Here is a 461,373-nt window from a genome sequence, read left to right as displayed (position 1 = left end):
AATATTGATGATGTAAAACTGAAAAAATTAATTGATAAAAATAGTAGAAAAATCAATTCAAGCAACAGTCGGGATGAAAAGAAACTGAAGGAAGAGCAGAAACTTATACAATATTTGGCAAGGCAAGGTTTTTCTCTTGATAAAATCTTTAAAAAATTAAAAGAGCACAAGGAAAATTACTAATAAGCAGTAAGGGAGGAAAAGAACATGAGAACAATATTTTACCATCTTGTATTAGTCGGAACTTTTATTTATGGAAGTTTTGTTCATATATGGTATTTAATATTCAACAAAGGCGAAAAAAGATATAGATACGTGTGCAAAGTAGCCAAAAACTGGGGTAAAAATCTAATCTGGGGAGCTGGAAGCAAAGTAAATGTTATTTACAAAAATGGCAGTGAGGAAGAAATAAAAAGAATACGAGACACAAACGAAGCAGTTATATTAATTTCAAATCATCAAAGTAATGTTGATATTCCAGTATTGCTTGGATATTTACCACTTGACTTTTCATTTATAGCAAAGAAGGAAATGAAAAAATGGCCTGCAATCGGACGTTGGATGCGTTCCTTTGATTGTATATTTTTAGATAGAAAAAATGCACGGCAAGGAATGAAGGATATGAAAGATGCTATAAGTAAAATAAAAAAAGGGCATTCTTATGTGATTTTTCCTGAAGGAAGCAGAAGCGAAGATGGTACAATAGGTGAGTTTAAAAAAGGAAGTTTCAAACTTGCAACAGATACAAATGCCAGAATTTTGCCAATTACAATTGTTGGAACTTATGAAGTGCAAAGTCGTAAAAGTTTAAAGGTAACGTCAAACAAGGATATAAAAATTATTGTTGATAAGCCAGTAGACTTGAAAACTATGTCAAGAGAAGAAAAAAAAGAAGTTCACAACATTGTAAATAAAATTATAAAAGATAACTATGAAGAATATAAATTGTAAGCAGGGGATAATTTAATACTCCCCTGTTTATTGTGATTTATTTTTATAAAAAAGCACAGGATTAAATAATTAGGAATAAATTTAGGAGAAGTTATTTTATACAAAAAGGAAAGTGATGAGATGAAAGTATTATTAGCAACGAAAAACAAAGGGAAAATAAAAGACTTTGAAAAATTGACTGAGGGAATGGATTTGGAAGTTGTAACAATTTTAGATGGATTAGAGATTCCTGATGTTGTGGAGGATGGAGAAACTTTTGAGGAAAACTCTCAGAAAAAAGCAAAGGAAATTGCAGAATATACTAATATTATAACAGTTTCTGATGATTCAGGACTTTGTGTAGATGCTTTGGATGGAGCACCGGGAGTTTATTCGGCGAGATTTGGGGGAGAAAATGCGACTGACAGCGAAAAGAACCAAAAAATGCTGGAACTTCTGAAGGATGTGAAGAAAGAAAATAGAAAAGCACATTTTGTATCTGTTGTAAGTATTGCCTTTCCAAATGGGGAAATTCATTCATTCCGTGGAGAAATAGAAGGAGAGATTTTGTTTGAAGCAAGAGGTAACAATGGATTTGGTTACAATCCAATTTTTTATTCGTATGAACTAGGAAAATCATTTGGAGAAGCAGATGACGAAGAAAGAAAAAGTGTGAGCCATCGGGCAAGAGCATTTAGAAAGCTTATTGCATCAGGACTTCTGGAAGAAAAGTAAATATTAATTGTTTTTCAGACTAAAAAATAGATTTAGGTAAATTATAAATTTTGATTTCAGTTTTTAGTATTGTTTGTTAAATAAAAAAAAGGCTGGAAGGGAGCTGTTTATTATGGAAATTACTAATGAAAAAATTGAACTTAATGGATTAATTCATAAGGGAGTGGATAAAATTCTGATATTAATGGCGATATTGTCTATTGTTTATGGAATAGCATTTACTTTGCTGGAAAAAATTTCGGTTGCAAGGACAATTTCAGCTTTTTTGCCAGTTGCTGCCATTGTTGTCTGGATTTTATTTATTTTTTTGAGAATTGACAAGTTAAAAGTTGAAAATGGGGTGGTTTCATTAAATGGAAAAAAATTGGATAGTAAAAATACGACAGGATACATGGATAAATATGTGGGAACACCAAGAATACATTTGACAGTGAATGAAGAAAAAATATTATTTGAACCATATGTAAACCGTTACAGCAGAAGCGACACTTCTAATAAAATCACAGCAATCGGATTTTTCCTAAAAGAAAAAGGAATACCCGAAATACAGTATCAAAAAATTTATCGTAAAATCCTGCTTTTGAGATTAGTTATCCTTTTAGGAATAATGGCTCCATTAATAATAACAGTTTAGGAATTTGTTAAGGAGAGAAAAAATAAAAAATGTTAGTAAATTTGGAAATAAATAGGGAAAATCTAAAAAGGAACTTGGAAAAAATACGCTCTATAAATAAAAATATCATTTGTGTAATTAAAGACAATGCCTATGGGCTGGAAATTGAAAATATTTTTCCGATATTGCTAGAAAATAACTGTAATTACTTTGCGGTGGCATATATTGAGGAAGCGATAAAAATTCTTGAAATTCTAAAAAAATTTGAAAAAGAAAAAAAAATAAACTTTTTGAAAAATAAAAGAATAAAGATAATGGTTCTTAATTACATTGAGCCTAAAAATTTGAAATATGTGATAGAAAATAATGTTGAACTTACAATTTTTAATTTTTCACAATTATCTGATTACTTAAAAATTTTGGATAAATTTTTCAAAAATACAGTTTTGAAAATACATATAAAAGTAAACAGTGGAATGAACAGGCTTGGATTTAATGAAAATGAGATTTTGGAATTAATTGAAAAAATAAAAAAATATAAAATAAATTCTAAAAATAACAAACTGGAAATAATCTCTATTTTTTCTCATATTTCAGATGCGGAAAATCAAATTGAAACTGAAAAGCAAGTTGAAAAATATGAAAATATTTTAAAGATATTTGACAAAAATAATGTAAAATACCAGTACAAACATTTGCAGGCAAGTCCGTTGCTTTTTAAATACGGAGAAAAATACAATTATGATTTCGCACGTATTGGAATGGCACTTTATGGAATGGAGCCTTTATCTTATGATGTGGGATTATTAGACGTTATAACAGTAAAGTCGCAAATTATAAACATAAGAAATGTGAAAAAAAACGATAAAATTTCCTATGGAAGTAAAGGCATTGTAAACAGAGACTCTAAAATAGGCATTGTATCAATAGGCTATGCACACGGATTTCAAAAGCAAATTGAAAATTCAGAAGGAGCATATGTTTTAATAAATGGTAAAAAGGCAAAAATTGTTGGAGAAATTTGTATGGATATGATTTTTATTGATTTAACGGACATAGAAAATGTAGAAGTAAATGATGAAGTTGTAATTATTGGGAGTCAGAAAAATGTTGAAAATGGAATTACTGAAAAAATAACATTGAGGCAAGTGGCAAAGTGGGCTGGGACTATACAGGACGATGTGCTGACTAAGTTTTCGGGAATAAAAAAACAGTAAATTGATTTTATTTAAATCTTTTTACTGTTTTTTAGTTTTTGAATTTTTAAAAATTATAGGCTCTAAAAAGATATGAAAAAAAATAACTATCACAACAATAAATATCAAAGGGTTTATTTTATAAGCATGATAAAAATTGCCCTTTATCAATTGTATAAATGCTGTTGTTAAGCCTTCACTCCAATAATGGATATGTAATGGTTTTAAAACAAATCCAAATGGTGACGGTATTTTAAAATAATATCTTATAGAAATTATAAATACAAGTGATATGTACAAAATAAGATTGTTTTTATGATAATTAAATAATAAGTTAAAGTATTTTTTCATATTGATTTCCAATTGTATTAAATTAGTTTATTATGTAAATATTTTAAATCTTAAAAAATTTACATGTTAAATTAACCGATAGGTAAAGAGTCAAAAACTAATTTGTAGTTAAATTCTCTAGTTCTATTCATAACTAAAAACCAGTCAACGATAGTCCAAATACCACATCCACCAGCAGTTAATAATTTTATTATACCTAATCCAATTTCTTTTAGAAGAAATCTATCAATACCCCAAGAACCAAGAAAAAGTGATAAAAGTAGCATTATCATAGGATCTTTTAATTGAATTCCTTGAATTGCGTTGAACTGATTTTGTGAAAGTTTAGATAATCTTGCTTTAAGTTCATTTATTGAATCTTCTGGAAAAAATTTAGCATTCGCCATAATGTATTGTTGTACAAAATCAGGGTTAATTCTATCTGATTGCGGATTAGTAATATCATTCATAACAAATTCCTCCTTTAATAAATTATGCATTAATTATATAATATAATTTTAGTGAATGCAATAAAAATTTTAATTTTAGAGAAGTAAAGGAATTATACAAACGAATTTAAAAAGCAAATTGGAAATGAAATTACTATTGAGGCAATTAGCGAAGTGGGCGGGGACAATGCAGGATGATGTGCTGACTAAGTTTTCGGGAATAAAAAACAATAGATTAATTTATAGCTTTTTACTATTTTATCGCATTTTATAATATATTTCTTTTTAAATAGTGAAAGTCAAAACAAAAAAAGTTATGAAACTAAAGTTGTTTTTTACAAGATTATTAAATAATTATATTTCTATTTTTCAAATGGTAAGTGGTCTACTATAATAAAACTATAAATGAAGTTAATGAAAAATTGCAATTTTAATAAAAATAAGATATAATTAATAAAATAATCTAAAAAATGGAGGCTGTTTTTATGGTAATAGCGATTGTAGAAAATAATGGTTTGAGAAAAGAAGTAAAATTAGGATTCTCATGGACGACATTTTTTTTTGGATGGTTTGTGCCTTTATTTAGAGGTGATAAGGAGGAGGCGATTATGTTTTTGATAACTGGATTTTTAGCCGGAATTATCGGTAGTTTTACTTTTGGACTTGCAATAATCGGATACCGTGTTTTTATTGCATTAAAATATAATCGAATGTATGCAAAAACTCTAATTGAAAAAGGATGGGAACCAGCAAGCGAAAATGATAAACAGCTATTGATTTCAAATGGTGTAATTATGACTAGCAGCAACGAATAATATTATTACAAAGAATAAAAATATGACTCAAGAAATTGTATTAACTTATAATTACTTGAGTTTTTTATTTATTATAAAGTTAATGAAATTAGCAAAATAATATCAAAAGTTAGTGATAATTTAGCTGGTTGTTTAATATTATAAGTATAAATATTAAAAAAATTAGATATATTCGTAAATTCTTTAACTAGAACATTGAAAAAAGATGTAAAAAATTGTAAAATAAATTATAAGTAAAAAAATATAAAGAAAGTAGGGAAAGTAAATGGATTTAAACAAATATGAAACGCTTAAAGAGAGATTTTTGAAATATGTTAAAATTGAGACTAGGTCCGATGAGAAAAATGAGAGCATCCCATCCACACCAACACAGATTGAGTTTGCCAAAATGCTTGTAAAAGAGTTGGAAGAAATAGGAATGGAAGATGTATATGTGAATGAAAATTGCTTTGTTAATGCAACTTTGAAAAGTAATGTTGATAAAGATGTGAAAACTATTGGATTTATTGCACATATGGATACTGCTGATTTTAATGCAGTTAATGTAAATCCACAGATTGTGGAAAACTATGATGGGAAAGATATTGTTTTGAATAGGGAGCAAAATATTGTACTTTCTGTGGACGAATTTCCTAATTTAAAGGATTATGTTGGGAAAACTGTAATTACTACTGATGGAACAACACTTCTGGGAGCTGATGATAAGGCTGGAGTTGTGGAAATTATTGAGGCTATGAAATATCTGATTAACCATCCAGAAATCAAACACGGAACAGTAAAAATAGCGTTTGGGCCTGATGAGGAAATTGGGCGTGGAGCAGATAACTTTAATGTGGATGAATTTGGAGCGGATTTTGCTTATACAATAGATGGTGGACCAGTGGGAGAACTTGAATACGAAAGTTTTAATGCAGCTGGAGCTGTATTTAAAATAAAAGGTAAAAGCGTTCATCCAGGAACAGCCAAAGGAAAAATGATAAATGCAAGTTTAATAGCAGGAGAAATTATAAATAGTTTCCCAGCAGATGAAGTGCCTGAAAAGACAGAAGGATATGAAGGATTTTATTTTCTTGAAAAAATCCGTGCAAATTGTGAAGACGCTGAATTATCATATATTTTAAGGGATCACGACAGACAGAAGTTTGAAGAAAAAAAGAAATTTGCTGAAAATGTTGCAAAAAAAATTAATGAAAAATACAAAAAAGAATTAGCAACAGTTGAAATAAAGGATCAATATTACAACATGGGCGAAATCATAAAGAATCACATGGAAATCGTAGAAATAGCAAAAAAAGCAATGGAAAACCTTGAAATAAAACCAATAATCAAGCCAATCCGTGGAGGAACAGACGGCTCAAAAATCTCATTCATGGGACTTCCTACGCCAAATATTTTCGCAGGTGGGGAAAATTTTCATGGGAAATACGAATTTGTAGCACTTGAGAGTATGATTCTAGCAACTGATGTAATTGTGGAGATTGTAAGATTGAACGCTGAAGGAGAGTAAAAAAATGCGAAAGGCGGCATTAAAAACTTATCTGTATGAAATAATTTTTATATTAGTTTATAAATTAAGCATGGATATATTTTTGAGAGTGTCTTATTTTGTATATTTTTTATTATGGATATTGTCAGTAATAATAATGATATATTTATTTCCGTATTTAATACTACTTTTGATAGGAAATCATTATTTATTTGTTAAATTAGATCCTAAAAAATATATTTTAATAGTAGAAAAAATGTACAAAATTTTTAAAATTAATATTATGAAAGATTTTAACAGAATTAATTTATCAGTTTGTTATTGGCTGCTAAACGAGAAAGAAAAAGCGTTAAAGTATTTAAATAAAATAAAAATAATTAGATTAACGTTGCCAATAATAAAGTTCAATTTAGCTAAAACATATGAAGAAATTGGAAATTTTGAAAAAGCAAAAGAGTTATATAAAGAAGTGGCTGAAAAAGGGAATAAACTTTATATGGGTAAAATTGCACAGGAGAAAATTTTGGAACTAAGTTAATAGAAGGAGTGATTGAGAATGAAAAAAATTTTATTGGTGAGTTTTATTTTATGTAACATCTATGGATTTTCCGCAAAAGTGAGCGTTCAGAGGAGTAGCACTTTAAAAAGTGAAAATAAAGATGGCAAAAACATTGGTGAAATGACTATAAAAGATACGATCAAGGAAATTAGTGAAAATGATAGAAAAAGATTTGAAGAGATAGATTTGGAAAAAAAAGAGAAAAAAGAGGTTATAGATTTAACTATGAAGGAATTGACTGAGCTCGGAATCAATAAAAAATCTATTGAAACAACATTTAAGGCAATCGAAGAAGAAAGTGATTATGACAAAAGAAAGAAACTATTTTTGCAGGCGATAGAAGAAGACAAAAAGAATTATTTGCCATATTATTATTTAGCGCAAGAGGCGGATAATATAAAAGTTGCGATGGAATATTATAAGGATGCGATTAAGGCAAATCCTAAAAATCCGATGGCTTATACTAATCTTGTAGCAAAATATGGACAGGCAGGGATGGAAAAGGAGCAAGTGGAGCTTGCTAAGAAAATGATAACATTGTTTCCAGAGTTTCCAGAAGGATATTATTCGATAGCTGCAATAGATTTTCAAAATGAAAATTATTCAAATTCAATAAAATATGCAAAATTGGCGATAGATAAATATGATAAAATGAAGAAACTGGATTATTCTTATGTTACAGAATCAGCAAAATACAGATATAAGGCGGATGCTCAGTATCTTGTATTTTTAAATTATATTCAAATGAAAAAGTATGATGAAGCATTTGAATATTCTAAAGAAGCATACATTTTTATGGCTCAACATGATAATGATTTGAGATTTCAAATTTACAGTATGCTTGCTGATTTTACAGAAGAGATAAAAAATAAGAATAAGGAAAAATATAAGGAATATATTTCAAAATTAAATGCACTAAGATTGGCAGAAGAGCTTGTGAAGGCAAATAATAAAATAAAAAGTGGAAAAGCAGGCGATAAAACTATAAAATTTAGCCCTTTAAAAGCAGATTAAATTTAAAAATGAAACATATAAAATAAAAATATAACAAGGAAGGATGTTGATTGAAATGTTTGATTTGGCTGGAGAAGTTGCTCTTGTCACGGGCGGAGCAAAAGGTATAGGAAAAGGTATTGCAAAAGCATTGAAACAAGCTAGAGCAAAAATCATTATAGGAGATATCGATAAAGAAAAAGGTAAGGAAACAGCAAGTGAACTGGATGACGAATTTTATTATCTTGATGTTACAGATAAAGAACAAGTTCAGTATGTTGTCCAAAGCATTTACGAAAAATATGGCAAATTAAGCATCCTATGTTCAAATGCGGGAATTTTTCCACAAGTAAGCATTGAAAATATGACAGAAAAAGATTGGGATAAAGTTCAAGATATAAATGTAAAGGGAACTTTTTTTGTAGCACAAGCAGTACTAAAATATATGAAAAAACAAAGCTATGGGCGAGTAATACTGACTTCTTCGATTACAGGGCCTATTACAGGATTTTATGGATGGGCACATTATGGTGCTAGTAAAGCCGCACAGTTGGGATTTATGCGAAGTGCAGCATTGGAGTATGCAAAATATGGAATTACAGTTAATGCTATTCAGCCAGGAAATATATTAACAGATGGATTGATAGAGGCTGGAGAGGAATATATGAAAAAAATGAAGGATATAATACCAGTATATACTTTGGGAAAACCTGAAGATATTGGATACACAGCAGTTTTCTTGGCCAGTCGAGAAGCTGGTTTTATTACAGGTCAAACAATAATTGTAGATGGTGGGCAGGTATTACCAGAAACTCCCAATATGTAGGAAATAAAAGATTACATTATGATTAAACTTAGTTTAAGTTTGGAAAAATTGTAAAAAAATCTTTTAAAAAAAGTATTGAAATTATATCTTGTTTTGTGATAAAATGATATAATTTAAAATAAGGCAAGAAAAGTAATACAGAAGAGTCTAGTTTCATAAAATTTTCTCTTGATTTACTAAATTTGCAAATTTGGAAATTAAAAATAAAACGAGGAGGATATTTAAAATGAGTCAAAAAGATAAAATTGTAATTTCTGAAGGATTAACTTTTGATGATGTGTTATTAATCCCACAAGCATCAAGTGTAGTACCACATGAAGTCTCTTTAAAAACTAATTTAACTAAAAAATTGGTGTTAAATATTCCAATATTAAGTGCAGCAATGGATACTGTTACAGAATCAAAACTTGCAATTGCACTTGCAAGAGAAGGTGGAATAGGCTTCATTCATAAAAATATGACGATTGAAAGACAGGCTGAAGAAGTGTCGAAGGTAAAAAGATATGAAAGCGGTATGATTACAAATCCAATTACATTGAAGGAAGATGCTATTTTAAAAGATGCAAATGACTTGATGAAAAATTATAAAGTTTCGGGACTTCCTGTAGTTGATAATGACGGTAATTTAAAAGGAATTATTACCAACCGTGACTTGAAATATAGAGAAGATTTATCATTAAAAGTTGTAGATATTATGACTAAAGATAACTTGGTAACTGCACCTGTTGGGACGACTCTTGAAGGTGCTAAATCAATTCTTTTAGAAAATAGAATTGAAAAATTGCCAATCGTTGAAGGTACAAAATTAAAAGGATTAATTACAATTAAAGATATTGACAATGTTATAAATTATCCTAATGCGGCAAAAGATGAGCAAGGTAGACTTAGAGTTGGGGCAGGAGTTGGAGTTGGAACTGATACAGTGAGAAGAGTTGCAGCTTTAGTAGAAGCTGGGGTTGATATTATTGCTGTTGATTCAGCACATGGACATTCAATAGGAGTTATTAACAAAATAAAAGAAATTAGAGCGGCTTTTCCTGATTTAGACATTATCGGAGGAAATATTGTAACTCCAGAAGCAGCGCTTGATTTGATAGAAGCAGGAATAAATGCAGTGAAAGTAGGAGTTGGACCAGGGTCAATCTGTACAACTAGAGTTGTGTCAGGAGTTGGAGTTCCACAAATTTCGGCTGTAATGAATATTGCGGAAGTTTGTAAAGACAAAGGAATCGGACTTATTGCCGATGGTGGAATAAAATTATCTGGAGATGTTGTAAAAGCCATTGCGGCTGGAGCAGACTGTGTTATGCTTGGAGGAATGCTTGCGGGAACTGATGAAGCGCCAGGAGAAGAAATTTTATATAATGGAAGAAAATTTAAGACTTATGCAGGGATGGGTTCACTTGCGGCTATGAAGAGAGGAAGCAGCGACAGATATTTTCAGCTTGAAGCGGCAACAGAAAAATTAGTTCCAGAAGGAATCGAATCAATGGTTCCTTATAAAGGTGCATTAAAAGATACAGTTTATCAAATTTGCGGTGGACTTCGTTCTGGAATGGGATACTGCGGAACAGCTACAATTGAAGATTTAAAAGAAAATGGAAAATTTGTAAAAATAACAGGAGCAGGATTGAAGGAAAGTCACCCACATGATGTTATAATTACGAAGGAAGCACCTAATTATAATAATTCAAATAATTAAAATTAAAGGAATTTGTGAAAGGATGAGAATGAATAAATTAAAAAAAATAGCACTTTTATCAGTATTGGTGTTTGGAATAAGTGTTTTGTCTTATTCCTATGAAGATTACTATCAAAAAATTTATACAGTGAAAATTTCTAAAAATGATTTGTTTAAAATCGTAAATGCAACTAAAAATCAGCAAAAAAAATTGTCAAAAATATTTGATGAATATCAAAAAAAGGCTGAGAGAGTAGAAAAGGATTTAGTCCAGTTTGATGGGAAAAAAGCTAAAATTGGTAAAATAGAAGAAGACAGATACAGAGCAATTGCAAGAGTTTTGTCAAATGAACAGCTGGAAGCTTATAATTCTTATATAAATTCCCAAAAGAGCTTGTTTAACGAAAAAAATGATAAAGTAAAAAACTTTATTGACAGTATGGATTTGTCAAATGAGCAAAAAGTACGTATTTTGAAATATGAGCGGGATTTTAAACGAGAAGTCGGTAAATTAAAGGATCAAAGATTGACAGAAGAGAATTTTATTGAAAAATATCAAGAATTAAAGCAGGAAAGAAATGAAAAAATGCGTACAGTTTTGTTAGATGATCAGGTAAAATTGATAGAAAATTTTTAAAGTATTGACAAAAGTTATAAAAAAATGTTAAAATACAACGATTAATCACACTTTGTATTGTTTAGAGATAGGGTGTTGCAATTTTATAATTTATTTTTGAAAAATTTTTTGTTTAAAAAAATAGAATAAAATAAAACATGAAAATTACAATCTGTCTTTTAAAGAAAAGTGGGAGAAAAACCAAAAAAAAATTAGGAGGAAAAACGTAATGGCAGTAATTACAATGAAACAATTATTAGAAGTAGGAGCACATTTTGGACATCAAGCAAAAAGATGGAATCCTAAAATGAAACCTTATATCTTTACAGAAAGAAATGGAATCCACATTTTGGATTTACACCAAACTTTAGGAGCAACTGAAGCAGCTTACGAATTTGTAAGACAAATTTCTGAAGAAGGTGGAAAAGTATTATTCGTAGGAACTAAAAAACAAGCTCAAGAAGCTATTAAAGAAGAAGCAGAAAGAGCTGGAGGATTCTATGTAAACCACAGATGGTTAGGTGGACTTTTAACTAATTTAGACACAATAAAAACAAGAGTAAAAAGATTAAAAGAACTTGAAGAAATGGATGCTGACGGAACTTTAGATGAAGCATACACTAAAAAAGAAGCAGGATTATTAAGAAAAGAAATGGCAAAACTTTCTAAAAATATTGGTGGAATTAAAGAAATGAACACTTTACCAGCTGCATTGTTTGTAGTTGACATCAAAAAAGAATTCTTAGCATTAGAAGAAGCTAAAAAATTAGGAATTCCTGTAATCGCATTAATCGATACAAACGTAGATCCTGATTTAGTAACTTACAAAATCCCAGCAAATGATGATGCTATAAGATCAGTAAAATTATTTGCACAAGTTATTGCAAATGCTGCAATTGAAGGAAACGGTGGAATCGAAAATGTTGTTGAAGGAGCAGAAGTAGAAGTTCCTGCAAACGAAGAAATCGCTGAAGAAGTTGTTGAAGAAACTACAGAAGCGTAATTTAAAAATATAATCCAAAAATTGAATAAAAATAACAGGGGAATAAAGCCATTCCCCTATTCTCATAAAAATAGCAATTAAAAAATAAAAAGAACAACCTCATATTTCTATTGGTCAAGAAATAAAAAGGAAAGGATGAGAAATCATGAAAAAAGTTTTAATGGGATTATTTTTAATAGCAAGTTTAAGTATTTTGGGTATAAATAAAGGAAAATCTCCAATGGAGCATGATATAAATTATGTATGGTATCATTATGAATTGGATTCTAAGTATGAAAACCTATTTTCAAAACAAAAAAAGGAATTTAAGGATAAGTGGGACATTTACCAAGATAAGAATGATCATAAAAATTTTATTGTGCTACTAAAAAAATATATTGAGAAATATCCAAACGATGCTTATGCCTATGAAGCTCTAGGTACAATGTATATGGCAACGAATAATTTTAAGGAAGCAGAAAAAAATTATTTAAAAGCTATGGAGCTGGGAGATAATGATACAGCGAAATTTTCTTTAGTTGTTCTGTATAGCAAGAAAGAGTTAAATAATGATAAAGAAAAATCAAAACTTGCTGAGAAATATTATGAAGAACTAAAAAAAGAAGGATTCAAATCATATGACAGCCTTGAAATTCTTAGAGCTTCTAAAACTGGGGCATTACTAGGAAGTGCTAAGGCGATATTTGGATTAGCGGCTTATTATGATAATTATGAAAACTATAAAATATCAGAAAAATATGCTACAAAATTTTTGGAATTTGATAAGGAAAATTTAGATAATTTAACGTTTTTAAGCAACGCATACATTGCTCAAAAAAAATATGCTGAATCAGAAAAACTATTTTTACCACTCGCTCAAAAAGGAATGATGCAGGCACAATATCTTTTAGCACTTGGATATTATCACGCTGGAAATCTTAAGGAATCAGAAAAATGGGCTAAAAAGACGCTGGAAAAACCTGAAAGAAAACAGTCAGATGATATTGAAGCAGCGAAAGAATTGCTGAATCGAATAAATTCAAAATTAAAAGAATTAAATAAAAAATAAAGGGAATGGTGAAAATTATGAAAAAAGTTTTAATTGGATTGTTTTTGGTAGCAAGTTTAGGTGTTTTAGGTGCAAAAAATCAAACTCTAGATACAGCAAATGATGTAAAAAAAGGAAAATATTTTTTAGATCATGAGATAACTTATGTAGAAGCTCATTATGAAATAGATCCTAAATATGAAAATATATACTCAAAAGAAAAGAAAGAGTTTAAAGATAAGTCGATAGCTTATGTGAATAAAAAAGACTATAAAAGTTTAGCCGAACTATTCAAAAAATATATTGAAAAATATCCAGATGATGCTTTTGGTTACGAAACTTTAGGTACAACATACATGGCAATAGATAATTTTAAGGAATCAGAAAAATATTATTTAAAGGCTATAGAGCTTGGTGATACTGATACTGGTAAATATTCATTGGCTCTTTTGTATATTGACGAAGATTTAAATAAAGACAAGCAAAAAATTGAACTTGGTAAAAAATACATCGAGGAATTAGAAAATGAAGGATTTAAATCTCATTATAGCCTTAAGGATCTTAGGAATACTAAAAATACTGCATTAATAGGAAATGCTTATGCAACATTAAGATTAGCGGCTTTTTATAGTAATTATGGAAATCATAAGATGGCAGAAAAATACGCAACTGAGTTTTTAGAATTTGATAAGGAAGATGTCCAAAACTTGAACATATTGAGTGAAGCATATATTGCTCAGAAAAAATATTCAGAATCAGAAAAATTCTTTTTACCACTTGCTCAAAAAGGAAATTCACAAGCACAATACCTTTTAGCACTTGGGTATTATTATGCTGAAAATCTTAGAGAAGCGGAAAGCTGGGCTAAAAAGGCGTTGGTGCAAGCTGAAAAAAGAAAACATTCAGATAATACTAGAGCAGTAAAAGAATTATTGAGTTTTATAAATTCAAAGTCAAAAATGCAAAATAAAAAGTAGGTGGAAATTATGAAAAAAGTTTTAATTGGATTGTTTTTGGTAGCAAGTTTAAGTGTTTTAGGTGCGAAAAATACAAAAAAAGCAGCAAGTACCCAAAATTATACTAAAAATGTAAATAATCAATATTCTGTAGTAGATGGAAACCTTATGAATATGTATTCAAAAGAAAAAAATGAATTTAAGAATAAATATATTGCTTTAACTGAAAAGAGAGATAAGAAAAATTTAATTGCATTATTAAAAGAATATGTTAAAAAATATCCAAATGATGCTTACGCTTATGAAGAGATAGGAACTGATTATGCTATATTAGGTAATCAAAAAGAGGCAGAGAATTATTATTTAAAAGCAATTGAGTTAGGAGATAATGACACAGGAGCTTACTCACTGGTTTTATTATACAGTGATGAAGATTCTCTAAAATTATTAAATTTAACTGCTAAAGAGAAAAAAGAAAAAATGAACATAGCAGATAAATATGAAAAGCAACTATCAGATGCTGGTTTTACACATGACAAACTTAAACAACTTAGAGAACACAAACAAATGGCATTAATTGGTAATGCATACTCAATATACCGATTAGCACTCCATTATTATGGTACTAAAAATTATAAGATGGCAGAAAAATATGCGAAGGACTTTTTAGAATTTGATAACGAAAATCCAGAAATTTTAAATATGCTAAAAAATGTTTCAAAATAATTTTTGTGAATAATAAGTTAATCGTTAAGCAAAATAAGAGATAAAGGGAATGATGAAAACTATGAAAAAATTTTTAGTTGGACTATTTTTAGTAGCAAGTTTAAGTGTTCTAGGTGCAAATGTAAATATCGAACGTAAATTAAGCACTGATAGGGAAGATAAGTTTTTAATGCTGGATGAAGTTAGTTATGTACCACATTATGAAAAATTTATGAATACTTATGCAAAAGAAAAAGATGATTTTAGAAAAAATTTCCGAGCTATGCAGGAAAAAAATGATAATAAAGGTTTAATTGCTCTAATGAAAAAATACATTGAAAAATATCCAGATGATGCTTATGCATACGAAGTTATGGGATCATTATATGTTTCAGAGAATAATACAAAGGAAGCTGATAAATATTTTTCAAAAGCTATTGAATTAGGTGATGATGATACTGGTAAATATTCTTTTGTTCTTTTATATGCAAATGAAAAAAAGGGAGCCAAAAGGAAACAGGCTGATAAATATTTTGAAGAATTATCACAAGGAAGTTATTCAGAAAGAGGGCTTAGGGAACTTAGAATAAGTAAAACCGAAGCATTGACTGGTAATGCTTATGCGATATTAAGATTAGCAGCTTTTTATTATGATTCTGGACATCCTAGACAAGCTGAAAAATATGCAAAAGAGTTTTTAGAATTTGATAAAGAAGATTACTTTATTATAGAAATGCTGTCTGGAACATATTTTGAACAAAAAAAATATGCGGAAGCAGAGAAATTTCTTTTACCACTTGCGAAAAAAGGGAATACACAAGCACAATGGTTTTTAGCAATGGTATATTTTGAAACTAAGAAGTTTAAAGAAGCAGAAAGCTGGGCAAAAAAGGCATTAGATGGAGCTAAAAAAGAAGGTTCTTTTAGTAAACATATAGAACAATTATTAATGATGTTAGATGGAGAATTAAATAAATAAAAAATTAAAAATATAGGAGGAAATAAAGTGGCAATTACAACAGCACTTATTAAAGAATTAAGAGAAAGAACAGGAGCAGGAATGCTTGACTGTAAAAAAGCTTTACAAGAAAATGACGGAGATATTGAAAAAGCAATTGACTGGTTAAGAGAAAAAGGGATTGCTAAGGCAGCTAAAAAATCTGGAAGAGTTGCAGCGGAAGGATTGGTATTTGCAGCGATTTCTGAAGATAGAAAAAAAGGTGCTATCTTGGAATTCAACTCTGAAACTGACTTCGTTGCTAAAAACGATGAATTCAAATCTTTTGGAGAAAAATTGGTAGCATTGACTTTAAGCCATGATTTAACAAGCGAAGACGAATTAAAAGCATTTGAACTTGAAGGAAAAACTGTTGAAACTCATTTGACAGAATTAATCGCTAAAATTGGTGAAAATATGAATATTAGAAGATTAAAAGTTGTTTCAACTGACGGATTCATCGAAACTTATATTCACTTAGGTGGAAAAATCGGTGTATTATTAAATGTTAATGGAGAAGCTACTTCTGAAAACATTGAAAAAGCAAAAGGTGTTGCAATGCATATCGCAGCAATGGATCCAAAATATTTGGATAAATCACAAGTTACAGCTGATGATTTGGAAAGAGAGAAAGAAATCGCAAGACATCAATTGGAATCAGAAGGAAAACCAGCTAATATTATTGAAAAAATATTAGAAGGAAAAATGAGAAAATTCTACGAAGAAAACTGTTTAGTGCAACAAAAATATGTTAGAGATGACAGCGTTACTATCGAACAATTTATTGCCCCAAGTACAATAAATTCATTTGACAGATTTAAAGTTGGAGAAGGAATCGAAAGAGAAGAAGTAGATTTTGCTGCTGAAGTAGCTGCACAAATTTCTGGAAATTAGTTTTACTATAAGGGGAATGAATCCCCTTATTTTTTCGCAAATTTTTAAATAATTGTTTTAGACAAAGCATATTTATTTAATTTATAAAATTTATGGAGGTTCCTATAATGCTTAAATATAAAAGAATATTATTAAAACTAAGTGGAGAAGCACTTGCAGGGAATAAGGAATTTGGTTTTTCAAATGAAGTGCTTGAAAGTTTTGCAAAACAGATAAAGGATGTACATGAAAAAGGTGTACAAATTGCTATTGTTATCGGTGGTGGAAATATTTTCCGTGGAATAAGCGGGATGGAAAAAGGCTTTGACAGAGTGACTGGAGATACGATGGGAATGCTTGCGACAATTATGAATGGACTTGCACTGCAAAATGCAATTGAAAGCATAGGAGTACCAACGAGAGTCATGACAGCACTTCAAATGCCGCAAGTAGCCGAACTTTATATTAGACGTAAAGCAATAAGACATCTGGAAAAAGGAAGAGTTGTTATTTTTGCAGGTGGAACAAGCAATCCTTATTTTACAACAGATTCTTCGGGAGCATTAAGAGCTGTGGAAATCCAGGCAGATGTACTTGCGAAAGGAACAAAAGTTGATGGAATTTATGATAAAGATCCGATGAAATTTGATGACGCTGTAAGATACGAGACAGTAACTTTTGATGAAGCTATTTCAAAAAATCTTGGAGTAATGGATACAGCGGCACTTTCATTATGTAGAGAAAATCATATGCCGATTGTGGTGTTTAACGCTTTGGAAGAAGGAAATATATTAAAAATGGCTCAAGGCGATAATATAGGAACAACTGTAAAAAAATAATTGACAGAAAATATAATTTGATATAAAATATTTTAATAAAAAATAAAAAGGTGGTAAAAATGTTAGAAGCAATTTTAAAAGAAGCTGAAGAAAAAATGCAAAAATCTGTAGAAAATACAAAAACAAAATTTTCTCATGTAAGAGCTGGGCGTGCGAGCGTTTCTATGCTTGATGGAGTAACTGTGGAAGCTTATGGTTCTGCTACCCCACTTAATCAAGTTGGAACAGTTTCAGCTCCAGAAGCTAGATTATTGGTAATTGATCCTTGGGACAAATCATTAATTCCAGCAATTGAAAAAACGATTTTACAGGCAAACTTAGGATTTAATCCGTCAAATGATGGGAAAATCATCAGACTTGTAGTACCAGAACTTACAGAAGACCGTAGAAAAGAATATGTAAAAATGGTAAAAAAAGAAGCTGAAGAAGGAAAAGTAGCAATTAGAAACGTGAGAAAAGAAGTAAACAATAAACTAAGAAAACTTGAAAAAGATAGTGAAATCACAGAAGATGAACTAAAATCAAGCGAAGAAAAAGTACAAAAATCAACTGATAAATTTATCGCACAAGTTGACGATGCTTTGAGTAAAAAAGAAAAAGAATTGCTGACAGTTTAATTTTTAGAAAAAAATTTATAAATGAAATAAAAATAGGGAATTATGTCTAATTTTGTTAGAATTAGAACAGTTCCCTTTTTATATTTTAAATAATACTTGAGATTTATCTTCATTTAGAAATATTATTTCCAAAATAATTTATCAAATAATGTTTTTCGAGGTGGCATTCCTTCCAGTTTAACTCCATTTTTAATCCAGTATGTTTTTTTGGAAATATCATAAAGTGGCTTGTCTGCCAAGCTATCAGAATAAAATTCTGTGATTTCGTACTCAAAATCATTTTGTTTTGCCCATTCGTTCAATTTCTTTACTTTTTCATCGCCTTTATTATTTTCCCCATCAATTTTAGCAATGAAAGTTTCCTTGTTATCGTTTACAAAATTTGTACCAAAGACCTTGTCATAGCCAAGTGACAATAAAAATTTTTCTATTAGAAATAATGGGCTTGCAGAAGAAACGATAACCATTTCGCATTCTTTTTTGTTTTTTTCCAGTTCGCTTTTTATCCACGGATAAATTTTATGTTTTTTTGTTTCCCAAAAATCTGCGACTAATTGTTCAATTTCTTCTCTTGAATGAGTTTCCAAAAATTCAAAATATCTTTCTTTCAAAGTAGTCAAATTTATTATTTTTATTAGATAAAAAAGTAAATCCTTTGAATATTTTATCAAAAATAAAATAGATTTTAGTGGATATTTTTTTAAATAAAATGTGGAAAAGTTAACACCAGTTTCTCCATCGTAGATTGTTTTGTCAAAATCATAAACTATAATTTTTTTTTTCATTAATTAACTCTCTTTCTTTGATTATTTTCGTTTAAAACCAATTTTTGATATACAGTTAAGTTATTAGCAGATTTATTAAAATTTTTGCATGGAAAATTCCAATGTTTTTCCGTACAAAACATATTTTGTATTTTGCAATTCTTTAATATTTTTTGTATTTAAGGCACACATTATCATTTTGCATTCAGTTTTCCAGTTTTCCACAATTTTGATTATGCTTTCAACATCATATTTTACAGCTAATTCTAAAATCGTTCTGGAAAGACCGACAGCCTTTGCTCCTAAAACTAAGCATTTTATTATATCTAGAGGATTTCTTACACCGCCACTTGCGATAATTTCCACTTTGTCAGTATAATCTTTTAAGTTTAAAAGGCAGGAAACCGTAGTTTGTCCCCAGTTATTAAGGTAATCAAGGCTATTTTCACGTCGCATATTTTCAATAAAGGCAAAACTTGTGCCACCCCGTCCGCTTATGTCAAAAGTTTTTATTCCCATCCTAATTCCATGTTTTATAGTATCTTCAGTCATTCCAAAGCCAACTTCTTTTAAAATAATTGGAATTTCTATATTTTGAACAAATTCTTTCAAATTATTTTTCCATTCGTTAAAATTTCGGCTGCCTTCTGGCATAATTAATTCCTGCATCAGATTTACGTGAACTTGTAAAAATAGTGGATTTAGAGCTTTTATAGCAGCAATTCCAGCTGTGTAATTTTTATCAATTCCAATATTTGTAGCAAGCTGTAAATCTGGATTTTCTTTTTTTACAATCTTAAATGAATCATCATCAGAATTTTTTAGAGCGGCACTATACGAGCCTGTTACAAATAACAAATTGCATTCATTCGCAACTTTTGCCAGTTTTTGATTAATTTTTTTTGCATTTTCACTTCCGCCTGTAATTGCGTTAATAAAAAATGGAAATTCAAAATCGTGGCTTGCAAAATGAGTTGATAAATCAATTTCATCCAGATTATATTTTGGAATGGAACTATGAATAAGTTCAACATCGTCAAAGCTGTTATAGTCACTTTCGTGTTCCAATGCATACTTGATATGATCATCTTTTCTATTTTTCATATTTCTCCTATTTTTTATAATTTTTCAACATACAGCAATTCAATCCCAAATTTTTCCCATCTATCAATAATAGTTTTTGTATCATTTTTATTAAAGGAAAGGGCAATTCCGCAATCTCCACCGCCAGCACCGCTACTTTTGGCACAAATATCCAGTTTTTGGGCAGAATTTACTAATTTTAATAATTTTTGGCTATAGATATTTTCATTTAAGTTTTGAAGTAATTTCCCATTTTTATTAATGCATTTTTTTATCATTGGCTTATCTCCATTTTTCATGGCAATCCTCAAATCTTGTACGGTATTTTCTACATTTTTTAAAAAGTTTTCATCAATGGAACTTTTTACGATGTTTATTAAATTACTGGAAATAGCAGGTTCTTTTGTCCAGCCGACTAAAAAATTACAATTTAAATTGTTTTTGTTAAACTGAAGTTCGGAAATTTCGTAATTCCAGTTAGTTTTTAGAACACTTTCCAGAGTTTCGTTTTTCATTAACTCACTAATTTTTTTTCTGTCAAAGGATTTATAAAAAATTAAGTTTCCGTAGGAAATGCAGGCTATATCGCCCATAGATCCGTTATCTCCACGTTTTAGCAGCACATAGGAAGACAGCTTGAAAAGTATTTCCTTTGAAATTTCAAGATTGTAGAGGCTTAAAATGGATTTTATTGTTAAAACAACAACACTTCCGCTTGAGCCAATTCCTAGTTTTATGTCATCTATTTCCATTTTTCCATTAATTTCTAGATTAAAAGGCTTAATTTCCAAATTTTGTAATTTTAAATATTCATTCATAACGGATATTGCTTCACAGATTAGTGAATAATTTTTATCAAAAATTTGTGAAGTTTTTTTATCGAAAGCAGTTTTTTCAAGAGTTATGGCATAATCAAACATATCTGAAAAAATTGTGTATTTATCAGCAAAATTTATTTTTGAAGTCATAAAAATATTTATGTTTTTTATGATTGCACTTTGTCCAGCTGTTAGAATGGAATATTCTCCAGCAATATAAAGTTTTCCACAAGTTTGATTAGTTATTATTTTATTTTTCATTTTAATATTTCTTTCTTTTTTATAATTTTTAATTAACAAATTATACCACAAAAAATGGTTATAGTAAAACAGCTTTATGATGATTTTTTTGATTTTTATCAGTTTGATTCTGGCTTAATTAAAGATATATTTTAATATTATCTGACGAGAAGTCCCTAACTTCTGTAAATGAAAAAAGTTCGCATAATTGACAATACAAATATAATGTGATAACATTAATTAAACAAATTGAAAAAAGGATGTGATTTGAATGAATGAAGTAATAAAACAATTGCAAAATAGACGTTCTGTAAGGGAATTTACAGGGGAAACGATAAAAGAAGAAGATTTAAAGACAATACTTGCGACTGCTCAAAGAGCTGCAAATTCAGTTAATGGACAGCAGACTTCGTTAATTATCATAAAAGATAAGGAAAAATTGGAAAAAATTGCAGAACTTTGCGGAGGACAGAAACATATTACACAGGCTGGTGCTTTTGTATTTGTCTTAGTTGACTTTCATCGTGGAGTTTATGCTGCAAATTCTGTTGGAAAGAGAAATATTGGACCAAAATCTGCGGATGGATTGCTAGTTGGTGCAGTGGACGCTGGAATAATGGTAAATGCATTGCAAACTGCGGCTCATGCACTTGGATACGGGACTACTGTAATTGGGGCAATAAGAAAAGCAACAAAAGAATTTATAAAAATGTTGGAACTTCCAGAATATGTATTTCCAATTGTTGGGACTACTATCGGAGTGCCTGTTGAAAGAAAATTGACAAGAGTAAAACCAAGAGTTCCATTAGATACATTTGTATTTGAAGATACTTATAATGCGAAAAAAGTGGAGGAAGGAGTGGAATTTCACGAAAAAGACACGATAGAATGGCGTGAAGAAAATGGTACACCACAATTACCTTCATACAAGGAAATGATTGCAAGAATTTACGAAAATTTCTATAATACATCAAAACAGGACTTGGAAGATCAGGGATTCAGATTTGCTGATGAACTGGATAAGAAATAATTAATGGAATTTTTTAGAACGGAAATTACTAGATTAAATTATTTTTGAAATTATAAAAAAATAGGGAAAATTCTAAATTTCTTTAATTTTTATGATTTAATATGGCTTAGTTTTAAAAGTAAAGTGGGAAAGAGAAAATATTATGAATTTTTTAGCACATTCGCTGATTTCGTTGGAAATTGATGAAAAGGCAAATAAAAAAACGCTGTATGGAAATTTTACCGGAGATTTTTACAAAGGGTTAGTTGATAAAATAGATCTTTCTGATGAATTGAAAGAAGGAATTGTCTTACATAGGATAATAGACGGCATTTCTGATAGGAATGAGAATTTTCTAAATGAGTTGCTTACAGAAAAATTTGGTATTTTTAAAGGAATTGTGGCAGATATGTTTATTGATCATTTTTTATCCCAAAATTTTAATAGATTATTCAATGAAAATATTAATAATATTGAAAAGAAAATATTGTATAATGTATCTGAAAATCAAAAAGTTTTTCCAAAAAATTTTGTTGGAACTTTCAAATGGATTAACAGTGAGAAAGTAATGTCAAATTACAAAAATATTGATTTTTTGGAGCGTGCATTTTATGGAATTTCTCAAAGAGTTAGAAAAGGAGAGATTTTAAAATTAGCTGTGCAAGAATTAAAAAAAGGCTATAATTCTTTTGAAGAAAGATCAATAAACGAATTTTTTTATGTAAAAGAAGAAAGTATAAAAAAATTTTTTGAAAATAAAGTTTGATTTTAGAGCGTTTTTGCTATAATTTTGATTTTTAAATATAGTTTAATAGAAAGAAATTGGAGGAAGAAGAAAAATGATAAAATTTAAAAAAGTAAGAAAAATGCTAATGGGATTAATGGTTGTGGGACAATTAATAGCTGTACCAGCTGTGGCAAATGCAGCACCATCAAAAGAGTCTGTAGAAGTAAAAAAATATGATTCATTAAAAGCAGCAGCAGAAGACTATGCAAAAGTTTTGCAAGAAATTTCAAATTATGGTTCAAGACAGATGTTAAAATCTATAAACCCTGATGTTGATAAATATGTTGCTAAAAAAAATAATGCGACATTAAAAAAACAATGGGAAGATTCAAATACAATGCTTATTGAGCAGTTTGATGTATCTGTTTACAAAGTGAATGAAAATGGAAATGAAGGTGAAGTTGTATTTTTGATAAAAGGATACGATGAAAATGCTTTAAATAAGTATTTGGGAGATAATGCTAGTAAATATGTAGAAAAAGTTGATAATTCAAAAGATGAAATAGAAGTTAATATTGATAAATATATAAAATTACAGTATGATTATCTAACAAAAACAAAAAAAATTAATTTAGCTACTTCAACAGTTAAATTTAAAAAAGGTAGCGACAATAAATGGCAAGTTGTTAAATAAATAACTGTGTAACAATTAAAAAATAATTTTTGAAACTTATAGAATTTTGATATTTTATAAGTTTTTTTTATATATAGAATTTATTTAAAAATAATTTTGTTAAAATTTGTTTAATTTTTTCATTTTGCTTATTTTTTATTTTTTAATCTTTTTTAAAAAAATAATATTTTATAATTAATATGAAAACACAAAGAAATTAGTATTTAATTAATTTTGCTTTTCAAAATGTGTTTTTTATCAAAAAAACTTGACATATTTTTTTTTATAGGGTATACTAAGATTGTTTCAATAGTCTTTGTAAAATGATACGGATTTAATAATTTTATAAATAAAAAAAAGGAAAATCTTGAGGAATAGTAAGTTTTGTAAAGTTGAGCTATTGTATCCGTTGTGTCAAAAACATTGATTTAATGAACAATTTAATAAAATTAGAAAAAGATTAAAAAAAGAAATATTTTTTTAGAGAGTAAGAAATTTTGTGTTTTTAAAATAGTAAAAAAATTATCGTTTTTTAATTATAACTGTACAAATAAAGAAAAGGAGACAAGTCAACATGATATAAAATAAGTTTTTCTTATGAATATGTATTATGTTGCTTTTGCTGTATAAAATTTTATGAATGATTGTATGTGTTATTAATTAGAAAATAGAAAATTTGATTTTATGAGAAATTTCTTATCCCAAATAGGAAGTAAAAAAGGGCTATAAGCGAATTGAATATTGCTTTTTGGTAATTAATTCGTTAATCTAAAAAATTATTTGAACTTAAAATATTGTATATAAATTAATATGGTAACTAACCATCTTCTTGACAAATTAAAAATTTAGTTTATATCTAGTATTATAAGGATTATAATTTTAAAAATAAAAAAGTAGTTAATTTTTTATTTGTTGAAATCACTATCACTCACTTACCAATTTTAACAAAAAATTAATTATTTCTACAAAAAATCACTTATTAGTGCTCTTAGTAACTTTCACTATATATTGTTTTTATTTATTTTTCTGAATTTATTATAGTTTCAAAATCATGTTTTTAATCTTTTGTTTTTTATTATTGACTATTCTAGTACTTACTTTTTTGGTACAGAATGAAACATTATACTGCTTAATAGTCACTTTTTGACTATTTTCATAATTTTAAGGAGGAAGATATGAGTAATAACTTACGACAGATTGCTAAAGATTTGCGATCATTTGTGAAAAGATGTAAAGATGTACACTATTCTGACAGCCTGTTAATCACTTTCCTTGTTACTGGGCTTCTTACATTTGTGCCTAGAACACTTATTGCCGATGTGGTTACAGAACAACAGGAAGTAACAGCACAAACATACGATGCCATTACTGATCTTAGACAGTCTTTCATACGTGCTAGAAAAGAAAATGAGCAATCTTTAAAAGGTGCCGAAAGAGAACTTGCAATGTTGTTGCAACAAGGAGAACAAGTAATTAAAAGTCCATGGGCATCATTCCAATTTGGTACAGGATATACAAATAACGACTGGGGAACTACTTACAGAGGACGTGGAGGTAAATTCCTAGAATATTACAGAAGAGATAATGATTTGACTAAATATGTATTTGATGCAAATAAACATTTGTACGGGGCTACTAACTTAAATATACCTCGTAACCAAGAGCCAAATTCATTAACTATTAATCCAGCTAATGTACATGAGCCTTATAAACCTTATGTTCCTGAAAGAATGGATAATATTAATATGCCAAATGCGGTAAGTTATAATCCAGTTATTTATACAAGTAACAGTATAAACTTACCAGCTAATTATGTTCAAAATGGAACTACTACAGGATATACTCTAAATCCTGCAAGCCCAGTATTAAATGATAAAGCTTGGGGAAGTGACAGTACTTTTGATAGAGTTTATAGTAGAATGAGAACTTATGATGGATGGAATGGAAGCACAAGAAATGTTTTTCAAAGTACTTACAATACTAATTTAACAGGAACATCAAGTACTAATAAAGGTGTTTTGTATAATGGAAATAGTGCTTCAGGTAGTGAAGTATGGGGACATCATAATAGCTATGCAGGAGGAACTACTTATTATTCGTGGTTACCAGGTGCTAGCTGGACTGCAGGAGTTTATTACTATAACTTAACTGCACCTGCTCCAAATTCTACTAAACCAGGAGGAGGATATACAAACAATACATACTTTACACCAGGAAGCTATTATACTAGTGGGTTTGCAAGTGTTGTTGATGGTAATGGAAGTACTGGATATGATGGTGTTTCTACAGGATTTAGCGTACCATGGACTGCTCAATGGCGAGCAAGAGGAGAAACTAGTGCAACTCTCGCTGATGCTATTATAGATTATTATGTAGAAAATCCAACTGTAAATATAAATGCTAATAATACCAATGCAAATTATTATAAGACAGTATATGATAATGCTCACACAACTGCAACTAATGCTGCAAATGCAGCTCAAGCAGCAGCAATAGCAGCTCATACACCTTTTTCAACTACTGATTGGTGGAATGCTTACCATGCATCTATGCAAGGGACTTTGACAGCTGCTCATTATACTTATACTTCAGGACAGCACTCAGCAGGAACTGATCAAGGAACTTATGTAAGACGTAAAATAAATACTGTAGCAGGAGATTTAGCTACAAATGCATGGACTTGGTACAGTACAGCAACTAGTAATTATAATAGTGGTGGTTACAGTAGTCTCTCAAGACGTGACGTATTATTGCTTACAAATCAAACTATGGATGTAAAATATCTTGACGCACATATCAGTTATAACCAAGGAAATGTAACTGGATTTAATGGTGGAGCATTTGCAAAAGCTTTAGCTGGTGCAAATTTAACTATTGATGATGTTGATGTTTCATTATATAATGGTAATGCAGGTGCTTACGTAATAAATACAGGAACATCTTCAAGTTCTAATATCACTCTTGATTTTCAAGGAACTAGCAATTCAATAGCAAACTTTAATACAACAAATGGAGTTATTGATAATAGAGCTGTAGGAAAGACAGATGGTAATGTTGCATTTAACTTTCAAGAAGGAACAAGTCCTGAAACTGGTGGTGGATTACAAGGAACTACTGAAATAAAAGGGCAATATGATGTAAGATTTAAAGGTAACAATAATGTTGTATATAATATGCTTGCTGCTGCAAATGACTTAAAAATAACTAATAGTGATGCTGGATTTACTGATACTCTTGAAACATGGAATACACAAAATAAAGGACGTATCTTTACATATGGAAATAATAATGTAGTGTATTATGGATATGGTGCAGCTGTAGGAGCCAATTCTAAATTATCTTTACACGATGTACAAATGCAAGGAGATAATTCCATTATGGTTGCGTTAACACCTCTACGTGGAGCTAGTGGAGCCGCTATAGGTACAGGAGGAATTTTTAATGGAAACATTGAATTGCAAGGAGCTTTTGGTGGAGATGGAGGTTCTAATAACCGTGCAATAGCTATTTATGCTGCAAGTTCACAATATAAAGATCTTAATCCTGGAGCTGTAATGGCAGGTAAAGGTTCAGCTACTGGATTAAAAGATGTCATTGTTAATAAATTTAATGTTGGATTTAATAGTGATGTTAGAAATGGTATCTCAATCTATTCTAGAAATGGAACAAGTGTAAAAGTAGGGGAAGATAATACAAATAATATTACTGATGGATTACAAGATTCTAAAAGAACTTTTGCAGATATAAAATTAAGTGGAGTAAGTACAGGTCATGTAATGGGGTATGCAGCTGGAGAATTAAAAGACAATAATAACATGCAAAACTTCCTCGGAAATAGTGTTACAGATAATAGAGCAAGTAAGATTCATTTTGCAAAAGCCGTTGACTTAATGGCTAAAAATGGATTTGCTTTCCTTGCTACAAATGGTGGGGAAATAAAAGCTGAAGGAGATGTAAGAGCTGCAGGATCTCAATCAGTTGTTGCTTATGCTAACGGACGTTCTAATAGTGGTGATTTCGCTTCTAAAGTAACAGTTGAAGGAAAAGTTGTTGCAGCTGACTGGTTAACATTGAATAACAATGCTTATAACGGAATGACTGATACAAACAAAGCACGTACATATGAAAATATTGGTGCTTATGCTGAAAATGGTGGACAAATTGAGATTGCAGGAGCAGCAGCAGCTACGACATTTGAAGAAGCTGGAGCTAATACAAATTCAGATGACTCTTTAATATTCGGTGTTGGAGCTATTGCTAAAAGTAATGGTACAATAAAAATGGAAGATGTAACTATTATTGACAATGAATTTGGTGGATTGTATGCTGAAAATGGTGGAACAATTAAATTTAAAGGTAATATTGTAAACCAAAACAATAATAGTACAACAGGTTCTATTGCTTCTGATACTAAAGCTACGGTTCATACAGCTGGAAAAACTAGAAATGCGAAAAGAATCAGTACAACAAATACTCATACAAATGTTTCGCCATTCTATGTAAAACGTTTTGGAACAAATGATGCTGCGAATATTACATTTACAGGCGATACAGCTCTTGATATGTATGATGGAATATTATTAACTGGAAATATTTATGGAAATATTCGTCAAAATGGAGATTCAACTGCTAGAGAATGGGATTATGCAGCAGATGTTACTCGTCCAGCTGACGTAACTGAAGGTAATATTTGGGATAATGCTAAATATAAAGGTATGAGCAACGTTACAGCTAATATTCTATCAGATAATGTAACTATAGGTGTGATTAATCAAGCTGCTGAAGAATTGGTATGGAATCAAGATAAAGCAGGTGGAAGTGGAGACGGAAAAGCGGCAACAAACTTCTTAGGTGGAATTGGTGCTTATGCTGGTAAAATGAAAATTGAAAATCAGGATAATCATTTAATAGATGTTACTTTAATCAATAATACTATGAAAATTGATGAAGATGTTAATATAGAAGATATTGAAAAAACAAAAGCAACAGGTACCCCAGCTACTGATAAAAATGATACTTTCAATGATCTTAAAATGGAAAGTACTTATTTGACAAATAATGGTAAGACAATTTCAGGAGATGCTAGAGAGAGAGACTTAAAAGATGCAAAAGGAAAAACTAATTATCAAGTTAAAAATGTTGGACTTGCAATGGGGAACTCTTTGGGCAGATGGAATGATGTTAAAAATGCTAATGATACAACATGGAGAAAAACAAGAAAAGGTGAATCAGGATTTACTAACTTAGGAATAGTAAACTTCTGGGGAGGTTCTAAAGATACTACTGTTACATCAGCACCAATTACAGGACTTCTTGTAAACTTTGGAACTGTCATAAATGGTGATGGAACTAAGGTTGCAACTGTAAAAGTAGATCACGGTAATGCTATTGTTGGAACTGACGGAAGTGTTATTAAAAACCTTAAAAATTCTGAAATTATTGTAACAGGTAAATATGAACAACCTGCTCATATTGCAACATTAGGAGATAATGCAAATAGAGCTGCAGAATCTGTTGCTAGTGGTGAAAACTACGGTATTGTTGGTATTTCTGATGGATATGTTGGATATAACTATGCTAATGAAAATAACTTTACTGGTGTTGACAACTCTGTTGCAATTAGACATGAAGATGGAAAAATTTATGTTGCAGGAGAAAAATCAACAGGTATATATGCTGAAAATAGAAATGATGGATTGGCAAGTGGTGTAACAATTGATTATATAAATACTAAAGCAGGAACAACTGGTATTGATGTTTCAAACTCAGATGTAACAGCTCCTGATGCGAGAGGAGTAGGTATCGCATTAGTAAACAGCAATACAAATTATGCTAATGGATCTGCTAATGCTGGAGGAGTAATCAATCTTACAGGTGCAAGTGATGGAGCCTTTGCTGGATGGGGAACAAAAGCAACTAATTTTGCTCCTGGTTCACTTGATATTAACTTAGGTAAAAATGATATTTTCACAGGTAAAAATGGTGTAGGTATTTATGCTGAAAGTGCTGAAATAAACTTACTTTCTGATAAGTTTACAGTAGAAACAGCTGATAATGGAGTAGGATTATGGGCAATGGATGATACTCATGTTGCAACTGGTGCAAATCACTTGAAGACATTCCAATACAATTACAACGGAGCAAGTAATAAAAATGGATTTGCTATGGTATTTGGTGGTAGAAATACACAAGTGACAACTGCTTCAAATGATTTAGATATTAAATTTACTAATAAAGCTGATTCTGCAGGTGTAGACTTGGCATACGAAATAGCTGAATCAAAAGCAGCAACTCCATCAACTACTAGAGGTACACATAAAGGTATCGCTGGTATCTTAGTAAACACTAATGATGCTGGAGACACTGTAACTAACAGAGGTAACATTGAAGAAGATAAATCATCTGTTACTAATGTAAGAGCTTATGGAGCTGTAGTTAATAAAGGTACATTTGTAAACTATGGTAACATTAAACTTAATGATTCATTGAATGAACAAGCTAACAAGATTACTTCTGAAGATATGAAGAAAGCCAATGTTGGTATCTTTGCAAACGCTGCTAATGGTAATGCTGGTGGAACTTATACAACTATTACAAACCACGGAGATATTACAATTGGAGATTCTACAAATGATAAGAATATAGGAAGCTGGGCTATTTATGGATATAACGTAAATACAGGTGCTAAAGCTGATGGAAGTAAATCTCAAATTACAGTTAACAAAAATAACTACGGAATTTACTCAGGAGATGGAAATGTAAATATCCAACAAACTAAGATTTTAGTAGGAAATGACACTGTAATGGGACATGTTCAAACAACATCAGGAGTATCAACTACACCAGGAGCATACCCAATTAATAGACAAACTCAATATGCTAACCCTAATAACTTATTATCAGCATTAGATGTTCCAAGAGAAAGAGATTCAGTAATCGGGGTTTACATTGATAGTAATCAAACTAGAACAAATACTGCAAGAAACATTAATGTAAGTGCTGATATGGATATCGACAGATTCTCATACGGTATTGTAATGGCTGAGAAAAATGGAGGAGCACCAACAAATGTAACAATTGGTACTGCTACAGATCAACCAACAATTAGATTGGCATACTCTACAAATAACAATGCAGGTGGACATGTTAAATCAACAAAACCTACAAACCCTAAAGTTCCAGAAGAAGTTTATGAACAAGGAAATGCTGTATATTACTACTCATTAGATACTGCATCAACAGGAAAATCTTATGCTAACGTAACAATGGATGGAGATTACAATACAGCTTACTATACAAAAGGGGCAATTGATAACTACGGAACAATTGACCTAAGATCTAAATATGATGTTGATAATCAAAATAACGATAGTTTAGGATTCGGAAACGTTGGGGTATTCTCAAGTAACACTGGAGTAGCTTCAACTAACTACGGAACAATTACAACTGGTATGTCAGATACAATCAACATGAGATATTCAGCAGCGATGGCCGCAGGACGTAATGTTTATAAAACTGACGGAACATTTGACAGAACACAAGAAGAAGGATACGTTGTAAATAGAGGAATAATCAATGTTAAGGAAAAAGAAGGTATCGGAATGTTCGCAACTGGTACTGGATCTAAAGCACTTAACTATGGAACAATTAACCTAGAAGGTGAAAGTTCAATCGGTATGTACCTTGACAGAGGAGCAATCGGAGAAAACCACGGAACAATTACTGGTAATGCTCAAAACTTGAAAGGGGTAGTTGCAATCAATGGAGGATACATTAAGAACTATGGAACTATTAATGTAACAGGAACAGGTTCTTATGGAATCGTAACTGATGGTTCAAGATTCCTTGTTGACGCAAACGGAAATCCTACAGAAGTTCTTTCATCAACAGATCCAAGATACTTAACTGCAGCAGCTAAAACTGCAGGACAAACTAACGGAAAAGGTGGAACTGACTTATATGGAGGAACTGAATCTTCAATTGAAGAAGGTACAGCAGGAAATCCTAAGACAACAGGAGTTGGAACAACTATAACTGCTCCAGACATCGTACCGTTAACTAAGATAAGTGTTGATGGTATTGATACTCCAATCTTCAATGTTGAAAGTGATGCTGCAAACCCTGGAGATTTTGCTAAGAATATAACTGTAACAAGTAGTATTCAAACTGGTGGAACAAGAATAATTGATCTTAATACGAAAGATGAATGGGGTAACCCAGCTTGGCCTCACCATAACAGAGAGCAAATGTCAGAAGTTACAAGTATCGGAATGTATGTTGATACATCAGGAGTTAGATATACTAACCCAATCAATGGTATTGAAAACTTACGTAAATTAGGAAAAGTTGACTTGTACTTCGGAACAGAAGCAACACTTTATACAAACTCTAAAGCAATTAGAATTGGAGATAAATATGACGAAAATGGAAATCTTGTTGCTAAGAGTAATATCTTGAAACCATTTAACGATGCGTTGAATAAATTACCAGGTGGAGCAAGAATTAATCCATTATCAGCAAGCTTAACTTGGCAAGTATTAGCAAAAATATCTGATGATAATCAATTATCAGAAGTGTACATGAGTAAAGTACCTTACCACTCATTTGCATTTGATGATGATAAATCACTTATAAACTTTACTAATAACTTGGATAACATTTATGAAATTGCAAGACCAGGAAGCCCTGAAAAAGTTATCTTTAATAAACTTAATACTTTAGGTAATGGAGAAGGACATATCCTAGCTCAAGCATTTGACCAAATGAGAGGACACATTTATGGTGGAGTTCAACAAAGAATTAAAGCAACATCTGATATTCTTGGTGGAGAAATAAATGGACTTAGAGGAGAATCTAATGGTTCTAAAGATTCTAACAAGTTCAAAGCCTTTGGACAAAGAAATGAATTTAAAACTGATACAGCTGGAATGCCTGATTGGTTCAGTAATGCAGGAGGATTTGTTTATGTTCACGAAGATGAAACTGTAAGACTTGGTGAATCTTCTGGATGGTATGCAGGGGTTGTAAACAACTACTTTACATTCAAAGATTTATCTAAATCATACGAAAATCAAGCAATGGCTAAAGTTGGAGCATTCAAACAAATACCACTTGATGAAAATGGAACTCTTAGACTTAACATAGGTGGAGACGGATTCATCGGTAGAAACGATACTAAACGTAGATTCTGGGTAATTGATCAAGAATTTAGAGCAAAAGCTAATTACTATTCTTATGGTGCAGGAGCAAACATTGGACTTGAAAAAGCATTTGTAATAAATGATGGATTTAGCATTGTTCCAAGTGTAGGAATTAAAGCTGAATACGGAAGATTCTCAGGAATCCACGAAGTTGGAGATATGGCATTGAATGTTAAGAGCGATGACTACATTTCAGTAAAACCAAATGTAGGAATTGACTTCAAATACACTCAACCAGTGTTCAAGAATACAAACTTCACAGCTACATTAGGATTTGCTTATGAAAATGAAATTGGAAAAGTAAACAGTGTAGAAAATGAAGCAAGAATTGTAGGAGCATGGACAGACTATTATACAATCAAAGGAGATAAAGAAGACAAGAAAGGAAACTTCAAGTCACATCTAAACTTAGGATTGGATAATGGAAGATTAGGATTCTTAGTAAACACAGGATACGAAACAAAAGGACATAACTTCAAAGCAGGATTAGGATTGAAAGTATTGTACTAATACAGAGTATAAACTTTAGATTTAATAATGTTTGAAGGAAAGGAAATAGCTTAAACTTAGAGAGAGGCTGCCATATAGGTGGCCTTTCTTTTTATTTTAATTTAAGGTAGAAAAATTTTATAAATATTGGTATAATTAAATATAAGATTTAAAATTAAACTATTAAAAACTATATAAATTTATAGTTTAAGTAAAATAATCATAACTTTTGAGTTCAGTTTTAAAGTAATTTTACTATAAATTTAATTTTTAAGTATTTTTTGTAAAAAAGGAGAATTAGTGTGAATAAGAAAAATATTTTGATATTTATATTTTTAATATTGGGAACGATTTCGTGTACGTCACTTTCAGAAGGACTTACAATGAAAAGTGAAGTTTATAATGCAGATAATGTGGATTTTTATTATGATTTGACGTATAAAAAAGATGGGGAAACGCATTATGAAAGGCAGATTTGGGAGCAGGCTTATGATATTTTGGATAAGGCAGAGGATTTTTTTCTAATGGATATTTTTGTATTTAATGATTTTTTAGGAAAAGGTGTTAAGGAAAAGTTGCAGCCTTTGCCGATTGCAGAGGAGTTTGCACAGAAAATACTCGAAAAAAGGGAAAAAAATCCGAATGTGGAAATATACTTGATACTCGATGAAAGTAACACTTTTTATGGGGCATTTGACAACAAAACTCATAAGAAGCTGGAGCGGGCAGGTGTAAAAATTGGATATGTGGATTTGACAAAATTAAGAGATCCAATGCTTGTTTATTCGGCTCCATGGCGTCTTTTTATACAACCTTTTGGAAATCCAAAAAATCGTGGAAAAACTAAAAATCCAATTTACGAAGGGACTGACAAAGTTACAATACGTAGCATTTTACGAGCATTAAATGCTAAAGCTAATCACAGAAAACTGATTATGAATGAAACTACAGCAATGCTGACATCAGCAAATCCACATGCAGAAGGTTCAAAGCACTCAAATGTGGCATTTAAGTTTTCATCGCCAATTATTAAGGAAATTTACGAAGGAGAAAAGCCAGCTGCAAAAATTACTAAAAAAGACGGAAGTTTAAAGCAAAAATTACCAGATAAGGATTTTAGTAAAATTCCATTTTCATCAAATGACAAGCTAAAATTACAATATTTTACGAATGGAGCAACAGCTAAAGATATTTCCCAAGAATTAAAAAATACACAGTTTGGGGAAAAAGTCATTATTGCCCAGTTCTTTCTTGCAGATAGAGGAATAATTAAAGATATAAGGAAAGCTGCACGGCGTGGAGTAAAATTTGAGATAATTTTGAATAATTCAAATGCAGGACTCCCAAACAAAGCTGCTGCTGGAGAACTAATGAAATATGCAAGAAAACATAATTATGACATAAATATCAAGTTTTATAACAAAGGAGAGGAAATGTATCACGTAAAAATGCTTTCTATTTTAAAAAATGATTATCTGATAACTTACGGCGGTTCAACAAACTTTACAAGAAGAAATATGCGTAATTTTAATTTAGAAAATGAACTAAAAATTATGTCAGCTTATGATCAGAAAATTTCTAAAGATATTTTGGATTATTATGACAGATTATGGACAAATAGAGATGGAGAATTTACATTACCTTATGATACAGAAAAAAATGAAAAGTTAATGAATGATTTGTTATTCAGGTTTATGGAAATGAATGGATTTGGGGCTTTTTAAAGATAAATGCAGGATTGCTCATTGCCTTAAATACTTATCTTGCAGTAAAGGTTTGTCCTAATAATTAAAATAATTTATTTGAAAAATTTAAAGAATAAATATATGGATTTTATTAAAAGAAAAAGAGTGATTTTTATGGAAAGTGAAATTAAGACGAACAAGATTAAGATAGAAAAAATAAATGAGAATGATTATAATCGAATTTTTGTAATGTCAGATATTCATGGACAATATGATTTGTTTTTGAAAATGCTGGATAAAATTAAATTAAAAAGAGAAGATTTACTTGTGATTATAGGAGATATTTGTGACAGAGGTAAAAAGTCTTATGAAATTTATATGAAATGTATGAAAATGAGAAAACTTGGGTATAACTTAAAGTTTATTTTGGGAAATCATGAGGATATGCTTCTGGAGGACTTGGAAAATGATTATCCAATTAGATATGAAACAGAATATTCTGTTTTTAGAAATTCTAAATATTTTGAAAATAAGGATATGAAAGATTGGCATGAAGAGAATTTTTTGGAAGAAATAGAATGGCTTGTGAAATGGCTTAAAAACTGCCCTTTGATAATTTCTGGGAATGAAAATATATTTGTACATGCAGGGCTTGATTTGAAGAAGGTTTTGGAAAAGCAAGAAAAGGAAACAGTGCTTTGGACCAGAGAAGAGTTTTGGCTTATGGAAAATGTAGAACTTGAAGAATACAAAGGTAAAAACATATATTTTGGTCATACGCCTAATATAAATGGAAGAATTTCTAAAAAAACTGATAGAATAAAGGGAATAGATTGCGGTGCATTTTTTACGCATTTTTTAGGATGTGTAGAAGTGAAGAGTCAAAAAGAAATTTATGTTTATGAAGATGAATATATTCAGTTTCCAGAAGTTCTGGATAAAGTCTTTAGAGAAATCTGGAATGAGGAAGCAGCAGAGCTTATAGATGCTGAAAAATATAAGATTAAAAGTGGAAAAAGTGGAATCGAAAAAATTAGGATTTTGAAAAAACTAGATAGAGAAGAAAAGAAAGTGTTAAAAAAATTTTTTGAAAAATATAAAAAGATGTTTAGTAAAAATATTTAAAATTAAATTAACAAAAAATAGAGGTAGATATGAAAACAAAATTACTAATATTATTTTTAGTTTTTTCAATTTACTGTTTTTCACAGCAAAAATATAAAAAGATTAATAATTTAAGAAATTATGAAGCAGGAAGTGAAATATATCGGAATAGAATGCGTGAATTAATTCTAGAAATTAAAAAAAATACATCTAGAGATAGATTGCTAATTACTCAAAATGGAAATGAATTGTATTTTTATAACGGTAAATTAAATAAAGATTTTATCAATGTGACAGATGGAACAACACAGGAATCTCTTTATTATGGGGCAGAATTTAAATTGACAAATCCAACGTCAAAAAAACAAAAGGAACAGTTGTTAAATTGGTTAATACCTGTTAGAAAATATGGGAAGCCAGTATTTGTAATAAATTATGGAAGTGGTAAAAAAGTTAGGCAGGATTTGTTAAAAAAGTCTGAAGAAACAAAATTTATAAATGAGTTGTTGCCATCATTTGAGGCAAACATGACGTATGTTCCAGTACAGAGTTTTAATGCAGACAATATAACTTCATTAGCAGATGTCAAAAACTTTCTTGTATTGTTAAATCCTGAGAAATTTAAAAATATAGATGTGTTTTTTGAATATTTAAAAGAAACGGACTATGATTTATTATTAATAGAATTGTCACATAATGGTAAATTTATGACAAAGGATCAAATTTCAGTTTTAAAAAGAAAGAAAAATGGAGCGATACGTAAAGTAATTGCCTATTTCAGTATTGGAGAAGCTGAGAACTATAGAAATTACTGGAAGGAAGAATGGAACAATAAAAATAGGAGACCTATCTGGATAGTAGAAGAAAACCCTTATTGGAAGGGGAATTTCATTGTTAAATATTGGAGTAGCGAATGGAAACAAATAGTTAAGGATTATCAGAAAAAATTGGATGAAATTGGTGTAGACGGTTATTTATTAGATACAGTAGATACCTATTACAACTTTGAAGATAAATCTGAAAAAACTGGAAAACTTATTGATTAGAAAATTTTTTTGGATTGACATTTTTAGAAAATATGATATAATAAATGTGTAAAATTCCCTAAGGGAGACTTTGTATAATATTTAAAAAAATGTGCTACAAATTAGACTGGAAAAATCCAGTCTTTTTTGTTATAATATTTTAGGTGAGTTTTTAGCACAACTCACAAAATATTATATAAAGGAGGTAGTGAGATGGTAGATTTCATTGCAATATTTATTCTTTTTGTAATTATTTATTACATCTTGAATAGATAAGAGCATGAATTTCACCTCTACTCCTCGCCCTTAGGGGAATACTTTAAAATTTAAGGAGGAAATATTAACAATAAATTTGTTAAAACAAAAAATGAACAAAATTAAAAACATTGCAATTATTGCACACGTAGATCACGGAAAAACGACTCTTGTCGATGCTTTATTGAAACAGGCAGGAACATTTGGGGAACATGAAAAAGTAGATGAAAGAATTATGGATAGTAATGATTTGGAGAGAGAAAGAGGGATTACGATTTTTTCTAAAAACGCTTCATTTCATTATGATGGTTATAAGATAAATATTGTGGATACTCCTGGCCATGCGGATTTTGGTGGGGAAGTACAGAGAATATTGAAAATGGTAGATTCTGTTTTACTTCTGGTAGATGCATTTGAAGGTGTTATGCCACAGACTAAATATGTATTGAAACAGGCGTTAGAGCATGGACTTCGTCCAATTGTGGTAGTTAATAAGATTGACAGGCCAAATTCAGATCCTGATGCAGTTGTGGATTCTGTTTTTGACTTATTTGTGGATTTAGGAGCAAATGATATTCAGCTTGATTTTCCAGTAGTTTATGCGTCTGCAAAAAATGGATTTGCTAAATTGGAACTGGAAGATGAAGATAAGGATATGAAACCGCTTTATGATAAAATTATGGAGCATGTGGAAGATCCTGAAGGAGATGTGAATGAGCCGCTTCAAATGCTTGTTACAAATACTGAATATGACGAATATGTAGGAAAATTAGGAACTGGAAGAATCTATAACGGAAAAATTGAAAAAAATCAGGAAATTACATTGATTAAGAGAAATGGTGACTTGGTAAATGGTAAAGTTACTAGAATTTATGGATATGACGGACTTAAAAAAGTTGAAATGGAAGCAGCGTTTGCTGGAGATATTGTAACAATTGCAGGAATTGAACAAATTGATATAGGAGAAACTGTGGCAAGTAAAGAAAATCCTAAGCCATTACCATTAATTGATATTGATGAACCGACACTTGCGATGACCTTTATGGTAAATGATTCGCCATTTGCAGGGCAAGATGGAAAATTTGTAACTTCGAGAAATATTTTGGAAAGATTGCAAAAGGAAGTAAATCATAACGTGAGTATGAGGCTTGAAATGACAGATTCGCCAGATGCATTTATTGTAAAAGGAAGAGGAGAGCTTCAATTATCTATTTTGCTTGAAAATATGAGAAGAGAAGGCTACGAAGTGGCAGTTTCAAAACCTGAAGTTATTTTTAAAGAAGAAAACGGACAAAAACTAGAGCCAATCGAACTTGCAATTATCGATGTTGCCGATGAGTTTGTAGGAGTTGTAATTGAAAAATTAGGACTTAGAAAAGGTGAAATGGTAAACATGAATCAAGGAAGCGACGGATATACAAGACTTGAGTTCAAAGTGCCTTCACGTGGATTAATCGGATTTAGAAATGAATTTTTGACGGAAACAAGAGGAACAGGAATTATAAATCACTCATTCTTTGAATATGGAGCTTTCAAGGGAGAAGTTACAGGACGAAGAAGAGGAGTTTTAATCGCAATGGAGCCTGGAACAAGTCTAGGTTATTCATTAAATAATTTACAGCCACGTGGAATCTTATTTATAGGACCAGGAGTCGAAGTTTACGAAGGAATGATAGTTGGAGAGCATTCAAGAGAAAACGACTTAGTTGTAAATGTATGCAAAGGTAAAAAACTTACAAATATGAGAGCCGCTGGAAGTGATGATGCTGTGAAATTGACACCTCCAAAGGAATTTACGCTGGAACTTGCACTTGAATATATTGAAAATGATGAATTAGTGGAAATTACGCCTAACTCTATCAGACTTAGAAAAAAATATTTGAATGCTAATGATAGAAAGAAATATGAAAACTCTAAAAATTAAATATTAATATAAATTAGTAGCGATGTGATTTTTATGGATAATATAAAACTGCAAGAAAAATTAAAAGCCGAGCTGTCAGATGAAAAAATAAGATTTATTGAAAAATATAGTTTGGAAATAAATTCCAGAAGGCAATGGATAACTAGAAGAAATAATACACCAGAACGCTTATATTTTTCACATAAGTTTATTTCACAAAATAATATTTTAGAAATAGTTTTTAGAAAATATCAGCTTTGTTTTGCAAAATTAAAATATTTTAGAGCAAATATTGAAAAGTATGATTTTTATAAATATATTCCCAAAGAAGGTTTTATAAAGACACAATTGTGGGATGTAGAATTTTTTTATCATAGAAAATCAGAAAAAATAATAGATTTAAGATATTTGCAGCAAATAAGAAAAGTGGAAGATTTTTTGGAACTTATCGAATGGCTTGATAGTTTTGAAAAATAATAAAAATAAAATTATTTAAAACTTTATTTTAAATTATAAAAAAATTGCTATAAAAATAGAATTCAAGTTATCTTTTATATTTGAAATCTTAAATTTTATAGCAACTTTTTTTATTTTTTATAAGAATGTTACATTTGTATACCTAATGTTAGTGCTTTTAGAAGTTTTTCATTTTTTTCAGGGCTTATTTCCCAAGTATTACCTTTTTTTGTATAGATAACATCAAATGTTTCTTCATTGTATTTCAAATTAGGACTATTTAATTTTTGCGAAATAACTTCTGAAAAAATCTTTTTACTTTCTTCTTCTAGTTCTTTTCCAGATTTTCCCATCAACTTATCTAGATTTTGCATAGATTTTTTTTGAATTTCTTCCATTACTCCTGTTAAGGCAGGAGATTTCATTGTAACATTCAAAATAGATTCATTATTATTTGTAGTAACTTTGTTTATTTTATATGTTATTTTTTTGTATCCGTCAGTGAACAACATTAGTGCTTCTGCTGTTTCTTTATCATTTCCTACTAATGATGAAACATTTCCTTTTTGTAAAGAAGCCATTGTATTTTCAAAGTCTTTTTGAGTAGCATGTTTTCCACCACAACTTACAATTGTTAACAAAATTAAGATTAATACTGATAATATTTTTTTCATAAAATCATCTCCTAAAAAATTTATTAATACACCATATCTAATTATATAATACCTTGAAAAATACAAAAAACTTATCATAAATTGTGAAAAAATAAATTTTCATAAAAAGATTTTATTATTTATTTAAAAATAAAATATATACTAATTTTATGTGGTATAATAATAGAAGAATAAAAAATATTAATTAAAACTTTAAATTGTTATTTATTATTAAAATAAAAGGTTTAAAAGAAATGAGCTGATAAAATGAAAATAAAAGAGATTGCCGAATATATGAGAAAAAATATTGAAAAAAGTTGTACTGTTGAAGGCACTGCTAGAGAATTTGGATACAGTAAATTTGAATTTAGTAAAAAATTTAAGAAAAAAACAGGGTTTTCGGCAAGTCATTTTCTTTCATTTTTGAAAATAGAAAAGGCTTTGGAAATAATAATTAACGAAAATGAGAATATCATCACGGCTCAAATAAGAACAGGTTACAATAGTTCAGGCACTTTTTCAAATATTTTTAAAAAATATACGGGAATTTCACCATCAAACTATAAAAAAACTATAAAAAAATTTTATAAAACTATCAAAAATTATATAAATTCAAGTGAAGTGACAGAAATTCCTTACAATAAAGCTTTAAAAATAAATAAAGCTAAAAATTTTTTATATGTAAATTTAATTTATCCAGAAAACTATGAAAGTGAAATTACATTTATAGGACTTTTTAAAAATTGTATTCCTGATGATTTACCTGATTTTGGAAAAGTTTTAATTTCTACTAAAGTAAAAAACAGATGTATTTTTGAAAATATTCCTAACGGTAAATATTGGATTATAGGTTGCTCAATAGAAAAAGGAAGTGCTTTGAAAGACTTTTTTTATCTAAGAAATTCCATACGTGCAAAAGAAAACAAAGCTATTACTTTTCCACTGGATAAAGAATACACATTAAAATTTAGAAAACCAACCTCCTCCGATTTTCCATTCTTAATAAATATTCCAAAACTTGTTAAAGAAGTAATTGAAATTAATACGAATACAACTTCTTCAACATTTTATTCAAAAAAATAAACTGAAGCTACTTAATTTTTGAAGCTTCAGTTTTTTATTTGCTCTAAATTTAGAAATTTATAAATTATTTTTTAGTTTCTACTATTTTAGCTTGTTTTAAAATACTATCTGGTACTTTGATTCCTAATAATTCCATATTTTGTTTATTAATTTCAATTTGCAAGTTTTTAACCGTTTCTATTGGAATTTCATTTGGTTTTTTACCTTTTAGTAAAATTTCAGCTGCGATTTCTCCAGAACGATAACCGATATTGTAGTCAGTAGTTCCTTGTGAAATTAATCCTCCTGCATTTGAGTAAACGTCATTTGTAGCTAGAATTGGAACTTTTGTGTTGTTAAAAACATCAAGTATTGCTGCAAAATATGATGCTACTGTATTGTCTTGAATTGCATAGTAGATATCAATTTCCTTTGAAATAAGGTTTGCTGCTGCAACCATTTCTGTTCCGTTTGTAACAGCTTTTTCAACTACGGTAAATCCATATTGTCCTGCGAGTTTTTTCAAATTATTTACTTCAGAAACTGAGTTTTGTTCAGATGAATTATAAATGATTCCTATTTTTTTAGCTTCTGGTAATAATTCTCTCATTAATTTCAAGTTTTCGTTTATTGGTGCCGCTCCACTTGTTCCTGTAACATTGGGAATTCCTTCAAGTCCTGCACTTTTTGGATCCGTAACTGATGCAAATACCACAGGGGTATTTCCTATAATCTGATTTTTAGCCGCCTGTGCTGTCGGTGTAGTAACCGCAAATACCAAATCTTTCTTATCCGCTGCAAACTGTTTCATAATCAATGTTTGATTACCCATGTCATTATTTGCAATTTTATCATCAAAATCAGCCTTTATTCCAGCTTTTTCCAAAGCATCTTTAAAACCTTGTTTTGCTGCGTTTAATGCTGGATGATCTACAATCTGTGACAATCCAATTTTATAAACCTTTTCACTAACTTGAGCCTCTTTTTTTACGTCTTGAGAATTATTACTTTTTTTATTTCCACAAGACAAAAGCATTCCTCCTAACATACCAAATAACAGTACACCTCTCATAATTTTTTTCATCTGTTTTCCTCCTAAAATAAATAATTTTGAATTTTTATAGTAAAAAGTTTAAAAGTAAATTTCTGTTTTTTCGCTAAAACTTTGAATTTGTTTTTAAATTAAATTTTACTATGTTATTATTTTACCATATTTTTTTTAAATTTCCAGTAATATTTTGAAATAAAATTAAAAAACTAACTTATAGTTACTATAAATCTTATTCTATTAAATTAGTAAAGAAAGTATAAAGTTTCTATTAAAAAAAATGTTTAGTAAAAATATTTATAATTTTACTAAAAAAACTAAAAGATTATATCATAAAACAAATAAAACACTAAGAAAAGTATAGTATAAAAAAGTAAATTTTAAGGTTTAAAGAGAGGGGAAAAATGTCTACAATTAGAGATGTTGCAAAGCATGCAGGAGTTTCTATTGCCACTGTTTCAAGAATTTTAAATAATGACGAATATTTTGGTGTAACAAAGGAAACCAAACAGAAAGTATTAGAAGCAGTTAAGGAGTTAAATTACAAGAAAAAAAATACGAAAAGAAAAAATACACAGTTAAATGTTTCAATAATAAAATCATTTGATGAAAAGATTGAAAGTGAAGATCCGTATTTTGTGTCGTTGAGGCTAGATTTAGAGTATGCATTAAAAAAGAAAGGGATAAAAAGTAAAGTTTTTGAGTTGCAGATGTTTGAAAAAAATGAGGAAATTTTAATGAATTTTATTGTTTGTAGTGCTATTGTTGTCATTGGAGAAATGAAAAGAAACCAGTTGGATTTTTTAAAGTCCTTGAATGATAATATTATTTGCGTGGATGCTTATAATTTTGATAATTCCATTGATTATATAAAATTTGATATGAAACATTCAGTAAAAATTGTAATTGATTATTTGCTGAAATTGGGACATAAAAAAATTGGACTGTTAGTGGGAAAAAATCAGATCGTTAGAAATCTTCTGGATTTTAGAGAGCAATATTTTATTGAAATTATGAAGGAACTTGAACTATATGATGAAAGGTTTGTAAAAGTAGATGAGTTTTCAGCTGAGTCAGGATATGAAATGATGAAGGAAATACTAAAACAGGAAGATAGGCCAACTGCAATATTTTGTGCAAATGATTCGATTGCAATGGGAGCTTATAAAGCAATAAGAGAACATAATTTAAAAATATTTGATGATATTTCAATTATCGGATTTAATGATTTAAAAATTTCTCAATATATGATACCTCCTTTAACAACACTTAGAATAGATACTAAAATTATTGCACAAGAAACAATAAATGTACTTGTAGAACTCTTAGAGCACAATAGAAGTTATAGAAAAAAAGTTTATTTACCTGTAGAATTAATCGAAAGGGAAAGCTGTGGAAGGATTTGATGAGGACAAAAGCGTCCTCATTTTTTAATTAATAAACTAAATCCCCATTTAAATAACGAATTTATTACAAACTTTTCCAACAAAGGATAAGAACCTAGTATTTCAAAATAATTAAAATATAATTTTTTGTTCTAATAAACCGACGGAGCTTTTATTTGTTTAACCACGACTGTTTGACGACTATAAGGAGGAGTTTCGGAGTTGGGCAAATAAAAGTCGTAGTCTAGCCATAGGTATTGCGTAGCAATCTTGCCACAATTTTAATTGTCTGGATAAACTTTTACTGCAAGATAAGGATTTTCGGCAATGAGCAATCCTGCGAAAAAAAAAGAAAAAAACTAATATTAAATAAAATAATCTAATACTAAACCTCATTATAAAATAGAAACTATATTTAAGGACAAAAACTTTTAATTTTTTACTAATATAGTATGTAATTCAAAATTTATTAAATATTCCGTATTTAAACGGGGAATAGTATTAAATAATAATCATATCTTTATATTTTACTCTAAAACTAATATTACTACATTTTAGTTAAAAAAATTATAATAAAAATTAAGAAAAAATTTCTCTGTTTACTAAAAATAATTTTTTAAATAAATATAAAATTAAAACTAAAAAAGTTTGTTTACTAAATAATGCTTATTTTTAGCTGATTTGATGTGTTGTAATTTAAGTGTTTTGGGGGTATAGTTCAATTGTGAGATAAATAATATATTATTTGAAAATTTGTAACTACGTAGTGAAACGCATTAAAAATTGGAGGAAAAATAATGAAAGTTATATTAGGTTCTGATGTGGATGGTAATGAGTTAAAAGATTATATTAAAAATTATTTACTAGAAAATGGATATGATGTAGTTGATAAGTCAGAAAATAAAGATTTTGTTGAAACAACGTATGCTGTTGCTCAAACTGTCTTAGCTGACGATGATAGTTTGGGGATAGTGTTTGATGCGTATGGTGCGGGAAGTTTTATGGTTGCTACTAAAATAAAAGGAATGGTAGCGGCAGAAGTTTCGGATGAACGTTCAGCTTATATGACAAGAGGACATAATAATTCAAGAATAATTACAATAGGCTCAAAAATTGTAGGAACAGAAGTTGCTAAAAATATCGTAAAAGGATTTTTGACTGCTGGATATGATGGTGGAAGACATCAAATCAGAGTGGATATGCTAAATAAGATGTGTTAAATAATGTTTTGTGTTTAATTTTAAGGTTATTTTACTATGAAAAATAAAAATTTTTAAAATTGAAAAAACGATAAAGAAATAAAATAAAGGACGGTAAAAATATGAAAATAGCTATTGGATGTGATCATATTGTAACAGATGTAAAAATTGCAGTATCAGATTTCTTGAAATCAAAAGGTTATGAAGTTTTAGATTTTGGAACATATGATTTTACACGTACTCATTATCCAATTTATGGGAAAAAAGTAGGAGAAGCAGTGGCAAGTGGTGAAGCTGATTTAGGAGTATGTATCTGTGGAACAGGTGTTGGAATTAATAATGCTGTAAATAAAGTGCCGGGAATACGTTCTGCATTAGTAAGAGATATGACAACTGCGATTTATGCAAAAGAATATTTAAATGCAAATGTAATTGGTTTTGGAGGAAAAATAACAGGTGAATTGTTAATGTGTGACATAATAGAAGCATTTATAAAAGCAGAATATAAAAAAACAGAAGAAAGTGAAAAATTAATTGCTAAAATTAAACATATAGAAACTGTAAATCCAAAACAAACTGATAAAGATTTTTTCACAGAATTTTTGGAAAAATGGGACAGAGGAGAATACAAAGATTAAAGGGGCTGGTTAATATGATTTTAACAGTAACAATGAATCCGTCTGTTGATATTTCATATCCTTTGGAAAAATTTAATTTGGATACTGTAAACAGAGTACCAAAAGCAATTAAGACACCAGGAGGAAAAGGACTGAATGTAACGAGGGTGCTAAAACAGCTGGATGATAAAGTTATCGCAACAGGGCTTATAGGCGGAGCTTTAGGAATGGATATTCAGAAAAAATTAACAGAAATGGGAATAGAAAACAAATTTTTTGAAATTTCTGGGGAAACAAGAAATTGTATTGCAATTCTACACGAAGGAAATCAGACGGAAATTTTGGAAAATGGACCTATAATTAGTCAATCTGAAAGTGAAAAATTTTTGGAATATTTTGAAAAATTAGTACAGGAAGTTGGAATTATCTCAATTTCTGGAAGTTTACCTAATGGGTTGGAAGATGATTATTATTCAAAAATGATTCAAATGTGTAATAAATATGAGAAACCAGTTGTTCTTGACTGCTCAGGAAAAGCGTTGCTGGAAGTTTTAAAGCATGAATATAAGCCAAAAGTTATAAAGCCTAATACAGAAGAATTATCGCAGTTGATTGGAAAAGAAGTATCAAAAAACATCGAAGAATTGAAGGAAACTTTGAAAAATGAATTATTTGACGGAATTGAATGGATTATAGTTTCACTCGGAGCAGACGGCGCTTTTGCAAAGCATAACGACAAATTTTATAAAGTTAATATTCCAAAAATAGAAGTTGTAAATCCTGTAGGTTCTGGCGATTCTACTGTAGCAGGAATTACATCGGCAATTTACGAAAATGCAAGTGATGAAAATTTATTGAAGAAGGCTAATACGTTAGGAATGCTAAATGCAATGGAAAAATTGACAGGATTTGTAAATTTGGAAAATTATGAAAAAGTATTTAGCGAAATTGAGATAGTTCAATATTAAACGAAATTTATAAGGAGGAATAAATAATGAAATTAACTGAACAAAAAAGAAAATATTTAGAAAATTTAAGTGATAAAAATGGATTTATATCAGCACTAGCAATTGATCAAAGAGGTGCCTTGAAAAAAATGTTAAATAAACATCAGGAATCTGAAGCAACAGCTGAACAAATAAAGGAGTTTAAAGTATTAGTTTCAAAACATTTAACAAAATATTCTTCTTCAATTTTACTAGATCCTGAATACGGACTGGATGCGGCAAAAGCTAGAGATAAAGATGCTGGATTATTATTAGCTTATGAGAAAACAGGATATGATGCAAATGCAGTTGGAAGATTGCCAGACTGTCTTGTTGAATGGTCAGCTAAAAGGCTAAAAGAAGAAGGGGCAGATGCAGTAAAATTTTTATTGTACTATGATGTAGATGAAAGTGAAGAAATTAATATTCAGAAAAAAGCATATATGGAAAGAGTAGGAGCTGAATGTGTTGCAGAAGACATACCTTTCTTTTTGGAAATTTTAAGTTACGACTGTAAAATTGATGACAACAGCACAGCAGAATATGCAAAAGTAAAACCTAGAAAAGTTATTGAAGCAATGAAAGTATTTTCAGATCCAAGATACAATGTTGACGTTTTAAAAGTAGAAGTTCCTGTAAATATGAAATTTGTAGAAGGGTTTAGTGATGGAGAAACTGTTTATACAAAAGAAGAAGCTGCAAATTATTTCAAACTTCAGGAAGAAGCAACATCATTGCCATATATTTACCTAAGTGCTGGAGTAAGTGCAAAACTTTTTCAGGATACATTAAAATTTGCTCATGATTCAGGTGCTAAATTTAACGGAGTATTGTGTGGAAGAGCGACTTGGGCTAATGGAGTAGAAGTGTTTGCCAAGGAAGGTGAAAAGGCGACTGTGGAATGGTTGAATACAATTGGAAGAAAGAATATTGAAGAACTGAATGAAGTGGTTGAAAAAACAGCAACATCTTGGAAGGAAAAATAGATTAAAAAATAGTAAATTTAAAAAACAAAATCAGGAATTGAAAAAATATAGTTAGAAAAATAAAAATATTATGTAAAAAGGGAGAGAATTATGACTAAAGAAGATGTTACAATGATTGGATTTGAAATAGTAGCTTATGCAGGAGATGCAAGATCTAAATTAATGATTGCATTAAATAAAGCTCAAAATGGAGAGTTTGAGGAAGCAGAAAAGTTAGTAAAAGAAGCTGAGGAATGTCTGGTTGGTGCTCATAATTCACAAACAGATATATTAGCTAAAGAAGCGGCTGGAGAAGATTTAGAAATGAGTTTTATCATGATTCATGGACAGGATCATTTAATGACAACAATATTATTGAAAGAATTAATGAAACATCTAATAGAATTATATAAAAGAGGAGCAAAATAAATGAAAAAACTGATTGAATTTATAGAAAAAGGAAAGCCTTTTTTTGAGAAATTATCTCGGAATATATATTTAAGAGCAATTCGTGATGGTTTTATAGCTGGTATGCCAGTTATACTATTTTCTAGTATTTTTATCTTAATTGCTTATGTACCAAATGCTTTTGGATTTTTTTGGCCAAAAAATATAGAGGCTTTATTAATGAAACCATACAGTTACTCTATGGGAATCTTAGCATTTTTAGTAGCAGGAACAACGGCTAAATCATTAACAGATTCTGTAAATCGTTCTATGCCGGCAACTAATCAAATTAATTATCTTTCTACACTTTTAGCATCAATGGTTGGATTGCTGTTATTAGCGGCAGATCCAATTGAAGGTGGCATTTCAACTGGATTTTTAGGTACAAAAGGACTTTTAACTGCATTTTTAGCAGCATTTATAATTGTAACAATTTATAAATTCTGTGTAAAAAACGAAGTAACTATAAAAATGCCGTCAGAAGTTCCGCCTAATATTTCGCAAGTTTTTAAAGATGTAATACCGTTTACTTTATCAATAGTATTACTTTATGTTATTGAGATTCTTGTACGTCACTTTATCGGAACAGGAGTTGCAGAAGCAGTAGGTAAACTTTTTGGACCGTTATTTTCAGCAGCAGATGGATATGTAGGAATTACTCTTATATTTGGAGCTTATGCTTTCTTCTGGTTTGTCGGAATTCATGGTCCTTCAATTGTAGAGCCAGCTATTGCAGTTGTTACTTATGCTAATATAGATGTAAATTTAAATCTTATGAGAGCAGGACAGCATGCAGATAAAATTTTGACTTCAGGAACACAGATGTTTATAGTTACAATGGGAGGAACTGGAGCTACTTTAATTGTACCATTTATGTTTATGTGGCTATGTAAATCTAAGAGAAATAAGGCTATTGGACGTGCTTCTGCTGTACCTACATTCTTTGGTGTAAATGAGCCAATTCTATTTGGTGCTCCAATTGTATTAAATCCTGTATTCTTTATACCATTTATCCTTGCACCAATAGTGAATGTGTGGATTTTTAAAATATTTATAGATGTGCTTAGAATGAATAGTTTTACTGCTAATCTTCCATGGACAACTCCAGGCCCATTGGGTATAATATTAGGGACAAATCTTCAAATATTATCGTTTATTTTAGCAGCGCTTTTAATCGTTGTAGACTTTATTATCTATTATCCATTTGTAAAAGTATACGATAAGCAGATTCTTGAGGAAGAACGTCTAGGAAAGACAAATGATGAATTAAAAGAAAAAGTTGCTGCAAATTTCAACACTAAAAAAGCAGATAACATTCTTGAAAAAGCCGGTGTTGTTCAAAATAATATAACGAAAGAGACAAATGTACTTGTATTATGTGCCGGTGGAGGAACAAGTGGACTTTTAGCAAATGCTTTAAATAAGGCGGCAAAAGAACATAATGTTCCTGTTAAAGCTGCGGCAGGTGGGTACGGTGCACATCGTGAAATACTTCCTGAATTTGATTTAGTTATTCTTGCACCGCAAGTTGCATCAAATTTTGAAGATATGAAGGCAGAAACTGATAAGTTAGGAATTAAGTTAGCAAAAACCGAAGGGGCTCAATATATTAGTTTGACTCGTGACGGTAAAGGTGCATTAGATTTTGTACAAGCGCAATTTGAAGATTAATTAATACATTTTAATACTAAGAGAGGTTTAATTATGTCAAAAAAATTACCAGAAGATTTTATTTTTGGTGGAGCCACAGCAGCATATCAAGCTGAAGGTGCAACAAAAACAGATGGTAAAGGTCGTGTGGCCTGGGATACTTTTTTGGAAGAAAATTACTGGTATACAGCTGAGCCTGCAAGTGATTTTTACAATCAGTATCCAGTAGATTTGAAACTTTGTGAAGAATTCGGTATAAATGGAATAAGAATTTCAATTGCATGGTCAAGAATTTTTCCTAAAGGTTATGGTGAAGTGAATCACAAAGGAGTGGAATTTTATCATAAATTGTTTGCAGAGTGTAAAAAAAGAAACGTTGAACCATTTGTAACACTTCATCATTTTGATACACCTGAAGTTCTGCACTCCAACGGAGATTTTTTAAATCGTGAAAATATAGAACATTTTGTAGATTATGCTAAATTCTGTTTTGAAGAATTTAATGAAGTAAATTATTGGACAACATTTAATGAAATTGGACCTATTGGAGATGGACAATATTTAGTTGGAAAATTTCCACCGGGAATAAAATATGATTTTGAAAAATTGTTTCAGTCACATCATAATATGGTTTTGGCACATGCAAAAGCAGTAAATTTATTTAAGCAAAACATATATAACGGAGAAATAGGAATGGTTTGTGCATTGCCAACAAAATATCCTTATAATCCAAGTAATCCTAAAGATGTAAAAGCGGCAGAACTAGACGATATCATTCATAATAAATTTATTTTAGATGCAACTTTTAAAGGTGAATATTCAAAAGAAACAATGGAAGGTGTAAATCATATTTTAAAAGTTAATGGCGGAAAATTAGATTTAAGAGAAGAAGATTTTGAAGAATTGAAGGCTGCAAAAGATTTGAACGATTTTTTAGGAATAAATTATTATATGAGCGACTGGATGACTGAATATGATGGCGAAACTGAAATTATTCACAATGGAACTGGGAATAAAGGAAGTTCCAAATATCAGATAAAAGGTGTGGGACAAAGAAAAGCCAATGAAAGTATTCCAAGAACTGACTGGGACTGGATAATTTACCCACAAGGGCTTTATGATCAAATCGCAAGAGTTAAAAGAGATTATCCAAATTACAAAAAAATCTACATTACCGAAAATGGTTTAGGCTATAAAGATGTCTTTGAAGACAATACAGTATATGACGATGCAAGAATAGATTACATAAGACAACATTTGGAAGTAATTTCAGATGCAATAAGGGATGGGGCAAATGTAAAAGGCTACTTCCTCTGGTCACTAATGGATGTTTTCTCATGGTCAAACGGTTATGAAAAACGTTACGGACTATTTTATGTAGATTTTGAAACACAAAAGCGTTATCCAAAGAAAAGTGCCTATTGGTATAAAAAAGTATCAGAAACAAAAGAAGTTTAAAAAATTTATATATTTGAATTTTTTCGTGTGAGAGTGTAAAAGCTCTCACATTTTAATTTATTTTTAGAGTGACAAACCCTGTAAAATTATTATAACAAAAAAATACTTGACAAAAAACGATTACTATTGTAAACTATATAATGTAAAAAGATTACAAACGTAAACATTAAAGGAGGTAAGAATGTGAAAGAAAATTGCAGAATCGATAAAAAACAGCATATAACCGATGCAGAATGGGAAATAATGCGTGTTGTGTGGGCAAATAGCGAAGTTACGAGCAAGTTTGTGGCAGAGGTGCTTTGTGAGAAAATGAACTGGAAACAGGCTACAATAAAGACGCTGTTGAATCGGCTGCTGGAAAAGAATATTTTGAAAAAGAGGGAAATTGGGAACAAGTATATTTATTTGACGGATTTTACAGAAAAAGAAGTTGCTAACAGTTATATATTAGGAACTTTTGATAAAATTTGTAAAACGAAAGTTGGAGAAATGATAGGGAAAGTTATTGAGAACAGTGAACTGAGTTTTGACGACTTGGATTTGATTTTAAAGGCTGTAGAGGAAAGGAGGAAAACGGCTGTGGAAGAAGTTTTGTGTGATTGTGTGGAGGGGCAGTGTAATTGTGAACATAATGGACATAAGCATATTTAAGATATAGTGTACTAAATGAAGGAGGAAAAGAATATGGCTGAAAAAAATTATACAGTAACTGGGATGAGCTGTACAGCTTGTGCTAATGCCGTGGAAAAGGCACTTAATAAAAATAATGATATTAACGCTTCGGTTAATATTGCAACTGAAAAATTGAATATTGAATATGATGAGAAAAAATATAATTTTGATAAAATTAGGAAAATAGTGGAGTCGGCTGGGTATGGACTGGTTGAGGATATGACGGAAGATAAAAAGATGGAGGGGCAGTGTAATTGCGAACATAGCGGACATAAGCATATTTAAGATATAGTGTACTAAATGAAGGAGGAAAAGATTATGGCAGAAAAAAACTATACAGTAACTGGGATGAACTGTGCAGCTTGTGCTAATGCTGTGGAAAAGGCACTTAATAAAAATAATGATATTAACGCTTCGGTTAATATTGCAACTGAAAAATTGAATATTGAATATGATGAGAAGAAGTACGATTTTAATAAAATTAGGGAAATAGTGGAGTCGGCTGGGTATGGACTGGTTGAGGATATGACGGAAGATAAAAAGCTGGAACTTTATCAGGAAAAAATAACAAGTTTGAAAAATCGTTTAATTTTGGCAATTGTGTTTGTTATTCCGCTTTTGTATATTTCGATGGGGCATATGCTTGGGGCAGTACTTCCTGAATTTTTGAATCCTAAGGTACATCCGCTTAATTTTGCGTTGGCACAGTTTGTATTGACTTTGCCTATTATTTATGCTGGGAGAGATTTTTTTTCACATGGATTTAAAAATTTAGTAAGAAAATCTCCAACAATGGATTCATTAATTGCTATTGGGGCAACAGCGGCGGTAATCTATGGAATTTACGCAACTTTTAGAATTATAACTGTAGATCCTGAAGCACATATGGATTTATATTATGAGTCGGCTGGTACAATTATTACGTTAATCTTGTTTGGAAAACTGCTGGAGGCAAAAACAAAAGGTCAAACTTCATCGGCAATAAAAAAACTTATCGGACTTCAGCCTAAAAAGGCTAAAATTATTGAAAATGGAGTGGAAAAGGAAGTTCTGATTGAAAACTTAAAAGTTGGAGATATTGTTATTGTGAAGCCGGGAGAAAAAATTGCGGTGGATGGAAGGATTGTGGAAGGGGCGACTTCGATTGATGAGTCAATGTTGACAGGAGAAAGTTTGCCAGTAAGCAAAAAAGTTGGGGATAAGGTTGTTGGAGGAAGTATAAATAAAAATGGAAGTATCAGATTTGAGGCGACTGAAATTGGTAAAAATACAGTTTTATCACAAATTATAAAACTGGTTGAGGAGGCACAGGGGTCAAAGGCTCCAATTTCTCGAATGGCAGACATTGTGGCGGCATATTTTGTACCGATTGTTATTGGGATTGCGATAATTACAGGGATTGCTTGGTTTCTGAGTGGAAGTGGATTGGTTACTGCATTGTCGTTTTTCATCGCTGTACTTGTAATTGCGTGTCCATGTGCATTGGGACTTGCAACACCTACATCGATAATGGTTGGAACTGGAAAAGGTGCTGAGAACGGTATTCTTATAAAAAGCGGGGAAGCTCTTGAAACAGCACATAAAATTAAAACTGTTGTCTTTGACAAGACTGGTACGATTACGAAAGGAAAGCCTGTACTGACTGATTTGATTGCTTATGGAAATTATGACGAGAATGAATTGTTAAAAATTGCTGCAAGTGTAGAAAATGATTCAGAACATCCATTGGCAGAAGCAATCGTAAATGAAGCAAAAGAGAAAAATATTGAAATTAAACCGTATGAAAAATTTAGGGCAATGCCAGGTTACGGTATTCGTGCAACATTTGAAGGCAAGGAAGTGCAAATTGGAAATAGAAAACTTATGGAAAATCGAAAAATCAATGTGGAAATTTCTCAAAAAGATTATGATATTTTGTCAAATGAAGGAAAAACACCAATGTATATTTCAATTGATAACGAATTGGCGGGACTTGTTGCAGTTGCAGATGTTATCAAGGAAACAAGCAAGGAAGCTATAGAAAAACTGAAAAAAATGGGAATCAAGACAATAATGCTAACTGGCGATAACGAAAAAACTGCAAAATTTATAGCAAAACAAGTAGGAATAGATGATGTAATCTCAGAAGTGCTGCCTTATCAGAAATCTCAGAAAGTAAAGGAACTTCAGGAAAAAGATGAATTTGTTGCAATGGTTGGAGACGGAATTAACGATTCACCAGCACTGGCTCAGGCAAACGTTGGAATTGCGATAGGAAATGGAACAGATGTTGCGATAGAATCAGCTGATATTGTCTTAATTAGAAACGATTTGAGAGATGTTGCGGGTGCAATAGCATTAAGTAAAGCGACAATCACAAATATAAAGGAAAATCTATTTTGGGCATTCTTTTATAACGTACTGGGGATTCCTTTTGCCGCTGGAATATTTTATGCATTTTTCAATGGACCAAAATTGGATCCGATGATAGCGGCTTTTGCAATGTCGTTTAGTTCAGTATCAGTTTTGGGGAATGCTTTGAGATTGAAATTTTTTAAAGTTAAATAGAATTTTGAAAAATAGGTTGAAGTTTACAATATTATAATTTATAAATAGAAAATGACTTAATACCTTTTAATAAATAACAATTTACAAACTTGTAGAAATGATATAAAAAATCCTTATTCTTAGATTGAATAAGGTATTTTTTATTAAAAAACTTAAAAAGTCTATTCTAAGAAATTTATTGACAATAACTGCTTTGTCTGATAAAATTTTATAGGCATAAAGCTCTTTTTTTGATTTACAAAATTTAAATTTTGAATTTATGCTAATTTTCTATTTTATGGAGGTGAATGTTTTGAACGAGGAAGTCCCGAGTAAGAAACTGAAGAATTTACATTTTACAAAAATATGCAATGGATAAGGGGAATATCTTCGTTACTGTTATTCTTCTTATTTTGAAATTGTATGAAATGAAAAAGTATAAAAGGAAGGAGATAACAGTGGAAAACAACACTATTCAAACACTTATAGATGAAAAAAAATATTTTGAAATTAGAAAATATTTGAACGAATTAAATACTGTTGAGGTTTCGGAACTGTTAAATCAGTTTGAATCTTCTGAATTAATAATGATTTTTAGATTACTTTCTAAAAATAGGGCAGCAGATGTATTTTCATATTTAGATACAGAGCATCAGGAAATGATTATTAATACTATGACTGATGTGGAAACTAAAAATATATTTGATGAGCTTTATTTTGATGATATTGTCGATATTATTGAGGAAATGCCATCAAATGTAGTAAAAAAAATTTTGAAAAATACTGATGCAAAAGATAGACATACAATAAATCTTTTGTTAAAATATCCTGACAATTCAGCTGGAAGTATTATGACAACAGAATATATGGATTTAAAAAAGGATATGAAAGTTTCTCAAGCAATTGCCAAAATTAGAGATACTGTGGAAGATATGGAAAATGTCTATACTTGCTATGTAATTAGTGAAGACAGAAAATTAGAAGGAGTAATTTCCTTAAAGGAATTAATTACAAACGAAGATGATACAGTTGTGGGAAATATCATGAATCGCAATTTTGTAAGTGTCCATACAAATGATGACCAGGAAAATGTTGCTGAAATAATTAAAAAATATAATTTGATTGTACTTCCAGTTACAGATATAGAAAATAGACTTCTTGGAATAATTACGATTGACGATATAATGGACGTTGTTGAACAAGAGGCGACAGAAGATTTCCACAAAATGGCGGGAATTTCACCAGTTGAGGAATCATATCTTAAGACAAGTGCTTTTACGATGGCAAGACAGAGAATTAGCTGGCTTATTGTACTTATGATTTCTGCAACTTTTACAGGAAGAATTATAAAAAGTTATGAAGATGTATTGCAGTCAGTAGTTATTCTATCTTCATTTATACCAATGTTAATGGACACAGGAGGAAATGCAGGAGCTCAATCTTCTACAATTGTTATTCGTGCTTTAGCATTAGGTGAAGTAAATCCAAGAGACACTTTTAAAATATTAAAAAAAGAATTTTCTATTTCATTTATTGTGGCAGTAGTTCTAGCGGGAATTAACTATTTACGACTTATAACTTTGACAAAAACGCCTTTAAATGTAGCTTTGACCGTTTCAATTACCCTCATTTTTGTAGTTATGATTTCCAAAATAATAGGTGCATTTTTACCTATTGTTGCAAAAATATTTAAAATGGATCCCGCAATTATGGCAGGGCCTTTAATAACTACAATTTTAGATGCTTTGACTCTTTCTATCTATTTTAAATTTGCAACTATATTTTTGAGTAATATTATAAAGTAAGGAGGGAATAATGAAAGAATTAATTGAAACTCTTTTAAAAGAAAAAAAATATTTTGAAATAAAAAGTGAATTAAACAAATTAAACACAGTAGAAATTTCTGATATATTAAATCAGTTCAAATCTCCTGAACTTGTAATAATGATTTTTAGACTGTTAAAAAAAGATAAAGCAGCAGATGTATTTCCTTATTTGGACTCAGAACATCAGGAAATGATTATTCATACTTCAACAGATATTGAAACCCGTGAAATTTTTGATGAATTATATTTTGACGATATTGTTGACATTATTGAAGAGATGCCATCGAATATTGTAAAAAAAATATTGAAAAACACTGATAAAAAAGATAGACATCTGATAAATCAGCTGTTAAAATATCCTGATAATTCTGCGGGAAGTATTATGACAACAGAATATGTGGATTTACAAAAAAATATGACAGTTTCAGAAGCAATTGAAGAAATTAGAAAAACTGGAAAAGATAAAGAAAATATTTATACATGTTATGTTACTGGAGAAAAAGGAATACTAGAAGGTGTACTTTCTCTCAAGGAATTAATTGCCAAAAAAGATACTATCCAAATTGAAGATATTATGAACAAAAATTTTGTAAGTGTCAATACAAACGATGATCAGGAAATTGTAGCAGATTTATTTAAAAAATATGACTTTATTGTAATGCCAGTTGTGGATCATGAAAATAGGATTTTAGGTATAATTACTATAGATGATGTAATGGATGTTGTAGATCAGGAAGTTACAGAAGATTTTCATAAAATGGCAGGGATTACTTCTCCTACTGACGATTCTTATTTAAAGACAAATATTTTTACAATGGCAAGACAAAGAATAGGGTGGCTCGCTGTACTTATGATTTCTGATACAATTTCTGGAAATATTATTCAAGGTTATGAAAAAGTATTAGCAAAGTCCATAATTTTAACAGCTTTTATTCCAATGTTAATGTCAAGCGGAGGAAATGTTGGTTCTCAATCATCAACAGTTGTAATACGTTCGTTGGCACTTGGAGAAATTTCTCCAAAATCTGCCTTTAAAGTTATAAAAAAGGAATTTTTTATCGGTATAATGGTTTCTATTGTCTTATCAGTCTTAAATTTTATAAGATTGATTACATTGGAAAAAACAGATCCGACAATCGCTCTTATTGTTTCATTAACCCTTGTATTTACAATAATAATTTCAAAACTGGTAGGAGCATTGCTGCCACTTGGAGCTAAAATCGTAAAATCCGATCCAGCCGTTATGGCAACGCCTCTGATAACAACAATTTCAGATGCTGTAACCCTTGTTATTTACTTTACTTTTGCAACAATGCTTTTAAAGAACCTTAAATAATATAAATCTAATGAAATACTGTCTATAAAATTATATAAACATAGTATAATGTAGAAAAAATTGAAGGAGAAATTTATGAAGGCAAAAATTTTAATTTTATTAAGCATGCTTTTATTTGTAGTAAGTTGTGGAACTCATCCTGCTCAAAAGGATTTTGAGGAAAAAATGAAAATAATCCAATCAGGAGATATGTCAAAATTTGGAAAAACAGAAGGAAATGTTAACGTTATTTTAGAAGAATTTGGTAAAATATATGGTAAAGGAATGAAAAAAATAACTTATAAAATAAATAAAGTTCAAGCAAAAGGAAATACTGCAATAATAAATGTTTCTTTAAAAGCCCCTGATTTAACTTCATATGTAGGTGAACTTCAAAATAGACTTTCTGAAAGAATGTCTAAATCAATGCCACAAACTAATGCTGAACTTCAAAAACAAGTTATTCAAATTGGAAAAGAATTTTTTGATGAAAAATTTGACAGTAAAGATTTAAAATATTCAGAAAAAACATTGGATGTAAAATATATAAAAAATGGTAAAGACTGGGTAATTAGTGATGAAAATGAAGAATTTTTCAAAATTATTACTTTTGGATTAAGTAACTAGAATATTATTTTTCTTATAATTACAAATGCTCTAATTTTAATTAATTGGAGTATTTTTTTATGAAAATAAGGATTTTCATTAATCTTCTTTTTTAAATTTTTCAAAAAAAACCACACCTCTTATCTTGTGTTCAAGATTTTAGGTGCAGTTTATTTTCCTATTTTTTAAATTAATATTTTGTAATTAGATATTCAAATGCTCCTAGTGCGGCTTTTGCACCTTCTCCCATTGCGATAATTATTTGTTTTTGTCTGATGCTAGTAACATCTCCTGCTGCGAAGATTCCAGCTACAGAAGTTGAATTATTTTCAGGGTTAATTACAATCTCTCCAATTTTATTTGTTTCAACCAAGTCTTTTACAACTTCGCTTCTTGGTGATAGTCCAATTTCTACAAACATTCCTTCTACATTCAATGTTTTTTCTTCATCAGTTTCTCTGCTTTTATAAACAATGCTCTCCACAAATTCATTTCCATTAACTCTAACTGTTGCAGAATTTAAAATAGTTTTTATATTTGCTTGTTCAGCCAATTTTTCTTGTAAAACTTTATCTGCCTTTAATTCAGGCATAAATTCGATTAATGTAACCGATTTTGCAATTCCAGATAAATCAAGTGCCGCTTCCACACCTGAATTTCCCCCACCAATTACAGCCACATTCAGCCCTTTATAAAAAGGTCCGTCACAAGTTGAGCAGTAATGCACCCCTTTTCCTACATACTCAGCTTCTCCAGGAATATTCAAACTTCTAGGCTTTGCTCCAGTTGCTACAATAACTGTTTTTGTTTTATAAGTTTTTCCATCATCAGTTATTAAAATTTTATCCTTGCCTTCTTCTTTAATCTCTTTTACTAAATGCCCTTCTTTAAATGCAATTTCATGTTCTTTTAAATGTTTTTCCAATGTTTCAGCAAATTTAGCTCCAGTTGTAGAAACAGTTCCAATAATATTCTCAATTTCATTTGTATCAAGAACCTGTCCCCCAATCTTCACTCCAATCATCGCTAAATTAAGTCCTTTTCTAGCTGCATAAATTGCTGCTGAAACAGCCGCAGGCCCAGAACCAATGACAGTTACATCATAAAGTTTATTTTCATCAATTTTTACTAATTTTCCTTCATCTAAAGCACCAAGGTTCAAGCTAAAATCCATTTTCTATACCTCCAAATTTAATTTTTATTTATTTTCTAATACTTTATTTAATTTTGTAATCATTACAATTTATTTTAATATAATTTTCTAAAATTGTCAATATTTAAATTTATAATATTTTGAGAAATAAAAATTAATAACAATAAAAAATGTTAAGTTTATAAATATCTTCTAATAAAAAAAGAATTAGAAATATATTATTTGACGAGATGAATAGGATTTTTTGAACTAAAAATTTAAAACATTAGAAAATTAATTTTTATAAGTAAATTTATGTTGTAAATATGATATAATTGAATTCTATAAAATAAGTTAAGGGGAAATAAATTATGAATATTAGAAAAGCAAAAATGGAAGATTTAGATGAGATAACTGCAATAGAAGCAGAGTGCTTTCCAGCAAGTGAGGCTGCAACTAGGAAATCTTTTGAAGGAAGATTAGCTGTTTATCCTTATTATTTCTGGATTCTTGAAGAAAAAGGGAAAGATGGAAATAAAAAAATTGTGAGTTTTGTGAATGGAATGGTGACAGATAGTCCTAATTTGGAAGATGAAATGTATGAAAATCCTAATTTACATAATGAAAAAGGAAATTGGCAAATGATTTTTGGAGTAAATACGTTACCTGAATATAGAAAAAGAGGGTATGCTGAAAAATTAATCAATGAGCTTATATTTGAGGCAAAAAGCAATTGTAGAAAAGGAATAGTCTTAACTTGTAAGGATAAACTTGTTTCATATTATTCAAAATTTGGGTTTAAAAATGAAGGAGTCTCAGAATCTGCTCACGGTGGAGTTGTCTGGTATGAAATGAGATTGACATTTTAAATTTTTTAAAATGAAACAAATAGGTCTTATACCAAATTCGATTTAAAAAATTGAAATAAAATTCAATAATGATTAATTTGATAACATTTCTAAAAAAATCAAATCTAATTTTTAAGATGGATACTTAATGATTAAATTTAATTAAATGATAATTTAATAGTTAATAGTATAATCTTGTAAAAAATGACTTTAATTTGACAAATTTTTTGATTTTCACTATTTAAATAGGAAATAGTATGAGTAACATATCTGTTAAAATAAAAAATGTAACTAACAATTAAAGTTAATTACATTTTTTTGTTTATTTAGATAAATTTAAATGAATTAATGTTTATGTCCACATCCGCAAGAATGTTTCATATCAATAACCATACGTCCTTGGATTGTTCCTTCTTCCATTTCTTTAAAAATTTCTGGAGCTTCGTCAATATTTCTTGTTTGAACTACTGGTACAACCAATCCTTCTGCTCCAAATTGGAATGCTTCTTTTAAGTCTTCTCTTGTTCCAACAAGCGATCCGATTACTTCGATACCATCTAATACTGTTTTTACGATTGGCAAGTCCATAGTTTCTGATGGAAGTCCAACTGCAACAACTTTACCAGCGGCTCTTACTGAATCAATAGCTTGGTTAAATGCAACTTTTGATACAGCAGTAACTACAGCGATATGAGCTCCAATTCCACTTAACTCTTTAATTTTTGCAACAGGGTCTTCTTTTTTACCATTTATAATATAATCAGCTCCAACTTCTTTAGCAAGTGCTAATTTGTCGTCATTTATATCAACAGCAATTACATGAGTATTAAATACTTTTTTAGCATATTGAACTGCCAAGTTTCCTAATCCTCCTGCACCGTAGATTACTACCCATTGTCCTGGTTGAGGTTTTCCAACTTTTATTGCTTTATAAGTTGTAACTCCTGCGCAAGTAATACTGCTGGCTTGAGCAGGATCTAATCCTTCTGGAACTTTTACTGCATAATCAGCTGTAACGATACATTGCTCAGCCATTCCTCCGTCAGCAGAATATCCTGCATTTATTACATCTCTGCACAATGTTTCTTGTCCATTGATACAGTATTCACATTTTCCACATCCTTCAAAGAACCAAGCAATACTTACTCTATCTCCAGGTTTCAAAGATGTCACACCATCAGCAACTTCTCTTACAATTCCAATTCCTTCATGTCCTAAAACTCTTCCAGGAACTTTTCCAAAATCTCCATGAGCCACATGTAAATCAGTATGGCAAACACCGCAATATTCCACATCAACTAATGCTTCTCCTGTTTTTAGCCCTCTTAATTCTTTTTCTACAACTTCTATTCCAGTTCCTTCTTGATTAACTACTACTGCTTTCATTATACTATTTCCTTTCTGTTTTAAAAATTCATATTAATATATGTGAATATGTTCATATAATAATATATACCTCATAAATTTAAAAAAGTCAAATATTTTTTAATAATTTTTTTATAAATTGAGATATAATTTTATATAACAAAGTTGATTTTCGTTAATTTATAAGGTATACTCATAACGAAAACATTTAAAAATAAAAGTTAAAAGAAAGAATTTTATATTAATTGTTTAGAAAAAATTATTTTTAATTTCAAAATATTAATTTTTTTAAAATTAATCTAAGAAAATATAAAACGAATAATTAACCATGTAGCTATAAGAAAATGATGATTGATGTTTAAAAATAAAAAAGTTTAATAAATTTTATGAAAGGATTTTAAGGATGGAAAGTTTAAAAAATTTAATTAGTTTATTCGATTCAGAAAAGTTTTTTTTTATGACAACTTTTCTTCCAGTTATGTTGTATAAAGATTTTTCCGAAACACAGAGAATCTCAATATTTTATATAATATTTTGGTCTTTTCCTACATATCAAAAATATACGAAAAATGCCCAAAGTATACCTGTTGTATATATTATTATGTTATTTATTATTATAACTTTTCTCTCTTTAGAAATTTTAACATTTGATGTTCCTAAATTATCATTAATTACAAATATTATGTATAAAATAATAGATTATATTTTTATAATGTTTTCTCAGTACGGGGTTATTTATATGATACTTTCTATAGTTATCCTAGAAATCAGAAATGAAGTTACTATGATTTTTTCAATTTTTCTTATTTTGAACGGTTTAATTAAGTTATTTTATGCAAAAGAAATATTAATTAAAATATTTAATCTAATACCCAAAAAAACGAGAGAAATATTTAATTCAATACCTAAAAAATCTATTGTAGCAAATATATTTTGGTATATTATAAAGCTTGTTTGTTCAATGTCAATATACCATAATATAATAATAAATAGAAATATTTTATTTATTTTCAGTATCTCTCTTTTTGTTATCGGAATCTTAAGAATTTCTTGTGAAGACTTTAAAATAAAAACAGTTACAGAACTTTTTAAATATTTTCCACCACCAGTAAAAACTGATGAGAATATATTTCCTTTAAAATGTATATATGATATTAATTTTTTTGAATGGATGGATGATAAATCTGACAAAGAAAAAAATTATGAGTATTATCAGATTCTTTATGAATTTTTAGATAAAAAAAAATCAAAACTTTTTAAATGGTTAAAAATTAATCATATGGAAATGAGTTTAGTTAGATCATTAGGAATATGGTATGGGAGAGAAAATTTAATTAGACTATATTTCTTTTCTGTTATTTATACAGTATTTTATACAAGAAGTTTGAGAAAATTTTTTGAAAAGAGATACGGAGCCTATTATTCGGATAAAGATTATTTTAAAATTTATTTACTAAAAATATGTATGAGACGTTTAACTTTAAATTTTTCTAAAAAAGTAAGATATTCTTCTATTTGCAATTACATGGGAGAAAGGAAAGAAAATTGGTCAAAAGAAAAATTTTTTGTTGGATGTATGGGTCTTGAAAATAATAAAATAGAAAAACATCTCGAAGAAATTGAAGATAAAATACAAAAAAATAATTTTATTGTTGAAATAATTGATGATTTGAACACTCAAAGTGTAAAAAAATACAACATATCTAAAGATAAAGTAAAAGAAGAAATTTTTATTTTTGAGATAATTAATGATACTAAATATAGTGAAATTATAAAACAATACAATTTATCAGAAACTGAAATAGAAAGACAGCTTCGTAAAATTGTTAGCAATGAATAAAATATTACAGAATAAGAAATCAAAACGAAAAAAAATAAACAAATTTATAAGACTCCTTAAAAATACAAAATTTAGGCAGTCTTATTTTTATTTGCTACAAAAAAAGAGAAATAGAAAAATCTATTTCTCTCCTAAAACTTTGTTATTTTTGATTTTAACACTTTTTATAGAATTAAATTTTTTATTGTTTCCTAAGTAGAGCAAAGGCTTTTTATATTGCAGTTCGTAGGATATGGTGCTTATAAGGGTAAGAGCGTATTTATCTGGCTTGGTATCTTTTCCATCTTTTGTTATTAATTTTTTTAAATTAAAATTCCAAAGATAAAGATTTGAATTTTTATATTCTAATTCACTTTCAAATTTGGCTTTTCCAGTAGTCAGTTCAGAAGTAGCTCTGTCTTTAAATTCGTAATCAGCATCAATTATAAGTTTATCATTTTCAAAGTAGACTGTTGGGTTGGAAAGTTTCATATCTCCAAGTGTATACATTGATTTTTCGATTGGAAATTGTGATGTAACAGCAGAAATTATAGTTTCTTTTGGAATTTCTGATTTGTTTTGTGTAAAGATATAGACACTGATGGTAATTATGAAAAGGATAACTCCTAAAATTATAAAATTAATAGATTTTTTCATATTATATTCCTCCAATTTTAAATTATACCCGAAACTATTTAAAACTAAACTATCAAAAATTATAAAACTCAGGGTTTGGGTAAATCATAGCCTTTGAATTCTGTTTTAAAGTAGTTTTATTATAAAATAATATTATCACATGAGGCTTTTAAAGTGCTTAGAATAGGCATTTAAACAATAGATGAAAAAATAAAGCAGTAAAATAATTATTACTAAAATATTTCAAAAATAGTTTATCTAAATGAGAAAATTATGGTATAATTAACAAAGAAAAATATTAAAAAATGAGACAAAATAAAACATGAGGGAGCAAGATGATAATGGAAGAAGAAGGAGAAAAAAAAGAACTTGTTATAATAACAGGAATGAGTGGTGCAGGAAAATCGGAAACAATGAATTTTTTTGAGGACAGGGAATATTTCTGTATTGACAATTTTCCTATAAGTCTGTTTCAGTATCTAAATGAGATATTTTTGAGCAACAAAAAAAGAAATAAAGTTGCGGTTGCGATAGATATAAGAAATCAGGAATTTATAGAGCAGTTTTTAAAACAGCTTGAGATTTTGGATAAAAATGGAATAGACTATGAAATCATATATCTTGACGCAAGAACAAATGTACTTCTTAGCAGGTATGAGCTTTCCAGAAGAAAACACCCTTTAAATTTATACGATACATTGCTTGAAAATATAGAGGCTGAAAGAAAAATAATTAAGGACTTTATGTTAAAGGCAGATTTGGTAATAGACACTACTAAAACGTCTGTAAAGGAACTTCAGAAAATATTGGAAAAAGAATTTGCAGGGAAAAAAGCAAAATTAAGTGTAAATCTAACTTCTTTTGGATTTAAGAATGGAATACCGCTGGATTTACATCTAATGTTTGACTTGAGGTTTTTACCAAATCCCTATTATATTCAAGACTTAAAGCGTAAAACGGGTAATCATAAAGATGTACAGGATTATGTAATGGGACTTCCAGAAAGTCAGGAATTTTATAAAATGCTTCTTGATATGCTTAAATATTTGATACCAAAGTATGAAAAGGACGGAAAATCTCATTTGCGTATAGGAATAGGGTGTTCAGGAGGTCAGCATAGATCTGCAACCTTTGTAAATATGCTATGTAAGGATTTATCTGAGAGTCTAGAATATAAGATAACAAAATTCCATAGGGAAATAGATGATAAAACGGAGGTATAAAAAGACAAAATGGAAGAAGAAATAAAATCACCAATTAAATATAAGGATATTCCCACTCATCCTGGAGTTTATCTGATGAAAAATGAGCGTGGGAAAATTATTTATGTGGGAAAGGCAAAAAATTTACAAAATAGAGTAAAATCTTATTTTATGAATGTAAATTCGCATAATCAGAAGACTCTGGAATTGGTGAAAAATATTAGAGATATTGAGTTTTTTATCTGTAAATCAGAAGTTGAGGCACTTATTCTAGAAAATAATCTTATAAAGAAGAATAAGCCAAAATATAATATTTTATTAAAAGATGAAAAAACTTACCCATATATAAAATTTACAAAAGAAAAATTTCCTAAAGTGGAAATTGTGAGAAGTACGAAAAAATTAAATGAAAATGCAGAATATTTTGGGCCTTATCCGATGGGAATATTTTTTGCGATGAAGTCGCTTATTAAGATATTTCCAGTACGGGACTGCAATCGAAATATGGACAAAATTACAAAACCTTGCTTAAAATATTATATGAAAACTTGTCCTGCTCCCTGTAAATACAAGGATATTGAAGATGAGTACAGCACAAATGTCAAAAATTTCAAGAATTTTTTGAAGGGGCATTCTGACAAAGTTATTGAAATGCTGGAAAGCCGAATGAAAAAGTTTAGTGATGAAATGGAATTTGAGCGTGCGATTACTGAACGTGAAAAACTGGCTGTGATGAAAAAAATGCTGGAAACTCAAATTATTGAATACAGTAAGGAAATTGATGAAGATGTATTTGTATTTGAGGAAAAAAGAGAAAATGTGTTTTTGTGCGTACTGAATATTCGGGAAGGGAAGGTTATTAATAAAAACCATACAATAATTTCGATGGAGAGAAGTCAAGAGGAGAACCTGTTTGAGCGGTTAATTACTTCATATTATGAAAAAAGGAACATTCCAAAGCATATTATTTGTGATGAGCGATTTATGTCAAGCGAACTTTTAATAAAAGAATGGGCAAAAATTGAAAAACATAGGGAAATAAAATTTCATTTTCCAAAAATAAATAGCCGAAGATTGCAGCTTTTAGAAATGGGGTATCTAAACCTGCGTGAGGAAGTGGATAAATATTACAGAAAACGTCGTATGGTTCAGGAAGGATTGCGTAATTTAAAAAAAGAATTGCGATTGAAAAGTTTGCCTTACCGAATTGAATGTTTTGATATTTCAAATATTCAAGGAAAAGATGCGGTTGCGGCTATGACGGTGGCACTTGATGGAGAAACAACGCCAAAGGAATATAGACATTTTAAGATTACCGTAAAAGACACGCCTGATGATTTTTTAATGATGCGGGAAGCATTGACACGAAGGTATTCCAAAATGGAAAATAATCAAATGCCCAATTTGATTCTAATTGATGGTGGAAAAGGGCAGTTAGGAGTGGCTGTAGATGTACTCGAAAAACTTGGGAAAATTGAACATACCGATGTAATTGGGATTGCAAAAAGGGAAGAGGAAATTTTTAAAAGTTATGAAAGTGAGCCATATTTATTTGAAAAAACAGATGAAACATTGAAAATTTTGCAAAGATTGCGGGATGAAGCTCATAGGTTTGGAATTACTCACCATAGAAAATTACGAAGTAAGCGAAATGTAAAAAGTGCATTGGATGATATTACAGGAATTGGACCAAAGCGTAAAAAGGAATTAATAAAAAAATTTGAATTGATAAAAAATATACGAAATGCAACATTGGAGGAACTGATGGAAGTTGTGCCAGAAAATATTGCTATTTCGATAAAAGAAAATTTATAAAAATATTAGGAGGAAAAACTTGAAAAAATTAATAATTTTGATGTTGCTAGGATGCACTATGACGAGTTTTGCTCTTTTTGATAAGATAAAAAAGGAGATAAAATGGAAGGAAGAAGAAAAGCCACGATTTAATCAGGTAAAAGTGATTATTGATGGGGAAGAGAAAATGCGAAAGGTTATACCAGGGCGTTATGAGATAAAATTGTTTGAAATTACTTATCCGACAGATTTATTCGGAAAAAATAGATTTTACAATGAATTTAACACTTTTCTGAAAAATATAAAAAAAGGAAAAAAATATTCATTGCTTTTGGAAAATAGATTTTATCAGGAAATGCAGGATATAAAAATTGACCAGCTTTCAGAAGAAGAAAAAATATTGGAATTGCCTGCATCTTCCTTGGATGAATATTATAGACAGCAGATGGTTGCAATGTCAAGCGATGCTAATTTGACGGAATATATAGGAACAGACCAGGAATATTTAAATAGACAGATTTATGTGCTTTATGAACTTTTAAATAAAACTGATTTTAATCCGAAAAATGTTTATTCAGAGCTGGATAAGGAATTCTTGATTGAAGAGTTGAGAAATAATCGAAAGGAAGTTGTAGAAAATTTTGAAAAATCGAATGTTGAATTTTTTATAAAGGAAACTTATGAAAATTCAGGATTAAATAAATTTAAAGATGATTCAGTTTATAAATTTGATAAGGATATTCTTCTTTCTGATAAACTGGAGGATCAGGCTGTGTTGCCAGAGCTTCAAAGGAATGTTTATCTAACAGGTTTTCCTAATGATATAATTGAAGAACTTGCTAAAAATAAATTAAAATTAAAAAGATCGCCATTGCTACTTGAAAATGACGAATATACAGGGTATACTTATAATGAAAACAATACAGTTGTGTTTATTGGCGGAAAAAATCCTAAGTATTATTACAAGGATTACAAGATAAATGTAGTTAAAAAACCAATAGCAGTACTTGATTTGTTGAAGACAAATTCTAATTATTACGTGTCAGATTTTTTTTAAAATTATATTTTTATAATATAAATAATAAATTTGTTTAATACGAATTTCAAATCATTCATTCGTCTATTTTTTTATCTTTAAATTTTAGATTTTTTTTTATTAACGACAGTTTTTTTATTTTTTGTTTATAGTTTTTAAAAGTTTTTTTGAGTACTTATAATTTTTTAATTAAAATAACATTTGAAATATAAAGAATATAAAAACAAAAGAAACAATGATTGTTTATAAAAATAATTGAAAAATGTAAAGTGTAAAAAAATTTTTTGGATGAATGATTTTTAGGAAAAAAATATTGAAGAAATAAAATCTTAAGAAGTAGGAGGAAAGATGAGCGAATATATTTTGGAAATGAAAAATATACGGAAAGAGTTTTTGGGCGGAAAAATTGTCGCAAATGATGATATTACGCTGAAGGTTAAAAAAGGGGAAATTCATGCGATTGTTGGGGAAAATGGAGCTGGAAAGTCTACACTTATGAAAATTTTGAACGGGCTTTATTCTCCAACTTCTGGTGAAATTTTTTATAAAGGGGAAAAAGTTGATATCGATAGTCCTACAACTGCGGCAAATTTAGGAATTGGAATGGTTTATCAGCATTTTATGCTAGTTGACACATTGACAGTTGCTGAAAATATGGTTTTAGGATTTGAACCTACAAAGGGTGGAGTATTTTTTGACCTTAATACTGCGAGAAAGCAGGTTAGGGAAGTTTCTGAAAAATATGGGCTGAACATTGATCCAGATGCAAAAATATCGGATCTGTCAGTTGGGATTCATCAAAGAATTGAGATTTTAAAAGTATTATTTAAAGGTGCAGAATTACTTGTATTCGATGAGCCAAGTGCGGTACTTACACCACAGGAAGTAAAAGAGCTTTATGAGATTATGAGAAACCTTATAAAAGAAGGAAAAACAATTATCTTTATTTCACATAAATTGCAGGAAGTACTTGATTTATCAGATAATATAACAGTTATTCGACGTGGAAGCGATGTTGGAGGATTGAAAACCGCAGAAGCAACAAAGGAAAAAATCGCAAACCTTATGGTTGGACGTGTGGTATTGTTTGAAGTGAAACGTCCAGATGTAAAACTTGGAAATGTGGTTGTAAAAGTTGATAATCTGACTGTAAAAAGTGGAGGCATTGAAAAAGTTAAAGGTGTTTCATTTGAAATACATGAAGGTGAAGTACTGGGAATTGCTGGAGTAGAAGGAAATGGACAAACTGAACTTATTGAGGCTTTGGCAGGGCTTGTAAAAGTTGATGGTGGAACGTATTATATAAATAATGATGAGCTGGAAAACAAGACACCTAAACTTATCAAAGAAAAAGGACTTTCCCATATACCTGAAAATAGACATAAACGAGCAACTATTGATGATTTTACAATAGAGGAAAATATGGCTTTGGGACTTCAAGATCAGTATTCTAAGGGGCTATTGCTTAATTATAGTGAAATTGAAAGAAAAACTAATGAATATATAGAAAAATATGATATTAGACCTACAGATGGAAAAATCAAGTTTGGTGGATTATCTGGTGGAAATCAGCAGAAAGTTGTTGTAGCAAGAGAGTTAGAACGTGAAAACAAATTTATTATTGCAGCACAGCCTACAAGAGGAGTCGATATTGGAGCAATAGAAATGATTCACAATACAATTTTAAATGAAAAAACTAAGAAAAAAGCAATAATGGTTGTTTCTGCAGAACTGTCGGAAGTAATGGCTTTGAGTGATAGAATCGCAGTAATGTATTCAGGAAAAATTTTAGGAATTTTGGATAGAAAAGATGCAACAACAGAAAAATTAGGAATATTAATGGCAGGAGGGAAAATAGATGATTAAATATAAGATAAAGGATTTTCTACCGTCTATAATTGCAGTATTAATCGCATTAATTATTGGTGGAATAATAATGATGACGAAAGGTGTAAATCCGTTTACAGCCTACATTGATATGATGAGAGCAGCTTTTTATCAGGCTTCTCCAAGATCACCATTCTTTAGTGGACTTGCAAAAACATTATTTATTGCAACGCCATTAATATTTTCAGCACTTGCGACAATGGTAGCCTTTAAAGCGGGATTATTTAATATTGGAATGCAAGGGCAAATGGTTGCTGGGGGACTTGCTGCAACTTTCTGGGGAATTACATTTAAAAATTATGTTTTTGGAAATGTATTTGTTGTAATACTTGTAGCTGTAATCGCAGGATTTTTATGGGCTGGGATAGCTGGACTGTTACGTGCAAAGTTTGGAGTGAATGAAGTAATCAGTACAATTATGTTAAACTATATCATGATCGAAGTGCAAAATTTTCTATTAAACGGAATTTTAAAAGATACAACTACACAAAATACACAATCACCACGTGTTTTTGAAGGAGCCAGATTGCCGTTACTTTTTGCAAAAGTTACAAAACAGAACTTGAATTTTGGTTTTATAATCGCAATTCTTCTGACAATAGGAATATTTTTCTTTTTCAAATATTTCAAAAAAGGATATGAAATAAAAGCAGTTGGACAAAGTGATACAGTTGCTGAAAATGCAGGAATTAATCCAAAATACATTATGTTTTTGGCAATGGGAATCGCTGGAGCGTGTGCTGGACTTGGAGGAGCTGAACGTGTTTTAGGTGGAGCTTCTCAGTACACATATACTGAACTTATAATGGGAGATTATGGATTTACAGGACTTGCAGTAGCACTTCTTGGAAAAAATAACCCATTTGGAATATTAGTTGCGGCAATATTTTATGCGGCACTTGAAGTTGGGGGACAAATGTTGCAGCAAAGACATCAGATTGACAAGGATATTGTATTTATTGTACAAGCGTTAATCATAATTTTTGTAGCATCAGAAAATTTATTTAAATTTATGCTTAATAAAAAGAAAGCGGCATAAATTTAGTTATTAAATAAAAATATTGAGTCAGAAAGGAAAAATAAAATGAATATATTACAACAAATATTTAATTTATTGCAGCAGACAATAATAATAGCACCTCCAATACTTATAACAGCCGTAGGAGCGTGTATTTCTGAAAGAAGTGGAATTGTTAATATTGGACTTGAAGGAATTATGTTAAGTTCAGCATTTGCAACAGCAGTTGCTAATATAACTACAGGGAATCCATATTTAGGAATAATTTTTGGAATAATAGTGGGAATTCTAATTTCGCTAATTCATGCAATAATCAGTATCAACCTTAGAGGAAATCAAATTATAAGTGGAGTTGCAATAAATCTGTTTGCAGCTGCAATAACTTCATATTCAATAAAAACTATCTTTAAAACTGCTGGAAGTACTCCATTAGCAAAATCATTGGCAAATCGTCCATTAATGATAATACTGATTTATGCCGTTGCTATAGCAATGTATTTCTTTTTGTATAAAACTGTTTTAGGTTTGAGAATCCGTTCAGTTGGAGAACATCCATTAGCAGCTGATACAGTTGGAATAAGTGTTTACAAGACAAGATATATCGCTGTACTTATATCAGGTGCATTAGCAGGACTTGGTGGAGCTTACCTTACAGCCGTATTGCTTCCTGCCTTTTCAAATAATATGTCAGCAGGACGTGGATATATCGCCTTGGCAGCAATGATTTTTGGGAAATGGAATCCAATAGGAGCAATTTTGGCAAGTCTATTGTTTGCTTTCGGACAAGCATTTGCAGATGTTTCAAAAACAATCGGACTGCCAATATCTCAACAATTTTTGACAATGATACCATACGTTTTAACTTTATTGGCATTAGTTGGATTTGTAGGAAAATCAAAAGCTCCGAAGGCATCAGGATTGCCGTATGAAAAATAAAATTTGATAACAAAAAAGGAATAAAAATGCTAAAATCTTATCAAGAAATAAATGCAGAAACAATTGACCGATGGGTTGAAGAAGGCTGGGAATGGGGACAGCCAATTAGCCATGAAACTTATTTAAACGCTAAAAATGGTAATTGGGATGTCCTCTTAACACCAGTCAATCCTGTACCTCACGAATGGTTTGGAAACTTAAAAGATAAAAAAATATTAGGACTGGCTTCTGGTGGTGGACAGCAAATGCCTATATTTTTTGCTTTGGGTGCAAACTGCACTATTTTGGATTATTCAGATAAACAGCTGGAAGCTGAAAAAATGGTTGCAGAACGTGAAAAATATGAAATAGAAATTATCAAAGCTGATATGACAAAAAAATTACCATTTGCAGACAATAGTTTTGACATAATTTTTCATCCAGTAAGCAACTCCTATATCGAAAAAGTTGAACCAGTTTTTAAAGAATGTTACCGAATCCTGAAAAAAGGTGGAATTTTATTGTGCGGCTTGGATATTGGAACAAATTATACTGTAGATGAAAAGGAAGAAAAAATCATCAATAGTCTTCCATTCAACCCACTAGTCAATGAAGAGCAAAGAAAACAGCTGGAAGAACAGGACTGTGGAATTCAATTTTCCCACACAATATCAGAACAGATAGGTGGACAATTGAAAGCTGGATTTAGACTAACAGATATTTATGATGATACAAATGGATTTGGAAGGTTGCATGAACTTAATATTGCAAGTTTTGTAGCAACAAGAGCAATAAAAGAATAAAAATGAAAAAGCTGTTTTATAAGTTTTTCAAAAATAACTTACTTATGAAGCAGTCTTTTTTTGTGTGAAAATTTTTATGGACTGGAGTATAAAAAAATGGTAATATTAGATAATGAAGAATATAATAAAGTTTGGGATATATAGTAAAATTGCTTTAAAACTGAACTCAAACTCTAAATTTATACTATTTTAATAGTTTTTTTTAATGGAGTCGAGTCTATTTATATTAAGTTATTTTAACGCAGAGGCATCAGACGCCATGCCTCTGCACTCCCGCTTTACGCAAAACTTTCTTATAAGAAAAAAAGAAAACTCGCTTTTGAATAAAAATTTATTTATTTCAAATAGGCAAATATTATTTAAAAGTTTTTCAAAAGCTCAGACAGTTCTTTTTCTCTTAACGAAATTTTGCTTGATTTTTGTTTTAGTTAAATAATTTTATTGTAGCTAAATGAAAGTTGTCGTGATTTTTTTGGGAATGAAAACGATTGTTTGAGCGAAGTTTTACGTAGCGAGTTTCCTTTTTATTTCAAAAAAATGCTTAGACGAGCCAGGATTGTAAAGGGTATGGCGATTGATCCCCTTTACGTAAAAAAGTAAAAAACATATAAGATATACAAAAATATTGATTTAATATAATTTACTTAAAAAAATTTAAGTGAAAGCATTATTATAAATTTTTAAAAGTAAAACTTGAGTTATTAATTATTTTGAGTAAAAAATAAAAAAAGGATTGGTTTATTGAGGGGAATTTTAGGAGAGAGGAACATCGAAAAGAATGAAAGACAACAAGATAAAAATTATTGGAGCAAGAGAGCATAATTTGAAGAATATTGATATTGAGATTCCTAAGAATGAGCTTGTAGTAATTACAGGTGTTTCGGGGAGTGGGAAGTCTTCGCTTGCGTTTGATACGATATATTCGGAAGGGCAGAGAAGGTATGTGGAGAGTTTGTCTGCTTATGCGAGAATGTTCATTGGGCAAATGCAGAAGCCTGAACTGGATAGTATTGAGGGGCTTTCGCCTGCGATTTCGATTGAGCAGAAAAGTGTTTCTAAGAATCCACGTTCAACTGTTGGGACAACTACGGAAATTTATGATTATATGAGGCTTTTATGGGCACACATTGGAGAGGCGCATTGTCCTATTTGCCATCAGAAAGTGGAAAAACAATCGATTCAGGAAATTGTGGACAATCTTGTGAATGGACGGAATGAAAAGGACAAATTGATAGTGTTATCGCCTGTTGTTATTGATAAAAAGGGAACTCATAAAAATTTGTTCTTGAATTTGCAGAAAAAAGGGTTTCAGAGAGTTCGAGTAAATGGTGATATTCTGGACTTGAATGATACGATTGACTTAGATAAGAATAAAAGACATAATATTGAAGTTGTTGTGGATAGACTTGTTGTAAAAAAAGACGATAAGGAATTTTTGAGCAGAATTACAGAAGCTATCGAAACGGCGAGTGAGCTTTCTAATGGAAAAATTATTGCAAATGTGAATGGGGAAGACAACAAGTATAGTGAAAATCTTTCCTGCCCAAATCATCCTGATGTGATTTTTCCTGATGTTGTGCCAAGACTGTTTTCGTTTAATGCACCTTATGGGGCTTGTGAAGTTTGTAATGGGCTTGGTTCAAGGTTGGAAGTGGATGAGAATAAATTGATTGTAGATGAAAATTTGTCAATTAATGAAGGTGGAATTGTTTTTCCAGGAGCGACTACAAAAAAGGGGTGGAACTGGGATTTATTCACAGCAATGGCAAAAGCACATAAAATCGACTTGGATAAAAAGGTGTCTGAATTGACTCGAAAAGAGAAGGATATAATTTTTTATGGAAGTAATAAGAAGTTTAAGTTTTCTTGGAGCGGGGATAGTTTTAGTTATAATGGAAATAGAGAATTTGAGGGAATTGTGAATGGTATTGAGCGTCGATATAGAGAAACTGCTTCGGAGTCAGCAAAGGAAGAGATGGAAGCCAAATATATGACCGAGAGAACTTGTAAGACTTGTAAGGGAAAAAGACTGAAAAATGTTGTTTTGGCGATAACTGTAAATGATAAGAGTATTATTGACTTGACAGAAGTAAGTGTTGTTGATGCACTGAAATTTTATGAAAATATTACGCTTACTGAAAAGCAGATGCAAATCGCGGCGGAAATATTGAAAGAGATAAAAGAGCGGCTAAAATTTATGATAAATGTGGGACTTGACTATTTGAGCCTTTCCAGAATGACAAAAACTCTATCTGGTGGGGAATCGCAGAGAATAAGACTGGCAACTCAGATTGGAAGCAGGCTTACAGGTGTAATTTATGTGCTGGATGAGCCAAGCATCGGACTTCATCAGAGGGATAATGATAAATTGCTTGCAACTTTGAAGGATTTACGTGACATTGGGAATAGTCTGATTGTGGTTGAGCATGATGAGGATACGATGAGGGAAGCTGATTATCTGATTGATATAGGACCAGGAGCTGGAATTAATGGTGGAAAAGTTGTTGCGGAAGGTACTCCAAAACAGGTTATGAAAAATAAAAAATCATTGACTGCACAATATTTGAATGGGAAAATAAAAATAGAAGTACCTGAAAAAAGAAGAAAAGCCACTAAAGAAATTATTTTGAAAAATGCGAAGGGAAATAATCTGAAAAATGTTACAGTACACATTCCATTGGAAGTATTTACTGTGGTTACAGGAGTTTCTGGAAGTGGAAAATCGACATTGATAAATCAGACACTTTATCCAGAACTTCACAACAGGCTGAATAAAGGAAAATTGTATCCGCTGGAAAATAGTGGGATAGAAGGTCTTGAACATTTGGAGAAAATTATTGATATAAACCAGTCGCCAATTGGAAGAACTCCTCGTTCAAATACTGCAACTTATACGAAAATATTTGATGATATAAGAGATTTATTTGCTCAGACAAATGATGCAAAAGTGAGAGGATACAGCAAGGGGAGATTTTCGTTTAATGTGAAAGGTGGAAGATGTGAAGCCTGTAGCGGTGCTGGAATTAATAAAATTGAAATGAATTTCTTGCCAGATGTTTATGTAGAATGTGAAGTTTGTAAAGGAAAACGTTATAATAGAGAAACGTTGGAAGTACATTACAAAGGGAAAAGTATTTCGGATGTGCTGGATATGACGGTTGAAGAAGCATACGAATTTTTTAAGAATATTCCGACACTTGAGAGAAAATTGCAGACATTAATTGATGTGGGAATGAACTATATCCAACTGGGACAGCCTGCAACAACACTTTCTGGAGGGGAAGCTCAAAGAATAAAACTTGCTACAGAACTTTCCAAAATTTCACGTGGGAAAACAATTTATGTACTGGATGAGCCTACAACTGGACTTCATTTTGAAGATATTAGAAAACTACTGGAAGTACTGAATCGACTTGTAGAAAAAGGGAATACAGTGCTTGTAATAGAACATAATCTTGATGTTATAAAATATGCTGACCATATAATAGATATAGGACCTGAAGGTGGGCATAAAGGAGGACAGATTATTGCACAAGGTACTCCAGAAGAAATAATAAAATCTCGAAAATCACACACAGCAAAATTTTTGAAAAAATATTTGAAATAAAATTTAGATTTAAGGTAAAACTAACTTTAAAAATATGAAATAATAAATAATATTTTGTATTATTAGGGCAAGCAAATACTTGAAAATTATTTTAAAATATACTCAAAACCGTTTAAAATTGAATTGCTAGAAATTATATAAATTTAGGGTTTGAGTAAAATAGTCATAACTTTTGAGTTCTGTTTTAAACTAGTTTTACTATAAGTTCAAGTAAATTGTAACAAAGAAAAGGAGAAAAAGATTGGTTATGAAAAGTAAAAATTCATTTTTAAAAATGGTGTTATTAATGCTGATAATGATGTTTGGAGTAATTTCCTGCGATTTTTTGGCAAATAAAACCATTCGTGTGCCAAAATCGGTAATTGAGTCAAAGGCTAAGGAAAAATTCCCGATTACAAAGAACTTTCTAGTAGGGAAAATTACTGTAAAAAATCCCAAAATTTCATTTAAAGATAACAGAATTTATCTTGTAACGGATTATGATGCCTCATTGCTGGCAGATAGATCAGAAGGAGTTATTGAGTTAAATAGTGAAATTAAGTTTGACGAAAAAACAAACCAGCTCTATTTGGTAGACATGCAAGTAGAAAAAATTTTGGATAAAAATGGAAAAGATGTTGTGACAACACCTGTTGCAAAATCAATGAAAGCCCTAATATCAAATTATTTGGAAACAAATCCAGTTTACAAATATGAGCCAGATGATAAGAAAAAAGTTAAAGTAAAAAATATGTTTATAAAAAATGGGAAATTATTTGTACAAACTTAATGGAGAATTTTAATTTTTACAGTGGAATTTAGGTTTCACTGTTTTTTGTTGAAAAAATTGTATATTTTTAATTTGTCTGATATTATTAAGTAATGAAGATGTTTTTAGGAAGGAAAGTACAGAATTGGAAAAATTATTTGAGAAACTAAAAAAATTGACTACCCCAACTATTTCTGATAGGGGGAAAATGTATTTTGTTAATAAAAAAGCAGAATTGACAACACTTATAAAAACTTCAGATAAAATAACGATAGAATCACGAGTTATGGGAAGTTATGAAAATATTTACTATGTTGATATAACTTATTTTGAAGGTAATGAGAAAAAAGAAGAGAATCTTGTGTATGAATGTGACTGTCTAAATTTTTTGGAAAATAAAAAACCTTGTAAACACATTATAGCTACTGGAATAGCGGCAGACAAAGAAATTGAGGCTGGGAATATTTATTTTAAGAAAAATAGGGAATTTAAAATGGAAGAAGAAGTGCTTGATATTAAGAGAAAAGAAGCAGAAGAAGAAAATGATTTGTTTGAAAACCTTCAAAAAAATTTAGGAATAAAAAAAGCGATTTCTAAAAAAAGTATATATCAAGATATTGAAAAAGAAACAATTAAAAAATTTAAGGAAAGGTTGTTGGAATTAAAAAACAAAATTGAGAACGATGAAATTTCAGATTTGGAAAAAACTGAATACAAATTGGAACTTGAATTAAGTCAGGACACGCCTTCAATGTTTACTTTAAGAGTAAAAGCAGGAGAGAAAAAATTAAGTTACATAAAAGATCTAGAACATTTTGTTCATCAAGTGGCAAGAGGAAAATCTTATGAAATAAGCTCTAAAAATGTTTATAATCCAAATATACATTATTTTAACGAAATAGATAAGAAAATAGTTGAAAATTTGAATAATTATTTTAGTAATAAAGAAAAATTTGGAATGCATTTTAATGGTTATTACGTAAAGTTACAGGGGGAACCCTTAAATCCGATGTTGGGAGAGATGATATTTTCAGCTGTAGAAAATAAAAAAACAATAAAATTTGGAAATAAGACACTTTATGTGACAGGAGAACATGAACCTGTGTTTGCATTTCAGAAAGATAAACGTGGACGAGAAAAGATAATCATAAGGGATTTTTCGGTTTTATCTGCTACGAGTCGTCATTTTAACTTGAATAGCGGGATATCAAATATTATAAAGTTTTATAAAATGAGTGGTATGGAATGGGAAATCATAAATACACTTACAGTAGGTAGTAAAAGTGAAATAGAATTTTTGAATGAAATATCGGGAAAATTAGTTAATGAAATAATAGAAGTTCTTTCAAAATATGAAATTCCAATTGCCAAAGTTACAGAAGAATACGGAAAAGTTAATATTTTTGTGGAAGAAGGAAATAGAAAAAATAAACTTTTGATAATGCTTTCGTGTCTTGAAGAAAGTGTTAAAATAGACGGTAAATATTTTATTCCTCAAAAAAATAAAAAACTTCAAAGAGAGATTTCTGAAGATTTTCAAGAAAATGCCGATGCTCACTTTATAAATATAGAACTACAACCAGAACGTGTGTATAGCAAAAAATTGAGAAAATTTACACACAAACAGCTAAAATCTGATGATATTATGTTAGAAATTGACAGAAACAAATTTTTAAAAATAGCGGATATCATTGACGAAAAATATGCTGAAAATGTAAATATAAATGTAAGTGACAAAGTAAAAAAAATTCGTAGAGTTAGTGTACAAATGAATATAAAATCTGTTGAAAATGAACTTTTTAGTTTAGATTTCAATGTTGAAGGAGTTGATGAAAAAGATGTCGAAACAATTTTAGAGGGAGTAAAGAATGAAGAAAAATTCATTACGCTGTCAAGTGGTGAACTTCTGAAAATAGCTAACAAAAGTAGTGAAGAGATGATTGGAATTGTAGATGCGATTTCAGATTTGAAGATTGGAGAAAATAGAATTTCTAAGATAAAGGTTTTACAGTTGGCACAAGTTTCTAACAGTATTAACGAGGAATTAAATGAAATGGAAGAATTTAAGGAACTTTTCCAAAAAATAAAAAATCGTGAAAATAAGGAACCATCAAATATAAAGGCAAAACTGTTTCCCTATCAAAAAATTGGGTTTAATTGGCTAAAAAATATGTACGATATTGGCTTTGGCGGAATTTTGGCAGATGATATGGGACTTGGTAAAACTTTACAGGCGATTTCGCTTATTTCAGAGATTCAGCTGAGAAATAAAGATTTGTTTGGAATAATTATTGTTCCGACTTCACTTCTGCACAACTGGAAGGAGGAATTTCATAAATTTTCGGATATAAAGCCAATTCTTGTAGAAGGAGCTGCCAGTGTAAGAAAAGAGCTAATTGAAAAAGCTGAAAAAGGAATTTTGATAACAACTTATCAGACTTTTAGAAATGATGTAAAAAATTATAAAAACAAAAAATTTGATGTGGCAATATTGGATGAAGCACAAAATATAAAAAATGTATCTTCACTTGTGAAAAAAGCAACAGATAAGCTAAACAGCTCTGTAAATTTTGCACTTACAGGAACTCCAATTGAAAACAGCATTATGGAACTCTGGTCAATTTTTGACTTTATCTTGCCTGGTTATCTAGACAGCATAACAAAATTTAGAAAAAAATATAAAAATTCATTAAATAATCCAGATTCTAAAAAAATATTTAATTTGAAAAAAATAGTTTCTCCGTTTATTTTACGAAGAACAAAAAAAGAAGTATTAGCAGAACTGCCTGAAAAAGTAGAAAACAATATGATAGTAGAATTAAGCAGTGAACAAAAAAAATTATATATGGCATACGTAAAACAGGCAAAAAAAGAGCTTAGAGAATTTGATAAGGAAGAAAACAATAATTTGAAAGTGTTGTCAATTTTAACAAAATTACGCCAAATCTGTAATTCTCCACAATTGTTCGATGAAAATTATAAAGGTGAAGTTGCTAAAATTGAACTTTTAAAGGAATTAATGCCTGATATTTTGCGAAATAACCACAGAATGCTCATATTTTCACAATTTTTAGGAACGCTGGAAGAAATAAAGATAGAACTAGAAAAAGAAAAAGTTAAATATTTTTTCATAGACGGAAGCGTGAAATCAAAAGAACGTATGGAAATTTCCAAAAAATTCAATTCAGGTGAAGGACAAGTTGTTTTAATTTCGTTAAAGGCTGGAGGAACAGGTTTAAATCTGGTTGGAGCAGATGTCGTAATTCATTATGATCCCTGGTGGAATTTTGCAGTAGAAAATCAGGCAAGCGATAGGGCTCACAGAATCGGACAGAAAAAAAGTGTTCAAGTTATAAAACTGATAACAGAAGGTACAATTGAGGAAAAAATAATAAAACTTCAAGAAAAAAAACGAACCTTGAGTGAAAATATTTTGGAGAAAAACAATAAAAGTGATAATCAGAAATCGAAAGATATTTTTGAGATGAATGAGAGAGAATTGATGGAGCTTTTGAGTCTTGAAAAATAAAATATTGATTTGAAAAAATTTCAAAAACTTTAGATTGCAGTGCTCATGAAAAAAGAAGTTTTATAACATTGACAATATTTAAGAAAAATGATATACTAATTTAGTCATACTAGCCGGGGAGTTAGCGGTGCCCTGTATCTACAACCCGCTTTAGTAGAGGTGATGTCAAATTTAAGGGAAGTTCTAGTATCAACGTCTTATTTCAAAAGTGTTGAGAAAATAGTCCTGTATTGTAGAGAGTTAGCGAAATGTGTCAGGTCGGGAACGAAGCAGCACTAAGTTAGTTTCTCTAGGTTTACAGGGTAGCTGTTTTTGAGCTTTTGGATTAAGAAACGGATGGTAGAATGTTTTCGAGAATTTGATGTATGACTTTTTATTTAATTAATTATAGTGTATTATCTTAAAATTGAAATTCCTTTTTCAAAAATTAAATTTTTTTAGTTTAGTTTCTTTTACTACGAATGGAGGTTTCACGATGAAAGTAGTTGAATGGGATAGAAAGGAGAATATAAGTAAAATTTTAATAGATTTATTGGAGATAGATCCGAAATTTTCTTTTGATAAAGAGAAGGATGATATATTTTTTTTATATAATAATGGAGAGTTGTGTGGATATGTAATTCTTATTTTAAACAATATTGCCCAATTGAAAAAAATATTTATTTTACCAAAATTAAGAAATAATGGATATGGAACATTTTTTTTAAAATATATAATTAATTGGATTACAAATAAAAATTTTGATTCACTAATCATAACTAATCATAAAAAAATGAACAATTTCCTTGAAAAACAGCGATTTATAAAAACAGAGGACGGATATATATTAAATAATCTGACAGAAACTAAAAGACAGAAAAAAAATATGCTATCTATTTCCAAGTTTGCAATTTGTGTAAATATTGTTTTGGCTCTATTAAAAATTATGGCTGGGAAAATTTTTTACAGCATGTCGCTACTTTCTGACGGATTAAATTCACTTTCGGATTTGATTACAAATGTGCTGGTTATCGTGGGGCTAAAGGTTGGAAGTAATCCTGAGGATAAGGAGCATCCGTTTGGGCATGGAAAGATAGAATCGGTTTTTAGTGTGATAATAGGGACGTTTATAATGATAACGGCTTTTGAGCTGATAAAAGATAATTTTTCAAAATTAACTTCTTTTAGTAATGAAAATAATGTGAATATTACACTTATTCCAATAGTTATAACTGTTTTGGCAATATTGATAAAAATTTTTCAATTGACTTTTATGAAGAAAAAGGCAAAGAAATATAATAATGCCTTGATAAATTCGTTACTTGCAGATTACAATACTGATATTGTTATTTCCAGTTCTGTTTTATTTGGGTTGCTTTTATCAAGGATTCATCCTATATTTGATACGATTGTAGGATTTATTGTGTCAATTTATATTATAAAGAGCGGTTATGAACTGATAAAGGAAAATTCGTTAATATTGATGGATTCACAAGATGATGAGCTGATTGAGAAAATACGTTCAGAAATATTACAATTTGAAGAAATTGAAAATGCACACGATTTTCGCATGACTACTTCTGGAAAAGACATTTATATGTTTGTGGATGTACGAATGGATAAAAATAAGACGATTGAAGAAGCACACGATATTACAAATAAAATTTCAAAAAAGATTAAGCATAAATATAAAAATATAAAAAGGCTTTTGATTCATATAGAGCCTGTTTACGAAGATGATTAAATTTTTTGAAATAGAAATTGAATAAGTTACTAATTTATAAAAATATAAAGGAGATATTGTAAAATGATAGAAAAAATAAAACATGAAAAATACAAAATTTTAAAAAGAAATATTATTGGAGATTCTGATTTTACAAAGGAAACAATGTTTATTCTGATTTGTGCAATGATTATAGCGTCAATAGGATTAAATACAAACTCTGTTGCAGTAATTATTGGAGCAATGTTGATTTCGCCACTAATGTCACCAATTCAGTCGCTAGGATTGGGATTATCAAATGGAAATTTAAAAAGAGTTTATGTATCACTTTTTAGATTGGGAATTTTTATATTAATAAGTGTAGTAAGTTCCACTTTTTATTTTTTAGTAAGCCCTATAAATGATGCAACACCACAGATACTAGCAAGAACTTATCCTACTTTATGGGATGTTTTAATCGCAATTTTTGGTGGAGCTGCAGGAGTAATTGGAAAAACTGAAGAAGATGGTGGAAATGTAGTTCCTGGAGTAGCTATTGCAACAGCATTAATGCCTCCTTTGTGTGTAGTAGGATTTGGGATTGCTCATGGGAATCTGAAAATTTTTCTTGGAGCAGGATATTTGTTTATAATAAATGTATTTTTTATAATGATAGCAACATTAGTTGGTTTGATAGTTTATTCTGGAAATATTTTTGAAGCAAGAAATAAAATTTCAATAAAAAAACAAATAATATTTTATATAGTAAGTTTAATCATAATTATTCCAAGTATATATACAGCAACAACTTTAGTTCAAGATACAGCGAGAGAAAATTCATTAAAAAAATTTATTTCAAGGGAATTAAAAACTCATTATGTTTTTGATAATTCTATTAATAAAAAAGATAAAACTGTTACTTTAAAAATTGTAGGAGATGCCTTTAAAAAACAGGATATTGAGAAATTAGAAAAAAAACTGGAAAAATATAAATTGAAAAACTATAAATTAAAAATACAGCAGTTATCCAATGAAAAGTATTTAACAGCACAGGACTTATCAAAATATCTGAACGAAGAAAAAATAAAAGAAAATGCTGAAGATATTACATTACCACTAAAAAATGAAAATCAAACAATTTTGGAGAATGATTTAAAAACTGTTGAAAATATTTTATATAAAAATTTTTCAAATAATATTAGCGAAGTTAAAATTGGAAAATTGATAGATGCAAATAATAATGAGAACTTTGTTGTTTTAGTTGTTGGGAATGAAACAATGACAGATGAAATTTCTGAAAAAATAAAAAATCTTGAATTTAACACTGAAAAAAAATATAATATTTTTGTTCAAAAAGTTCAAAAAAATACTGAAGAATTTGAACAAAATAAAAATTAATTTTTAAAATTAAAAAAATTGAAACAAATATAAATTCAGAAAAAAATAAATAAAAGATAAAAAAATCTTGTGAATAAATGGAAAAAATATATTAAAGCCTTGACAAATGGCTTTATATTTATTATAATAGTTTGTATAAATGTAAAAAAAATTATGATTTTTTATAATTATTTTTACAATATTGAATGAAAAAATTAACGATATAAAAATTAGAAAGGAGTCGATAAATAATGGCAGTACCTAAGAAAAGAACCTCTAAAGCAAAAAGAAATATGAGAAGATCACATGATTCTATCAAAGCTCCAAATATTGTTGTAGAAGCTGATGGTTCAATAAGAAGACCACACAGATTAAACTTGGAAACAGGAGTTTACAGAGGTAGACAAGTGTTAGCAAATGATGAAGCAACTGATGCTGAATAATTTGTTGAAGCAGGATTTATGTCTTGCTTTTTTTTTGGCTTTATTATTTATTAATTTAAATGTTTTTAGTTGTATTTTTAAAAATTTTATGATAGACTTTAGTAGAATGATTTTAAACTGGAATTGGTATAAAATTATAGTAAAAAAACTTTAAAACTGAACTCAAAAGTTATTACTATTTACTCAAATACTGAATTTATATAATTTTTAATAGCTTAATGTTAAGCGAGTTCGAGTATATAAGGAAACTAAGAAATATAATAAAGTAAAAATAAAAAATAAATTTGAGGTGAAATATGAAAGTTGGAATTTTAGGAACAGGATCTTATGTACCTGAAAAGATAATGACAAATGATGATTTGGCAAAAATTGTGGATACAAATGATGAATGGATAACAGTTAGAACTGGTATCAAGGAAAGAAGAATTGTGGATGAAAATGAAGGAACATCCGATTTGGCATTTAGAGCAGCACAAAGAGCAATTGAAGATGCTGGAATAGATAAAAATGAGATTGATTTGGTTATTGTTGCGACTATGACTCCTGATTATGGAACTCCATCGACTGCGGCACTTGTTCAGGATAAATTGGGAATAAATGCAGCGGCATTTGACTTGAGTGCAGCTTGTACTGGGTTTGTTTATGCTTACTCTGCGGGGCATAGCTTTGTTAAGGCTGGACTTTATAAAAAAGTGCTTGTTATCGGGGCAGAAGCAATGTCGAGAGTAGTTGACTGGACTGATAGGGGAACTTGCATTCTATTTGGAGATGGTGCAGGAGCTGTTGTACTTGGAGAAGTAGAAACTGGAGGATACTTAGCAAGCCATCTTGTAGCTGACGGTTCTGGGGCATGTGAATTATTAGTACCTGCAGGAGGTACAAAAGAGCCTGTATCTAAAGAAAAAATTGATAATAAGGATATTTATCTAAAAATGAATGGAAGAGAAATCTTTAAATTTGCAGTAAGAGTTTTCCCAGAAACTGTGGAAGATGTATTAGGACAGGCTGGAATAACTGCTGATGATGTTGATTTATTTATTCCGCATCAAGCAAATATTAGAATTATTGAGTCAATTGCAAAAAGATTTAAGCAACCGCTTGATAAATTTTTTGTAAATTTGAGTAAATATGGAAATACTTCGGCGGGATCAATTCCGATAGCACTTGATGAGGCGATAAAGGAAGGGAAACTTAAAAAAGGAGATAAGTTTGTTGCTACTGGATTTGGTGGAGGACTGACTTATGGTTCGATTTTGGTCGAAATTTCAAAATAGTTGGAAAATAATTGTTAATAAAAATTAAATAATTTATAAAGATAAAATTTGTAAAATATAAAATTACAGGAGGAGAATTATGAATTCAAAAATATTTTGGGGATTGGTAATAGTTGTTTTAAGTTTGCTTAAATTTATACCTGAAGATATTATGAAATATATCGTTAATTATCAGGTTGTAATGATTCTTGTAGGAGGTTATTTTCTTATTAAGAAGAAAAAACATGGATGGATTTTCTTGATTGTAGGAATATATTTGTATATTACTCAATATATATGGGAAAACTTACCATTATTTATAGTTCCATTAATTTTAGGGTTAGGAATTATTGGACTGGGTGTAAAGGAAATAGTTGATAAAAAGAAATTAACTAAATTTAGCAGTAAAGATATTAAAGAATCAAAAGATGAAGAAATAGTGGATGCTGAAGAAATAAAAAAATAATTATATTTATATTTTTTATTGAAATTAAAAATTATGATTATTTGACCAATTAAAAATAATTAAAAGATATGAGAATAAAAGGAGAATTTATGTCAAAAATTGCTTTTGTATTTCCAGGACAGGGTACACAGTATGCTGAAATGGGGAAAAAATTATATGATGAAGTAAATGATGAAAACAAAAAATTAATTGATGAGATTTTTAAAAATAATGAAGATGTGAAAAGAGTTATTTTTGAGGGAACAGATGAGGAGTTGAAAAATACGAAATATGCACAGCCTGCAATTGCACTATTTTCAGTTGTTTTAACAAAATTATTGAAAGAAAAAGGTATAAATGCTGATTTTGTGGCTGGACACAGTTTGGGAGAGTATAGTTCCTTATATGCGGCTGGAGTTTTAAGTGAAACTGATACGCTAAAATTGATTTCAAAAAGAGGGGAAATAATGAGCGGTGCTAATATTGACGGTGGAATGGCTGCAATATTGGGGCTTAGTGCAGAAGATGTGGAAAATATATGTGATGAAATTGATGGAATTGTGGAAGCAGTAAATTATAATGAGCCAAAACAGACTGTTATTGCTGGAGAAAAAGAAGTAATTGAAAAAAATCTTGAACTGTTTAAGGAAAAAGGAGCAAGAAGAGCATTGCCTCTAGCAGTTTCAGGACCTTTTCATTCATCATTAATGAAACCTGTTGCAGAAATTTTGAAAAAAGAATTTGAAAACTACACTTGGAATAATCCAGTAACTCCGATTGTCGCAAATACTACAGCAAATATTTTAAATTCTGCTGATGAAATTCAAAATGAACTGTATAATCAGACATTTGGACCAGTAAAATGGGTAGACACAATAAATAAACTGGCTGAAAATGGGGTTACAAAAATTTATGAAATTGGACCAGGAAAAGTATTGGCAGGATTAATTAAGAAAATTAATAAAGAAATTGAAGTTATTAATATTGAAAATGTTGAAAATCTGTAATTTCAAATTTATGTAAGACTGACTTAGAAAATTTTGTCTAACTTTAGTTTTATTATAATAATTTTTTAATAAAAAACAACAAATGAATATAAAGTAAACTTCGAGAAAAAAATAAAAGATTATTTCATAGAAAAGCAGCTTTATCAATTTAAGGCTGCTTAACTATAAATATAAAAAATACTATTGAAAATGTTTAAAAAATTCTACCCTTTTAAATCAATTATTGAACATAATCAAAAGTTTCCAAAGTTAAATTTCTATTTCCATTTCCATAAAAATACACTTTAAATACTGTTCCTTTGGAAAATTTATAATAAGTCTGGTCAACAAGTCCTGTAAAATTAAATATTTTTCCTGACTGAAGGCTGACACAGTTTGCGAACCTTTTGCCATCTTTTGCTATACCTCTTGAAGTTACACGACATTTTTCTACCGTTCTTAAAGTTTTTTGTGCTGCAAAATTGTAAGCACTTCCTAATATTAAGAATGTAAAAATAATTTTTTTCATAACAAATCAACTCCTATCATTGTAATTTTAGTTATTTGTGAAAATTTATAAATTCTACCATATTACTCCCAGCCTTTTTGCAAGTTGTACATAATTTGCAGGAGGCATCCAGTATTTAATAATTTTTTTGTTTTTATTGAATACATCCAGTGCTTTTTCCTTTTCACCTTTTTTCAGATAAACATCTATCATAATTCTGAACAGTTCATTCATCGGATGATTTCTACTACTTTCATAAACAAATTCCGGATATTTTTTTGTATCGACATTTTTATATGCTTCAATTCCTTTTTGTGCATAATTCAATATCTCTGAATATTTATCAGGATAATTATGATAAATAAAATCTGTCATAATGAGATATCCTTTTGGATAATCAGGGAAATTTTCTATTAATTTTTGCGATATTCTTTTAAAGTTAATATTATCAGGATTTTTTACCGGCGAGTAAAGCATTAGAAGGAGTTTATAATCATCAATTTTTGCTGTTTTATTTTTTACTTTTTCCTCTTTTTCACTGATTAAAAGTTTTGTATCATCATCATTTCCCGGCGTTCTTACAATTTCTCCTATGGTTTTATCCATTCCTTTTATTTTGTAGCTGTCAAGTGAAAGAATATTTATAAACTCTATATTCTCATCATAAGGAATTTTCCATTTTTTAAGCGGATAGAAGTACTCAAATTTTACAATCATTTCTTTTTCGATATATTTTGTGTCATTTTTCTTTAATTCACTTTTTAAAAAGGAAGATATTTCCTGTTCTATTATTTCTAGCTGTGTAGATCTGCTTTTTCCTCTTACCAACGAATTAAAGTCTTTGTTTTTATAAAATTTAGACATTGTATAGTTTAAATCGGGATATTTTAATGAAACATTTACATAAGCCAGTTTTATATCCCTTCCGTTTCCATTTTTCTGCTTCGTTAGTTCAATTTTATTTATTTTATAAGTAAGATATTTATAACTTTCTTGTGAAGTACGCCAGATATTAAACCACATTAAATGATATTCACTAACTTTTTTTGTATCTTCATTTTTTGCTGCATTGATATAATCTTCAAAAGCCGATGCTACTGCCTTTTTATCATCATTTTCAGAACTCTCGCTAATTCCACAGCTTGTTATAAACATCATTGCCAGTAAAATAAATGATATAAATCTTTTCATGATTCCTCCTGATTTTTCTAATAATAAGTTTTCTTACTTGTACTAAAAAATACTATATTTTAATCAAAAAGTAAACTATTTTTTCATATTTTCTGAAGTAGATGCCACATCTTTGGAAAATGTCATTGAAATTCCTGTATCCTGATTATACTGCACTTTTCCATTTTTTACAATAATTTCATCTGATTCCTTGCCATTTCCTACAAGAATATATCTCCCGTTGCCCTTACTTTGCATATCATAGGTTCCTGCCTTTATTATACAGTTCCCGTTAACTACATTGTTAAGGCTTATATAGGCAATATTTCCTTTGATTTCAAAATATGAATTTTCAAAACATTCCTGACCTGCCACCTTTACAGTCTGCCCTTTTGTAGTCAGCGTTTCCACATTATATTTTCCTGAAATACTGCTTTGGGAAACTTTCCCCTTTGCTTCGCATCCCATACTCATTAAAATCATTCCTGCCATCATAGTTAGATTTATTTTTTTATTTTTCATTTTTTCACCTCTGTCTGTATTTAACTATTCAAAATTCCATCAGCTATTTTCTTATCTTATTAAAATAAATGTATATGTGCTTTACTTCCATATAGTAAAACGAATGTCATAATTGGCATAAAAGGTATAAAAAGAAGCATACTCTGCATTATCTTCATTTTAAAAAGCCTAAATTTTACTTTTGGAATCTGCTTTTTCTGAATTATGTCTATCATGTTGTCCACAATTTCTGAGATTCTGCTATTTTCTATTATTATATCTATTTGCGAAGATCCTCCTTTTAAGTTTTTCTCAGGCACAAAACAGATTTCCTTTTTTCCATCAAGAAGATAGATGTGAGATTTAGATCTGATTATTCGAGTGCCAAATAGAGGAAATAACTCAGTACCCCAGTTATAGCCTTTAATATCCAGTAATTTTCCATTTAAATAAAAATCTTCATTTATTATCTCAAGTGTATCTTTTGTTTTTTCTTTTGGATAATAGTATTTGTTCCCGTATGTTATACTTATTACAGCACAGCTAAGTAAAAGCAGTATTCCAATTTTTATCCCGAAAAATATTAATATTTCTGTTATGGTAAAGCAGATAATATTCAAAACAACTACTTTTTTCAGATTTTCAGGCACTTCATAAAATACCGTTCCTGTTTCTGTTCTTTCACGGTAAACTGTATCAGCTGCTAAAATTCCAAGTTTTATTTTCTCTTTAACCTCATCCTCATACCTTTGAATAATCTTATGTAAATTTTTTTTGATTTTTCTATTTTTCATATCAAAAATAATTACTATACTTAAAACTGCAAAATATATTAATGCAAAAACTAAACTATATAGCATTTTAAACTCCCTGAATTAGTAAGATATTCCTTGCAATGTTATATGAATTCTGTCAGCATCCACTTTTAAAATTGTTTTCAGTACCTGTTTTTATAAAGATAATATTGTTATACACCATATATGCTACCATTATTTTACTAAAATAAATACATATATGCTTTGCTTTTATACAAAGAAACAAGTATCACAATTGATATAAAAAGTAAAAAAAGAAGTATGCTCTGCATTTTTTTCATTTTAAAAAGTTTGAATTTTACTTTTGGAATCTGTTTTTTCTGGATTACATCAATAATATCATCTATAATTTTAGAAATTCTGTCATCTTCTATTATTATATCTATTCGAGATCTTTTTAACTGTCTTTCAGGTACAAAACAGATTTCCTTTTTGTCATCAAGAAGATAAATATGGGATTTAAGTCTGATTATTCGAGAGCCAAACAGGGGAAATAATTCAGTACCCCAGTTATAGCCCTTTATATCCAATAATTTTCCATTTAAATAAAAGTCTTCATTTATTATTTCAAGTGTATTTTTTGTTTTTTCTTTTAAATAATAATATTTATATCCGTGTATCATACTTATTACAGCACAGACTATTAAAAGCAATATTCCAATTTTTATTCCCAGAAATATTAATATTAGCATTATGGCAAAGCAAATAAGATTTAGAAAAACTGCTTTTTTCAAATCCTCCGGCACTTCATAAAATACTCTTCCTGTTTCTGTTCTTTCACGGTAAACTGTATCAGCTGATAAAATTCCAAGTTTTATTTTCTCTTTAACTTCATCTTTCTGTTTTTGATTAATTTTGCGAAGATTTTTTCTGTTTTTTATTTGTTTCACACCAAAAACGATTAATATAACAGCAACTGAAAGATATACTAATGCAATAATTGAATTCATTTTAGACTCCTCCGTATTAATAAGATATTCCTTGGGCTGTTATACGGACTCTATCAGCATCCACTTTTAAAATAGCTTCAAGTATTTGTTTTCCTGCCTCCCTTAATTGAGCGGTAGTCTGTGAATTAGGATTGCTCTGATTTAAGGACTGTCCCACAGCCAAAGTCATTCCGACCATAACCATTTGGTCGTACATGCTTTTTTTCTCCCTGTTGCTCATTCCGTCAAAAAATCCGCTGTTTTCAAGATGAGCCTTGAACTGATTTGCCATAGGTTTCACATAGTCGTCATTAAGACTGACATTGTTATATGCCATGTATGCTCCTGCTATTACAGCCGCTACTCCCGAAGACAGATCATTTGTAGGTATTCCTACAGAACGTGCTACCTGTGGGAAAGAATCGTACAGCTGCTTTAATGATGCCCTTATTTCCTTTTGCTGGCTTTTTGGATAAGTTGCAACCAATGTTTCCAGTCCATCGGTGCTTCCGTCCTGTGTGAAAGTAAGTGATGATTTTCCGTAAGATTTACCTTGTGAAGATGAAGTTGTATTTAAAAGTTCCTGCATTATTTCATTTTTAAACATATCGCTATAATCAGCATGAGCTTGTCCTGAAATTCCAAGTCCCAGTGCTAAAATACTTAAAAGAAATATTTTTTTCATAAATTTTGCTTTCATAACTTTTCCTCCTGTAATTTTTTATTTTACTGTTAATTTAAATCAGATAATTTTTTCTTGTTTTCCTCATATTTTTTACTATTAGTAGATTTTAACATTTCATTATCCTTTTTGGCATTTTCTAAAGCTATGTTATACAAAAGGGGATTATAGTTTTCTTTTAGAAATTTTTGGTTAATTATAAAAGTTTCTACTGCTTTTTCATTATTTCCTGACAATCTGTAAGCCTGTATCAAATTTTTTTCAATTATCTCTGAAAGTACATTATTTAATATTTTAATATCCTTATATTCAGCATAACTCTGTTTACCATGTTTTAAAATACCTATTGCTTTTTCATAATATTCAGCACTTTCCTTATATTTTTTTTCATAAAAGAGAATATCTGCCATCACTCTGTAACCATAGGAATAATCAGGAGCATTTTTTAAAAATATTTCTGTAATTTCCTTTGTTCTTTTAAATTCACGGTTTTGATAAAATGCCACGGTTACATAATTACGGTATTTCTCAAGATTTTTGCTATCCTTTAAAAATTCCTCTTCCGCTTTTTTTATAACTTCTTCTGATGAAACTTCCTTCTGTTTTTCTATTTCAGAGCTGTCTTTTTCTGAATTCTTTTTATTTTCTTCAGTTTTATTTTTATCGCTCTGGCTTGTATTAATATTATTACCTTTTTTTGTTTTATTTTGTTCCTGTTTCTTATTGCAGCTAAAAACAGCAAAAACTATCATAGCTATCATTAAAATTTTTTTCAATTTTATCACTTCCCCAATGGATACAGAATTTTTTATGTTTTTTATTTTCTTAACAGTTCTTCTTAAACTTTTGCTTTGTAAATATTGGCTTGACTTAATTTCCATAATTCTTACCTATCAAAGAAATCAGATATATCATAAAAGAAACATAAATCGCCACTATTAGTAAAAGGTGTAATGGATAAAAGAAATAAAACATATATTTTGTAAATCTGTTATGAATACCCTGCTTTCCGTTGTAAAGCCATATTATCGGCAGTGAAAATATCGCAAATATCTGTGTTTTTATAAATATCTCATTTCCAAAAACGTTAAACGGAAATTCAAGTCCGGGCATAATAAATACGTTTAGAAACACCATTAATACAGCCTGAAATATTATGTTTTTGTAATCTTTCCCCCTGAAAAAATAGAATATCAGAATAATTGCAATTCCATATCCTAAATAATCACTTTTTGCAAAATGTGCAATTACGATGGTTAAAATACTTATGGCAGCTTTTACAAAAAATTTTATTATTTTATTCATATTTTCTGATTTTTCTGTCTTTTCCAGTAAATTCATTCCACATAAGGCAATTCCGAAAGTCCACAATACATTGTTATATGGATAAAATACCATTATTTCTCCTTTTAATGCCAGACTTGCAAAAAGATTGAACGGAATTTCCGAAATAGCTGCAAAAATAAAAATACGTATTAAATATTTTTTTCTGTTTTTAGTCCTGTAAAATCCTTCCGTAAGCATAAAGGCAAAAATAGGAAAGGCAAGTCTTCCAAGCACATTTAACCATATCTGATTAGGAAAAAATATATTCCACAGATGATCTGCCACCATAAATGTCATTGCCAGAATATGCAGTGTAAAAGAATTTATCCCTTTAGAAAATATAACTTTTTTATCCATTTTCACTCCTATTCTATTATTTTAATAAGAAAGTCCTGATGCCGTTATTCTCACTTTGCTTGCACTTACTCCAAGAAGTCCCTCAAGCACCTTTTTACCAGCCTGTCTTAATTGAGCTGTAGTTTTTGCATTTGGACTTTGCTGATTTTCGGACTGACTTACAGCCAAAGTCATCCCTATTATTACCATTTGATCATAAATATATTTTTTTTGACTGTCGCTCATTTTATCAAATTCAGAAACACTTTGCATGGCTTCTTTAAACTGATTTGCAATAGGTTTCATATAATTATCGTTAAGGCTGACATTGTTATAAGCCATATATGCTCCTGCTACAACAGCTGCCATTCCTGTTGATAAATCATTTGTAGGTATTCCTACAGAACGTGCTACTTGCGGGAATGAATCCTGTAATTTTTTCAATATAGGTTTCACTTGGGCTCTTTTATTTGAAGGATATTGAAGAACTAAATCATCTAATCCTTTTGTATTTCCATCAGGTTTAAATGTTATTTTAGTTTTTTTTGTAGAAGTAACTGTCTTAGCACTTGTCGATGAAGATGTATTTTTTTTATTCGATGATGTTTTTTTTGACATTAAATTATTATATTCGTCTTCTCCATACATTTCCACATATCTTTCTCTATTCCTTTTTTCTTGTTCTCTTGCATTTTTGAGCCCTTGATTAGCCATCCATTGTGCATTATAATCAATAAAAAAACCGTAAGCCTGATTTGAAATTCCAAAACTTAATGCTACTATTACTGTTAAAAATATTTTTTTTATTTGCTTAACTTTCATAATTTCTGCTCCTAAATTGAATTATATATTTTCATATTTTTTGTTTTCTATTTTTTTATATTACTACTATATACTATGATAAAATTTCTTATTTTTGTAATTATTTATTTTAATAAATAAGTCCTGATGATGTAATCTTCACTTTGCTTGCATTTACTTTAAGAACTCCCTCAAGTACTTCTTTTCCCGCTCTTCTTAATTGAGCGGTAACTTTTGCATTTGGATTTTGCTGATTTTGGGACTGATTTACAGCCAAAGTCATTCCTATTATTACCATTTGGTCATATATATATTTTTTATCGCTATCACTCATTTTATCAAACTCAGTTACACTTTCTAGAGCTTCCTTAAATTGTTTTGCCATAGGTTTCATATAACTGTCATTTAAGCTAACATTATTATAAGCCATATATGCTCCAGCTAATATAGCAACCATTCCTGAAGACAGGTCATTTGTAGATATTCCCACTGAACGTGCTACTTGCGGAAATGAATCATACATCTTTTTCAGATATATTCTTGCTTCTCCCCGTTGTTTTGAAGGATATTTGTTAACAAGATAATCAAGTCCTCTTGTGCTTCCATCTGATTTAAAAGTTATTTTGGCTTTTTTTACAGGTTTTGGTTTAGACGATGTTTGGGATGATGATGAATTACTTTTACTACTTCCTGTACTCTTAGAGCTTGAACTCTTTTCAAGAATATCGTTGGTACCAGTAACTTGATTGTAATAATCAAATGTTCTTTTTAATGTATCATTTTGTATATGAAAAAGGTTATAGTCAAAATCATATCCTGCAAATGCGTGTGCAGGTCGCGATACAAATAATCCTGCTCCAATAACTGTTGTAACAAATAGTTTTTTTAAATTTATTTTCATAATTATTCCTCCTAAATTATATATTTTCATATTTTTATTTTTTTATATTATCACTATATACTACCATAAAACTTCTTATTTTTATAATTATTTATTTTAAAAAGAAAGCCCTGATGATGTTATTTTTACTTTACTTGCACTTACTCCGAGAAGTCCCTCAAGCACCTGTTTACCTGCATTTCTTAACTGAGCGGTAACTTTTGAATTTGGATTTTGCTGATTTTGGTACTGATTTAAGGTTAAAGTCATTCCTATTATTACCATTTGGTCATACATATATTTTTTATCACTGTCACTCATTTTATCAAAGTCATCTACACCTTGAAGCACTGTTTTTAACTGATTTTGCATAGGTTTCATATAATCATCATTCAGACTTACATTGTTATATGCCATATATGCTCCTGCTATTGCAGCTGCCAATCCTGTTGATAAATCATTTGTAGGCATTCCTACTGAACGTGCTACCTGCGGGAAAGAATCCTGAATTTTTTTCAGATATGTTCTTGCTTCCCCTCTCTGTTTTGACGGATAGTTATTAACAAAATAATCAAGTCCTCTTGTATTTCCGTCCGATTTAAAAGTAATATTTGCTTTTGTTGTTTTTGGGGCTGTAGTTGAAGTTGCTGAACTTCCCGTTGTTTTTGTAGTTGTTTTTTTAGAATTTGATTTTTTCTTTGAAGAATAATCTCCTTTTTTAATGTGGCTTATTACTTCACTACCAAGTAAATAATTTCTTGTACTATTTATCACATTGTTCGTATAGTTAAAACTGTCTGACATATCATAATAAAATGCCTGTGCAGGCTGTGATATAAATAAACCTGTCCCAATAACTGCTATAACAAATAGTTTTCTCAAATTTATTTTCATAATTATTCCTCCTAAAAATTTTATTTTTTATGATTTCTATTATTTGATTATACTGTATATTTTTTAGATTAAAACAACATTAGAACTTTTTACTTTTTATTTATTTTTTTAAATATAAGATTACTCTCGGGAACTCCGATATAAAGAGTTTGCTCATTATCCATAAGTGTTATTATGTCGGCATTACTTAAATCATATAAAAAATCTTTATCACTGTCGCTCAGTTCACTCTCTTTTTTCAGCAGATTGTTCAAATTATCTATTTCAAAAGAAATCCTGTGATTTTTTAAGAAATATTTTCCCGAATATTTTTTTCCATTTTTTCCTGTTATAAAAACATTTCCTTTATCAAGTTTTATTGAAATTTTACTGTTTTTAAGTTCAAGCCCTGCAATATTCACAAGTGTCCATTCATTAGCCATTATTTTTTTCTCAAAATCTTCAATATTACTAAAAAATGAAAATCTTTCTTTATATTTTTCTTTAGAATATTTTTCCATATTATTTAACATAAAGCTATCCCCTTTTTCAAAGCTGTTTTTCAAAAAATCGGGAGTATCCTTTCTGTATATGAGATATACAGTTTCATAATTTTTGTTATCCACATAGACAGGATAATAGCCGTAATCAGAATTTCCTAACGACAGCATAGGCGAAAGGATTGCTTTAACTGTTCCATTTTTGAGATTCTGCATCATAATATCATTGTCCTTATATTCAGTCGCTTTGAAAATAGTATAAGTGGGAGAATGCTCCATTTTTCCGGCAAATTCCCTGTCAATCTCATTGGATACACCTACTTCTAATATATATCCCTTGTCTATTATGTCTTTTTTTGAAGGTTTTCCGCAGGAAATAAATATCATTCCAAAAAGTAGAAAAATCATAAATCCTGTCAATTTTTTAATTTTTATCATGCTGTTTTCTCCTTCCTATCAATAAATTTACACCAAGCCCCACAAGAAATATTATATCCAATAAACCTATGGTAAAATAAGCATAATAAGTTGGTAAAAATTCTTCATCTCTTGCTGATGAAACTAAATATTTATACGATATTAAAGATATTAGTATTTTTAATATTACACCAATTATTGTTAAAATTATCAAAGTCTTTTTTCCTATTTCTGCTTTTGCATAAAAATATGATAAAAATATATTAAGCAAAATTAATATAAGATTTTCCGAGTATATACCTCGAATCATTTTCAAATTACTTAAAACTGATACTTCTAATACAGCCAGAAAAAATAGTACTAGAATATTAAAATAGAGCAGATGAATAAAATACAGGCTTCCAAAAAATATTTTTTTCATTTTTCCTCCTTATTCAAACACTAATTAATTAGTCATTTTTCAATTTTATGATATGTAATATAGATTAAAATAAAATGAGAATTTTTACTTTTCTTTTTTCTTTCCATAGATATAAAACCAGGCTACAAGAAATATAATTGATGGCAGTAATGATATATTGATGTTTGTTTTATTACTATTATTAAAAACTTTGTTGTAGTTATCAAAAGTTTGCTGTAAAAGATTTTCCCTTAACATATCGCTTGGCAAATTTGTAGGATCCATATAATAATCATACCCCATAAATGCGTGTAACTGTTGTGATATAAGAATCCCTGCTCCAGTAATTGTTATAACAAATAATTTTTTAAAATTTAATTTCATAGTTCTTTCCTCCTAAAATTTGATTTTTTACATTTTCTGTCTTTTAATAAAACTTATTACAAAAAAAACTATTCCTACAGCTAAAAGAGGAGTATTTTTTATTAAAATTCCAATAGCCAGAGCGTATATTCCTCCCCATGCAAATTTTTTAACGAAGCCATGTTTCTCTATCTTTTTATCAATTTTCGTTTCCATTTCTTTTAGCGTCAAAACCATATTATCAACCTTTTCTGCCATTTCCTTTTTATTTTCCCAAAGTATCTCGTCATCTTTTGTCACAAATCTCCAGCCGCTTTTCAAAAGCATATTAATATAAATCTTATTATATAAAAAACTAAATACCACCAATATCAGAAACATTAGTATAGGCGACATCATATGAGATATAGCCGTTATTGCCAAAAGTATCCAGCCGGTCTTCCAATCTTTCCTATAAAACGGAACAAGAAAACCCAAAAAGAAAGTTATCCAGGAAAATCCAATTTTCACTATCTTTATCTCTTCTTCTTTACCCAATGTTATTTCTTTTTTGAAGTAGCCATTTCCACTATTCATTTCCATATCCAAAATCCTCCCATCATTTATTTAAAAATTTTATTTCACTTTAACAATATGCTTTTTAGATTAAAAGAATATTAGAGGGAAAAATCATTTTTATTTTTTGGATAATTAAATTTGTAATTTGTTGAATATGGAATGTAACAAAAAAATGTTTAACAAGATTACACAAAAGAAATGAAAAAATTAAATACAGGGATTTACGAAAATGAATAATCCCTGCAAAAATGAAAAAATTGAGAAAATTTAGTAAACTACTTTCAACCCTTCCTCTTCCAATTCCTGTTGTCTTATTTCCAGAAACTGAACATTTATCATATAGAGAATTTGAAAAAGTTCATCATTTGTGCTGATTGAATTATCTATAAAATCTCCAATAAATAACATATCCTGAAAAGCGAGTGCCTTATTTGTCGGAAGTTCCAGTAAATAATAGTCTCCTTCTTCTTTATTTATTGTCTGTTTTGTAAGATATTCAACTGCATAGTCTGAAGCTGTTATATAACGGTACATATCACCATCATATTTACACCTCATTTGAAATACGACAAGCCTTCTTTCCTTTAATGCTTTAACAATTTCAGGATTTGCCACTTCAGGCGGTATTTCCTCATCTTTATATTTTTCTGTATCTTCATAAATTAATCTTGCTTTACTGTTTGTTTTTAGCTCTTTAGGAATATAGCACATAATTTTTTCAATCTGTTCCGCAGAGAGACTTGAACTAGAAAATATAAGTGCTAGTACAATAATTATTTTTTTCATTTTATTTCCTTTCATATATGCAACATAAAGTAAAAATTTGATTTTAAAGTTGTTTAAATACATTATATAACAGAAAAAGGTTTTTCTCAAATAAAATCTTTAAAAATAGCTGAAAGTTACTTTACTACAAAATAAAATAAATAGAAATAGAATAAAATATCTCTCATTTTATTTTAATATTCTAATGGTAGATTATTTTACAAGAACAATTCATGAAAGGAAGAACAATCAGAATGGAAAAAAATATTAATAAATCTAAAATGGAAGAATTGAGACTGCTAATATTGAATACAGCCTGCTACTCAGCATTAATTATAACATCTGTAATAATTTTACTTATCGTTTTAAGTTCTTTGTTATCAAAAAAGATAATTCTTGCCGATTATTCAAAACAGTCTTTTGAAGTTAATGAACTGCTTAAATTCCTAGTATTTTACCCTATTGGGGAAGAGCTTTTATTGAGAGGACTAATACTTCAATTTTTAAAGAAAAAGACAAAATATGCCAATTTAATTCAGGCTGTAATTTTTGGAATACTTCATTTGAATCCAATTAAATTTATATACACAACAATATCAGGTATCTTTTTCGGAAATGTACGGCTAAGACCCAATCCGATCTGGTGGATAATTTTATTACATTCGACATTTAATCTTGTTTCGATATTTCTATACAAGCCTTTTATGATTATAGTTGAAAAAATATTTTATCTTCAAAATATGCCAATAATAACATTAACTATCGTATTTATTCCACCTTTATTCATATTTGATTATACTCTTAAACAACTTAAAAATAAATTTAATTATGAAAAACTTTACAAAGCATAATTTTTAACCAAAAATATCCTCTTCGGTTTATTTTTTCAGTTTAAACTTTAGAGGATATTTTACTTTACTAATTTTCATTTACTTCCCATTTTATTACTTCGCCTGTTATAGCATCAATGTCGAACTTGTATTCTGTATTTTTATATACTATTCTTCCTTCATAAATCATTTTTCCTTTTTCATTATCCAGTTGAATATTTGTAACATTAATTTTTTTCGCACCAGTAATCCGTGCAACTGCTATTTCTTTTGCTTTTTCCATTCCAATATATTTTGGTGTTTTTCTTATTTCTGTATCACTGCCATTTGTATTAATGATTTTACCATCATCTCTTATTGTCGTTGAAGCCGATACTCGGTCTTTTTGGCTGTAACTCAGAACTTTTCCTGTATTCGCATCAATGTTATATTTATATTTTTTCCGTTCTGTATAAAATTCTATTTCATATATAAATTTCTTATTTTCTTTATCCAGACGAATTTTAGTCATTTTTGCAGTATTTTTTGCCACTTTTGAATGGTCTAACGCAAGCTGCTTTGCCTGTGCAATCGAAATTTTTACATCAACATTCAGAACTCTTACTGTTTTAGTCTCTTTAGCTGAATTTCCATTTGCAGGGACTCCCATTACTGTAATAAAAAATACTATAAGTAATTTTTTCAAAAAATTTTTTTTCATTTTCCCTCCTTTTTCAACTTAAATATAAACGAACTTCCTTTTCCAATTTCACTTTCTACATAAATATCTCCTTTGTGCGCTTCTATAATCCATTTTACCATTGATAATCCAAGCCCTATATTTTCTGTTGTTCTGGAACTTTCCACCTGATAAAATCGCCCCCATATTTTAGGTATATTTTCTTTTTCTATACCGATTCCATCATCAATAATTTTACATATTGCAAAATTTTTATCCTGTGACAGTTTTATCCATATGTTTCCATTTTCACAACCATAGTTAACTGCATTTGAAATTAAATTTACAAAAATTCTCATGATCATGGTCTCATCGCCAACAATAAAAATGTCTTCCTCTATTTCAGAATGAATTTTTATATTTTTATTGTCTGCATTATGTTGCTGACTGTCAGCAATAAGATGTGCCATTTCACTTATATTTATTTTATCAAAATTAAGTTTCTGATTTCCTCTGTCCATTCTCGATAAAGTCAGAAGCTGTGAGATTAATTTTGACATCTTTTTAGTTTCATCAAGCACAGAAGAAATTGTATTTCTGGCATTTTCTATTGAAGTGAGATTTTCAAGACCGTATTCACATTCGGAAATTATAATTGACACAGGTGTCCGCAGCTCGTGTGAAACATCTGATGTAAACTGTGCTTCTCTTTCAAAGGAACTTTGCAGTCTGTCAAACATTGTATCAAATGTATTTGCCAAAGTATAAATTTCATCATTTCCTTCTCCAATATTAATTCTTTGTGTCAAATCATTTCCCTCATTAATTTTCTCCGCAGCTCCCCTTATTTTTTCTATAGGTTTAAATGCTTTTTTTGTTATAAAGTATCCACTTATTGCTGAAAATAACAAGAAAAATGGTAATACAATCAGAGAAATTAAAACAATTGTTTCAATAATATTTTCCACTTCTGTTGCAGGAGCAATTCCACGAATATGAATAATACCATAGCCTGAAAAATTCTTTTTGCTGTCAAAAATATACCATTTTTTATTTTTATGTTTTATAATTCTTACATCATTTTTATCGGAAAAAGTTTCATCATATTCAAAATCCAATGGAATATCCCCATAAATAAATCCTGTTTCATCATCATAAACCGACAAATGAACATTATTATTAAAAATAATAAAATCATTGTCAATAGTAAGTTCACCATCATAAACTTCAATTTCGTCGAATGCCAAAATTACAGAACTTTTCAAATTTTTATAAGCATTTGCCCGTACAAGATTTTCACTAATATAAATTATTGTTATAAGAAATATGACTATAAGGCTTATCATAAGACCGATATACCAGAAAGTTATTTTGGACTTTATAGAAAGTTTATTCATTTTCATTATCGACCCTCAGGACATAACCCAATCCACGAATGGTATGAATAAGTTTCGGAGTATAGTTGTCATCAATCTTTTTCCTCAAATATCTGATGTAAACATCTATAACGTTGGTTCCACCTTCATAGTCATAATTCCATATGTGATCTTCTATTCTTTCTCTTGATAAAATTTTTCCTTTATTTCGTATCAAATATTCCAAAATCGAATATTCTCTACCTGACAGTTTTATTAATAAATCATCCCTGAAAACTGTCTTAGCATCAAGGTCAACCTTAAGATTAGCTATTGTAACTACATTGTCGGCATTTCCAGAATTACGTCTTAAAAGAACACGGATACGGGCCATAAGTTCTTCAAAGATAAAAGGCTTTACAAGATAGTCATCTGCTCCATAATCTAACCCTTTCACTTTATCATCTATATTGTCTCTTGCTGTTAAAAGTAATATCGGAACTTTATTTTTCTTTGCCCTTATTCTTTTAATCACTTCAAATCCATCAAGTTTTGGAAGCATAATATCCAAAATTACCGCATCATATTCAGTTCCTTCCACATACCTGATTGCCTCTTCTCCGTCAAAACAGCTGTCAACTCCATAATATTCCTTTTTAAGTTTTTTTGTAATAAGTTCGTTCAACTTCTTTTCATCTTCTACAACTAGTAATCTCATTATCTTTCACTCTCTTCCATCTCCAGCAGGACACATCGATTCTCTTCACAAAATAATTTTAATTGCTCCATTTTTTCTTTTTTTTCACATTTTTTCTCACTTTCTGTGAACGGTTCATTTTTATTATACCTCATAAATGCTGTTAAAAACAGAGAAAGAATAAAAAGTTTTTTTATTGTGTTTCTGTAATTTTCAGATTTAATTAAATATTTTCTTATTTCCATTTTATTTTATCCTTATTTTTTACAGCCAAAAAGGCTCCTCCACCTGTCAGTCCAGCTCCTAAAAGAATTAAAACAATATTTGCCGTGAAAACTCCTAAAACAAGCGAAACAAGTCCGCCACCGATTAATCTTGCCACAAATTTCTGAGTTGTGCGGTTTTTATAATTTATTTCAGGATTATTATAAGAAGTGTTAGTATTTACATTGTCAATACTATTGTTATTCATATCATGAAAATCACCATTATTCTTAGTTTCCTTAAATTCGATAGTTTCAGTTTTTCCTAATTGCTGTATTTCCAGATTTTCAGCTTCTTTAATTATTCTTTCTCCATTACTTCTAAAAGAATTATTTGTATCATTAAATAAAATTCCATTCTTTTTCAAAACCTGTGCATCTTCTTCTGTAAACGGATACCATCCTTGCTTAATAAGCCTTCTAGCATACATTTTATTATATATAAAACCAAATACTACCGATAGAACAAATATCAATGGAAAAAATATCATACTTGCCATACCAATTACGACAAAATAAATTCCAGCCACCATATAATCCCCTTTAATTAACGGATATATAAATCCTAAAAAAAATGCTCCCCATGAAAATCCAAATTTTATTTCTTTTCTTAAAACTCCATTTTCCAAAACAGCTCTTTTTCCATTTATCTGTTTCATTAATAATCATCTCCTTTTATTCTATTATTTTTTTATATATAGCACACTTAACGAAAAATTACTATAATTTTCTACTTTTAATCCTTTGAATTTAGTATTTACAAGATGATATTTGTTACAATATTTTATCATTCACAACCTTTATTATAAAATATTTATCTTTATAAAAACTTTTACTCTCTTTTTTAAATTTTGAAATATTGAATGCTATTTATATTTTTAACAATATAGTATTATCAAAACATTAAAATAAAATGAGAGTTTTAATTTTTATTCGTTACGAATTATATTTTAAATTTTTGATATAAAAATAGGATTTACAATTTATTCTTAAATTCCCTCTTTTATAAAAAATTAAATAAAAAATAAATAAGAAAAGCGTTAAAAAGACTGACTTGGAAGGAAATTTCTAGGTACAGTCTTTTTTTATAATGAACTTCTAATCAAAAAAAAAAAAAAATGGATAAGGAAATTAAAACTAGAATATCAAAAATATAAGTTACACTATAATAAAAGAAAAATATAAAAATTTTATAAACTTTAGGAGGAATTGGTATGAAAAATGTACTCAGAGTGTTGTTCTTAGGTTCTTTAATGTTGAGTGTGGCTTCATGCGAACTACTTAGTCCAAAGGAATGGGCAAGGTTTAATAGAGAGGAAAATATGAAAGGAGAAGTGTGTCATAAGAATATTTGGACTGATGAAATAGAATGTAGGTATAAGAGACCATATTGCTTAAAAGATTCTAGTGGAGAAGTTTTAGAATGCAGTTCAAAACCTTATAATTAAAGATATTGTATTATTGATAAAAAATGGAAGGAGATTTCTATGAAAAGCATTATTAAATTTTTGGTTATCGCAGTAATGTTTACTTTATTTGTTATTGGATGTAATACTGCGGGATATAGAAAAACATGTGATGAAAAGAATCGTTGTAAATACACACCTTATCTCTATAATAGAGATTAAAAAATGTAATATGTGAATTCGAAAAGGCTGATTTGGAAGTAAATTTCTAAGTACAGTCTTTTTTTTGTGTAAAAAACTCTAATTTATAAAAAATTAATTAATTTTTAAAATAATTTAATTCATGTATTGACTTTTATTTAAAAATATAGTATAAATTATTAAATAAAAATTAATAAAAAAGAGGTGGGTAATTATGGATAAGATTTCAAAAAAAGAAAAGAGTAAAATTGAAAAAATGAAAAGAAGGGAGAAAATCAAAGGATTAAAGGATAGGGAAAAAGGGTTTACGCTCGTAGAGGTAATACTGGTAGTAGCTATTATTACCATAATATCGGCAATTGCAGTGCCACAAGTTGGGAAGTATTTGAATAAGGCGAATAGAAGCAAGGTAATTGGAGCAGTTGCGGAACTTAATAATACTACAACTTCTTGGAGTATTGATCATGGTGGAGATGCACCTAAGAATTTACAGGATATTTTAACAGAGCATGGAAATCTTAATAAACTTGGAATAGGGCTGGACAGCAACGGGAAATTTAAGATTGGAAACATTGAAGGAAATGTAGTTTATCAAGATGGAGAGGTTTTTGCCAAAGTATCTCCAGGAAGTAAAGCTTTTGCAGGGGAAGAAATTAGGAAATAATGAATATTGTATTTGAAATTGTAAAATATTGTATTTTTTTTAGAATTATCTGGATTGATTTAAAAAAAAGGATTATTCCTGAAGAAAGTTTTGTTATTTTACTTGCATTAGGATTGATATCAGCGATTCAAAATACTAATTTAGAAGGTTATTATTTGGGAATTTGTGCTTATTCAATGCCCATGATAGTACTTTATATTTTAGAAGATTATTTTGGAAAAACGCTGATAGGCTTTGGGGATGTGAAACTGATGATGGGGATTGGCGGTATTTTGGGATATTTCGGAGTGGAGAAGATTGTAAATTTTTATATGATTTTGTATATTTTTTCTGGAATAGTTGCTTTTTTATTTTTATTTCTAAAAAAGTGGAAAAAGTATGAATATATTCCATTTGCACCGTTTATAATCATAAGTTATGTAATTTTTGAGATTTTTGGAAAATAAAAGTTGGGGAAAAAATGAGAAGGAATAATGGAGAAACATTAATTGAGAGTTTAATTTCGATGTTTTTTGTAACAGTTATCATTGTGCCATTTGCAAATTTATTTTTACAGACATTTAAAACAGATATTAAAGTCGATAATTTAAATGAAAAGAATGTAAATATTGAAAATATGACTGAAATATTAAAGGCAAAAAAATATAATGAAATTCTAAATTTTATTGGGAAATATGAGATTTCAAAAGTAGAGGATTTTTATAATAGATTTGCAATTGAGAAAAAATATCAAGTTTTGAAAAAATTGGAACAAAAACGAGATAAAAGGGGAAAGTTTCAGGAAGATAAAATAAATTTGGAAATAAAGAGGACGGATGGGTATTTTATGAATGAGTTTGGGCAGAAGGAATATATTTTTGAAATAAATATTGATAAAATAAAGGATTATTATTTTCCAAATATTGATGAAAATAGTTAAAAAATTAGTTTGCAGGAGAAAAATAAATGAAAAAAAGAGAAGGATATTTATTAGTTGAAATACTGATAAGTATGTTTATATTTTCTGTTCTTGTATTCGTAATTTCTGTGTTTTTAAAACGTGTAGTTATTGTGGAAAAGGCAAAGAAGGATAATCAGAAAATGTATGAGAAAATGTATTTTTCAATGGATAAAATTGTTTTGGATATAAAAAATAGAGATATTCAGGGATTTTCTTATGAAGGAGAGAATAATAACATTTTTGTTAAAGAAAATCAAATAGTTTTTAAATTGAATGAGATTTTTTACAAAATTGAATTTGATAAAGGAAAATTATATATTTCAGATGCTGAAAATTTAAGAAAGTTTGGAAGCAGAGTTGAAGTTGGGAAATTTCGTGAGGCAAGGTTTGAGAAAGTGGGGGAATTACTGATTATTAAGTTAAATAGTAATAGAAATGATAGTGTTAGGGCTGTGAGAATTTAAATTGAGGTTTTGGATAATGGGGAATAGATATTTTAGGTTATTGAAAAATATAAGACTTGGTGGAAAAAATAAGGATATAAAAAAAAGAAATGAGGGGGCTAGCCTTGTTTATGTTTTGGTAATTTTGTCAATAATTTCAGCATTTTCAATTAATTTTGCTTACTATGTGCGACAAAAAAAGGAAATGGTGTTTTTGAAAAGCCAAAAGGAAAATAATGTTGAGAAGAAATTTTTGATACAGAAGGAAAATCAGAATATAGAACGAATTTTGAATAAAGGGATTTTATTTGATGGGAATAGAGTTTCGCTAGATAAGAAGGAACGGTATTTTGACAGCATTCTTAAAAAAAATGGACAGACTATTGAGATAAAAAACTTAGTTTTTTTACCAAAAGAAACTGAAAGTATAGGAAATTACATGATAAAATCTGTAAAGGACAGCAATGATAATGAACATTATTTACCGCTTGAAGAAAATAAGGTTTATAGTGAATTGAAAGTTATTTTTGCAAGGAAAATTTTGAATGAAGAAATATTGTTTCAGGAAAAGGTAGAGTTTAGGAGATTAAGTTCGCTGGAAGTGGAAATGAAGGTTTTGGAATCAGGTTTTTTATAGAACTGTTCAAAATGGAATACTTAGAAATAAGATAAAATATTAAAGGGGGAGTGATGGGAGACAGAATAAAAATATATATAAGAAGTAAAAATAAGATTTATATATATTTTAACGAAGAAATATATTTTTTTGAAAATCAGGAACTAGAAATGGCTTTAGAATCGTTTATTGAGGAAAATCAGACTGAAAAAAATACGAAAGTAACTGTAATTTTACATTTTTCATATTTTTTATTTAGTAATTTTGGAGAAAATGTGGAAAAATCTGATAAAAAAGAAAATAATGTTGAAAAGGTAGAGAAAAAGTCTGTAAATTTGGAAGATATTTCGAAAATTTTAAAGAAAAAGATTAATTTAGTGAATAGAAAATTCGTTATAAATCATTTGGAAAATCAATTTTTAGATATTTATTTGGATAAAAGGGAGATTAATAAAGTAAAAAATTGTCTGAAAAAATATTCTATGGTAATTTCGGAGCTGAAAATAGATTTTGATGCTGTTTATAATTATTATAAGGACGGAAATTTTGAAATAAATCAGAGTGAAAATTTTGAAAATGAAAATAATTTTTTTAGAAATGAAGAAAATTTTCAGAATGTGTTAGGAAATTTTGAAAGTGTCCAGGAAACAGGAATTATTGAAAATTCAGATATTGATAGAAATTTTGGTGAAATAGAGGAAATTGATATAAATGAAGAGAGTAGTGATAATCAAGAAATTTTTGATAATGGTGTAAAGTCAGGGAATAAAAGTGATAGAATAGAGATTTTACAGATTGGGGAAGAAAATAGCCTTAGAATTTTGATTGAGAATGAGAAAATTGCTGAAGTGGAAAAAATTGAGTTGAAAACTGAGGATGTGAATGATTTTGAAAACTTTGATTTTGGAGATATGATAGTTGTTGGAAGTGGAGAAAATGATGTAAAAGTTATATTTACAGGGGCTGAACTTTCGGATAGTCCTGATTTTGTGAAGAAAACGGCAATTTTTGATAAAGAGAGCGTAAAAAATATAAGATTTTCTGATGTTGTTATTGCTGGAATTTGTATCATTGCGTATTTTGGGATTTATAATTCAATTCCACTTCAGAAAAAAACTGTTGAAAATGAAATTATTCAGAAGGAGATAAAATCGCTGGAAAAGGACTATTTAAATAAGAAGGCTGAGGAAATTCCAGATTATTCAAAGGAGCTTGCCACACTTCGTGAAATTGATGGAGCGATAAAAAGGAGAGAATATTATTCAGTTATAAAATTTTTAGTTGAAAATAGTAAAAATGGTATTGGTTATACGAAAATTAATTATGAGAATACAAAGTGGACTGTCCAGGGGGAGATGGAGAATTTTAATAATTTTGAGAGATTTGAGAATAATATTTTGAGAAAATATCCGAATTCTGAATTGGGGTATTTGAAGGATAATGATACAGCGACTGTTTTTGAATATGTGGTTGAGTCTTTTTAAAATGAAATGTGTAAAAATTAAATAGATTTAGGATTTTAGGTAAATAATCGAAACTTGAAGTTTTTTTGATTGAATAAAAAAATATAGGAAGAAATAAAATGATAAAATTGAATTTGAAAATATTAATACTTTTGGCTGGGATTGTTTTTATGATGGTGAATATTAATAAAAAGTATGGGAAGTATAAGGAAGTTTTGAGTAACAGGAAGATTTTGATTGAGAATAAAAGGAATCTGGAAAGTAAGATTGTAGATGTAGTGGAGGAGAAAAAGTCAGAACGTGAAAGAATTATGGGAGAATACAATCAAATATTGGCATTGACTCAAAGATTGTCGTTTTTGTCGATAAAAAATGAATCTGAATTTAAAAAGATGATTTATGTGTTTTCGCATGACAGCGGGCTTAAAATGAAGGAAATCTCAAAGTCGGAAAATGTGTGGGAACGCAATGGATACAGACTTAAATATATTCATTTTACAATGTACGGAAGTCTTAATGATTTTGGGAAGTTTATTTATTTTGTAAATAAAAGCAGAAAATATATTGATACTTCCAAAATGTTTATGGAACTTACGAGCGATGGATTTAAAATTTCGCTTGGCTTTATAGAGAAAGTCACGGATAAAAAGAAAATTAATGCTGAAAATAAAGGGAAAATTGCATAAATCACATATTTGAAAGTGGGGATTAGAATTTTGAAAAAAAAGAGAAGTTACAGATTGTTAATTGTTTGCTTTTTGGCTTTTTTGCTTGCTTTGAGTAATATTTTTGGAGCGAAAGCGGCTGATTATGTGAATAAGAGCGATGTGGAAAATGCTAAAAAAATATTTATTTATGAAGTTCCGAAGAAAGTGCAGGCTGAAAAAAAGGAAAATAGTGATAATAAGGGGAAAAATAGTAATAAAAAGCATAATAAAGATAATAATCCTGTAACTAAAAAAGAGGAAAATAAGAATCAGGGACAGAATCAGAATAACGCACAGCAGACTGTAAAGGAAGTTAAAAAGAAAACTGGGGAAGTTGACTTGGAATATAGAAATGTAAAGGATATTACCGAGGCACTTAATGGATTTTTTGGATTTGAAGTTATTGGAATTGATAATAAAGTAATTTTTAGTGGAGATGAGAGTAAAGTTGAGGAGATGAAAAGGATTATAAAGTCGCTGGATAAGGAAAAGGAGCAGATTATAATAAAGGGAACTATAATTGATACAAGCTCAAATTTGTTTGAGCGGCTTGGAATCGACTGGAGCATAAATAGTAATAATTCTAATGCGACTAAGGATAATCTAGTGGCAAAATTTTTGAATGGAGAAGTTTCGATTGCGTCAATTTTTTCAAAAGGAGGGCGATTTTTAGGAATAGATTTTAACTTGCTGAAGGAAAATGGAGATATACGGATAGAAGCAATGCCGACACTTATGATTATGGAAAATGAGGAAGGAGAATTAAAGGTTACAGAGGAAGTTCTTGTTGGAGAAAAAAAGACTACAAAGAAAGATACAGAATATGTAGAGCCAATTTTTTCTGAAGCAGGTATAGTATTTAGGATAAATCCTGAAATTAGAAAAATTAATGGAATAAAGAAAATTCTGCTTAAAATTGATACAGAAATAAGTAATTTTAAGCTGACCTCAAGCTATAATACGTCTTCTGGAGCTAAACAAAAGAATCAGACAAAAACAACAATTACGTTGAATAACGGTGGCTCAACTTTTATTGGAGGATTAAAGCAGGATGTGAGCAAGGAAACCATAAGAAGAGTGCCAGTACTATCAAAAATTCCTATAATTGGTCCGCTGTTTAAGTATCGACGTACTAATAGGGAAATGCGAGATATTTATATTGAAATTGAGGCAGTAATTCAAGATAAAACTTAATAAAAAAATAATCATTTTAAACTTTTTTCAGTTCAAATGAAAAACTTTACAAATTATACTGAAAATTTCCAAAATATGTAGTATAATATTAAATAAAGACTAAAATTAAAATTATCATTTAAAACAGTAAATTAATAAATTTGAATTTAAGGAAAGGATAAAAATGATTTCAATTCAAAGGCTTGAAGAAATAATAAAAAAATTTAGTAGTGTCAGAATAGCTGTAATTGGTGATATGATGCTAGATGAGTATCTAATTGGGAAGGTTAACAGAATTTCTCCTGAAGCGCCTGTTCCAATTGTGAATATTGAAGAGGAAAGATTTGTGTTAGGGGGAGCTTCAAATGTGGCGAATAACTTGACTTCGCTTGAAGCAAAAGTTTTCGTTTATGGAGTAATTGGCAATGATGCAAATGGAGAAAAATTTATAAAGGAGCTTGAAGATAAAAATGTGAATCCTGCTGGAATTGTGAAGGATGAAACACGTCCAACAATTATTAAAAGCAGAGTTTTGTCACAAGGTCAACAGTTACTTAGATTAGACTGGGAAAAAGATGCTGATATTTCAGAAGATATTCAAAATCAACTTTTGGAAAACTTTGAAAAAAACATTGAAAATATTGATGCAGTATTGATTTCTGATTACAATAAAGGGTTGCTTACAAAACATTTATCAGAAAGAATTATAGAAATAGCAAAAAAACACAATAAAAAAGTAATGGTTGATCCAAAACCGCAGAATTTTAAAAATTATGTTGGAGCAACTTCAATGACTCCAAATAGAAAAGAAATTTTGGATTATTTTGGAATGAAAAAATTTACGAGCGAGGAAGAAATTGCTGAAAAAATGGCTCAGTTAAAGGATGATTTAAAACTGGACAGCGTTGTGCTTACTCGAAGTGAAGAGGGAGTTTCGCTGTTTAGAACAAAACATAAGAGGATACCGACTGTGGCAAGGGAAGTTTATGATGTTACAGGGGCTGGAGATACATTTATATCGACATTTTTACTTTCGATATGTGCTGGAGCGGATTTGTATGAGGCTGGGGTAATTGCAAATATGGCATCTGGAATTGTAGTGGCAAAAATAGGAACAGCTACTGCAACGCAAGATGAAATAATAGAATTTTACAAGGATAATGACAATATATTAAAAAATATATAAAAATGAAATGTCCTTTAATTTAAAGGTGTTTTAAAATAAAAAAATACAAATAAAAATTTAAAAAGAAAAGGAAGTGAAATTATGGCAATTATTGCGGCAGTTGAAGCTGGGGGAACAAAATTTATATGTGGATTGGGAACTGAAGACGGAAAAATCATTGACAGAGTAAGTATTCCAACTACAACTCCTGAAGAAACAATGGCACAAGTTATTGAATATTTTAAAGACAAGGAATTTGATGTAATGGGTGTTGGGAGCTTTGGACCGATTGATCCTGTAAAAGGCTCTAAAACTTACGGATATATTACAAAAACTCCAAAGCCTTACTGGAGCGATTATGATTTGATAGGAGAGTTGAAAAAACATTATGATGTTCCAATGGAATTTGATACTGATGTAAATGGAGCGGCGCTTGCGGAAAGCTGGTGGGGTGCTGGAGAAAATTTGAAAAATGTTATGTATATTACTGTTGGAACTGGAATTGGGGCTGGAGCAGTTGTTGATGGAAAAATGCTTCAAGGATTGACTCATCCTGAAATGGGACACATATTCTTGAAAAGACATAAAGACGATAAATTTGAAGGAAGATGCCCTTTCCATAAGGACTGTATGGAAGGAATGGCGGCAGGCCCTTCAATAGAGGACAGATGGGGTAAAAAAGGATTTGAACTTGCTGATAGGGATGAAGTTTGGGACATGGAAGCATATTACTTGGCTCAGGCTGTTGTAAACTACACTTTAATTTTATCTCCACAAAAAATAATTATGGGTGGAGGAGTTATGAAACAAAAACAATTGTTCCCGTTAATTAGAAAATATGTGGTGGAATTTTTAAATGGATATGTTCAAAAAGATGAAATTTTAGAAAAAATTGAAGACTATATTGTTTATCCTGGACTTGGGGATGAAGCAGGATTTGTCGGATCAATCGCATTGGGGAAAATTGCGTTGGAAAATAACAGAAAATAATAATTGATTTGTAATTAATCAAAGGGGAGGGTTAATTAAAATGATAAGTATTATAAAGAGCAAGGAAAATGAACTTAGTGAAAAAGACTTGCTATCATTTACAAAAAGTGTATATTATTTATTAAATGGCAAAATTTCGCTAATTGATACACTTGGAATAGTTGCACAGAATTATAGTGGAGATTTGAAAAGTAAGATAATTCGCACAAAACAGCAGATTGAAAAGGGAGTTTCTCTTCATAGGGCTTTTTCAAAGATTACTGTAAATAAGGAATTTATGGAAATGATTAAAATTGGGGAAGAAACTGGAAATTTGGAAATAGTCTTTAAGAATCTGTATGAAAAGTACGAGTTTAATCAGAAAATAAAAAAAGATGTGAAAAATTTGAGCATTTATCCAGTAACAGTTATAATTACAGCATTGGTTATTGTATTCATACTGTTAAAATTTGTAGTGCCTAAATTTGTGATAATTTATTCTGATATTGGTCAGGAATTGCCAAAAGTTACGCAAATTGTGATAAATATTAGTAAAATAACGGATAAATATGGTATTTTTCTTTTAATTGCCATAGTTTTTTTATTTTTTGGATTAAAAAATTGGAAAGGAAAAAATGAAAAGAATTTTGAAAAAATTTTTTTAGAAATGAAACTGATTGGGCAAATGTATAAAAATATTTGTATATTGAATTTTACAAGAAATATGTATTCTCTGACAGATGCCAATGTTCCATTGATTCAATCCTTAAAAATGTGTACAAATTCCAAAAGTTATATTTTAAATGAGGAACTGAAAAAAATTATTTTGAAAATAGAAAAGGGTGAGAGTATTCAAAAATCCTTTAAAAATACGACTTTTTTTGATAATGAATACGTAAGTTTCCTTGCAATTGGAGAAAAGACCGGCGAAATGAAAATATCATTTTTTAATTTGAATGAAATTTATTACGAAAAAGTTAGCGAGAAAATAAAATGGTTTTTAAAAATGTTTGAGCCGCTTTCGATAATTTTTATCGGAGTAATTATTGGGCTTATTGTATTTTCAGTTATGCTGCCTATTTTTAAAATGGGGGAAATGCTGTAAATATTAAATTAAAAATATAAAAAATTAAAGTTGAAAACTGGAATTTTAGATTTAACACAAAAATGCTATTCTTTATTAAAATACAGGATTTATTAGAAACTATTCGTAGCAAAGGGGAGGAAAGGTTTCCTATAAGCGAATAAAAAAATGTATATTTTAAAAAGGGGAATAAAGTGTTTGGTTTTTCTAAAAAAATTTAGACTATGGCAAAGATAGTTTAAAATTTGACTCAAAGATTATAAACATGCCGCTAAAATTTTGGAGGTTTAATTTTAAATGAATGTCAATATACAATAAAAGAAAAAAGGAAAATTTATGATAGAAAATTTTATAGAATCATCGAAATATGCACAGAATTTGTTTAAAATAAAAAATGAAATCATACAGGATATAAAAAACGAAAGTTTAGATGAAAATGTGCCGATTATTACAGATGAAGTGCTAAATTATATGATTTTTACTGCTAGAAATATAAAGGCTCGAAATATTTTGGAAATTGGTACAGCGACAGGCTATTCAGGGCTATTTTTGGCACAACTCGCTAATGAAAATAGCGGGTTTTTGACAACAATGGAAATTGATGAAATTCGTTATAGAAAAGCTATGGAAAATTTTAAGAAACTTGGATTATTTGAAAAGAATAAGATGATTTTTGGAGATGCTTTGGAAGAAATTCCGAAACTTGATAAGAATGTGAAATATGATTTTATTTTTATTGATGCGTCGAAAGGTCAGTATTTGAAGTTTTTTGAAATGAGTTATGAACTTCTCAATGAAAATGGAATTATTTTTATTGATAACCTCATGTTTCGTGGGCTGATTGCGGCAGATAAGGAAGAAATTCCAAAAAGATATAAGACAATTGTAAAAAGGCTCAAAGAGTTTATAGAAAAGTTGAATGAAGAGTATAATTTTGTACTGCTGCCGTTTGGAGATGGAGTTGGGATAGTAAAAAAATAAATATTCAGTATTAATCACTCAACTTAAAAATTGGATTAAAGATGTGAAAAAAAACAATGGATTGCCTATAGATGGAGTCTAGTTTTCCACTTTTGTTTTAAACTGGAATTGTTATAAATAGGTTTGAGTTTATAATATAATTTTGTAAATATGGGAAAGAGAAGTGAGGAGAAATGAAATTTCTTTTGTATAATATTCGATACGGGACTGGAAAATATTTGAATCAGCCGTTTAAACATATGCGAGGGTATTTGGGACGTTCTGTAAGGCATGTTTATCGAATTGGGAAATTTATTAATAAATATAAGCCTGACATTGTGGGACTTGTAGAAGTTGATCTTGGCTCGTTTAGAATGTACAGCAGAAATCAGGCTACGCTTCTTGGAAGAATTACTAGAAATAATAATGTTTATCAGTACAAATATGAGGAAGATTCTAATTATATGAAATTCCCGATGGTAAGAAAGCAGGGAAATGCCTTACTTTCTAAAAAAGCTGTTTTACGGGAAGAATTTCATTATCTGGATATTGGAATGAAAAAATTGATTATTGAGGTGGAAACGGAAGATATTGTGGTGTTTCTAGTTCATTTGGCACTTGGTGGTAAAACGAGACAGAAACAGATTGTACAGCTTTACAATTTTGTGAAAAACTGCAAAAAGCCAGTTATAGTCGCTGGAGATTTTAATGTGTTCTGGGGAGAAGAGGAAATTGAAATGTTTTTACAGGCTTCTAACCTGCAAAATATAAACATAAGGAAAGAGCCAACTTTTCCGAGCTGGAATCCAAAGCGGGAACTTGACTTTATACTTTGTTCAAAGGAAATAAAAGTAAAAAGTTATGCAGTTATACAAACTCAGCTTTCAGATCATTTACCGATACTAGTCGATTTTGAAATTGTAAAATAAAAGATTATAAAAGCTAAAGGATTAATTTTATTAATGATAACATTTAAAAATTATATATTTGATATATTGATTTTAGATTATTTTTCTGCTATAATAGATTTATCAAAAAATAAATTAAAATGATAGGAGGAAAAGATTATGAAAATGATAAGAAGGATAAGGGATAATAAATTTACACAATTAAATTATAAACCCTTGTCAGATGGTGTATAATCATTTTTATAATGAATTCCTGTTTTACATAAAAATTTTACTTTTGCCAATGACTTTTGGGTTGTTGGCTCTTTGTTTTTATATACAATTTGTATAATTTTATTTAGAGCCTGTAAAAAGGGCTTTTTTTTATAAAAAAATGTAGGGAGATGGTAATTATGATAAAAGTTGGAGTTATTGGAGCGACTGGGTATGCTGGACAGCAGCTCGTATGGATATTGAATAATCATAAAGAAGTGGAGATTGAATTTATTTCTTCGTATTCAAATGCTGGAGAGAATATGGGCGAGGTGTATGCAAATTATAAAAAATATTTTGAGAAGAAATTGATTTCGCAGGAAGAGGCTGAGGAAAATTTTGGAAAAATTGATGTGCTGTTTTTGGCATTGCCGCATGGATTGTCGGAAAAGATGACTAAGAAGGTGCTCGAAAATAATGTAAAAGTTTTTGACTTGGGAGCAGATTTCAGGCTGGATGATTCAGAAACTTATGAAAAATGGTATGATGTTAAGCATGAGTTTCCTGAAATTAATCAGATTGCAGTTTATGGCTTGCCTGAGATAAATAGGGGAAAAATAAAGGAAAGTCAAGTTGTTGCCTGTCCTGGGTGTTATCCAACATCGGCGATACTAGGAGCGGCACCGCTTTTAAAAAATAAAGTTGTAAAAACGGATAAAATAATAATTGATTCAAAATCTGGAGTTTCAGGAGCAGGGAGAAGTGCCAAAATAGATACGATTTTTACAGAAGTAAATGAAAGTTTTAAGGCTTATGGAGTTTTAAAGCATAGACATACGCCTGAAATAAAGCAGGAAATGGATAAATTATCAGAAAGCGATATTAATGTAGTGTTTACTCCACATTTATTACCAATAAATAGGGGAATTCTTTCAACAATTTATCTGGAAGTGAATGAAAAATGGAAGGAAAGCTTGACAGAAGAAAAAATTTATGAAATTTATAATGATTTTTATAAAAATGAGTATTTTATAAGGGTTACTGAAAATTTGCCCGAGATAAAAAATGTGAAAAATAGCAATATTTGTGAAATTGGTGTCTGTTATGACTCAAAAACTGGAAATATTATTGTAATTTCTGCGATTGACAACCTCGTAAAAGGTGCAGGTGGACAAGCTGTTCAAAGTATGAATATTATGTTTGAGCTTGAAGAAAATATGGGGCTGGAGTTTTTATCAATGTATATTTAATTTTTAAAAGGAGTGATTTTTATGAAAATAATAAAAGATGGGACAATTACTAATGTTAAAGGGATAAAGGCGGCAGGAATATCGGCACAGTTGAAAAAAAGTGGGAAAAAAGACTTGGCATTGATTTATAGCGAGAAAAAGGCAGTTTCGGCTGCAGTGTTTACAAAAAATCTTGTAAAAGCAGCTCCGATTATTTTAAATATGGAAAATATAAAAAATGGAAATACACAGGCGATTATTGTAAATAGCGGGAATGCTAACTCGTGTACTGGAGAAACTGGACTTGAAAATGCTAAAAAAATGACGGAATTTGCAGCAAATGAGCTGGGACTCAAAAAAGAAGAAATTTTGGTGCAGTCTACTGGAATTATTGGAGTTCAGCTGGATATGAAAAAGATAGAAACTGGAATTAGTAAAATTTGCAAGGAAATATCGGAAAATGGGGGAAATGATGCGGCAACTGCGATTATGACAACGGACACTTTTACAAAACAAATTTGTGCAGAAATTGAAATAGATGGAAAAACAGTAACAGTTGCGGGAATGGCAAAAGGTTCTGGGATGATACATCCAAATATGGCTACAATGCTGGCTTTCACAGTAACGGATGTAAATATTGAAAAATCGTTGTTGCAAAAAATATTTTCTGAAATTACAGACAGCACATTTAATATGATTTCAGTTGACGGAGATACAAGTACAAATGATATGGCTTGTGTTATTGCTAATGGGGCTTCTGAAAATAAAAAAATTGTAGATGAAAGTTCTGAAGGATACAGCAAATTTAAAGAGGCGCTTTATTTTGTGAATCAGGAGCTAGCAAAGCTGATTGCAAAAGACGGGGAAGGGGCGACAAAATTAATTGAAGTTGCTGTAACTGGGGCAAAAAGTAAAAAAGACGCACAAAAAGTTGCAAAATCAGTAATAACTTCAAATCTTTTTAAAGCGGCTGTATTTGGGGAAGATCCAAACTGGGGAAGAATCCTTTGTGCTGTAGGTTATTCTGAAGCACAACTTATTGTTGATAAAGTAAATATTTTTCTTGGAAATGATATTAATGCTTTACAAAAAGGAGTCCAAGTTGCAAAAAATGGCATGGGAATAGAATTTGACAATGAAAAGGCTGTTAAAATTTTGAAAAATGAGAAAGTTGAAATTTTGATTGAACTGAATGATGGAGAATTTTCTTCGACTGCGTGGGGATGTGACTTGAGTTACGATTATGTGAAAATAAATGCGGAGTACCATACTTAATAATTTTTTTAATATAGTTAATTTTTTTAAAAATTAAAGAAATGAGAAAATTTTGATAAAAAGAAAGGAAAAATATGATTTCAAATTTAGATAAAGCAAAAATTTTGGTAAAAGCGTTGCCATTTATAAAAAAATATCATAATAAAACGATTGTGATTAAATATGGTGGAAGTGCGATGGTCAATCCTGCTGCACGGGAGCAGTTTATTCAAGATATAGTTCTTATGAAATATGTTGGAATAAATCCTGTGATTGTGCATGGTGGCGGGCCTGAGATTAATGAAATGCTTCAAAAAATTGGAAAAGAGAGCAAATTTATTGATGGAAATCGTGTAACTGATGAAGAAACTGTGGAGATTGTGGAAATGGTGCTTTCTGGGAAAGTAAATAAAGGAATTGTTGCGGATATTAATAAATATGGCGGAAAAGCTGTTGGACTTAGTGGAAAAGACGGGAATATGGTGTTTGTTGAGAAGAAGTTTGCTGAAGTTGATGGAGAGAAGATTGATATTGGGTTTGTTGGAGAAATTAAGGAAATTAATACGGAAGTAATAAAATTGTTAGAGTCGAATGATGTGATTCCTGTGATTTCGTCTATTGGAGTTGACAAGAATGGTCAGACATACAATATTAATGCCGATTATGTGGCAGGCACGATTGCTGGGAAATTACAGGCAGATAGATTGGTATTTTTGACAGATGTTGATGGAATTTTACTTGATTATAATAATAAGCAGACGCTTATTGATGAAATTGATGTGAAAAAAGTGAACGATTTAATTGAACGAGAAATTATTAGTGGTGGAATGCTGCCAAAAGTTACGACTTGCCTAGATGCGATTGAAAATGGTGTAGAAAATGTAGTTATTTTAAATGGGAAGCTGGAACATTCATTATTATTGGAGCTGTTTACAGAGGAAGGAGCTGGAACTTTAATAAAAAAATAAATTAAATTTTAGAAAGGAATGAAGAAAAATGTTATTAAATGTGTATAACCGTTATAATAAAATATTTGAAAAAGGAAAAGGAACATATATTTACGACAATGAAGGGAATGAATACTTAGATTTTGTATCGGGAATATCGGTAAACTGTCTAGGGCATGCAAGTCCAGTAATTATAAATGCTTTGACTGAACAAAGTAAAAAATTGATACATATTTCAAATCTTTATTACAGCGAGCCCCAATTAGAGCTGGCAAAAAAACTTACACAAAATAGTGCGATGGAGAAAGTATTTTTTACTAACAGCGGAACAGAAGCAATTGAACTGGCAATAAAAATTGCTCGCAAATACGGTAATAATTTATCGTATGATGAAAATGGAAATAAAATTATTGACAAAACTGAAATAATTTATATGAAAAATTCATTTCATGGACGTTCAACAGGGGCATTGGCAGTAACAGGACAGCCTAAATATCAGAAACCTTTTGAGCCTTTGATTTCCAATGTTGCACAATGTAATTTTAATGATGTGAAAGATTTGAAGGCAAAAGTGAGCGAGAAAACAGCAGCCATAATTTTGGAGCCGATTCAAGGGGAAAGTGGACTGAAAAGTGCAACGCCTCAATTTATGCAGGCAATAAAGGAACTGAGTGAAAAATATAACGCACTTGTAATTTTTGATGAAATTCAATGCGGAATGGGAAGAACTGGAAAATTGTTTGCTTATGAAAATTTTGAGATTATTCCAGATATTGTCACTGTGGCAAAGTCGCTTGGTGGCGGTGTTCCAATTGGAGCAGCTCTTACAAAGGGTAAGGCAAACGATGTTTTAGAGCCTGGAGATCATGGTTCAACTTATGGAGGGAATCCGCTAGTCTGTGCTGTTGCAAATGCTGTTTTACATGAATTGATTGACAATAAACTGGTTGAAAAGGATGTTGTGGAAAAAGGGCAGTATTCTCTTAAAAAATTGGAAGAATTGAAGGGGAAATATAATTTTGTTGAGGAAATTCGTGGGAAAGGTCTGCTTTTGGGAATAAAATTTGATGAAAGCAGAGTCTTGGGAAAAGATGTTGTTTTAAAAGCATTGGAAAATGGTCTGCTGTTAGTTGGAGCTGGAAATAACGTTGTAAGATTTTTTCCGCCATTTAATGTGAGCAAGGAAGAAATTGATGAGGCAATTTTAATTTTGGACAAAGTTTTAAAAACAATTTAATTCTTTTTAAATAATATTGTAAATTAGAAGTTATTGAGGTAAAATTATATTGAATAAATGAAAAATTATAATTTAAAGGGGAGATTTTATGAAAATTTTTGGAAAAAGTGTGATAATAGCTGTTTTGATTAGTTTGGTAAGTTTTGGTAATATAAATGTTGAAAGTAAGATTGATCAAATTAGGAAAGATTATAAAAGTACTAATGCTATAAAGAATTATATTGTGAAGGAAATTGAAGATGATGAACAGAGTATAGAGGGCGGTGTTATAAGATATTATTTTCAAAATGGAATTGTTAAGAAAATTATAACTGAATATTTTGGTGAAACCTGGAGAGGAACGACGGAGTATTACGTAAAAAATGGAAAAGTTTATTTTATTTTTGATAAAACTGAAAAATATAATGTTCCGTATTATGTGAACGCTGACTGGTATAAAAGAGATAATATGAAAGTTGGAGAAGTTTTTGACAGCAGAAAATCAAAAATTTCTGAAAAGAGGTACTATTTTGATGAAAATATGAAATTGATTCGGTATGTTGGAGAGAATAAAAAAATTGTTGAAAATGTGCAAAAATTGAAGGAAATTGAAAAAAATGTGTTAGATGAGTATTTTAGAATAAAAAATAAAAATTAAGAAAAGAGGTAAAGGCATGTTAAAAGGACGTTCGTTTTTAAAATTATTAGACTTTACAACAGAAGAATTACAATATTTATTGAATTTAGCGAAAAAATTGAAGGAAGATAAGAAAAATAAGACTGAAGAGAAAAAGTTGACTGGTAAAAATATTGCATTGATTTTTGAAAAGACTTCGACACGGACTAGATGTGCTTTTGAGGTTGCGGCTTATGATCAGGGGGCGAATGTTACTTATATTGGGCCTTCTACTTCTCAGATGAATGATAAGGAGTCGATTGAGGATACTGCAAAAGTTTTGGGAAGATTTTATGATGGAATTGAGTATCGTGGATATGGACAAAATTTGGTAGAGGCATTGGCGGAACATTCTGGAGTACCTGTGTGGAACGGGCTTACGACTGAGTTTCATCCGACACAGGTTTTAGCGGATTTTTTGACTATTTTAGAGAAAAAGGGAACTTTGAAGGAAATTAAGTTTGCGTATCTTGGAGATGGAAAAAATAATATGGCAAGTTCACTTATGATTGGTGCGGCAAAATTTGGGATGGATTTTACAATTGTTGCTCCGAAAGAATATTTTCCAGATAAGGAACTGGCTGAAACTTCCTTGAAACTGGCTGAAGAAAATGGAGGGCGTGTTTCATTTACCGATGACCGAATTGGTGGGGTTAAGGATGCAGATGTGATTTATACAGATGTCTGGGTTTCTATGGGAGAATCTTACGATGTATGGGATGAAAGAATAAATAGACTTTCGTATTATCAGGTAAATAATGAGCTTGTAAAACATGCAAAGCCTGACTATCTGTTTATGCATTGCCTTCCTGCATTTCATGACTTGAATACAAAAGTTGCACAGGAAATTGAAAAGAAGTACGGAATTAAGGAAATGGAAGTTGCTGATGAAGTGTTCAGAAGTAAAAATTCCGTTGTATTTGATGAGGCTGAAAATAGAATGCATACGATTAAAGCGGTTATGGTGGCAACTTTGGGAGAAGAATAAGAAAAATTGAAAAAATGTAAAAAAATAAGGATAATGTATTGAAAATTTAGGAAAAATGTACTAAAATGATATTGAAGATTTAACATTCAGAAAGGAGATATTGGTGAAATCAATTTTAAAAAAAATATCATTATTAGCAATTACAGTTTTAACGGCTGCGACTTTGAATGCCTCTAATATTATAATGGGAAACAACCAAAATGCGTCAAAAGTTAATAATCAGAAAGTAACAAGAAACAGCGAATTAAGAGGAGTATGGGTAGCAAGTGTAAGCAATATTGACTGGCCATCTAAGAAGGGACTTAGCGTAGAGCAGCAGAAAAGAGAATTTTTAACAATTCTTGACAATGTAAAAAAATGGAATATGAATGCTGTGTTTGTACAAATCAAGCCAACGGCTGATGCTTTTTATCCCTCTAAATATTCGCCATGGTCTGAGTATTTAACAGGAACACAAGGAATAAACCCTGGATATGATCCATTAAAATTCATGGTAGAAGAAGCGCACAAAAGAGGAATCGAGTTTCATGCATGGTTTAATCCATACAGACTTTCTACATCAGGTTCAAGAGACAGATTGTCAAAAGATAATATTGGACGTAAAAAACCTGAATGGACAGTGGCTTATGGTGGGCAATTATACTTAAATCCAGGAATTCCTGAAGTTAATGATTATGTTGTGAATAGTATTGTTGAAGTTGTGAAAAATTATGATGTTGATGGTGTTCATATGGATGATTATTTTTATCCATACAAAGTTAAAAATCAAGAATATCCAGATTCTGCACAGTATCAGAAATATGGAAGTAAATTTGCATCAGTTGGAGACTGGAGAAGAGATAATGTAAATAAATTAGTTGAAAAATTGCATACTTCTATAAAAAAAGAAAATAAAAATGTGGAATTTGGAATAAGTCCGTTTGGAGTATGGAGAAATGCTTCCACTGATCCGTCAAGAGGTTCTGCAACAAAAGCTGGAGTTCAAAATTATGATGATTTATATGCAGATATTTTATTATGGATGAATAAAGGCTGGATAGATTACGTGGCACCACAAATTTACTGGAATCAAGGGCATAAATCAGCTGAGTACAATACGCTTGTAAAATGGTGGAGCAAATATGCAGGGAAAACGCAAACAGACCTTTATATCGGACAAGCCGCATACAAAGTTAATGATTGGCAAAATGCAAAAGAATTAATAAATCAGGTGAATTTCAACAGAAATTACCCAGAAGTAAAAGGAAGTATATTCTTTAGCTACAAATCATTACTGACAAATCCTAAAAATGCTACAAACAGCTTGGCACAAGGGCCTTATTCTAATAATGGTAATCAGGAATTTTAGTATCTGAATTTAGAAAAAATCAGTATTATTGAAGTTGTTATAACTTTGGTGATACTGATTTTTTTAATTTACAAAGAAATTTGAATAAAATTTGAAAAAAATAAAAAATTGGATATAATATAGAGTGTGAATATAAAAATAAATTTAATTTTTTTAATATCTAAGATTATAAAATTAAGTAAAAAATTTAATAAGAGACTTAAAAATTATGATAGTTTTTCTTGAGTTGATTTTTATTTAATAAGAAAAATTGATATTAAAAAACTTTAGGTATATTTTTAACATAATTAAAATTACTTAAAAAAATAGGAGGAAAATTTTATGAAAAAAGAATACGATTCTTTTAACAGGATTAAATTGAAAAATAAAATACAAGGTATGTTAGAAGAAACATTGTCAAAAGGAACCATATCAATAATAGCATGGTTAGCAGTAACAATGATTTTGACAGTTATTATATTTTCAGTCATGTTAGTGCTGATGAATTTAAAACCTGATAATGAAACTGACAGCTTAAGTTTAATTGAAGCAATTTGGCAAAATTTTTTGCGTGTAATAGATCCAGGTGGATTACAAAATGACAGATTATGGGGATATAGAATAGTATCCGCTGTAGTTACATTGCTTGGAGTATTAATTTTTGGGGCATTAGTTGGTGTTTTGACAACTGGACTTGATAATCTATTTATTGAAATTCGTAAAGGAAAAACAGAAATTGTAAAAAAAGATTTTACTCTTATTTTAGGATGGAATCCAACAATATTTAAGATAATAAGTGAGCTTGTTATTTCAAATGCAAATCACAAAAATAAAAAAATAGTGATACTTTCTAAAAACGATAAAATAAAAATGGAAGATGAGATAAATTTAAGAATAAATCAAAAAGAACTGTTAAAAAAATTTCATAATTCACTAGGTGAAAAAAGTCATAAAATTTATCAGACTAAAATTTATTGTCGTTCAGGAAGTATTATAGACACTGATGATTTAAATATAGTTCATCCTGAAAATGCAGAATCAGTAATTATACTTTCCTCTGAGGACGATAAAGAAGATATAAATACTATAAAATGTATTTTAGCGTTGAGAAAGAAAGCAAAGAAAATAATTACAGAAATAAAAGATGAACATAATAAAGAATTGATGGATTTTTGTTTTCAAAATGAAGAAAATGAAAACATACTGTATATTCCGACTGAGAAATGGTTATCACGGATTACAGCACAAGCAAGTAGACAGCCAGGTTTTAGTGTAATTGCGACAGAAATTTTAAATTATGATAATGATGAAATTTACTTTTCTAAAGTTGGAAAAGAACTGATAGGTAAAACATTTAAAGAAATTTCTTTAAATTGTACAACAAGTATTCTGTTAGGAATATATAAGAAAAATTTGGATAAAAACAACTTAAAGGAAATTTATCAAGCTGAAATCAAAGAAGGAAAATTACCAGGAGTACGAAAAAATATAATTTTAAATCCGTATGAGAAATTTCATAATAATGTAATAAATGGTGAAAATATAGGATGTATAATAGAAGAAAGAGATGAACTTATTCTTTTTCAATCTGATGATGGATATCCTGAATTTTATTTTGAAGATTTGAAAATAGAAAAATTTCAATGGAAAAATAGTATGGAAGATATAATTTTACCAAAAAGCAAGACATTAATTTTAGGATATAATAAGAGAATATATAAAATAATTAATGAGTTATACGAATATGTGAGTATAGATTCAGAAGTTCATATAATTGCAAAAATGAATGAGGAAGTAGAAAAACATTTAAAAGATAATTTTGGTTCTGAAAATGTAACAAATGAAGATATCACAGATTACAGAGTTTCTGAAAAAGAATATGTTGGAGAAAAATTCAACCTTGAAAGTTATGACAGCATTATAATTTTAGGTTATGATAATCTTGAAACACAAGAAAAGGATGCCAAATCAATGCTTACAATGTTACTGATAAAAAAATTGCTTGAAAAAAATAATAAATGTTCGTTAAAAGAAAAAAGTATTGTTATTGAAATATATGATGAAAAGAATAGAGAAATTGTAGAATTGACGGAAGTATCTGATTATATAATAAGTGATACGATAATAAGTTCGGTAATCAGCCAATTATCAGAAGAAAAAAGGCTTTATTATGTGTTCGATGAATTGTTTAGTGGAGAAGGATGTGAAATTTATCTGTTTTCAGCAGATAATTATATTGAAAATTTTAATAGAGAGTACTCTTTTAAAGAGCTTTCTACAATTGTAGCAAATGAAGGAATTATTTTATTAGGATATAGAGATATGAGCGAAAGGATAGAAAAGAAAAAAGATTATGGTGTTCATTTAAATATAAGTAAAAATAAAACAATTAAATTAAACAAGAATGATAAATTAATTGTATTATTTGAAGGGGGAAATGAGAAAAATAAGAAAAAAGTGATTTAATTGATTTTCTATTTTTGGCATAAAAATAATTGAGTAAACTTTTAAACAAAGGGTTTCTTTAAATATAAACAAAATTTGCAAAATGAATTTAATTGGAGTATAATAATTATATGTAACAAAGAATATTAAATCTTTGCTCAAAGTTGAGAGAAAGGAGGGAGATAATGAAAAATAAAATTTTTAAATTTTTTGGATTCTTATTTCTTATGATGGTTCTTGTAAATGTGATTTTATCAATTATTTCTACATTTTTACCAGTAAAATTTGAGTCTCCAAGTTCGGTTGTAGAGGCACCGCATTATTTTAATTTTGTTTTTGGGAACTTTAAGTTTTCATTAAGTCAGACAGTTCTTGATACGTGGGCAATTATGATTATAATTATATTTATTGTAAGAGCTGGAACAAAGAATATAAGTGTTGAAAAACCTGGAAAAATGCAGATTGTTATGGAAGAATACTATCATTTTATTGAAAATACTTTTTTGACTACTTTTGGAAAACACAAAAAAACTTATATACCGTTTTTTGCGGCATTGTTTGCATTTATAATGTTTTCAAATTTAAGTACTTTCTTATTTCCGTTTATTATGATGGTAGTAAAGGAAAATGGGATTAGAACGGTAAAACCGTTTTTTAGAACGCCAACAGCAGATCCAAATACTACAATTGGATTATCACTTGTTGTAATTGTTGTCTTTTTGGCAGTTTCTATAAAGCAAAAAAGTCTAAAAGGGTATATAAAATCCTTGTTTGAGCCAATGTGGTTTATGTTTCCATTAAATGTAGTTGATATTTTTTCAAAAGTGTTAAATACTTCAATGCGGCTTTTTGGAAATATGCTTGCGGGACTTGTAATTGTAGGACTGTTATACAGCCTTGTTGGACGTGGATTGCTTCAATCAATGACAAATAATATGCTGAAGGGAAGCTTTTCATTTTCGGTTGGATGGCCGATGTTAATACAGCTTTATCTGGATTTATTCATTGGAATAGTGCAGGCATTCGTATTTACAATACTTTCATCAGTTTATATAGGTGAAGCGTTGGGAGAAGAGGAATAAAAACAGATTTGTAGTTCTTTTATATGTTCAAAGTCAACGAAATTAAGATTTTGTATAAATAAGAGAATTATAATTAAAATATAGTTTTTTAAAATAAAGAAAATAAAAAATAATATAAATTAGGAGGATTAAAGAATGGAAGGAATAGTTCAAGCGGCAGCTTTATTAGGAGCAGGAATTGCAGCGGTAGGAGGAATTGGAGCAGGATTAGGGCAAGGAATAGCTACTGGTTATGCAGTAGAGGCAGTATCAAGACAGCCTGAAGCTAAACAGGATATTATGCAAACATTAATCACAGGGCTTGCGATTACAGAATCATCAGCAATTTATGCGTTGGTAATAGCTTTCTTATTGATTTTCTTAAAAGGATAATAAAAAATATCCAGTATTTTTAGAATCAGAAAAAATAAAATAATATTGTTATGAAAATTATTATAAAGTAAGAATTAAAAAGAAACAAAATAGGGTTAATGTAAATTAAGGAGAAAAAATGAATGAAGGAGCAAAATTAGTAAACATCGATTTTACGATGGCTATTCAAATAATAAACTTTATAGTGTTAATCTATTTTTTTTCACGAGCTTTTGCAAAAAAAATTGGTAAAGTGCTTGAGGACAGAAAAAAATTAGCGTTGTCTGAAATGGAAATAGTTGAGAACGAAAAGGAAAAACTGGAAGAACAGAAAAAATTAATGGAAAAACTGAAAAAAGAATCTAAAAGACGTGCTAATGACATTTTGATAAAAGCTGAAAGACAGGCGGATGACAGAAAAGATCAGATTATATCACAAGCTATGAGCAATCGTGAAAGAATGATGATGAAAGCAGAAGCTGATATTGAAAAAATGCGACAAAATGCCAAATTTGAACTTCAAAAGGAAGTTGGAGAAATGGCAGTTGAACTTGCAGAAAAAATCATTAAAGAAAATATTGATGATAAACAAGATGAAACTATAAATAAGTTTATTAATGAGATAGGAGATTAGAATGGCTAATGATGAGATTGCAAAAAGATATGCAGCGGCAATTTATAATATAGCAAAATCTTCTGACAATATAAATGAAGTTCGGGAAGTATTAAATATTCTTATGGAAAACTACGAGGAAGAAGAGGAATTTAGAAAAATTTTGGAAGATCCTTTGAAAAAATTTCCAGAAAAAGAAAAATTTTTAGAAAAATCATTTGATCATGTGACAAAAGAAGCACTTGGAATAATAAAATATATTGTGAGAAAACAGCGATTATCCCTTGTCAGTGATATAAAAGAATATTTTTTAAAACTTTACTACGAAGAAAACAATAAACTTCCAATAACTGCTATATTTGCAAAGGAGCTATCGGAAACGCAAAGAGAACAGTTAATAAAAAAACTTGAAAACAAATATGGTAAAAAAATCGTTTTGAATCTTAAAGTTGATAAGGAAATAATCGGTGGAGGAATTTTAAAAATTGGAAATGAAGTTATTAACGGTTCAATAAAAAATCAGATTGAGGAAATAAAGAAAAATTTTTAGAAACGGAGGTGCTTTTCTTTGAGAATCAAGCCAGAAGAAATAAGTAAAATAATCCGAAGCGAAATTGAAAATTACAAAAGTTCACTGGATATTTCCAACACTGGAACAGTCTTGGAAGTGGGAGATGGAATTGCTAGAATCTACGGATTAAGTGATGCTATGGCAGGAGAGCTTTTGGAGTTTGAAAATGGAACTGTCGGAATGGCACTAAACTTGGAAGAAAGTAACATTGGAGCAGTAATTTTTGGAAAAACACAAGGAATAAAAGAAGGAAGTATAGTAAAAGGATTGGGAAAAGTAGCTGAAGTTCCAGCTGGAAATGAGCTGCTTGGAAGAGTAGTCGATGCACTTGGAAATCCTATTGATGGAAAAGGGACAATAACAGCTGATAAATATATGCCAATTGAGAGACAGGCGTCGGGAATTATCGCAAGAAAACCTGTTACACAGCCTATGCAGACAGGAATAAAGGCAATAGACGGAATGTTTCCAATTGGAAAAGGACAAAGGGAATTGATAATTGGAGACAGACAGACTGGTAAGACGGCAATTGCGATTGACTCTATTATAAATCAAAAAAATAACGATGTTATATGTATTTATGTCGCAATTGGACAGAAAAGATCTACAGTTGCACAAATTTATAAAAAACTGGAAGAAACAGGGGCTTTGGAATATACAATCATTGTTGCGGCAACTGCTTCGGAATCTGCACCACTTCAATATTTGGCACCGTATTCAGGGGTTGCCATGGGTGAATATTTTATGGATCAGGGAAAAGATGTACTGATAGTTTATGATGATTTATCAAAACATGCGGTAGCTTACCGTGAAATGTCGCTATTGTTAAAACGTCCACCGGGAAGAGAAGCCTATCCTGGAGATGTTTTCTATCTTCACTCAAGACTTCTTGAAAGAGCCGCAAAATTAAGCGATAAACTAGGCGGAGGTTCAATTACAGCACTTCCAATTGTAGAAACACAAGCTGGAGATATTTCGGCATACATTCCTACAAATGTTATTTCGATAACAGACGGACAAATATTCTTGGAAACGGATTTATTTAATTCAGGATTTAGACCAGCCATAAATGCAGGAGTTTCTGTATCACGGGTTGGAGGAGCGGCACAAATTAAAGCTATGAAACAGGTTGCTTCAAAAGTAAAACTGGAACTTGCACAATATAATGAGCTTTTGGCATTTACGCAATTTGGATCGGATTTGGATAAGGCGACTAGAGATCAGCTTAATCGAGGATCTAAAATTATGGAAGTCCTAAAACAGTCGCAATACACTCCATTCAAAGTTCAAGAACAGGTTATTTCATTTTACTGTGTTACAAATGGATATTTTGACAATGTTCCGACTGAAAAAGTTAGAACATTTGAAAAGGATATAATAGAAGCACTTATAAATGATGAGAATATTTTAAATGAAATCCGTGAAAAAAAATCATTGGATGATGAGCTGAAAAATAAACTTGATGAGTTTATTACTAGCTTTAAGAGTGAATATGTCTGGTAAAGTAGGTGAAATAACATGGCAGCAAATATGAAGGAAATTAAAGAGCGAATTGACAGTGTAAAAAGTACAAGTCAAATCACAAATGCGATGAATATTGTTTCTTCTACAAAGTTTAAGAGATTTCAAGTTTTAACTTTAAAATCAAGAAGTTACGCACGTGCTGTAAATGAAGCTTTTGACAATTTGGTCGCAAGCCTTAGAGGAAATAAATTTGTAATTTTTGATGGGAAGTCAGAAGTCAAAAGAGTAGGCATTATTGTGATGACATCAGATCGTGGGCTATGTGGAAGTTTTAACTCAAATACTTTTAGAAGGCTGGAAAGCATGAGAAAGAAATTTGAAAAAGAAGGAAAAGACGTGTCAGTTGTAACAATTGGAAGAAAAGCTAAGGAATATTGTAAAAATCGGGATATTAATGTGGATAGTGAGTATACACAGATGATTCCAGAAACAATGTTTGAAACTGGTAAAAAAATCAGTGAAGATGTAGTTCAGTTTTATTTAAACGATTTTTATGATGAAGTTTATATGATTTATTCTAAATTTGTATCAGCAATTGAGTATAATATTCAAGTGGAAAAATTGCTTCCAATAGAAAAAAAGGAAGGATTGCCAACAAAGGAATATGTGTTTGATCCGTCAGAGGAAGAAGTGTTAAATTCATTTGTGCCACAAGTTCTGAATATAAAATTGTATCAGTCTTTACTTGAAAATTCGGCAAGTGAGCATTCAGCCAGAATGTCAGCAATGAAACAGGCTAATGATAATGCCGCTGAAATGATAAGAAACTTGGAAGTGCAGTATAATCGTGAAAGACAAGGAAAAATAACACAGGAATTAACAGAAATTATTGGCGGTTCTTTAGGAGTACAGTAATTTATTTTTAAACTGAAGAACTTGAGAATAAACTAAGAAGGAGGTTAAAGGTAACTAATGAATAAAGGTAAATTAGTGCAAGTTATTGGGCCGGTTATAGATGTAAAATTTGAAAAAAAATTGCCTGATATTTATAATGCGCTTGAAGTGTATAAGGAAAACGGAGAAAAATTAGTAGCTGAAGTTCACGCCCACAACGGAAATAATGTTGTAAGGGCAGTTGCAATGTCTGGAACTGAAGGGTTAAGACGTGGACTGGAAGTTGTAGATACTGGTAACCCGATTCAAGTTCCAGTTGGAAGAGCGACATTAGGAAGAATTTTCAATGTGCTTGGAGAAGCGGTTGATGATGGTGAAAAATTGGATGCAGATGTGTTAAGGGAATCTATCCACAAGGATGCACCCTCATTTGAACAACAAGGAACAGATTCTGAAATACTTGAAACAGGAATAAAAGTAGTAGATTTACTTGCTCCATACTTAAAAGGTGGAAAAATTGGACTTTTTGGAGGAGCAGGAGTCGGAAAGACAGTATTAATTCAGGAATTGATTAACAATATTGCGAAAGGGCATGGAGGACTTTCTGTATTTGCAGGAGTTGGAGAGCGTACACGTGAGGGACGTGATTTATATAACGAAATGACAGAAAGTGGAGTTATTGATAAGACAGCATTAGTGTATGGACAAATGAATGAGCCACCTGGAGCAAGACTAAGAGTAGGGCTTACAGCACTTACAATGGCGGAATATTTTAGAGATAAGGAAGGACAAAACGTACTTTTATTTATTGATAACATATTCAGATTTACTCAGGCAGGATCAGAAGTATCGGCTCTACTTGGAAGAATGCCGTCAGCCGTAGGATACCAGCCAAACTTGGCAACTGAAATGGGAGCCTTGCAGGAAAGAATAACATCAACAAGCACAGGTTCAATTACATCAGTACAAGCTGTATATGTGCCAGCAGATGACTTGACAGATCCAGCACCAGCAACAACATTTGCCCATTTGGATGCAACAACAGTATTGTCAAGACAAATTGCATCGCTTGGAATTTATCCAGCAGTAGACCCGCTTGATTCAACTTCAAGAATACTTGAGCCTGAAATTGTTGGGAATGAGCATTATAAAATTGCAAGAGAAACTCAGAAAGTATTACAAAGATATAAGGAATTACAAGATATTATCGCAATTCTAGGAATGGATGAGCTGGATGAAAATGATAAATTAACAGTAAATCGTGCTAGAAAAATCCAAAGATTCTTTTCACAGCCTTTCTCAGTAGCAGAACAGTTTACAGGAATGAAAGGTAAATATGTGCCTTTAAGAGAAACAATACGTGGATTTAAAGAAATTCTGGATGGACTTCATGATGATTTGCCAGAACAGGCATTCTTATACGTTGGAACAATTGAAGATGCAGTTGCAAAAGCACGAGAATTGATGAGCGAGTAATTTAAAATAATGTGTAATGAAAACAGGGACGATGTTTTCCCTGTTTTCCAATAAGAAAGTTTAGATAAAATAAGCATACTTTGGAATGGAAGGAGGCTTTATGGCAACGGAATTTATTTTGGAAGCAGTAACTCCAGAAAGGCTGGTTTTTGAAAAGCCTGTTGAATTTGTAAAATTACGTACAGAAGGTGGAGATATTGGAATACTTGCAAAGCATATTAACTACATTACACCAATTGGTGCTGGGGAAATGCTTGTTCGTGAAAAGGATAATAAGGAAATGACATATTATCTGGAAGGAGGATTTCTAGAAGTTCGTCAGGATAAAGTTGTTATTTTGGGAGTAAATATCGTTGAAGCAACTAAGGCAGAAGCAGAACGGATGGCAAGAGAAGTTGCCATTGAAAGAGCAAAAAAACAAAAAATAAAAGAAGATCAGGATATTTTAGGCTCAAAAAAACGGATTCAAAACAATTTAAGCAGGAAATAAATTTTGAAATTCTAAAAAATGTGGTATAATATGTATAAAATATAGTTAATTAATTTTAAAATTGATTATTTAATTATAATAAATTTGTTTAAACTCTAAAAATTAAAAGATTCATCATAGAGTATTCAGTTAAATATTTTTTATATAATTCATCTGTTTTTCTTTTTTATGAAGTAAAGGGGAACAGTTATCATCCCCTTTTTTTCGCAATATTAGTTATGACAATTTTTCAAATTATAATATCTGAAGATTTTGGCGAAACTGCTACGCACGAATCCTCGCTTGTCTAAGCATTTTTTAGTTTAAGTAAAATAGTTAATTTAACTAAAATAAATAAAAAGTAAAATAATTTAAAAAATAAAAGATTATTTAATTGAATAATCAAAGGGTAAATCTATATTTTTAAACTAATATTTGAATAAATTTAACAATAAAAAATAATGTAAAGGTGGAATGGGAATGGAGCAATTGAAAAAAAATAGAACGAGAACATTTTATAGAAATTATGTTAATGAAAAATTAGTTGGGAATAGAAATAAAAAAGAATTGAAAAAATTAGAAAGATTTATTTCAATGGAAGTTATCGAAAGGGAAACTATTGAGAAAATTTTGATAAAATACTTTTTTATTAAAAGAAGCAGAACGTTTTACAGAAACTTTGCTGATAGAAAATTAGTAGGAAATCTAGGTAGAAAATATAGAAGAATTTTTACAGCTTTAGATTTTAATTATGAAAAAATTTCGTCAGAACAAATAAGACGTAGATACGTAGAAACTGAAATTAACCGTTCAAAATTTGCAAAAGGTGTGGAATTTGACGGTAAATCAAATCACGAAGATATTTACTTTGACAAGGCTCCATTACCAGCATCGTATTTTACAGATGAACTTGTCCTAATGCCAAAAAATCCTACAACATTATACATTTATTGGGAAATTCGTGATGATACCTATGAAAGATTAGCTACAAATAACGGAGTTATTGATAATGTAGTTATAAAAATATTTAAAAACGGACACGAATATAGAAAAATTATAAGACATGAAAGAATTGGTTCGCATTATATTACTGAAATTGATGTAAATCAAAATTATGAAGCATCTATCGGATATGAAGATCAATATGGAAACTTTTCAGAAGTAGCACATTCAGTAGAAGCAATCGCACCAAATGATAAAGTTTCTGATAATATTGACTTAGTATGGGGAACAGTGAAATTCGATTCAAGCACAAATCAGCTTATAAAATATATAAATACTCCAGTTTCAACACCAGAAGGAAGAGAGCTTTTAGGAGTACCTGCAGATTATGATGTGGATGAAAATAATGAATTTATAATCGAAGTTATAGAAAGATTGACAAAAGTAGGAGCTTCAGAATCATTAATCGAAAGAAAAGTGATAAAAGGAAAACTTCCAAATCTTAGACTGGATATGGGTGGTTCAAGAAGCAGTTAGAACATTTTTATAAATGTTTTTATAAAAATTAAGATTAAAGGAGATTCAAAATGGCTATGTTAAATATGCTGCACGCTTGTTTACGTGTAGAAAATTTAGAAAAATCTATCGAATTTTATGAAAAGGCATTTGGATTTAAGGAAGACCGACGTAAAGATTTTCCAGAACATAAATTTACTATTGTTTATTTGACTCTTCCAGGAGAAAGTTTTGAGATTGAGCTGACTTATAATTACGGTCACGGTTCATATACAATTGGTGATGGTTTTTCACATTTGGCAATTGCTTCGGATGACTTGGAAGGAGATAATGAAAAACATAAGGCAATGGGATACAAGACAACAGATCTTATGGGCTTGCCTGGTAAACCTGGACATTATTATTTCGTAACGGATCCAGATGGTTACCGTATGGAAGTAATTCGTGCAGAATAAAAATTAGCAATAAAACATATTTAAAGCAAATAATAGAAATATCAGAAGAAAAGACCGAGACTTTCGGTCTTTTATAGTAAAACTATTTATACAAAATTTTAACAACTGCAAGGAGAAAATATGAAGATAATAGTGTATGGTGCTGGAGTTATGGCACAGTATGTAAAAGAATCAGTAATAAATTCTGGAAATGAATTTGCTGGGCTGGTTGACCCGCTTGGAAATGGGGATTTTGAAAATCTGAAGGAAAAAGATGTAGATTTTGATGCGATTATTGATTTTTCACATTTCAGTTTGCTGGAGGATGTACTTGAAGCGGGAATTGATAAAAAAGTTCCAGTTCTAATTGCTACAACTGGACATTCAGAAGAACAGATTGCAAAAATCCAGGAAGCATCAAAGCAAATACCTATAATTAAAGCAACAAATACTTCAGTTGGAGTAAATATCGTAAATGAAATTGTAGCCTTTGCGACAAAATTATTAAAGGATTTTGATATTGAAATAATTGAAAAGCATCACAACAGAAAAATTGACGCACCAAGCGGTACAGCGAATACTTTACTTGAAGTTGTCAAGGAAAATCTGGATAATGATGGAAAAGACTACAGAACAATTTATGGAAGAGAAGGGCACAGTAAACGTGCTGAAAAAGAAATAGGAGTTCACGCTATACGTGGCGGAAATATAGTCGGAGAACATACCGTAATTTATGCAAAAAATGATGAAATTATCGAAATAAAGCACGAAGCATTATCAAGAAAAATGTTTTCAGACGGTGCAGTCAAAGCTGTAGAATTTCTTGCTGGAAAAAAAGCAGGACTGTATACAATGAAAGATGTACTTGGTTTATAATAAAAAAAACTCTAGTTTTATTAAGACTGGAGTTTTTCTTTTTTCAACTATTTTGTATCTTCACAATAAAAATATCCACTGCTAGTTCTATAACATCTTGTTCCTTTTTCTGCCATTCTTTGATCAACTCGATTCCAATAACTTGGACTAAAAAGTTCACAACTAGCTACACTTAACCCAACTAAAATTAAAATTAGAATTTAAAAATATTTTTCGTAAAATATCACTTCTTTATATTGTTTTTTACTATCTTGTATCTTCACAATAAACATTTCCATTATATTTCTCATAACAAGTTCTACCTCTTTCTTCCCGGCTCCGATTATATTCTTCCCATCGTGAAGGACTAAAAAGTTCGCAACTAGCCACACTTACCCCAACTAAAATTAAAATTAGAATTTTAAAAATGTTTTTCATAAAATACCACTCCTTGTATTATTTTTTATTATTTTGTATCTTCACATTTAATATTATTTCGTATTTTAATAGTAAAAATTAGAAATTATAACGTAAGGGCATCAGACGCCATGCCCTCTTTCGCAATAATAGTTATTTTAACATATTTAACTGACTGCTACTTAGAGATAATGGCGAAATGTTCTACGAACTACCCCGCTTAACGCAAAACTTTCTTATAAAGAAAAAATAAAACTCGCTTCGTAAAAACTACGCTCACTTTCGCAAACAAGAGTTATTTTAACATAAATAAGTTCTATCATTATAAAAATTATGGCGAAAGAAATATATTCATATTTAGTTATTTTTCCTTTAACGAAATTTTGCTTATTTAATATTTTCCCAATTTAAGAACTTAAATATATAATTTTTATAAGTTAATGTAGAATGTCGTTATTTTTTTGGAATGAAAACGACTAAACACATTTATGTGTTTCTTTCGCCAAAAGCTTTATAGCAAAAATATTTTATAGAGTTGTTCTAAACTTTATTTGCGAAAGTGAGCGTTAGCGAGTTTCGTTTTCGTAGTAATCAAGGTTTTATCTAAATAATAAGGTTTAAACTACTTTCCCAAATTTTATTTGGGAATATTTCAAAAAAATGCTTAGACGAGCCAGGGTTAGTGCGTAGCACTTTCGCCATTCTCTTTAATATATTATTATTTAAATATACTAGAATAACTATTATTGCGAAATGAAGGGAAATGGCGATTGATTTCCCTTGCTTATACAAAAAGAGAAAACATATAATTATGAAAAAATATTTATTAACAACAAGTAATTTTTCAAAATTTAAATAAAAATCCCTTATTTGAATACCATAGATTGTATAATATATTGCGACAAACTAATTATTATAGAATTTAAAAATATTTCTCATAATACCTGCTATTTATATAATTATAACAAATAAAATAAAAAAAGTCAATATTTATACGGTAAATTAAATACTATATAAAAATAAAAGTTCTTTTAAACTTTTTTATAAAATGGTATTGACATAACAAAAAATATGTGGTATTATACTATTGAAAATAAGAGAAAATTAATTACTGTAAAAAAGGAGAGATTTATTATGAAATCTAAAATTAAAGTTTTATTATTAACATCAATTATTGCTTCTAGTTGTATTAGCTGTACTTTTGCACAGGCAGGTGGAGTAATTGGAGGTGCAGATGGAAGAGCTGTAGGAATGGTAATGGATAGTGGGGTATCATTAGGAAATAGTATAGGAAGAAGTATAAAAGGTGCAATTTCAAACAGAAATTCAAAAACTCCAAAAGCACCAAAAACTTCTACAACAAACATAAACACTAATACTACCAAAACCGTAAATCTAAAAAATACAAGTACAACTACAAATAAAAACAAAAAATAAAAGTTAGAATGTTGATAATAGTTTGAACAGAATTAGAGCAGCCAGTAAACAGAGAAGTTATATTGGCTGCTTTTTTATTTTGTGATAAATTTAAAAATTATATAATTGTAATTTTGTTAGGAATTGTTATTTCTTTTCATATGTGCTATAATAACAGTTGTTATATAAACAAATTATTTTATAATCAAAGTATTTTGATTGTAACTACTTGATTAGGAGGAGAAAAATGAATAAATTTAAAAATGAAAATTTATTAAAAATGAATACGGAAGAATTTTTGTCTAATATAAAAAAGGTGTTTAACGATGTTTTTTCAGACGGAAATATTGAGAAGATAAATCTAATGAACTATTTATCAGAAAATAAATGGTTAAGTATAAAAAAACGTGGACTCTTATTACCTTTTCTTTCTGAAAAATTTGGAGGAAGAAAGGATAGTCAATTTGAAATTCAGGAAGTTCTTAGAATAGCTGGAAGTTATGGAGTGCCAGTTACTCTTAGAACTGGGATTGAAGGGGCATTAGTATTACAGCCGCTAATTGAATATGGAAATAAGGAGCAGATTGAAAAAGGTTTGGAAATGATATTTAACGGAGAAGGTGGAGGACTAGCTATAACGGAGCCTGAAACTTCTGGATCTGCCATAGCAAAAGAAATGCAGTCTTACTATGAATATGTTGATGAAAATACAATTCATGTTAAAGCTGATAAATATTGGCAAGGAAATTCTCAAAGTGATTTTTTATTAATTGCAGCAAAGGAAAAGAAAGAAGGAAAACTTTCAAAAGTAATTAGCTTAATTTTAGTTCCAAGAAAATATATAACTTATGATGTGTTAAATTCAGAAGGGCTGAAAGCAGTGAGATATGCTGTAAATCATGTAGATGCTCATATTCCTGCAAAATATATAATAAAACTTTCAGAAAGCAAGGCAAATTGTCTTAGAGAATTTCAAAACATCTTTATAAGAAGTAGATTGCAGCTAGTTGGAATGACACATGGAATTATGGAATATATCGTAAAAAATATAAATAAATTTGCTAAAAAAGAAATACCATTTGTTCAAAATGAATTAAATGAAATCGAAAATACTTACGATGTATCAAAAATTATGTATAGTTATACTTGTAACAATGTCTCTCCAGATAAGTCTGTTTCAGATAAATTAATGGAAGCAAATATTATAAAGAGCCTTGCTACTGAATATACTTACAAAGCAGCAAAAATTGCACAGAAACTTCTAGGGGCAAAAGGATTTGAAGCTGGGCATCCGATGAGCAATGTGGCAATTGATTTTAGACCGTTTACTATCTTTGAAGGTCCAAACGACATGCTTTATGCTGAAATTTATGATCAGTTTTCAAAAGCTACGGCTGTGGAGAAGAAGGAAGGAATTAGAGTAGATAAAAATTCGACAATCTATGAAAGATTTATTTCAGATAGACGATTTTCAAGTATTTCTGTTAGCGGTATCCTGAATAAAGCAGATGATTTGACAAACTTTTTAAAAAAACATGCTTTAAATGAAATGAATCAGATAACAAAAGTTTTTGTTGGGAAAATACTGGCAAGATTGTTTCTTTTAATTCAAACAGAATCGGATAATTTGGTAAAATTCTTGATAAGGGATATTAGAAAAGATATTTTAGATTTTGAGTATAATAGTTAAATTAATAAAAAAAGAAGGATAACTAATAAAAGCTATTCTTCTTTTATTTTATTCAGTTATTTAAAAAACTGGGTAAATATTGTAATGATACTGATATTGGCAAAATCAATAAATAATGAACCGACAATTGGAATTACGAAAAATGCCATTTTTGAATAAATATATTTTTCTGTAACTGCTTTCATGTTTGAAATTCCGTTTGGAGTTGCTCCAAGTCCAAATCCACAATGTCCTGAAACCATTACTGCTGCATCGTAATCAGACCCCATTGCTTTAAATGTTATCCAGTTCAGATAGAAATAAATCAATATAACTTGTGCAACTAATAAAATAATTACAGGCAATGCTAAATCAATTAATTCCCATAATCTTAGTGTCATTAGTGCCATTGAAAGAAATAGACTAAGTGCCACATCTTCAAGAATGCTTATTTCTTTTGTCGGAGCATTCATAGCCTTTACATTGTCTGATAAATTTCTAATAATTGCAGCAACAATCATTGGTCCAATGTAAACAGGGAAATGTGCTTCAAAATTTGTAAAACTCATAAGATAATCAATAAAGATTGATAAATATGAACCAATTCCCATTGCAATTAAGATATAGAAAAATGCCATTGAAAATTGTTCACCATCAAGATAAGGCTTTTGTCTTTTTAACACTTCTTCATCAATATCTTCATCTCCATGCTGAATACCGTCTTTTACAAAATGTTCAGGCAATAATTTGTGTTTTTTAATAAGTCTGCTTGCGATAGGTCCTCCCATAGCAGATCCTACAATAAGACCAAAAGTTGCAGAAGCAATGGCAATAGCATTTGCTCCTTTGTATGCAGGACCGAGAGCTTCAATTGTTGGAGCTACAGCGGCGGATGTTCCATGTCCTCCAGTCATTGGAGTAGATCCTGTCATTAGTGCCAGTAATGGCGGAAGTCCTACAAATTTTGAAAGTCCAACTGCAACAGTATTTTGCAAAATACATAATCCAGTTGCAACAAATAGGAAAATAAGTACCTTTTTTCCACCTTTTTTCAATACTTTTAAACTTGCGTTAAATCCTACGCTTGTAAAAAACATAACCATAAAAAATTTTTGCAATGTATCAGTAAACTTTATTTCAGCTATATTTGTCTGTCTTAAAATAAAAACAAGTATTGAAAATAAAAAACCACCAATAACAGGTGCTGGAATACAGTATTTTTCAAAAAATTTGATTTTTTTTCTAAGTTTCATTCCAATTAACAATAAAATAACTGCTAGACCAATTGTCTGAATCATATCCATGTTAATTTTAACCATAAATAATTCACCTCACTATAAATTTTTTTTGTAATGCAACATTATACTATAAATTCAAATAAAGTGCAAATCTAAATCAAAAGTTATTTTTTTAGCTCCAAAATTATAAAAAAAAATAACAATAATTTAAAAATAGAATTGCAAAAATTTGGAAAAAGAAATAAAATATGGTAAAATATAGTAAATTTGAGAGATTTTCTCTAATTTTTAATTTACTTAATTTTTAAAAGTTTGAGATTAAAGAAGTTTGGAAATAGATAATATAATAAAAAAAACGCAAATAGATAATAAAAATTTGATGATATGAAAGGTGGCTTGAAATATGGATTTTACTAAAGTTAGAGAAGATGAGGAAAAATCAATTTTGGAGAAAAAAGAAATTGTTGAAAAAGATTTTTGGCGACAAAAATATCATATTCAAGGAATTGTGGGATTAATTAACGATCCAAATGGATTTTCACAGTTTAATGGAAAATATCATATGTTTTATCAATGGAATCCATTGGGAACTAATCATAAAAATAAAACTTGGGCTCATAGTGTAAGTGATGATTTATTACATTGGGAAAGGCTGAAAACGGCTTTGCGTCCTGATACCTGGTATTCTAAGGATGGAGTTTATTCTGGAAGTGCTATTGTGGATGACGACAAACTTTATTTATTTTATACAGGAAATGTGAAGGATCCTGAAGGAAATAGGGAATCTTACCAATGCCTAGCAGTTTCAAGCGACGGAGAAAATTTTGAGAGATGGGAGCCAAGCATTGTAAATCAGCCAGATGGATATACACGGCACATAAGAGATCCAAAAATCTGGAAAAAAGATGGTAAATTTTATGCTGTAATTGGTATTCAAAGTGAAAATTTGGAAGGGAAGGCAGTTCTTTACAGTTCAGAAAATATAAAAGACTGGAAATTTGAAGGGGAAATCGCAGGAGCAAATCACGGAAAAATTAAAGACTTTGGATTTATGTGGGAATGTCCTGATTACTTTCAGTTAAAAGATGAAAAAACTGGAGAAATAAAGGATTTATTGGTTTTTTCACCACAAGGGTTGGAGCCAGAAGGAGATTTATACAATAACAAATATCAGACAGGATATTTATTTGGAAAATTAGATTACGAAAAACCTGTATTTGAAATTTTATCAGACTTTGTGGAAATTGACAGAGGAAATGACTTTTATGCACCACAGTCAATGGAAGATGATAAAGGAAGAAGGCTTATTGTAGGCTGGATGGGAATTCCAGAAGAAGAAGATTTTCCAACTGTAAAAAGTGAATGGCTTCACTGCCTAACTTTACCAAGAGAACTTAAAGTAATAGATGGAAAACTTTATCAAGTGCCTATAGAGGAAATGGAAAGTATCCGTGGAGAAAAAATTGAATTTAGTGGAAAAGTAGCTGGAGAAGTTAAAATTGGAACAGGAGCAACTTATGAATTAAAAGCTAAATTTAGTGATTTTAATACTGATTTTGGATTGAAATTACGAACTGGTAAAAGTAGTGAAACAGTTTTAAAATTTGATTACAACGATAAAAAATTTGTATTAGATAGAACAAAAGGTGAACAACCTGATAAAAGATTAAGAAAAGTCTATTTAGGAGATATTTTAGAATTGGAACTTACTGTGTTTGTAGATAATTCTTCTGTAGAAGTGTTTATTAATGGTGGTGCAGAAGTATTTTCTTCACGAATATTCCCAGAAAAAGATGCAGATGGAATAAGTGTATTTGCAGATAAGGATGTAAATGTGGAAATAGAAAAATGGGAATGGAAATAAAGTTTTTTTTAATAAGAGAGGAAAAAATTGATAAAGAAAAAGAATATAAAATTAGACATAGTAAATTTACTGGATGAAATTCAGAATGGAAAATACAGTAATATCCAGTTAAATTACTATTTTTCTAAAAATAATTATACAAAAAAAGAAAAAATGTTTATTACAAATGTAGTAAATATTGTGATAAAAAATTTGATTTATATTGATTATCTGATTGGGAAAAGTGTTAGGAATGTGAAAAAACGAAAAATAAAGCAGCTTTTGAGAATTTCGGTTGCTCAATTGTTTTTCATGGAATCGGATAATGCGGGAGTTATTTTTGAGGCTGGAGAGATTGCAAAAATTTTGAATGCACATCAAGCTGGATTTGTGAATGCGGCTTTACAGACAATTTTGAAAAATAAAGAAAAATTTGATGAGGAAATTCCGAAAGATAATAGGGAAAGTATTGTTTTGTCATATCCGCAATGGTTTGTGAATAAGATGAAAATTGATTATCCTTATGATTATTTGGAAATGCTTAAATCTTATAAAAAAAGAAGTTATTTGTCAGTTAGATTTGATAAGAATAAAATTACGAGTGAGAAATTTGAGGAATTGTTGAAAAATATTATGACAGAAGCCTTATTTTCTGTTGGTGAAGTTTATTATTTATCAAATGCGAATATTTTTGATACGGAAATTTATAAGAATGGGGATGTTGTGATTCAGGATGCATCGTCTTATCTGGCCGTGAGAAATTTAGGCGTGAAAGATGGAGAAACTGTGCTTGATGCCTGTTCTGCTCCTGGTGGAAAATCCCTTGCAATTTTACAGCTCTTTAATCCGAAAAACCTTATTTCTACTGATATTCACGAGCATAAAGTGAAATTATTGAATGAACTTAAAAATAAATATGGTTACAGCAATTTTGAAGTGAAATTAAATGATGCTACACAAATTGAGAATTTAGACACAATGTTTGACAAGATACTTTTAGATATGCCTTGCAGTGGGCTTGGAGTTCTTCGGAAAAAGCCTGAAAAAATATATGAGCTGACTGCAAATGATATAAAAAATTTAAAGAAACTTCAGAAAAAAATATTTGAAAGTGCATATAAATCTTTGAAAAATGGCGGGGAAATAGTTTATAGCACTTGTACATTTTCTAAAAATGAGAACACTAATAATATTCATTATTTTCTCGAAAAATACAAGGATTTGGAAATTTTGGAAGTAGAGATTCCTGAAAATATTGAAAATATAAGAGATGAATTTGGGGGAGTTTATATTTCGTATAAAAATAAATACATGGATGGGTTTTATATTGCAAAATTAAGAAAAAAATAAAAGAGTTTCGAGTATAAAAAACGAAGAATAAAAATGGAACTAGATATTTTAGAGAAAGTTTATAAAACAAAAATAAATTTGGAAATGAATTATTCTATAAAAGTACAGAAAAAATGATTGAAAGGACATATTTGGGATGCAATTTAATTTGGATGATGATGTAAAATTCATATTGGAACAACTGAATAGAAATGGAAAAGGATTTCTTGTTGGTGGAGCAGTTAGAGATAAAATTCTAAATAAAGATCCTGGCGATTATGATTTTGCAACTGATATAGAATATTCAGAATTGAAAAGAATCTTTGCTGGTTATAACCCAAAAGAAATGGGAGCTCATTTTGGAATTCTTATGATAAATGTTAATGGAAAAAGCTATGAAATAGCAAAATTCCGTAAAGAAACAGGAGTTTACAACAGCAGATACCCAAAAGAAATTAAGTTTGTAAAAACAATTGAAGAAGATTTGGCAAGAAGGGATTTTACGATAAATTCTATTGCTTACAGCGAACAGACTGGAATAGTTGATTTGTATGGGGGAAGGCAGGATATTAGACGGAAAGTGATAAGATTTGTAGGGAAGCCAAAGCTGAGAATAGAAGAAGATGCTCTTAGAATTTTAAGAGCTTTTAGATTTATTTCAAAATTAGGATTTAATTTGGATAAAAAAACAGCTGAAGCCATTTACAAAAAAAGAAAATTTTTGACTAAAATATCTAAAGAAAGAATTTTTGACGAGTTAAGTAAAATTCTTATGGGAAAATTTGCTAAAAAGGCTTTTATAGAAATGAAAAAATTACGGGTTTTAGAAATGATAATTCCCGAATTTTATTATGCTTACAATTTTGATCAGAATAATCCCAATCATCCAGACGACTTGTTTAATCATATTATAAAAGTTATTCATCTTTGTGATTATGATTTGGTAACTAGATTTGCGGCACTTTTTCACGATTTGGGGAAAATAAATGTAAAAATTATTGATGCAAAAGGTATTTTTTATTTTTATGGACATGAAAAGGAAAGTGCATTAATCGCAGAAGAGGAATTAAAACAGCTCAAGGCGTCCAATGATTTTATAAATTCAGTAAAAAAAATTGTAAAAAATCATATGTTAATTTATCAAGATGTTTCAGATAAGACGTTGAAAAAGTTGATTATTGAAATGGAAGAAAAAAATCTAAAAAGACTTTTTAATTTATTTTCTGCAGACTTAAATTCCAAAGGGCTTAGGACAAAAAAAGAAAATGAAGAGATTTTACAAAATTTTCGGGAAAAAATTGAAAATATAAAGAAACAGGGTAAAATACCACAGTTTAATGATTTAGATATAACAGGGATTGATTTGATAAATCTTAAATTTAGTAACCGTGAGATTGGAGAAGTAAAAAATAGATTGTATGAGCTTGTGCTTGGCGATGAAATTGAGAACGAGAAAGAAGCATTATTAAAATATGTTGTCAAGCATTACAAATTGAATGATAACTTTGATTATGAAAATTCGTGCGGCGCAATTGTTTTTAATGAAAATACCGAAAAAATTTTGCTTGTGAAAATGCACAATGGTAACTGGGGCTTTCCAAAAGGACATATCGAAAAGGATGAAACTAAGGAAGAAACAGCAATTCGTGAAGTTCTTGAAGAAACAAATGTAAGAATAAAAATAATTCCTAATTTTGAAAGAGAAATAAAATATATTCCAAATGAGAAAACTATTAAGAAAGTTACGATTTTTATGGGAATTACGCAAGATGAAGAGGTTACCATTGATACTTTTGAAATTGAGGATTTTAAATGGTGTACTTATGAGGAAGCATTAAAGCTGGTTACTTATAAGCTTCAGAAGGATGTGCTGGAAAACGCAAGAAAAGTATTTATAAAGTCGAAGACAGGTTAGAGCTTTAATAAAAATAAATGTAAGAGGAAAATAAAGTAAAAAATGAAAACAGAAAAAATTTTAGGTTATGAAGTTCACAGAAAAAAAGTAAAAAATATAAATTTACGGATAAAGCCCAATATGGAAATCTATATTTCTGTACCAATGAATTTACATCGTGATTACATCGAAAATTTTATCCGTTCTAAAGAAGGCTGGATAAAAAGTGTTTTGAAAAAAGTTGAAGATGTGAAGGAAAAACAGAAGGGATTTGAGTACAAAACTGGCGAAATTCATAAATTTTTGGGAAAAGAATACAATTTAACTGTGAAAACTGGGAGTTTTAATGGCGTGAATTTAGTAAATAATGAAAAAAATCCGAATATAATTTTAACAGTTAATGAAAACATTTTGGAAAATACTGACGAAAAGAAAAAAATTATGGAAAAATGGTATTTTGAAAATGCAAAAAAGTTATTTCCGCAATTTATGGAAAAATGGCTGAAAATATTGGATGAGCATGTGGAAAAAGTCGCAATAAAGCCTATGAAGACTAGATGGGGCTCGTGCAATTATGTAAAAAAATATATAAATCTTAATACGGAGCTTATAAAAAGAACTCCTTTTGAGATAGAATATGTGGTTTTACATGAATTGACACATTTAAAGTATCCAAATCATGGAAAAGGTTTTTACAATTATGTCGAACGATATATGCCAAATTATAAGATTGCTGAAAAAATGCTAAATGCTAAACATTATTATTAAATTTCAAATAAAAATAATATTAAAGATATTTTTTAAATAAAATAGGAACTACCAGTTAATAGCAGTTCCTTTATTTTTTATTAATTCAATTAATTAATATCATCAATGTCGTAATCAACTAAAATTTCAATTTCTCCATTTTCATGGACAAAAAGCCCAGTAACAGCCTCATGGGGTAAATCGTTGTGCATTTTCTCAGCAGCTTGCCGAATATAACCTTTTTGTGTTTCATCATCAGTAGGACAACCAGCACAGTCGCTATGCCCTGCCACAAAAATATGATCAGATTTATGTTTATTAACCGAAATTAAAACCACCTTATCTTCTATGCTCTTTAAATAATCCTCATCATTAACTATTTTATTTACAGCACCCGCATCAGTAATAGTATCCACAAAAGTGTATCTGTAATTACCTCTAATGTATTCATTTAAAATATGAATAAATCTTCCATCCATACAGCATACTAAAGTACAAAACATAATTTCCTCCCTCGTTCAAACAACTACATATTTTTAATAGTTACAAGTTTGAAGTTATTTGAAATATATCTTAAAGATGTTGAAATTATAGCATATTTATTGGTAAAAATCAAAAATTTTAACTTAATAAATTTTCTAGAAAATATTCAATCACATATTCTGCACATTTTATTCCATCAACTGCCGCTGACATAATTCCGCCAGCATACCCTGCACCTTCCCCACATGGCATAAGTCCTTCGATATTTGAGAAAAATCTTTCATTTCTAGGAATTTTCACTGGAGATGAACTACGGCTTTCGACACCTGACAGAATTGCGTCATAATTAGCAAAACCCTTTATTTTTTTATCCATTAAGGTAATTCCTTCTTTTATGGAATCGTTTATGAATTGTGGAAAAATTTCATTTAAGTTTGCAAATTTGTAGCCTGCTAGGTAGCTTGGCTTTACTTTTCCTAATTTTGTTGAGATTTTATTATTTACAAAATCGCCAAATAGCTGAATAGGGGCTTTGTAATCTTTTCCACCAAGCTCAAATGCTTTTTCTTCCAATTTTCTTTGAAATTCAACTCCAGCCAGAACACTTTCTCCTGGAAAATCTTCGGGAAATACATTTACCAAAATTGCTGAATTTGCATTTTCCAAATCTCTTTGTGAATAACTCATTCCATTTACGACAAGTCTGCCTTCTTCACTTGAAGATGGGACAACGACACCTCCAGGACACATACAGAAAGTATAAACTCCACGTCCATTGCTTGTCTTTACATTTAATTTGTATTCTGCGGCTGGCAATTTATCAGCAAATTTTCCATATTGCGAGTAATTTATCATACTTTGAAGATGCTCAATTCGGACTCCTACCGAAAAAGTTTTCCGTTCCATTGCAACATTTTCTTCGTTCAGCATAAAGAAAGTATCCCTTGCACTATGTCCAATTGCCAAAACTACAATATTTGTTGGAATTTCATAAATTTTATTTTCATCAGAATTTTCCACATTTTTAACTAAAATGCTTTTTATTTTGTTATTTTCAAAATTAGATTTTTCATAATTTATTTTTACAAGTTTTGTGCTAAAACGGTACTCTCCTCCAAGGCTTTCGATTTTATGCCTGATTTTACGCATTATTTCAATTAATTTATCGGTTCCAATGTGGGGCTTTGACATATAGTTGATTTTGGGATCAGCACCAGCGAGAATTAATTCATCATAAACCTTCTGAATCCGAAAATTATTTGTATTCGTGTTTAGTTTCCCATCTGAAAATGTTCCAGCTCCTCCTTCTCCAAACTGTACATTTGAATATTTATCAAGTTTTCCAGTTTTGAAAAAATTATATACATCTTTTTCACGCTCATCTACATTTTTTCCCTGCTCAATGATAATTGGCTTTAATCCAGCTTCGGCAAGCACAAGTCCAGCAAAAATTCCAGCAGGACCGCTACCCACAACAACTGGACGCTTCACATTTTCATTTTCTGTAAAGTTCTCAATTTTTTCCATAGAATAAGGCTTTTTCTCAATTTTACGCACATTTTTCACATTTTCAAATCTTTTCTTTTCTATTTCCTCATCAAAATTAAAAGAAATATCGACTGCATAAACAAATACAACATTATCTTTTTTTCTGGCATCAATCGCCTGTCCTGCTATTTCAAATGATTTTACTTCATTCTCATTGATTTTGTAAAGTTTGTAAACTGTTTTTTTTAAATCATTTTCGTTGTGTTTTACAGGCATTTTTATATTATTTATTCTAATCATTTTTCTCCTTAATTAGTTTAGTTGTTTTTAAAAGTTTTTAGCATTATTTTTCATTTTAAATAGTAAATTTGCTATAAATCTATTTTAGCAAGGGAGTTAAAAGTAAATAATTTATAAAATTTATTATTAATATATTTAATTTAGCAACATTTAGTATTTTTTTTAAAGATTTTTTCCTAAAAAATATCCAGAAGTCCAGGCCCATTGTAAGTTAAATCCGCCGCATTCGCCGTAAACATCCAGTATTTCTCCAGCAAAATACAGATTTTTAACTTTTTTTGATTCCAGATTTTCCAGATTTATTTCACTTAGAGGAATACCGCCAGCCGTAACTTGAGCCGCTTTAAAGCCGTTTGTATCAATAATTTTTATTCTATATTTTTTTAAAGTTGTACAAATTTTACGAATCTCGTTATCTGTAAGTTTATTTATACTTTTTGATAACTTTTCTATTCCTGCCGATTTTGTTAAAAATTGTCCCAGTTTTTTATTGACAACTCCATTAAAAAATTGTTCCATTGTAAAATCCTTTAATATTGTCCGACGTTTTTTCAAAATTTCAAAAATTTCATTATAAGTAAATTTTGGCATAAAGTCAATTTCAAATTCCACGTTTCTGTAAATTGGGAAAACATACGAAATGTTAAAAACTACATTTCCAGAAATGCCAAAATCAGTAAACAGCAGTTCACCATCATAAGTACAAATTTTTTCTTTTTCACCGTTTCCATTTTCTCCAAAAGCTGTAACTTCCACATCCGACTTAATTCCTTTTAAACCTTTAATTTTTTCTTTTTCTGCCTTTAGCTGTACAATAACAGGCGTTAATTCTGTAACAGTATGCCCAAAGGTTTTTGCCAGCTCATAGCCGCTCCCGTTTGAACCAAGTTCAGGATAAGACTTTCCACCAGTTGCAATAACTACTTTTTTGGTAATTATTTGTTTTTTATCTTCAGAAATTATCTTAAAATCAAACATTTCCTTTTCAATTTTTGTGACATAAAAATCTGTAATTATCTCTATTCCAAGACTTTGTGCATAAAATCTAAGTCCATCTACAATTGATGCAGCCTGTCCGCTAAGTGGATAAACTTTCCCTCGATTTTCCTCATTACAAATAATCCCGACTTCATCTTCAAAAAATCTCATTGCATCTTGTGAAGTAAAGCTTTCCAAAATTTTCTCAATAGGCTGCTTCATTTTCTCAATTCCAAAATAATTTCTATTGGAAGCATTTACATTTGTCAAGTTGCATCGTCCATTTCCAGTTGTAAGCACTTTTTTTAGAACTCTGTCCTTTCTTTCCAGAATGACAACATCCCTTCCGTTTTTCTTTGCAGTGATCGCTGTCAGAAAACCTGAAGCGCCACCTCCAATTATCGCTATTTCTCTTTTCATCTTATAATTCCATTCTCCTAAATATTTATGATAAATTTTTTAAATTTTATTAATTTTTTGTTTAAATGCTAATTTATAAAATAAAAACGAGCCGTGTGCTCGTTTTTTTGTATGAAAGAAGTCTAAATGTAGAGATGGGGCGTCTCTATTAGACATTTATTTATATCATATATATGTATATTTGTCAATATTCTAAAAAAATTCAAATATTTTATGATTTTGATTAATATTTTTTTATTTTAATTTTTATTTTAATAAAATTTTTTGTGATTTTAGTTTTAATAAAACAATTTTATTATATTTAAAAAAGAAGAAATATAAAAATTTATAGAAAAATATTTATAAACAATAATCTGTCTCATAAACTTAAATAAATAAAAACTATAAGTCAGAGTAAAAAATTTGATTTTTGAAAAAAAATAAAGTACAATTTAAGTAGGAAAATAAGGAAAAATACGATTATGGGGGTATAAAATGAAACATAAAAAAGAAAAAATTGTAAAGACGAATGCATTAAGACAACTAGATAAACAGAAGATTCCATATATTATTCATACTTATGAGTGGAGCGAGGATAAAAGCGGAGGGCTTGGTGTTGCGGAAAAATTGCCTGAATTGGCGGATAGGGTTTTTAAGACTATTGTGTTAAAGGGAAAAAGTAAGAATTTGTACGTTTGTGTGATTCATGGAGAGGCTCATCTTGATTTAAAGAAGGTAGCAAAGGCTTGTGGGGAGAAAAATATTGATTTATTGCCACTTTCAGAACTGGAGAAGGAAACAGGATATATTCGTGGAGGCTGTTCTCCTGTGGGAATGAAGAAACTGTTCAGTACTTTTTTTGACAAGGAAGTTGAAAAATTTCACAAAATAATGGTTTCAGCTGGAAGAAGAGGATTACAGATGGAAGTGGAAACAAAAAAGTTGATTGAAGTAGTGAAAGGGAATATTGTGGATTTGACAATGGAAGAAATTTAGATTGTGAAGGGATGATGGTTTTTATGAAAGAGAAAATTAAAATTGGAAAAGAAGAAATCGAAAAAATGAGGGAAAATAGTAGAGATGTTATGAAACTTACTCTTGAACTTAATACAAAATATAATTCGGCACAGGAGATTGTGGAGCTTATGTCGAAAATTACAGGTAAAGAAGTTGATAAAAGTTTTGCTCTTTTTCCGCCGTTTAATACAGATTATGGAAAAAATATTACTTTTGGTAAAAATGTATTTATAAATGCCGGATGCAAGTTTCAGGATCAAGGGGGAATTACAATAGGAGATAATGTTTTAATAGGGCATAATGTAGTTCTGGCTACATTGGATCATAATACTTGTGTGAGTAAAAGGGCTGAACTGTTTGCAGCGCCAATTATTATTGAAGATAATGTATGGATTGGAGCAAATGTTACAGTTACATCTGGTGTTACCATTGGGAAAGGCTCTATTGTAGCAGCTGGGGCGGTTGTTACGAAAGATGTTCCAGAATACAGTATTGCAGGAGGGATTCCTGCTAAAGTGATAAGAGAGTTGACAGAAGAAGAGAGAAAGTAAACGATGAAGGAGGAAAAGATACGATGTTTAAACGTTAATTTATTTTTCTGCTTCATTCCTTTAGTATGCATTTTGGTTATAGTGAACTTGCAAAATTGATATTGTACTTTAGGAAAATTTTTTTGTAAAATATGTTCAAGAAGATTGATAGTGTAACTATAATTTAGAAAACGGATATATAAAATTAGGAGGAAATATTATGAAATACGTAACTTTAAACAATGGAGTAAAAATGCCGATATTAGGATTCGGAGTATTTCAAATTGATGATATGAAAGAATGTGAGGAAGCAGTTTACAATGCGTTAAAAGCAGGATATAGATTAATTGATACAGCTGCAGCTTATAAAAATGAAGAAGCGGTAGGAAGAGCGATAAAAAGAAGTGGAATACCGAGAGAAGAAATTTTTGTTACAACAAAATTATGGGTAAGTGATGTAAATTATGAAAAGGCAAAATTGGCATTTGAAACTTCTTTAAAAAAATTGGATTTGGAATATATTGATTTATATCTGATACATCAGCCATTTAATGATGTATATGGAGCTTGGAGAGCGATGACAGAGCTGTATAAGGAAGGGAAAATAAAAGCAATTGGTGTAAGTAACTTCTATCCTGACAGACTGGTTGATTTTATTATGAATAATGAAGTAGTGCCAGCTGTAAATCAAGTGGAAACACATCCTTTCAATCAGCAGGTTAAAGCAAATGAAATAATGAAGGAATATGGGGTTCAAATAGAATCATGGGGACCTTTTGCAGAAGGAAAAAATGGAATATTTGCAAATGAAATTTTGTCTGAAATTGGTAAAAAATACAACAAATCTGTGGCTCAGGTAATTTTAAGATGGCTAATTCAGAGAAATATAGTTGCAATACCTAAATCAACAAGAAAAGACAGAATTGAAGAAAATTTTAATGTATTTGACTTTGAATTGAACAGCGAGGATATGGGAAAAATATCTGAACTTGATAAAAAGGAAAGTTTATTTTTAAACCATGATGATGTAGAAATAGTAAAATGGCTTAATGGAAGGAAATAATAAAAATACGAGGGAGATTTCTTCCCTCTTATTTTTTAAGAATTTTCACTAAAATTATCAAAAATTTTTTCAATTTCATTTTTTATACTTTTCTTACAGACACAGTAGAAAGTCATTTTTGCTTCCTTGTCAGCAATTGGGATTGAAATATTATTTTTGAAATTGTCTTCACGTTCAAGTGTGAAATTTGAACGGAAATGCAGTAAATTTTGCATTTCAGCTAATTCCTGATAAATAATCCTGTCACTTTGAATAAGGAAGTTCATATTAGGCATTTTTTCTAAAACTACATCCTTCCATATTCCGATTGGATTGAATAAGAGCATTCTGTCATCTGTAATATCTGAAAAATGTATTTCCTTTTTTTTAGCCAGCGGATGCTGCAAAGGAACTGATAAAAATAATTGTTCAGTTTTGTATTTTATGCAGAAAAATTCAGAATTATCAATAGGTTCAGAAAGAATAATCATCTGATAACTTCCATTTTTAAGTTTTTCAAATAACTGAAGATTATTTTCTATTTTATGAAGAATATATTTTTCAGGATAAAATCTTCCAAATAATGAAATCATATCCCACAATGGAGCTGGAGCACATGAACCAATTGAAAAATTATTTAGAACCTGATTATTTTTATTAACTTTTTCTTCCATTTCATCTACAAGATTCAATATTTTTTCTGCGTACTGGATAACAGTTTTTCCATTTTCATTTAATTCCATCTTATTTTTTTTCCTGTCAAAAAGTTCAACCCCTAAAGTTTTTTCCAGCTTTTGTATCGAACGGGAAAGGGCAGGCTGTGAAATATACAATTTTTCAGCGGCTTTTGATAATGTTCCATATGTTGCAAACGCGATAAGCTGTTTAAGTTGTTCCAATTCTATCATATAAATCACCTCATATAATTTTTATTTCTAGTATGCATTTTAATTATAGCACATTTTCTAAACGGTATTGTACTTCTATCTTAAATTTTAGTATTATAACTATATATAAAGATAAGGAAATAAAAATAAGAAAATGAAGGAGATTATATATGAAAAACTAAAAATTAAATTCCTTACTGATTTATGATATGATTACATTATTATAAAATTATTAGAAAGTGTTTTTATGAGATGAAATGTCCTATCTGATTGGATATATGGAAATATCTTCTTTTTACCGGGCATTTAAAAGTGAACAAGGGAAAAAGTATTGCAGTATCATAAAGAGAAAGAATAAATATGAAAATGTGTCATAAATTTGGCGTATTTTTTTTTCGTTGCAAAAATGTGAATATTTTCTAGAAGAAGAACTTTTAACATTAGAATTTTAAAAAAAGAATATTAGAAATAACTTTACATAACTATACTAATATGGTATTCTATAAAAGAAAATAATAGAAATACACATCATGGGAAAATACTGTTCGTCTTATTACTAATTAAAAAATTTTTTATTAAAAGAAGGAGCTGAGTGTCGTGAAAAAAGTGACAAAAAAAGCATTTGGGATTTTAGCATTAGTTGTATTATCAGTGCCTGCTCAAGCAGGGTGGTTATCCAATCTAGGACAGAGAATAGTAAATGGTGCAGCGAATACTGTACAGACTAACATTTCTGGAAAGGTCAACAAAGCAGTAAATGATGTTATGGATGGGAAAGTTGGAAATCAGCCTAGTGAAAAAAAGACAAATCAGAAATCGAAAGAAACATCTACTGTACAAACACAAGATTCAAAAGTTTCTGCTAAAACTGCTGAAGAAGCTGTTGAAGGTAAAATAACGTCGACTACTAAGAGGGGAAGAGCTATACCGTATACTAATAATTATGAAGACATAGATCTTGGTATAACAAAATTTAGAGGAGAACCAATTTTTGGTCAAAGTTTAAAAATTGGACAAACCAAATCATCTATAGATCAATTTTTAGATCCTGGATATTATTTGATTTCTATCAGTGCAAGTTCTTATAGTGATCATATCAGTGCTATATATGAACATGAAGAAAAGGGAATTCAGTTTGGATTTGGTATTATTACAAGAAAAAGAATATATGATACTGGTAATTATAAAATTGTTGGTGGTCAGAATGGACTTTTATACATTGTAGAAGTTTTGCCAAATACACAAGGACATTTAGAAGTTAATTTGGTAAATAGTCAAAGATTAATGGGATCTGGAAATTTATCAATTTATAAAATCCCAGGGCCTACATTAAAGTAAGACAAAAAGGGCTGTCTCAAAATGATTAAAATTTTGAGTTCAGCTTCTTTTTTTTATAAAAAGAATAAAAATATTGTAGTCATACCACCCATTTACTTTCTGACAAGGGGTCTTGACTCCTTGCTAAACAGAATTATAAAAACTCCCTTGTTTTAATGGGAATAGTATAAAAAGTAGAAAAAATTGTGCAACTTTTAAAAACCTCAAACTCTTGATACTGTTAGAGTTCGAGGTTTTAACTGTCAAATTTGAGAATATATCATATACATTTTTCTTTGTTAAATTATATTTTATTTTTGTTACATTAAACACAAAAAAAACATACATATATTTCATATGTATGTATAATTCCACCTTTTTGGGGTCAGTACTGGTATGTTATTAGATTGACTAATAAAATTTATGAGTTTTTGGATCAATATAAGTTGCCTGTTTAGTTGGTGTATTTAAGAATTGTGAAGCACCTATATGTGTTGTTTCCATTATAGCGAATAAACTATTGCTTTGCTGTTCCATATATGCAGTTGATACAATAAATCGCACAATTGCCTTTTTAACAGGTTTACCATTAGAGTATTTCGTTTTTACTTTAAACTTTATGCTATCCCAATATCTAGGATAGTAAACTGTTCCATTATCATAAACATAAAAATGCCATGCTCCAGCATAAATATCCTTCTTATTGTTTATAAACTCTACGGCATCACTTGAATAATATGGTATCAGAGCGGCATACGACATTGACCCTAAATATTGAATTATAGCTATGTACTCTTTACCAGGTTCAACTTCGACTTCAACAGGATATACTTTTAAATCACGAGTGTTTCCAGGCTTTAACGAACCTGTTCCGTCAGGTCCCAACTCTACTGGCATATTAACTGTTAATGGCATAGAAACATCTTTTCCGATTATTTCATAAACAAATTTTTTCTCTGCACGAACACAATTAAAGAAAAGTTCCTTCTCCTTTTCACTTCTCCATACATTATTTGGAAGAAGTGCATGGCTAATAGGCCTATAATTTTTTTGAAACTTTGCATTTGATACTGAACATTCTTCAGCTCCTGCAAAAACTGCAGTATTAATACAGGTTAACAAAAATATTATTTCTAAAAAAATCCTTCTCATAGATTTCATGACAGCACACTCCTTTATTTAATTTTAAAATTTCTAAGTTACTGATAAAACGACTTGTATTTTTTTACGATATGTACCTCTATCACTTTTACTTATATAATACCATATTAGTGTGTCCATGTAAAGCATTTCTGAATTAATTTTATGTTGTGAGATAATACATATGTGACAAGAATATACAAAAAAAGAAAGGTTTCTGATATAATGTAAGCCAACCAAAACCACATTAAGGAGAAACCTTTCATATGAGTAGTATATCAGAAATATACCGTGTTCGTCAACGGGCAATTGAGTATGCAATAAAACATAATAATAATTCAAAGGCAGCAGTGAATTATAAGACATCACGTCAGCAGATAAAACGTTGGAGAGACAGATATGACGGCACAATCCAATCTCTTCTGCCAAAAAGCAGAAGACCTAAAAGCCACCCAAACTAGCACACGCAAGAAGAAATAGAACTGGTTATAAAAAAATACAGGAAATTTGGCTATGAAGGGCTGGCAGAAGTTTATGTCAAAGCAAGAAAGGAAGGCTACAGCCGTACATACGATTCAATGTGCAAGATAATAAGGAAAATAAAGGGCAATGCCAAAGAAAAGCCTAAAAAGCTACATAAAAGAAAAAAGAAGGTTGAACAGGCGAAGTACCCTGGGGAAAGAGTACAGATAGACATATTAAATGGGGAATAGTATAAAAAATAATTTACATAATATAAGGGAGTATGATATAATGTATGTGAGATAAAGAATTTGAAATTTCATTTATAAAAATATTTAGGAGGAAAAATGGAAAAAAAACTAACAAAATCAGCATCTGACAAAAAAATAATGGGTGTATGTGGTGGACTTGCAAAATACATGGATAAAGATTCTAACTTAATAAGAATAATAGCAGTTGTATTAGCAGTTATTACAGGCGGATCACTAGCAATCGCATATTTAATAGCAGGATTTGTTTTACCTGAAGGAGAATAATTCTTAAATAAAAATAAACATCAAAAGTCTATTTTAAAAAACATTAAGTTGTTATAGAAAATAGACTTTTTTTTATTTTATCCATCAAATTTAATAAGTTTTTTGTATAATTGGATAACTTTTTTCGATGTTTTTCAGTTTTGTAGTTTAACTGCTAGTTTTTTAGTTAATTAAAATATGTATCAGCTAATACTGAAAATTAAAATAACAAAAAATAATACATGGACTGGATTTTATTAATTCTTTTTAGTATAATTATTATTATGGATTCAAATGCAAGGAGAAGTAGTAAGATGAAAAAAGACAGATTAGTAGGCTTTTTTGATGGAGTTATAGCGATTATAATAACAGTTTTGGTATTGGAGCTGCCTAAAATAAAAGGTACGACATTAGCAGCTGTTTGGGAAAATAGAGTGAATTATTTTGCATATATAACGACATTTACACTGTTTGTAATATTTTGGGATACTCATCATATGATATTTGACAAGGTTGAGAAAATAAATTCTAAAATAGTTAAAATACAGATGCTTCTATTGTTTTTAAATACTTTGTTTCCATATATAACATTGTGGGTTTCTGAAAATCCTTACAGTTATTTGGTGGAATGTGTGTATATATTTTTTCTATTAGGAGAAAATACTATTTATTCATGGCTTTGCAATGAACTTGTAAAGGCAGATCCTGAGAATATAAAGCTAAAGAAAACAGTAATAAGCCTTAAAAGACACAAAATAACAACGATTTTACAAATTTCTTCTTTTGTACTAGGTTTATTTAATCCAATGCTTATGCTAATAATAGGATTTATTTCATTGTCAATATGGTATATTCCAATGCCTAAACTGAAAAAAAGAAATTTTAAAAAACATTAAAAAATGATAGAAATATTTTAGATAAAATAAATAAAGGAGAAAAAAATGAACTACAAACTTGTATTAATAGACTTGGATGATACACTTTTTGATTATCCAAAAACTGAAAAAACAGCGTTTAGGAACACTTTTGAAGAATTAGGATTTTTTGTGGAAAGTGACTTGGAGTATGCTAAGAAAGAAGAAATTTATGAGAAGCTAAAAGATAGATACAAAGATGTGAATTTGCAGTTGTGGAAGGATTTGGAAAAAGGGGCTGTGGATAAGGATAGATTAAAGGTTGTGAGATTTGAAAAAATAATTGAGGAGTTTGATTTGAAATACGATCCGTATGAAATGAGCGAACTTTATCTGAAAAAACTAGGAGAAGGGATTTTTCCATTTGAAGCAACTGAAAAACTGTGTGAATACTTACATTCAAAATACAAAGTTGGAATTGTAACTAATGGAATAAAGGAAGTCCAGTATTCACGAATAGAAAATTCAGAAATTGCCAAAGACATTGATAAAATTATCATTTCTGATGAAGTTGGTGTAAATAAACCTGATAAACGAATATTTGAATATGCAATGAATTATTTTGAAATAAGGGATAAATCTCAAGTTATAATGATAGGTGATTCATTAGGAGCAGATATAAAAGGCGGACAAAACGCTGGAATTGACACTTGCTGGGTAAATTTACGAAATAATGTGAATGATACTGGGATTATTCCGAAGTATGAAGTAAATAAACTTGAAAAATTATTTGAAATATTATAATTTACTCAAAACTTTAGTGAATTTATAAGAGAAATAAAATTTTCTTATAGTAAAATGACTAGAGAGTCAATTATTTAAAAAAATAAATAAAAAAGTAATTATTAAACCAAACAGCCTAATACAAAATTAAAAAGTGAACTGTATTAATGATTATAGATAAATTTTTATAAATTAAGTTTAATAAAAAATTAATAAAAGAGGAGGATGACATAAATGACTGAAAAAAGAAAAAGTTTTTTGTTTTTAATTATTTTTCTTTTGGTAAATAGTTTTGGGATTTCTGAAAGCCTAAAAGATGAAAATTATTTTGTGCTAAAAAAAGATGAACAAAATTTGATGGAAAGTAAAAAAGACAGCGAAAAAGAAGTTTTGGAAAATGAAGTTAAAATAGAATTGGACAGGAATATTTTAAATAAAGAAAAAAAATTAGAAAATAAAAAAGATATAGCTTTTCAGGAGAATAAGAGAATTGGGCTGGTGCTTAGTGGGGGAACAGCGAAAGGGCTTGCTCATATTGGAATATTGAAGGTTCTGGATGAAGAGAAGGTACCTGTGGAATATGCGACTGGAACGAGTATGGGAAGCATTATTGCAGGAATGTATAGCGTCGGATATACTCCGCAGGAAATTGAGGAAATAGCGATTAGTATGGATTGGCTGGGACTTTTTAGCGATAAAATCGAGAGAAAGGACAAGGGAGCTATAAGAAATTCGATTGAAGATAGAAATAGTACGGTAATTCCAATGAAAAATTTTATGCCAAAACTACCTAGCGGAGTTGTTGGTGGGAAAACTGCGAGCCAAAGGCTGAATGAAATTTTTTATGGAGCATTAAGAGTACAGGATTTTAGAAAATTTCCTAGGAAATTTGCGGCGGTTGCGACTGATTTGGAATCTGGAGAAGGAGTTATGATTGACAAGGGCTCGATTGCAACGGCAATTAGGGAAAGTTTATCGTTGCCGTCAATTTTTGCGCCAATTCGAGATGGGAAAAGACTTTATATTGACGGAGGAGTTACACGGAACTTACCTGTGCAGGATGTGAAGGTGCTTGGAGCAGATTATACTATTGGAGTGAATGTAGGAGACGGATTTACAAAAAGAGATGAGAATAAAATGAACTTGATTGATGTAATTTCAGATTCGACAACAATTGCTGGAAGACAGGAAGTGGAGCGTCAAATTCGTATGCTTGACCTGTATATGAAACCAGATTTGGAAAAGTTTGAGTCTTATGATTTTTCAAAGGTAAAGGAGCTTATCGAGGCAGGAGAGAAAATAGCGAGAGAAAATATAGATGAAATCAGAAAATTATCAAATCCTGAACTTTATGAAAAGCTGGAGGAAAAACGGAAAGAGTTTAGACGGACTTGGAGCGATGAGTACAATATTACAGGAGTTGTGATAGAAGGAAACAAAAAATATAAAAAAGCATATTTTGATAAATTTTTGCCTAAAAAACTTGGTGTTTTAAGCAGGCTGGATATGGAGGAAATAATTAATAATATTTATCAAAATGGTGATTTTACAACGGTTTATTACGAAGTGAAGGACAATGATTTGGTAATAAATGTGCAGGAAAAACCAAGTGATTATTTGACACTTTCGGGAAATATAAATAACGAGGACTTGGCTACGGTAAATGTTGGCTTTCAGGGAAGTAAAATTATAAATAACACGAATGTAAGATATTCAGTAACTGGAACGGTTGCAAATGAATATGGGGCAAGAGGTAAGGCTACCGCTGAACTTGGAAAAGATTCAAAAGCCTTGATTTACAGCGAATTTGAATATAAACGTGATATTATAAAAAATCAAAAATACAATAACGGATATTTCAACTTTGAAAACAGAAAATTCAAAATTGGAGCAGGAATTGGATTTGAAATGTATAAAAATCTGTTATTCTCAATTGGTGGAGGCTATCAGATTTCAGATGTGACAAAACATCAGAATAATGCTGAAAATGTAAGAAAATCATTCCCATACTTTGAAGCCCAGCTAGATTACGACACAAGAGACAGTATAAACTTTGCAACAAGAGGAGTGCATTTATTTTCAAAATATATATTAGCAAATGCAAAAAAGGCTAAATTTAACTCGTTAAGTGCAGGTGGAGAAATTAATATACCGATTGGCGAAAAAATTACAATTACTCCAAAAGTAGCATATCTAACATCTTATGGGGATGATATTCCAGAAACTTACAGACCTAAAATGGGAGGAATACGAACAGCTGACAATTCATTAGAATTTGCTGGAATGCCAGCAGATAAAATTCGTGGAAACAGTATTTTTATTGGAAGCTTGAAGGCTCAATATAATGTATCAAAACTTGTATATTTAGACACAACTTATTCAAGGGCAAACATTTCTCAAAAAAGCTACAGATTTGGAACTGAAGAAAAGGAAAGCTATAAATTTGGGTTTGGAGTAAAAGCCTTGTCAATTCCGCTTTATTTTGGATTTGCAAAAGTTCCAGGAGAAAGCTGGAGATACGTTATAAACTTTGGATATTCGCCAGAATAATAATTTTGGGAATAGTAAGCAAAGTAAAAGAAAAATCTTTTTCATATTGAAAAAATGTGATAGAATAAAGTATAAAAATTTAAGTAAAATTAGGAGGAAAAAATGAAAAAAATACCAGAAGCAGTTGGACCATATTCAGCTTTTAGAAGAGCAGGTGACTTTTTGTACATCTCAGGACAAATCGCAATAAATCCTGAAAATCAGCAAATTGAAGCTGTTACAGTAGAAGAACAGGCAAGACAAGTTCTTGAAAACTTGAAGGCAATCTTAGAAAACAACGGATTAACAACAAAAAACGTTATAAAAACAACTGTATTATTAGACAACATCAACGACTTTGGAGCAGTAAACAACATTTATGCAGAATACTTTACTGAACCATATCCAGCAAGATCAGCCTTTGCAGTAGATAAATTACCAAAAGGAGTTTTGGTGGAAATTGAAGCTATAGCTTATTTTGGAGAATAATTTTTAAATGAAACAGATGACTTTGGGGAAACTTGAAGTTATCTTTTTTTATAGGATTTTAAAATAATTAAAGTATAATTTTTTGTTTTAATAAACCGACGGAGCTTTTATTTGTTCAACTACGACTGTTTGACGACTGAAAGGAGGAGTTTCGGAGTTGGGCAAATAAAAGTCGTAGTCTAGCCATAGGTGTTGCGTAGCAATCTTGCCATACATTTTGATTCTCAGGATAAACCCTTATTGCAAGATAAGGATTTGCGGCAATGAGCAATCCTACGAAAAGAAAAAAGAAAAAAACTAATATTAAATAAAATAATCTAATACTAAACCCCATTATAAAATAGAAACTATACTAAGCACAAAAAGAATATAGTATGTAATTTAAACATTCGCTATTTAAATGGGTAATAAATAGTATTATACCTGTAGAAATACAAAATAAATTAATGAGAAAGGAAAAAACTATGAAGAACATATTAGCAGGAGAGAAAAAATACGAAAAAGGAATTAGTTTAATTTCAAGTTTTTTAGGAAAAGAAGAAAATTTTGATAAAGATGAATTGGAGTATATAGAAAATAAAAAAGGGAATCAATTTGCTTGTATGCAAACTTTATCTAATTATTATAATAAATTCTCTTCAATAAATTTATTAATAGAAAAAAATATTGAAAAACATAGATTAAATTGTCATATAGGTGGAAAATTGAGAATACTATCAACCAGTAGGTCAAGTATGCTTGTTACTCACCCAACTCAAATGTTTGAAATGTTTATGTCTAATAATCCAGATTTTATAACATTTTTCAAAAATAATATTGATATGATAATGCCTGATGATTATGACAGTGAAAAAAATAAATATGGATATTTAAAAAATGATTATGGATTATTTTTCTTAATTCGTGTAGTTCTTGATGCAATAAGAGGAGATTTTGAAGAAGTCAAAAAAAGATGTAGTGCATATTTGGAAAAGCCACTGAAAGATAGTTATTATAAATATGGAGAACTGCACTATGAATTTTTAAGTGCTTTGGCAGATAAAGATATTGATGGAATGAAAAAAGCGATAGATGGGATGATGGAACAGAAAGTAGCAAGAAAATTTTCAAATGATAATAATCCAAACTATGAATTTTACTTGCATGTATATGTCATAATATATGCCAAAATAGCATTATATCATGGAATAGATTTAGAAATAGACCATGAAGTGGCACCAAAAGAATTAATAGATATAACACCTCTTGAAAAATATGAAGATCCTTATGATTTTATGAAAGATTTTGATTTGGCAACGGTAACTCCGAAAGAATGGAAGGAATGGAAAAACAGCTGGAATTTAAATTTTTAACATAAGGAAATTAACTAATTAAATAAATTATGAATTGTTTTTTACATGAATTTATGTATTTTTTAATTTTAATTCGTTATGTCATGTTTTTAGAATTTGTTCAATAAGAATGATTGAAAATCTTTGTTAAAAGTGATAAAATTATAGATATAATGCTAAAAGATAGATTAATTTAATAAATAAAAAATGAAGGAGATAATATGCTGCATGGACTGGCTATAATTATTTCAAGCTGGATAATTCCGTTTGAAAGGCTGCATTATCTGATAATTATTGTTTTGACAGTATCGGTGCTTTTGTCGGATAAATCACCGAATGCGATGCTTGCCTGGATTTTTACAATTTTTACATTTCCGCTTGGTGGAGCAGTTTTGTATCTTTTGTTTGGGATTAACTGGAGAAGGAATAAGATAATTTCTAAGAAGATGAAAGGGGAAGAAAAAAAGCTGTATTCAAGGATTTTTAATTTTATGCAGCGGGACGTATCGGATATTTTTAGATCGCAGGACTTTTTTTATTATAATCGTCTTGAAAATGTGGATGGAAACACAGATAAAATGACTGAAGCAGAAATAAAAGTTACAATACGGAATCAGATTGATACAATGATAAAAAATATTAATTTAGGCAGTCAGCAAAGTGAACTTGTAAAAATGCTGTATGAGGCTGAAGGTACTTTTTTGACCAATAATGATTCGTATAAATTGTTTTTTCATGGGAAAGAAGCATTTGATTCGATTATTTTTGATATAGAAAATGCAAAAAGTACGATTTATATGGAATATTTTATTTGGAAGGCTGATGAGCTTGGGGAAAGAATAAAAAATGCACTTTTGAAAAAGGCTAAGGAAGGAGTTAAAATAAAACTGCTTTTTGACGGAGTGGGAACTTGGAAATTGCCTAGAAAATATAAAAAGGAGCTTAGAAACGCTGGGATTGAAATAAGATGGTTTTTGGATGTTAAATTTTTTATTTCCAAGATGAATTATCGTAATCATAGAAAAATAGCGTTAATCGATAATAATATAGTGCATACTGGCGGTATGAATGTAGGGCAGGAATATATAGACGGTGGAAAGAGGTTTGACAGCTGGAGAGATACGAATATTCGGATTACAGGAGAAATAATTGGGCAGTATCTGGCAATTTTTGTTACAGATTGGCTAAACAGCGGTGGGAAAGACGATTTTATTGAAGATATAAAAAAAGAGGCAGTTCACGAACTGGAAGAGCAAAAACCGATAGATAAGCAAGAAAAACTGGAATATTTGATGCAGGTTTCCTCAAGCGGGCCTGACACCGAATGGACCACTTTGAAATATCTATATTCTAAAATGATTGCAACGGCGAAAGAGGAAGTGCTGATTCAAAGTCCATATTTTGTACCTGATTATGATTTGATTTCGCAACTGAAAATGGCGGCTCTTTCTGGAGTAAAAATAAAAATAATGGTTACAGGAGTGCCAGATAAGAAAATGCCTTACTGGATAGCAGAAACTTATTTTGCGGAATTAATTGAAGCAGGCATTGAGATTTACCGTTATACAGCGGGATTTTTACACAGTAAAAATATTATTGTGGATGAAAAAATATCAACACTTGGAACGTGTAACTTTGATATGCGGAGCTTTGAAATAAATTACGAGGTAAATTCGGTATTTTATAACGAGAATATCAGTAAGGACTTGAAGACACAATTTATAGAGGATTTGGAAGCATGTGAAAGGTTCGATGAGGTAAGGCTAAAAAAGGTGACTTTTATGAAACGGCTCAGAAACTCTGTGTTTAAACTGATTTCACCAATAATGTAAATAAATTATAGCAATTGTAGGAAGGAAGGGAGTAAAATGGAAAAAAATTTTACTAAGGATGGACTGATTCTTTTAAATAAAAGTAAGGGGGTAAGTTCGTTTGGGGCAATAAATCATTTGAAAAAAGTGATAAAGGCTAAAAAAGTAGGACATGCTGGAACCCTTGACCCAATGGCTGAGGGACTTATGATTGTTATGATTAACGAAGCTACAAAATTTTCTGATAATTTGATGAAAAAAGACAAGGAATATTATGTAGAAATGGAGCTTGGATACAAAACAGACACTTACGACCTGGAAGGGACAGTTATTGCAAAATATGATTCTGAAATTAATATAAGTGATTCTGAAATAATACAGGCTGTAAATAGTTTCAAAGGCAAGATAAAGCAAGTTCCGCCGATGTATTCCGCAATAAAGATTGAAGGACAGAAACTTTATGATCTGGCAAGAAAAGGGATCGAAGTGGAAAGAGCCGAAAGGAATGTAGAAATATCAGAAATTAGAGAAATAAAGGTAATGCGTCCAGATAAAAATTCAGAAAATGCTCAAAATATTAAAATTTCATTTTATGCAAAAGTCAGCAGTGGAACCTATATCCGTTCATTAGTTTACGATATTGGAGAAAAATTAGGAGTTTTTGCCACAATGACAAGACTTGTGAGAACTAAAATTGGAAGATTTGAGATTGAAGATGCGATTACTTTGGAAAAGGCTAAAGCTGAAATTGATAAATTGAAGAATCTTATGGAAGGAAAAACAGAAAATGAGTCTTTCTGGGCTACAAAAAGTGATTCAGATACAAGGGCTGAAAAAATTCGGGAAATTGTTTGTTTTGTAGAAATAGAGTATGTGCTGGACTATTACGGAATAAATGTTTCAAATGTGAAGTATGGAAAGCTAAAAAATGGGATGACAGTAATTGACACGTTTAAAAAATTTGAAAATATAAGCAAAGAAGCCAGTAAAGGGGCAAATGTAAGAGAAAATCAGAAATTTAAGATATATGTGAGAAATAAGAACACAAATGTAAGAGAATTTAAGGGAATTGTGAAAATTGTAAGTATTCGGGGGGATAGGATTTATTTAAAAAGGGATAAATATTTTTTGTAATGTTCAGAACTGAGAAGTGGTGATAATAATATATGAAGAAGTCAAATAAATATGTATTTGATATTGAAGTTTTTCCAAATTATTTTTGTGTTGTGTTAAAAAAATTAAATGATGATAAAATCCTGATTATTGACTCAGATAATTTTAACCGTCAGAAAAAACTTTTTTACGATATAGTTTCTAAAAATGTGCTAATTTCCTATGCAGGACACGGATTTGATGATATTGTAATTAATAATCTTTTAAAATATAGAAATACAAATGTAAACAGGAAAAAATTAAATAATGAATTAAAAATAATAAGGAACATGCCAAAGGATGAGTATAAGAATGAAAATCATGAGTTTTACTCGTATGACTTGGCGTATGAATATAATTTGAATCTAGGTGTAAAAGGATTTGAGTTTAATTGTGGGGATAATATTGAGGAACAGGATTTTGCCAATTTTAATTACGTAATTAAAAAAAATATATATGATGAAATTGTGGATAAAGTGATTGACTATTGCCTGCAGGATGTACTAGCAACAGAAAAAATGTACAATTTTATAATAAAAGAAAAAAGTAACTGGGATGAAAAGGAAAATCTTTTGAATATAATTACAAATGGAAGTTACAGTAACAATATGAAGCTTAAAAAGAAAATAAAATATTTAAATTATAATAATGATAAATTAATAACTTTGCTTTTACATGGTGAAACTTCTTCTTCCAGTCAGCCAAAAATAAATTATTCAGTTAAAATGAAAATGAATGACTATAATAATTATTTGCAGGAAAAAGTGTACAAATTATCAATAAAAAAAGACTATTTATACGAATGGCTCATTGACAATAAACTTTTTTCTGGAAAAGATAAAAAAATAATAAAGAAGATACCAGAAGAACTTTTATTAAAGTCTTCATTTTCAAAAGATATACTAAATAGATACAGGACAAGTATTGTAAAACGGATAAAAAGAGTTTTTGCAAAAGAAAATATAGATGTAATTGCAACATCAGAAAATAATATTTTTATAACAAATGTAAATGATGAAATTTTAAATAAAATAAAAATTCAAATAAATGAGAAGTATAACAATATTTTTGATATAACTGATGTAGATAATTTTTTGAAAAATAAAAATTCCATTTTGTATAAAATAAAGGATAAAGTAAAGGGAACAAATGAATATCGCTACAATAAGCTGATTATGCCAAAAAATCATATATGGATAGCAGAAGTGCTTAAATTATATTTTTGGGAAAAAAAAGATGTGATGACGGCTGTAGAGGAAATTTTTATAAAAAATCCAGATATATTTTTTATGTATGCATCGGTTTACGAAGATATTTACGCTTGTGATAAAAACGGACAAATGATGTTTGAAAGCAAGGAAGTCCTTGATAAATTTAGAAAATACCGATTATATTTTGCTACAACTGGAATGAACAAAGTAGTTATTCAAAAACAAGAAAAATATTATGAAAAATACGGATTTGGTGATATAAACAGTAGTCTTTATAAAGTAAAAAAGGTCAAAACGAGTGTAGATGAATTTGATAATTATGCTGATATTGATTTGAACAGTTATGTGGATTATGCCAAAAATTATATAGAAAAAAATTTTTAGTGAAATTTGCATACATCCGTTGAGTATGATATAATAAAAAACACAATATTTAGACTAGGAGAAATATGAGAATTTTGGGGATAGATCCTGGTACAGCGATAGTGGGATATGCCATTGTAGATTATGAAAATGGAAAATATACGCCACTTGATTATGGCTGTATTTTTACGGATAAAGATGAAGATATGCCAATAAGGTTAGAAAAAATTTATGATGGATTGGAAAATATAATAAAATTATGGAAACCGACTGATATGGCTATCGAGGACTTATTTTTCTTTAAAAATCAAAAAACAGTAATAAAAGTTGGACAGGCTCGTGGAGTCATAACTTTAGTAGGGCAGAAAAATAAGTTGAATTTATACAGTTACACTCCGCTTCAAGTAAAAATGGGAATCGCAAGTTATGGTAGAGCTGAAAAAAAACAAATTCAGGAAATGGTAAAATTAATATTAAAATTGGAAGAAATTCCAAAGCCTGATGATGCCGCAGATGCACTTGCCATAGCAATTACCCACATTAATTCAAAAATAGGATTTGGTGGTTTTGATAGAGGAGATAACATTACCAAAAAATTAAATAAAATCACTTCTAATCGAATAAAACTAGAAGATTACAAAAAATTGATGAAATAAATAGATTTGTATGGTAAAATAAACTTAAATAGAAAGAATGGTAGATAAAATGAACATAGTTCTATTAAATCCAGAAATTCACGTAAATACAGGAAATATAGGAAGAACTTGCGTCTTAACAAACACAAAATTACATTTAATAAAACCCCTCGGTTTTGAACTGGATGATAAGAAAATAAAGCGTGCAGGATTGGATTACTGGAAAGACGTACAGCTTTTTGTATGGGAAAACTGGGAACACTTCTGGCAGGAAAACATCGAAAACAGTAATGCAAAAATCTATTTTGCAACAACAAAAACAAAACAAAGGTACACAGATGTAAAATTTAATGACAGCGATTATATAATGTTTGGGCCTGAATCACGTGGAATACCAGAAGAAATATTAAATAAATATAAGGAAAATAATATTACAATCCCAATGCTTCCGCTTGGACGTTCGCTGAATTTGTCAAATGCTGTGGCGATTGTGCTGTTTGAGGCTTTAAGACAGAATAATTTTGAATATTAATTTAAGTCTTATAAAATTAAAATAGGTAAGAAAAATAGAATTGGAGAGAAAATGAAACAATATCTGGATATGGTTAAGTATGTACTTGACAATGGAATAAAAAAGGAAAACAGAACAGGAGTTGATACAATTTCTACTTTTGCTTATTCATATAAAGTAGATTTAAGCGAGGGTTATCCCCTTTTGACAACAAAAAAAATGTATTTTAACTCGATGTTGCACGAGCTGTTCTGGTATTTATCAGGAGAAGAGCATATTAAAAACTTACGAAAAAAGACGAAAATATGGGATGCTTGGGCGGATGAGGAAGGAAGACTCGAAACAGCTTATGGAAGATTCTGGAGAAGGTATCCAGTGCCTGAAATTTCGTTAGATGGAGAAGTTTTTGCTGATGAAAATAATCCTTGGGTAACTAGAGAAGAAAATGGGCAGCTTGTATTTGACCAGATTCAGTATATTATTGACACTTTGAAGGAAATGAAAACAAATCCTAATCACAAAAATGGAAGAAGAATGATAGTTTTGGCTTGGAATCCAGGAAATGCAACAATCAGTAAATTACCGCCATGTCATTATACTTTTGCGTTTAATGTTCTTGGGAATAAACTTAACTGTCATTTAACACAAAGAAGCGGAGATATTGCACTAGGAATACCGTTTAATCTAGCTTGTTACTCATTGCTTACAATGATGATTGCAAAAGAATGTGGATATGAAGTTGGAGAATTTGCTCATACAATAATTGATGCTCATATTTATGAAAATCATATTGAAGGGCTAAAGGAGCAACTGACAAGAGAACCGTTAAAACTTGCCAAAATTAATATTGCAGATAAGCCATTTAATGAATTGACATTCGAGGATATTACGTTAGAAAATTATGAAAGCCATCCTGTAATTAAATTTGAAGTTGCAGTTTAATCCAAAAATTTATACTAAAACTTCTTTAAAACCTAAGTGGAAATCAAATTAAATTCTTATTTGGATTTTAGAGTAGTTTTAGTATAAAAAATAAGATACAGCAGAAAGGTGATGTTTATGTTTAGCTTAATAGTCGCTGTTGGGAAAAATAATGAAATTGGGAAAAATAATCAGCTTTTGTGGCATATTCCTAAAGATTTGAAAAACTTTAAGAAAATAACGACAGGAAAGACGGTTATTATGGGAAGAAATACTTATAAAAGTATAGGTAGAGCTTTACCAAACCGAACAAATATAGTTTTATCTAGGAATTTTTTGGAAACGGATGAGAAATTTAAAGAAGATAGAAAAAAATATGAAAACGAAACTACTAAGCTGGAATTTTATGACGATTTTCAAAAAGTTATTGAAAAGTATAAAGATTTTACAGAAGAAATTTTTATTATTGGCGGAGGGGAGATTTACAAAAAATTTCTTGAAATGGGAATTATAAAAAGGATTTATATGAGCCATATTGATTTTTCTGATACTGAGGCAGATGCTTATTTTCCAGAAATAGAGTTGGATAAATGGGTAACTTTGACAGAAGAAAACTATGATGGCTGGAAATTTTGCATTTATGAAAAAATTAATGTATAAAAATTATAAACAAATGGAAATCTGAAAAGGAGAAAATATGTCTAGGCTTAAATTTACGAAGGAAGTAGTGATTGAGGCGGGATATGAATTGATGAAAAAAGAGGGGTTTCAAAATATTAGTGTCAGGAAAATTGCTAATTACTTAAAATGTTCAACAGCACCGATTTATTTTAATTTTAGTACAGTTGATGAATTAAAGGAAGAAATTATAAATGTGTGTAAAGAGAAATTAAAAAAATATTTATATGGAAATTATTCTGAAAGAAAAATATTGAGTGGTGCGATTGGTTTTGCAATTTTTGCAAGAGAAGAAAAGGAATTATTCAGGACAATTTTTTTAGATACAACAGAAAGATTTGAAAAACTTTATGAAGAAACGTTAAATGAACTTTTGACAAAACAAAATTTATTGGAAAGTTTTCCAGCGTTGGAGGAAGAAGAAGCCAAAAAAGCTGTAAATAAAATATGGTACTTTTTATTTGGTTATGCAACTTTGCTTTGTACAAGACTTGATGATAATTATAGAAAAAATGAAACTAACGAAGTGATAGAAAGTAAAATTTCAGAAATAGCAAAACATTTTAAAATGCAAATATAAAAATGTTATTTTAAATAAGCTTTAAACAAATTTTCAAGAATCTAAAAATATAAGAAAAGTTATGATTATTTTACTTAATATTAAACTATTAATTTATTAAGGGATTTGAGGATAATTTAAAAATAATGGGAGAAAAAATGAATAAATATAAATTTTTAGGTGCAATTCTTCACATTGTATATAGAATACTTAGTTTTATGACAAGAAAGGAATATTTTTATGCGGATGGAGTAGAAATGAATAGTCCAAATATTATCGTTTTCTGGCATAGAAAAATTTTTACAGTGTGTAACGCCACCAGAATTATTAAGAAAAAAGCTTCTATTGTAAGTGCGTCAAAAGATGGTGAGATATTGGCTGAACTTCTTAAAAGAGAGTGCAATGAGCTTATTCGAGGATCCTCGAATAGAGATAACATAAAAAGTTTAAAAGAAGCTATGAAATACGCTAAAAAAGATTATACACTTGGAATTGCGATAGACGGACCAAGAGGACCTATTTTTGAGCCTAAGGCAGGGGCAATTTTTATAGCACAGAAAACAGGAATGCCAATCGTTCCAGTTAGTTCTTATTGCAGTAAAAAGTGGATTTTTAAGAATATGTGGGACAAACTTGAAATACCTGTTCCATTTTCTAGATGTGTTCATTATGTTGCAGAGCCATTTTACTTAACAAAGGAAACAACTTTAGAAGAGTCAATAAAATTAGTAAAAGAAAAAATACATCAGGCTGGAAATAAGGCATTTGAAATTTACAATAAAAAATACAATAAAAACAAAAATGTTGACTTTAAAGAAGAAAGTTTTACATAAATAATAACTTTAAAAATATAAAACTACAGACATAAATATTATAAAATCAGAAGGAGGAAAAAAAATGTCAAAACCATTTTACATAACAACGCCAATTTATTATCCTAATGCCGCACCGCACGTAGGAACAGCTTACACAACTATAATATGTGATGTTGTATCCAGATACAAAAGGTTAACTGGGAAAGAAGTTGGCTTTATGACTGGAGTCGATGAACATGGACAGAAAATTCAGGAAGCAGCTGAAAAAAATGGATTTACACCACAGCAATGGGTAGATAAAATGTCTCTTAATTTCACAACTTTATGGGAAAAGTTAAATATTTCAAATACAGATTTTTTAAGAACGACGCAGGAAAGACATTTAAAAACTGTAAGAGAAATAATAAAAAGAGTGCATGACAAGGGGGATATTTACAGAGGAGAGTATGTTGGTAAATATAGTGTTTCTGAAGAAACTTTTGTTCCTGAAAATCAGCTTGTTGATGGAAAATATATGGGAAAAGAAGTTATTGATGTAAAAGAAACTTCGTATTTTTTTAAATTATCCAAATATGAAAATGCGTTATTGGAACATATTGAAAAAAATTCTGATTTTATAAAGCCAGAAGGAAAGAAAAATGAAGTAATTGCCTTTATAAAGCAAGGGCTTCAAGATTTATCAATTTCAAGAACTACATTTGATTGGGGAATACCATTAGACCTGGAAGAAGGACATATAATTTATGTATGGTTTGACGCTTTGAATATATATCTGACAGGAGCAGGATTTTCAAATGATACAGAGCAGTTTGATAAATTCTGGACTAATGGAACTGTAAATCATGTTGTTGGGAAGGATATTTTGAGATTTCATGCTATAATCTGGCCTGCGATGCTTATGTCAGCTGGAATAAAGTTGCCTGATACGATTGCAGCACATGGTTGGTGGACTGTGGAAGGTGAAAAAATGTCAAAATCACTTGGAAATGTTGTTAATCCAGAGGAAGAAGTTGAAAAATACGGACTTGACGCTTTTAGGTACTATCTGATGAGAGAGGCGACTTTTGGACAGGATGCTGATTATTCTAAAAAAGCGATGGTTCAGAGAATAAATGCCGATTTGGCAAACGACTTGGGAAATTTACTTAATAGAACGATTGGAATGCAAAAGAAATATTTTAACTCAGAAGTTGTGTTAAATGAAGTTGAAGAAAGTTTTGATATTGAAGTTAAGGAATTGTGGCAAAGTACATTGACTGATTTAGATAAACATATAAATAATTATCAATTTTCTGAAGGACTAAAAGACATTTGGAAATTTATTTCAAGGATGAATAAATATATTGATGAGTGTGAGCCTTGGAAACTTTCAAAGGATGAAAGCCGAAAGGACAGGCTATCAACTGTTATGTACAACTTAGTCGATTCACTTTACAAAATTGCAGTGCTGATTTCGCCATTTATGCCAGAAACTGCACAAAAAATGATAAATCAGCTAGGACTTGACAAGGATGTGACAAAATTACATCTGGACGACATAAAAGAATGGAAAAGCTATCCTACTGGAAATAAATTGAATGAAGCAGTTCCATTGTTCCCAAGAATTGAGCTGGAAGAAGAGCCTAAAAAAGACTACAATGAAAACTTGAAAATTGAAAATCCAATTACAATAGATGATTTTAATAAAATTGAAATAAAAGTTGTTCAAATTGAAAAAGTAGAGAAAATTGAAAATGCAGATAAATTGTTAAAATTCATTGTAAATACAGGGAAAGAGAAGAGACAGATTATTTCTGGGATCGCAAAATGGTATCCAAATGAGCAGGAATTAGTCGGAAAAAAAGCACAGGCTGTATTAAATCTAAATCCAGTTGAGTTAAAAGGTGAATTGTCACAAGGAATGCTTTTAACAACTACAGAAAAGAAAAAAACAAAATTGGTAGTTATAAATGATGAGGTAAAAATTGGAACAACTGTAAAATAAACAGTTTGAGTATGAATCTGAATTTGTAAACTAAAAAAAGAACAAAAAAGCGGGGGGAACAATTTTTAAACGAATAGGACATGTGATAAAAATATGAAAAAATGGATAAATATATTATTTGTGTTATTGCTTTCAGTATCTTGCTCAAAAACTGATACAGGTTATGATGCACTTGAAAAAAGTCTTATTGGAATTTTAGAAAAAAAAGACTACGAACATATAATGAAAAATATGAATGAATCAGCAAAATTAGGAAATGAAGATATTTACGGACTTGCCTACACTTATCTTGCTGAAAATGGAACAATGTTTTTTAATAGATATATGAAAAAAAGCAAAGGGATTGCCGAATATTATCAGGCACTTTTATTGCAGCAGACTAACGGAGATGAGACTCAAATTCTAGATTTACTCGAAAGTGCAACAAAGCAGGGGAATATAAAAGCGTATTATATGATTGGAAATATTTACGAAAATAAACTGGAGTTTACAAAAGCACAGGAATATTTAAAAAAAGGTAAAGATGCTGGAGAAATTTATGCTCTTTATTCTTATGAATATAATAAAAATATGATGAATTTTTATAAACGTATAGAAGAATTAAATAAAAAGTTAAATGAGGGAACGATTTCGACGGAAGAAAAAAAGGAACTAGGAACATTAGTTTTAGAAAAAGTTTCAAATCCTGAAAAAGCATACGACATCCTAAAAGATTTTCTGTCTGAAAATTATTCACCAGCACTTTATGCAAAAGCAAAACTTTTGGAAAATGACGATAAGGAAGAAGAAGCAGTACAAATTTATAATCAGGTATTTTCACAAAATAAATATTATTTAGCAGCATTTGAGCTAGCATCTAGGCTTGTAAAAGGCGAAAAGAACTATGATCTGGCATTAAAAATACTAGATGATACAAATTCTGATGAAGTTCTTATTTTAGGGTATAAAGGATTTATTTATGAAAATTTAAAAGATTTTACAAAAGCCGAAGAATTTTACCAGAGAGCTGCAAATAAAAACGACATTGATTCAATGAACTATCTGGGACGTTTATACGAAACTCAAAAGGAAATAAAAAAAGCTAGAAATATTTACAATAAGGCATATTCGCTGGGTTCAATTTCTGCAGGTTATAAACTTGCTTATATCTTGGAAGATATGGAAACAAGTAAGAATCCTGCAAAAGCTGAAGAAGTAGGAATAAAACAAAGTAAAGAAGCAAAAAAAATACTTGAAAGACTTGCAAATAGCGGTGATGATTATTCAATGGTTGATTTAAGTCTTTACTATCCTGAAACTGATAAAATGGTAAGAATTTTGAATTTAAAAGCTGCTGCAAAGCTTAATACGACAGCTTTTTATAATTTGGGAGTTTATTATTATAACAAAAAGAACAAGCAGAAATCAAAATTCTATTTCAAAGTTGCAAAGGAAAATGGCTATGATATTGGAGAAATTTTTGATGCTTATTTAACAAATTAAAAAATAGATTCAGAAGTTATTTCAATATTATCTTTTAGCTTAGGTAAATTATAGGAAATTCTAATAAATATAGTGTATACTTGTATAGTAAAATGTTGTTTTGAACAACAAAAAATAAATTAAGGAGAAAAAATGAAAAAAATAATTGTAATGATGTCTTTGCTTCTACTATTTGTAGTATCTTGTGGAAGTTCAAAGGAATTTAGTATTGATGTGGATGGAAAAGGAAAAGTACCTAATTTTGAATTAAAGGACTTAAATGGTAAAACAATTGATAGTGGAAAAATACTGAATAATGGTAAAAAAACATTATTCATTGTAGCGGCTGAATGGTGTCCTCATTGTAAAGAAGAAATGCCAGAAGTACAAAAATTTTATGATGCAAATAAAGATAAAGTAAATGTTGTAGTCGTGTTCACAAATAATCAATCAAGCCTTGGAAAGGTTCAAACTTATGTAAAAAATAATCAATATACATTCCCAATATATTATGATGAAAGTGGTGCAATTGCAAGAGGATTTAATGTTACAGGATTTCCATTTAATGTAAAAATAAATAATGAAAAAGTTGAGGAAACTCTTGAGTTACCTGTAGATTTTGATTCATTAACAGCTAGTTTTGCAAAATAAATTCTTTACAAAAAAAGAAATATGTGATAGAATAACACTTGAATTTATACTATGAATATAAGTTTGCCGCTATATTCTTGGTTTAAATAATAATTATTAGGAGGAAATACAATGGCATTAAAACCAAAAAAAGAAATTATTGAAGCATTCGGTAAGAACGCACAAGATACAGGATCTGCTGAAGTCCAAGTAGCATTGATTACAGACAGAATCAACCATTTAACAGCTCACTTGAAAACACATCCTAAAGATGTACACTCAAGAGTAGGATTATTAAAAATGGTTGGTAAAAGAAGAAGATTATTAAACTACATTAAAAATAGAAACGTAGACGATTACAGAGAATTAATCGGAAAACTAGGAATCAGAAAATAGTAATTAAGATAAAAGAGCGTATTTTATGTATGCTCTTTTTTTGAAAATAAATTTTAAGGAGTTTAAAAATAAAATGGAATATAAAGTAAGTGAGAAAATAACAGGATTTTTTGTTGTTTTATTAAAAAAAGTTTTGTCAATTTTTTCTCTTAAAATGAGATATAAAATTTTTGAAAATTTTGGAATAATTGCCTATTATGCTATAAAAAAACGACGATTACTTGCTATAGATAATATAAAAAATGCTTTTCCTGAAAAAAATGAGAAAGAAATAGAAAGAATTGCGAAAGAATCCTATAAAACAATGGGAAAAATGATTATGACTTCCATTTTTTTGGAGGAAATTACACAGAATGGCAATACAGTTGTGGAAAATGATGAGATTATGAAACAGGCTTGTGAGAATAATGAAAAGGCTGTATTAATAGTGTCACTTCACTTAGGTGGATTTGAAGCTGGAAGTAAGATGAGAAATATTAGAAAGTTTTATGCAGTATTTAGAAATCAGAAAAATAGAAAAATCAATGATTTGATGACCAAATGGCGTGAAAAAGGAGGGCTTAATTCATTACCATTACATGATAGTGATGCACTAAGAAGTGCAATAAATGAAAAATCGATCATTGCACTGGCTTCAGATCACTATGGAAAAGATGTGAATGTAACTTTTTTTGGAAGAGAAACGACTGGTGTAGCAGGACCTGTGTTACTTTCAATTAAACATAAGATACCCATAGTATTAGCTTATGCTATATTTGATGGAGATGTAATTCATGTCAAGAATAAAAAAATTATTGAAATTGAAAAACAAGCAAAATTGAAGGAAACAATGCAGTATAATATGCAAAAAATTTATCATGAATTTGAAGAAATCATTAGAGAATATCCAGAGCAGTATATGTGGCAGCATAATAGATGGAGAAATAAGAAAAAATAAAGCGAAAAAAAGCAAAAATTTTATTTTTTCTAACTTGAATATGTGGAAAAATTGTGATAAAATTAAATGACGAAGTTTTTGGAGGAAAATATGAAAAAATATTTATGTCTATTTATTTTGTTAATTCTTACAAGCTGTACTAGTTTAACTGCTTCTACTAACAAAATGTCTCGTGCAGAAACAAATGTTATTAGTACTGAGATAATGAAAGTTACTGAAGATTTGAAAGAAGCTGCCAGCTTAAATGAATATGATAAATTAAAAGAAATTTTTTTACCTACATTTAAAAATAATATTATTGTAAAAAAAATGCAAGAATACGATCTTTCGGGATTGACATTTGTTTTTTCTGATGTAAATGTCGTATCAAATAATAAGGCAAATAGCCTGATGGTAATTAATTTTGCAACAGAAAGTAATTATTATAAATTAACTTGGAAGAAAACAGATGGTAATACTTGGAAGATTTCAAATGTAGCTGAAAAAAAATAAGAAGGGAGAAAAATGCACATATCAATAACTATTCTGTTGATTGTTATTTTTTCTTTTTTGACTTTTTTTATAGCTTATTTTTTTGGAAGTTCAATATTTAAGAAAAAATATGGAGAACTAAGCGAACTGGAATTAAAAATCATTGATGCTAAAAGAAGACTTGAGACATCAAAAAAAGAAGTTGAAAGAGAAATTGAATCGTTTAGGAAAGAAGAAACATTAAAGGTAAAAGAAGAATTATTAAATGAGAAAAAAATAGCAGATGACGAGATAAAAAAAATGAAATCAGAACTTGCTACAAAAGAAGAAAGAATTGCAAAAAAAGAAGAAACATTAGAAACGAAAATGGAACGTCTAGAAGAGAAAGAAGCAAAAGCAGAAAAATATCGTGAAAAATTATCTCGCAAAGAAAAAGAATTAGACGAAATGATTGCAAATGAAGAAAAAGAACTTGAAAGAATTTCTGAACTTACTCAGGAAGATGCTAGAAAAATCATTTTAACTAAACTTGAAAATGAGCTGGATCATGATAAAGCTGTATTAATAAGAGACTATGAATATAATCTTGATAGAGAAAAAGATAGAATTTCTAAAAGAATTATTTCTACTGCAATTGGTAAGGCAGCATCGGATTATGTGGTTGATTCAACAATTTCTGTTATTCAACTTCCAAGTGAGGAAATGAAAGGTAGAATCATTGGACGTGAAGGGCGAAATATTAGAGCCATAGAAGCAGCAACAGGAGTTGACTTAATAATTGATGATACACCTGAAGCAGTTGTTTTATCATCATTTGATGGTGTTAGAAGAGAAGTTGCAAGAATCGCACTTGAAAAACTGATTTCAGATGGACGTATTCACCCAACAAAAATAGAGGAAGTTGTAGCAAAAGCACAGCATGAAGTAGATGAAAGTATATTGGATGCAGCAGAACAGGCAATTCTTGAAGTTGGAATTCCAACATTGCCACGTGAAGTATTAAAAGTATTTGGGCGTTTAAAATTCAGAACATCTTTTGGACAAAATATTTTACAACATTCAATAGAAGTTGCACATATAGCGGCAGCTCTTGCAGCAGAAATAGGAGCAAATGTAGATATAGCCAAAAGAGCAGCATTACTGCATGATATTGGAAAAGCTTTTTCACACGAGCAGGAAGGATCTCACGCCTTAAATGGTGGAGAATTTTTAAGAAAATTTTCAAAAGAAAGTGAAATTGTAATAAATGCTGTAGAAGCTCACCATAATGAAGTTGAGCAGTTAAGCATAGAAGCTGTGTTAGTACAAGCAGCTGATTCGATTTCAGCATCAAGACCAGGAGCAAGACGTGAAACATTATCAAATTATTTAAAACGTTTAGAACAATTGGAAGAAATTGCTAATAGTCATGAAGGAATTGAAAGTTCGTATGCAATTCAGGCTGGTAGGGAACTAAGATTAATTGTTCATCCAGATAATATTGATGATGATAAAGCTACGATACTTGCTAGAGATGTAGCAAAAGAAATAGAAGAGAAAATGCAATATCCAGGACAGATAAAAGTTACTGTTATTAGGGAAACTAGAGCTGTGGAATATGCAAAATAAATAAAAACTAATTAAAAAGAGAGCTTATCCGTTAAAAATATCTTTGAGATAATTTTTATTCTGGGGGCTCTTTTTATAATAAAATAAACTTTAAATTGAAAAATTAAAATATAGAAAAAATAAATTAAGAAAAACTATAAAAAAATGATAATATGTAGTATAATAAATATTAGATAAATTTGAGACGCAAAGGGATGATTTTACATGAAATTTTTAATAATTGGTGATATTGTCGGTAAACCAGGCAGAACTACATTGTTTAAATACTTGGAAAAACGAAGACAGAATTATGACTTTATCATTGTAAATGGAGAAAATTCAGCTGGTGGATTTGGAATAAATGTAAAGATTGCAAAGGAAATGTTTGGGCGAGGAGCAGATGTTATCACTCTTGGAAATCACAGCTGGGATAAAAGGGAAATTTACGCTTATATCAATGAGCAAAGAAATCTGATTAGACCAATAAATTATACGAAGGAAGCACCAGGAAACGGTTATACAATTGTTCAAAAAAATGGAGTGAAAGTGGCAGTTATAAATGCACAATGCAAAGTATTCATGCCTCCGATTGCTTGCCCATTTTTGGCAGTAGAGGAAGTTTTACCGAAGATTAAGGAAGAAACAGATATTATTATTCTTGATTTTCATGGAGAAGCTACTTCAGAAAAGCAGGCAATGGGTTGGAACTTGTCTGGAAAAGTGTCGGCAGTGTACGGAACACACACACATACACAGACAGCAGATGAGAGAATTTTACCTGGAGGAACTGCCTATATTTCAGATATAGGGATGACTGGAGGACATGATGGTATTCTGGGAATGAACAGAAGGGAAAGTATACAAAGATTTAAGGATGGAATGCCAACAAGATACTCTGTATGTGAAGAAAATTTAAGAATTAATGGTATTGAACTGGAAGTAAATGAAAAGACTGGCAAGGCAGTATCAATTAAACGTTTAAATATGGGATATGACGAAATATAAAAAAGGAAAATAAAAAAATGAAATGGATAAAAGTAAAAGTAGATTATTTTTCAGATAATTTAGAAGAAACGAAGACAAAATTAGTAAATATGTTTGATGAAATTGGAATTAAACAGATAGAAGTTATTGATTATTTTTCTGAAAATGTACTTGATTATAATGCTAATTTCTCTCTAAAAAATGAGGTTTGGAGTATTATTGGATACATTGTTGACAATAGATTTGCAAATACAAAATTAAATATTATTTTTAATAATTTAAACGAATTTCAGAACTCAGATGCAGAGTTTATGTATGAAATTTATACAGCTAAATGTAATGACGAAGACTGGCAAGATGAGTGGAAAAAATATTTTCACACTGTAAACATAACTGACAATATTGTTATAAAACCAAGTTGGGATAAGTATGAACCAGAAAATAATGAAATTGTAATTGAAATTGATCCAGGTCTTGCTTTTGGGACAGGTACACATGAAACGACATCTTTGTGTGTGGAGTTTTTGGAAAAATATTGCAAAAGTAAAAAGAAATTACTGGATATAGGGTGTGGCTCAGGTATTTTAATGTTAATTGGGAAAAAATTAGGTGTGAACAAAGTTGTTGGAATTGATATTGATGAAAAAGTTAGAGATGTGGTTTTGGAAAATTTTTCTAAAAATGATATAAATGATAATTTTGAAGTGATAATTGGAAATTTGGTAGATGATGTAAGTGAAAAATATGATTTAGTTGTGTCAAATATTTTGGTGGATGTTTTGGAAAAATTGCTTGAAGATATAGAAAAAACTCTAGAAAAAGGTGCAACTGTTATTTTTTCTGGAATTTTGAGCGAAAAAGAAGAGACATTTGTGAAAAAGGCTGGGAATTATAATTTAGAACAAATTGACAGAAAAGAAAAAAATAACTGGGTGTCACTTGTTTTTAAATATAAAAACTAATTGATTTAAAGTTGAAAAATCTCGTTATTTTTGTGAAATAGTCAAAATTTTCAATTTTAAAATAATTAAAATGTAAAAATAGAAAATGGAATAAAAATAATAAAATAGAAAGTAGGAAAATATGATAATTGCTATTGATGGTCCTGCTGGAAGCGGAAAAAGTACCATCGCAAAATTGATTGCAGAGGATCTGGGACTTGTTTATCTTGATACAGGGGCAATGTATAGGCTTGTTACGTTAAAGGCTTTAAATGATGGGATTTTGGGTAATTTAGACAAAATTATAAAAATGCTGGATAATTTGAACATTGACATTAAGGAAAATGGCTTTTATCTGGATGATATTGATGTGAGTGAGGAAATTAGAAAGCCTGTTGTTTCGGAAAATGTATCTGATATTGCGGTGATACGTGAGGTTCGTGAGAAAATGGTGGATTTACAGAGAAAATTTTCAGAATCAAAAAATGTTATTCTGGATGGACGCGATATTGGGACAGTTGTTTTTCCAAATGCAGATGTAAAAATATTTTTGGTGGCAGATGCGAAGGAAAGATCAAATAGACGATACAAGGAACTTGTTGCAAAAGGCGAAAATGTTAGAATTGAAGAAATTTATGAAAATATTTTGAAAAGGGACGAAATTGACTCTACAAGAAAAGAAAGTCCATTAAAAAAAGCGGATAACGCAATTGAAGTGGATACAACTTCTAAAAATATTGAGGAAGTAAAAAATGAAATTTTGAATATAGTAAGAAAAAAAATTAACAATATTGAAGTTAAAAAATAACATCAATTTTTAGTTTTAAATTATATTTTAAGTAAATAATTTTAGAAAATTAATTATTCGAATACTTAATTTGTATTTTTATAAAAATTATTATACGATAATATAAATTTAATTCAAAAACGAAAACTTATTTTATCCATATATATAATTTTTTTAAGTATAAAAATTAGCATAATTTACATTTTTTTTAAATTAGAAAATCCATAGAAATGTAAAAAAATAGAAAAAAATGAAAAATTTTAAAAAAAACACTAGACAAATATTTAAAATAGTGTATAATAGTCTAGTAATTTGCAAGAAGAAAAAAATTGGAGGTTTGATTAATATGTCAAAAAAAGAATTTGTAGATGCTTACGCAAAAGCAACTGGAGAAACTAAAAAAAGATCTGAAGAATTGGTAAACCAATTTTTAGAAACAGTTGAAAAAACTTTATTAAACGGAGATTCAGTTCAATTTGTTGGATGGGGAACATTCGAAGTAAAGAAAAGAGCAGCAAGAACAGGAATTAATCCACAAACTAAAAAAGAAATTAAAATACCTGCAAAAAAAGTTGTTAAGTTTAAAGTAGGTAAAAAATTAGCTGACAGCGTAGCAGAAGGAAAATAATTTTTACTTCACAAACTAATGGAAAGGCTATTTCTAAATGAAAAATCATTAAGAGATAGTCTTTTTGCATAAAATATAAAATTTACAGATAGGAAAAATATGATTTTATATAATTTATTAAGAGTTTTGTTATATTTTATAATAATGATTTTATCAATTTTCAATAAAAAACTATTAAATTTTTTTAAAACACGTCTGTTTCAGAAAATGGGAAATAACAATTTCCTAAACAATAATGAAAAAGCAATACTTGTTCATTTCTCATCAGTTGGAGAATTTAATTTATCAAAAGAATTAATTGAAAAAATATTACAAGCCAGGAAAGGTGAGAAAAATCAAAAGGTGATACTTTCTGTTATGACGGATACTGGATTTTCTGCAGTTAGTAAAATATATTCTGAAGATAAAAATGTAAAAATATTTTATTTTCCACTTGATGATTTTTTTGCAATGAAAAAAATTTATAAAAAATATAAAATAGAAAAAACAATAGTTGTGGAAACTGAAATTTGGCCAAATTTGTATTATTTTGCTCAAAAAAATGGTCAATTATTTATCGTAAATGGAAGGCTGACTGAAAAGAAATTGAAGTCGTATTTAAAATTTGGATGGCTTATAAGAAAAACATTAAATTGTGCTACGAAAATAATGGTCCAAAGTATTCCAGACAAGGAAAGATATGAAAGGCTGGGAATTGATAAAAATAAAATTAAAGTTTACAAGAATTTAAAATATTCAATTAAATATAATAAAATTTCTAACGAACAGAAAAAATATTATTTGGATACAATTATAGATAAAAATAAGAAAGTAATCGTGTGTGGAAGTACGCGTCCTAATGAGGAAAAAATCTGGCTTGAGGTCTTTAAGATGATAAATATTGATAATGAATATCAATTAGTGCTAGTTCCTAGACATCTGGAGAGACTTGGCGAAATTGAGAATATTATTTTGGAAAAGTTTTCAAAAGATGATTATTCATTAATTACACAAATTGAAAAAGAAAAAATAAATTTTAAAACTCAAGATTGGAAAAAAATAATTGTAGTTGATAAAATGGGAGTCTTGACAGATTTTTATCAGCTAGCAGATTTTGTTTTTGTTGGCGGGACACTTGTTGACATTGGAGGGCATTCTATTCTAGAGCCGTTGTATTATGGGAAAAAGCCAATTATTGGTGAATATTTTCAGAATATAGAAGAAATAGTAAAAGACGCCAAAGAACTAGGATTTGTGGAAATTGTAAAAAATAAGGATGAAATTATTGAATATTTGAAAAAATCTGAAAATATTGACACAAGAGAGTTTTTTGAAAAAAATAATGAAATTGATAAAATATTGAACGAAATATATTAGTTAAATTGCAAAAAAAAATTTAAAAATTATAAAAATAAAAGTTTAAGGAAAGTAATTAAAAAATGGAAAATAAAATTAAAGTTATAGGAAAAAATGGACAAAAAATTGAAATAACAGAAGCTGAAAAGGAAAAGAGAGAAAATATAAAAAAAGTAAATGATGAATTCAAAAAAATAAATGCAGAAAAAAGCAAAATTATAAATGAACAGGAAATTTGGAAATATTTTTTTGAAAAGCCAAAAAAAAATTATAACAAATATATGTGTGAAATGCTTGAATTTCCTGAGTATTTGATGTACAATAATACAGATGTAGATAAATATTGTGGAAAATGGAATGAATTTTTTGGAAATAATAATGATATTTATCTTGAAATTGGCTGTGGAAGTGGTAATTTTACTGTACAGAATGCAGAGAAATTTAAAGATAGAAACTATATTGCATTAGAATTACGATTTAAACGGCTTGTTCTTGGAGCAAAAAAGTCTAAAAAAAGAAAGTTAAAAAATATTCTTTTTGTCAGAAAAAGAGGAGAAACGATACTAGATTTTGTTGGTAAAAATGAAATTTCGGGTGTATATATTAATTTCCCTGATCCTTGGGAAGGTGAAGAGAAAAAAAGAGTTATAAATGAGGAATTATTTTCTAAATTAGATGTTATTTTAAAAATAGACGGAAAGTTATTTTTTAAAACAGATCACGAAAAGTATTATGAGGATGTTTTGGAATTAGTAAAAACACTTGAAAATTATGAAATTGTTTACCATACACGTGATTTACATAATTCAGAGAAAGTAAATGAGAATATTAAAACAGAATTCGAACAAATGTTTTTGAGTAAACATAATATGAATATTAAATATATTGAAATAAAAAAAATTAAATAATAAATATTGAAAGGAGAGATAATAAGAAAATGGTTTGAAAAACAGAAATAGAAAACTGTACCTCAAATTATTCTTATTGTAAAAATTATGGAAAATAAAAATACATATAACGAACTGCTTTACAAATCTAATCCATTTAATTATACTATTCCAGCGTTACTAGAAGCATATGGACGTTTATATGGATTGACGCCAAAAGATTCAAGAAAAGCGAGGGTTTTGGAATTAGGATCATCATTTGGTGGAAATATTATAACACAAGCACTTTATAATCCAGAATCTGAATATATTGGTATTGATTTGACGGCAGAACAAGTAAAAAAAGGAAATGAAGTAATTGAAAAAATTGGTTTGAAAAATGTAAAATTAATTGAAAAAAACATTTTAGACATAAATGAAGAGTTTGGGAAATTTGATTATATTATTGTTCATGGTGTATTTTCTTGGGTTCCTGAAAATGTAAAGGAAAAAATTCTGAAAATATGTAATGAAAATCTTACAGAAGAAGGAATTGCATATATTTCTTACAATACATATCCTGGATGGAAAGAACCTGATAAAATACGTGAAATGATGCTTTATGCAAATAAATATTTTCCAGAAGTTGCACTTGGAGATAAAAATCAACGTGGAAAAGCATTTATTTCAATTGTAGCAGATCAGATGAAAAGTTATAACGACATCTCTGAAAAAAAAGGAGATTTTATTAGACAAATTGAAGAAATTCTAAATATGCAAGATTATTATGTGGCTCATGAATATCTTGAAGATTTTAACAAGCCAATGTATTTACATGAATTTGTGGATTTAGTAAGAAAAGAAAATTTGGAATATATATCAGATGTTGCGTTAAGACTCTCAATCGCAAGTGTTTATAATGATAGTACAGTCCAAAAACTTCAACAACTTTCACAAGGAGATCATGTTATAAAAGAGCAATGTCTTGACTATATACTTGATACTAAATTTAGAAGATCTTTAATTTGTAAAAAAAGCCAAGCGGAAAAACTTAACTTTACTGAAAGTTTTCCAAACGAGATATTAGATTCATTTCTCTTTACACTAAAATATTCAGAAGAAGAATTAACGACAGTAAATGAAGAAAACATAAAAGCTATAATGTTAGAATTAGTAAAAAAACCTAATAAAACTTTTACAGTGCAAGATGGAATGACAATATGGAAAAATTTAAAAACACAAGATAAAAGTGAAAAAAATAAAGAAAAAGAAAATGAAATTATTGCAAACTTAAGAAAATTTATTTTGAACAGTATGATTAATGGTAAAATAAAATTTTATTGTTCTGAAAATGAAACTGTGCTTTATGAAGAAAACAAGGTCTATATAACAGAAACATTTAGAAATTACTTGAGGACTCTTATTGTTGGAGAAGGAGTCAATATAGTTGGAATAGCAAATTCTAGAAATGAAATTATAAGTGATTTAAACGATGTTGATGTAATAGTTGCTGATATTTTATCAGAGCCAAAACCAGAATCAGAAATTTTGAAAGAATTATCAAAAACACCTATTTATCGAACGACAATGGATGGGGAAAAAACAGAAATAGAGGCTTCAGAATATTTACCTGAAAGTATAAAGAAACTTGAATTTATAGGATATTTTACAAAAAAATAAAATAATAAGATGTGATAAGTGTAAATAATGCTTGTCACATTTTTTATTTACAAAATGTAGTATTTGATATATTTTTTACATTATTGAAATTATTATATTTTTTCATAGACAGAATAAAAAAAACGTGATATAATAAAAAGCCTGTGAAAAATTTAAGTGATTTCATTGAATATTCAAATTATACTCAAAATTCTTTAACTTATACTGTATATAAGCTTTTTTAAATCATAAATAACAGTATTTAGTGATAATTTTTGAGTTTGATTTTAAAATGGATTTAATCTAGAACTAAAAAGGAGAAACTATGAAGGAATTACAAAAATTTTTAGAATGGGATAATACAATTAAGTTTTTGAAAACAAATCTTTTTAAGCTATTTATAATTTATCTAATTATAAAAATAGGAAAAGTATTTAAAAATAGAGTTGAAAAAATACTAAAAATTATATTAGAGAAAGCGAATACGGACAAAAGTCTTGCTTCTTTTTTGATTTCAATTTATTCTATTTTGTATTATTTTATTTTAATTTATGTTTCAATAGGAATTCTTGGTATAAATGCAACTTCTATTACGACTTTTTTAGGAGCAACTGGAATTGTCTTAGGGATTGCATTTAAAGAAACTTTAGGGAATTTCTGCGGTGGACTTATAATTTTGACATTTAAGCCATTTAAGGTGGGAGATACAATCGAATATAACAATTATCTTGGTACAGTAAAGAAAATTGAATTGTTTTATACAAAAATGTTAAATCCACAAAATGAACTTGTAATTATACCCAACGGAATAATTACAAATACTGAAATCAGAAATATTAAGCAAAATGGAGAACGTAGACTGGATTTGAGAATCGGAGTTTCCTACAACAGTGATATTCAAAAAGTAAAAAAAATTTTAGAACGAATTATTAAGACGGAAACAATGAACGAGATTCAGGAAACTGAGAGCAGAAAAAACTTATTAATCAAATTACAAAATAGTATATTAGAAACAAAGGAAAAGACTAAAATAAATCTTTTTTCAACAATTTTTTCAAGAAAAAAAATGCAAGAAGCTGAAAAAGAAGCAAGTAAAAATTCTAATGATCAAGTTGATGATGAAATGGAAGATTTAGAAAGTACAGTAATAGGACAAAATGTTTATAACAATGATGAAAAATTGATTTTAGCTTCAAAAAAACCAGTAATAGGTGTTGGAGAATTGGGAGAATCAGCCATAATTTTTTATGTATATGTTTACACAAGAAGTGAAAATTATTTAACATTAAAATTGAAATTAAACGAAATAATAAAAATTGAATTTGATAAAGAGGGTATTAAAATACCGTATCCGCAAATGGATGTACACGTGATTAAATAAAATATTGATTTATAAAAAAAATTACAGATAACTAAGGAGAGACCATGGAGATAAGAAGGTTTTTGAATGACAATGCAGCACAAAGTAACTGTTATGTGATTTCTTATGAAAATGACTGTTATATTGTAGATCCTGGGGAAGAAAAAATGACACAAGTTATTGACTATATCAAGGAGAATAGCTTAAATTTATTGGCAATTCTTTTAACTCATGGACATTGGGATCACATTCTAGGAATCCCTTCTGTATTGGAGTATAAGAAAGTTCCAATTTATATAAGTGAAGGTGGGTATGAATTTTTGTTTAATCCTGAATTGTCGCTATTGGCATGGAGGGAAGGAGAATTTGAGTTAAGCAGTGATGCTCAGATTATAACTTTGAAGGAGAATGATAAATTAGGTAAAAATGGGAAAGTAACTGAAGAAAATGTTAACAATGGACTTTTTAATTTTGAGATAATTGAAACTCCAGGGCATAGTAGAGGGGATATTTGCTATTATGATAAAGTTAACAAAGTGTTAATTTCTGGAGATACAATGTTTGCTGGAACTTATGGGAGAGTAGATTTACCTACAAGTGATCCAATTCAAATGGGAAAATCATTAAAAAAATTATTAGCATTAGATGAAGATGTTAAGGTTTATCCTGGTCATTCTTTTGATACTACAATTGGTGTAGAAAAAAGATACTATTAAATCTAAAGATATGGAATTAAGGAAAAAATGAAGATAATAATTCAAAGAGTAAATTATGCAAAAATATTTGTGAATGATAAATTTAAAGGAGAAATCAATAAAGGAATAGTTGCATATGTGGGAATTTCCAATAAAGATTCTGAAAAAGATATTGATTTTTGTATTGATAAATTACTGAATCTAAGAATTTTTAATGATGAAAATGACAAAATGAATTTGTCAGTGAAGGATATAAATGGAGAATTATTGGTTGTAAGTAATTTTACGATTTATGGAAATACAAAAAAAGGGAGAAGACCAAGCTATACTGATTCAGCACCAGCTGAAAAAGCAGAAAAAATTTATAATCAATTTGTTCAAAAGTTAGAACAAACAGATATTAAATTTGAAACAGGGGAGTTTAGGAAACATATGAAAATTATTTCTGAAAATGATGGACCTGTAAATTTGATAATTGATTCAAAATAAAAATTGAGAAGGGAGAAAGTCGTAAAGATGGTAAGAAAATCAGCAATAACAATGACTTGTATGTTATTAACAGTAGGATGTACAGGATTGCAAACAAAAGGAGTTAATGAAAGTGCAAGTGGTAACAAAAAAAGGAACAACGATAATAAGTTTTCAACATCAGATAATGTAGATAATGAAAACATTACTATTGAAGTTGTGCAAAAGAAAAAAAATACTAACGAGAATGAAACAAAATATTCAAAACAAGAAACTACTAAAGTAGAAAAATCAAATAAAAATAGCAATGCTTATATAGATGAAAGTATAGACAATTTAAGAGTAACAAAGTTATTTGATGAAAACAAGTTAGTAGATCGTTCAATGCCAAATTCACAATTAGTATTACAAAAACTATCTGAACTAAAAAGAAAACATCAAGAAATATTAAAAAGTGGAACATTTAGTGAAAAGAAAACAATGAAATTACAAAATGAATTGTTAAAATCATATAGTAACTGGAAAGGAACTAAATATGAGCTTGGTGGAGATTCAGAGTATGGTATGGATTGTTCAGCTTTAACTCGTAGAGTGTATCGTGAAGTATATGGATATGAATTACCAAGACGAACTGTACAGCAAATTAAAATGGGTGCTCATGTCTCAAAAGAAAATTTAAAACCTGGAGATATTGTATTTTTTAGACCAGATGAGAAAAATAATCATACAGCAGTTTATTTAGGAGACACACTTTTTATTAATGCATCATCGTCTAAAGGAGTTGTAATTTCGACTTTGGAAAATACATACTGGAATAAATACTTTAAATACGGTGTGAGAATAAGAGAAGTTTAATAAAATTTAAGAAATATGTATTTTTAGATACATATTTTTTATTATTTTATTTTTCATGTTGAAAAAGACGCGAGAATAGTGTATTATATATACATTAGATTTAGGTAATTAATAATAAAATAATTAATTCTTAGGTAGATAAACCTTAATCAAAAAGTTTTTAGGAGGAAAAATAATGAAAAATTACAAAGTAGCAATTGTTGGGGCAACAGGGCTTGTTGGAAGAACATTTTTAAAAGTTTTAAAGGAAAGAAACTTTCCAGTAGAAAAATTATACCTTTATGCTTCGAAAAATTCAGCTGGTAAAAAAATTGAATTTAATGGAACAGAATATACTGTTATTGAACTAAAAGATGACACAATAGCTGAGGATATTGATGTGGCTTTATTTTCGGCTGGTGGAGCAGTATCGCTTGAATATGCTCCAAAATTTAAGGCAAAAGGTGCAGTTGTTATAGATAACAGCAGTGCTTGGAGAATGGATGAAAATATTCCGTTAATAGTTCCTGAAGCAAATCCAGAAGCATTAGAAAATCATTCAGGAATTATTGCAAATCCAAACTGTTCGACAATTCAGGTAATGCCTGTACTAAAAGTTTTACAGGAAAAATATGGATTAAAAAGAGTAATCTACTCAACTTATCAGGCTGTGGCAGGTTCTGGACAGAGAGGACTTGATGATTTGGAAGCTAATCTAAAAGGGGAGCCTTCAAAAGGTTATCCGCATCAAATTGCATTTAATGCATTGCCGCATATTGATGTTTTCTTAGATAATGGATACACCAAAGAAGAAGAAAAAATGATTAACGAAACTAGAAAAATATTAAACTTGCCAGATTTAAAAGCAACTGCGACTTGTGTGAGAGTACCAGTTAGATATGGACATGCAGTATCTGTAAACGTAGAATTAGAAAGACCATTTGAGTTGGAAGATGTAATTCGTGCATTTGAGGAAAAAGAAGGAGTTATAGTACAAAATGATGGTAAGAATAATATTTATCCAATGCCTATAAATGCTCAGGATACTGACGAAGTTTATGTTGGAAGAATCAGAAGAGATTTTTCAGCAGACAATGCCTTGAATTTATGGGTTGTAGCAGATAATATAAGAAAAGGTGCCGCTACAAACACAATTCAGATAGCTGAAACTTTAATAAAAAAAGGAGCATTATAATAAAATATGAAATTCAGTACAATAAAAAATAAAATATTAGTATTATTAGTTTTTGTTACAACTTTCATAACAGGCTATAGTGATGATATAAAAGTTGGGATGGAGTGTGGATATGCTCCTTTCAACTGGTTTCAGAATGATGCTAAAAATGGTGCTGTGAAAGTTGATGGAGGTTATTGTGGCGGATATGATGTTGAAATAGCCAAAGTTATTGCCAAAAAACTAAATAAGAATCTTGTAATTGTAAAAACAGAGTGGGATGCTTTACTTGGACCTGCTATTAATTCCGGGAAAGTTGACTTAGTTATAGCAGGGATGTCAGCAACGCCTGAAAGAAGGCAAAGCCTGACTTTTTCAAAATCATATTATGAATCAGATTTAGTAGTAGTTGTGCAAAAAAATGGGAAATATGCAAACGCCAAGTCGATTAATGATTTTGCGGGAGCGAAAATTACGGGACAGCTAAATACTCTTCACTATGATGTTATTGATCAGATGAAGGGAGTACAAAAGCAAACTGCGATGGAAAATTTTCCAGCAATGATAGTTGCCTTAAATTCAGGGAAAATTGATGGCTATATATCAGAAAGACCAGGAGCAATGGCAGCTCAGTTTTCAAATCCAGATTTAAAATTTATTTCATTTGATAAAAATACAGGATTTAAGTATGATACAGTAGAAGTAAATGTTGCAGTTGGAATGAAATTGGGAAATACAGAACTGGAAGAGCAGGTTAATAAAATTTTAGATAAAGATTTGACTCCAAAAGTGCGACAGGAAATAATGGAAAAGGCTATACAAAATCAGCCAGGTGGAAATTCACGTTCATTTATTGGATGGGTAACTTACTTTATTCAAAAAAACTGGAAAGAATTTGTAAAAGGGACACTTGTAACTCTATTTATTTCGATTACAGGCACAGTAGTTGGATTTTTGATTGGTCTAGTAGTTGCGTTATTTAGACATTCGGAATCTGAAACTGATGAACAGACACAAAAATATAAAAAATATGGACTTAAATTTATAAATACACTTTCATCAATTTATATTGCAGTATTTAGAGGAACTCCTATGATAGTGCAGTCAATGGTAATTTATTACGGATTATCTCAGGTGTTCAATATAAATTTATCACCAATGGTGGCGGCATTATTTATTGTATCAATAAATACGGGTGCATATATGAGTGAAATTATCCGTGGGGGAATTGATTCGATTGATAATGGACAGTTTGAAGCGGCAAAGGCTATTGGAATGACTAATTTTCAGTTGATGCAAAGTATTATTTTTCCACAGATGTTTAGAAATATTTTACCAATGATTGGAAATGAGCTTATTGTAAATATTAAAGATACATCTGTATTAAATGTTATAAGTGTGACAGAATTATTCTTTATTTCAAAATCTGTTGCAGGAACTTACTCACGTTATTATGAAGTATTTATTATAACAAGTGTGATTTATTTCTTCCTGACATTTACATTATCACTGATTTTAAAACAAATCGAAAAACGAATTGACGGACCTCAACATTTTGAGTTTTTGGATGATGCTGATGGGGAGGAGAAATAATGAGTAAAAAGGTTATTGAAATAAAAAATATTAGAAAAGATTTTGGAAAGAGAACAGTTTTAAAGGATGTAAACTTTGATGTTCATGAAAAGGAAGTTGTAAGTATAATCGGTTCATCTGGAAGTGGAAAATCAACACTTTTAAGATGTATAAACTTACTTGAAAAGCCTACTAGCGGACAAGTCTTAATTCATGGAAAAGATGCAATGGCAGGAGATATATCGCTTGTGACATTGCGGGAAAAAGTAGGAATGGTGTTTCAACAGTTTAATTTGTTTAATAATTTAAGTGTTCTCGAAAACTGTGTAATTGGACAAATGAAAGTTTTGAAAAAGTCAAGAGATGAGGCTGAAAAAATAGCGAAAGAATTTTTGGCAAAAGTAGGAATGGAACGTTTTATTCACGCAAAGCCAAATCAAATTTCGGGTGGTCAGAAGCAACGGGTGGCAATAGCAAGAGCATTGGCAATGCAGCCAGAAGTTTTACTGTTTGACGAGCCGACATCGGCGTTGGATCCTGAAATGGTTGGAGAAGTTCTAAAAGTAATGAAAGACTTAGCAAAAAGTGGACTTACAATGATTGTAGTGACGCATGAAATGGATTTTGCCCATGATGTTTCGAGCCGAGTTGTGTTTATGGATCAAGGTGTAATTGTGGAAGACGACAAGCCTGAAAATATCTTTGAAAATCCAAAACATGAAAGAACTAAGGAATTTTTGAGTAGAATGTTAAAAAAATAGATTATAAATAAATTATAGAAATTAAAATTTTACAAAAAAATATAATTTAAAATTATTAAAAAATATCTAGAAAGCCTTTAAAATTAAGGAAATTTAAAAATATAAAAATTATTACTGTTTTATAAATTATATTTAAAAAATAAGAAAAAATGAGAAAATTCCTTGAAATTTTTTTAAAAATAGTGTAAAATAGTAAAGGTTAAAAAAAATAAATAGGAATTATTAAAAATAAGGAGAAAAAATGGCTAAAAAAAATGAAACTAAATTAGCTTTGACTGAAGAAGAAAAAGCAAGAGGGCTAAATGCTGAAGAAATAAAAGGACTTTTAATTAATAAAGCAATTTTAGAAACAGCTAAAAAATATGACTTCAATGAAGAAGAAAAAGAAGAATTTGAATACTTCTTTAAAAATGAAAAAAACAAATTCTTTATTGCAAAAGCAATTGAAGATAAAATTTCTGTAAATGAAAATGATGTTACAAAACTATATACTGAGAATAAAGCAAATTTTGATGCACAAAATATTCCATTTTCAGAAGCAAGAGAAATTATTCAAAGAGATTTATTAAATCAACAACTTGTTACACTTGAAGCTGAAGAATTAAACAAATTAGTTGAAGAAATGGAAGATAAAGTAGAAATTACTAAAGAAGAAGTATTGTTCTCTAAAGGAAATTCTGAAGTATTAAAAACTTTAATTGTTGGAAAAATAATTGCTAAAAAAATGGAAGAATCAAACTTTGAAGAAAATAACAAAGATGATCTTGAAATTATTAAAGATAATGTATACATCAATTATTATTTAGACTTAGAAGTAAGAAAAAATGTAAAAGTTACTCAAGAAGAAATTGCTGAAATTTATGAAAATGAAAAAGCAAAATTAGGAAATGTAACACCAAACAGTGCATACCAACAAATTGCTAACGCATTGGTAAATAACAGAGCTATTGAAGAAAGAAATAAATTAATAGACAAAATTTCAGAAGAATATAAAATTGAAGAAATAGCAAAAGAATATACTGAAGCTAAATAGAAGTTAATAAAGTAATTATATAAAAACTTGGAAAGTAATAATCAATTTATGAAATCCAAGTTTTTTAATTTGTAGAAAAAATAAGGAGTACAGTATAAGTACTCCAAAAATTATTTGAAAATTTTAAGCTAATTTAAGCAAGAAAAGAAATAAAAATTAATTTTTTCCCAATTCATCTGCTACTAATATTGCAGCAAAAACATCATCGGCAGTAACTTTGAATGGCATATTATGAATTGTTTCACCTTCAGCTGTACTTGCTTTTGCCACTTCATACAGTCTTTCTTTAGAAACACTTCCCATTCCTAATTCATCCAATGTTGTTGGAAGTCCTACACTCTTACAGAACTCTACAACTTTTTTGATTTCACATAGACATCTGTTTTCTAGAACTAATTGCGTAATTGTTCCGAATGCAACTTTTTCTCCATGATACATGTGGTGTCCTTCTTCCAGAATTGTAAGTCCATTATGAATAGCGTGAGCTGCCGCAAGTCCTCCACTTTCAAATCCAATTCCACTTAAATAAGTATTTGCTTCGATTATATTTTCAACAGCTTGTGTAACTACTTTATTTTCCACAGCAATTTTAGCTTTTAAACCATCTTGGAACAGAGTATCTTTACACAATTCTGCAATTGCAATAGCGGCTTTTGTAATGCCACCTCCAGCGATTGAAGAAGCATTTGAATCAACACAGGCTTTGGCTTCATAGTAAGTGGCAAGTGCATCTCCAATTCCAGCGACAAGAAGTCTAGCAGGTGCATTTACGATTACATCAGTATCCATTATTACCATATCAGGATTTGCCTTTAGGAACAGATATTCTTCAAATTCTCCATTTGGAGTGTAGATTACTGACAAAGCACTGCATGGTGCATCTGTTGAAGCAATTGTCGGAACGATGAAGACAGGAATATTTTCGTAATATGATACTGCTTTTGCCGCATCAAGAGTTTTTCCTCCACCGATTCCAAATACTGCATCACATTTTTTTTCTTTTAAAATATCAATATTTCGGTTAATTTCATTTTTTGAACATTCTCCGCCAAAAACTTCGATATGGTAGTTTACGCCTTCTTTTTCAAAACTTTCAACAATTTTATCCTTAAAATTATCAAAAATAAATTTATCTACTAAAAGATATGCTCCGCTGTTACCACGTAATTTGTAATAAGTTGCCAAATTGGCAATTTCATTTTTTCCTTGAATGTATTTTGATGGTGAATTAATAATTTTTGTCATAAAAAATCATCTCCTATAAAATTTAAATTTATTTAATAATATTATAGTGTATTTTTTCACAAAGTCAATAGGAAATTTAAAATAAAAATCAGAAAGTTATTCAAATCTAATGTTTGAGGTAACTCTCTGATTTTTAAATTTATTAAATTTTCAAAATATTTTTCAACTCTGCTTCTAATTTAGTGTAATCTGGTAAATGAAGTCCTCTGATTCCTTTATTTTCAGCGGCTTCAATATTTTCCTTCACATCATCAATAAACAAAGTTTCTTCTGGGATTAAGCCAAATTCATAAAGAAGAGTGTCATAAATTTTTTCTTCTGGCTTTAAAAGCTTGAAATAGCATGAAATTAGGCAGCCTTCAAATAATTTAAAGAAATCGTTGTGTTTAAAGACATATTCATATGAGTCCCTATGAAAATTTGAAAGCACATATAATTTGTATTCATAATGATCTCTTAATTTGTAAAGAAGCTCAATATTTTCTTTTATAGGCTTTAACAATTCAAAAAAGTCCTTGTCAAAAAAATTATCAATTTCAGTAGCCAAATGTGGACTTCTTTCCTTAAAAATTTTCTTAGCTTCAGGATAAGTCAAAGTTCCCCTGTCAAGCATTAACCATTCTTTTGTATTAATTACATTTTCATGAAATGCCTCTCTTTTTTCTTTAGGTAATTTTTCTTCTAAATATGTGTCTTTATCAAATTTTATTAAAACATTTCCTAAATCAAATACTATATTTTTTATTTTTTTAGAATTTATATTTTCCATTTTGTTTGCACCTCCGACTACTTGTCTATCTCTTAATTAATAATTTCTCTATTTTCAACGTTTCTAATAATTACATATTGTTTCCTAAACTTCATAATATCACACTTTTTCCAAGTTTTTGTATAATTTTTTAAATATTTCTCAGCTTGCGGATATTCTTCACCATTAATTCTGCAATCAGCAATGTCAAAAATTTTACTCAGCCATAAAATTATTCACAAAATTCAAAACTTCCTCAATTTTTACATCCGTACTTTCCCCAGTTTTTCTATCTTTCACTTCCACAATTCCATCAGCTGCACCTTTTCCAACAACTATTTTTAGTGGGAAACCTATTAAGTCGGCATCTTTAAATTTGAATCCTGCTCTTTCATTTCTGTCATCTAATACAGTTTCAATTTTATTTTGATTTAATTCATTATACAATTGTTCACCTACATTTACCTGTGTTTCATCTTTCATATTGGCGATTATTACATCAACATGGTAAGGGGCTATTGCTTTTGGCCAGATTATACCGTATTCATCGTGGTTCTGTTCAATTGCGGCTGAAATGATTCTTGACATTCCCATTCCGTAACATCCCATTTTCATAACTGCCTGTTTTCCATTTTCATCAAGAACGGTAGCATTTAGGGCTTTTGAATATTTTTCTCCAAGTTTGAAAATATGTCCAACTTCTATTCCACGTGCAATTTTTAAGACCCCTTTTCCATCAGGAGAAAGATCTCCAGCTCTCGCAGTTCTAATATCTGCAACTAAGTCGTATGCCAAGTCTTCAAGATTTACATTCATATAGTGATAATCAGCTTTATTAGCACCTAAAGCAAAGTTTCTTACATATTTTACGGTTTCATCAATTACAACGTATAAGCCTTCTTTTTTTTCATAAGAGCCTGCATATCCAGCAACCAGCCCGAATTTTTCGCATTCTTCCTCGCTCATCATTTCAAGTTCTGTAGAAGCTCCAATTACATTTTTTAATTTTATAGGATTTACATCCAAATCTCCACGAATTAGGGCTAGCACAAATTTTTCCCCATCTTCAAGAATTTCCTTCAGCATTACTGCCTTTACAGTTTTTTCTTTAGGGATATTCAAGAAATTAGCCAGCTCTTCAATTGTTTTTGCATTTGGAGTTCCAACTAATTCTTTTGAAAGTTTTTCTTCATCGCTTTCCTTTAATTCAATAATGCTTGTTGCTTTTTCAACGTTTGCCGCATAATCTGAAGAGTCGCTGTATAAAATATCATCTTCTCCACTTTCTGCAAGCACCATAAATTCGTGTGAAGCATCTCCTCCAATAGAACCTGTATCAGCCTCAACTGCCCTGTAATTAAGTCCCATTCTTTCAAAAATTCTTGAATAAGTGTCTTTCATGTTCAAATATTCTTCGTCAAGCGACTCCTGTGTCAAATGGAAACTGTAAGCATCCTTCATCACAAATTCCCTTCCACGCATAAGTCCAAATCTTGGACGCATTTCATCCCTAAATTTTGTCTGAATCTGATAAACGTTAAAAGGCAGTTCCTTGTACGATGAAATTGAATCTCTTACAACATCCGTAATAACTTCCTCGTGAGTAGGCCCAAGCGAAAATTCCCTTTCGTTTCTATCTTTTAATCTCATAAGTTCAGGCCCGTAGGCAAACCAACGTCCAGATTCTTCCCAAAGTGAAGCAGGCTGAAGTACAGGCATAAGAAGTTCCTGAGCCCCTGCTCTATCCATTTCTTCTCTTGTAATATTTTCTATCTTTTTAAGAACTCTATACCCAAATGGTAAATAAGTATAAACCCCTCTCGTAAGCTGCTTAATCATAAATGATCTAAGCATAAGCTGATGGCTCACAATTTGAGCCTCTTTTGGTGCTTCCTTATATGTTTTTAAAAATGCTCTTGATAATCTCATATTTTCTCCTTCTATATTTAATTTTTATTGTATTATAATGCTTATATTGTATATTTTTTTTGAATTTTTAGCAATAGTTTTTTGAATATCTTTGTGTAAATATCAAATATTTATTATAAAAAAATTAATTGGTAATTTGATATTTTTCTGTACTAGTAAGTTTTGAATTTTTATAATATTCAAATTGAGATAAATCTTTATTAACTCTGTATTCCCATATATTTTTAGGTTCTTCTAAAAATAATGAATTGTCCTTTTTGTAAATTGTAAAAGTAATCTGGTTTTTATTATTTCTTACTATTAATTTATTGTTTTCAAGAGTAAAAGTGTATTCTATTTTTTTGAAATCATTGGTAAGCGACCAGATAAATTTATTATCATTTATTTGTTTTACATAAAATGCCATATTCATTGGAATAACTACTAAAAATCCTCTATCTGTTGCATAATTTGTTATTTTGTAAGTATCTGGACTTATTAGTTTAGTATCGCCTCCTACTATGTTTAAATTATTTTTTGATTCAGCTCTGTCAGATTTTACATTTTTTTTATAATTGGAGTAAAAATCATTTTCATCATAACGAATTACATCGCTTGAATATTTTATTTTCCCTTTTTTATTTGTTTCATAAACTTTAAAATCCTTTTTTAACACATCAGAAAAAAATTCATAGTAATTAATAATAGCAAGTCGTGTTGGAATAAAAGCTAAATAGTTTCCAGCATTTAACTGTGCAAAGTATGCTTCTTTGTCTTTAGAAGCATTAACAACAGTTGTAAAGGGTAAAGTTGCAGTTGACATTCGTACATTAAATTTTTCAAAATTATTGTAAGTTTGAGCATTGTCAGCACTTAAAATAACTGAAAATAACAAAAATTGTAAAATTAAAAAAATCTTTTTTTTCATTTAAAATCCTCCATAATTTAATATCATTTTATTATTATAGCTTTATTTAAAAAGAATGTAAAGGTAGATTTTGGAATTTAAACTATTTTGGGGTATAATAAATCAAGAATGAAATAAAAAGGTGATAAATTATGTTTTTTAAGAAAAATAAAGAAAAATTGTCAGTTGAACTAGTAGATGTCAAAGCTGACACATCTGAAATGATTAATATTAAAGATTCAAAAGTGGTTTATATAAATGGTGCAGGGAAACTTAAAACTTTTTTTTCGGACGGCTATTACCCAGCTAAAATAAGACTTAATGGTATTCCTCTTGTTCGAATAAATTCTCCATATTGTCCTACTAGCAATTCTTTACTTGCAACTGGGTATGGAATAGAAAATGCAAACTGTCAGGAACTTATGGAAATACAGAAAGAAATTAATGCTGATTTCATTTCACTGGAAAATTCTATAAAAGCAATGGAGCCATTATTAAAACTTTTTGAAACAGGATTTTATTTGATAGCAGAGGCGGAATGTTATCCAACTGATGGAAATGGAAATTTTTTCTGGAATGTTCCAAATGAATTTACAGATTCTCCAGCAACAGGTTTAGCATATTTAAAAGACAGTGATACAGACACATCTTATGTATTTAATCAGCCAGTTTATCTTTATCCAACACAGACAACAGATTGTTATAATGAAGAAAGAGTAGAATATTATATTGATAAATTCAATAATGAGCCAAGAGCGATTGTGTATAATTTTGGCGGTTTTATAAATTTTGTAATTGATGGACACCATAAGGCATGTGCGGCGGCTTTGCTTGGAAAACCTTTGAAGTGCCTGTTGATTATAAAGGGTGAATATTCTCAAAATTATGGCGAAGATAATCAAATTTTTTTAAACTTTTTAAGTTCAAATATAAGAAAAGAAGATATTCCAATAAAATATCAGCCATTTTTAAAGGAAAAAGAGAAAAATTGGGGATCAATGATTATAAATGAAGGAACTGTAAATAAAAGGCAATGGGAAGATAAATATATAAATTCAGTAAAAAAATATCCTAGTCTTATAGAATACGCAACTAAAGTAGATGATTTGATTTATGAAAACATTGAAATAAGTGATGAATTGATTAATTATTGCTTAATAAATTTTGATATGGATAGTCAAGTGAAAGCAAGGAAAATTTTTCGGAATTTAGAATTTTTGGATATGGAAAAAGCAAAAGATTTTGCAGTCCGATATGCTAAAGCGAGTTTAAAACAAGAAATTTCTAATAAGTTGAAATTAGTAATATATAATTTTTTAGTTAATATGAAGAATAATACGGAATTAGAGCAGATATTTATTGATTACATAGTTTATAATGAAGATAGGGATGATCCTGTTTTGGAATTGATTAATTCTTACTGGAAATAGAAAAATCATTATTAAAGTATAAGTTTTAAGATTTGGAAATTTGTAAAACATGTGGTATAATTACCTTAGAAGAACATAAAATTATTTAAAATTACTAAAAAATTATAAAAAGGAGAGATTTAAAATGAAAAAACTTATTTTATTGGGATTATTGGCATTTTCAGTTTTTGGAGTAGCAGAACCTTCTAGGGATGAAAGAGGTGTGCTGTTTATGAGTGAAGAAGAATGGACAGAATTTTATAACAAAGATGGTCAGGAAGTAGCCGCTTGTGTGCCAATTGGATCTATGATTATGGAAGAAAGCTACATAAAAGATGGTAAGAAAATGACACATACTTTGGCAGAAGTTCAGCAAGGAATTAAACAATTTAATGAAATGTTAGGTGAATCTGGACTTCGTGATATTAATGGTGGAAAAGATAGAATTCATGAGTTTTACTATGCGGCAGTATGTAAAAGACCTACACAAAAACAATATGATTTAGTAGGTTCTCCAACATTCAAAAAAACAATGGAGAGAATTTTTGAAACTCATAAAGCTATAGAAGATTAAAAAAGTAATTTTTGTGATATTTAAAATAAAAAAGTTATAAATCTGCTTTAAGTTTATTTTATTAAGGCAGATTTTTATATTGCCTTATTATTTTTTAGATTTAAAAAGTATAAAAAAATACGGACTAAGTTAATTAAATAGTCCATATTTTAATTTACCTTAATGTAAAGCTCCGCCTACTTTTTTTATGTCTTCATTATTTTCAACAATAGCCTCAATAGCGGCAGTTAATCCCTTAACAACAGTATTTGAGTCCATTGATGGCATATTTTTTTTGTCTACAACTTGTTCAGGAAGGTATGGAATGTGAATAAATCCTGCTCTTTTATTGTTGTATTTTTTGTTTACAAGATAAAGGATACCGTATAAAACATGGTTACATACAAAAGTACCAGCAGTATAAGAAACAGAGGCAGGTATATTATATTTGTGAATGTTGTTAACCATAGCTTTAACAGGTAAATTTACAAAATAAGCATTCTCTCCATCCGGATAAATTGGTTCATCAATAGTTTGATTTCCTTCATTGTCTGGGATTCTAAAATCATCAAGATTTATTCCAATACGTTCAATAGATATGTCAAATCTTCCACCAGCTTGTCCAATTGATAATATAACATCTGGATTGTGTTCTTCGATAGCTTTTTCAATTTTTTCAATAGATTTTTTTCTTACAGTTGGTATTTCAAGTTTTATAATCTGTGCCCCTGCTATTTCATTAGGCAGTTTTTTTACTGATTCGATAGCAGGATTTACTGGTTCACCTCCAAATGGATCAAAACCTGTGACAAGAATTTTCATTTTATTTTTTCTCCTTTCAGACAATTATTTTATTCCAAATAAAAGTAGCATTAGAATAATATGAACAACGAATAATGCTAAAGCCATAGGTAGTTGCGTCTTAATAATTCCATTTTTATTTTTTATTTCAAGTATTGAAGCTGGAACGATATTAAAGTTTGCAGCCATTGGAGTTATAAGAGTTCCACAGTAACCAGCAGTCATTCCTAGAGCACCAATAACAGCAGGATTTCCACCATGTTTTAAAATAAATGGAATACCGATTCCAACAGTAATTACTGAAAATGCAGCAAAAGCATTTCCCATAATCATAGTAAATACAGCCATTCCGATAGCATAGATAACAATTCCGATAAATATGTTACCTTGTGGAACTACTGATGATATAATTTGAGAAATAACATTTCCAACTCCTGCTTTTGTGAAGACAACACCAAGTGCGGCAAGAAGTTGTGGTAAAAGAGCAGTTGCTCCAATTTGCATAAGTAATTTTGACGTATCGTCAGTTGTTTCACTAAGTTTTGGTTTGATAATTAACATTGCAACTAAAAGTGCTACAAGAGATCCACCACCGATACCGATTGCAGGTGGAATTGCAGTTTTTCCGATTTTAAATTGCAATATTAGAAAAGCAGCAGTACCTATTAATATTGCAGGAATAAAAATTTTGTTTTTTAATCTTTCACTTTGTGCAAGTTTAAATTGAGCAGTTACATTTTCAAAACTTCCTATTTGTAATTGTTTTGTAATAGTAATTAAAGCTAAAATGATAAGTAATCCACCAGTAACTTTATATGGAATAATTTTTCCAAAAATAAATGTAATTCCTAGAATAAACCAGAATAAGAATGTTCCAATTTTGGCTTTTTCATTTTTTAATCCTCTAATTGCAGTGGCAACACTTACAAGTCCGCAAAGAATATAAATAATTTCTGCTATATTGCTTAAAGTTTCTTTTAGTGCCATTATTTATCCCCATCCTTTCCTGCTTTTATTTTTTTGTCATATATATACACTTGAATAAATGTAAATATTATAGCAACAATTCCAATTGGAATAGAAAATAGAGCCAATTTTTCCAATGTAACATCATATCCATTTTCTTTTAAAGTTGTTTGAATTAATAAAAGTCCAGATGCACCGATAAATATGTTTTGTGCAAAAAAGTTACCATAATTTTCAATAGCGGCACTTAAACTCTTCAAATCTTCGTTTTCCTTTTCAGTCAATTCCTCTTTTTTGTGAGATTTTGCTGCGGCTTCAGCCATTGGAAAAATAAGAGGACGGATAAACTGCACATGTCCACCAATTCTAATTGATAAAGCACTCGCAATTGAACGAATAACCATATAAAGTCCTAAAATTCTACCAGCAGTAGCATTTTTAAGATTTTCAATGAGTGTTGCGCTTCGTTCTCTTAACCCATATCTTTCTAAAATAGCTATAACAGGCAAACTAATCAAAAAAATGGACATAAGTCTATTGTCAACAAAAGCCTTTCCAATAATTTCAAGAATTTCTCCAAAGCTCATATGGGCAGCAAATCCAGTTCCAATTCCTGCAACAAGTACAACTGCCAGAACATCAAGTTTTAAAGTGAATCCTACTACGATAATAACAATACCTATAAGTATCCACAAGTTCATAAGTATTCCTCCTAATTTTGTATTTTCTAAGTATTGTTATAATTTTACCTTTAAAAACAAAGAAATGCAATAGCTTTGGAAAAAATGTTATTAGAAATTATTAATTTTATATATAAATTGTGTTGTTTTATATAAAAATAATTGTAAGTTAAAAATTTTGTTTCAATAAATGTCCCATTTTTTCTTTTTTTACTTTTAAATAATTTTTATCAACATTATTTGCAGTAATTTCAATTTCTGTACGTCCAGTAATTTTAATTCCGTATTTTTCAAGTCCTTCAATTTTCTTTGGATTATTAGTTTTTAAAATAATAGATTTTATTCCTAAATCTTTTATAATTTGCGCTGCCACAGCGTAATCCCTTAAATCATCAGAAAATCCCAATTTATGATTTGCTTCAACAGTATCATAGCCTTCATCTTGAAGCTTATATGCCTTTAATTTGTTCAAAATACCAATTCCACGTCCTTCTTGACGTAGATAAATTATAAGTCCTTCTCCACTTTCTTCCAATTCATATAAGGCTCTATGAAGCTGCTCTTGACAATCGCACCGTCTTGAACCAAAAACATCACCTGTCAGGCATTCAGAGTGAAGTCTGACAGTAACATTCTCTTTATTTCTTATTTCTCCTTTCATAACTGCAATATATTCTTTATGTTCGATTTCATCGCTATAACCTGCAAAAGTAAAATTTCCAAATTGTGTTGGAATATCAACAATTGCTTCATTTTTAACTAATTTTTCGTTTTTTTTTATGTAAACAATCAAATCATCAATTGTAATTAATTTTAAATTATGTTTTTGACAAAATTCAAATAAGTCATTTCGACGAGCCATTTCCCCATCTTCTCTTAAAATTTCCATAATTACGCCTATATCAGAAAATCCAGCAAGCCTAGATAATTCAACAGCAGCTTCAGTATGCCCTTTTCTTTCAAGAACGCCACCTTCACGTGCGATTAGCGGGAATATATGCCCTGGTTTTCTAAAGTCTTTTGCAGTTTTTAGAGGATTTGCCAAGTCTTTTATTGTTTTTAGTCTATCGCCTGCAGAAATTCCAGTAGTTGTACCTTCCAGCGAGTCAACTGACACTGTAAAAGCAGTTCCGTAATAATCAGTATTGTGTTGAACCATTGGGTTTAGTTCAAGCTCTTCTGCACGTTTTTTCGACATTGGGACACACATAAGACCACGTGCCTCATTAATTATAAAATTTAAAGTTTCATAAGTTACTGCGTCAGCTGGAATTACAAAATCCCCTTCATTTTCCCTGTCTTCATCGTCAACAACCACTACTGGAATACCATTTTTTAAATCTTCAATTGCAGCTTCAATGCTGTCAAAATTCATCTTTTTTTCTGACATTTAATATCACTTCTTTCTTATTGTTTTATATTTTTAATTTAAATTTAAAATCCATGTTTTTGTAAAAATTCCATTGTTAAATTTGATTTTTTCTCTTTATTTTCTGTGTTTTCAAAATTGTCAAACTTTAATATTTTTTCAACATATTTTCCAAACAAATCTGTTTCAATATTTACAAAATCCCCAGTTTTTTTCATTCCAACGGTAATATTTTCAATCGTATGTGGAATAAGTGAAACCGAGAAAATTCCAGCATTATCGTCTACATCAATTACTGTAAGGCTCGCTCCGTCAATCGTTACACGTCCTTTTTCAACAATGTATTTCATATTATTTTTATAATTTTTATCCAGCTGGAATTCATACACTTTTGCAATCCCCTTATCTATGATTGATACAATTTTAGCCTCACAGTCAACATCTCCCATTACAAGATGTCCGCCTAAAAAAGTCATAAGTGTAAGTGACTTTTCAAGATTTACAATATCTCCAGCTTTAGCACGTTTTAAGCCGCTTCTTTCAATAGTTTCAAACATTACATCGGCAGTAAAGTCATTTCCATTTAGTTTTGTAACAGTCAGACATACGCCATTTACAGCGATACTATCCCCAATCTGTGCTTTTTCAGTGACTTTTTTCCCCCTTATTGTAATTTCGATACTTGCAGTTTTTTTTGCAATATCAATGATTTTTCCAGTTTCTTCAACTAAACCAGTAAACATAATTTTCTCCTGATTTTTAATTTTTTATTCTAAATTATAGTAATTCTAGTTTAAAATGATAGTATAAAGTTAGATTATATCTATAACCAATCTACTAACTATAACTTTTTTGTAAAAATTCCATTCCAACATTTTCACCATAAACATTATATTTTACGTTTTTCAAAACGATAGATTCATTCATATTTTTTTTATCAAATCCAGCAATAAAAGATTTTCCTTCAGTATCGCCTAAAATTTTATTAGCAATAAAAATCTCCCCAGCATCAATAACATCTTCTTCAAATGCCTGTGAAATAAGTGATTGACCACCTTCCAGTAAAATTGAGTCAATTCCTAACGTTCCAATTTTTTCAAGAATTTCTTTAAAGGTGAATTTTGTACCATTTAAAAATACAAATTTAACCTTATTATTTTCAGAAAAATCTAACTGCTTTTCAGAATTTTTATTTTTTTCTGATGTAATAATTATCGTTTTTTCATCAATATTTTCTTTAATGACAGTATAATCTTTTTCAGTTTTTAAATGTGGATCAATAATTATTCTATATGGATTTACACCATTTTCAATTCTTGCAGTAAGGCTTGGATTATCGGCTAGGACAGTATTTATCCCAACCATTATTCCCATAAATTTATTTCGGTAAAATTGTACTTTTTCTCGTGCCGCTTCGTTTGTAATCCATTTGGAATTTCCTGTTTTTGTAGCAATTTTTCCATCTAGAGTAATCGCACATTTTAAGAATAAATATGGTAATTTTGACAGAATATATTTGAAAAACACTTGATTTATTTTGTCGCATTCTTCTTTCAAAACATTTTCAGTAACTTCAATTCCAGCATTTTTCAATATTTGTATACCTTTTCCAGCGACTTTTGGATTTGGATCAGATGATCCAATAACACATCTTTTTAGTCCTAAATTTACAATTTTTTCTGCACAAGGCGGTGTTTTTCCATAATGTGAGCAAGGTTCCAATGTAACATAAATCGTAGCATTTGATAAATCTTCAGAATTTTTTGAAGCTTCGTCTAAAGCGTAAACTTCGGCGTGAGGTCCACCAAAATACTTGTGATAGCCAGTTCCAATAACTTTTCCATCTTGAACGACAACAGCTCCGACCATTGGGTTGGGATTTACTAATCCAGCACCTTTTTTTGCCAGTTCAATTGCCATTTTCATATACTTTTCGTCAATATTTTCATTCATTTTATTTTTCCTTTATTAATTCATAACTGTTGTCAATTAATTTTATGATTTCATCTTTATCAATATTTTCTGAAAATTTTACAAAAATATTTTTTATCCAATTTCTTTTATTAAATTAATCATTTCGATTGCAGAAAATGCAGCATCTGCACCTTTATTTCCAGCTTTTGTTCCGGCTCTTTCAATAGCTTCTTCAATGTTGTTTGTAGTTAAAACTCCAAAAATTACAGGTAATTCACTTTGTAATGAAATTTGAGCAACTCCTTTTGAGACTTCTGCACAAACATAGTCAAAGTGTGGTGTAGAACCTTTTATAACAGCTCCAAGAGTAATTATTGCATCGTATTTTTGTGTATTTGCTAATTTTTTTGCAATTAATGGTATTTCAAAAGCTCCTGGAACCCAAGCAATATCAATATTTTCTTCAGAAACATCATTTCTCTTCAATACATCCAAAGCTCCGCCAACTAATTTGGAAGTAATAAACTCGTTAAATCTTCCAGCCACAATCGCTATTCTTACATCTCTTCCATCAAATTTTCCTTCAAAAGTTCTCATTTTCAAATCATCCTCTCGTTATCTATATTTTAATTCTCTTTAAAAACAAAAATCATAACTTATGAGTCTGGTTTCAAAGAGGTTTGACATACTAAATAAAAAAATAAAATTTAAAAACATTATTTGCTAATAAAACAAAAAAGCCAAGAACGTTATGATTCAAGGCTTTTTTTGATATTTAAAAGGTAGATGATATATAATATAATTTAATTAATGCTGAATGTATCAAAATTATTTTAAAATATTGCATATAAAACACAATTAAATCAAAAACTAATTTTAAACAGCCAACAATTTCACTTCTACCATCTAGACTATAACTATCGGTACTGGAATCACACCAGTTCATGTCGTTTTCATTTTATTTAAAATAAAAACAACTCGTGGACTTTACCACCGGTCGGGAATTTCGCCCTGCCCTGAAGCTTTAAATTTATTTCTAAATTAATAATATCACTTTTTTACTATAATTACAAGCATTTTTTTAAAAGAATGTAAAATTTTTTTTAAAAAATTATTTTTTTTATTGACAAAAGTAAAAACATAAGTTATTATTATATAAATTAAAATAAAATGAATAAATATAAAAAAATTAAAAAAGATAAATCTTTTGTTAATCAAAAAACAATAATATACTTAGGAGGTAAAATGAAAAAAACAATTGGAATGCTAATCTTCATGGTATTTATGGCGTGTAGTAACAGTAATAGTGAAGAATTGAAAGAAAGTAAGAACATAAAGGAAGAAATGGCACAAATTCAGACAGGGTTTAAAAGTGAAAAAAGCTGTACAGAACTAGGGAAGTATAATATTAATGTTGAAAAAATAGAATTGAGAAATAGAGGATTGGAAGAGATAATCTGCATTACAAATTACAAAAATTTAAAAATTCTTGATTTACGTTGGAATAAAATAAAAGATGTAAAATTACTGGAAAATCTAAAGAAGCTAGAAGTATTGAAAATAAATTTTAATCAGATAGAAGATATAAAACCGTTATTAAATTTACCAAATTTAAAGGAACTATGGATACATAACAATAAAATAAGCGATATTCGGGGAATTGGAAAATTAACAAAGCTGGAACATTTAGATGTAAGTTTTAATCCGTTAAAAAATGGAGTTGAGGAAATTTCTCGATTAAAAAACTTAAAAAGGTTGGAATTACGTGAAGTTCCAAAAGAAGTAGTGGATTATGTCTATGAAAATTATAGTAATTTTATGATTCCTGAAAAAATATTTATTGAGCAAAGGTATCCAGAACTTACTGCAAAGAGAGAAAATATAGCAAAATATCCTAATTTTTCAGAATTTGAAAGTAAAATAAATAGTTTTGAAACTGTTAAAATTGTAAATAGTCTTTCTGTAAAAGAAATTTCAATAGATAAAGTTCCAAAACAAATTCAAGAAACAATAAAAGATTATAATAAGATGATTGACGAAGAAGAGCATAAAATAAAAACGGTGGAAGGTTTTAAAAATAAACAATATGAAATATATGTTATTTCATTGCCGTATGCTTATGCTGGAAAGTCAAATAGTAAAATAGTTTTTATGAAAAATGGAAAAGAAATTGCAGGTGATACGGCATATCTAAGTTCACAATTAGAAAGTATTGACGGAGATAATCTATTTTTATCAATAGTTGCGGCAAGTGGTGCGGTAAATTATGCAATAACAGATATGAAAAGTGAGCAGATGTGGAGGGAAGAATTTAGGGATTTTGGAGTAATATCATCTAAGAGAACAGGTAAAACTTTTATTACGGCTTCAAAGGAAAATGTTGTTAATGTAAGGGAAAGTTATGGTACAGACAGTTCAATAATTCATAAATTAGCAAATAATGTAGCAGTTGAGGAAATTTCAAATGAAGAAGGATGGAAATATGTTTATTTTTATAATAAAGATGGAGGATATTATATGAAGGGGTATATACATAAGAGCCAGTTAAAATAGTTTATAAAAATTAATTATAAATAAGAAGTTTTAAGATAAAAGAGAGGATGTGATAGTTTCATTTGAATTGATAAAGTTAATTTTAGGAAAATTATAGAATTAAAAGGGGGAAATTAATTGTGGTAAACAGGAAATTTAATGGGGTAGATATTGGGGATAGTGCGGTTGAATTTTTTGAAAAATTAGCTAAGCTGGAAAGTGGAGGAAAATATGATTTAGCAGACCAAAAATACTATATTGGAAAATATCAAATAGGAACAGATGTTTTGATGGATATGGGATGGCTTCCAAAAGGATCAACTTGGGCAAATGCCAGATTTATTGGTGAAGGTGCCACAAAATGGAAGTTAACAGGAAAACAAAGTTTTTTGAATACTCCAGCAGCACAAGATGAAGTAATTATGCGTTCTGTAAAAATGAGATGGGCAACTTTGAAAAAACATAAGGATAAAATTTGTAAAAATATAGCAGTTCCTAAAAATGCAGTTTACAAAGCACCAGGAAAAGTAACTGCTTCTGAAACAAAAGTAAAAACAATAATAATGAAAAAAAGAAATCAGGGATATAAAGCAGAAGACTTAAGAGGGAAAAGTTTTTTGCTTACATCATCTGGAATGCTTGCTGCCTCACATTTATGTGGACAAGGTGCAATGTCTAATGCTTTAGAAAATAACTTTAAAGGAGTATGGGGAATACCAGTAGATGGAAATTCTATGCCTTCTCTGCTTTATGCTGAAAATTTAACAGGACATGATTTATCAGTAATTATTGGATTCAAGGATAATTGCGAAGTTGGGTATAAAGTTGTGGAGAAAAATCATACTCAGACTGATAACAAAAACATAAATAAACAGGCTGCAGTTCAGCAGAAACCTAAAAATAATGTTTCAAATAATTCTCAATCAAAACCAGTACAAATGCAAAAACCCATTTCAACTTCAAATAATACAAAAATAGAAAATGTTGAAAATACCAGCAAAGTGGGAGTATTCACATTTAATGGACAAAAATTTGAGGAAGTTTGGGATAGCGAAGAGTATAAAAGAGACAGATCTGAAAATGGAAAAGCTCCTGAATTAGCCTTTGTAAATCCTGAAGAGTCTATTCTAAAGAGACTGCAGGCTAAATTTCAAGATGAAAATCTTTATAATCAGGATTATGTAAAATATTTGGAAACTAAGACTGGAAAAAAGGTGCTGGAAGAAAATAAGGAAGATATAAATATTATTTTGAAAATGTATGATGAGGCAACAAAAGACAACGAAAACATTGGGAATGTAATAAGACAGCATGGGTTTGATGTTTTGAGGGGAAGAGAGGAGAATAATGAAGTTTTACGGATACAGGATATAGTTTATTATATTTATTCGTACTCTATTCCAAATAAAACTAGCATAGAGTCGCTGGAATACGTGCTTAGTCAATATTCAGCAAAATATGTTAAGTTTCCTGATAAAAAGCCTGTAAATAAATTTAAGAAGCAAAATGATTATGTGGATAAAATACAGGGTGTGATTCAGATACATGTGAAAGATGAGGAAGTTAAGATTGAAAAAAATCAATTACCTGAAAAATATGATAAATACATGCAAGGAATAAAGGATATTGATGAAATTGTTATAAAAGTTAATAAAAAACAACCATCAGAATTGCAAAAGACAAGATGTGAAAATTTGATACGAGAACTTGGAGAAAATGAGTTGGAATACGAAAAAAGTTATTTGATGGATGAAAACGGAGTTAGGCAATTTCCTTTGTCAAGAAGGCTGATTGATAATATAATAATTGAATTTTTGAAGGTTCAGACTGGATTTAAGGAAGAAAATGAAATTAAGTATTTTGATAACCACAAATACAGAGATAGTAACATAGTTAGAAATTACTTGTTATGGTATATAAAAAAACAGAAGGGAATAGATTTGCCTTCAAAAAGCGAAATGGGTCTATTTGACAGACTTGAAAAAATTGGAAAAGATATAAGAGTGACAACTGTTCTTAATGACTGGATAACTTCAAAATCAGCAATAAAAGTACCGAATATTAGGCAAATAAGTAATTTGATAGATGAAGTTTACGAAAATTATAGGGATAATTTGGACTTTGAAAAGGATAAAGGCATTGTTTTGGGATTATTTAAAGATAGCAAAGAATTGCGAGATTATGCATCAAATATTGATTCAATGGACTTGTATTCGTTTTATAAATCATTTTATGATTTGCAGAATATTATAAATCCTACTGGAGAATTGTTTGTAAATACTAACTGTATGTTAAAGTGTACTCTTGGAAAGGATATAAGCAGGTTAATAATAAATGAAGATAGAGTTATGCTTAGAGGAGCAAAGCAGGCAAATATAAATGATACAAATATTCAGCCTTTTAAATCATGTAGTGCTATCGGGATTTGTCAGCCAGCATTAATAGGGACATGGGAGAAAAATACAGATGTGAAAGTAAGAGACAAGACTGCATTGCTGGATATTTCGACTATACAATGTATGCATGGTGGAATAATAAGTATTGATGATGCTGGACAAAAAGAAGTGGGAACGGCAACTACCAAAACAGAAGAAGTTAAGGAAGCTAAGAGAGATGCAGATTGTCAATATAAGCTGTTAATAAATATTTGTAGCGATATAAATAATAATTTTATGCAGACACAGCTGAAAAAAGAGGCACAGAAATATGCTAAATGGAAAAAATATAAAGCTGGGGTAATGGACGATATGCGTTCTTACTTTGCAAAAGATGTAAAAAATATGCTTGGAATGAGAAAATTAAGTGAGTCTGAAAAGAAAAATAAAGAAAATTTTATAAAGGTAAACAAAGCAAAAATGCAAATTGCAAATCAAGAAGTTACCCCAGAAAAAGAAAAATATCTAAGAAAAAAAATCTATGCCGTATTCAAAGAAGCCTATAAAAGTGTAAAACAAAAATCAGGACCTAAATTTGACACAAAAGGAGTAATAAGAAATCATGGATTAAGTCTATGTGATTATGAAAGGAAAAATTTTTATTCTGCAAAAATGCTTCCAGTAATAACTTATGGATATTTAATGCGAGCTGGAAATCTAACTATAACAGAAAATTCCAAAAGATTAATCGAATCAGAATTAAATAACGATATAAATACCACAAATACGGGACAGATAAAATTGCAGAACTATAAAATACAAAGCAATGTAAGACAGACAAAAACAATTCCAAAACAAAGAATAAAATCATCAGATGTAGCAAATTGGATTGGAATTGGGAAAATGCTTTATACATCTATAAAACACGCTCCAACTGCAAATGATATTTTAAATGGAATAAGAAAAAATGGGAGAAGTGTGGCAGTATGTCCGTTCAGTCAAGGAGAGTGGGATGATACTCATAATTCATCAAAATCTAATAATACTGCACAGAAAAAAACTGAGAATACTCCTAAAATGGAAATAAAAGAGGATACAGCTAAATATCAGTCAAATGTTCTGAATTCAAAATCTAGTATTGCAAAATCTGTCGCTAAGAATACAAAAGTCGAAAGCAATGCTAAGAGTCAAAATAATACTAAAAATTCCCAAACAGTTACAAGTTGTAAAACATGTCCGCATACTGGAGTACAAGGGAAATATATTTTAGATGTTGTGAGAATAGAAGAGCGTTCATTAGGTACATTATCTACATTTCGTATATTAGATCCTAGTGGTAGGGAAGTTTCTGGATTTAATGGATATGTAGTTGAGAGAGAAGGTCCTGATACGATCGTTTCTGGTAGAAAAAAGAGAATTGTACAAGGTATGCATCAATTGAGATGGCATCAAAGACCTGATAAAATAAAAAATGGAAAAATAATACGGAAAGGGTATTTAGCAGTAGGTATTTTTAATCATACTGAAAATCCTCAAGGTTTAGAACATAAAAGATTGAAGAAAAAAGTTTTAATTCATGAAAATAGATTTGTTTTAATTCATCCAGTTGGAGTAAGTTCTGGTTTAGAAGGATGTTTGGCACCTGCAAGAAATTATAAAACAAATGGGGATAGATACGTTACACAAGGGTCTCAAGATTTATTTAATGAAATAATAAAATTTATTAAAAAAATAGATGAAAAAAAAGTTGTAAATCATAATGAACTTATAAAATTTAGATTGAGAGTATCTAATAAAATAAGCAAATAGGTATATATTTTATTGAGATTTCATTTTAGATAATTATAAATTTTTATATGAAGAAAGGGTATAAAATGAAAAAATTAATAATTCCACTAGTTTTATTAACAATTTCCTGTGGTGCTAAAAATAAAGAAAATACGACTTTAAAAAACAAGGAGGATATGAAAAAAGTGAAAATTCAAAATCAAAATAAAAAAGAAACGTCAAGTTTAGAAGATTTTTTTAAAAAATACTATTATTTAGATTATGTTTTTTCAAATGATCGATATAATTGCATTAATGTTTCAAGTAATAATATTTTAAAAAAATATATAAAAAATAAAGAAAAAAATTTAATAAAATTAAGAGACAGTTCTCAAATTTTTGAAAATTTACCAAAAGAAGAAAGAATAAAAAAAATCATAGAAATAATGTTGGAATTATTAAAAAAAGAAGAAGAGCATAACTTAGATTGGGTTATTAATAAGCTAGAAATAATGGAATATTTAGTTGCAGAAATATCAGAATATAATAATGGGTTACCAAATTCAAATACAGATGCAGGTAAAAAGAGTTTTTATAAAAAAAGTTTTTTTGAATTTTTAGAAAAAAATTATTCAAAAGAGGAAATAGAAAAAATATTGGAAACTATAACTATTGAAGTTGAACATGGTAACTATTATATAGATGGAAGATACGGATTGAAAAAGATAGATGAAGTTATAGAGAAACTAGAAAAAATTGAACCTATAACATCTGAAGAATGGATAGAAAATGAAAATAGAGGAGCAGAAAAATTTTTTGACAGTCAAATCGAAGATAGTTTTTGTAGTCCAGCATATATTCTAAAAAATAATAAAATTATGATAGTAGATGAATATAGCAATAAAAAAGTAATAAAAGAAATTAAAATAACGGATTATAAAAATGTGAGTCTTATACTCTATAAAAATATTATTTATATTTATGATGCTGGGAAGATATTTGAATATAGTGGGAAAAATTTTGAAAATGTAAAAGTTGTCGAAAGTAGAAATGTCTTTTGAGTGATGTGAAGAATTCTAGAATTCTATTTCAAATTCAAATGTAAAGTATAAGATAATAGGGTGAGAATAATTCTACAAAATTAATAATATCAGTCACAATAATATTGACAAAAATTTAATTATAGTGTATTATTATAATAATTAAAAATAAATTAAAAATAAAAGAAGGGGGAAAATAAAGTTATTTGGAATATTGTATAAAAGTAGTTTAAATGAATTGCAAAAAGTTGATAGCCAGTAATTAATTTTATATAATTCTAAGAATAACTTTAAAGGAAAAATGGGGAATAAGAATGTTATAAATCAGACTAATCGAACGATTTTATTTGAGGAAATTAATCCAGAGAAAATGGATATATTGACCCTTATTAATGATGCGAGGGATATGGATTCGTTGGATGATGAGAATGTTATTGAGATTAACAGGCATCTTTTGGTTGGAAGCTTTGAGGAGTTTCTGGAAAAATTTGATCCAAAGGTGTACAGTTATTTTGATGCAGAGAGTCAGAGTATTAAGTATATTTTGAAAAAGCCGGAGGGAGTGCCTGAGGATCTTGTGACTGAAATTAAGATTAATAATGGGAATACGTTTTTTAAGATGCTTAGTACTTTGATTGAGGCTAGAAAGTCACAAGGTAACAGGAATGTGGATTTTAAGTTTGAAAATATTTTGGAGTTAATATCACCAAAAAAGGTTATCGAGGATATTAAGCAGACGAGAAAAGAGATTGCGTATATTTATCAGAAATATGAAGAATTGGATGATGAGAATCCTAAAAAACTGGAATTAGGAGATAAACTTAACTCAAAATTTGAGGAGGCTTCAGAAAATTACAGTAATGTGCTTGGAATGTTGCCACTCGCGATTGAAGACATAAAAACTCGGCTTTTAATCGGAAGTAATACGAATAATTTTAAGTCAGAGAAAATAAAGCTTGGAATGCTTCAAGTGGGAGAAAAAGGGGAGCTTGAAGTAATTGAGTATAAGCAGGAAAATCAGACGGCTCTTGCAATGATTGAAGAGAAAAATACGACGGCTCTAGTTGAGGCTTTTAGGGATGATTATGAAAATGTGACAGATGATCCGAATAAATATATTAGCGATTTAGTTGTCAGAACATTTGTGCCGCTTGCAAAGACATTTGTGGATGTTGATCCTGAGCAGGAAGTTGAAAATTATAACAATTATTTGGCGTTTTATAAATCGGCACAGGAGGATTTTATAAAAATTGCGAAACCTCTGATAGAGAAAATATTGGGTGTGAAAATGTTTTTTGAGCAGTATGATGTGAGAATGGGGCTTATGAAACCAACACTTTTGATTACAAATGTAAAGCCTGAAATGATTGTAAAGGCTGGAAATAAAGAGAAATTGAGAGCATTTTTGAACACAACTAATGAAAAGAACGACTTTGACAATACAGTATGGTTTGGAATTTATCCAAATGTTGATTTGGAGATGAAAAAATCTGAGAAAAAAGTTCGTGAAAGATTTATGGGGAGTAAAAAAGATGAGAAAACTGAGAAAAATACAGTTGAAGTTTTGACAAATTTAATGACTGTGCTGGCAGAATATAGAGTTCAAGTATTTTTTAATTTTGAAGGGAAGCCTGAAACTTCGTTTGACAATCTTGCTACAATGGGTGTGGATAAATATATTGAAAAGACTCAAATGTTGGAAAATCAAAAATATTCTGAATATTTAATACCAGTAATTCCTAATTTTACTATAATTCCAAAGGATAAATCAGGTGTTATGCTGGATTATAAAATGAAATTTGAAGAAGAAGCAGGGGTATCACTTTCAAAAGAACAGGAAGATTTGTTAAAATTCTGGATAGAAGGTGTGTATGTTGATGCGGCTTATGTGGCGGCTGGGATAATTGGTGCCACACAATGTCCAAATTACCTAAAGGAAAGGTTTGCAAACGTATCTCCGCAATATCCGGGAGTACGTTTTGATATTGAGGAAAAAGACAATTCTTATCATACAAAAACAACAATGTCTAAGGAAATATCAGGATTTACAAATACAATAAAGGATAGAATAAATCAATTTAACTATGGATTTGTATTTTCATCAGATAATGCAAATGTAGCACGTGAAAAAATACGGAATATAGTTGTGTATAAAGCAAGAACTTTGTTAAAAAATCTGGATGGAGGCTATGAACCGCTTTATAAGACGCTTACAACGACGTATATTGAAAGAACGTTAAGATTTACAACGACAGACTTTAAGGAAGATAAGTTAAATATGTTTTTCAGTACAAATCCTGAAAGTCAAAAATCAGTCTGGTTAAAAGATACAAAATTTGTAAATGGAATTATGCAAAAAGGGGATGACTTATCCCATATAATTGATGTGGATAATGGTATTTGCCAGTTAAATATAACTTTTGCAGGAAATTTGAAAAATTTACAAGTTGAAATTAATAAAAATTAGTAAGATAAAAAAATGGGGGAAAGATGATTGAGAATAAGTATCCAATATTTGGGCATGGGCAGGTGATAAGTAAGCAGGCACTTGATTTATTGAGGGATAATCCCGTAGAATTGACAGAACTATTATATCTGGATAGAAAAGACGGGATAATTTCGGGATTTAATCTTTTTACAGATGCAGAAAGCAAACAAGTGACAGTAACAAAAGGAATTGTGAAATATGGCGGTAAAATTTTTTGGATGAATGAAGATTATAAATTTGATATGCCTGAGATTGAGAATAGATATATTTTGAAATTAAATCTATTTTCAGATTTTCAGAAAAGAAAATTTTATGTTAGAAGTGCAGATTTTTCATTAGAAATTTTAAATAATGGAGAAAATGTTGAAATAAAAAATGAAGATGATGTTGAAACGGGATTTGATTTATACAATCAATTAGAAATAAATTATGAAAATGTTGAAAATACTGGGAGAAAAAAAATCGGAGAAATTGAAATAACGAGATTTATTACAAGAGTTGGAGCAGAACTTAGAAATGATTACAATAGCTTTAAAGATTTAAGGCGTGATTTTAACTTGCTGGAACTGATAAATACAAAATATTCTTCAAAACATGAATTAGGGACACTTCATCCTAAAATTTTGGAATTATTTGGTAAAGAGGCTTCCAAAAAAACAAATTTAGATATTTATGATGTAAATTTTTATGTAAATTGTTTAAATGAAAGTGTGGAAAGAGATATTATAATTGCCTATATTAATTTAAAATTGGAGATGGAACAGAAAAATTATAGTAATGAAGAGCTTTACCAATATCTAGTTAAAATTTTGGATAATTTGGGAAAAGATAGGGAAATTATTCAGAAAAAGAGAGTTGTTCCAAGGAAAATTACCATTGAATAAAAAGTTAAATTTTACAAGTGTAACTTTAATTTCAAAAGATGTAGTTAGATAACTAAATGAAACACTAAAGCTTATAAAAAAGTTTACAATACTTTTCTATAGTAAAACTGTTTTAAAACTTAACTTAGAAGTTATGATTATTTTACTAAAACCCTAAATTTATATAATTTTTATAGTTTAATTTTAAATAGGTTTGAGTATAATTTTAAAAAATGAATATAAAAAACACTCAGACAGTTAAATATATAATTTACCTGCTTGAGTGTATTTCTAAAAATTAATTTTAATGGAATTAATCGACTGTGAATATAAATTGATTTCCAGAATATAAACCTAATTTATTCTTGTTTAGCTTAAATGTATATGTTCCATCTGTTAAACTGTCGTTCTTTTCATTAAAAGTCAGATTTTTGGTATCTACTTGCATTCCATTTTCAGATTCACCTTTGTAAGTTATTTTATATTGGTTATTTTCTTTAGAAAAGACTAGAATTCTATCTTCCATTGGGATTTCCTTACCAATAAGTTTGTCTACATGCTGTAAAGTATGGCTAGTTTTTACTTCTTCAGGTTTTACTTGAGAAGGAGGCTGATTATTAGCGTTTTCCTCAATAGCTTCAGAAGATTCTACAACTGGCTGTGCTTCCTTTGGGTTAGACTGAGTATTATTAGTTGTAGCATCAGCACTTTGCTGTTCAATTTGAATTTCATCCTGATCTTCATTTTGAACCGCTTCTTTTTTTCCACAGCTCATTATTGTCAATATTGCAAATGAACTGATTAATATTTGTTTTTTTAAATTCATAAATTACCACGTCCTTTTCAGTTAATTCTTAATATATATTTTATATTGTTTTTGGATAAATTACAAGGGTTGTAATGATAAATATTTGTTAAAAATTATACTTAACAAATATTTTATAATATTTGCTTAAAACAAATTAAAATTTTGAAAAAAAGGGCTATGATTTTTTGAAAAAGTGTGGTATAATAATTGCAGATAACCAAAAGCAAGTAAGTGTAACAAAAAATATATATTTGTAACAGTAACAGTTGTTTGAGGTATAAAATTTTAGGAGGTAATACTTTGTTAGGTAAAGTAAAATGGTTTAACGACAAAAAAGGATTCGGATTTATTTCAGGAGAAGATGGAAATGATTATTTCTTGCATTTCTCAAAAATCAATAAAGAAGGATTCAAAACAGTTAACGAAGGTGAAGAAGTAAGCTTTGATGTAGAAGAAGGACCAAAAGGACCTCAAGCAACAAATGTAATTTCTCAATAATCGATTAATTAATTTTTTGTTTAAAGAAAGGCTGTTTCAAAATGATAAATTTTGGAATGGCTTTTTCCTTTATATGTGATTTTATTTTAAAATATAATAAAACTCTTTAAATATGGACTTAAAATTTATAATTAGTTAATTAAACTTAACTGTATAAGTTCAAAATTAAAGAAATTAATTGTATAGAAAGAGAGGGAATATTATGTTAGTGGATTATCACATGCATTTTGAATACGGGAGTTATGATGAGGATTATGTGAATCCGTTTTTTGAAAAGGCAAAGGAAATGGGGCTTTCAGAAATTGGAATAACGGAACATACTCACGGATTTAAGGAATTTAAGGATTTGTATTATGAGGAGCTGATTTTGGATGAGAGTGAAACTGGGAATTTCCAGAAAAAATGGCTTGAGCAGAAAACAAAATTCGTACATACATTGGATGAATACAGAGATTTTATAGATAAATTGAAATCAAAGGGATATTCAGTAAAGTTTGGGATTGAAGTGTGTAATTTTAAAAATCAGGAGAAAGTTAAGGAAATATTGTCTAAATATGATTTTGACTATCTGATTGTTTCAATACATTTTATTAAGGGCTGGGGATTTGATTTTAGTGCTTTGAAGCATAAATTTACAGATGAGAATTTGGTGCAGATTTGGAAAGATTATGCAAAAGAGATTGAGGATGTGGCAAATACAGGAATGTATGATATTTTAGGGCATCCGTTTAACTTGAGATTATTTAAAAATATTCCAGAAAAAAAAGATGTTGATAATTTACTTGAAAGTACGGCTAAATGCTTGAAAAAAAATAATATGGTTGTGGATATAAATACGGGAACGTTTTATCGGTATCCGATTAAGGAAATCACACCGTATAGAGATTTTATGGAGTATGTGAAAAAATATAATATTCCTGTGATTTTGTCAAGTGATTCCCATTATTCTGAACATGTTGGAATGAAAATAAAAGAAGCTGGTGAATATGCAAAGAAATTTGGAATTACTGAAATGGTAACTTTTGATAAAAGAAAGAGAAAGATGGTTGAAATAGGTTAACAATTTTAGTAATTGAAATTAGTAAAAAATAAAAATAGGGATTGCCTCAAAGTATGAGATAATCCCTTTAGTTTTGTTAATTTCGTCTTTTTTTAATATCTTCCCAATCTAATGTAGTAGAAAATTCTTTTATAAAGGCAATCAAAATTCCTAAAAATAATCCTAAGAATAATGAACCAGCTATAACTAACTTTTTATTCAATGCAGGTTTTGTTGTTGAATTTACATATTTAACAACTGGGTTTGAATCGTTTTTTAATAAACGATAATATGCAAGTCTTGATATTAATGTGTCTGTTAACGAATCTTTTGTAGTTCGCACATCAATGTTTTGTGTTAAAAAGTTATATTGTTGTTCTAATAATTTTATTTGTGTATTAAGAAAGTTATTTTTTCTTTCAAGCAAATAGCCTTGAGCAAGTGATGGATATTCTTTTGCGAAATTTTCACCTTCTGCTTTGTTATTTGTAGTAAATTTTACCTTTACTGTGGGATCGTTATTTTCAGACTGTGCTGTTAATCTTGTTGACATTTCTTTAAAAAACTTATCCTCTGGCAAATTTATATTTCTCAAAGTTTTTGAATTTTTTTTCAAGTAAGAGTAGAAATCAAAAGAGTTTAGTGAAAATTGTGAATTTTCTCCAATTTCAGTAAGAACTTTATCATTACCATAAAGGGTAATATCTGATTTAAAAGATTTATTTACAAAGACAAAAGCTGTAGAAAGTATTACGACTATTATTGCAGTTAAAGCAATTAAAGTTTTATTTTTATAAATAATCTTAATTATCATATTTGCATCAATTATTTGTTGATTTTTATTATCCATTTTATTTCCTTTCGAATTAAATTTATATCTTAATTCTATCAAAAAAAGTGTAAAATGACAATGGAAAATTTAATAAAAATTATAAAATAAACTGAAAATATGATATAATTGGTTATAAATCTGAAAATATAAATTAAGAAAGAAGGTTTTTAAATGTATGTAAATCCAATTATTGAAGGAATTGAAATTTCTGATATAAGAAAAATTCATGAAAGATTAGTAAATTATAAAAATGTGATAAATATGACAATTGGGGAGCCTGATATTGATGTTCCACAGGAAATTAAAGAGTCTGTGGCGTATCATGCCTTAAATAGCAGAATAAAATATTCTCCTGTAGGAGGGATGCCTGAATTAAGAGAAAAAATTGCCAAGTATTATAATGAGCAGTTTTTGGGAAATTATAATGCTCAAAATGTTTTGGTAACGGTTGGGTCTACAGAAGGGCTTGCTTCGGTTTTGAAAACGATTTTGGCAAAAGATGATGAAGTGATTATTCCGACACCTGCGTATGTGGGATATGAGCCATTAATTACTATTTCTGAGGCGAAAACTAAATTTGTTGACTTGGAAGAAAATAATTTTGTGTTGACAAAAGAAATTTTAGAAAAAAATATTTCTGATAAGACTAAATTAATAATTTTGACATATCCAAATAATCCATCTGGAATTACGCTTGCAGAAGAAGAAATGGTTAAAATTGTGAAATTTTTGAAAGATAAAAATATTTATTTGATAAGTGATGAAATTTATGCAGCGATTACTTTTGAGAAATTTACTTCCTTTGCAAAATTTTCTGATGAATTGAAGGAGCAGCTCATTATAATTAATGGATTTTCAAAATCACATTCAATGACAGGTTACAGACTAGGCTATATTATTGCCGATGAAAAATTACAGAACCAAGTGAAGAAAGTCAGTCAGTATAATGTGACAAGTGCATCAACATTGTCACAATATGGAGCGATTGCAGCCCTTGATAAATGTTCCGATACAACGAAAATTTCTGAAATTTATAAAAAAAGAGTGGAATATTTTGTAAATGGGATAGAAAAATTAGGTTTTGAATGTTTAAAACCTAAAGGGGCATTTTATGTTTTTGCAACTTATAAGAATATTGAAAAATTTAAAAATATGAAATCATTTGATTTTGTGCTTGATTTACTGGAAAAAACAGAACTTGCGATTGTGCCTGGAATTACATTTCAAGTGGAGGGATACGTAAGATTTTCAATTGTGCATGATATTCCTGTATTGGAAGAGGCGATTGCAAGATTGGGAAAATATATAAAAGAAAAGTAGAAATGATAATTTAAAAAAATGGAGAAATTGATGGAAAAAATGGAAAAGAAAAGTTTGAAAAAAGGGGACTTGCTACAGTTAAAAATTGCGAATCTTGATACTAAGGGCAGAGCCTACGGATTTTTTGATGAAAATAAAATTTATGTGAATATTAATGCGGCAAAAAATCAAGTTGTTGAGGGAATTTTTGTAAAAAGACGGAGAAAGTATGAGCTGATACATTGTAAAATTATTGACTTTGCTGGGAGACAAAATGTGATTTATGATGATATTGAAAGACAAAATGGAGGCTGTAACTACCAGTATTATACGTATGATGAGCAGCTTGAAATAAAGGCGGGGCATATAAAAAAAGAATTAGACAGGATTATTAAGTATGATTATATTTTTGAAGAGCCTGTCAGAAGTGTAAAGTCTGATAAATATAGAAACAAGATGGAATTTAGCTTTGGAAATGCTGCAAAAGGAGGGCCTATAATTTTAGGGCTTCATAAGCAAAATAGCTTTCACGACATTGTAGAAGTTGATGGGTTAAAATTAATGGATGATAATTTTAATAAAATTTATGTTTTTTGTAATGAATTTTGTAAAAAGACAGGTTTTGATTTTTATCATAGGCTAGATCATATAGGTTTTTTTAGAAATCTTGTAATTAGAAAAGCAGAATTCACCAAACAGATTTTGGTAAATATTGTAACAACGACGCAAATTAGTGAGATAGAAAAGGAAAAATTTCAAAAAGAGTTTAAAGAAGGATTATTAGCCTTAAATTTGGATGATAATTTTAAAATTACTGGAATTTTACACACATTTAATGATAATTTTTCGGATATGGTTATTTCCGAAAGTGAAACGATTTTGTATGGAGAACGTGATTTGACAGAGGAGATTTTTGGATTAAAATTTAAAATCAGTCCATACAGTTTTTTTCAGACAAATTCCCAGACAGTCGAAAAATTATATGGAAAAGTCTTAATGTACCTTGAAGAAATTGAAAATATAAAAATTCACGAAGCAACAGTTTTTGACTTATTTAGCGGTACTGGTACAATTGGGCAAATTGTTTCAAAAAAGGCAAAGCAGGTTTATGGAATCGAATTAGTGCCAGAAGCCGTAGAAAAGGCTAATGAGAATGCAAAATTAAATAATATTCGGAATGCACATTTTATCGCAGGAGATGTTTTTGCAAAATTAGATGAATTTGATAATGATGGAATCAAGCCAGATATTTTAATTTTGGATCCGCCACGTGCTGGAGCAGGTGAAAAAACTATTACAAAATTGGTAAAATACAATACCAAAAATATTATTTATGTGTCTTGCAATCCAAAAACTTTGATGACAGATTTGATGAAGTTTGAGGAATTTGGTTACAGGCTGGTTAGGTGTTCGGTGGTGGATATGTTCCCGCAAACACCGCATTTGGAAGTTGTTTGCTTGCTAGAGAAATCCAAAATTGAGCATTCATAAGCATAGCAAAATTAGATAAAAAAATAAAAATATTTTAAAACTGCACTTTCAATCCTGTATTTAAAGTTTAAGTGCAGTTTTTATTTTTATAGTAATATACTTTTATAATCTTTTCATTTCATTTGCAACAAATTCCACTAATGGACCAATAATTACCTGAACATCTGTTTTAGAAGGTTTTATTATTCCTGCTGCAACCTTTTTTATTTTTTTGTCGTCAATTATAGTTGAATCTTTTACTTCCAGTCTTAATCTTGTAGCACAGTTATCTATAGAAACTACATTATCTTTTCCACCTAATGCTTCGTATATAATTGCAGCAACTTCTGCGTGATTACTATTTGAAGCTTCTATTTTTAATTCTTCTTCATCATTATCCTCGTCTTCTCTTCCAGGCGTTTTTAAATTAAACTTATTTATCAATATTTTAAATAACAGATAATAAACTACTCCAAACGCAACTCCTAGAACTAACAACATAAACGGATTATTAGCCATTGGCATCCCTGAAGTAAGTGAAAAGTCAATAAGTCCCGCACTAAATCCAAATCCTGCTGTCCAGTGGAACATAGATGCTATAAATAAGCTTAATCCTGTTAAAACAGCATGAACTCCGTACAATAAAGGTGCCACAAACATAAATGCAAATTCAAGAGGTTCTGTCACACCTGTTACAAATGAAGTGACCCCTGCTGCTAACATTAACGATGCAATCTGTTTCTTTCTCTCAGGTTTAGCTTCTTGATACATTGCAAATGCAGCTGCTGGCAGTCCAAACATCATGATAGGGAAAAATCCTGCTTGATACATTCCTGTAATACCTTTTACTCCTGTTCCTCCAAGGAAGTTTCCAATATCGTTTATTCCTGCTACATCAAACCAGAAAACCGCATTTAATGCGTGATGTAATCCCAAAGGAATTAACAATCTGTTAAAGAATCCAAATATTCCAGCTCCTAAAGGTCCTAGTTTTAAGAATGTTTCTCCCAAAGTCACTAAAGCTCCAAATATTATAGGCCATACAAAGAATAATACAGGAGATAATATAAGCATTACAGCTGATGTTAATATTGGAACTAGTCTTTTACCACTGAAGAATGCAAAAGCCATTGGCAACTGTGTCTTGTGAAATCTATTAAAAATTTCAGCTGCTATTATTCCTGATAATATTCCTATAAATGCATTATTTATTTTTCCAAAAGCTAAAGGAACTTTATCTACTTCCACTTTTGTCAAAACTGCAACAGCATCTTTAGATAATAACGTAGTTATTACTAAAAAACCTACTAACCCTGCTAATGCCGCAGAACCATCTTTCTCTTTAGATGTTCCAACAGCTATTCCTACTGCAAACAATATAGGAATATTGTCCAGTATAGAAGCTCCTGATTTTATTAGGAAAGCTGCTGCAGGACTATTTGCACCCCAACCAACAGGATCAAGTCTGTAACCTATTCCTAAAAGTATTGCTGCAGCTGGTAATACTGCAACCGGTAGCATAAGTGATTTACCAATTTTCTGTAAATACTTCATCATTTTTAACCAACTCTCTTTCTACTTTTTTGTTTATATTTTTTTATTTATAAATATAAACTTTTTACCTTATTATTATATCTTATTTTTATTAGATGTCAATATTAAAAAACAAATTTTTTTAATGTTTTTCTATTTTTTTTCTAAGTGTTTTTATCTTATTCTATTTTTTCTTATTTTGCATACTTTTCTAATTTTTAACAGTTTAATTATGTAATAAAACATTTTATTCTGTTAATCTAATGAGGTTTAATGTAGAAAATAAAATATCGACTTATTAATAAACTCTAACTTAATAAATCGATATTTTTCATTTTAATTAAAATGGATTTTAATATTTTAGCAATTTCATTGCAGCTTCATAAATATGTTCTGCAGTTAATTTATATTCATTCATCAAAAAATTCAAAGTTCCAACTTGCCCAAATCTTTCTTTTATTCCAATTCTATGTAGTTTTGCATTTCCAGTTTCCGCAATTACTTCAGCAACTGCACTTCCTAAACCGTTATGAATGCTATGATTTTCACAAGTTACTATTTTTCCTGTTTTTTGTGCATACGTTTCAATTAACTCTTTGTCTATTGGATTTAAAGTGAACATATCAATTACCGCGGCATTTATTCCTTCGTTTTCCAATTTTTCTGCTGTTTTTAAGGCTTCTGCCACCATAATTCCGTTTGCTATTAAAGTAATATCTGAACCATCTTTTAATAAGTTTCCTTTTCCAATTTCAAATGTTGAGCCTTTTTCATAAATTGTTGTTGCATTTTTTCTAATTGTTCTAACCCAGTAGAAGCCATCTTTTGTGGCAACTTGTTCGAGAATATTTTCAAACATTGTGGCATCTGTCACTTCTAGTACGACTGTATTAGCGAGACCTCTCATTATTCCCATATCTTCAAAGGACATGTGGGTTCCTCCGTTATGGGCGGCAGTTACGCCAGCATCAGAAGCAATTATTTTAATATTATTTTTCTGATATGCCCCCGACATAAATAACTGATCAAAGCATCTTCGGCTTGCGAAAGCTGTAAAAGTATGTGCGAAGGGGTATTTTCCAGCAATGGACATTCCAGCTGCGACACCTATCATATTAGCTTCCATTATACCGCAGTTTATAACTCTATCAGGGTATTTGCCCTGTATCTTGTCAGTTGTAATTGCGTTCATTAAGTCAGCTTCAAGAGCTACAACTTTATTATGTTTTTCCAGTAATTCACAAAGTTTGGAAGAATAAACTTTTCTCATTTCTATTTCATCTTTTTTTGGAGTTCCATTATAAATTTTTATCATTTATTCCACCTCGCTTTCCAAATCCTTTATCGCTTTTTCGATTTCCCGCTTTAGTTCATCAGTCAATCTTAGATGATGTGAATTTTTCAATTTTTCAATGTATTCGACACCTTGCCCTTTTATAGTGTCAAGTATTACAAATAGTGGTTTTTCATTGTTTTTACGAGGCACTTTCAAAATATCATACATTTTTTCAATATCATTTCCTTTTACAGTAACAGCATCAAAGCCGAATGATTTCATTTTTTCCTCAAAAGAGAATGGCTTTATTATTTCATCCAAAGCACCGTCCAGCTGTTTTTTGTTGTAATCGAGGAATACCGTTAAATTATTTAAGTTATGGTGAGCAATAAACTGAAATGCCTCCCAGCACTGCCCTTCATTTATTTCTCCATCTCCAATAATACAGAAAACTCTATTATTTTTTTTGTCTATTTGCAGAGCTTTTGCAATTCCTGTGGCAATTGAGATTCCTTGCCCTAGAGAACCTGTTGTTGCATCAATTCCTTTTGTTTTGAGTCTATCCGGATGGCTTGGCAAATTTGTTCCATTTTGATTTAATGTGTAAATTTCTTCAAGCGGGAAAAATCCTTTTAAAGCTAAAGTTGTGTACAGTGCAGGACCTGCATGCCCTTTTGACAGCACAAAATAATCTCTGCCTTCCCAATGTGGATTTTTAGCATCAACATTCATAATGCCACCATACAGTACTGCTAATATTTCAACGATTGATAAACTCCCGCCGTAATGCCCAAAACCTAGATTAGTAAGGGATTTTAGTGTATTTATCCTAATATTGGCGGCTAATTTTTTCATTTCTTTCACTTTTTCATTATAATCACTATTCATTTTTGGCTCCTTCCAAATGATAGTCAATTTTTAACAATAATTTATTTTGATTTTTTTGAAGGTACAAATCCAAAGGCTACTAAAATAGCAGTTATTCCAACGATTATTCCAGAAATTACTGCTGGAGATATATGTTTTGCCATATTTCCCAATACAATTCCAACTGTTACAAAATCTGCATCAGAGAATGTAGTGTTTGCAAATCCTAAATTTCCTAGCACTGGTAATAAAATTACAGGCAGGAATGTTAATAATAGTCCATTTGCAAAGGCTCCAATTGAAGCACCTCTTCTACCACCAGTAGCGTTTCCAAATACACCTGCTGTCGCTCCACAGAAGAAATGAGGAACTACTCCTGGCAAGATAAGAGTCCATTTTAACATACCAAGCATAAATAATCCAACAATTCCTCCTAAAAAGCTGCATAAAAATCCAATTAATACAGCATTTGGCGCATAAGGGAATACGATTGGGCAATCTAACGCAGGTTTTGCATTTGGTACAAGCTTTTCAGAAAATCCTACAAAGGCTGGAACTATTTCTGCAAGAACAAGTCTAACACCTGATAAAATAATATAAACTCCTGCTGCAAATGTTATAGCTTGAATAATTGCAAATACTAAGTAGTTATCTCCACTACTTAATTCAGTTTCAACATAGCTTTTTCCTGCAACTAATGCCAAAATTAAGTAAATTATCATCATAGTCAATGAAATTGAAATTGAGCTGTCTCTTAAAAAACTTAAATTTTTAGGCAATTTCATTTCTTCAGTTGATTTTGAACCTTTTCCAACTAAAGATCCGACAAATCCTGATAAAACATACCCTATTGTGCTGAAATGCCCAAATCCAACATCGTCACTTCCAGTAATTTTTCTAACGTAAGGTTGTGCCAATGCAGGAAATATTGCCATTACAAGTCCTAATGTCAATGAACCAATGATTACTAATAAAGGCCCTTCAAATCCGCCAACTTTTAATATTATTCCAATCATACATGCCATATATAAAGTGTGATGTCCTGTCAGGAAAATATATTTTAACTTTGTAAATCTTGCGATAAATATATTCCAGAACATTCCAAGCGCCATTATTAACGCTGTTATTGTTCCGTATTCTTTTAATGCCAATGAAACAATTGCTTCATTATTAGGCACTATTCCTTGAACATGAAATCCTTGTTCAAACATGCTTCCCATAGGTGCCAGCGAGTTTACAACAAGTCCTGCTCCTCCACCTAGCACTAAAAATCCTAAAATCGTCTTAATTGTACCTTTTACTATATCTGTAGCTGGTTTTTTCTGAACTAGTAAACCAATCATAGCTATTAATCCAACTAAAATTGATGGAACTTTTAAAATGTCTACAATAAGAGTTAATAAGCTTTTCATTTTTACCTCCTAAATTTTATATTTTATTTTTTGAAATAATCTGTTAATTTTTCTTCCAGTTCAGGCATACTGATAATGCTGTCCAAAACAATTAACTTGTCAGCTGGAACTGTTGCACTTTCTGCAATGTCCTTTCCCATTACAAATACATCTGCTGCTCCTGGAAGTGCTGATGCCAAGTCAGAATGTTCAACTTCTGCTTCTACACCAATTTTTTTAAGAACCTTTTTAATGTTCATTTCCACCATAAAGCTGCTCCCTAATCCTGATCCACAAACTGCCATAATTTTCATAATAATCTCCTCCTAATTTTTTTATAAATTATTTTTATTTTTTAAATCAATATTTTTTTATAACTTCTAATATTTCATTATAATCTTTTGAATTTATAAGTTTTTCAATGCTTTCATCATCCTGAAACAACTCCATTAACTGCATAAGAGTTTCCAAATGGCTGTTGGAATCTTTAGTTGCCAGTACAAATACCAGCTGTACTTTGGAATCGCCATAATATACTGGATTGTTAAGTTTTAAAAGGCTCACTCCAGTGCCTAATGTACCGTCTTCAGGTCTTGCATGCGGCATTGCCAAATTATCTCTTAAAATAACATAAAAACCTAGTTTTTCGATGCTTTCTATCATAGCGTTGATATAATTTTCCGTTATTATATTTTTTTCTAATAGAGGTTTTCCTGCGATTTTGATACTTTCTTTCCAGTTGATTGCAGAATCTATTATTTGAATGTTACCATCAAGTATTTTTTCTAACATATAAGTTCCTTTCTGAAGAATTCTTTTAATTCTTCATATTCAGTTATTTTTGAGATTTTTTCAATAAAATTATATTTTGTAATTAATTCAAATAAATCGTTTAAAATTCCTAGATGCTCTGTTTTGCTGGTAGTTGCAAAACTTAAAAATATGTTTGCACCTTTTCCATTTGGAAATAGAACTTTTTCTTTTACAATTAATAATGAAATCCCCGTTTTTAATACATTTTTTGAAATTGGTGCATGTGGAATTGCCATTCCTTCCTCAATAATAATATAAGCTCCATGTTTTTCAATTAATTTTATCATTTCTACTATATAATCTTTCTTGATAAATCCGTTTCTTTCAAGTATCTCTCCAGCTTTAATTATTGCTTCCTTCCAATCTTTAACTTTATCGACAAATTGGACATTATTTTTACTAAGCATTTTCTTTAAAATAATTCCTACTTCTGACAAATCATCAATAACTTTATTTTCAAGTTTATTTTTCAATTCATTTATAAGTTTATTTTCATCTGTTATGGTTGTATTATTTTTTATTATGTCCATTATTTGCTTTAAAGAAATTTTTGTTATATTTTTTCTTATTCCATATTTTGATAAGAGGATAAAATCTTGCTCTTTAAGCAATGGATTTATTTTTATAACAGGAATATCATAGTTTTCTTCTAAATCGATAGTAGATAAAATTAAATCAATATTTGCATAATTGGGCATTGAAGTCTTTATCAAGTAGTATGGCAGAACATCTACAATATCCAAATCATAATTTTCCTTTAAACTTTGTTCAAGTACTTTTGAACTGCCATAACCTAGTCCACAAATTAAAATTACTTTTTTGGTTTTTTCAGAAGTGTTTCTTTCAATGGAAGCCTTTATATGAAAGCCCATAAGAGCAATTTCATCTTCTGGAAACTTTACTTCAAAAAGGCCTTCAATTTCCTCTACAGCTTTATTTACTACTTCCAAAATAGGATCTTTTTCTAAAATAAGTTCTTGAAAAACTGAATTTGTAATTTGAATATTATTTTTTATTCTATACATAGCAGGCTTTATATGGTATAAAAGTCCATTGTATAATATTTCATCACGTGTCAAGTCAGTTTTTACAATTTTGCTCACTTTAGAAATCATTTTTTTTATAATCAGTTCTTCATTTATCCAGCCTTTAAATGAATTATTTTTTAGACTGTTTATATTTATTCCCATTATCAAGTCAGTTATTTCAATTAACATTTCAGATTTTATTTTATTTTTATTCAGAATTTTTTGTAAAATCTTTTCGATTTTTTGATATTCTTCTGTGTGAATTAAAAATTTTTTTGCAATCAAATCTTTTTGATTTTCATGAGCTTTTTCAAAATTTAGAAGTAGCAGGACATAAGAAAATATTTTATTATAGCTTTCTTCATTTATATTTAAAAACATGACCTTTTCAATTTCTACAATAAATTTTTTTGCATTTTCAATATTTTTTTGCTTAATATATTTGAAAAAATAACGAAAAACTTGTGTTTTGATTACTTTTGAAAAATTTTTATTATTAAGGGAATCAAATATTTGCTCCAGAAGTTCAATTTTTTTTATGAGAATTTCTCGAAAATTACCATTAAGGCGATAACCGTTAGCATTTTTATAAACTAGCTCGATTCCTTGTATTTTGAATTCTTCTGACATCAGTTTCAAATCTTTTTTTATTGTTGTTCTGGAAATTTCAAGTTCTTCACATATTTTTGTAATATTAAGTCCTTTTTCGTCAAAAAATAATACTAACTTCAAAATATTTATTCTATCTTCTATAGATAGTTTGTTAATTTTTTCCAAAATCTCAAATAGATTTTTAAAATCCTGATTAGTATCAAGATAAATACTGTTTTTAACTTTTTTAGTAATCTTATAGTCAAGTAACCGTAAAATACTGTCAATATTATTAATATAATATCTAGCGGCCCTGTCTGAAACGCTATATTTTTCAGATATTAATTTGAAATTATATTTTTCCCCTTTAATAAGGTTATTTAATATTTCAGTTTCCCTATAATTTAACATATTATTCACCTTTCTATAATAAGGATACCTCGAAAATTTAAATAATCAATCTAAATTCCATTTCAAATATATTTGAAAAAATGTTACCATCTGCATAAATTTATTATTTCTTTATTTTTTTTTAGTTTGCTTAAAATTGCAGAAAAAACGTTACTTTAAAAATTGACATTATAGATAAAATGTAGTATAATAATGTTGTGTTAAAAGGATATTTTGGATTTGAATATTGCTTTAATCAAATAGGTAAAATGTCAAGAATTACATTTTCAGTAAAAATAAATGGAAGGAATGATAAATATGAAAAAAATATTAGTGTTAGCTATAATGGCTTTAGGAATTAGTACAAATGTATTTGCTTGTTTTGGTAATAGTATGATTGAGAGTATAATGGCTGATAAAATTATTCGTTCAAAAGAACTGGAAGACATAACAAAAAAAGAAATGAAACTTATTAAAAAATGTCGTATGGAAGATTCGTTAGCATATAAAATTGCCAGTTCAAAAACTCCAGAGGAAATAACAGAAAAAGAGATGAAACTTATTAAGAAACATGGATATGAGTTTTTGTTATCAGATGAATTTAGAAAACAAATAAAAAAAGAGATGAGTAAAAATCTTGAGAAAATGGAATGAGTAGATTTTTATAAGGATTAAAAGTAAAAAGGGTATTTTTTATGAATAAAATCTTTTAAATTTCTTCAAATGGAAAAATATCAAGGAAATTCACTTGACAAGTAAAAAGAAATAATATATAATTAACTAATATGAGCCTTTCCCACAAAGGACCGTTATTCTATAAAATAGAGAATAAAAACAGGAGGAAACAAAGTGAGTAAATACACTGTAATGCAAAAAAAAGAAGAAGTTGTAAGAAACTGGTATGAGATAGACGCAGAAGGAAAAGTACTTGGAAAATTAGCTACTGAAATCGCAGTTAGATTAATGGGTAAACATAAGCCAAGCTACACACCACACGTTGATGGAGGAGATTTTGTTATCGTATTGAACGCTGATAAAATTGCTGTAACAGGGAACAAATTATTAGACAAAAAATATTACAGACATAGTGGATATCCAGGTGGATTGAAAGTAAGAAGTTTAGAAGAAATGTTACAAAAACAACCTACTGAAGTAATCAGAAAAGCTGTAGAAAGAATGTTACCTAAAAACAAATTAGGAAGCCAAATGATTAACAGATTGAGATTATTCACAGGAACAGAACATACACATACAGCACAAAAACCAGAAAGAATAGAGTTATAGGAGGTAAATTTTCGTGGCAGAAAAAATTCAATATTTAGGAACTGGAAGAAGAAAAACTTCAGTAGCAAGAGTAAGATTAGTACCAGGTGAAACTGGAGTAACAATAAATGGAAAAGATATGAGAGAATATTTTGGTGGAAGAGAAATCTTGGCTAAAATAGTAGAACAACCATTAGAATTAACAGAAACTTTAAACAAATACGGAGTAAAAGTTAATGTAATTGGTGGAGGAAACACTGGACAAGCAGGAGCAATTAGACATGGTGTTTCAAGAGCTTTATTAGTAGCTGACGCTGAATTAAGAGGAGCTTTAAAAGAAGCAGGATTCTTAACAAGAGATTCAAGAATGGTTGAAAGAAAAAAATACGGGAAAAAGAAAGCAAGAAGAAGCCCACAATTTTCAAAAAGATAATTGTATTATTTTATACGCCCTTGGAAACACTGGTTTTCAGGGGTTTTTATTTGGTTAGAAAAACAATCAAAAATAAAAATTTTGAAAATTTGAAAAAATAAGGTATAATTAACTCAAATAAATGATGTTGGAGGATGTATGCAAAAGATAAAATTATTATTTCTAATTGTAATATCAATGATAATTTTCACAGCTTGTGGAAATAAGTACAGTGTTGAGAATTTAAAAAAAGATGATAAATTGTTGAAGGAAACAGTTTTGAAATGTAAGGAAAAACATGATGAAAAGATTTGTAAAAATGTTGAACAAGCACAGAATGAATTGGCATTAGAGGCTTGGAATAAGGTAAAACCTGAAATTAAGACAAGACTCGATAGAATTGCTAAAGCAATGGAAGCTGGAGATTTTATGGCAGGAATGAGTGAAGTTCCAGAAAAATATTTCAAGTACCAAGCTGACAAAGCTTCAATATCAGTGGAGCAATTAAAAGAAATGTCAAAGAAAATGTTTGATAATTTTACAAAAGGAGTAAAAATTACCCAAAATAGCTATGATTTTGAAAATGTAAAAGTTGGAAGAACTGAAACAGGAAGAAGTTATGCTATTATTCCTACAACAGTTGCAATGGAAGTTAATGGACAGGCAATAGAAACAAAAGGTAAATCAATGGCATTTGAAGATGAAAATAAATGGTATATTATTAATTTTGATAAAGATTTTATATTTTTTATCAAAGGCGTGTATCCCGATTTAGCAGAAGTAAAAGTAGACTAATTAAAAGTTTTAAAAAAATTTAGACAATTTAACAAAAAATACTGGGGAGCAATTTTGCTGAGAATTAAACCCATATAACCTGTACAGGTAATGCTGTCGGAGGGAGTATTTTATATAAAATAAGGAATAATTTTAAAGTTATTTTGCATATCTTTTTAAATTATTTTAGAAAATTTATAGAAATATAGAATCTCCTTGTGATAAGGGGATTTTTTTATACAAAGAAATTTTAAATAAAAAAACAGTTTTAAGGAAAGGGATGATGAATTATGGAAAAAAAAGAAATTAATGCGAGTATTGCAATTCAGGTATTGCCAAATGTTGTGGGAAATGAGGAAATTGTAAGAGTTGTTGATGAAGTTATTGAATTTATTAAAAGCAAAGGGTTAAAAATGAATGTTGCTCCATTTGAAACAACGGTAGAAGGAGATTTTGACGAGCTTATGGAAATTGTGAAGGAATGTCAAGTTGTGGCTGTGAAGGCGGGGGCTGAGGGTGTAATGTCGTATGTAAAAATAAATTATAAACCGAAAGGAGATATTTTAAAGATTGATGAAAAAATTTCAAAATATAACAGATAAAATTGCACCAAGTATTATTATTACTGTATTATTGATAATTTGGCAAATTTTGTCAATGGTGAATATTATTCCAAAATTTATGCTGCCGTCGCCATTTGAAGTTGTAAAAGCGTTTGTTTATGATTTTCCATTGCTTATGGAGCATACAAAAATTACTTTGCTTGAAGCATTTTTGGGGCTTGGTCTGGGAATAATCATGGGCTTTGCCGTGGCGGTTGTTATGGACAGGTTTGAGTATGCGTTCAAAATGATTTATCCTGTGTTGGTTATTACTCAGACAATACCTACAGTTGCGATTGCACCGCTTTTGGTACTTTGGTTGGGATATGGAATATTGCCAAAGATTACGCTTATTGTTATGACTTCGTTTTTCCCTATAACTATTGGGCTTCTAGATGGATTTCGTTCGGCTGACAAGGATATGTTGAATTTGTTAAAAACGATGGGAGCAAAGCCATTTCAGAACTTTATTCATATCAAATTGCCAGGTTCATTAGGATATTTTTTCGCAGGGCTTAGAATTTCAGTTTCATATTCGATAATTGGAGCAGTTGTAGCTGAATGGCTCGGTGGATTTAGCGGACTTGGAGTTTATATGACAAGAGTCAGAAAATCGTATTCATTTGATAAGATGTTTGCGGTAATTTTTCTTATTTCTGCAATAAGCTTGCTGCTTATGTATCTTGTAAAAAAAATACAGAAATGGTGCATGGTTTGGGAAAAGTAAATTTTTAAATAAAAAAATTTAAAATAAAAAGTAAAGAGAGGTATAAAAAATGAAAAAAATTTCAAAAATTTTAATTTTATGTTTAATCTTGGTTTTGGCTGTTTCGTGTGGAAAATCTAAAAATAATCAGAAAATAAAAATCGTACTGGACTGGGTGCCAAACACTAATCATACAGGGCTTTATGTGGCAAAAGACTTGGGATATTTTAAGGAAGAAGGACTGGATGTGGAAATTGTGCAGCCGCCTGAAGGGAGCACAACGGCACTTATTGGAGCTGGAGGAGCAGAATTTGGAATAAGTTTTCAGGATACATTGGCAAAATCATTTGCAAAGGAGAATCCTGTACCAGTAACAGCTGTCGCTGCAATTCTTCAGCATAATACATCTGGAATTATTTCATTGAAGGAAAAAGGAATAGACTCGCCAAAAAAACTGGAAGGTAAAAAATATGCCACTTGGGAAGATAATATTGAGCAGGCTATTTTGAAAAAATTAGTAACAGATGATAAAGGTGATTTTTCTAAAGTAAAATTAATTCCTTATACTATAACAGATGTTGTAACTGGCTTAAAGACTGATGTTGATGCTGTCTGGGTTTATTATGCGTGGGATGGAATTGCTACAGAAAGGGCAGGGCTTCAGACAAATTTTCTAAAAATTCGTGACTATGGAGAAGAACTTGACTATTACAGCCCTGTAATTATCGCAAATAATGACTTTCTGAAAAAAAATCCTGAAATTGCAAAAAAAGTTTTGAAGGCAATAAAAAAAGGGTATGAATACGCAATGAAAAATCCAGAGGAATCAGCAAAAATTCTGGTAAAAAATTCTCCAGAGCTTGACATAAATTTAGTAACAGCCAGCCAAAAGTGGATTTCTAAAGAATACCAGTCTGATGCAAAAGAATGGGGAATAATCGATGGAAACCGTTGGAACAGATTTTATGAATGGCTTTACAAAAATAAGGCTGTAGAGCGTGAAATACCAAAGGATTTTGGATATAGTAACGAGTATCTGAAATAGAAAATTTATCAAAAGGAGAAATATTAAGTGAAGAAAGACAAAAAGCTTGAAATAAAAGATATTTCCATTTCTTTTGAAAATAAAAAAGTTTTGGAAAATGTTTCGATTGATTTGTATGAAAATGAGCTGGTTTGCATTTTAGGAGTGAGCGGTGCTGGGAAAACAACATTATTTAACATTATTGCAGGACTTTTAAAGCCTGATTGTGGAAATGTGAAAATGAATGGAGAAGATATAACTGGAAAATCTGGAAAAATAAGTTACATGATGCAAAAAGACTTGCTTTTACCTCATAAAAAAATTATTGACAATGTGGCGCTTCCACTTGTGATAAGGGGTGAAAATAAAAATAAGGCACGGGAAATTGCAAAACCGTATTTTAAAGATTTTGGATTGGAAGGTACGGAAAATTTGTATCCAAGTAAACTATCAGGGGGAATGAAGCAAAGGGCGGCACTGCTTAGAACATATTTATTTTCCAGCGAAGTTGCTCTTCTTGACGAGCCTTTCAGCGCATTGGACGCCATTACAAAGCATAAAATTCATAGCTGGTATCTGAACATAATGAACAAAATTAAAATGTCAACTCTGTTTATTACCCATGATATTGATGAGGCGATACTGCTTTCCGACAGAATTTATATTTTGGCAGGAAGTCCAGGTAAAATTGCTGCACAAATAAATGTTGACTTGAAAAATAGTCAGAACAAGGGCTATAATAATGAAGAAATTATAATGTCTGAAAAATTTATTGAATACAAGCGTGAGATATTAAAATATTTGTAAATTTTTTTATTTGATTTTAAAACGATTTTACTATATAATAAGATAAAATATTGAAAGGAAGTTTGAAAAATGGAAATAAGACATGTAGTAAATGAAGGATTTTTTATATTTGGAAAAAATGGAGATGAACTTGCAAAATTGACTTACAGAAAAGAAGGGGAAAAATTGTATTTTGAATCGACAGTCGTATCTTCTGAATTGCGAGGGCAAGGGATTGCAGGAAAATTATTCAATGCTGGTGTGAAATATGCAAGAGAAAATGGGTATAAAATTGTCCCAATTTGCAGCTATATTGTGAAAAAGTTTGAAAGTGGAGAATATGATGATTTAAAAGCATAAAAGGACTATTAGTTCATTGAAAAATGCTAAAAATAAAAAGCCTTAAAATAAAATTTTTACAAAATTATGTAGAGTAAAAGTTTATTTAAGGCATTTTTTAGTTATATTTCTTTTGTAAAATCATGCTTAATAAGTTCGATGAATGTAAATTTACCATTTTCATACTCATATTTGAAAATGGCACAGTTTGGAAGGCCTGTAAATGGAACATCTGGAGCATGCTTTAAAAAGAAAGTGTAGCAGGCACCACCGTGGCTCACGGCAAGAACAGTGTTATTTCCGTCCTTTTCCATAATCTGAGTCAAAGTTTCGTGCATTCTTTTCTCAACATCTTTATTGCTTTCTCCGCCAAAATTTACAAAAAAGTCCCCATAAGTTCTTTCATTCGGATGTTTTGGATTCAGATCCTCACTTTCTCCTTCAAACAATCCAAAATTCCATTCCTTTAATCCTTTTAATCTTTCATATTTCATCTTATTGTCAGTCACAATTTCAAGTGTATCACAAGCTCTTTCCTGAGTAGAGGAGTAAGCTGCATCAAAAGCGATTCCCTTATCCTGAAAATATTTTCCAGCCACTTTAGCCTGTCTAATTCCCTCATCAGTCAGCGGAGAATCACAGCTTCCTTGAATTTTTTCACGTAAATTGAATAAAGTCTGTCCATGCCGCATTAAAAACAAAGTCTTTTTCATAACTATATCAGTCCTTCCTATTTTTATAAATATTCTATTTAGCTGCTAATTATTTTTAACATTATTATACCACATTTTATCATAATTATTAAATTTAGAAAAATTTACAATATTGATTTTAAAATATAAGTTTGATATAATTAATAAGCATATAAAAAAGGAGGAAATCTATAAATGGGTAAAAATAAAATATTAAAAATATTACTGTTATTTGCTATTATCTTATTTGGACTTGGAAAAATTTATCTAAGCAGAAATAACAGTATAAATGCAAAAGAAAATTTTTCAAAAGAATTTATTGCACAAAATAAGAAAAATGGCAAAAAAAATGCTGTTAAACAGAAAAATATAGAAAATAAAAATGGAAAACGGACTCAAAATACTTCAAACCAAGGAAATAGAAAATATCAAATTGATTATGATCATGTAATTGGTGGAGATGAAAATTCGCAAGGCAAGGTTACTGGCGGACATTCTCTTTTGCGTGGAGATGTGAGAATTGTGAAAAAAATTGGTAATCCAGCTAAAAATGGAGTGTACAGAGCGAGCATTGAAGTTAAGAAAAAAGATGGAACTTGGCAGGCAAAAACTTCTAATGGTGGAGTAAATACGATGTTTCCAGAAAACTGGGATGAAGCGAGAATTATTGACGAAATAAACTCAGCATGGGAAAATAGAAAAGATGTCAAAGGCAGAGATAATAACATGTGGCAAGGAATCAGCAAAAGCGGAGTTGTAATTCGTGGTTACAAAAGTCCTAGAATAACGGCTTATCCAGTTTATGAAAATCGTTAGAAACTGAAATTTTTAGAAAGGATGAAATGATGATTATAAAATTTAGTTATTATTACGATGAAGATTTTGGATTGACTGCATTTCCAGAAATAACATTTTCTGAAAAAAAAATAACAAAAAATAAAAGAAGTGAACATTTAGAAAAAAAGAAAGAAGAGTATACAAAATATCTAATAACTGGAATAATGGAAGATTTTCCAGATGTGGAAATAATTAATATTTTTTTGCCACAGCTAGAAAAAGTTGAAACTGGAAAAGTGCAGGAAACTCTTTGGGATGGACAGGCTTTTCAGCATAAGATTAATAAGGAAAAAGTTGAATTTGAGAATACAATGTTTGGGATTTGTGAGGAATATCCACTGTGGGAATGTAAGTTTGAAGAATATAGAAAGATCTTTGAGGGCTGGAAAAAGTTTTTGGAAATGGAAGTTGATTTAAAAAGTGAAGTTGCAGTGGAGATTTAATAAATAAAAAATACAGTAATATGAAAAAATATTTATTAAACAAAATATGTGAAAAATAATAAAAAATAATTTAGTTGAATGATTATGCATTAGCTATCAAATACTCCTATTATAAAAATTTATTCCTATTTTTTAAATGGAGTATAGTTAATATAAATAGGCAAAAGTAGAGACTTAGAAAGGTAATTATGATAAAAAGAATAGATACGAAAAGTGGTAAAATAATTTCTTATGTTTACAATTTGAAAGATGAAGATTATAAGATTTTATCGGAAAGATTAGAAATTGAAGAAGATAAAATAAAAAATGTTATTGATGAGGAAATTTTTACTCCAAGAATTTCAAAATCGGACTGGGAAATTTATAAACTATATTATCCAACTGTTAAAAAATCTACGAAAGATAAAGAATTTACATCTTATGAAATTAATCCAATTGTAATTTTTTTTAAAGAAGATAAAATTGTTATTTTAGATGATGATTATTACAACGATTTCTATCAATTTGTTGAGGAATATGCCAAGTTAAGAAATGACGTTCTTGAAGAAAATCGTTTTTTTCTAAATATGCTTCATAAAATCTCTCAAAGTTTGTATAAATATGTGAGAATTTTGATTGGAGAACACGACAAGATAGAAACTGTTTTGAGGGAGCAGCAAAGTAATGAGAAATTAATTTCTCTTTCGGAAGTAGAACAAGGATTTTATGTTTATAATATTGCATTGAGAAATTTGGATTATGTTGTTGAGAATTTGAAAGAAGATGAGCAGTTTGAACAATATGAAGAATATATGACAAGAATTTTGCAAGAGATAAATTTTACACTTGATTTATCATCTTCATACTGTGAAATTTGTAAGACCACGAGAGAAACATATTCATCGTATATTGGAAATAATATGAATATCACAATGAAGCTTCTGGCAGCGGTAACCATATTGATTACTGTTCCAAATATGATTTTTGGATTTTATGGAATGAATGTGAAATTACCATTTCAAGAAGCAGGATTTTTTGCATTGGGAACAATTTTTCTAATAATGGCGGTATTGATGGTAATTTTATGGAAATATTTAAAAAAGAAAGTTTTGTAATATAAAAAATCAAAATAAAGTAATATAAATACAACTTTAATTTTAAAGTAAATTTATTATACAATATAATAAAAGACTATCTTAAAGAATACTTTTTCTAAAAGATAGTCTAATTTTTTGTTGTTTATTTTTGTAAATTTTTAAAATTAAGGTTTTAATTTAGCTAATTCATCTAAATCAACATCAGCGTCATAATCCACATTATCAAAGTCAAATCCATTTAATTGCATAAATTCTTCTCTTGCACCAGCGTAATCGCTTATTTCCTTAAAGTTTTCTGGAGTAACTTTATCCCAAAGAGCTTCTACTTCAGCTTGAACGTCTTCACGCATTTCCCAGTTATCTGGACGTAATCTTCTTTCTTCGTCAATAACAGGATTGTTTCCATAAACCATTTGAGTCAAAAGTCTGTGTTTTTGTTCGATTGTTCCTTCGTGGATACCTTTTTCCTTCATTACTTTGTAAAGCAATGCTGCGTATAATGGGAAAATAGGGATAACCGCACTTGCTTTTGTCATTAATGCCTTACTTAATGAAACGTAGGCTTCTCCATTGTATTTTTCTTTTAAAAAGTCATTTAAAACATCAGAAGTATGTTCCAAATCTCTTTTTGCAGCTCCAATTGTACCTTCCTTATAGATTCCGTAAGTTACTTTTGGTCCTAAATATGAGTAAGCTACTGTTTTGAAGCCTTCAGAAAGAACGCCACCTTTATCAAGCTCTTCAATCCATAATTTCCAGTCTTCTCCACCCATAACTTTTACAGTGCTTTTGATTTCATCTGGAGTTGCGACACCCATTGTTGTTTCTTCCATAACTTCTTTTTCAAAGTTGATAGTTGGACCTGTAATGTCCTTTGTTGTAGATTTTAATGCTGAACGGTAAGTTACGCCATCAATTGGATCAGTTCTAACTGCACTTGCTAAGCTATAAATTAACAAGTCGATTTTTCCACCAAATTCTTCTTTAATGAACTTTATTACATCATCTTTCATTTCCATTGAGAAAGCATCACCAATAAAGTTTTTAGAAACTAAACCTTCTTTTTCAGCAGCTTCGTTAAAGGCAATTGTATTCCACCAACCAGCAGAACCTGCTCTTTTCCCTTCTACCCCTTTTTCAAATGCTACTCCAATAGTTTCAGCTCCGGCACCGAAGGCAAGGGAGATTCTTGTGGCAAGTCCGTATCCAGATGAAGAACCGATAATTAGAACTTTTTTTGGACCTTCATATTTATCTTGTGATTTTACATAGTCAATTTGCCTTTTTACAAATTCTTTTGCTCCAATTGGATGGTTTGTAAGTGCTAAACCACCTTTTAATCTAGGTTTTATAACCATTTTTTCTTTTCCTCCTAAAAAATTATTTATTATAATTATTTTTCAATTTTAAAAAAATCATACATTTAAAATGATAACATATTTTATGATGTATTTTCAAGAAATATTTTAATTTAAATAGAAATAAATAATTTTGACAATCAAAATAATTCTTTGGAGAAAAGTTTTTGTAATATTATAACTGTGCAGTAGGATAAAGCGTGATTTCGTTCATGCTAACTTCTTCTGGCAAATCAATCGCAAATTTCACAGCTTCGGCAACTATCATTGGATCTGCTCCAATTGTGTCGTAAAGAAATTCGATTCTTTCCTTAATCGCTTTATTTGTGATACGTGTTGCAAGTTCAGTTCGGAATGCCCCTAGATATAGAGTTGTTGTACGGACATTCATTTTTTCGTTGGCACTTTCTTTTCTAAGTACTTCCATTAGTGCTTTTACACCATGTTTTGTAGCACAGTAAACTCCTGCTCCAAGATATGTGTTCAGTCCAGCAACAGAAGATGTGCTGATAACGTGTCCAGATTTTTGCTTGATAAAATGTGGAAGTACAGCTTCTATGCCGTTTAGGACACCTTTTAAGTTTACATCAATCATTTCGTCCCATTCACTGTTTTTTAATTCTGACAATGGTGCATTTGGCATTAATCCCGCATTATTGAAAATAACATCTATTTTTCCATATTCAGAAATTGCAAAATCAACCAATGCTTTTACTTCCTCTCTTTTTGATACATCTGTCACTTTGTAAGCGGCTTCCCCTCCTTTTTCCTTTATCTCAGCAACAGCTTCCTGTAATTTGTCTTCATTTCTTGCGGCAAGTACAACTTTTGCCCCGCTTTCTCCTAATAATTTCGCAGTAGCCCTTCCAATTCCTGAAGAAGCTCCTGTAACAATAACGACTTTGTTTTTAACAGCCATTTTAATCATCTCCTTTAAATAATTAATTTTTATACAATCAAATTATATCATATCTTTTTAAAAAGTCAATAGGTCTATATATATCTATTATAAAAAATAAATGATATATTGTAGTTGTTATTTTTAATATTTTAAAGTATAATTATAATAAATTAACTTTAAAAGTTGTAGTTATTTCATTTAAACTTTAAAAATATTTAATTTTAGAAATACGATGTAAAATAGATTATAGCATTCTAATTTGAAACGGGAACTTAGGCAAACTATAACTTTCTACGTATTCTTATTTCAAATTTTAAAAGGATTGACTATAATTTGGGAAAGGTAAAAAATGAGTAAATATAAAGAAGTGTATAACAATATAAAAAAACAAATTAAAGATGGAAAATTAAAACCAAAAGATTATTTAAAAAAGGAAGCGGATTTTGCCAAAGAATATTCCTGCTCTGTGCTTACTGTGAGAAAAGCCCTTGCTTTACTGGAATCGGAAGGATATATTCAAAAAATAAAAGGTAAAAGGTCAGTTGTGCTTGAAAAAGGAGATTTGAAAAATATTTCGCTTACTTCAATACAGACATTTCAGGAACTAAATAAGATAAAAAATATAGATGTCAAGGCAAATTTAGTTAGTCTATATATAGTACAAGGTCTCGAGGAACTGATGGAAAAATTTAATGTTTCTAAAACGGCTGATTTTTACAAGGTTGTCCGTACTTATTCCTTGGATGGCGAAACTGTGCAGTATGCTATTTCTTATTTTGATAGAAAAATAGTCACTTATCTGAATGATGAAATAGCCAGCAAGTCTATTTATGAATATTTGGAAAATGAACTAAATTTAAAAATATCGTATTCAAGACGGGAAATAAAGTTCAGAAGCGCAACAGATGAGGAAAGAAGGCATATAAATCTTGAAAATATTGACAGAGTTGTAGTTATTGAAACTTACGCCTATTTATCCAACGGAAATCTTTTCCAATATGAAACAATAACTTATCATCCTGATAAATTTACTTTTACGGCAATTGCTAAAAGATAGTTGCTAAAAGGGAAAAAACTCGGTATACTAATAGTAGAATAAAAACTAATAAACAGCAAATTAAGGAAGGGAATGGTAATGATGAAAATAAACAAATTTATTGATCATACAATTTTGAAAGCAACAGCTACAAAGGAAGATGTAAAAAAATTATGCGATGAAGCGAAAGAATATGGATTTTATTCAGTTTGTGTAAATGGGGCGAATGTTGAATATGCTTTTAGTCAAGTTAAGGACAGCGATGTGAAAGTTGCGGCGGTAGTTGGATTTCCTTTGGGAGCGATGGCGACGGATGTGAAGGTGTTTGAAGCGAAAAAGGCTATTGAAGACGGTGCTTCGGAAATTGACATGGTTATTAATATTGGAGCATTGAAGGATAAGGACTATGGTTTAGTGGAAAACGAAATTAGAAAAATAAAAGAGGCAATTGGAAGCAATGTTCTGAAAGTTATAATCGAAACTTGCTATTTGACTGATGAGGAAAAAGTAAAGGCATGCGAATTAGCAGTTAATGCAAAGGCAGATTTTGTAAAAACTTCGACAGGATTTGGAACAGGAGGAGCAACATTTGAAGATGTAGAACTTATGAAAAAAACAGTTGGAGATAAAGCAGAAGTAAAGGCAAGTGGTGGAGTGAAAGACCTTGAAACTGCAAAAAAATATATTGAATTAGGAGCAACAAGACTGGGAACAAGTTCAGGAATCGCTATTGTAACAGGACTGGAAAGTGAAAAGGCTGGCTATTAAATTTTAGTCAATAAAGAGGAACATAATAATAGACTTCTTCAGAAACTATATATTTTTAGAATTTAATAAAAGAAGGATTATAAAGCAAGGGGTTAGTACCCCTTGTTAAAGTAAAAAATTGGATAACAGATATTTATGCAGCAAGAAATTAAGAACTTTTATCAGAAAGAGAAGAAGTTTAAAATTGAAAATAGTATATTAATTAGGTATATAAATTTTTGCAAATAGCTGTCAGTAAAATGTAAAGGAGAAGTGAGTATTTATGAAACTTAAAAATTTTAAATTTAGAAATATTTTCTTTTGTTGCTTTCTTCTGCTAGTTTCTATACTTTCTTTTGGACAAAATAAGAAATCTGATGAAATTATTTTGACAGATGACGGTGTAATTTTGAATTTGAAAGGGACTTTTAAAATTAATTGGGATAAAAGTGATCCAGATGTACCATGTTCTGCAATAGAATATGGAGAAATGCTGTTTTATCCTGATAATAAGGACATTGTGAATGAAAAAGCTATAGTTTTGAAGCCTAGGGATTTTGATTATCATAACTGGGATGAAACCAGAAATGCTGAAAAGGAATTTGCTGATATGGAAAAGGCTAAAGTTGAAATATTAAAAAAAACTTTTCCAGAAGAATTTGAAAAAATGGAAAAAATTCAAAAAGGGGAATTACAGTCTCCAGTAAGAGTTAAAATAAAAAAAGTAACTCCATATACAGAATGTGATTTTACAACAGTTTATGCACAAGTTATTAAATTAAAGAAAATTGAAGGAGCGAAACCCAAAATTACAAAACTTAAAGTGAAAAAGTTGGATGAATCAGATGATTTTGATGAACCGCATTTAGATGAAGCGGGTTACCTTCGAGAATACAGGGTAAACTCAAAGGATGGATATGCAAATATGCGTGAAAAACCGACTAAAGATTCAAAAGTTATTTCAAACTTAGATAATGAAACGATTGTAAGATATATTACAAAATATGGTGACTGGTATTATGTTTACTTTGCTGACTATCCTTCTGACCTTGAGAAAGAGTGGAAAGTTAAAGAATATAGGGGATTTATCCATAAGAGCCAGTTGAAAAAATATGTTGATTAGATATTTATGTAATAAAATTGAAAAATTTATGCTTTTGATTACAAAGAAAGGATAACTTGTGAAAAAAATTTTGTTGAAAATAGTGATATTTTTGATTTTTGTAAATGTGGGATTTGGAGATATTGCTAAAAATTTAGGAGATTATTATTCGATAGATAAAGGAAAGGTTTATTACAAAAATAAAATTTTGGAAGGAGCAAATCCGAAAACTGCTGAGTTGATAGGATTTTCTCTTTTAAAAGATGATAAGAATGTTTATTACATGGGTGAAAAAATAAAAGATATAAAAATTAAAAATTTTGAAAAATTAGGTCAAAATTATTGGAAAAATGAGAATAAAATTTATTATCGGGATAAAAAAATAGAAAATGCTGATATTATGAGTTTTAAAGTTTTGAATGAATATTCTGCGAAAGATAAAAATAATGTGTATATAGGAAATAGCAATATAGGACTTTGGAAACTTGATAAAATTGAAAATCCTGAAACATTTGAATTTTTATCAGATACTATAAATACTGATTCATTTTATGGAAAAGATAAATATAATGTTTATTATGTAAATAGGATATTTTTAAGTTGTTTTGGTACATATACTTGGATAGGGTTTAAAGTAGAAGGAATTAATAAAGATAAAGTAAAAGTTTTGAATGACTGGTTTATAAAAGATGATAAAAATATTTATTTTGAGGGGAAAATTTTAGAAGGTGTAGATTATAATACATTTGAAGTACTTCCAAATGGAGATGGAAAAGATAAAAATCGAAGTTATGAAGATTTGACTAAAGACGAGTTGAAATGGTTTTAATCAACAGGAAACTAATTACTTATACAGATAAAATAAAAAGGGTAGGAAATAAAAAATGGAATTTAGAATAATGACTTACAATATTTATGGAGCAAGGCTTGCGGATGGGAAAAAATTGGCAAAAAGCATAAAAAAATATAAGCCTGATTTTGTTGCATTGCAGGAAGTTGATAAAAATACAAAAAGAAGTAATTTTCGTGACGTAACCCAGGATTTTGCACTTGAACTTGGGTATAATTATTATTATTTTCAAAAGGCAATGGACTTTGATAAGGGAGAATTTGGAATTGCGTTTGTTTCAAAATATGATGTGAAAAATATATATGTTCACGAGCTACCATCTGCTGGAAATGAAAAAAGACAGGTTTTGGCAGCACAAATTAACAGTTCAAAATATAAAAAACATATTTTGGTTATAAATACTCATTTAGATTATGAACCTGCAGTAAAAAGTACCCAAATTGACGATTTGATGACAGTTATAGATTATTTTAAGGGAGATATAAAATTTTTATGCGGTGATTTTAACCTTTTGTCAACAACAGAGCATTATTGGGAAATTTGTAAAAACTGGAATGACACTTATTTTGAAGGTAAAGACTTGGAAAATAAATCAAATCTTGAAAACAGAAATCTTGAAACACAGAGAATTGATTATATAATGGCAAAAAAATATGCAAATTACAGAACTAAGCAAAGTTTTTTTATAAATGATGATTCGCAGGAATGGACAAAGCTGTCGGATCATTTGCCGTATATGGCGGTGTTGGAGATAGAGTGAGAAAAAATATAAAAAATAAAGGATAATTTAAAATATGGGAAAAGAATGTGATTATAATCCACCATTTGAAATTACAAATGAGATAATCGAACTTGTTGCTCAAATTAACGAATTAACAGGAATGATTATAGTTTCAGAAAAACTATCTTCAAATTCAGTTTTGAGAAGGGAAAATAGAATAAAAACAATTTATTCATCACTTGCGATAGAGCAAAATACACTAACATTTGAACAAGTGACGGACGTGATTAATGGGAAAAGAATTTTAGCTCCGCCAAAGGATATAAAAGAAGTTAAGAATGCTTATGAAATCTATGAAAAATTAACTTTATTAAATCCATATTCGATTAAAGATTTACTCAAGGCACATAAAATCTTGACTGCTGATTTAATAAATGAAAATGGAAGATTTCGTACAAAAGGAGCAGGAGTTTATCAGGGAAGTCAGCTGATTCATGCAGGGACACCACCTCAATATATTCCTGAATTAATAGAACAACTTTTTTCGTGGTTAAAAAAGAGTAAAGTTCACCCACTAATAAAGGCTTGTGTATTTCATTATGAATTTGAATTTATACATCCTTTTCAAGATGGAAATGGAAGGTTAGGGCGGCTTTGGCATACATTAATCCTATCAAAATGGAAAGAGTTTTTTGCTTGGCTTCCAATTGAAACTTTGATTCAGAAAAAACAGCAGAAGTATTATGAAGCTATAAATTTATCAAATACTGCTGGAGAATCTACGCCATTTATTACATTTATTCTTGAAATTATAAAAGAAACTCTGGAAGAATTGCAAAAAAATGACTTAAAAATGACTGATATTTTGACTGATAAAATGACTGATAAAGAGCTTCAAAGGCTGAAAATACTGGAAGAGTATTTTGAGAAAAATAATTATATTGATAATAGTGAAGTTCAAAAGATTTTGAATGTTTCGGATTCTACGGCGAGAAGATTTTTGAATAAACTTTTGAAAAATGGAATTTTGGAGGCATTTGGAGAGAAAAAAGGGAGAAAGTATCGGAAGAAATAATTTTGAATTTTTAAATATTTAAAAATCATAAAAAATTACGGTAATTCAAAAATAAATTAATATAAACAGGATGAGATAAAATGGATGTAAGTATAATTACTTGGGATGAAAATTATTATGATAGTTGTTACGAGGATTATCTTCAAATTATGAAAAATAATGAAATTGTTTATTATGGATATTGGTATGAATTAATTTCTTGTAATGAAGAAGCACGATATAAGTTTATGTTTGAATTTAATTATGGGGATATAAAAAATAAATGTGATACAGGTATAGTAAAATTTGAGAATAATTTTTTGATGGTTCCGTATCGTGAAAAAATTTATCAACACAATTACAAATATTTACCTTTAAAATTTACTGAACATCATTTATTAAGGTTGATGTCTAAAGAAGAAATAAGTTTAATAAACAAAATTTCTTGTTCAGATATTTTGTTACAGTGGTTAGGATTGAGTAATTTTAAAGGATATTTTGATACATTTGAAGAATATAAAAAACAATTATTTTATGATATATATTTTGTTGATATAGATAAATTAGATGATAATATTGAAAATTTTTTTAAAGAAATATCGGAATTAAAAAATAGAGAAATAGTAACAATTTTAAGAAATGATTTTGAAATTGTCACGGCTTATTTGAATACGGGAAAAATTTGGAAAGCATTTTTGAAAAAGGATGATAAAATATATTTGAATACAGGACTGGATGTAAGCATAGATATAACAGATATTGCAGAGAAGTATTATAAAAAATTTTAAAATCAATTGCTTTTAAAACAGATAAAAGATATAATTAAGTAAAAAAAGGCAGAAAGTATAGGAAAAAATGCTAAAATATGGAGATAAATTGAATGAAAATAAAATATTCAAAATTTGAAATTAATATGTGGGATATATTTTTTCTAATACTGTTTTTAGGATATTTATTAGGAGGAATTGATATTTTATTTAATGAGAAAGAAAAGGACGGGATATTTTTTTTAGCTATTGGAATAAGTTATTTTATATATAGATTTCTTTTGGTAATGATTATTAAAAATAAGATGAAATTTGATTTTTCTGATTATGAAGTGAAAATAAAAGGTCTATTTTTTGAGAAAACGATTGAATATAATGATATAAAAACTTTGACAGTGAGAAAAAATATATTAGGTTCGTATGATATTTTTTTAAACTTTGACAGCTCAATGAATATTTATAAGTATTTCTGTAATTTAATAATGGATGTTTCAATAGAAAGTAATCATAAAAAAAGTTATATTTTTTGTGACATAAAAAATAAAGATGAAATTTTGGAATGTTTATTGGAGAAAATAGGTTATCCCAAAAAAGAAATTCGTGAAAAAGTGAATGGAGAAAAATTATATGTGAAATATTCAATTTTTGAAAAGAATTTTATGATGTGTTTTGCAATATTTAATTTAATGACAATTTTTTCAGTTGGAATTGCTTGGGGATATTTAAATTTAATGATTAAATTATTTACAATAATAATATTATTACTGGTAGTAACTGTAATAAGATTTTTTAAAAAAAATTATATTATGAAAAGATACAATAATTATAGTATATCAATTTCTGAAAAGAAAAAAGAAATTTATATTATGGATTATTTTTTTGAAACAGATAAAAAAGTAATAATTAATTATGAAAATACAAATTTTAATAGCGTAAAATTTAATTTTTATTATTTTCAAAATAATGTTATGCCTAAAAATTATAAAAAATATGATAATTAAAATTATTGAATACAAATCACATATAGCTCTGTTTATATTTGGTTCTAATTACTAAAAATAATAAAAAACAGGTAATTTATTTGCCTTTAAAAAACATAAAAGGTATAATATCAGTAAATAAAAAAGAAAGGGAGAGATAGAAATGAAAAAAATAGAAAGAATTACATTAATTGTACTAGACAGTGTTGGAGCAGGAGAATTGCCTGATGCAAATTTATTTGATGACTGTGGGTCAAATACCTTAGGAAATATGGCTAAAGCTTATGGGGGAATGAGCTTACCTAATATGGGTAAATTAGGACTTGGAAATATTACTGAGATTGAAGGGACTCCAGCTGTAGAAAATGCTGAAGGGGCCTATGGAAGAGCGATTGAGGTGTCACATGGGAAAGATTCTACGACTGGGCATTGGGAAATTGCTGGTGTGCCGCTAGAAAGACCATTTCCAAATTACCAAAATGGATTTTCAGATGAGGTTATAAAGGAATTTGAAGAGAAAACAGGAAGAAAAGCTATGTTGAATAAGCCAATTTCAGGGACTGTAGCGATTGACCAATATGGAGAAGAACAAATTAAAACTGGAAATTGGATAGTTTACGGTTCAGCGGACCCTGTGTTTCAGATTGCTGCGAATGAAGAAATTATACCATTGGAAGAACTTTACAAAGCGTGTGAAATTGCACTTGAAATTTGTAATGAAAAATCGCCTGTGGCAAGGGTAATTGCAAGGCCTTATGTTGGTAAAAAAGTTGGAGAATTTAAAAGAACTGCGAATAGACACGACTTCTCGATTGATCCTCCAAAAGAAAGCATGCTTGAAAGATTGGAAAAAGCTGGACTTGATGTAGTTGGAATCGGGAAAACGAGCGACTTGTTTAATGGAAAAGGGATTACAGATAATAGAAAAGCTAATCAGGATAACTTAGATGGAATTAAGAAAACAATAGCCGCATTGAAGGAAGATACAAAAGGATTGATTTTCACTAACTTAGTTGATTTTGATGCTGTTTACGGGCATAGAAGAAATGTTGAAGGGTATGTAAAGGCTCTAATCGAATTTGATAATTGGCTGCCTGAAATTGAGAAAAACTTGAAAGATGATGAAATCTTGATTATCACTGCCGATCACGGAAATGACCCTACATTCAAAGGAACAGACCACACAAGAGAGTATATACCTATAATGATTTGTGGTAAAAATGTTAAGAAGAATGTAAATATTGGAACTAGAAAAACTTTTGCTGATATTACGGCAACTGTTGAGGAAATTTTGCTGGGGACAGAGAAAGAGGGAAGTTTTGCAAAAGAAATTTTGGAAGACTAAAAAATAGATAAATATGGGTTAATTGAGGTTGAAAATTAGATGAAGAGAGAGAGTTATGCTGAAAACACCTTTTGGAAATATACGAATGTTTATGGATAAAAAAGAAGTTGAGTTTAATTTTTCTAAAATTCAAAATTCTAAATCTTTTTTGAAAACTGAAACATATTTATTGAAGTATGAATTTAAAAAGGAAAAAGTAGATAAAATAAACAAACATTTTTTAAAATGTATTTTAGAAACAGATTTTGGATGTGAAAGTTACGTTGAGAGTGGAGAGAGATTGGAAGCGATTTCTTTTGAAATTAAAAATGGTAAATTGACAATAGGGACAACTTCTGGATTGTCTATGGCAGAATCTGATGGGAATAATAATGATTTTGATATTGAGTATTTGGAAAATGGAATTGAAATTGTAATTTTTGAAAAAACAAGGAATCAAATTTTTAGTTTTGGAGTTTCTTTTCTAGAAAATGTAAATTTAGAAAATGAAGTTCAAACATGGCTTGCAGTTGATTATGCGATAAATTTAAAAGAAAGGGTAAATAAATGCCAAAATTAATAATAAACAACCTAAATATAAAAGAAAAAAATGCTGATAAAAATGGAACAACTGGTTACAGAGTAAAAATAGATGGTGGAAATCCAATAGAATTTAGAAAAAAATATTTGGAAGTTCAGGTTCCAAAAGGAGAGCATGAAGTTACAATATTTAGGACTGGACTTAAAAAGGTTGTGAAGAAAATTAAGGTAGCGGGGAAAGATGCGAAGGTTTCTGTAAGGATAGATGTCAGTTTACCGATAATGATGGTAATACTGCAATTAATAATAAATAATTTTGTTTTTCCGAAACTTTCACTTTTGAGAACAATTTTTAGTGTTATTTTTTTAATTTTGTTTTTGTATTTGATGTTTATGAGGGAAGTAATAAAAGTGGATGTTGAAGAGTAGACAGCAAGAAATTTTAGCAGAGGATGATGATTTATGAAAGATGGAGAGACAAAAGATAGGGATCAGGAAGAAGAAAAGTGGCTGAATTGGGCGATTGAGTTACAAAGTCTGGCTCAGGCAGGACTTGCGTATGGAAAGGATAAGTTTGATATTGAGCGATTTGAGAGAATTAGAGAGATTTCAGCTGAGATGGTAGCTCATAAGACTGATATTTCGGTAGAAAAAGTAAAAAATCTGTTTTGTAATGAAGTTGGATATCAGACACCTAAAATTGATGCTAGAGCTGCGATTTTTGAAAATAATAAGATTTTACTAATTCAGGAGAGTAATGGAAAATGGGCATTGCCAGGCGGATGGGCAGATGTTCATCTTTCAGTTAAGGAAAATGTGCTAAAGGAAGTTAAGGAGGAAGCTGGAATTGAAGCAAGTGCAGAAATGATTGTAGCCTTACTGGATGTAACAAAAAATCAAGGAAAAGCAATGCCTTATGGCATAACAAAAATTTTTGTGTTATGTAAATATGTTAGCGGAAAATTTGAGAAAAATATAGAAACCATTGACAGCCGATATTTTGGGATTGATGAATTGCCAGAGCTTGCAACTAATAAAACTACTGCTGAGCAGATACAGATGTGTTTTAAAGCTAATGAAAATAGAGATAATTGGAAAGTGATTTTTGATTAAGTTGTAAACAATAGATATTAAATTGTAGGAGTGGAAAATGGATAAAAAATACATTTTAGAAAAGTTGTCAAAAATAGACAAGAATAAATACAGTATATCTGAATTAGGCTTATTTGGAAGTTATGCTAAAAATGTAGAAAATGAAAATAGCGATATAGATGTATTGGTAAAAATGGAATTTAAAAAAGGAATGTATCAAAATTTTTGTAATTTACAAAAAGAATTGGAAGAAATATTTCATAAAAAAGTAGATTTGATAGAAAAAAGTGTATTTGATTATAAATTTAAAACAAAAAATGTTAGAGAATATAAAGAAAAAATAAGAGAAGAGATTCTAGAAAGTGTAATATATGTATAAGAAAAATAGAAATATTATTCAATTTACTTATGATATAGAAGAATGTATAAATGAAGTAATAGAAGAAGTAAATGGGATAGAATATGTTGAATTTGCTGCTGATAAAAAATTGATTGGTTATGTTGAACGGCAACTTGAAAAAATAGGAGAAGCGATAACTCAAATACAAAAGTTAGATAAAAATATTTTGTTACAAAGTTATAATGAAATTAGCTATTGGGAAAATATAAAGGGAATGAGAAATAGATTGATTCATGAGTATTGGGGAACAAGTATTGAAATGGTTTATGAAGTTTCTTTATATGAATTGGAAGAGTTATTAGAATATATAAAACAAGTAAGAAACAATGTAATTAATACTAACTAAAAAACATAAAAAAGACTAATTCTAAAACGTAATAAGTTCTAAAATAGTCTTTTTTTATATATCACACTTTTTTACTTTTAAAATATTTTTTAAAAATTATAATTAACGAGAACCTTTTTTATTATAATCTTTTTGTTTTTCTTTATATTTTCTAACTTGTCTTTCCAGTCTGTCAGATAAGTCGTCAATCGCTGCGTATAAGTCTTTATTTTCAGCTTCTATTTTTATTTTTGTACCACTTGCATAAACTAATCCATCAGCTTTGTGAACAGGACCTTCAGACTTGGTATCTTCGACTGTTAGAACAACATCGATTTCTGTGATAGCATCTGAATACTTAGAAATTTTGCTTACTTTTTCTTCAGTATAATTTTTAATTGCATCTGTAATTTTAAGTTGTTTTCCGCTAATAATGATTTTCATAAATCATCACATCCTTTCATCTATGTCAATAATATTGTACCTTGAAAATCCTAAATGTCAATAGCTGAAATAAAATAATTAAAAATTCTTTATAATAAATGATTAAAAAAACATCTGTTATTTATTAAATTCTGTGAGATAAAATGGCATATAATAAGATTTATAAAGTAATTACAATGGTATGTAACTTCAAATCTTTTAATCTATATTTTAATATTAAAAAAGATTAAAGTATATAATATAAAAATTTAAATTAGTGTTTATTGAATTTGAAATTATTCAATAAATTGTATATAATAATGTTGTAAATTATTGATTTATAAAATGGAAATATAAGGTGAAAAAATGATAAAGTTTTTTAAGCAGGATACAATTTCGCTTGCGAAAAATTTACTTGGGAAATTGATACTTGTGAAAAAGGATGATGAAATATTAGGGGGATATATTGTGGAAACAGAGGCTTATTTGGGAGCAGTTGATAGGGCTTGTCACGGATTTGAAGGCAAAAGAACTCCAAAGGTTGAGGCTTTATTCGGAAAAGCTGGCACAGTTTATATTTATACAATGCATACGCATAAAATGCTTAATATTGTCAGCTGTGAAGAAGGAAATCCGCAGGCAGTACTGATTAGGGGAATTGAGCCAGTGATTAATGTTGAAAGAATGGTTGAAAATAGAGGAAAATCTGGGATTCTAGTTAGCAATGGTCCGGGAAAATTGACAAAGGCTATGGGAATTAGTGACAAATTTAATAAGAGTAATATTTTTGAAATTACTAAAAATTTTCATAAAATAACGCAAGAATTGATTTATAATAGTGAAAATATGAAGGAAAATCTACTTTATGTTGATTTTGAAAATAGTAAAATTCCAAAGAAAATTGAAATTTCGGCAAGAATAGGAATTCCAAATAAAGGAGTTTGGACAGAAAAGCAATTACGATATTTTGTGGCAGGGAATAAATATGTTTCAAGAATGAAAAAATCTGAATTTAATGATAATTGCTGGAAATAATTTTTTAGGTATTGAAAAAATAGTAAAATTTTGTTATACTTTTACTAGGTGAGAAATTTTACAAATATGAAATTTTTTAGTAGATTATTTTTGTTATTAGGATGTAAAGTTAAATTTATTGTGGAGGAAAGATGAAAAAAATTTTTTTTGTCACGAGAGCAATGAGGATATTTTTCACAAGACAAATTGTAAAATTGTCTGCTTTGTTATGTATAAAATGTAAAAAAAATAAATATATAAATTTATGTCAGAAATCTAGGTGAATTTTGTTTACTTAGATTTTTTTTGTTTTTTTATATTGCTTTGATTAATAACAGTTGTTTTATTTATTATTTTTAACAATCTTTTTTAGACAGAGATAATATCATACGCCATATCTCTGCACTCCCGCTTTACACAAAACTTTCTTATAAAAGAAAAAGAAAACTCGCTTTTGAGAATAAATTATTTTAATATCAAAAAATAGATTTTTTTAAAATTTTGGAAAAGCTCAAACAATTCTTTTTCTTCTAACGAAATGTTGCTTGGTATTTATTTTAGTCAAATAAACTATTATGATTAAATGTCAAAAAATACTTAGACAAGTCTAATTTTTAAAGGAGATGGCAACTGTTTAGGATTGTTTTATAAAAATAATTACTTAATAAAAAATAATATGGGTTTCAATTAATTAATTAATATAAATAAAAAATATAGCAGAAAGAAGGAGAGAAAAAAATGAATTATAGAATCTTTGTGGAAAAAAAAGAAGATTTTAGAGTGGAAGCACAGAATTTGTTTAGTGACTTGAAGGAGAACATCGGGATAGATGGGCTTGTTGATGTAAGAGTCTTGAATATTTATGATGTGTTTAACTTGGGTGAAAATGATTTGGAAAAATTGGAAAAAACTGTATTTTCAGAAATAAATGTTGACAATGTTTTTAGATCATTCGATGAAGTGTTTAAGGAAAAAGATTCAGAAAATGTGTATTTTTCAATGGAGTTTTTGCCGGGGCAATATGATCAGAGGGCGGATTCTGCAATTCAATGTATAAATTTATTGATTGACGAAGATAATAATATTAACGTAAAAAGCGGGAAATTGATAATTTTATACGGAAAAATTTCTCCTGATGAACTTGCGAGAATAAAAAAATATTATATAAATGAGGTTGAGGCAAGAGAAAAAGATTTAAATGTTCTAAGTGAAAATGTCGAAATTGAAAATACGGATGATGTTATTGTTTATGAAGGATTTACTGAAAAAACAAAAGAGGAAATTGAAAGTCTTAAAAATGAATTGGAACTGGCGATGACTGTGAACGACTTGTTGTTTATTCAGGAATATTTTAAAAATGAGGAAAAAAGAAATCCTACGGAAACTGAGATTCGTGTTCTTGATACTTACTGGAGTGATCACTGCCGACACACAACTTTTGAAACAATTATTGATGATATAAAAATTGAAAATGAAACTTACAAAAATATTATAGAAAAGGCTATTAATGAGTACTTGGAAAGCAGGGAGTACGTTCATGCTGACAGAATTTCTAAAAAGCCTATGACTCTTATGGATCTTGCTACAATTTTTGGAAAAGAGCAGAGAAAAAATGGGAACTTGCCAGATTTGGAAGTTTCGGATGAAATAAATGCGTGTTCGATCTATATTGATGTGCCAATTGAAAGAATTGATGAAAATGGGAAAAAGAATACAGTTACTGAAAAATGGATTTTGCAGTTTAAAAATGAAACTCATAATCATCCGACAGAAATTGAGCCGTTTGGAGGGGCTTCTACTTGTATTGGTGGAGCAATCCGTGATCCGTTATCTGGAAGAACTTATGTTTATCAGGCTGTGAGAATTAGCGGTTCTGCTGATCCGACTGAAAAAATTGAGGATACAATGGCTGGAAAATTGCCGCAAAAAGTTATTACGCAAGTAGCTGCGCACGGATTTTCTTCTTATGGAAATCAAATTGGGCTTGCGACAACTCACGTGAATGAAATTTACGATGAAGGATATAAGGCTAAAAGGATGGAACTGGGACTTGTCGTGGGAGCGGCACCTGCTGAAAATATTATTCGTGAAAAGCCTGAAAATGGGGATATTGTAATTTTACTTGGTGGAAGAACTGGAAGAGATGGAATTGGAGGAGCGACTGGATCGTCTAAGGAGCATACAACAGAATCTTCAGAAAAATCAAGTGCTGAAGTACAAAAAGGAAATGCGATTGTTGAAAGAAAAATTCAAAGACTTTTCAGAAACAGAAATGTTACAAAATTAATTAAGAAATGTAATGACTTTGGAGCTGGAGGAGTTTCAGTCGCAATCGGAGAGCTTGCTGACGGGCTTGAAATTGACTTGAATAAGGTAAGAGTGAAATATATCGGATTAAATGGTACAGAACTTGCTATTTCAGAATCGCAGGAGAGAATGGCGGTTGTTATTGAAAAACAAAACTTGGATAAATTTATAGAATTTGCAAACGAGGAAAATCTGGAAGCGTATCAAGTGGCTGAAATTAACGATTCAAATAGGCTTGTTATGAAATACAATGGAAAAGCAATTGTTGATATTTCAAGAGATTTCCTAAATACAAACGGAGCAGCCTCAAATATCAATATTACAATTGAAAATACGCCAAAACTAAACTTGAACAGAGAAATTGAAGGAAATGACTTTAGAAGCAAATTTATAAATAACCTGAAAGACTTGAATGTCGCTTCACAAAGAGGGTTGGTTGAAACTTTTGACGCAACAATCGGGGCAACTACTGTATTAATGCCGTTTGGTGGGAAATATCAGTTGACACCTGCGGAAGTTTCGGTACAGAAAGTGTCGGTAATTAATGCAGAAACTGATGTCGCTTCAATGGTTGGGTATGGATACAATCCTTATGTTGCAAAACAAAGCACATTCCACGGTGGTGCTTACGCTGTGATTGAGTCAATGGCAAAAGTTGTCGCTGGTGGAGGAAACTACAAAAACATCAGATTTACATTCCAGGAATATTTTGAAAGACTGGGGCAGGATTCCAAAAAATGGGGTAAACCATTATCAGCATTATTAGGAGCATTGCACATTCAAAAAGCCTTTGGGTTGCCGTCAATTGGTGGAAAGGACTCAATGAGCGGAACATTTAATGAAATTTCTGTACCGCCAACATTGGTATCATTTGCAGTAAGCGTTACAGATGCTGAAAATGTAATTTCTAGCGAATTTAAAAATGCTGGAAACAATGTGTACTTGATTGCAACGCCAAATGATGAAAATGATTTGTCAAAACTTGATGAATTAAAAGCAAACTTTGATTTTATAACTGAAAATATAAGGAATAAAAAAATTGTATCTGCTATGGCTGTGAAAAATGGTGGAATTGCAGAAAGCATTGCAAAAATGACATTTGGAAATAAGCTTGGTGTGGATGTTACGGCACAACTTGATGAAAATGACTGGTTTAAAGTAAATTACGGAGCATTTGTTGTGGAAACTGCTGAAAATATTGAGCATAAAAATGCGATGTTGCTTGGAAAAGTTACTGATGAAGCCAAAATTAGTATAAATGGAATAACTTTTGAATTAGATGAGTTAATTGAAAATTGGGAAAGCAAACTTGAAAAAATCTTCCCAACAAGAAAAGAAGTGGCAAAAGAGCATGAAATTGCACATTGTGAAGGCTTAAAATATGAAAAATTGAAAAAAATTGAACATGAAAATATAATTAGCAACATTTCAAATACTTATGCAAAACCGAGAGTATTTATCCCAGTATTTCCAGGAACAAATTCAGAATATGACTTGGAAAGAGCATTTAACCGTGAGGGAGGATTTGCTAAAATAGGAGTATTTAACAACTTGTCGCATAATAATATTTTAAATTCAATTGATAATTTTGTTAAAGAAATTAATAATTCACAGATTTTAATGCTCCCAGGAGGATTTAGTGCAGGAGATGAGCCAGACGGTTCTGCTAAATTCATGGTTGCTGTTCTAAAAAATAAAAAAATTAAAGAAGCTGTGGAAAATTTACTAAAGAGAGATGGACTAATCTTAGGAATTTGTAATGGTTTTCAAGCACTTATAAAATCAGGATTGCTTCCTTATGGAGAAATCCGTGAATTAAATGAAACTTCTCCAACATTGACTTTTAATGCGATTGATAAGCATATGTCAAAAATTGTACAGACAAAAATTATTACAAATAATTCGCCTTGGCTTTCTGATATGAATGAGGGAGATATTCACTCTGTCGCAATTTCTCACGGTGAAGGAAGAGTAATTATTACAGAAGAACAATATAAAAAATTATTTGAAAATAATCAAATTGCAACAAAGTACGTTGGTTTAGACGGAAATTCAACAATGGATTCGCAATTTAATCCAAATGGCTCATATTATGCAATTGAAGGAATGCTTGCTCACAATGGAAGAATTTTTGGGAAAATGGGACATTCTGAAAGAAAAGGCAAGAATGTTTACAAAAATATTTATGGGAATAAAGAGCAGAATATCTTTAGAAATGGAATAAGATTTTTTAAATAGAAAAAATTATGTTATGGAGATAGGATCTTTAATTAATATTGATTCTATCTTTGCATAGTAAAACTGTTTTAAAACAGAACTCAAAGGCTATGACTATTTACTCAAACCCTAAGTTTGTTTAATTTTTAATAGTTTAATTTTAAATGGGTTCGAGTATAACTTAAATAATTTTAATTTTTTGTAAAGGAAGTTTGGTGTGAAAAAAATAAATAAATTTCTGTTTTTAGCCATTTTGCTGTCGTTAGTTTTATCAAATTGCCAAAAGAAAGAAGAAAAGTCGGAGAATGCTCAAAATAAAAAGATTGAAAATGTGAGTAATCAGGATGTTCTACGTGAAATCTCACTTGATGAAATGCTGGATTTTGAACATATACCTAAGAATTGGAAGGAAGAATTCAGAGAAATTGCTGAAAACATGCCTAATTATGATAACAATGTTACTAAAATAATTTTGTATTTTTATGAAAAAGATTTTTTTTATGATTACAAAAAGATATTTTTAGATGATAATAATAATTTTGTAAAACCTGATGAAAAGCAAATAAATGACTTTTTGAAAATGGCATCAGAAAAAAAATTTTCAGATTTTGAAAGTGTAATTCAAATGCTGGAAAAGGAAAATAAAAATGATAAATTGTTTGGTAAATTAACAGGAAATTGGATTGAATCATTAAAAATTTGGAAGTCGAAAGCAGATAACTTGGAAAATTATTATCGATCAGGAGATTATAAAAAGGACAATTTTGCAAAGGGAAAAACTTTAAATTCTGAATATTTAGAAAGTATTAAACAACGTAAGGAAAAATATAAGGAATTAAACAAAATATTTATTTTTAAATTAAAATATTTACTAAAAAAAACGGCTGTTTTTTATACAGATCAGCAATATGGAAATAATACACCAATAGGTGATTTGTTTAAAGAAAGTTTATTGATTGATATATTTTACTATAAATTGTACGATTGGAATGAAATTTATAATGCAGAAGAAGCATTTGAAGTTCCAGTTGAAGAAAAAGACAGCGAAAAATATTTACAAGATTTGAAAAAAATTCAATCAGAAATAAAAAAATTATCAGATACGATGGAAAATAAGGAGTATGAATTTATAAACTCCAAAACAATAATAAACAAAGAAATATATCTTTTGGCTAAAAAAGAAAATGAAGCAAATTTAGAATTAATTAATGAAATAATGTCTGATATGGAAAATAAGAAATATACAGATATAAATCCAATTGGAATACTTCTTATGAAAAGAAATCAGGAAATAGAACAGGTTATAAGAAAACAACTTGCAAGAAGCAGATAGTGATTCAAATAAAAAGAAAGCTGATTTTTATATAGATAAGTAAAAATAAATAAAGAAGAAATGAAGGGAGAATTAAAAAATGAAAGTAGCAATATTTTTTGGAAGTCAGTCAGATACTGAGAAAATGAGAGGTGCTGCGAATTGCCTAAAGGAATTTGGGATTGGGTACGAGGCTTATGTCCTGTCGGCTCACAGAGTTCCTGAAAAATTAGAGGAAGTTCTTGCAGATGTGGAAAAGAGAGGGGCTGAAGTGATTATCGCTGGAGCAGGGCTTGCGGCACATTTACCAGGAGTTATTGCTTCAAAGACAATTCTTCCAGTTGTAGGCGTACCTTTAAATGGAGCGATTGGAGGGCTTGATGCTCTTTATTCAATTGTTCAGATGCCAAAGTCTATTCCTGTGGCGACGGTTGGAATTGATAATTCGTATAATGCAGGGATGCTAGCTGTACAGATTTTGGCGGTAAAATATCCTGAAATTAAGGGAAAACTGATTAATTTCAGAAAAGAAATGAAAGCTAAGTTTATTGCAGATAATGAGAAAAAAATAGAGTTTTAGGGGGAGATAATTATTTATGAACAGCAAAATTTACGAACTTTATAAAAAAGAAATATTTTTGAATCCAGAAGAATTAAATAAATTAAAAAAATATATAAATGAAGAAAATAAAGTTTGTGGAAAAGATGCGTTAAAAGGTAATTTAAGGGATAATATAAGCTACAATAATCCGGGTAATGATAAAAATCATTACTACTATTATTTTAAAATGAGTAATGAAAAGTTTACTGTTATCAAAGTCAATAAAAAATTTCCTGTAGAACTTGAAACAAATAGTAAGGATGATGATTCAAAAATAATCAAAATTCGTAAAGAAAATCTGGAAACAGTTGGAGAAGCTATAATATATTATTATAGTGAAATTGTAAAATATTTTCAAATAAAAATAGCAACATTAGATTTTGAAAGATTATACGAAGACTATTCTGAAGAAGGATTAAAAAAAATTGAAAAGATAATACAGGAAATAACATTATTTTATGCAAAAATGTATTACAGGTATCCTATCCGTGAAGTAAGGAGTTCCTCAACAAAACTTCATGAAGTTATGGAGGAATATAATATTGATGAACAATTTAATGAATTGGAAAAAACAGTTTCGCTCATTAGGGATATAATCAATTATCAATTAGAGAGAAAACGGGAAAAAGAAAAAGAGAAAGAAGATAAAAGAAGTGAGAATTGGAATAAAATTTTTGCAGCTATAGGTACAGCTTTAGCAATTATTGAAATAGTTCAAGGTTTTTTAATAAAATAAAAAGTATAATGGAGGAAATAAAAGATGGAAAAAAGAGAACAAATTTACGAAGGAAAAGCAAAATCAATTTTTTCAACAGATAAAGCGGATGAAATAATTATGTATTTTAAAGATGATGCAACAGCTTTTAATGGAGTTAAAAAGGATCAATTGGAAGATAAAGGGATTTTAAATAATAAAATTTCTACGTTGATTTATGAGTATTTGATAAAAAATGGTGTGAAAACTCATTGGATTGAAACTTTGAATGAAAGGGAACAATTATGTAAAAAAGTGGAAATTGTTCCTTTGGAAGTAATTATTAGAAATAGGGCGACTGGAAGTTTTGTGAAAAGATATGGAGCGGAAGAAGGAAAAATTTTTAAAAGACCTACATTTGAGCTGTCGTATAAAAATGATGATTTAGGAGATCCGCTATTGAATGATGATCACGCTTTGGCACTGGAATTGGTAACTGAAGAGGAATTGGCTGGGATTAAGGAGCAAACTTTTTTAATAAATGACTTGCTTTCAAAATTGTTTGATAAAATGAACTTGATTTTGGTGGATTATAAAATTGAGTTTGGAAGAGATAAGGATGGGAATATTTTGCTAGCTGATGAAATAAGTCCAGATTCGATGAGATTATGGGATAAGGACACGCTTAAAAAATTGGATAAGGATAGATTTAGACAGGATTTAGGAGATGTAATGGGGGCATATCGTGAAGTTTTACGTCGTTTAGAAAAAGCATTGGCAGAATAAATTTGAATGGAGGGAAAAATCGTGTTTAAAAGTTTGAATGAAGAGTGTGGAGTTTTTGGAGTTTATGGACATCCTGATGCAGCAAGACTAACTTATTACGGGCTTCACAGTCTTCAGCATAGAGGGCAGGAAGCGGCAGGAATTGTGGTAAGTGATGGAAAACGTGTAAACGGACATCGTGGTCCTGGATTAGTGTCAGAAGTATTTAATGATGACAGGATATTTAACCGTCTGGAAGGGAATAGTGCCATAGGGCATGTGCGGTATGCAACTTCTGGAAGCAGCAGCGGACGTAATATTCAGCCATTTCTATTTCAGTTTTTTGATGGAAGTATTGCATTGGCACACAATGGAAATTTAATCAATGCCAAAACATTAAAAAGGGAATTAGAAGAACACGGTGCGATTTTTCATTCTTCATCTGATACGGAAGTATTGGTTCACTTGATAAGAAGAAGCAAGGAAAAGGATTTTCTGAGTCAGTTAAAAGATGCATTGCGTCAAGTAAAAGGTGGATTTTCTTTCGTAATTCAAACTCAGACAGAATTGTATGGGGCAGTAGATCCATTTGAATTTCGTCCTTTAATTTTAGGAAAAGCAAAAAATGGGGCGTACATTTTGGCAAGTGAAACATGTGCATTGGAAATTGTTGGAGCAGAATTTATTAGAAATATAAGATCTGGAGAAGTAGTTATTATTAATGAAAACGGATACAGAATAGAAAAATATACTGAAAATACTTCAACTGCCATTGCGGCAATGGAATATGTGTATTTTGCGCGTCCTGATTCGGATATTTCTGGAGTAAATGTTCATAAGTCACGTAAAAGATGTGGAAGAAGATTGGCACAGGAAGCTCCAGTTGAACATGCAGATATTATAATCGGAGTTCCGAACTCATCATTATCAGCGGCAAGCGGATATGCAGAAGAAATTGGAAAGCCTTATGAAATGGGATTAATTAAAAATCAATATGTGGCACGTACTTTTATTCAGCCAACTCAGCAATTGCGTGAACAGGGTGTCAGAATGAAATTATCAGCTGTAAAAAGCATTGTAAAAGACAAAGTTGTAGTTATGATAGACGATTCAATAGTTCGTGGTACAACTTCGAGCCGTATAGTTCAGCTCTTAAAAGAGGCGGGAGCAAAGGAAGTGCATGTCCGTATCGCCTCTCCAGAATTTAAATTTCCTATTTTTTATGGAATAGATGTTTCAAATTCATCAGAATTAATTTCGGCAAATAAAACGGTTGAGGAAGTAAGAGAGTACATAGGAGCAGATTCTCTTGCATTTCTTAGCATAAATGGGATGATTGACTCAATAGGGCTTGATTTTGATGCACCTTACACGGGGCTTTGCATGGAATGTTTTAATGGAGATTATCCAGCTGGATTGGGCGATTATGAAGAAGAATTTTATACTTCGTTGACACCAATTCAAAAAGAGGCTTTGAAAAAATTAGAAAAATAAAAAATTAAAGACTTTGTATAAAAATAGGAGGAAAAAATGTCAATTTCTTATAAAGATTCGGGAGTAGATAAAGAAGAAGGATATAAAAGTGTAGAAAAAATAAAAAATGGTGCTAAAAGTACTTATAATGTCAATGTTATGAATGATTTGGGAAGTTTCGGGGCGTTGTACAAACTTGGAGATTATAAAAAGCCTGTGCTGGTTTCTGGAACTGACGGAGTTGGGACAAAATTAAAAGTTGCATTTGAAACAGGAATTTACAACACAGTTGGAATAGACTGCGTGGCAATGTGTATAAACGATATTTTGTGTCACGGAGCAAAACCGTTATTTTTCCTAGATTACTTGGCTTGCGGGAAATTAGACTCAAATGTATCGGCTGAAATTGTAAGCGGAGTTGTGGAAGGATGCTTACAGTCAGAAGCTGCCTTAATTGGTGGAGAAACAGCTGAAATGCCAGGATTTTATACTCCAGGTGAATACGATATTGCAGGATTTGCAGTAGGGGCGGTAGAAGAGGATCAAATTGTAAATGGCTCAGATGTTAAGGAAAATGATGTTTTAATTGCAATTCCATCAAGTGGAGCACACAGTAACGGTTTTTCATTAATCAGAAAATTATTTACTGACTTTACTGAAGTTTACAATGGAAAAACAATTGGAGAGCATTTATTGACTCCAACAAAAATTTATGTAAAACCAGTTCAGGCTGTAATGAAGGAAGTAAAAATTAACGGGATGGCTCACATTACTGGTGGAGGGCTTATCGAAAACGTACCAAGAACAATACCTGACGGACTTTGTGCAAATATACAAAAATCAAAAATTCAAATTCACGAGTTATTCAAGCACGATGCATTTTCAAGAGTAAGCGAAGAGGAAATGTGGGGAACATTTAATATGGGTATAGGATTTGTATTGATTGTAGACGCAAAAGATAAGGAAAAAGTAATTGAAATTTTAGGACAAAATGATGAAAATGCTTATGAAATTGGACATATTGGAAAAGGTGATGAAAAAATATGTCTAAAATAATTGAAAATCTAAAAGATAAGTCAGAGAATAAAAAAACACGAATAGCAGTGTTTATATCAGGCTCAGGCTCAAATTTGCAGTCAATCATCGACAACATTGAAAATGGTAATTTAAACTGTGAAATTTCCTATGTAGTAGCCGACAGGGAATGCTTTGGACTGGAAAGAGCTGAAAAACATGGAATAAAAAGCATAATGCTGGATAAAAAACTATTCGGAAATAAATTATCGGACGAAATAAGTGCCATTTTAGAAAATGATATTGAAAAAACAGATTACATCGTACTTGCAGGTTATCTGTCAATTTTATCAGAAAATTTCATAAACAAATGGAATCGTAAAATTATAAATATTCATCCTTCACTTCTCCCAAGATATGGTGGAAAAGGAATGTACGGAATAAAAGTACACGAAGCTGTAATCGCAAACAAGGAAAAAGAAAGCGGCTGCACAATCCATTTTGTAGACAACGGAATCGACACGGGAGAAATTATAACAAATGTGAAAGTTCCTGTTTATGAAAATGATACACCTGAAATTTTACAAAAAAGGGTGCTTGAGAAGGAACATGTTTTAATGATTGAAGGGATTAAGAAATTGCTTGAAAATTAAAAATAAAGGAGAGTTTTATGAAAAAAAATTTTTTGATATTGGCGATGTTTTTGTTTGCTTTTTCGATGGGATATGCAGCGAATGGCAATGAGGAATTTTTAAAAGCGAACGAATATTATGAAAAAAATGATGTTGTTAATGCGGAAAAAATGTTTTTGGAGTCGATAAAAAAGGGGAATGTTAGAGCGAATTATAATTTGGCGACGATATATCTAAATAAAAAAGAATATAGTAAGGCGGAAAAATATTTTTTAGACGCCTTAAAGAAAAATAACGGGGATCCAGAGTTAGAAAAATCTACATTATTTAATTTATCTAGGTTGTATCAGATAACAAATCAGAATGATAAAGCAGAGAAATATTTGAAAATGTCTTCAAAAAGTACAAATGATGTAAGTGCTGAAATAGAACTTGGAACGACATATTTTTATCAAAAAAAATATGATTTGGCAGAAAAAGCATATGTAAGTGCTTTAAATAAGATAAAAGATAAAAAAGAGTTAAGTGATAATGTTAAGCTAAATTTAGCAGCAGTATATCGAGAACAGAAGAAATATAAAGAAGCTGAAAATACATTATTAAGTATGAACGATAAAAATTCAAAAAATTCTATAAGAGCATTTGGAATTTTATATTGGAAACAAAATAATAAAAGAAAAGCAGTAGAATATTTCAAAAAAGCTTTGGATAACGGAGATGAAGAAATGTTATCAAATGTGGTTAAGTTATATGGTGAATTAGATGAAGATGATAAAATTGAAGAAGTACTAAGAAATCAGTATAATAAACAAAATAAATATGCTTATGGACTTTATGGACTTTTTATATTAGAAAATAATGGAAAAGGTGCCGAAAAAATGTGTAAAACAGGTATTCAAAAAGAGGATCCGTTTTCTTTCATGTGTATGGAAGAAATTTATAAATTACAAGGAAAAAATAATGAAGCACAGAAAATGTCTTTAGAGTATCAAAAAAGAATTGCAAAATTCCTTGAAGAACAATCGAAGATTGTTATAACAAGAGATCAATTTTAAAAAATATGAAAGGCAAAAAATGAAACAAATAATAATTATATTATCATTAATCATTACTTCGTTATTATATTCAGCATACACAGGATTTGGCTACATCACTGAACCAAAGTTCACAAGTCCAGATAAATAGAGCGATTTTAAGACAATGCATAAAGTTACAGATAATATTAGTCTTTTGATGAGTTACGAAGAATTTAAAAAAGTAGTTCCACAAAAAGAATATTATCGTGATAATGATGGAGTAGGTGATACGGTATTTTACTATGAAGAAGTAAAAGATCCATTTGGAAATTATGCAAGAGCTAGTTTTTATTTTGGGAAAAATATGCTTATGTCTTCAATTTTTGAATATGATACAACTGTAAAAGAACATAAAAAAATGGATGCCGAAATTAGAAAACTTTATTCTAAAAGAAAAGGTTACACGAAACTTCAAAATGCATACGCTTCAGCAACATTTTTGTACACTTCTGAAACTTTGATGTATATAAAATTTGTTCCAGATAATGATAATTATAGCAGTAATACTGGAAAAACAGTAATCACCATTCAAGAAACGAGTGCGTTAAATATTGCAAAATATTTGCATGAGATACAGATGTTAAATAGGATAGGAGATTAAAAAAATAGAGAGTTTTTTGAATAATATTTTCAAATTTCTCTCTATTTTTATTCACTTTAATTTTTCAAATTAAAAAATCTTATAAATTATCTTGAGTAAATTTTTGTTAATTTAGCAATTCTTTCTGCCAATTCGTCTGTCAATACGCCGTCTTTTAATCTCCATTGCCAGTTTCCGCTAGCAACTCCAGGGGTATTGATTCTAGCTTCGCTTCCTAATCCTAAGAAATCTTGAATTGGAGCGATTGCCATGTTTGCAACTGAACTCCACGCACCTCTTAGGGCATCCCAGTGGATTTCGTCGTCAGAGTGTGAATTTAGATAATTTCTTGCAACTTGTTTATCTTCTTCTTTTGCTTTTGTGAACCATCCGATTAGCGTATCGTTATCGTGAGTTCCTGTATAAACTACGCAGTTTTTTGTATAAGTATGTGGCAAATATTCATTTTCTTCGTTAGAATCAAATGCGAAACCTAAAATTTTCATTCCTGGGAATCCAGTTGCATCTCTTAAATCAATAACTCCTTGTGTCATTAATCCTAAATCTTCTGCAATAATTGGTAAATCTCCTAGTTCTTCTTTTATTTTGTTAAATAAATCAATTCCAGGTCCTTTTACCCATTGACCGTTTATTGCAGTATCGTCTCCATAAGGAACTGCCCAGTATGCTTCAAACCCTCTGAAGTGATCAATTCTTATGATGTCGCATGTAGAAAGGTTGGCTCTAACTCTGTCTACCCACCATTTGTAGTTTAACTCTTTTAATTTGTCCCAGTCGTATAGAGGATTTCCCCAAAGCTGTCCTGTGGCACTGAAATAATCAGGCGGAACACCAGCTACTTTAACAGGTTTTAGTTCAGGGTCGAATAGGAAAATTTCTGGATTTGCCCATGCGTCTGAGCTGTCTACTGCAACGAAAATTGGAATATCTCCGATTATTTTGATTCCATTGTCGTTAGCGTATTTTTTCAAGTTGTCCCATTGATTAAAGAACAGGCATTGAATAAAGTTGTTGTATTCAATATCATCAGCTAATTCTTCTCTGTATTTACTAACTGCAGCTTCTTCTCTAACTTTAATGTCATGCGGCCATTCAGTCCAAGGAAGTCCATTGAAGTGATTTTTTAAAGAGATAAACAGGCTGTAATCATTTAGCCAATCATTGTTTTCAGCTTTAAAAGCATCTAATTTTCCTCTTAAATAATCATTTCCATTAGCCTTAAAGTTGTCATAAGCTTTTCTTAACAAAGGATATTTTTGATTATAAATAGCACCATAATCAATATATTCTTCATTTCCTCCAAAATCAACATCTCTCAAATCTTCCTCATTCAATAAATTTTGCTCGATTAACAAGTCAAAATCAATTAAATATGGGTTTCCAGCGAATGTTGAAAAACATTGATAAGGCGAATCCCCATATCCTGTTGGCCCAAGTGGGAAAATTTGCCATAATTTTTGATTTGCTTTTTTCAGGAAATCTACAAATTTGTATGCTTCTTTTCCTAAACTTCCAATTCCATATTTTCCAGGAAGTGAAGTAGGATGTAACAAAATTCCAGAACTTCTCTCAAACATTTCTATATCCTCCTTAAAATTTATTAATAAAATTAATTTCATTTCTCATACTAAATATACTATATTTTATTTGAATTGTCAACATATACGTAAATGTTCTGAAACAAAAATTTAAGAAATGTTTTTATATAATTTTTATCAAAGTTTGATTATTTTTCGGTTATACAGTTTTTTCTTTCCTATTTTATTTGAATTTGTGAGAAAAATAGGGTAAAATATAACAATAAAAAAATATTAAAATCAAAGTAAGGGGGAACGCAGATGAAAAAAAATGTAGCGGCATTTTTTGATATAGATGGAACAATTTACAGGGATTCTTTACTGATTGAGCATTTTAAGATGCTTGTACAGTATGAATATATTGACATGATGACTTGGGAAGGGAAAGTTAAGGAAAAATTTTCCAAGTGGGAAAACAGAACTGGGGATTACGATGATTATCTAGATGAGCTTGTTCAGACTTATATGGATGCATTAAAGAATTTTAGCAAGGAAGATATGGATTTTATTGCTAAAAGGGTAATGAAACTAAAAGGGGATAAAGTTTACAGATATACACGTGAGAGACTTAAATATCATAAGGAAAGAGATCATAAAGTTATAATTATTTCTGGAAGTCCAGACTTTCTTGTAAGCAAAATGGCTGAAAGATATGGAGTCAAAGATTACAGGGCTTCTATTTATGAAGTTAATGAAGATGGCATTTTCACAGGGAAAGTAACTCCAATGTGGGATGCCAAGAGTAAACAGAAGGCAATAGCAGATTTTTGTAAAATGTACGAAATAGATTTGACAAAATCGTATGCTTACGGAGATACAACAGGCGATCTGACAATGTTTAAAAACGTAGGGAACGCCATTGCCATAAATCCTGCTAAAAAATTATTGCAGAAAATAAAACGAGATAAGGAATTGAAAGAAAAAGTTATGATTGTTGTAGAAAGAAAAGATGTTATCTATAAATTAAAAGCGGATGTGGATATTATATAAATTGACATTAAACGAATACATTTTTCCACCAAAAATATAATTTGATAAAATAACTTTTTATAAATATGCAAAAATTAAATTAACTAAAGAGAGATGATAATTATGGATAAAAATTTAAAGATAGTTTATTTAGACAGAATTACGGCAGGGCCTATTGATTTGAAAGAAAGATTTTCTAAATACGGTAAATACATTGAGTATGAAGATACTGATTCTAGCGAAATTGATGAAAGAATAAAGGATGTGGATGTTGTAATAACGACGCGGATAAAATTAGGGAAAAAGCAATTTGAGAAGGCTGAAAAACTTAAATTGATACTTGTTACAGCGACAGGATTTAACCATATTGATGTGAAAAGCGCAAATGAGTTTGGGATAAAAGTGGCAAATGTTTCTGGATATTCGACTAATTCCGTTGCACAACTTGCGATTACTTTTTTATTGAATGAATTGACGCCTGTTAATAGATATTATGAGGAAGTTAAGGAAGGAAAATGGATAAATATTGCTGTTCCTGAATATCAGAAATATCCGATAGATGATGCGGCTGGGAAGATTTTAGGAATTGTGGGATTTGGAAATATTGGGAAAAGAGTTGGAAAAATTGCTGAAATGCTTGGAATAAAAGTTATGGTTGCTAAAAATACTGGGAAAGAATATGGCAAAAGTGATACTGCGATTGGAGAAGATGGAATTTTACGGTATGAATTGGACGAAGTGCTGGAAAAATGTGATGTTTTAACGCTTCATGTCCCGCTGACTGATTCGACACGGAATCTTATAAATCTTGAAAAAATGAAAAAGATGAAGAAAAGTGCGGTAATTTTGAATCTTGCAAGAGGACCTGTAATAAATCAGGAAGATTTGTATTTTGCACTAAAAAATAAAATAATAAAATCAGCAGCTGTTGATGTTACAAGTGTTGAACCAATTGAAAAAAATTCTAAATTATTTGAGCTGGATAATATTTTAATTACACCTCATATTGCTTGGAAATCTGAAAAAAGCATGATAAAGCTGATGGACGATGTTGAGAAAAATTTAAAATTGTTTCTTGAAGGAAAGCTGGAAGGCTTAAAATAGGGAAAATTTTTCAAAAATATTACAAAAAAATTTTACTAGAAAGGTGAAAGAGGTGAAAGATAAATGTTAATAAATAATTTTAGCTGGATAAAACTTGAGTTTGATGGACTTTATTATGGTGGAAATTATGAAATTGAAATTTTTCCAGATGGAAGATTTTATTATTCATACATTGAAAATACATCAGTTGAGCTAAGAAAAGGCTCTTTTCAGATTAATCAAAAGGAAATTATGATTTTTGAAGAAATGATGGACTATTTTGAACTTTTGAAAAATCAGCGAAATTATATGATAAATGAATTTAATTTTGGGAATGGAGTGCTTGTTATTCAGAAAAATAATGGACGTGAGGAAAAAATTAGGCTTGGCAAGGAAATGATGTTTGAATATGCCAAAACATTAATTGATAAATATACAAAAAAATCAAAAAGGCTCTTTTTACTCGATACTTATTTGGAAGGAGCTAAATATATCAGAAATTTTGCAATTAAAATTAAAGATGAAGTTCAATTGGATTTATTCCGTGAATTTAACGGCATTTCGCTAAATGCAGTCGCCATGTATAATTCCAAAAAGGAAAAAGTTGGATATTTGCCGAAAAACCAAAGTGAAATTATTGCAAGAATGATTGATGCTGGGAAAAAGTTTATCGCAGTACCGATTCCTTATGATGAGGAGATAGCTCTTAAAATTTATCTTGTAGATTAATTAATAAAAAATTAAAAAATAATATTGACAAATAAATGTTTTTGATGTAAAATAATACTAGATAATTAAAATTAAATTAATTTAAAAAATAGTACTATTATTTAATTGTCAAAAATAAAAGAGGGGGAATAATTATGGGATTCAGATTGAGTGTAAAAGGGCAGGAAAATGAAATTTTACTTGATAAGGAAAGCATTTTGGATGTAAAATACATTTCTGAAACGCCCGATGATTCTAATGCGAGAGCAACGGACTTGGGGGTAATCTTGGAAATTCGTGGGAAAATACTGGCAGCAGCAAATGGCGATACAGAAGACGACACAAGAAAAGTAGCACAATGGTCGTTAGTACCATCAGAAGCAAGCGATGCCTACAGACAAGCCAGTCTTGAAATAATTTCAGCAGGACAGATGGTAAGAAAAATTGATATGACAAACGTATTTGTAGTTGATTATATTGAGGAATATGGAAATCAAGCTGGAACTGGAACTTTTTCACTAAAAATAAAACAGAAGAAGGAAAAGGTGAAGGAAGTGGCAATCGAAGGCGGATATGCAACACAGGAAGCCTAGTTTAGTGAATTAGAATTTTGAAAATTCTAAAATATATCAAAAATATAAAAGCATTTTTGAACTTTGGAAAATTTTTATAAGTAAAATTATATAAAAGTAAAAATAATCTCTTTTTTCCTAAATTTTATCTAGGATTAGAGGTTATTTTTTTATTAATGCTATTCCCTTTTTAAATAGCTGATGTTTAATAAATTTTGAATTACATACTATATTAGTAAAGAATTAAAATGTTTTGTCCTTAATGATAGTTTCTATTTTATAATGAGATTTAATATTAGATTATTTTCCATTTAAATAGGGATAAATATAAGAGAGATTGAATGCATATTAAATTTGAGAAAAAATGTAAAAAATGGTAAAATATATAAATATAAATATTGTTAAAATTAAAAAAAGAAATGAGGAATAATTAAGTTGAAAAGAGCGGTTATATTGGATACGAGTGCGATTATGTATAGAAGTCATTTTGCACTAATGGGAATGAGAAATAGTAACGGAATGTCTACTGGAGCAACATTTGGGTTTATTAATACGCTGGAAAGTGTGATTAGGGAGTTTAGGCCTGATTATTTAGTGGCTTGTCTAGATGTGAAAAGAAGTGAGCTGGATAGAACTGGGGAGCTGGAAACGTATAAGGCACATAGGGAAAGTATGCCTGAAGAACTGGTTATGCAGATTGATACTATTATGAAGGTATTGGATGGGTATAGAATTCCGAAATATAAGAAGGCTGGGCAGGAAGCGGATGATGTTATTGCCACTTTTGCCACTAAATTTTCTAATGATGAAGATGAGCAGATTGAGGTTTTTGTAATAACTGGGGATAAGGATTTGGCACAACTTGTAGATGGGAAAATTAACATTGCCTTACTTGGAAAAGGGGATAAAAATTCTTCATTTAAACATATAAAGACTGACGAAGATGTAGTCGAATATTTGGGAGTTACACCTGATAAGATTCCTGATTTGTTTGGGCTTATGGGGGATAAGTCGGATGGGATTCCAGGAGTTGCTGGGATTGGGCCTAAAAATGGGGTAAAACTTATTACGACTTATGGAAATTTGGAAGGAATTTACGAAAATATTGACGAAATAAAGGGAAAACAGAAGGAAAAATTACTGAGTGATAAGGAAAATGCCTTTATAAGTCGGGAACTTGCAACTGTGAAGCGAGAACTTGATATTGAATATGATAAAAAGAAATTGAAATTTGAGGAAAAGGATTTTGACAGCCTTTTGGAACTTTATGAAGAACTTGATTTTAAAAGATTTTCTAAAGCTGTGGAAGAAGAAAAGGAAAGATTCTTGCAAAATGGTAATCAGAAGGAACTTACTGAAGAAGAGAAGTTAGTTTTAGAAAAAAATAAAAAAATTACTGAAGAAAAATTGGAAAAAGAGAGATTTGAAAGAGAAAAAATTGAAAAGCAGGAATTGGAGTATGATAATGAAAATCCGATTTTTGATGGAATTTCACATTTTTATGAGCATGTGGAGTACGAACATAATTCAGAAATAGATAAAAAAATTGATGAAATTCAAGTTTTAAAAGAAAAATTGGCAATAGAATATGAGGCTCAGAAGAAAAAGCAGGAAGAGACCGCACTAGAAAATCAGAAAACTGAAAAAACCAAGAAAATTAAAGATGAAAAAGTGTATTTTGAGAAAAATTATGGAAAAGTTATGAGCTGGAATGATGCTTATTCTGTGATTGAGAAAATGGATAAAAAAGTAGCAATTTTTGAGAATATGCTTGGACTTTCTATTTGTGATGAAAAAACGAATATTGTGCTTTTGGATAGTGAACTTAAGGATATTTTGAAAAATGGAAATCAAAAAAATGCAGAGTCTGGAGTACAGATTAATTTGTTTAGTTCAAGTAATAACTCTGATGAGCAAAAAGATAATAAAAAAAATATTGAGAATATTTATAAATTATTGAGCGAGAAAGAAATTATCGCCTATAATGTGAAAGAGTATATGAAAAGTGGGGAAAGTGAGTATTTTGGATATTCTGTTGGCGGAAAAACTTATGGGATAAATAATGACAGGTTTGGAATAAAATGTACTGAATATTTTGATATTCTGCTTGCACGATATGTACTTGGGACGGAAAGTTTACAGGAAATTGAGGAAATAATTCTGGATGAGTTTGGTGTTGAGATTGCAACTTTTGAGGAGCAATTTAAAAAGGAACGAAGAAAGAAGGATTTTAGTGATGTTTCCGATGATGTGATTTGTGAGTTTTTATCGAAGAGAACATTTTTTATTTATAAATTGGAAACAATTTTTAGAAACAGATTGCAAAATGAGCAGTTCTTAAATATATTTGACAAGCTGGAAAGTCGATTAATACCAGTATTGGCACAAATGGAAGAAACTGGAATACAAATTGATAAAAAATATTTCAGTGAATTTCAAAATGAACTTGAGCAAAAGTTAAGTATGCTTGAAAATGAGATTCACGAACTTGCCAATGAAAAATTTAATATTGATTCGCCGCAGCAGCTAGGAGAAGTTTTGTTTGAAAAATTACATATTCCATCCGGGAAAAAGACAAAGACTGGATATTCAACAAATGTGGAAGTTCTGGAAATGATTGCAAACAATGGAGAATTGACAGAAGACAAACGGATGATTGGGAAAAAGTTGCTAGAATACAGGGCTTATAAGAAATTATTATCAACATACATTGAGCCAATTCCGAAACTGGCGGATAAAAAGGAAAGGATTCATACTACTTTTAACCAAAATGGGACATCTACTGGACGGCTTTCGTCAGCAAATCCAAATTTACAGAATATTCCTGTGAGAACAGATGATGGAATAAGGATTCGTACTGGTTTTGTAGCAAAAGAAGGACATAGCTTGATTTCGTTTGATTATTCACAAATTGAATTGAGAGTTCTGGCTGAATTGTCAAAAGACAGGCATTTAGTACAGGCGTATCAGGATAATCAGGATTTGCATGACTTAACGGCAAGAAAGATATTTTTCAAAACCGAAGAAGATGAGATTTCACGGCATGAGAGAAGTATTGCAAAAGTAATTAATTTTAGTATTTTGTATGGAAAAACGCCATTTGGATTGTCAAAGGAATTGGGAATTACAGTTCAGGAGGCTTCTCAATATATTACGACATATTTTGAGGAATATCCTAGAGTTAGAAAATTTTTGGATATTGTTACAGAAACGGCTAAACTTCACGGTTTTGTAGAAACTTTTTACGGTACGAGAAGATACATTAACGGAATTAATTCAACAAATAAAAATGTACAGGCACAGGCTGTGAGAATGGCGGTAAATACTGTCGTTCAGGGAACAGCGGCAAATATTATAAAAAAAGTTATGATTGAACTTCATGAGGAGTTTAAAAATGATGAAAATATCAAAATGCTTCTTCAAGTTCACGATGAACTAATTTTTGAAGTTCGTGATGAATTTGCTAAGGAATATATGAAAAAAATTGAAAAAATTATGGAAAATACTGTTAAATTTAAGAAAGTTCCGTTAAAAGCTAATGGAAGTGTGGCTAAAAATTGGGGATTATTAAAGTAATAATATATTTTATATATGATAGAAATATATATTATATATTTGACTAATTGTTTTGAAATTGTTAGAATAATACTATATAAGGAAGGAATCAGAACAAAAAATGGCACAAATAAGAAAACTGGAAAACTATTTAAAGGGATTAAAAGACGGTACTGGAATCGGAATTGCCTATATACCCTTTGGAGTTGCAATTGGACTGATTTCAGCCAAAAGTTTTTCCCAAATTTTGCCAATGATAGGGCTTACATCATTTGGAATGTATGCAGGAGGGGCTCATTCATTACTGTTAAAGGTGCTTTATGTGATGAAATCGCCTCCAGTTGAAGTAATTTTATCTATTGGTCTTATAAATTTAAGATATTTATTGTTAAATATTGTTATTTTTAGACAGCTTGGTGAAAAAACTCCTGTTTTTCAGAAATTTCTGGTAGGTGTGGGGCTTACTGATGAAACTGTAACATATCTGACATTGAAAAAGGTAACAAATGCATGGTATATGATGGGAGTAAATACAATTCCATATTTTTGCTACTGTTTTGGTACAATTTTTGGAGCAATATTTGGTGAAAAATTGCCAGAATCACTTATGACTAGTATGAATTTTGTGCTTTATTCAATATTTTTCAGTATGTTAATAATGGCTTTAAGCCAAAATTTTAAATATATAAGAATTGTTTTGCTGGCACTTATTATAAAAATGGCATTTTCATTTTTGCCTATTTTAAATAAGGTAAGTTCAGGATGGGTTATGATTTTAACGATGTTTTTGGCAAGTTTTATATATGCACAGCTTTATTATAATGAAAATCCTGAAAAGCAGGAAAACGATTAAATTAATAAAGGGAAAGGAAGTGATAAGATTGAATTATAACGAAAATTTAGGGATTTTAACAATGATTTTGATGACACTCATAATCATGACGGTAATACTGAGGACATTACCAATATTTGTAAAAATTCCAGAAAACAACCTAAAAGTTAATAAATTCTTTGAAGCACTTCCTTATACAGTACTGACAGTATTAGTATTTCCAGATATTTTTACTTCTACTGGAAGTACAAATTTTGACATAATAAGAGTTCTGATTGGAATGGTAATCGTGGCATATTTAACTTTTAGGAAGACAAATCTTGGAATAATAATAATTGTTTCTATTGCAGTGATATATTTTTTAGGGACTTTGAAAATTTATTTGAAATGATGAGAATTAAATTATGTATTTTCAATAAGCAAAATTTCGTTAGAAGAAAAATAGCTGTCTGAGCTTTTGGAATTTATTTGAAATTACGAATGTTTATTCATAATTAAAATAATCTATATTCAAAAGCGAGTTCTATTTTTGTTCTAAAAGAAAGTTTTGCGTAAAGCGGGAGTGCAGAGGTATGGCGTTTGATACCTCTGCTTAGATAAACTGAAGTAAATAAAAAATAATAGAAAAAACAAATGTTCATTGAGATTTTACAAAATTTATTTATAAATCAAATAAAAAGAAAAAATTTTATTTAACAACAGTCAATTTATTATTTTCAATTTTTATATCTTTTATCATTTGAAATTTTTCAACTCCTGATAAATTCAGAATTTCTTTTTTTTCAAGCTGACTAAAAGCATAATTTAAGCCTGTTCTGATAATAGGTTTTTTATCAAGATCAATTTCTTTATTTTCTTTTGTAAGTCTTACAATTTGGAAGTCCTCGAGATAAAGATTTGATTTCATTGGATCATAACGAATGTCAGTTGCAAAGGTCATTGTTCCGCTAATCTGATCATTTAATGCATCATTTAGGTATTCTGCTTCAATAATTAACTTATCATTCTCAAAATGTACTTTTGGATTAAATAGTTTAATTTTTCCAAGAGGGTAAGATTTTTCTATTGGAAATTTCGAAGCAACAGCACTTTTTACCATAGAATCTGGAATTTTTAACTGATTTTGAGTGTAAATGTAGTAACCTAAGCCTGCAATTAATACAATAACTGAAAAAAATAAAAATTTAAATAATTTCATAGTTATAACTCCTTTTTAAATTATATTCTGTTTTGGAATTTTTGTTGTGTTTATAAACATTATTTCCAAAATCAAGTAACTATATCACTTAATTATTTAAAAATATTTTGAAAAAATATTTAATAGTCTTTGAAGAGGGCTAAATAGAAGAAAATGAATGAGTTAGATAATAAAATAAAATTTTTTTATTGAAAAACCTATAAATATTAGGTATAATAATATTATAATAACTAAAATATAAGGAGGATATGAACAAAATTAAAGTTCATTAAATATAATGGAAGAATTGGAAAAAACACGAAAAATAGTAAAAACCTCATTTTTTATAGCAGTTGTAACTGTTGCTGTGCTTCTTGTGTTTCCGTATGATATGAAACCAAAAGAATGGGAAATTTATGCAAGTAGCTACTTTGTAACTACGTTAGGACTGACAGTCGGAGGGGCTGCTATTGGTATTCTTTTGGGAATGTTGTTAGCATTTTTTAAATTTCAAAAGACAAAAAGTGAAACTGTTAATATGATAAAAGATGTTGTTATTGATGAATATGTTGATATAATGCGTGGTACACCAATGGTTCTACAGCTTTTGACACTATCTTTTGTAGTTGTGATATTTAATAATTACTGGATTGCATTAATTGCTTTAGGACTTAATAGTGCGGCTTATGTGGAGGAGACAATTCGTTCTGGAATTGAAAGTATAGATAAGGGACAAATGGAAGCTGCAAGAGCGACTGGTATGCCTTATAGAATGGCAATGAATGAAATTATAATGCCGCAAGCTATAAAAAATATTTTACCAGCACTCTTAAATGAATTTATAAACTTGTTTAAGGAAACAGCTGTTGTAGGATATATTAGTGTTGTAGACATTACAATGAACAGTAAAAGTTTACAAGCTGTATATTATAGTGTAAAACCAATCTTATTTACTGGTTTGGTTTATTATATCAGCGTAAAATTATTCTCATTTATTGGGAAACGATTGGAGATGAGATTAAAGGAAAATGATTAAGATAAAAAATTTGAAGAAGAAATATGGAGAACTGGAAGTGCTAAAAGGAATTAGCACTGAAATCAAAGAGGGGGAAGTAATTTCAATTATAGGGCCTTCTGGAAGTGGAAAATCAACATTTTTACGTTGTATAAATAGACTTGAAGAACCTACATCTGGAGAAATTAAAATAAATAACACAAATATTTTGGAACATGGAGTGGATATAAACAAAATTCGTGAAGAAGTTGGAATGGTGTTTCAGCACTTTAATTTATACCCTCACAAAACAGTATTGGAAAATATTACTTTAGGACCAATTAGACTGAAAAAAATGTCAAAATCTGAGGCAGAAAAATTGGCTGTAGAATTATTGGAAAAAGTAGGACTTGCTGATAAAAAAGATGTTTATCCAAACAAGTTGTCTGGTGGTCAGAAACAAAGGGTTGCGATTGCAAGGGCATTAGCAATGAATCCAAAAGTAATTTTATTTGATGAACCAACATCTGCACTTGATCCTGAAATGATAGGGGAAGTTCTGGAGGTAATGAGAGAACTTGCAAATGCTGGAATGACGATGATTGTGGTAACACATGAAATGGGATTTGCTAGAAATGTTGCAAATAGAGTATTTTTTATGGATGAGGGATATATTCTGGAAGATGCAAAACCACAGGATTTATTTGATAATCCAAAAACAGAAAGAGCAAGGGAATTTTTAGACAAAGTGCTAAATCATTAAAAAAATGATTTTAACTAGATAGTGGAAAAATGATAAGTATTTAGGATAAATTAGTAATTTTAGATAAACATAAATAAAAATGAAATATAAAAATGGAAAGCGAGGAAGGTTATGAAAAAAGTATTTTTAGTATTGACATTGGTAATTTTTGGACTTGTGTCGTGTGGAAAAAAAGATAGTGGGCAGAAAAAATTAAGAGTGGGATTAAATGCAGTTTTTGCTCCGTTTGAATATATTGAAAATGGTCAAGTTGCTGGATTTGATGTAGATATGATAAATGAAATTGGGAAAAATCTTGGATATGAAGTTGAAATTATAGACCAGTCCTTTGATGGTCTGATACCAGCATTAAAAGCAGGGAAAATTGATATTATTGTATCTGGTATGAGTTCTACTGAAGAAAGAAAAAAATCAGTTGATTTTACAGATGATTATTTTATTTCAAAAGAAACTTATATAAGAAAAAAAGGAAATACAGCGGTTACACCATCTACATTAAGTGGTAAGAAAATAGGAGTTCAGCTTGGAACAATTCAGGAAATAGCAGCAAAAGCGATTAACGGAGCGACTGTTGTGCCAAATGAAAGCACTGTAAATACAATTTTGGATTTAAAAGCTGGAAAAATAGATGTGATTATTCTTGAAAAAGCAGTAGCTGAAGAATATATGAAAAAAAATCCTGAAATGGAAATTTTTGATGAAAAACCAGCTAAAATTGGAATGGCAATGGCTGTAAACAAAGGTAAAAACCCTGAATTAATAAAACAAATAAATGCTGAATTGAAAAAAATGAGAGAAAATGGAAAATATGATGAATTAATTAAAAAATATGATTTAGAAAAAAGCCAAAAATAAAATAGCTGACTGAAAAGGGAGGAAGAATAAATCATGAAAAAGCCAACATTAGTTGCAGTTTCTTCAATAGTAGCAATGGCTGTACCAACGGTATCTGAAAAAATAACAACTTCTGATATGAGAAAAGATATAATTCGTGCGAATGTGGCGGATATACAACAGGATGTAAAAAATGATGTCCCTACACTAGATACGCCAAATCCTCAAAAGACAGTATCAGCAGAAGAAAATCCAGATTTAATAACAGTTACATTAACACAAGATGGTACTGGAACACAAATAGTTGATAAAAAAACACCAACACCAATAGCAGCACCAGAACAAACTCAGCAGAAATCAGTAACTGTTTCTCAACAAGAGCCAACAGTAACACCAGTACAATCTGAACAGATATCTTCCGATATTCAGAAAAATCCAATAAATAATCCGGAAAGAGTAGAAATTTCAAAATCAGAAATAATAACATTGAGAACGAATGATTTGAGCTTTCATAAAAATAGCATCGATATAAACAAGGAAGCATATCCTGTTTTACGTGACATAAAGGATTATATTGAAAAAAATGATTTTCTTGTATCAATAGTTGGATATACAGATACTAGGGGTGCATCTTCATATAATAAAAGATTGTCTCTTAGAAGAGCTGAGAAAGTAAGTTCAAAATTGATAGAATTAGGACTTTCTAAAGATAGAGTTTTGGATATAATAGGACGTGGAGAAAGTAATCCAATTAAAACAAATGATACAGAAGAAGGAAGAGAAGGAAATCGAAGAGTAGAATTTAGATTTGTGAAAAAAGGTCAAGTATAACAAGTCGAATTATTTATTTGTTATGGGGAATTATTTCTAGTTTTGGGATAATTCCTTTTAAGTTTATATAAATAATTATTATAATTAAATAAATTTTTTATAAAAAATATTAGTAATACAATTTTGAAACGGAAAGGAAAACAATGATAAAATTAATTGCAATTGATATGGATGGAACTTTATTAAATGAGAAAAAACATATTGATAAAGCACAAAAAGAAGCTATTCACGAAGCAATAGAGGCTGGGATAAAGATCGTTCTTTGTACAGGCAGACCTTTATATGGAATTTTGCCATTTTATGAGGAACTTGAGTTACATGAGCTGGATTTGGAAGGGTATGTTATATTAAATAATGGATGCTCAATTCATAGAACTCACGATTGGGAGTTGATAGATTCGGCTAAGATGACTGCTGATGACATCGATTATTTGTATAAATGCAGTGAAAAAAAGGAAGGTATAAATTTTACATTAGTTGATGAAAAACATTATTTTAATATCGGGAAAAAGCCAACTGATGAGCTTATTATGGATGCAAACTTTGTGTTTTCTGATATTACAGATATAACTTTGGAAGAAGCTAAGAGCGGAAAATACAATATTGTTAAAGCAATGTATTTGGGAAACCCTAAAAAAATGGCAGAGTTTCACAGTAATTATGAAAATATTTTAAAAGAAAATTATAGTGAGGTCTTGAGTCAGCCTTATGTTTATGAAGTATTGCCAAAAGGAAATAATAAAGGAACTGGTTTAAAGGCTTTGGTGGAAAAATTGGGGATAAAACAGGAAGAAGTAATGGCAATTGGAGATGGAAACAACGATGTTGAAATGCTTGAATATGCAAATTATGGTGTTGCAATGGGTAATGCTACAGAACTTGCTTTAAAATCTGCGAATTATACGACAGATACTAATAAAAACGATGGAGTCGCAAAGGCAATTAGAAAATATGCTTTAAAAAACTTGTAATAAAAATGTAATCGAATTCAAAAAACTAATAAATTTTAAGGAATAGATTTTGTCGGAAATTTAAATGAAATGCAAAACCTTATGAGTAATGGAATTTAAAAAGTTTAATTGATAGAAAAGCGTTTTTTAATTGTAATAGATCGTAAGATAAAAAAGATAAGGAGGAAGAATGAGAACACTGTTACTGCTACGTGGGACAGTCGGAAGTGGGAAGAGTACCTTTATTAAGAAAAATAATTTGGAGCCATACACTCTTGAGGCTGATAAATTTAGACTTTTAATTTCCAATCCTAAATTGACAAAATTTGGAGATTTTGAGATTTCGCAGAAAAATGACAGGCTGGCTTGGGAAATGCTTTTTAACTGTTTGGAAGAAAGAATGAAAAAGGGAGAATTTACAGTTGTTGATGCGACACATACTACAAAAAAAGCGATGAATTCCTACAAGGCTCTTGCAGACAAGTATAAATATACAATTTATTACTATCAGCTTGATACGCCCCTTGAAGAGTGTATTGAAAATAATAAAAAAAGGGAAAGTTATAAGCAGGTTGATGAAAATGTTATAAGCAGAATGTTTAGGAATATTCAAAATGAAAAACTTTCAGGAAGTTTTAAAAGAATTTTTTACATAAATGAAATTATAAATTTTTATGTTGCCGATGTAACGGAAAAATATGATAAAGTTCGGATAATTGGGGATATTCATTCGTGCTTTACAGCGATTTCTGAAATTGTGAAGGATTTTGATAAAAATACCTTGTATGTATTTTTAGGAGATTTTTTGGATAGAGGAATTGAGCATAAACAGACACTTTTGTTAATGCTGAATTTATATAAAAAGGAAAATGTTATAATGATTGAAGGAAATCATGAAATTCATCTGGAAAATTTTGCCAATGATTTTAAAATTAACTCAAAGGAATTTTTAAATGTAACTTTGCCAGCAATTTTGGAAAATGAAAAAAATATAGATAGTTTTAAAAGGGAAATTAGAAAATTTTATAAAAAATTAAGACAATGTTATGCCTTTAAATTTCACAATCATAAAATTCTTTGTACACATGCAGGGCTGTCTTTTGTACCTAATTTAGCACTTGTATCGACTAACGAAATGATAAACGGTGTTGGAAGCTTTGAAACCGAAATTGGAGAACTTTATGAGGAAAATTATTTGAAAGGTAAATGTCAGGATTTTGTGCAGGTTCATGGGCATAGAGGTGTAAATTCTACTGAACATTCAATTTGTCTGGAAGGAGAAATTGAGTATGGTGGAGAACTGAAATATTTGGATGTAATGCCAGATAAAATTTTGCAAAAATCAGTTATAAACACTGTTTACGATAGAGATTATTTGCAGCACGAACTGGAAAAGGCAAAAGAAAACAAGCAGATAAATTTGACAGCGGATGAAGATGTGAATAAATTGATTGTAAGTAAACTGATCAGCGTTAAAAAGACAAAACCGAACTTATATTCATTAAATTTTGGAAGAAACGTGTTTCGGAAAAAATTGTGGAATGACTCGACAATTAAGGCACGTGGACTTTTTGTGGATGCGGAAACAGGAAAAGTGAAAATAAGAAGCTATAATAAATTTTTTAATTACGGAGAAAATAAATATTCTACTAGAGAATATCTTGAAAACAACATAGTTTATCCAGTTACAGCTTACGAAAAATACAATGGATTCTTAGGAATACTTTCAGTTATTGATGAAAAATTTGTATTTGCAACCAAAAGTGTAACAAATGGAACACACGTCAAATATTTTGAAACTCTTTTTGAAAAAGCAAGTAAAAAGATGAAAGATGAGATTTTCAGAATTTGCAGTGAAAATGATGTTTCCATAGTATTTGAAGTGGTTTCAAACGAAGATAGGCACATAGTTGATTATTTTGGAAGAGAACATCTTTTTATTTTAGATGTTATTGATAATAGCTTGTTTATAAATGGTGTGCATGTGGATAATAATTTTAGTGAAAGATTTTTAAAAGAGCTGAATTTTGATGATGATGTTGTTAAAATAAAAAAGGAAATCAAAAAATGCAATAACTTTGACGAAATAATTGACTTGATGGAAAATTATGATAATTTTGAAAATGCTGAAGGTATTGTATTTTGTGCTGAAAATGGACTTATGTTTAAATACAAGGCAAGACATTACAGTCTGTGGAAAAAACGGCGTGGAATTCTGGAATTTTATAGAAAAGATTTCAATAGTGCAAAACTTGCTGGAAGATATAAAGACGAACAGGAGTTTATTGAATGGCTTATTGAACTTGATAATGATAAAGTTGAAAATGCTCATATTATTGACTTAATGAATGAATATGAGAGTAAGAAAAAATAATTAATAATAAAATATGGGCTTGATCTAGGAGAATGTCTTAGTGTAGCCCATAATTTTTATTATATTTTATTTCTTGGGAGTTTGTTGTTTAAAAATTATTGAAATTTAAACTATCTTTTTGCAATTGCACTAAAGGTAAATTTTTCAGGATGATGAATTATGGTTTCGTATTGAAATAGTGTGCCATTTGAAAGATAGGCATGAGTTTCAATAACCACAACCATATTTATATCCTCTAACTTAAAATATTTCTGTTCTTCAGAAGTAATTTTTCTAAAACTAATATCTCTACGTGAATAAGCTATTTTTAGGTTAAGTTCTTTTTCCAGATATTCATATATTGATTTTTTTGCTATTTCTTCATTTAGAAAAGGTACAATTTTTCTATCAAAAAAACTCGTAGAATAATTTAAAACTTCTCCATTTAAAGAATTGGTACGGACAACTTTATAAAAATCAGCACTTTTAGGTACTTGAAATTCTTCCATTAGTTTTTTTACTCCTTGAACAATGTATAAACTGATTAAATCAGTTTCAAGATGAATATTTTGAAGCTTGTTAATTTCTTGTACAGTCTGAATGGAAGTCAAAGAAATATTTTCTAGATTTTTTTTCTCAAGTATAATAGATTTTTTACCTTTTATTTTTTGAATATAGCCTTCTGCTTCTAGCATGGAGAGAGCTTTTCTTACAGTCAGCTTGGAAAAATTATAATCTAGTGCCAAATCGTCTTCTTTTTTTAGAAAATCTCCAGGCTTTAGTTTACCATTTTTAATTTTATCTTTTATATCGTGATATACTTTTTCGTATTTATTCATTCATTTATATAAACCTTTCTTATAAATTTTAAGTTCGATTTTAAGTATTATTACTATGATTATACAATAAATAATAATAAATATCAACAAAAAAAGGTTTATACAATTCTTTTGAAAAATTAAAAAGATTTATATAAAAGTGTTGACATTTTAAAAAATTGTGATATAATAAATAATGAAAATAGGAAATAAAAATTAATAAAAATAGAAATGGAGATGATTATTTATGAAGAAATTTTCAATTGTAGTAGCTGGTGGAGGGAGTACATTTACTCCAGGAATTGTGTTGATGTTACTTGAAAATTTAGATAAATTTCCGATTAGACAAATAAAATTTTATGATAACGATGCAGAAAGACAAGAAGTTATAGCAAAAGCTTGTGACATTATTATAAAGGAAAAAGCGCCTGATATTAACTTTGTTTATACAACAGACCCTGAAACAGCATTTACTGATGTAGACTTTGTTATGGCACATATAAGAGTTGGAAAATATGCAATGCGTGAAAAAGATGAAAAAATACCTTTAAGACATGGAGTATTAGGACAAGAAACTTGCGGACCTGGAGGAATTTCTTATGGAATGCGTTCAATTGGTGGAGTTATTGAGTTAGTTGATTATATGGAAAAATATTCACCAAATGCATGGATGTTAAACTATTCAAATCCTGCAGCAATCGTAGCAGAAGCAACTAGAAGATTACGTCCAAACTCTAAAATATTAAATATCTGTGACATGCCAATTGGAATTGAAATAAGAATGGCTGAAATGCTTGGGCTTAAATCAAGAAAAGATATGGTAATTAGATACTTTGGATTAAATCACTTTGGATGGTGGACAGACATTAGAGATAAAGAAGGAAATGACTTAATGCCTGCATTAAGAGAAAAAGTGGCGAAAATTGGATATAATGTAGAAATTGAAGGAGAAAATACAGAAGCAAGCTGGAATGATACATTCACAAAAGCAAGGGATGTATTTGCAATTGATCCTACAACAATGCCAAATACTTACTTAAAATATTACTTCTTTCCTGATTATGTAGTAGAACACTCAGATCCTAATCACACAAGAGCAAATGAAGTAATGGAGGGGAGAGAAAAATTTGTATTTGGAGAATGTAGAGCAATCGCTGAAAAAGGAACAGCAAAAGATAGCAAACTTCACGTTGACGATCATGCTTCATATATAGTTGACTTAGCAAGAGCAATCGCTTATGATACAAAAGAAAGAATGTTATTAATAGTAGAAAATGACGGAGCAATCTCAAACTTTGATCCAACTGCAATGGTTGAAGTGCCTTGTATAGTAGGTTCAAATGGACCAGAAAAAATTGTTCAAGGTAAAATCCCTCAATTCCAAAAAGGATTAATGGAACAACAAGTATCAGTTGAAAAATTGGTAGTAGAAGCATGGATTGAAGGTTCATACCAAAAATTATGGCAAGCAATCACATTGTCAAGAACAGTACCAAGTGCTTCAGTTGCAAAAGCAATATTGGATGACTTAATTGAAGCAAATAAAGACTTCTGGCCAGTGTTGAAATAATTAACAAATATACTAATTTATAGGATTATCTCAAAAGTTTAAAAATTTATTTATGAATTATTATTAACTTGTGAGATAATCTTTTTATTGATAATATAAAATAATTCTAAAAAAGGAGAAAATATGAATACAAAAAAACTAGATAAAAAATGGTGGAAAAAAGAAGTTGGATATCAAATATATCCAAGAAGTTTTTATGACAGCAACAATGACGGAATCGGAGATTTAAATGGAATTACTGAAAAACTTGACTATCTGAAAAATCTGGGGATAACACTTATCTGGATTTGTCCTGTGTATAAGTCGCCAATGGATGACAATGGATACGATATTTCTGATTATTATGATATAAATCCTGAATTTGGAACAAAGGAAGATTTGGAAAGATTAATTTCAGAGGCGGAAAAAAGAGAAATAAAGATAATTTTAGATTTAGTAATTAATCATACTTCAGATGAGCATGAGTGGTTTTTGGAAGCGTTGAAAAATCCTGAAAGCAAGTATAGAAATTATTATATTTTTAAAAGAGGAAAAAATGGACTGCCACCAACAAACTGGAGAAGCCATTTTGGAGGCTCTGCTTGGGAAAAGGTTGAAGGAGAAACTGATGAAAATGGGAATGAAATGTATTATTTACATTTATTTTCAAAGAAACAGCCTGATTTAAATTGGGAAAATCCTGAAGTTAGGGAAGAACTTTATAAAATGGTAAATTACTGGCTGGAAAAAGGAATTGCAGGTTTCAGGGTAGATGCTATAAATTCAATAAAAAAAGACAAAGATTATCTAGACTTGCCTGTTGATGGAGCAGATGGTTTTGCATTTAGCATAAAATATACGTTAAATCAGCCAGGAATTGAGGAATTTTTAGGAGAACTGGCAAAAAAAACATTTAAGAAGTACAACTGCATGACTGTAGCTGAAACACCTTTACTTGAATACGAAAGATACAATGATTTTATTGGTGAAGATGGATTTTTTTCAATGATTTTTGATTTCAGCTATTCTGATTTGGATATGGCGAAAGAAGGTTTTTACTATTCAGTGCAGGATGTGAAAATTAATGAATTGAGAAAAAAAATTTTTGAAAGTCAGCTGACACAGCAGAAATATGGATGGGGAGCACCATTTTTAGAAAATCACGATTTGCCAAGAAGTTTGAATAAATTTTTAGGGAAAAAAGCAAATGAAATAAATGCAAAATTACTTGCGACATTGTTTTTCTTTTTACGTGGGACACCGTTTATTTATCAGGGACAGGAAATAGGAATGGACAATTTTGAGAGAACTGACATAGCACAGTTTGATGATATTGCTAGCAAAGATCAGTATCAACGAGCATTGGGAGAAGGGTTTTCGCCTGAAGAAGCACTATATTTTGTAAACAAAAGAAGCCGTGACAATTCAAGAACACCTTTCCAGTGGAATAGCACTAAAAATGCAGGATTTTCAAAAAATGAAGATGTAAAAGCATGGATAGAATTAACGGGAAGTCAAGATAAAGTAAATGCAGAATCTCAAATAAATAATGAAAATTCAATTTTTGCCCATTATAAAAAAATGATTGATTTACGGCAAAATGGAAAATATTCAGATTGCCTGATTTTTGGAGAATTTGTTCCAGTAGAATTGGAAAATGATGAAATAATCGCATATGTAAGAAAATATGAAAATCAGCAAGTTCTTTGCGTTAATAATTTTTCTGATAAAAAACAGAAAGTGGAGCTAAGCGAAATTGCTAAAAATATTGATGAAACAGAAATCAAGCTAGGAGATATTCTGATTAATAACTATGAGAATGTTGAAAATGATGGCAATGTGTTAGTTTTGGAAGGATACCAAAGTTTGTTAGTGGAAATTCACATGTTATAAAGATTTTACGGAAATATCAATAGATAATTTGTAATTTGAAAAATATATAAAATAAAAAAATGTCTTTTATTCTTAAAAAAGGAATATCGGACAGTTTTTTTGGCTTATTTGATTTTATGGGTTATTAAAAATAGAAACTAAAGAATATTTATAAATTTTATTAAGATTAAAATATGAATTTTAGATATTCTACAAAAGTTCGGTTATTTAATTAATAAAAATTTTAATATAAGTAAAGGCAAAACAAATTTGGGGGGGGGTATAATAAAAATGAATATATTTATTTTATAGGAGGAAATAATTTATGGGAAAAGAAAAAACTCAATTTGAAAAAGTACAAGACAAAGTGCAACAAACTATTTTTGTAGTAAATGAAAAAATAAGAGTATTAGGAACTCATTTAGAAACTTTGAATACTGCATTAATGGATATTCAAGAAAAGTTTGATATGATTCAAAATATACCAAATGAAGAAAAAATAAGGTATGAAGAGTTGAAGCAGATTAGATTAAATTGGAAAAAGCAAGTTGATGAGATAACAAAAAAATACGAAGAGATAAAAAAGGAAGGATCAAATGTTGCAGGAGGAGTTGCTGGAGTTGGAGTTGGGGCAGGTGTTGCTGTTGCAACTTTAGGACCTGGTGTAGCTATGGGTATTGCAACAGTATTTGGTGTTGCTTCAACAGGAACTGCTGTATCTGCTTTGAGTGGTGCTGCAGCTGCGAATGCAGCATTAGCATGGCTAGGTGGAGGTGCGCTTGCAGCAGGTGGAGGCGGAATGGCTGCCGGGGAAGCATTTCTTGCTTTAATGGGACCTATTGGATTGGCTATTGCAGGATTTGGTATTATAGCAGGTGGCTTTTTATTTTGGAAAAATAAAAATGATAAAAAATGCCTTGAAGATTTACTTACTAGAATTAGTAATCGTGATTTAAAATCTTTTGAATTAGCAATAGATGATTTAAATCATCGTATTAAACAAATTGAAAATGGAAATGTAGAATTAAAAGTTGCTATTAGAATTATACCAAATTTGGGATTAGATTATAATAAAATGACAGAAGAACAACAACAGGAACTTAAAAAATACATTCATTTAACGGCATTATGTACTCAGTTATTAGTAGATCCTATAAAAGAATTGCAACCTAAATATACAGAAGAAGATTTTGATAAATATATTAAACATACTCCAAAAAAATATAGAGAATGGCATATTTCTTCTCAAAATATAAATATATCTTCTTTTGAATCATTTGGAAGAAAAATGGCTAAAATGTTTAAAGAGTATAAAAAATTAAATGTTACTTTAGTTAATTTTTTATATAAAATCAATATTAATGAAGCAGAGAAGAAATTGTTATGGAAATCATTTAGAAGTAATGAGGAATTTTTAAAATCTATGAATGTAGACAAAAAGAATTTTAATATTGATATTTTTGATACTGTATTAGAGGCTTTGAATTTTAAATATAGAAATACTAGATAATGTTAGTTTTATATACATTTATTTTAAATTAGTCAGAAATTTGAAAAAATAAAAGGAAACTGTCTTTTATTCTTAAAAAAGTAATACTGGACAGTTTTTTTTATGAGATTAAATTTCCTTTTCTAGTTTCATTTTTTCAATAATATTGCTTGGAAGATATATTTCAATAATGGATTTTTTGCTAGAATAATATTTTACAAAAATTCTGATATGTTTATTTGAAAATTCAAAAGAGTCCTTATCGTTAAAATAGCTTATGGAATCAATGTTTCTTAATTTAAAGTTATGCATAAGTTCTTCAATTTTTGGATAATGTCTTTTAATTTTGTTAAGTTTTCTTGTAAGAGTGTAAAATAGTACTATCGGAGATTTAACGGATTTTGATACATTTACAAAAAGTTTTAGGTTGTTTGAAGCTAGATTAAGCATAAGAGATTTTTTTAAATTTTTTTCAAAATCTTCAGAAAAAGAATTTTTTACATAATCTATGTTATCATAGACATATTTATATCCTCTCTTTGTTACGTATAGAACGAATAAATGATAAATTTCTTCAGGATTAGAAATTTTTTCCTTAATAAGTTCCAACATTTTATAAATTTTATTATCATAAGGCTTGTAAGACTGTCTTGATTTATTAATAAAAAAATTTATTGAAATAATTTTATTTGTTGCTTTTTTACTTTCTTTTATCTTTTCATATTCAACTGAAAAATCTGTAAAAGTATTTATATCTGATATAGCTTTTTTCAAAATGTGTTTTTCAAAATCAAAAAATCTTTCATATTTGTTATCTGTGTTTAAATACATTTTTACTAATGAAACAGGTAAAGTAACTTCGTTTTTATTTTTTAAATTTTTGATAATATTATTATAAAAATTGAATGAGAAGGAATCATTCATAAAAATAAATTTTTCAATATCAAGAAGAGAGAAAAAATTTTTTTTGAGAGAAAAACAACTTTTAAATTCTTCAGTAAAAAATATCTGGCAATAGTCAGAATGCAAAATAAAGGATGAAATAATTCCAAAAGAACCTGAAAATTTAGAATCTGTAGAAAAAAGTATGTATTTTTCTGATAGAGTTTTAAAAAATGTTGTGAGATTGTCGATTGAATCAAATTCAAGTGTAGAAAAAATTTCTTCAAATCTGATTTCAGCTTTTTTTAAAAATAAAGAATCTGAAATAATTCTAAAAAATACTAATTTAAGAAATATTTTTTCATTTTTTGTTATTTTTTTTGAAAATTCAAGTTTGATATTTGTTTGAAGATTTGTAAATTCTTCTGAAAAATAGATATTCATTTTATTCTCCTTAACGACGAAAAAAAAATTATATTTTTCGTCTAATTTTTATAATTAATTTTATTATTTATAAATTATATTTATTTAAACGAAAAACATAAATAAATTTTCGCTTTTTTATAATTATACTTTAAATAAAGGAAAAAATCAACTAAGATAAAAATAAATAATATAAAAAATATTAAATTAATAATTAAAATTTTTTTTGACAAAATGAAAAATGTGGGGTATAACGATAGTGAAAAATAAAAATATTTAAAGATAAAATTAAAATTGGAGGAAGAACAAATGGGAAAGAGGTTATTAAGCTGTTTTACTAGTGATTTTAATAAAATGTCAGGCCAAGACTTGAAGAATGCTATTAAGGCAAGTGAAGGCAGAACAGTATTGTCAGAAAATGTTGCAGGAAGAAGAAGTGTTACAAGTGATGTTACAAATAGTGAACTGGCAAGAGCTTTTGGAGCAGACCTTATACTACTGAATGGAATTGATGTGTATAATCCAGTTATAGATGCTCTTCCTGAGTCAGATGAGCCTATAAAGCTTGTAAAAAAACTTACAGGAAGACCTGTAGGACTTAATCTGGAACCTGTAGATCTGAAAGCTGACATGATGGAAGAAATAGAGATTATCCCTGAAGGAAGAATATGTTCAGAAGCTACACTGAAAAAGATAGAAAAAATGGGATTTGACTTTGTATGCTTGACAGGTAATCCTGGAACAGGAGTTACAAACAGCCAGATTGCTGAAGGAATAAAATTGGCTAAAAAGCATTTTTCAGGAATGGTAATAGCAGGTAAAATGCACTCTGCAGGAGTTGACGAACCTGTTGCAAATTTAGATGTTGTAAAAGAATTTATTGAAAGTGGTGCAGATGTTATAATGCTTCCAGCTGTAGGAACAGTACCTGGATTTACTCAGAGTGAAATGGAAAAAGCTGTAAAATACATCAAAGAAAATGGAGCACTTTCAATGTCTGCGATAGGGACAAGTCAGGAAAGCTCCACAAGAGAAACAATAAGACAAATAGCAATAATGAATAAAATTGCGGGAGTAGATATTCAACATATTGGAGATGCAGGATATTCAGGAGTTGCAAATTATGAGAATATAATGGAACTGTCAATCGCCATAAGGGGTGTAAGACACACAATTAGAATGATTGCTGCTTCAAATGATAGATAAATAAAAATAAAAATATAATAAATAAAAATATATAGCAATTCTAGTTTAAAGCAAGAGTAGAAGGTTAGGTTGTATCTATAGCCAATCCATTGTTTTTTACATATCTTTACTCCAATTTTTAAGTGGATTGACTATATATAGCAGAGGAGGATTTTATGAAAAGAATATATTTATTTTGTAGTGCGGGAATGTCTACAAGTCTAGTTGCTAGAAGGATGCAGGAAGTAGCTGATAAACATAGTCTTCCCGTTGAAGTGAAAGCTTTTCCTGACAATAAGATAGATATTATTGTTGAGGAATTTCATCCTGATATAATTTTGTTGGGACCACAAGTAAAGTTTAAACTTGAAGAGACAGCTTCAAAATATGAACCAAAAGGTATCCCAGTAGCAGTAATTGATCTTGAAGATTATGGAAAAGTTGACGGGGAACGTATATTAAAAAGAGCAATAAAAATACTAAAAGAAAAGGCGGTAAAATAATATGTTTGATAAATTAGAGAAGGTTTTAGGACCTTTAGCTTCTAAATTGAGCAGTAATAAAGTTTTAGCGGCAATCCGTGATGGGTTTCTAGTGGGAACACCGTTAATTATAGCAGCTTCAATATTTTTAGTTATTGGTAATTTCCCTATTGAAGGATATGAAAAATTTGTTGCACAGTTTTTAGGTGAAGGATGGGATGGATATCTTAATGCTGTTATCCGTTCAACGTTTGGAGTAATAGCTCTTCTTGGTGTTATTGGTATTGGATATTATTATGCGAAGGCAAAGGGAGTAGAAGGAATTTCAGGAGCAGCTGTATCATTAGTAGCCTTTCTTATCATAAGTCCTCAATCTCATGATTTGTTTGTAAATGCAGAAGGAAACGCTTTTAGAGGATTTGCACTTAAAAATTTAGGAACAGAAGGTTTATTCCTTGCAATGATTACAGCACTACTTGCTGTCACTGTATTTGCTGCAGTTAAAAATAAAGGGTGGACAATAAAACTTCCTGAAGGAGTGCCGCCTGCAGTAATGAATTCATTTGCAGCATTAATACCAAGTATGTTTGTAATGCTTCTGTTCTTTGTGTTAAGACTTTTCTTCTATTTCTTTACAAAAGATCAGTATGCACATGACTTTATTTATAAAGTTCTGCAAGGTCCTCTTGAAGGTTTAGGAAAGAATTTCTTCTTTGAACCAATTTATCAGTTCTTATCAACATTATTCTGGTTCTTTGGTATTAACGGTCCTGCTGTTACAAATACAGTTTTCTCTCCATTACACCTCGCTATGACAACAGGAAATCAGGAAGCATTTGCGGCTCATATGCCATTACCTCATATATTTACAGGTTCATTCTCTGATTTCTTCTGTAACTTCGGTGGAGGAGGAAGTACACTATCTCTAGTGTTACTGATGATCTTTAAAGGTAAGTCAGAACGTATGAAAAAATTAGGAAAATTATCTATAGTGCCTGGAATTTTTGGAATAAACGAAATGGTTATTTTTGGACTTCCAGTTGTGTTAAACCCAATTATTGCGATTCCATTTTTATTAACACCGCTTGTTAATACAATTTTAGGTACACTTGCAACAGTATTACATATTATTCCTCGTACTACAGGAACATTATTACCTTGGACAACGCCTTTATTCTTTTCAGGATGGCTTTCTACAGGAAGCATAGTTGCAGGACTTTTCCAGATAGTACAGGTAGCAATAGGATGTATGATTTACTATCCATTCTTTAAAATATTGGATACTCAATATCTAAAAGATGAAACAAAACCTGTAGAACAAAATGAAAAAGATGATTTGGAAGATATTTCACTTGATGATATCTCTTTCTAATATATAATTTATAGAATAAGGCTGTTTCAAAATTAATTTATAAATTTTAATTTTGGGACAGTTTTGTTCGTTATGGAGATTGCTTCAATATGAAAACTTCATTTAAGAAGAAAATATACAAGTAATCATAAGAATAAAAGGACAGCCAATGGCAGAACATTTAAGTAAAATTTTTTAGCAGTAAAGGAGACAGACAATGAGAATAGTTTTATTTTTTGATCAGATTCAATCTGGAACAGGTGGAAAAGAAGGAGCTAATGTGGAACTTGCACTTGAAAAGGGTGGAATGGGTTCATACATGATGTTTTCAGAATATATAAAAAATATAGGTGGAACAGTACTTGCAACAACATACTGCAGTGACAGCTATTTTAAGGAAAATCAGGAACTTGTCCTTGAAAAGATGAAAGGTCTTCTGAATAAGGTAAAAGCTGATATTCTTTTATGCGGGCCATGTTTCAACTATTACAACTATGCAGAAATGTCCTCCATTTTAGCAGAGCACATAAAAAAGGAAACAGACTGTAAACCTGTAGTTGTATGTTCAGAAGAAAATAAGGAAATAATAGATAAATATAAAAATAATCTGGTAATGATAAAAATGCCAAAAAAAGGTGGAGTAGGATTACGTGAATCACTTCAGAATATGGCAAAAGTGATTAAAAAAGTTTATGATGGAGCGGATTTATCTGAAGTAAGTGATTACATATATAAATAAAAGAAATGGAGTAGGTATGAGATTAGAGGAATTATGTCAATTAAAGGGAGTTTCAGGGGATGAAAAGGAAGTACATGATTTTTTGTACAATGAATATAAAAAAAGAAATCTTTCAATAATAAAAGATAGACTTGGTTCTGTTTTTGGTCTTAAAAAAGGAAACGATTCATCATATAAAATAATGATAAGTTCCAACATGGATGAAAGTGGAGGAATGATTTCAGACATCAGGGAAGATGGATTGATGGAATTTTTAACAATAGGAGTTTATGAAAAGAATCTGTTTGAGCAGAGAACAGTAAAAGTACTTAATAGAAGACACGAAGAATATACAGGATTTATAGTAAAAAATGAAAATGAACTTTTACTCGATACAGGATATGGAAGTAAAGAGGAAGTTTTAAAGGCAGGAATTCAGATTGGAGATATTTTTTTACTTGATGTCCCAACTTTATGCCTTCCAGAAGGAGAAATACTTTCTAAAAATCTTTCTAACAGGGCAGGACTTGAGGTTGGCCTTACTATTCTGGATAAACTGGAAGAAAGCAAGGAAAATCCCCCATTTGATGTTGCAATAGGAGGAATCTCCCATTCGGTAACAGGTCAGCGTGGAGCAATAACGGCGACAACTGCTGTAAAACCTGATATAGCTATAGTTATTGATGCAGCATATGTAAAAGAGTCCAAAGAAAATGCCATATATATTCGTAGCTTTGATAAGTCAATGCTTCCAAATCAAATGTTAAAACAGGAATTTTATGAAGCTGCACAGAAAAAAGGATATATTCCTGAAGGGCATGTTCAGCTGGAAGCAACAGACGGTTCTTTTATCCATAAGTCATTGGAGGGAACTCCGACAGTTGTACTTGTACTGCCTTTAAAACATAAGCAGACTCTTTTAAATTCGTTAAAAGTAAAACATATAAATAATATGAGTGATGTAATCATAGAGTTTATTAAGGAACTGACTGCTGAAAAAATAGAAAAATTCGGATTTAAAGGGTGAGAAAAATGAATTTTGATATAAAATGGGAAGTTTTGAAGGAGCTGACAGAAACTTATGCAATTTCAGGATTTGAAGAGGATATTGTCGATATATTGAAAAAGCATATCAACCTTCCATTTTCTCAGGATGGTCTTGGATCCTGCCTTTTTACAAAGGAAGGAGATGGAATTTCCATAATGATAGCCACTCATATGGATGAAGTAGGATTTGTCGTAAAGGAAATAGATGAGCAGGGATATCTATATTTTCAGAATGTAGGAAATATGTGGTCGCATGTTCTGCTTAATCAGAAGGTGGCAGTTATAAATGAAAAAAAGAATATATATTATGGTGTTATTGGTGGACCTGCAGTCCATTCAATAAAGGAGAAGGAAAGAGAAAAGGTATTGCCAATTGATAAACTGTATATTGATATGGGAGTCAGCAGTAAAAAACGGATTGAAGAACTTGGAATAAAAGTAGGAGATATGATATGTCCGTATGGAGAAATGATAGAGCTGAATGAGGAAGGATACCTTGCAGGGAAATCCTTTGACAATCGTGTAAGTGTAGTGACAGGAATATGGCTTATGAATATGCTGAAAAAAGAAAATACAGGCAATAAGGTTACTCTCGCGGCAACAGTACAGGAGGAAGTTGGGCTAAGAGGTGCAAGAACAACAGCACATAAAGTATTTCCTGACCTGGCAATAGCTGTAGATACTACTTTGGCAGGGGATACCCCCTTGAATAAAAACAATATAAAGCTTGGAAAAGGAGTAGCTATTAATGTTATTGATTCAATGACCATAATGAACAGAGGGCTGCTTATTTATATTGAAAATCTATGCAGAAAGAATGACATTCCTTATCAGCTGAGCTGTTTTACAGATGGTGGGACTGATGCAGGAAATATTCATAAGTCAGGAACTGGAATACCTGCAACAACTTTATCTATACCTATGAGATACATGCATACTCATCTTGGAGTCGTACATAAGGACGATATTATCTCAACATTAAAACTGCTGAAACTGATAATAGAAGATCTGACTGCTGAAAAGTATGACAGAATACTGAAGGAAAACTATAATTACAGTGAATAAGATGAAAAAACTTGAGGAGGTAAAAAGATGTGGGGAATAATTGCAACATGGTGCATGGCACATGATGGTGTCAAAGAAGCCTCGGAAATACTGAAAAATGATGGAAAAGCGGGAGAGGCGATAGAAACTGCAATAAAAAATGTTGAAGATTTTCCTTTTTATAAATCTGTAGGTTATGGCGGACTTCCAAATGAAGAAATGGAAGTGGAACTGGATGCGGCGTACATGGATGGAAGCAACTTTAATTTTGGTGCAGTCTGTGCCATTAAAGACTTTGCCAATCCTATATCTGTCGCTAAGGATTTAAGTTATTTAAATGAAAACAGCATGTTAGTAAGTGAAGGTGCAGAAAAATATGCACATAAAAGAGGTTTTGAAAGAAAAAATATGCTTACAGAAAGGGCAAAAATACATTACAGAAACAGATTGAAGGATATGGAACATATAAAAGAAATAGAAATAAAGCCCTATTCAGGACATGATACGGTTGGTATGGTGTGCCTTGATAAAGAAGAAAATATAGTTGCAGGAACTTCTACAAGCGGACTTTTCATGAAAAAGAAAGGAAGAGTGGGAGATTCGCCTGTAATCGGTTCAGGACTCTATGCTGACAGTGAGATTGGAGGAGCAAGTGCAACAGGACTTGGAGAAGATATAATGAAGGGGATAATTTCATATGAGATAGTAAAACTTATGGAAAGTGGTCTTTCTCCTCAGAAAGCATGTGAAAAAGCTGTCTTCACTTTTGAGAAGAAATTGATAAAAAAAAGAGGAAAAGCGGGAGATATTTCTGTAATTGCCATGAATAACAAAGGGGAATGGGGAGTGGCTACAAATATTGAAAATTTTTCTTTTGTTGCAGGAAATGAAAAGAATCCTGTAAAAGTATACAGGACAAAAAGAAAAGGCGATGAAATGATACATGAAGAAGCGACTGAAGAGTGGCTACAGGAGTATATCAATGAAAGAACTAAACCTCTTATAGAAAAGTAAGGCAGGTAGAAAATGGATAAAAATACGGATGATAATAAAAAATATGATAAAAACAGTAATATTTCCGATGAGAAAATAATATTGAAAATAAAAGAAGAAGTGAAAAAAATACAGCCAGAATTAATAGAGACAATACGGGAATTAGTTTCTATTTACAGTATTCAGACGGAACCTGAAGAAAATGCTCCATTTGGAAAAGGGCCTGCTGAGGCACTGTATAAAGCTCTGGAAATATCAGAAAAACTGGGATTTAATACAGCGAATATAGATAATAAAATAGGTTATGCAGAATATGTACCGGAAGAAATAAGGAAGTATCAGGAATATATAGGTATTTTTGGACATGTAGATGTTGTTCCTCTTGGTGAAGGGTGGAAGTACTCTCCATTGGATGGAGAAATAGAAAATAATCGCATATACGGAAGGGGTGTTCTTGATAATAAGGGTCCAATTCTATCAAATCTTTTTGCACTCCATATTCTGAAAAAATTAGGAATAAAATTTGATGTTCCTGTAAGAATAGTTTTCGGAACAAATGAAGAAACAGGATTTGCGTGTATAAAACATTATCTGACAAAGGAAAAAGCCCCTGTTTTTGGCTGGACTCCTGACTGTAAATGGCCAGTTGTGTATGGAGAAAGAGGAAGACTTAAGGTAAGAATATATTCTGAAATGAAGGATTTAGAGAAATTATATGAATTTGTAAATGGATATATTTTATCGGCACCTAATAATGGTATAAAATTAAAAATAAACTTTAAGGATGATAATTTCGGAGAAATGATATTAAGAGGGTACAGATTTGGAATTGCTGAAAACAGACATTTTTTTGAATTTGTAATGAGTTATCCTGCAATATGCAAAAAAGAGCAGCTTATGGATTTAATCAGAAGTAATTTGACGGAGGGAACGGAGCTGGAGGAAATTTCCAACTGGAATCCAGTTCTATATGATAAAAGTTCTGAATATGTGCAGACTTTACAGAAGGTATATAATTATGTTACAGGCTTTAATGCAGAACCTGTCACAACGACAGGAGGAACTTATGCAAAGATAATTCCTAATATTATTGCATATGGACCAAGTTTTCCAGGTCAGAAGGATATAGCACATTTACCTGATGAGTGGCTTGATTTATCAGATTTAGAGAAAATAACAGAGATTTATGCACTTTCATTATATGAAATAAGTAAGTTGAAAAATAGAAAATAATAAAGTAAAAAACTGTCTTTTATTCTTAAAAATAGAGTATCAGACAGTTTTTATCATTTTCAATTCTCAATTAACCCAATAAATTTAGAAATAATTCTAAATATAAATTTTATCCCTTTTATCTATTTGATACTATTCCCCGTTTAAAAATGAGAATAAATTTTTATAAGAAGGTTGTTTGATATCTAATTTATAATCATTCAACTACATTGTTTTTTATTATTTTTTAGATATTTTGATTAATAAATATTTTTTCATATTACTATGTTTTTTCTTTTTTATTTTCGTAGGATTGCTCATTGCCGCAAATCCTACAACCTATGGCTAGTCTACGACATTTTTCTGCACTGACAAAAAACTCGCTATGCTCAAACAGTTTTGCCAGCACAGAAAAATGCTCCGACGGATTAGTTTATAATTATTATGGCGAAAGAAATACATTCGTATTTAGTTATTTTTCCTTTAACGAAATTTTGCTTATTTAATTGTTTTTCAGCTTTTTGTCTGATGATAACTTTATATTTCATTTTCCAACCCTAATTTTTTTATTAAATCTTCGTGACTAATCCAATTTTCTCTGTTGTCTTTTTCTTCTTCATAAGCTTCAACAGCCAATTTGTAGTCCTCTTCATCTTCGATTTTTTCAAGAATTAAATCTAACATTACTTGGTTTAAACTGATATTGTTTTCCTTAACATAGTTGTTTATTTTGTCTTCTATGTCAGGATGAGCATTTATAGAAACGGTTATCATAAAATTCACACCCTTTCTTGTTATTTTTGTTAATAAAATTTTAACATAAAAAATAATAAAAATCAACGAAAATATTTTATTAACTGCAATTTGTATTAAAAAAATTCTCACAGAGGAAATTGCTCTATATGGGTATGAAATTGTCCCTATTAGAATAAAAAATATCATTCATACAGAAAACGATAAAAGAAGTGAATAATAGACAAAATAGATAGCTTTATAAAAAATATATGTCAAACAGATGATTAGTTAATGTTATTAATGTTGAAAACAAAATTGATTTTCATCAGAAAATTAATGAAGAAATTGAACTGGGATAGAATAGAAATAAAATATTTATCAAAAAAAGGCGGGAAAGCATTCCCCTGTATGGGAAGCCCCTGCCTTGAACATATATTTCCTTCTTTCCTGACCATCATTATCCCTCTGCATATATTTACATATAGCTAGTAAACCCTGTTTCCGTACCTGTCTTCGCAGTAGAATGTTCCACTAGCCCTTCTATAACATTTTCTGCCTTCTTCTCTTCTAGATTGATTTACATCGTTCCAGTAACTTGGACTTAGTAGCTCACACCCCACGACAGACATAGCAAGTATAACCATTAATAAAATTTTTTTAAACATTGCATATCATCTCCTTATGTTTTAAATATGTATATTAAATATATTTATTCCGTTTTATGTATTGACTATTTGTGTTTTTTTATATTTCTATTATACAATATTTTAAATTGGAATACAAATTGTTTTTTATATTTCTGTAGAAAATTTAATGAAAAATAAAATTATACCTAAATTACAATATAATTTTCTTAAATTATTTTATTTTAATACCTTCCAGTTCCAATAAAAACTCTTTTATATGGAGTCCTCCACCATATCCGACTAACTTTCCATTCATACCAATTACACGATGGCAGGGAATAAAAATTGAGATTTTATTTCGATTATTTGCCATTCCGACAGCACGAACTGCTTTTTCGTTATTAATTGCAACTGCGATGTCCTTGTAGGAACGGGTTTCGCCGTAAGGGATTGCTTCAAGAGCGTTCCAGACGGAAATTTGAAAAGGAGTTCCTTCTTTTAAAAGTGGCAAGTCAAAATTTTTTCGCTTTTTGGAAAAATATTCAAATAACTGATTTTTTGCCTTTTTTATTAACTCGGTTTCTTTAATTTGAAAATTATCATCATTTTTAAATTTTTCAATTTCATAATTCCAGATTACATCAGTAATATGAGAATCATTTTCTGTTGTGGCAAGTCCAATTTTTCCAATTGGAGTATTGGTTTCATAAAAATAGATATTTTTTTTCATTGTTATTAGCCTTTCAATTTTTTATATTTAAAATTTGAATTTTTTAATTCATTTTGTGGTAAATGTATTATAATATGGTTGGGTAAAAAAGTAAATAGGGAGTGAAAAAGTAAAAATTTGAAATGAAAACTTTAACATTTTCAGAGTTCTCTTTTTATGATATAATGGGAAATAAATTAGATGAGGTTTTTCAGTTATGTTGAATAAGTCATTATGGGAAAAGAAAATATTTAGGGATAGCTTTCTTTTAAAAAAATTTATGAGTAAAAAATTAAAATTATGGCTGTATAATCAGTATAAAAAAGAAGAAACAGATAGTGGAGAAGAAGAGATAATAATTAAGGAAAATTTAAATTATGAATTATTTTGTGACATTTTAAACAATACAGAAAAATATGTAAAAGTCAAAAATGGAAATTTTGAAAATAAATTTTTGATTTATAATGAAGAAGCAAAGGATGGAGAGCCATTTATTATTGCAGTATTTAGAGATATTTATGCTTTTTGCGTGTTTTTTTATATAAGTAAAAAAGAAGGAAAGTATATTGTTAAGAATAAATGGTTTGATGAAATTGAAATAGGGAATGCTGAGGAGTTTTTAAATAATTTGCAGGAATACAACGTAAATCTTGATATTCCTGAATTTGTAAATTTAAAAAAATATTATTGGGATGAATTGATGTTAATTGAAAAAATCTTAAAGAGATATTTTGATACAGGGAAAATTGAAGTCAAACTAGATGAAAATATTAAAATTAACTGTAAATACAGTGGAATAAAATTAGGAGATCACATTGAAAAAGTAATTCCTGCGTCAGAGAAAAGAAATCTAAAAAAATATTATCAGTATTTGCTGTATGAAGACAAGGAACAGAAATATTCATTATTTGCAAATCCAAAAACTGGAAAAATTGTAAAGATTGATATAAAAGATGAGAAGTATTTTCCAGCAGAAGATTTGAAAATTGGCGATTACTTAACGAAAGAGAAAATGGAGAAATATGAAATTTATTACGATGAAGCTGATGAAGATGTGTGGCTTAGTGAAGTAATAAAAGAATTAGCAATAGTAACAGAACTTATTGGGGAATATCCTAATCAGAAAGAAAAAATACTGTGGTATGTCTGGTTTGATTATAAAGAGTACAGTTTCTAAATGAAATAAAATATACTTAAAATTATAAACGTTGATTTACAAAAATTTAAAATATAACGGAGGTTTTCATGGAAAATTTTGAAAAGAAAGTGGAAAGAGATTTTTTTGATGTTTTTTTAGGAATATTAAAAATAACAGGAATATTTATTTCTACATGGATTGTGTTATTAGTACAAAGAGCAATCTTTAATTATTATTACTATATCAATGTATTAAAGTTGAATTATGGCAATGAAAATGCTGGGATGATTCCAACGTTAGTAGAGGCGGTATTTAGTTTTACTGTTTTGATTATACTAACTGTTATTTTTATAAAAATGATGAAAGCAAGATTTGGTGCAAATAATTTGATAAAAATAATGCTGTGGACTTTTGCTATGATGGTTATAATAATTTTCTTGCTTGGAGGAGGATTTGCTTTTTCTGTGTCAAAGAATTCTGAAATAATAGATTTGAATTATATGATTTTAATATTTTTTAAAAAAGGAATTTTAAATGGAATAATGGGAACAGAATTAGTTGGAATCTTGCTGACAATATCCTTATTTTCTATCAAAGTATATGAGAAAAATAATGGAAAAAGTATATTTTCAATTATTTATACAGCTATAAGTTCAATAATCTTAATTATAATGTATTATTTTATCTCTATTTTTATGGATATATATATGTATCAAACTATAGCAGGTACAAAGAGTGATTATATTTGGAAATTTATAATAGAAATAATAAAGAGTACAGATCTATCTAAAGCGATCTTTAATTATTTTTTTTATGTGGTAGTTTTGATTATTGTAATTTTTACAACTATATTAGTTTTAAACGTTTTTTCAGATAATAAAAAATTGGAATTAAAAATAAATAACACTAAATAGAAATTAAAAAAAGGAAATATAGAAAAATGAATTTATTTGATGAAGTATATGAAGATAAGAAGCCACTAGCATTTAGGTATCGTCCAAAAAGTCTTGATGATTTTTATGGGCAGAAGAGATTGGTTGGAGAAAATGGGATTTTGAGGAAGATTATTGAACGTGGAAACTTTATGAATGCGATTTTCTGGGGAGCACCGGGAACAGGAAAAACTACGCTTGCAGAGATAATCGCTGATAAAATGAATTACCATTACGAATATTTGAATGCTATAAAAGCCTCTGTAACGGATATAAAGAATATTTCTGATAAGGCACACAGCAGTTTTCACACAAATGGACAGCAGATATTACTATTTTTAGATGAAATTCATAGATTTAACAAGTTGCAGCAGGACTCACTTTTGGAAGATTTGGAAAATGGAAATATTATTTTAATTGGAGCGACTACTGAAAATCCTTATTACAACTTGAATAACGCATTGTTATCAAGATGTATGGCATTTGAATTTAAGAAACTGAGTGAGGATGATCTGCTTAAAATATTGAGAAATATTAATGAAAAAGAGAATTTTGGGATTTCAGATGATATTTTAGGATATATTTCGGAAATAATTGAAGGGGATGCAAGGCAGGCTATAAACATTTTGGAACTGATAACAAATGTTGGAGTGGAGTTTACGCTGGAAGAAGTAAAGGAAATTTTGAATACAAAAAAATCATATCACAAGACAGAAGACAAGTACAATACAATTTCAGCAATGATAAAAAGTATTCGTGGAAGCGACCCTGATGCAGCTGTCTACTGGATGGCCAAAATGCTTTCTGGCGGAGAAGATATTTTGTATATTGCAAGAAGGCTTGTGATTTTAGCTTCTGAAGACATTGGGCTTGCAAATCCGCAGGCTTTACCAGTTGCTGTGGCAGGGCTTAATGCGATAAAGGAAATTGGAATGCCCGAAGCTAGAATCATTTTATCTGAAGTGGCAATCTATCTTGCAATTTCTCCCAAGAGCAATTCAGCCTACAATGCTATAAATTCAGCACTAAGCCACATTGAAAATGAAAAAATTCAGGAAGTGCCAGTCCATCTCACAAAAGTTGGAGCAAAAGACTATAAATATCCACACAATTATGAAAATCATTATGTAGACCAAATTTATATGAATGAAAAAATCAAATTTTATGAGCATGGAGAAAATAAATTTGAAAAGGCGGCAGATGAGTGGTTGAGAAAGATTAAAAAAAATCCCAAGCCTTGATAAATACAAGGGTTTGTGATAAAATAAATTAACAAAATATATTGGAGGAATGATGCCGAATGAAAAAAAGAGCTTTGATTAGTGTTTTTGATAAGACTGGGATATTGGAATTTGCACAGTTTTTAAATCAAAAAGGTGTGGAAATTATTTCGACTGGAGGGACTTACAAGTTTTTGAAGGAAAATGGGCTTTCCGTGATAGATGTTTCGGAAGTTACTAATTTTAAGGAAATGCTGGATGGAAGAGTGAAAACATTACATCCGAATATTCATGGTGGAATTTTGGCGATTAGGGACAATAAGGAACATATGGATACGATTGAGAAAGAAGGAATAGAAACGATTGATTATGTTGTTGTTAATCTTTATCCATTTTTTAGGGAAGTTCAGACAGATAAGACTTTTGATGAAAAAATCGAATTTATTGATATAGGTGGGCCTACAATGCTTCGTTCGGCTGCAAAATCATTCAAGGACGTTACAGTTATCTGCGAAACAGAAGACTATGAGAAAGTTATGGAAGAAATTGAAAATAATGGGGAAGTTTCATTTGAAACAAAAAAAAGATTGGCTGGGAAGGTGTTTAATTTGACATCAGCTTATGATGCGGCTATCTCTAATTTCTTGCTGGAAGAGGAATATCCAAAATATTTGAATGTTTCGTATGAAAAGAAATTTGACTTGAGATATGGCGAAAATCCTCACCAATCGTCTGCATACTACGTTTTAACTACTGAAAATGGAAGTATGAAGGATTTTGTCCAGTTAAATGGAAAAGAATTGTCGTTTAATAATATCAGAGATATGGATATTGCTTGGAAAGTGGCAAATGAATTTGATGAAATTGCCTGCTGTGCTGTAAAACACTCGACTCCTTGCGGTGTGGCAGTTGCAGATGATGTTTTCACAGCTTACAGGAAAGCCCATGATTGTGATTCAGTATCAATTTTTGGTGGAATTGTTGCAATTAATAGAGAAATCGATGCAAAAACTGCACAGGAACTGAACAAAATTTTCCTAGAAATCGTAATTGCCCCAGCATTTACTGATGAAGCTCTTGAAATATTAAAATCCAAGAAAAATTTGAGAGTAATAAAATGCGAAGTTGCAAAACCGCAGGATAAAGTGGAATATGTAAAAGTTGATGGCGGAATATTAGTTCAGCAGACAAATCAGAAGATGATTGACAATATGGAAGTTGTAACGAAAAAACAGCCAACAGAGCAAGAATTAAAAGATATGGAACTTGGAATGAAAGTTGTAAAACACGTAAAATCAAATGCAATTGTGGTCGTAAAAGATGGAGCGGCAACAGGAGTCGGAACAGGACAGACAAACAGAATCTGGGCAACTCAGCACGCACTTGAACACGCCAAAGGGGACTTGGATTCACTAGAAGGAGCAGTTCTGGCATCAGACGCATTTTTCCCATTCAGAGACTGTGTAGACGAAGCTGCAAAATACGGTATCAAAGCATTAGTACAGCCAGGCGGCTCAATTAGAGACAAAGAATCAATCGAAGCCGCCGATGAACACGGAATGACAATGGTATTTACTGGAATCAGACATTTCAAACATTAAAATTAAACAAATATTTGTTTTTATAGATAAACTGTACTAAAATATATGAAAAGGGGTAATCTATATCAAAATTTAAGAATAGAGGGACAATTAAAATTCAAAAAACTATATTATTCCAATTATATGATGGGATATAGATCACCCCAATATCGAAGGGGACTAAAACTTTAATAATAGAATTTATAAGATTAACTGTCTGGATATAGATCACCCCAATATCGAAGGGGACTAAAACAATTAAATTCTCATCTTCACTTAACTTTGTTGATATAGACTACCCCAATATCGAAGGGGACTAAAACTTTTCTGTTTGTACTATTGAAAAGGCATTATGGATATAGACCACCCCAATATCAAAGGGGACTAAAACTAAATGGTGGAAATCCATCGGAAGTTGAAAGGATATAGACCACCCCAATATCGAAGGGGACTAAAACCTAAGCGGTTGCCTTCGAGAGATGTGCCTGTTTCGATATAGACCACCCCAATATCGAAGGGGAGTAAAACAGATTTTATAGGGTTAATTTTGGTTTACAAATATAAAAAATGGAGGAAACCAAAATGAAAAAAATTTTTGTGATATTGACATTGGTATTTGTTAGTGCAAATACATTTTCGGAAACGTTGTATTTCAAGAATTGTAAGGAAGCACGCTCAAAAGGCTACAAAAATATAAAAAAAGGCGAGCCAGGATATGCAAAACATTTAGACAGGGATAAAGATGGTATAGCTTGTGAAAGTAAATAAATTAAATGTAGAGTTGTTTCTTGATTGGGATAACTCTTTTTTTGAAATTAGCAGATGATAGGAATGAAACAGATAAACTATTAAAGAAAAAAATTGAAAGGAACATTTTTATATATATTTTTGTAACAAATGTTTGACATCTATACAACAAAATATAAAAGAAATTAAATATTAAATTGACAAATTGAAAAAATTATGTTATTATACTTAAGGATTGTTAAATTAGTTATATAATGGGACTGTAGCTCAACTGGTCAGAGCAACCGACTCTTAATCGGTAGGTTGTGGGTTCGATCCCCACCAGTCCCACCATCATCTTCTATAGAATATTAGTGATAAGAGTTTTTTAGGCTCTTATTTTTTTGTTTTAATATTAGAAACTTAGAAATAGAAGAAATATCAAAAAAAAAACAAAATAAAGCCCTTGAATAATTTCAAAAAGTGAAGTACAATTATAGTAAGAAAAAGTTTTTAGAAGATATAAAAATAAATTATAAAATTTAGGAGGTAATGTAATGGGAACACCGCATATTGGAGCAAATAGAGGAGATGTTGCAGAAACTATACTATTGCCAGGAGACCCGCTTAGAGCAAAATATATTGCAGAAACATTTTTGGAAGACGTTGTTCAGTATAATAATGTTAGAGGAATGCTAGGATTTACTGGAACTTATAAAGGGAAAAAAGTATCTGTGCAAGGAACTGGAATGGGAGTGCCTTCAATTGGGATTTATTCACATGAACTGATAACTGAGTTTGGAGTAAAGAATTTGATTAGAATTGGAACAGCTGGTTCTTATCAGGAAGATGTAAAAATTAGGGATGTTGTTATTGCAATGTCAGCTTCAACTGATTCAGCTATTAACAAATTAAGATTTAATGGAGCGGATTATGCACCTACAGCAAGTTCAGATTTAGTTTTCAAGGCTTATGAAATTGCTAAGGCAAAAGGATTGAATGTAAAGGCTGGAAATGTATTTACAAGTGATACTTTCTATGGAGATGATCCTAATGCTTGGAAAAAATGGGCTGAATTTGGAGTATTATGTGTGGAAATGGAAACAGCACAACTTTATACAACTGCAGCAAAATTAGGGGTAAATGCCTTGACATTGCTTACAATTAGTGATTCATTCATTACTCATGAGGTAACAAGTGCTGAGGAAAGACAAACAACTTTCAATGAAATGATAGAAGTGGCTTTAGAAACAGCATTACAGCTTTAAAATAATTAAAGAAAATAACTAAAGGGAGAAAAAATTAGTGGAATTTTACAAAAGATTAGTTATAAAAGTTTTAGAACGTAGTTCAGTTGGTTCTGAAAATAGAATTTTGAAAAAGTTAAAAAGCGGGTATGACTTGACACAGAGAGAAATGTCAGAACTTGAAGAATTACTGGAAAATATTTTATAAATAAAGATATTTAATAAATCTTTATCTTTGAGACAAGGGGATTATCCCCTTGTTGTTAATTTAAACTAAAAGAAAGGAAAATAAAATGAAAATAGAAAATCTATATCCTGAAAAAGTTTTTCACTATTTTAGTGAAATTTCAAAAATACCAAGAGGTTCAAGAAAAGAAAAAAAGATTAGTGACTGGATTGTTGAATTTGCAAATGAAAGAAATCTGGAAGTTATTCAGGACAAGGCATTGAATGTATTAATAAGAAAGCCTGCAACAGCTGGATATGAGCAATATTCACCACTTATCCTGCAAGGACATATGGATATGGTTTGGGAAAAAAATAAAAATACACAATTTGATTTTGAAACACAAGGAATTGAACTTGTTGTGGAAGATGGATACTTAAAGGCAAATGGAACAACACTTGGCGCAGATAATGGAATTGCTGTGGCTTATGCACTTGCGATACTTGACAGCAATGACTTGAAACATCCGGCACTTGAAATTATTATCACAACTGACGAAGAAGACGGAATGAGCGGAGTTAATAACCTTGACTTTGGAATTTTTTCTGGAAATACACTTATAAATTTGGATACTGAAGAATACGGACAAGTTTATGTGAGTAGTGCAGGTGGGGCGAGAATTTTTAATGAGTTTAACTTTGATGCTGAAAAACTAGAAGAGGATGATACTGTTATAAGTATTGATGTGAAAGGGCTTCTAGGTGGGCATTCAGGTGCTGAAATTCATTTAGGATTAGGAAATTCAAATAAAATTTTGGCAGAAGTTCTGAATCATTTAAATAAAAAATACACTCTTGCAATAATGGACATTGACGGTGGAGAAAAAACTAATGCAATACCGAGAGAGGCTGTGGCGTTGCTAGCTGTGAAACTTGAAGATGAAAAAGTCAGTGATTTTGAAAAATTAGCAAACCTTGCTTTTGAAAATATAATAAAGGATTTTAAAATTATTGATAAAAATCCAGTTATTGAAGTGAAGGAAGTTAAGAAAGAGGAACTAAAAAATCAAGGGAAATTATCAATTTCCAACACAAATGCCGTTATTTCATTTTTCCACGAATTTCCAAATGGAGTTATCTCAATGAGCAAAGATATCGAGGGACTTGTGGAAACTTCAATAAATCTGGGAGTTATAAAAACTGAAAATAAAGATGGAAAAATTGTTATAAAAATTCAGGCATTGCCAAGAAGTTCAGTAAATAAATCACTTGAAAAATTACTAAATGATGTGAAGGAACTTTCTGAAAAATACGGAGTGGCAATAAAAGTAAATTCTCCGTATCCATCTTGGGAATACCGAAAAGATTCAAAGATTCGTGAAATAGTTGTAAACTCATTTAAAAAAATAACAGGAAAAGATCCTGAAATTAAGGCAATTCACGCTGGACTTGAATGCGGAATTTTTGATAATAATATGAAAAATGTTGATATTGTTTCAATTGGGCCTAATATTTACGGTGCTCACACTCCTGAAGAAAGAATGGAAATAGATTCAGTTGGAAAAACTTGGGAATTATTGCTAAAAGTTATGGAAGATTATAACATTAAATAAAAAATAAAAACAAAAGGAATATTAAATGAAAAAAGAGCCAAATAAACAAAAAAAAAAACTAAAAATAAATGAAATTATAGTGGTTGAAGGGCGAGATGACATAACAGCCATAAAACGAGTTGTAGATGCACATATTATCGCCTTAAACGGCTTCTCCGCATTATCTAAAAAAACAATAAATAAAATGATTGAATTGTCAAAAACTAATGATTTAATTTTATTTACAGATCCTGATTTTGCAGGAAAAAAAATTCGTGATACATTAAAAAGATATATTCCAAATATAAAGCATGCTTTTGTAAGTCAAAAGGATGCAACTAAAAATGATAATATAGGAGTTGAAAATGCCAATGACAAAGTAATTTTAGAGGCTTTGAAAAATGTTGTTACAGCTAATCAAGATATTGAAAATAGGTTTGATATTAGTGACTTGATAGATAATGGACTTATTTCTGGAAGTAATGCAAAAGAACGTAGAATAATGCTTGGAGATATTTTAAAAATTGGCTATTATAATGCCAAACAGCTTTTAAAGGCTCTTAATTCATTTAATATTTCAAAAGAACAGTTTGAGGAAGCTATTGAAGAAATAAATAAGGCTGGTGTAGAATAAAAAATTTAAAAAAATCTGTGTTTAAGGTTGTAATTTGTTAATTGAAAAAATATAAGTTTAGATAATAAAAAAGGATATAAAAAATGTATAAGGTTAATGATGAACTATATGGAGAATGTTATGTAGACGATGTTATCTATGAAATAATAGACACAAGAATTTTTAAAAGATTAAAAAATATCTATCAATCTGGTAGTGGATATCTGGTTAATGAATTATGGAATGTAAACAGATACGAACATTCAATAGAAACAATGATATTATCTTTAAAATTTAATGGAAATATTGAAGAACAAATAAAAGCCCTTTTACATGATATTTCACATACAGCTTTTTCCCATGTAATTGATTATGTCTTAAAAAATGAAAATGAAGATTATCACGAAAAAATTCAGGAAGATTTTTTAAATGATGAAGAGTTGTCAAGTATTTTAGGAAAATATAATTTAAATATAAAAAGAATAATGTCAAAAAATTATAGTTTTTTAGATAATGAGTTGCCTGAATTATCCTTTGACAGAATAGATTACACTTTGAGAGACTTGTTTAGGCAGAAAAAAATTTCACTTAAAGAAGTAAGAGAAATAGTTAATCATTTAACAGTATATCAAAATAAGTTATGTTTTAATTCTTTAAAAATTGGAAAATGGTTTCAGAAATTATATTTTCAGGAAGTGGTAGAATATTTTCAAAATCCTTTAAATATGTATATAAATACGATGTTATGCAATTTACTGATTTCAGCCTTGAATGAAGAAATTATTCAGCTTCAAGATTTTAATTTTACAGACGAATATATATTGAGAAAAATAAATTTTTCATCCAAGAAGAAAGAGCTGGAAGATATAATAAATAAGAAAAAATATGATGAATTTTTATTGATGAAAGAAAAAATAAAAGTAAAAAAAAGACATATAGATCCTTATATACTCGTAAATAACGAAATAAAAAGGATCTCTGAAATCAAATAAAATATAAAATTTATTTTACAAAATTTTGTAAATAATTATTTAGATACTTTTTTGTAAGGACAACTAATTAAATGGTCATCAACTATTCCGATTGCCTGTAAGAAAGAATAAACGATTGTAGAGCCAACAAATTTAAAGCCACGTTTTTTCAAATCTTTACTGATTTTATCAGATAATTCTGTAGTAGCAGGAGCTTCTGCTATCTCTTTCCAGTTATTAATAATTTGCTTGTTATCTGTAAAATTCCAAATGTACTTGTCAAATGAGCCAAATTCCTTTTGTACTTCCATAAATGCAAGGGCGTTTTTAATAGAAGCGGCTATTTTTAATTTATTTCTCACAATTCCATCATTTTGAGCCAGTTCAGCCAACTTAGTTTCATCATATTTTGCAATTTTTTTATAATCAAAATTATCAAAAGCCTTTCTAAAATTTTCTCTTTTATTCAAAATAAGATTCCAGCTAAGTCCTGCCTGAAAGCCTTCCAATATTAGCATTTCAAAAAGATAATTATCATCGTGGGAAGGCACTCCCCATTCAGTATCATGATAGACAATGTCATTTTCAGATTTTGCCCATGGACATCTAGTTTTTTTCATATTCTAATCCTTTCAATTTTTTAGTTATTATAAGTAAAATTATTTTAAATTTTAAACATGTTATTAGGATTTAGCGTATTTTAAATATTCATTTATAAACAAGTCAATATCTCCATCCATAACCTTTTCAACGTTTCCCTCTTCTGCCTTTGTTCTGTGATCTTTTACCATTTTATAAGGCTGGAAGACATACGAACGGATTTGGCTTCCCCATTCGATTTTTGATTCGGTTCCTTTTAGTTCAGCCATTTCTTTTTCACGCTTTTCCAGCTCCAGCTCGAATAATTTAGATTTTAATATTTTCATTGCAGTTTCACGGTTTTTTAGCTGTGAACGTTCATTTTGGCATGTAACTACGATATTTGTTGGAATATGAGTAATTCTAACGGCTGAATCTGTTGTGTTTACGTGCTGCCCTCCTGCACCGCTTGCCCTGTAAGTATCAATTTTCAAGTCTTCTGTACGAATATCAATTTGAACATCATCTTCTATTTCTGGAGTAACATTAACTGCAGCAAATGAAGTATGCCTTCTAGCATTAGAGTCAAATGGAGAAATTCTGACAAGTCTGTGAACGCCTTTTTCTCCTTTTAAATATCCATAAGCGTAATTTCCTTTTATATTTAATGTTACACTTTTTATTCCAGCTTCTTCTCCAGCGAGGCTGTCAAGGATTTCAACTTTGAAATCATGCCGATTTGCCCATCTGTCGTACATTCTGTAAAGCATTTCAGCCCAGTCACATGCCTCAGTTCCACCAGCCCCCGAATTTATCGTAAGAATTGCATTATTCATGTCGTATTCCTCATCCAGAAGTAATTTTGTCTTAAAATTATCAATTTCGTTCTTCAAATCCTGTGCTTTTTGCTCAAGTTCATTTTCAAACGAATTGTCCCCCATCTCAATAAACTCAATAATGGTAGAAACATCTTCAAAAAGACCGTTTAAACTGCTGTATTCCTCAAGGAGCTTTTTCTTTGCACTAATAGTCTTTAATATTTCCTGACTGTTCTCGCTATTCCAGAAATCTGCCTCAAACGTCTTTTTCTCCAAATTATCAATTTCATTTTTTAAATTTTCAATGTCAAAGATGCCTCCTGATTTCTCCAATATTAATTTCATTTATTTCGTTTTGTTTTTTTATTTCAAATAAATCCATATTTTTAAACCTTTCTTTATATTATTTTGCTAACTTTTTTGATTCTAAAGTAAAATTTTTTTTAGAAAAAAAGAAAATAACTATTAAATAAGTTTTCAATACAAAAAATCTTTTAAATTTAGATTTTGTATTTTTTTGGAAAATATTAAAAGAAGCTGCCTTTTAAAACAGCCCCTTTATAAGTTTTTAAAAGTAAAAATTTTAGATAATAATTATTTTTGAACTCTGACACCTTCAACAACTTTATTGTTTTCTTCGTCATACCAAACTTCATTTTGTAAAGTTTCCTCTTTTACGTATGATAAGATGTTGTTAAATGTAGCTTCAGCAATGTTATCTAATGCTTCTTTTGTTAAGAATGCCTGGTGAGAAGTCAAAACGACGTTGTTGAATGATAATAATCTAGCTAGCAAATCATCTTCCAGCACGCTTGCTGATTCATCTTCAAAGAAATAGCTGCTTTCATTTTCATAAACATCAAGTCCTGCTCCGCCGATTTTTTTGTCTTTTAATCCTTCAACGAGAGCTTCGGTATCAATTAATCCACCTCTGGCGGCATTGATGATAATAACGCCATCTTTCATTTTAGCAATAGTTTCTTTGTTAATTGTGTGTCTTGTTTCAGGGAATAATGGGCAATGTAATGAAATCACGTCAGAATTTGCAAATATTTCATCTAATGTTACATAAGTGAAGTTTTCTTCTTTTGCGGCTTGTTCATTAGGAAATTTATCATAACCAATAACTTTCATTCCTAGTCCATTTAAAATTTTTATAAAAATTCTTGCGATTCTACCAGTTCCTATAATTCCAGCAGTTTTTCCGTTTAAATCCATTCCAGTTAATCCTGCTAAACTAAAGTTACCTTCCCTTGTTCTGTTATAGGCTTTGTGAGTTTTTCTGTTTACTGACATAAGAAGAGCTAGTGAATGTTCAGCAACGGCAAATGGCGAATAGGCAGGTACTCTTAAAACAGTGATTCTGTTTTCACGTGCAGCCTTTAAGTCAATGTTGTTATAGCCAGCACATCTTGCGGCAACAACCCTAACTCCATTTTTTGCAAGTATATTTAGTACCTTTGCATTTAAATCATCATTTACAAATGTACAGACTACATCCTGATATTTTGTAAGCATTACATTTTTTAGACTTAATTTTTCTTCAAAATATGTAATGTTTGCCCCAAATGTTTCATTCCATTTATCAAAAAATTCAATATCATAAGGTTTTGCATCGAAAACTACAATTTTCATTTTACATTCCTCCTAAAATTTATTATCATATTATATTCATTATAGCAAAAAAAATTAGGCTAAGTCAAATGATTTTACAAGATTTTTATTATTTTTAAAAAGTTTTCTATAAAGTGATTCTAAAAAAGTAAAGAAGTAAAAAAAATAAATAAAATATGTTAAAACTTTTTATGAGAGAGTAAAAATGAAAGGAGAGGTTATCTTTATATGATAAAAAATTGAAAAAAGATAAAAAAAATCATGAAAGATTTAATTGAATTATTTTTTGTATTTGCAAAAATAGGATTATTTACCTTTGGTGGTGGATATGCAATGTTGCCTATGCTACAAAAAGAAATAGCAGAAAAACATAAATGGGCTAAAGAAGATGAAATTATGGATTATTTGGCAATTGGACAAGTTACACCTGGCATAATAGCTGTAAACACAGCTACGTTTGTCGGACATAAGACAAAGGGAATTATAGGAGGAATTGTTGCTACAGCAGGTATGGTGTTTCCGTCAATAATTATTATTATAGTAATTGCTGCATTTTTGAAAAACTTTGCGAATTATAAGCCAGTTCAGTATGCTTTTAATGGAGTTAGAGCCTGTGTTTGTGTATTAATTTTTGAAGCAGTGAGAAAAATCGCAAAAAATTCAGTAGTTGATAAGTTTTGCCTTGTAATTTTTATTATGGTAATTGTTTTATCAGTTACAAATTGGGTATCTCCAGCTTTAATTGTAGTTCTTGCGGGAATTTCTGGTATTCTTATAAAAAATTTTGTAAAAAAGGGGATTAAATAATGAAAATAGAACTAATTAAATTATTTGAGTTATCGTATGAATTTTTTAAAACTGGTTTATTTGCAGTAGGTGGAGGGCTTGCTACACTTCCGTTTTTGTATGATATTGGAAAAAGAACTGGCTGGTACACAGCAGGAGATGTATCAAATATGATTGCAATTTCCCAATCTACTCCTGGTCCAATGGGAATAAATATGGTAACTTATGTTGGTTTTTCAGTATCAGGATTAATTGGTGCGATATTAGCTCCAACAGCAATAGTACTTCCATCAGTGATTATAATAATTGCAATTTCAAAAGCATTGACAAAATTTAAAGAAGCTGCATTAGTGCAAAAAATCTTTTATGGATTACGTCCCGCATCAACAGGTCTTATTGTAGCCGCAGGTTTAGGAGTAGCTAAAATAACACTTTTAAATTTACCAAAATATAAAATTACTCAGAATTTAATTGATGTATTAAATTATAAGTCAATAATTCTAGCACTGATTATTTTTGGAATAATGAAAAAATTTGATTTACATCCGATTGTGTTAATTTTAATTGCAGCTATTATTGGAATAGCGTTTAAATTTTAATTAATAATTTTATTTCTATTTTCCTAGTAAAAAAATATAGCAAATTTGAGAAAAATATGATATAAGTATAATTGAAGAAGAAATTAAGTAAATTAAAAATTTAAGATTTAAGAGAGGATTGATTTGATGAACGCAGTAACAGTCAGTACAATTAACTATCAGCAGATGGCTTTTGGATTCTTAGGTGGATTAGGATTGTTCCTATTTTGTATAAAGTACATGGGGGACGGACTGCAAATGGCTGCTGGAGATAGACTTAGATATATTTTGGATAAATATACAACTTCTCCGTTTTTGGGAGTTCTAGTTGGAATTTTTGTAACGGCTTTGATACAGTCAAGTTCAGGAACATCAGTTATTACTATAGGTTTAGTTGGAGCAGGACTTCTAACTTTAAGACAGGCAATCGGAATTATTATGGGAGCAAATATTGGTACAACGATTACAACTTTCATAATTGGATTTAATATTACGCATTATGCATTACCGATATTGTTTTTAGGAGCAGCGTGCCTATTTTTCGTAAAACATAATTTCATAAATAATTTAGGTAGAATTTTATTTGGTTTTGGGGGAATATTTTTTGCATTGACATTGATGTCAAGTGCAATGGAGCCACTTAAACATTTACCAGCATTTACAGAATTAACAATAAAATTAAGTAACAGTCCAGTTTTAGGAGTATTCATCGGTACAATAATTACAATGCTAGTTCAGGCTTCAAGTGCCACAATTAGTATTTTACAAAATGTGTATCAAGAAAATCTTATAACGTTAAAAGCGGCATTGCCTGTACTTTTTGGGGATAACATCGGAACAACTATAACAGCAATAATTGCAGTAATTGGAGCAAATACTTCAGCAAAAAGACTTGCTTTATCACATACAATGTTCAATGTTATAGGAACAATTATTTTTATGATTTTCTTATCGCCATTTTCGATGTTTGTGGAAAAAATGGCTCAGTTTTTTCATTTGAATCCAAAAGTAACAATAGCATTTGCACATGGTTCTTTTAACGCTATGACAACAATTTTGCTATTTCCATTTATTGGAGTACTCGAATATATTGTTGTCAAAATAATTAAAGAAAAAGAAGAGGATAAAGTTGAACACAAACCAAGATATTTGGACGCTGCATTGATATACACTCCTTCAATTGCATTGGGACAAGTAAAACAGGAAATGCTTTCGATGATTTCAATTGCATTAAAAAACTTGGAAAGATCAGTTGAATTTTTCCATGATCATAACGAGAAAACTGCAGAAAGAGTTGACAAAACAGAGGAAGCAATAAATAATATTGATCAGGAAATTACAAAATACTTAACTTCATTATCACAGGAACATATAACTGAAAAAGATGGAGAAGAAATCAGCATGTATCTTGATATGTGCCGTGATGTAGAACGTATAGGGGATCATGCAGTTGGAATTGTAAGAGACACCAGATATGAAATTAAGAAAAAATTGGTATTTACAGAAATAGCTCATGAAGAAATACAAAAATTGTTCCTAATTTCAAAACAAATTATTGAAACGGCTGAAGAGGCACTAAGAAATAATGACACAGAAAAAGCCTTTATAGTAGTAGATTTGCACAACAAACTTTACACAAAGGAAAAAGAAGTGAGAAAAGCGCATATAAGCCGTGTAAGTAAACAGGAATGCGATGTAAAAGCAGGACTTTACTACATAGATGTTGTATCACATTTCACAAGAATTGGAGACCATGCCAGAAACTTAGTTGAAAAAATGATTGAAAATAAGGCAAATTAAAGTATATGAGAATAGGCTAGCGATAGCCTATTTTTTTAAAAGGTTAAATTTTGGGGAAAAATTACAGGATTTTTTAAGGAAAAAGACTAAAATTTTACAAGAATAAGGTGTATAATATAATTGTGGAAGTATTCAAAAATTATAAATTTAATTAAAATAGTTATGAAAAAGGAGGATGATTAACTATGAGAAAGATTGGAAATATAATACTTGGAGCTCTAATTATGTTAGTTGGACTTGTAATTTTGACAGAAAGTAATGATAATCATATTGATATAAAAATTTCAGATAACGAAAATTTGAGTGTAGATAACATAAAAAATGTAACAGCAGTAACTGAAAAAAAAGGTTCAGGAAAAAAAGTAAAGGCTGTAATTATTGAGTTTGATAAAACAATAAAAAATGAGAAATTATCAAAAAATGCAGTTACTGTTACTCAAAAGAGTATTGCCAAAAAAAATATAGGCGATCTAGAAGACGAACCTTTAGCAAATACAACTGAAACAAAAGTAAATAGAGAAGTTTCCAAGATATATGCGAGTGATAAAATTGATGAAAATGGAAAAGAAGGAAATGGGAAATATCTTTACGTAGAATTGGCTGAAGATGGCGAAAATAATAATATTGTTGCACAAACAGACTTGGATAGTGTTAAAATATCTGTTTCGCAAGATAATAATAATTATTTTATAGGTAGTAAAAGCTTTAATGTGAATGGTAAATAAAATTAAGATGGGAGTTTTTTGTAAGAATGATAAAAATGAGAAAATTAGTAGTACTAATAAGTTTACTGATGGTAATAATCAGTTGTTCAAATAAAAATGATACACAGATAAATAAATCTAATTTAACAGAAAATAAAGATAAAAATAACGTATCAAAAGATACTGGTTATTTAAAAAACATAACTTATTCAAATTTAGCAGATGAAAAAGTACAAAACGAAGTACAGGAAATATTAAAAAATTCTGGAGTTAATCCTAGCAATATAAATCTTTTTTTCAAAAGTGTAAATTATTATAATGAAGCAACTCAAAATAAAGGGCTTATAAAAGAAGGCTTTGTTAATTCTGAAAATATAAATCCAACTTATGATGAAGTGGCTATCCAGCAAATTTGGGATAAAAAAAATAAGAATTTTCCAGGCTTTAATTGCCGGATAACAGCATTTACATTTATGAAAGATTACGTAAAAGTAGAAAAACCAGTTGTAAAAACAGGAGAAATGCTTTTTATGGATATGGAGTCACTAAAAAATGTACCATTTGAATTATTTTCACAAAATGAAAAGGATAGATTTGTAAATTTATTTTCAGAAATTCCGACAAAGGCTACTAAAGATGTAAATATTCACGTTGAAAATGTTAAAAATGTGTGGAAAGAGCGAGGAGTTACATTTGATAAAAATAGTAAAATATCAATGATTTCTGTGTTTTTTCATTTTAATGATGAACCTGAAGAAAATATTTTATTTATTGGACATGTTGGAGTTCTTGTTCCAGAAAACAATGGGAAACTTATATTTATTGAAAAACTAGCTTTTCAACAGCCTTATCAAGTATTAAAATTTAATAATCGAACAGAACTGAATGATTATCTTATGAACAAATACGATACTGCATGGGGACAACAGACTGCGAAGCCATTTATTATGGAAAACGATGAATTGCTAAAGGGCTACAGGGGGAATCCAAATAATAATAAATAATTATTTAAAATATTTTAAGAGGAGTATCTAACAATGCTTTTTTTTACAAGAAAAAAATCATGGAAATTATTTGCTGGAATAAGTTTATTTGTAGTTTTTCAATTTGCTTGTAGTAATGAAGTGAAAAATAATTCTAAAGAAATAAATTCAGAAAATAATATGAAATCTGAAAAATTAATAAATCCAGAGAAAATGACACTGCAAGCAAGATATGGTGTTCCGCAAGGATATAAAAGAGTAGTGGTAGAAAAAGGCAGTTTTGCTGAATTTTTAAGAAATCAGAAATTAAAGCCTTATGGAGAAAAAGTGCAGTATTTTAATGGAAATTATAAACAGAGTGAAGGGATTTATGATAGTGTATTTGATGTGGAAATAGGTGACAGGGATTTACATCAATGTGCTGATGCAATAATGCTTTTACGTGCGGAATATTTTTATGGTAAAAAAGAATATGATAAAATTAATTTTAACTTTGTAACAGGATTTAATGCACAGTATTCTAAATGGATACAAGGTTATCGGATAAATCCTAGTGGGAAAGGAAGTTACTATAAAAAATCTGCTCCATCTAACACATACAAGGACTTTAGAAACTTTATGAATATTGTTTTTGGATATGCAGGAACATTATCCCTTGAAAAGGAAATGACACCGCAAAAAATCGAAAATATGAAAATTGGAGATGTGTTTATTATGGGTGGCAGTCCAGGACACGCTGTTATTGTAGTGGATATGGCAGAAAACGAGAAAGGGGAAAAAATATTTATGCTTGCCCAATCGTACATGCCTGCACAGCAGACTCAAATTTTGATAAATCCTGATAATGATGGAGTATGGTATTCATTGAAAGGGAAAGATGTACTTGTAACGCCTGAATGGAAATTTCCGATAGAAAAATTAAGGAAATTTTAGTTATTATAAAATGCATAGTAAAACTACTTTAAAATGGAACTTAAAGGCTATGAGTATACTTTTAAAATTAAGATTAATTTGAATAAAATTGATAGAATAGTTTGAATATATAAAATAAAAAACTCAGAAGATAAATATTATTTTCCGAGTTTTTTTGTTTAAGAAATTAAATAATTTAGATTATTTTTTTACTTTTCTTGTTTTTTTGTCTTTTTTTGCTTTTGACCCTTTTGATAATTTTTTATCAGAAGATTTTTTTCTTCCTTTTCTATCTTTTCTTTTGTCTGATTTTTTACCAGACTTTTCCCCACCGTTTCTATTTCCAGTAGCTTCTTCAACAAGCGGTTTTGAATCTTTTTTAGAATTTAAGGCTCTCATTATGAATTGAGCTTCTTGTAATGGTACAGTTATGAAAGAGTATTTGTCCATAATTTTAACATCTTTTACTTTTCTTCCTGGTGTTTTTGCTTTTTTATTTAATAAATCAAGCAATCTTCCCACATTATAACCATCTTTACTTCCAAGAGCAATAAATAATCTTGTTTTGTCATCAATTTTAACTTTTACATCTTGAATTTCATTATAATTGTCAGGTAAGAATTCATCTTCATAAACATGTCTTAATACAGAAGCAAGGACTTGTTTTGCATCTCTTCCATCCATTAGTTTTTCAGCCAGTTCTTTATACGCATCAAAATCATTTTCCTTAATGATTTCATCAACATAAGCCACCAATGCTTCTCTTTTTGCCTCAAGAATTTCTTCTACATTTGGAATGTCTTCCCGTTTTATGTCAGTTTTTGTGATACGTTTAATTTGAGCAAGTTTGCTAGCTTCTCTTGGAGTTACAAATGTTATTGCAACACCTTTTTGTCCAGCACGTCCTGTTCTTCCTATTCTGTGAACATAAGATTCAGCTTCTTGAGGGATAGAGTAGTTGATAACATGTGTTAGATTACTTACGTCAATTCCACGTGCGGCAACGTCTGTTGCGACTAATATAGTTAATATTTTCTTTTTGAATAAGTCAAGTGCCTTTTGTCTGAGAGCCTGAGTAATATCTCCATGAATACACTCTGCATCGTAGTTCCTAGCCTTTAATTTGTTTGTAACATCATCTACTTCAGATTTTGTACGGCAAAATACAATTCCATAAAAATCTTGTTCATAATCAAGAACTCTGCATAAAGCTTCAAATTTATCTTCCTGTTTTACCTCATAGTAAATTTGTTCAGTCAAATTAGTAGTAAGTTCTTTTTTCTCAACTTTTAATAATTTGTGTTCTGGCATAAATCTTTTGGCAATCGCCATAATTGCTTTAGGAATTGTTGCTGAAAAGAATAACATTTTTTTCTCATCGTTAGTTTTTTCCAGAATAGCTTCAATATCTTCCAAAAATCCCATATTTAGCATTTCATCGGCTTCATCCAGTACAAAATAATCTAAATTATCAACTTTTAGTACTTTTTTTCTCATTAAGTCCATAACACGTCCAGGTGTTCCAACGACAATATCTACTCCAGATTTTAATTTTTTTATCTGATTTTCGATAGATGCACCACCATAGACAGCAAGCACTTTTAAATCTCTTGTTCCTTTCAATGAATAAATTTCATCAGCAACTTGATTGGCAAGTTCTCTTGTTGGTGTTAATATTAAGGCTCTAACTGTTTTGTCAGCTTCAATTGTTTCCAAAATTGGGATACCAAATGCTGCAGTTTTACCTGTTCCTGTCTGTGCTTGTCCTATCAAGTGAGTTCTTTCTTTTAATAATTCAGGGACTACCAATTTTTGTATTTCACTTGGCTCCTCGAATCCTTTTTTGCTTAAAGCGTTAAGCATCTCTGTACTTAATCCAAAATCTTCAAATCTTTGCATTACTTTTTTATTTACCTTCTTTCGTTTTATAATTTAATTTATACTTATTTATTTAAAAAAATTTTTGTATATATCATTATACCACACTTTTGTTATTTTTGTACTTAAATTTATCTAAAAAAATATTTTTTTGTAAAAATATACCATAAAGGCTAAATATAACAAAAAAATACAGAAACAGTAAACGTTCCTGTATTGAAAATATTTTATCTATTAGGATGCCAAGTCGAAAGAACCTCTGCTAGCTCTGCTTGATATTTCGGATAACCTTCTTGAGTTAAAGAATAAAGTTTTCCATTGGCTTTAATAAAGTACATTGCTAATACTGTTCCATCATCAAAAGCAACAATTACTCTCTGTCCATTATAACCATTTAAAGTAACATCATTCATTTCAATATTTTCTTCAGGAATTCCTGAATTAAGATACTTTGCTACTTTTGATATTGCCATTTCTTCAGGAGTGACACTTTGATTATTAACTATACCCAGAGTAATAATGTTTGTATTATCTATGGATACTTGTTTTGCGGTGGAGGGAGTAGCTGGATTAGAATCGACAAATTCATGCCAATTTGTTGGTACTGTAATAAATCCAACCATTTTGCTTCCAAATCTGATAGTTTCTTGTGAGTTTCCTCTTGCAAAAGAGAATAGTGAAATTGCCAAAAATAACACTAATAAAATTTTTTTTAAATTTTTCATTTTCTTTACCTTACCTTCTTTTTAATTAAATTAATATTTGTTAATCAATTCGTTCCCATTTTAAACATTGCCCAGTATAAGTGTTTTGAACAGCACAATAAGTTTTTAATTCATTGTAAGTACGGTTACGTAGTTCGGCATCTGCTTTTTCACTTCCTGCAAGTGCCATTAAACTTGTGCAGCTGTTAAATGCTGACATTACTAAAATAACTGTTAAAAGTTTTAAAAAATTTTTCATAAATAATCATTCCTTTCTAATTTTAAAAACGGTAAATTATTTTCTTTTGTTTTCAAAATAATTATACAACAAGAAATTCAAAAAGTCAATATCTTTATATTATAAAATGTAAAAAAATAAAAGTAAATAGAAAACTGTTTAATCTATGTTTTAAAAGATAAAAAAGTAACGATATAAAAAATATTTAATTTGCAATTTAAAAAATGTGTGATATAATTAATAAAAATTGGCTTATTCTTAAAGTAAACTTGAAAATTTAATTGTAAAAAATATAGAATTACAGGCATTATTTTTAGAATAAAATGAATTATAAAATTTGAAAAAATTGAAGATAAAAAGGTGAATGCTTTGAGTAAACAAAAATTTAATCAATATGAAAAGATAAAACTGTATATTGCAACTTGTTTTTGGCTGTTTTCGTTGACAATTCTTGCTAATGGAAGTAAAAATTCAATTAATAAGAATAAAGTTGAGGACGAAGCTGTAAAAATTGATATTATTATTAATAAAGATGATATTAATGAATTTGAAAAAGGTAGCAATGATACAAATGATACTGATGAAGATAAAGATTTGATTTTTTTGGATCAGATTAAGGATGACGAAGAAGAAATAAAACAGAAAAAGTTGGAAAAAACTAATAAGCTTGAACGTTTTATTCAAAAAATAGATGAAAAAGTTAATCCAATAATAAAATTCCAAATTTCAAAAAGCTATGGAACGTGGTACCTATTAAAAACAGAAGATAGTTTAGAAAAGGATTTACGAAATGTACGTTATGATTTTTTGCAGCAGGAAAACGGTTACTTAGTTGTTAAAAGTTATTTTGATCCTAAAACGAATAATTGGAATGAAGAAAGACATAGAGCCTGGATAGAAGAAAAAAAAGGACTCGTATATTTGGATGTTGAAAAAAAATATTTTAAGAATAACAAAAATGAAATTGTTTTTTTTGATAAAAATTATCGTTATATGATTATAAGATATAGTAATGGAGTTACAAAAGTATTTTCACGTTATCCAAATAATGAAAAAATTTCTCTTGAAAATGAAGAATTGGAAGAATTTGAGAAAATTATAGAAAGTAAAAGAAACTTAAAAAATGTTGTTTATGATGTGAAAATAAAAAATATTCGTGAAATAGAAAATGAAAAGAAAAAAGCTGAATTGAAAGCTAAAACAGACGAATTGGAAAAACAATTAAGTGAAAATCCTGCGAGTGTATTTCAGATTGATACAGTTGGTGCAAGAAAAGAGCTAGAACGAAGAAGAAAAAAAGAACAAATGTTAAAGTTTGAAACAAAAGAAGGTACTAAAAACGTAGAAGTTATTGAAATTCAGGATAAAGACTTAAAAAATGAAAATGAAACTAAAAGTAATGGTAATGACACAGAAACAAATAAGGAATATTAAGTATAATAATTAATTATCAAATTTTTATATAATAAAATTTGTAAAGTTATTTTATAATAGTGTTCAAAATAAAAAAGCAAATAACTTTTTTGAATAATTTAAAATAACTACAAAATATAAAATACTGAATATTTAGGAGAATAAAATGAAGAATACACTAAGAATTTTTTATGTTGTAATATTTTTGATATTATTTATGTGTCTAGCACTTTTTTATAATTTTTTTGCTGCAAAAAAAGAGTACAAAAATGTTAATATCAATGTAAAAAAAGGAACCACATTTACACAAATTTATGAGGACTTAAAACTAAATTATGGAATAATAGATAGAATTTATCTAAAATTAAATGGTGGAAATATAAAACTAAAAGTAGGAACTTACAAATTTAATGGAAAATTTTCCAAATATGAAATTATAAAAAAAATTAAAAATAGTGAAACTAATGGAGTAAAATTGACAATACCAGAAGGATTTACTTCAAAACAATTATTTGCAAGAATGGAAGCATTGGAGTTGGGAACAACTGAAGAAATTAATAAAGTATTGAGTGAAGTTGATTTTCCGTATCCACATGAAAATAATAATTTTGAAGGATATTTTTATCCTGAAACTTATATCTTTTCTGAAAATGTAACGACAAAACAAGTTATTCAAACAATTCTTGCTGAATTTTTAAAGAAATTTCCACCTGAAAAATATCCTGACAAACAAAAGTTTTATGATACTTTAAAAATGGCTTCAATTGTCGAGGCGGAAGTTCCAGATGCAGTAGATAAACCAAAAGTTGCAGGAATATTTTTAAAAAGGCTAGAAATTGGAATGAGATTAGAGTCAGATGCTACTTTAAAATATGAGTTAGGTAGACAAGCTACAAGAAATGAATTGAAGCAGCAAAATACGCCATATAATTCATACAAGGTAAAAGGGCTTCCACCAACACCGATTGGGAATCCACCAATAGAAACTTTTAAAGCAGTATTGAATGCCGAAAAAACAGATAATTTGTTTTTCTTTACACATAAAGGAAAAACTTATTATTCAAAAACACATGAAGAACATTTACAAAAACGTCGTGAAAGCGGTCAATTAAAATAAATTTGGATATTTAAAAATAAAAATTTGGGAATAAATTTAATGGAAAAAGCAAAAAAAATTGAAAAAAAAATATTAAAAAAAATGAAAGAAATACTTGAGAATAAGCTGATTTTGGAAAAAGAAAGAATTCTTATTGCATTTTCGGGAGGACCAGATTCAGTTTTTCTCTATCATTTCTTGAACATTCTAAAAAAGAAATTTTCACTTGAAATTTCTATAGTTTATATTAATCACAATTTACGTTATGATGTTGAAAATGACTTAAAATTTGTAAAGGAATTTGCAATTGAAAATGATGTTGATTATTATATTGAAAGTGTAGATGTAAAAAAGTATGCAAAAGAAAATAGGAAGTCGTTAGAACTTGCAGCACGAGAACTGAGATATGAGGCAATTGAAAATGTGAGACAAAAAATAAATTATAATAAGATTGCAACTGGACATAATTTGGATGACAATGTAGAAACATTTATTTTTAGGCTTTTACGAGGAACTTCTTTAAATGGGCTCAAGGGAATTCCTAAAATTCGAGAAAATATAATAAGACCGATATTAGAGTTTGAGAAAAGTGAAATTTTAAACTTTTTGAAACAAAACAATCAAAGATATATAATTGATTATACAAATAATGAAAATGATTTTACAAGAAACTTTATCCGAAATAAAATTTTTCCTAATTTTGAAAAGGTAAATCCAAATTTTAAACAAAAAGTTTATACATTAATAGAAGAAATTAATGAAAGTAAAAATGAAAAACTTGAAATTTCTGAAGTACTTAAAACTAACAAAAAATTTAAGAGCAACTTAAAAGAAAAAGAAAGATTAGCTCAGTTTTTGAAACAAAATAATGTGGAAATTTCAAGAGATAAAATTAATCAAATTTTTGATAGTTTTTTTTATAAAAATGGAATTTTGAAAAATGAAGGGTCAAAAGAAATTTATTTGGGAAAAGATAAATTTTTACAAAATCAATATGGGAAATTGAAGATAATTGAAAACAGAAATGAAAAGTCCAAAATACAAAATATAAATAATTCATTTGAGAAACTGGAAATTTTAAAGAAAAATCAAAGGATTGAGTGGTATAATTATAAGATAGTGTTGTATGAAAACATTAGGGATTATAAAGCTCATTTTGTAAATGAAAGAGATGTGAATTATACATTTTTTAAATTTGCTGATAATATAGAAAAATACGACAGGATTATTGTTAGAAACCGAAGGGATGGGGATAAGATATTTGTAAAAAATTTGGGGCATAAAAAAGTTAAAAAAATATTGATTGATGAAAAAATTTCAAAATGGGAAAGAGATTTGATACCAATTATTGAAATAGAAACTTCTGAAAATCAAGTTTATTTAGGAAATTTTGAAAATAAAAAGATAGAAATTGAAAAGTCAATTTTTGATTTTCCAATTGGGGCAAAAGATATTAAAATAAAAGAAATTTTGACTGTTTCAGATATTAAATTTTCAAAATTTTTGGAAAAAATTTATAATAATGAAATTGAAAAACTGGAAAACACCAGTAAATTATTAATAATTGGGAGGAAAAATGGCAGATAGAGATAAAAATGACATAAGAAAGCGACTAGAAGAATTACGAAAAGATAACAACAGACAAAATAATAGACAAAATAATAATAAGTCTCCTTTTTCGGGTTTTTTATTTTTCGTTTTTGTTTTTTTATTATTTGTGTTTACATTAATATTTCAGCGTGATATACAAACATATTTTTTGGAAAAAAGAGATATTCCGTATACGGAATTTGTAAGTAGAACACAAAAGGGAGATTTCCCTGAAATTAGCGAGAAGGATGACAAATTAATTGCACAAGTAAAAGAAAATGGTAAAGATGTTCTTTATTATACTAAAAAAATAACAGAACGTGTTGGAAACGAACCTAAGATAATCAATGCAGTTGAACAAAAAAAAGTAAAATTAAATGCATTGCAACCATCAGGTGGAGGATTATTTTTGACACTACTAATTCAATTTTTACCAATGGTTATAATGATTGCACTTATGATTTACTTGGCTAGAAAAATGGTTGGTGGTTCGCAAGGTGGAGGACCTGGAAATATTTTTGGTTTTGGAAAATCGCGAGTTAATAAAATTGATAAAAAGCCAGATGTAAAATTTGATGATGTAGCAGGTGTTGATGGAGCGAAGGAAGAACTGCGAGAAGTTGTAGATTTCTTGAAAAATCCTGAAAAATATACAAAGGCTGGGGCAAGAGTGCCAAAAGGAGTGCTTTTATTAGGAAGACCAGGGACTGGAAAAACTTTACTTGCAAAAGCTGTAGCTGGAGAATCTGGAGCATCCTTTTTTAGTATTTCAGGTTCAGAATTTGTAGAAATGTTTGTTGGAGTTGGAGCATCACGTGTAAGAGATTTATTTGAAAAAGCAAAAGAATCTAGTCCATCAATAATCTTTATAGATGAAATTGATGCTATTGGTAGACGAAGAAGTGTTGGGAAAAATAGTGGAAGTAACGATGAAAGAGAACAAACTTTAAACCAATTGCTTGTTGAAATGGATGGATTTGAAACTGATACAAAAGTTATTGTACTTGCAGCAACAAATAGAGAAGATGTACTTGATCCAGCATTGTTACGTGCGGGACGTTTTGACAGACGTGTAACGGTTGATGCCCCTGATTTGCAAGGACGTATTGCTATATTAAAAGTGCATTCAAGAAATAAAAAACTTGCAAATGATGTAAGATTGGAAGATATTGCTAAGATAACACCAGGATTTGTTGGAGCTGATTTGGCAAACTTATTAAATGAAGCTGCAATTTTAGCAGCAAGAAGAGCAAGTGATACAATAAAAATGTCTGATTTGGATGAGGCTGTAGATAAAATTGGAATGGGACTCGGACAAAAAGGTAAAATTATCAAACCAGAAGAGAAAAAATTGTTGGCATATCACGAAGCTGGACATGCAATTATGACTGAATTGACACCAGGAGCTGATCCTGTTCATAAAGTTACAATAATTCCTAGAGGCGATGCAGGTGGATTTATGATGCCACTTCCCGAAGAAAAATTGGTAACGACAAGTAAACAAATGTTGGCTGAAATAAAAGTGTTATTTGGTGGACGTGCAGCTGAAGAAATTGGTTTGGATGATGTAAGTACAGGAGCGTATTCTGATATAAAACGTGCTACAAAAGTAGCAAGAGTCTATGTGGAAAGTGTTGGAATGAGTAAAAAACTAGGACCAATTAACTTTGAAAATTCAGATGATGAATATTCATTTGCACCAAATAAAAGTGATGAAACTGTTAGGGAAATTGATTTGGAAATAAGAAAAATCTTAACAGAAGAGTATTTTAACACTTTAAATACATTACAAGATAACTGGAGTAAATTAGAAGAAGTTGTAGCCTTGTTACTGAAAAAGGAAACTATTACTGGAGACGAAGTTAGAAGAATAATTAAAGGTGAAACAGCTGAACATATTTTAAAAGAAAATGATAATTCAGAATCAGAAAATCAAACTGAGAAAACTTTTGAAACAGAGCAAGTTGAAAGAACGGAATCAGTAGAAGAAGTAAAAAAAGAAATAATGTTAGAAGAAAAAATAGAAGAGCAAATTGCAGAAGAAGGTAAACAACTAGAAGAAAAAAGTAAAACTGAAAAGTTAGCTGAAGCTGTAAGGGAAATCACTGGAGAAACAGGTGGAATATTAGAAAAATCTACGGAAATAGAAGAAACAAAAGATGAATCTGAAAATGATAATCAGGATGAGAATGATAATAATTCCGATGACTCTTCTGAAAATAATGATAATTCAGATGAACATGATAAGGATTCGAAAGATGAATCTGAAAAAGGTAAAAAAAGAAAAAGTAATTTTAAATTACCTAGCTTTATGGAATAAAGTTTAATTATATTCTAAAGATATTTAAAATCAAATTATGTTACTTAAAATGAATCAGGTAAAAGATACATCTAAATTTAATATTAATAAAATAGAGAGATAATATATAATTTTTATTATTTCTCTATTTTTATTTAAAACGGTTTTTAATTTACTGTAAAAAATACAAAAAATTATAAAAAAAGCTATTGACAAATGAAAAAATATATTGTATACTTATCATGTAAAAAGAAAAGAAAAGAATTTACCGTAAAAAATATTGGTGTGATAAAATTTTTGAAATATATCAACTTAAAATAAAAAAATATAATTAATATTATTTTTTAAGAAATTGTATGATACAATATTGAAAAGTAAACAAGGAGGAAGATTTATGAAAAAAATGTTATTAATTGCATTATTACTAGTAGGAGCAATAAGTTATGGAGCAGGAGGACTTAATTTAAAATTCAATACAGATGGAAAATTGCATGAAGAAAAATTGTTGAACAGAAGTATAGTTTCTGAAGATACAGAATTAGAAATAAGAAAAATAGGAAAGGGGAGATATGAAATTGTCTATTCTCCTGAAGAGCCTGGGGCTAAAGAATATGTAAGCAAGGCAACTTTGAAAAAAAATACTATATGTGGAGAAAATACTTGTATTGGATATGATGTAAAATTAAAAAAAGCAGTATTTCTAGATCCTGAAGACATGAGAGTTATTTATCCTGAATGGTAAAATAGAGGTGTATTTAAGAAGGAGTGGGAAAATGAACAAGAAGAAAGTAGCAGTATTAACAGTAATAATTGGGGCATTATCGTATGCAGCTTATCAAACTGGAAAAAGCAAAGTTAATGAAAAAAATCAAAGAGCAGTTGAAGTTAATCTTACATCGTCTGTTAAAGATAATGGGAAATTTGATTATTATTCTGAAAATGAAATAAGAAATGAATTGCAAAAGGCGGGGGTGAACAAAAAATCAATAGAAGCATTTTTATCAGCTAATAAAATGGCCTTAAATGCAGATATACCGTTGAAACAGAAAAAAGAGATCTTCATGAAAGCTCTTGAAGAAGATGGTAACAATTATTTGACAATAGCAGCTTTGGGAAAAATTGCTTATGCACAGGATGACCGTTCTACAGCGATAAGTTATTATAAAAAATCAATAGAAATAAATCCAAAATTCCAAAAAGGATATGAAAATCTCATAAGAAGATACAGAGATTATGAAGATTATGAAAATTTGAAAATAACAGCAGAGCAGTTGATAAAACTTTATCCTGAAAATCCTGTAAGCTATGATGGACTTTATCATTACTTCAAATACAAAAAAAATTACAAGAAAGCAATCGAAGCTGGGAAAAAGGCAATAGAGTTGTATTTGAAAGGGGAACCGAAATACTATAATTATGAATTTACAACTACAGATTTGATTCATAGGATAGCAAAAGATTTGGGACAAAAACCTGAAGAAACTGAACTGACAAATGACTATGAAGGACGAAATTTTCAATTATATATTCTTGATGCTTATATTGAACAAGGTAATGACGAAGAAACTTTTGATTACTTTTTCAATAATTATCAAAAATTTAAAGATAATATTAAATATATGGGAGATATGGCTTATGAGTACAAAGGATGGATAGACGAATATGTGATATCGTTGAAAAAATTAAACAGTAAGCATAAAAATAAAGATAGAAAATTTTATGAGGAAAATTTGAAAAAGTTTAGGACATTAGGATATTAAGGAGAAGATTTATATGAAAAAAACAATGCTAATAGTAGCAGTATTGATTGCTGGAATTATAGGATGTTCAAAATCTGGACAAGATGATGTGTCTGAATCAAAGGTTGATAATAAACAGGAAGTCTCTAATATTTCTGAAAATAATATGCAAAATCATAATAGCAATGAAAATTACGAAACAAGCCTAAAAAAAAGAATAGAGGATATCCAAAAAGAGGTTCAGCCAGGACTGGATAGCGGTGTAACAGCAGATATGAATAATGCGGTTTCAAAACAGGAAGAACTTTTGGAAGCGGAAATGAAAAAAATTTACAGTTTGGTTGAAGAAAAATTATCTGATAGTGAAAAGGAAAAATTAAAAAAAGAGCAGGAAGATTGGAAGAAAGAAGTAGAAAAGAATGCTGATGAAGCTGCCAAAGAAGCAGAAGGTGGAACAATATCAGGAGTTATGGGAGGAAACGCTTGGGTAAGTGAAATGGAGAAAAGAGTTTTGGAACTTGCAAAAAGATATGACCTATTAAATAAAAAGTAATAAAGTTAAAAATTCTCATTTTTCTTTAATAGAATTATGGTATATTAATATTGAGATAAAAAAGAATAGAAAATAGGAATAGGAGGAAACGGAAGTGAAAAAAGTTATTATGGCATTATTGCTGTTAATAGGAGTTGTTGGATTTTCAGATGAAGAAGTTGGCTATAAAGGCTATGATTTACCTTTTACAAGCGATGGAAAACTGCATGAGGAAATATTGTTAAAAAGAACAATAACAGCAGATGATACTTCAATAGAAATAAAAAAATTGAAGAATGGAAAGTATCAGTTCTGGGATTATGCTATGTATGATGCAGATGATACTGAAGTTCCAAGAATAAGTGATGCTGTTGTGGAAAAAAATGTACTTTGTGATGAATATATCTGTGTGGGATATGATACAAAATTAAAAGATCCAGTAATTTTAAATAGAAAAACAAAAAGAATAATTAGTATCGTACGTAAAGAAGGTGATAATCAAATGGATGATCCTGAAACTTTGAGAAGATTCCCTGAGGATAATCCTGAAATGTATAAATTATACCGTGATTATTATAAATTGTACAAATAAATTGTGATTAAAAAATGAAAAAATATAAATATTAAATTTAAATAGAAAGAGCAGGTAAAAATTATGAAAAAAATATTATTTTTAATTATGGCATTAGCTGCAATACCAGCATTTGCAGTAAAGGTTACGACAGATGGAAAACATAATTTGGAGAAGGCGGCAGGAAAATATCAAGGTATTGAAATATTTAAAAAAAATGAAAAATGGTACATAACAAAAATACATGACGGATTCGATGAAACCGAAACAGTTCCTATAGTAATGGAAAAAAATGGAAAATTTTCAGCAAATTATAAAAAACATGAAAAAGAAACTTATGCTTATGATACGAAAATGAAAACTTTAGTAACGCTTGCTAAAAATGATACAGATCAGATACTTTTTATTGAACTGCCTGAAAAAACAAAAGCAACAGTGGATACAAACTTTAATATGAATAAAGTAAAGGGTTATTGGTGTGATCAACTGTTTGAAATTGTTCAGAAAAATGGAAAATGGTATTTACATGGTGAAGATGACGGCGGATGGGAAGAACTTATAACTGTAGCAAAAAATGGATTTACCGTTGAATATGGAACTAAAGATACTGGAGATGACAGAAGATTTACTTTTGATACAAAACTTCAAACAATGGTTGAAATTGACAAGGATGGAAATATAATTCTTCCATTTATATTAAAGGATTATTGTCCAACAGGATATAATTAATATCTGAATCTTATTTAAAATTAAGTTTACTAAAAAGGAGTTTGTGATTTAATATAAAAAACAAAAATAGGAGTTGATAAAAAATGAAAAAATTATTATTAATAGCAGGATTATTAGTTATAGGAGTTGTTACATTTGCAGGAAATTATGAAAATGAATTGACAGAAAGAATGAAAGTTTCAGAAGAAAAAGCACAAGCTGGATGGGATAGCGGAGTAAGAACCAATATGGTTAATGCTTCACTGGATTTGGATACTGAATGGGAAAAAGAATTAAACGATGTGTATAATTTGATTTTGAAAAAATTGCCAGCAAAAGAAAAAACAAAATTTAAAGCTGACCAGCAAAAATGGTTAAAAGACAGGGAAGCTAAAGTTCAGAAAGCATACGAAAAATACACAAAAGAAGAAGGACCAAGAATGGCAGGAGAATTAGCTGCTAATGAGAGATTAGATATAACAAAGAATAGAACTTTGGAACTGGCTAAAAAATACGATGGATTAAATAAAAATAAATAAAATACAACATTTATATTTTTAGGAGGAGAAATTTATGAAAAAAATATTATTAATAATAGGAATGTTGCTTGTAGAAGCGGTTGCATTTGCAGGAAAATATGAAGATGGGTTAAAGGAACGTATGAAAGTTGCGGAAGAAAGACTTGAATCAAAGTTTGAAGGAACGACAGCAGATATGTTGAATGCCAGTTCTGAATTAACAGATGAATGGGAAAAAGAAATGAACAAAGTGTATGATTTAATTTTGAAAAAATTATCAGCAAAAGAACAATCGAAATTTAAGACCGAACAGACAAAATGGCTAAATGACAGGAAAGCAGCTATAAAAAAGGCATTAGCTGATGAAGAGGATGGACCTAAAATGGCTGTATTTGGAGCGGCTGGAACTGAATATGAGATGACAAAGGCAAGAGTTTTGGAACTGGCTAAAAAATATGATAAATTAAATAAGTAAAAATTATTATAGTTATGAAATAAATTAGTTTCATAACTATTTTTATTGACTGAGTTATGAAAGTGTAGAAAATATAAAATTAACTTATAGATACATACATACTCGAACTCGTTTAAAATAGAACTCCTAAAAATTTAAAAATCTAGGGTTGAGTAAAATAGTTATAGCTTTTGAGTTTAGTATTAAGGCAGTTTTACTATAAAATACAATCGTATAACAAAAAACACCTTTCGTTTTAATAGGATTGTTAAATTAACATTAATAAAAGAAAGGTGCTATGTTTTGAGTAAATTCTAAAATATTTCTATTTTAAATCATTTATATATTTTTTTACAAAGTCCTGAATATCAGCCTTATCAATTACATTTGAAAATCTTATTTCTGAATTTCTCACTTCTGTTAATTTTTCTGGGAATTTTACACCAGTAATTTCGGATACTTCATCTAAAATTGCGTAAGGCTCTTTTGTTTCATCAAGTCCCAATGCTTTTGCAATTGGAGTTGGGAATTTAAATGGATGTGCTGTTGACATTATTACTGTGTGAATGTTTTTATCTAAGTTGTTGTTATCTAATTTTTCATAAACAGAATAAGCTACTGCTGTGTGCGGATCCATTAAATAATGATAATTTTCATACACACTCTTAATTGCATTTACAGTTTCATCATCGTTTGCAAATTCTCCATAAAATTCATTTTGAATATTTTTCAATTCTTCTTCATTTACAGACAACTCTCCTCCTGAAAGTAAGTTTGTAATCAATTCGTTTACTCTTTCAGAGTTTTCATTTAATGCGTAATACAGGTATCTTTCAAAGTTTGATGAAAGAAGAATATCCATTGATGGTGAGTTTGTTGCGTAAAAATCTCTATTTTTGTTGTATATTCCAGTTTGGAAGAAGTCAGCTAGAACTTTGTTCTTGTTTGAAGCTGAAATAAATTTTTTGATTGGTATACCAAGTTTTTTGGCAATAAATCCAGCCAAAATATTTCCAAAGTTCCCAGTTGGAACTACCACATTAAATTCCTCATCAGCCTTAATTGTTCCAGCCTTTACCAAATTTACGTAAGTTGATACGTAATATATGATTTGCGGGAATAATCTTCCGATGTTAATTGAATTTGCACTAGAAAACATTACATTATGGTCATTTGCATATTTTTTAAATTCTTCGCTGGAAAAAATGACTTTTATGGCACTTTGGGCATCGTCAAAGTTTCCGTTAATCGCAACTATTTCTACATTGTTTCCAAGCTGTTTTCGCATTTGTTCTTCCTGCATCGGGCTAACTCCATTTTTAGGATAAAATACGACAATGTTAATTCCGTCAACATCTTTAAATCCTTCAAGTGCGGCCTTTCCAGTATCTCCAGAAGTTGCAGCGAGAATCAATATTCTTTTATTCTCTTTTTGTTTTTCTTTACTTAAAAGCAGCAAATACGGGAATAATGAAAGAGCCAAATCTTTAAATGCCAATGTTCTTCCATGAAACAGTTCTCCAAAACTTACTTTTTCATTTAATTTATGTACAGGGACAATGTTTTTATCAGTAAAAGTAGTATTGTTATAAGCATTATTCACAGCATTTTTAATTTCTTCGTCTGAAAATTCTGTAAAAAATAGTTTTATAATTTTTTCGGAAAGTTCCTGATAAGACAAGTTCTTTAGTTCATCATAAGTCAATTTAATTTCTGGCAATTTTTCAGGGATATAAAGCCCGCCACCATTTGCAAGTCCATGTAATGTGGCAAAAGTTGAGTTTTGTGCTTCTCCGCCTCTTGTACTTTTATAATTCATAATTACACCTCTTCTTTGATTAATTTATTTATAAAACATTATAACATAAAAAAATACCCCAATCAATTGTAATAAAGTATTTTTCTCATTTTTCTTTAATGGCTATTTTGTATAATATAAGTGAGACATAAGAACTTTATTACAAATAATAAATAGAAGAAATATTCCTGAAAAATTTAAAAGAATATTCGCTTGGAAAAGAAGGTATGAAAAATAAAGCATTTCAATCAATGGAAGGAAAAGTTCACACAGAGTTGGAAAATTTAATAAGAGTTATAAAGAGTTTATAAATAAAATTAAAGATAGGCAAGGAGCTTATTTGACCTCCTTGTTTTTTTATTGAATTAATTTTTTAAAGATAAAACTAACGGTAAATAATTTAATTCAAAAATTTACTTTTCCTCTATTGACTTTTTTAAAATATATGGTATAATATTTACTGTAAAAATGTTTGGTTAATTAAAATATAAAATAATTTTAGGAGGAATAGTTATGAAAAAAATAGGATTGGGATTATTTCTGATGATGTCAATGGCGGCATTTTCAGCACCAAATTTTGTAGATGTGAACAGGATACGTAAGGACGGTTACACGATATATCAAGATATAGACAGTACATTTGCATTTACGCAGGAAACAAACGAAATGAAAGTAGCAGTAACACTTTACTTTTCCAATGAAGGAAGTCCAAAGGCTGTAAAGGATATATTTAAAAAAGTTGCACCAAGTAATTTGAGATTATTAGGTGAAATGGAAAATAGTAGAGCCTATATTCAAAAATTTTATGAAAGTTCAACAGGAAAATATATGTATAATATTGTAGCCAAAAGAGAAAAAGTTAAAGGATGCTATGTTACAGCACTACTGACAGTAAATGGAGAAGTCTCAGAAAAAAAATTATCTAGAATAACTGATATAGTAATAACAAATGTTGAACAGTATTTAAGAAAATAATAAAGGCTAAGGAAAGATTTTATGAGAAAAATATTATTAGGATTATTTTTAGCATCGACAGTCTTGTAGTAGGAAAAAATTCTAAAGTAAAAAATTGTTATGTTGTAATAGTGTATTCTACAAATGAAAATTATACTGATAATTTAGGGAGTAAAGCAAATGAGCTTTTAAGTGAAGCAGAAAGTAATTTAAGATAAAAAATAAAATAATAAAAAATAGGAGGAATTATTATGAAAAAATTAATATTAGGACTATGTTTGGTATTTGGGATGGCAGCGTTTTCAGCACCTAGCTTTGTGAATACGAGGGAAATAGAAAGAAAAAATTATAATATCGTTCTTGATGAAGATGCAGCACTTGTTTATTATGGAAAACTTGGAAAAAATAAAGATGTAATAGTAACATATTTTTATGACGGTATTAGCGGAAAAACTGTTTCTAAACTTCTTGAGAGAGAAATTATAGATAAATTAGGAGTAAAATTACAAGGTAATTTTGAAAACAATAGATATTATGTTAGCAAATACTATGATTCGAATGAAAGAAAATATATTTATCATATAGTGGGGAAAAAATCTAAAACAAGAAACTGCTATATTTCTATTGCTTATCTTACAGATGCTAATCTTAATGAAAACCAGATAGTAAAAGATGCAAATACACTTTTAAATGACGCAGAAAGTAATTTGAGAGGATAAAAAATAATTACAAAGTAAAGGGAGTTTTGAAAGAAGAAATATATAAAATTGGCTATTTCCATTTGGGAATGGCTGTTTTTATTATTTTGCATTGTTTTGATTAAAATGATTTTAAAATTTAGGAAATTAAATAAACCTTGATTTAAAATTAAATAAACATAATAAAAAAATGTAGTTTAAAGCAGTATCAGAATAATAAAAAGAATTTAATTACTTGTATTTTTTTTCTGAAAATGGTATCATACTGATGAAAATATGTAAGGAGGGAAATTTTAAATTGAAAAGCAGGGTTGAAGAAAAAAATGGTAGATTAAGGATGGAAAATATAAATTCAGAAAATTTAAAAAGTGAAAATAATGAATTAAATAAAAAAGATGTAAAAACAGAAAACTCGAATAAACAAAAAGAGGAAATATTGAAGAAAATGTTAAAAGATATGGATGATGAAGTAAAAAGAGAAGAAATTATTCATATGCTTTTAGAACAAAAGGTTTCAAAAGTTATAAAAGAAGAAGAAATTGATAAAAAAAAGTTATCGTATAAATTTTCAAATTTTGTTGGAAGTAGGGGATTTATTGTTTTTATGATAATGTTTGTAGCAATATGGGTTGGGATAAATATTGTATTTCTTGTTATTAAGCAATTTAATCCATATTCATATGTAATATTGAATGTTGTATTGTCTTGTTTTATGCTTATTTTCTGTTCACTTATAGTTTTTAATCAAAATAAAAAGAAAAAAATTGATGAAAAAAAGTCTGAAAATGATTATAAAGTAAATTTGAAAAATGAAATTATAATAGAAGATTTGCATTATAAGCTAGATGATTTGATTGAAAAGCAAAATGAAATTGCAAAACGAGTTTCAGAGCTTGAAACTAAGAAGAAAGTACCAGTAGCAAAGGAAAAGAGAGAATATAAGTTTATTGATATTTCAGAACACGATGCTAAAAGAAAATAAGGAAGACTAAATATGGAAAGAAAAGGTAAAAATGAATATTTTTGATTTAAAAGATTTGTCAGAAAAAGAGGAAGTCGTTAGGATTTTAGCTGAGGGTAAAAATGTAAAAATTGAAAAAATTATTTCGACTGGGCAGACAACAGATTGGCAGGAATCTGAACAAAATGAATTTGTGATTTTAGTTCAAGGTGAGGCTGAAATTGAATATTTTGAAGATAAAAATTTTGAAAAAAATGGAAATATAATAAAAAACCAAAGGAATACTAATAATAAGAAACTACAATTGGCAAAAGGGGATACAATATTAATCAATAGAGGTGAGAAACATAGAGTAAGCTATACAAGTAAAAATCCTTGCTGTATATGGATTTGTATCTTTTTTAATTAAAAACTGAAAATAAAAAAGAAGGTGAATGTAATGTTGTTATTTGTAATATTTGCATTGGTTGTCGTTATTGCGACAGGGATACCATTTGTAAAAAAAGGAATTGAAAATAGAAATTTGATGAAGGAATATATTGAACAGGGCCTTGGAAAACATGAGGCGATTGGGAAAATAAAAGATACTAAAACGACAAATGATAAAGTAGTTGAAGGACTGTTTTACTTATCTTTTGTAGCTTTGCTTGGTGGTGGATTTTACAACTTTTATTTGTACGAAAATGAAAATTCTGACAATATGACGGCTCAACAACAGTCAGAAAGAACAATGGCAAAAATTACAACAGATCAGAATCAAAATCCTCAAAATCAGCAAAATCAAGGAACACCAATTATTCAAAATAATATAGTTACGGATTCTGGTGATACACAAGTACAGGAAAACGTAAGAAAAGAGCAGGCAAGGATTGATAAAATGTTTGCTGATAGCCAAAAAAATACAGAAAGTTTATTTGAATCATTGAAAAAAAGCTTTGAAAAACAAGATACTGATTCTGGAATTAAAAATGGTGAAAAAGCATTGGAAAAAGTAAAAAAATCTAACGATCTATTTAAAAAGGCCAAATGTAATCCAACTGGAGATGCAACTTTTGATAAGGAATGTCCGAAACTTCTTGAAAAAGGAAAAGAGCTGTATTCTGCAAAACAGATTGATGTTGAAAAAATGCTAGGTGTATTAAAAGAAATTGAAAAAGGTATAAATAATGTTAAAAATAGCGAAATAGGACAGCAGGCTATGGAAGAAGGCGGTAAATTGTGGGATAGCCTTATGAAAAAAGTGGATGAAATTCAGAAAAAATAAGAATTTTAAAATTTAGAAAATAAAAAATAAAAGTTTACATTAAAAGCCAAATAATGTGAAATAATAAAAAAATTGGAAGCTGTCTGCATTTTAGATTTTCTTCCAATTTTTTTGTAAAGTTATGTTTTATTTAGTTGGTTTCCAAGTTTCAACAACTTTTGCCATTTCCATTAATGTTTGTCTATTTTGAAGTCCTTCCATAGAGATAAAATAGACTTTACCTTCGTGATCAATACAATTTATAATCATTATGGTACCATCATTATACTTTATTGTTAAACTTGTCCCTTGATATCCATTTATATCAACAGGATCTAAAGTAATATTTTCTTTAGGAATTCCTTCATTAAGATATTTTTGCATAAGTACATAGGCAGCTTTTTCTGAATTTGCTTTCGCATCTTTAGAAAGTATGTCTAAAGTTACAATATTTGCAGAATCAATACTTAATTGAACCGCAGTTGGAGATGAGTTTGGATCTGTAAATTCAAGCCAATTCTCAGGTTTTGTTACATAACCAACAGTATCATTTCCGTATCTGATACCTTGTATAGTATTTTCAGTTTGACTTTTAGTTTCGGTATTTTTAGAGTTATTTTCTTGTTTTGTAGTTGTAGTATTAGCAGCCGTTGTTGTAGTGTTTTCATTGTCGCTGTTGTCACTTCCGCAAGAAAATAATAATGCCGTTATAAATAAAAGTATAGCTAGTTTTTTTGAATTTTTCATTTCAATCCTCCTCTTATATTTTGTTTAAATTAAAGGTAACTTATTTTCTGTTTTTTGCATAATAATTATACAATATAAAATTTTAAAAGTCAATGATTTTAATTTTCAACCACTTCCAATTTTTCTCTTTTCCACAGAACAACAATAAGAACCCCGGCAAAAGTACCTAAGTGACTGGCTTCGACATCTGAAAGTAAAAATAATTTTACAATAACTGCAAATATTGGAATTATTAAAAATATAGTTATTAACCTAAAAAAGTCGTATTTTATTTCTATTAAAATTTCCTTTTTATCTTCAAGATCTATTCCTAATCTTCTATTTTTAGCCCTGTTTTCTGAAAGGATTACATACTTTTCATCAGTTTCAAAAATAGTTTCAGAATTTGCTTTTAATTTTATCTTTTCATTATCAATCCAAAGTATTTTTGGGAATATCCTAAATTTTAATTTATCACGAATTATTATTTTTGCCATTTATCTCTATTTTCCTTTTCAATTTTCTTCTGATTCTCTATATATTCTGTAATGTTTATAAAAATTCCTTTTAATTCAAATAATGTAATGCAATAAAGTGATAGAATGCTTAAACTGTTAATTTCAATATTAAAAATTAACATTAGCAGTAAAAATATTAAAACAGTAATTGAAACTATTGTCCATTCAATTTTAGAAAAAGGATTGATATTATTGTCATCCATTCCAACATCAGTTGTAATAAGAAGATGAAGGATATAAACGCCGATTAGTTTTATTAATTGCCAAAAAAATGAAAAATTTTCTAGAATAATCTTGTTTCCAGCCAGATGAAATAAAATAATCATAAGAAATTCAATTATAAAAAATTTTTTCTCGTCATATAAATTTATAATTCCATTAATTAGTGACAAAACAAGCATTATTTCAATAATATGTATTGTAAATACGTTTTTATCCAACTTTTGAATATCAATATAATCCATAAAAATTGAACTTAATAGAATCATTTTTATTATTTGATACATTTTGTTTCTCCTTTCGTAAGAAAAGTGCATTATATAAGTTAAAATAACACACTTCACTTACAAAAAATTCAAAAAACTACATATTAAAATATTTACAGAACGGCTGCGAGAATACAATCGCACTTACTGTAGCTTCTGGGTACATCATAAATTCTTCTGTTAGAGAGATTCCATATCTTTCTGGTTTCAATAAATTGAATAATTTTCTTTGGTCGCTCAGGTCTGGGCAGGCTGGGTAGCCGAAAGAGTAACGGTTTCCTTGATACTGAGCATTTAAAATTTCGTTTAAGGAGATGTCCTTGTCGATAATTCCTACATCCTGACGCATCATTTTGTGAATGTATTCTGATGTTGCTTCAGCAAGTTCAAGTCCTACAGAGTTTACAATATGTCCTCTGTAAAATTCACCTTTTTCTTTAAGTTCATTTGAAACCAGTCTTGACTTTTCTCCTGCAGTTGCGACAAAGAATCCGATGTAGTCGATTCCATCTGGGCTTATATAATCATTTAATGATAAATACTGTCCATATTTTTGTCTTGGGAAATCAAATGTTTCTAAAACAGTTGACAAGTCATCTGATAAAACTTCGATTTTGAAATCTTCTTTTCTTTCTCCAGCTTTTCGACGTACAGGGAAAAACTTGTAGATAGCTTTTATATCAAAGTATTCATCACCATTTTCGATGATATCCAAAATCTCATTGTATAATTTTATTGTTCTAGGGTCCTGTTTTTCAATTAGATTATTTACAATCCACTTCATTCCCAGATGTTTTCCAATTAGCATTTGTAAATTTATGAATGGGAATACATCTTTTGCTTTTATATTTGTTATAATTTGTTTATTTAATGTTTGTGGCTTATAAATTTTTTCAAAATTATATTTTGGAAGCTCAACCTTTGAAAAATCGAATGTTCCGTCGGCATCCTTAATATCACTTACCGTTGGCTTAACTTTCAGCTGCTCAAGTTTTTTGGCATCTTTAATTGTTACGAGTTCTCTACGTTTTTGCAAATATTCCTTAAATTCTTCAAATTTTTTCTCATCAATCATTTTGTTTAAGTCAGCAAGAGCCGTCATTGCATCTCTTGAGTAAATTACGATATTATTTTTGTAGGCAGGCTCAATTTTATTTACAGTAAATTTTTCCGTAAGTGCCGCACCTCCTACAAATATTGGAATATCAATACCAGCTTCATGCAGAACGCCCATAGTATTCACCATTTCTGTGGCAGATTTTACAAGAAGTCCAGAAAGGCCCAAGAAGTCTGCCTTATGTTCAATAATTGCTTCACGGATTTTTTCAGCAGGCGTATTTATTCCCAAGTCAATTACTTCGTAACCGTTATTTCCAATGATTATCCCAACCAGATTTTTTCCGATGTCGTGAACATCCCCTTTTACTGTTGCCATAATTACTTTCCCTTTTACAGATGATTCATCTTTTTCCATAAACTGTTCCAGATGTGAAACTGAGGCTTTCATAACTTCTGCACTTTGCAACACTTCGGCAACAATTAAGTCATTGTTGTTAAACAGTCTTCCAACTTCATCCATTCCAGTCATCAGAGGACCGTTTATTATGTCAATTGGAGAATATTTCTGAAGTAACTCATCAAGATAGACAATCAAATCTTTCTTACTTCCTTCAACAACTAAATTTGAGACTTTTTCTTCGGTAGTTAAGTTGCTTGTATCAACCACTTTTTGGATGGCTTTTTTCTCACGGTAGAAGTTTGCAAATTTTGATACATTTTCATCGTTTGTATGGAATAATAGATTTTCTGCCAATTCCTTTTCTTCATCTGAAATTTCGTCCATTGGCATAACTTTTTCAGTATTCACTATTGCATAATCAAGTCCAGCTTCATAGGCTTTTTGCATATAATAAGTATTCAAAACTTCTCTTCCTGCGACAGGCAGTCCAAACGAAACATTACTTACTCCTAAAATTGTCTTTACATTTGGCATTTCAGCTTTAATTTGCCTAATTGCCTCAATTGTTGCTGTGGCAGAGCCAATATACTTCTGATCTCCTGTAGCAACTGGGAAAACTAATGTGTCAAAGATTATGTCTCTTTCATCAATTCCGTATTTTTTCGTAAGAAGTTCGTAACTTCTTCTAGCAACTTTCAATTTTTTCTCAACTGAAACAGCCATTCCTTCCTCATCAATCAGTCCTACAACGACAGAAGCCCCAAAATCCTTAATAACTTTTGCCATATCAGCAAATTTCTTTTCTCCATCTTCAAGGTTAATCGAATTTATAATTCCTTTCCCCTGCAAGTAAGTAAGACCTTCCTTAATAACATTTATATCAGTTGAGTCAATCATAAGAGGAACTTTTGCAAATTTTGCCACTTTATCTAAGAAAGCTTTCATGTCTGCCACTTCATCCCTGTCTGGATTTGCAAGACAAATATCAATTACATCCGCACGCCCCTTAATCTGAAGTCTGGCAACCTCTGTTGCCTCGTCAAATTTTTCGCTGGCAATTAAGTTTTTAAAAATACGTGAACCGATTACGTTTGTACGTTCCCCCACGTAAATTGGACGATTTTTTGGAGTTTCTAAAGCAATTAGTCCTGATACATCGTTAAAATCTTTGTTTTCGTCAATAACTCTTGGAGAATAGTTTACACTTTTTTCCTTAATTTTCTGAATATGCTCAGGCGTAGTTCCACAGCACCCTCCAACAATATTTAAATAATTATTTTGGAAAAACGGCTCAATTTTTGCCGACAATGTGTCTGGAGTTTCTTCGTATTCGCCATCTTCGTTAGGAAGTCCAGCATTTGGATAAACTGAAATATATGTATTTGAAATATTATTTAATGTCTTTAAAAATTGTGTCATAAATTCAGGTCCTGTTGCACAATTCAGTCCCACAGAAAATGGATTCATGTGGTTTACAGCGTAATAAAAAGCATCTGCAGTTTGTCCTGCAAGTGTAGTTCCTGTACTTTCAATTGTAAACGACAGCATTAATGGAATAGTATAATTTTCTTCCATAGCCTTTTTAAGCCCCAAATAAGCCGCTTTCAAATTTCTTGTATCTTGAATAGTTTCAAACAGAATTAAGTCAACTCCACCAGCCATAAGCCCAGAAACAGCTGTATAATAGCTATGGATAAGCTCTTCAAAAGTTACTCCCCCAGTAACGCTGATAGATTTGTTGGAAGGTCCTAATGCCCCTGCAACATAAAGATTTCTCGTAACTTCAGGATGCTCGCTTCTATATTCAGCAATAGCTTCATTTACAAGCTCTGCCGCGGCTTTATTCATCTCAAAAACTTTATCTTCCAAATCGTAATCATTTAATACAATATCCAAAGCTCCAAAACTGTTAGTTTCAATAATATCACTCCCAGCTTCTAAATATCTTTTATGAATATTTTTAATAACGTCAGGTCTTTGCAATACAAGATAATCATTGCACCCTTCATATTTTTCTCCGCCAAAATCACTTGCAGTCAGTTTTTCCTGCTGAATCATAGTCCCCATCGCTCCATCCAGCAGTAATATTTTATTTTTCAAATCATTTTGTAATAAATTGTAAGAATTTTTATATTTATTTTTTGTCATTTATTCAACTCCTATTTTAGTAAATTTATCCTATTATTTTATCATAAAAACCTTTATGTGTATATAAAAATATGAAATTAATTCAAAAATATGTTTAAAAGTACATATTATCAAGTTAAATTTAACGTCGATAATATTGTGAATATATACAGTTATTGAGAAATGTAATGAAGGACAGGAATTTTCTTGTTCAGAATAATGCCTTCCTGTCTTTTTTATTTTAGTAATTGTATTTATATTTCAAATCTCATTTCTTCATTTACTTTTCTTGTAGAGTAAGTTGTATATTTGTTGCAATTTTTAAATATAAAAGAATAAAAAAGCTATAAATTAGTACTGATGTTTTCGGATTTTTTTAATAAAATTTAAATATTCAAATATAAATTTTTAAAAATTTTGTATTATCCTTAAAATAAAAAAAATAAAATTGTTTTACAAACTATTATTTTTTCGGAATCCTTTTAAAATATAATAAATAAATAGATTTTAATATATAAAATATATAATTAATAAATCCCTTTATCTAGCAACTTAGAAACTCTTTAATCAAAAATTAAATATAATCTTATTGAAAAAATTTTAAAAATAAGATACACTACATATATGTTAAAAAATTCAAGCAAAACACAATATATTGTGTTTTTTATATAATATAGAAGGAGATAGAAAAAATGAAAAAAATAGTGAAATTTGAGAAAAATGATTGCAATCCGTGTGCAATGGTGTCGGATTTATTAGATAAAAAAGGTATAGAATATGAAAGAATAAATCCATTTGATAATCCAGAAATTGCTGTAAAATATAAAATAAGAAGTGTTCCAACAGTAATTTTGTTTGAAGAAAACGAAGAAATAAAAAGAACAATTGGATTTAAGCCAGAAGAAATCAATGAAATCATCTCAATGATGTAATGAACAATTTAAAATACAATTTAAAATAATAAATTAATACTACTCAAAACGATTTTTGTTAAAATATCTAGTTTTGAGTATATTTTATGCCTAAAATTTGGAAATATACTTAAAAATTAAACTACTAAAAATTATATAAATCAAGTATTTGAGTAAAATAGATATTGCTTTTGAATTCAGTTTTAAAGAAGTTTTACTATATATTTAAAATTACTTGAAATTTAAAGTTATAAAAGTTAAGAAAATTAGCATAATTAAGGATTTTTGATTTTAAAAAGTATTTGTAAAACAAAATTTAGCAGCTTATTCAATAAAAAGGCAGAATAAATATTAAAAAGCAAGGTGAAATCGATGTATATATATTACGATTCAAAAACAGGAAATGTTGAACGATTCATAAAAAAAATGCAAGCACAACGTCCAGATTGGCATTTTATAAAGATAAATCCAACTACGGTAATCAAAAATGAAGGACATTTTCTAACATTTACAACAAAAATTGGAGAAATTCCAACAACAACAGACGAATTTTTAAAAAATGAAAACAACAGTAAACTATTAAAATCAGTAAGTTCCAGCGGAAACAGAAACTGGGGACAATTTTTCGCACTAGCAGCTGATAAAATTCAGGAAAAATACGGAATTCCAATATTGATGAAATTTGAGTTGTCAGGAACAAGTACGGAAGTGGAAAATTATATAGATTATTTGGAAAATAATTAATTTTTAATTTTATAAAATTTATTGTTATTAATAGATATTTTTTATAATTTATATATTTTCCTTTTTTATAAAGTAGCAGGAACATTCGCCATCCCCTTTTGAAACCTGTTTTGTATAAGCATTTTTTTGAAATATTTCCAAATTTTATTTTGAAAAAGTAGTTTAAATATTTATATTTTGGGAAACTTAAACTGCTACGAATACGAAACTAAATGATCATTTTTATTTTAAAAAAATAACGATACTTTAAGTTTAAGTCTAATTATAACAATTAAAAGGTTTTTAAGTAAAATTTCGTTGAAAGAAAAATAGCTGTTTGAGCTTTTGAAATAAACTTTAAATTGAATATAGTTATTTGTGTGTTAATAATTTATCTTAAAAAGCGAGTTCTATTTTTCTTTTATAAGAAAGTTTTACGTTAAGCGGGAGTGCAGAGGTATGGCGTTTGATACCTCTGCATAAAAAAATGAATTTAGAAAAAATAAGAAAAATATTTATTAATCAAAATAATCAATTATTTGAATTTTTGAGAGACAGGATATAATCAAATTATATAAAAAAATAAATAGGAGAGAAGATTATGGTAGATAAAAGAGCAAAAAAATGGATATATTTAAATAACGAGATAATGGTAAAACAAGGGGAAGATTTTCAGCTTGAGAAAGATAAAGAGGCTGTTTATTCGTATTTTGTAGATTATGTGAATAAAAATACTGTATTTTTTCACAATCTTGAGGAAAAAATGGGATATTTGATAAAAAATGATTATTATATTGATTTTTATGAAATGTATAGCCATGATGAGATAAAGGAAGTGTTTAAGCTGGTTTATGATAAGAAGTTTAGATTTGCTTCGTTTATGAGTGCATCGAAATTTTATCAAAGTTATGCTTTGATGGATGATACTGGAGAGAAATTTTTGGAAAGATATGAAGATAGGATTGCAACAGTTTCGCTTTATTTAGCACAGGGAAATGTTGAAAAGGCAAAAGAGTATGCTTTGATGTTGATAAATCAAGAATATCAGCCTGCTACGCCTACATTCTTAAATTCTGGAAAAAAACGTTCTGGGGAGCTTGTTTCTTGTTTTCTTGATGAAATGGGAGATAATTTGAGCGGAATTGGATATGTTTTTGATTCTTCAATGAAACTTTCTTCGATTGGTGGAGGAGTTTCGATTAACCTTTCTAAAGTAAGAGCAAGAGGAGAGTCAATAAAGGGAGTGGAAGGCAGAGCTTCTGGAGTTTTGCCGATTATGAAAATTTTGGAGGATATTTTTTCGTATGCAAATCAGTTAGGACAAAGAGCTGGGGCTGGAGCGGTTTATTTGAATGTTTTCCATTCTGATATTAATGAATTTTTGGATAGTAAAAAAATAAATGTAGATGAAAAAATCAGGATAAAATCATTGTCAATCGGAGTTATTGTTCCAGATAAATTTATGCAGTTGGCAATGGAAGATGAAGTTTGTTACACATTTAATCCACACACAGTATTCCTAGAATATGGACAATATCTGGATGAAATGGATATGAATGAAATGTATGAAAAACTGGTTGATAATCCTAATGTTAAAAAGAAAAAAATTAACGCAAGGGAACTTCTTGTAAAAATTTCTCAAACTCAAAAAGAAAGTGGATACCCTTATTTATTCTTTAAAGATAATGCAAATAAAGAACACGCATTAAAAGAAATCGGAACAGTTAAGTTCTCAAATCTATGTACTGAAATTATGCAATTATCAGAAGTTTCAGACATTAATGCTTACTACGAAGAAGACACGATAAGACGTGGAATTTCATGTAATTTAGGTTCATTAAATATTGCTACAGTAATGGAAAACAAAAGAATAAAAGAAGCCACAAAAGCGGCGATTGATTCACTTACAATGGTATCAGACTTGACAAACATTGATATTGTTCCATCAATAAAAAAAGCAAACGATGAGCTGCACTCAGTAGGACTGGGAGCAATGAACCTGCACGGATACTTGGCTAAAAACTTTATTATGTACGAAAGCAAGGAAGCACTTGACTTTTGTAACGTATTCTTCATGATGGTAAACTTCTATTCATTGGAACGTTCGATGGAAATTGCAAAAGAAAAAGGGGAAACTTTCAAGGACTTTGAAAAATCTGAATACGCCAACGGAAACTACTTTGACAAATATATTACAAAAGAATACATGCCACAAACAGAAAAAATAAAACAGCTATTTGAAGGAATTTACATCCCAACAAAAGAAGACTGGGCAAACCTAAAAGAGCAAGTAATGAAACACGGAATTTATAATGCTTATAGAATGGCGATTGCTCCAAATCAGTCAACATCGTATATTATGAATTCTACGGCTTCGGTAATGCCAGTAGTTGACACAATTGAAGTAAGAGAATACGGAGACAGCACAACTTTTTATCCAATGCCGTACCTAACAAATGACAACTATTTCTTTTATAAGTCAGCTTACGATATGGATCAAAAAAATATCTTGAAACTAATTTCTGTAATCCAAAGACATGTAGATCAAGGTATTTCGACTATCTTGTATACGAAGAGTACGGACAGCACTAGAGATTTGGCTAGACTCTATATTTATGCACATAGGCTGGGGCTTAAGTCGCTTTATTATACTCGAACTAGGAAGGCGACTATTGAGGAGTGTATAAGTTGTTCGGTTTAGAAGAAAAATCCGAGAGTTAAATAGTTATAAAAATTCAAAATCGATAAATGGAGGAAATATGTGGAAAAAGTGTTCTACAATGGAAGAATTGAAAGAATTGTATAATATAAAAAAAATAAGAGGAGAATTGAAAAAAGAATTTCCCAATATAAAAATAAAAATGAATTCATGGGAAAATATATGGTTATTTATAAAAGATGTAAATTTTTTTTTAATAAAAGAAAGATATCTATTTATTTTGTTAAATGTAGATAATCCTTCACGTTCTGAGAATTTAGGATTAAGTGAAGAAATAATAAATAATAAAAAAAAATTAAAAAAATGGAGAAATGAAATTTTAAAATATATTTCTCCTGATAGAAATAACAATTCTGAAGAAAGCAATAAAGCAACTCAAAAATTAACAGAAATATATAAAGAGGTTTTAAAATATGAAGAAGAATAGCATTGACCTAAGAAAAGATTTAGCAACTATTTTTAAACCAGCCAAAAATATAGAGTATGAAAAACCTGATTCCCAAAATATTCTTGATAAGGAAAATTTACAGAAAATTAATAAATCAATTGAAGAGGGTGTTTTTATGTTAAATGATGGACAAATAGTTGCAGAATCAAATACTAAAATAATTTCTGGAATTATGTGTACAACACCTAAGGAAGCAAAAAATGTAATATTAAGAAAAATTTCTGATAAAGATAAAAGAACAATTTATGATTTAAATGGTCAAGAAAAAGAGGCTATACGAATAAATTATTTGCAAAAACAATTAAATGAAAATTTAGATGCAATAAATACTCCAGAAAAAAAAGAACAGTATAAATATAGTAGTAATAGTATTCAAAATATAAATACTTCTTCTGAAGTTATGGAAAGAAAAAAATTGGGATCTGATGCATATGAAAAAATAGATAAAAGAAACAAAAGAAATAAAAAATCAAACTCAAAAATAGATGAAGAGGATGGAAGTAATTTAGAAGAAATATTTGATATACATCATATTAAAGAAAAAGCGACGACATATGCAGACTTGAGTACAAACGATAAAAATTATATGGCATTAAATAAAAATACTCATAAAAAAAAACATAAATAATAAATTATTCAAAAATTATAGTTTTAAAGACAAGTCTTGATAGAAATAAAAGTAACAATTACTGCATTTTTCTATAATAATATTATATAAAGGAGTTAAAAAGTGTCAATTGAAGATTTAAGAGAGAAAAGAGAAAGGTTAAAAGAAAATACAGAAAAGTTAAGTAGAAATATGAATATAGTTATAGAAGAAAACTATAGAGTTGCAGAAGTGGCGTATAATTCAAAACATTTAATAAATGATTTGGAAAATGAATTTAATAGACAAACAGGATTAGATGGTATAGATGCTTCATTTCTTTTTCTTGCAACTGCTTTGCAACTTTCTAGAATAATAATAATAAATATGTTGACAAAAATAGAAAAAGCTGGAGTTGGAAATGTAAAAGAGCATAAATTTCATAAACTTCAAAATAATGTACTTAATAATAATTTGCTTCAAAATATTAGTATAGAAAAGCCATATTATTCTTCCTTAGAACATATAATCACAACATTGGGAGTTCCATATGATGCAACAAGATATTTAAATGATAAAACAATAGAATTACATCTTAATAAAGGGTATACATGGAATTTTGATCCAAATGATTTAAAAACAGAAAATTTAAAAATTTTTAAAGGTGCTAATCATAGATTTGCAACATTAGGGCATGATCCTATATTGGGATTAATTTTTGGTACAGCTAATATAATGACAAATACAATAACAAGTGTGAAAAAAGAAGGAATATTGCCAGTTATAAAAACAAATCATGTGGTATATACTAGTTTATATAAAAATCCAAGTATAGGTAAAAATGCTTCTACTTTAGAGATGTTTAATCAGTCTATTCAAAGAACGATTGACGATCCCAAAGTTTTTGTTGTTTCATTAATAAAACAAATTATTCATATAGGTACAGATTTATATACTCCTTGTGGTATTCAAATTCCAGGAGCAAATTTAGTTTTATCTAATAAAGAAACTGAAAAACTTACTAAATATATTAGCACAGGTGATTTAATTAAAATAGGATTTTCAGCGAAAATATCAGAATTAATAAATAATATTATAACAATTTTTCATAATTTATTATATGATGAACAGAAATATTCATCAAGAGAAGTGTATAACGTCAAAACAAAGAAAATAATTTTATATTCTAATTTAATTGCTTCTTCAAGTAATGTAATATGGGTAGGAGCTAATATGTATTCTGGAAATGAAAAAGCTATAAAAGATTTAGATATAGGAGGATTATTAGTAACATTATATCATTTGATTTATGATACAAGATATATTCAAAAAATAAAAGAAGAATTTGTTTTAAATGGATTTAAAGATATGATAAAAGGAGATAAATTAAAGCTGGAGGAAGTAGAATAATGGGAATAGTTAGATTTTTACGAAGAACTAATTCGATTAATAGGATAATTGATACTACAAAAAATATAATTGAAGAAGGAAGTATAAAAGATGGATTGAGAAGAACTGTAAGAGAAGACATTGAAGATACGCCAATTGTATCAAACATTTATAATATGGGTAAATACGAAGGTAAAAAACAGGGTTATGTAGATGCTTCAAAAGAATATGAAGAAAAATTATTATCACAGGCAGAACATTTTATAAACCAAAAAGAATTATTGGTAAATGAAGTATCTAATTATGAAAAATTATTAGATGAATACGAGGTAGAAATAGAAAGGCTTGAAGGAAAATTAAATAAAACTGAAAGTGAAAATAAATATTTAAGTAAATTATTGAGTAATGAAAGAAAATTAAAACAAATGGTTAGATAGTTGAAAAGAAAGAAGAAATAAAAAAATGTTTAAAATATCTAAAATTAAAATTTTTAAAAACTTTTTAGAAAAAGAAATACCCTTAAATAAAGGGATTTTGACAAAATTGGAAAATAATCTTAAAACGAATTTTATTTATAATTCAAATGCGATTGAAGGTAGCACTCTTACTTTGAAGGAAACGGATATTATTCTTCAATATAGGGTTACTGTGAAAGGGAAAAGTTTGAAGGAGCATGAGGAAGTGAAGGGGCAGGAATATACTCTTAATTTTCTAAAGGAAGTTATAAAAACAAATGAATCTTTATCGCTGAGATTGATAAGAAAGTTTCATGCTCTTGTGTTGAATGATGATATTGAAAATAGAGGGAAGTTTAAGAAAAGTAACAATGAAATTTTGGGTGCTGGATTTGAAACGACGCCTTACTATCTTGTTGAAGAGAAGCTGACGGAGTTTATTGAAAAATTCAATAGTGGTGAAAATAATGATTTGATAATTAGGGTTGCTTGTTTTCATGCTGATTTTGAAAAGATTCATCCATTTATTGATGGTAAGGACGGACTGGGAGATTACTTCTGAATTTGGAGCTTATGAAAAATGGTTATCCAATTACAGTTATACGAAATGAAGATAGAGATGAATATTATACTGCTTTGGAAACGGCACAAGTTGAATCAAATTACGAGTTGCTTGCTGATTTTATAGAAAAGAGTGTTGAAAATACTTTTTGGATGTATTACAAATATTTTGATGAAGATACAAAAATGAAGTTTGAAGAATATTTAAAAAAGAATGGAATTAATCCGAAAGAAGTATATCAAAAGAGATTTGAGGATTATCCAGAAACAGAGAGGGATTTTCCAAGAGATTGGGATAAATAGAAATAAAATTATGAAAAATTATTTTAGATTTCAAAGAAAACGGGGAGTTAAATGGGCAGTAAATTATGAGTTTTTTAGAAAGGAAAACAAAAAAATGGAGAAAAAAATTTACGAAGCAGTAAACTGGAACACACCGGAAAATGATTATGTAGAGATGTTTTGGGAGCAGAATTTGAAGCAGTTTTGGATTGATACGGAGTATATTCCGTCGAAGGATATTGATAGCTGGAATTCGCTTGAGCCTGCGATGAAATTGGCGTATTTGCATGTGCTGGGAGGATTGACACTGTTAGATACGTTGCAGAGTCATACAGGGATGCCGAAGATTATTGATCATATTGAGTCGCTACAAAACCGTTCGGTGCTTTCATATATGTGTATGATGGAAACGATTCACGCAAAGTCTTATTCGACAATATTTACAACGGTTGCATCTACAAGGGAGATTAACGAAACGTTCAGATGGGTTCAGGAAAATCCGCACTTGCAGTATAAAGCCAATAAAATTGATACATATTATCAGAAGATGAATAATCCTGAGGCTTCAAAAAGAGATATTGCGATGGCTCTCGCAGCTTCGGTTTATTTGGAAACATATTTATTTTACAGCGGATTCTTTTTACCGCTTTGGCTTGCAGGGCAGGGAGAAATGGTTGCAAGTTGTGACATAATCAAGAAAATCATAGCTGATGAATCGATTCACGGAGTTTTTGTCGGACTATTGTTCCAGGAATTATACAATTCTTTCAGCGAAGAGGAAAAAGCTGATATGAGAGCTGAACTGAAAAAATTGATGTACGATTTATATGAAAATGAAACAAGATATACTGATGAAATTTATGGAGACATTGGACTTACAGGCGATGTGAAGGAGTACATCCGTTACAATGCGAACAAAGCCTTGATGAATCTAGGATTTGAAGAAGAATTTGAAGTGAAAAATGTAAATCCGATTGTGCTAAATGGATTAAATGTGGAAACAACACAGCACGATTTCTTCTCGAAAAAATCTACAAATTATGAGAAAGCGTTGGAAGTGGTGCATTTGCATGATGATGATTTTAAGTTTAATAATGATGAATTAGATTTGGAGATTTAGTTTATGAAAATTATAATATCGCCAAGCAAAACTAAAAAAATTAACAGTTTGCCAATAAAAGATAGTGACTCTTTGACTGTAAAAGAGCCTTTTTATCTAGAAATAACGAATGAAATTATTGAAAAAATAAAAACCTTTTCTGTTGAGGAAATTGAGAAAAAGTTTAAATTAAAAAATGAAAAGGCACAAAAGTTATTGGAATTTTATAAAAATTATGAAAAAGAGAAAAGCGGAAATGCCTTGGCAAGCTATACTGGTGTTGCGTATAAGGCTATAAAGATTGAAACGTTTGATAAAAGTGATTTTGAATATTTGGAATCACATTTGGTTATCTTGTCTGCTTTGTATGGGATTTTGACCCCTTATACAAATGTGAAGGAGTATCGTCTTGATATGACAAACTCGATTTTTGAGAATAAGTCGCTTTATGAGGTTTGGAAAACTAGCATGAATGAATATTTTGAACACGAAGACATTATTTTAAATCTTGCCTCAAAGGAATATTCTAAACTTATAAACCCTGATAAATTGATTGATTTTGAGTTTTGGGAAGACTCAAATGGGAAATTGAAGCAAGTAAGTACAAACTCGAAGAAAATGAGAGGCTTTACGTTGAATTATATTGTAAAAAATAAGATTAGTGATGTAAAAAAATTAAGGAATATTACTTTAAATGGGTATGTTTTTGATGAGGATATGTCGGATGAGAGAAAATTTGTCTATGTGAAAAAGTAACAATAGATGATTGTAAAAGAGAAAGTATTGTTTTATAAAGTTATGAAGGGAAGATATATGAATAAATTAATCTTTATTTTTTTATTATTGGGAGTTTTAGGATTTTCAAAAGATAAAACTGTGATAAGAGATAAAAAAATATCTGAGGAAAAAAGAAAATTTTTATTAAAACTTTCAGAACAAACACCATATAAGACAGAAACTGAAAATCTAGTAGATTATGGTTATATTTGCATTTTTGATAATTAAATAATTTAAAAAATAGAGAGTTTTATATATATGCTCTCTATTTTTGTTTATCTACGTTTATAACAAAAAATTAATTAAAAATTTTCCCTTTCACAAATCCTCCCACCTTAACTAACGCCAACAAAATCGTAAGCAATACAATAATTGAAGGGCCTGACGGAATATTTAGCGTGTAGGAAAAATATAGTCCTAACAGTATTCCGATAAATGAGAAAATTATGGATAGAATTATGATTGCTGAGTATTTTCTTGCGAGTGAGGCTGCGATTGCCTGTGGGATTGTCAGGATTGAGATTATTAGGATGATTCCTATTGTCTTTATGTTTATTATTATGACGGAGGATATTAGGATTATCATAAAGTAGTTTATGAAGGTTACTGGGACACTGTGGATTTTGTAGAAGTTTTCATCAAAGCTGGTGTAGACGATGCTTTTGTAGAAGATGATGAAAAATGTGATTGTGATTATGTCCAGTATTAACAGTAAAATTATGTTTAGGGTGTTGGATAAAAGGATATTTCCAAACAGGTAAGTTGACATATCAGACTGATAGCCTGGTGTCAGGAAGGCAAAAATAATTCCGATAGCCATTCCCATTGACATAACGATACCTATTCCCAAATCACCGTCAACGTGCAGAGTGTCTTTTAAAACCAAAATTAGTACACCTGACAGTATTGAGAAAATCAGTCCAAAAAATAATGGATCTTTTATTGGCAAGTTAAAGAAATAAATTAGGTAGATTCCTATTCCGATACCGCCGTAAGAGGCATGGCTGATACTTGATGAAATAAAGACCATTTTTTTATTTACAATGTAAGTTCCTATTATTCCACAGCATATACTAGAAAGAAGCCCTACAACAAGGGCGTTTCTCATAAAGGCATATTCAAAAATTTTTATAAATTCCATAATTCCCCAATCTTTAATAGTTTATCTTTAATTTTGTAAATTTTATTTGTGTGAATGTAAGTAAGGATTGCTGCACACGTAATCTTCCTTTTTCTCATAAACTTGAATACTGCCTTCCACGACAAAAATAGAATCAATGTAATCGTAGATTTTTTCAAGCTCGTGAGAAATTACAACGATTGTTGAATTTGACAATTCCTTTATTTTTTCAAAAAGTTTAAATTCAAATTCCTTATCCAGAAATGATTCCGGCTCATCAAGAAAAATAAGTTCTGGCGAAGAAATTAAGGCACGTGCAATTAATGCCCTTTGAAGCTGTCCACCAGATACTTCGTTTATTAATTTATTTTTTAAATGAAAAATATCAAATTCCTTCAAGAGTATTTCAGCACGTCTTTTTTCTTCATTGTTAAATCTTCTGAAAAGGTTATTTTTATTAGTCAATCCCGATATTACCAAGTCAAAAATGTTAATGGGAAAGGAAGTGTCAAACTCCCTTATTTGTGGTAAATACCCAATTTTGTTTTCACTTGTAAAAAATTCAATACTGCCAGAATTTTTTCTCAAAAATCCAAGCATAATTTTTACCAAAGTGGATTTTCCGCCACCATTTCTTCCCAGAATTGCAACATTTTTTCCTTTAAAAATATCTAAGTTTATATCATTCAAAATATAATCATTGTTGTATTTAAAGTTAAGATTTCGTACACTCACAAGTTTTTTATTCTGTCCGTTAGTCATCAAATTTTTATCCTTTCGTTTTTTCTCATTCTTTTTTTGAATAAAAATTTTTAATTTAAATAATCTACAAACTGTTTTAGATTTTCAAAGACATTTTCTTTGTCAACATTAAATTCAGCAACTTTTGAGTTAGGAATTTCTTTCGAAATGGCTTCAGCACTTTGTTTTGGAAATTGAGGCTGAACTAGGATTGTAGTTATATTATGTTCTTTTGCTTCATCGATGATCTCTTTTATTTGCTGTGCTGATGGCTCTTTTCCTTCCTGCTCAATTGAAATTTCTTCAATGGCATAATTTTTTAGGAAATAGTTTAATGCAGGGTGATAAATCATAAATGATTTTTTAGTTTTTGAAGCCATTTTTTGTGAAAGTTCTGCTTTTACTTGATTAAGTTCTGTGATGAAAGCATTGTAATTTTTTTCAAAAGTTTCTTTTTTTTCTGGATAAAGTTTTGACAATTCATTTTTTATATTTTCAGCAATTTTTGGCATCATATCAAGCGAGAACCATACATGCGGATCAATTCCACCGTGTCCTTCATGTTCGTGATGATGTTCGTGTTCTTCCTTTTTATCATGTTCATGTCCATGCTCATGCTCATGTTCGTGGTCGTGATCATGATCATGATCCCCTTTGATAAATAAATTTTTATCAACACCATCCAAGACATTAACAATTTTATTTTTATCGCTTAGGCTGTCAGAAATTGTTTCTTCAAATCCCAACATATTGTAAGTGAAAAATACTTTTGAATTTTCTAGAGTTTTCAAATCTGAAGGTTTTGGCTCAAATAGTTCGTGATTCATATTTGGCTGCACAATTGAAATAACTTCAAAATCATCTCCTGCAATTTTTTGAGTAAGCCATCTTAAAGGCGGTACGCTTGTTACAATTTTTTCCTTTGCTCCTGCAGTAGTTCCTTGCTCTTTTTTAGTTTCTGATTTATTTCCACAAGAAAAAATAAACAGAGCTGATAATAAAAATAATGATAATAATTTTTTCATTTTAATTCCTCCTATATGTATTTTTTGTAATAAAATAATGAATTTATTAAAAACTTTTCTAGAAAAAGATAAAAGCTTAATATTTTTAAATAATTGAAATATAATTTCATTTCCTAAACAGAGTCTAGTATAAATAATAGATTTAATCACAATCGTTGCATTTTCCTTTAAAAATCGAAAGATGCGACAATAGTGAAAAGCCTCGTTTTTTTAATTCGCTTTTTTCCTTTTCTGTTTCTTCATTTGAAAATTCTGTCACAGTTTCAATATGCTTACAAGAATCACAAATAAAAAAATTGGCATTTTCTTCCTTAAAGTAATATTTTTCATTTTCAAAGTCAAACGAAAAAATATAATTATTTTTCTCTAAAAATTCCAAAGCCCTATAAACTGTCGATAAGTCAAAATCCACTTTTGATTTTAAAAACTTGGCATTTATTGGAGTGTCTGAAGACTGTATAAGATTAAGTATTTGTTGCCTTTTCTTAGTTAATTTCATAATAACATCTCCTAATAATAAAAAACGTTTTTTATTTCACAAATTTGCAAATCATTCGCAAAATATAATTTATTATATATAAAAAAATATATTTTGTCAAATAAATTTATAACAATATTTTTTTATTGAAATAGAATCAAAATGTTTTAAAATTAATTTATTTTGACGTAAAGCAGTGATGTTGTTGAATTGTACTGGAAATTATGGTAATATATTAATTAAATAAATGTGTTGTTTAGATTTGAGGAGGAAAAATAGATGTATAAAGTATTAGTTGGAGAATATATTGATGATGAGGCAATTGCGGGACTGCAGGAAGCTAGAGATGTGAAAGTTGATGTGAAAGTTGGGATTTCACGTGAGGAAATTTTGGATATAATTGGCGAATATGACGCTCTTATTGTGAGAAGTGTTATAAAAGTAGATAAGGAACTGCTGGATAAGGCAAAAAATCTGAAAATAGTCGGACGTGCGGGAAACGGTACAGATAATATTAATATTCCTGAGGCGACTGCACATGGTGTAATTGTAGCGAATACTCCTGACAGCAATACGGTTTCGGCTTGTGAAATTGCGATTGGGCTAATGCTTGCCTCTGCGAGAAATATTGTTGCGGCAAATAATTTTATAAAAAGTGGAAAATGGGAAAGAGAAATATTTGTGGGAAGCGAGATATTTGAAAAAACATTAGGGATTATCGGACTTGGAAGAATTGGTGGACTGGTTGCTACGAGAATGAAAGCGTTTGGAATGAAGCTTGTTGCTTATGATCCGTATATTTCAGATGAGCGTTTTAAGAGATATGGCTGTGAAAAGGCTAAAACATTGGATGAGCTGCTGGAAAAAGCAGATGTGATAACTATTCATACACCTAAGACTAAAGAAACTGTGGATATGATAAACGCTGAAAATATTCACAAGTTAAAAGACGGTGTAAGGCTTGTAAATGCGGCACGTGGAGGATTATTTAACGAAGAGGCTGTGGCTGAAGGATTAAGAAGTGGGAAAATTGCGAGTTTTGGATATGATGTTCACACGGTTGAGCCACGTTCTGAATGTATTCTCTATGAATTTGAAAATGCAATTACAACGCCACATATTGGGGCGACTACTTATGAAGCACAGCGAAATGTAGGAACTCAGGTTGTAAAACAGGTACTAAATGGACTTCGTGGGGAAATAGTTGAAACGGCTGTAAATCTGCCTGCAATTGGAAGAGAAGAATTTTTAATTGTAAAACCATTTATAAATCTGGCTGAAAAATTAGGAAAAATTTATTTCCAAATTGAGAAAACTCCAATTACAAATGTTGTGCTTAATTATTACGGAGAAATTGCCGAACAGGAAACTGCACTTGTAGATTCGACAGCAATAAAAGGTATTCTGGAGCCAGTTTTAAAAGAAGAAGTTAATTATATTAACTCAAAGCCTCTTGCTGAAAAAAGAGGGATTAATATTTCAATAAATAAAAAGGAACATAAATATAAAAATTATTCTTCAGCAATAGAATTTGTAATAACAAATGAAGAAGGCAAGAAAATATATGTTGTCGGAACAATCGGAATGAATAATGAGGAAAGAATTATCAGCATAAAGAATCACGATGTAGATATGGCAATTTCTGACAATATGATTTATTTAGGAAATGAAGATGTGCCAGGAGTTATCGGAGCTGTGGGGGCAACACTTGGAAAAGAAAATATAAATATTGCCACAATGAACGTAGGTAGACGTGAAAACAGTGCAATTATGCTGCTTACAGTTGACAGTGAAGTTGGAAGAAGATCATTGAAGGAACTTAGAGCACTGAGTCAGATAAAATGGGCTTATTATTTGGATTTGACAATATAGCATTTTGTGAAAGAAAATAAAGATTATAAATTGGTATATTTTTTGTTGGTATTTTGCTGAATTTTTGATTAAGTCTTGCGACATGGTTCTTCTTGTAGAAATTATTATGATAAAATGAAAGGAATAGATATGGGTTTAAAATTTAGAATAAAAGTGCCGGGAACATCGGCTAATATTGGTGTAGGATATGATTGTCTGGGAGTTGCGTTGGATTACTTTCTGGAACTGGAAGTGGAGGAAAGCGATAAAATAGAATTTTTGGAAAATGGAGAGCCATTTTCGATTCCGATTGAAGAGAATTTGATTTTTGAAGCGATAAAATATACGGAAAAACATTTGGTAAAAAATATTCCTAGTTATAAAGTGAATATTGTGAAAAATGATATTCCAATTTCACGTGGGCTTGGAAGCAGTTCATCTGCTATTGTTGCTGGGATTATGATTGCAAATAAATTTGCTGGTGATGTGCTGGATATTAATGAGGTGGCAAAATTGGCTGTGGAAATGGAAGGACATCCTGATAATGTAGTGCCTGCAATTTTCGGAGGAATGGTGCTTACTGCACATGATAAGGAAAACCTTGTCTACAGTTCGTTACTAAATTCTGATGATTTATGTTTCTACGTAATGATCCCAGATTTTAAATTATCTACAGAAAAAGCAAGAAGTGTGTTGCCCAAAACCTACTTAGTTTCTGACGCAATAAACAATATTTCAAAGTTAGGATTGCTTGTAGATGCCTTTAACAAAGGAAAATACGACAATTTGCGTTTTCTTTTAGGCGATAAAATTCACCAGCCTTACAGATTCGCATTAATAAACGATTCAGAAAAAATCTTTGAAGCATCTAAAAAACACGGTGCATTGGGAGAATATATAAGCGGTGCAGGTCCTACATTGATTTCCTTGAATTACGACAATGATGAATTTTTGGAAAATATGAAAAAAGAACTTGCAGAATTGTTGGATAACTGGACTATTGAGAAAAAGAAGATTAATTTGAAAGGTGCGGAGGTTTATTAATTTAAAAAGGGAAGTTAATTTAAGTTAGTTAGTCAAAAAAGGGGAGAGGTTTTTTTATTTAGAGAAATAAATTTTGATAATAATTTTTTTAAAAAATTTTGAAAATTCAAAAAAATGTGGTACAATAAGTTTATAGTAAAAATTCCTACCACTACTAAAAATTAAAAAAGCAGAGAAAAACCTATTCAAAGCCAATAAAAATGCATATTAGGAGTTACGGAAAATGCCCAAAAAACAGCAAAAAATGATAAAAATCAAGTCAAAAAATGTGATTTTAATGTCTGAAAAAACTTCTGTAATACTTATTAATAAAGGGTTTTCTCAAAAGTACGGGTTAAAGTAAGTTATCCATTAAAACAAGGTTTAAAAAATAACAACTTTTTTATAAGGTTGTTTTTTTGTTTGGAAATAAAATAGGGGGTTGAAAAAAAAGCGAAAATATGTTATTATAGTTGTAGAAAATAATTTTAGGTAGAGAGTGGGTTAGCCCACTCTTTAGTTTTAGATATGAGGTGTAATTTTATGGAACAGATTTTAGATGAGTTTGAGAAGAAAATCGAACCGCATTTAAAGGGAATGAATCTGGAATTGGCAGATTTGGAATATGTGAGGGATGGGGGATATAATTATTTGAGAGTATATGTGGAGAAACTGGATGGAACTACTACACTTGATCATTGTATTGATTTTAGCCGTGAGATTGACGGGATTGCGGATGACTTGATTGAGGAGAAGTTTTTTCTGGAGGTTTCGACACCTGGGGTTGAGCGTAGATTGAGAAAGCCTAAGGATTTTGTGAGATTTTCGGGAGAGAGAATTAACGTCCAGGCTAAGAGCAATATTGAAGGGGCGAAGAAATTTATAGGAAAATTGGAAAAATTTGAGAATGATACGGTTTTTCTTTTGGATGATAAATTGGAAAAAATAGTGGAAATACCACTTTCTAAATTAAAGAAAGCAAATTTAATATATGAATTACCGAATGGCATATTAAATAGTGAGGAGGAATGATGAAAGGGCGAGATCAAAAAATATTTTTGGAAGCACTTGATGAACTTGAAAAAGAAAAGGGAATTTTAAAGGAAGAATTACTGGAAACAATAGAAACTGCATTGCTTGCGGCGTATAAAAAAAATTATGGTGAAAAGGACAATGTAAAAGTAACGATTAATAGAAACAGCGGAGATGTGAAGGTTTATTCACAAAGGCTGATTGTAGAAAATGTAGAAAATCCAGAAGAGGAAATTAGTCTGCAAGATGCAATTTCTGTTAAAAAGCGTGCTAAGTTGGGAGATATTCTGGATTTGGAAATTAATGCAGAAAGTTTTAAGAGAAATGCTATTCAGAATGCAAAACAGATTGTTGTACAAAAAGTCAGAGAGTGTGAAAAAAGAAATATCTTTAATAAATTTAAGGAAATTGAAAATTCAATTGTTTCTGCAAATGTTAGAAAAACTGATGAAAAAGGGAATCTGTATGTGGATATAAATGGACTTGAAGCAATTGTGCCAGCAAAGGAATTATCACCTGTAGACATATTCAGACAAGGAGATAGAATTAAAATTTATATTGGTGCTGTGGAAGAGTCTACGAAATTTACAAAAACTTTTGTTTCAAGAAAATCTGAAGAATTACTTCGAGGACTGCTTGAATTGGAAGTTCCTGAAATTTATGAGGAAATTATTGAAATCAGAAACATTGCAAGGGAAGCAGGAAGCCGTTCTAAAGTCGCTGTTTACTCAAATGATGAAAATCTGGACGTTAAAGGTGCATGTATTGGACGTAATGGAATGAGAATTCAAAATATCATTGATGAACTTTGCGGAGAAAAAATCGACATTGTTCTTTGGAATGAGGATATAACGGAATTTGTAAAAAATGCCTTGAATCCTGCTGAAGTACTGTCAGTGGAAATTATTGAGGAAGGCGAAGAAAATATGAAAGTTGCAAGAGTGCTTGTAGCAGAAAATCAGTTATCGCTTGCAATCGGTAAAAAAGGTCAAAATTCAAGACTTGCAGCAAGACTGTGCGGAGTGAAAATTGACATTCATACAGAGCCTACTGAAATTGATGAATTTGAAGAGTACGAAGAAGATACGGCTTTTAATGATTCATTTGAAGATGAAGTTGAGGAAAGTGCATTTGCTGGACTTCACGAGGAAGACTGAAATTTGTAAAAAAATTATAAAAGATAAGTATTGAAAAAGTATCAAACAAGGAGATGATTAGAGAGTTTGGATACATTAATAAAAGAAAAGAAAGAAAATAACAAACCTGAAAGAATGTGTATTTGCTGCAGGAAAAAAGGTAAAAAAACAGACTTTTTCAGGATAACTGAGCAAGACGGAAAATATGTTTATGATAAGGAAATGAAAATGCAGGCAAGAGGATTTTATGTCTGTAAAACGAATGAATGTATTGAAAGGCTGTCAAAACACAAGAAATATAATGTTGAAATAGAACAGCTTGTACGAATGCTTGAGGAAGTAAAAAAACAAAAGAAAAATATAATTGATATTTTAAAGCCTATGAAAAATTCTGAATATTTTGTCTTTGGAGTTGAGGAAGCAATTAACGGAATAAAGCGTGAAAAAGTAAAGCTTGTTATTATTCCAAAAGATATAAGGACAAAATACATTGAGGAGTTTAAAAAATTAACTGAAAAATTTAATTTTAAAATTGTATTTGTTGAAAAGAAAATCGAATTAATAGAGCTTTTTTCAAGAGATGTGAATGTTGTCGGTATTTTTGACAAAAAAGTAATCAAAGGAATATTAAGCAAAGTGGAGGTGATGAATGGATGAAAGTGCATGAATTAGCAAAAGAAAATGGTTTTACGGCAACTAAATTTATGGAGGAAATTAGAAAATTTGGGGTAGACAAAAAACATCATATGAATGTACTAAGTGATGAAGAAGTAAGCCTAATAAGGAAAAAACTTCAAAAAGGTATCCAAAATAATCAAAATAACAGTAAAACTGAAAATCTGAATAAAAGTGAAAATAAAACAGAGAGTACAAAAGAAAATATTGCAAAAACAGTAAGTAACCATTCAGAGAGTCAAAAAAACAGCAATGCTGAACACAATAAGATTAGTGAATCTAAAAACATTAATAAAAATTACGAAAAATCAAAACAGCCATTGGAAAAAGATATTAAACTAAATGTAGAAAAAAAATCAGATGACCGCAATAATAAAAATAATCTGAATAATACAAAAAATTTAGATAATAATAAAAATCAAAAATTTGAAAAATCAAATAAGTTTGATAAAAAAGAAAATAATAAGAAAATGGAGATGAAAGTTAATTTGAGTAGCCAAAATAATAAAGCGAATGAATTAAATAAAGAAAAGCAAAATTTTCAAAATAGAGAAAACAGAGAAAATAGTGGAAGAACTTTCCAAAATAGAGACAATCGAAATAGAGAAGACAGAAACAAGGACGGATTTAGAAAAGAAGGAAGAGATAACTTCAGAAGAGACAATCGTAACTTTAATAAAGACGGAAATAATCAAACAAGAGATAACCGTGACAACAGAGGTTTTCAAAATAGAGATAACAGAGAAAATAGGGAAAACAACGGAAGAACTTTCCAAAACAGAGATAATCGAAATAGAGAAGACAGAAATAAAGACGGATTTAGAAAAGAAGGAAGAGATAACTTCAGAAGAGACAATCGTAACTTTAATAAAGACGGAAATAATCAAACAAGAGATAATCGTGACAACAGAGGTTTCCAAAATAGAGATAGAGATAATCAAAGCACAGGAAGAAACTTTAGAGATAGACAGGATAATAGAGGATTTTCTGATAGAGGTGGATTCAATAAAGATAGAGATGACTTTAGAAGAGATAACCGAAATTTTTCTAACGCTAAAAAGGAGCCAGCCTCTGAAATTCCAGCAGCGACAGTGGCTGAAAAAGGAAAAGCTGGTGGAAAAGGAAAAGGAAAATTCGACAAGAAAAAATATGAAAAAAATAAAAGAGACAGAGAAAATCAAGAAAAGGAACTTCGTTCAGACTTTAGAAAAGATGACAAAAAGAAAAAGAAAAATAAGAAACAGGAAAAAGTTGTCAAGGATGAAATTGTCAGAATCGAAGGAGAGAGCATAGGAATGATAACAATTGGAGAAGAAATTGTTATTAAAGATTTAGCTGAAAAACTAGGAATCAATGTTTCTGATATAATCAAAAAATTCTTTATGGAAGGAAAACTTCTTACTGCGAATGCTATTTTATCATTTGAGGAAGCTGAAGAAGTGGCACTTGAATATGAAGTAATTGTAGAAAAAGAAGTAGTAGAGGAAATTAGTTACGGTGAGAAATATCAGCTTGAACAGGAAGATACAGTTGAAGAACTTGTAACAAGAGCTCCAGTTATTACGATAATGGGACACGTTGATCACGGTAAAACATCACTGTTAGATGCACTTAGACATACAAATGTAATGAGTGATGAAGCTGGAGGAATAACACAAAAAATAGGAGCTTATCAAGTAAACTGGAAAGGGCAAAGAATTACATTTATTGATACTCCAGGACATGAGGCGTTTACTGAAATGAGGGCAAGAGGAGCGAATATTACAGATATTTCAATTCTAATTGTAGCAGCTGATGATGGGGTAAAACCTCAGACTGTAGAGGCAATTTCTCATGCTAAGGAAGCGGGAGTTCCAATAATCGTTGCAATTAACAAAATTGATAAGCCAGGTGCAGATCCTATGAAGGTTAGAACTGAATTGACTGAATATGGACTGATGTCACCTGAATGGGGAGGAACTACTGAATTTGTTGAAATTTCTGCAAAACAGAAAATTAATTTGGAAGAACTTCTTGAAACAATACTAATTACAGCGGAACTTGAAGAATTAAAGGCCAATCCAAATAAACGACCTAAAGCCGTTGTAGTGGAATCAAGATTGGATCCAAAAATGGGAGCAGTTGCCGATGTACTTGTGCAGGAAGGGACACTTAAAATTGGAGATGTATTCGTAGCAGGTGAATCTCATGGTAGAGTCCGTTCAATGCTTGACGACAGAGGTAAAAAAATAAATAAAGCCATTGTCTCACAGCCGGTAGAAATTACAGGATTTAATGTTGTGCCAAATGCAGGTGATGTTTTATACGGTGTAGAAAGCGATAAGCAGGCTAAAAAAATTGTAGAAGACTTTATTAGAGAGAAAAAAGTAAACGAGCAGAATAAGAAAAAACATATTTCACTAGAAAGTTTGTCTCAAGAATTAGAAGAACAAGAATTAAAAGAATTGAAATGTATTATAAGAGCCGATTCAAAAGGATCTGTTGAAGCATTAAGGGAATCACTTGAAAAACTTAATACTGAAAAAGTTGTAATTAATATAATTCAAGGAAGTGCAGGAGCTGTAACAGAAGGGGACGTAAAACTTGCAGAAGCTTCAAATGCAATTATAATCGCATTTAACGTACGTCCAACGACACCAGCCAGAATTATTGCTGAAAAAATTGGAGTAGAAATTAGAAACTATAACGTAATTTATCACGCAACTGAGGAAATTGAAAAAGCAATGAAAGGGATGCTTGATCCAGAATATAAGGAAGTTTACTACGGAAGAATCGAAGTTAAGCAAGTATTCAAAGTATCAAATGTTGGAAATATCGCTGGAGCTATCGTTGTTGACGGAAAAGTTACAAAAGACTCGAAAATCCGTGTAATTCGTGATGGAATCATTATTTTTAACGGAGAATTAGGTTCATTGAAACGATTTAAAGACGATGTTAAGGAAGTTGTAATGGGACAAGAATGTGGAATTGGTATTCAAGACTTTAATGATATTAAGGCTGGAGATATTATCGAATCGTATATTATGGAAGAAATTCCAAGATAACAGATAGATAGGTGATAATTGTATGAATGATAGAAGAAAACGAGGGTTGGAAAAGGAAATATCAAGAATTATTGGAATGACACTTTTAACGGAGATAAAAAATGACAAAATAAAAAATCTTGTATCAATTCATAAGGTTGAACTGACAAAAGACGGACGGTATCTTGATTTAACTTTTTCAATACTGGATTTGAAAGACAATATAAATAAAGAAAAAATCGCTGAAGATTTGAATAAATTAAAAGGTTTTTTTAGGAAAAAAATTGGTTCACAGTTGTCGATAAGATTTGTTCCAGAAGTGAGAATTCATCTGGATGACAGCGTTGAATACGGAGTAAAAATTGCTTCGATATTGAATGAAATAAAAAAGGAAAATGATAATATCGAGTAACAGAAATACTGGACTGCTTTAAAAAAGCATGAGGCAGTCCTGCAACTATACAAAAAAGGAAGCGATTAATCTTGTAATGAAATGGGAATTAAAAAGCTATAACGAAGATTATTTGACATCAAAAAGTTCTGAATTTGGTGAAAGCAAGTTAATTTCAAGGCTGCTTTTAAATCGGGAAATTAATACAAAAGAAAAAGTTTCTAAATTTTTAAATTCAGATAAGAAGGACATCCATAATCCATTTTTATTTGAAAATATGGAAAGAGTTGTAGAAAGAATAAAAAAAGCTGGAAGAAATAAGGAAAAAATTGTAATTTACGGAGATTATGACGTTGACGGAATCTCTGGAGTAGCGTATCTCGTAATAATGCTACGAAAATTGGGGCTTAATGTTGATTATTATATTCCAAATCGGGTTCACGAGGGAATAGGTATAAATAAAAATCTTTTGAATTTTTTGAAAAAATGGGATGCAAAGTTGTTTATAACAGTTGATATTTCAATAAATAACTGTGAAGAGATATTGATGTTAAAAAATAGCGGTATCGACATAATTATAACAGACCATCATAGACAGATTGGGGTTCTGGAGAATAGGAAGCAAGAAAAAGAATTGGGCATTCTTACAATAAATCCAAAGACCAGCAGTACTTATCCAAATAAATCCTTGTCAGGCTCTGGAGTTGCCTTTAAACTTGCGGATGCCATTTATGAAAGATATGATGCAAATAAAAAAATACTGTACGATTATATGGATATCATAATGATTGGAACAGTTGCAGATGTTGTACCAATGACTGATGAAAACAGGTTTATAATAAAAAAAGGACTAAATAATTTAAAAAAAACCAAAATAAAAGGTTTAAAGTATATTATTAACTATTTGAAGATAAATCCTAGAAATATAACAACCAGTGATATTGGATTTTTCATTGCACCAATTTTTAATGCACTTGGAAGAATTGATAATTCAAAAATTGTTGTAAATTTCTTTATTCAGGAAGATGATTTTAAACTTTTCTCGATTATTGAGGAAATGAAGCGTGCTAATAAAATCAGACGTTATTTGGAAAATGAGATTTATAATGAACTGGAAGAAAAAATACAGCGCCTAGAACGTCCAAAATATATTTTTATGAAAAGCAGAAAATGGCATTCTGGCGTAATTGGGGTAGTTTGCTCAAGAATCTCAATAAAATACAATATTCCAGTAATTCTTATTTCAATAAAAAATGGATATGGAAAGGCATCATGCAGAAGTATCGAAGGAATAAATATTTTTGATATTTTAAAAAGTGTGTCAGACAAACTGGAGCGATTTGGAGGGCATGACTTGGCAGCAGGATTTCTTGTTTCGGAAAAGTATTTAGGTGAAATTGAAAAACATCTGCGGCAAAGACTTGCAAGAAAAAACAGGGAAAATGTACAAAAAACTTTGTATGTTGACGCATGGTTGAATATTGAATATTTAAACAAAAGAAAACTGAACGAAATAAACAGGCTGTCTCCTTTTGGGCTGGATAATCAGGAGCCAAATTTTATGGATTCAGATGTAAGTTTTCTTAATTTGACAAAATTTGGGATAAATAATCGGCACTTTAAGGGATTTATTAGAAAAAATAACCGTATTATTTCAGTAATTGGATATAATTTAGGACATAAATTGAAGGCAAATAATTTTTATAAGAAAAAATTTAAAATAGTTTATACTCCGATATTTAAGTCTGGACATTCAGATTTATTTATCGAATTGAAAATAAAGGATTTTAAATAAAAATAAATTAATTAAAAAAATTATATATAATAAAAAATTTTAGGAGGAATTAAAAAAATGGCAGTAAAAAAATTAAATGAATCTACTTATGAAGTATCAGCAGTTAGAGAAGGAGAAGAGTTAAAACACTTAAAAGAGCATGTTTTAGTACACTTTAAAGATGCAAAAGTTGATGGATTCCGTCCAGGACATGTACCTGCAAAAGTGATTGAAGAAAAATTCAAGAAAGAAATTGAAGGAGAAATATTAAACCATATTATTTCTGATGAATACAGAAAAGCAGTTGCAGAAAATGAATTAAAACCAATTGCTGATATTAAACTTGAAAAATATGAACTTAACGATGATAAAGTTGAAGTAGTATTTACAATACCTGTATTGCCTTCATTTGAATTGGGACAATATAAAGGTGTGGAAGTAGAAAAGGAAAAAGTGGAAATTACTGATGAAAAAGTAAATGAAGAAATCGAAAGATTAAGAGAAAATGCTGCAAAATTAAAAGAAGTTGCAGAAAATGAAGAAGCTAAAAACGATGATGTTGTAAATATTAACTTTGAAGGATTTATAGATGGTAAAGCATTTGATGGCGGAAAAGCTGAAGGATATGACTTGACATTAGGTTCTCACAGTTTTATCGACACTTTTGAAGATCAAATTGCAGGGCACAAAAAAGGTGATGAATTTGACGTAAATGTTACATTCCCTGAAGAATATCATGCTGAAAGCCTAAAAGGAAAACCAGCTTTATTCAAAGTAAAAGTAAATTCCATTAAGAGAAAAGAAGAAGCTGAATTAAATGATGATTTGGCAAAAGAATTAGGATTTGACTCTGTTGAAGATATGACAGCTAAAACTAGAGAAAATATTACAAAAAGAGAAGAAGCAAGAGCTGAAAACGAATTTAAGAACAAAGTTATTGACGCTGTAGTAAGTGGAACAGAAGTTGAAGTTCCAGAAGCATTAGTTCAAAGAGAAATTGACTATCAAATCAACAGATTTGCACAACAATTGCAAATGCAAGGAATTAATCTTAACCAATACTTCCAAATGACTGGACAAACAATGGAAGCAATGAGAGAAAGTTCAAAAGAAAATGCTGAAAAATCAGTAAAAACAGAATTAGTGCTAGCTGAAATTGCAAAAGCTGAATCAATCAAAGCAACTGATGAAGAAGTATCAAAAGAAATTGAAACATTGGCTGCAATGTATGGACTTGAAAAAGATGCATTAATCGCTGATGTAAGAAAAAACGGAAACTACGAAAGATTCATTGATGAAACAAACTATAGATTAGTAAATCAAAAAACAATTGATTTGTTAGTAAAAGAAGCAAAAGTTAAATAGTAATTTTGAGAAAATTGTTAAATAAAAAGAATATTTTGATTTTAGAAGAATTTTGTGATAAAATAGTTTATTGCGGAATTCTTTTTCTCTATATTTAAACTGCAAAATTTTAAAACAATTTTACTGTAATTTTGTAATAATGAGAAAAATAAAAAATGAAAGAAAAATTGACAGAAAGAGGAGGAAATAATATGTCAGCATATAGTCCAGTAGTTATTGAAAATGATGGGCGTGGGGAAAGAAGTTATGATATTTATTCTAGACTTTTAAAGGATAGAATAATTTTTGTAAGTGGAGAAGTTGAAGATGGAATGGCAAATGCGATTGTCGCTCAATTATTATTTTTAGATGCACAGGATAATGAAAAAGATATAGTTATGTATATAAATAGTCCAGGAGGAGTAATTACCGCCGGGCTTGCGATTTACGACACAATGCGGCACATAAAAAGTGATGTTTCTACAGTATGTGTAGGGCAGGCAGCAAGTATGGGAGCAGTGTTATTGGCGGCTGGAACAAAAGGTAAAAGGTACTCGTTGCCAAACTCAAGAATCATGATTCACCAGCCACTAGGCGGAGCAAGAGGTCAAGCAACAGACATTCAGATTCAGGCAAAAGAAATTGAAAGAATGAAGGAAATTACAAGCAAAATTTTATCAGAAGCAACTGGAAAATCAGTAGAAGAAATCTATGCAGATACTGAAAGAGACAACTTTATGTCACCAGAAGAAGCTGTAAATTACGGATTAATTGATAAGATATTGTAATTATTTGCAAAAAGAACTATGGGTGAATAATTTACTAAAAATGATTTTAATTATAAGTGTTTTAATTTACTTAATTAATAATAATTTTTATGTATTATTTCTAGTTCATTTTAAGCAAGGGTATCAGACGCCATACCCTTGCATCCCCGCTTTATGCAAAACTTTCTTATAAAAGAAAAAGAAAACTCGCTTTTGAATTTGCTATAAATGAATGTATATGATTTAAAAATTTTTACAAAAGCTTAAACAGTTCTTTTTCTTTTAACGAAATTTTGCTTGTTATAACGAAATAATAGATTTTTTTATTAAATATAGGTAAAAGTATAAATTTTAAAGAAAAAATGAGGTGAAAAATATTGGCAAATAAGAAAAAAAATTACTGTTCATTCTGTGGCAGGGAAGAGCATGAAGTGGAACGGTTAATACAGAGTCCTGAAGAGGATGATGTGTTTATCTGTAATGAATGTATAGAAGACAGTGCGGAATTGCTAGATAGTTTTAGGGAATATGACGAAAATGAGCATAACAGGGAAATCACGCTGTTAAAACCGAAAGAAATAAAGGCAAAACTTGATGAATATATTATCGGACAGGAACAGCCTAAAAAGGTGTTGTCTGTGGCGGTTTATAATCATTTTAAGAGAATAATGCACAAACAGAAAAATGTAGATAATGATGTGGAGCTTCAAAAATCAAATGTACTGCTAGTAGGGCCTACTGGAAGTGGAAAAACCTTGCTTGCACAGACACTGGCGAAAACATTGAATGTGCCTTTGGCGATTGCAGATGCAACGACATTGACGGAAGCTGGATATGTTGGGGATGATGTCGAAAATGTACTTTTAAAACTGATAAAAGCGGCTGATTACGATATTGAAGCAGCAGAGCATGGAATAATTTATATTGATGAAATTGATAAAATCGCTAGAAAATCGGAAAATATGTCAATTACAAGGGATGTTTCTGGAGAAGGAGTTCAGCAGGCGTTACTTAAGATTATTGAAGGGACTGTTGCGAGCGTGCCTCCACAAGGTGGAAGAAAGCATCCAAATCAAGAAATGATTGAAATTAATACAAAGGATATTCTATTTATCGTTGGTGGAGCATTTGAAGGCTTGGAAGCGAAGGTTAAGGATAGAGTTAATGAAAAAAGAGTTGGATTCGGACTGGAAACAAATAATACAAAACTGGATGATTTGACATTGTTTGAAAATGTATTGCCTGAAGATTTAATAAAATTTGGTCTGATTCCTGAATTAATTGGGCGGTTACCAGTAATCACAGCACTTCATGGACTTGATGAAGAAGCCATGATTAAGATATTGACAGAGCCTAAAAATTCACTTGTTAAGCAATATAAAAAATATTTTGAGATGGAAAATGTCGATTTAGAATTTGAAAAGGATGCGATTACAGAAATTGCACAGCTGGCACTTAAAAGAAAAATTGGAGCGAGAGGGCTTCGTTCAATTATTGAGAGCGTTATGACTGATTTGATGTACGAAATTCCATCAAAAAACAATGTTAAGAAAGTAATAATTACTAAAGAAGCAGTTACAGATAAAGAGAAGGTAATTGTTGAATAATTAAAACAAAGTATGAAAGGGGAAATTATGCAAAATAAACCATTTATAGCTACAAGAGAATTAGTTGTCTTTCCAGGTGTTGTAACTCCGATTTTTATTGGTAGACAATCAAGCTTGAAAAGTCTTGAAGAAGCAATAGCAAGATTTGACAGTAAACTAATTCTTTCAGCACAAAAAGATGCAAATGTAGAAGAGCCAAAATTTCCAGAAGATGTGTATGAAACAGGAGTACTGGTTCATGTAATACAGACTGTAAAAATGCCAAATGGAAATGTAAAAGTTCTGGTTGAGGCAAAACATAGGGTTTTAATCAATCAATTTCCAAAAGATGATAAAGGTGTTGTTTATGCTGAATATGAAGAAATTTTTTCAAAACCAATTGATGAAAGTAAAGCTGAAGCACTAAAACGTAGGGTTATTGATGAATTTTCAAATTATGCACAAAAAACTAATAAAGTACTGCCTGATATTATTTACAATATAAAAGAAATAAGTAATATTGACAAGGTTTTTGATTTAATTTGCACGAACTTAATGGTTGCAGTTGAAACGAAACAGGAGTTACTTGAAACACTTGATGTTGAAGCAAGAGCGTATAAAATTTTGGGTATTCTTGAGAGAGAAATTGAAATTTTTATGCTTGAGCGTGAAATTGAAAATCGTGTAAAGGAACAGATGGCAGAAGTTCAGAAAAACTATTATTTACGTGAAAAAATTAAGGTAATGCGTGAAGAAATGGGTGAAGGAACTGATTCTGACGAGGAACTGGAGGAACTTGACCAAAGAGTTAGAGATGCGAAAATTCCTCAGGAACTAAAGGATAAGCTAGTAAAAGAGCTTTCAAGAATGAAGAAAATGCCAGACTTTTCTGCAGAATCTTCAGTAATAAGAACATATCTTGAGACTGTACTTGAATTGCCGTGGGAAGTTTCTTCAAATGATGAAATTGACATTGAAAAAGCTGAAAAAGTTCTAAATGAGGATCATTACGGACTGGAAGAAGTTAAAGAAAGAATATTAGAATTCTTGGCAATAAAAAAATTAAACAATACATTGAAAGGTTCAATTATCTGTCTTGTAGGACCTCCAGGTGTAGGGAAAACATCACTTGCACATTCGGTAGCACGTTCAATGAACAGAAAATTCACAAGAATCTCACTTGGTGGAGTAAGAGATGAAGCTGAAATTCGTGGACATAGAAGAACTTATGTAGGAGCAATGCCAGGAAGAATTATAAATTCTTTAAAACAAGTTGGTGTAAATAATCCAGTAATGCTATTTGATGAAATTGATAAAATGGCTTCTGATTTTAGAGGAGATCCCGCTTCAGCAATGCTGGAAGTTTTAGATCCTGCACAAAACAACTCATTTGAAGATCATTATATTGACCATACTTTTGACTTGTCAAACGTATTTTTCATTTGTACAGCAAATGATTTGGGCGGAATTCCAGGACCGCTTCGTGACAGAATGGAGATTATTTCAATTGAATCATACACAGAATTTGAAAAATTAAATATTGCAAAAAGATATTTAATACCTCAAACACAAGAAGAAAACGGATTAAAGGAATTCAAAATTTCATTTTCTGATAAAGCAGTTATGAAAATTATAAATGAATACACAAGAGAAGCTGGAGTGAGAAATTTACGAAGAGAAATTGGTAAATTATTCAGAAAAATAGCAAAAGAAATACTTGTATCAAAATCTAAGAGCAAAAAAATCTCTGTTTCTGAAACAAAAATCAAGAAATATTTAGGAAATGCAAAATTTAGAGCAGATAAAGTCAAGGAAAAAGAAGGTAAAATTGGTGTTGTCAATGGACTTGCATGGACAGCAGTCGGAGGTACAACTCTAGAAGTGCAGGCAGTAAAAATGGAAGGAAAAGGCGTACTGCAGCTTACAGGAAAACTAGGAGATGTAATGCAGGAATCAGCTAGAGTGGCTTATTCTTACGTACGGCATATAAAAAATGAACTTGGAATCAAGGAAAAATTTAACGAAACAACAGATGTTCATTTACATTTTCCAGAAGGAGCAGTGCCGAAAGACGGGCCATCAGCAGGTATTACAATTACAACAGCGATAATTTCAGTATTGACTGATAAGGAAGTTAGGCAGGATGTGGCAATGACTGGAGAGATTACGATTACTGGAGAGGTTCTGGCAGTTGGCGGAATCAAGGAAAAGGTAATTGGGGCTCACAGGGTTGGTATAAGAGATGTTGTGCTTCCTTATGACAATAAAGTTGATACGGAGGAATTGCCAAAGGAAATTGCAGACCAGATGAAATTCTATTTTGCGAAAACTTATGATGATGTTAAAAAGATTGTTTTTGTGGATAAGAAAAATAAAGAAGCAAAGAAAAGCAAGGCTGTGAAAAAATAAATATATTGATTTAAATATTGGGAAATTCTATTTTATAGAGTTTTCCATTTTATTTTGAGAAAATAATAAAAGAGAAAGAAATATGAAATTATTTTATCCTAAATTTGAACAAAAGAAAAAAAGGAGTAATATCTCGTTAAGATATAACTCCTTATTCCAAAGTTTCTTAATTTTTCAAAATCTATTTGATTTTATAATTACTTGTTATACAAGAATTTATGTAAAGAATATATTTATTTATAAGAAATTAATTCACAGTTTAACTAAATGGATTAATTGCCCATCTAAATGTCTTGTTGTAATAATTACTGTCTAAACTAGAAACTGTTACTCTTCTACTTCCAGAAGAAGCGTGAATAAATTGTCTATTACCCATATAAATACCTACATGAGAAATACGACCTTTTCCAGTTGTTTCAAAAAATACCAAATCGCCTTTCGTCATATTCATTGATGAAATTCTTGGTTTAAATGTTGCTTGTGAACTTGAAACTCTAGGCAAGTTTACATCAGCAGCTTTTTTGAATACATAACCAACGAAGCCAGAACAATCAAAACTGTTAGGACCAGTTGCTCCCCAAACGTACGGTGAACCTAATTTTGTTTGTGCAAAAGAGATAATTTGATCTCTTACTGCTGTAGAAGAACTTCCACTACTTTTCACCTCTTGTTTTGGTTTTGATACAACAGATAAATCTATAGTTTTATTACTATAATGATTTTTGATTGTATTTTGTAAATCTGCAAATGATAAAGCAGATATAACTAAAGCTCCTGCTAGCATCAATATTTTTTTCATTAGAACCTCCAATCTACCTTTGAACTTTGGTAAATATATTATAGCAACATTGTCTTTTATTTTAGTTTTTAAAAAATTAATTTTAGATTAATTAAATGATAGTATAACTTATAAAATTGTTTGAAACAAATAAATTAAAGTAAATTAAATTGAATTTATAGCATATTTAATAGTTCAAAATCAATTATTTTACTTCTACAATAACTTTTCCATTAGCACTATTCGTTTCTAAAAATTTATGTGCCAAAGAAATTTCATTTAATGTAAAAATTTTTGCAATTCTTGGCTTTATGCCATGTTTTTCAATAAAATTAAACATTTCTTTTATTGTATCTTTTTTGACAATTGTGCTGTTAAATGAAGTTAGGTAGGATTCTGAAGGAATTTCGTCAAGCGGCTCAAAATTTTTAATTACCCATCCTCCAAGACAGCCTGTAATGCAGACTATTCCACCTTGTTTCACAGATTTTAAAGAATTTTTCAAAGTAGGAGTGCCGATTAAATCAAGAACTTTGTCAACTCCGTCTGGAAAATATTCTTGTAACTGAGTGTCAAAAGTTTCATCTTGAATTAGGACAAAATCTGCTCCCATTTCTTTTAAAAATTCAACTTTAGTCTTACTTCTTGATGTTGCAATCACGGTATTTCCAAAACTTTTGGCAAGCTGAATTGAAGCAAGGGCAACTGAACTTGTTCCGCCACGAATCAACAGAGTGTCAGTGTTTTTTAACTGCAGGCTTTTAAATAAAGAGCCGTAAGCTGTGTAGTATAATTCAGGATATGCTGCAAGCTTTGCCCAGTCTGTTTCTGAAAGAGTTATCGGATAAACTTGAGAAGACGGTACAAGCGTGTATTCTGCGTAACTTCCGTTAAATTCACGTCCCAAACCATTCATCATTGTGAAAACTCTATCTCCTTTTTGAAAATCGCTGTCAGAAGCATCTTCAATAACGCCAGCACATTCAATTCCAATCACACGTGGCAATTTCACAGAAGGAGAAAATCCATCTCTAGTAAATATTTCAGCCCGATTTATTCCAAAAGCCTTAATTTTTATAAGAACCCAGCCATTTTTTACTTTCGGAATTTCAATATTTTGAATTTTTAATTCATCAGCAGTACAAGGTTTTTCAAGAACAACAGCTTTCATATTATTTTTTTTATTTGACATAGTAAAATTCCTTTCTTACTTTTAAATTTTAATTGACAAAAATAATTCTTTATAGTATTATACTATATAGAAGTAAAAAGTCAAGAAAATTTTGTTTAGGTTAGGAGGCTATTGATGAATAAAAAAGTAAATTTGGGAATATATATAAGCAAAATTAAGCAGACGCACGATAGAATCTTAAATTATATTCTTTCAAAAAGAGAAATTACCGTTTTTAATGGTGAACGTGGGAAAATCCTGCATATACTCTGGAAAAAAGATAATATAACGTGCAAGGAATTGTCCGAAAAAACGGGGCTTGCGATAAATACGCTTACGCCAATGCTGGATAGGATTGAAAAGGCTGGGCTGATAGAAAGAGCGGCACATCCTGATGATAGACGGAAAGTGCTGATAAGACTTACAGAATATGCACAAGGCTTTAAAAAAGAATATGAAGAAATTTCTGAAACTATGACAAATTATGTTTATGAAGGGTTTTCTCAAGAGGAAATTGAGGTGTGTGAAGAGTTTTTTAAAAGAATTTCACAAAATTTAGAAAAAGTTGAAAAGGAAATATGTAAAAAATGATAGGAAGGAGAGAATATGAAAAAAATTATAGAATTTCAGAATGTGAATAAAGTGTATCCGAATGGAAATGAAGCTGTAAAAGATATAAATTTTTCGATAAATGAAGGAGAATTTATTGTGTTTATCGGAACTTCGGGAAGCGGAAAAACTACAGCTTTGAAAATGATAAATAGGCTGGAGGATGCGACTTCTGGAAAAATAGAAATAAAAGGGAAAAATATTTTTGAATATAATATTCATAAAATGCGTTGGAATATGGGTTATGTCTTACAGCAAGTGGCTTTATTTCCACATCTGACAGTAGAAGAAAATATAAGTATAGTGCCTGAACTGAAAGGATGGAAGAAAGAGGAGATTAAGGCAAGGACAGAAGAACTTCTGGAAATGATTGGGCTAGAAAGCGAGAAATATTTGAAAAGAATGCCGTCTGAACTGTCTGGCGGGGAAGCGCAGAGAATCGGAATTGCGAGGGCATTAGCAGGGAATCCTGAAATTATACTTATGGATGAGCCTTTTAGTGCGTTAGATCCGATTACAAGGAAAAGTTTACAGAAAGACATAAAGGAATTGCAGCAGAAAATTAATAAAACGATTGTTTTTGTAACACATGATATTGAAGAAGCCTTTTATCTAGGAGACAGGATTTTTATAATTAAGGATGGAAAAATCCTCCAATCTGGGACGAAATCTGAATTAATTAATAATCCGAAAGATGAATTTGTAAGGGAATTTATTAGTTTGGAACAAAATGAAAATGCTGAAAATGAAATTGATAAGAAAATTATTGATAAATTAAAGGAAAATGGGGAATATGAGAAAATGATTTTAGAAATAAAAAAAATATAAATAAAAATGAAAAAAATTTTTAAAAGATTATTATTTTAATAGTTTTCAGAAATATCCTAATAAAGAAGTAATTTTAATAATTTTTGAAAATAAATTATTAATAAAACTAAGAAAAACAATTTGAAAGAAAGAAGGAAAATAAAAATGAAAAAAACATTAGTGGTTTTGGCACATCCTGATATGGAAAATTCAAGAGCGAACAAAGCCTTTAAAGAAGAAGCAGAAAAATTGTCAAATGTAGAATTGTATAATATTTATGAAAAATATCCTGATGGAAAGATTGACGTTGAAAAAGAACTGAAATTATTGTCTGAAACAGGGACTTTAATATTGCAGTTTCCTTTATTTTGGTTTAATTGTCCGTCTTTACTTAAAGAATGGATAGATACTGTATTTATGGCAGCTCATTATGGCGAAAATAAAGTGCTTAAAGGTAAAAAAATTGGAGTTGCAGTGACAACTGGAGGAATTGCATCAAGATATGATGGAACAAATGGATTGACAATAAAAGAAGTGTTAAAACCATTTTTATTAAGCATAGCTCATGTCGAAGGAATTGAATTGCCAATTTATTCATTATATGGGGCAATGCCTGATTTAAGCGATGAAAAGATTGTTGAAAGTGCAAAAAAATATGCAGAATATATAAAAAATAATTTACAAGATTAGTTTAAATTCAAAATAAACAGTTATAATTAGGCATGCTGAAAACTATTAAAATAATAATTTTTTAAAAAATTTTTTAAGTCAAAAACAACAGTATTAGTTTTATAACAATTCATAAACAAAATACAACATAGATTTTGAATTTTTTAGACACTCCCTGATTTAACTTTAAATGATAAAATTTTAGAAATAAAAGGAGAAAATAATGAATAATAACTTTTTTCAAGTATTTTATGAGCGGAAAGAGGAGTTTTTTAAGGCTGTTCTTGAGCATATTCAGATTTCATTTTATGCACTTGTGATTGCTTTAATTATTGCAATTCCGCTTGGAATTTATTTGACATATAAGAAAAAAATAGCAGAAATAATTATCGGACTTACAGCAATAATGCAAACTATACCTTCACTCGCATTACTTGGATTATTGATTCCAATTATGGGAATTGGTAGAAAGCCTGCAGTTACAGCACTTGTAATTTATGCCTTGCTCCCAATTTTACGAAACACATATACAGGAATAAATGGCGTCGATCCAGTATATATGGTGGCTTCAAGGGCTATGGGCATGAATAAGGCACAGCAGCTTTTTAAAATTCAGTTGCCACTTGCGATGCCTGTAATTATGGCTGGAATTCGTACAGCGACAGTGCTTATCATTGGAACGGCGACACTTGCTTCGTTAATTGGTGCAGGAGGGCTTGGAAAACTAATTTTGCTTGGACTTGATAGAAACAATATGAACTTAATTTTGCTTGGAGCAATTCCGTCTGCATTGTTAGCAGTTTTATTTGATTTTGTGCTTAAAAAACTGGAAAATAAAAACTGGAAGGTAATTGTAATTTCATTTATAAGTTTATTTATAATATTTTTGGCTGGAAATTCAGTAATGAATAAGCAAAGCAAAAAAGATAAAATTGTAATTTCAGGGAAATTAGGAACAGAGCCTGAAATATTGATAAATATGTATAAACTTCTGATTGAAGCGGAAATGAACGTGGATGTAGAACTAAAATCAGGATTTGGAAATACATCATTTAACTTTAATGCCTTAAAATCAGGAGATGTCGATATTTATCCTGAATTTACAGGAACTGTAGTATTTACATTCCTTAACGAAACGCCAGTAAGCAATATAAAAGACCAAGTTTATGAGCAGGCTAGAAATGGAATCTTGAAAAAATATGATATGGTACTGTTAAAGCCGATGGCATACAATAACACTTATGCAGTTGGAGTTATACAAAAATTTGCAAGTGAAAATAATCTTACAAAAATATCGGATTTGGCACGAGTGAAGGATAAGGCAAAAGTTGGATTTACACGAGAATTTGTTGACAGGGAAGACGGATACAAAGGAATGAAGAAATTATATAACTTTGAATTTTCAAGTGTGAAGGAATTTGAGCCGAAATTACGTTATGTGGCAGTACAAAGTGGAGATATAAATGTGATAGATGCTTATTCTACGGATAGTGAGCTGGAGCAGTATCATATGACTGTGCTTGAAGATGATAAAAATTTATTTCCGCCATATCAAGGGGCACCTTTAATGCGAAGCGAAACTCTGAAAAAATATCCAAAATTAGAGCAAATATTGAATAAATTACATAATAAAGTCACAGATGATGAAATGCGTAAAATGAACTTTGAAGTAGGAGTCAATGGTAAAAAGGCTTATGATGTGGCAAAGGAATATTTGATTAAAAATGGAATGATAAAAAAATAAAAACAAAAAATGACAGTATATCAATTTTTATTACTGTCATTTTTTTCTTGAATAATGAATATGGAGAGAGAATTAGAATAATTCACTATTCAAGATATGAATTATTAAAAATATATTTAATTAGCATTATTATTAGTACGATTTTATTAACCAAGTTAATTTTTAGGAATATCATTAGATCTTTATCCTCTGTGACGGTTATTTAGCATTTCTATTAATTTACTAGCTTCATCTTTTGAAACTTTTCCGCTGTTTAATGAATTTATTAATGTTTGAATTTCTGTATCAGTTAATCTTTTTGGAGCATCTTTTGGTATGCATTTATCATTTGGTTTCCCATGAGGTCCTTTTCTTTCTAACATTTTTGCAATTTCAGCACCTTCATCTTTTGTAATTTTTCCATTAGTTAGTTTTTTCTTTAACTCTTCTATTTTAGCAGGATCAGGTTTTTTTATGATATTTCCATTTTCATCCAGAAGATTTCCGTTGCTGTCTTTTTGTAATTTATGTGGTGGTTTACATTCATTATTAGGCATACTATTAACAGCAGTAGTAGCTCTGTTATTATTATTTGCCGTAATTGTTGTTCCTGCAAATATTGATAATGATGTTAGTAAAGCGATTCCTAAAATTTTCTTTTTACCTATTTTTTTCATAGTAATTCCTCCAATTGTTTATTTATAATTTTATTTTTTTCGTCTTTCTTACCGACAAGAGTATAATATCACTAAATTTTGACAAAAAAATGAAGAATTTGTGTCTTTTTTGTGAAATTTTAATTTTATTGTTAAATTGAGTATCAAATGAATTCGAATTCATTATAATTTTGTTTATCAAAATATTATCATTACAAATATAAAATAATTATTTTTTACTGTGGACTTTTTTAAATATATATGTAATAATTTAATATAAGAATTTTTTCACAAATAAATTTGATAGGAAAGGAGAATGTAATAAAATATAGAGATTTTATTGCAATGTAAAGAATGAGAAATAAAGAAACTTTAGAATTAGTAACAAATGCCGCGAAAAGTAAAATTGGACTTTTAAAAGAAGGTAAAGGAAAGTACTTCCTATCTGCATTTTTGGCTGGAATGTTTATTGGAATTGGAATTTTATTGACATTTACGGTTGGTGGAGTTAGTAGCGGCTTACCAACTAACAAAATTCTTATGGGAATTAGTTTTGGAATAGCGCTTAGCCTTGTAGTTGTATTTGGAACAGAACTTTTTACAGGGAATAATATGATAGGGGTAGCAGGGCTTCTGAACAAGGGTATAAGCTTTAAGGATATGATTTTTATGTGGATAGCATCTTATCTTGGAAATATTGTAGGATCAATTATGCTTGCAATAGTATACGTATTTTCAAATTCTGCTTCAAAACCTGTTGTAGAATTTATTGTGAAAGTTTCAAAGGCAAAAATTACTGCACTGCCTCACGAACTGTTTTTTAAAGGAATTTTATGTAATATTCTTGTGTGTCTTGCGGTTCTGGCTGGAATAAAATTAAAAGAGGAAACTGCTAAGCTAATAATGGTATTCTGGTGTTTATTTGCATTTATAACTGCTGGATTTGAGCACAGTGTTGCTAATATGACTCTTTTAATGATGGGGATAATATACAATGGAGCAAAAGAAATAACATTAAATGGTTATTTTTATAATTTATTATTTGTAACATTGGGGAATATTGTTGGTGGAGCATTTGTTGGTTTTGCTTGCTATTATTTAGCAAAAAAGGATAAATAATAATTTAAATAAAAAAATAATTTTTAAATGGAGAGATAAAGTAAAATTTAGGAGGGAAAATGAAAATCAGTTTAAATCGTGAAAATTTTAATCTGGCACTTGAAAAGCTGAAAAAAGAATACAAGATATATGCTCCAATTGAGATACCATTTCGTGGTACATTTTCAGATACTTCTGTAATCAGATATTCTGAAATTGAAAAAATTGATGAAATATGTTTTGACAAAAAATCTCATTTTTCAGCAAAAGAAATAATGTTGCCAATAACACAAACAATGTTTTATTTTACAGAAGAAGGATGCAAGATGCCCAAAGAACAGGAACAAAAATATCTTATATTTCTTAGAAGCTGTGATTTACATGGTGTCAAAAGAGTTGATGATATTTACTTGAATAATAAATTTTTGGATATTTACTACAAGAGAGTTAGAGATAAAGTTAAATTTGTAGTGTTTGGATGTCCAAATTCATTTGAGAACTGTTTTTGTGTAGATATGGGCACTAACAAGACTGATGAATATAATATTGGAATAAAAGTTACAGAAGAGGAAATATTTGCTGATATAAAAGATGATGAGCTGAAGGCTTATTTTAAAGAACTTATCGCTGAGAAAAACAATGGAAGTAATGATGAACATAAAATAAATGAAATGTACATGGATGTAAAAGATGAAAAAATGAAAAAATATCTTGAAGAGATAATTGCTGAAAATAATAGTAATAAGATAAAAGAAAATGTTGAATTTGAAATGGAATTCGTAGAAGATAATGAAATTCATGTGGATATTCCTGACAATATTGAGCTTGAAGATATAATAAATCTGGATTTATGGCGTGAATACGATAGCCGTTGCATAGCCTGCGGAAAATGTAACTTTGTTTGTCCAACTTGTACCTGCACAACTACACAAGATGTTTTTTACAGCGAAAATGAAAACAATGGAGAAAGAAGACGTGTGTGGGCTTCATGTCATGTGAACGGCTTTACGGATATGGCTGGAGGGCATTCATTCAGACAAAGACATGGAGATAGAATGAGATTTAAGGTAATGCACAAAATATCTGATTTTAAAAAGAGATTTGGATATCAGATGTGTACAGGGTGTGGAAGATGTGATGATGCATGTCCTGAATATATTTCATTCTCAAATTGCATAAACAAGTTAAGTGCCGAACTAAAAAGAATTTCGGCTGAAAAAAGAGGTGAAGAATCAGAATGAGTACAATTAACACATTAAATACAATAAATATGGATGAACAGGCTATAATGGACATGAATGTATATTTGCCGACTGTTCATAAACTTTTGTTCATCGAGAAAGTTACCGAACTGGAATGGCTGTTTCGGGTGGAATATAAAAAGGGAAATGTAGAAGCTGGACAGTTTATGCAGGTTTCATTACCAGGAGTTGGAGAAGCCCCTATTTCTATTGCGAATTTTGACTTGGAGGAAGGTTATCTTGATTTTCTGATTAGAAAAGTTGGAAAAGTTACAGACAAGATTTTTGAACTGAAAGCAGGAGATAGAATTTTTTTAAGAGGACCTTATGGACACGGCTTTCCAATTGAACAATACAAAAATAAGCATATTGTAATGGTTGTTGGAGGAAGTGGAATTGCTCCAGTTCGTCCAATTATTGAATATTTTACAAAATATCCTGATGAAATGAAGTCCTTTAAAATCATTGTTGGATATAAAAATTATGAAAGTGTTATTTTTGAAGAGGAATTTTCACGTTGGAGAGAAAATATTGAAATACTTGTAACATTGGATAATGTAGAAACAGCAAGAAATATTGGAAAGACAGAAGACGAAATTCATGAAGGAATGGTTACCAAATATATTCCCGATTTAAAAATTCCTGAAAATATGGATGAAGTTGAATACATTGTTGTAGGTCCTCCAGTAATGATGCATTTTTCTTGCCTTGAAATCCTAAAAACAGGTATTCCAACTGAAAAAATATGGGTTTCCTTTGAAAGAAAGATGTCCTGTGCCGTTGGGAAATGCGGGCATTGTAAAATTGATGAAACGTATATTTGCCTTGAAGGTCCAGTATTTAGATATGATTTTGCAAAAAAACTGCTTGATTAAGATATGAATTTTAAGAAAAAACAAAAGAAGAGGTAAAAATAATGAGCATGGATATAAATAGAAAAACTGTTACCAAAAATGCATTCAGGGTAACAAAGGACAGATCTAAAACCGCATTGCGTGTGAGAGTGCCAGGAGGAGCAATTACTGGGGAAATAATGGAAATGGTTGCAAAGATAGCTAACACTTATGGAGATGGAAATGTTCATATTACAACTCGTCAAGGTTTTGAAGTGTTGGGAATTTCTTGGAATGATATTGAAAAAGTAAACAAGATGGTGCAGCCAATTATGGAAAAACTGGAAATTAATTATAAGGATAAGGATAAAGGATATGCTGCAGCTGGTACGAGAAATATTGCCGCTTGTATTGGAAACAAGGTATGTCCAAAAGCTGCCTATAATACGACAGAATTTGCAAAAAAAATCGAAAAAGCAATATTTCCACATGATTTTCACTTCAAAGTAGCATTAACAGGCTGCCCAAATGACTGTCAAAAAGTCAGAATGCATGATTTTGGAATAATTGGAATGGCAAAACCTGAACTTGACGAATCTAAATGTGTTTCTTGCGGAATGTGTGAAAGAAAATGTAAAAAGCTTTCAACAGGAGCAATTTCATATAAAAACTATAAACCTGTAAGAGATCACCAAAGATGTATTGGTTGTGGAGAATGTGTACTGAACTGCCCAACAGGAGCATGGACAAGATCTCCTAAAAAGTATTATAAACTTGCAATAATGGGAAGAAGTGGAAAACAAAATCCAAGATTGGCAGAAGACTGGTTATTCTGGGCAGATGAAGAATCAATAATAAAAATAATAAAAAATACTTACGAATATGTTGACAAATACATCGACAGAAGTCTTCCAAAAGAACATATTGGTTACATTGTTGACAGAACAGGTTTTGAAGAGTTTAAAAAATGGGCATTAAAAGACGTTAATCTTCCAGAAGAAGCTGTAATTGTAAATAATGTGTACTGGAAAGGTATAAAATATCAAGGAATATTATAAATATTAAGATTAACTTTTAGTGTAAGGTATAAATTAAAGATAAGGAAGTGTGATTTGTATGTCTTCATCTTGGATGGATAAATATAAAAAATATAAAAAAGATTTTAACAAAAAAGATTATCATGGTGAAGATCCTAGTGAAGTCAATGAGTATGATGAATATGACGAATACGAAGAGCATCAGGATAAAGATAATGATGATGAAACTAAAGAATAAAATTTGTAAAATATTGTAATTTATGATATTAAAAATTAAATTTAGAAAGAGGCTATTTTGGGAAATAGAAATGAAATTCTGAAGTAGTCTTTTTATTTTAAAAATAATTTTATTTAAATATAAATTTGTAAAAATTTCAAAATACTATTGATTTTTTTTTAAAATGTAGTATAATTAAATAGATTGGGAAAAAAATAATTTGATTTAACAATTATTATAAATTTTGTTTAAAAATTAAAATATGAATATAGTGAAGGAGAGGAAATAGATGAAAGTAGTTGTAATTGGATGTACACACGCTGGTACAGCGGCAATCTTAAATTTGAGAAAGACAAATCCCGATGCGGAGATAACAGTATTTGAAAGAAATGATAATATTTCATTCTTATCTTGTGGAATTGCCTTGTATGTAGGAGGAGTTGTAAAAGATCCGCAAGGACTGTTTTACTGTTCACCTGAAAAATTAAGAGAATTAAATGTTGACACTAGAATGAGACACGAAGTAAAGAATGTTGATATTGAAGGTAAAAAAGTAAGAGTTGTGAACTTGGAAACTGGAATTGAATTTAATGAAACTTTTGACAAATTGATTATTACATCTGGTTCTTGGCCTATTATTCCACCAATTGAAGGAATTGACTTAAATAATATTTTGCTTTGTAAAAATTACAATCATTCAAATGAAATTATTGAAAGAGCAAAACATTCACAAAAAGTTATTGTTGTTGGAGCAGGATACATTGGAGTCGAACTTGTTGAAGCATTTAGGGATAATGGAAAAGAAGTTGTGCTAGTAGATGCGGAAGAAAGAGTTTTGAGTAAATATTTTGACAAGGAATTTACAGATGTTGCTGAAGAATCGTTTAAACATAGAGGAATTGTAATAGCAACTGGAGAAAAAGTTGTTAAATTTGAAGGAAGCAATGGAAATGTAACAAAAGTAGTTACTGATAAAAATGAATATGAAGCTGATATGGTAATTATGTGTGTTGGATTCCTGCCAAGCACTTCATTGTTTAAAGGACAGCTTGAAATGCTTCCAAATGGAGCAATTAAAGTTGACGAATATATGAGAACAAGCAATAAAGACGTTATGGCTGCAGGAGACTGCTGTTCAGTATTCTATAATCCGCTACAAAGAGAAAGATATATTCCGCTTGCAACTAACGCTGTAAGAATGGGAACATTAGCAGGTATAAACTTGTTTGAAAATAAAGTTAGACATCTTGGAACACAAGGTACTTCAGGAATTAAAATTTACGAAAACAATATGGCTGCAACTGGATTAACAGAGGAAATTGCAAAACAGGAAGGAGTAGAGGTTGAAAGCGTAATTGCAGTTGACAACTATCGTCCTGAATTTATGCCAACTTATGAAAAAGTAACATTAAAAGTGGTATTTGAAAAAAATAGCAGAAGAATTTTAGGAGCACAGTTAACTTCTAAAATTGATTTAACACAATCAATTAATACATTGTCAGTATGCATTCAAAATAAAATGACTGTAGAAGAATTGGCATTTGTAGACTTCTTCTTCCAGCCTCACTATAACAAGCCTTGGAACTTCTTGAATTTAGCAGGATTAAATGCTTTAAAATAGAATTTAAGATAATTGAAGGATAAAAATAGATAAAATGATAGTAAAATATGACAAAAATTTTAGAATGAAAATAGAAAATAACAGAAATAGCGAGATTATTTTGACAGACCGTAATGGCGAAATGCTTTCTCCGTCAGAACTTCTCGCTGCATCTGTAGCTTCATGTGCTATGACAGTTTTATCAATAAAATTGGAGGCTAATAACCAGAATTTTCAAAATTGCTATGCAGAAGTTGCGAAAAAAGTCGATTTAACAACTTTTAAAGTTACAGAAATCAATATTGTATTTCATCTAAAAAAGGAATACAGTCAGGAAGTAAGAGAAAAAGCTGAAAAATCAGTAGAAGAAATGTGTGTAGTTGGCAGAAGTTTAAGTAAAGATGTGAAACAAAACTATTCATTTATTTATGATGTGGAATAGTTAAAACTGCATTTAGGTGAGAAAAAATGATATACGATATATTAGATTTTTTAGAAGAGTTATTTTGGAAAGTAAGAGCTTACTACAGGAAAAGAAAAAGTATAGTTATAAGTATTTTTATTTTTATAATTTCAATTTATGTAGGAAGTTTAATTTTCTTTCTTAAAGATGAGAGAATTAGACTTGTAAAAGAGAATCGAAAATATGATTTTTGGTATCTTCAGAAATTTGATTTCAAAACGAAACTTTATGTAATGAATTATGGATTCTCGCTTAATGATACAGTTAGATCATATCGTTTTAACTTTAAAAGACATTTAATCGGGTGGAAATGGAAGATAGGCAGTAAAGATGTGTTTTATGTTTTTATATTGCCATATAATAGAAAACTGATTTATTTTCCAGAAAGGCAGATACTGTATTTAAAAAAAGCTGATTATTCAAAAGAATTTGAAAAAGAGGCTATGGAGTATAAAAATATAGGAAAGTATTTTTTTGAAATAAAATTAGTGGAAGATGAAAAGGATAGGAAAATACAGAAATTATTAAATTTCTTGGAAGAAAATAATTAATAAAAAAGGAGCAATCTCATAGATTAATGAAGATAACTCCTTTTTTACTATATTAACTTTTTAATTTTGAAAAAATTAAGATTTTAATTGTAATGATTTATTACATTTTGAAATCTCCAGTTTCACCATTATTGGCTTTATTAATTAAAAAGTTTGACATTTGTTTAAATTCTGATACCGCTGTTGCGTCTTTTCCCGTTACGGAACTTACGTTTTGGGAATTTATAAGATTTCTTGAAATTTCAAGAGCTGTATCTCTAAATGAGTTTTGATTCATTGATAATAATTCACCTTTTTGATTTTTTCTGTCGTACTGGGCACCAATTATTTTACCATCTTTAACAGTTAATTTTACGAATGAAGTCCAGTTACCATCATATTTTTTCTCAACTGAATAAATACCATTTTTCATTGCTGAAAAGCCCAAAACATTTAATAAAAACATTAATACAAACAATAATTTTTTCATACTTAAACACCACTTTCTAAAATAAAAATTTTTTCTTAAATCTCCTTAAATATATATTCGGATTACTTTAAAATATAATTATAAAAATTAATAAAATATCATGTAAAAATCAATTTTATTTTAATCTTTTTTAGTTAGTTTTAAAGTCTTCCTACTATAATTATACACTATTTTATAAAAAAATCAATCGTTTTTAATAAAACCCTTGAGTATCAGTCAAGTATCCATCTTTGTTATAAAAACTCCAGTTTCCATAAGCTTTGTAGTTTTTTAATGCACCTTGAACTTTGATTTTTCCGTTATCATAATATTGGGTAAAATTACCATTTCCATTTACAAGTTTCATTTCACGCTCTTTTGAACCATTTCTTGAATACCCAAGAATTTCAGTAATTATACCGTTTTGATAAGTTTCAATTAATTTTTTCTTACCATTTTCATAATTCCAAGTCCATTGTCCATTTCTAAAGTTACTTGAATAATTCCCATTTGAACGTATAGTACCATTAGAATAATACGATTTTGCTTCACCGTTTAATTGTCCGTTTGCGTATGTATTTTCATTTGTTACAACACCATTAGAAAATTTTATTTCTTTTCCATTTTTAGCATTATTTACATATTCAAGCGAAGAAGTTAAGCGTCCAAATTCATCAAATTCAAAACTTTTTCCATTTAACAGACCGTTTTGGTAATTTCTTAGGACTTTTGAATTTCCGTTTCCATAAAAATCAATATCTTCGCCATTTCTTACACCATTTACATAGTTTACTACTTTTTGGATGTTACCGTTTTCATAATACAAGAACATAGGCCCGTTTAATGTTCCATTTTGGAAATTTCTTACAACTTGAGCATTTCCAGACTGATTAAATTCAACATAAGTTCCAGTAAATGGTTGCCCAGTTTCTTTTACAGTCGCAAGGTTTCCAGAAACAGCAACATCGGCAACCGTGCTGTAAGGCGAACTTAATGCACGTGATGATTGTGATAGATATTCACTGATTCTTTTTGGTGTAACACTTTGAGTTGCGGCAGATGAAATCATGCTAATAGATATACATGAAAATAAAACAATCATTGATTTTTTGAATGATTTTAACATAATAAAATTCCTCCTTTTTTAGCATTAGTTTTATTATATCAATAATTAATTATATTTTGCTTAGAGAAAAAAATTATTTAACAAAATGAAAAAATTTATTTTGGTAAAATTTATAAACTGTAAGAATAAAAAACAGCTAAAATAAAGGAAAATAATTTTTAAAAACTAATAAAGTATGTTATAATTTTAGCATTGAGGAATTTTAAACTTATTTTTGTAGAAAGAGGTAGTTTGGATGAATTTAGGGAATTTGAGAAAAAGTTTACAAGAAAAATATTTTTCCTTTTTGGAATATGGGAATAATAGTTTTGATGTTTTTAAATCCTTTGTAAAAAAGTATCCTTTAATAGTGTTTTTGCATTTTTTAGTTTCTACTATTTTAGGACTTTTCATATCATTTGTTTTATGGACACCATTAAGAAAAATGTATGAAGCAGCTTTTGAGTATAACAAAATACAAAACAAATTAACTACAGATAAATTTATTTTGGCAATGTTGACAGTTGTTATTTGTTTATTGGGCTATATTGCAATTTCTGGATTTATTGAATTCATTATTGTGATTATTAGAAAAAAAATAGGATTAGAAATAGAGGAGAAGATTGATGAATTTAAAGTGTTGGAAATTATTGTTAAATATCTAATAATGGTTTTTATAAATATATTGGTTTGGACAGTATTGTTAATTATTGCGATTATTTTTTCAATAGTTGCAAGTCCATTAGTCTTAATAGTAATGGTTTTACTGATTCTCAAAATAAATCTTTTATATTTTAAACAAGCATATTATTTAAGAGATGTAAATATAATAGAAGCATTTAAATATAATCTTCATTTGAGCAAAGGAAAAAGGTTATTAATAGTAATTCCATTAGTAATAATAATTTTAATTACTCTTTTATTAAATCAATTTTTTGGATGGACTTTGGAAATAATGATTAAAAATCCACAATTATTAGCCGTAGTTATTTCAATAATTGCAGGAATAATTAAAACAATTTCTGAAATTTTTGTAGTTACACTTGAAAATGTTGTTTATTTGAATCTGGAATATATGGATTTAAAGGAATTGAGAAGAGAAATAATTTAAATTATGAACAGAAGGAGATTAGTTATGAATTTTGAAAATTTACAAAGGGAATTATTTGAAAGAAAGTTAAAAATAGTAGAATATTTTAAAAAAGTACTTGAAGTATTAAAATATGTAATTAAAGAAAATAAATTATGGATTTTATTTTTTGTCCTAAGTTATATATGGTTAATGCTTTCAAATATAAAGATAAGAGAAATATTTTTAAAAATGCAACGATTATCATTAGAAATAAGAAATACGGGTTCGTATGAACAAATGGAATTATTGACAGGATATTTCACCTCAATGTTATTGATTGTTTTTAGTACATTTTTAATAATTTTGTATGTAGGTTTTGTAAAAAGAATTATATATTTTAAAGTTGCTTGCAAAATTGAGGGCAATGAAGATAGTTATAGTTTAAAAAAAATCTTTGTAAAATATATAAAAATGATTGGAGTAGCTCTTTTGGCTACAATTGTATTTTTTCTTATAGCTTTATTTATATCAATGATACAGGTTTTTGTTATATTAATTATGAAATTAGATTCGGCATTAGCGGTAAAGGTTATTCAAATAATCTCTATGATAATTTTTGGAATTATTGGATTTTTTATAGCTATAAATATCCTTTATTTTGAACAAACTTATTACATTAGAGATACGACAGTAATAGATGCTTTTAGATATAACTTAAAATTGTCTAAGAAGAATAGACTAAGAATAGTGATTCCTGTTTTTGGAATTACAGTATTAAATTTTATAATTTCTCTGGTACTTGATAAATTATTGTTTTATATACCAGCTTATATTATACCTGTAAATATTATATACGGGGTATTTGCAAGTGTCTTAGTGCTTATTATAACAATAATGAATGTAGTAATATTTTTAAATGTAGAGTATAATTATTTAAAAAATAAAGATGAAGAAATGAGAAAAATTGAAAAAAATATTTAATTTATAGAGAGAGAGGTAAGATGAAATTATGAGTTTAGAAAATATAAGAGAAAAATTAATAGAAAAAAAATTAAGTACCTTAGAATACTTTATTCTTGCTTTTGAAGCATTTAAAAATTTTTGGAAAGAGAACACTTTAATGATGGTTTCAATATTTGCATTTATAATTGCGTCAATTATAATAAAAATTGTAAATTTAACATTGGATGAGGAATTACTCGTTTATTTTAGAGCTAGTAAAATAATGATACTGTGGGCTAAAATATTTAATGTTTTAGATGTAATAATTTCAATAGCTTCAATTTTTGTCACAGTCTATTTTTTTAGAAAAGTAGCATTAACAATTGAAGGAAATAAAAAAAATTTAAAATTAAAAGAATTGTTTTCAAAAGCTTCGGTATTGGTAGTTATATTTTTTGTAGCAGGAATTATTAGAAATAGAATGGAAAATTCAATAGTTGGAGTTATTTTTTTAATTATATTTAGTATTGTTTCCTTTTGTATTGCGATATGGGCTTTTTGGTATTTTGAGGCTTATTATATTCGTAATTTTGGACTTATGGAATCAATTGACTACAGTTTGAACTTGTCTGATGGAAATAGGATTAGAAAATTTTTACCAGGACTTATTATTGCTTTAGGAATTTTAATTTTTAACATTATGACAAACATATTTTTCAATATTTTAAATATAGAAAATTTTGTAGCAAATTTAATTATAATATTTATCTTTGTGATGATTTTGAGTTTATTTGTAATGTATTTACAAATTTTAGATATTATAGTATTTTTAAATGTAGAATATGATTACTTGGGGGAAAATTTAAACGAAGAATTAAAATTTGGAATTGAAAATAATTTAAATGAAAAGAATCAAATCTTAGATGATAACAAAAATAAAAATAATTAAAAAATGTTAACAAATCGCTGTTTTAGAGAACAGTGATTTTTTTGTGGGGAATTATTCTATAATTTAGTTTTTAAGAAGTTTTAGAAATTGCATTAAATTTGGTTTTATATTTGTAAACCTTTTCTTTTAAAAATCTGATAAAAATATTATATTTTTATAAAAAAAACACTATTTTTTTCTTTTTTTTTGTGATATAATAAATCTTGTGATTAATTTTTTGAAATCTTTACAATTTCGTTATCAGTTTAGGTTTATATAAAATAATTATTGATTTAAATTTTAAGGTAAAAATTGTTTGATTTCTAAAAATGTTGAGTTTGAGAATATTATTAAAAAAATAGAATCAAAAATAAAAAAGGAGAGAGGAATGACAAATAATCTTAAAACTTTACAAAAAGATTTGCGTTCATTTGCAAAGAGGCACAAAAATTTTAAATATACAGATTCAGCGTTGATTACATTTTTGATAACAGGAATGATTTTTTCTGTTAAAAATGCTTTTTCAGAAGGAGAAAATACAAATATTGAAAAGCAGAAACAGGAAATTTCTAAGTCAATTAAGGACATACATCAAAATTTTAAAAGAGCAAAAGCTGAAAATAATAAATTGTTAAAAAATACAAATATAGAATTAATTCAGTTAATGGAACAAGGGGATCATGTTACAAAATCGCCATGGAGCAGCTGGCAATATGGGATAAATAATTTTTATAATGATTGGCATGGAACTTATAAAGGACGTGGTAATAAAACTGACAATATAATTTATACTAGAGATAAAAATGCTAAGATGTCTGGAGATACTCATTTTGGAGCAAAATATGGTGCAACTAATTTAGCAAGACTAGTGGAACCAATAGCGTTTATACCGATAGATGCAGGAGTTGTTCCTAAAAATATAAGTAAAACGGCACTAAATATAAATTTACCAGTTATTGGAACTCCAGGGACTCCGCAATTAAATGTACGAGTATCGGATCCACTCCAAGTAACAACTATTAATCCAACATTGCCTAACATAATACCATCAACACCTTCACCAAATTTGAATCCATTTTCAGACTTTACATTTCTTAATGGATTTTGGAATAGAAGTGGAATGAGTGATACTGGTAAAACTTTTTGGGCTGGATACAATCCGTACTCAAATAGTTATGTTCAAGGATTTGGAAATAATTTATTGGTTAATAATACTGCGAGTAACAGTGAAAGAACAGGAGTTTTGATATACTTGACAAATGGAGCTCCTACGTATTCTGGTGTAACTGTTCACGTTGCTGGAAATACAGGAGGGGCTGGAAAAGTAGGAACAACAACTTCTACTTCTTTAGGTGGAACAGCTCTTGATGGAAGGGTAATATCACAAAATGCTAGTAATTCTACGCATAATGGACAGATAGCGTTTCATTTGTTTGGGAAAAATACAGTCACTAATTCTACAATTAATATGTATGGGAAAGCAAATGCCTTCTCATTAGAAACATGGCAAATGCATGATTGGAGTTTTAGTGGGGTAAAAGTAAACATAATTGATAAAGGGATTGAAAATGAAGCTACAAATCAAAAAGGGCTTTCTGATGAAAACATAATTTTTAATATATATCCAAGCTATTATGAAACGACGACAGGTTTTACAGCACATACTTTAACTAACCGTAACAGAGGGAAATTTAATGGAGATGTAAATGCAGATTTGACTACTCGTTATAATATAGTTTATTCTGTTGTTGGAAATGCAGGTTCATTTGGAATAGATAACAATCACGGAATGTATAATTTGGAAGGTTCTAAAAATACATTGTATTCAGGGTTAGGATATCAAGCCAATTATGGAGCATTTGCAAGCAGCCTTACTAATAATGCCAGCACAAATGGTTCGCAGCATACACTGGCAGGAATGAAGCCATATATAAATTTTGACAGTAATAAGATATCATCTTCTGGAGACGGGAATATTGTAATGTTTTTTGCTCCAAATACGGTTACAGATATAGCTCCATATTGGGCTGCAACACAAACTTTTGCTGAAACTTCACCCGAAAAAAAGGCTTGGAATAAGTCTGTAATAGGAATTTATCAAGGGGAAATTAAAACAGGGGCAAAAATAGGTATGGAACTTAGTAAAAATGGAGGTACTACTGCTCAAACTATTCAAGGAAATACAGGAACTAGAAGTGACAGTAATCAATGGGTAGAAAAAAATGTAGGAATATTGGCTGCATCTGGTCAAAGAACGGGTATAAGTTCACAAAACGACTTGGGAGCTGACGCAGGTGCAAGAACTCGTAATATTCCTTTTTCTCAAGATGTTATCCATTCATTGCAAATAAATGGAGCGGATTTCAAATTTGGGAAATATTCTAAGAATGGAGTAATGATCGCTGCTCAAAATGGGACAGAAGTTGATGTATTGATGAGCACAAATTTACAGGATGTGCAGGATAGTGGAGGTAACAAAGTTACTCAAATAACTCAGACTAAATTAACTGATTATGGAGTAAGTGGAGCAGCACCAACATCTGCTGTGGATGATACCACTAATGAAGCAGCAACAGGAACCATAATAGCACTGGCACAAGGAAAATGGAGTGATGCAACAGGCAATCTGAGCAGTATGTCTTCAAATACGGTAACAAATTTAAAAAATCTTTCAAGTACAATTAACATAGGTCAAGACGTTGAAATGTCGGCAAGATATCATAAATTTGTTTATGGAAAAGCAGATGTGGAAGAAATTTACCCAATTGCTTATGCTGCAACTAAAGGTGGAATAGTTAATGCAGAAAAAACCACAAAGGCATTGGGATACGGTTCTATAATTGCTTACGCTAGCGGTGTAAATGGAGATACTAAAGCAGGAAGTGAAGTTAATTTAAAAGGAAATGTAACGGCTCAGGATGCAAATGCTGCAAATGATGATGATACTAAAAAACTAAAATGGACTAATGTTGGTGGATATGCTAAAGATGGTGGAATTGTAAACTTTGGGACAAGTAAAAATGCTATAACAACTGTAATAAATGGTTTGGGAGCTTATGCGGATGGAGAAGGCTCTACAGTTAATATGTATGGAACAAATACCACAATTAATACAGGAGCTGCGGGTGCATTGGTGGCTAAAGATAAAGGAGCAATAAATTTCGGCGGTGGAACGATTACTCACAAAGATAACCTGACTTTGGCTGCTGATAATAAGAACGACCATGATAATACGACTCCGTTTTATGCTACAACAGATGGACAAATTAAATTTAATGGTGCAACTACGCTTGATATGCACGATGGAATTTTAATAACAGGAACAAATACTGATTACAGTAAAACTATTGATAATAAGAGTAAATATCAGGGATTAAATAATGTAACAGTAAATATTCACGGACACAATGTTACATTAGGATCATTTGATGGGCTAGATTTAGAATGGGATGACAAAACTGATAGTAAACAGACTTATCAGAATGGGTTACCAGGAATTTCAAAATTTGCAGGTGGAAAGGTTAATTTGATATCAAATGCCACTTATAAGTCAATTCTTGTAAATGGAACATTAAAAGTATCAGCGACAAATGTGGATTTAAATGATTCTAGTGATTTGTATAATGGAATACAAATGGGAAATGAAATGGTAACCATTAAAAATACTACAACTGTAACTGGAAATATAAGCTCAACAGGGTTAGTTGGAAAAGGTGAAGCTCAAGGTCTTTCTATGGGAAATATTGCAACAAGTATTCAAGTATCAGCAGGTATAACGCCTTCAAATGCTACATCTGGTTTTGTTAATGAAGGTACAGTAAATGTAACTGGAGGAACCGGTGCACAGGGAATTGCTGGAATAAATGTAAGTTATGGAACAATACAAAATAAAAATTCTGTGACAATAGACAATGGAGCAGGTCTTTATGGAACAAATGGAAGTAAACTTGTGAATGAAAAAACAGGAACAGTGACAGTTTCTACATCTGGAGTCGGAATTGCTGGGATTGGAACAGGAGCAACAGTTCAAACTTATGGAACAGATGATATAGGAACAGGGCCTACTGTTGAAATAGAAAATCACGGAACAATTAATGTTGCGGGAGACAAAGCAATTGCAATTTTTGCAAAAAATAATACTGGTGTTGCGAGAAATCGGGTAACAGTTGTAAATGACCATCAATTGACGGTAGGAAAAGAAGGAGTTGGAATTGCGATAGTTTCTGAGAAATCAGCAAGTGGTACTGAAAATGGCGGGATTTTAACGGCAATGGCTTCTGGAACTGGTTCAGACATTACTGCTGGAATTGAAGGAAAAGGGATATTTGCTAAAAATTCGGATGTAAACCTGACAGGTGGAGATTATGTGATTGAAACACAAGATGACGGTGTTGGAATATTTGCTTCAGGAGAGACAAATGTAACAGGGACACTTGAATATAAATATGCTGGAAATACTTCAAAAACAGGTATGGGAATAGTTTATGACCAGACAGACACAAACGGAAATCTTGTAAATATAACAAATTCTGCCAATATAAAATTAAATAATGCTTCTGGTACAGCGGGTGGAATAATTGGAATTTATACGCTTTCTACTGGAAAAGACTTGATAAATACTGGAACAATCACAGGAACATCATCTGCAAAAGAGTTTGGAATAGTGACAAATGGCGCAAATGTTTTAAATAAAGGATCAATCACATTGTCTAATGCAACATCGCAATCTGATGCAAATGTAGGAATTTATGCAAAAGGAAGCAGTAAAATAATTAACGAAGGAATAATTACAACAGGGAAAAATGCTATTGGAATTTATGGATATGGAGTGACTAATAGCGGAACTATAAATACTGGAGATAATGGAACGGCTATTTATACAGTTGGAAGCGGAACAAATCCTTTAGAAAATGTGAATTTAACTTCAGCATCAATTATAAATGTTGGAGAAAATCAAGCAGTTGGAGTATATGTAGTTGGAAAAGACCAGACTGTTACGGCAGATTCTGGATCGCAGTTTAACATAGGAAAAGATTCATTTGGCTTTGTAAATGCTGGACAAGGAAATACGATAACTTCAAATGCAAATCCAGTAACATTAAAAGGTGATGCAATTTATATTTATCAAAATGATAATACAGGAAAAGTATTCAATAATACTGCATTGGTTTCGACTGGAGATAGAAATTATGGACTTTATGGTAACGGAATTATTGAAAATACAGAAAATATTGATTTTGTGACGGGTGTTGGAAATGTAGCGATATATTCTACTGGGGGAACTGCAACAAATCACGGATTAATTAAAGTTGGTGGGACTAACTTGCAGAATAAGGAATTTGGTGTGGGAATGGCAACAGGATATTATGATAAACACGCTGCAAATCCTTATAGTAATCAAGGAACTATTATAAATAAAGGAACTATAGAAGTAAGTCAGGCAAACTCAATGGGAATGTATGCAGTTGGGCCTAATTCAAAAGCAGTGAACTATGGAGATATAAATCTTTCAGGCAATAATACGATTGGAATGTATCTTGACAGAGGGGCTCATGGTGAAAACTGGGGAACGATTCAAACAACAGTTTCTGGACTGAAGGAAGTAAAAGGTATTTATCTTGCAAACGGAAGCTATATTAAAAATTATGGAACAATAAATATTCAGGCATCTGATACTAAAAGTGCTGGAATATGGACTGATAAGGAATCTTCAGAAAATGTTGAAGAAAATGCACTTAATCCATTAACAAATAGAAGGGGGACATCCGCTCCTGCGACAAAAGTAGTAACAGCTACCGATATGAAAGAAATGGGAGGAGTAACTATAAAAGTACCGCCTGCAGCAACTCCAGTAACTGTAACTGATGCTAAAGGGAATGTGCTTCCAATAGTTAATGTAGATACAAATGTATCTTCTCCCGCACCGACAATAGTAAATGTAACTTCTCCTTCAGGAGTTACTGCACTTGATTTAAGTACACTAAAAGTTGGGAATTCTTCAATGTTGAATTATCCGTCAGCATCGCAAGCAAATACAATTGGAATGTATGTGGATACATCAGGAATAAACTACACAAATCCGATTCAAGGTATTGAAAATTTAGGAAGACTTTCAGATATTAACTTGTATTTTGGTACAGAAGTGGCAAGATACACTACTTCTAAAGTTATACAAGTTGGAGATAATATATTGACACCATACAATGATGCGTTAAGCAGAGTCGTGACAGCAGGGACAATGCTTAATGTAACTTCATCAAGTCTGACATGGATGGCTCAGCCAACAAAAGATCCAGTAACTGGGCTTCTTGATAAAGTATATTTAGTAAAAGTTCCTTATACTGCTCTAGCTCAAAAGGGAGATGAAAACACATATAATTTTTTAACTGGTTTGGAACAAAGATATGGTGCTGAGGGAATTGGGACACGTGAAAATGAAATATTCCAGAAATTAAATGACCTTGGAAAAGGTGAAGGACATATAATGGCTCAAGCCATTGATGAAATGAAAGGGCATCAATATGGTAGTTTACAACAAAGAATCAATGCTACGGGAAATGTTTTGGATAAAGAATTTTCATATCTAAAAAATGAGTGGAGAAACCCAAGTAAGCAAAATAATAAAATTAAATTATTTAGCTCAAGAAATGAATACAATACAGACACAGCTGGAATTGTTGATTATACAAATAATGCTTATGGTGTAGCCTATGTTCATGAAAATGAAAAAATTAAAATGGGAAATTCAAGTGGATGGTATGCTGGAGCTGTAATTAACAGATATAGATTTAAAGATTTGGGAAAATCAAAAGAAAATCAGTCAATGTTTAAAGCTGGGGTTTTCAAGACCATGTCACCTAAAAATGATCATAATGGTGCATTACAATGGACAGTTTCGGGAGATATATTTGCAGGAATTAATAATATAAAACGTAGATATTTGGTTGTTGATGAAGTATTTGAGGCTAAATCTGGCTATCATTCTTATGGAGCAGCAATTAAAAATGAGTTTAGTTATGATATTAGAATGAGTGAAAGAACTCATTTACGTCCTTATGGAGCTGTAAAGATGGAATATGGAAGATTTAACGGTATAAAAGAAAATAGTGGACAACTGAAACTGGAAGTAAAAGGGAATGACTACTTTTCTGTAAAACCAGAAGCAGGGATAGAATTTAAGTATGTTCAGCCGCTTGCAGTAAAAACAAATTTATCAGTAGGAGTATCAGCCGCTTATGAAAATGAAATTGGAAAATTACAAAATTCAAATCAGGCAAGATTAAGAAATACAACGGCAGACTGGTATAATCTTGAAAAAGAGAAAGAAGATAGACGTGGAAATGGTAAATTTGATTTGAACATTGGAATTGATAATACAAAATTTGGAGTTACTGTAAATGCTGGTTATGATACTAAAGGGGAAAATATAAGAGGTGGAATTGGATTTCGGTTAATTTATTAAATTTGGTTTGAAATATTTTAAATAAAAAAATTATCAAAATGTATTGTATTTTTTTGTTAAATTTGATAAAATAACGTGCTATCTATTTTTAAAGCAATAGAAGGATAAATAAAATAAATTAAAAAATAAAAGAAAGGAGAGTGTGATATTTTATATAATTGATTATATATTTATCATACAAAGTAAAAAGATGACGAATAATCTTAGAAATTTGCAAAAAGATCTACGTGCGTTTGCAAAAAAAACAAAAGATTTTAAATACACAGATTCTGCATTGGTCACATTTTTAATGACAGGAGTAGTATCAATTACAAGTAATTTATTTTCACAAACTACAGATAAAAGCATAGAAAATCAAAAACTGGAGATTTCATCTTCAATAAAAAATATGCATCAAAAGGTTAGGGAAACACGAAAAGAGAATGATAAATTATTAAAAAATACAAATCTTGAACTGATTCAATTAATGGAACAAGGAGATCATGTAGTTAAATCACCTTGGAGTAGCTGGCAGTACGGAATAAACTATTTTAATAATAATTGGAATGGAACATATAAAGGACGTGGAGATAAGAAAACAAAATATCCATACGAAGGAATATTTGAAAGAAGTTCAGATATTTATGAAAGAACAATATCACCAGATAGTGAAAATTATGGATTGTTAAGTAGAAACAGAAGACCAAACTTTGCTTCAGGTTCAGCTGCTGGATACGGTATAGCGAGTTTCAAACCAGTAAGAGAGCCAATTATACCATTTGAAGTAAGGGCTGGAATACGTCCAAGAAGTATAAACAAATCAGCAATTACAATAGCTGATAAAACAGCTATTACTCCTACATTGCCAGAGGCAATTAGCTTTACACCACCAAGTCCAGTTATCGGATTACCAGAATTGCCAGAATTACCAGCACCCCCTACATTTAATATAGAATTAGGATCTTATTGTAATTATATGACAGGTTGTGGAAGAAGTGTGAGTGGAGGAGCTTATAACTATGATTTTGATACTTATGCTGTTTCTGTTTTAGCTAATGGAACTGTTAGAGGAACGCTTGTAGATGGTCGTCCTTCATTAAGACATTCATGGAATACAACAGGAAGTGTTTTATTGAAATCATACTTTGACACAGAAGGAAATTATGATTTAACAACTAATTTAACAGTTAATTCAGAAAATCCTCTTAATAACGCTCAACAGCAATCTGAAAGAGATGCAAACAGAGGTTATAATGCTCAAAGATTCTTAGTTGGAGGTTCTCGGGCAGCTACAATGGATAATGCACCTGCAAATACAGATGTTAAGCTTGACAATAAAGCAACAGTTAATTTAGTAGGTCCTTTGACAGTAGGATTTGAAGTTCAAACAGATACATATTATGGACCAAATGGAAGTAAGAGAGAAATGGTTAATACAGGAACAATAACAGATGCTGCTGAAACAACGCTTGCAACTATTGGTGGACTAAATAAAGGAGATTCTGCACCATTAACTCTTGCCCCTTTATTAGGGAATGAAACTGTTAACATAAATAGAACTGCAGCTGGATACACAGGATATAAAATCGGTATGATATTAACATATGAAAATAATGATACGAGAGTTAATACAAAATATGTATTAACAAATAATGGAACAATTGATTTTGGTGGTGAAAAATCAATAGGAATTCAAGTTTATGCACCAGGTTCACCTTCACTTGTAGAAGTAGCAAATACAAATAAGATGAATATAGGTGGTACAGCAAGTTATGGTATGAAATGGTCTTCACGTGTAGGAGCTAACAGTACAATGATTAATGATAAAAGCGGAGTAATTAACGTAACTGGTGATGCTGGAGTTGATTCTAAAAATAAACCAGTAAATTCATTATCGTCAGGTATTGCTGTAATAGAAACTAATGCGGCAAAAAATGCTACAATAAGAGCGTATCAAGGAAAGGTTGAAAATAAAGGAACAATTAACGTGTCTGGTGGTAAAGGTAATACAGCTATGGTTTTAATTGTAAAAGCAGACGACGATATAACTAATAGTGGAACAATAAATGTTAGCAGTACTGAAAAAAGACAAAATATTGCTATGAGGGTTGATAAAGGTTCGGTTACAACAGATGCTACAAATGAAACACCAAAAGCAATAAATGATGGAACAATCAATCTAGATGGAGATTCTTCAATAGGTATGGTTGGAACAAATGCAGATGTTGTAAATAATGCTAATAAAACAATAGGAACTACTAGCGGAAAAACAATCATTAATGGAATCGGTATGGCAACATCTGGTGGAACACTTAATAATTCTGGAAAAATTGAGCTAAAAGGTACAGGAGCAGCAACTAATGTTGGTGTGTACATGACAAAAGGAACTGGAAATCCATCAGGAACACTTGCAGCGACAAGTGATATAAGTGTAGAAGGAGACAACTCAACAGGTGTCCTTATTACAAACGGTACATTGAACTATGGAGGAACTACTACTGCTACTGGAAATGGAGTTACAGGATTGATAATAGGAGATAATACGGCTGCAAATAATGCTGTTGTAACGACTACAAAAGCTGGAACTGTAACAGTAAATGATGGTGCAGGTGGATCTGCTGGAGTTTATGAATATCTAGCTTCTGATGGTAAAACTAAAATTAAGAAGGGTTCTTATGGTATTGTTGTAGGTAAAAATTCAAAACTTCTAAGTAGTCCTACAGGTAATGTAAATGTAGTTGCTGATGTAAAAGGTGCAGAATCAATAGGGTTGTACTCTGGAGAAGGAGCTGAACTTGAAGTTGGAGATCATAATGTAAAAGCCTATGAGGGTGCAGTAAACTATGATGCTGACAAAGGTAAAATAACTTTAAAAGGTACAGGGACTTCAACTACAGGACAAAAATCATTGTTATTCTATCTAGGACAAGATGGTTCAGGAAAAGTTTCAATAGACGGTGCTATGACTGCCACTATTGAAGGAGGAACAACACCTAATGAGAGAGGTAACGCATTCTACTATGTAGGAAATGGTGGAGACTTTGGAAAATCTCAAATTCAAGGATGGGCAAAGAATAACTTTGGAGATGGGACAAAGACAACTTTAGGAAATTTAACATTGAATATGAATAAAGGTTCAAGACTATTTATTGCTCAAAATGTTGGAATGGATTTATCTGACACAACAGGAGATGCTGTTTCAAAGGCTACAGGAGCAAATATAAATGGAACTGACTATAAGACATTTATGCTATATTTGAGTAAATTGACAATTAATCAGGATGTAAACCTAGATAATGCTAATGATGCATACAATCAGCTTGAAATTTCAAACTCATCAATAACAAATGCGAATACTAAGACTATTACAGGAACAAAAGCTGATCAGGTTGCAATGGCTCAAGAAAATGATAGTAAGTTGTATGCAAGAAACAAAGTTACACTATCAAATGAAGGAACAATTAACTTAAGTGGTACAGGATCTACAGGAATTTACGCTAAATACGGAGAATTGTATAACAAAGCAACAGGTGTAATGTCAATGGGTGACAAATCAACTGCCATTTATGGAATTGAAGATTCATTGATTGAAAATGCAGGAAAAATTACGATAGGTTCAAATTCAACTGGACTGTATTCAGAAGGATCTAAGACACAAACAATAAAAAATACAGGAGAGATAGAATCAGCAGGGAATGATTCAGTTGCAATATCTTACAAACCAGATGCAGCACTTACTTCAGGAACAGTTCTTGAAAATACAGGTAAAATCACAATGACAGGTGACAGAAATACAGCAATGTATGCAACAGGTACGCCTGGATACACGGCTAAGAACAGTGGAACAATTACATTGGGAGATTCAGCATCAATTACGAGTCCTAACGTTGGACTTTATACGGATCATAACACTGTAATATTACAAAATACAGGTAAAATAGAGTCTGGAAACAACACAATTGGAATATATGGACATGCTGTAGAAAATTCAGGTGACTTGAAGATAGGAAATGCAGCAATTGGAATTTATTCTCAAAGTGGAAATGTTAATCTGACAGGAGGAACAATTACAACTGGAACTGATGAGGCAGTTGGAGTTTATACAGTAGGAAGTGGACAAACAGTTACAAATAGTGGTACATCATTTAACATTGGAAATAATTCATTTGGATTTGTAAACGTTGGAACTGGAAACACAATAACTTCAAGTATTTCAAATGTAGGACTTGGAGACAACAATGTGTACATGTATTCAAATGATAAAGCAGGTACAGTAACAAACTTTACAAACATAACTTCTACTGGAGAACAGAACTATGGAATCTATTCAGCAGGTACAGTAACAAATAATGGAAATATTGACCTTTCAAGCGGAAAAGGAAGTGTGGCAATTTACAGTATTAAAGGAGGAACTGCAACAAATAATGCAACAATCACTGTAGGACCATCTGATGTTACAAGTAGCCTTTACTCAATAGGTATGGGAGCAGGATATGATACGATTGATACAGGAAACATTGTGAACAAGGGAACAATTAATGTAAATGGTAAATACAGTATAGGAATGTATGCAAGTGGAGCAGGAAGTACTGCAACAAATGATGGGGATATTTTCTTGAACGAAAGCAACACAACAGGTATTTATGCTGACAATGGAGCGACAGCAATAAATAACAAAAATATTACAACAGGTTCAGGAACTTATACGAATACGGTTGGAGTATATCTAGGAAAAGATTCTAAACTGATAAATAATCCTGGAGCATCAATTAATATAAATGCCAAGAACGGTGTAGGAGTCTACTTAAAAGGAGGAATAGTAGAAAACTACGGAACTATAACAGTAAATGGTGTTTCTAAAACAAATAACAGTGAGACAGATGGTAAACTAATATATGAATTTACAGTTCCTGACACAGGAAAAGGAATAGGAGGAGTAGCAATTGATGCACCTGCAGGAGCTCAGACTGCTACAATCACTGTAAATGGAGTACCACAAATACCGACAGTTGTAAATACGACAGGAAGAAATCCAATATCAGTATCAGCTTCAAGTATTGGTCTATATGTAAATACATCAGGAGTTAATTACACAAGATCAATAGATGGATTGCAAAACTTGACAAGTGAAGCAGACTTAATCATTGGTAATGAGGCAGCTGAATCAACAAACAGTAAATATATATTAGTAAATGACCCTAATATAATAAATCCGTATAAAACAGCAATGCTAAGTAATCCAAACATTAAATGGAATGTGTATTCAGGATCAATAGGATGGATTGCAACTCCAACACTGGATCCAAATGATGGTTCAATAACAAGCCTATACATGGCAAAAGTGCCGTACACAGAATGGGCTGGAAGAAAAGCAACACCAATAAACAGTTTAGACACATATAACTTTGCAGATGGATTGGAGCAAAGATATGGAGTAAAAGATTTAGGAACTAGGGAAAGGTTAATATTTACAAAACTGAATGGAATTGGAAACAACGAAGAAGTATTGTTGTATCAAGCATTTGATGAAATGATGGGACATCAGTATGGAAACTTACAGCAAAGAATTAATGCTACAGGAAACTTACTTGACAAAGAGTTTAAATACTTAAAACACAACTGGAGAAATCCATCTAAACAAAACAACAAGATTAAAGTGTTTGGTATGAGAGATGAATACAACACTGATACAGCAGGAATCATCAACTATACAAGCAATGCCTATGGTGTAGCTTATGTTCATGAAGATGAAAAGATTAAGATGGGTAACTCAAGCGGATGGTATGCAGGAGCAGTAACAAATAGATTTAAGTTCAAGGATATTGGAAGCTCAAGAGAAGATCAGACAATACTTAAAGCAGGAGTATTTAAAACTATGTCACCAAAAGGAGACCATAATGGAGCATTGCAATGGACAATTGGTGGAGATGCATTTGTAGGTATTAATGCAATGAAACGTAGATACTTGGTTGTAGATGAAGTGTTCCAGGCTAAATCAGACTATCATTCTTATGGTGCAGCACTTAAAACAGATTTAGGATATGACATTAGAATGAGTGAAAGAACACATTTACGTCCATATGGAGCGTTGAAGATGGAATATGGTAAATTCAATGACATCAAAGAAGATAGAGGGGAAATGAGACTGGAAGTAAAAGGAAACGACTATTTCTCAGTTAAACCTGAAGTTGGAATGGAATTCAGATATGTACAGCCACTTGCAGTAAGAACAAACTTAACAGTAGGAGTAACAGCTGCGTATGAAAATGAGCTAGGAAAAGTTGGAGATGTGAACAATAAGGGAAGAGTAAGATATACGACAGCAGACTGGTTTGGAATCAGAGGAGAAAAAGAGGATAGACGAGGGAATGGTAAGTTTGACTTAAATATTGGAGTGGATAACACAAGATTCGGAGTTACAGTAAATGGAGGATATGACACTAAAGGAAATAACGTAAGAGCAGGAATAGGATTTAGAGCTATTTACTAGAACAAAGACAGAAGACAGAATAAAGAAAGAGAGGGCAGCGGAACTTAGGTTTTGCTGTTCTTTTTTAGAAAATAAGTATATTTTGTTTTTATGATTTTTAGAGATTTATGAATAAATTATTGAAATGATTGATAAAATTAAAAAACGTGATATAATACAATCAAAGAAATTTATATTTTATTAAGATTGAAATTATAATATTTTTTTGAATTTCTTATTAAAATATGCAAGAAATTATGTTATAATGTGAAAATATGGATATAAATTTGAACCTAATAAAAAAATTTATAAAAGTAGACAAATTTATAATTTTAGTAATAGACTTTGAAATTATAAGTTGAGTTTTAAAAAGGTTTAGTATAAACTAAGAAATTAAATGAAAATAATTTTTAGGAAAAGGAGAATAATAATATATGTTATTAGAATTAAGAGAACTTCAGAAGAATACAAAAGAGTATTTGGGAAAAGAAATTGAAATTAATGGATGGGTAAAAAAAATCAGAAGTCAGAAGAACTTTGGATTTATTGAATTAAATGATGGAACCTTTTTTAGAGGGATTCAAGTTGTCTTTGAAGAAGGAATGGAAAATTTTGAGGAAATTTCTAAACTTACAATTTCGAGTTCTATTAAAGTTGCAGGAATTGTAGTTGAATCGTTAGGAAAGGGACAAGCTTACGAAATTAAAGCAACAAAAATTTCTGTTTATCAAAAAGCCGATTCAGATTATCCGTTGCAAAATAAAAGACACAGTTTTGAATTTTTGAGAACAATTGCACATTTGCGTCCTAGAACTAATGCTTTTTTTGCAACTTTCAGAGTGCGTTCAATTTTATCTTATGCAATTCATAAATTTTTTCAGGAAAAGAACTTTGTGTACGTTCAAACACCTATAATTACTGGAAGTGATGCGGAAGGTGCTGGAGAAATGTTTAGGCTTACGACACTTGATATAAACAATGTTCCAAAAACTGAAAATGGAAGCATTGACTTTAAGCAGGATTTCTTTGGAAAAGAGGCAAATCTTACAGTAAGTGGGCAGCTAAATGTTGAAACATTTGTAACAGCGTTTAAAAATACATACACTTTTGGACCTACATTTAGAGCTGAGAAATCTAATACTCCAAAACATGCTGCAGAATTTTGGATGATGGAGCCTGAAATTGCATTTGCAGATTTGGATGTAAATATGGATGTTATTGAGGAAATGATAAAATATATTGTAAATTATGTAAGAGAAAATGCTAAGGAAGAAATGGAATTCTTTAATCAATTTGTAGACAAGGATCTGTTTAATAGGCTTGATACTTTAGTAAATAATGAATTTGGGAGAATTACTTATACAGAAGCAATTGAAATTTTGAAAAATTCAAAACAGAAATTTGAGTATGAAGTGGAATGGGGAATTGACCTGCAAACTGAACACGAAAGATACTTGGCAGAGAAACACTTCAAAAAACCTGTATTTGTAACTGATTATCCAAAAGACATAAAAGCATTTTATATGAAGTTGAATGAAGATGGTAAAACTGTAAGAGCGGTTGATTTATTAGCACCAGGAATTGGAGAAATCGTAGGTGGAAGCCAAAGGGAAGATGATTATGAAACTCTGTTAGGGAAAATTAAGGAAATGGGATTAAAAGAGGAAGATTACTGGTGGTATTTAGACTTGAGAAAATATGGAAGTGTACCACATTCAGGATTTGGACTTGGATTTGACAGAATGCTTATGTACATTACTGGAATGACAAATATAAGAGATGTGATTCCATTCCCAAGAACTACTAAAAATCTTGAGTTTTAGTATTTTAGGAAATCCCGCTTGACAATATATTAAAGTTGTATTTAAAGAAAAAGTAGAATTATATTTTTTGTATAATTTATGTTAAGGTATAAAAATAATATGGGAACTATATAGTCAGGAGGAAAAATGAGGAAATTAAAACGAATATTAATGGGAATATTGTTACTTTCTTTTGCAACAATTGTAAAGGCAAATTATTATATTGTAGAAAATACAAACAATAATGATGCAACTGCGACAACTGTGGAAGAACCAATAGTGCCAGCAACAAATGAAAATGATGATAGCACACAAAAAGCGCTTGAGCAAGGAAATGAAAAGACGAATCCTAAAGAAGAAAAAAAGACAGTTGACACAGGAACTATGCCCGCAACACAGACCGAAGACATCTCAACTGAGGCAAAATACAATTCCTATGCAAATTATGAAAATGCTACACTCGCTAAAAAAAGTTCATCAGCTACATTCAGAATGGCACAGCTTTACTTTCGTGACGGGCTTTACGAAAAAGCAGTAAATTTGGCATTAAAGGATGAAGCACCTGATATTCCTGTAATGTATGTAATTGCGATTGGTTCAAGGCTTATGGGGAATAATGAGCAGTCAATTGATTATTACACTAGAATTTTGTCACAGGATAGCAATCAGGCTGAAGCAAAACTGGGGATAGGCATAGCCTACAAATCAAAAGGGGATTTTTCAAAGGCGTTAGGATATTTACGTGAATACAATTCAAAATATTCTGACGATGAAGTAAAAAAAGAAATTGCAGTATTAAATGAAATATTAGCTGGTTCAAAATAAGAAAATAGGGGGGAATTATTGTGGAATGGCTTAGATTAAAGGAATATGGGATGAAAAATGCTCATATAAAAAAACTGATGTTAATTTTTCAAGATTTTGAAGAATTGTTTTATGAAGAAAATTTTAAATTATTTAATGATGAATTAAAATATCAGCTGGAAGAAGCAGTGAAAATTGATATGAAAGCAAGGCTTGATCTTTATGAGCGAAACAAAGTAAGAATAATAAGTGCAAATGATAAGGAATATCCAAAAAAACTAAAGGAAATAAAGGATTTTCCAGTCTTTTTGTATTTAAAGGGGAAAAAATTAAAAGATTACGATAAAATAAAAATGGATAAAGACAAAATTTCAGTAGATAGTAAGCGAAATATTGGTGTAGTGGGTACAAGAAGAGCTACTAAATTTGGAAAAACAGCCTGTGAAAAAATTGTAAATGAACTTGTGAACTATAATGTAACTATAATTAGTGGACTTGCTGATGGAATAGATACAATTGCATTAAAAACAGCACTGGATAAGGAAATAGAAGTTGTGTCAGTAGTTGGAACAGGGCTGGATGTAGTTTATCCATACGAAAATCGGGATTTATGGGAAAGAATAGGAGAAATTGGAACTCTTATAAGCGAATATCCGCTTGGGACACAACCCACAAGATGGACTTTTCCTAGAAGAAATCGAATTATAGCAGGAATGTCAGATGGAGTTCTGGTAGCCGAAAGTTTTAAAAAAGGTGGTGCATTAATTACAGCAGAACTGGCTTTTAGCATGAACCGTGAAGTTTTTGCTGTACCTGGATTCATAAATTATCCATCTTTTGAAGGCTGTAATGATTTAATAAAAAACAACAAAGCAAAATTAGTAACTTGCGGGAATGACATTGCTGAAGAATTTTTATGGGATATAAAAAAAGAAAAAAGTAAATTACAAAAACTTACATCAGAAGAACAAATTGTATTTGAAACAATAATGGAAGAAGTAAGTTTTGAACAAATTCTGCAAAATGTAAAAGAAAAAATCGAAAAAAATAAATTGTTTTCAATAATTATGAGTCTAAAAATCAGAGGATTAATTACAGAAACAAACGGGGCAAAGTATATAAGGATAGTATAATTAAAGTGAGAAAATATGAGAATTTCAGGGAAGGAATAATATGGCAATAAAGTATTCAAAAAATGAAATTTTAGAAATGATAGAGAAAGCAAAATTTGATATTAGGAGTTTTTATAAACAAGATTTTGTAAACTATGCAGGGAAAACAAAAGATTCAAAAGAATACTATACAGAAATTATTGCAGAATGGCTATTGAGTCACGTTGACTTATTTAATAAGATAAAGCTAATAAATAGAGAAGGAAGTTACAGAATAGAGAGACATGATGGAAAAATTATAAATCAAAATTCAAATCGTGCAGAAGAAAAAATTGCTATGAAATTATTTGATTATTCGCAAAATAAAGGAGAAATTTTTGATAAAATTGGGAAAATTATAGATTACCAGACACCTTTAAAAAATAAACAAACAGATGATGCTGGTAAAATAGATTTGCTTGCTTATAATGAAGACACTGACACTTTAAGAATTTTAGAATTAAAAAAATCAGATAGTAAAGAAACTATGTTAAAATGCCTGTTAGAAGTTTATACCTATTTAAAAATTGTAAATAAAGATAAACTTTTAAAAGATTTTGGATTACCAAAAGATACGATAGTTAAAGCCTCTCCACTTGTATTTTTTGAAGGGATGCAGTATAAAGAAATGCAGGAAGAGAGGAAAAATTTAAAAAAATTAATGGAAAAAATGGAAATAGAACCAGTTTATTTAATTGAAGAAAATGAAAAATATAAAGTGAAATTATAAGAATTTAGAAAATAATTTTAAAAATAAAAAAATATTTATAAATAGAGAAAGAAATAAGGAGAAAATAGAGTTGGCTAGAAAGTTAGTTATTGTTGAGTCACCGTCGAAGGCAAAAACTATTGAAAAAATACTTGGTAAAAATTATGAAGTTGTTGCATCTTACGGACATGTGATTGATTTACCTAAAACGAAAATTGGAATAGATGTGGAAAATAATTTTGAACCTCAATATAAGGTTATAAAAGGGAAAGGTGAGGTTTTAAAGAAATTAAAGGAAAAAGCGAAAAGCGCAAATGCTGTTTATCTCGCATCAGATCAGGATAGGGAAGGGGAAGCGATTGCTTGGCATATTTCTAATTATATTAAGCAGCCTGACAAGGTAAAAAGGATAGAATTTAACGAGATAACAAAGACGGCTGTAAATAATGCGATTAAAAATCCAAGAGATATTAATGATAACCTTGTGAATGCACAGCAGGCAAGAAGACTATTGGATAGAATTGTGGGATATAAGATAAGTCCGCTTTTATGGAAAATAATTAATCGTAACGCCAGTGCTGGTCGTGTACAGTCGGTTGCATTAAAGCTGATTTGTGACCTGGAAGACGAGATAAATGCGTTTGTACCGCAAAAATATTGGGAAGTAAATGCATTAATTGAAAAAGATATTAATCTTAATTTAGTAAAAATTGCAGATGAAAAAGTAGATAAAATCTTTGATGAAAAAGTTGTAAAAAAATTGAAAAAAGATTTGAAAAATGAATCATTGACGCTTGAAAAAATAGAAGTTAAGAAAAAATCGCAAAGACCGCCACTTGTATTTAAGACAAGTACACTGCAGCAGCTTGCTTCATCCTATCTTGGCTACGGTGCAAGCAAAACAATGAGAATTGCACAGCAGCTTTATGAAGGACTTGCGATTAATGGCGAAAATAAAGGGCTTATAACATATATGAGAACAGACTCCACAAGAATTTCTGTTGATGCCCTAAATATGGCAAAAGATTATATTACAAAAAATTATGGTGAAAAGTATGTTGGGAGATACGTTGTAAAAAATTCAAAATCAAATGTTCAGGATGCCCACGAAGGAATCCGTCCATCTGATATTAACTTAGTTCCAGATGATATAAAAGCTTATTTGACTAATGAACAGTACAGATTGTATAAATTGATCTGGGATAGATTTTTAGTTTCACAGTTTGCAGCTATGCAGTATGAGCAGATGCAAATTAACGCTGTAAATGGGGATTATAATTTTCGTGGGACTATTAACAAAGTAATTTTTGATGGATACTACAAGATTTTTAAAGATGAGGATGAAATTAAGACTGGAGATTTTCCAGAATTAAAGGAGGGCAATGTTCATCCAATAGACAAATTAAATGTGGAAGAAGGAATAACAAAGCCTCCAACAAGATTTTCCGAAGCGACGCTTGTAAAAAAACTGGAATCAGAAGGAATTGGACGTCCATCAACTTATGCTTCAATTGTCGAAACGCTTAAATCAAGGGAATATGTTGAACTTATTGAAAAGCGTTTTTATCCAACGTATTTGGGATACGAGGTAAAGGATGAACTTGTCAAGAACTTTAAGGACATTATAAATGTGAAATTTACGGCGAATATGGAAAAGGAACTGGATAAGGTTGAAGAAGGCACAGTTGAATGGGTACAGCTTTTGAGAACTTTTTATGATTCTCTTGAAAAGGACATCGACAAGTTCGAGAAGGAAATTGATAAAATAAAGAATCGCAGAATTGTGTCGGATGTGCTGGATTCAGAGGGTAATCCGATGGTTTTAAAAACGGGGCTTTATGGAAAATATTTGATTAGTGAAACAAACGAGAAAGAAAAAATTTCGTTAAAAGGAATTGCAATATCGCCAGAAGTTCTTAAAAAGGGAGAAATCTTTGTAAAAGAGGAAGTTGAGAAACTTCAAAACAATAAAAAAGGAATTTTAACTGATTATTTTGATGAAGAAGGAAACAGATATGTGCTTAAAGTTGGACGATTTGGGGAATATCTTGAAAGTGAAAATTATGAAAAAGATGAAAAGAGAATGTCGTTACCAGCTGAGTTGAAGCAAAAATATAAAAAAGGCGCTGTAATAGAGCTGGATGGAGTATTGCAAATAAGCGATGAAATGAAACGGCTTTATGAAATTGACAGAAAAATAATAGAAGAAGCAGGAGTCTGCGAATTTTGCGGAAAACCCTATGAAATAAAAACTGGAAGATTTGGAAAATTTTTGGCTTGTACAGGCTATCCAGAATGTAAAACTATAAAAAATATAAAAACTGGGAAAGTTACAAGAGTGACTGAAAAAGTAGAAAAAGCCAAGAAAACTACAAAAAAAGCGACTAAAAAAACGACAGCTAAAGCAAAATCTACATCTGCAAAGGCTAAAAAGACAGCGGCAACTAGAAAATCTACAGCAAAAAAGTCTAAATAGCTAGAAAAATAATTAATTTATTAAAATATAAGTTTAAAATTATTTTGTTATTTATTATCGGACCAATAAATTGAATAATGTAGAGTGTTATAGATTTTAAATACGATTTTAGATAGTTTTTAAATAAAAAAGAGAATTAATCTGTATTGCTGTGAATGATTGTGTTATAATAAATGGAGAAGTTTTAATGAATAATAGTGACAAAGACGTTGAGAAAGAAAAGGCAATTGGAAATAAAGATAATATAAGAAATGAAAATCTTGTGATGTATGTTGACAAATTTTTGTATTATGAAGAGGTTATTCTTGGGAAAAGTTTTAATACGATTAGAAGTTATCGGCGGGATTTGCTGCAGTTTATGGAATATCTGGATGAATATGAGGAAATTCATAATTTTGAGGAAATTGAAATGATGACATTCAGATCTTTTATTGCGTATTTAAATTCTCCCAAAAGGCAGACCAAGGATGAGGATAAGGGAGAAAATTCAGAGAAAATTTCTGAAAATTTAGAAATTTCAGATACCGAAACAGAAATTAATAAAATAAAGAGTATTGAAGATATGGAAGAATTAAATACAAAAATGAGTGTCAAGCCAGTGTCTAAAAGAACTATAAATAGGAAGATTTCAGCACTTAGGACATTTTTTAAATATCTTCAGGAAATAAAAGTGATTGAAACGAACAAGGCGGCTTATATTAATGTTCCGAAATTTGAGAAGGAATTGCCAAATGTGTTGAATAGAGATGATTTAAACAGATTGAGAAACGTTATAAATACCGAAAAGATTACTGGAATTCGTGATAGATTGATTATTGAACTTCTTTATTCTAGTGGGCTTCGTTCGATAGAACTTATTAATTTAAGTGAATTTATGATTGATATTGAAGAGCGGGAAATCAGAGTTATTGGAAAAGGGGATAAGGAGCGAATAACTTTTTTTAGTGAAAATGCTAAGAAATGGCTGATAAAGTATATTGAGGAAAAGAAAAAGCAATATGAAAACTACACTAGGGAAGTCTTGATTGTAAACAGTAAAGGAAAAAAATTGACAACCCGTTCATTAAGGAGGCTTATTTCGGCACACGCACATGAAGCGGGGATACAAAAGGAAATAACACCGCATGTATTTAGACATTCGTTTGCAACAGAACTTTTGAATAACGGAGTAGATATCCGATATTTACAGGAATTGCTTGGGCATAGCAGTATTGCGACAACGCAAGTTTATACACATGTGAGTAAGGCTTTCTTGAGAGATATTTATATGAGTACTCATCCATTGGCTAAGGAATAATGGGTTTGATTGGATTGAATTTTAATGTAAAAGGAATGAGAAAATAGGAGGAAATTTTGATTATAAAAAAATGTAGCGGTTGTGGAATTGAACTGCAGTTTGAGGATAAAAATAAGGAAGGGTATGTTCCTGAAGAGAAGTTTATTACGCAGGATAATTTACTTTGTCAGAGATGTTTTAAAATTAAAAATTATGGAGAAAACCTTGTAAATAATTTTAGCAGGGAAGATTATCTGAAGGAAGTAAATGAAAGTGTGAAAAAATCTGATATAATACTTCCGATTTTTGATATTATTGACTTTGAAGGCTCATTTACTGAGGAAATTTTAGATTATCTAAGAGACTACAGATCGATAATTTTAATTAACAAAATAGATTTGCTGCCTGATTTTATACATCCAACTGAAATTTCCAACTGGGTAAAGGATAGGCTTGCCGAAGAAGATATTGTACCCGATGATATCGCTTTTATCAGTGCAAAAAATAAATATGGAGTAAATGGAATAATTAGAAAAATTAAAAATATTTTTTATAATAAAAAAGTAAAGGTGACTGTGCTTGGAGTTTCAAATGTTGGGAAATCATCAGTTATAAATTTACTTCTTGGGAACAATAAAATAACAACTTCTAAATATTCTGGAACTACTTTAAAATCAATTAACAATAAAATTCCAAATAGTGAAATTACGATAATTGACACGCCTGGACTTATTCCAGATGGAAGAATTTCTGATTTAATCAGTGTAGAAAGTGGATTAAAGCTGGTGCCAGCTGGAGAAATTTCACGAAAAACTTTTAAACTTGAAGAAAATCAGGTATTTATGTTTGATGTTTTCTGCAGATTTAAAATACTTGGAAATGAACTTTTAGAAAGTGGAAGCAAGCCTATTTTTTCTGCTTATGCTTCAAAAAGTGTGAAGTTTCATGTGGCTCGTGAGGAAAGAGTGAAAGACTTGCTAAATGGAAATTACTTTGAAATTTTACAAGGAGCTGAAAAAGAAAAATATTTTCAAAATGAATTTGTAACTCATGAAGTGGAAATCGGGGAAAATGAGGAACTGGTAATAGCAGGGCTAGGATGGATAAATGTTAAAAGAGGTCCACTAAAGGTACAATTGGAAGTTCCAGAAAATGTAAAAGTGATTGTTAGACCGTCAATTTTTAAAAATAAAAAATAAATTTAAGAAATTATTAGAAACTTGAATTTAGTGAAGGTTTGATTTTTGAAAAAACAGACTAAAAAAATAGGAAAATTGAAATAAAAAAATCTAAAAGAAGGAGGGCGTGATTTTTTACATTGTAATTATTAAATTTAAAATTTTGTAAATTTCATGCGGGAAAATGGCTTTTGATAACGATTATTATGTAAATAATAGAGCAAAAATGACTAGAAAAATTGCTCTTCGTGGAATAACTTTTCTTATAGTTGTATTTATCGCAATGCTAAATGTTGTGATTTTATTGTCAAGAAAAGTAGATAAACTTATAACGGCGGATATTCAGGTAGAAACTATAAAATTACAAAATGCAGTAAAAAAATTTAATGAAAAAACAGGTTCTAATCCTAAATTGGAGGGATTAGAAAATAATCTTCATGATGTAAAGAGTTCAGATGGAGTGTATAATTTTGGGACTTTTTATGGAAGTGAGAAAATTTATGAAATTCCTGAAAGCATAAAGGATTCTAGGGAAAGAAGCAATAGAATTGTAACAAAAAAGGATAAAAAAGGTGGATGGGTTTATGATCGGTTAAAAGGAACGATTTCACCAAATATTTAAAATTATAAAATGGGGGAGTTAAAAAACTCAATTAGAAAGAAGATTAGTAAAAAAAATGAAATTTTCAAGTTTGGGAAGTGGAAGTAGCGGAAATTCAAGCTATATTGAGATGGGTAATAAGAAATTTCTTATAGATGCAGGATTTAGTGGTAAAAAAATTGTAGAAAAATTGAATAATATTGAAAAAAGAATTGATGATATAATGGGGATATTTGTGACACATGAGCATTCTGACCATATTCAAGGACTTGGTGTTGTTTCACGAAAATACGATATTCCAATTTATCTTCATGAAGTAACTTATAATGTAATTAAGGATAGAATTGGAAAAATTGAGAAAAAAAATTTAAATTTTATAAGAGATGAAAAAATTGTTATTGACAATTGTGTGATAAATAATTTTGAAGTAATGCACGATGCTGAAAAGTGCTTGGGATACACATTTGAATATGAAGGGAAAAAATTGTCCTATGCAAGTGATGTTGGCTGTGTAAACAATATTATTAAGGAAAATTTGAAAAATAGTGATGTAATTGTGCTGGAAAGTAACTATGACTATAATATGCTGATGACAGGCCCTTATCATTGGGAACTGAAAAACCGTGTAAAAGGAAGAAATGGACATTTGTCAAATGCAGAAGCATCAAAGCTGATTGGGCAGGTGCTTAGCGAGAAACTGAAAAAGGTTTATTTAATGCATATAAGCAAAGATAATAATACGCCAGAGCTGGCTTATAATTCGCTGTATCAAATTTTGGAGCGTGAAAATAAAAGCCATTTGGAAATTGAAATTATTAACGAAGAGGGAACAGAAATTTATAAAATATAGAATATTAGAATAAAGAATAAGGAAAAAGTTATGTGGAATGACTTAAAGCTGGAAATCGACATTTGTACTAAATGTATATTAGAAAAAACTAGAATTAATCCAATTGTTGGTGAAGGAAATAAAAAGGCAGAAATTTTATTTGTGTTTGATAGCATAAGTGAGGAAGAGGATGTAAAGCAGAAACTTTTGATTGACAGAAATGGAAAATATTTCAAAAAATTTTTAGAATATTCAAAGCTTGATTTGAAGAAATGTTATTTTACAACTCTCACAAAATGTAGTTCACACAGTAATTTAATTGAGAAAGACAGTATTACAAAATGTAATGAGTTTCTTGTAGCACAAATTGCCTTGATTAATCCAAAGTACATTGTAACAGTTGGAGAAAGGGCAACTAAATCACTTTTAGAAGACGTAGAAAAAGAGGATATAAAAGATTTGGTGGGGAAAGTGTTTGATTTTTATGGAGAAATTAAGGTTGTGCCGATTTATGATATTTCCTATTTGTTTAAAGCGACAGATAAGGAAAAATGGAAATTAATAAAAATTTTGGAAAAATTATAAAAGAAGAAAGGAAATAAAAAAAGAATGATAGGAATAGGAATTGTAGGATTACCAAACGTGGGAAAATCAACATTATTTAACGCAATAACAAAAACACAGAATGCAGAGGCGGCAAACTATCCATTTGCAACAATTGAGCCAAATGTAGGGCTTGTAAGCGTGCCAGATCCACGTTTAAAAGATTTGGAGAAAGTAGTTAACCCAGAAAGAACGGTTGGAGCGACAGTTGAATTTGTAGATATTGCAGGACTTGTAAAAGGTGCATCAAAAGGGGAAGGACTAGGAAACCAGTTTTTATCAAACATTAGAAATACAGCTGCAATTTGTCAGGTTGTAAGATGTTTTGATGATGACAATATTATTCACGTGGAAGGAAGCGTTGATCCTATAAGAGATATCGAAACAATTAATGCAGAATTGATTTTTGCTGATTTAGACACAGTTGAAAGGGCAATTCAGAAAAATCAGAAGCTGGCTCGTGGAGGAAACGCAGAAGGAAAAGAATTAGTCGCAGTTCTTGAAAGATGTAAAGTTCATCTGGAAGAATTTAAATTATTAAAAACATTGGAATTTACCCAAAGGGAAGAAGAATTAATAAAAGTTTATCAATTTTTGACAGTAAAACCAATGATGTTTGCCGCAAATATTTCGGAAGAAGACTTGACGGCTGGAATTGAAAATGATTATGTAAAAAAAGTGCGTGAATTTGCAAAACAGTACGATAGCGAAGTAGTAACCTTTTCAGCAAAAGTGGAAGCAGAACTAATTGAAATCGAAGACGAAGAAGAAAGACAAATGTTCATTAATGAATTAGGAATAAAAGAACCAAGCCTAAACAGACTAATTAGAGCAGGATTCAAATTGTTAGGATTAATCACATACTTTACAGCTGGAGTAAAAGAAGTAAGAGCATGGACAATAAAACAAGGAACAAACGCTCAAAAATCTGCCAGTGAAATTCACACAGACATTGAAAAAGGATTTATCAGAGCCGAAGTAGTGTCTTTCGACAAATTCATCGAACTAAACGGATGGAACGGTGCAAAAGAAAAAGGTGCAATGAGACTGGAAGGAAAAGAGTACATTGTGCAAGATGGGGATGTAATGTTCTTCAGATTTAATGTTTAAGAAAATATTTATTAATTTTAGAAGCTCTTTTTTAAGTTTGTTGCTTATTTAAAGGGCTTTTTTTAATTCTTTAGGAGAATAAAACTATGAAATATAATAAAGTTATGTTAGAAGAAATAGAAACAGATATATTGAATGCAAAATACGAACAAGTAGCAAAAAAATTTAAAAATATGAGTGATGAAGAGATACACGATATAATTTGGTTTAATATTGCTGATAGGACAGAAAGTTTAAGTGTTTATGGTTTTACGCAATATATGTTTAAAAAAACAGGCAATACAGTTTGGTTAAGTTTATCTGTAAGTATAATGGCTTATGTGTTATGTCGGATGGAAGGTGCATATGCTGTTGGTATTTTTCATGCTAGAGAATTAGTGTCGCTAGAAAAAAATATTGATAATTTGATATTATTATTAAGTTTTTATGGAATTCCAGAACGTTTAATGAAAGAAGAGGAAGCAGAAAGTATAGACAAAGAAATATTAAAATTAGATAAAAATAATGAAATAGCACTTAACGTGTTAAATGAAGTTTCAAAATCTAAATAGGAATACAGAGAATAGAAGATTTTAAGTAATAAATAGAAATTTGATAAGATAATTTTCAAAATAATTTTAAGTTGCGTATTTTATAAATAATAATTATTGAAATTAAATTAAAAATATAGTATAATAAAAAATATATTAATATTTAATTAATAAAAATTATTACAAAAATACTTTCTTAAGTATAAAAATTAATAATTATTTCTAATTTTTGCAAGAAGATTTGTTGTTAATAAAGATTTTTTGATAATTTATAAATTTTTTCTTTTTTATAACGTAAAGGGGATCAATTGCCATCCCCTTTACAATCCCCGCTCGTCTAAGTATTTTTTTGAAACAAAAACGAAACTCGCTACGTAAAACTTCGCTCAAACAGTCGTTTTTATTCCAAAAAAATCACGACACTTTAAATTTAATTATAACAATTATAATAAAAAGAGTGATAAGCAAAATTTTGTTAGAAAAAAATAGTTGTTTGAGCTTTTGGATAAAATTATAAATTGGATATATTTATTTATATTTGAAATAACTTTTATTCAAAAGCGAGTTCTATTTTTTTCTATAAAAAAGTTTTGCGTAAAGCAGGGTTGTAAGGGCATGGCGATTGATGCCCTTACGTTAAAAAAATTTTGAAAAATATAAATAAAAAAATAATTATTAGTCAAAATAATCTGAAATTAAAAAATCTTTTATTTTAATACTTAAGGATTAAACTGTAAAATGATTGTTAAATAAAATTAATAAAAGGAAATAATTGAGGTGGTAAAAATGAGTAAAGATGTAAATGTTGAAAATATGTATGAAGGGAAAAATATTGGAATCATACTGAATAAAACAAAGTTAGAGAATTTTGTGATTCAGGAATTTGTATTGGATGAAAATATTAATGAACATCAGAAGCTGGAAATTCAATTGGAAATGGATGATGAGCAGAGAAAAAATCTGGAAAGAATTATTGAAAAGGAAGATGTTGGGATTGAAATTGAGCTTGCTAATGCAGATAAGGATATCAAAAGAAAAGTTTTTAGCGGAATTGTTGATTATTTTGAGATTCTGGATTATGGGAGTTATGGGTGCAGAATTTTGATGAAGGCGTTTTCTAAAAGTGTGCTTTTTGACAGGAAAAATGAGAAGAAGTATAGGGTTTTTCAGGATAGGAATTTAATGTTTTCAGATATAATTGATGAGATTAATAAGGATTATGCTGATAAAAAGCTGGAAATAAAGTATTCTGATATTGCCAAAAAGCAGATAGGTAGCCTGATTGTTCAGTTTGATGAAACAGACTGGGAATTTTTGGTAAGGCTTGCAAGTCAATTAAAAACTGGGATGTTTGTAATAGAACAGGGGATAGTATTGTTTGGAATCGTGGAAATGGGAGAAATTAAGAAGGAAAATAAATATTTTTCAGATTATTCGCTGGTAAGAGATTACAAAAATCTATATTATAAAGTGCAGTCAAATAAAGTAATAAATTTGGGAGATATTGTTTCCATTTCTGAAAATGCTGTAGAAAATGAAGGAAATGATAAAGATTCTGGTGGGAATAAAGGCAATTTTTCTGTATTAAAAACTAGGATATTTTTGAAGGATTTTATTTTAAAAAGTGAATTTTTAGCAACAGATATGAGCGGTTATCACATATTCAAGAAATATAATGAAAAAATAAAAGGGTGTAGAATTGAAGCAAATGTTGAACGGGTGTTTGAAGATAGCGGAATTGCGAAAATGGAAGTCAGATTTGCAGAAGGGCTGAAAAAAATTGTTCAGGAAAGAAGCAATGAGGAAAGTAATGACAAAGCGTACGATGATTATGGAATAAAAAGATTTCCGTTAAGTTATCAGACCTTTTATTCGCAAACAAATACTGGATTTTTCTGTACTCCTGAAATCAATGATACTGTGGAAGTTTATTTTCCAAATGAAGATGAGCGATTTGCAAAAGTTTCGTGGGCAATAAACAATAAAGGAAATGGAAGATTTAGTGATTATACCAAAAGAAATTTTCAGGTTAATCAGAGTGATTTTAATTTTAGCTTGAATTTGAACAGTTTTGAAGTGAAAACGACTGAGAAATATAGCGTAGAATCACCAAATATAGTTGAAAATGCAGATAATTTTGTAAATAAGGCTAATCAAAATATGATAGTGGCTTCTAATAATTATTTGGGGATAGAGTCGATTGGGGATGCTGATTTTTATGGCTCTAAGATAAATATTATTGGGAAAGAGAAGGAAATAACGATGGAATCATTAAGTTCAGATGTGAGAATTAAAGGGAAAAAAGTTCACAGTAATTAATAGTAGTTAATAATAAAAAATACAGGAGAATAATAAGGTTAGTTAAAACTAACTGTTCTTCCTGTATTGAAAAGATTTTAGTATAATTTATTTTTTTCTTTTGTTTCTTATAAATTGTATAAAAGTTATAATTTCCTGTTTTTCTGTATCTGTATAGTTTTGGGAATTTAAAACATATTCATCTAAATCATCATCTGGAATTAAATCAGTTTGCCGATTTAAGAAATAACTTGTGATTGCTCCCGTAATCATTCCAAAAGTTCCCATTCCAATGAGTATCAGAAAAATAGCAATTATTCTTCCAATAAATGTATGTGGATATACATCTCCATAACCAACAGTAGTCGCAGTTACAAAAGCCCACCATAGGCTATTAAAATACGAGAGTTTTTCAACATAGGAAACTATTAGGGCTGATACTATGATTCCAAGTACAGCAAATATTAACAAATAAATAAGTCCATTTGCTCTCAAAAATTTTTTTATTTTTTTGTAGAATTTTTTTACAGACAAATAAGCTTTTGTCAGCTTTAAATGCTTAAAAACTCTGGCTAAACGTCTAATCTTAAAAATTCTGAATAGCCTAAAAATAGAATAATACGGAATAATTGAGATTAAATCAGGGATATTGCTTTCAATAAAATCTAATTTATTGTCTGAATTCGTAAAACGTATAAAATAATCAGCTGCAAAAATTAAATAGATTGATACATCAATAAATTCCAGAATTGGATTATTAAAAATACTAATATCACCGTGTAAATCTAAAAGTGTAGTGACAAAGCTGTATAATGCCAAGAAAATAAAAATAACCTGGTAACTTATACGGAATCTTTTGTTTTTATGTAATTTTTCAATTTTCTTTTTCATAAAAACTCCTGTTTTATTTAATAACCTTTCTATATGTTACTAATAACGGATTCCAAACACTTGCATTTGTTGGAGAATATGCAAAGTCAATTTCTATGAATTTTTCAATAGGTGTTTCAAGTGCAATAACAATAGCCATCTGATCAACAAATTGTGCAACAGCTTCTTTTCCAACCATTGCTCCACCAAGAATGATTTTTTTATCTTTATCGTAAATAATTTCGGCACTTGCAGGAACAGAGTCTTCAAAGCCAGAATTTTTATACATTGCTTTCATTGAAACTATATCAGCATTGTAACCTAATTGCAGGGCTTCTTTTAGGGAAAGTCCAGTTTGTGCTAGTTTTACATCATAGAATGAGGTTGCAAAAGAACGGATTAACCCTTTCCAGCTAACGTTTTTTCCAGATAGATATTTTGCAAGGAACATTCCGTGCTTGTTTGCCACATCTCCAAATGGAGCGTATAAATTTCTGTTTGTTTTGTAATATTTATTAAAAATACAATCTCCAATTGCATACACGTCTTTAATATTTGTCTCAAATTTATCATTTACAACAATTTTTCCAGAATCAGTTTTTAATTCTTTCGGCAAGAAATCAATGTTTGGAGTAATTCCAATACTAAATAATGCAATATCAAAGTCTACAGTTTCGCTATTATCCAGTTTTACCGATTTTGCTACATTATTTTCAGAAATTATTTCTGAAACGCCAGAGTTTAATTTTAATTCAACATCATTATTTTCTATTTCTTTATAAATTCTTTTTTTCAAGTTTTCAGAAACATTTGGAAAAATTTGATCAGCTTTTTCAATAAGTGTAACATTTAATCCATTTTTTTTAAATGATTCAGCCATTTCAAGCCCAATGAATCCAGCTCCTACAACAACTGCATTTTTTAATTTTGATTTATTTTCATTAAGATAATCTTTTATTTTAAAGGCATGTTCTGCATGAGATAAAGTAAACACATTTTCCAAATCCTTTGAATAGCCCGTAATATTTGGTACAAATGATTTTGCCCCAACGGCAATTACCAGTTTGTCGTAAAAGATTATTCCGTTAATTTCATCCCCTTTTACTGTTACAGTTTTATTTTGAAAATTTATTTCTGTAACTTCATGATGAATTTTTACATTAACACCACGTTTTATAAAATCTTCAGGTGTTCCATGAAGGACATCACTTTTTTTCAATTCATCAGCAATAAAATAAGGTGTTGGACATCCAGCCCAAGCCACATAAGATGATTTTTCAAATAAAATAACCTCATCTTCAGGATTTGCTTTTTTATATTGAGTCGAAAACATCATTCCAGCTGCTCCGCCTCCAATTACAACTATTTTCATAATATTTTTTGTATGATAATTTATAAAATCATACACTCCTTTCATTTTTTGTTATTTTTGTTCTTGATTCATTTTATTAAATAGATACCTAAGTCTGCTTGCTACCATATTTATACCTACTTTGTTATCTTTCCCGCGTGGAATTATAACATCTGCATATCTTTTGGAAGGCTCAACAAATTCCAAATGCATTGGTTTCACTGTATTTATATACTGATTTTTTACACTTTCAAAACTTCTTGCCCGTTCGTTTAAATCTCGTTCGATTCTTCTAAGCAGTCTTTCATCATCATCAGTATCAACAAAAATTTTTGTATCAAAAAGACTTCTAATTTTTGATATTGCAAGGACTAAAATTCCTTCAACAATAATTATATTTGCAGGCTCAATATGCTGAGTCTCATCAACTCTGTTATGAACCTGAAAATCATAAATAGGCTTTTCAATAGATTTTCCATCCTTCAATGCAAGTATATGCTTTTCAAGCAAGTCAAAGTCAATTGCATCTGGATGATCATAATTCAATGCAGTTCGCTCTTCATAAGTCAAGTGATCATTTCTCTTGTAATATGAATCCTGTTCAAGCAAAATTGAGTAAATACCTGTTTTTTCCAAGTTTTTAATTATGGCTTGAGTAACGCTAGTCTTACCAGAACCAGTACCTCCAGCAATTCCGACAATTATAGTTTGATAGCTCATAAAAATATTTCCTCCTGAATAAATTTTAGTAATTTTTGAATTTTTTTAGAAGACTTGTATCTTTTTATAGTTTTTAAATAATTTTAGCATTTTTTTTGCAGTTTTACAATAATGTAAAAGTTTAAAATTGTATATTTTTTAAAAATTAAAAAATTAATAAAAATGTTTGAAAAAAATTTAATTATATGGTAAAATTAAAATATAGTTAAACATTGGAGGGGTTATGAATAGAGAGAATGAAATTTTTGAGAAGGAAATGCTTGGAAAAACTTTAAGAGAGATGTTTTTTGAGTTGAATTTGGAGATGGAGGAGAGGTTTCGAGAAATCAAAGATAAGTTTTTAGAAGCAAAAATTAATGAAATTTCCGAATATGAAGATATTTTTGTTGAAACGATATTAGCAGAAAAAGAAAATGTATTTAAGATGGACGGAGTTTTTTTTCCTGTAGTTGATAAAATAGATATTCTTGATGAGAATTATAAGGATATTTATTTGGAAAATGTATATTTGAATTTGAGCTTACATAAGATTGAGGAAGTTCTGGAAAGGGAATTTTTTGGGTGGATAGATATTGATGGAGATAATTATGAGATTAAGGTAAGGCTTGTAAAAGATGAAAGATATTTTGATGAAATAAAGAAATTGCATAATTCTTTTGAACTTAATGGAAAAAAATGGAAAACCATTAATATGTCACATTTTATGAGGTGTTATAGGGTTAAACTGGCTGAGTATGGTTTTGATATGCCACAGGATATTTTGGAGAAAATTCAAAATGGAGAATATGAGATTACTTATGATTTTGAAGAAATTCAGGAAAAAATTCTAAGAGGCAGGAAATTGCTTTGGAATATTGAAAAGAAAAAGATTATAAGCACTATCTTTGTACGTCCGACCAAAATTGACCTATCTTTTGAATATACAATAAATTTTGAAAGTGATGAACAAATTTTGGTATCAAATCATGAAAATGAAGATATTTTGTGCTGCTATTACAGCGGAAAAAACAAATTAAATATTGTTTCAAAGAAAAATACAGGCGATATTTGGGATGTATTTTCAATAAAGCCAATCAAAAAATGTAGAAAAATTCTTGAACTTTATGGAAAAAGTAGCGAGAATCAAGAAGATTATTTTCATTTTACAAATTTTAGAAATAAGGGCTTTATTGATAAAATTCAAACAAAAAATAAAAATACTAGAAGTCGTGCATTTTTAGAAAAATATTTTTTGGAATATGAATTTACAAAAGATAAAATTTTGTTAAAAGATATTAATTTTAAAGAAAATATTGAAAAAAATCTAGATACTTATGACTGTAATGAAAGTTTGAGAAATGATTTTCAAAAGGGATATTCTGATAAAAAGCCAAAGATGAATTTGTTTCTGGAAATAAAGGATTTTGATGATTATTCAGAAGATAAAGTGAGTTTTTTGATTTCAGAAATCCAAAATGATTATAATGAATTTGAATGCAGGGGGTACCTGTATGGCGAATAAAAATAAAAAAGGATACACATATATATGGGCAGTCCCTCCAAATGTGCAATTTGAACTGGAAAATAATATTTCAGCATATATTGAGGTAAATACAGATTTTTTGAATAATAAATTTGAAAAAAACAAGACTGTAAAAGTGAATCCTTATGTGAGATTTAATAAGATTTTTACCAGTTTTCTGAATCATTATAATAATTTTTTTGAGTTTGAAAATAAACTGGAGAAAGATACTAAAATTAAAAATCTGACAATGGAAACTGTACCTAAAAAAGAGTCTAAAATAAATAGTTTTAGACGCAGGAACAACATAGTTAAAGAAGAAAAGGAAAGTATACCTGTTTTAAGAAATTTTAAGAAAAATATTGAAAATAATGCGATAAATTATTTGCAGGAACTTGATTTTGTTAGTGGAACAACGGTAATTGATGTTATTTGTGAAAAAATTTCAGAAGATATAAAAAAAGGAATTCTAGGAATAAGCTTGAAAAAGTATTTTTTACTTTTGAATAGCGAAGAACAACAATATATAGCACTTTTAATTTATAATGAAAAAATAAATAATGTAAATTGCATGAAAAATTTTAGATTGGGAATAAAGTATTTTTTTATTGATTCGCTTATTTATAGACAAAAATCAGAAAAAAATAAAATAATAGTTTATATAAATAAACCCAAAAATAAGGTAAATATTGCAAAAATAAAAACTTTGGAATTACTGTTCCTGGAACTTGAAATAGAATTAAAAGTATTTTGGGAAAATCATTTTGGAGTTGTAAATGTTGATGAAACAGCAAAAATTGATGAAATAGCAGTTTTTTAGAAAAATAAAGGGGTGGAATAAATGAAATATAGATTGAAAATTACAGATGAGGAAAATAAAAAGGAAATAAATGTAAGTGAAGATGAAATTATGGAAGTAAAATATAAAATCGGTCTTGCAGAAGATACAAATCTTGCAAACAGCAGAAGCACAGTAGAAATGGAAATAATTGGAAAAATTATTTCAAACTTGGAAAATACAGGAAATAATGTAGAAAATGAGAGCATAAATGATGATTTGTATGAAAAAAATAAAAAGAATATAATAGATTTAGTAGAATGGGCAGAATCCTATCTGGAAAAAAGTGATTACAGAAATTTGGAAATGTTTGTTGATTTGGGTTCAAATAAAAAAATGGATTTGAAATTTACAAATATGTTTGTGTATAATTTTTCACAGGAAATGAGCATTGAAAAAGGAATTGGAATTTTTAAGCTGAAGTTGAGACAAAAATTTCATCAAAAAAATAAACTTGATATAAAATAATACTTATAATGAAAATTTTGTGGTATAATAAAAATATAAATGTTCTATTAAATGAACTTAAAAATCATTCGATTTCTAAAAAAATTACAAAATTTATTTTAGGAGGAAATACTATGATTATAGATGTTGAATTAAACGAAAAAAAACAAAAACAGTTAAAAGAAGTTTTGGAATATGATAACAACTTTATTAATAATTTGATATCAAAAGAATTAGATAAAATATAAGAAAATGAACAAATTTCCAAATCAGAAATAAAAAGAATAGTGAAGTTATCTGAAAAAGCTAAAAAATCCCCAATGATACCTCTTGAAGATTTTGGAAAGAAAATGGGATTTTAAGTGAAATACAGAGTATTGTTATCTAAATATGCAGCAAAAAAATTACAAAAGATGGATAAAAATATAAGTAAAAAAATTTATGATTTTCTGAAAAAAATAAACAATTCTGAAAATCCAAGAATCAAAGGGGAGGCTTTGAGCCATAATTTAAAAGGATATTGGAAGTACAAACCATTAAAAAATTACAGGATAATAGTTGAAATACAAGATGATAAATTAATAGTTTTAGCTGTTGAAGTAGAACATAGGAGTAAAGTATATTTGATTTTAAATAAATTAAAAAAATCATTTTTAAAATAAATAATGATAAATTCAAATATAGGGAGTGAGTTTTTATGAATAGAAATATTTTTATTACTGGAGCTACAAGTGGAATTGGGAAGGAAACAGCTTATGCCTTTGCGAAAAATGGGGATAATGTGATTTTGTGTGCTAGAAATGCGGATAAATTGAAGGAAATAAAGATTGATATTGATAGAAAATATGGAACTAACGCATATATTTTTGTATTGGATGTTACTAAATATAACGATGTTGTAAAATTTACCAAGAAAATATTGGATGATGTGAAAAAGGTGGATATTCTTGTGAATAATGCAGGACTTGCATTGGGACTGGATAAATTTCAGGACTATGATATTGTGGATATTGAACGAATGATAGACACTAATATAAAAGGATTATTGTACGTTACAAGACAAATTTTGCCAAGCATGGTTGAAAATGATGAGGGGCATATTATAAATATTGGCTCAACTGCTGGAATTTATGCTTATGCAGGAGCTGCTGTATATTGTGCGACTAAATCGGCTGTAAAGGTTTTGAGCGATGGAATTAGGATTGATACAATTGATAAAAATATTAAAGTAACTACTGTTCAGCCTGGAATTGTGGAAACTAATTTTAGTAATGTAAGATTTCATGGAAATACAGAGCAGGCTAAGAAGGTTTATGAAGGAATTGAGGCATTGAAGCCAGAAGATATTGCAAATATAATAGTTTATATTGCAAACCAGCCAAAACACGTACAAATTTCAGATATTACAATAATGGCTACAAATCAGGCGACTGGATTTAATATTTACAGAAAAAATCAAAATAAATAATGGTCTGAGATAGTAAATACATAGTAAAGATGTACAAAATACGCTAAACAAATTCATTGACTTTTATAAATAAGTTTAGTATAATAGTTTGTAATTATTTTTTGGAAAGGGAAGTATCGCCTAATGGTATGGCAGCAGCTTGGAAAGCTGTGGGCGGTTAAACGTCTTGTGGGTTCGAGTCCCTCTACTTCCGCCATTTATAAAAATAATTTGACAAATTAGTGAAAATATAGTAAACTAATTAAGATATACGCATAAAATTGGTGGCTAATACCAATGATAGCGATAAATTATTTGGAGGTGAACATAAATGTTTGCAGTAATTAAAACAGGTGGAAAACAGTACAAAGTAGAAGTTGGAACTGTATTAAAAGTTGAAAAATTAGCAGCTGATGTTGATTCAGACATCGAAATTAACGAAGTTCTATTAGTTGGAGAAGGAGATAACGTAACAGTTGGAACTCCAGTTGTAGAAGGAGCTAAAGTTGTAGCTACAGTTAAATCTCATGGAAAAGCTGATAAAAAAATTAACTTTAAATATAACAAAAAAACTTACTACAGAAAAAAAGGGCACAGACAATCTTTTACAGCAATTGAAATTAAATCAATCAATGCTTAATTGTATTTTTTAATATAAATTTAGATTGTGAAAGCTGTTGTGGTTTGAATGATAAAAATAGAAATTCAAAGACAAAAAAATAAAATAATATATTTTGAAATAAAAGGACATGCAAATTTTTCAGAATATGGAGAAGATGTAATTTGTGCAGCTGTTTCATCAGTAGGACAAATGACAGTAAATGGACTTATTGAAACTTTAAAACTTAAGAAAAAAATGAAGTTTATTGAGGAAGATGGGTATATTGAGTGTGATTTGAAAAATTCTGGATTGACTGATGATGAACTTAAAAATGCAGATATATTGGTTGAATCAATGTATTCATATTTAAAGGAAGTTGCAAAAAGTTATAGTAATTTTGTGAAACTTAAAGTAATAAAAAAATAAAATTTGATTCACAAATTAAGATTTGAAAAAATCCAAGAAATAAAATATGAAAAAGAAATCGAGGAGGTTGGAAAATGTTATTAAAATTAAACTTACAGTTATTTGCCTCAAAAAAAGGGCAAGGATCAACTAGAAATGGTAGAGATTCTAACCCTAAATATTTAGGAGTAAAAAAATATGATGGAGAAGCTGTAAAAGCTGGAAACATTATTGTAAGACAAAGAGGAAGTAAATTTCACGCAGGAACTAACGCTAAATTAGGAAAAGATTACACTTTATTCGCATTAACTGATGGGTATGTAAAATTTGAAAATTTTGGAAGCGGTAAAAAAAGAGTAAGCATTTACCCTGAAAGAGTAGAAGCATAATAACAGAATTGTATAATATATTTTTGAAATACTGTCTTAGAAATAGGATGGTATTTTTTATTTAAATTTTATAAAATAAATACTTATTAATAGATATTTTTCTAATGATTTATAATAAAACTTCTTTAAAAGCGAACTCAAAAGCTATGACTACTTAACTCAACCCTTATATTTATATAATTTTTAGTATTTCAATTTTAAATGAGTTCAAGTACATATATTTTTTAGTAAAAGAAGTCAATTGAAATTTAGTTTATATCTTTTGTTGTCTATAACTTAATGAATAATACCTGAAGGACTATGCAGTATTTTTTTGAAAAAAATTAAATTAAACTTATTAAAAAAATAAAAATATATTATTTCTTTATTTAGTAGAAAGGGGAGTAAGCCTTTGCAAAAAAAGTTTATAATAAGTTTAAATCTACTGTTTTAGTAGTTAATAACAATAAATATCTTTTTTACTGTATTTTTTAACTTGTTACAACCCTATCTACTCTATCCATGTATTTTTCATTTATCAAATAAGCAGTAAGTATCTAAGTTTTTAGAATTTATTTTGCTCCTAAAAATTTCAAAAATTAATTAAAAATCCTTGTATTTAGGAATCCATTTTGTATTTTTTATTGCTTCTTTTAAATTATTTAAAGATTCTGTATTTAATTTTTGGTCTAGTACGCTTTGTCCGACTGCTAGTGCCACTGTTTCAGAAAATTCTGTCAGTTTTGATACTGGAGGAAGTACGGCAGCTCCAGGTTTTGTTGTGTCAATTATTCCACCTAGTGAATGTGCGGCTGCTGAGATTATTTTGTCGTTTACAATCTTTGATTTTGTTGCGATAATTCCAAGTCCCAGCCCAGGATAGATTAAAGCATTATTTGCTTGCCCAATTTCGTACGTAATTCCATTGAGTTCTATTGGATCTGATGGGATACCTGTTGCAACGAGAGCTTTTCCGTCTGTCCATTCGATAAGATCTTTTGCACTGGCTTCTGCTAGTTTTGTTGGGTTGCTAAGTGGAAAAATTATTGGTCTTGCAGTGTGTTTTGCCATTTCTTGAACTATTTCTTTTGTGAAAGTATTTGGCACTGTGGAAGTTCCGACAAGTATAGTTGGTCTCACGGATTTTACAGCGGCTTCCAAAGTAGTTAATTCATTTGCATTTGTGAATTCACTCCGTTTTCTTGCGAAAGGAATTTGTTCTGGAGTTAGTCCTTCCGTGTCTTCAAATAACAAGCCTTGTCTGTCAACTAGATAAAACCGTTTTTTTGCCTCTTCTTCAGAAAGCCCCTGCTCTACCATTTCATTGAAAATTCTTCTGGCAATTCCAGCTCCCGCAGTTCCTGCTCCAAAACACATATAAATCTGGTCAGTAAGCTTTTCACCAGAAATTTTTAATGCTCCTAAGATTCCGGCTAAAGTGATAATCCCAGTTCCTTGTATATCATCGTTAAAAGTTGCGATTTCATTTTTATATTTATTTAAAATATTTGCCGCATTTAATCTTCCAAAGTCTTCCCAGTGAAGATATAAATTTGGGAAAAGCTTTTCAGCTGTTTTTACAAATTTGTCTATAAAATTATAATATGCATCTCCTCGAACTCTCTCAAATCTATTTCCTAGATACAAGTCGTTTTCCAGCAGCTCTTTTCTATTTGTTCCAGCATCAATTACAACTGGTAGGACAGTAGCGGGATCAATTCCAGCGGCGGCAGTGTAAACCATCAGTTTTCCAACTGAAATATCAACTCCGTTAGTTCCCCAGTCACCAATTCCAAGGATTCCTTCTGCATCAGTAACGACAATTAAACGGATTTTTCTATTGTCAGCAGCATTTTTTAAAATAGTTTCTATGTTTTCTGGTTCTTTTACTGACAAATAAGCCGCATTTTGAGGATTTACAAATAATTCACTATAATTTTCTATACTTTCTGCAATTACAGGATCATAAACAATTGGCATAAATTCAACTACGTGTTTGCTAAATAAATAATAAAATAATGTTCTGTTTGTATTAAAAATTTCCATTAAGAAATGTCTTTTTTCAATTAACTTGTTTTTTTTCAGAAATTGTCCATAAGCCTGTTTTGCCTGTTCATCTATAGTTTGAATATACGGTGGTAAAAGTCCTAATAATCCATATTCTTCTCTTTCCTTTTTTGTAAAAGCTGTACCTTTGTTAAGGAATGGATTGTTTAAAATTTCATAACCTAATTTCATAAATAATCACCTCTAAATAATATTTCAAATTTATTTTTTGTAATAATCAGATAATCCAAGTATAACACTGAAATATTCGGAAATCAATTTGTTTATCCTGTTATTTAAATTATTTTTCTTGTCTGTTGTAAAATAATGTTAAGAATATATTGTAACAAATTAAAAAATTATGACAATTATGTATTAAAATATTAGTAAGGATAGAATATTAATGAAAAAAATATTATAAAAATTGCATTGAATATGTCTTAAGAATTTTTGTTAAATGCCCGAAATCTATAATTTTGTGTCTTCAAGATTACATTTACCCTTTAGTTTATTTTTTATTTAAATCTAGTATGATTTTTAGTTTGGTATAAACTTAACAGTATATTTGCTAAATAAATACTAGAACAAAATTCTGTTTATAAACACATTCCGCTGTTAATATATTTTGAATTATATTATAGTAAAACTTCTTCAAAAGCGAACTCAAAAGCTATGACTACTTAACTCAACCTCTTAATTTATATAATTTTAGCAGTTTCATTTTAAATAGGTTTGAGTGTATATAAAATTTTATTTTTTAAATAAGCTTCAGTTTATTTTAAGGTTTGGATGATAAAATCAATTTGTAAATCAAAATTAGAGCAGGAGAGTGGAAAGTTATGAAAAAATTAATTCTAGTATCAATGTTGGCAATAGGAATGTCTGTATTTGCAGAAAAATTTACACCTTCAAATAAAACATTGGAAATTTCATTGAAGGAGGTGTTGGAAGGAGCAACTCCTAACGGTTATTACTGGATGGATGGAAGTTTTGATAACAACAAATATCCTGAAAGATATTCGTTTTTTATAATGGAGGATAATAAAGGAAAAATAGATGAATTAATCCAAGGCTATGAAATTGGTAAAAAAACAGGTGGAGAAATACAAGAAAAAATCTATGATGATGTTGATGATGACAGTACAGTATATGGATCATATAAAGTTTATTCAGCAGGGAAAAAAGGTGTATATTATGTAAATAACTATGTAGCCTTGGATGGAAAAAAATACGCAAGATTGTATTTCGGATTTGATAAAAAACACAATACAGTAGTTATACTCGATAAAAACTTAAATGTAATCGAAGTTCTACAAAGAGTAGCCGTAAATTAAAATCTTAAAATATAAATTAAAAAGTAGAGAGCAGTTCAATATAAGATTGCTCTTTTTTAATTTATTTACTAGTCTTGCCTGATTTCATATATTGTGCTATACTAATATTATTTATTGTATAGTAAACTATTGAATTTTAAATGAATAATAAGTTGTTTGTTTGTGAAATAAAGCTAAAAACTTAAAGTTGTAATAAATTCTGTTACTAAGTATGCTTAAAAAAGAAATATAAAAAATAAAGAAAAAGTAAATTTTAAAATAAAAATCAAAAACTGTGAAAAATAGAAGGAGCAATAGGAATTTATGAATAGAGAAAATATTATGGAAAAAAGAAAGAAAGTAGTACTAGGAATGTCTGGTGGAGTTGATTCTTCTGTTGCGGCAATTTTGCTTAAAGAACAGGGTTACGATGTAATCGGAGTTTTTATGAAGAATTGGGAAGAGAAGGATGAAAATGGAGTTTGTATGGCGGAAGAGGATTATAAGGATGTGATTGCTGTGGCAGAGCAGTTGGAGATACCTTATTATTCGGTGAATTTTGTGAAAGAGTATTGGGACAAAGTGTTTACATATTTTTTAGATGAGTATAAAAAAGGAAGAACGCCCAATCCCGATGTGATGTGTAATAAGGAAATCAAATTTCGTGCATTTCTGGACTATGCGATGAAACTTGGGGCTGATTATGTGGCAACAGGGCATTATGCGAGAATTATTCACGAAGAAAAAGATGGAAAAATCAAATCGACTATGTTAAGAGGAATTGATGATAATAAAGATCAAACATATTTTCTTTGTCAGTTAAGTCAGGAGCAACTGGAAAAAGTTTTATTTCCATTGGGGGAGTACACAAAGCCACAGATTCGTGAAATAGCTGAAAAATATAATTTGGCAACGGCGAAGAAAAAAGATAGCACAGGAATCTGCTTTATTGGGGAACGTGATTTTAATAAATTTTTATCACAATACTTGCCAGCAAAGGGTGGAAATATTGTAAATACGCAAGGAAAGGTTCTAGGGCATCATAATGGACTTATGTATTATACAATCGGACAGAGAAAAGGAATTGGGATTGGAAATACAAAGGAGGGAACTGGAGAGCCTTGGTTTGTTGTGGATAAGGATTTGGAAAAAAATGAACTGATAGTAACACAGGGTGATAACTCGGTACTTTATTCAAAAGGATTAATCGCAACAGATTTTAATTTTATAAATGAAGTACAGTTTCCGTTGGAATGTACTGTAAAATTTAGATATAGACAAAAAGACACAAAAGTTGTGATTAATAAACTTAATGAAAATGAATATGAAGTGATTTTTGATGAGTCACAAAAGGCTGTAACGCTTGGACAAATTGTGGTTGCTTATGATGGCGAAGTTTGTCTTGGTGGAGGAATTATTGACAAAATTATAAAATAGTTTTTTAATTTATACAAAATATAAAAATTGAAAGGTGGATAAAATATGGCACTTAATGATGTTATGTGGACGTTTAGTAAGAAAATTTATGAAAGCACGGAAGAATTTGATAAGGATATTAAGGCATATTATGATAGAATGCGTGAATATGTTGACAGAGAATGGAAGCCTGATGAAATAGCTGTTAAACAGTCAGAAATTTATGTTGATTATGAGGCATGGATAAAAGGGAAAGAAGACTTGCTGGAAAATGAAACGACTGATGAAGAAGAATTATCGGAAGAATATGTAGACGATGGTTATTTTCAAGTTGATGTAAGAGCGTTGTTAAAGGCTGATAATGGAAAATATTTTACAAATCTTGAATTAATGACAAAAGTTCATAATCAGCAGGCGAATAAAGAATTAGGAGATCATGTATTTTTTGAAGGTATGGATTCAGATAATGAGGTAGACGGAATTCCTGTATTTTATGTAGCGTGTGGAAGTTAAGGAGAAAAATGGAAGAATTGATATTTTGCTTAAATGCTACAATGCCTGTATTTTTACTTATGATACTTGGGTACATCTTTAGGAAAATAGGAATTATAGATTTAGAATTTGCAGATAAGATGAACAGATTTGTATTTTTGGCACTTTTGCCTGTACTTTTGTTTAAAGAACTGTCGCTATCTGATTTTTCGGCAATCTGGGATTTGAAATATCTGATGTTCTGCTTTTTTGCAACATTTTTTTCAATAACGATAATGTGTATTATCTCACTTTTTCTGAAGGATAAGTCAATTCGTGGGGAATTTATTCAAGCAGGATTCAGGAGCAGTGCAGCCTTACTTGCTTATGCCTTTGTGCAGAATGTCTATGGAGAGGCTAAAATTGTGGCTCTTATGGTAATTGGAGCTGTCCCGTTGTACAATGTCGCTTCAGTTGTGATTTTGATGTTACTTCGTCCGAAACAGGGGAGATTGAATAGAGTAGTTTTAAAAAACACGTTAAAGGGAGTTATGAAGAATCCTTTAATACTTGGAATTTTGGCTGGAATGATTTGGGCATTATTAAAAATTCCACAGCCAGTAATTATGAAAAAATCAATTTCTACATTTTCTGCAGCGGCAACTCCACTTGGATTGCTTGCACTTGGAGCAAGTTTTGACATGAAAGAAGTTTTTTCAAAAATAAAGATTGTATTAGTTTCGTCTTCATTTAAGCTCTTAATTCTTACAGCAATATTTCTGCCAATAGCAATAAAATTTGGATTTAAGGATGAAAAGCTGGTTGCTGTGCTTGGAATGCTGGGAAGTCCAACAACTCCAACTTCATTTACTATGGCAAGAGGAATGGGGCATAATGGGGCAGTAACCTCGGGAACTGTTGTGATTACTACAATTATGAGTATTTTTACATTAACTGGATGGCTTTATATTTTGAAAATTGCAGGATTAGTATAAAATTTGTTAAATAAATAAAAATTTGGTATAATAGCAGAGTATTGTGAGAATAATTAAGTTTATAAAAATAAAGTATTCTGGAGGGAAAAAATGAAATTGAAAAAATATGTTTTGATTGGCATAATGACATTGTTAGTTATTGTTGGATGTGATAACAAGGGCAATGAAAAAAATGACAAGGATAATGTGAAAGTAACAGATGTGAAAAGGGATATTTCAACTGAGGAAATCATAAAATATAATGAATATTTGAAATTAAGTGATGTGCCAAATTCTGAAGAATGGAATGCTTTTTTTACAGAGATAAAAAAAGAAGAATTTACTGATCAAGCTGGAAATATAAAAAATATCTCAGAACTGGCTACATTTACTGAAAATTTAGATAACTCAATTAATTTGACTGGTGAATATATAAAAGAAATTACGGATGTAATGCAAAAAGCTCCAAAAATGGAAGCAATTGATAAAAATGCTGAAAATCTTTTAAATTCATTGATTGAAGAACAAAAAGTGTTAACGGAGATTAATGATTATTTTGAAAAAGGCGACTATAAAACTGATAAATTGTCAAAAATAGAAGAATTGAATGATAAATACAAAGTTGTATTGAAAAATAGACAGGAAAATCATAAAATTTTTACTAATTCATTAAATGAAATTGCCCAAATAATTAATCAAAAAATAGAAAAACAATTACAAACAGATGGAAAAACAGCAAAATTAAATATTTTGAAATTTGTAAATTCAGTAGATAATTTTGGAAAAATAGCTTTTGGGAAAAATAATTTGAACTTTGATGAAAATGAAGTAAAAATCCTGGAAGAAGCAAATAAAAACGTGCAAAATACATATAAGGCAGTGTCTGAAATGACACTTGAAAATGCCAAAAAAGAAAATATAAATGAGGAAGACTTCAAGAAAATAAAAGAAAGTTCAAAATTATTATCAGAAAATATACAAAAAATGGTAGCAGGCGTGAAAAACCAAAATATTCAAGATGTGGTAATGAGTGCAAGTAATATTTTGAGTGCAAAGACAGATTTAGAAAATGTGTTTAATGTTTTAGTATTAAAAAAATAAAATTTAATAATAAAAAGAGGTGAGTAATTATTGCTCACCTTATGTTTTAATCTTTAATCATAAATAAGATATATTGAAATATATAAAAGTTATATATTATAATTATTGACAAAGGGTTTCAAAAAATGTTATTATTATAATATGTTTAGAAATTAATTTGTAAAAGTTATTATATAAATAAAAGCAGGAGGAAATAGCTATGAAAAAAATATTGTTATTGATGATTTTAGCACTAAGTGTTTTTATGTGTAGTGTTGAAAAAGAAGAAAAAAAAGAAGGAAAAAATATTGATGGAATTCCTAAGAAAATTGTAATTGGATTGGATGATTCATTTGTTCCAATGGGATTCAAGGATGAAAAAGGCGAAATTGTAGGGTTTGATATTGATTTGGCTAAGGCAGTTGCTCAAAAATTAGGAAGTGAGGTTGAATTTAAACCTATAAACTGGGATTCTAAAATATTGGATTTAAATGGTGGAAATATTGATTTAATTTGGAACGGACTTACTATAACGGAAGAAAGAAAAAAAGAAACTGAAATGACAAAACCGTATTTTACAAGTCACCAGCTTATAGTGGTTAAAGCAGGTTCAAGTATTAATACAAAAGCCGATTTGGCAGGAAAAAATGTTGGAAGTCAAACTGAAAGCAGTGGAGAGGAAGCTGTGAAAAAATCAGGAGATGACAAGAAATTTAAGGAATTTAAAACTTATGCTCAGTATGATCAGGTGTTTATGGATCTTGATGCAGGCAGAGTTGACGCAATTATAGCTGATGAAGTATTGGCAAAATATACTAAAAAAACAAAAGAAACTCAAGCTAAAAAAGAACTGTACCAAATTTTAAATGATAATTATGGTGAAGAGGAATACGGAATTGCAGCTAAAAAAGGTAATACAAAATTAGTTGAAGCTATAAACAAAGCTATTGAGGAATTAAAAGCAGACGGGACATATCAAAAAATTTACTCGAAATGGTTTAAAGATTAATGAATCAATCGTTACCAATATTTATAGAACTGGTAAAAACTTTACCAAATGTAGTAGTACTGTATATATTCACGGTTTTATTTTCCATCCCGTTAGGAATTTTAGGAGCATTGGCGTATACAGGAAAAAATAAGATAGTAAAATTTATTATTTCAGTTTATACCTGGATTTTTCGTGGTACTCCCTTGATGCTGCAATTAATGGTTGTTTATTATGGAATACCGCTAATGAAGTTTGGAGGTTATAAAATTGTTCTTGCACCGTACATGGCAGCCACAATTACATTTATAATAAATTATGCCGCATATCTTGTGGAAATTATGAGAAGTGGAATTGAAAGCATAGACAAAGGACAACATGAAGCTGCAAAAGTACTAGGCTATAGTTATTGGCAAAAAATAATATGCGTTATTTTACCGCAGGCAATAAGAAGAGTACTGCCAACATTGGGAAATGAGGCGATTACTCTTATAAAGGATACTTCCCTTGTATATGTTCTTGCTGTTACAGAAGTAATGAAACGGACAAAGGAGCTAGCAAATATTTATTATAATATTACTCCGTATATTTGTGCAATTATTATTTATCTAGTATTAAGCTTTGCTGTTGACAGGCTATTTAAGAATATTGAAAAAAGAAATAAAATCAGGATTTAAAATTTCTGATTTACGAATGGTTTTATTAAAATATAAGAAACTGGGAGATAAATCGTGGAAAGTGAAAAAATAATAGAATTGAAAAATTTAAAAAAACAGTATGGCGATAATGTAATTTTGAAAAATATTAATTTGCATGTTGATAGAGGTGAGGTTGTTTCGCTAATAGGGCCTTCTGGAAGTGGTAAGTCAACAATTTTACGGTGCATAGTTGATTTGGAAAGCATAACATCAGGAGAAGTAATGATTGAAGGAAATAATTTGGCGGATAAAAATGTCGATAAAAAAATAAAAAAGGAAATGCTGCTAAAGACAGGAATGGTTTTCCAGACATTTAATTTATTTCCTCATCTATCAGTTAGAAACAATATAGTCAGAACTTTAAAACTTGTAAAGAAAAAGACGACAATAGAAGCTGAAAACATTGCCAATAAAATGCTAGACCTAGTTGGACTTTCGGATAAAATTGACAGTTTTCCGAATGAACTTTCAGGTGGGCAGAAGCAGCGTGTGGCAATAGCGAGGGCATTGGCATTACAGCCAGATATTATGCTTTTCGATGAACCAACATCAGCACTGGATCCGGAGCTGGTAAAGGAAGTACTGGATATAATAAGAAAACTGAAACAGCAAAAAATCACAATGCTAATTGTAAGCCATGAAATGAATTTTGTCCGTGAAATTTCAGACAGAATAATTGTTATGGAAAAAGGTGAAATACTGGAAACAGGAACTTCACAGCAAATCTTTGAAAATCCAGCTTCTCAAAGAGTAAAGGAATTTTTGAATACAAATAATTAAAAAGTTAATTTTTATAGCTATTTATGAGTCAATTCTCAAAATTTAGCTTAAAATTAGATAATTAACAAGGATTGATTTCTATATAAAATAGGAGTTAATCCTTTTAGTTTTTTTCTACTTAATTTTCATATAAAAAACTGCACCATCTATCTTACTTAGAAGATTTTTGGTACAGTTCACATGTAATATTATTTCTTAAATTAAATTATTTATTTTTTAAAATATCTCTAATTTCTGCTAATAATGTTTCTTCTTTTGTTGGAACAGCTTCGGCAACTTCTTCTGCAATTTTAACAGCAGGTTTTCTTAGTTTATTGATAAATTTTACCATTAAGAAAATGACAAATGCCATAATTAAAAAATTAACTATATTTTGAATAAATAATCCATATTTTACTGCAGCTTCTGGTGTAGTTGCAGTAGCAGGTGTAATAACAAATTTTAAGTTTGAAAAATCAATTTTTCCTAAAATAATTCCAATAACTGGCATAATTATATCATCAACCAATGAAGTAACTATTTTTCCAAAAGCAGCACCAATTATAACTCCAACTGCCAAATCCATTACATTTCCTTTTGAGATAAATTCTTTGAATTCTTTAAACATTAAAGTAATTCTCCTTTCAAAATTTTATACGGTTTATTATAATGTATTTTTTACAGAATTGCAACTTTTTTATAAACTTTTTTTGTAATTCAATTTTTTCAAATAACAAATAATAAAATTAAACTATTTAAGTTTAAAATTTATAAAATTTTTGAGATTAATTTTAAAATGTTTTAGTATATAATAATGTATTTTTTAAATTATATTTTTTGTTTTTTTGATTTATACATTTCTAATGTTTTAAAAAATACTTTGTTAAGAGAAATTAACAGTTTTTTTCTAGCTTCATTACTGATAGTGCCGTTATCAGTATAAACAAAAGTATCAGAAAGTAAACATTTGATATATTGAATTTTTTCCCATTTATTTAGTTTTCCTACTCTTTCGTCATTTGAAAGATTGTATTTTTGAACTTCTTTATCTAATTTATCAATACTATATGTTTTTATTTCCTTAAAATAAGTTAATTTGTCCTTTTCAAAATTAAAATTTCCATTTTCATCAATAACTCCAGAAATAGCTTCTTTAACTAATGTCATTTTTTGTCCTCCTCTAATTTAAAATTATTTTTATTTTTACCATTGATTTTCTACAAAAGTCCTAATTACTCTCCCTTTACAATATAATAATTCAGTGTTTAAAATAATAATATCATCATACTCAGGGTTAAATGAATGTAATCGAATAATTCCTTGTTTATCTATTATTAGTTGTTTTATGTATGTTTCATCATCATATTCAAATACACATACTTTTCCATTTAAACTTATCGGATTAGTACATAACTCAGGATCTACGATAGCAATTGAATCATCTGGGATGCTTTTATCAAAACCATTCATACTATCACCTGCAACTTTTATTGCAAAAAGACCATTTTTATAAATATCTTTTGGTATAGAATAACTCCCAATTTCTTCAGAAAGATTTATATATCCTGTTCCTGCACTAGCTTTACCATACATTGGAATTTCTCTTATTTCAACAGGAATTATTTCTCCGTGAGATATAGTACTGTATTTTTCATTAGAATCAAAATGTGTTATACCAGCTAAATAATTTAAATCAACATTAAAAAATTTTGCATAGGCTGTAACAAATTTGTTGCTTGGTTCAGATAAATTGTTTTCCCAGCGTGATATCATGCTTTTAGTTATACGTAAATTGTATTCTTTATTTAGTTTTTCAACTAGGGAATCCATTGATAATTTATTGTTTTTTCGTAATTCTTTTAAACGTTTGCCAATATTCATAAAATAGTCCTCCAATACTTTAAAAATATAAGTTTATAGGGTTTTAAGTTAGATAATTATACTTTAAAATTTAATTTATTATATTATACTCCATTTGTTCCTAAAAAGCAACAAAATTTTTTAAAATCTTTTTTAGTTGCTAAATCGGTACAAAATTTTCTTTGATTAATTTATAAAAACATAGTACAATTATATAAAATAATGATGTGTAAGAAAGGAAATATAAATATGAGAACTTTGAAGGATATAAAGGAAATGTTGGTTAAATGTGGTGCAGCAATTTGGGGAACAAAGAAGGAAGTTAAGGAGTTGCCAAACATTATTAGTGATGATGAAATTATAACATATGCTACTTCAGGTGTTTATGATGGACATACTTGGTTAGTTATTTCAACAAATAAAAGAATTATTTTCTTAGATAAAGGAATGTTTTTTGGTGTAAATCAAATAGAGATACCTCTAAGTAAAGTAAATTCAATAAAATATAGAAAAAGATTTTTTCTTGGAGAAATAGAAATATGGGATGGAGCCTCTATGATTAAAGTAACGAATATACTGAAAAAAACGCTTGTTCCATTTGTAAATGCTGTAAATGATTCGATAGAAGAGTTTGAGAATTTAAAAAAAAATCAGACTTCAGTTGCTGACGAACTAATAAAATTTAAAAAATTACTAGATGAAGGAGTAATAAATCGGGTAGAATTTGACAAAAAAAAGAAAGAGTTGTTGAAATAAAAATTTTGGGTTGTTTAAATGCAAGAAAAGTAATATTTACGTGAAAATTTATTTTAAATAAAATAATAAAATATTGATGTATTATTTTAAAAATTATGATATAATTAGGTAAAATTGAAATTACATAATAAAATTAGTTTAATTTCAAAAATTATGACTTATTATTGTTTACTAATTTAGACTAAATTTTTATGATTCAATTTTACAAAGTCAAGCATAGATCGGAAGGATGTAGATAAAATGAAAAAATTAATATTATCACTTTTAATTTTAGTTGCAATGCAAGGATTTAGTAATAGCACATGTAACTTTGCCTCTAACCCTGATACTTTTTTAGATAGAGTTATAAAAAAAATACAATCTGAAAAGCGATCAGATGATATTTTTTGTGATAGAGACAAAATAAAAATGGCATATTATACTATTGAAGATGAGGACTATAATGCAAATGTAGGGATTGTAATAAAAGTTAGTCCAACAACATCGAATGATGAATTTAAAAAGGACTTTTATAAAAAATTTAATGACTATAAAAATTTCTTTACAAAAATTGATACAAAAAATTTGGGGAAAAATCCACTTCCAGATAAAGAAATAGTACGTTTCTATATTCAGTTTCCAGATGAAAGAAGTATAATAATAATAGGAAAATATGAATATGATTTAAAAACTAAAGAATATCAGCTAGTAGTTAATTCAAAGGCAAAAGAATATTTTGAAAAAATAAATTTGTTTGCTCCATTAGCATCAACAAAAATATCTTATTCTGATGAAGGGCATATATATTAAAAATTTGATCATATTTGAGTCTATAATTATTCAGGAGGGAAATTAGATATGAGTATAAAAAAAATAAGGAAAGCTGTTATTCCAGCCGCTGGACTTGGGACGAGAGTTTTGCCAGCAACCAAAGCACAGCCTAAAGAAATGCTTGTAATAGTTGACAAACCTGCACTACAGTATCTTGTAGAAGAACTTGTATATGCGGGAATTGAAGAAATTCTTATTATTACTGGAAGAAATAAGGGATCAATAGAAAATCATTTTGATTATTCTTATGAGCTGGAAAAGACTTTGGAAGAAAAAGGGAAAAAAGATTTATTAAAAGTTGTAAATAATATTTCTGAAATGTCAAATATTTATTATGTGCGTCAAAAAAAACCATTAGGTTTAGGGCATGCAATAAGTTGTGCAGAAGCATTTGTGGGAGATGAGCCATTTGTTGTGCTTTTAGGAGACGATATTATTTATACAGATAAAGATAAAGGGCAAAATCCTGTTACAAAACAGCTTGTAGAAAAATATAATGAATTACAAGGCGGTACAATTTTAGGAGTACAGGAAGTCCCTCACGAGAATGTTTCAAAATATGGGATAATAAAGCCATTAAAACAAATTGATGAAAAAACAGTAGCAGTAGAAGATTTTATTGAGAAACCATCAGTTGATGAAGCTCCGAGTAATCTTGCGGCATTAGGGCGATATGTGTTGGAACCTGAAATTTTTTCATATTTAAAAAGGACAAAACCTGGAAAAGGTGGAGAAATTCAGTTGACAGATGCAATTTTGGCAATGAAGAACGATGGTGAAAAATTGTATGCGTATAATTTTGATGGATTGAGATACGATACTGGAGATAAATTTGGAATGTTTGTTGCAAACGTTGAATTTGGATTAAGACACGAAGAATTAAAGGATAAAGTAAAAGATTACTTGAAAGATCTAGTAGAAAAACTATAATTTAAAAATGTGGTATTCGTCCTTTATAATAAAATTATAAGATAAATCAAAAAAAAAAAAAAACAGTAACTATGATAAAATTATAGCAAATATATAATTTAGTAAGGATAAAATAATACAAAGGAGTGAACGCTATGAAAAATGTATTTAGAATTCTGGCTGTAATTTTGTTGGGACTAAGTGTAGCAAGCTGTGAACTGTTTAGTCCGAGTTATTGGAACAGAGTAAATAAAAGATGGGAAGAAAGAGGCGTACAATGTTACAAAAAATACAATGGAAATGTCTATTGTGAGGATAAGTATGGAAATCGTTTTTAATTTGTAAGTTTATCTAAATAGATTGTTATGCTTGGAAGTAGAATTTTTATGATTCTGCTTCTTTTTTTGAGAAAAATTTAGAAATATTAAAATTTATCATGTTATTTTGTATTGTTTGTAATTTAAAAAACAAAAATTACTGAACTCAAAAGTTATGACTATTTACTCAAACCCTTAGTTATACTATTCCCTATTAAAACAATGTAGTTTTTATAATTCCGTTTAGCAAGGGGTCAAGACCCCTTGTCAGAAAGTGAAATAGGAAATCATTTCTTTTTTCAAATGGGGTTTAGTATTGATATAATTTTTAATAGTTTAATTTTAAATGGATTCGAGTATATATTAAAAATACTAGGTTTTATACTCTGTCAAATAAGTTTGTAATAAATTTCTTATTTAGGCGGAGTTTAGTATTAACACTATTTATTTTTAAGATTTTATATGTTAAAATATACACAAACTTTAAATAGAAATGAGGTAGATTCAATTGTATAAAATAAAGATTAATAACATGAAATTTCATTCATATATAGGTGTTTATGAAGAAGAAAAAAAAATTGGACAAAATATTGAAATTGATTTAATCATTTCACTTTCAAAGGAAATCATTAAAAATGATGACATAAATAGTACATTGAGTTATGGAGATTGTTATAGAAAAATAGAGGAAATTGTTAAAGCAAGCAGAGTAGATTTGCTGGAAACATTGGCTTTGGATATTATAGAAGAGATGAAAAAAATGAATGAAAAAATTGAATATGTGCAAGTAAATATACGAAAATTAGCAGTTCCAATTAATGGAATTTTTGACAGTGTTGAAATTCAGATAAAAGATTAGGCGGAGCAAGGAAAGGGATAAAATAAAAATGGCTAAAAATAGAGTTTATTTAAGTTTGGGTAGTAATATTGGAAAAAGAGAAGAATATATTCAAAAAGCTATTGAAGCAATTGAAAAAATTGAAGGAATTGAAGTATTGAAAAAATCAGGATTATACGAAACAACTCCTGTTGGATATTTAGAGCAAGATTTGTTTTTAAATGCAGTAATTAAGATTGAAACTGATTTTTCAGCAAGAGAAATCTTAAAAATCATAAATAAAATTGAAGCTGAACTAGATAGAAAAAGGGAAATTAGATGGGGACCAAGAACGATTGATATTGATATTTTGATTTTTTCAGATAAAAAAATTAACGAACCTGATTTGATAGTTCCACATAAGGAAATGCTGAATAGATTATTTGTACTAGTTCCATTGAGTGAAATTTATGATGGAGAGTATTTTGACAAAGAAGAAATTGCAGAAAAAATAAATGAGTTAGTTAAAGCAGGGGATCAAAAAATTGAAAAAATTTGAAAAAACCAATAATTATAAAATTAATAGATCAAATTAAAATATTTGAATACAATAAAAAGAATTATCATAATTCTTATATTTTTTGAATCTTTAAATTAAATTATCGGACGTTAATTGTATTTATTATTTTATTTACAATCATTAAATCATTACAACGACTCATTTAACAATTACTAATGTAATTGAATAAATTTAGAGATATACTATTATTGTAAAGGAATTAATTTTATTTATTAAAGACAAATAATGTTAAGTTAGTGGGTAAGTTTAAATATCATTTATTGTAAATAATAATTTACAAAGATAAGATCATGTAATAAATATGGACTAGACTTACTTAATGCTACAAATATAAGAAGAAAGTTTATCAAAAGAGAATTGAAAAATACCGAAAAAAAAAGAAAGGTAAAAAAATGAAAAAAAACAAAAATATAGATAAAGAAACAAGATTAAAAAATATTGAAAATGCAGTACGTGAAATTTTAATAAATATTGGTGAAGATGTGGATAGAGAAGGGCTTATTGAAACTCCTAAAAGAGTTGCAAAAATGTATGATGAGATTCTGAGTACAAAAAGTGTAGATGATTTTGAAAATTATAAATTATTTGATGTAGATTTAGGTGATTCTCAAGAAATAGTACTTGTGAAGGAAATACCCTTTTTTTCAATGTGTGAGCATCATATGCTACCATTTTTTGGAAAGGTGCATGTTGCTTATATTCCGAGAGATAATAAAGTTATTGGACTTAGCAAGATACCAAGACTTGTTGAATTTATTTCACGAAAACTGAGTGTTCAAGAAGAAATTACTGTAAATGTTGCAAAAAAATTGATAGAAATATTAAATCCATTGGGAGTTGCTGTTGTGGTTGAGGCACGACACATGTGCATTGAAATGAGAGGGGTTAATAAAATTGGTTCTGTGACTAGAACATCATTTTATAGTGGCGAATTTAAGGAGAATGTGGATAGGAAGAAGGAGTTTTTGGATGGGATTAAATCTTAAACTTCTAAAAAATAATTAAAAATCGGGAGAAAAAAGTGATGAAAGAATCATTATATGGAGAAAAGAAAAGAGTAACTTTGCTTGCAGAAATTTTAGACAAAATGGATAATCCAGCGAGTGATGTTCAGGTTATTCATGTTAGTGGGACGAATGGGAAAGGTTCGACTTGCTATATGATTAATAGTATTTTGTGTGAAACGGGATATAAAGTTGGATTATTTACGAGTCCTCAAATAAGGACAATTTATGAATTGATTAAGGTTAATGGGGTTGAAATTACTGAGTTGGAATTTGAAGAGTATAAAAATAAGTTAAGACAGGTTTTGAATGAGCTGGATTTGGATTTGGAAAATGATTTGTCGTATTTTGAGATGGTGTTTTTGATTGCGATGATACATTTTAAAAATAAGGCTGTGAATGTTTTGATTTTGGAATGTGGGCTTGGAGGGGAACTGGATGCAACGAACGCAGTTTCAAAAATTGATTATACTATTTTTACAAAGATTGGGATTGATCATAAAAATATTTTGGGAAATACGATTGAGGAAATTTGCCGAACAAAGTCAAAAATTATAAGAAAACAGAGCAATGTTATAATTGCTCCAAATCAGAGAGATGTAGTATATGAAATTTTGGAAAAAGAAGCAAAATATAAAAATTGTGATATTTTTTTAGCTGAAAAAAATATAAAAATTGAAAAAGTAGAAAATAAAGAAAAGAATAGCCAAAATATTTATGAAAAAGAAGATTTAACATCTGAAAACGGTTCAGAATTTCAAGATAAAGTTAGAGCTGAAATAATTGGAAATTATGGTTTTGGGAAAAATTTTAAAAATAATGAATATTTTTTTAGATTTGGACTAAAAGGTGAACAACAGCTGGAGAATCTAGCAACAGTTTTAATGTGGTATTTTAGATTTTGTGATGAAAATATTCTAGAAAATACAGAAAAAATATTGGATAGAGCTTTGGGAACATTGCAAATTGAAGGAAGAATGGAAAAAGTTGGGGAAATTAAAAATGTGTATTTGGATGTGGCACATAATGAGGATAGTGTCGAGGCATTTGTAGATTATGTTAAAAAGAATTTTGATAATAAGAAAAAGATTTTTGTAGTTGGATTTTTGAAGGATAAGGAAGTTGAGAAATGTGTGAATCTTTTAAAAATAGTTGGGGATAATTTTATATTGACAGAACCCAATAACGAAGAAAGAAAATTGGATTCAGAGATTTTGGAAAAATATTTTGAAGATAAAAAAATTGAAAACTCTAAAAATATTATAATTTCTGAAAAGAATATTGAGAAGGCTTTTTTGAAAGCGTTGGAATTGAGAGAGAATGAAGATGAGTGTATTTTTGTAGTTGGATCATTTTACTTGTTAGGAGAAGTAAAAAAAGTTATTGAGAAATGTTTTTAATTTAATCAGAATAAATATTAAAAAAAAACAGGCATACCATTTAAGAAGGGAAAGAAATAAAAAAATGATTAAAACCAGTAAAATTAAGAATAAGGATTCAAAAAATATTATTATTGAATTTAATGGAAATATAGAAGAACTGCCTAAATTTGAGAATTTTTTGGAAGAAAAGAATATTTTTTCATTTAATAAAAATGAAGGGATTACAGCTATTTTTAAATATTCAGAATTAAAACAACTGATTGAGATTTTGAAAATGGAAAATAGTTTTGAATTTGAAAATGGAATTGAAAAATTGGAAGAGATTTTACAAGAAAATAGATTGATTTGGAAAGGGAATAGGTTTGAGTTTGATTTGACAACTGAATCAGTTATTTATTCGATTTTGAATATTACGCCAGATTCGTTTTATGATGGTGGGAGAAATTCAAGTGTATATAAGGTTTTGAAGCGAATTGAGGAAGATATTAGGAATGGGGCTAAAATATTTGAATTTGGGGGGAAATCATCGAAGCCTAATTTTGATGATATTTCGGCAGAAGAAGAATGGAATCGGATTGAAAAATATATTGAGGCTGTGAAAAAGGAGTTTCCAGATATTGTGCTGGCTTTAGACAGTGATACTGAGGAAGTTATTGAAAAAGGACTGGATGCGGGTATTGATATTATTAATGATTTTAATGGATTTACTTCGGAAAGAAAATTGAAATTAGTTGAAAAATATAAACCTGCGTTGGTTGTGATGAATAATGGACGGTTTGATGAAATTCCAAACTTGAAAAATTATTTGGAAAATTATTTTGATAAGCGAGTAAAAGCAATTTTAGAAACTGGAATTGAAAGAGAAAAAATTTCGATAGATCCAGGAGTTGGATATTCTTCAAATAACAGCATGAATACACCTGAAGATATGGAAAGAATTAAGTCGGTAAAATATTTACGGAATATGAGATTACCAATAATGATTGCTATTTCGAGAAAAAGTTTTAATGAGAAAATATTTGGGTTGTCGCTAGAAGAAAGACTTATGGGAACATTGATGTTTGAGAGTCTAATGGTACAAGATGGCGGAAGGATTTTGCGAGTTCATGATGTAAAGAAAACTAGGGATATTTTGAATATGCTGGAAGTTTATAATAAAATTTAATTTTATACTCGAACCCGTTTAAAATTAAACTATTAAAAATTATACAAACTTAGGGTTTGAGTAAATAGTCATAGCCTTTGAGTTCTGTTTTAAAGTGGTTTTACTATAAAATTAAAGAAAATATCCAAAAGGAGAAAATTTTGAAAATAGAAAATATAAATTTCTTAAAAAAACATTTACAAAATTTAGCAGAATACGAGCCTGAATTGAAAACAAAAATTGAAAGAATTTCAGAAATATTATCACAAACGAAAATAAAGGATTTAACGAACAGAAAGTCTAAAGTTCATTTATCAGCGAGTGCTGTAGTTTTTAAGAATGCGAAATGTTATTTTATAAAACATCCGTATTTAAAAACTATTTTACTGCCAGCAGGACATGTAGAAAATGGTGAGATGCCTTTAGATACTGCTATCCGTGAATTTGTAGAAGAGACTGGTTTTTTTGCAAAAGTTGATGAAAATATGCAAAATTTTGGATTGATTGATGTTAATGTGATTGATATTCCTGAAAATCCTGTGAAAAGTGAAGGGGAGCATATTCATATTGATTTTCGGTATAAACTTGTCTTGGATGAAGAAAAAAATATTGAAAAGGCTGAGTTGGAGTGGTTTTTGCTAGGAGAAAATGAGTCTGATGAGGAATTTAAGGGGTATTATAAGTATTTAGAAAAATAAAAGAGAAAAATTATATCAAATTTAAAAATAGTGGATGAAAGGGAGTATAAAAACTTCCTTTTTTTGCAATTATTTTGATTATATGATAAGATAAAAGCAAAACAGGTGTGGAAAGTGAAGTAAATTATGAAAAATTATATAAAAAATATGAGTAAAAAAGATTTAGTGTTACTAAATATACGAAAAATGTATGATTCTTATGGATATAAAAAGATTTCTCTTCCGAGTTTCGAGGAATATGATTTGTATAATGAAAATAAGGATTTTATTGATAGAAATGTATTGACTGTTATGAGTCCGAATGGAAAATTGTTGGCATTGAGGCCCGATATTACGTTGTCGGTTGCTAAAAAGGTGTCTAAAGATCAGTCTTTGAAATACAGTAAAATTTATTATCAGGAAAATACTTACAATCTGACAAAATATGTTGGTTACGAAGAGGATGAACAGCTGGGGATTGAATTAATTGGGAAAGAATCGACGTTTTTGGATTTTGAGATTATTAATCTTGCAGTAAAAAGTCTGGATATTATAAATAAAAAAAGTATGATTGTTTTGTCGCATGCAGGATTTATTTCTTCAATTTTTGAAAATTTCGATTTGGAATATGAAATAAAAGAACAAATATTGGATTGCATTAATAGAAAAAACAGCCACGATATACAAAAAATACTAAAAAGAAATGAACATATTTCAGAAAATGTGAAAAAATTAATTTATAAAATTCCTGAATTATCGGGGAATTTGGAAAATATTGAAAAGGAACTTTTAAAATATAAAATAAATGGCAATACGAAAAAAATATTATCTGAACTTAAACAGTTAAACAGTTTATTGATGAAATTTTACAAGAAATCAAAAATTATATTTGACTTTTCTGTTGTAAAAAATCTAAATTATTACAACGGAATTATTTTGCAAGGGTATATTGAAGGCTTTCCAAATGTAATTTTAACTGGTGGGAGATACGACAAATTGTTTGAAAAATTTGGGGTTGATACTGGAGCGGTTGGATTTGCGATTTTGACTGATGGATTGAAAGGGTATTATAAGGATACGGATAAAAAGGATTTTGAGATTTTGATTGCGTATGATAACAGTGATTTTGAAAAATTGGTCGAAATTGTGAATGATTTTCAGAAAAAGGGGCTTAGAGTAAGGACGGAAAATATTGAGAATTTAGGTAAAAGTGATTTTGAAATTTTTAATTTTGATGAGAAATATATTTTTCAAAACGGGGAATTGAAAAAGGAGGAATAGTATGATAAATATAGCTCTTCCTAAAGGGAGATTAGGAAATAAAGTGTATAATTTATTTGAGAAAATAGGCTATGAAAGTGCGGAAATGAAGGAAGATAATAGGAAACTGATTTTTGAGAATGAGGAAAAAAATATTAGATTTCTTTTAGTGAAGCCGTCGGATGTAGGGGTTTATGTCGAAAAGGGAAGTGCGGATATTGGAGTTGTAGGAAGGGATATACTGCTTGAAGAAGATCCTGATGTATATGAATTAATGGACTTGGGATTTGGGAAATGCAGGTTTTCGCTTGCAGGACCGATGGATTTTAAGGAAAATTTCGATAGACCTCTTGTGGTTGCAACAAAGTATCTTAATGTGGCGAAAAAATATTTTGACTCAATTAATAGGGATGTAGAGCTTATAAAATTAAATGGTTCTATCGAAATAGCCCCAATTCTGGGACTTTCTGATGTGATAATGGATATAGTTGAAACTGGGACAACTTTGAAGGAAAATAATTTGAAGATTCTTACAAACATCGAAGATATAAGTGCCAGATTTGTTGCCAATAAGTCAAGTTACAGATTTAAGAATAAAAAAATTGAGGAAATTGTTAATAAGATAAAAGAAATTTTGTAAAATAAAAAAATTGATAAAAATATTTTAAATATAATAAAAAAGTGAAATGGAGTGATGCGTTATGATTAAGACAATAAAGTATTCAAAAAATGTTGATTTGGAAAAAGAGCTTGCTAGAAGCCAGTTTTCGTACGATGATGTAAATGAAACTGTGGAAAGCATTCTGAAAGATGTTAAAGCTAGAGGAGATAAGGCTTTGATAGAGTATACTGAAAAATTTGATGGTGTAAAACTGGAAAATCTGGAAGTTACACAGGAGGAAATTCAAAAAGCCTTTGACACAATTGACAAGGAATTAATGGAAGTTATTCAGTATTCACACGACAACATCAAGAAATTTCACGAAAAACAAGTTAGGAATGATTTTTTAATAAGACAGGAAAATGGCGTAATTTTGGGGCAAGTAATTAATCCGATTGAAAAAGTTGGACTTTATGTGCCTGGCGGAACAGCGGCTTACCCTTCGACTCTGCTTATGAATGCAGTTCCAGCTAAAATTGCTGGATGTAATGAAATTATAATGGTAACACCTCCAACTTCAGATGGAACAATTTTATCCTCTATTCTTGTTGCGGCAAAAATTTCTGGAGTTGACAGAATCTTTAAAGTGGGTGGAGCTCAGTCAATAGCTGCCCTTAGTTATGGTACGGAAACTATTCCAAAAGTATATAAAATTGGCGGGCCAGGAAATATTTACGTTGCAATGGCTAAAAAAATGGTTTATGGGGAAGTTTCGATTGACATGATAGCAGGACCGAGTGAAGTGCTTATAATTGCTGATGAAAGTGCAGACCCAGTTCATACAGCGGCAGATTTATTGTCACAGGCGGAACACGACAAACTGGCAGCCTGCATATTAGTTACGACTTCTGAAAAGTTGGCAAATGAAGTTACTAAGGAATTGGAAAAGCAGTTAAAGGAATTGCCAAGAGAGGAAATTGCAAGGACATCGATTGAAACTCAAGGAAGAATAGTTATTGTAGACAATATGGATGATGCTGTTTTTGTAAGCAATTATGTTGCACCGGAACATTTGGAACTGGCAGTAGAAAATCCATTTGAATTATTGCCAAGAATAAAAAACGCAGGATCAATATTTATGGGACACAACACGCCTGAACCAATTGGAGATTATCTAGCAGGCCCAAATCACACATTGCCGACAAGCGGTACTGCCAAATTCTCTTCTCCACTCTCAGTAGACGATTTCGTTAAAAAATCTTCGTTTATTTACTATTCAAAACAAGGACTTGAAGAAGTTAAGGATAAAGTAATTAAATTTGCTGAAAATGAAGGGCTTACAGCACATGCTCGTTCAGTTTCAAAAAGATTTGATAAATAAAAAATAGAATTTGTCTGAAAACAGATTTTTAATATTTTTTTGAGAAGATTGAAAATTATAAATTTCTAGTTTTCAGGCTTTTTCAAAATATTAAAATTTTTCATTTTTAAAATAAAAAGTATTTAATTTTTGAAAGTTTTTATTTCAAAAAATAAAAAGTTCTTAAAATTTTGGAGTTTTTTGATTTGAGAATAAAAAATTGATTATTTTTCTTTTTTTTGTTATACTTTGTATGAGGTGATTTTATGGTTAAAAGAACTGAATACTTGGAAAAATTGAAAAAAATAAAAGATATGCAAATAATAAAAGTTATTACAGGCGTTAGGCGGTGCGGAAAATCTACATTGCTATCTCAATTTAGAAATTTTTTAATAGAATCTGGTGTATTGGAAGAACAGATAATTTCCATAAATTTTGAGGATTTAAAGTTTGAAGATTTAAAAGATTATAAATTATTGTATCAATATATAAACGAAAGGCTTGTTCCTAATAAAAAAAATTATATATTTATTGATGAAATTCAGGAAGTTGAGAATTTTCAAAGGGCAGTGGATTCATTGTTTATAAAGGATAATACGGATATTTATATAACAGGTTCCAATGCGATGATGCTATCTGGCGAATTAGCAACACTGCTTTCAGGCAGATACATTGAAATATCCATATTGCCTCTATCTTTTTCTGAATATCTTAAATTGGATGAAATACAGGATGTGAGACAGGCTTGGAATAAATATTTTGAAAATGGGGGATTTCCTTATGCGACACAAATAAATGATGATGATATAAGAAAAGACTATTTAATGGGAATATACAACACAGTTTTGCTAAAAGATATAGTTGCAAGAAATAAAGTACAGGACATTACTTTACTTGAATCTGTAGTAAAATTTCTATTTGAAAACATTGGAAATATTGTTTCACCCAAAAAAATAGCTGATACACTTGTTTCTTATGGCAGAAAAACGACATCTTCTACCGTTGAAAATTATATAGAAGCCTTGAAATCGTCGTTTATATTGTACAAAGCTGGACGTTATGATATAAAAGGAAAGCAGCATTTAAAGTCGCTGGAGAAATATTACATAGTTGACATAGGACTAAGAAAATTGCTTATAAATAAAAAACATAGTGATATTGGACATATTTTGGAAAATATAGTTTATTTGGAATTGATTAGGCGTGGTTATACTGTGCATATAGGTAAAATTGGGGATTTGGAAATAGATTTTATAGCAGAACGAAATAATGAAAGAAAATACTATCAAGTGTCAGCAACGATACTTGATGAAAATACATTCAAGAGAGAGATAACACCATTAAAGAAAGTCAAGGATAATTTTCATAAGTTTATAATTTCGATGGATGAAATAGATTTGAGCGAAGATGGAATTAGGCATATAAATATTTTAGATTTTTTGCAAAATACAGTATAAAACAAATAAATTAAAATAAAAAAATAATAACAAAATATTGGAGGATAAATGAAAAAAATACTACTAGGATTATTTATTTTAGGAACATTGGGAATAGCACAAAGTAATTATGAGGTTTATGTGAAAAGTGGAGTTAAAATTTCACAAAGTGAAGTTGATAGGGATAGTAAAGAAATTGAGAATCTTGTAAATAAAGAAATAATTGAAAGATATAATACAGAAGGTAAAAAAACTATAAAAGGACTTTATCGTGAATATATGAATAAATCAATTGATGAATTGGTGAAAAATGTTCCTAAAAAACAAAAACAGGCTGCAAAAGAGTATTTTAATAAAATAAATGAAGTTATGGGAAAAAATTTTTTAGGTGAAATTGATAATTTAAAAATTTTTGTTAATGAAATTTCATTTTCAGAAAAAAATAAAGCAAAAATTAAAATAGTATCGAAATTTAAAGATATAGATAATATTGATACTGATAAAATTATTGATGAAGCAATTGAAAAAGCTAATATTTCATACAAAGAACTTGAAAATATAGAAAAAATTAATAAAATAAAATTTGATAAATTTTATAAATATCTTGATGAAGAAATTAAAGAAAAGCTGAACAATTTTGATTATGATGAAAATTATTCAGAAATAGAAGTAAAAAAAATTAATGGAAAATGGAAATTAGAGCATGATTTCAATACTTTTATGAATGAAATGACTAGTGATTTTAACGATGTTGATAATTAAAAAATGGAAGGAGAAATTAATGAGTAAATTTTGGAATGATAAAATAAAGGAAATAGAGCCTTACACACCAGGAGAACAGCCTAAAGACAAAAAATATATTAAACTTAATACAAATGAAAATCCTTATCCGCCATCAGCGAAAGTTATAGAAAAAATAAAATCTATGAATTTGGAAGATTTGAAATTGTATCCAGATCCAGATGTAATGGAGCTTGCAAAAGTTATTGCTGAATATTTTTCTAATAAAATAAACGATAAAGTTACACATAAACAGGTGTTTATTGGAAATGGATCGGATGAAGTTCTGGCATTTATTTTTATGACATTTTTCAATGCGGGAGATAAAGTGTATTATCCCGATATTACATACAGTTTTTATCCAGTTTATGCCGATTTATTTAATGTGAAGGAAGTCAAAATTCCTTTAAATGATAGTTTTGAAATTGAAATTCAAAAATATTTTGGCTTGAATGGGCATATAATTATCACAAATCCGAATGCACCAACTTCTATTGCTTTAAAATTGAATGAAATTGAAGAAATAATAAAAAAAAATCCAAATCAATTGGCTGTTATTGATGAAGCGTATGTTGACTTTGGGGCAGAAAGTGCTGTAAAATTAATAAATAAGTACGATAATGTTCTTGTAGTTCAAACATTTTCAAAATCACGTTCTATGGCGGGAATACGGCTTGGATATGCACTTGGCTCTGAAAATATAATTGAAGGGTTGAATAGATTGAAATTTTCTTTTAACTCATACACGATTGACAGAATTTCAATTGAAGCTGGAATTGAGTCGTTTAAAGACGATGAATATTTTGAAAAAACTAATGCTAAAATTATTCAGACTAGAGAAAAAACGGTTGAAAAATTGAAAAAATTAGGATTTAAAGTATTAAATTCAAGTGCTAATTTTATTTTTATTTCTCATAACAAAGTTTTCGCAGGCGATTTGTATAAACAGCTAAAAGAAAATGGAGTTTTAGTAAGATATTTTGCAAAAGATAGAATTGATAATTATTTGAGGGTTACAATTGGAACGGATGAGGAAATGGAGATTTTTATTGAGAAATTGGAAGATTTGTTGGAAAAATAACATAAATTAAAAATAAACTGAATATGCAAGGGGGTAATTCCCCTTGTTAGAAATAAAAATTGTTAAATTTCTAAACATATTTAATACTGAATGTTATAGCCAACTTTTGTATTCATCTACAAAATATTTTATAATTTCTTTTTTTGATGGAATATCGTATTCTTTCATCTCTATACCATTGTTTTCTAAACTAATAATCCATATGCCGTCAATTACAACTTCCATATCCATATCAATTTTATATTTTACTTTTTCTAATAACGGAACATCAGAAATATCGCCTAAACAAAACAAATATCCGCACAATACACGTAGACATTCAGAACTATCATAAAAACATCTTTTTCTCTCTTCAACTGCTCTTTCAAATTCTTCATTTATTAAAGAAATTATTTGATTTTTATCAATTTTATCAAAGTCAAAACCAAATCTTTTTATAAAATTTTCAGCTCTCTCATCAGAAGTAAGCATATTTTCACCTCCTATATTTTTAATAAATTAAATTACCCACTAAATTATAACACGATTTTTAATATTTCAAAACAAATTTCTTGTTTTTTAGTCAATCTTGAAAAAGAGAAAAAAATAGATTATACTATTTATAATTAAAGGTATAACGAAAGGATAAAGTTATGAGAAAATCTAAAATTGAAAGAAATACATTTGAAACAAAAATAAAAGTTGAATTAAATATTGATGGAACTGGGAAATATGAAAATAATACAGGGGTTGGATTTTTGGACCATATGCTTGACTTGTTTGCGAAGCATGGGAGATTTGATTTGAAGGTTTATTGTGATGGGGATACGCAGGTGGATGATCATCATAGTACCGAGGATATTGGGATTGCATTGGGAAAATGTTTTTATGAAGCTTTGGGAGATTTGAAGGGGGTAAGAAGATATGGTAACTTTCTTTTGCCGATGGATGAGGCCCTGACGTTAGTTGCTGTTGATTTAAGCGGGAGATATTTTTTGAATTTTGATGTGAATATTCCGACCGAGAAAGTTGGGACTTTTGATACAGAATTAGTGGAAGAGTTTTTCATTGGCTTTACACGGCATTTGAATGCGACGTTGCATATAAAGAATATGGCTGGGACAAATTCGCATCATATAATTGAGTCGATTTTTAAAGGAGTTGCTAGAGCTTTGGCAGAGGCTGTAAGTATTGATGAAAAGTATAAGGATGAGATTCCTTCGACTAAAGGGGTTTTGGTTTAATGAGAATTAAGAAGATACTGTTTATAAGTATGTTTTCTTTGATGTGTTCAGTAAATTTGTTTACCAAACCATTGTTTAATGAAAATGTAACAAAAGAATTAAAACAAACATAATAAATTTATTTATTTAAACTTCTTTTGAAAAAAATTATAAAATTAGAATTAGAAATAAAAATATAAGGGGGATAACACTAATTTATTTCCCCCAACAAATTATTTAGTTTTTTAAAATTATTGTTCCAATAAAAAGTCTATAATTTTTTTTCTTTCAATTCCATTTATGTTGAATTTAGTTAAATTATCCATAGAAAGAACGTATTTAGGATAATTATCTTTAATGTCCTTTAATGGCGCAAATTCTCGTTCAACAGTGTCGTCAGAAGCCAGAAGATAAGTAACTTGAATGTATAATTTTTCATTTTCTTTTTGTCCTATAAAATCAATTTCTTTTGTTTTTAGTTTTCCGATATTTACATTGTACTTTCTTCTTAATAATTCTAAATAAATAATGTTTTCAAGATGGCCGGCAATATCATTTGCTCTATATCCTAATTGAGAATGTTTTAATCCTAAATCAAGAAGATAAAATTTTTCTTGCGTTTCTAAAATAGATTTTCCTTTTATGTCGTATCTTTGAACTTTTGAAATAATATAGGCATTTTCAAGTGCTTTTAGATAATTGTAGACGGTTTCAGTGCTTAACTTTCTGCCTTGATTTTTTAAAAAATCTGAAATTTTTTTTGCCGAAAAAGTATTTCCGATATTATCAAAAATAAATAAAATAACTCTTTCCAGTAATTCAATATCTCTTATATTATTTTTTGAAATAACATCTTTTAATAAAACAGAATTATAAATATCAGTCAAATATTGATAAATCGAAGTTTTATCTTGACTAAAATTATGAATGGCAGGCAGTCCTCCAAACTTCAGATATTGTTTAAAATACTCCTCTGTAGTGTAAATTTTCTGTGGATTTTGAATTTTAGAAAATTTTATAAATTCTTTAAAGGATAAAGGGAAAACTTTTATTTCAACATATCTTCCAGCGATATAAGTGGCAAGTTCAGAAGATAATAAATTAGCATTAGAGCCTGTAATATAAATGTCGCAGTTCAAGTCCACCAATAATGAATTTATTGCTTTTTCCCAAGAATCAACTTCCTGAATTTCGTCAAGCAATATATAGATTTTTCCAGTTATATTTTGGGATTTATCAATAATATAACTGTATAAATTTTTAAAATTTGTTAATTCGGAAAACATTAAAGACTCAAAATTAATAAAAATAATATTTTCCTTGTTTACCCCATTTTCTTCAAGTTCTTTAGATATTAAGTTTAATATCATAGATTTACCACTTCTACGCATACCAGTAATAACTTTTATTACAGGTTTATCCATAAATTTTCTGATTTCTTTTAAATATTGTTCTCTTTTTATCATTTTATCACCGCCTATATAAGAAAATCATATCATTTATTACAAAGTTTTTCAACTTATAAGAGAAAAAATATATATTTTTTTAACTTATTTCTATTATATAAGAAAAAATTATCAAAAGTATTTCCCTATCTTTTTTTGAAATTATATGATAAGATAAAATAAAACAATATTTTAATAGGAAAAGTATAAATATGGAAGAAAAAGAAACGATGAATATTAATGAAAATAGTAAAGAAAAAAATATGAAAAAAAGAAAAAAAGGAGTAAAGGAAATTGTGTATACGGGAATGGCATTTTATGAGAAAAAGTTAAAGTGGAGTGTAAAATAGTGAAAAATAATTGATTATATGAAGTACAAAAAAAGCTGATTATATTTTGCTTCTTTTTGTTTATACGATATAAATTCTAAATTTAATAAAAAGTAAAAAATTGTTTTTATAGTAATTTTATGGTATAACAAGAATGAAGAAATATATTTGGGGAAATAAAATGCAGAAGCAAGCAATGATAACTTCTATTCAAAATATAAAATGGGATTCGTTACAAGCAATAAAATTTTATAAAAGTAATTAATGAATCAAAGGATATTTCAAAAGAAAAATATGAAGCACAAAAAATAATGAATAAAATTTTAAATACTGGAAATAATATAAAAGAAATAGAAACACTAACTTTATTTGGTAAATTGAATAATAGAAGGATAGAATTGATAAAACAAAATAATGAAGTGTATAAATAAACAATAAAATAGAAAGGGAAATTTTAAATTATGATAGCAGTGATTGATTATGGAGTAGGAAATCTTTTTTCCTTACTTTCTTCTTTAAACTATGTCGGACTGAATACGAAACTGACTAATGATATTGAAGAGATAAAAAATGCTAAGGGGATAATATTGCCAGGAGTCGGGGCTTTTAGAGATGCTATTGGGAATTTGGAAAAATATGGGCTAAAAGAAACTTTGATAAGCGAAGCGAAAAAAAGGAAGCCGTTTTTGGGAATTTGCCTTGGAATGCAAATGCTTTTTGAGAAAAGTTATGAGTATGGTGAATATGAAGGGCTTGGGCTTATAAATGGAACTGTTGAGGAGATAAAAAAATATATTCCTGAAAACTCTGATTTGAAAATACCTCATATGGGATGGAATAGTTTAATTATAAATGAGAGATTTAAGGATGATAAAATTTTAAAAGATGTAGACAATAATGA

Annotated in this window: 435 protein-coding genes, 2 tRNA genes, 1 other RNA gene, 1 pseudogene and 2 riboswitches (2 of these 441 cut by a window edge); of the genes and pseudogenes, 341 read left to right on the top strand and 98 right to left on the bottom strand. The window is 29.6% G+C overall.

Annotated elements, in window-relative coordinates:
- The 5 genes from BQ5344_RS10565 to alr form a co-directional block, all read left to right on the top strand.
- Positions 1 to 183 carry the 3' end of a regulatory protein RecX gene (locus tag BQ5344_RS10565; protein WP_071125278.1) on the top strand. The gene continues 423 nt to the left of window position 1, outside the view, so 183 of the gene's 606 nt are visible here — the last part of the coding sequence; its start codon lies beyond the left edge, outside the window; it ends in the stop codon at positions 181 to 183.
- Positions 184 to 207: 24 nt separating this feature from the next.
- The gene (locus tag BQ5344_RS10560; protein WP_071125277.1) at positions 208 to 951 is read left to right on the top strand and encodes a lysophospholipid acyltransferase family protein; all 744 of its coding nucleotides are present in this window, start codon (positions 208 to 210) and stop codon (positions 949 to 951) included.
- Between the two features lie 120 nt (positions 952 to 1,071).
- The gene (locus BQ5344_RS10555) at positions 1,072 to 1,665 is read left to right on the top strand and encodes an XTP/dITP diphosphatase (protein WP_071125276.1); all 594 of its coding nucleotides are present in this window, start codon (positions 1,072 to 1,074) and stop codon (positions 1,663 to 1,665) included.
- A 112-nt stretch (positions 1,666 to 1,777) separates the two neighbouring features.
- Positions 1,778 to 2,299 carry a hypothetical protein gene (locus BQ5344_RS10550; protein ID WP_071125275.1) on the top strand — a complete coding sequence of 174 codons (522 nt, stop codon included), beginning with the start codon at positions 1,778 to 1,780 and terminating at the stop codon, positions 2,297 to 2,299.
- Positions 2,300 to 2,328: 29 nt separating this feature from the next.
- Entirely contained in the window at positions 2,329 to 3,495 is a 1,167-nt protein-coding gene (gene alr, locus BQ5344_RS10545) for an alanine racemase (RefSeq protein ID WP_071125274.1), read from the top strand.
- Between the two features lie 21 nt (positions 3,496 to 3,516).
- On the opposite strand, the gene BQ5344_RS12625 is transcribed toward alr, so the two are convergent.
- Entirely contained in the window at positions 3,517 to 3,825 is a 309-nt protein-coding gene (locus tag BQ5344_RS12625) for a DUF2752 domain-containing protein (protein WP_071125273.1), read from the bottom strand.
- Positions 3,826 to 3,896: 71 nt separating this feature from the next.
- Complete coding sequence (locus BQ5344_RS10535) at positions 3,897 to 4,274, bottom strand: TM2 domain-containing protein (RefSeq protein ID WP_071125272.1); 378 nt, start codon at positions 4,272 to 4,274, stop codon at positions 3,897 to 3,899.
- Between the two features lie 464 nt (positions 4,275 to 4,738).
- Between BQ5344_RS10535 and BQ5344_RS10530 the strand changes: the two genes are divergently transcribed.
- From BQ5344_RS10530 to frr, 15 genes are all read left to right on the top strand, one after another.
- Complete coding sequence (locus BQ5344_RS10530; RefSeq protein WP_071125271.1) at positions 4,739 to 5,068, top strand: hypothetical protein; 330 nt, start codon at positions 4,739 to 4,741, stop codon at positions 5,066 to 5,068.
- Between the two features lie 265 nt (positions 5,069 to 5,333).
- The gene (gene pepT / locus BQ5344_RS10525; protein ID WP_071125270.1) at positions 5,334 to 6,575 is read left to right on the top strand and encodes a peptidase T; all 1,242 of its coding nucleotides are present in this window, start codon (positions 5,334 to 5,336) and stop codon (positions 6,573 to 6,575) included.
- Positions 6,576 to 6,579: 4 nt separating this feature from the next.
- Positions 6,580 to 7,092, top strand: coding sequence for a tetratricopeptide repeat protein (locus BQ5344_RS10520; protein ID WP_071125269.1), 513 nt, complete (start codon positions 6,580 to 6,582; stop codon positions 7,090 to 7,092).
- A gap of 18 nt (positions 7,093 to 7,110) precedes the next feature.
- Complete coding sequence (locus BQ5344_RS10515; RefSeq protein WP_021770223.1) at positions 7,111 to 8,127, top strand: tetratricopeptide repeat protein; 1,017 nt, start codon at positions 7,111 to 7,113, stop codon at positions 8,125 to 8,127.
- 43 nt (positions 8,128 to 8,170) lie between these two features.
- The gene (gene fabG / locus BQ5344_RS10510) at positions 8,171 to 8,932 is read left to right on the top strand and encodes a 3-oxoacyl-ACP reductase FabG (RefSeq protein ID WP_235846152.1); all 762 of its coding nucleotides are present in this window, start codon (positions 8,171 to 8,173) and stop codon (positions 8,930 to 8,932) included.
- Positions 8,933 to 9,158: 226 nt separating this feature from the next.
- Positions 9,159 to 10,634, top strand: a complete 1,476-nt coding sequence (guaB, locus tag BQ5344_RS10505; RefSeq protein WP_071125268.1) for an IMP dehydrogenase — start codon at positions 9,159 to 9,161, stop codon at positions 10,632 to 10,634.
- A 28-nt stretch (positions 10,635 to 10,662) separates the two neighbouring features.
- Positions 10,663 to 11,250, top strand: coding sequence for a viral A-type inclusion protein (locus BQ5344_RS10500; protein ID WP_071125547.1), 588 nt, complete (start codon positions 10,663 to 10,665; stop codon positions 11,248 to 11,250).
- A gap of 208 nt (positions 11,251 to 11,458) precedes the next feature.
- Positions 11,459 to 12,232 carry a 30S ribosomal protein S2 gene (rpsB, locus tag BQ5344_RS10495; protein ID WP_071125267.1) on the top strand — a complete coding sequence of 258 codons (774 nt, stop codon included), beginning with the start codon at positions 11,459 to 11,461 and terminating at the stop codon, positions 12,230 to 12,232.
- Positions 12,233 to 12,377: 145 nt separating this feature from the next.
- Positions 12,378 to 13,280, top strand: coding sequence for a tetratricopeptide repeat protein (locus BQ5344_RS10490; RefSeq protein ID WP_071125266.1), 903 nt, complete (start codon positions 12,378 to 12,380; stop codon positions 13,278 to 13,280).
- 17 nt (positions 13,281 to 13,297) lie between these two features.
- Positions 13,298 to 14,236 carry a tetratricopeptide repeat protein gene (locus BQ5344_RS10485; protein ID WP_071125265.1) on the top strand — a complete coding sequence of 313 codons (939 nt, stop codon included), beginning with the start codon at positions 13,298 to 13,300 and terminating at the stop codon, positions 14,234 to 14,236.
- Between the two features lie 9 nt (positions 14,237 to 14,245).
- A complete protein-coding gene (locus tag BQ5344_RS10480) occupies positions 14,246 to 14,941 on the top strand; it encodes a tetratricopeptide repeat protein (protein ID WP_071125264.1) in 696 nt (231 codons plus the stop codon).
- Between the two features lie 49 nt (positions 14,942 to 14,990).
- A complete protein-coding gene (locus BQ5344_RS10475) occupies positions 14,991 to 15,899 on the top strand; it encodes a tetratricopeptide repeat protein (RefSeq protein ID WP_235846151.1) in 909 nt (302 codons plus the stop codon).
- Between the two features lie 27 nt (positions 15,900 to 15,926).
- Positions 15,927 to 16,811, top strand: a complete 885-nt coding sequence (tsf, locus tag BQ5344_RS10470) for a translation elongation factor Ts (protein ID WP_006804740.1) — start codon at positions 15,927 to 15,929, stop codon at positions 16,809 to 16,811.
- Between the two features lie 92 nt (positions 16,812 to 16,903).
- Positions 16,904 to 17,629, top strand: coding sequence for a UMP kinase (gene pyrH / locus BQ5344_RS10465; protein ID WP_071125263.1), 726 nt, complete (start codon positions 16,904 to 16,906; stop codon positions 17,627 to 17,629).
- Positions 17,630 to 17,688: 59 nt separating this feature from the next.
- Complete coding sequence (frr, locus tag BQ5344_RS10460; protein WP_036071947.1) at positions 17,689 to 18,246, top strand: ribosome recycling factor; 558 nt, start codon at positions 17,689 to 17,691, stop codon at positions 18,244 to 18,246.
- A gap of 122 nt (positions 18,247 to 18,368) precedes the next feature.
- Here frr and BQ5344_RS10455 read toward each other — a convergent pair whose 3' ends face one another.
- From BQ5344_RS10455 to BQ5344_RS10445, 3 genes are all read right to left on the bottom strand, one after another.
- Positions 18,369 to 19,031: an HAD family hydrolase gene (locus BQ5344_RS10455; RefSeq protein ID WP_071125262.1), complete on the bottom strand. Its 663-nt coding sequence runs from the start codon at positions 19,029 to 19,031 to the stop codon at positions 18,369 to 18,371.
- A gap of 75 nt (positions 19,032 to 19,106) precedes the next feature.
- Complete coding sequence (gene fni / locus BQ5344_RS10450) at positions 19,107 to 20,114, bottom strand: type 2 isopentenyl-diphosphate Delta-isomerase (RefSeq protein WP_071125261.1); 1,008 nt, start codon at positions 20,112 to 20,114, stop codon at positions 19,107 to 19,109.
- 14 nt (positions 20,115 to 20,128) lie between these two features.
- Positions 20,129 to 21,172, bottom strand: a complete 1,044-nt coding sequence (locus BQ5344_RS10445) for a phosphomevalonate kinase (RefSeq protein WP_083378244.1) — start codon at positions 21,170 to 21,172, stop codon at positions 20,129 to 20,131.
- 250 nt (positions 21,173 to 21,422) lie between these two features.
- Between BQ5344_RS10445 and BQ5344_RS10440 the strand changes: the two genes are divergently transcribed.
- From BQ5344_RS10440 to BQ5344_RS10400, 9 genes are all read left to right on the top strand, one after another.
- Positions 21,423 to 22,181: a nitroreductase family protein gene (locus BQ5344_RS10440; protein ID WP_071125260.1), complete on the top strand. Its 759-nt coding sequence runs from the start codon at positions 21,423 to 21,425 to the stop codon at positions 22,179 to 22,181.
- A gap of 142 nt (positions 22,182 to 22,323) precedes the next feature.
- Entirely contained in the window at positions 22,324 to 22,926 is a 603-nt protein-coding gene (locus BQ5344_RS10435) for an ACP phosphodiesterase (protein WP_071125259.1), read from the top strand.
- Positions 22,927 to 22,999: 73 nt separating this feature from the next.
- Positions 23,000 to 23,581: a hypothetical protein gene (locus BQ5344_RS10430; protein WP_071125258.1), complete on the top strand. Its 582-nt coding sequence runs from the start codon at positions 23,000 to 23,002 to the stop codon at positions 23,579 to 23,581.
- A gap of 1,154 nt (positions 23,582 to 24,735) precedes the next feature.
- On the top strand, positions 24,736 to 33,270 hold the full coding sequence (locus BQ5344_RS10425) for an autotransporter-associated N-terminal domain-containing protein (RefSeq protein WP_071125257.1): 8,535 nt from the start codon (positions 24,736 to 24,738) through the stop codon (positions 33,268 to 33,270).
- 281 nt (positions 33,271 to 33,551) lie between these two features.
- The gene (locus tag BQ5344_RS10420) at positions 33,552 to 34,973 is read left to right on the top strand and encodes a phospholipase D-like domain-containing protein (RefSeq protein WP_071125256.1); all 1,422 of its coding nucleotides are present in this window, start codon (positions 33,552 to 33,554) and stop codon (positions 34,971 to 34,973) included.
- Positions 34,974 to 35,108: 135 nt separating this feature from the next.
- A complete protein-coding gene (locus BQ5344_RS10415) occupies positions 35,109 to 36,059 on the top strand; it encodes a metallophosphoesterase family protein (protein WP_235846150.1) in 951 nt (316 codons plus the stop codon).
- Between the two features lie 29 nt (positions 36,060 to 36,088).
- Positions 36,089 to 37,084 (top strand): endo alpha-1,4 polygalactosaminidase, encoded by a 996-nt coding sequence (locus tag BQ5344_RS10410; protein WP_071125254.1) that lies wholly within the window; start codon positions 36,089 to 36,091, stop codon positions 37,082 to 37,084.
- 346 nt (positions 37,085 to 37,430) lie between these two features.
- Complete coding sequence (typA, locus tag BQ5344_RS10405) at positions 37,431 to 39,242, top strand: translational GTPase TypA (RefSeq protein ID WP_071125253.1); 1,812 nt, start codon at positions 37,431 to 37,433, stop codon at positions 39,240 to 39,242.
- 33 nt (positions 39,243 to 39,275) lie between these two features.
- Positions 39,276 to 39,698, top strand: a complete 423-nt coding sequence (locus tag BQ5344_RS10400) for a hypothetical protein (RefSeq protein WP_071125252.1) — start codon at positions 39,276 to 39,278, stop codon at positions 39,696 to 39,698.
- A gap of 128 nt (positions 39,699 to 39,826) precedes the next feature.
- Here BQ5344_RS10400 and BQ5344_RS10395 read toward each other — a convergent pair whose 3' ends face one another.
- On the bottom strand, positions 39,827 to 40,351 hold the full coding sequence (locus BQ5344_RS10395) for a hypothetical protein (RefSeq protein ID WP_071125251.1): 525 nt from the start codon (positions 40,349 to 40,351) through the stop codon (positions 39,827 to 39,829).
- 246 nt (positions 40,352 to 40,597) lie between these two features.
- Between BQ5344_RS10395 and BQ5344_RS10390 the strand changes: the two genes are divergently transcribed.
- Positions 40,598 to 41,413, top strand: a complete 816-nt coding sequence (locus BQ5344_RS10390) for a helix-turn-helix domain-containing protein (RefSeq protein ID WP_071125250.1) — start codon at positions 40,598 to 40,600, stop codon at positions 41,411 to 41,413.
- A gap of 64 nt (positions 41,414 to 41,477) precedes the next feature.
- Here the strand turns inward: BQ5344_RS10390 and BQ5344_RS10385 are convergent, their stop codons facing one another.
- Complete coding sequence (locus BQ5344_RS10385; protein WP_021769437.1) at positions 41,478 to 42,476, bottom strand: ABC transporter substrate-binding protein; 999 nt, start codon at positions 42,474 to 42,476, stop codon at positions 41,478 to 41,480.
- 368 nt (positions 42,477 to 42,844) lie between these two features.
- Here BQ5344_RS10385 and BQ5344_RS10380 point away from each other — a divergent pair, with 368 nt between their 5' ends.
- The 14 genes from BQ5344_RS10380 to BQ5344_RS10315 all read left to right on the top strand — a co-directional run bounded on the left by BQ5344_RS10380 (position 42,845) and on the right by BQ5344_RS10315 (position 58,113).
- Complete coding sequence (locus BQ5344_RS10380) at positions 42,845 to 43,846, top strand: LacI family DNA-binding transcriptional regulator (protein ID WP_071125249.1); 1,002 nt, start codon at positions 42,845 to 42,847, stop codon at positions 43,844 to 43,846.
- Positions 43,847 to 44,622: 776 nt separating this feature from the next.
- Positions 44,623 to 45,045 (top strand): galactose-6-phosphate isomerase subunit LacA, encoded by a 423-nt coding sequence (lacA, locus tag BQ5344_RS10375; protein ID WP_021770048.1) that lies wholly within the window; start codon positions 44,623 to 44,625, stop codon positions 45,043 to 45,045.
- A 101-nt stretch (positions 45,046 to 45,146) separates the two neighbouring features.
- On the top strand, positions 45,147 to 45,662 hold the full coding sequence (lacB, locus tag BQ5344_RS10370; RefSeq protein ID WP_071125248.1) for a galactose-6-phosphate isomerase subunit LacB: 516 nt from the start codon (positions 45,147 to 45,149) through the stop codon (positions 45,660 to 45,662).
- Between the two features lie 14 nt (positions 45,663 to 45,676).
- Positions 45,677 to 46,609, top strand: coding sequence for a tagatose-6-phosphate kinase (locus BQ5344_RS10365; RefSeq protein WP_071125247.1), 933 nt, complete (start codon positions 45,677 to 45,679; stop codon positions 46,607 to 46,609).
- A gap of 26 nt (positions 46,610 to 46,635) precedes the next feature.
- The gene (gene lacD, locus BQ5344_RS10360; protein WP_006803363.1) at positions 46,636 to 47,613 is read left to right on the top strand and encodes a tagatose-bisphosphate aldolase; all 978 of its coding nucleotides are present in this window, start codon (positions 46,636 to 46,638) and stop codon (positions 47,611 to 47,613) included.
- Positions 47,614 to 47,703: 90 nt separating this feature from the next.
- Entirely contained in the window at positions 47,704 to 48,021 is a 318-nt protein-coding gene (locus BQ5344_RS10355) for a PTS lactose/cellobiose transporter subunit IIA (RefSeq protein ID WP_012806679.1), read from the top strand.
- Positions 48,022 to 49,710, top strand: coding sequence for a lactose-specific PTS transporter subunit EIIC (locus BQ5344_RS10350; RefSeq protein ID WP_071125246.1), 1,689 nt, complete (start codon positions 48,022 to 48,024; stop codon positions 49,708 to 49,710).
- Between the two features lie 33 nt (positions 49,711 to 49,743).
- A complete protein-coding gene (gene lacG, locus BQ5344_RS10345) occupies positions 49,744 to 51,147 on the top strand; it encodes a 6-phospho-beta-galactosidase (RefSeq protein ID WP_071125245.1) in 1,404 nt (467 codons plus the stop codon).
- Between the two features lie 183 nt (positions 51,148 to 51,330).
- Positions 51,331 to 51,798 (top strand): CopY/TcrY family copper transport repressor, encoded by a 468-nt coding sequence (locus tag BQ5344_RS10340; RefSeq protein WP_083378243.1) that lies wholly within the window; start codon positions 51,331 to 51,333, stop codon positions 51,796 to 51,798.
- Positions 51,799 to 51,831: 33 nt separating this feature from the next.
- Positions 51,832 to 52,104, top strand: a complete 273-nt coding sequence (locus tag BQ5344_RS12565; RefSeq protein WP_071125244.1) for a cation transporter — start codon at positions 51,832 to 51,834, stop codon at positions 52,102 to 52,104.
- A 33-nt stretch (positions 52,105 to 52,137) separates the two neighbouring features.
- Positions 52,138 to 54,366 carry a heavy metal translocating P-type ATPase gene (locus BQ5344_RS10330; protein ID WP_071125243.1) on the top strand — a complete coding sequence of 743 codons (2,229 nt, stop codon included), beginning with the start codon at positions 52,138 to 52,140 and terminating at the stop codon, positions 54,364 to 54,366.
- 437 nt (positions 54,367 to 54,803) lie between these two features.
- Positions 54,804 to 56,150, top strand: a complete 1,347-nt coding sequence (gene mgtE, locus BQ5344_RS10325; RefSeq protein ID WP_083378242.1) for a magnesium transporter — start codon at positions 54,804 to 54,806, stop codon at positions 56,148 to 56,150.
- Between the two features lie 10 nt (positions 56,151 to 56,160).
- On the top strand, positions 56,161 to 57,507 hold the full coding sequence (gene mgtE, locus BQ5344_RS10320; RefSeq protein ID WP_071125242.1) for a magnesium transporter: 1,347 nt from the start codon (positions 56,161 to 56,163) through the stop codon (positions 57,505 to 57,507).
- A gap of 75 nt (positions 57,508 to 57,582) precedes the next feature.
- Positions 57,583 to 58,113, top strand: a complete 531-nt coding sequence (locus tag BQ5344_RS10315) for a DUF5105 domain-containing protein (RefSeq protein ID WP_071125241.1) — start codon at positions 57,583 to 57,585, stop codon at positions 58,111 to 58,113.
- A gap of 169 nt (positions 58,114 to 58,282) precedes the next feature.
- Here the strand turns inward: BQ5344_RS10315 and BQ5344_RS10310 are convergent, their stop codons facing one another.
- Positions 58,283 to 59,266, bottom strand: a complete 984-nt coding sequence (locus tag BQ5344_RS10310; RefSeq protein WP_021770060.1) for an FAD-dependent oxidoreductase — start codon at positions 59,264 to 59,266, stop codon at positions 58,283 to 58,285.
- 329 nt (positions 59,267 to 59,595) lie between these two features.
- Between BQ5344_RS10310 and BQ5344_RS10305 the strand changes: the two genes are divergently transcribed.
- Positions 59,596 to 60,093: a GNAT family N-acetyltransferase gene (locus BQ5344_RS10305; protein ID WP_071125240.1), complete on the top strand. Its 498-nt coding sequence runs from the start codon at positions 59,596 to 59,598 to the stop codon at positions 60,091 to 60,093.
- 324 nt (positions 60,094 to 60,417) lie between these two features.
- On the opposite strand, the gene adhP is transcribed toward BQ5344_RS10305, so the two are convergent.
- The gene (adhP, locus tag BQ5344_RS10300) at positions 60,418 to 61,458 is read right to left on the bottom strand and encodes an alcohol dehydrogenase AdhP (protein ID WP_021770062.1); all 1,041 of its coding nucleotides are present in this window, start codon (positions 61,456 to 61,458) and stop codon (positions 60,418 to 60,420) included.
- Positions 61,459 to 62,176: 718 nt separating this feature from the next.
- Between adhP and BQ5344_RS10295 the strand changes: the two genes are divergently transcribed.
- Positions 62,177 to 63,277, top strand: coding sequence for a hypothetical protein (locus tag BQ5344_RS10295; protein ID WP_156908210.1), 1,101 nt, complete (start codon positions 62,177 to 62,179; stop codon positions 63,275 to 63,277).
- Between the two features lie 120 nt (positions 63,278 to 63,397).
- On the opposite strand, the gene BQ5344_RS10290 is transcribed toward BQ5344_RS10295, so the two are convergent.
- Positions 63,398 to 63,913 carry a hypothetical protein gene (locus BQ5344_RS10290; RefSeq protein WP_021770041.1) on the bottom strand — a complete coding sequence of 172 codons (516 nt, stop codon included), beginning with the start codon at positions 63,911 to 63,913 and terminating at the stop codon, positions 63,398 to 63,400.
- Between the two features lie 314 nt (positions 63,914 to 64,227).
- On the opposite strand from BQ5344_RS10290, the gene rapZ reads away from it, so the two are divergent.
- The 17 genes from rapZ (at position 64,228) to fabD (ending at position 86,637) form a co-directional block, all read left to right on the top strand.
- The gene (gene rapZ, locus BQ5344_RS12100; RefSeq protein WP_071125239.1) at positions 64,228 to 65,115 is read left to right on the top strand and encodes an RNase adapter RapZ; all 888 of its coding nucleotides are present in this window, start codon (positions 64,228 to 64,230) and stop codon (positions 65,113 to 65,115) included.
- 9 nt (positions 65,116 to 65,124) lie between these two features.
- Positions 65,125 to 66,909 carry an excinuclease ABC subunit UvrC gene (gene uvrC, locus BQ5344_RS10280; RefSeq protein ID WP_071125238.1) on the top strand — a complete coding sequence of 595 codons (1,785 nt, stop codon included), beginning with the start codon at positions 65,125 to 65,127 and terminating at the stop codon, positions 66,907 to 66,909.
- Between the two features lie 19 nt (positions 66,910 to 66,928).
- Positions 66,929 to 67,945 carry a hypothetical protein gene (locus tag BQ5344_RS10275; RefSeq protein WP_071125237.1) on the top strand — a complete coding sequence of 339 codons (1,017 nt, stop codon included), beginning with the start codon at positions 66,929 to 66,931 and terminating at the stop codon, positions 67,943 to 67,945.
- A gap of 327 nt (positions 67,946 to 68,272) precedes the next feature.
- Positions 68,273 to 69,790, top strand: a complete 1,518-nt coding sequence (locus BQ5344_RS10270) for an ABC transporter ATP-binding protein (RefSeq protein ID WP_071125236.1) — start codon at positions 68,273 to 68,275, stop codon at positions 69,788 to 69,790.
- Complete coding sequence (locus BQ5344_RS10265; RefSeq protein WP_071125235.1) at positions 69,783 to 70,850, top strand: ABC transporter permease; 1,068 nt, start codon at positions 69,783 to 69,785, stop codon at positions 70,848 to 70,850. Before BQ5344_RS10270 ends, BQ5344_RS10265 begins: the two co-directional genes overlap by 8 nt.
- A 45-nt stretch (positions 70,851 to 70,895) precedes the next feature.
- Positions 70,896 to 71,765 carry an ABC transporter permease gene (locus BQ5344_RS10260; RefSeq protein WP_071125234.1) on the top strand — a complete coding sequence of 290 codons (870 nt, stop codon included), beginning with the start codon at positions 70,896 to 70,898 and terminating at the stop codon, positions 71,763 to 71,765.
- A 26-nt stretch (positions 71,766 to 71,791) separates the two neighbouring features.
- Positions 71,792 to 72,547, top strand: coding sequence for a class I SAM-dependent methyltransferase (locus tag BQ5344_RS10255; RefSeq protein WP_071125233.1), 756 nt, complete (start codon positions 71,792 to 71,794; stop codon positions 72,545 to 72,547).
- Positions 72,548 to 73,325: 778 nt separating this feature from the next.
- On the top strand, positions 73,326 to 76,154 hold the full coding sequence (gene uvrA / locus BQ5344_RS10250; protein ID WP_071125232.1) for an excinuclease ABC subunit UvrA: 2,829 nt from the start codon (positions 73,326 to 73,328) through the stop codon (positions 76,152 to 76,154).
- A gap of 247 nt (positions 76,155 to 76,401) precedes the next feature.
- Positions 76,402 to 76,923 carry a DUF1439 domain-containing protein gene (locus BQ5344_RS10245; protein ID WP_071125231.1) on the top strand — a complete coding sequence of 174 codons (522 nt, stop codon included), beginning with the start codon at positions 76,402 to 76,404 and terminating at the stop codon, positions 76,921 to 76,923.
- A gap of 124 nt (positions 76,924 to 77,047) precedes the next feature.
- Positions 77,048 to 80,431: a DEAD/DEAH box helicase gene (locus BQ5344_RS10240; RefSeq protein WP_071125230.1), complete on the top strand. Its 3,384-nt coding sequence runs from the start codon at positions 77,048 to 77,050 to the stop codon at positions 80,429 to 80,431.
- 104 nt (positions 80,432 to 80,535) lie between these two features.
- Positions 80,536 to 80,800, top strand: an RNA gene (gene ffs / locus BQ5344_RS10235) — signal recognition particle sRNA large type.
- Positions 80,801 to 80,906: 106 nt separating this feature from the next.
- Positions 80,907 to 82,154, top strand: coding sequence for a GNAT family N-acetyltransferase (locus tag BQ5344_RS10230; protein WP_071125229.1), 1,248 nt, complete (start codon positions 80,907 to 80,909; stop codon positions 82,152 to 82,154).
- Between the two features lie 63 nt (positions 82,155 to 82,217).
- Complete coding sequence (locus tag BQ5344_RS10225; RefSeq protein ID WP_071125228.1) at positions 82,218 to 83,510, top strand: DUF389 domain-containing protein; 1,293 nt, start codon at positions 82,218 to 82,220, stop codon at positions 83,508 to 83,510.
- A 230-nt stretch (positions 83,511 to 83,740) separates the two neighbouring features.
- A complete protein-coding gene (gene rpmF, locus BQ5344_RS10220) occupies positions 83,741 to 83,932 on the top strand; it encodes a 50S ribosomal protein L32 (protein ID WP_071125227.1) in 192 nt (63 codons plus the stop codon).
- A gap of 296 nt (positions 83,933 to 84,228) precedes the next feature.
- Complete coding sequence (locus BQ5344_RS10215; protein WP_071125226.1) at positions 84,229 to 85,206, top strand: beta-ketoacyl-ACP synthase III; 978 nt, start codon at positions 84,229 to 84,231, stop codon at positions 85,204 to 85,206.
- 79 nt (positions 85,207 to 85,285) lie between these two features.
- Positions 85,286 to 85,651: a hypothetical protein gene (locus BQ5344_RS10210; protein WP_021769262.1), complete on the top strand. Its 366-nt coding sequence runs from the start codon at positions 85,286 to 85,288 to the stop codon at positions 85,649 to 85,651.
- Positions 85,652 to 85,740: 89 nt separating this feature from the next.
- Positions 85,741 to 86,637: an ACP S-malonyltransferase gene (gene fabD, locus BQ5344_RS10205; RefSeq protein WP_071125225.1), complete on the top strand. Its 897-nt coding sequence runs from the start codon at positions 85,741 to 85,743 to the stop codon at positions 86,635 to 86,637.
- 220 nt (positions 86,638 to 86,857) lie between these two features.
- Here fabD and BQ5344_RS10200 read toward each other — a convergent pair whose 3' ends face one another.
- The 16 genes from BQ5344_RS10200 to BQ5344_RS10125 form a co-directional block, all read right to left on the bottom strand.
- Positions 86,858 to 87,145, bottom strand: a complete 288-nt coding sequence (locus tag BQ5344_RS10200; protein WP_071125224.1) for a ubiquinol-cytochrome C reductase — start codon at positions 87,143 to 87,145, stop codon at positions 86,858 to 86,860.
- Positions 87,146 to 87,199: 54 nt separating this feature from the next.
- A complete protein-coding gene (locus BQ5344_RS10195; RefSeq protein WP_071125223.1) occupies positions 87,200 to 88,315 on the bottom strand; it encodes a hypothetical protein in 1,116 nt (371 codons plus the stop codon).
- A gap of 75 nt (positions 88,316 to 88,390) precedes the next feature.
- Positions 88,391 to 88,816 carry a hypothetical protein gene (locus BQ5344_RS10190; RefSeq protein ID WP_071125222.1) on the bottom strand — a complete coding sequence of 142 codons (426 nt, stop codon included), beginning with the start codon at positions 88,814 to 88,816 and terminating at the stop codon, positions 88,391 to 88,393.
- Between the two features lie 59 nt (positions 88,817 to 88,875).
- Positions 88,876 to 89,655 (bottom strand): hypothetical protein, encoded by a 780-nt coding sequence (locus tag BQ5344_RS10185; RefSeq protein ID WP_071125221.1) that lies wholly within the window; start codon positions 89,653 to 89,655, stop codon positions 88,876 to 88,878.
- 137 nt (positions 89,656 to 89,792) lie between these two features.
- Positions 89,793 to 90,560 (bottom strand): hypothetical protein, encoded by a 768-nt coding sequence (locus BQ5344_RS10180; protein WP_071125220.1) that lies wholly within the window; start codon positions 90,558 to 90,560, stop codon positions 89,793 to 89,795.
- Between the two features lie 16 nt (positions 90,561 to 90,576).
- Positions 90,577 to 91,239 carry a DUF6683 family protein gene (locus tag BQ5344_RS10175; RefSeq protein ID WP_071125219.1) on the bottom strand — a complete coding sequence of 221 codons (663 nt, stop codon included), beginning with the start codon at positions 91,237 to 91,239 and terminating at the stop codon, positions 90,577 to 90,579.
- A 32-nt stretch (positions 91,240 to 91,271) separates the two neighbouring features.
- Positions 91,272 to 92,102, bottom strand: a complete 831-nt coding sequence (locus BQ5344_RS10170; protein WP_235846148.1) for a tetratricopeptide repeat protein — start codon at positions 92,100 to 92,102, stop codon at positions 91,272 to 91,274.
- Positions 92,092 to 92,904 carry a TraX family protein gene (locus tag BQ5344_RS10165; protein ID WP_071125218.1) on the bottom strand — a complete coding sequence of 271 codons (813 nt, stop codon included), beginning with the start codon at positions 92,902 to 92,904 and terminating at the stop codon, positions 92,092 to 92,094. Before BQ5344_RS10165 ends, BQ5344_RS10170 begins: the two co-directional genes overlap by 11 nt.
- A gap of 21 nt (positions 92,905 to 92,925) precedes the next feature.
- Positions 92,926 to 93,705 (bottom strand): DUF6683 family protein, encoded by a 780-nt coding sequence (locus tag BQ5344_RS10160; RefSeq protein WP_071125217.1) that lies wholly within the window; start codon positions 93,703 to 93,705, stop codon positions 92,926 to 92,928.
- Between the two features lie 109 nt (positions 93,706 to 93,814).
- The gene (locus BQ5344_RS10155; RefSeq protein ID WP_071125216.1) at positions 93,815 to 94,585 is read right to left on the bottom strand and encodes a DUF6683 family protein; all 771 of its coding nucleotides are present in this window, start codon (positions 94,583 to 94,585) and stop codon (positions 93,815 to 93,817) included.
- 96 nt (positions 94,586 to 94,681) lie between these two features.
- Positions 94,682 to 95,458: a DUF6683 family protein gene (locus tag BQ5344_RS10150; RefSeq protein ID WP_071125215.1), complete on the bottom strand. Its 777-nt coding sequence runs from the start codon at positions 95,456 to 95,458 to the stop codon at positions 94,682 to 94,684.
- An 89-nt stretch (positions 95,459 to 95,547) separates the two neighbouring features.
- Positions 95,548 to 96,375 carry an amino acid decarboxylase gene (locus BQ5344_RS10145; protein WP_071125214.1) on the bottom strand — a complete coding sequence of 276 codons (828 nt, stop codon included), beginning with the start codon at positions 96,373 to 96,375 and terminating at the stop codon, positions 95,548 to 95,550.
- Positions 96,362 to 96,775 (bottom strand): hypothetical protein, encoded by a 414-nt coding sequence (locus BQ5344_RS10140; protein ID WP_071125213.1) that lies wholly within the window; start codon positions 96,773 to 96,775, stop codon positions 96,362 to 96,364. The genes BQ5344_RS10145 and BQ5344_RS10140 overlap by 14 nt, the downstream gene beginning before the upstream one ends.
- Positions 96,776 to 96,859: 84 nt before the next feature.
- On the bottom strand, positions 96,860 to 97,138 hold the full coding sequence (locus BQ5344_RS10135; RefSeq protein ID WP_071125212.1) for a hypothetical protein: 279 nt from the start codon (positions 97,136 to 97,138) through the stop codon (positions 96,860 to 96,862).
- 27 nt (positions 97,139 to 97,165) lie between these two features.
- Entirely contained in the window at positions 97,166 to 97,699 is a 534-nt protein-coding gene (locus BQ5344_RS10130) for a hypothetical protein (RefSeq protein ID WP_071125211.1), read from the bottom strand.
- A gap of 243 nt (positions 97,700 to 97,942) precedes the next feature.
- Positions 97,943 to 98,461: a DNA methyltransferase gene (locus tag BQ5344_RS10125; RefSeq protein ID WP_071125210.1), complete on the bottom strand. Its 519-nt coding sequence runs from the start codon at positions 98,459 to 98,461 to the stop codon at positions 97,943 to 97,945.
- A gap of 233 nt (positions 98,462 to 98,694) precedes the next feature.
- Here BQ5344_RS10125 and BQ5344_RS10120 point away from each other — a divergent pair, with 233 nt between their 5' ends.
- The gene (locus BQ5344_RS10120; protein ID WP_071125209.1) at positions 98,695 to 99,291 is read left to right on the top strand and encodes a CPBP family intramembrane glutamic endopeptidase; all 597 of its coding nucleotides are present in this window, start codon (positions 98,695 to 98,697) and stop codon (positions 99,289 to 99,291) included.
- A 67-nt stretch (positions 99,292 to 99,358) separates the two neighbouring features.
- Here the strand turns inward: BQ5344_RS10120 and BQ5344_RS10115 are convergent, their stop codons facing one another.
- Genes BQ5344_RS10115 through BQ5344_RS10095 form a run of 5 tightly spaced genes read right to left on the bottom strand, consistent with a single transcriptional unit; the run spans position 99,359 to position 102,902 of the window.
- A complete protein-coding gene (locus tag BQ5344_RS10115; RefSeq protein ID WP_071125208.1) occupies positions 99,359 to 99,970 on the bottom strand; it encodes a PepSY domain-containing protein in 612 nt (203 codons plus the stop codon).
- Positions 99,967 to 101,331, bottom strand: coding sequence for a sensor histidine kinase (locus BQ5344_RS10110; protein ID WP_071125207.1), 1,365 nt, complete (start codon positions 101,329 to 101,331; stop codon positions 99,967 to 99,969). Before BQ5344_RS10110 ends, BQ5344_RS10115 begins: the two co-directional genes overlap by 4 nt.
- On the bottom strand, positions 101,318 to 102,001 hold the full coding sequence (locus tag BQ5344_RS10105) for a response regulator transcription factor (RefSeq protein ID WP_071125206.1): 684 nt from the start codon (positions 101,999 to 102,001) through the stop codon (positions 101,318 to 101,320). The genes BQ5344_RS10110 and BQ5344_RS10105 overlap by 14 nt, the downstream gene beginning before the upstream one ends.
- A complete protein-coding gene (locus BQ5344_RS10100) occupies positions 102,001 to 102,225 on the bottom strand; it encodes a hypothetical protein (protein ID WP_071125205.1) in 225 nt (74 codons plus the stop codon). Before BQ5344_RS10100 ends, BQ5344_RS10105 begins: the two co-directional genes overlap by 1 nt.
- On the bottom strand, positions 102,216 to 102,902 hold the full coding sequence (locus BQ5344_RS10095; RefSeq protein ID WP_071125204.1) for a DUF2628 domain-containing protein: 687 nt from the start codon (positions 102,900 to 102,902) through the stop codon (positions 102,216 to 102,218). The genes BQ5344_RS10100 and BQ5344_RS10095 overlap by 10 nt, the downstream gene beginning before the upstream one ends.
- Before the next feature lie 555 nt (positions 102,903 to 103,457).
- On the opposite strand from BQ5344_RS10095, the gene BQ5344_RS10090 reads away from it, so the two are divergent.
- The 34 genes from BQ5344_RS10090 (at position 103,458) to dapB (ending at position 134,904) form a co-directional block, all read left to right on the top strand.
- Positions 103,458 to 103,691 (top strand): hypothetical protein, encoded by a 234-nt coding sequence (locus BQ5344_RS10090; RefSeq protein ID WP_071125203.1) that lies wholly within the window; start codon positions 103,458 to 103,460, stop codon positions 103,689 to 103,691.
- Positions 103,692 to 103,730: 39 nt separating this feature from the next.
- A complete protein-coding gene (locus BQ5344_RS12215; protein ID WP_158663019.1) occupies positions 103,731 to 103,871 on the top strand; it encodes a hypothetical protein in 141 nt (46 codons plus the stop codon).
- A 193-nt stretch (positions 103,872 to 104,064) separates the two neighbouring features.
- Positions 104,065 to 104,514 (top strand): prepilin-type N-terminal cleavage/methylation domain-containing protein, encoded by a 450-nt coding sequence (locus BQ5344_RS10085; protein WP_071125202.1) that lies wholly within the window; start codon positions 104,065 to 104,067, stop codon positions 104,512 to 104,514.
- Positions 104,514 to 104,960: a prepilin peptidase gene (locus BQ5344_RS10080; RefSeq protein ID WP_071125201.1), complete on the top strand. Its 447-nt coding sequence runs from the start codon at positions 104,514 to 104,516 to the stop codon at positions 104,958 to 104,960. The genes BQ5344_RS10085 and BQ5344_RS10080 overlap by 1 nt, the downstream gene beginning before the upstream one ends.
- Positions 104,961 to 104,974: 14 nt before the next feature.
- Positions 104,975 to 105,433: a type IV pilus modification PilV family protein gene (locus BQ5344_RS10075; RefSeq protein WP_071125200.1), complete on the top strand. Its 459-nt coding sequence runs from the start codon at positions 104,975 to 104,977 to the stop codon at positions 105,431 to 105,433.
- Positions 105,434 to 105,459: 26 nt separating this feature from the next.
- On the top strand, positions 105,460 to 105,918 hold the full coding sequence (locus BQ5344_RS10070; RefSeq protein ID WP_071125199.1) for a prepilin-type N-terminal cleavage/methylation domain-containing protein: 459 nt from the start codon (positions 105,460 to 105,462) through the stop codon (positions 105,916 to 105,918).
- A gap of 16 nt (positions 105,919 to 105,934) precedes the next feature.
- On the top strand, positions 105,935 to 106,534 hold the full coding sequence (locus tag BQ5344_RS10065; RefSeq protein WP_071125198.1) for a hypothetical protein: 600 nt from the start codon (positions 105,935 to 105,937) through the stop codon (positions 106,532 to 106,534).
- Positions 106,535 to 106,587: 53 nt separating this feature from the next.
- On the top strand, positions 106,588 to 107,997 hold the full coding sequence (locus BQ5344_RS10060; RefSeq protein WP_071125197.1) for a hypothetical protein: 1,410 nt from the start codon (positions 106,588 to 106,590) through the stop codon (positions 107,995 to 107,997).
- A 98-nt stretch (positions 107,998 to 108,095) separates the two neighbouring features.
- Positions 108,096 to 108,662 (top strand): hypothetical protein, encoded by a 567-nt coding sequence (locus tag BQ5344_RS10055; RefSeq protein WP_071125196.1) that lies wholly within the window; start codon positions 108,096 to 108,098, stop codon positions 108,660 to 108,662.
- Positions 108,663 to 108,692: 30 nt separating this feature from the next.
- Positions 108,693 to 109,877: a type II secretion system protein GspD gene (locus BQ5344_RS10050; RefSeq protein WP_071125195.1), complete on the top strand. Its 1,185-nt coding sequence runs from the start codon at positions 108,693 to 108,695 to the stop codon at positions 109,875 to 109,877.
- 163 nt (positions 109,878 to 110,040) lie between these two features.
- Positions 110,041 to 111,042 carry a D-glycero-beta-D-manno-heptose-7-phosphate kinase gene (rfaE1, locus tag BQ5344_RS10045; protein WP_071125194.1) on the top strand — a complete coding sequence of 334 codons (1,002 nt, stop codon included), beginning with the start codon at positions 110,041 to 110,043 and terminating at the stop codon, positions 111,040 to 111,042.
- Between the two features lie 81 nt (positions 111,043 to 111,123).
- Positions 111,124 to 112,011, top strand: a complete 888-nt coding sequence (locus tag BQ5344_RS10040) for an ROK family protein (protein ID WP_071125193.1) — start codon at positions 111,124 to 111,126, stop codon at positions 112,009 to 112,011.
- A gap of 40 nt (positions 112,012 to 112,051) precedes the next feature.
- On the top strand, positions 112,052 to 113,095 hold the full coding sequence (locus BQ5344_RS10035; RefSeq protein ID WP_071125192.1) for a type II secretion system F family protein: 1,044 nt from the start codon (positions 112,052 to 112,054) through the stop codon (positions 113,093 to 113,095).
- Between the two features lie 315 nt (positions 113,096 to 113,410).
- Positions 113,411 to 114,055, top strand: coding sequence for an O-methyltransferase (locus tag BQ5344_RS10030; RefSeq protein ID WP_071125191.1), 645 nt, complete (start codon positions 113,411 to 113,413; stop codon positions 114,053 to 114,055).
- Positions 114,056 to 114,228: 173 nt separating this feature from the next.
- On the top strand, positions 114,229 to 114,963 hold the full coding sequence (locus BQ5344_RS10025) for an endonuclease/exonuclease/phosphatase family protein (RefSeq protein ID WP_071125190.1): 735 nt from the start codon (positions 114,229 to 114,231) through the stop codon (positions 114,961 to 114,963).
- 371 nt (positions 114,964 to 115,334) lie between these two features.
- A complete protein-coding gene (gene argC / locus BQ5344_RS10020; RefSeq protein ID WP_071125189.1) occupies positions 115,335 to 116,384 on the top strand; it encodes an N-acetyl-gamma-glutamyl-phosphate reductase in 1,050 nt (349 codons plus the stop codon).
- A gap of 21 nt (positions 116,385 to 116,405) precedes the next feature.
- Positions 116,406 to 117,638: a bifunctional glutamate N-acetyltransferase/amino-acid acetyltransferase ArgJ gene (argJ, locus tag BQ5344_RS10015; protein WP_071125188.1), complete on the top strand. Its 1,233-nt coding sequence runs from the start codon at positions 116,406 to 116,408 to the stop codon at positions 117,636 to 117,638.
- A gap of 74 nt (positions 117,639 to 117,712) precedes the next feature.
- The gene (argB, locus tag BQ5344_RS10010; RefSeq protein WP_071125187.1) at positions 117,713 to 118,585 is read left to right on the top strand and encodes an acetylglutamate kinase; all 873 of its coding nucleotides are present in this window, start codon (positions 117,713 to 117,715) and stop codon (positions 118,583 to 118,585) included.
- Positions 118,586 to 118,613: 28 nt separating this feature from the next.
- On the top strand, positions 118,614 to 119,801 hold the full coding sequence (locus tag BQ5344_RS10005; RefSeq protein ID WP_071125186.1) for an aspartate aminotransferase family protein: 1,188 nt from the start codon (positions 118,614 to 118,616) through the stop codon (positions 119,799 to 119,801).
- A gap of 88 nt (positions 119,802 to 119,889) precedes the next feature.
- On the top strand, positions 119,890 to 120,438 hold the full coding sequence (locus BQ5344_RS10000) for a hypothetical protein (RefSeq protein ID WP_071125185.1): 549 nt from the start codon (positions 119,890 to 119,892) through the stop codon (positions 120,436 to 120,438).
- A 16-nt stretch (positions 120,439 to 120,454) separates the two neighbouring features.
- Positions 120,455 to 121,444: an ornithine carbamoyltransferase gene (argF, locus tag BQ5344_RS09995; protein WP_071125184.1), complete on the top strand. Its 990-nt coding sequence runs from the start codon at positions 120,455 to 120,457 to the stop codon at positions 121,442 to 121,444.
- A gap of 103 nt (positions 121,445 to 121,547) precedes the next feature.
- Entirely contained in the window at positions 121,548 to 122,792 is a 1,245-nt protein-coding gene (locus BQ5344_RS09990; protein ID WP_071125183.1) for a glycoside hydrolase family 10-like protein, read from the top strand.
- A gap of 321 nt (positions 122,793 to 123,113) precedes the next feature.
- A complete protein-coding gene (locus BQ5344_RS09985) occupies positions 123,114 to 125,237 on the top strand; it encodes a CASTOR/POLLUX-related putative ion channel (RefSeq protein ID WP_071125182.1) in 2,124 nt (707 codons plus the stop codon).
- Between the two features lie 164 nt (positions 125,238 to 125,401).
- Complete coding sequence (atpB, locus tag BQ5344_RS09980) at positions 125,402 to 126,298, top strand: F0F1 ATP synthase subunit A (RefSeq protein WP_071125181.1); 897 nt, start codon at positions 125,402 to 125,404, stop codon at positions 126,296 to 126,298.
- A 135-nt stretch (positions 126,299 to 126,433) separates the two neighbouring features.
- On the top strand, positions 126,434 to 126,670 hold the full coding sequence (gene atpE / locus BQ5344_RS09975; protein WP_006803454.1) for an ATP synthase F0 subunit C: 237 nt from the start codon (positions 126,434 to 126,436) through the stop codon (positions 126,668 to 126,670).
- A gap of 118 nt (positions 126,671 to 126,788) precedes the next feature.
- On the top strand, positions 126,789 to 127,283 hold the full coding sequence (gene atpF, locus BQ5344_RS09970) for a F0F1 ATP synthase subunit B (protein WP_071125180.1): 495 nt from the start codon (positions 126,789 to 126,791) through the stop codon (positions 127,281 to 127,283).
- A 1-nt stretch (position 127,284) separates the two neighbouring features.
- Positions 127,285 to 127,812, top strand: coding sequence for an ATP synthase F1 subunit delta (gene atpH / locus BQ5344_RS09965; protein ID WP_021769432.1), 528 nt, complete (start codon positions 127,285 to 127,287; stop codon positions 127,810 to 127,812).
- Positions 127,813 to 127,830: 18 nt separating this feature from the next.
- Positions 127,831 to 129,336, top strand: a complete 1,506-nt coding sequence (gene atpA / locus BQ5344_RS09960) for a F0F1 ATP synthase subunit alpha (protein WP_071125179.1) — start codon at positions 127,831 to 127,833, stop codon at positions 129,334 to 129,336.
- Between the two features lie 15 nt (positions 129,337 to 129,351).
- Positions 129,352 to 130,212, top strand: coding sequence for an ATP synthase F1 subunit gamma (gene atpG, locus BQ5344_RS09955; RefSeq protein ID WP_021769430.1), 861 nt, complete (start codon positions 129,352 to 129,354; stop codon positions 130,210 to 130,212).
- 57 nt (positions 130,213 to 130,269) lie between these two features.
- A complete protein-coding gene (gene atpD, locus BQ5344_RS09950; protein ID WP_006803459.1) occupies positions 130,270 to 131,667 on the top strand; it encodes a F0F1 ATP synthase subunit beta in 1,398 nt (465 codons plus the stop codon).
- A 100-nt stretch (positions 131,668 to 131,767) separates the two neighbouring features.
- Positions 131,768 to 132,157 (top strand): ATP synthase F1 subunit epsilon, encoded by a 390-nt coding sequence (gene atpC / locus BQ5344_RS09945; RefSeq protein ID WP_026746987.1) that lies wholly within the window; start codon positions 131,768 to 131,770, stop codon positions 132,155 to 132,157.
- Positions 132,158 to 132,616: 459 nt separating this feature from the next.
- Positions 132,617 to 133,615, top strand: coding sequence for a DUF4912 domain-containing protein (locus BQ5344_RS09940; RefSeq protein WP_036071114.1), 999 nt, complete (start codon positions 132,617 to 132,619; stop codon positions 133,613 to 133,615).
- 50 nt (positions 133,616 to 133,665) lie between these two features.
- Positions 133,666 to 134,049, top strand: a complete 384-nt coding sequence (gloA, locus tag BQ5344_RS09935; protein WP_021769428.1) for a lactoylglutathione lyase — start codon at positions 133,666 to 133,668, stop codon at positions 134,047 to 134,049.
- Between the two features lie 120 nt (positions 134,050 to 134,169).
- Entirely contained in the window at positions 134,170 to 134,904 is a 735-nt protein-coding gene (dapB, locus tag BQ5344_RS09930; RefSeq protein WP_071125178.1) for a 4-hydroxy-tetrahydrodipicolinate reductase, read from the top strand.
- 246 nt (positions 134,905 to 135,150) lie between these two features.
- Here dapB and BQ5344_RS12310 read toward each other — a convergent pair whose 3' ends face one another.
- The gene (locus BQ5344_RS12310; RefSeq protein ID WP_162840185.1) at positions 135,151 to 135,321 is read right to left on the bottom strand and encodes a hypothetical protein; all 171 of its coding nucleotides are present in this window, start codon (positions 135,319 to 135,321) and stop codon (positions 135,151 to 135,153) included.
- Positions 135,322 to 136,434: 1,113 nt separating this feature from the next.
- On the opposite strand from BQ5344_RS12310, the gene BQ5344_RS09925 reads away from it, so the two are divergent.
- Together BQ5344_RS09925 and BQ5344_RS09920 are read left to right on the top strand one after the other, a co-directional pair.
- On the top strand, positions 136,435 to 136,737 hold the full coding sequence (locus tag BQ5344_RS09925; protein ID WP_021768957.1) for a hypothetical protein: 303 nt from the start codon (positions 136,435 to 136,437) through the stop codon (positions 136,735 to 136,737).
- 226 nt (positions 136,738 to 136,963) lie between these two features.
- Positions 136,964 to 138,406: an acyl-CoA dehydrogenase family protein gene (locus BQ5344_RS09920; protein ID WP_083378241.1), complete on the top strand. Its 1,443-nt coding sequence runs from the start codon at positions 136,964 to 136,966 to the stop codon at positions 138,404 to 138,406.
- 56 nt (positions 138,407 to 138,462) lie between these two features.
- Here BQ5344_RS09920 and gltS read toward each other — a convergent pair whose 3' ends face one another.
- On the bottom strand, positions 138,463 to 139,704 hold the full coding sequence (gltS, locus tag BQ5344_RS09915) for a sodium/glutamate symporter (RefSeq protein ID WP_071125177.1): 1,242 nt from the start codon (positions 139,702 to 139,704) through the stop codon (positions 138,463 to 138,465).
- A gap of 322 nt (positions 139,705 to 140,026) precedes the next feature.
- Between gltS and BQ5344_RS09910 the strand changes: the two genes are divergently transcribed.
- The 4 genes from BQ5344_RS09910 to BQ5344_RS09895 all read left to right on the top strand — a co-directional run bounded on the left by BQ5344_RS09910 (position 140,027) and on the right by BQ5344_RS09895 (position 145,457).
- Complete coding sequence (locus tag BQ5344_RS09910; RefSeq protein ID WP_071125176.1) at positions 140,027 to 141,487, top strand: glycoside hydrolase family 32 protein; 1,461 nt, start codon at positions 140,027 to 140,029, stop codon at positions 141,485 to 141,487.
- 27 nt (positions 141,488 to 141,514) lie between these two features.
- Positions 141,515 to 142,816: a 16S rRNA (cytosine(967)-C(5))-methyltransferase RsmB gene (rsmB, locus tag BQ5344_RS09905; protein ID WP_071125175.1), complete on the top strand. Its 1,302-nt coding sequence runs from the start codon at positions 141,515 to 141,517 to the stop codon at positions 142,814 to 142,816.
- 136 nt (positions 142,817 to 142,952) lie between these two features.
- Positions 142,953 to 144,710 carry an NUDIX domain-containing protein gene (locus BQ5344_RS09900; RefSeq protein ID WP_071125174.1) on the top strand — a complete coding sequence of 586 codons (1,758 nt, stop codon included), beginning with the start codon at positions 142,953 to 142,955 and terminating at the stop codon, positions 144,708 to 144,710.
- Between the two features lie 42 nt (positions 144,711 to 144,752).
- Entirely contained in the window at positions 144,753 to 145,457 is a 705-nt protein-coding gene (locus BQ5344_RS09895; protein WP_071125173.1) for a M48 family metallopeptidase, read from the top strand.
- Positions 145,458 to 145,546: 89 nt separating this feature from the next.
- On the opposite strand, the gene BQ5344_RS09890 is transcribed toward BQ5344_RS09895, so the two are convergent.
- From BQ5344_RS09890 to BQ5344_RS09880, 3 genes are all read right to left on the bottom strand, one after another.
- Complete coding sequence (locus BQ5344_RS09890; protein ID WP_036070533.1) at positions 145,547 to 145,939, bottom strand: carbonic anhydrase; 393 nt, start codon at positions 145,937 to 145,939, stop codon at positions 145,547 to 145,549.
- 118 nt (positions 145,940 to 146,057) lie between these two features.
- Complete coding sequence (locus tag BQ5344_RS09885) at positions 146,058 to 147,707, bottom strand: NAD(P)/FAD-dependent oxidoreductase (RefSeq protein WP_071125172.1); 1,650 nt, start codon at positions 147,705 to 147,707, stop codon at positions 146,058 to 146,060.
- Between the two features lie 162 nt (positions 147,708 to 147,869).
- A complete protein-coding gene (locus BQ5344_RS09880; protein WP_071125171.1) occupies positions 147,870 to 149,105 on the bottom strand; it encodes a BaiN/RdsA family NAD(P)/FAD-dependent oxidoreductase in 1,236 nt (411 codons plus the stop codon).
- Between the two features lie 474 nt (positions 149,106 to 149,579).
- Between BQ5344_RS09880 and ybaK the strand changes: the two genes are divergently transcribed.
- The 3 genes from ybaK (at position 149,580) to BQ5344_RS09865 (ending at position 151,694) form a co-directional block, all read left to right on the top strand.
- Complete coding sequence (gene ybaK / locus BQ5344_RS09875; protein ID WP_071125170.1) at positions 149,580 to 150,080, top strand: Cys-tRNA(Pro) deacylase; 501 nt, start codon at positions 149,580 to 149,582, stop codon at positions 150,078 to 150,080.
- Positions 150,081 to 150,103: 23 nt separating this feature from the next.
- Complete coding sequence (locus tag BQ5344_RS09870) at positions 150,104 to 150,652, top strand: sugar O-acetyltransferase (RefSeq protein WP_071125169.1); 549 nt, start codon at positions 150,104 to 150,106, stop codon at positions 150,650 to 150,652.
- A gap of 199 nt (positions 150,653 to 150,851) precedes the next feature.
- On the top strand, positions 150,852 to 151,694 hold the full coding sequence (locus BQ5344_RS09865) for an aldo/keto reductase (RefSeq protein ID WP_071125168.1): 843 nt from the start codon (positions 150,852 to 150,854) through the stop codon (positions 151,692 to 151,694).
- Between the two features lie 35 nt (positions 151,695 to 151,729).
- Here BQ5344_RS09865 and BQ5344_RS09860 read toward each other — a convergent pair whose 3' ends face one another.
- Positions 151,730 to 152,581, bottom strand: coding sequence for a LysR family transcriptional regulator (locus BQ5344_RS09860; protein ID WP_071125167.1), 852 nt, complete (start codon positions 152,579 to 152,581; stop codon positions 151,730 to 151,732).
- Positions 152,582 to 153,157: 576 nt separating this feature from the next.
- Here BQ5344_RS09860 and BQ5344_RS09855 point away from each other — a divergent pair.
- Positions 153,158 to 153,898, top strand: coding sequence for a hypothetical protein (locus BQ5344_RS09855; protein WP_071125166.1), 741 nt, complete (start codon positions 153,158 to 153,160; stop codon positions 153,896 to 153,898).
- Positions 153,899 to 154,288: 390 nt separating this feature from the next.
- On the opposite strand, the gene BQ5344_RS09850 is transcribed toward BQ5344_RS09855, so the two are convergent.
- Positions 154,289 to 155,038: a hypothetical protein gene (locus BQ5344_RS09850; protein WP_071125165.1), complete on the bottom strand. Its 750-nt coding sequence runs from the start codon at positions 155,036 to 155,038 to the stop codon at positions 154,289 to 154,291.
- A 245-nt stretch (positions 155,039 to 155,283) separates the two neighbouring features.
- Here BQ5344_RS09850 and BQ5344_RS12630 point away from each other — a divergent pair.
- The 38 genes and pseudogenes from BQ5344_RS12630 to BQ5344_RS09660 all read left to right on the top strand — a co-directional run.
- Positions 155,284 to 155,715 (top strand): annotated as a pseudogene (locus BQ5344_RS12630) (helix-turn-helix domain-containing protein); the annotation flags it as partial.
- Positions 155,716 to 155,826: 111 nt separating this feature from the next.
- Positions 155,827 to 156,015, top strand: coding sequence for a PspC domain-containing protein (locus BQ5344_RS09840; protein ID WP_021769380.1), 189 nt, complete (start codon positions 155,827 to 155,829; stop codon positions 156,013 to 156,015).
- 293 nt (positions 156,016 to 156,308) lie between these two features.
- The gene (locus BQ5344_RS09835) at positions 156,309 to 156,890 is read left to right on the top strand and encodes a TMEM175 family protein (protein ID WP_071125163.1); all 582 of its coding nucleotides are present in this window, start codon (positions 156,309 to 156,311) and stop codon (positions 156,888 to 156,890) included.
- Between the two features lie 45 nt (positions 156,891 to 156,935).
- Positions 156,936 to 157,652: a YjjG family noncanonical pyrimidine nucleotidase gene (locus BQ5344_RS09830; protein WP_071125162.1), complete on the top strand. Its 717-nt coding sequence runs from the start codon at positions 156,936 to 156,938 to the stop codon at positions 157,650 to 157,652.
- Positions 157,653 to 157,865: 213 nt separating this feature from the next.
- Positions 157,866 to 160,181, top strand: a complete 2,316-nt coding sequence (locus BQ5344_RS09825; protein WP_071125161.1) for a patatin-like phospholipase family protein — start codon at positions 157,866 to 157,868, stop codon at positions 160,179 to 160,181.
- Positions 160,182 to 160,283: 102 nt separating this feature from the next.
- Positions 160,284 to 160,649 carry a Rid family detoxifying hydrolase gene (locus BQ5344_RS09820; RefSeq protein ID WP_071125160.1) on the top strand — a complete coding sequence of 122 codons (366 nt, stop codon included), beginning with the start codon at positions 160,284 to 160,286 and terminating at the stop codon, positions 160,647 to 160,649.
- Positions 160,650 to 161,113: 464 nt separating this feature from the next.
- Positions 161,114 to 162,001, top strand: coding sequence for an Imm49 family immunity protein (locus BQ5344_RS09815; protein WP_235846147.1), 888 nt, complete (start codon positions 161,114 to 161,116; stop codon positions 161,999 to 162,001).
- A gap of 200 nt (positions 162,002 to 162,201) precedes the next feature.
- Complete coding sequence (gene cls, locus BQ5344_RS09810) at positions 162,202 to 163,812, top strand: cardiolipin synthase (protein ID WP_071125159.1); 1,611 nt, start codon at positions 162,202 to 162,204, stop codon at positions 163,810 to 163,812.
- A gap of 36 nt (positions 163,813 to 163,848) precedes the next feature.
- Positions 163,849 to 164,925: a tRNA pseudouridine(55) synthase TruB gene (gene truB / locus BQ5344_RS09805; RefSeq protein ID WP_071125158.1), complete on the top strand. Its 1,077-nt coding sequence runs from the start codon at positions 163,849 to 163,851 to the stop codon at positions 164,923 to 164,925.
- A gap of 32 nt (positions 164,926 to 164,957) precedes the next feature.
- A complete protein-coding gene (locus BQ5344_RS09800; RefSeq protein WP_071125157.1) occupies positions 164,958 to 166,538 on the top strand; it encodes a hypothetical protein in 1,581 nt (526 codons plus the stop codon).
- A gap of 65 nt (positions 166,539 to 166,603) precedes the next feature.
- Positions 166,604 to 167,173: a crossover junction endodeoxyribonuclease RuvC gene (gene ruvC, locus BQ5344_RS09795; RefSeq protein ID WP_021769389.1), complete on the top strand. Its 570-nt coding sequence runs from the start codon at positions 166,604 to 166,606 to the stop codon at positions 167,171 to 167,173.
- A 49-nt stretch (positions 167,174 to 167,222) separates the two neighbouring features.
- On the top strand, positions 167,223 to 167,684 hold the full coding sequence (locus BQ5344_RS09790; RefSeq protein WP_071125156.1) for a tRNA (cytidine(34)-2'-O)-methyltransferase: 462 nt from the start codon (positions 167,223 to 167,225) through the stop codon (positions 167,682 to 167,684).
- Between the two features lie 51 nt (positions 167,685 to 167,735).
- The gene (gene thyA, locus BQ5344_RS09785; RefSeq protein WP_071125155.1) at positions 167,736 to 168,605 is read left to right on the top strand and encodes a thymidylate synthase; all 870 of its coding nucleotides are present in this window, start codon (positions 167,736 to 167,738) and stop codon (positions 168,603 to 168,605) included.
- Positions 168,606 to 168,722: 117 nt separating this feature from the next.
- Positions 168,723 to 169,244: a dihydrofolate reductase gene (locus BQ5344_RS09780; RefSeq protein ID WP_071125154.1), complete on the top strand. Its 522-nt coding sequence runs from the start codon at positions 168,723 to 168,725 to the stop codon at positions 169,242 to 169,244.
- A 37-nt stretch (positions 169,245 to 169,281) separates the two neighbouring features.
- Complete coding sequence (locus BQ5344_RS09775; protein ID WP_021769393.1) at positions 169,282 to 169,842, top strand: TetR/AcrR family transcriptional regulator; 561 nt, start codon at positions 169,282 to 169,284, stop codon at positions 169,840 to 169,842.
- 137 nt (positions 169,843 to 169,979) lie between these two features.
- Positions 169,980 to 170,654, top strand: coding sequence for a lysophospholipid acyltransferase family protein (locus tag BQ5344_RS09770; RefSeq protein ID WP_071125539.1), 675 nt, complete (start codon positions 169,980 to 169,982; stop codon positions 170,652 to 170,654).
- A gap of 64 nt (positions 170,655 to 170,718) precedes the next feature.
- Positions 170,719 to 172,620 carry a methionine--tRNA ligase gene (gene metG, locus BQ5344_RS09765; RefSeq protein ID WP_071125153.1) on the top strand — a complete coding sequence of 634 codons (1,902 nt, stop codon included), beginning with the start codon at positions 170,719 to 170,721 and terminating at the stop codon, positions 172,618 to 172,620.
- Positions 172,621 to 172,713: 93 nt separating this feature from the next.
- Entirely contained in the window at positions 172,714 to 174,102 is a 1,389-nt protein-coding gene (locus tag BQ5344_RS09760) for a tetratricopeptide repeat protein (RefSeq protein ID WP_071125152.1), read from the top strand.
- Between the two features lie 132 nt (positions 174,103 to 174,234).
- Positions 174,235 to 174,732 carry a TlpA family protein disulfide reductase gene (locus BQ5344_RS09755; protein WP_021769397.1) on the top strand — a complete coding sequence of 166 codons (498 nt, stop codon included), beginning with the start codon at positions 174,235 to 174,237 and terminating at the stop codon, positions 174,730 to 174,732.
- A 111-nt stretch (positions 174,733 to 174,843) separates the two neighbouring features.
- Entirely contained in the window at positions 174,844 to 175,107 is a 264-nt protein-coding gene (gene rpsO, locus BQ5344_RS09750; RefSeq protein WP_021769398.1) for a 30S ribosomal protein S15, read from the top strand.
- Positions 175,108 to 175,180: 73 nt separating this feature from the next.
- The gene (locus tag BQ5344_RS09745; RefSeq protein WP_036071063.1) at positions 175,181 to 176,044 is read left to right on the top strand and encodes a lysophospholipid acyltransferase family protein; all 864 of its coding nucleotides are present in this window, start codon (positions 175,181 to 175,183) and stop codon (positions 176,042 to 176,044) included.
- A gap of 90 nt (positions 176,045 to 176,134) precedes the next feature.
- Positions 176,135 to 176,536, top strand: a complete 402-nt coding sequence (locus BQ5344_RS09740; RefSeq protein WP_036071057.1) for a hypothetical protein — start codon at positions 176,135 to 176,137, stop codon at positions 176,534 to 176,536.
- Positions 176,537 to 176,548: 12 nt separating this feature from the next.
- Entirely contained in the window at positions 176,549 to 178,123 is a 1,575-nt protein-coding gene (rny, locus tag BQ5344_RS09735) for a ribonuclease Y (protein ID WP_021769401.1), read from the top strand.
- A 204-nt stretch (positions 178,124 to 178,327) separates the two neighbouring features.
- On the top strand, positions 178,328 to 179,107 hold the full coding sequence (locus BQ5344_RS09730; RefSeq protein WP_071125151.1) for a TIGR00282 family metallophosphoesterase: 780 nt from the start codon (positions 178,328 to 178,330) through the stop codon (positions 179,105 to 179,107).
- A gap of 17 nt (positions 179,108 to 179,124) precedes the next feature.
- Entirely contained in the window at positions 179,125 to 180,048 is a 924-nt protein-coding gene (prmA, locus tag BQ5344_RS09725) for a 50S ribosomal protein L11 methyltransferase (RefSeq protein WP_071125150.1), read from the top strand.
- Positions 180,049 to 180,169: 121 nt separating this feature from the next.
- Positions 180,170 to 180,835, top strand: coding sequence for a (d)CMP kinase (gene cmk, locus BQ5344_RS09720; RefSeq protein WP_071125149.1), 666 nt, complete (start codon positions 180,170 to 180,172; stop codon positions 180,833 to 180,835).
- A 325-nt stretch (positions 180,836 to 181,160) separates the two neighbouring features.
- Positions 181,161 to 181,442: an HU family DNA-binding protein gene (locus BQ5344_RS09715; protein WP_071125148.1), complete on the top strand. Its 282-nt coding sequence runs from the start codon at positions 181,161 to 181,163 to the stop codon at positions 181,440 to 181,442.
- A gap of 99 nt (positions 181,443 to 181,541) precedes the next feature.
- Positions 181,542 to 182,798, top strand: coding sequence for a 3-deoxy-D-manno-octulosonic acid transferase (locus tag BQ5344_RS09710; RefSeq protein ID WP_071125147.1), 1,257 nt, complete (start codon positions 181,542 to 181,544; stop codon positions 182,796 to 182,798).
- A gap of 62 nt (positions 182,799 to 182,860) precedes the next feature.
- Positions 182,861 to 183,685 (top strand): tRNA (guanosine(46)-N7)-methyltransferase TrmB, encoded by an 825-nt coding sequence (gene trmB, locus BQ5344_RS09705; RefSeq protein WP_083378239.1) that lies wholly within the window; start codon positions 182,861 to 182,863, stop codon positions 183,683 to 183,685.
- An 87-nt stretch (positions 183,686 to 183,772) separates the two neighbouring features.
- A complete protein-coding gene (locus BQ5344_RS09700; RefSeq protein ID WP_071125146.1) occupies positions 183,773 to 185,323 on the top strand; it encodes a methyltransferase regulatory domain-containing protein in 1,551 nt (516 codons plus the stop codon).
- A 304-nt stretch (positions 185,324 to 185,627) separates the two neighbouring features.
- Positions 185,628 to 186,683, top strand: a complete 1,056-nt coding sequence (locus BQ5344_RS09695; RefSeq protein WP_071125145.1) for a mechanosensitive ion channel family protein — start codon at positions 185,628 to 185,630, stop codon at positions 186,681 to 186,683.
- A 44-nt stretch (positions 186,684 to 186,727) separates the two neighbouring features.
- Entirely contained in the window at positions 186,728 to 187,378 is a 651-nt protein-coding gene (locus BQ5344_RS09690) for an MBL fold metallo-hydrolase (protein WP_071125144.1), read from the top strand.
- Positions 187,379 to 187,405: 27 nt separating this feature from the next.
- On the top strand, positions 187,406 to 187,846 hold the full coding sequence (gene dtd / locus BQ5344_RS09685; protein WP_071125143.1) for a D-aminoacyl-tRNA deacylase: 441 nt from the start codon (positions 187,406 to 187,408) through the stop codon (positions 187,844 to 187,846).
- Positions 187,847 to 187,873: 27 nt separating this feature from the next.
- Positions 187,874 to 188,680, top strand: coding sequence for an NlpC/P60 family protein (locus tag BQ5344_RS09680; RefSeq protein WP_021770323.1), 807 nt, complete (start codon positions 187,874 to 187,876; stop codon positions 188,678 to 188,680).
- A gap of 175 nt (positions 188,681 to 188,855) precedes the next feature.
- The gene (locus BQ5344_RS09675) at positions 188,856 to 189,854 is read left to right on the top strand and encodes an aspartate-semialdehyde dehydrogenase (protein WP_071125142.1); all 999 of its coding nucleotides are present in this window, start codon (positions 188,856 to 188,858) and stop codon (positions 189,852 to 189,854) included.
- 6 nt (positions 189,855 to 189,860) lie between these two features.
- The gene (locus tag BQ5344_RS09670; protein WP_071125141.1) at positions 189,861 to 191,426 is read left to right on the top strand and encodes an ABC transporter substrate-binding protein/permease; all 1,566 of its coding nucleotides are present in this window, start codon (positions 189,861 to 189,863) and stop codon (positions 191,424 to 191,426) included.
- Entirely contained in the window at positions 191,426 to 192,166 is a 741-nt protein-coding gene (locus BQ5344_RS09665; protein ID WP_071125140.1) for an amino acid ABC transporter ATP-binding protein, read from the top strand. Before BQ5344_RS09670 ends, BQ5344_RS09665 begins: the two co-directional genes overlap by 1 nt.
- A 241-nt stretch (positions 192,167 to 192,407) precedes the next feature.
- On the top strand, positions 192,408 to 193,199 hold the full coding sequence (locus tag BQ5344_RS09660; protein ID WP_021769443.1) for a hypothetical protein: 792 nt from the start codon (positions 192,408 to 192,410) through the stop codon (positions 193,197 to 193,199).
- A 156-nt stretch (positions 193,200 to 193,355) separates the two neighbouring features.
- Here the strand turns inward: BQ5344_RS09660 and BQ5344_RS09655 are convergent, their stop codons facing one another.
- The 4 genes from BQ5344_RS09655 to BQ5344_RS09640 form a co-directional block, all read right to left on the bottom strand.
- Positions 193,356 to 194,444 carry a glycerol dehydrogenase gene (locus BQ5344_RS09655; protein WP_021769442.1) on the bottom strand — a complete coding sequence of 363 codons (1,089 nt, stop codon included), beginning with the start codon at positions 194,442 to 194,444 and terminating at the stop codon, positions 193,356 to 193,358.
- Positions 194,445 to 194,586: 142 nt separating this feature from the next.
- The gene (locus BQ5344_RS09650; protein ID WP_071125139.1) at positions 194,587 to 195,213 is read right to left on the bottom strand and encodes an HAD family hydrolase; all 627 of its coding nucleotides are present in this window, start codon (positions 195,211 to 195,213) and stop codon (positions 194,587 to 194,589) included.
- 195 nt (positions 195,214 to 195,408) lie between these two features.
- Positions 195,409 to 197,121 (bottom strand): proline--tRNA ligase, encoded by a 1,713-nt coding sequence (locus tag BQ5344_RS09645; protein WP_071125138.1) that lies wholly within the window; start codon positions 197,119 to 197,121, stop codon positions 195,409 to 195,411.
- Between the two features lie 124 nt (positions 197,122 to 197,245).
- Positions 197,246 to 198,028 carry a hypothetical protein gene (locus BQ5344_RS09640; protein WP_071125137.1) on the bottom strand — a complete coding sequence of 261 codons (783 nt, stop codon included), beginning with the start codon at positions 198,026 to 198,028 and terminating at the stop codon, positions 197,246 to 197,248.
- Positions 198,029 to 198,159: 131 nt separating this feature from the next.
- Here BQ5344_RS09640 and BQ5344_RS09635 point away from each other — a divergent pair, with 131 nt between their 5' ends.
- Positions 198,160 to 199,437, top strand: a complete 1,278-nt coding sequence (locus BQ5344_RS09635) for a hypothetical protein (RefSeq protein WP_071125136.1) — start codon at positions 198,160 to 198,162, stop codon at positions 199,435 to 199,437.
- A 124-nt stretch (positions 199,438 to 199,561) separates the two neighbouring features.
- On the top strand, positions 199,562 to 199,990 hold the full coding sequence (locus BQ5344_RS09630; RefSeq protein ID WP_071125135.1) for a hypothetical protein: 429 nt from the start codon (positions 199,562 to 199,564) through the stop codon (positions 199,988 to 199,990).
- A gap of 159 nt (positions 199,991 to 200,149) precedes the next feature.
- Here the strand turns inward: BQ5344_RS09630 and pcp are convergent, their stop codons facing one another.
- The 7 genes from pcp to ribH all read right to left on the bottom strand — a co-directional run bounded on the left by pcp (position 200,150) and on the right by ribH (position 206,296).
- On the bottom strand, positions 200,150 to 200,791 hold the full coding sequence (gene pcp, locus BQ5344_RS09625; protein ID WP_071125134.1) for a pyroglutamyl-peptidase I: 642 nt from the start codon (positions 200,789 to 200,791) through the stop codon (positions 200,150 to 200,152).
- Between the two features lie 24 nt (positions 200,792 to 200,815).
- A complete protein-coding gene (locus tag BQ5344_RS09620) occupies positions 200,816 to 201,757 on the bottom strand; it encodes a DUF979 domain-containing protein (RefSeq protein ID WP_071125133.1) in 942 nt (313 codons plus the stop codon).
- Complete coding sequence (locus BQ5344_RS09615) at positions 201,757 to 202,437, bottom strand: DUF969 domain-containing protein (protein WP_071125132.1); 681 nt, start codon at positions 202,435 to 202,437, stop codon at positions 201,757 to 201,759. Before BQ5344_RS09615 ends, BQ5344_RS09620 begins: the two co-directional genes overlap by 1 nt.
- Positions 202,438 to 202,585: 148 nt before the next feature.
- On the bottom strand, positions 202,586 to 203,806 hold the full coding sequence (locus BQ5344_RS09610; RefSeq protein WP_071125131.1) for a bifunctional 3,4-dihydroxy-2-butanone-4-phosphate synthase/GTP cyclohydrolase II: 1,221 nt from the start codon (positions 203,804 to 203,806) through the stop codon (positions 202,586 to 202,588).
- A gap of 44 nt (positions 203,807 to 203,850) precedes the next feature.
- Positions 203,851 to 204,528: a riboflavin synthase gene (locus BQ5344_RS09605; RefSeq protein WP_071125130.1), complete on the bottom strand. Its 678-nt coding sequence runs from the start codon at positions 204,526 to 204,528 to the stop codon at positions 203,851 to 203,853.
- Positions 204,529 to 204,622: 94 nt separating this feature from the next.
- Positions 204,623 to 205,738 carry a bifunctional diaminohydroxyphosphoribosylaminopyrimidine deaminase/5-amino-6-(5-phosphoribosylamino)uracil reductase RibD gene (gene ribD, locus BQ5344_RS09600; RefSeq protein WP_205408002.1) on the bottom strand — a complete coding sequence of 372 codons (1,116 nt, stop codon included), beginning with the start codon at positions 205,736 to 205,738 and terminating at the stop codon, positions 204,623 to 204,625.
- 93 nt (positions 205,739 to 205,831) lie between these two features.
- Positions 205,832 to 206,296 carry a 6,7-dimethyl-8-ribityllumazine synthase gene (gene ribH, locus BQ5344_RS09595; protein ID WP_071125129.1) on the bottom strand — a complete coding sequence of 155 codons (465 nt, stop codon included), beginning with the start codon at positions 206,294 to 206,296 and terminating at the stop codon, positions 205,832 to 205,834.
- Positions 206,297 to 206,589: 293 nt separating this feature from the next.
- A riboswitch (FMN riboswitch) is annotated at positions 206,590 to 206,727 on the bottom strand.
- 217 nt (positions 206,728 to 206,944) lie between these two features.
- Here ribH and BQ5344_RS09590 point away from each other — a divergent pair.
- The 5 genes from BQ5344_RS09590 to BQ5344_RS09570 all read left to right on the top strand — a co-directional run bounded on the left by BQ5344_RS09590 (position 206,945) and on the right by BQ5344_RS09570 (position 216,785).
- Entirely contained in the window at positions 206,945 to 208,252 is a 1,308-nt protein-coding gene (locus BQ5344_RS09590) for a leucine-rich repeat domain-containing protein (protein ID WP_071125128.1), read from the top strand.
- 119 nt (positions 208,253 to 208,371) lie between these two features.
- Entirely contained in the window at positions 208,372 to 212,415 is a 4,044-nt protein-coding gene (locus tag BQ5344_RS09585; RefSeq protein WP_071125127.1) for a DUF4280 domain-containing protein, read from the top strand.
- Between the two features lie 65 nt (positions 212,416 to 212,480).
- Positions 212,481 to 213,434, top strand: a complete 954-nt coding sequence (locus BQ5344_RS09580; RefSeq protein WP_071125126.1) for a hypothetical protein — start codon at positions 212,481 to 212,483, stop codon at positions 213,432 to 213,434.
- 280 nt (positions 213,435 to 213,714) lie between these two features.
- Positions 213,715 to 215,880, top strand: coding sequence for a transcriptional regulator (locus tag BQ5344_RS09575; RefSeq protein ID WP_071125125.1), 2,166 nt, complete (start codon positions 213,715 to 213,717; stop codon positions 215,878 to 215,880).
- A gap of 23 nt (positions 215,881 to 215,903) precedes the next feature.
- Positions 215,904 to 216,785 (top strand): hypothetical protein, encoded by an 882-nt coding sequence (locus BQ5344_RS09570; protein ID WP_021768278.1) that lies wholly within the window; start codon positions 215,904 to 215,906, stop codon positions 216,783 to 216,785.
- Positions 216,786 to 217,077: 292 nt separating this feature from the next.
- On the opposite strand, the gene BQ5344_RS09565 is transcribed toward BQ5344_RS09570, so the two are convergent.
- Complete coding sequence (locus BQ5344_RS09565) at positions 217,078 to 217,590, bottom strand: hypothetical protein (RefSeq protein ID WP_071125124.1); 513 nt, start codon at positions 217,588 to 217,590, stop codon at positions 217,078 to 217,080.
- A gap of 282 nt (positions 217,591 to 217,872) precedes the next feature.
- On the opposite strand from BQ5344_RS09565, the gene BQ5344_RS09560 reads away from it, so the two are divergent.
- Both BQ5344_RS09560 and BQ5344_RS09555 read left to right on the top strand, forming a co-directional pair.
- Entirely contained in the window at positions 217,873 to 218,070 is a 198-nt protein-coding gene (locus BQ5344_RS09560; protein ID WP_015769847.1) for a cold-shock protein, read from the top strand.
- Between the two features lie 202 nt (positions 218,071 to 218,272).
- A complete protein-coding gene (locus tag BQ5344_RS09555; RefSeq protein WP_071125123.1) occupies positions 218,273 to 219,130 on the top strand; it encodes a histidinol-phosphatase in 858 nt (285 codons plus the stop codon).
- A 76-nt stretch (positions 219,131 to 219,206) separates the two neighbouring features.
- Here the strand turns inward: BQ5344_RS09555 and BQ5344_RS09550 are convergent, their stop codons facing one another.
- Positions 219,207 to 219,959, bottom strand: coding sequence for a GumC domain-containing protein (locus tag BQ5344_RS09550; RefSeq protein ID WP_021768793.1), 753 nt, complete (start codon positions 219,957 to 219,959; stop codon positions 219,207 to 219,209).
- Positions 219,960 to 220,112: 153 nt separating this feature from the next.
- Here BQ5344_RS09550 and BQ5344_RS09545 point away from each other — a divergent pair, with 153 nt between their 5' ends.
- Both BQ5344_RS09545 and rlmD read left to right on the top strand, forming a co-directional pair.
- On the top strand, positions 220,113 to 221,261 hold the full coding sequence (locus tag BQ5344_RS09545; RefSeq protein WP_071125122.1) for a pyridoxal phosphate-dependent aminotransferase: 1,149 nt from the start codon (positions 220,113 to 220,115) through the stop codon (positions 221,259 to 221,261).
- A 30-nt stretch (positions 221,262 to 221,291) separates the two neighbouring features.
- Positions 221,292 to 222,731, top strand: coding sequence for a 23S rRNA (uracil(1939)-C(5))-methyltransferase RlmD (gene rlmD / locus BQ5344_RS09540; protein ID WP_071125121.1), 1,440 nt, complete (start codon positions 221,292 to 221,294; stop codon positions 222,729 to 222,731).
- A gap of 102 nt (positions 222,732 to 222,833) precedes the next feature.
- On the opposite strand, the gene nagE is transcribed toward rlmD, so the two are convergent.
- The 7 genes from nagE to BQ5344_RS09505 all read right to left on the bottom strand — a co-directional run bounded on the left by nagE (position 222,834) and on the right by BQ5344_RS09505 (position 230,620).
- Positions 222,834 to 224,267, bottom strand: coding sequence for an N-acetylglucosamine-specific PTS transporter subunit IIBC (nagE, locus tag BQ5344_RS09535; protein WP_071125120.1), 1,434 nt, complete (start codon positions 224,265 to 224,267; stop codon positions 222,834 to 222,836).
- Positions 224,268 to 224,595: 328 nt separating this feature from the next.
- Positions 224,596 to 225,558, bottom strand: coding sequence for a transketolase family protein (locus tag BQ5344_RS09530; protein WP_071125119.1), 963 nt, complete (start codon positions 225,556 to 225,558; stop codon positions 224,596 to 224,598).
- The gene (locus BQ5344_RS09525) at positions 225,559 to 226,407 is read right to left on the bottom strand and encodes a transketolase (protein ID WP_071125118.1); all 849 of its coding nucleotides are present in this window, start codon (positions 226,405 to 226,407) and stop codon (positions 225,559 to 225,561) included.
- 41 nt (positions 226,408 to 226,448) lie between these two features.
- Positions 226,449 to 227,798 carry a PTS ascorbate transporter subunit IIC gene (locus BQ5344_RS09520; protein ID WP_071125117.1) on the bottom strand — a complete coding sequence of 450 codons (1,350 nt, stop codon included), beginning with the start codon at positions 227,796 to 227,798 and terminating at the stop codon, positions 226,449 to 226,451.
- A 23-nt stretch (positions 227,799 to 227,821) separates the two neighbouring features.
- Complete coding sequence (locus tag BQ5344_RS09515) at positions 227,822 to 228,091, bottom strand: PTS sugar transporter subunit IIB (RefSeq protein WP_006803591.1); 270 nt, start codon at positions 228,089 to 228,091, stop codon at positions 227,822 to 227,824.
- A 46-nt stretch (positions 228,092 to 228,137) separates the two neighbouring features.
- Positions 228,138 to 228,569 carry a PTS sugar transporter subunit IIA gene (locus BQ5344_RS09510; RefSeq protein ID WP_071125116.1) on the bottom strand — a complete coding sequence of 144 codons (432 nt, stop codon included), beginning with the start codon at positions 228,567 to 228,569 and terminating at the stop codon, positions 228,138 to 228,140.
- Positions 228,563 to 230,620 carry a BglG family transcription antiterminator gene (locus tag BQ5344_RS09505; RefSeq protein WP_071125115.1) on the bottom strand — a complete coding sequence of 686 codons (2,058 nt, stop codon included), beginning with the start codon at positions 230,618 to 230,620 and terminating at the stop codon, positions 228,563 to 228,565. The genes BQ5344_RS09510 and BQ5344_RS09505 overlap by 7 nt, the downstream gene beginning before the upstream one ends.
- Positions 230,621 to 230,917: 297 nt before the next feature.
- Between BQ5344_RS09505 and BQ5344_RS09500 the strand changes: the two genes are divergently transcribed.
- The 9 genes from BQ5344_RS09500 to BQ5344_RS09460 all read left to right on the top strand — a co-directional run bounded on the left by BQ5344_RS09500 (position 230,918) and on the right by BQ5344_RS09460 (position 236,526).
- Positions 230,918 to 231,253, top strand: a complete 336-nt coding sequence (locus tag BQ5344_RS09500) for a hypothetical protein (protein ID WP_036072001.1) — start codon at positions 230,918 to 230,920, stop codon at positions 231,251 to 231,253.
- A 195-nt stretch (positions 231,254 to 231,448) separates the two neighbouring features.
- Positions 231,449 to 231,883 carry a 50S ribosomal protein L13 gene (rplM, locus tag BQ5344_RS09495; RefSeq protein ID WP_018450228.1) on the top strand — a complete coding sequence of 145 codons (435 nt, stop codon included), beginning with the start codon at positions 231,449 to 231,451 and terminating at the stop codon, positions 231,881 to 231,883.
- Between the two features lie 13 nt (positions 231,884 to 231,896).
- Entirely contained in the window at positions 231,897 to 232,295 is a 399-nt protein-coding gene (gene rpsI, locus BQ5344_RS09490; protein ID WP_015769247.1) for a 30S ribosomal protein S9, read from the top strand.
- A 138-nt stretch (positions 232,296 to 232,433) separates the two neighbouring features.
- Positions 232,434 to 233,069 (top strand): EexN family lipoprotein, encoded by a 636-nt coding sequence (locus tag BQ5344_RS09485; RefSeq protein WP_071125114.1) that lies wholly within the window; start codon positions 232,434 to 232,436, stop codon positions 233,067 to 233,069.
- Between the two features lie 32 nt (positions 233,070 to 233,101).
- Positions 233,102 to 233,191, top strand: a riboswitch (TPP riboswitch).
- Between the two features lie 147 nt (positions 233,192 to 233,338).
- On the top strand, positions 233,339 to 233,650 hold the full coding sequence (locus BQ5344_RS09480; protein ID WP_071125113.1) for a thiamine-binding protein: 312 nt from the start codon (positions 233,339 to 233,341) through the stop codon (positions 233,648 to 233,650).
- Positions 233,622 to 234,377, top strand: coding sequence for an ABC transporter permease (locus tag BQ5344_RS09475; RefSeq protein ID WP_071125112.1), 756 nt, complete (start codon positions 233,622 to 233,624; stop codon positions 234,375 to 234,377). Before BQ5344_RS09480 ends, BQ5344_RS09475 begins: the two co-directional genes overlap by 29 nt.
- A 49-nt stretch (positions 234,378 to 234,426) precedes the next feature.
- Positions 234,427 to 235,401 (top strand): ABC transporter substrate-binding protein, encoded by a 975-nt coding sequence (locus tag BQ5344_RS09470; protein ID WP_071125111.1) that lies wholly within the window; start codon positions 234,427 to 234,429, stop codon positions 235,399 to 235,401.
- A 27-nt stretch (positions 235,402 to 235,428) separates the two neighbouring features.
- Entirely contained in the window at positions 235,429 to 236,187 is a 759-nt protein-coding gene (locus BQ5344_RS09465; protein ID WP_071125110.1) for an ABC transporter ATP-binding protein, read from the top strand.
- A gap of 69 nt (positions 236,188 to 236,256) precedes the next feature.
- Entirely contained in the window at positions 236,257 to 236,526 is a 270-nt protein-coding gene (locus tag BQ5344_RS09460) for a GNAT family N-acetyltransferase (RefSeq protein WP_021770257.1), read from the top strand.
- 101 nt (positions 236,527 to 236,627) lie between these two features.
- Here the strand turns inward: BQ5344_RS09460 and BQ5344_RS09455 are convergent, their stop codons facing one another.
- Positions 236,628 to 237,218, bottom strand: coding sequence for a histidine phosphatase family protein (locus BQ5344_RS09455; RefSeq protein ID WP_071125109.1), 591 nt, complete (start codon positions 237,216 to 237,218; stop codon positions 236,628 to 236,630).
- A gap of 174 nt (positions 237,219 to 237,392) precedes the next feature.
- Between BQ5344_RS09455 and BQ5344_RS09450 the strand changes: the two genes are divergently transcribed.
- From BQ5344_RS09450 to BQ5344_RS09440, 3 genes are all read left to right on the top strand, one after another.
- Positions 237,393 to 238,013, top strand: coding sequence for an EndoU domain-containing protein (locus tag BQ5344_RS09450; RefSeq protein ID WP_071125108.1), 621 nt, complete (start codon positions 237,393 to 237,395; stop codon positions 238,011 to 238,013).
- A 29-nt stretch (positions 238,014 to 238,042) separates the two neighbouring features.
- A complete protein-coding gene (locus BQ5344_RS09445) occupies positions 238,043 to 238,477 on the top strand; it encodes a hypothetical protein (protein ID WP_071125107.1) in 435 nt (144 codons plus the stop codon).
- A gap of 188 nt (positions 238,478 to 238,665) precedes the next feature.
- The gene (locus tag BQ5344_RS09440; RefSeq protein ID WP_071125106.1) at positions 238,666 to 239,571 is read left to right on the top strand and encodes a magnesium transporter CorA family protein; all 906 of its coding nucleotides are present in this window, start codon (positions 238,666 to 238,668) and stop codon (positions 239,569 to 239,571) included.
- Positions 239,572 to 239,717: 146 nt separating this feature from the next.
- Here the strand turns inward: BQ5344_RS09440 and fabV are convergent, their stop codons facing one another.
- Both fabV and BQ5344_RS09430 read right to left on the bottom strand, forming a co-directional pair.
- Positions 239,718 to 240,911 (bottom strand): enoyl-ACP reductase FabV, encoded by a 1,194-nt coding sequence (gene fabV, locus BQ5344_RS09435; protein ID WP_071125105.1) that lies wholly within the window; start codon positions 240,909 to 240,911, stop codon positions 239,718 to 239,720.
- Between the two features lie 175 nt (positions 240,912 to 241,086).
- Positions 241,087 to 241,830, bottom strand: a complete 744-nt coding sequence (locus BQ5344_RS09430; RefSeq protein WP_039900891.1) for an SDR family oxidoreductase — start codon at positions 241,828 to 241,830, stop codon at positions 241,087 to 241,089.
- Between the two features lie 331 nt (positions 241,831 to 242,161).
- Between BQ5344_RS09430 and BQ5344_RS09425 the strand changes: the two genes are divergently transcribed.
- From BQ5344_RS09425 to BQ5344_RS09360, 14 genes are all read left to right on the top strand, one after another.
- The gene (locus BQ5344_RS09425; protein WP_071125104.1) at positions 242,162 to 242,869 is read left to right on the top strand and encodes a GntR family transcriptional regulator; all 708 of its coding nucleotides are present in this window, start codon (positions 242,162 to 242,164) and stop codon (positions 242,867 to 242,869) included.
- An 81-nt stretch (positions 242,870 to 242,950) separates the two neighbouring features.
- Entirely contained in the window at positions 242,951 to 243,616 is a 666-nt protein-coding gene (gene deoC, locus BQ5344_RS09420) for a deoxyribose-phosphate aldolase (RefSeq protein WP_071125536.1), read from the top strand.
- A 262-nt stretch (positions 243,617 to 243,878) separates the two neighbouring features.
- Complete coding sequence (locus BQ5344_RS09415) at positions 243,879 to 244,718, top strand: SH3 domain-containing protein (protein WP_071125103.1); 840 nt, start codon at positions 243,879 to 243,881, stop codon at positions 244,716 to 244,718.
- A 58-nt stretch (positions 244,719 to 244,776) separates the two neighbouring features.
- Complete coding sequence (locus BQ5344_RS09410) at positions 244,777 to 245,526, top strand: DKNYY domain-containing protein (protein ID WP_071125102.1); 750 nt, start codon at positions 244,777 to 244,779, stop codon at positions 245,524 to 245,526.
- Between the two features lie 55 nt (positions 245,527 to 245,581).
- On the top strand, positions 245,582 to 246,307 hold the full coding sequence (locus BQ5344_RS09405) for an endonuclease/exonuclease/phosphatase family protein (protein WP_071125101.1): 726 nt from the start codon (positions 245,582 to 245,584) through the stop codon (positions 246,305 to 246,307).
- Between the two features lie 34 nt (positions 246,308 to 246,341).
- Entirely contained in the window at positions 246,342 to 247,343 is a 1,002-nt protein-coding gene (locus BQ5344_RS09400; RefSeq protein ID WP_071125100.1) for a Fic family protein, read from the top strand.
- Between the two features lie 80 nt (positions 247,344 to 247,423).
- Positions 247,424 to 248,110, top strand: a complete 687-nt coding sequence (locus BQ5344_RS09395) for a hypothetical protein (RefSeq protein WP_071125099.1) — start codon at positions 247,424 to 247,426, stop codon at positions 248,108 to 248,110.
- A 92-nt stretch (positions 248,111 to 248,202) separates the two neighbouring features.
- Positions 248,203 to 249,090 carry a hypothetical protein gene (locus BQ5344_RS09390; RefSeq protein WP_036070636.1) on the top strand — a complete coding sequence of 296 codons (888 nt, stop codon included), beginning with the start codon at positions 248,203 to 248,205 and terminating at the stop codon, positions 249,088 to 249,090.
- Between the two features lie 142 nt (positions 249,091 to 249,232).
- The gene (locus tag BQ5344_RS09385) at positions 249,233 to 250,414 is read left to right on the top strand and encodes a phosphopentomutase (RefSeq protein ID WP_071125098.1); all 1,182 of its coding nucleotides are present in this window, start codon (positions 249,233 to 249,235) and stop codon (positions 250,412 to 250,414) included.
- A gap of 55 nt (positions 250,415 to 250,469) precedes the next feature.
- On the top strand, positions 250,470 to 250,973 hold the full coding sequence (locus tag BQ5344_RS09380) for a hypothetical protein (protein ID WP_071125097.1): 504 nt from the start codon (positions 250,470 to 250,472) through the stop codon (positions 250,971 to 250,973).
- Positions 250,961 to 251,362, top strand: coding sequence for a hypothetical protein (locus BQ5344_RS09375; protein ID WP_071125096.1), 402 nt, complete (start codon positions 250,961 to 250,963; stop codon positions 251,360 to 251,362). Before BQ5344_RS09380 ends, BQ5344_RS09375 begins: the two co-directional genes overlap by 13 nt.
- A 33-nt stretch (positions 251,363 to 251,395) precedes the next feature.
- Positions 251,396 to 252,046 carry an NUDIX hydrolase gene (locus BQ5344_RS09370; protein ID WP_071125095.1) on the top strand — a complete coding sequence of 217 codons (651 nt, stop codon included), beginning with the start codon at positions 251,396 to 251,398 and terminating at the stop codon, positions 252,044 to 252,046.
- A 37-nt stretch (positions 252,047 to 252,083) separates the two neighbouring features.
- Entirely contained in the window at positions 252,084 to 252,404 is a 321-nt protein-coding gene (locus BQ5344_RS09365; RefSeq protein ID WP_021769041.1) for a nucleotidyltransferase family protein, read from the top strand.
- Positions 252,397 to 252,771: a HepT-like ribonuclease domain-containing protein gene (locus BQ5344_RS09360; RefSeq protein ID WP_071125094.1), complete on the top strand. Its 375-nt coding sequence runs from the start codon at positions 252,397 to 252,399 to the stop codon at positions 252,769 to 252,771. Before BQ5344_RS09365 ends, BQ5344_RS09360 begins: the two co-directional genes overlap by 8 nt.
- A 102-nt stretch (positions 252,772 to 252,873) precedes the next feature.
- On the opposite strand, the gene hpf is transcribed toward BQ5344_RS09360, so the two are convergent.
- Complete coding sequence (hpf, locus tag BQ5344_RS09355) at positions 252,874 to 253,194, bottom strand: ribosome hibernation-promoting factor, HPF/YfiA family (protein WP_006803647.1); 321 nt, start codon at positions 253,192 to 253,194, stop codon at positions 252,874 to 252,876.
- 345 nt (positions 253,195 to 253,539) lie between these two features.
- Between hpf and BQ5344_RS09350 the strand changes: the two genes are divergently transcribed.
- The 11 genes from BQ5344_RS09350 to BQ5344_RS09300 all read left to right on the top strand — a co-directional run bounded on the left by BQ5344_RS09350 (position 253,540) and on the right by BQ5344_RS09300 (position 266,879).
- Positions 253,540 to 254,208 (top strand): DNA-3-methyladenine glycosylase, encoded by a 669-nt coding sequence (locus BQ5344_RS09350; RefSeq protein WP_083378238.1) that lies wholly within the window; start codon positions 253,540 to 253,542, stop codon positions 254,206 to 254,208.
- A gap of 717 nt (positions 254,209 to 254,925) precedes the next feature.
- Positions 254,926 to 258,732, top strand: a complete 3,807-nt coding sequence (locus BQ5344_RS09345; protein WP_071125093.1) for a phosphoribosylformylglycinamidine synthase — start codon at positions 254,926 to 254,928, stop codon at positions 258,730 to 258,732.
- Between the two features lie 196 nt (positions 258,733 to 258,928).
- Entirely contained in the window at positions 258,929 to 260,044 is a 1,116-nt protein-coding gene (locus tag BQ5344_RS09340; RefSeq protein WP_071125092.1) for a YiiG family protein, read from the top strand.
- A gap of 79 nt (positions 260,045 to 260,123) precedes the next feature.
- Complete coding sequence (purE, locus tag BQ5344_RS09335) at positions 260,124 to 260,603, top strand: 5-(carboxyamino)imidazole ribonucleotide mutase (RefSeq protein ID WP_071125091.1); 480 nt, start codon at positions 260,124 to 260,126, stop codon at positions 260,601 to 260,603.
- A gap of 16 nt (positions 260,604 to 260,619) precedes the next feature.
- Entirely contained in the window at positions 260,620 to 261,360 is a 741-nt protein-coding gene (locus tag BQ5344_RS09330) for a hypothetical protein (protein WP_071125090.1), read from the top strand.
- Positions 261,361 to 261,384: 24 nt separating this feature from the next.
- Positions 261,385 to 262,104 (top strand): phosphoribosylaminoimidazolesuccinocarboxamide synthase, encoded by a 720-nt coding sequence (gene purC, locus BQ5344_RS09325; RefSeq protein ID WP_021769034.1) that lies wholly within the window; start codon positions 261,385 to 261,387, stop codon positions 262,102 to 262,104.
- 21 nt (positions 262,105 to 262,125) lie between these two features.
- Positions 262,126 to 263,577 (top strand): amidophosphoribosyltransferase, encoded by a 1,452-nt coding sequence (gene purF / locus BQ5344_RS09320; protein ID WP_071125089.1) that lies wholly within the window; start codon positions 262,126 to 262,128, stop codon positions 263,575 to 263,577.
- 36 nt (positions 263,578 to 263,613) lie between these two features.
- The gene (purM, locus tag BQ5344_RS09315; RefSeq protein ID WP_071125088.1) at positions 263,614 to 264,612 is read left to right on the top strand and encodes a phosphoribosylformylglycinamidine cyclo-ligase; all 999 of its coding nucleotides are present in this window, start codon (positions 263,614 to 263,616) and stop codon (positions 264,610 to 264,612) included.
- The gene (purN, locus tag BQ5344_RS09310) at positions 264,600 to 265,223 is read left to right on the top strand and encodes a phosphoribosylglycinamide formyltransferase (RefSeq protein ID WP_071125087.1); all 624 of its coding nucleotides are present in this window, start codon (positions 264,600 to 264,602) and stop codon (positions 265,221 to 265,223) included. Before purM ends, purN begins: the two co-directional genes overlap by 13 nt.
- A 17-nt stretch (positions 265,224 to 265,240) precedes the next feature.
- Positions 265,241 to 266,257, top strand: coding sequence for a tetratricopeptide repeat protein (locus BQ5344_RS09305; RefSeq protein WP_071125086.1), 1,017 nt, complete (start codon positions 265,241 to 265,243; stop codon positions 266,255 to 266,257).
- A 145-nt stretch (positions 266,258 to 266,402) separates the two neighbouring features.
- Positions 266,403 to 266,879: a hypothetical protein gene (locus tag BQ5344_RS09300; protein ID WP_071125085.1), complete on the top strand. Its 477-nt coding sequence runs from the start codon at positions 266,403 to 266,405 to the stop codon at positions 266,877 to 266,879.
- A gap of 86 nt (positions 266,880 to 266,965) precedes the next feature.
- Here the strand turns inward: BQ5344_RS09300 and malQ are convergent, their stop codons facing one another.
- The gene (gene malQ, locus BQ5344_RS09295; RefSeq protein ID WP_268872980.1) at positions 266,966 to 268,498 is read right to left on the bottom strand and encodes a 4-alpha-glucanotransferase; all 1,533 of its coding nucleotides are present in this window, start codon (positions 268,496 to 268,498) and stop codon (positions 266,966 to 266,968) included.
- A gap of 219 nt (positions 268,499 to 268,717) precedes the next feature.
- Between malQ and BQ5344_RS09290 the strand changes: the two genes are divergently transcribed.
- The 7 genes from BQ5344_RS09290 to BQ5344_RS09260 all read left to right on the top strand — a co-directional run bounded on the left by BQ5344_RS09290 (position 268,718) and on the right by BQ5344_RS09260 (position 276,566).
- Positions 268,718 to 269,446, top strand: coding sequence for an HAD family hydrolase (locus BQ5344_RS09290; protein WP_021769026.1), 729 nt, complete (start codon positions 268,718 to 268,720; stop codon positions 269,444 to 269,446).
- Positions 269,447 to 269,548: 102 nt separating this feature from the next.
- Entirely contained in the window at positions 269,549 to 270,529 is a 981-nt protein-coding gene (locus BQ5344_RS09285) for an NAD(P)-dependent oxidoreductase (RefSeq protein WP_071125083.1), read from the top strand.
- A gap of 63 nt (positions 270,530 to 270,592) precedes the next feature.
- Positions 270,593 to 271,237: an HIRAN domain-containing protein gene (locus BQ5344_RS09280; RefSeq protein ID WP_071125082.1), complete on the top strand. Its 645-nt coding sequence runs from the start codon at positions 270,593 to 270,595 to the stop codon at positions 271,235 to 271,237.
- A gap of 134 nt (positions 271,238 to 271,371) precedes the next feature.
- Entirely contained in the window at positions 271,372 to 271,809 is a 438-nt protein-coding gene (locus BQ5344_RS09275) for a hypothetical protein (protein WP_021743260.1), read from the top strand.
- Positions 271,810 to 272,223: 414 nt separating this feature from the next.
- Entirely contained in the window at positions 272,224 to 275,364 is a 3,141-nt protein-coding gene (gene polA / locus BQ5344_RS09270) for a DNA polymerase I (protein ID WP_071125081.1), read from the top strand.
- A 100-nt stretch (positions 275,365 to 275,464) separates the two neighbouring features.
- On the top strand, positions 275,465 to 276,196 hold the full coding sequence (locus tag BQ5344_RS09265) for an AzlC family ABC transporter permease (RefSeq protein WP_071125080.1): 732 nt from the start codon (positions 275,465 to 275,467) through the stop codon (positions 276,194 to 276,196).
- Positions 276,197 to 276,215: 19 nt separating this feature from the next.
- On the top strand, positions 276,216 to 276,566 hold the full coding sequence (locus BQ5344_RS09260; protein ID WP_235846145.1) for an AzlD domain-containing protein: 351 nt from the start codon (positions 276,216 to 276,218) through the stop codon (positions 276,564 to 276,566).
- Positions 276,567 to 276,863: 297 nt separating this feature from the next.
- Here BQ5344_RS09260 and BQ5344_RS09255 read toward each other — a convergent pair whose 3' ends face one another.
- The gene (locus tag BQ5344_RS09255; RefSeq protein WP_021743886.1) at positions 276,864 to 277,373 is read right to left on the bottom strand and encodes a DUF1439 domain-containing protein; all 510 of its coding nucleotides are present in this window, start codon (positions 277,371 to 277,373) and stop codon (positions 276,864 to 276,866) included.
- Positions 277,374 to 277,650: 277 nt separating this feature from the next.
- On the opposite strand from BQ5344_RS09255, the gene BQ5344_RS09250 reads away from it, so the two are divergent.
- From BQ5344_RS09250 to BQ5344_RS09225, 6 genes are all read left to right on the top strand, one after another.
- Positions 277,651 to 278,388: an amino acid ABC transporter permease gene (locus BQ5344_RS09250; protein ID WP_021768336.1), complete on the top strand. Its 738-nt coding sequence runs from the start codon at positions 277,651 to 277,653 to the stop codon at positions 278,386 to 278,388.
- Entirely contained in the window at positions 278,381 to 279,109 is a 729-nt protein-coding gene (locus BQ5344_RS09245; protein WP_021768337.1) for an amino acid ABC transporter ATP-binding protein, read from the top strand. Before BQ5344_RS09250 ends, BQ5344_RS09245 begins: the two co-directional genes overlap by 8 nt.
- Positions 279,110 to 279,220: 111 nt before the next feature.
- Positions 279,221 to 279,964 carry a basic amino acid ABC transporter substrate-binding protein gene (locus tag BQ5344_RS09240; protein ID WP_021768338.1) on the top strand — a complete coding sequence of 248 codons (744 nt, stop codon included), beginning with the start codon at positions 279,221 to 279,223 and terminating at the stop codon, positions 279,962 to 279,964.
- A gap of 33 nt (positions 279,965 to 279,997) precedes the next feature.
- Positions 279,998 to 280,774, top strand: coding sequence for an OmpA family protein (locus BQ5344_RS09235; RefSeq protein ID WP_071125079.1), 777 nt, complete (start codon positions 279,998 to 280,000; stop codon positions 280,772 to 280,774).
- 143 nt (positions 280,775 to 280,917) lie between these two features.
- Entirely contained in the window at positions 280,918 to 281,745 is an 828-nt protein-coding gene (locus tag BQ5344_RS09230) for a Cof-type HAD-IIB family hydrolase (protein WP_071125078.1), read from the top strand.
- A gap of 169 nt (positions 281,746 to 281,914) precedes the next feature.
- Positions 281,915 to 284,098 carry an RNA ligase gene (locus BQ5344_RS09225; RefSeq protein WP_071125077.1) on the top strand — a complete coding sequence of 728 codons (2,184 nt, stop codon included), beginning with the start codon at positions 281,915 to 281,917 and terminating at the stop codon, positions 284,096 to 284,098.
- 110 nt (positions 284,099 to 284,208) lie between these two features.
- On the opposite strand, the gene BQ5344_RS09220 is transcribed toward BQ5344_RS09225, so the two are convergent.
- A complete protein-coding gene (locus BQ5344_RS09220) occupies positions 284,209 to 284,916 on the bottom strand; it encodes a GntR family transcriptional regulator (RefSeq protein ID WP_071125076.1) in 708 nt (235 codons plus the stop codon).
- Positions 284,917 to 285,142: 226 nt separating this feature from the next.
- On the opposite strand from BQ5344_RS09220, the gene BQ5344_RS09215 reads away from it, so the two are divergent.
- The 3 genes from BQ5344_RS09215 to BQ5344_RS09205 all read left to right on the top strand — a co-directional run bounded on the left by BQ5344_RS09215 (position 285,143) and on the right by BQ5344_RS09205 (position 289,826).
- The gene (locus BQ5344_RS09215) at positions 285,143 to 286,465 is read left to right on the top strand and encodes a 6-phospho-alpha-glucosidase (RefSeq protein WP_071125075.1); all 1,323 of its coding nucleotides are present in this window, start codon (positions 285,143 to 285,145) and stop codon (positions 286,463 to 286,465) included.
- A gap of 123 nt (positions 286,466 to 286,588) precedes the next feature.
- Complete coding sequence (locus BQ5344_RS09210) at positions 286,589 to 288,337, top strand: glycoside hydrolase family 13 protein (protein ID WP_071125074.1); 1,749 nt, start codon at positions 286,589 to 286,591, stop codon at positions 288,335 to 288,337.
- A 304-nt stretch (positions 288,338 to 288,641) separates the two neighbouring features.
- Positions 288,642 to 289,826: a hypothetical protein gene (locus tag BQ5344_RS09205; protein ID WP_071125073.1), complete on the top strand. Its 1,185-nt coding sequence runs from the start codon at positions 288,642 to 288,644 to the stop codon at positions 289,824 to 289,826.
- A gap of 108 nt (positions 289,827 to 289,934) precedes the next feature.
- On the opposite strand, the gene BQ5344_RS09200 is transcribed toward BQ5344_RS09205, so the two are convergent.
- A complete protein-coding gene (locus BQ5344_RS09200; protein ID WP_071125072.1) occupies positions 289,935 to 291,131 on the bottom strand; it encodes a replication initiation protein in 1,197 nt (398 codons plus the stop codon).
- 288 nt (positions 291,132 to 291,419) lie between these two features.
- Here BQ5344_RS09200 and BQ5344_RS09195 point away from each other — a divergent pair, with 288 nt between their 5' ends.
- From BQ5344_RS09195 to BQ5344_RS09160, 8 genes are all read left to right on the top strand, one after another.
- Positions 291,420 to 292,316, top strand: a complete 897-nt coding sequence (locus BQ5344_RS09195) for a DUF7916 family protein (protein ID WP_071125071.1) — start codon at positions 291,420 to 291,422, stop codon at positions 292,314 to 292,316.
- Positions 292,317 to 292,471: 155 nt separating this feature from the next.
- Positions 292,472 to 292,798, top strand: coding sequence for a PTS sugar transporter subunit IIB (locus BQ5344_RS09190; RefSeq protein WP_021769953.1), 327 nt, complete (start codon positions 292,472 to 292,474; stop codon positions 292,796 to 292,798).
- A 1-nt stretch (position 292,799) separates the two neighbouring features.
- Positions 292,800 to 294,149: a PTS sugar transporter subunit IIC gene (locus tag BQ5344_RS09185; RefSeq protein ID WP_071125070.1), complete on the top strand. Its 1,350-nt coding sequence runs from the start codon at positions 292,800 to 292,802 to the stop codon at positions 294,147 to 294,149.
- A 196-nt stretch (positions 294,150 to 294,345) separates the two neighbouring features.
- The gene (locus tag BQ5344_RS09180) at positions 294,346 to 294,867 is read left to right on the top strand and encodes a GrdB-related putative oxidoreductase (RefSeq protein ID WP_071125069.1); all 522 of its coding nucleotides are present in this window, start codon (positions 294,346 to 294,348) and stop codon (positions 294,865 to 294,867) included.
- Positions 294,868 to 294,883: 16 nt separating this feature from the next.
- Positions 294,884 to 295,873 (top strand): hypothetical protein, encoded by a 990-nt coding sequence (locus BQ5344_RS09175; protein ID WP_158663018.1) that lies wholly within the window; start codon positions 294,884 to 294,886, stop codon positions 295,871 to 295,873.
- Between the two features lie 5 nt (positions 295,874 to 295,878).
- Positions 295,879 to 296,958 (top strand): M42 family metallopeptidase, encoded by a 1,080-nt coding sequence (locus BQ5344_RS09170; protein ID WP_071125067.1) that lies wholly within the window; start codon positions 295,879 to 295,881, stop codon positions 296,956 to 296,958.
- Between the two features lie 27 nt (positions 296,959 to 296,985).
- A complete protein-coding gene (locus BQ5344_RS09165) occupies positions 296,986 to 297,951 on the top strand; it encodes a glycosylasparaginase (RefSeq protein WP_071125066.1) in 966 nt (321 codons plus the stop codon).
- 12 nt (positions 297,952 to 297,963) lie between these two features.
- Positions 297,964 to 299,163 carry a Sapep family Mn(2+)-dependent dipeptidase gene (locus BQ5344_RS09160; protein ID WP_083378237.1) on the top strand — a complete coding sequence of 400 codons (1,200 nt, stop codon included), beginning with the start codon at positions 297,964 to 297,966 and terminating at the stop codon, positions 299,161 to 299,163.
- Between the two features lie 516 nt (positions 299,164 to 299,679).
- Here BQ5344_RS09160 and BQ5344_RS09155 read toward each other — a convergent pair.
- From BQ5344_RS09155 to BQ5344_RS09145, 3 genes are all read right to left on the bottom strand, one after another.
- The gene (locus tag BQ5344_RS09155) at positions 299,680 to 299,916 is read right to left on the bottom strand and encodes a DUF6290 family protein (RefSeq protein ID WP_071125532.1); all 237 of its coding nucleotides are present in this window, start codon (positions 299,914 to 299,916) and stop codon (positions 299,680 to 299,682) included.
- A gap of 446 nt (positions 299,917 to 300,362) precedes the next feature.
- Positions 300,363 to 300,542, bottom strand: a complete 180-nt coding sequence (locus BQ5344_RS09150; protein WP_071125065.1) for a hypothetical protein — start codon at positions 300,540 to 300,542, stop codon at positions 300,363 to 300,365.
- A gap of 193 nt (positions 300,543 to 300,735) precedes the next feature.
- Positions 300,736 to 301,233, bottom strand: coding sequence for a methylated-DNA--[protein]-cysteine S-methyltransferase (locus BQ5344_RS09145; RefSeq protein WP_071125064.1), 498 nt, complete (start codon positions 301,231 to 301,233; stop codon positions 300,736 to 300,738).
- Positions 301,234 to 301,429: 196 nt separating this feature from the next.
- On the opposite strand from BQ5344_RS09145, the gene BQ5344_RS12490 reads away from it, so the two are divergent.
- The 11 genes from BQ5344_RS12490 to BQ5344_RS09095 all read left to right on the top strand — a co-directional run bounded on the left by BQ5344_RS12490 (position 301,430) and on the right by BQ5344_RS09095 (position 311,417).
- On the top strand, positions 301,430 to 302,389 hold the full coding sequence (locus BQ5344_RS12490; RefSeq protein ID WP_235846144.1) for a hypothetical protein: 960 nt from the start codon (positions 301,430 to 301,432) through the stop codon (positions 302,387 to 302,389).
- Between the two features lie 68 nt (positions 302,390 to 302,457).
- Entirely contained in the window at positions 302,458 to 303,264 is an 807-nt protein-coding gene (locus tag BQ5344_RS09135) for a hypothetical protein (RefSeq protein ID WP_071125063.1), read from the top strand.
- Between the two features lie 26 nt (positions 303,265 to 303,290).
- The gene (locus BQ5344_RS09130; RefSeq protein WP_071125062.1) at positions 303,291 to 304,523 is read left to right on the top strand and encodes a replication-associated recombination protein A; all 1,233 of its coding nucleotides are present in this window, start codon (positions 303,291 to 303,293) and stop codon (positions 304,521 to 304,523) included.
- A 59-nt stretch (positions 304,524 to 304,582) separates the two neighbouring features.
- Complete coding sequence (gene purH / locus BQ5344_RS09125) at positions 304,583 to 306,103, top strand: bifunctional phosphoribosylaminoimidazolecarboxamide formyltransferase/IMP cyclohydrolase (protein WP_071125061.1); 1,521 nt, start codon at positions 304,583 to 304,585, stop codon at positions 306,101 to 306,103.
- Positions 306,104 to 306,664: 561 nt separating this feature from the next.
- A complete protein-coding gene (locus BQ5344_RS09120; RefSeq protein ID WP_036070480.1) occupies positions 306,665 to 306,850 on the top strand; it encodes an excalibur calcium-binding domain-containing protein in 186 nt (61 codons plus the stop codon).
- 235 nt (positions 306,851 to 307,085) lie between these two features.
- A tRNA-Lys gene (locus BQ5344_RS09115) sits at positions 307,086 to 307,162 on the top strand.
- A 203-nt stretch (positions 307,163 to 307,365) separates the two neighbouring features.
- Positions 307,366 to 308,076 carry a purine-nucleoside phosphorylase gene (gene deoD, locus BQ5344_RS09110; RefSeq protein WP_021768896.1) on the top strand — a complete coding sequence of 237 codons (711 nt, stop codon included), beginning with the start codon at positions 307,366 to 307,368 and terminating at the stop codon, positions 308,074 to 308,076.
- A 37-nt stretch (positions 308,077 to 308,113) separates the two neighbouring features.
- Positions 308,114 to 308,263 (top strand): hypothetical protein, encoded by a 150-nt coding sequence (locus BQ5344_RS12305; RefSeq protein WP_021768895.1) that lies wholly within the window; start codon positions 308,114 to 308,116, stop codon positions 308,261 to 308,263.
- 85 nt (positions 308,264 to 308,348) lie between these two features.
- Positions 308,349 to 309,833 carry an aminoacyl-histidine dipeptidase gene (locus tag BQ5344_RS09105; RefSeq protein ID WP_071125060.1) on the top strand — a complete coding sequence of 495 codons (1,485 nt, stop codon included), beginning with the start codon at positions 308,349 to 308,351 and terminating at the stop codon, positions 309,831 to 309,833.
- Positions 309,834 to 309,858: 25 nt separating this feature from the next.
- Positions 309,859 to 310,446: a ribonuclease M5 gene (gene rnmV / locus BQ5344_RS09100; protein ID WP_071125059.1), complete on the top strand. Its 588-nt coding sequence runs from the start codon at positions 309,859 to 309,861 to the stop codon at positions 310,444 to 310,446.
- A gap of 83 nt (positions 310,447 to 310,529) precedes the next feature.
- Positions 310,530 to 311,417: an HD domain-containing protein gene (locus tag BQ5344_RS09095; protein WP_071125058.1), complete on the top strand. Its 888-nt coding sequence runs from the start codon at positions 310,530 to 310,532 to the stop codon at positions 311,415 to 311,417.
- Between the two features lie 35 nt (positions 311,418 to 311,452).
- Here BQ5344_RS09095 and BQ5344_RS09090 read toward each other — a convergent pair whose 3' ends face one another.
- The 3 genes from BQ5344_RS09090 to BQ5344_RS09080 form a co-directional block, all read right to left on the bottom strand.
- Positions 311,453 to 312,016, bottom strand: coding sequence for a DNA-3-methyladenine glycosylase I (locus BQ5344_RS09090; RefSeq protein WP_071125057.1), 564 nt, complete (start codon positions 312,014 to 312,016; stop codon positions 311,453 to 311,455).
- Between the two features lie 63 nt (positions 312,017 to 312,079).
- A protein-coding gene (gene prfB, locus BQ5344_RS09085) for a peptide chain release factor 2 (protein ID WP_205408000.1) occupies positions 312,080 to 313,175 on the bottom strand; the annotation gives its coding sequence in 2 pieces (ribosomal slippage) (positions 312,080 to 313,102 and positions 313,104 to 313,175; 1,095 coding nt in all).
- A gap of 212 nt (positions 313,176 to 313,387) precedes the next feature.
- The gene (locus BQ5344_RS09080; RefSeq protein ID WP_021768890.1) at positions 313,388 to 314,428 is read right to left on the bottom strand and encodes a 2-hydroxyacid dehydrogenase; all 1,041 of its coding nucleotides are present in this window, start codon (positions 314,426 to 314,428) and stop codon (positions 313,388 to 313,390) included.
- 240 nt (positions 314,429 to 314,668) lie between these two features.
- Between BQ5344_RS09080 and BQ5344_RS09075 the strand changes: the two genes are divergently transcribed.
- The 6 genes from BQ5344_RS09075 to BQ5344_RS09050 all read left to right on the top strand — a co-directional run bounded on the left by BQ5344_RS09075 (position 314,669) and on the right by BQ5344_RS09050 (position 320,191).
- Positions 314,669 to 315,214 carry a chromate transporter gene (locus BQ5344_RS09075; protein ID WP_071125055.1) on the top strand — a complete coding sequence of 182 codons (546 nt, stop codon included), beginning with the start codon at positions 314,669 to 314,671 and terminating at the stop codon, positions 315,212 to 315,214.
- Positions 315,214 to 315,792 (top strand): chromate transporter, encoded by a 579-nt coding sequence (locus BQ5344_RS09070; RefSeq protein WP_071125054.1) that lies wholly within the window; start codon positions 315,214 to 315,216, stop codon positions 315,790 to 315,792. The genes BQ5344_RS09075 and BQ5344_RS09070 overlap by 1 nt, the downstream gene beginning before the upstream one ends.
- A gap of 126 nt (positions 315,793 to 315,918) precedes the next feature.
- Positions 315,919 to 317,571 (top strand): Na/Pi cotransporter family protein, encoded by a 1,653-nt coding sequence (locus tag BQ5344_RS09065; RefSeq protein ID WP_021768887.1) that lies wholly within the window; start codon positions 315,919 to 315,921, stop codon positions 317,569 to 317,571.
- Between the two features lie 185 nt (positions 317,572 to 317,756).
- A complete protein-coding gene (locus BQ5344_RS09060; RefSeq protein WP_071125053.1) occupies positions 317,757 to 318,296 on the top strand; it encodes a hypothetical protein in 540 nt (179 codons plus the stop codon).
- Between the two features lie 26 nt (positions 318,297 to 318,322).
- Entirely contained in the window at positions 318,323 to 319,279 is a 957-nt protein-coding gene (locus BQ5344_RS09055; protein WP_235846143.1) for a DUF4300 family protein, read from the top strand.
- 159 nt (positions 319,280 to 319,438) lie between these two features.
- On the top strand, positions 319,439 to 320,191 hold the full coding sequence (locus tag BQ5344_RS09050) for a DUF4846 domain-containing protein (protein ID WP_071125529.1): 753 nt from the start codon (positions 319,439 to 319,441) through the stop codon (positions 320,189 to 320,191).
- A 180-nt stretch (positions 320,192 to 320,371) separates the two neighbouring features.
- On the opposite strand, the gene BQ5344_RS09045 is transcribed toward BQ5344_RS09050, so the two are convergent.
- The 3 genes from BQ5344_RS09045 to BQ5344_RS09035 all read right to left on the bottom strand — a co-directional run bounded on the left by BQ5344_RS09045 (position 320,372) and on the right by BQ5344_RS09035 (position 323,011).
- Complete coding sequence (locus BQ5344_RS09045; protein ID WP_071125052.1) at positions 320,372 to 322,069, bottom strand: DEAD/DEAH box helicase; 1,698 nt, start codon at positions 322,067 to 322,069, stop codon at positions 320,372 to 320,374.
- Positions 322,070 to 322,275: 206 nt separating this feature from the next.
- The gene (locus BQ5344_RS09040) at positions 322,276 to 322,773 is read right to left on the bottom strand and encodes a hypothetical protein (protein ID WP_071125051.1); all 498 of its coding nucleotides are present in this window, start codon (positions 322,771 to 322,773) and stop codon (positions 322,276 to 322,278) included.
- A gap of 40 nt (positions 322,774 to 322,813) precedes the next feature.
- A complete protein-coding gene (locus tag BQ5344_RS09035) occupies positions 322,814 to 323,011 on the bottom strand; it encodes a hypothetical protein (RefSeq protein WP_071125050.1) in 198 nt (65 codons plus the stop codon).
- A 339-nt stretch (positions 323,012 to 323,350) separates the two neighbouring features.
- Between BQ5344_RS09035 and BQ5344_RS09030 the strand changes: the two genes are divergently transcribed.
- The 11 genes from BQ5344_RS09030 to BQ5344_RS08980 all read left to right on the top strand — a co-directional run bounded on the left by BQ5344_RS09030 (position 323,351) and on the right by BQ5344_RS08980 (position 333,931).
- The gene (locus tag BQ5344_RS09030) at positions 323,351 to 324,424 is read left to right on the top strand and encodes a hypothetical protein (protein WP_071125049.1); all 1,074 of its coding nucleotides are present in this window, start codon (positions 323,351 to 323,353) and stop codon (positions 324,422 to 324,424) included.
- Between the two features lie 145 nt (positions 324,425 to 324,569).
- Positions 324,570 to 325,520 carry an endolytic transglycosylase MltG gene (gene mltG, locus BQ5344_RS09025; RefSeq protein WP_071125048.1) on the top strand — a complete coding sequence of 317 codons (951 nt, stop codon included), beginning with the start codon at positions 324,570 to 324,572 and terminating at the stop codon, positions 325,518 to 325,520.
- Positions 325,521 to 325,559: 39 nt separating this feature from the next.
- Positions 325,560 to 327,086, top strand: a complete 1,527-nt coding sequence (gene tilS, locus BQ5344_RS09020) for a tRNA lysidine(34) synthetase TilS (RefSeq protein WP_071125047.1) — start codon at positions 325,560 to 325,562, stop codon at positions 327,084 to 327,086.
- Positions 327,076 to 329,409: an ATP-dependent zinc metalloprotease FtsH gene (gene ftsH / locus BQ5344_RS09015; RefSeq protein WP_071125046.1), complete on the top strand. Its 2,334-nt coding sequence runs from the start codon at positions 327,076 to 327,078 to the stop codon at positions 329,407 to 329,409. The genes tilS and ftsH overlap by 11 nt, the downstream gene beginning before the upstream one ends.
- A 373-nt stretch (positions 329,410 to 329,782) precedes the next feature.
- Entirely contained in the window at positions 329,783 to 330,130 is a 348-nt protein-coding gene (locus BQ5344_RS09010) for a hypothetical protein (RefSeq protein WP_036071813.1), read from the top strand.
- A 31-nt stretch (positions 330,131 to 330,161) separates the two neighbouring features.
- The gene (locus tag BQ5344_RS09005; protein ID WP_071125045.1) at positions 330,162 to 331,148 is read left to right on the top strand and encodes a tetratricopeptide repeat protein; all 987 of its coding nucleotides are present in this window, start codon (positions 330,162 to 330,164) and stop codon (positions 331,146 to 331,148) included.
- A gap of 13 nt (positions 331,149 to 331,161) precedes the next feature.
- Complete coding sequence (locus BQ5344_RS09000) at positions 331,162 to 331,680, top strand: lysozyme inhibitor LprI family protein (protein ID WP_083378236.1); 519 nt, start codon at positions 331,162 to 331,164, stop codon at positions 331,678 to 331,680.
- A gap of 94 nt (positions 331,681 to 331,774) precedes the next feature.
- Positions 331,775 to 332,251, top strand: coding sequence for a hypothetical protein (locus tag BQ5344_RS08995; RefSeq protein WP_071125044.1), 477 nt, complete (start codon positions 331,775 to 331,777; stop codon positions 332,249 to 332,251).
- A gap of 63 nt (positions 332,252 to 332,314) precedes the next feature.
- A complete protein-coding gene (locus BQ5344_RS08990; protein ID WP_071125043.1) occupies positions 332,315 to 332,959 on the top strand; it encodes a hypothetical protein in 645 nt (214 codons plus the stop codon).
- Between the two features lie 83 nt (positions 332,960 to 333,042).
- The gene (locus tag BQ5344_RS08985; RefSeq protein WP_071125042.1) at positions 333,043 to 333,477 is read left to right on the top strand and encodes a lysozyme inhibitor LprI family protein; all 435 of its coding nucleotides are present in this window, start codon (positions 333,043 to 333,045) and stop codon (positions 333,475 to 333,477) included.
- A gap of 34 nt (positions 333,478 to 333,511) precedes the next feature.
- On the top strand, positions 333,512 to 333,931 hold the full coding sequence (locus BQ5344_RS08980; protein ID WP_071125041.1) for a lysozyme inhibitor LprI family protein: 420 nt from the start codon (positions 333,512 to 333,514) through the stop codon (positions 333,929 to 333,931).
- A 304-nt stretch (positions 333,932 to 334,235) separates the two neighbouring features.
- On the opposite strand, the gene thrC is transcribed toward BQ5344_RS08980, so the two are convergent.
- Entirely contained in the window at positions 334,236 to 335,729 is a 1,494-nt protein-coding gene (gene thrC, locus BQ5344_RS08975; RefSeq protein WP_071125040.1) for a threonine synthase, read from the bottom strand.
- Between the two features lie 492 nt (positions 335,730 to 336,221).
- Between thrC and BQ5344_RS08970 the strand changes: the two genes are divergently transcribed.
- The 5 genes from BQ5344_RS08970 (at position 336,222) to BQ5344_RS08950 (ending at position 339,585) form a co-directional block, all read left to right on the top strand.
- Positions 336,222 to 336,683, top strand: coding sequence for a hypothetical protein (locus BQ5344_RS08970; RefSeq protein WP_071125039.1), 462 nt, complete (start codon positions 336,222 to 336,224; stop codon positions 336,681 to 336,683).
- Between the two features lie 230 nt (positions 336,684 to 336,913).
- Positions 336,914 to 337,381: a hypothetical protein gene (locus tag BQ5344_RS08965; protein ID WP_071125038.1), complete on the top strand. Its 468-nt coding sequence runs from the start codon at positions 336,914 to 336,916 to the stop codon at positions 337,379 to 337,381.
- Positions 337,382 to 337,658: 277 nt separating this feature from the next.
- Positions 337,659 to 338,342 (top strand): DUF1003 domain-containing protein, encoded by a 684-nt coding sequence (locus tag BQ5344_RS08960; RefSeq protein ID WP_071125037.1) that lies wholly within the window; start codon positions 337,659 to 337,661, stop codon positions 338,340 to 338,342.
- A gap of 31 nt (positions 338,343 to 338,373) precedes the next feature.
- Positions 338,374 to 338,730, top strand: coding sequence for a cupin domain-containing protein (locus tag BQ5344_RS08955; protein WP_071125036.1), 357 nt, complete (start codon positions 338,374 to 338,376; stop codon positions 338,728 to 338,730).
- 30 nt (positions 338,731 to 338,760) lie between these two features.
- A complete protein-coding gene (locus tag BQ5344_RS08950; protein WP_205407999.1) occupies positions 338,761 to 339,585 on the top strand; it encodes a hypothetical protein in 825 nt (274 codons plus the stop codon).
- 126 nt (positions 339,586 to 339,711) lie between these two features.
- Here the strand turns inward: BQ5344_RS08950 and BQ5344_RS08945 are convergent, their stop codons facing one another.
- From BQ5344_RS08945 to metH, 4 genes are all read right to left on the bottom strand, one after another.
- Positions 339,712 to 340,311, bottom strand: coding sequence for a hypothetical protein (locus BQ5344_RS08945; RefSeq protein WP_071125035.1), 600 nt, complete (start codon positions 340,309 to 340,311; stop codon positions 339,712 to 339,714).
- Between the two features lie 98 nt (positions 340,312 to 340,409).
- Complete coding sequence (locus BQ5344_RS08940; RefSeq protein WP_021770065.1) at positions 340,410 to 340,787, bottom strand: hypothetical protein; 378 nt, start codon at positions 340,785 to 340,787, stop codon at positions 340,410 to 340,412.
- Positions 340,775 to 341,314 (bottom strand): hypothetical protein, encoded by a 540-nt coding sequence (locus BQ5344_RS08935; protein ID WP_071125034.1) that lies wholly within the window; start codon positions 341,312 to 341,314, stop codon positions 340,775 to 340,777. Before BQ5344_RS08935 ends, BQ5344_RS08940 begins: the two co-directional genes overlap by 13 nt.
- A gap of 76 nt (positions 341,315 to 341,390) precedes the next feature.
- Positions 341,391 to 344,900 carry a methionine synthase gene (gene metH / locus BQ5344_RS08930; RefSeq protein ID WP_071125033.1) on the bottom strand — a complete coding sequence of 1,170 codons (3,510 nt, stop codon included), beginning with the start codon at positions 344,898 to 344,900 and terminating at the stop codon, positions 341,391 to 341,393.
- A 671-nt stretch (positions 344,901 to 345,571) separates the two neighbouring features.
- Between metH and BQ5344_RS08925 the strand changes: the two genes are divergently transcribed.
- The 12 genes from BQ5344_RS08925 to BQ5344_RS08875 all read left to right on the top strand — a co-directional run bounded on the left by BQ5344_RS08925 (position 345,572) and on the right by BQ5344_RS08875 (position 355,057).
- Positions 345,572 to 345,811 (top strand): thioredoxin domain-containing protein, encoded by a 240-nt coding sequence (locus BQ5344_RS08925; protein ID WP_021768585.1) that lies wholly within the window; start codon positions 345,572 to 345,574, stop codon positions 345,809 to 345,811.
- Between the two features lie 351 nt (positions 345,812 to 346,162).
- Positions 346,163 to 346,534 (top strand): class Ib ribonucleoside-diphosphate reductase assembly flavoprotein NrdI, encoded by a 372-nt coding sequence (nrdI, locus tag BQ5344_RS08920; RefSeq protein WP_071125032.1) that lies wholly within the window; start codon positions 346,163 to 346,165, stop codon positions 346,532 to 346,534.
- Between the two features lie 580 nt (positions 346,535 to 347,114).
- Complete coding sequence (gene nrdE, locus BQ5344_RS08915; RefSeq protein ID WP_071125031.1) at positions 347,115 to 349,214, top strand: class 1b ribonucleoside-diphosphate reductase subunit alpha; 2,100 nt, start codon at positions 347,115 to 347,117, stop codon at positions 349,212 to 349,214.
- A gap of 58 nt (positions 349,215 to 349,272) precedes the next feature.
- Positions 349,273 to 349,659 carry a hypothetical protein gene (locus BQ5344_RS08910; protein WP_071125030.1) on the top strand — a complete coding sequence of 129 codons (387 nt, stop codon included), beginning with the start codon at positions 349,273 to 349,275 and terminating at the stop codon, positions 349,657 to 349,659.
- Positions 349,646 to 350,308, top strand: a complete 663-nt coding sequence (locus BQ5344_RS08905; RefSeq protein ID WP_071125029.1) for a hypothetical protein — start codon at positions 349,646 to 349,648, stop codon at positions 350,306 to 350,308. The genes BQ5344_RS08910 and BQ5344_RS08905 overlap by 14 nt, the downstream gene beginning before the upstream one ends.
- Before the next feature lie 102 nt (positions 350,309 to 350,410).
- Complete coding sequence (locus BQ5344_RS08900) at positions 350,411 to 351,676, top strand: hypothetical protein (protein WP_071125028.1); 1,266 nt, start codon at positions 350,411 to 350,413, stop codon at positions 351,674 to 351,676.
- Positions 351,676 to 352,092, top strand: a complete 417-nt coding sequence (locus tag BQ5344_RS08895) for a hypothetical protein (RefSeq protein ID WP_071125027.1) — start codon at positions 351,676 to 351,678, stop codon at positions 352,090 to 352,092. Before BQ5344_RS08900 ends, BQ5344_RS08895 begins: the two co-directional genes overlap by 1 nt.
- A gap of 25 nt (positions 352,093 to 352,117) precedes the next feature.
- Entirely contained in the window at positions 352,118 to 352,672 is a 555-nt protein-coding gene (locus tag BQ5344_RS12485) for a Fic family protein (RefSeq protein WP_235846142.1), read from the top strand.
- Positions 352,673 to 352,674: 2 nt separating this feature from the next.
- Positions 352,675 to 352,974 carry a hypothetical protein gene (locus tag BQ5344_RS12480; RefSeq protein WP_235846141.1) on the top strand — a complete coding sequence of 100 codons (300 nt, stop codon included), beginning with the start codon at positions 352,675 to 352,677 and terminating at the stop codon, positions 352,972 to 352,974.
- A 94-nt stretch (positions 352,975 to 353,068) separates the two neighbouring features.
- The gene (gene nrdF, locus BQ5344_RS08885; RefSeq protein ID WP_071125526.1) at positions 353,069 to 354,073 is read left to right on the top strand and encodes a class 1b ribonucleoside-diphosphate reductase subunit beta; all 1,005 of its coding nucleotides are present in this window, start codon (positions 353,069 to 353,071) and stop codon (positions 354,071 to 354,073) included.
- 3 nt (positions 354,074 to 354,076) lie between these two features.
- Complete coding sequence (locus BQ5344_RS08880) at positions 354,077 to 354,808, top strand: YaaA family protein (RefSeq protein ID WP_071125026.1); 732 nt, start codon at positions 354,077 to 354,079, stop codon at positions 354,806 to 354,808.
- Positions 354,809 to 354,865: 57 nt separating this feature from the next.
- Positions 354,866 to 355,057, top strand: coding sequence for a hypothetical protein (locus BQ5344_RS08875; RefSeq protein ID WP_158663017.1), 192 nt, complete (start codon positions 354,866 to 354,868; stop codon positions 355,055 to 355,057).
- Between the two features lie 70 nt (positions 355,058 to 355,127).
- Here BQ5344_RS08875 and BQ5344_RS12055 read toward each other — a convergent pair whose 3' ends face one another.
- From BQ5344_RS12055 to BQ5344_RS08860, 4 genes are all read right to left on the bottom strand, one after another.
- On the bottom strand, positions 355,128 to 355,970 hold the full coding sequence (locus BQ5344_RS12055; RefSeq protein ID WP_083378235.1) for a metal ABC transporter permease: 843 nt from the start codon (positions 355,968 to 355,970) through the stop codon (positions 355,128 to 355,130).
- Positions 355,971 to 356,012: 42 nt separating this feature from the next.
- The gene (locus tag BQ5344_RS08870; protein ID WP_071125024.1) at positions 356,013 to 356,711 is read right to left on the bottom strand and encodes a metal ABC transporter ATP-binding protein; all 699 of its coding nucleotides are present in this window, start codon (positions 356,709 to 356,711) and stop codon (positions 356,013 to 356,015) included.
- 50 nt (positions 356,712 to 356,761) lie between these two features.
- The gene (locus BQ5344_RS08865; protein ID WP_071125023.1) at positions 356,762 to 357,715 is read right to left on the bottom strand and encodes a metal ABC transporter substrate-binding protein; all 954 of its coding nucleotides are present in this window, start codon (positions 357,713 to 357,715) and stop codon (positions 356,762 to 356,764) included.
- A 142-nt stretch (positions 357,716 to 357,857) separates the two neighbouring features.
- Positions 357,858 to 358,214: a Fur family transcriptional regulator gene (locus BQ5344_RS08860; protein WP_071125022.1), complete on the bottom strand. Its 357-nt coding sequence runs from the start codon at positions 358,212 to 358,214 to the stop codon at positions 357,858 to 357,860.
- A gap of 258 nt (positions 358,215 to 358,472) precedes the next feature.
- On the opposite strand from BQ5344_RS08860, the gene serA reads away from it, so the two are divergent.
- From serA to lon, 12 genes are all read left to right on the top strand, one after another.
- Positions 358,473 to 360,065 (top strand): phosphoglycerate dehydrogenase, encoded by a 1,593-nt coding sequence (serA, locus tag BQ5344_RS08855; RefSeq protein ID WP_071125021.1) that lies wholly within the window; start codon positions 358,473 to 358,475, stop codon positions 360,063 to 360,065.
- 129 nt (positions 360,066 to 360,194) lie between these two features.
- The gene (gene thrB / locus BQ5344_RS08850) at positions 360,195 to 361,088 is read left to right on the top strand and encodes a homoserine kinase (protein WP_071125020.1); all 894 of its coding nucleotides are present in this window, start codon (positions 360,195 to 360,197) and stop codon (positions 361,086 to 361,088) included.
- Between the two features lie 522 nt (positions 361,089 to 361,610).
- A complete protein-coding gene (locus BQ5344_RS08845; RefSeq protein WP_071125019.1) occupies positions 361,611 to 362,099 on the top strand; it encodes a ribosome maturation factor RimP in 489 nt (162 codons plus the stop codon).
- Entirely contained in the window at positions 362,099 to 363,256 is a 1,158-nt protein-coding gene (nusA, locus tag BQ5344_RS08840; protein WP_071125018.1) for a transcription termination factor NusA, read from the top strand. The genes BQ5344_RS08845 and nusA overlap by 1 nt, the downstream gene beginning before the upstream one ends.
- 66 nt (positions 363,257 to 363,322) lie before the next feature.
- On the top strand, positions 363,323 to 363,892 hold the full coding sequence (locus BQ5344_RS08835) for a DUF448 domain-containing protein (protein WP_071125017.1): 570 nt from the start codon (positions 363,323 to 363,325) through the stop codon (positions 363,890 to 363,892).
- A complete protein-coding gene (infB, locus tag BQ5344_RS08830) occupies positions 363,889 to 366,954 on the top strand; it encodes a translation initiation factor IF-2 (protein WP_071125016.1) in 3,066 nt (1,021 codons plus the stop codon). The genes BQ5344_RS08835 and infB overlap by 4 nt, the downstream gene beginning before the upstream one ends.
- A 22-nt stretch (positions 366,955 to 366,976) precedes the next feature.
- Positions 366,977 to 367,345, top strand: a complete 369-nt coding sequence (rbfA, locus tag BQ5344_RS08825; protein WP_021769169.1) for a 30S ribosome-binding factor RbfA — start codon at positions 366,977 to 366,979, stop codon at positions 367,343 to 367,345.
- Positions 367,346 to 367,421: 76 nt separating this feature from the next.
- Positions 367,422 to 369,119, top strand: coding sequence for a single-stranded-DNA-specific exonuclease RecJ (gene recJ / locus BQ5344_RS08820; protein ID WP_083378234.1), 1,698 nt, complete (start codon positions 367,422 to 367,424; stop codon positions 369,117 to 369,119).
- A 57-nt stretch (positions 369,120 to 369,176) separates the two neighbouring features.
- Positions 369,177 to 370,463: a trigger factor gene (tig, locus tag BQ5344_RS08815; protein WP_071125015.1), complete on the top strand. Its 1,287-nt coding sequence runs from the start codon at positions 369,177 to 369,179 to the stop codon at positions 370,461 to 370,463.
- 191 nt (positions 370,464 to 370,654) lie between these two features.
- Positions 370,655 to 371,230, top strand: coding sequence for an ATP-dependent Clp endopeptidase proteolytic subunit ClpP (gene clpP, locus BQ5344_RS08810; protein ID WP_036070820.1), 576 nt, complete (start codon positions 370,655 to 370,657; stop codon positions 371,228 to 371,230).
- A gap of 356 nt (positions 371,231 to 371,586) precedes the next feature.
- Positions 371,587 to 372,816 carry an ATP-dependent Clp protease ATP-binding subunit ClpX gene (clpX, locus tag BQ5344_RS08805; RefSeq protein ID WP_021769173.1) on the top strand — a complete coding sequence of 410 codons (1,230 nt, stop codon included), beginning with the start codon at positions 371,587 to 371,589 and terminating at the stop codon, positions 372,814 to 372,816.
- 27 nt (positions 372,817 to 372,843) lie between these two features.
- A complete protein-coding gene (lon, locus tag BQ5344_RS08800; protein ID WP_071125014.1) occupies positions 372,844 to 375,204 on the top strand; it encodes an endopeptidase La in 2,361 nt (786 codons plus the stop codon).
- Positions 375,205 to 375,463: 259 nt separating this feature from the next.
- Here the strand turns inward: lon and BQ5344_RS08795 are convergent, their stop codons facing one another.
- Together BQ5344_RS08795 and BQ5344_RS08790 are read right to left on the bottom strand one after the other, a co-directional pair.
- A complete protein-coding gene (locus BQ5344_RS08795) occupies positions 375,464 to 376,003 on the bottom strand; it encodes a C40 family peptidase (protein ID WP_021769175.1) in 540 nt (179 codons plus the stop codon).
- 184 nt (positions 376,004 to 376,187) lie between these two features.
- A complete protein-coding gene (locus BQ5344_RS08790) occupies positions 376,188 to 377,174 on the bottom strand; it encodes a zinc-binding alcohol dehydrogenase family protein (protein WP_083378233.1) in 987 nt (328 codons plus the stop codon).
- Positions 377,175 to 377,288: 114 nt separating this feature from the next.
- Between BQ5344_RS08790 and BQ5344_RS08785 the strand changes: the two genes are divergently transcribed.
- From BQ5344_RS08785 to BQ5344_RS08770, 4 genes are all read left to right on the top strand, one after another.
- A complete protein-coding gene (locus tag BQ5344_RS08785) occupies positions 377,289 to 377,744 on the top strand; it encodes a MarR family winged helix-turn-helix transcriptional regulator (protein WP_071125013.1) in 456 nt (151 codons plus the stop codon).
- Between the two features lie 15 nt (positions 377,745 to 377,759).
- Entirely contained in the window at positions 377,760 to 378,590 is an 831-nt protein-coding gene (locus BQ5344_RS08780; RefSeq protein WP_071125012.1) for an ABC transporter ATP-binding protein, read from the top strand.
- A 144-nt stretch (positions 378,591 to 378,734) separates the two neighbouring features.
- A complete protein-coding gene (locus tag BQ5344_RS08775; protein ID WP_071125011.1) occupies positions 378,735 to 379,259 on the top strand; it encodes an NAD(P)H-dependent oxidoreductase in 525 nt (174 codons plus the stop codon).
- A 202-nt stretch (positions 379,260 to 379,461) separates the two neighbouring features.
- The gene (locus tag BQ5344_RS08770) at positions 379,462 to 380,982 is read left to right on the top strand and encodes an ABC transporter permease/substrate-binding protein (RefSeq protein WP_071125010.1); all 1,521 of its coding nucleotides are present in this window, start codon (positions 379,462 to 379,464) and stop codon (positions 380,980 to 380,982) included.
- 182 nt (positions 380,983 to 381,164) lie between these two features.
- Here the strand turns inward: BQ5344_RS08770 and BQ5344_RS08765 are convergent, their stop codons facing one another.
- Positions 381,165 to 381,638: a hypothetical protein gene (locus tag BQ5344_RS08765; RefSeq protein WP_071125009.1), complete on the bottom strand. Its 474-nt coding sequence runs from the start codon at positions 381,636 to 381,638 to the stop codon at positions 381,165 to 381,167.
- Between the two features lie 333 nt (positions 381,639 to 381,971).
- Between BQ5344_RS08765 and BQ5344_RS08760 the strand changes: the two genes are divergently transcribed.
- The 8 genes from BQ5344_RS08760 to BQ5344_RS08730 all read left to right on the top strand — a co-directional run bounded on the left by BQ5344_RS08760 (position 381,972) and on the right by BQ5344_RS08730 (position 388,657).
- A complete protein-coding gene (locus BQ5344_RS08760; RefSeq protein WP_071125008.1) occupies positions 381,972 to 382,736 on the top strand; it encodes a formate/nitrite transporter family protein in 765 nt (254 codons plus the stop codon).
- 59 nt (positions 382,737 to 382,795) lie between these two features.
- Positions 382,796 to 383,956 carry a 4Fe-4S dicluster domain-containing protein gene (locus BQ5344_RS08755; RefSeq protein ID WP_071125007.1) on the top strand — a complete coding sequence of 387 codons (1,161 nt, stop codon included), beginning with the start codon at positions 382,796 to 382,798 and terminating at the stop codon, positions 383,954 to 383,956.
- Positions 383,953 to 384,831 carry an anaerobic sulfite reductase subunit AsrB gene (gene asrB / locus BQ5344_RS08750; RefSeq protein ID WP_071125006.1) on the top strand — a complete coding sequence of 293 codons (879 nt, stop codon included), beginning with the start codon at positions 383,953 to 383,955 and terminating at the stop codon, positions 384,829 to 384,831. The genes BQ5344_RS08755 and asrB overlap by 4 nt, the downstream gene beginning before the upstream one ends.
- Before the next feature lie 41 nt (positions 384,832 to 384,872).
- Complete coding sequence (asrC, locus tag BQ5344_RS08745) at positions 384,873 to 385,847, top strand: sulfite reductase subunit C (RefSeq protein ID WP_036070828.1); 975 nt, start codon at positions 384,873 to 384,875, stop codon at positions 385,845 to 385,847.
- Positions 385,848 to 385,905: 58 nt separating this feature from the next.
- Positions 385,906 to 386,064, top strand: coding sequence for a hypothetical protein (locus BQ5344_RS12300; RefSeq protein ID WP_015769377.1), 159 nt, complete (start codon positions 385,906 to 385,908; stop codon positions 386,062 to 386,064).
- Positions 386,065 to 386,332: 268 nt separating this feature from the next.
- Positions 386,333 to 387,664, top strand: a complete 1,332-nt coding sequence (locus BQ5344_RS08740; protein WP_071125005.1) for an FAD-dependent oxidoreductase — start codon at positions 386,333 to 386,335, stop codon at positions 387,662 to 387,664.
- Between the two features lie 34 nt (positions 387,665 to 387,698).
- A complete protein-coding gene (locus tag BQ5344_RS08735; protein WP_235846140.1) occupies positions 387,699 to 388,085 on the top strand; it encodes an OsmC family protein in 387 nt (128 codons plus the stop codon).
- Positions 388,086 to 388,111: 26 nt separating this feature from the next.
- Positions 388,112 to 388,657: a hypothetical protein gene (locus BQ5344_RS08730; protein ID WP_071125003.1), complete on the top strand. Its 546-nt coding sequence runs from the start codon at positions 388,112 to 388,114 to the stop codon at positions 388,655 to 388,657.
- Positions 388,658 to 388,757: 100 nt separating this feature from the next.
- Here BQ5344_RS08730 and BQ5344_RS08725 read toward each other — a convergent pair whose 3' ends face one another.
- Both BQ5344_RS08725 and BQ5344_RS08720 read right to left on the bottom strand, forming a co-directional pair.
- Positions 388,758 to 389,126 (bottom strand): pheromone cAD1 o protein, encoded by a 369-nt coding sequence (locus BQ5344_RS08725; RefSeq protein ID WP_071125002.1) that lies wholly within the window; start codon positions 389,124 to 389,126, stop codon positions 388,758 to 388,760.
- Positions 389,127 to 389,319: 193 nt separating this feature from the next.
- Positions 389,320 to 390,231, bottom strand: coding sequence for a toxin-antitoxin system YwqK family antitoxin (locus tag BQ5344_RS08720; RefSeq protein WP_071125001.1), 912 nt, complete (start codon positions 390,229 to 390,231; stop codon positions 389,320 to 389,322).
- A 235-nt stretch (positions 390,232 to 390,466) separates the two neighbouring features.
- Between BQ5344_RS08720 and BQ5344_RS08715 the strand changes: the two genes are divergently transcribed.
- The 18 genes from BQ5344_RS08715 to BQ5344_RS08630 all read left to right on the top strand — a co-directional run bounded on the left by BQ5344_RS08715 (position 390,467) and on the right by BQ5344_RS08630 (position 422,450).
- Entirely contained in the window at positions 390,467 to 391,321 is an 855-nt protein-coding gene (locus BQ5344_RS08715; protein ID WP_071125000.1) for a hypothetical protein, read from the top strand.
- 24 nt (positions 391,322 to 391,345) lie between these two features.
- Positions 391,346 to 392,263 carry a hypothetical protein gene (locus BQ5344_RS08710; RefSeq protein ID WP_036070839.1) on the top strand — a complete coding sequence of 306 codons (918 nt, stop codon included), beginning with the start codon at positions 391,346 to 391,348 and terminating at the stop codon, positions 392,261 to 392,263.
- Positions 392,264 to 392,291: 28 nt separating this feature from the next.
- On the top strand, positions 392,292 to 393,173 hold the full coding sequence (locus BQ5344_RS08705) for a hypothetical protein (RefSeq protein WP_071124999.1): 882 nt from the start codon (positions 392,292 to 392,294) through the stop codon (positions 393,171 to 393,173).
- A gap of 367 nt (positions 393,174 to 393,540) precedes the next feature.
- A complete protein-coding gene (locus tag BQ5344_RS08700; RefSeq protein ID WP_158663016.1) occupies positions 393,541 to 400,614 on the top strand; it encodes an autotransporter-associated N-terminal domain-containing protein in 7,074 nt (2,357 codons plus the stop codon).
- Between the two features lie 142 nt (positions 400,615 to 400,756).
- A complete protein-coding gene (locus tag BQ5344_RS08695) occupies positions 400,757 to 407,083 on the top strand; it encodes an autotransporter-associated N-terminal domain-containing protein (RefSeq protein WP_235846139.1) in 6,327 nt (2,108 codons plus the stop codon).
- Positions 407,084 to 407,496: 413 nt separating this feature from the next.
- A complete protein-coding gene (gene asnS, locus BQ5344_RS08690; protein ID WP_071124997.1) occupies positions 407,497 to 408,885 on the top strand; it encodes an asparagine--tRNA ligase in 1,389 nt (462 codons plus the stop codon).
- A 126-nt stretch (positions 408,886 to 409,011) separates the two neighbouring features.
- Positions 409,012 to 409,689 (top strand): tetratricopeptide repeat protein, encoded by a 678-nt coding sequence (locus BQ5344_RS08685; protein ID WP_071124996.1) that lies wholly within the window; start codon positions 409,012 to 409,014, stop codon positions 409,687 to 409,689.
- A 20-nt stretch (positions 409,690 to 409,709) separates the two neighbouring features.
- Positions 409,710 to 410,801: a DNA-processing protein DprA gene (gene dprA, locus BQ5344_RS08680; protein ID WP_071124995.1), complete on the top strand. Its 1,092-nt coding sequence runs from the start codon at positions 409,710 to 409,712 to the stop codon at positions 410,799 to 410,801.
- A gap of 40 nt (positions 410,802 to 410,841) precedes the next feature.
- Complete coding sequence (locus BQ5344_RS08675) at positions 410,842 to 411,549, top strand: hypothetical protein (RefSeq protein ID WP_071124994.1); 708 nt, start codon at positions 410,842 to 410,844, stop codon at positions 411,547 to 411,549.
- Positions 411,550 to 411,619: 70 nt separating this feature from the next.
- Positions 411,620 to 414,004 (top strand): type I DNA topoisomerase, encoded by a 2,385-nt coding sequence (gene topA / locus BQ5344_RS08670; RefSeq protein ID WP_071124993.1) that lies wholly within the window; start codon positions 411,620 to 411,622, stop codon positions 414,002 to 414,004.
- A 187-nt stretch (positions 414,005 to 414,191) separates the two neighbouring features.
- Positions 414,192 to 415,301: a tyrosine-type recombinase/integrase gene (locus BQ5344_RS08665; RefSeq protein ID WP_071124992.1), complete on the top strand. Its 1,110-nt coding sequence runs from the start codon at positions 414,192 to 414,194 to the stop codon at positions 415,299 to 415,301.
- A 56-nt stretch (positions 415,302 to 415,357) separates the two neighbouring features.
- Positions 415,358 to 416,479, top strand: a complete 1,122-nt coding sequence (yqeH, locus tag BQ5344_RS08660; protein WP_071124991.1) for a ribosome biogenesis GTPase YqeH — start codon at positions 415,358 to 415,360, stop codon at positions 416,477 to 416,479.
- Between the two features lie 163 nt (positions 416,480 to 416,642).
- A complete protein-coding gene (locus BQ5344_RS08655; RefSeq protein ID WP_021768176.1) occupies positions 416,643 to 417,080 on the top strand; it encodes a hypothetical protein in 438 nt (145 codons plus the stop codon).
- Between the two features lie 55 nt (positions 417,081 to 417,135).
- Positions 417,136 to 417,909, top strand: coding sequence for an MBL fold metallo-hydrolase (locus BQ5344_RS08650; RefSeq protein WP_021768175.1), 774 nt, complete (start codon positions 417,136 to 417,138; stop codon positions 417,907 to 417,909).
- 30 nt (positions 417,910 to 417,939) lie between these two features.
- On the top strand, positions 417,940 to 418,473 hold the full coding sequence (locus BQ5344_RS08645) for a uracil-DNA glycosylase (RefSeq protein ID WP_071124990.1): 534 nt from the start codon (positions 417,940 to 417,942) through the stop codon (positions 418,471 to 418,473).
- A gap of 24 nt (positions 418,474 to 418,497) precedes the next feature.
- Complete coding sequence (ychF, locus tag BQ5344_RS08640) at positions 418,498 to 419,601, top strand: redox-regulated ATPase YchF (RefSeq protein WP_071124989.1); 1,104 nt, start codon at positions 418,498 to 418,500, stop codon at positions 419,599 to 419,601.
- A gap of 86 nt (positions 419,602 to 419,687) precedes the next feature.
- Positions 419,688 to 420,152 carry a hypothetical protein gene (locus BQ5344_RS08635; protein WP_071124988.1) on the top strand — a complete coding sequence of 155 codons (465 nt, stop codon included), beginning with the start codon at positions 419,688 to 419,690 and terminating at the stop codon, positions 420,150 to 420,152.
- Between the two features lie 765 nt (positions 420,153 to 420,917).
- Complete coding sequence (locus BQ5344_RS08630; RefSeq protein ID WP_071124987.1) at positions 420,918 to 422,450, top strand: type VI secretion system Vgr family protein; 1,533 nt, start codon at positions 420,918 to 420,920, stop codon at positions 422,448 to 422,450.
- A gap of 87 nt (positions 422,451 to 422,537) precedes the next feature.
- Here BQ5344_RS08630 and BQ5344_RS08625 read toward each other — a convergent pair whose 3' ends face one another.
- The 3 genes from BQ5344_RS08625 to udk are packed head-to-tail and all read right to left on the bottom strand — an operon-like array spanning position 422,538 to position 425,370.
- Positions 422,538 to 423,320 (bottom strand): potassium channel family protein, encoded by a 783-nt coding sequence (locus BQ5344_RS08625; protein ID WP_071124986.1) that lies wholly within the window; start codon positions 423,318 to 423,320, stop codon positions 422,538 to 422,540.
- Between the two features lie 13 nt (positions 423,321 to 423,333).
- Positions 423,334 to 424,671: an FAD-dependent oxidoreductase gene (locus BQ5344_RS08620; RefSeq protein WP_071124985.1), complete on the bottom strand. Its 1,338-nt coding sequence runs from the start codon at positions 424,669 to 424,671 to the stop codon at positions 423,334 to 423,336.
- 51 nt (positions 424,672 to 424,722) lie between these two features.
- Complete coding sequence (udk, locus tag BQ5344_RS08615) at positions 424,723 to 425,370, bottom strand: uridine kinase (RefSeq protein ID WP_021769494.1); 648 nt, start codon at positions 425,368 to 425,370, stop codon at positions 424,723 to 424,725.
- A 223-nt stretch (positions 425,371 to 425,593) separates the two neighbouring features.
- On the opposite strand from udk, the gene BQ5344_RS08610 reads away from it, so the two are divergent.
- The 9 genes from BQ5344_RS08610 to rpmA all read left to right on the top strand — a co-directional run bounded on the left by BQ5344_RS08610 (position 425,594) and on the right by rpmA (position 430,998).
- Positions 425,594 to 426,871: a hypothetical protein gene (locus BQ5344_RS08610; protein WP_071124984.1), complete on the top strand. Its 1,278-nt coding sequence runs from the start codon at positions 425,594 to 425,596 to the stop codon at positions 426,869 to 426,871.
- Positions 426,861 to 427,691 (top strand): hypothetical protein, encoded by an 831-nt coding sequence (locus BQ5344_RS08605; protein ID WP_071124983.1) that lies wholly within the window; start codon positions 426,861 to 426,863, stop codon positions 427,689 to 427,691. Before BQ5344_RS08610 ends, BQ5344_RS08605 begins: the two co-directional genes overlap by 11 nt.
- 21 nt (positions 427,692 to 427,712) lie before the next feature.
- Complete coding sequence (locus BQ5344_RS08600; RefSeq protein WP_071124982.1) at positions 427,713 to 428,177, top strand: hypothetical protein; 465 nt, start codon at positions 427,713 to 427,715, stop codon at positions 428,175 to 428,177.
- A 341-nt stretch (positions 428,178 to 428,518) separates the two neighbouring features.
- Positions 428,519 to 428,818 (top strand): type II toxin-antitoxin system RelE family toxin, encoded by a 300-nt coding sequence (locus tag BQ5344_RS08590; protein ID WP_071124981.1) that lies wholly within the window; start codon positions 428,519 to 428,521, stop codon positions 428,816 to 428,818.
- 35 nt (positions 428,819 to 428,853) lie between these two features.
- Positions 428,854 to 429,624 (top strand): SDR family NAD(P)-dependent oxidoreductase, encoded by a 771-nt coding sequence (locus BQ5344_RS08585; RefSeq protein ID WP_071124980.1) that lies wholly within the window; start codon positions 428,854 to 428,856, stop codon positions 429,622 to 429,624.
- Positions 429,625 to 429,733: 109 nt separating this feature from the next.
- Positions 429,734 to 429,820, top strand: a tRNA-Ser gene (locus BQ5344_RS08580).
- 114 nt (positions 429,821 to 429,934) lie between these two features.
- Positions 429,935 to 430,243, top strand: a complete 309-nt coding sequence (gene rplU, locus BQ5344_RS08575; protein ID WP_021769501.1) for a 50S ribosomal protein L21 — start codon at positions 429,935 to 429,937, stop codon at positions 430,241 to 430,243.
- A 48-nt stretch (positions 430,244 to 430,291) separates the two neighbouring features.
- The gene (locus tag BQ5344_RS08570) at positions 430,292 to 430,630 is read left to right on the top strand and encodes a ribosomal-processing cysteine protease Prp (RefSeq protein WP_071124979.1); all 339 of its coding nucleotides are present in this window, start codon (positions 430,292 to 430,294) and stop codon (positions 430,628 to 430,630) included.
- Between the two features lie 74 nt (positions 430,631 to 430,704).
- Positions 430,705 to 430,998: a 50S ribosomal protein L27 gene (rpmA, locus tag BQ5344_RS08565; RefSeq protein ID WP_021769503.1), complete on the top strand. Its 294-nt coding sequence runs from the start codon at positions 430,705 to 430,707 to the stop codon at positions 430,996 to 430,998.
- A 582-nt stretch (positions 430,999 to 431,580) separates the two neighbouring features.
- Here the strand turns inward: rpmA and BQ5344_RS08560 are convergent.
- Complete coding sequence (locus BQ5344_RS08560; protein ID WP_071124978.1) at positions 431,581 to 433,215, bottom strand: malolactic enzyme; 1,635 nt, start codon at positions 433,213 to 433,215, stop codon at positions 431,581 to 431,583.
- Between the two features lie 647 nt (positions 433,216 to 433,862).
- Here BQ5344_RS08560 and BQ5344_RS08555 point away from each other — a divergent pair.
- The 8 genes from BQ5344_RS08555 (at position 433,863) to BQ5344_RS08520 (ending at position 440,743) form a co-directional block, all read left to right on the top strand.
- Positions 433,863 to 434,357 carry a hypothetical protein gene (locus tag BQ5344_RS08555; RefSeq protein ID WP_071124977.1) on the top strand — a complete coding sequence of 165 codons (495 nt, stop codon included), beginning with the start codon at positions 433,863 to 433,865 and terminating at the stop codon, positions 434,355 to 434,357.
- 321 nt (positions 434,358 to 434,678) lie between these two features.
- Positions 434,679 to 435,773, top strand: a complete 1,095-nt coding sequence (gene mnmA, locus BQ5344_RS08550) for a tRNA 2-thiouridine(34) synthase MnmA (protein WP_071125522.1) — start codon at positions 434,679 to 434,681, stop codon at positions 435,771 to 435,773.
- A 45-nt stretch (positions 435,774 to 435,818) separates the two neighbouring features.
- Positions 435,819 to 436,265: a hypothetical protein gene (locus tag BQ5344_RS08545; protein WP_071124976.1), complete on the top strand. Its 447-nt coding sequence runs from the start codon at positions 435,819 to 435,821 to the stop codon at positions 436,263 to 436,265.
- Positions 436,266 to 436,273: 8 nt separating this feature from the next.
- Positions 436,274 to 437,218, top strand: coding sequence for an AEC family transporter (locus BQ5344_RS08540; RefSeq protein WP_071124975.1), 945 nt, complete (start codon positions 436,274 to 436,276; stop codon positions 437,216 to 437,218).
- A gap of 90 nt (positions 437,219 to 437,308) precedes the next feature.
- On the top strand, positions 437,309 to 438,298 hold the full coding sequence (locus BQ5344_RS08535; protein ID WP_071124974.1) for a YiiG family protein: 990 nt from the start codon (positions 437,309 to 437,311) through the stop codon (positions 438,296 to 438,298).
- Positions 438,299 to 438,497: 199 nt separating this feature from the next.
- Positions 438,498 to 439,286, top strand: coding sequence for an amino acid ABC transporter substrate-binding protein (locus BQ5344_RS08530; protein WP_071124973.1), 789 nt, complete (start codon positions 438,498 to 438,500; stop codon positions 439,284 to 439,286).
- Positions 439,286 to 439,942: an amino acid ABC transporter permease gene (locus BQ5344_RS08525; protein WP_071124972.1), complete on the top strand. Its 657-nt coding sequence runs from the start codon at positions 439,286 to 439,288 to the stop codon at positions 439,940 to 439,942. Before BQ5344_RS08530 ends, BQ5344_RS08525 begins: the two co-directional genes overlap by 1 nt.
- Before the next feature lie 69 nt (positions 439,943 to 440,011).
- Positions 440,012 to 440,743, top strand: coding sequence for an amino acid ABC transporter ATP-binding protein (locus BQ5344_RS08520; RefSeq protein ID WP_205408010.1), 732 nt, complete (start codon positions 440,012 to 440,014; stop codon positions 440,741 to 440,743).
- Between the two features lie 205 nt (positions 440,744 to 440,948).
- Here the strand turns inward: BQ5344_RS08520 and mscL are convergent, their stop codons facing one another.
- From mscL to BQ5344_RS08505, 3 genes are all read right to left on the bottom strand, one after another.
- Positions 440,949 to 441,350: a large-conductance mechanosensitive channel protein MscL gene (gene mscL / locus BQ5344_RS08515; protein WP_071124970.1), complete on the bottom strand. Its 402-nt coding sequence runs from the start codon at positions 441,348 to 441,350 to the stop codon at positions 440,949 to 440,951.
- Between the two features lie 200 nt (positions 441,351 to 441,550).
- The gene (locus BQ5344_RS08510; protein ID WP_071124969.1) at positions 441,551 to 441,889 is read right to left on the bottom strand and encodes a hypothetical protein; all 339 of its coding nucleotides are present in this window, start codon (positions 441,887 to 441,889) and stop codon (positions 441,551 to 441,553) included.
- A 36-nt stretch (positions 441,890 to 441,925) separates the two neighbouring features.
- Positions 441,926 to 442,603, bottom strand: coding sequence for an XRE family transcriptional regulator (locus BQ5344_RS08505; RefSeq protein WP_071124968.1), 678 nt, complete (start codon positions 442,601 to 442,603; stop codon positions 441,926 to 441,928).
- Positions 442,604 to 442,831: 228 nt separating this feature from the next.
- Here BQ5344_RS08505 and BQ5344_RS08500 point away from each other — a divergent pair, with 228 nt between their 5' ends.
- The 16 genes from BQ5344_RS08500 (at position 442,832) to hisC (ending at position 457,496) form a co-directional block, all read left to right on the top strand.
- Entirely contained in the window at positions 442,832 to 443,338 is a 507-nt protein-coding gene (locus BQ5344_RS08500; protein WP_036071490.1) for a PH domain-containing protein, read from the top strand.
- Between the two features lie 240 nt (positions 443,339 to 443,578).
- Positions 443,579 to 444,127: a hypothetical protein gene (locus BQ5344_RS08495; RefSeq protein ID WP_021769792.1), complete on the top strand. Its 549-nt coding sequence runs from the start codon at positions 443,579 to 443,581 to the stop codon at positions 444,125 to 444,127.
- Between the two features lie 48 nt (positions 444,128 to 444,175).
- Complete coding sequence (galU, locus tag BQ5344_RS08490) at positions 444,176 to 445,078, top strand: UTP--glucose-1-phosphate uridylyltransferase GalU (RefSeq protein ID WP_071124967.1); 903 nt, start codon at positions 444,176 to 444,178, stop codon at positions 445,076 to 445,078.
- Positions 445,079 to 445,212: 134 nt separating this feature from the next.
- Entirely contained in the window at positions 445,213 to 445,395 is a 183-nt protein-coding gene (locus BQ5344_RS08485) for a hypothetical protein (protein WP_071124966.1), read from the top strand.
- Positions 445,396 to 445,882: 487 nt separating this feature from the next.
- Positions 445,883 to 446,233, top strand: a complete 351-nt coding sequence (gene folB, locus BQ5344_RS08480; RefSeq protein ID WP_071124965.1) for a dihydroneopterin aldolase — start codon at positions 445,883 to 445,885, stop codon at positions 446,231 to 446,233.
- 28 nt (positions 446,234 to 446,261) lie between these two features.
- Positions 446,262 to 446,750, top strand: coding sequence for a 2-amino-4-hydroxy-6-hydroxymethyldihydropteridine diphosphokinase (gene folK / locus BQ5344_RS08475; RefSeq protein WP_071124964.1), 489 nt, complete (start codon positions 446,262 to 446,264; stop codon positions 446,748 to 446,750).
- A 413-nt stretch (positions 446,751 to 447,163) separates the two neighbouring features.
- Positions 447,164 to 447,757 carry a GTP cyclohydrolase I FolE gene (gene folE, locus BQ5344_RS08470; RefSeq protein WP_071124963.1) on the top strand — a complete coding sequence of 198 codons (594 nt, stop codon included), beginning with the start codon at positions 447,164 to 447,166 and terminating at the stop codon, positions 447,755 to 447,757.
- Positions 447,758 to 447,795: 38 nt separating this feature from the next.
- Positions 447,796 to 449,175 (top strand): bifunctional folylpolyglutamate synthase/dihydrofolate synthase, encoded by a 1,380-nt coding sequence (locus BQ5344_RS08465; protein WP_071124962.1) that lies wholly within the window; start codon positions 447,796 to 447,798, stop codon positions 449,173 to 449,175.
- A 64-nt stretch (positions 449,176 to 449,239) separates the two neighbouring features.
- Positions 449,240 to 450,322, top strand: a complete 1,083-nt coding sequence (gene folP / locus BQ5344_RS08460) for a dihydropteroate synthase (protein WP_071125521.1) — start codon at positions 449,240 to 449,242, stop codon at positions 450,320 to 450,322.
- A gap of 140 nt (positions 450,323 to 450,462) precedes the next feature.
- Positions 450,463 to 450,999 carry an NUDIX domain-containing protein gene (locus BQ5344_RS08455; RefSeq protein ID WP_162840184.1) on the top strand — a complete coding sequence of 179 codons (537 nt, stop codon included), beginning with the start codon at positions 450,463 to 450,465 and terminating at the stop codon, positions 450,997 to 450,999.
- Between the two features lie 126 nt (positions 451,000 to 451,125).
- Positions 451,126 to 452,259 carry an ATP phosphoribosyltransferase regulatory subunit gene (locus BQ5344_RS08450; protein ID WP_071124961.1) on the top strand — a complete coding sequence of 378 codons (1,134 nt, stop codon included), beginning with the start codon at positions 451,126 to 451,128 and terminating at the stop codon, positions 452,257 to 452,259.
- 1 nt (position 452,260) lies between these two features.
- Entirely contained in the window at positions 452,261 to 452,878 is a 618-nt protein-coding gene (gene hisG / locus BQ5344_RS08445) for an ATP phosphoribosyltransferase (RefSeq protein ID WP_071124960.1), read from the top strand.
- A 61-nt stretch (positions 452,879 to 452,939) separates the two neighbouring features.
- On the top strand, positions 452,940 to 454,220 hold the full coding sequence (gene hisD, locus BQ5344_RS08440; RefSeq protein ID WP_071124959.1) for a histidinol dehydrogenase: 1,281 nt from the start codon (positions 452,940 to 452,942) through the stop codon (positions 454,218 to 454,220).
- A gap of 245 nt (positions 454,221 to 454,465) precedes the next feature.
- The gene (locus tag BQ5344_RS08435) at positions 454,466 to 455,656 is read left to right on the top strand and encodes an ATP-binding protein (protein ID WP_071124958.1); all 1,191 of its coding nucleotides are present in this window, start codon (positions 454,466 to 454,468) and stop codon (positions 455,654 to 455,656) included.
- Positions 455,657 to 455,704: 48 nt separating this feature from the next.
- Positions 455,705 to 456,397: a hypothetical protein gene (locus tag BQ5344_RS08430; RefSeq protein WP_071124957.1), complete on the top strand. Its 693-nt coding sequence runs from the start codon at positions 455,705 to 455,707 to the stop codon at positions 456,395 to 456,397.
- Positions 456,398 to 456,416: 19 nt separating this feature from the next.
- Positions 456,417 to 457,496 (top strand): histidinol-phosphate transaminase, encoded by a 1,080-nt coding sequence (gene hisC / locus BQ5344_RS08425; protein WP_071124956.1) that lies wholly within the window; start codon positions 456,417 to 456,419, stop codon positions 457,494 to 457,496.
- Positions 457,497 to 457,589: 93 nt separating this feature from the next.
- On the opposite strand, the gene BQ5344_RS08420 is transcribed toward hisC, so the two are convergent.
- Positions 457,590 to 457,967: a hypothetical protein gene (locus BQ5344_RS08420; RefSeq protein WP_071124955.1), complete on the bottom strand. Its 378-nt coding sequence runs from the start codon at positions 457,965 to 457,967 to the stop codon at positions 457,590 to 457,592.
- Positions 457,968 to 458,128: 161 nt separating this feature from the next.
- Here BQ5344_RS08420 and hisB point away from each other — a divergent pair, with 161 nt between their 5' ends.
- Entirely contained in the window at positions 458,129 to 458,719 is a 591-nt protein-coding gene (hisB, locus tag BQ5344_RS08415; RefSeq protein ID WP_026746293.1) for an imidazoleglycerol-phosphate dehydratase HisB, read from the top strand.
- Between the two features lie 230 nt (positions 458,720 to 458,949).
- Here the strand turns inward: hisB and BQ5344_RS08410 are convergent, their stop codons facing one another.
- Entirely contained in the window at positions 458,950 to 460,164 is a 1,215-nt protein-coding gene (locus BQ5344_RS08410; protein WP_071124954.1) for an ATP-binding protein, read from the bottom strand.
- Positions 460,165 to 460,355: 191 nt separating this feature from the next.
- Between BQ5344_RS08410 and BQ5344_RS12210 the strand changes: the two genes are divergently transcribed.
- Positions 460,356 to 460,493 carry a hypothetical protein gene (locus BQ5344_RS12210; RefSeq protein WP_158663015.1) on the top strand — a complete coding sequence of 46 codons (138 nt, stop codon included), beginning with the start codon at positions 460,356 to 460,358 and terminating at the stop codon, positions 460,491 to 460,493.
- Positions 460,494 to 460,933: 440 nt separating this feature from the next.
- Positions 460,934 to 461,373, top strand: the 5' portion of a protein-coding gene (hisH, locus tag BQ5344_RS08405) for an imidazole glycerol phosphate synthase subunit HisH (protein WP_071124953.1). The gene runs 190 nt beyond the window's last position; the window shows 440 of its 630 coding nt (coding positions 1-440); it begins with the start codon at positions 460,934 to 460,936; its stop codon lies off the right edge, out of view.

The sequence above is a fragment of the Leptotrichia massiliensis genome (assembly GCF_900104625.1).
In the GTDB taxonomy this organism is placed as follows: Bacteria; Fusobacteriota; Fusobacteriia; order Fusobacteriales; family Leptotrichiaceae; genus Leptotrichia; species Leptotrichia massiliensis.
Note: the sequence above shows the minus strand (reverse complement) of the source record. Positions and strands in the feature narration are given on the sequence as shown.

Bases quoted from the DNA above. Each gene is read 5' to 3' on its own strand.
- BQ5344_RS09840 (WP_021769380.1), top strand. From the start codon at position 155,827: ATGGAAAAAAAACTAACAAAATCAGCATCTGACAAAAAAATAATGGGT.
- BQ5344_RS09895 (WP_071125173.1), top strand. From the start codon at position 144,753: ATGAAAACAGAAAAAATTTTAGGTTATGAAGTTCACAGAAAAAAAGTA.
- BQ5344_RS08970 (WP_071125039.1), top strand. From the start codon at position 336,222: ATGAAAAAAATAGGATTGGGATTATTTCTGATGATGTCAATGGCGGCA.
- frr (WP_036071947.1), top strand. From the start codon at position 17,689: ATGTTAGAAGCAATTTTAAAAGAAGCTGAAGAAAAAATGCAAAAATCT.
- BQ5344_RS10035 (WP_071125192.1), top strand. From the start codon at position 112,052: ATGATAAGTATTATAAAGAGCAAGGAAAATGAACTTAGTGAAAAAGAC.
- ychF (WP_071124989.1), top strand. From the start codon at position 418,498: ATGATAGGAATAGGAATTGTAGGATTACCAAACGTGGGAAAATCAACA.
- asrC (WP_036070828.1), top strand. From the start codon at position 384,873: ATGAGCATGGATATAAATAGAAAAACTGTTACCAAAAATGCATTCAGG.
- BQ5344_RS10425 (WP_071125257.1), top strand. From the start codon at position 24,736: ATGAGTAATAACTTACGACAGATTGCTAAAGATTTGCGATCATTTGTG.
- argF (WP_071125184.1), top strand. From the start codon at position 120,455: ATGTTAAAAGGACGTTCGTTTTTAAAATTATTAGACTTTACAACAGAA.
- BQ5344_RS09045 (WP_071125052.1), bottom strand. From the start codon at position 322,069: ATGCAAAGATTTGAAGATTTTGGATTAAGTACAGAGATGCTTAACGCT.
- thrC (WP_071125040.1), bottom strand. From the start codon at position 335,729: ATGAATTATAAAAGTACAAGAGGCGGAGAAGCACAAAACTCAACTTTT.
- BQ5344_RS09205 (WP_071125073.1), top strand. From the start codon at position 288,642: ATGGGAAAAGAAAAAACTCAATTTGAAAAAGTACAAGACAAAGTGCAA.
- BQ5344_RS08485 (WP_071124966.1), top strand. From the start codon at position 445,213: ATGAAAAATGTATTTAGAATTCTGGCTGTAATTTTGTTGGGACTAAGT.
- BQ5344_RS09370 (WP_071125095.1), top strand. From the start codon at position 251,396: ATGAAAGATGGAGAGACAAAAGATAGGGATCAGGAAGAAGAAAAGTGG.
- trmB (WP_083378239.1), top strand. From the start codon at position 182,861: ATGGAAAATAAAATTAAAGTTATAGGAAAAAATGGACAAAAAATTGAA.
- BQ5344_RS08865 (WP_071125023.1), bottom strand. From the start codon at position 357,715: ATGAAAAAATTATTATCATTATTTTTATTATCAGCTCTGTTTATTTTT.
- BQ5344_RS09200 (WP_071125072.1), bottom strand. From the start codon at position 291,131: ATGAATATCTATTTTTCAGAAGAATTTACAAATCTTCAAACAAATATC.
- BQ5344_RS09515 (WP_006803591.1), bottom strand. From the start codon at position 228,091: ATGAAAATTATGGCAGTTTGTGGATCAGGATTAGGGAGCAGCTTTATG.
- BQ5344_RS08505 (WP_071124968.1), bottom strand. From the start codon at position 442,603: ATGAATATTGGCAAACGTTTAAAAGAATTACGAAAAAACAATAAATTA.
- BQ5344_RS09265 (WP_071125080.1), top strand. From the start codon at position 275,465: ATGGCACAAATAAGAAAACTGGAAAACTATTTAAAGGGATTAAAAGAC.
- BQ5344_RS10070 (WP_071125199.1), top strand. From the start codon at position 105,460: ATGAAAAAAAGAGAAGGATATTTATTAGTTGAAATACTGATAAGTATG.
- serA (WP_071125021.1), top strand. From the start codon at position 358,473: ATGTATAAAGTATTAGTTGGAGAATATATTGATGATGAGGCAATTGCG.
- atpF (WP_071125180.1), top strand. From the start codon at position 126,789: ATGAATGAAGGAGCAAAATTAGTAAACATCGATTTTACGATGGCTATT.
- BQ5344_RS10160 (WP_071125217.1), bottom strand. From the start codon at position 93,705: ATGAAAGTTAAGCAAATAAAAAAAATATTTTTAACAGTAATAGTAGCA.
- BQ5344_RS08755 (WP_071125007.1), top strand. From the start codon at position 382,796: ATGAAAATCAGTTTAAATCGTGAAAATTTTAATCTGGCACTTGAAAAG.
- BQ5344_RS09240 (WP_021768338.1), top strand. From the start codon at position 279,221: ATGAAAAAAGTATTTTTAGTATTGACATTGGTAATTTTTGGACTTGTG.
- BQ5344_RS08760 (WP_071125008.1), top strand. From the start codon at position 381,972: ATGAGAAATAAAGAAACTTTAGAATTAGTAACAAATGCCGCGAAAAGT.
- BQ5344_RS10095 (WP_071125204.1), bottom strand. From the start codon at position 102,902: ATGAAACAGATAAATGGAAAAAGAGCTGTTTTGGAAAATGGAGTTTTA.
- BQ5344_RS09610 (WP_071125131.1), bottom strand. From the start codon at position 203,806: ATGTCAGAAAAAAAGATGAATTTTGACAGCATTGAAGCTGCAATTGAA.
- BQ5344_RS10105 (WP_071125206.1), bottom strand. From the start codon at position 102,001: ATGAGATTACTAGTTGTAGAAGATGAAAAGAAGTTGAACGAACTTATT.
- BQ5344_RS09360 (WP_071125094.1), top strand. From the start codon at position 252,397: ATGTATAAGAAAAATAGAAATATTATTCAATTTACTTATGATATAGAA.
- BQ5344_RS09455 (WP_071125109.1), bottom strand. From the start codon at position 237,218: ATGAAAAAGACTTTGTTTTTAATGCGGCATGGACAGACTTTATTCAAT.
- BQ5344_RS08685 (WP_071124996.1), top strand. From the start codon at position 409,012: ATGAGGAAATTAAAACGAATATTAATGGGAATATTGTTACTTTCTTTT.
- BQ5344_RS10515 (WP_021770223.1), top strand. From the start codon at position 7,111: ATGAAAAAAATTTTATTGGTGAGTTTTATTTTATGTAACATCTATGGA.
- BQ5344_RS08430 (WP_071124957.1), top strand. From the start codon at position 455,705: ATGAAAAAAATACTACTAGGATTATTTATTTTAGGAACATTGGGAATA.
- ribD (WP_205408002.1), bottom strand. From the start codon at position 205,738: ATGAATGAAAATATTGACGAAAAGTATATGAAAATGGCAATTGAACTG.
- BQ5344_RS09060 (WP_071125053.1), top strand. From the start codon at position 317,757: ATGAGAAAGATTGGAAATATAATACTTGGAGCTCTAATTATGTTAGTT.
- nrdF (WP_071125526.1), top strand. From the start codon at position 353,069: ATGGAGAAAAAAATTTACGAAGCAGTAAACTGGAACACACCGGAAAAT.
- BQ5344_RS09655 (WP_021769442.1), bottom strand. From the start codon at position 194,444: ATGACAAAAATTATTAATTCACCATCAAAATACATTCAAGGAAAAAAT.
- tig (WP_071125015.1), top strand. From the start codon at position 369,177: ATGGCAGTAAAAAAATTAAATGAATCTACTTATGAAGTATCAGCAGTT.
- BQ5344_RS08945 (WP_071125035.1), bottom strand. From the start codon at position 340,311: ATGAAAAATTCAAAAAAACTAGCTATACTTTTATTTATAACGGCATTA.
- gltS (WP_071125177.1), bottom strand. From the start codon at position 139,704: ATGGTTAAAATTAACATGGATATGATTCAGACAATTGGTCTAGCAGTT.
- BQ5344_RS10480 (WP_071125264.1), top strand. From the start codon at position 14,246: ATGAAAAAAGTTTTAATTGGATTGTTTTTGGTAGCAAGTTTAAGTGTT.
- typA (WP_071125253.1), top strand. From the start codon at position 37,431: ATGAACAAAATTAAAAACATTGCAATTATTGCACACGTAGATCACGGA.
- BQ5344_RS10560 (WP_071125277.1), top strand. From the start codon at position 208: ATGAGAACAATATTTTACCATCTTGTATTAGTCGGAACTTTTATTTAT.
- BQ5344_RS12485 (WP_235846142.1), top strand. From the start codon at position 352,118: ATGTTTAAAATATCTAAAATTAAAATTTTTAAAAACTTTTTAGAAAAA.
- BQ5344_RS10500 (WP_071125547.1), top strand. From the start codon at position 10,663: ATGAATAAATTAAAAAAAATAGCACTTTTATCAGTATTGGTGTTTGGA.
- BQ5344_RS10260 (WP_071125234.1), top strand. From the start codon at position 70,896: ATGAATATATTACAACAAATATTTAATTTATTGCAGCAGACAATAATA.
- BQ5344_RS09120 (WP_036070480.1), top strand. From the start codon at position 306,665: ATGAAAAAAATTTTTGTGATATTGACATTGGTATTTGTTAGTGCAAAT.
- BQ5344_RS09330 (WP_071125090.1), top strand. From the start codon at position 260,620: ATGAACAGCAAAATTTACGAACTTTATAAAAAAGAAATATTTTTGAAT.
- BQ5344_RS09900 (WP_071125174.1), top strand. From the start codon at position 142,953: ATGCAATTTAATTTGGATGATGATGTAAAATTCATATTGGAACAACTG.
- BQ5344_RS09885 (WP_071125172.1), bottom strand. From the start codon at position 147,707: ATGATTAGAATAAATAATATAAAAATGCCTGTAAAACACAACGAAAAT.
- BQ5344_RS10380 (WP_071125249.1), top strand. From the start codon at position 42,845: ATGTCTACAATTAGAGATGTTGCAAAGCATGCAGGAGTTTCTATTGCC.
- BQ5344_RS10170 (WP_235846148.1), bottom strand. From the start codon at position 92,102: ATGGAAATTAAGTCAAGCCAATATTTACAAAGCAAAAGTTTAAGAAGA.
- BQ5344_RS08465 (WP_071124962.1), top strand. From the start codon at position 447,796: ATGAAAGAATCATTATATGGAGAAAAGAAAAGAGTAACTTTGCTTGCA.
- BQ5344_RS08740 (WP_071125005.1), top strand. From the start codon at position 386,333: ATGAAAGTAGTTGTAATTGGATGTACACACGCTGGTACAGCGGCAATC.
- BQ5344_RS10350 (WP_071125246.1), top strand. From the start codon at position 48,022: ATGAAAAAACTGATTGAATTTATAGAAAAAGGAAAGCCTTTTTTTGAG.
- BQ5344_RS09645 (WP_071125138.1), bottom strand. From the start codon at position 197,121: ATGAGATTATCAAGAGCATTTTTAAAAACATATAAGGAAGCACCAAAA.
- BQ5344_RS10120 (WP_071125209.1), top strand. From the start codon at position 98,695: ATGGAAAAAAATATTAATAAATCTAAAATGGAAGAATTGAGACTGCTA.
- BQ5344_RS09615 (WP_071125132.1), bottom strand. From the start codon at position 202,437: ATGAACTTGTGGATACTTATAGGTATTGTTATTATCGTAGTAGGATTC.
- BQ5344_RS09590 (WP_071125128.1), top strand. From the start codon at position 206,945: ATGAAAAAAACAATTGGAATGCTAATCTTCATGGTATTTATGGCGTGT.
- BQ5344_RS08950 (WP_205407999.1), top strand. From the start codon at position 338,761: ATGTTGTTATTTGTAATATTTGCATTGGTTGTCGTTATTGCGACAGGG.
- BQ5344_RS12215 (WP_158663019.1), top strand. From the start codon at position 103,731: ATGAAAAGCATTATTAAATTTTTGGTTATCGCAGTAATGTTTACTTTA.
- atpG (WP_021769430.1), top strand. From the start codon at position 129,352: ATGGCAGCAAATATGAAGGAAATTAAAGAGCGAATTGACAGTGTAAAA.
- BQ5344_RS09580 (WP_071125126.1), top strand. From the start codon at position 212,481: ATGAAAAAATTAATAATTCCACTAGTTTTATTAACAATTTCCTGTGGT.
- BQ5344_RS08420 (WP_071124955.1), bottom strand. From the start codon at position 457,967: ATGCTTACTTCTGATGAGAGAGCTGAAAATTTTATAAAAAGATTTGGT.
- BQ5344_RS08795 (WP_021769175.1), bottom strand. From the start codon at position 376,003: ATGAAAAAAATATTGATGCTAGCAGGAGCTTTAGTTATATCTGCTTTA.
- BQ5344_RS08600 (WP_071124982.1), top strand. From the start codon at position 427,713: ATGAAATATAGATTGAAAATTACAGATGAGGAAAATAAAAAGGAAATA.
- BQ5344_RS08715 (WP_071125000.1), top strand. From the start codon at position 390,467: ATGAATTTAGGGAATTTGAGAAAAAGTTTACAAGAAAAATATTTTTCC.
- BQ5344_RS08720 (WP_071125001.1), bottom strand. From the start codon at position 390,231: ATGTTAAAATCATTCAAAAAATCAATGATTGTTTTATTTTCATGTATA.
- BQ5344_RS08625 (WP_071124986.1), bottom strand. From the start codon at position 423,320: ATGAAAAAGAAAATTGAAAAATTACATAAAAACAAAAGATTCCGTATA.
- rfaE1 (WP_071125194.1), top strand. From the start codon at position 110,041: ATGATTTCAATTCAAAGGCTTGAAGAAATAATAAAAAAATTTAGTAGT.
- BQ5344_RS08770 (WP_071125010.1), top strand. From the start codon at position 379,462: ATGAATAATAACTTTTTTCAAGTATTTTATGAGCGGAAAGAGGAGTTT.
- BQ5344_RS09925 (WP_021768957.1), top strand. From the start codon at position 136,435: ATGAAATCTAAAATTAAAGTTTTATTATTAACATCAATTATTGCTTCT.
- BQ5344_RS08655 (WP_021768176.1), top strand. From the start codon at position 416,643: ATGGCTTTTGATAACGATTATTATGTAAATAATAGAGCAAAAATGACT.
- uvrC (WP_071125238.1), top strand. From the start codon at position 65,125: ATGGAAGAAGAAATAAAATCACCAATTAAATATAAGGATATTCCCACT.
- BQ5344_RS08540 (WP_071124975.1), top strand. From the start codon at position 436,274: ATGGAAGAATTGATATTTTGCTTAAATGCTACAATGCCTGTATTTTTA.
- BQ5344_RS08585 (WP_071124980.1), top strand. From the start codon at position 428,854: ATGAATAGAAATATTTTTATTACTGGAGCTACAAGTGGAATTGGGAAG.
- BQ5344_RS10245 (WP_071125231.1), top strand. From the start codon at position 76,402: ATGAAAAGTAAAAATTCATTTTTAAAAATGGTGTTATTAATGCTGATA.
- BQ5344_RS08650 (WP_021768175.1), top strand. From the start codon at position 417,136: ATGAAATTTTCAAGTTTGGGAAGTGGAAGTAGCGGAAATTCAAGCTAT.
- nrdI (WP_071125032.1), top strand. From the start codon at position 346,163: ATGTATATATATTACGATTCAAAAACAGGAAATGTTGAACGATTCATA.
- BQ5344_RS09005 (WP_071125045.1), top strand. From the start codon at position 330,162: ATGAACAAGAAGAAAGTAGCAGTATTAACAGTAATAATTGGGGCATTA.
- BQ5344_RS09215 (WP_071125075.1), top strand. From the start codon at position 285,143: ATGAAGAAATTTTCAATTGTAGTAGCTGGTGGAGGGAGTACATTTACT.
- truB (WP_071125158.1), top strand. From the start codon at position 163,849: ATGGAAAAAAATTTTACTAAGGATGGACTGATTCTTTTAAATAAAAGT.
- rny (WP_021769401.1), top strand. From the start codon at position 176,549: ATGCACATATCAATAACTATTCTGTTGATTGTTATTTTTTCTTTTTTG.
- BQ5344_RS08545 (WP_071124976.1), top strand. From the start codon at position 435,819: ATGGCACTTAATGATGTTATGTGGACGTTTAGTAAGAAAATTTATGAA.
- BQ5344_RS09165 (WP_071125066.1), top strand. From the start codon at position 296,986: ATGTGGGGAATAATTGCAACATGGTGCATGGCACATGATGGTGTCAAA.
- BQ5344_RS10445 (WP_083378244.1), bottom strand. From the start codon at position 21,172: ATGAAAAATAAAATAATAACTAATCAAACTTGTGGAAAACTTTATATT.
- BQ5344_RS10555 (WP_071125276.1), top strand. From the start codon at position 1,072: ATGAAAGTATTATTAGCAACGAAAAACAAAGGGAAAATAAAAGACTTT.
- nrdE (WP_071125031.1), top strand. From the start codon at position 347,115: ATGGTAGATAAAAGAGCAAAAAAATGGATATATTTAAATAACGAGATA.
- purC (WP_021769034.1), top strand. From the start codon at position 261,385: ATGGAAAAAAGAGAACAAATTTACGAAGGAAAAGCAAAATCAATTTTT.
- BQ5344_RS08635 (WP_071124988.1), top strand. From the start codon at position 419,688: ATGAAATATAATAAAGTTATGTTAGAAGAAATAGAAACAGATATATTG.
- mnmA (WP_071125522.1), top strand. From the start codon at position 434,679: ATGGAAAAAAGAAAGAAAGTAGTACTAGGAATGTCTGGTGGAGTTGAT.
- BQ5344_RS10485 (WP_071125265.1), top strand. From the start codon at position 13,298: ATGAAAAAAGTTTTAATTGGATTGTTTTTGGTAGCAAGTTTAGGTGTT.
- BQ5344_RS12300 (WP_015769377.1), top strand. From the start codon at position 385,906: ATGTCTTCATCTTGGATGGATAAATATAAAAAATATAAAAAAGATTTT.
- BQ5344_RS10055 (WP_071125196.1), top strand. From the start codon at position 108,096: ATGATAAAATTGAATTTGAAAATATTAATACTTTTGGCTGGGATTGTT.
- BQ5344_RS09195 (WP_071125071.1), top strand. From the start codon at position 291,420: ATGGGAAAGAGGTTATTAAGCTGTTTTACTAGTGATTTTAATAAAATG.
- BQ5344_RS09385 (WP_071125098.1), top strand. From the start codon at position 249,233: ATGAAAAAAATAGAAAGAATTACATTAATTGTACTAGACAGTGTTGGA.
- metH (WP_071125033.1), bottom strand. From the start codon at position 344,900: ATGACAAAAAATAAATATAAAAATTCTTACAATTTATTACAAAATGAT.
- BQ5344_RS10165 (WP_071125218.1), bottom strand. From the start codon at position 92,904: ATGGATAAAAAAGTTATATTTTCTAAAGGGATAAATTCTTTTACACTG.
- malQ (WP_268872980.1), bottom strand. From the start codon at position 268,498: ATGAAATTAATTTTATTAATAAATTTTAAGGAGGATATAGAAATGTTT.
- BQ5344_RS10180 (WP_071125220.1), bottom strand. From the start codon at position 90,560: ATGAATTCAATTATTGCATTAGTATATCTTTCAGTTGCTGTTATATTA.
- BQ5344_RS08500 (WP_036071490.1), top strand. From the start codon at position 442,832: ATGAGAACTTTGAAGGATATAAAGGAAATGTTGGTTAAATGTGGTGCA.
- rpmA (WP_021769503.1), top strand. From the start codon at position 430,705: ATGTTATTAAAATTAAACTTACAGTTATTTGCCTCAAAAAAAGGGCAA.
- BQ5344_RS09510 (WP_071125116.1), bottom strand. From the start codon at position 228,569: ATGTTAGAAAAAATACTTGATGGTAACATTCAAATAATAGATTCTGCA.
- BQ5344_RS09130 (WP_071125062.1), top strand. From the start codon at position 303,291: ATGAATTTATTTGATGAAGTATATGAAGATAAGAAGCCACTAGCATTT.
- udk (WP_021769494.1), bottom strand. From the start codon at position 425,370: ATGAGCTATCAAACTATAATTGTCGGAATTGCTGGAGGTACTGGTTCT.
- cls (WP_071125159.1), top strand. From the start codon at position 162,202: ATGCTGCATGGACTGGCTATAATTATTTCAAGCTGGATAATTCCGTTT.
- BQ5344_RS08555 (WP_071124977.1), top strand. From the start codon at position 433,863: ATGAAAAAATTAATTCTAGTATCAATGTTGGCAATAGGAATGTCTGTA.
- BQ5344_RS10435 (WP_071125259.1), top strand. From the start codon at position 22,324: ATGAATTTTTTAGCACATTCGCTGATTTCGTTGGAAATTGATGAAAAG.
- BQ5344_RS10090 (WP_071125203.1), top strand. From the start codon at position 103,458: ATGAAAAATGTACTCAGAGTGTTGTTCTTAGGTTCTTTAATGTTGAGT.
- BQ5344_RS09400 (WP_071125100.1), top strand. From the start codon at position 246,342: ATGGGAAAAGAATGTGATTATAATCCACCATTTGAAATTACAAATGAG.
- BQ5344_RS08735 (WP_235846140.1), top strand. From the start codon at position 387,699: ATGATAGTAAAATATGACAAAAATTTTAGAATGAAAATAGAAAATAAC.
- BQ5344_RS10395 (WP_071125251.1), bottom strand. From the start codon at position 40,351: ATGAAAAAAATATTATCAGTATTAATCTTAATTTTGTTAACAATTGTA.
- BQ5344_RS09530 (WP_071125119.1), bottom strand. From the start codon at position 225,558: ATGATAAAAATTTATAATGGAACTCCAAAAAAAGATGAAATAGAAATG.
- folP (WP_071125521.1), top strand. From the start codon at position 449,240: ATGATTAAAACCAGTAAAATTAAGAATAAGGATTCAAAAAATATTATT.
- atpE (WP_006803454.1), top strand. From the start codon at position 126,434: ATGGAAGGAATAGTTCAAGCGGCAGCTTTATTAGGAGCAGGAATTGCA.
- pcp (WP_071125134.1), bottom strand. From the start codon at position 200,791: ATGAAAATTCTTGTCACAGGTTTTGATCCATTTGGAGGTGAACCAGTA.
- nusA (WP_071125018.1), top strand. From the start codon at position 362,099: ATGAAAGGGCGAGATCAAAAAATATTTTTGGAAGCACTTGATGAACTT.
- BQ5344_RS09550 (WP_021768793.1), bottom strand. From the start codon at position 219,959: ATGGATAATAAAAATCAACAAATAATTGATGCAAATATGATAATTAAG.
- BQ5344_RS09280 (WP_071125082.1), top strand. From the start codon at position 270,593: ATGTTAATAAATAATTTTAGCTGGATAAAACTTGAGTTTGATGGACTT.
- lon (WP_071125014.1), top strand. From the start codon at position 372,844: ATGCAAAATAAACCATTTATAGCTACAAGAGAATTAGTTGTCTTTCCA.
- BQ5344_RS10265 (WP_071125235.1), top strand. From the start codon at position 69,783: ATGATTAAATATAAGATAAAGGATTTTCTACCGTCTATAATTGCAGTA.
- BQ5344_RS10195 (WP_071125223.1), bottom strand. From the start codon at position 88,315: ATGAAAAGATTTATATCATTTATTTTACTGGCAATGATGTTTATAACA.
- BQ5344_RS10200 (WP_071125224.1), bottom strand. From the start codon at position 87,145: ATGAAAAAAATTATTTTTACATTCTTAATATTAGGAAGTGCTTACAAT.
- BQ5344_RS10315 (WP_071125241.1), top strand. From the start codon at position 57,583: ATGAAGGCAAAAATTTTAATTTTATTAAGCATGCTTTTATTTGTAGTA.
- BQ5344_RS09365 (WP_021769041.1), top strand. From the start codon at position 252,084: ATGGATAAAAAATACATTTTAGAAAAGTTGTCAAAAATAGACAAGAAT.
- BQ5344_RS10040 (WP_071125193.1), top strand. From the start codon at position 111,124: ATGGCAATTATTGCGGCAGTTGAAGCTGGGGGAACAAAATTTATATGT.
- BQ5344_RS10230 (WP_071125229.1), top strand. From the start codon at position 80,907: ATGAAAGTAGTTGAATGGGATAGAAAGGAGAATATAAGTAAAATTTTA.
- BQ5344_RS08620 (WP_071124985.1), bottom strand. From the start codon at position 424,671: ATGAAAATAGTTGTAATTGGAGGCGGAGCAGCTGGAATGATGTTTTCG.
- fni (WP_071125261.1), bottom strand. From the start codon at position 20,114: ATGAAAAATAGAAAAGATGATCATATCAAGTATGCATTGGAACACGAA.
- nagE (WP_071125120.1), bottom strand. From the start codon at position 224,267: ATGATGAAGTATTTACAGAAAATTGGTAAATCACTTATGCTACCGGTT.
- BQ5344_RS09415 (WP_071125103.1), top strand. From the start codon at position 243,879: ATGAAACTTAAAAATTTTAAATTTAGAAATATTTTCTTTTGTTGCTTT.
- BQ5344_RS10145 (WP_071125214.1), bottom strand. From the start codon at position 96,375: ATGATAAAAATTAAAAAATTGACAGGATTTATGATTTTTCTACTTTTT.
- BQ5344_RS09525 (WP_071125118.1), bottom strand. From the start codon at position 226,407: ATGAATAGTGATTATAATGAAAAAGTGAAAGAAATGAAAAAATTAGCC.
- BQ5344_RS09450 (WP_071125108.1), top strand. From the start codon at position 237,393: ATGGGTAAAAATAAAATATTAAAAATATTACTGTTATTTGCTATTATC.
- thyA (WP_071125155.1), top strand. From the start codon at position 167,736: ATGAAACAATATCTGGATATGGTTAAGTATGTACTTGACAATGGAATA.
- gloA (WP_021769428.1), top strand. From the start codon at position 133,666: ATGGCTATGTTAAATATGCTGCACGCTTGTTTACGTGTAGAAAATTTA.
- BQ5344_RS10065 (WP_071125198.1), top strand. From the start codon at position 105,935: ATGGGGAATAGATATTTTAGGTTATTGAAAAATATAAGACTTGGTGGA.
- BQ5344_RS10110 (WP_071125207.1), bottom strand. From the start codon at position 101,331: ATGAAAATGAATAAACTTTCTATAAAGTCCAAAATAACTTTCTGGTAT.
- BQ5344_RS12625 (WP_071125273.1), bottom strand. From the start codon at position 3,825: ATGAAAAAATACTTTAACTTATTATTTAATTATCATAAAAACAATCTT.
- hisC (WP_071124956.1), top strand. From the start codon at position 456,417: ATGAGTAAATTTTGGAATGATAAAATAAAGGAAATAGAGCCTTACACA.
- BQ5344_RS08705 (WP_071124999.1), top strand. From the start codon at position 392,292: ATGAGTTTAGAAAATATAAGAGAAAAATTAATAGAAAAAAAATTAAGT.
- BQ5344_RS10455 (WP_071125262.1), bottom strand. From the start codon at position 19,031: ATGAAAAAAAAAATTATAGTTTATGATTTTGACAAAACAATCTACGAT.
- BQ5344_RS09620 (WP_071125133.1), bottom strand. From the start codon at position 201,757: ATGGCACTAAAAGAAACTTTAAGCAATATAGCAGAAATTATTTATATT.
- BQ5344_RS09605 (WP_071125130.1), bottom strand. From the start codon at position 204,528: ATGTTTACTGGTTTAGTTGAAGAAACTGGAAAAATCATTGATATTGCA.
- BQ5344_RS09985 (WP_071125182.1), top strand. From the start codon at position 123,114: ATGAAAAAAGAATACGATTCTTTTAACAGGATTAAATTGAAAAATAAA.
- clpP (WP_036070820.1), top strand. From the start codon at position 370,655: ATGTCAGCATATAGTCCAGTAGTTATTGAAAATGATGGGCGTGGGGAA.
- BQ5344_RS09040 (WP_071125051.1), bottom strand. From the start codon at position 322,773: ATGAAAAATTTAAAAAAAATTTTATTAGTGTTATTTTTGGCAATTTCA.
- BQ5344_RS09275 (WP_021743260.1), top strand. From the start codon at position 271,372: ATGGGATTCAGATTGAGTGTAAAAGGGCAGGAAAATGAAATTTTACTT.
- BQ5344_RS09190 (WP_021769953.1), top strand. From the start codon at position 292,472: ATGAAAAGAATATATTTATTTTGTAGTGCGGGAATGTCTACAAGTCTA.
- BQ5344_RS10400 (WP_071125252.1), top strand. From the start codon at position 39,276: ATGGATAATATAAAACTGCAAGAAAAATTAAAAGCCGAGCTGTCAGAT.
- BQ5344_RS08790 (WP_083378233.1), bottom strand. From the start codon at position 377,174: ATGTCAAATAAAAAAAATAATATGAAAGCTGTTGTTCTTGAAAAACCT.
- BQ5344_RS10290 (WP_021770041.1), bottom strand. From the start codon at position 63,913: ATGAAAAAATCTATTAATTTTATAATTTTAGGAGTTATCCTTTTCATA.
- BQ5344_RS08965 (WP_071125038.1), top strand. From the start codon at position 336,914: ATGAAAAAATTAATATTAGGACTATGTTTGGTATTTGGGATGGCAGCG.
- BQ5344_RS09715 (WP_071125148.1), top strand. From the start codon at position 181,161: ATGTCAAAAAAAGAATTTGTAGATGCTTACGCAAAAGCAACTGGAGAA.
- BQ5344_RS10430 (WP_071125258.1), top strand. From the start codon at position 23,000: ATGATAAAATTTAAAAAAGTAAGAAAAATGCTAATGGGATTAATGGTT.
- BQ5344_RS08925 (WP_021768585.1), top strand. From the start codon at position 345,572: ATGAAAAAAATAGTGAAATTTGAGAAAAATGATTGCAATCCGTGTGCA.
- BQ5344_RS10210 (WP_021769262.1), top strand. From the start codon at position 85,286: ATGAATTCAAAAATATTTTGGGGATTGGTAATAGTTGTTTTAAGTTTG.
- BQ5344_RS09160 (WP_083378237.1), top strand. From the start codon at position 297,964: ATGGATAAAAATACGGATGATAATAAAAAATATGATAAAAACAGTAAT.
- BQ5344_RS09180 (WP_071125069.1), top strand. From the start codon at position 294,346: ATGAGAATAGTTTTATTTTTTGATCAGATTCAATCTGGAACAGGTGGA.
- BQ5344_RS08870 (WP_071125024.1), bottom strand. From the start codon at position 356,711: ATGACTAACGGACAGAATAAAAAACTTGTGAGTGTACGAAATCTTAAC.
- hpf (WP_006803647.1), bottom strand. From the start codon at position 253,194: ATGAAAATCATTATTAGCGGAAAACAACTTAAAATTACAGATGCAATT.
- BQ5344_RS09820 (WP_071125160.1), top strand. From the start codon at position 160,284: ATGAAAAAAATACCAGAAGCAGTTGGACCATATTCAGCTTTTAGAAGA.
- cmk (WP_071125149.1), top strand. From the start codon at position 180,170: ATGATAATTGCTATTGATGGTCCTGCTGGAAGCGGAAAAAGTACCATC.
- ftsH (WP_071125046.1), top strand. From the start codon at position 327,076: ATGGCAGATAGAGATAAAAATGACATAAGAAAGCGACTAGAAGAATTA.
- BQ5344_RS10270 (WP_071125236.1), top strand. From the start codon at position 68,273: ATGAGCGAATATATTTTGGAAATGAAAAATATACGGAAAGAGTTTTTG.
- infB (WP_071125016.1), top strand. From the start codon at position 363,889: ATGAAAGTGCATGAATTAGCAAAAGAAAATGGTTTTACGGCAACTAAA.
- atpB (WP_071125181.1), top strand. From the start codon at position 125,402: ATGAAAAATAAAATTTTTAAATTTTTTGGATTCTTATTTCTTATGATG.
- BQ5344_RS08940 (WP_021770065.1), bottom strand. From the start codon at position 340,787: ATGGCAAAAATAATAATTCGTGATAAATTAAAATTTAGGATATTCCCA.
- purM (WP_071125088.1), top strand. From the start codon at position 263,614: ATGTCAATTTCTTATAAAGATTCGGGAGTAGATAAAGAAGAAGGATAT.
- BQ5344_RS08905 (WP_071125029.1), top strand. From the start codon at position 349,646: ATGAAGAAGAATAGCATTGACCTAAGAAAAGATTTAGCAACTATTTTT.
- deoC (WP_071125536.1), top strand. From the start codon at position 242,951: ATGAAAATAAACAAATTTATTGATCATACAATTTTGAAAGCAACAGCT.
- mscL (WP_071124970.1), bottom strand. From the start codon at position 441,350: ATGTTTAAAGAATTCAAAGAATTTATCTCAAAAGGAAATGTAATGGAT.
- BQ5344_RS10475 (WP_235846151.1), top strand. From the start codon at position 14,991: ATGATGAAAACTATGAAAAAATTTTTAGTTGGACTATTTTTAGTAGCA.
- BQ5344_RS12310 (WP_162840185.1), bottom strand. From the start codon at position 135,321: ATGAAAAACATTTTTAAAATTCTAATTTTAATTTTAGTTGGGGTAAGT.
- BQ5344_RS12055 (WP_083378235.1), bottom strand. From the start codon at position 355,970: ATGGAATTTATAAAAATTTTTGAATATGCCTTTATGAGAAACGCCCTT.
- BQ5344_RS09790 (WP_071125156.1), top strand. From the start codon at position 167,223: ATGAACATAGTTCTATTAAATCCAGAAATTCACGTAAATACAGGAAAT.
- BQ5344_RS09075 (WP_071125055.1), top strand. From the start codon at position 314,669: ATGAAAGATTTAATTGAATTATTTTTTGTATTTGCAAAAATAGGATTA.
- BQ5344_RS08980 (WP_071125041.1), top strand. From the start codon at position 333,512: ATGAAAAAAATATTATTAATAATAGGAATGTTGCTTGTAGAAGCGGTT.
- BQ5344_RS10550 (WP_071125275.1), top strand. From the start codon at position 1,778: ATGGAAATTACTAATGAAAAAATTGAACTTAATGGATTAATTCATAAG.
- BQ5344_RS10295 (WP_156908210.1), top strand. From the start codon at position 62,177: ATGATACTTTCTATAGTTATCCTAGAAATCAGAAATGAAGTTACTATG.
- BQ5344_RS09225 (WP_071125077.1), top strand. From the start codon at position 281,915: ATGAGAACACTGTTACTGCTACGTGGGACAGTCGGAAGTGGGAAGAGT.
- BQ5344_RS10305 (WP_071125240.1), top strand. From the start codon at position 59,596: ATGAATATTAGAAAAGCAAAAATGGAAGATTTAGATGAGATAACTGCA.
- BQ5344_RS08665 (WP_071124992.1), top strand. From the start codon at position 414,192: ATGAATAATAGTGACAAAGACGTTGAGAAAGAAAAGGCAATTGGAAAT.
- asrB (WP_071125006.1), top strand. From the start codon at position 383,953: ATGAGTACAATTAACACATTAAATACAATAAATATGGATGAACAGGCT.
- thrB (WP_071125020.1), top strand. From the start codon at position 360,195: ATGGGTTTAAAATTTAGAATAAAAGTGCCGGGAACATCGGCTAATATT.
- BQ5344_RS09920 (WP_083378241.1), top strand. From the start codon at position 136,964: ATGAATAAATTTAAAAATGAAAATTTATTAAAAATGAATACGGAAGAA.
- BQ5344_RS10005 (WP_071125186.1), top strand. From the start codon at position 118,614: ATGTTATTAAATGTGTATAACCGTTATAATAAAATATTTGAAAAAGGA.
- dtd (WP_071125143.1), top strand. From the start codon at position 187,406: ATGAAGATAATAATTCAAAGAGTAAATTATGCAAAAATATTTGTGAAT.
- tilS (WP_071125047.1), top strand. From the start codon at position 325,560: ATGGAAAAAGCAAAAAAAATTGAAAAAAAAATATTAAAAAAAATGAAA.
- BQ5344_RS08910 (WP_071125030.1), top strand. From the start codon at position 349,273: ATGTGGAAAAAGTGTTCTACAATGGAAGAATTGAAAGAATTGTATAAT.
- BQ5344_RS08450 (WP_071124961.1), top strand. From the start codon at position 451,126: ATGAAAAATTATATAAAAAATATGAGTAAAAAAGATTTAGTGTTACTA.
- BQ5344_RS08530 (WP_071124973.1), top strand. From the start codon at position 438,498: ATGAAAAAAATATTGTTATTGATGATTTTAGCACTAAGTGTTTTTATG.
- BQ5344_RS08730 (WP_071125003.1), top strand. From the start codon at position 388,112: ATGATATACGATATATTAGATTTTTTAGAAGAGTTATTTTGGAAAGTA.
- folK (WP_071124964.1), top strand. From the start codon at position 446,262: ATGGCTAAAAATAGAGTTTATTTAAGTTTGGGTAGTAATATTGGAAAA.
- BQ5344_RS09695 (WP_071125145.1), top strand. From the start codon at position 185,628: ATGAAGGAATTACAAAAATTTTTAGAATGGGATAATACAATTAAGTTT.
- BQ5344_RS08860 (WP_071125022.1), bottom strand. From the start codon at position 358,214: ATGAAATTAACTAAGAAAAGGCAACAAATACTTAATCTTATACAGTCT.
- BQ5344_RS10140 (WP_071125213.1), bottom strand. From the start codon at position 96,775: ATGAAAAAAATATTTTTTGGAAGCCTGTATTTTATTCATCTGCTCTAT.
- rlmD (WP_071125121.1), top strand. From the start codon at position 221,292: ATGGAAAAAATGGAAAAGAAAAGTTTGAAAAAAGGGGACTTGCTACAG.
- BQ5344_RS09780 (WP_071125154.1), top strand. From the start codon at position 168,723: ATGTTTAGCTTAATAGTCGCTGTTGGGAAAAATAATGAAATTGGGAAA.
- alr (WP_071125274.1), top strand. From the start codon at position 2,329: ATGTTAGTAAATTTGGAAATAAATAGGGAAAATCTAAAAAGGAACTTG.
- BQ5344_RS09290 (WP_021769026.1), top strand. From the start codon at position 268,718: ATGAAAAAAAATGTAGCGGCATTTTTTGATATAGATGGAACAATTTAC.
- hisB (WP_026746293.1), top strand. From the start codon at position 458,129: ATGAGAAAATCTAAAATTGAAAGAAATACATTTGAAACAAAAATAAAA.
- BQ5344_RS09375 (WP_071125096.1), top strand. From the start codon at position 250,961: ATGCCAAAATTAATAATAAACAACCTAAATATAAAAGAAAAAAATGCT.
- BQ5344_RS08725 (WP_071125002.1), bottom strand. From the start codon at position 389,126: ATGAAAAAATTATTGTTTGTATTAATGTTTTTATTAAATGTTTTGGGC.
- BQ5344_RS09865 (WP_071125168.1), top strand. From the start codon at position 150,852: ATGAAATACGTAACTTTAAACAATGGAGTAAAAATGCCGATATTAGGA.
- adhP (WP_021770062.1), bottom strand. From the start codon at position 61,458: ATGAAAGCAGTAGTAGTTAATCAAGAAGGAACTGGAATAGAAGTTGTA.
- BQ5344_RS09430 (WP_039900891.1), bottom strand. From the start codon at position 241,830: ATGGCTGTTAAAAACAAAGTCGTTATTGTTACAGGAGCTTCTTCAGGA.
- metG (WP_071125153.1), top strand. From the start codon at position 170,719: ATGTCAAAACCATTTTACATAACAACGCCAATTTATTATCCTAATGCC.
- BQ5344_RS09570 (WP_021768278.1), top strand. From the start codon at position 215,904: ATGATTGAGAATAAGTATCCAATATTTGGGCATGGGCAGGTGATAAGT.
- BQ5344_RS09665 (WP_071125140.1), top strand. From the start codon at position 191,426: ATGAGTAAAAAGGTTATTGAAATAAAAAATATTAGAAAAGATTTTGGA.
- BQ5344_RS09730 (WP_071125151.1), top strand. From the start codon at position 178,328: ATGAAATTTTTAATAATTGGTGATATTGTCGGTAAACCAGGCAGAACT.
- BQ5344_RS08410 (WP_071124954.1), bottom strand. From the start codon at position 460,164: ATGATAAAAAGAGAACAATATTTAAAAGAAATCAGAAAATTTATGGAT.
- BQ5344_RS10365 (WP_071125247.1), top strand. From the start codon at position 45,677: ATGATTTTAACAGTAACAATGAATCCGTCTGTTGATATTTCATATCCT.
- BQ5344_RS08605 (WP_071124983.1), top strand. From the start codon at position 426,861: ATGGCGAATAAAAATAAAAAAGGATACACATATATATGGGCAGTCCCT.
- BQ5344_RS10535 (WP_071125272.1), bottom strand. From the start codon at position 4,274: ATGAATGATATTACTAATCCGCAATCAGATAGAATTAACCCTGATTTT.
- BQ5344_RS12565 (WP_071125244.1), top strand. From the start codon at position 51,832: ATGGCTGAAAAAAATTATACAGTAACTGGGATGAGCTGTACAGCTTGT.
- BQ5344_RS09475 (WP_071125112.1), top strand. From the start codon at position 233,622: ATGAAAAAATTTCAAAATATAACAGATAAAATTGCACCAAGTATTATT.
- BQ5344_RS10530 (WP_071125271.1), top strand. From the start codon at position 4,739: ATGGTAATAGCGATTGTAGAAAATAATGGTTTGAGAAAAGAAGTAAAA.
- ybaK (WP_071125170.1), top strand. From the start codon at position 149,580: ATGAAACATAAAAAAGAAAAAATTGTAAAGACGAATGCATTAAGACAA.
- folE (WP_071124963.1), top strand. From the start codon at position 447,164: ATGAAAAAAAACAAAAATATAGATAAAGAAACAAGATTAAAAAATATT.
- BQ5344_RS09740 (WP_036071057.1), top strand. From the start codon at position 176,135: ATGAAAAAATATTTATGTCTATTTATTTTGTTAATTCTTACAAGCTGT.
- BQ5344_RS08645 (WP_071124990.1), top strand. From the start codon at position 417,940: ATGTGGAATGACTTAAAGCTGGAAATCGACATTTGTACTAAATGTATA.
- BQ5344_RS09405 (WP_071125101.1), top strand. From the start codon at position 245,582: ATGGAATTTAGAATAATGACTTACAATATTTATGGAGCAAGGCTTGCG.
- BQ5344_RS09175 (WP_158663018.1), top strand. From the start codon at position 294,884: ATGAGATTAGAGGAATTATGTCAATTAAAGGGAGTTTCAGGGGATGAA.
- BQ5344_RS09440 (WP_071125106.1), top strand. From the start codon at position 238,666: ATGATAAAAAGAATAGATACGAAAAGTGGTAAAATAATTTCTTATGTT.
- rpsB (WP_071125267.1), top strand. From the start codon at position 11,459: ATGGCAGTAATTACAATGAAACAATTATTAGAAGTAGGAGCACATTTT.
- BQ5344_RS09760 (WP_071125152.1), top strand. From the start codon at position 172,714: ATGAAAAAATGGATAAATATATTATTTGTGTTATTGCTTTCAGTATCT.
- BQ5344_RS09710 (WP_071125147.1), top strand. From the start codon at position 181,542: ATGATTTTATATAATTTATTAAGAGTTTTGTTATATTTTATAATAATG.
- fabD (WP_071125225.1), top strand. From the start codon at position 85,741: ATGTCAAAAATTGCTTTTGTATTTCCAGGACAGGGTACACAGTATGCT.
- BQ5344_RS08570 (WP_071124979.1), top strand. From the start codon at position 430,292: ATGATAAAAATAGAAATTCAAAGACAAAAAAATAAAATAATATATTTT.
- BQ5344_RS09390 (WP_036070636.1), top strand. From the start codon at position 248,203: ATGAAAATAAAATATTCAAAATTTGAAATTAATATGTGGGATATATTT.
- BQ5344_RS08435 (WP_071124958.1), top strand. From the start codon at position 454,466: ATGGTTAAAAGAACTGAATACTTGGAAAAATTGAAAAAAATAAAAGAT.
- BQ5344_RS09860 (WP_071125167.1), bottom strand. From the start codon at position 152,581: ATGATAGAATTGGAACAACTTAAACAGCTTATCGCGTTTGCAACATAT.
- BQ5344_RS09890 (WP_036070533.1), bottom strand. From the start codon at position 145,939: ATGTTTTGTACTTTAGTATGCTGTATGGATGGAAGATTTATTCATATT.
- BQ5344_RS10415 (WP_235846150.1), top strand. From the start codon at position 35,109: ATGGAAAGTGAAATTAAGACGAACAAGATTAAGATAGAAAAAATAAAT.
- BQ5344_RS08780 (WP_071125012.1), top strand. From the start codon at position 377,760: ATGAAAAAAATTATAGAATTTCAGAATGTGAATAAAGTGTATCCGAAT.
- fabV (WP_071125105.1), bottom strand. From the start codon at position 240,911: ATGGTTATAAAACCTAGATTAAAAGGTGGTTTAGCACTTACAAACCAT.
- BQ5344_RS09345 (WP_071125093.1), top strand. From the start codon at position 254,926: ATGAATTATAGAATCTTTGTGGAAAAAAAAGAAGATTTTAGAGTGGAA.
- BQ5344_RS10130 (WP_071125211.1), bottom strand. From the start codon at position 97,699: ATGGAAATGAATAGTGGAAATGGCTACTTCAAAAAAGAAATAACATTG.
- BQ5344_RS09035 (WP_071125050.1), bottom strand. From the start codon at position 323,011: ATGAAAAATTTTTTAAAACTTTTAACAGTTATTTTAGTAATGTCAGCA.
- atpC (WP_026746987.1), top strand. From the start codon at position 131,768: ATGGCAACGGAATTTATTTTGGAAGCAGTAACTCCAGAAAGGCTGGTT.
- prmA (WP_071125150.1), top strand. From the start codon at position 179,125: ATGAAATGGATAAAAGTAAAAGTAGATTATTTTTCAGATAATTTAGAA.
- lacB (WP_071125248.1), top strand. From the start codon at position 45,147: ATGAAAATAGCTATTGGATGTGATCATATTGTAACAGATGTAAAAATT.
- BQ5344_RS09700 (WP_071125146.1), top strand. From the start codon at position 183,773: ATGGAAAATAAAAATACATATAACGAACTGCTTTACAAATCTAATCCA.
- BQ5344_RS08785 (WP_071125013.1), top strand. From the start codon at position 377,289: ATGAATAAAAAAGTAAATTTGGGAATATATATAAGCAAAATTAAGCAG.
- BQ5344_RS08990 (WP_071125043.1), top strand. From the start codon at position 332,315: ATGAAAAAAATATTATTTTTAATTATGGCATTAGCTGCAATACCAGCA.
- BQ5344_RS10185 (WP_071125221.1), bottom strand. From the start codon at position 89,655: ATGCTATATAGTTTAGTTTTTGCATTAATATATTTTGCAGTTTTAAGT.
- argB (WP_071125187.1), top strand. From the start codon at position 117,713: ATGATTTCAAATTTAGATAAAGCAAAAATTTTGGTAAAAGCGTTGCCA.
- BQ5344_RS09305 (WP_071125086.1), top strand. From the start codon at position 265,241: ATGAAAAAAAATTTTTTGATATTGGCGATGTTTTTGTTTGCTTTTTCG.
- BQ5344_RS09480 (WP_071125113.1), top strand. From the start codon at position 233,339: ATGGAAAAAAAAGAAATTAATGCGAGTATTGCAATTCAGGTATTGCCA.
- BQ5344_RS09285 (WP_071125083.1), top strand. From the start codon at position 269,549: ATGGATAAAAATTTAAAGATAGTTTATTTAGACAGAATTACGGCAGGG.
- BQ5344_RS10000 (WP_071125185.1), top strand. From the start codon at position 119,890: ATGAAAATTTTTGGAAAAAGTGTGATAATAGCTGTTTTGATTAGTTTG.
- BQ5344_RS09170 (WP_071125067.1), top strand. From the start codon at position 295,879: ATGAATTTTGATATAAAATGGGAAGTTTTGAAGGAGCTGACAGAAACT.
- guaB (WP_071125268.1), top strand. From the start codon at position 9,159: ATGAGTCAAAAAGATAAAATTGTAATTTCTGAAGGATTAACTTTTGAT.
- ribH (WP_071125129.1), bottom strand. From the start codon at position 206,296: ATGAGAACTTTTGAAGGAAAATTTGATGGAAGAGATGTAAGAATAGCG.
- BQ5344_RS09815 (WP_235846147.1), top strand. From the start codon at position 161,114: ATGAAGAACATATTAGCAGGAGAGAAAAAATACGAAAAAGGAATTAGT.
- BQ5344_RS09255 (WP_021743886.1), bottom strand. From the start codon at position 277,373: ATGAAATTATTTAAATTTTTATTTTTTTCAGTTATTGTATTAATTGCA.
- BQ5344_RS09470 (WP_071125111.1), top strand. From the start codon at position 234,427: ATGAAAAAAATTTCAAAAATTTTAATTTTATGTTTAATCTTGGTTTTG.
- galU (WP_071124967.1), top strand. From the start codon at position 444,176: ATGAGTATAAAAAAAATAAGGAAAGCTGTTATTCCAGCCGCTGGACTT.
- BQ5344_RS08700 (WP_158663016.1), top strand. From the start codon at position 393,541: ATGACAAATAATCTTAAAACTTTACAAAAAGATTTGCGTTCATTTGCA.
- BQ5344_RS08875 (WP_158663017.1), top strand. From the start codon at position 354,866: ATGAATAAATTAATCTTTATTTTTTTATTATTGGGAGTTTTAGGATTT.
- BQ5344_RS08675 (WP_071124994.1), top strand. From the start codon at position 410,842: ATGGCAATAAAGTATTCAAAAAATGAAATTTTAGAAATGATAGAGAAA.
- BQ5344_RS08845 (WP_071125019.1), top strand. From the start codon at position 361,611: ATGGAACAGATTTTAGATGAGTTTGAGAAGAAAATCGAACCGCATTTA.
- BQ5344_RS09650 (WP_071125139.1), bottom strand. From the start codon at position 195,213: ATGGAAAATATAAATTCTAAAAAAATAAAAAATATAGTATTTGATTTA.
- BQ5344_RS08710 (WP_036070839.1), top strand. From the start codon at position 391,346: ATGAATTTTGAAAATTTACAAAGGGAATTATTTGAAAGAAAGTTAAAA.
- BQ5344_RS08525 (WP_071124972.1), top strand. From the start codon at position 439,286: ATGAATCAATCGTTACCAATATTTATAGAACTGGTAAAAACTTTACCA.
- BQ5344_RS10490 (WP_071125266.1), top strand. From the start codon at position 12,378: ATGAAAAAAGTTTTAATGGGATTATTTTTAATAGCAAGTTTAAGTATT.
- rbfA (WP_021769169.1), top strand. From the start codon at position 366,977: ATGAATGATAGAAGAAAACGAGGGTTGGAAAAGGAAATATCAAGAATT.
- ruvC (WP_021769389.1), top strand. From the start codon at position 166,604: ATGAGAATTTTGGGGATAGATCCTGGTACAGCGATAGTGGGATATGCC.
- BQ5344_RS09755 (WP_021769397.1), top strand. From the start codon at position 174,235: ATGAAAAAAATAATTGTAATGATGTCTTTGCTTCTACTATTTGTAGTA.
- BQ5344_RS09575 (WP_071125125.1), top strand. From the start codon at position 213,715: ATGGGGAATAAGAATGTTATAAATCAGACTAATCGAACGATTTTATTT.
- BQ5344_RS10060 (WP_071125197.1), top strand. From the start codon at position 106,588: ATGGGAGACAGAATAAAAATATATATAAGAAGTAAAAATAAGATTTAT.
- BQ5344_RS09670 (WP_071125141.1), top strand. From the start codon at position 189,861: ATGAAATTCAGTACAATAAAAAATAAAATATTAGTATTATTAGTTTTT.
- BQ5344_RS12490 (WP_235846144.1), top strand. From the start codon at position 301,430: ATGTTGAATAAGTCATTATGGGAAAAGAAAATATTTAGGGATAGCTTT.
- purE (WP_071125091.1), top strand. From the start codon at position 260,124: ATGAAAGTAGCAATATTTTTTGGAAGTCAGTCAGATACTGAGAAAATG.
- mltG (WP_071125048.1), top strand. From the start codon at position 324,570: ATGAAGAATACACTAAGAATTTTTTATGTTGTAATATTTTTGATATTA.
- pyrH (WP_071125263.1), top strand. From the start codon at position 16,904: ATGGAGGTTCCTATAATGCTTAAATATAAAAGAATATTATTAAAACTA.
- BQ5344_RS09070 (WP_071125054.1), top strand. From the start codon at position 315,214: ATGAAAATAGAACTAATTAAATTATTTGAGTTATCGTATGAATTTTTT.
- BQ5344_RS10255 (WP_071125233.1), top strand. From the start codon at position 71,792: ATGCTAAAATCTTATCAAGAAATAAATGCAGAAACAATTGACCGATGG.
- asnS (WP_071124997.1), top strand. From the start codon at position 407,497: ATGTTATTAGAATTAAGAGAACTTCAGAAGAATACAAAAGAGTATTTG.
- BQ5344_RS09150 (WP_071125065.1), bottom strand. From the start codon at position 300,542: ATGTTTAAAAAAATTTTATTAATGGTTATACTTGCTATGTCTGTCGTG.
- BQ5344_RS09940 (WP_036071114.1), top strand. From the start codon at position 132,617: ATGGAGCAATTGAAAAAAAATAGAACGAGAACATTTTATAGAAATTAT.
- BQ5344_RS09690 (WP_071125144.1), top strand. From the start codon at position 186,728: ATGGAGATAAGAAGGTTTTTGAATGACAATGCAGCACAAAGTAACTGT.
- purH (WP_071125061.1), top strand. From the start codon at position 304,583: ATGAAAAAAAGAGCTTTGATTAGTGTTTTTGATAAGACTGGGATATTG.
- BQ5344_RS09520 (WP_071125117.1), bottom strand. From the start codon at position 227,798: ATGAAAAGCTTATTAACTCTTATTGTAGACATTTTAAAAGTTCCATCA.
- BQ5344_RS09675 (WP_071125142.1), top strand. From the start codon at position 188,856: ATGAAAAATTACAAAGTAGCAATTGTTGGGGCAACAGGGCTTGTTGGA.
- BQ5344_RS09770 (WP_071125539.1), top strand. From the start codon at position 169,980: ATGAATAAATATAAATTTTTAGGTGCAATTCTTCACATTGTATATAGA.
- BQ5344_RS09870 (WP_071125169.1), top strand. From the start codon at position 150,104: ATGAAAGAGAAAATTAAAATTGGAAAAGAAGAAATCGAAAAAATGAGG.
- BQ5344_RS10030 (WP_071125191.1), top strand. From the start codon at position 113,411: ATGATAGAAAATTTTATAGAATCATCGAAATATGCACAGAATTTGTTT.
- BQ5344_RS09680 (WP_021770323.1), top strand. From the start codon at position 187,874: ATGGTAAGAAAATCAGCAATAACAATGACTTGTATGTTATTAACAGTA.
- BQ5344_RS10310 (WP_021770060.1), bottom strand. From the start codon at position 59,266: ATGGATTTTAGCTTGAACCTTGGTGCTTTAGATGAAGGAAAATTAGTA.
- BQ5344_RS10355 (WP_012806679.1), top strand. From the start codon at position 47,704: ATGACTAAAGAAGATGTTACAATGATTGGATTTGAAATAGTAGCTTAT.
- BQ5344_RS09155 (WP_071125532.1), bottom strand. From the start codon at position 299,916: ATGATAACCGTTTCTATAAATGCTCATCCTGACATAGAAGACAAAATA.
- BQ5344_RS08495 (WP_021769792.1), top strand. From the start codon at position 443,579: ATGAAAAAATTAATATTATCACTTTTAATTTTAGTTGCAATGCAAGGA.
- BQ5344_RS10100 (WP_071125205.1), bottom strand. From the start codon at position 102,225: ATGGAAATAAGAAAATATTTAATTAAATCTGAAAATTACAGAAACACA.
- rpmF (WP_071125227.1), top strand. From the start codon at position 83,741: ATGGCAGTACCTAAGAAAAGAACCTCTAAAGCAAAAAGAAATATGAGA.
- BQ5344_RS09220 (WP_071125076.1), bottom strand. From the start codon at position 284,916: ATGAATAAATACGAAAAAGTATATCACGATATAAAAGATAAAATTAAA.
- BQ5344_RS09145 (WP_071125064.1), bottom strand. From the start codon at position 301,233: ATGAAAAAAAATATCTATTTTTATGAAACCAATACTCCAATTGGAAAA.
- BQ5344_RS10085 (WP_071125202.1), top strand. From the start codon at position 104,065: ATGGATAAGATTTCAAAAAAAGAAAAGAGTAAAATTGAAAAAATGAAA.
- BQ5344_RS09395 (WP_071125099.1), top strand. From the start codon at position 247,424: ATGGATGTAAGTATAATTACTTGGGATGAAAATTATTATGATAGTTGT.
- BQ5344_RS10390 (WP_071125250.1), top strand. From the start codon at position 40,598: ATGAAAATAAAAGAGATTGCCGAATATATGAGAAAAAATATTGAAAAA.
- BQ5344_RS09555 (WP_071125123.1), top strand. From the start codon at position 218,273: ATGTTAGTGGATTATCACATGCATTTTGAATACGGGAGTTATGATGAG.
- deoD (WP_021768896.1), top strand. From the start codon at position 307,366: ATGGGAACACCGCATATTGGAGCAAATAGAGGAGATGTTGCAGAAACT.
- BQ5344_RS08535 (WP_071124974.1), top strand. From the start codon at position 437,309: ATGAAATTGAAAAAATATGTTTTGATTGGCATAATGACATTGTTAGTT.
- BQ5344_RS09800 (WP_071125157.1), top strand. From the start codon at position 164,958: ATGAAGAAGTCAAATAAATATGTATTTGATATTGAAGTTTTTCCAAAT.
- BQ5344_RS10155 (WP_071125216.1), bottom strand. From the start codon at position 94,585: ATGAAAATAAATTTAAAAAAACTATTTGTTACAACAGTTATTGGAGCA.
- BQ5344_RS08985 (WP_071125042.1), top strand. From the start codon at position 333,043: ATGAAAAAATTATTATTAATAGCAGGATTATTAGTTATAGGAGTTGTT.
- BQ5344_RS12210 (WP_158663015.1), top strand. From the start codon at position 460,356: ATGGAAGAAAAAGAAACGATGAATATTAATGAAAATAGTAAAGAAAAA.
- BQ5344_RS08895 (WP_071125027.1), top strand. From the start codon at position 351,676: ATGGGAATAGTTAGATTTTTACGAAGAACTAATTCGATTAATAGGATA.
- BQ5344_RS09090 (WP_071125057.1), bottom strand. From the start codon at position 312,016: ATGAAAAAAACTAGATGTCCATGGGCAAAATCTGAAAATGACATTGTC.
- argJ (WP_071125188.1), top strand. From the start codon at position 116,406: ATGAAAATAATAAAAGATGGGACAATTACTAATGTTAAAGGGATAAAG.
- BQ5344_RS09245 (WP_021768337.1), top strand. From the start codon at position 278,381: ATGATTAAGATAAAAAATTTGAAGAAGAAATATGGAGAACTGGAAGTG.
- BQ5344_RS09660 (WP_021769443.1), top strand. From the start codon at position 192,408: ATGGCTAAAAAAAATGAAACTAAATTAGCTTTGACTGAAGAAGAAAAA.
- recJ (WP_083378234.1), top strand. From the start codon at position 367,422: ATGAAATGGGAATTAAAAAGCTATAACGAAGATTATTTGACATCAAAA.
- BQ5344_RS10440 (WP_071125260.1), top strand. From the start codon at position 21,423: ATGAATGAAGTAATAAAACAATTGCAAAATAGACGTTCTGTAAGGGAA.
- BQ5344_RS08610 (WP_071124984.1), top strand. From the start codon at position 425,594: ATGAATAGAGAGAATGAAATTTTTGAGAAGGAAATGCTTGGAAAAACT.
- BQ5344_RS09350 (WP_083378238.1), top strand. From the start codon at position 253,540: ATGATAAAGTTTTTTAAGCAGGATACAATTTCGCTTGCGAAAAATTTA.
- BQ5344_RS09850 (WP_071125165.1), bottom strand. From the start codon at position 155,038: ATGAAATCTATGAGAAGGATTTTTTTAGAAATAATATTTTTGTTAACC.
- fabG (WP_235846152.1), top strand. From the start codon at position 8,171: ATGTTGATTGAAATGTTTGATTTGGCTGGAGAAGTTGCTCTTGTCACG.
- rnmV (WP_071125059.1), top strand. From the start codon at position 309,859: ATGAAAAAAGAGCCAAATAAACAAAAAAAAAAACTAAAAATAAATGAA.
- rplU (WP_021769501.1), top strand. From the start codon at position 429,935: ATGTTTGCAGTAATTAAAACAGGTGGAAAACAGTACAAAGTAGAAGTT.
- BQ5344_RS10150 (WP_071125215.1), bottom strand. From the start codon at position 95,458: ATGAAAATAAATTTGAGAAAACTATTTGTTATAGCAGTTATTGGGACA.
- BQ5344_RS09105 (WP_071125060.1), top strand. From the start codon at position 308,349: ATGAAAATAGAAAATCTATATCCTGAAAAAGTTTTTCACTATTTTAGT.
- BQ5344_RS09485 (WP_071125114.1), top strand. From the start codon at position 232,434: ATGCAAAAGATAAAATTATTATTTCTAATTGTAATATCAATGATAATT.
- BQ5344_RS09460 (WP_021770257.1), top strand. From the start codon at position 236,257: ATGGAAATAAGACATGTAGTAAATGAAGGATTTTTTATATTTGGAAAA.
- lacA (WP_021770048.1), top strand. From the start codon at position 44,623: ATGAAAGTTATATTAGGTTCTGATGTGGATGGTAATGAGTTAAAAGAT.
- BQ5344_RS10075 (WP_071125200.1), top strand. From the start codon at position 104,975: ATGAGAAGGAATAATGGAGAAACATTAATTGAGAGTTTAATTTCGATG.
- BQ5344_RS09185 (WP_071125070.1), top strand. From the start codon at position 292,800: ATGTTTGATAAATTAGAGAAGGTTTTAGGACCTTTAGCTTCTAAATTG.
- BQ5344_RS09775 (WP_021769393.1), top strand. From the start codon at position 169,282: ATGTCTAGGCTTAAATTTACGAAGGAAGTAGTGATTGAGGCGGGATAT.
- BQ5344_RS09425 (WP_071125104.1), top strand. From the start codon at position 242,162: ATGAGTAAATATAAAGAAGTGTATAACAATATAAAAAAACAAATTAAA.
- argC (WP_071125189.1), top strand. From the start codon at position 115,335: ATGATAAAAGTTGGAGTTATTGGAGCGACTGGGTATGCTGGACAGCAG.
- BQ5344_RS09745 (WP_036071063.1), top strand. From the start codon at position 175,181: ATGGAATATAAAGTAAGTGAGAAAATAACAGGATTTTTTGTTGTTTTA.
- BQ5344_RS10080 (WP_071125201.1), top strand. From the start codon at position 104,514: ATGAATATTGTATTTGAAATTGTAAAATATTGTATTTTTTTTAGAATT.
- BQ5344_RS08630 (WP_071124987.1), top strand. From the start codon at position 420,918: ATGAGTAAAGATGTAAATGTTGAAAATATGTATGAAGGGAAAAATATT.
- uvrA (WP_071125232.1), top strand. From the start codon at position 73,326: ATGAAAGACAACAAGATAAAAATTATTGGAGCAAGAGAGCATAATTTG.
- mgtE (WP_071125242.1), top strand. From the start codon at position 56,161: ATGAAAGAATTAATTGAAACTCTTTTAAAAGAAAAAAAATATTTTGAA.
- BQ5344_RS08775 (WP_071125011.1), top strand. From the start codon at position 378,735: ATGAAAAAAACATTAGTGGTTTTGGCACATCCTGATATGGAAAATTCA.
- BQ5344_RS09910 (WP_071125176.1), top strand. From the start codon at position 140,027: ATGGATTTTACTAAAGTTAGAGAAGATGAGGAAAAATCAATTTTGGAG.
- BQ5344_RS09830 (WP_071125162.1), top strand. From the start codon at position 156,936: ATGAACTACAAACTTGTATTAATAGACTTGGATGATACACTTTTTGAT.
- BQ5344_RS08955 (WP_071125036.1), top strand. From the start codon at position 338,374: ATGAATATTTTTGATTTAAAAGATTTGTCAGAAAAAGAGGAAGTCGTT.
- pepT (WP_071125270.1), top strand. From the start codon at position 5,334: ATGGATTTAAACAAATATGAAACGCTTAAAGAGAGATTTTTGAAATAT.
- BQ5344_RS08560 (WP_071124978.1), bottom strand. From the start codon at position 433,215: ATGAAATTAGGTTATGAAATTTTAAACAATCCATTCCTTAACAAAGGT.
- BQ5344_RS09380 (WP_071125097.1), top strand. From the start codon at position 250,470: ATGCTGAAAACACCTTTTGGAAATATACGAATGTTTATGGATAAAAAA.
- purN (WP_071125087.1), top strand. From the start codon at position 264,600: ATGTCTAAAATAATTGAAAATCTAAAAGATAAGTCAGAGAATAAAAAA.
- BQ5344_RS10410 (WP_071125254.1), top strand. From the start codon at position 36,089: ATGAAAACAAAATTACTAATATTATTTTTAGTTTTTTCAATTTACTGT.
- hisG (WP_071124960.1), top strand. From the start codon at position 452,261: ATGATAAATATAGCTCTTCCTAAAGGGAGATTAGGAAATAAAGTGTAT.
- BQ5344_RS09000 (WP_083378236.1), top strand. From the start codon at position 331,162: ATGAAAAAAACAATGCTAATAGTAGCAGTATTGATTGCTGGAATTATA.
- BQ5344_RS09640 (WP_071125137.1), bottom strand. From the start codon at position 198,028: ATGAAAAAAAAGATTTTTTTAATTTTACAATTTTTGTTATTTTCAGTT.
- BQ5344_RS10385 (WP_021769437.1), bottom strand. From the start codon at position 42,476: ATGAAAAAAATTATGAGAGGTGTACTGTTATTTGGTATGTTAGGAGGA.
- BQ5344_RS09300 (WP_071125085.1), top strand. From the start codon at position 266,403: ATGCATAAAGTTACAGATAATATTAGTCTTTTGATGAGTTACGAAGAA.
- atpD (WP_006803459.1), top strand. From the start codon at position 130,270: ATGAATAAAGGTAAATTAGTGCAAGTTATTGGGCCGGTTATAGATGTA.
- BQ5344_RS10135 (WP_071125212.1), bottom strand. From the start codon at position 97,138: ATGAAATTAAATTTTAAAAAATTATTTGTTATAACAATTACTGGAGCA.
- BQ5344_RS09055 (WP_235846143.1), top strand. From the start codon at position 318,323: ATGATAAAAATGAGAAAATTAGTAGTACTAATAAGTTTACTGATGGTA.
- BQ5344_RS09505 (WP_071125115.1), bottom strand. From the start codon at position 230,620: ATGTTAAATTATAGGGAAACTGAAATATTAAATAACCTTATTAAAGGG.
- BQ5344_RS10520 (WP_071125269.1), top strand. From the start codon at position 6,580: ATGCGAAAGGCGGCATTAAAAACTTATCTGTATGAAATAATTTTTATA.
- BQ5344_RS09445 (WP_071125107.1), top strand. From the start codon at position 238,043: ATGATTATAAAATTTAGTTATTATTACGATGAAGATTTTGGATTGACT.
- BQ5344_RS08935 (WP_071125034.1), bottom strand. From the start codon at position 341,314: ATGTATCAAATAATAAAAATGATTCTATTAAGTTCAATTTTTATGGAT.
- BQ5344_RS09010 (WP_036071813.1), top strand. From the start codon at position 329,783: ATGAAAAAAATGTTATTAATTGCATTATTACTAGTAGGAGCAATAAGT.
- BQ5344_RS09825 (WP_071125161.1), top strand. From the start codon at position 157,866: ATGACTGAAAAAAGAAAAAGTTTTTTGTTTTTAATTATTTTTCTTTTG.
- BQ5344_RS09080 (WP_021768890.1), bottom strand. From the start codon at position 314,428: ATGAAAATTGTAGTTTTCGATGCAAAACCTTATGATATTGAATTTTTT.
- BQ5344_RS08880 (WP_071125026.1), top strand. From the start codon at position 354,077: ATGAAAATTATAATATCGCCAAGCAAAACTAAAAAAATTAACAGTTTG.
- BQ5344_RS09230 (WP_071125078.1), top strand. From the start codon at position 280,918: ATGATAAAATTAATTGCAATTGATATGGATGGAACTTTATTAAATGAG.
- atpH (WP_021769432.1), top strand. From the start codon at position 127,285: ATGGCTAATGATGAGATTGCAAAAAGATATGCAGCGGCAATTTATAAT.
- BQ5344_RS10025 (WP_071125190.1), top strand. From the start codon at position 114,229: ATGAAATTTCTTTTGTATAATATTCGATACGGGACTGGAAAATATTTG.
- BQ5344_RS09880 (WP_071125171.1), bottom strand. From the start codon at position 149,105: ATGAAAAGAGAAATAGCGATAATTGGAGGTGGCGCTTCAGGTTTTCTG.
- BQ5344_RS09065 (WP_021768887.1), top strand. From the start codon at position 315,919: ATGAACGCAGTAACAGTCAGTACAATTAACTATCAGCAGATGGCTTTT.
- BQ5344_RS09635 (WP_071125136.1), top strand. From the start codon at position 198,160: ATGTTTTTTAAGAAAAATAAAGAAAAATTGTCAGTTGAACTAGTAGAT.
- lacG (WP_071125245.1), top strand. From the start codon at position 49,744: ATGTCAAAAAAATTACCAGAAGATTTTATTTTTGGTGGAGCCACAGCA.
- BQ5344_RS09500 (WP_036072001.1), top strand. From the start codon at position 230,918: ATGAAAAAAATATTAGTGTTAGCTATAATGGCTTTAGGAATTAGTACA.
- BQ5344_RS10225 (WP_071125228.1), top strand. From the start codon at position 82,218: ATGATAGAAAAAATAAAACATGAAAAATACAAAATTTTAAAAAGAAAT.
- BQ5344_RS09210 (WP_071125074.1), top strand. From the start codon at position 286,589: ATGAATACAAAAAAACTAGATAAAAAATGGTGGAAAAAAGAAGTTGGA.
- BQ5344_RS09545 (WP_071125122.1), top strand. From the start codon at position 220,113: ATGTATGTAAATCCAATTATTGAAGGAATTGAAATTTCTGATATAAGA.
- BQ5344_RS09135 (WP_071125063.1), top strand. From the start codon at position 302,458: ATGGAAAATTTTGAAAAGAAAGTGGAAAGAGATTTTTTTGATGTTTTT.
- BQ5344_RS09630 (WP_071125135.1), top strand. From the start codon at position 199,562: ATGAAAAAACTTATTTTATTGGGATTATTGGCATTTTCAGTTTTTGGA.
- BQ5344_RS09835 (WP_071125163.1), top strand. From the start codon at position 156,309: ATGAAAAAAGACAGATTAGTAGGCTTTTTTGATGGAGTTATAGCGATT.
- BQ5344_RS10190 (WP_071125222.1), bottom strand. From the start codon at position 88,816: ATGAAAAATAAAAAAATAAATCTAACTATGATGGCAGGAATGATTTTA.
- BQ5344_RS10115 (WP_071125208.1), bottom strand. From the start codon at position 99,970: ATGAAAAAAAATTTTTTGAAAAAATTACTTATAGTATTTTTTATTACA.
- BQ5344_RS10125 (WP_071125210.1), bottom strand. From the start codon at position 98,461: ATGAAAAAAATAATTATTGTACTAGCACTTATATTTTCTAGTTCAAGT.
- lacD (WP_006803363.1), top strand. From the start codon at position 46,636: ATGAAATTAACTGAACAAAAAAGAAAATATTTAGAAAATTTAAGTGAT.
- BQ5344_RS08510 (WP_071124969.1), bottom strand. From the start codon at position 441,889: ATGACATTAGTTAAAGAAGCTATTTCTGGAGTTATTGATGAAAATGGA.
- BQ5344_RS10175 (WP_071125219.1), bottom strand. From the start codon at position 91,239: ATGAAAGCAAAATTTATGAAAAAAATATTTCTTTTAAGTATTTTAGCA.
- BQ5344_RS08765 (WP_071125009.1), bottom strand. From the start codon at position 381,638: ATGAAAAAAATAGGTAAAAAGAAAATTTTAGGAATCGCTTTACTAACA.
- hisD (WP_071124959.1), top strand. From the start codon at position 452,940: ATGATTAAGACAATAAAGTATTCAAAAAATGTTGATTTGGAAAAAGAG.
- BQ5344_RS09565 (WP_071125124.1), bottom strand. From the start codon at position 217,590: ATGAATTTAAAAAAACAAATATTAATCAGTTCATTTGCAATATTGACA.
- BQ5344_RS09095 (WP_071125058.1), top strand. From the start codon at position 310,530: ATGTATAAGGTTAATGATGAACTATATGGAGAATGTTATGTAGACGAT.
- dapB (WP_071125178.1), top strand. From the start codon at position 134,170: ATGAAGATAATAGTGTATGGTGCTGGAGTTATGGCACAGTATGTAAAA.
- BQ5344_RS09250 (WP_021768336.1), top strand. From the start codon at position 277,651: ATGGAAGAATTGGAAAAAACACGAAAAATAGTAAAAACCTCATTTTTT.
- BQ5344_RS10215 (WP_071125226.1), top strand. From the start codon at position 84,229: ATGAAAGTTGGAATTTTAGGAACAGGATCTTATGTACCTGAAAAGATA.
- rapZ (WP_071125239.1), top strand. From the start codon at position 64,228: ATGATAATGGAAGAAGAAGGAGAAAAAAAAGAACTTGTTATAATAACA.
- BQ5344_RS09050 (WP_071125529.1), top strand. From the start codon at position 319,439: ATGAAATCTGAAAAATTAATAAATCCAGAGAAAATGACACTGCAAGCA.
- BQ5344_RS10330 (WP_071125243.1), top strand. From the start codon at position 52,138: ATGGCAGAAAAAAACTATACAGTAACTGGGATGAACTGTGCAGCTTGT.
- rpsO (WP_021769398.1), top strand. From the start codon at position 174,844: ATGGCATTAAAACCAAAAAAAGAAATTATTGAAGCATTCGGTAAGAAC.
- BQ5344_RS09235 (WP_071125079.1), top strand. From the start codon at position 279,998: ATGAAAAAGCCAACATTAGTTGCAGTTTCTTCAATAGTAGCAATGGCT.